The following is a 461,373-nucleotide window of genomic DNA, read 5'->3' on the forward strand; positions in this document are numbered from 1 at the left end:
CCGTCGAACTCGCCGTAGCAGCTTGACGAGCTAACCGCCTGAGGTGTCTGGGCCGCCATCACGCTGATGACGCGACGGCTCACCCGCCGCACGGCCCGTCCCGCCGAACGCCGCGACGCCGCCCACGGCTATCTGATGCCACAAGCCGCGTGATTAGCCCCCCGGCACCACCGACGCCTGGCCCGCAGGCCCGCAGGCCCGCCAGGGATGTAAAGCGTGCTTGACACCAATCGAGGGGTGACAAGTAAGCTTTACATGTGCGAAACAGCGTCAGGGAACTGCGGTCATCACGAGGACTCTCCCAGGGTCAGCTAGGCACGGCCCTCGGGGTCTCACGGCAAACGATCAACGCCATCGAAACCGAGCGGTACACACCTTCCCTGCCGCTCGCCATGTCTATGGCCAAGTTCTTCAAGGTCAGCGTTGAGGAGATGTTTCATGTCGACGAGAGCCCAGCAGACGACCAGTAACACAGCCAGGTGGTCCGTCCCCGGCTTGTTCCTCGCCGTCGGATTAGGCTGCCTCGTGGCCGCGACTTTCGGCGGCCGCCTCGCTATCGGCCTGGTGACGTTCGGGATCCTGGCGGCCTGCAGCCTTGCCTTGGTGCTGCTGGGACGGCGGAGCGAGACTTATCAGGGCCTCACCGAGAAGGTTCCCGACGAGCGCTTCGCCCGGATCGGAGGGCGAGCCTGGGCCGGCACGGGCGTGGTGCTCACCGTGGGGAATCTCTGCGCCTTCATCGGTGAACTGGCATCCGGACGAAGCGGCGATCCTTACTTCTGGTTCGTGGCCACCGCCGCCATCGCCTACATCGCGTTCGTCGCCTTCTGGTCTCGGAATACCTGAGAAACCATCACCTCGAACGGCTCGCCACCACATACCCGACCAGGCAACGCGATCAATCTGCAACAACCGCTCCCCGAACGGCCAGTGGCGACAACCCGGCATGCGGGAGCGCCTCGGCGGGGTCGCCGCCGCTGTGCTGGTCACCGAGGGCAACTTCCACGACGTGGACTCCTGCGAGCTCGGCTACACGATCGCCGGGCAGCAGGCAGGCCGGGCCGTCCTCGTCGGCGCGGGGCTGCTGCCGCCCGAAGCCGCCGCAGTGCTGCGCTGGGCGACGTGGCCGGGCGACGTGGCCGGGCATGCCGAGGTGCGGCTGTGCGCCTTGGCCACCAGGCCGACCAGGGCGTGACCCGGCCCGGCACCCCGCCCCCGCCCAGTACGCCCGCGCTGCCCACCACCTGCTGACCGCCACCCCATGACCACCTACACCGCCCCCGCCAACCGCCCGGCGCGCGTGCCGAGGCCGAGATCGTCGACGCCGACCTCGTCCCGGCCGCTCCGCCTCCGCCCGCCCGGCGCGCTCGAAGCCGGACCGCTCTGGAGACGTCCGAGCAGAGCGGCGGCGTACCGGATGTCGTCGTAGCGCGTCATGTCGCCGTGGGGAGACGAAGGGGCAAGTGCCGCCCGGACGCGTGGCGGGCGCGCCGCCATCGTTGCCCGACCGGTCGAACTCGGCCTGGTACCGGCCGACGGCCGTACAGACCCCCTGCGAGCCGTTTGCCCGTGCCTTGGGGTAGCCGTGGTGCGGGCGGGAGCGAGGTGAACTACTCAAGCGGACTTGAGTACGAACACCGATCTTCCGGAGGGGGCGGCGGCGTTGGATGGTGTCCATGAGCCGAACCGATACCTCCGTGGACAAGAGCATCATTGAGGACCGCGCGCGGCAGCGGAGCGCTCGTGTCGCCCTGCTCCTGCTGGTCCCGACCGTACTCGTCTGCGGGTTCCTGTACGTGGCCTCGGATACCGGCGGCCGCTGCATCACCTACGGCGACGGCTGCTCGCGAGTGCCCGACGCGTGGGCGTACACGGCCTTCGCCGTGTCGGCCGTCTGCGGGTCCCTGGCCGCCGGCGCGCCGGGACACCGGCGGGGGATGCGAGCGGCGCGCGGCGGGCTTCTGGCCGTGCAGCTCCTCGCGCACGCCGCGGTGGCCGCACTGATCGTCAGCTGAACGAGGCTGCCGCCCCACCCGCCCCCCGCATGCTTCCGAGGCGGACGCGCCCCGGACCGTCAACGACCCGCCAACGCACGGTAGCGGCTGGGGCGGGCTCCTGAGCGTGCGGTTTCCCGGCGACGCCGCGGTGGCCGTACCAGTCATCGGCTGAAGGCCGTGTCCCGTCTCACGGAACCGGCTCCGGTCCCACCGAGGCGCCCGCTCGTCGGCGTCGAGCCACCGCCGCTCGCGCAGGGGCGCCTGCCGCGGCGGAGCGCGGGTATCGCCCTGGCTCTGCTCCTGGCGTGTTCGTCAGGCGATTCCCCAGGCCCGGCTACAGGTCGTAGGGCTACAGGTCGTAGACCGTGAACGGGCACGTGGTCCGGGCCGCGTGTGCGGATGCCGCGCCGGCCGACCAGGTTCGCCACCCACACGCCGGGCTCGGCGGGCACGAGCCGCGTCTCCCCCAGGGCGAGGCCACTGCCCGAGCCCCGTTCCTTGGAAACGTCCTAGGAGCCGCCCGGCCCCTGGTAGCCCTGGAAACCCCTCGCGCCGGGGACCGGCTCGGGTGCCCCCTCCGGCGGCAGCAAGTGGTCGAGCCCCTGGGCGGTGCGTTCGGCCAGGTCCGCCGCGCGCGGCAGCATGACCTCCTCGTACGCCCGGACCGCCGCGTCGAGGTCCGGGTGGGCGACGAGCGCCAGGGCGAGTTCGGCGCCGTCGAGGAGGGCGAGGTTGGCGCCGACGCCGAGCGGGGGCATCAGGTGGGCGGCGTCGCCCACCAGCGTCAGACCGGGCACATGGCGCCAGGCAGGGGGTACCGGCAGGGCGTACAGGGGCCGGTTGACGAATCCCTTGTCGCCGGACCTCAGCAGGTACAGCAGGCTGTCGTGCCAGCCGTCGAACATCTCCAGCAGGTGGGCGCGTACGGCGGCGTTGTCGGCGAAGTCGAGGCCCGCGCTGACGTACCAGTCCTCCGGGGCGCGGAACATGGCGACGGCGTCGAGGTAGCCACCGCTGTTGCGCTGGGCCGTCAGCGCCCTGCTGCCGGAGCGGGCCGACATGGTGCCGTCGCCGACCAGGCGGGCGAGTGCCGGGTGGCGGGTGTCGGAGTCCTCGAACCCGGTTCCGACGAAGGTGACGCCGGTGTAGCGGGGCGTGGCCTCGGACAGCGCCGGGCGGACGCGCGACCAGGCGCCGTCGGCACCGACGACCAGGTCGAAGTCCTCCGACGTGCCGTCCTCGAGCAGCATCCGGTGCGTACCGTCGCCGAGCGGGACGACGCGGCTGACCGGGCACCCCCAGCGGACGGTGCCGGGGGCGAGGGAGTCGAGCAGCAGTCCGCGCAGCTGCCCACGGTCGATCTCCGGCCGGCCGGCCTGACCGTCGTCAGGCTCGTCGACCACCAGGACCTCGGCCGTGAAGGGGTCGATCTGGCGCCACACCTCCCCCTCGGGCCGGGCCAGCTCGTGGAACTTCTCCAGCAAGCCGGCTTCGCGCAGCGCCTGTTGACCGGTGGTGGTGTGGATGTCGAGCGTGCCGCCCTGCGTCCGCGCGGCGAAGGACGCCTCGCGCTCGAAGACGGTGACGGACCAGCCGTGCACCTGCAGGATGCGGGCGCATATCAACCCGCCGGGGCCGGCGCCGACGACGGCAATGCGGACGGAACGGGCGTTCACGAAGGGCTCCTTCGACGACGGGAGGCGTGGAAGACGCACGCCGGATGCGACACCCCCACAAAAGCACACCCACTACGAAGGTGCAATGACTTAACTTTTTGCTCGACTCAACCGACGGGACGGTCGCGGGGTATGGTGGGCCGGTGAACGCACCGACCGGACGCCGCGAGCGCAAGAAGGCCCAGACCCGCAAGGCCCTGGCCGACGCAGCCCTGGAGCTCTTCCTCGACCGCGGCTACGACCAGGTCGGCGTGAAGGAGGTGGCGGACGCCGCCGACGTGTCGGTGACCACGCTGTTCAAGCACTTCCCCTGCAAGGAGGCCCTGGTCTTCGACCTCGACCAGGACATCGAGGCGGCCCTCGTCGCCGCCGTGCGCGAACGCGCGCCCGGCGTCTCCGTTCCGCAGGCCCTGCGCGAACACCTGGTGACGGCCGTGGGCCCGCACAGCCTGATCCCTCAGCCGCCGGGCGGGCATTCCGCAGGGCCGCAACTGGCGGAGTTCGCCCGCATGGTGGAGGAGACCCCGGCCCTGCGCGAGTACGCCCACCGGATGTGGATGCGCCACGAAACGGCCCTGGCCCGCGCCATCGCCGAGGAGACCGGCGCCCCCGAGGACGACGCCGCCTGCGCCGCCCTGGCCCGGTTCGCCCTGGACGCCCCCCTCGTCGCCCACCGCCACCCCGACCCGAAGCGCGCCGCGGACGAGATCTTCGCCCTGCTGGAACGGGGCTGGGGCGCGGCGGGAAGCGGCCGCTGATGTTGCGGGTCAGGACGTCGGTGACGTGAGTTGTCGGCAGATCAGCTGGTGAGCGAGTCGTGCCGTCGCGAGCAGGTCCTCGCGAGCCGTGCAGGCGTTGGACCGCACTGACAATCCGTGCCAGACGGATTGGATGAGCCCGGTCAGGATCGTCGCGTTGGTGCCCGCGGCCAGTTCCCCGTCCTGGATCGCTCGTTCGATGCGCACGAGGAGGGCCTGCTCGTTCGAGCTGTGCAGTTCGGCGACGTAGGCGCTGGTATCGAGCGTGCTCGTGCTGTCGGTCATCACGGCGCTGCTGATGAGACATCCGGGGTGGGTGTCGCTTGGCTGGGTGAACTCGTGGACCGAGTCGGTGAGGACGCGTTCGATGACCGTCCGGACGTCCTTCTCGGCGACAGCCTGCTGGTAGATCTCGCGGTAACGCTCGGCGTAGGTCCGCACCGCTTCCTCGAACAGTCCGGCCTTGCTGCCGAAGGCGGCGTAGAGGCTGGAGGTGGAAAGCCCGAGGGCCGCGGTCAGGGCGCGGGTCGAGGTGCCGGAGTAGCCGCGTCGCCAGAAGAGGCGAGCGGCGTCGAGGACCGCACGGTCGCGGTCGAAGGCTCGGGGGCGTCCACGGTTGCGTTCGGTCACGCTTGCATTGTAGATCGTTCGCTCCATAATGGATTTATGGAGCGAACGATTCAGAAGAGGCTGTCGGTCAGCGGGGACAGCTGGGTCACGGTCGATGTGTACGGGGAGCCGGACGCCCCGGGCCTCGTCGTCGTCCCGGGCGTGATGAGCGATGCGCATACGTGGCGCCACGTTGCGGGCGCCCTCGACGCCTGGCCCTCAGTGGTCGTCGTAAACCGCCGGGGACGTGCCTCCTCGGGGCCGTTGACCCATTCCTACTCGCTGCGGACAGAGGTTGAGGATCTCGGCGTGGTCCTTGACGAGTTCGACAGCACGAGGGCTCTCTTCGGCTGGAGCTACGGCGGCTTGATCAGCTTGCTGGCCGCCAACGATCGCCCGATTCCCCAGGTGATCGCCTACGAGCCGGTGATGCGGCCGTTCGGACGCCATGCGCTGCCGGATCTGAAGAACGCGGCGGAGACGGCGGACTGGGATCGCTGCGTCGAGATCGTCAATCGGCAGATCTCCGGCTTCTCCGCCGCGCATGTCGAGGATCTTCGCGCCGATCAGCACGGTTGGGCGATCCTGCGTCGCTTGAGCGGACCGCTGTACGCCGAACTCGGCGCGCTCAACGCGGCGCCGCCTGCGGACGTGATGGCGCGACAGGCAGATCGAGTCGACCTGATCATCGGCCAGCGCAACCGCGGAACAGCCCCCTACGGAACGTCGTTCGACCACGTGCGGCAGCACGTCACTCACGCCGGAGTCCACGAACTCCCCGGCCAGGGCCACCTCGCCCACATTGAGGCACCGGCAGAGCTCGGCCACCTGCTCAACAGCCTCGCCGCCATCTGATGGGCCCCATGCCAACGCACTCAGGCCGGCGGCGCTTCGCCGGTGGCCTCCTTGAGTTCGCCGGTGCCGAAGGGGAGCCACGTCAGGCCGTGGGTGCTCGGCGTCGTGCCCGCGCGGGCGACGGTGACCGCGGAGCCCCGGGGGACGACGGCGGTCAGCCGGCTCCCCGGGGTCGCCGGGAGCCGCCCCGCCAGGTCAGCTCCGTCGGGGTGCCGCTGTCGACGAGGATCGTCTCGGGCCGGAAGTCGCCGGTGGTGAAGCCGGCGGGGACCTTGGCCAGGGGCCATTCCGGGCCGTCCTTGATGCGTTCCTCGATCGTCAGCTTGCTCGTGCCGACCTCCGCGTTGATCTCGATGCGGGCCAGGGCCAGTTCCAGCTGCCCGCCGGGCGGGACGGTCGCGGAGCGCTTGGGGGTCAGCAGCGCCGACCCCGGGGTGTCCACGTCCAGTTCGAACCGCCATTTCTTGACGTCGTCCGCCTGTGGCTCGGCGCTGCCGGGATTGTCGCTGAGGTCGGCGCCTCCGATGCCCACGGGGAAGGTGAAGCAGACCGAATCGACGTGGACGGCGCTCTGCCGGTGGTTGGTGACGGTGATCCGCAGGGTCGCCTTGTTCGGCGTGGAACCCTGCGAGACCTGGATGGGCGCGGGCTCGCTCGCCACGTCGTAGGTGAGCACGCGGGTGCCGGTGCCGGTGGGGCGTCGGGGTGTCATGGCCGCGCTCACCCCCACGCGGGGGCGACGGTGACGTACACGTACTGGGTGAGCGTCAGCCCCTGGTCGGCCTCGACGCGACGCTCGGTGGGATCACGCGATGGCCGCGCTGGTCGCCGTCGCCCTCAGCACACTCATCCGCGTGGTACGACCCGGCGAAGGTGCCGGGAGCGACGCCATCGACAGTGAGCGGCTCAGCAGTGCTCGTGGGCGGTGCGGTGCTCGCCGATCAACGCCTTGGTGGTGCGGGTTCCTTGGGCGTCGTGCTCTCCGGTTTCGGTGCCGGCTCACTGACCGGCTCGCTGACGGCCGGCCGGCGGCCGCCCGTCCGACGCGGCTGGACCGTGGCCGGCGGGGTCGCGGCGGTCGGCGCGGGCATGGCCGGACTCGCCGCCGTCGACCATGTCGTCGCCGCGACGGCTTGAAGCGCCCCTTTCTGGGCCGGCTGAACACCCCCTGGCCCGTCCGCTCCGACCACGAGATCACCGTTCACCATGACGTCCCCCCGTACGTGAATCCCCCGCGCCCCGGAAGCGGAGCCTTCACCCGGTGCGTACGGCCTCGCGCCATTCCCGCCTCGCCGTCACCGGAGACCACCCAAGCCCTGAAGGCCGCCTTCGCCTTGACGTCCTGACGGGGTTCGACGGTGAATTCCAGCTCGATCGCACCCACCTGAAAGGTGATCCCCTGCCCGCTGCCACGGGCCGCGGCGGCCAGTTCGATCTCCATGCCTGCGCCTCCCCCGGGCACGGCCGCGAACGCGCCCCCGACAGCGCACCGTCGCTCGCCTGATCCGTCCGGTGACATGGGCCAATGACGTCCCCGGCGGAGACGTCAGTTGGCGAGCGTCAGTGGTCTGACGGGTCGACGAAGCGCATGTGCTCGAACCTGGTGGGCGGCCAGCGGGCCTCGTCGTAGTCCGGCGCGTCCGTCCACGGCAGGGCGAACCCGCGCAGGCGGCTCCAGCAGTCGCCCAGCTCCAGTCGCACGTCCTCGTCGTCGAGGCAGGAGAAGCAGTCCTGGAGTTCCTCCCACGTCCATTCAATGGCCAGGTGCAGTGCTGTGGCCGCCCGGTGCTCCTCGGTGCCGGGCCGGTGTGCGCCGAGGAGGTAGCGGGTGCGCCGCAGGAGGAAGGTGTGGAGGGCGTCCATGTGCGCGCGGGTGAGGCTGCGGAGAGGAATCTCCGGTGCCTGCCACCGTCCCGGCGGCCGGCGCGGGGCCGGAGACGACGTGTCAGGCGGTGGCACGGGCGGTCATCCAGCGGCGCAGCCCCGTGGCGGAGAGCTCGATGAGCTCACCACGGGCCGGGTCGTGGTGGGTGGGCCGGAATCCGGCGATGGCGGCGAGCCGGGCGCCCTCGGTGGGGTCCCAGATCTCAAGCCCGGATTCCGAGGAGGAGAACAGCAGGCCGTCCGCGGCGAAGAAGCGGCCGTCCGGTCCGCCGAAGGTCGCGACCTCGGCGACCTCGGCGTCTTCAGTGGCGCCGGGTCCACGGCGGCCGAGGTCGAAGACGCGGGCCCCGGGAACCAGTTCGTCATCGTCGTCGCCCAGGCCGCCCACGACGAGACGGTCGTCGTCGAGCCAGACGACGGGGCGGTTCCAGTGGTAGTCGCAGGGCGGCAGTGCCGACCAGCCGATGTCCCGCGTCCAGGCGCTTTCGCCCTCGGAGAGCCACTGGTCCAGGTTCCAGGCGACGATCCGCCCCACGGGGTGCCACCACCAGGCGTCCGAGGCGATCCTGGTGCCCGTGGGGCTGGGGTGCAGCGCGCCGTGGAAGTAGCCCGACCAGGCCGAGGCGGGGTCGTCCATGGGGATGCGGGTCACCGGTGCGCCCGTCGCGGGATCGGCGGCCTCGATGACATTCCACACGCCGCGGTGCAGAACGACGGTGCGTCCGGCGTGCTCGGCGAACGCCAAGGAGAAGGGCACCGTGCCGCTGTGGTAGCCGTCGTTCTCCAAGGACATCGTGACGGTGCCGGTGGACAGGTCGAGGACCTCCCCCGTGCGGCCGTGATCGACGACCACCGCGGCGAAGGCTCCGTCCCGGGAGGCGTGCAGCCGCAGGCTCTGCTCACGGCCGTCCCAGGGCTTGGCGTCGGCCGGCACGGCGACCGTGCTGCGGGCGGCCTCGGTGCAACTCGCCGATGTCCCGTCCCAGCGCAGGATCCGTCCGTCGTCGCACAGCAGCAGGAATCCTTGCCGCGTCGGGGCGATGTCCACCACCGCCCCGGCTCCGTCGGGAAGCGCGGTGCACTCCACGGTGCCGTCCACGGGCCGGGACGCCTCGACGGTCTGCGGGCGGCCGATCACGCCCAGCGTGCTGCCTTCGGTCGCGTCGAAGCAGTCCTCGCACACGGCCCCGGTCACCGCCGCGGCGGCCTCGTTGCGGCAGGGCCCGCAGATCCGCTGTCGTTCCACGCCCCGGCCGGTGTAGTGGAGGTAGTGGTCAAGAGGGTCGGCGGTCGCGGTGCGGATGTGCTCACACAGGGGCAGACCGTAGGCAGGCGCGTCGTGGCCACAGACGAGGGCCATGGTGGAACTCTCCTAGAAGGGGGGGTGAAGGACGGCACGGGCGGACGGTGGGCCGAGCCGCGAGCGGCACGGGTACGGGCCGTCAGCGGAGGCCGGGCACGACCTGCTCCGTGGTGATCACCATGCTGGCACGCCCGTATTGGCACCGGCTTGACGTCGATACCGGCATCGGCTTGGCAACGGCTTGGCATCCGGCTGCGGCCCCAGGCGGCCGACTGCCCGCGTGCCGGGTTCCGTCACGGCCCCTCGGTCTCCGGGAGGGATCGTGCGCCCTCCAGGGCGGCGGCCACACCGAGATCCGAGCCCCACATCCGCGCCACCTCACCGGCCCGCAGGAACGCCGACCGGGCCGCGGCCGCGTCGCCCAGCAGCGCGTACACCTCGCCCAGGGCGAGGCCCAGCGGGCGGGTGCAGAAGGCGGTCGTCGCCGCCGAACCGAACTGGTCCTGCACGGCCCGCAGGTGGGGGACGAGCGCGGCCGCCGCCTCGGTGTCGCGCAGCAGACAGGCCAGCCGGGCGCGGGCTCCGAGCCGGACCCCGTAGAAGTGGTCCTTCACGGGGACGGGATCGAACCGGACCGTCCGGGCTTCCTCGACCCTGCCCTGGAGCGCGAGGACCAGTGCGAGCGCCTCTCCCCCGCGCGTCCCCCAGGCCGCGGCCACGGTGCGGGCCAGCGGCTCGATCTCCGCGACCCGGCCCTGGCTCAGCCGGATCGTGATCAGGCCGCGGGCATGGAGGTCGGCGGCGCGCGGGGCGTTGTGCCGTACGAGCCGCTCCCGTACCTGCTCGTACAGGCCCTCCGCCTCCGCGAACCGGTCCCCCGCGTGGGCGAGCATGGCCAGCGTGGAAAGGCTGGCGGCTTCGGCCTCCGGCATGCGGTAGCGGCGGGCGACGGCGAGGCCGATACGGGCGTGCCGCTCGACCGCCTCGGCGTCGTTGCCGATCGCGGAGATCATCGCGTCCACCTGTTCGCACACCCACCGGTGGGCCGGCAGGTCGTGCTTCTTGGTGAGCGCCCGCAGCTCGGCGACCACGGGAACGCAGCGCGCGGCCTGCGTTTCGTGCGGCAGCAGCTTCGTCATGGTGGTGAGGGCCGCGGCCAGCAGGACGGGGTCTCCCGTACGACGGGCGAGAGCGAGCTGCCGCTCAGCGGCTTCCTGTGCCCTCCCGTCGGCGTTCTCCGGCGATTCGTCCACCTGCGCCTGCAGCAGTCGGGCGAGATCGGCCGGCGGCAGGTCCGGAAGGGCGACGAGCCGGTCGAGGGTGTCGGCCACGTGCCGGTCCACCGCGGTGTGGCTCCGGGTCAGCCATGGTGTGGGTTCGGTCCACGCGGTGAACGCCGCGACGGCCAGGTCCTCGCGCGCGGCCCGCTCGGCGATCGCGAGAGCCCGGCGACGGGCCTTGATGGCCGCGTCACCCGACCCGGCCCGGACGTGCGCGCGCAGCAGGGCCCCGAGCAGGCCGACGGCGCGCTCGGCACGTTCGTCCACGGAGGCGGGAATGAGGTCTGCCGCGTCCAGCGCCTGGCCCAGGAGGTCGACGCTCACGTCATGGGCGTAGCGGTGCTGCGCGAGTTCGGCCGCCCGCAGCGCGAATTCCACGGCCTGAGCGGCCTTCGCCGGGTCGCAGGCGCGGGTGAAGTGCACGGCGAGTGCCGGCAGGTCGTCCGGTCGCAGGCGGGCCAAGGTGTCCGCCAGCCGTCCGTGCAGCAGGCTGCGACGCAGTCCGGTGAGGTCTCCGTAGACGGTGTCGCGCACGAGCGGGTGGGCGAACGAGACGCGCCCGGGGCTCGGTTCCGTCAGGAGCCCGCTCGTGAGACACACCTCCAACGCGTCGACGACCGCCGTCGGCGACAGCCCGGAGGCCTCGCACAGCACCGCGACATGCGTCTCGCTTCCCGCGACCGCCGCCAGTCTCAGAAGGTCGGCGACTTCGCCCGGAAGCCGCGCGAGCCGCTGCCGTACGACGTCGCGGATGCCGTCGGGCACTCCGGCGACCACCTGTGCCGGGTCTCCGCCGGCGGCCAGCAGACGGCTGCTTTCACCGACGAAGAAGGGGTTCCCGCCGGTCCGTTCCGCGAGGGCGGCCACGACCTCCGCGTCGACCTCCCGGCCGCAGTGCGAGCGCACCAGGGCACCGACCTCGACCACGGCGAGTCCGGTCAGTGCGATACGGAACGGATGGCGCCGGGCCAGTGCGGCCATCAGCGGGGCGAGGCGCCCGTCGGCGTGCCCTTGCCGGTAGGCGGCCACCACCAGGAGCGGGACCGCCTCGACGGCGGCTGCGCGGCCCAGCAGGGCCAGCGTCTCCTCGTCCGCCTCGTGCACATCGTCGATGATTACGGCGAGCGGGCCGTGTGCCGCCGCCGAGGCCAGCCACCGTGTGAAGGCGGTGTGCAGCCGGAAGCGGCCCGCCGTGGCGTCGCCGTGCGGGACGGCCGTGGCGTCCAGCGGATCGAGCAACGCCGCCAGCGGTCCCACACGCTCCGGCGGAAGGACCCGCGCCAGTTCCCCGAGCGCCTCCGCCCAGGCCCATGCCGCGGGAACCCCGGCGTCGTCGGGGCAGCGGCCGCTCACCACCGTCCAGCCCCGCGTCCGCAGCGAGGCGGCGAAGCGTGCCAGCAGCGCCGTCTTGCCCGCGCCACCCTCGCCCGCGACCAGTGCCACCGCCCCGCCCCGAAGGCCCGCCTCTGCCGCCCGCTCCAACACCTCCAATTCGCGCTGCCGCCCCACGAAGGGGTGCGGGGCACCATCCGGCGGCGTTCCGCTGCCGACCGCGGCGGGTACGTCGACCACGCCGACCGCTTCGGGTGCGGCGCCCCCGCTCGTCGGCCGGTCGAGCAGTGCGACGGCCGGACTCCGGACGGCCGGACTCCGGACGGCCGGGACCGAGGCGGACAGGACGTCGAGGTCCTGGCAGAGGATGGCCCGCTCCAGCTCCACCAGCGGCGCCCCGACGTCCAGTCCGAGTTCCTCGGCGCACACGGCTGCCGCGCGCCTGAGCGCCACGAGCGCGTCCCCCTGACGTCCGGTCGCCCACAGGCCCAGGGCCAGGAGCCGCCATCCCTCCTCACGCAGCGGGTGCCGGCGCAGGTGCGCTTCGGCGGCCGGCACCACCTCGTGCGGCCGCCCCGCGCGGAGCCCGCACTCCATCATCAACTCCTGCGCCATGAGCCGCAGTTCGCTGAGGCGGGCGATCTCGGCGCCCGCCCACGAGTCCGCCCCCCACTCCTCGTAGGCCTCCCCCCGCCACGAGCCGAGCGCCGCGTCGAGCAGCGGACCCGCCTCCGCGGCGGACACCTGTCGGGCCCGGCTTACCGCGGACTCGAAACGCCGGGCGTCGACGGCGTCGTCGGGAAGCCGCAGGGCGTACCCCTCCGGGCTGCTGACGAGCAGCTGGGACGGCGTACGCGCGCGCCGGTCCGGCTCCAGGATGCCGCGCAGATTGGAGATGTAGGAATGCAGGGACGTACGGGGCCTGGCCGGAGGCCGCTCCGTCCAGAGCGCGTCGACGATCCGGTCGAGCGGAACGCTCTGGCCCCGGGCCGCCAGGAGGATCCCCAGGACGGTTCGCTGCTGTCGTCGTTCGACCGTCACCGGCGTTCCACCGACCCGGACGACAAGCGGCCCGAGAACTTCCACGTGCACCATGATCGGCCAAATGTACCAACGGTGGTCCCGTTGAACGCGCCGGTGACCGACCGGGTGGGCGCTCCCGGCGGGGAAGCGGGTCACCCCACCTGCGCGGCGCATGTCTCGTACGCCTGCCCGTCGAAAAGGACGAAGCGGATCTCCTCCGCCGCCGTCGGGGTCGCCCGGACCGTCGTCGGCACCCTGCCGGGCTCTCCGACCACCCCCTGCCGAGCCGGATCAGACGCATGGCCAGATACCGCTCTCCATAACAGGTTGGCCGGATGTAAAGCCATGATGTTGCCGGGAAGTCAACACGGGGACATGATCACTGATCGTATCGACCTGATCACTCACCCAGGAGCCGAGAAGTGATACGCAGGGCCGCTCTCCGCGCCCTCACCACCGTCGCCGTCACCGTGCCCGCCATCCTCGGCGCGAACGACGACAACCCTTTCCGCCGGATGGAACCGGGCGTCCTGCGGGTCGACTTCCAGCACGTTCGAGAGCGGCAAGTTCTTCGCCCAAGCACCGACCATGGGTGAGTTCAGCTCATTCCTCGCGCCGCGCTCTCGCATGCCCTCGTTCCACGAGCCTTCACCACAAGGGAGTTGTTGATTTTCATGCACAAACGTCGGAGAATTCTCGCCTTCGCCACCGTGGGTACAGTCATATGCACCACCGGATTCATGCCGTCGGTCGGCCAGGCCGCCGGCGGCGACGGGGAAGGGAAGAGGTCCTACGCCGAAACGCACGGCCTGACGGCGGACGACATCAGGAACATCAACGAACTCAACGAAAGCGCCCTCCCGCCGGGGCAACCCGGCAATCCTCCGGCGGAATTCCCTCCGAGCGCCGGCTCACCCTCCCGGGCCCCCGGCTCCGTCGACGACAGGAAAACCCCGCCGGCCGAGCCGCTCGACAGGATGCCTGACGCGTACGGGACCCACGGGGGCAGGGCCACCACGGTCGTCAACAACTACATACGCAAGTGGCAGCAGGTCTACAGTGACCGCAACGGCAAGAAACAGCAGATGACCGAAGAGCAGCGAGAAAAGCTTTCCTATGGTTGCGTCGGTGTCACCTGGGTCAACTCCGGCCCCTACCCGACGAACAAACTGGCGTTCGCTTTCTTCGACGAGAGCAAGTACAAGAACGACCTCAAAAGAACCAACCCCCGGCCGGGGGAAACTCAGGCGGAGTTCGAGGGTCGTATCGCCAAGAACAGTTTCGACGAGGGGAAGGGCCTCAAGCGGGCACGTGATGTGGCATCCATCATGAACAAGGCCCTGGAAAACGCCCACGACGAGGGGACCTACGTCGACAACCTCAAGACAGAGCTGACGAACAACAATGACGCTCTGCTCCACGAGGACAGCCGCTCGAACTTCTACTCGGCGCTGAGGAACACACCGTCTTTCAAAGAAAGAGACGGAGGCGACTACGACCCGTCCAAGATGAAGGCGGTCATCTACTCCAAGCACTTCTGGAGCGGACAGGACCAGCGGGGGCCCTCCGACAGGAGGAAGTTCGGCGACCCGGAAGCCTTCCGCCCCGACCGGGGCACCGGCCTGGTCGACATGTCGAAGGACAGAAGCATCCCGCGCAGTCCCGCCAACCCCGGCGAAAGCTGGGTCAATTTCGACTACGGCTGGTTCGGGGCTCAGACGGAAGCGGATGCCGACAAGACGATATGGACCCATGGCGACCACTACCACGCACCCAACAGCGGCCTGGGCCCCATGCACGTATACGAGAGCAAGTTCCGTAACTGGTCTGCCGGGTACGCGGACTTCGACCGCGGAGCCTACATGATCACGTTCATACCCAAGAGCTGGAACACCGCCCCCGCCAAGGTGAAGCAAGGCTGGCCGTAACAGAACCGGGCAGGAGGGCACGGGCGGGTGGCCCCAGTAGTGGCTGCCGCGCGAAGGAGCAGGCGGGGTCGGTCACCCCACCTGCGCGGCGAACGCCTCGTACGCCCGCTCGTCGAAGAGGACGAAGCGGACCTCCTCCACCCGCGTCTCCGCCGCCCGCACCGTCTCCACCGCGATGCGGGCCGCGTCCTCCATCGGCCAGCGGTAGACGCCCGTGGAGATGGCCGGGAACGCCACCGTCCTCGCGCCCAGCTCGTCCGCGACCCGCAGGGACTCCCGGTAGCAGGACGCCAGCAGCGACTCGTCGCCACCGCCGGAAACCTGGAACACCGGGCCCACCGTGTGGATGACCCACCGGGCCGGCAGGCGGCCCGCCGGGGTGGCGACCGCCTGGCCCGTGGGGAGGCCCTTGCCGTAGTGGGCGGCGCGGAGGGCGCGGCAGGCGGTGAGGATGTCGGGGCCGCCCTTGCGGTGGATGGCGCCGTCGACGCCGCCGCCTCCGAGGAGGGAGGAGTTCGCCGCGTTCACGATGGCGTCGACGTGCTGCTCGGTGATGTCGCCCTGGACACAGGTGATGGTCGTCATGACACCGTATTCAGCCACATTATCCCGGTAAGGGGCATCCCTACCTGCGGTTTTCCCCGGAGATCGGTGAGATCCGCCCATTCGGGGAGGGGAAACCGGGCAACCTGTCACCGGGCCCGTGCCTCCTCTGTTGTGTGCGGCCGCACCTCACGCACAAGACCGTGAGGCATGGGCTTCATCGACTTCATCGCGTACGCCACGCGGGAAAACGAGGGATAGATGGGCGTGGGAGGAAGGGTGGCATCCCGGGCGGGGGTGGGGCGGGGGCGTGGGGCCGAGCTGACGATGCTGGGCTTCGCGGTGCTGCTCACCGTGCTCGGTTACGCCTGCGTGGGGCTGGCCACCGAGGGTCGGGTGCCCGAGGCGCTGCCGGGGTACGCCCTGGGGCTGTCGGTGGCCGCCGCGGTCGCGCATGCCGTGGTGCGCGGGTTCGCGCCGTACGCGGATCCGCTGATCCTGCCGATCGCCATCGGGCTGAGCGGGCTGGGGCTGGTACTGATCCACCGGCTGGACACCTCGTACGCCCTCCGCTGGCATTCCGAGCCGTTCGAGCGGAACCAGCTGATGTGGAGCGGCATCGGTCTCGCCGTCTGTCTGGGCATCGTGGCCCTGCTCAAGGACCACCGGCTGCTCCAGCGGTACACCTACATCATGGTGTTCGCGGCGCTGGTGATGCTGATGGCCCCGGCGTTCTTCGGCGCGGACGCCTACGGCGCCAAGCGGTGGATCAAGCTGGGCGCGCTGTCGTTCCAGCCGGGCGAGTTCGTCAAGATCGCCATCGCGGTGTTCTTCGCGGGGTACCTGACCGTGCACAAGGACGCCCTGGCGCTGGCCGGGCGGCGGGTGATGGGCTTTCAGCTGCCGCGCGGGCGGCAGTTCGGGCCGATCGCCGGGGTGTGGGTGCTGAGCCTGCTGGTCCTGATCTTCGAGCGGGACCTCGGCACGTCGCTCATCTTCTTCGGGCTCTTCGTGATCATGCTCTATGTGGCCACCGAACGCACCAGCTGGGTGGTGACCGGGCTGCTGATGTTCGCTGTCGGAGCGGTCGTGGTGGCGTCCTTCGAGCCGCATGTCCACGGCCGGGTCGCCGCCTGGCTCCACCCCATGGACTACTACAAGGTGCCCCGGCCGCCCGGGGTCGTCTCGGACCAGGCCGCGCAGGCCCTGTTCAGCTTCGGCAGCGGCGGCGTCCTGGGCACCGGGCTGGGGCGGGGCCACTCCGACCTCATCAAGTTCGCCGGGCGCAGCGACTTCATCCTCACCACGGTCGGCGAGGAGCTCGGGCTCGTCGGTATGACGGCCCTGTTCCTGCTGTTCGCGCTGCTGATCGAGCGCGGTCTGCGGACCGCGCTCGACGCCCGTGACCCCTTCGGGAAGCTGCTGGCCACGGGGCTGTCGGGGGCGCTGGCGCTTCAGGTGTTCGTGGTCTCCGGGGGCGTCATGGGCCTCATTCCGCTCACCGGCAAGGCGCTGCCCTTCCTCGCCTCCGGCGGCTCCTCGCAAGTGGCCACGTGGATACTCATCGCCCTGCTGCTCAAGATCAGCGATTCCGCGCGCCGGCCCGATCCCGGACCGGCGGCCGGGGTGGATGAACAGGCCACTCAGCTGATCCGGCAGTAGTGACCGGCAATCAGACGTCGGCGTCCTTCGCCCACAGCGAGCGGACGTGCCCCAGGTGGCGCGTCATGCACGCCTCGGCGCCCTCGGCGTCCCCCGCCAGCATCACGTCGAGGAGCTCCAGGTGCTCCTCGGCCGAGTGGATCAGCTCGCCGCGCTCGTCCAGGGCGTCCAGGCCGTAGAGGCGCGAGCGCTTGCGGAGGTCGCTGACGGTCTCCACGAGGCGTTCGTTGCCGGACAGGGTCAGCAGCGCGAGGTGGAACTGGCGGTCGGCCTCCAGGTAACCGATGAGGTCGTGGTCGCGCGCGGCGCGCACGATCTCCTCGGCGACCGGGCGGAGCGCTTCGAGGTCCTCGCGGGCGGCGGTGCGCGTGATCCGGCCGACCGTGGGGACCTCGATCAGCGTGCGGATCTCGGTGTACTGGTCCAAGTCCCGCTCGTTGACCTCGGTCACCCGGAAGCCCTTGTTGCGGACCGGCTCGACGAGGCCCTCGCGGGCCAGGTCGAGCATGGCCTCCCGCACGGGCGTGGCCGAGACGCCGAAGTCCTCCGCGAGCCCCGGTGCGGAGTAGACCTGGCCGGGGCGGAGTTCGCCGGAGATCAGGGCGGCCCGCAGGGCATGGGCCACCTGGTCGCGCAGCCGCTCGGTGGCGGTGATGAGGTTGCGCTGCTTGAGGTGCCCCATGGTGTCCCGACTCCCTTTCGTACGCGCGGACGCGAACTGGACCGACGCGATCCGGACCGACCCGGTCTGGACCATCCAGCGTACAATGTCACATTGCGTTACCGGGCGCCAGGGTGTACGTACGGCTCGACGTATAGAACTCCAGCGCCGCGCGGCCCTGTTCGCGCGGGCCGTGGCCGGATGCCTTCGCGCCGCCGAAGGGCAGGTGGAAGTCGACTCCGGTGGACGGGGCGTTGACGCGGATCATGCCGGTGTCCAGGTGGTCCAGGGCGTGCAGCGCCACGTCGAGGTCCGCGGTGTGGACCGAGGTGACCAGCCCCTGGGCGACGGAGTTCGCCGTCCTTACGGCTTCCGCCAGGCCGTCCACCGGGAGCAGGGCGGCCACGGGGCCGAACACCTCCTCGCTCAGCAGCCGGTGACCCTGCGGCACCTTTTCGACCAGCGTGGGGGGTGCGTACCAGCCCGGGCTCGACGGAACGGCCCTCGTCGCGACCACGCCGAGGCCGTCCACGGCCCGCTCGAAGTGGTCGCGCGCCCGCTCCGAGACGAGCGGGCCGCACACGGTGGCCGGGTCCGCCGGATCGCCCACGGGGAGCGTGCGCAGCGCTTCGGCCAGGGCCTCGCGCAGGGGGTCCCGGGCGCCGCCGACGGCGATCACCCGGCTGGTCGCCGTGCACTTCTGGCCCGCGTACCCGGCGATCGCGGCGGCGATGTGGGCGGCGGCCTGCTCGATGTCGGCGTCGGGCAGGACGATCGCCGCGTTGAGGCCGCCCATCTCGGCCTGGACGGGGACGCCACGGGCGGTGGCGGCGCGGACGACCGCGTCGCCGACGGCGGTGGAACCGGTGAAGGAGACGACGTCGGCGGTGGCGACCAGGGCACCGCCCTCGTCGGCGCCGCCGGGGGCGAGGGTGAACACCCCGTCCGGTAGCGCCTCCTCGATGATGTCGGCCAGGCGCCGGGCGCAGGCGGTGGCCTCGGGGGCGGGCTTGAGGACGACAGTGTTGCCCGTGGCCAGCGCCGGGGCGGCCTTCCAGCTCGGAATGGCGAGGGGGAAGTTCCAGGGAGTGATCAGGCCGGCGACGCCGTGCGGGCGGCGGCGGGTGAGCAGCAGCCCGGAGCCGACGGCCGGCTCGTGGACGGTTCCGGTGGGCTCGTACGGGGCCTGGGCGTAGTACCGCCAGATCGCGGCGGTACGCGCCACCTCGGCCCGCGCCTCGGCGATCGGCTTGCCCACCTCCCGTACGGCGAGCGCGGCCAGTTCCCCGGCGGCGGCCTCGACGGCGGCGGCGACGGCGGTGAGCGCCGAGGAGCGGGCGGCGGCGCCGGACGCCGCCCAGCCGGGCTGGGCGGCGCGGGCCCGCTCGACGGCGGCGGCCACGGCGGGCGCGCCGGACGCCGGGAACTCGCCGAGGACGTCGGAGGGGTCGGCCGGGTTGCGGGAGACGAAGGACGTCATAGCAGGAAGCCTCCGGGGAAGGGGTCGTCCGGGTCGAGGAAGTACTGGGCGGTGCCGGTGATCCAGGCGCGCCCGGTGATGGTGGGGACGACCGCCGGCAGCCCGCCGACCTCGGTCTCCCCCACCAGGCGGCCGGTGAAGCGGGTGCCGATGAAGGACTCGTTGACGAAGTCCCGGCCCAGCGGCAGCAGCCCCCGGGCGTGCAGCTGCGCCATCCGGGCGGAGGTTCCGGTGCCGCAGGGCGAGCGGTCGAACCACCCGGGGTGGATGGCCATCGCGTGCCGCGAGTGGTGGGCGTCGGAGCCGGGGGCGGCGAGGTAGACGTGCTTGAGGCCGCTGATCTCGGGGCGCTCGGGGTGGACGGGCCGGTCGTCGGAGGCGTTGACGGCGTCCATGACGGCCAGGCCCGCCGCCAGGAGGTCGTCCTTGCGGGCGCGGTCGAAGGGCAGCCCGAGCGCGTCGAGTTCGACGAAGGCGTAGAAGTTGCCGCCGAAGGCGAGGTCGTAGGTCACCGTGCCGTAGCCGGGCACGTCCACCTTGCGGTCGAGGCCGAGGCAGAAGGAGGGCACGTTGGTGAGCGTGACGGACCTGGCCGCGCCGTCCTCGACCCGTACGTCGACGGTGATCAGGCCGGCCGGGGTGTCGAGCCGTACGGTGGTGACGGGCTCGACGACCGGCACCATGCCCGTCTCGACGAGCACGGTGGCGACCCCGATCGTGCCGTGCCCGCACATCGGCAGCACGCCGGAGACCTCGATGTACAGCACGCCGTAGTCGGCGTCGGGCCGGGTGGGCGGCTGCAGGATCGCGCCGCTCATCGAGGCGTGGCCGCGCGGCTCGTACATCAGCAGGGTGCGCAGGTGGTCCAGGTGCTCGATGAAGTGCAGCCGGCGCTCGGCCATGGTGGCGCCGGGGATCACCCCGACGCCGCCGGTGATGACGCGGGTGGGCATGCCCTCGGTGTGCGAGTCGACGGCGTGGAAGACGTGACGGGTGCGCACGGACGTCCTTTCGAGAGTTCGCGAGACGGAACGGGCGGCTCAGTGGTGTCCGTCGGCGACGGCCTTCTCGGTGGCGGCGCGCACCGCGGCCTCGGTCTCGCCGGTCAGCGGCAGGCGGGGGTGACGGGTGGGGCCGCCGTGGCGTCCGGCGATGTCCATGGAGAGCTTGATGGCCTGGACGAACTCGGTCTTGGAGTCCCAGCGCAGCAGCGGGTGGAGGGACTTGTACAGCGGCAGGGCCGTGGTCAGGTCGCCGGCGACGGCGGCGTGGTAGAGCTCGGCGCAGGCGGCGGGGAAGGCGTTGGGGTAGCCGGCGATCCAGCCGACGGCCCCGGCGACGGCGAGTTCGAGCAGGACGTCGTCGGCGCCGATGAGCAGGTCGAGTTCGGGGGCGAGCTCGGCGAGCTCGTAGGCGCGCCGGACGTCGCCGGAGAACTCCTTGACCGCCACGATGTGGCCGTCGGCGTGCAGCCGGGCGAGCAGGGCGGGGGTGAGGTCGACCTTGGTGTCGATGGGGTTGTTGTAGGCGACGACCGGTATGCCGGCCCGGGCGACCTCGGCGTAGTGGGCGCGTACGGCGTCCTCGTCGGCGCGGTAGGCGTTGGGGGGCAGCAGCAGGACGGAGCCGCAGCCGGCCTCGGCGGCCTGCTCGGCCCAGCGGCGGGACTCGGCGGCGCCGTAGGCGGCGACGCCGGGCATCACACGGGCGCCGTCACCGGCCGCCTCGACGGCGGTGCGCACGACGCGGGCGCGCTCGTCGGCGGTGAGGGTCTGGTATTCGCCGAGGGAGCCGTTGGGGACGACGCCGTCGCAGCCGTTGTCGAGGAGCCAGCGGACGTGCTCGGCGTAGGCGTCGTGGTCGACGGAGAGGTCGTCGCGCAGCGGCAGCGCGGTGGCGACCATGATGCCGCGCCAGGGTCGGTCGGTGCTCCAGGAGTTGACGGTCATGGTGCGGTGGGCCTTTCTGTGTCGGGTTCTGCGGCGGGCCGCTCGGAAGTTTCGGCACCGAGGGCCCCGAGCGCAACGGGTACGGCCAGTGGTCTGCGTTCGGCGGACGGCGGCACGGTCCCCTCCGCCGTGCCGTCCGCCACGCCTTCCGTCGCCAGGCAGGCGACGGCCGCCCCGCACATCCGCCCCTGGCACCAGCCCATGCCGGCGCGGGTGAGGAGCTTGACGGTGCGGGCGTCATGGGCGCCGAGGTCGCGGGCCGCTTCGCGGACGCGCCCGGCGGTGACCTCTTCGCAGCGGCAGACGTCGGTGTCGTCGGTGAGCCACCGCGTCCAGCCGTGGCCCGGGGCGTGGGCGGCGGCCATGGCCTCGGCGAAGGCCCGCATCCTGGCGCGGTCGCGGCGCAGGCCGGGCAGCCGTCCACCGGTGTGCGGGGGCCGGCCGGCGAGCCGGGCGGCGATGGCGAGACCGGCCAGTTCGCCCTCGGTGCGGGCCAGTGCCCAGCCGCCGATGCCGCCGGGCTCACCGGCGGCCCAGAGGCCGGGTACGGAGGTGCGCTGGAGGTCGTCGAGGTCGAGTGCGGTGGTGCCGTCGGGGGTGCGGCGGGTGGCGCAGCCGAGGGTGGTGGCGAGTTCGATCTGGGGGACGAGCCCGTGGCCGACGGCCAGGGCGTCGCAGGCGATGCGGCGCCCGGTGCCGGGGACGGGCCGCCAGTGGCGGTCGACGCGGGCGACGGTGACGGCCTCGACGCGGTCGGTGCCGTGCACCTGGGTGACGACACTGCGGGTGCGCACCGGTACGCGGTGGCGCAGCAGTGCCGAGCCGTGGACGGCCGCTTCGAGCAGCTTGTGGGGGTTGGTGGCGAGGGCGCGGGGCCGGCGGGCGTAGCCGAGGTAGCCGGAGGCCTCGACGACGGCGGGCACCCGGGCGCCGGCGGCGGCGAGCGAGGAGGCGACCGCGAGCAGCAGGGGTCCGCTGCCGGCGACGACGACGCGCTTGCCGGGCAGGACGAGCCCGGCCTTGAGCATGGCCTGGGCTCCACCGGCGCCCACGACGCCGGGCAGGGTCCAGCCGGGGAAGGGCAGTTGCCGTTCGTAGGCGCCGGTGGCGAGCAGGACGGCGCGGGCCCGTACGGTCACCGGTTCGTCCGCTTCGCCGTCGGTGCCGGTGAGGGCGTGGACGGTCCAGCGGTCCTCGGCCTCGCGGGTGACGGTCCACACGTGGTGGCCGGGCAGGTGTTTCACGCTGCTCGCGGCGAGGCGTGCGCGCAGGGCGGCGTAGGCGGGCCAGTCGTGGTGGAGGGCCTGCGGCCGGGTCGCGCCGAGGGCGGGGGCGGGGTGGCGGAAGTACTGGCCGCCGGTGTGCGCGGCGGAGTCCAGCAGGGCGACGGACAGCCCGGCCTCGTTCGCGGTGACGGCTCCGGCGAGGCCGGCGGGGCCGGCGCCGATGACGGCGAGGTCGAAGGCTTCGAAGGCCTCAGACGGCGAGGTCGGCACGGCCGTGTCCCTCCTGGGTGGTGACGCGGTCGCCGGGGCGGGTGGGCACGAGGCAGGCGCGGCGGTTCGGGTGGTCGTTGACGGTGGCGAGGCAGTCGTAGCACTGGCCGATGCCGCAGAACGCGCCGCGCGGGCGCCCGCCGTCGCGGGTGGTGCGCCAGGCGAGGATGCCGGCCGCCCAGAGCGCGGCGGCGACAGTCTGCCCGGGCAGGGCGGGGACCTCACGGCCGTCAAAAGTGATCGCGAACGACAGGCCGGGCTCCGCCCCGGCCAGTTCGACGGGCGTACGGGCCACTGCGGGCCTCCTCTCGGGTGTGGGTGAACGGGGGGGGGACGGAGCCCTGGCCCTGGACGGGCGAGCGGGCGTGGGACGGGCGGACCCGGCACGGGAGGGTGAGCGGGCTTCGGAGCTTGGGCGTTGGGCGTTGGGCCTCGGGCGGAGGATGGCGGACGGCGGTCGGCGGACAGCGGACAGCGGACGGCTGGATGCGACGGGCGGTGGACGGCGGTCGGGCGGTGGTCGGCGGGATGCCACGGGCGGCTTCGCGCGGCGGGCGGGCGGAAACGTGCGGCGCGCGGCGGTCGGCGCGTGAGCGGCGCAGGCGGTCAGGGGCCGGGCGTGAAGCGACCGGGGTCGAACGGGCCGGTGTCGAGCGGTGGTTCGGTGTCCGTCAGGAGCCGGGCGAGGATCAGGCCGGTGGCCGGTGCCAGGCCGATGCCGGCGCCCTCGTGCCCGCAGGCGTGCAGCAGTCCGGGCACGCGCGGGTCGGCGCCGATCGCGGGCAGGTGGTCGGGCAGGTACGGGCGGAATCCCGCGTAGGTGCGCATCGCCCGGACGCCGGCCAGGACCGGGAAGAGGGCGGTGGCCTGCGCCGCGAGGCGGCGCAGCGCCTCCACCGACAGGGTGCGGTCGAAGCCGACGCGCTCGCGGCTGGCGCCGATGAGGACGGGTCCGCTGGGGGTGCCCTCGACGACGGCCGAGGTCTGCAGGGCCGCGGAGCCGCTGGCCACGTCGGCGACGTAGTCGGCGGCGTAGACCTTGTGCCGTACGACGCGCGGCAGGGGTTCGGTGACGAGGACGAAGCCGCGGCGGGGCATGACGGGCAGGTGGGACCCGGCGAGGCGGGCGAGTTCGCCGCCCCAGGTGCCGGTGGCGTTCACGACGCGCGGGGCGCGCACCGTGCCGGCCCGGGTGCGGACGCCCCGCACCCCGCCGTCCGGCCCGGTGAGGATCGCGGTGACCTCCTCACCGGTGCGCACCCGCGCACCCGACGCGCGCAGCAGGTGGGCGGCGGCGAGGGCGGGCTGGACCTGGGCGTCCTGGGGGTAGTGGAAGCCGCCGGCGAGGCCGGGGGCCAGGTGCGGCTCCAGGTCGGCCAGGCGGTCCGCCGGTATCTCGTGGGCGGTGACGCCCGCCGTCGCCTGCGCGGCGGCGAAGTCCCGCAGCGCTTTCATGCCGGCGTCGGCGGAGGCGACGACCAGGCCGCCCTTGGGCTCGTACTCGACCCGCTCCGGGAGCCGGCCGGCCAGGTCGCGCCACAAGCCGGTGGAGAGGAGGGCGAGTTCGAGTTCGGGTCCGGGCTCCTTGTCGGAGACCAGGAGGTTTCCCTCACCGGCCCCCGTGGTCCCGCCCGCGACGGGACCACGGTCGAGCACGGTGACGGAGAGGCCGTGGCGGGCGGCGTAGTAGGCGCAGGCCGCGCCGACCACGCCCGCTCCGACGACGATGACGTCCGGGGAGTCGCTCGTGAACACAGCAGTAATATTTCACATTGCACTAGCCCCTGCCAAGACGTGACGGGCGATCAGCCTCCGAGCAACTCCCCCATCCACGCCTCGATCGCGTCCGGAGTGCGGGGCAGCGCCCCCGACATCAGCCGCGCCCCTTCGGCCGTGATCACCAGGTCGTCCTCGATCCGCACCCCGATCCCGCGCAGCTCGGGCGGCAGCGTCTCGTCGTCGGGCTGAAGGTAGAGCCCGGGTTCGACGGTGAGCACCTGCCCCTCCTCCAGGACGCCGTCGAGATAGGCGTCGGCCCGGGCCTGGGCGCAGTCGTGGACGTCCAGGCCGAGCATATGGCCGCTGCTGCAGAGGGTGTAGCGGCGGTGGAAGTCGCCTTCCGCGCTCTTCAGGACGCCCCAGTCGGCGAGGCCCTCCGCGATGACCCGCATGCCGGCCCGGTGGAAGTCGCGGAAGCTCGCGCCCGGCTTGAGGGCGGCGATGCCCGCCTCCTGGGCGGCGAGGACCAGCTCGTACACCTGGCGTTGGACGGGCGAGAAGCGGCCGGAGAGCGGCAGGGTGCGGGTGATGTCGGCGGTGTAGAGGGTGTCCGTCTCCACCCCGGCGTCCAGCAGCAGCAGTTCAGCGGGGTCCAGCGGCCCGTCGTTGCGTATCCAGTGCAGGACGCAGGCGTGCGCCCCGGAGGCGGCGATGGTCTCGTAGCCGGTGCCGTTGCCCTCGGCGCGGGCGCGCAGCCCGAAGACGCCCTCGATCCACCGCTCGCCACGGGGGTGGGCGAGGGCGCGCGGCAGCGCCCGGACGACGTCCTCGAACCCGGCGGTGGTGTGGTCCACGGCCAGTTGGAGCTGCTCGACCTCCCAGACGTCCTTGACCAGGCGCAGCTCGCTGAGGACGGAGGCGAGTTCGGAGTCGGTGGACGCGTCGCGGCCGGGCGGCAGCGGGCCGGGGTCGCCGAGGGCCGTGCAGCGGATGCCGGTCATGCGCTCGGCCTCGGCCAGGTCGGGGCGCCGGCCGACCCAGAACTCGCCGTAACGGCGGTCGCGGTAGAACTCCTCGCCGACGCGCGGCGAGCGGGGCCGCAGGTGGAGGACCGCCTCGTGGCCGAGCGGGCCGTCCGGCTCCATGACCAGGACGTGACCGGCCTGCTCCTCGCCGGTCAGCCCGGTGAGCCAGGCGTACGCGCTGTGGGGGCGGAAGCGGTGGTCGCAGTCGTTGGAGCGGACCGTGAGCTCCCCGGCGGGGACGATCAGCCGCTCGCCGGGGAAGCGCGCGGAGAGCTTCGCCCGGCGGGCGGCGGCGAGGTCCGCCACGGGCAGCCGGATGTCGCCGGGCAGCGGGGTGGCCGCCCAGCCGCCCGCCATGAAGCGCTCGAACTCGGGAGTGACGGGCAGATCGTGACTTACCGTCCGGAGCGCGGTGGCCGCCGGTTCGTTCATGGGACTCCTCCTCGGACACAGGTGGGTAACAGAGATGCTGACACCTTGTCAGTGCAATTTCACATTACTATGTTACGGGTCACATTTCAGCCAGCAGTTCGGCTGTTCGACTGTTCACGGAGTGACCACTGATGAACAAGCGCACCCGTACGGCTCTCGCCGCCCTGGCGGCCACCCTCGCACTCGGCGCGTCCGGCTGTTCCGGCGGACACCGGGCGGGCGGCGGCGGCCGGGACGGCACCGGGCACCCCGCCCCGGCCGAGGAGGGCACCGTGGTCGGCGGCACGCCGCGGAAGGGCGGCACCCTCACCGTCCTGTCCAACCAGGACTTCGCCCACCTCGACCCGGCCCGCAATTGGGTCATGAACGCCATGGGCTTCGGGACCCGGCTGCTCTACCGCACGCTGGTGACGTACCAGGCCGCCCCCGGCGTCCAGGGCAACCACCTGGTGCCCGACCTCGCCACCGACCTCGGCACCCCCTCGAACGGCGCCAGGACCTGGACGTTCCACCTCAAGCAGGGGGTGAAGTACGAGGACGGGACGCCCGTCACCGCACAGGACGTCAAATACAACGTCGAGCGGTCCTTCTCCCCCGACCTGCCCGGCGGCGCCGACTACGCCGCCCGCTACCTCGCCGGCGCCGACGGCTACCAGGGCCCCGCCCAGGGCAAGCACCTGGACTCGGTCAAGACGCCCGACGACCGCACCATCGTCTTCGAACTGCGCAAGCCCTTCGCCGAGTTCCCCAACGCGACGGCGATGCCCACCTTCGCCCCCGTACCCCGGGCGCGCGACAACGGCCCGCAGTACGACAACCGGCCGTTCTCCTCCGGGCCGTACAAGATCGAGTCCTATGCGCGGGGCAAGAAGCTGGTCCTCGTCCGCAACGAGCACTGGGACCCCGCGACGGACGGGGTGCGCAAGGCGTACCCGGACCGGCTGGTCATGGTGATGGGCCTCAGGGCGAACCAGATCGACGACCGGATGATCGCCGATCAGGGCGCCGACGCCTCCGCCGTCCCCTGGTACGCGCTGCGGCCGGAGAGCGCGGTCAAGGTGCTGCCCGACCCGGCGGTGCGCAAGCGGCTCGTGGCCGAGTCCACCAACTGCACCGACATGGTCCAGATGCACACCGGCCGCGCGCCCTTCGACAACGTGAAGGTACGTCAGGCCGTGCGCTACGCCCTCGACCGCGACGCCGTCCTGACCACGTCCGGCGGCCCCGCCTTCAACGACCTGTCGACCGCGTACATGCCGGCCGCGCTCTTCGGCGGCACCCAGCCCGACACCCTGAAGGTCCCCGCCGAGGGCGACACCGCGAAGGCCAGACAACTGCTGAAGGAGGCCGGCAAGCCGGACGGCTTCTCCACCGGCATCACCGTCCCGTCCGGCGACAAGGGCCGGGCCGAGGCGATACAGCAGTCCCTGGCCCGGGCCGGCATCAAGGTCACCATCGAGATGGTCGACCCCTCCGCGTTCTACGCCACCATCGGCGACACGAGGAACCGCACCGACATGGTGTACACGGGCTGGTGCCCCGACTACCCCTCCGGCTCCACCTTCCTGCCCTTCGTCTTCGACGCCCGCTACATCAAGGAGAAGGGCAACTCCGGCAACCACTCGCTCTTCCGCGACGACGCCACCATGAAGCGGATGGACGAGATCGCCGCCATGACCGACACCCGGCAGGCGGCCGCGGCCTGGCAGCGGCTGGACGGCGCCATCCTCGCCAAGGCCCCGGCCGTGCCGGTGCTGGTCCGTCGCTATCCCCTGGTCGTCGGCGGCAACATCGCCGGCGCCTACGGGCAGACCTCCTTCGGCGGCCAGCTCGACTACGCGACGATCGGCCTCAAGGACCCCGCCAAGGGCCAGGGCTGAGAGGCCGCCGCGACATGACCACCACCACGACCCCCGTACCGGCCGGCGTGCCCGCCGGCAGCGGCCCCTGGCGGCTCGCCCGCGCGGAACTGCTCCGCCGCACCTCCGTGAAGATCTCGCTCGGCGTCGTCGCCCTCTTCCTGCTCATGGCGGCCGGCGCCCCCCTGCTCAGCGCGCTGTGCGGCTTCACGCCCGAGGAGTTCGACAAGACCGCCGTCGACCCCTACCTGGGCGGCCGGCCCATCGGCCCGCTCGGCGGCGTCTCCGCCGACCACTGGCTCGGCGTCGAACCCCTCACCGGCCGCGACCTCTTCGCCCGCGTCGTCCACGGCGCCCAGGTCTCGCTGCTCATCGCCCTCACCGCCACCGCGATCGTCGTCGTCACCGGGACGGCGGCCGGCATCGCGGCGGGCTACTTCGGCGGCCGCGTCGACGCCGTCCTCTCCCGCCTGATGGACCTCACCATGTCCTTCCCCTCCCTCATCTTCATGATCGCCATGCTGTCGGTGGCGAAGGACGTCAACCGCGTCCTGCTGATGACCGCCGTCATCGGCCTGTTCGGCTGGCCCGGGATCGCCCGGGTCGTCCGCGGCCAGACCCTCTCGCTCAAGCGCCGCGAATACGTCGACGCGGCCCGCGTCAGCGGCTCCGGCCCCTGGCGGATCCTCACCCGCGCGATCCTCCCCGGCGTCGCGGGACCCGTCATCGCCTACACCACCCTGATCGTTCCCGGCATGATCGCGACCGAGGCGGCGCTGAGCTACCTGGGCGTCGGGGTCCGCCCGCCCACACCCTCCTGGGGACAGATGATCGCCGAGAGCGTCGCCTTCTACGACACCGACCCCATGTACTTCGTCATCCCCAGCACCTGTCTGTTCCTGACGGTGCTCGCCTTCACCCTGCTCGGCGACGCCCTGCGCGACGTCCTCGACCCGAGGAGCGCCCGCGCGTGATCCTCTACATCGGCCGCCGGCTCCTCGGCGTCATCGGCGTGCTCGTCGCCATCGCCGCCGTCACCTTCACCATCTTCTACGTCCTGCCCTCCGACCCCGCCGCCGCGGCCTGCGGCAAGTCCTGCAGCACCGAGCGACTGACCGCCATCCGCGCCCACATGGGCCTCGACCAGCCACTGTGGCGGCAGTTCGCCGACTTCGTCACCGGCATCTTCACCGGCCGCACCCTGGGCGGCGGACAGTACGCCCTGCACTGCGCCTTCCCCTGCCTCGGCTACTCGTACGAGAACTCCGAGGCCGTCTGGGACCTGCTGATGGACCGGCTGCCGGTCTCCGCCTCCCTCGCCCTGGGCGCGGCCGTGCTCTGGCTGCTCCTCGGCCTCGGCGCCGGGGTCACCGCGGCCCTGCGCAAGGACACCCTCACCGACCGGGTCCTGATGGTCGGTGCCGTCGCCGCCGCCTCGCTGCCGGTCTACTTCACCTCGATGACGCTGATCTACGGCATCGTCCGCACGGCCGGACTGCTCCCCTACCCGCAGTACGTGCCCTTCGGCGACGACCCCGTCCACTGGGCGTCGAACCTCCTCCTGCCCTGGCTGGCCCTGGCCGTCCTGTACGCCGCCATGTACGCCCGCCAGAGCCGCGGTTCGATGATCGAGACGATGGCGGAGCCGTACATCCGCACCGCCCGCGCCAAGGGCCTCCCGCGCCGCACCGTCGTCGTCAAGCACGGGCTGCGCGCGGGCATGACCCCGGTCCTCACCCTCTTCGGCATGGACCTGGGCGGACTCCTCGCGGGCGCGGTCATCACCGAGTCCCTCTTCGGGCTCCCGGGGATCGGGCGGCTCTTCTACGGCGCCCTGTCCACCGGCGACCAGCCGGTCGTCCTCGGCGTCACCCTCCTGGCCGCCGCCTTCATCGTCGTCGCCAACCTGGCCGTCGACCTGCTCTACGCCGTCGTCGACCCGCGAGTGAGGTACTGATGGCCGCCACCGCGCAAGCCACCGCGCACGAACCACCCCTGCTGTCCGTCACGGGCCTGACCGTCACCTTTCCCACCCGCCACGGTCCCGTACGGGCCGTGGACTCCCTCGGCTTCTCCGTACGACGAGGCCGCACCCTCGGCATCGTCGGCGAATCCGGCTCCGGGAAGTCCGTCACCTCCCTGGCCGTCCTGGGCCTCCACACCTCCGCCGAGGTCACCGGCTCCATCGCCCTCGACGGCCGCGAGCTGGTCGGACTGCCCGAACGCGAACTGAACCGGCTGCGCGGACGGCGGATGGCGATGATCTTCCAGGACCCGCTCTCCAGCCTCCACCCCTACTACACCGTCGGCGAGCAGATAGCCGAACACCAGCGCGTCCACTTCGGCACCGGCCGCGCCGCCGCCCGCCGACGGGCCGTCGAGTTGCTCGGCGAGGTCGGCATCCCGGAGCCCGCGCGCCGGGCGGGAGAGCATCCGCACCAGTTCTCCGGCGGGATGCGCCAGCGCGCGATGATCGCCATGGCGCTGGCCTGCGAACCCGACCTGCTCATCGCCGACGAGCCGACCACCGCCCTCGACGTCACCGTCCAGGCCCAGATCCTGGAGCTGATCGCCCGGCTGCAGCGGGAGCGCGGACTCGGCGTCGTCCTGATCACCCACGACCTCGGCGTCGTCGCCCACGTCGCCCAGGACGTGCTGGTCATGTACGGGGGGCGGGCCGCCGAACACGCTCCCGTCGACGCCCTCTTCGCCGACCCCGCCCACCCCTACACCCAGGGGCTGCTCGACTCCGTCCCCCGCCTCGACGACACGGACGACACGCCCCTGCGGGCCATCCCGGGCAGCCCGCCCTCGCTGCTGGACCCGTCCCCCGGGTGCCCCTTCGCGCCGCGCTGTCCCGTGGCGGCGGCCGCGACGGGCGCCGAACGGCGCCGGTGCGAGGCGACACGGCCGCCGCTCGTCCGAGCCCGGGACCGTCTGGTGGCCTGTCACCTTCCCCTGCGCTCCGGCGCCGGAGCCCCCGGAGGCGCCCGATGACCGCGACCGACCGTCCCCTGCTCTCCGTCAGGGACCTGACCATGACCTTCCCCGGCAGACGGGGCCGCTCCGCTCCCGTACGGGCCGTCGACGGCGTCTCCTTCGACGTCGCCGCGGGCGAGACCCTGGGGCTGGTCGGGGAGTCCGGCTGCGGCAAGTCCACCACCGGCCGCATGATCGTACGGCTCCTGGAACCGACCTCCGGAACGATCGCCTACGACGGCCGGGACATCAGCCGGCTGCGGCAGCGCGAGCTGAAACCGCTCCGCAAGGAGCTGCAGATGGTCTTCCAGGACCCGCACTCCTCCCTCAACCCGCGCCAGACGGTCGCCCGGATCATCGCCGACCCGCTGCTGACGCAGGGCGCTTCGGCGGCGTCCGCCCGCGCGCGGGCCGTGGAGCTGATGGAGCTCGTGGGGCTCATCCCCGAGCACGTCGACCGCTACCCGCACGAGTTCTCCGGCGGCCAGGCGCAGCGCATCGGCATCGCCCGCGCGCTCGCCACCGGCCCCCGCCTGATCGTCGCCGACGAGCCGGTCTCGGCCCTCGACGTCTCCGTGCAGGCCCAGATCGTCCATCTCCTGGAACGGCTGCGGCGGGAGCTCGGGATCGCCTGTCTCTTCATCGCCCACGACCTGTCCGTGGTGAAGCGGGTGTGCGACCGGGTCGCCGTCATGTACCTGGGGCGGATCGTGGAAGTCGGGGACAAGGAGCGGGTGTACGCGGCCCCGGCCCACCCGTACACGCGGGCCCTGCTCTCGGCCGTGCCCCTGCCGGATCCGGCGGCGGAGCGGACGCGCGAGCGGATCACCCTGCTCGGCGATCCGCCGAGTCCGGCGGCTCCCCCGCCGGGCTGTACGTTCCATCCGCGGTGCCCGGCCGCGCGGGAGATCTGCCGGCGCGAGGCGCCGACGCTGGGGGTCGCCGTGCCGGGCGAGGCGCGGCAGGTGGCCTGTCACTTTCCCGCGACGGCGGTCTGACGGCCGGGGGGCGGGGGCGGTCTGATGGCCGGGGGGCCGGGGCGGTTCGGCACCGCCGGAGCGGTGGACGGTGGCTGAGCGCCGTCGCGGCGGCGGTTCTTCCCCAGTCCCGCCCCTCCCCGTAACCGGGGGCAAGCCCCCGGGCCCCCTGGGGCCAGGGGCCGGGACCGGGACCGGGACCGAGGCCGGGACGGAACCGGGCGGCCTCCGGGCAGGGCTACCGCTTCGTGACGCGTACCGTGTCCCCGTCGGGGCCGGAACGCAGGACGTCGACGCGCACGCCCGCGGCCGGGTCCGTGAACGACTCGCCCGGCCGGTACGGGGCGTCGTCCAGGGGGCGGCAGCCGGTCGGCGGGGTGGTGGCGGGGCGGGCGTCCATCACGCGGATCGGGCCCTTGCCCGTCGGTACGGACGAGTCGACCTTGTACACCAGCGCACCCGTCGCGCAGGCGCGCGCGTCCGTGCCGGCCGCCCGCCGCGACTCGACGACGTAGGCGGTCGTGGGGCCGGTGCGGACGACGGCCATCTTGGTGCCGCCGCCGTGTTCGACGGCGGTCAGGCGGACGGTGTCGGCGCCCCCGGTCGCGCGGCAGACCACCTGGCGGTCCTCGGTCCAGCCGAGTTTCCACGCATGCCAGGCGAAGTACTGCGGCGCCGCGCCGCCGATCAGACCCATCACGTCCCAGCCGCCGACGAAACGGTGGGCGTCGTCGGCCGCGTCGAAGGCGTAGAGGTCGGGCAGGCCGAAGGTGTGGGCGGTCTCGTGGCCCACGATCCTCGGCCCCCAGCGCCGGACGTCCTGGCCGAAGGTCACCGCCCACTTCAGCCGGTGGCCGTCGGCGACGACGCCGCGCGTTCCCGGCTCGTGGATGTAGGTGGGCGAGAAGGAGATGGCGGAGGCGTTCCGGGTGGGGACGACGTAGACCATGTCGTACCGCGAGAAGTCCACATGGGGGTCGGCCGCCGTCACGGCGTCCTTGACGTAGGCCTCGTGGGTCTCGTGGCTCAGCCCCCGGGCGAAGCCGTAGTCCGTGGACGCGTGGGGCATGCGCACCCAGCGCCGGTGCTCGGTGATGTCCGGCCACGCCTTGCCGTACGAGGCCCGCCGCATCCAGCCCGCGCCGGGTGTGACACCGGCGGCGACCTCGGCCGGGGACTCGGTGGCGGGCGCGTCGGGGAAGTCCACGAAGATCATGGCGACCCGGACCGGGCCGGAGGAGCGCTGGAAGACGGAGTGGTCGGTGCCGTGGCCCTCATCCGTCCAGCCGGTGGTGCCGGGCAGGGCACAGGCCGAGGGTCTGTCGCGCGTCGGCGCGGCCGCCGAGGCGGGTGGTGCTGGTGCGCACAGGAGGAGCAGGACGGCGACCATGGCCGGCAGAAGTGCGGACCGGGCCGGTCCGGGGGGAGGTTTTCCGCTCATGGGGTCGCGAACTCCCTTCGCAGGGGCGTGTGATGTTTCGCATAAGGGTGCTGAGGCCCGGGCCTGTCGGGAAGCTCACGCCGGTCCATAACATCCGCGGCATGGATCTCGAGTTACGGCATCTGCGGGTGGTGTGCGCGATCGAGGAGGCGGGCAGCCTCACGCGCGCGGCGGCCGCGCTGCGTACGACGCAGCCGGGGCTCAGCGCCCAGCTCCGGCGCATCGAGGCGATGCTGGGCGGGACGCTCTTCGACCGGGGGCGCGCGGGCGTCGTGGCCACGCCGTTGGGGGAGCTGGTCCTCGCCCGGGCCCGGGCCGTCCTGCCGGGCGTCGACGGTCTGCTGGCCGACACCGCCCGTGCCGCGCGCCGCCGGGCGGACCCGGACCGGGTGCGCGTCGGCTCGGTGGGCGCGCCGCTGCTGGGCCATCTGGTCCTGGCGATCCGCGCGGTACGGCCCGGGGCCGAGGTGACGGCACGCTGCCAGTACGCGGCCGCGCCGCTGCTCGACGACCTGGCCGCCGGGCGGCTGGAGGCGGCCGTGCTCGGTGACAGCCCGGGCCAGGAGCTGGTGCCGCCCGGCGACATCGAGCTGCGGCCGCTGGTGACCGAGCCCGTCTTCGCGCTGCTCCCCTCCGCGCATCCGCTGGCGGCCCGGGAGGAGGTGGACCTCGGCCGGCTCGTCGAGGAGGTGTGGGCGGTGCCACGCCCCGACAGCGACCGGACGCGCGAATACTGGTCGACCGCGCTCGCCCTGACGGGCCGTCGGCCGCGGACGCCCTACGAGGCGGAGGGCCGTCAGCTGGTCGAGCTCGTACGGGCGGGGCTCGCGGTCAGCCTGTGCCAGGCCACCTTCCTGGAGGTGCCGGGCGTCGTGGTGCGCCCGCTGGCGGGCGATCCGCTCTGGTACCGCCATGTGCTGGGGTGGCGTCGCGACGGTCCGCTCGCCGGCCGGGGCGAGGAGATCGTGCGCAGGGTGGGCGCGGGATATCTCGACAGCTGCGCGGCCAGCCCCGTGTACGCACGGTGGCGTGAACAGCACGCGCACTCCGCGCAGTTGACGGGCCGATAACACTTTTCGCGTGTGAGGCTCCTGACACATCCTCAGTCGCCGAGGGGCTTGTCAGTGCCATTTCACATTACTACGTTACACATCACATGCCGCCGCAGGTCCCCCACGTACCACCCGTAACAGAGCGGCCACTCCACCTCCCACACAGGAGTTCATCGGTGTTCCACTCCACCCTCGTGCGCAGATCCCTGCTGACCACCGCCATCGCGGTGACCCTCTGCGCCACGGCCGTCCAGACCGGCTACGCGGACTCCCCCGCCCCCGCGAAAGCCGCCGCGTCCCCCGCCGCCCCCACCGCGGCGGTACGACCCGACGCCCGCACGCCCAACCCCTTCGACGAGGTCACCCGCCTCGCCAAGGCCCCCGAGCAGCGGACACCGAAGTCCAGCGCGCCCGGCGAGCTCACCGACGGACGCGTGCCCGGGCCGCACAAGGCCAGGGACGGCAAGGCCGTCGCCAAGGGCGTGGCGAAGCCCGCCGCCCCGCGCGTCGATGTCGGCGGCACCAGCGTTCCCTGCACCGTCGACGGCGTCAGCCGGCTCTCGCCCGAGCAGTTCGCCGACTTCCTCATGGACCCGGCCGTCACCGCCGACGGCTGTCTGCGCGACGTCCTGTGGACGTGGGACTCGCGGATGACCCGGGTCTTCTCCCGGGAGAACGTCCGGGCCGTCGCCCAGCGCGCCGAGCGCTACGGCTACTGGCACGACGGGAAGAACACCTCCCACGTGCTGGAGATGTTCACCTACCTCCACGCGGCGGCCTACCACGACTTCTCGCACGACGAGATCGACCTCTCCGACGCCACGACCGTCGAGGCCGTCCGCCGGGCGGTGTACTACTTCGGCATCGCCCAGCACACCTTCGACGCCACCCGCGTCAACGGCGAGACGCTGCGCGAGGCCCTGTACGCCGCCAGCTCCCCCGGGCTGCGCCAGTACCAACTCCCGCTGATGAAGCGGGTCCTGGGCATGTTCGACGCCTCCCACCCCGACACCGCCAAGGACGCGGGCTGGGGCGGTGCCGCGCTGGGCGCGCTGTCCGTGGGCTACCTGGGCGTCTACAACAACGACACCGCCTTCCGCTCGGCCGTCGCCGCCGACCCGGCCTACCGCGCCGCCCTCAAGGCGTTCGCCGGCTACTCCCACCTCAAGGGCACGGACAACGCCTGGGTGGCCCGTGACGCGGTCAACGAGTACGGCCGCCTCGGCCAGATCGACGCGCTCAAGGGCGAGGTCACCTCCTCGCTGGGCGGGCTGCTGGACACGGTCGTCCGCACCTTCGGCCAGGGCAGCGAGCCCTGGGGCAAGACCGTCGCCTGGCTCAACGAGTACGGCGCCTGCAAGCAGTACGGGGTGTGCAAGGCGGACATCGACCGGCGCCTGTTCCCGTACACGTACACCTACGACAACGGCGGCATCAAGGTCCGCACCGCGCTCGACCGGGCCACCGTCGACCGGCTGTACTACGCGAGCAAGCAGGTCAAGGCGCAGTACCACCGCGTTCTCGGCACCGACCAGCCGCTGGCGGGCGACACCAACTCCACGCTCAACATCGTCCTGTACGCCTCGCGCTCGGACTACGAGATCTACCACCCGCTGCTGACGGGCATGGGCACCAACAACGGCGGCATCTACATCGAGAACGGCGCCACCTTCTACACGTACGAGCGCCGTGTGCCGCAGGACTCCACGCTGACGCTCGAGGAGCTCTTCCGCCACGAGTACACCCACTACCTCAACGGCCGCTGGGCGGTGCCGGGCAGCTTCGGCGAGGGCCCGTGGTACCAGAACGACCGCACCACGGCCATGGACGAGGGCACGGCCGAGTTCTTCGACGGGTCGACCCGCGACGAGGGCATACGGGTGCGCAAGTCGCTGGTGCAGGGCATCATCAACGACACGGCGGGCGGCAAGCCGCGCATGACCGTCGACCAGCTGCTGCACGCCGAGTACGACCGCGACGGCTTCCGGTTCTACAACTACGCCGGCACGTTCTTCGAGTACCTGTGGAGCGAGCGGCCGTCGCTGCTGCGGGAGATGTACGGCTACCTGCGCGCGAACGACGTGGCGGGCTTCGACGCCTGGCGGAGCCGCATGGGCCGCGACGCGAATGTGCAGCGCGACTACAACGCGTTCCTCGACAAGCAGATCGGCAAGGTCAAGGACCTGTACGTGCCGGCCACCACCTTCACCCCGGTGAACCGGCTGCAGGACGCCTCGGCGTCCGCCGTCCGCTCCTCCTTCGCCGCCGCTACGGGCCAGTCGCCCGACTGCAAGGCGGCGGGCTCCTCCGACCGCCCGCGCTTCGTCTGCACCGGCCGGATCACCGCGAACCTGAGCAGCCCGGGCAACGCCGACCTGGTCTTCAAGGACATGTCGAAGACGATCGACTACTTCGTCCTCGAGCGCACCAAGGCGGGCGCCAACAACTTCGCCGACATGAACTGCTCCTTCGGCAAGGTCGACCTGTGGTCCGGCCGTGCCGCGGGCACGGCGGACTTCAGCTGTGAGGGTCCGCTGAGGGGCTGACCCGTCCGGGGCCCCGGGCCGGTCCTCCGGGACCGGCCCGGGGTCTTGCGGGAATAACCGCACGACCGGTGGTATTCCATGGAGGCAGCCGTACGACGAAGAACGAGGGGACGGATGAGATGCCACTCAAAGGCGAGTACGAGCCGAGCCCGGCGAAGTGGGTGCGGGACCAGGTCGAACTGATCGAGCGCTCCGGGGGCACCGAGGGGACCACCCTGCAGGGGGTGCCGGTCATCCTCCTGACCACCCGGGGCGCGAAGAGCGGCAAGCTCCGCAAGACGCCGCTGATGCGGGTGGAGCACGAGGGCGCGTACGCCGCCGTCGCCTCGAAGGGCGGCTCCCCCAAGCACCCGGTCTGGTACCACAACCTCGTCGCCGACCCCCGGGTGGAACTGCGGGACGGCACCCTGCTCCAGGACATGACGGCCCGTGAGGTCACCGGCGAGGAGCGGGCCGCGTGGTGGGCTCGGGCCGTCGAGGTGTGGCCGGACTACGCCGAGTACGAGACGAAGACCTCCCGGGAGATCCCCGTCTTCGTCCTGGAGCCCTCGCCCGACGGGCACTGACGCGATCCGGCCACCGCGGGAGACGGGTGGCATGGGACCCGGAGGTCCGGGCAGACGCACGACGAACTGTCGTCCAGACGCACCCGGAGGAGATTCCATGCTGCTCGCCCACCCTGCCGTGCTCGACGAGCTCGTCCGGCGGTACACAGCGCTCGAGCGCGCACTGGCGTCGGGCGACGAGGACCCCGCGACCCGGCGGCGGCTGGAGGACGTCCGCTACACGCTGTGCGTGTCGACGGGCACCCGTCACATCGACGCGGCCCTGGCCGCCGCGCGGCGCCGGGTGCCCGGCGCGGGCCGGGCGGCGGACTGACCGCCGCCGGCGGCGGACGCTAGCAGGCCTGGACGTACCAGACCGGGCCCCAGTCGCCGTTGACCGGGCCGTAGGGGGCCGGCGGGGTGGTGTGGATCCAGTCGCGGTTCTTGTTGTACATATACGCCTGAGTGCCCCGGGACTGGTTGTTCTGCCAGGAGCCGCCGCTGTTCCAGCCGTCCGGGATCTCCTGCAGGACACCGCACTTGGAGATGTTCCACTGGTCGCCCGAGCGGTTGGAACCCTTCCAGCCGCAGAAGTACAGGTACGGGCAGGACGCGGCCAGGGCGTTCGCGGGGACGGAGCGGTCCAGCGGGCCGTTCAGCTCCCGCGCGTACGTCTCGCCGGGGACCGTGACCAGGATGGTGCCGCCCTTGACGGCGATCTTGTTGAGCGCGATCCGCCGGCCGCCCGTCGCGTCGACGTACGCGTCGACGCGCTGCCGCAACCCGTCCGCCTGAGCCGCCGTCAGGCCCGCGCGCACGGCCTGGTCCGTGAAGGCGGTGTCCGCGGCGCTGTTCGTCGGCACGATGGCGGCGGACAGTCCGGCGAAGGCCACGGCCGCGGCGAGGGCGGCTCTGTGGGATGTACGCATGGGTCCTCCATCCAAGGGTGGTTGCCCCTGCTGACTACCGCAGAGGCGCGTACGTCGCCAGGGTGACGACCGGCCGGGACGGGCAAACACGCCAGCCGCCCACCAGGGCCCATGCGGCACACCCCGGACGACGGCGGCGGCAAGTCGGCCGGATCACCGACCGGCCGCCTCCGCCAGGTAGTCGTCGAGGCCGCGGCGGGGCCGCCAGCCCTGGGCGCGGGCCTTGCCGGTGTCCAGGACGACCGGGTGGGCGAGCTGGTCCACGGCGTAGCGGGAGAGCGCGGCCTCGGCGCCCGGGCGCAGCCGTGCCGCCGTCTCGGCGGCGCGGGCGGCGGACCGGGCCAGGCCGAGGGGCAGGTGGCGGATCCGGGCGCGGACGCCGTGGGCCCGCAGCACCCGGCGCAGCGCCGCGTCGCGGTGGTGGGCGACGGCGTCGGCGATGTTGTAGGCGCCCGGCGGCCAGCCGTGGGCGGCGAGCGCGGCGTCGGCGAGGTTCTCCACGGCCGTCAGGCTCAGCGGTACGTCCGGGCCGGGCAGCAGGAGCGTGCCGGCGCGGACGCGGGAGCGCAGCCGGGGCAGCAGGTGGGGGTCGCCCGGGCCGTAGACGGCCCGGGGGCGCAGGACGACCGCGCCGGCGGCCAGGGCGAGGCGCTCGCCGGCGGCCTTGGTGCGGCCGTAGGCGTTGAGCTGGCCGGAGACCGGGTGGTCCTCGCGGACCAGGGAGCGGTCGGCGCGGGGGTCGTAGACGCTGGCGCTGCTGATCCAGACGACGGGGCGTCCGGCGGCGGCGTCCATCAGGCGGGCGGTGCCGTCGACGTTGACGGCCCGCATCAGGGCCTCGGCGCGGGAGCCGGGGGCGGGGTCGCCGACGGCGGCCGCGCAGTGGACGACCACGTCGGCGCCCGCGAGGGCGGGCGCCTCGCGCGCGGCGTCCCAGACGACGTGCCGGCCGACGGGGCCGGGTCGGCGTCCCACGCACACCACGTCCGCGAAGCGGGCGGCGGCGAGGGCGATGTGGGAGCCGCAGAAGCCGCTCGCCCCGGTGACGGCGATACGGAGCGACGGGGCCCGGCTCATGCCGGCTCCGGCGCGGTGAGCGCGCCGGGGGCCGTGCCCGCGGCCGACCGGGGGCCGCCTGGCCGGAGGCCCGGCTGGTCGTCCGGTCGGACGCCCGGCCGGACGACCAGCGAGCGCCAGCCGGGCAGCGCGGCCCGCCGGTCGGCGCGGGCGCGGACCACGACTGGGCGGTGGGGGGCGAGGGCGTTCAGGAAGTCCTCCAGCTGGGCGGTGGCGAGCCGGGCCCCGGGGCAGGCGTGCGGTCCGGCGCCGAAGACGAGCCGGGACAGGGCGGGTTCGGCCGGGTGGTGGCAGTCGGGGTCGTCGGTGTGGGCGCGGACGGCGTGCCGGGCGACGAGCAGCAGCCGGTCGCCGGCCCGTACGGGCCGGCCGCCCAGGGTGCCCGGTCCGGCGGCGACGCGGGGCAGCAGCGGGGACGGTGCGGTGACGCGGAGCAGTTCCCGGGCCAGGGCGGGGCGCGTCGTGTCGTCGGCGGCGAGGTGCCACCAGCCGGCGTCCGCGCACCAGGCGGCGGCGCGGGGCAGCGCGGCGACGACGGTGGTGACGGAGGCGACGGCGAGCATCGCCCGCGCGGCGGCGTCGTGGGGGTGGGCACCCCCGTCGAGCAGGTCGCTCAGCCGCCGTGCCGCGTCCGAGGCGCCGGTCCGGGAACGGGCCCGGGGGCGGGGCAGGCCGGGTAGGTGTTCCCGCACGGCCGCCGCGGCGGCGTCGGCGGCCGCCTCGGCGAGCCGCACCGGATCGGCGTCCACGCCCAGCAGGGCGCACGCGGTGACCCCGGCGGCCTCCCGGGCGAGCGCCACGAGGTCGACGGGACGCCCCTCGGCCAGCGGCGCGAGGCCGCGCGTGAGGGTGGCCTGCCACAGCGGGCGGAGGCGGGCGACGCCTGCGGTGGACAGGTCGTCGGCGAGTGCCCGGCGCGCGGCGCGGTGTGCCGCGCCCTGCTGGTCGAACAGCACGCCGCCGGTGGCGGGGGCGTCGCCGGGCGCCATGGCGGACCGGGCGGCCCCGCCGGTCGTCCCCGCGGCCACCCGGTCCAGCGGCAGCCGGGTCAACGCGTGCCGCACGGCGTCGGCGTCGTGGACGAGCACGGTCCGGCCGATGCGGAGGACGGGCTTGCGGCGCGCGGCGGCGAGCAGGGTGAAGAGGACGGGGTGCCCGGCCCGGTAGACCCGCAGATCGCGGCGGCGCGCGGCGGCGGTCCCGGCCGGGCGCGGCGACGCGGCGGGCCGCGCCGGGGCGCCGGTGACGGGGCGGCTTTCCGGCAGCGTCCGCCGTGGCTCGTCGGACGTCCGGGTCGCGGTTTGCGCTGTCGCCATGTCAGGTCTCCCTTCCGGGTGTTGGAGTGCACCACGGTCCGGTGCGTCGTGATCCAGTGACGGTGGGGCCGCACCGGGTGGCCGGGGCAGCGCGGATCCCCGTCCGGCCGCCGGTGGGGCCGGCACGGTCGCCTCGCCCGGCGAGCGTCGCCGCCACGCGCTCCGCGCGGACCACGGCCGCGCGCCTCGCCCCCGCGCGCCGTGGACGGACCGTCACCGCGCCCCGCCCTTCGGGCTCCGGCCCGCCTCGCGCCCCGCGAGGATCTCCGCCGCCTTGCTCGCGGCAGCCGCGCGGTCCGGTTTGCGGGAGCGGCCCGCGAGGGGGACGGTCGTGAGGAGGACGGCGTCGGGGCGGGCCGTGCCCATGCGGGCGAGGGGCGCCGCGAGTGCCTCGCGCAGGGCGCGGGGGTCGGTGCCGGGCGCGGGCTGGACGAGGGCGGCGAGTCGTTCGTCGCCGTCGGGCGCGGGGACGCCGACGAGCAGGGCGAGTTCGACGCCGGGGACGTGCAGGGCCGGTTCGTACAGGCCGGGGTAGATGTTCTCGGCGCCGCGCAGGACCATGTCCTTGCAGCGGCCCTCCAGCACGATCCGGCCCGCGTCGAGGCGCGCCCGGTCGCCGGTGCGGACCCACGGGTCGGGGTCCTCGCCGAGGTAGCGGTGGCGGGCGGCGGCCCCGGTCAGGAGCAGTTCGCCGTCGGTGTCGCGGCGGGCCCCGACGCCCGGCAGCGGGGCGCCCACGATGTCCCCGTCGCCCGTGAACGCGGCCTTCTCGGCCTGTTCCACGGCGGCGGCCGGGAAGAGCTCCGTCAGCGCGTAGACGCCCCACGCCTCGGCCGCCCCGGCGTGCTTGACGCGCGTGAGCAGCTCGGCGCTCGCGGGCGCCGAGCCCGTCCAGACGCCGCCGGTGAAACGGGCTCCGGCGCTGAGCGCCGCGCGCAGTTGAGGTGGTGTCAGGTAGGTGGAGTGGGGGCTGAGCCGGGCGAGTTGGCGGGCGAGGACGCGGGGCCGGCGCGCGGGGAGGGCGACGGGGGCGCCCTGGGCCAGGGACGGTACGAGCACGAAGAAGGTGCCGCCGAGCACGGGCCGGCCTGCGCGGGGCGCGACGAGTTCGGTGACGGCGCTCATGCCCGCCGCGAGGGACGACCGGGTGTGGACGACGGCGCGCGGGCTCGCGGTCGTCCCGGAGGTGAAGACGACGGCGGCGTCGCCGTCGTCGTCCGGCCGCGCGGGCAGGGCGGTGCGCGGGGCCGTGAGGTCCAGGGGCGCGGCACAGCCGGGGAGCCGGGGGCCGAGGGTGGCGACGGGGCCGAGCGCGCCGAGGTCGGGCAGGGCGAGGCGGGCGCGGCGGGCCAGGGGCCTGGCCCAGCCGGCGGCGGCCTGGGCGGTGGCGTCGGCGAGGACGAGGGCGGGCCGGGCCAGGGCGAGGCGGGCGCGCAGCACGTCGGGGCCCGCGCCGGGGTCGAGGACGGCGGCGCGCAGGCCCAGCCGGTCGGCGGCGAGGAGGACGGCGAGGGCGCGGGGGCCGGGGCGTACGGCGACGCCGATGGTGTCGCCGGGGGCGAGGCCCCGGGCGCGCAGGGCGGCGGCGCAGGCGTCGGCGAGCTCGGCGAGTTCGCCCCGGGTGGCGCGGACGCGGACGGCCCCGGTGGGGGTGGTGGTGAGGACGGCGGGGTGGTGGGGGTGGCGGCGCAGGGCGTGGTCGAGGCGGTCGAGCATCAGCGCGGGTCCTCCCCCAGGTGGCCGCAGCCCTTGTCGAGGTACCAGCGGGCGGTGGCGAGGAGGCCGTAGGAGCGCAGGCGCCGGGTGGAGTTCTCCACGACCATGTCCTTGGCGTGGGTGATGGCCGTGGTGTGGCGGCGGACGCGGTTGAGGAAGGCCCGGTCGGTGGGTGAGGGGCGGCGGGGCATGCCGCCGACGGTGAGGTACAGCCCGGCGGTGATGGCCATGTTGTTGCCGGCGTGCATCCGGTAGGGGGCGAGGTAGCCGTGCCGGCGGGCGTGGGCGGGGCGCAGCCGGCCGAAGGCGGCGGCGAGCGCGACGGCGGTCCGGAAGGCGGCGCGGCCGAGCGGCCCGTGCTCGTCGTGGCGGGCGTCGATCCGGCCGCAGACCAGCCGTGGGCCGGGCCGGTGGGTGAGGGCGGCGCGGGCGGCGGCGGTCCAGCCGGGCCGGGGCAGGCAGTCGGCGTCGGTGCGGGCGAGGTAGGCGGCGCCGTGGGCGATGGCGTGGCGGAAGGCGGTGTCGACGGCGCTGCCGACGCCCTTCTCGGGTTCGTCCAGGACGTGGACGGGGAAGGGGGCGCGGGCGGCGAAGTCGCGGGCGATCCGGCCGGTGGCGTCGGTGGAGGCGTTGTCGACGACGACGAGCGTGAAGTCGCGGTCGTGCTGGGCGGCGAGGGCGCGCAGGGTGTCGCCGATGCGGGCCTCTTCCTGGTGGGCGGGGACGACGACCCACAGTTCGGTGGTCACGCGGCCGCCTCCGACTTCTCCCAGACCATGGTCATGACGCTGATGCCGCCGCCGAGGCCGACGAACAGGACGCGGTCGCCGGGGGCCAGCCCGGCGTGGATCCGGTCGAGCTGGACGCCGAGGGTGGCGCTGGCGACGTTGCCGAGTTCGGGCACGGTGAGGACGAGCTTGTCCCGGGGGACGCCGCTGAGTTCGACGAAGCGTTCCAGGTAGGGCAGGGTCACCTGGTGGACGAGGACGTGGCGGTAGTCGTCCCAGCGCAGGCCGGTGCGCCTGTGTACGCGGTCGAGGACGGCGGTGCCGGTCTTCTCGAAGACCTCGCGCAGTTCGCGGCCGTCGCCGTGGAAGTAGGTGTGCTCCTCCGAGCGCGGGTGGCGGGAGCCGCCGCCGAGGATGCCGCCGACGGCCCAGTGCTCGGAGTGGGTCTCGGTGCCGACGTCGAGGATGCCGCCCCGGTCGACCGGCTCGATCACGACGGCGGCGCCGGCGTCCCCGAAGGTGTAGCCGGCGAAGCCGTCGCGGAACTGCCGGGGGCCGGCGGGGGCGCGGCGGATCGCGCGGCTGGGGGTCTCGCCGGTGACCACCAGGGCGCGCCGGGCGCGGCCGGCCAGGATCATCGCGCGGGCCGTGTCGATGCCGTTGAGGAAGCTGTTGCAGGCGTTGCTGACGTCGAGGGCGTGGGCGGTGGAGCCGAGGGCGGCCTGGACGATGTGCGCGGTGGCGGGTTCGGCGACGTCGCGGGTCGCGGAGGCGTAGATCAGCAGGTCGATGTCGAACGGGTGGAGACCGGCGGAGTCCAGGGCGCGGCGGGCGGCGCCGAGGGCGAGCGTCGAGGCGTACTCGCCGTCGGCCGCGACGCGGCGGGTGACGATGCCGGTGGTCCGCCGGAAGAGCCCCCGGGGCAGCGGGAGCCCGGCGGCGCGGGCCACCTCCTCCTGCAACCGCTCGGAGGTCAGGGTCCGTTCGGGCAGGTACGACCCGGTGGCGGTGATGCCGGCCCCGCCCCGGGGCCGGCACACGGTCTTGCTGTTCTCGCACATGCCGTCAAGCTTCCGGCGGCTTCCGGGCGAGGGCGTGAGTACGCGTACTCAAGTGCGGCTGAGGAGTTCAGGCAGAACGGTGAGCTCCGCTCCGAGCCGCGGACACGGGCGGATACAGGGCGTGCGGAGGTCAGTCGCAGCGGGACGTGGCGCACAGCCGCCACTGGGCGGGCCAGTCGGGGGCTCCGCCGCCGGGCGCGTTCTCGGTGATCTGCCAGTAGCGGTCGCGGTTCCACTCGCGGGCGGTCACCTTGAGCCGTTTGTCGGGCAGTTCGGTGACGGTGCTCGGCTGGCTCAGGCCGACGCCGTCCTCGGGCACCGCGCCCATGGGGGCGGGCGGCTGCCAGACGCCGTCGTCGGGTGACTGGGCGCGCGACTCCATGGCGCGGCCCGTCGTGCGGGAGGAGGCCATGGCGACGAGGGTGCCGTCGGAGCGGGTGAAGAGCGAGAGGAAGCCGTGGTACGGGAAGGGGGCCAGGCCGAAGCCCTCGGGGGCGGACCAGGCGCCGCCGTCCGGGCCCTGGACGGAGTGGCAGAAACCGCCGTGGTCGAGCCAGAACAGCTCCAGGCCGCCCGCGGCGTTCTCGGTGGCGGTGACGAAGGACGCCTTGGGGCCGACGGTGCCCGCGCTGACGCGCTCCCAGCTCCCGTACGCGCCGCCGGGCTCCCGCTGCGCGCGGTGCCAGACGAAGGGCAGGCCCTGGGTGGCGGTGGGGTCGTAGAACACCTGGAACTGGTCGACGCGGCCGTCGGACCGGGTCACGGAGACGGCGTCGCCCGCGGCGCCTCCGGTCACGCCGCGCGCTCCGCCGTCCATGGCGCAGCCGCTCGCGGCGGCGGGCGCCGCGCCGGGCGGCGCCGCCGGGGCCGGCGGCGCGACCGCCAGGGCTCCGGCGCAGGCGAGGGCCAGGGCGACGACGGCACGTAAGGAACCCCTCAGTGATCTCCCCATGGCCAACTCCTACCCCACCGGGTCACTCCACACACCGGCCACCCAGCGCCGGTTCGTCCAACGGAATGTCAAATTCCAGCCAGAGACGCTACTTTGAGCCCACATCGGGGTCCGTTTCGGTGTATGCCCGTACATTTTTGACAAGTTTTTAACACCGTTTTTATCCAGCTTTTTCGCGAAGCGTTAAGGAAGACATATGTCTGGCAGAAGTTCACGCTCGGTGTGGTCGGCCGGTCTCGCCACCGCCACGATGGCGGCGGGTCTGTTCGCCGCCGCTCCGGCGGGCGCGGTCACGGGCCCCGAGGCCAAGGACGGCGCCTACGCCTACACCGCCAAGCTCGACATCGGCGAGGGCAAGCGGTCCTGTTCGGCCGCGCTGGTCGACGCGCAGTGGGTCGTCACCGCGGCGAGCTGCTTCACCGACACCGCCCAGCAGGCCACCTCCCTGGCGCACGGCAGGCCGTCCCGCAAGACGACCGCCACCGTCGGCCGCGCCGACCTCGGCACCTCCGCCGGTCTCGTCACCGAGGTCGTGGAGCTGGTGCCCCAGGCCGGCCGTGACCTGGTCCTCGCCCGGCTGGCCCAGCCGGCCGCCGGCGTCTCCCCCGTGGCCCTGGCCGCCACCGCGCCCGCCAAGGGCGAGGTCCTCAAGGCCGTCGGCTACGGCCGGACGAAGACCGAGTGGGTGCCCAACAAGGCGCACACCGCCGCGGCCACCGTGGACGGCCTCGCCGCCACCACCGTGAACATCACCGGCAAGAGCCTCGACGACTCGCTGTGCAAGGGCGACACCGGCGCCCCGCTGCTGCGCGAGAAGGACGGCAAGGCCGAGCTGGTCGGCGTCAACGTCGGCTCCTGGCAGGGCGGTTGCCTGGGCGCCCCCACGGGTGAGACCCGCACGGGCGCGGTCGCCACCCGCACCGACGACCTCGGCGACTGGATCCGCGCCACCGTCAAGAGCAACACCAACGTGGTGGGCGTCGGCTCGGGCCGCTGCCTGGACGTGCCCAACGACAAGGGCACCACCACTCCGATGGTGTGGGACTGCTGGGGCGGCAACAACCAGAAGTGGACCTACACCGCCGACAAGGAGCTGCGCGTCTTCGGCGACATGTGCCTCGACGCGGCCGGCGGCGGCACGGAGGGCGGCACCCCGCTGATCATCTGGTCGTGCAACGGCGGCAGCAACCAGAAGTGGAACCTCAACGACGACGGCAGCATCACCGGCGTCCCGTCCAACCTCTGCGTGGACGTCAGCCACGAGGCGACCGAGAACGGCTCCCCGGTCGGCCTCTGGTACTGCAACGGCGGCAACCACCAGAAGTGGAAGCGCGCCTGACAACGGCCCGCGCCGCGTGAACCCGCGCCCCCTGTCCGTCCGGCGCACTCCGGACGGACAGGGGGCGCGCCCCTTTTCCCGCGCCCTCCCGGGCTACGGCCCGGCGGGCGCCGCGCTCCCGGCCTGGGCCGTCTCGATGTCCTCGTGGAGATCGGTGGTCGCCTCGGCGGCGGCCGCGCCGGAGACCAGCAGGCACGCCAGCAGCACGGCCGACACGCTCCGGGCCCGGGCGAAGGAGCCCCGCGCGAGCGGCGGCGCGACCAGCAGCGCCGCCACCCGGCGGGGCACCGGCCCGGCCGCCGCCGGCAGCGCGCCGGCCGGGCGGAGCCGTCCGGTGGGCGCGGCCGAGGCGGCCAGCGCCGCCCGCGCCACGGCCCGGGCCGCCAGCCTGCGGTCGCCGACCACGGCGGCGGCCGCCTCGTCGGCCCACCGCTCCACCTGGAACGCCAGCGGCTCGCGCAGGCCGCGCAGCGCGGGGTGCGCGCAGGCGGCGAGCCGCGCGAGCAGCAGCAGAAGGTGGTGCCGGCCCGTCAGATGGGCCCGTTCGTGCGCCAGCAGCACCGCGCGCTCGTCCGCGTCGAGACCGCGCAGCATGCCGGCGGTGACCACGACGCCGCCCGGCCGGCCGGGCAGGGCGTAGGCGTCGGCGCCCTCGTCGGGCAGCACGGTGAGGTCGCCCGCGCGGGAGTGCCCGGCGAGCTCCCGGGCGACCCGGACCCGCGCGGCACGGTGGCCGTGCAGCACCCGGGCGACGGCCACGGCCACCGCCCCGGCGGCCACCGCCGCCACGACGCCGACGGGGACGGCCGCGGGCGCGACGCGCTCCAGCAGCGGCACGGACAGGTGGCCGAGCGACGCCACCACGGGCAGCCGCAGCACCGCGGCGCCCGCCAGCAGCGCCAGCGCCGCCCCGGACAGGCAGGCGAGGGCGCCAGCGGCGGCCACGAGGAGCAGCGCGGCCGGGCGCGGCGGCAGGGCGGCGGCCAGCCGGCGGGCGGCCGGCACAGCGAGGAACGGGATGATCAGCGGCGCCCAGACGGCCCAGGTCACGATCGCTCCCCCGGTTCGGCGGCCTGCTCCAGCAGCTCCCTCAGCACGATCTCGTCGGCCGAGCTGAGCCGGGAGACGAAGCGGGCGAGCACGCCCTGCCGGTCGTCGCCCTTGTCCAGCTCGGTGTGCATGCGCTGGGCGGCGAGGGCGGCGCGGTCCTCGACGGCCGGGCTGTAGGCGTAGGCGCGCCCGGCGCGGACCCGGTCGAGGGTGCCCTTGGCGTGGAGCCGGGCCAGGGTGGTGGCGACGGTGGTGCGCGCGAGGGGTTCGGTGAGCGCGGCCTGGACCTCCGGCGGGGTGAGCGGGCGGTCGGCCGCCCAGAGGACGACGAGTACGGCCGCTTCCAGCTCACCGGCCTGTCGGCGTATGTCCTCGGTCACCGGAACCTTCCTCTCCTCGCGATCGTCTACCGTCATGTAGACCGTCTATCGGAATGTAGACGGTGGCGTGCCCCTGGGGCACGTCCGTCCGTCCCCGATTATGGGAGGCCCCGCGCCCCATGCTCGCACCACCCTCCGCCCTTCCGGCCGCCCCCGTCCCGGCCGCGGCCGCGCCGGCGGGCCCCTCGCTCGCCTTCGACGGTTCCACGGTCGACGGCGGCTGGTACACGGACGTCACCCAGCTGGCGCGGCACTCCTCGCCCCTGCTCAACGACGTCATGTCCGCGTGGTCCTCCTACGGCCTCGCCCTGTTCGCGCTGCTGATGCTGGTGGTGTGGTGGCGGGCGCGGCGCGCGGACGCCGCGACGATGGCCCGCGCCCTGGCCGTGCCGCTGGTGGTCGTCCTCGTCTACGGCGTGGACATGGTGCTGAAGTCGGTGGTGCGCGAGGTGCGGCCCTGCCGGTCGATCCCGCACAGCTTCACGCTGGAGTCCTGCCCGGCGCCGTCCGACTGGGCCTTCCCCAGCAACCACACGGTCATCGCCTTCTCCGCCGCCACGGCGCTGTGGCTGCTGGACCGGAGGCTGGGGGCGCTCGCCTTCCTGGCGGCCGTGGCGATGGGCTTCTCCCGGATCTGGGTCGGCGCCCACTATCCGCACGACGTCGCCGCCGGCGCCGTGGTGGGCGTGCTGGTCGCCCTGCCCCTGGCGGCGGCCTCCGGCCGGGCGGCGCCCTGGGTGGAACGCGCCCGGCGCGGCAGGCTCCGCCCGCTGCTGGCCGCCGGCTGAGACGAGCGAAGGGCGCCGCCCCCGGAGGGCGGCGCCCTTTCGCGTGCGGTGGCGCCGGTCAGCCGTCCCGGCGGCGCCGGGCGTCGACCTGGACGAGGGCGTGGGTGCCGCTGGTGCGCCAGGGCAGCCCGCCGCTCTCCAGCGTGGTGACCGTGGCCTCGTCGAGGCCCGTGATCACATCGGACTTCAGGGTGCGCAGGGCGGCGACGGGCCCCGGGAAATGGGCGGTCCGCTCGGTGAAGGGCGTGGTGGCCGGCCAGTGCCGGTCGTCGACGAGCCGACGGTAGTTCAGGTCGCCCTTCATCACGGTCACCGTCGCCGCCGCGAACTCGGCACGCAGTTCGCCGGGCATCTCGGCGTACGGCAGCGGGGCGCAGAAGAACGGGTGGGCGCGGACCTCGAGTTCCCCGCCGGCCATCGCCCGCCACAGCCGGTCGCCCGTCGCCGCGGCGCTCCTGCCCGGTGCCCGGCGGAGCCGGCGCAGGGCGTCGGCGACGTCGGCCATGGTGGCGTCGGAGACGTAGTAGGGGTACGGCTTGACGTGGAGGACGGCGCGGCGGGCCCGGCCGCTCCGCAGGAGGTGGTCGAGGAGGACCAGGTCGGGGATGAGCTCCGGGCCGGCGTTGTCCGCGACGAGGTGGACCTCGGCCGGGCGGCCCTCGGGCAGCAGGGACCACAGCAGGGCGCTGTCGTCCGCGACGAGGGCCGGGTCCGTGCCGTCGGCGCCCACGTCGCCGGCGGTGATGCGGAAGCCCAGGTCGGCCCGGTTGCCCCAGAGCGCGGCCCGCAGCAGGGCCGTGCCCCGCGTGGCGGGGTCCGCCTCCTCCAGCCGGTCCAGGACGGCCAGCGCGTCGTCGACCGCCGGGCCGACGAGTTCGGCGTGCTTGAACGGGGCGAAGGGGTCCACGCCCTGCCAGGGGCCGGGGGCGAAGTAGCCGACGGCGTCGAGGAGCCTGCGGTAGAAGTAGCTCTCGGCCCACAGGAACGGCGCGGCGAACCACGAGGTGCCGAGGTGGCCCCGGTCCCAGGCCCGCCACCGCTCCTGGTCGTGGGCGCCGGCGGGCAGCGGCTCGATCACGCCGTCGGCGAGCTCGGCCAGCAGGGCGTCGAGGGCCCGGTGCCCGTCCGGGCCGTAGGGGGAGGCGTCGCGCAGCCTCTGGACCAGCGCGGGGTGGCGCTTGGCCCACACCTCCCACGCGAACGAGCCGGGCTCGTCGCTCCGGATCACGGGGGCGGCGTCAGGTGCGGGCATGGCGTTCACTTCTCCTCCCACTTCTCCTCCACTGTGCGGCTGCTCCGCACCGTACCCGGCGGTCGCGTCACGTGAGGGCGCTGCGCTTCTTCCACTGGTCCCAGGTCTCCTGCCAGACCTCCAGGCCGTTGCCGACGTCCGTGACCTTGGTGCTGGTGGTGTTCTTGACCTCGACCGTGGAGCCGATCAGCAGGAAGTCGTAGATCTTCTTGGCGTCGCTCGTGGTCATGCCGAAGCAGCCGTGGCTGTTGTTCTCCACGCCGATGGAGTTGTTCCAGGGCGCGGAGTGGAGGAAGGTGCCGGAGGCGGTCAGGTGGGTGACCCACTTGGAGTCCAGCATCCACTCGTTGCCGTGGCCGATGGTGGCGGAGTCCATGGTCTCCGCGGCGTTCTTGCTGCGCACGGTGTGGATGCCGCCGCGGGTGGGATCCGTCGGGGAACCGGCGGAGCCCATGATGTGGCCGACCTCCTTGCCGTCCTCGATCATCGTCAGCTTGTGGGCGGGGACGTCGATGACGGCCTTGCGGTCGGCGCCTATGGAGAAGCCGAAGTCGTAGTTCCGCGCGAACCAGCCGCCTTCGCCGGAGTCGACGCCGGACAGGTTGCCCTTCACGGAGACCTTGGTGCCGGTGGGCCAGTAGTCCTTGGGCCGCCAGTCGATCCGGTCCTGGCCGGACCAGTCCTTGACCCAGCCCCAGGAGCCCTCCACCTTCGGCTGGGTGGTGACGGTCAGGGACTTCTCTATCCCGGCGCGCTTGTCCTTGTCGACGGGGTGGTCGAAGAGGATGGAGACCGGCATGCCCGTGCCGACGGTCGAGCCGTTGCCGGGGGTGTTGGTGAGCTTGTTGACCTTCTCGGCCTGCTCGGTGGTGAAGGTCGCGGAGGCGGTGGACTCCTTGCCCTTGCCGTTCTTCCCGCCCTTGGCCTTGGTGTGGACGGTGTAGGTGGCACCGGGGCCGGCATTGCCGTCCGAGGTCCAGGAGGCGCCGTCGCCGGACATCCTGCCCTCGACCTTGTTGCCCTTGGCGTCCTTCACCTCCACCTCGGTGAGCCGCCCGCCGTCGGCCTTCACCGAGATCGGCGAGCCGAGCTTGACGGCCGTCCCGCTCCCGGGCGTGATGGTCACCTTGGCCTCCGCACCGGCGTCGGCCCCGGAACCGGAGCCCGAGCAGGCGGTGAGGACGAGGGAGCCCATGAGGGCGGAGGCCCACAGGACGGAGCGACGGCCCGTTCCGACGTGCACGTGAATGACCCTTTCTCGCACTTTCTCGCAGTGACAGACACCTCTACAGATGATCTGCACGCTTGTACGGTTGCACGGAGAAACGAAACATTTGCGCGATACAGCCAGTAGGCGGCCGGACGCCCTGTTCGCGCGTCACCTCACGGGACGTCACGGCCCGAAACCTCCGGCCCGCGCCGACTACCCGATCGACGGATCCGACGCCGATTCACTCCCCCGTCCCCGTACCGGGCCCGTAGCGTCCGGTTGTGAGCGATGTGTGCGGAGGACGTGCGTGGATCGTCGAGGGGGGACGGGGACATGACGACAGCGGACGGGGTCACCACCGGCGCCGGGCAGCCGCCCCGCCGTGCCGTCCTGCGGTACGGGGCGGCGGGCGCGGCCGGGGCCGGCGCCGCCGGCCTCACCGGGCCCGCCACCGCGTTCGCCGCACCGCGCGGCGGCGGGAGCGCGCGCCGCGGCGGCCGCCGGGTGGCCGTGCTGGGCGCGGGGGTCGGCGGGCTGACGGTCGCCCACGAGCTGGCCGAGCGGGGCTTCGAGGTGACCGTGGTCGAGCGCCGCGCCGTCGCCGGCGGCAAGGCCCGGTCCCTGTACGTCCCGCACAGCGGCACCGGAGGCCGCCGCGACCTGCCCGGCGAGCACGGCCACCGAGGGGTCTTCGGCTTCTACCACAACCTCCCGGACACCCTCCGGCGGATCCCGCTGCCCGGCGGCGGCAGCGTCTTCGGCCGGCTCACGCCGGTGACCTGGATCGAGTTCGCCCGCGCCGGGGACCGCCCGGACATCCCCCTCCCCGTCAGACCCGGCTCGCTCTCCCTGTCCGGCGCGCCGCTGCTCGTCGCCACGCTCGGCGGGCTGCTCGCGGAGGGGCTGCGGCTGCCGCCGTGGGAGGCGGCCCACTTCGCCCGGCTGGCCGTGACCCTCTTCACCAGCTGCGACGAGCGCCGGTTCGGCCAGTGGGAACACCTCGCCTGGTGGGACTACATCCAGGCGGACCGCATGTCCGAGGACTACCGAAAGCTGCTCGGCGGCGGGGCGCAGCTGCTCCAGGCCCTGCGGCCCCCGACCGCCAGCACCCGCACCTGCGGCCAGGGCCTGGAGGCCATCTTCTACGACCTGCTCGGGCGCGGCAGCGACGGGCCCGCCGACCGGATCTTCGCCGGTCCCACGAGCGAGGAGTGGATCGACCCGTGGGTGGCCCATCTGCGCGCCCTCGGCGTCCGGTTCGCCTTCGGCCGGACGGTCGCGCGGCTGGAGTGCCGCGCCGGGCGCGTCGTCTCCGCGACCGCCCGCGACCACCGGGGCGCGACGGAACGCATCGACGCCGACTGGTTCGTCGCGGCGGTCCCCGCCGACCGGGCGGTACGGCTGTGGGACGCCGCCCTGCGCGCCGCCGACCCCCGGCTCGCGGCCATGGACGGGCTGCGGCACACCTGGTGCAACGGCGTCCAGTACTTCCTGCGCCGCCCCGCGCCGGTCATCGCCGGGCACGTCGTGCACGTCGACTCGCCGTGGAAACTGGTGTCGATCAGCCAGTCGAAGCTCTGGCGCGCGCCGTACGAGCGGACGTGGGGCGACGGCGAGGTACGGGAGTCGCTGTCCGTGGACATCTCCGACTGGGAGACGCCGGGCATCCTCTACGGCAGGCCCGCCCGGCACTGCACCCGGGAGGAGGTCGCCCGGGAGGTGTGGGCGCAGATGCGCGCCCACCTCGGCCGGGCCGGCCGGTCCGTCCTGGACGACTCCCTGCTGCACTCCTGGTACCTGGACGAGGCGATCACCGAGGGCCCGGACGGGCTCCGCGAGGACGACCCGTACCTCCTCAACAGCACGGGTTCCTGGGAGCTGCGTCCGGACGCCGTGACCGCCGTCGGGAATCTGTTCCTCGCCGCGGACTACGTCCGGACGTACGCCAATGTGGACTTCACCTCGATGGAGACGGCCAACGAGGCGGGCCGGCGGGCGGCCGCCGGAGTGCTGACCGCCGCCGGGGCCTCGGAGGCGCCCGAGGTGCGGACGTTCCGGGGGTACGAGGCGCCGGAGTTCGCCGTGCTCAAGCGCGAGGACCGGGAGCGCTGGCGGCGGGGGCTGCCGCACGTCCTGGACACCGGGCGCCGGTGACGGCCGGGCCGCGCGAGGGGCGTGCCGTGCTCCCCGCCGGCCGGGGCGGGGAGCACGGGCGGGGTCAGGCCAGGCGCGCGGTGACGGCGGCCAGTCTCTCGACGCCGGCGGCGAACTCCTCGGGCGTCAGCGCCTGGAAGGGGAGGCGGAGGAAGACCGTGCCGACGGGCGGGGCGGCGGACCCCGGGTAGAAGGCCGAGCCCCGGGTCAGGAGCACGCCGTCCTCCTTCGCCACCGTCAGGAACGTCTTCTCGTCCGTGGGGACGGGCAGGTGGACGCTGACGTAGTAGCCGCCCTCGGGGACGGCGATCAGCGCGTCCTGGCCGAGGTGCCGGCGGACGGCGGCCACGGCCGCGTCGTGACGGGGCTTCAGGAACCGGCGGGCCCGCTCGATGTTGCTCGCGGCCAGCCCGGCGGCCAGGCTCCGGGCGGCGACGGCCTGGAGCAGGGGCGCGGGCGAGAGGTAGGTGCCCTCGGCGAGGGCGGCGAGGGCGGTCACCGTGTGGGGCTCGGCGATGACGTAGCCGACGCGCAGCCCGGGGCTGAGGATCTTGCTGAGGGAGCCCACGGTCAGGACGCGCCCGCCGGGCGAGAGCTCGGCGAGCGGGGCGGGGGCGGTCCCCTCGAAGCGCAGTTCGCGGTAGGGGATGTCCTCGACGATGACGAAGCCGTGCTCCTCGGCGAGGCCCACCAGTTCGCGGCGCTTGTCCTCGCTGGTGGTGACGCCGCTGGGGTTCTGGAAGTCGGGGATGACATAGAGGAAGGCGGGCGTCCGCTCGGCGAGCCGCTCGCGCAGGACGTCGAGGTCGAGGCCGTCGTGGCGCAGCGGGATGCCGGTCACCCGGGCGCCGTGGCGCTCGAATATCTCCACGGCGCGGTCGTAGGTGGGGGCCTCGACGTAGACGTCCGGCCCGGCGTCGCGCAGGAGGTGGGCGGCGAGCAGGTCGAGGGCCTGGAGGGAGCCGTTGGTGACGAAGATCCGCTCGGGGTCGGCGGTGTGGAGCTTGGCGAGTTCCTCGCGCAGGGCGAGGTCGCCGGTGTGGTTGCCGATGGGCGCGTACTGGAACACGTCGTCCGGCCGGTCGGCGAGAACGGCCGCGGCCTGAGCGGCGAGTTCCTGAGCGGGAATGGCCTCGCGCGGGGGGATGCCGCGGGAGAAGGGGAACATGGGTGCCTCCGTAGTCTGTGGCCCCGTAAGGGGCGCGGGGAACTGCGCGATCAGCCACGGACAGCCCGCAGCCGACTGACCGCGCACGGCCGGTGGAGTGCTAGCTGCGGCCGGCGCGTACGACAAGATCGCGCCCGATGTCGGCGACGCTCTCGACGCCGAGCTGGAGCAGCACATCCTCGATCTCGCGGCGCAACAGTTCCAGCACCGCGCGGACGCCGGCGCGCCCGGCGAGGGCGAGCCCCCAGAGGTAGGGGCGGCCCAGGCACACGGCGTCCGCGCCCAGGGCGAGGGCCTTGACGACGTGGACGCCGGAGCGGATGCCGCCGTCGACGAGGATCACGCCCCGGTCGCCCACGGCGGAGGCGACCTGGTCCAGGGCGACGAGGCTGGGGATCTCGCCGTCGAGCTGGCGGCCGCCGTGGTTGGAGACGATGACGCCCTGGGCGCCGAGGTCGAAGCAGCGGCGGGCGTCCTCGGGGCCGAGGACGCCCTTCACCAGCAGCGGCAGGGTGGTGCGCTCGCGGATGCGGCGCAGGTCGTCCCAGGTGAGGGCGAGCCGGTCGAGGCGGGCGTTGGCGGGGATGTCGCCTTCGAGGATGCCCAGGGCCCGCAGGGTGCCGAAGTCGACGAAGGGCGGGGTGCGGAACCCGGACCGCAGGGTGGAGACGCGGCGGGCCGCGTGGCTGGCGTCCACGGTGACGACGAGGGCCGAGGCCCCGGCCTTCTCGGCCAGGGCGACGGTGGCGTCGACGTCGTCGAGGGAGCGGTAGGCGTAGAGCTGGAACCAGCTTCCGCCGGGCGCGGATTCGGCGATCTCGGGGTAGGGGTAGTGGCTGTCGGTGCTGACGACGGAGATCGTGCCGGCGTCCTCGGCGGCCAGCGCCGTGGCGATCTCGGCGTGTTCGTGGAGCAGCCGCTGGGGGCTGGTGGGGGCGAGCAGCACGGGCAGGGAGAGCTGTTGGCCGAGGACGCCGGTGCGGGTGTCGGGAGTGGTGCCGGCCGTCGTGAGGACGCGGGGGCGCAGCCACACCTCGTCGAAGGCGGCGGTGTTGGCGCGCACGGTCTCCTGGGTGCCGGCTCCGCCGGCCACATAGGCGCGGATGTCGGCGGACAGGACGGTTTCCGCGGCGCGTTCGAAGTCGGGCAGGGTCAGTAATCCGGCGAGTTCCGTGTGTGCTGGCACTTGAATGTCCTCCGGGGAAAGGGGTTTTCACTTGCCGGCCGAATGTCAGGCGAATTGGTCGAAGGCCATCTTCACCACCATGCCCGTCACCACGAGGACGAGGACGGTGCGGACGAATCCCGAGCCCTTCTTGAGCGCCATGCGGGAGCCCAGGAGCGCGCCGGTTATGTTGCCGACCGCCATGCCGAGGCCCAGGGCCCACAGGACGTTTCCCTGGAGCGCGAAGACGGCCAGGGCGCCGAGGTTGGAACCGGCGTTGACGACTTTGGCCATGGCCGCGCTCTCGAGGAACTGCTTGGCCAGCAGGGAGGTGAAGAGGATGATGAGGAAGGTGCCGACGCCGGGCCCGAAGAGGCCGTCGTAGAAGCCGATGCCACAGCCCGCGACGGCGATGACGCCCATGCGGCGGCGGGTGCTCGTGGCCGACTGCAGGCTCTGGACGCCGAAGTTGGGCCGGAAGGCGACGAAGAGGGCCACGGACACCAGCAGCACCATGATGACGGGGCGGAACCAGTGGGTGGGGACGCTGGCGGCGGACAGCGCGCCGAGTGCCGCCGACGGGACGGCCAGTCCCGCGGCCGGCAGGACGACGGACCGGTCCAGTTCGGTGCGGCGGGCGTACATGACGGCCGCGGTGGTCGTGCCCATGATCGCGGCTATCTTGTTGGTGCCCAGCGCGGTCGCGGGCGGGAACTGCGGAAACGTCAGCAGCAGTACGGGGATGAGCAGCACTCCCCCGCCGCCCACGACGGCGTCCACCCAGCCCGCGGCGCCCGCGGCCAGGAGCAGCCCGGCCACGTCGTACCAGTCCATGTCGTCCTCGATTTCACGTGCCGGAACGATGCCTGGTGCCCGCCGCCGGCCCGGCGGGCACCTTGATCACACCACGCCCCGGATGTCGGCCATCCGCGGGATCACGCGTGGGCGCCGCATCATCCGCCGGGCCCACAACGGGGTGGAGCGCAGCGAGTAGAAGCGGCGCAGCCAGCGGTCCGCGCCGTCGTAGCGGGGCGCGAACGCGGAACGGCCGTGCGCGGCGACGTGGTTGTCGACGATGACGAGGTCACCGGGTTCGAGGACGATGTCCTGGCACACGGTCTCCAGCGCCCGCGCGAGGGCGTCCAGGGCGCGGGTGCCCCGGGTGTCGGCGGCGCGGGTGTGGTGGGAGTTGAAGCGCAGGAAGGCCCGGTCGGGGTCGCCGAAGATGACGGGGTGGGGGCCCGAGAGGGGTGGTGGCCCGGCGGCGGTGTCGCGGGTGAAGGAGGAGGGGTAGGCGCTGTGGTAGACGGGCCGCCGCAGGGCGGCGACGTCCTCGGGCGTCAGGTGGGCGATGGCCTCGCGGACCGAGGCGACGCGGGTGGCGGCGACGCCGTCGTGATCGCGGCGCAGGCAGAGCAGGCCGAGGAAGTCGGGGCGCAGCGGGTGGTGGACGTTCTCGGTGTGGAAGTCGAAGGCCACGGAGCCGCTGTTCTCGATGCGGGTCTCCTCGCCGGGCACGGGGTGGACGTCGTGGATGAGGGCGCCGGACTTCTCGTCCTGGTATCCGACGAGGGAGCCGAGGAGGTCGGCGACGAGGGTGAGCGTCCCGTCGGTCGGGTGGCCGTCGAGGGCGGCGGTGTCCCCGCCGGCGGGGGTGGGTGGGACGTCGCCGACGTCGAGGCCGCGCAGCAGCACGTGGCCGTGGGGGGAGGTGCCCTCGGCGAAGTCGAGGAGGGTCTCGCGCAGGGCCGGCGGCAGGTCCTGCCGGAGGAAGGACATGGCGCCCGCCCCGGCTTCGGGGAAGCGGGCGGCCATTTCGGAGAGCTTCCATAATTTCTCGCGGTCCGGCCCGTTCAGCCGGTGGGTCCGTCTTATTTCCGCTACGAGGGCCACGGTGTTTCCTCCAGGCAGGTGCGAACACGAGCGCGGGCGCTTTTCAGAACGGCGTGAGCCGGGCGCGAAGAAGTGGAGGGGGAATTCGCTGGCGGTAAAGGCGTGATCACGCTATCCGGGCAGGTCAAATCATGTCAACGAGTGATTTCGGACAGCGGACGAGGGCACTCCCCGACGGCGCACGCCCTCCTGGATCACGCTCCTGAGCTGCGGTGATGATGGCGATCGACGTGACGCGGGACCGGGAGCCGAGCGGTGACGGGCGAAGAGTTTCAGCCAGCAACATTTATGGAGCGCAAAGTTCCGGCAATGCGTTGGTGTTATCGCACGAGGCGCGGGGGCTTGACGTAAGGAACTTGTAACACGGCGTGGCCTGACGTTCCGTCGCCCCCGTGGTTGGCTTTCCGGGGTCATCCGCGTTTCCCCTTCCGGCCTTTTTCCAGGGAGTTCCGTGTCCACCGTCTGCCGACCCGTGCTCTGTCTTCCCGAACACACCGTCACCCTCGACGAGGCCGTCTCCCACATGGGCGCGCTGCACTCCGCTCATCCGAGGATCGGCACGGCCCAGCGGCTGATGCGCAACACCTCGGTGCGCACCCGGCACCTCGTCGACCCCTTCGCGGACGTCGTACGCCCCCGGACGTTCGGCGAGCGCACGCGCCGCTACGCGGAGGCCGGTACGGAGTTGGGCGTACGGGCCGCCCGGGGCGCGCTCGCCGAGGCGGGCACGGCGCCGGACGAGGTGGACCACCTCGTGCTCGTCTCGTGCACCGGGTATCTCCTGCCGGGGCTCGACGCGCGTGTGGCGGGCCGGCTGGGGCTGCGCCGGGACGTCCGCCGGCTGGCCTTCACCCAGGTCGGCTGCGCGGGCGGCGCGTACGCGCTGGCGCGCGCCCGGGAGTTGGCCGCCGTCCGCCCGGGGTCCGTCACCCTGATCGTCGCGGTCGAGCTGTGCTCGCTGTCGTACCAGCCGGGGGACGACAGGATCGCCTCCTTCGTCTCGACCGCGCTCTTCGGCGACGCGGCGGCCGCCTGTGTCGTCCGGGAGGACCGGCCCGGGCTGCGGCTCGACGCCTCCTACGAGGACCTGGCGCCGGACACCCTGGGCCACATCTCCTACGAGGTCGACGAGCTCGGCTTCCACTTCGACACCAACCCGCGGATATCGCGCGTGGTCGCGGAGGCGATGCCCGGCCTGCGGCGCTGGCTGGAGGACGAGACGCCCGTGCTCGCGCCGCAGCCCGACTTCCTGGTCGGCCACACCGGCGGGCCGCGCATCATGTACGAGGTCAGCAAGGGGCTGGGCATCCCGCCGGCCATGTTCGAGCTCAGCGAGAACTCCCTGACCCGGCGGGGCAACACCGCGAGCGTCGTCGTCCTCGACGTGCTGGAGCAGACCTTCGACGACCCGCCGCGCGCCGGCGCCCAGGGGCTGGTCGTGGCGTTCGGCCCCGGGGTCACCACGGTGGCGGTGACCGGCACCTGGGCGGCGGCGTAGCCGGGAGCGCGGGACCGCGCTCCCGGCGGAGCGCTCAGTCCGTGGCGATCGCCGGGTCGCTGACGCCGGGTTCGCCGGTCTCGACGTGCCCGGCGAACCGGCGCAGGAAGCCGGGGTCCGTCTCGGAGACCACGGTGATGTCGTACCAGCGCCTGCCGTGGCGCGGGTCCACGGTGTGGGTCACGGTACGGCCCGCCCGCACGGTGATCGTCCGGCGCTCGCCGCCGTAGGCGTCGGTCACGGTCAGCCGGCGGTCGGCGCCGCCCGGGTTGGTCAGGGTCAGCTCCAGGCGGCCGCGGCGGCCGTCGTGGCGGGCGGTGACCTCGGGGGCGGCGGTGGTGCCGGGGCCCTTGAAGACGCGCAGGAAGCCGTTGGGGCCGTGCACCGACAGGTCGTAGGCGCCCTTGGAGTAGGCCGTGTTCCAGGTGTCGGAGATCTTCTTGCCGGCCTCGGTGGTGTACGTCCAGGGCCCGTCGGCGCGGTTCGCGGAGGTGACCGTGAAGGCGGCCCCGGCGTGCTCGCCCCCGCTGAAGGTGAGGGTGAAGCGCCCGGTGGCGGGGGTCGCGGCGCCGTCCACGAGGGGTGCGTAGGGCAGCGGCCGGGTGCGCTTGGCGCCCCGTTCCTGCCGGGGCATGGCGGGGTCGGCGGGCGGCTTCGGCACGTAGTCGGGGTGGCGCTCGCGGTCCTTGGGGGCGTAGCCGTCGGTGTCCGGCAGCTCGGGGTACTCGGTGCGCTTGAGGCCGAAGTCGAACGCCGAGGTGAGGTCGCCGCAGATGGCGCGGCGCCACGGCGAGATGTTGGGCTCGGCGACCCCGAAGCGGCGCTCCATGAACCGGAGGATCGAGGTGTGGTCGAAGGTCTCGGAGCAGACGAACCCGCCGGTGCTCCACGGGGAGACGACGATCATCGGGACGCGCTGGCCGAGGCCGTAGGGGCCGGCCGCGTAGTGGCCGTTGCCCTTGAAGACGTCGAGGGCGGTGTCGACGGTGGAGAGGCCCTGCGCGGCGGAGGCGGGCGGGAAGGGCGGGGCTACGTGGTCGAAGTAGCCGTCGTTCTCGTCGTAGGTGATGAACAGGGCCGTTCTGCTCCACACCTCGGGGTCGGAGGTGAGGGCGTCGAGGACCTGGGAGATGTACCAGGCGCCGTAGTTGACGGGCCAGTTGGGGTGCTCGGAGAAGGCCTCGGGGGCGGCGATCCAGGAGATCTTCGGGAGCCGGCCGGCCTGGACGTCGGCCCGCAGGACGTCGAAGTAGCCGTCGCCGTTCTTGACGTCCGTGCCGGTGCGCGCCTTGTCGTGGAGCGGGTCGCCGGGCTGGGCGTTGCGGTAGGCGTCGAAGTACAGGAGGGAGTTGTCGCCGTAGTTGCCGCGGTAGGCGTCCTGGATCCAGCCCCAGGAGCCGGCCTTGTCCAGGCCGTCGCCCCGGTCCTGGTAGATCTTCCAGGAGATGCCGGCCTTCTCCAGCCGCTCGGGGTAGGTCGTCCAGCCGTAGCCGGCCTCCTCGTTGCCGAGGACCGGGCCGGCGCCCTTGCCGTCGTTGCCGGTGTGGCCCGTCCACATGTAGTAGCGATTGGGGTCGGTGGCGCCGATGAAGGAGCAGTGGTAGGCGTCGCAGACGGTGAAGGCGTCGGCGAGGGCGTAGTGGAAGGGGATGTCCTCGCGGGTCAGGTACGCCATCGTGCCCGCGGACTTCGCGGGGATCCACCGGTCGTACTTGCCGTTGTTCCATGCCTTGTGGCCGCCGGCCCAGTCGTGGTTGAGGCCCGCGATGAACTGCATGCCCAGGTCCTGGGCGTCCGGGTGGTACGGCAGGACGTCCTTGGCGCCGTCGGACTGGTGGAAGACCGTCTTCCTGTTCTCCAGGAGCATCGGGCGGGGGTCGCCGAAGCCGCGGACGCCCTTGAGGGAGCCGAAGTAGTGGTCGAAGGACCGGTTCTCCTGCATCAGGACGACGATGTGCTCGATGTCCTCGATGGTGCCGGAGCGGCGGCGGGCGGGGATGGCGGCGGCACGGCCGATGCTGTCCGAGAGGGCCGCGAAGCCCGCGGTCGCGCCGGCGATCTGGAGGAAGCGCCGTCGATTGAGTTCAGCCATGGGTGAGGGACCTCTTGGGTGTGAGGGCTGGCAGCAGCAGAGTGGTCCAAGAGCATCCAGCGCCGGGGAAGCGGTGGTGTCGTCAGTGTGACGGCGGGTGGTACACGGAGGGAACAGGCGTGCCGGGGTGGAAACGGTGAGGGGCCGGACACCTTCACGGGTGTCCGGCCCCTCGGCCGTCAGGTGCCGCGCCGGGCGCGGCGGTGGTGGATCAGGCGTCGGTGGCGACGGCCTTCTCGGCCGCGGCCTCCTGCTGGGCGCGGGCGACCTTGCCCCGCACCAGGTACCAGCCGCCGACCAGGGCGGCCACGATGACCGGCAGGCAGAACACCGTGTCGCGACCGGCGCCCGGCTCGGCCGCCATCAGACCGAGCACACCGGCCAGGAAGACCAGGGTGATGATCTGGGTGTAGGGGGCCCAGGGGAGCTTGTAGCCGGGGCGGGTGACCCGGCCGTCCTTGGAGCGGCGCCAGAAGAGCAGGGAGCAGACCATGATCATGCCCCAGGTGCCGATGATGCCGATGGCGGCGAAGTTCAGCACGATCTCGAAGGCGTCCGCCGGGACGACGAAGTTCAGGCCGACACCCAGGACACAGAAGAACGCGGTGAGCAGGATGCCGCCGTAGGGCACCTGGCCCTTGTTCATCAGGCCCGTGAACTTCGGCGCGGAGCCGGACATCGCCATCGAGCGGAGGATGCGGCCGGTGGAGTACAGGCCGGAGTTCAGGCTGGACAGCGCCGCGGTGAGGACCACGAGGTTCATCACACCGGCCGCGCCGGGGATGCCGACCTTCGACAGGACGGTGACGAACGGGCTCTCACCGGCGTGGTAGGCGGTGTAGGGCAGCAGGAACGCGAGCAGGATGACCGAGCCGACGTAGAAGAGGCCGACGCGCCACATGATCGAGTTGATCGCCTTCGGCATGATCTTCTCGGGGTTCTTGGTCTCGCCCGCCGCGACACCGCACAGCTCGACGGAGGCGTAGGCGAAGACGACGCCCTGGATGACGAGCAGCATCGGCATCACACCGGTCGGGAAGATCCCGCCGTGGTCGACGATGTTGGAGATGCCCGGGGTGCTGTCGCCGACCTTGTGGCTGCTGGCCAGCAGGAAGATACCGACGACCATGAAGATCGTGATCGCGGCGACCTTGATGATCGCGAACCAGAACTCCATCTCACCGAAGTACTTCACGGAGATCAGGTTCACCGTGAGGACGACCGCGAGGGCGATCAGCGCGAGCACCCACTGCGGGATGTCGCTGAACATTTTCCAGTAATGGGTGTAGGTCGCGACGGCGGTGATATCCGCGATACCGGTCGTGGCCCAGTTCAGGAAGTAGAGCCAGCCCGCCGTGAAGGCGCCCTTCTCCCCCATGAACTCACGGGCGTAGCTGACGAACGCGCCGGAGGACGGACGGTAGAGGACGAGCTCGCCCAGCGCCCGGACGACGAAGAAGGCGAAGAGGCCGCACACCGCGTAGGCGATGAAAAGGGACGGGCCCGCGTTGTGGAGACGGCCACCGGCGCCGAGGAAGAGGCCGGTACCGATCGCTCCACCGATCGCGATCATGTTGACGTGGCGGGACTTGAGGTCCTTGCTGTACCCCGCGTCACCTGCGTCGACGTGCGAGGACGTCGCCGCGGGCGCCGGGGTGTCGGCCGCAGTGAGGGTGCGGTCACTCATGTATTTCTTCGCCTTCGTTCCGTGGGGGAGGCAGGACCGGGCCGCACGCTGATGTGGGGGTGACCTCCATGCCCGGGAAACGGCCGCGCACGGCCCGTTCCCCTGCATCGCCGGGGCTTCCCGGCGATGGCCCGGTGTGTTCCGGGAACCGGCTGGCGACGCCGGTCCTCGGTGGTGTTTCACGAGGTCATGCCGTGAATGGTGAGAGGCGCGCAAGGATTCCGTCAAGGGTTAACGGAAAGTTGACATTTTCGAAAGCCCCGACTAGGCGGGGCCCAGCGCGAGCGTCTTTTGACTTTCCGCTACGAGCCATGGACACGGGGTGGATATCGCTGCCTATTCCACCTATCCCCCGCGCCTCCCGGCCGGGGGCCGATTTGCGCCTGCATACGGCGTGTTTCCGGCCCCGAGGCGCTCCCGGAGCCCGCTCCGGGGCATCGGAAAGGGGCCCCGGCGCTGCCGGGGCCCCTGTGTCCTTCCGCACCCTGGTGATCAGGGTCACATGTCAGGGCTCCTCGTCGTTCCCGGAACCGTTGCCACTGACCACCGGGATGTCGTTCAGCACGTGCGAGAGCGGGTCGTCGCCGTCCTGAAGGGTGGAGTTGTCCGTGCACTGCTGCTGTTGCTGCGAGGTGAGGACCGGGACGTCCTCGATGCCCACGTTGATCAGCAGCAGGATCGACTGGAGGCCGAGCTTCCCGATACCGACGCACACCTTGTCGAGGCTGCCCTGGACGGCGGTCATCTGCGGGCTCTGCCGGCCGCCGGTCGCCGTGGCCCCGTGCTCGGTCTCCGCGCCGTTGGCGTTCAGGGTGGTCCTGCCGTCGTGATCGAACGCCATGGCCGGGGCGGCCGAGACCCCGACCGCCGTGGCGGTGAGGGCGACCGTCGCGAATACCTTGTGGAGCACGTCCCTGCCTCTCGGTCGAGTGTTCCTCCCGTGCGGGAGGCGACCTGAGTAACTGCGGCGTCCGGGAGAGGTTCCGAGCACTCACTCATTCGTCCCAATGGCCTCCCGAAGAGGCCCCGACTCCTCCGATCGGCGGGCGGAGCACACCCCACGCCGCACCGTAAATCCGGCATATTTACATATATCGGCGCTACGTTATGGGGCCTACGAACGCGCGATTGCCGACCTGCGAAGGACGCCCCGTGATGCTCCTCCACCGGCCCCGCCTCTCGTTCCTCGGGCGATGTGTCCACGGCACCCCGCGCCGCGCCCTGGGCGCGCTCGTCCTGCTGGGGCTGGTCGCCCTGCTCGCGACGGTGGGGGGCCACGGGGTCTCGGAGCGCCTCGCCCCGGGCGGCTGGACACCGGCCCGGGCGGAGTCCACGCGGGCCGACGCCTTCCTGGCCGAGCGCTTCGGGGCGGGCCGGCCGCACCTCGTGCTGCTCGCCACGGCCCGGGGCGGCGTCGACGAGCCCGGGGCCGCCCGGGCGGGCCGGGCGCTGACCGAGCGGCTCGCCGCCGACCCGCACACCGCGTGGGTCCGGGGCTACTGGCCGGGGGCCCGGCCCGAGCTGCGCGGCCGGGACGGGCGTACCGCCGCCGTCGGGGTGCGGTTCAACGGGGACGAGCGGGCCGTGCTCGCGGCCGCCAAGGCCGTCACGGCCCGCGAGTCCGGGCGGGCCGGGCCGCTGGAGGTCACCGTCGCCGGGGAGGCGGCGCTCTTCGCCGAGATGGAGCGGCTGAGCACCGAGGGCGCCACGGTCGCCGAGATGATCATCGCCCCGCTGGTGCTGCTGATCATGCTGTGGATCTTCGGGAGCCTGGTGGCCGCGCTCCTGCCGGTCGTCGTCGGGGCCTTCGCCGTCGTCACCACCACCGCGCTGCTGCGGCTGCTGAGCGAGGTGATGACGGTCTCCGTCTTCGTCCTCAACATCGCCACCGCGCTCGGCTTCGGGCTGGCCGTCGACTACTGCCTGCTGATGGTCAGCCGCTACCGCGAGGAGCTCGCGGCGGGGGCGACGCCCGTACGGGCCGCCGAGCGGGTCCTCGCGACCGCGGGCCGGGCCGTCGCCTTCTCGGCGACCACCGTGGCGGCGGCGCTGGGCGCCCTGCTGGTCTTCCCCTTGCCGCTGACGCGCTCGCTGGCCCTGGGCGGCGCGGCCGTCGCGGTGTGCTCGGCGGCCGGGGCGCTGCTGGTGCTCCCGGCGCTGCTGGTGCTGCTCGGCCCCCGGATCAACCGCTACGACGTCTTCGCCCGCTGGCGCGGGCGCGGCCGGCGCGCCTTCGCCGAGGGGCGCTGGTACCGGCTCGCGATGTGGGTGACCCGGCGGCCCGCGGCGGTCGCCCTCGGCACGCTGCTGCTGCTCGGCCTGCTGGCCGCGCCGGGGGCGGACGCGCGGTTCGGCATGTACGACGACCGGATCCTCCCGGCGTCCTCACCGGTCGCCCGGGCCTCGCAGCGGCTGCGCGCGGACTTCGACGACGAGAGCGGGAACGCGGCGAGCGTCGTACTACCGGGCCTCCGCGTGGACCCCCGCCCGGAGCCGGGCACCACGACGGAAGCGGGGACCGGCACAGGGGCCGGTGCCGGGGCCGGGGCAGGGACCGGGACTGGTGCCGGAGCCGGGGCAGGGGCCGAGGCCGGTGCCGGGGCCGGGGTGGTGGACGCCGAGGACGGGGCGGACGCGGCCGGCGCGGCACGCGCGCCCGACGCCTCCACCGCCGCCGTGGACGCCTACGCCGCACGCCTCTCCCGTCTCCCCGCCGTACGGCAGGTCCGGACGGCCACGGGCCTCTACGCCCACGGCCGCCGCACGGCGGAGCCCGGGCCCTGGGCGGCGGGCTTCACCGGGCCCGCCGGCACCTGGCTGAGCGTGACGCCCGACGCGGGCGTCTCCGTCCTCTCCCCCGACGGCCGGCTGCTCACCGAGCGGCTGCGCCGGGCGCCCGCGCCCACGGCCGCCCTGGTGGGCGGGCCCGGCGCCCGGCTGACCGACACCGAGGACGCGCTCGGCGACCGGCTGCCCGCGGCCGTTCTGATCACCGTGGCCGCCACGCTGCTCCTGCTGTTCGCCTACACGCGCAGCCTCCTCGTGCCCGTCAAGGCCGTGCTGCTCAACGCGCTGAGCCTGGCGGCGACGTTCGGGATCATCGTCGCCGTCTTCCAGCAGGGCCGGCTCGACGCGCTGCTGGGGCCGCTCGACGGCCCCCGCACCACCGACGTGATCATCCCGGCGGTGATGTTCTGCACCGCGTTCGGCCTCTCCATGGACTACGAGGTCTTCCTCCTCTCCCGGATCCTCGAGGAGCACCGCCGGGGCAGCCCCACCGACCTGGCGGTCGCCGTCGGTCTCCAGCGCACCGCGCGGCTGTTCACCTCGGCCGCGCTGGTCTTCGCCGTCGTCATGGGCTCGCTCGCCGCGTGCGGCCTCGTGATGCTCCAGCTGATCGGCTTCGGGCTGGCCGTGGCCGTCCTCCTGGACTGCACGCTCGTCCGCGCCCTGCTCGTCCCCGCGGTCATGTCGCTGGCCGGTCGGGCCAACTGGTGGCCCGCCACGCGCCACCGCGCCCGCGACCGTTCCGGCCCCGACACGGCGGGCCGCTCCGGCCGCCCGGCGCCGACAGCCGTCGGAGGGGCCTGAACCGGCCCCTCGACGACGTGTCACACCCCCGGAGCGGCCCGGGCGGCCGCATACTGCGATCACGGCGCCGGACCGGAACCGGTTCGTCAGGAGGGCCACGTGTCATGATCAGCACATCGCTCGCCGCGAGCACGACCCGCCGCCGCCTGCTGTACGCCCTGGCGGCCGCCGGCGGGATCGCCGTGGGGGGAGGGACGGGTGCGGCGGCGCGGGAGCGGGGTGCCGAGGCCGGGGCGGACATGGGGAAGGCGCGGGAGATCCGGGCCGAGTTCCTCCACGCCTGGTCGGGCTACAAGCGGTTCGCGTGGGGGCACGACGAGGTGCTGCCGGTCTCGGGCGGGCACCGGGAGTTCTTCGCCGCCGGGCACCCGGTCGGGCTGTCGATCGTCGAGGCGCTCGACACCCACTTCCTGATGGGGCTCGACGACGAGGTCGGCCTGTGCCTCGACTGGATCGACGACCGGCTCGACTTCGACATCGACGCCCCCTTCCAGGTCTTCGAGACGACCATCCGGCTGGTCGGCGGACTGCTCGCGGGACACCTGGTCACCGGCCGGCGGGCGCTGCTGGACCTGTGCGTCGATCTGACGGACCGGCTGCTGCCCGCCTTCACCCGCTCCCCCACCGGCATGCCCTACCGGTTCGTCAACCTCCGCACGGGCGCGGTCTCGGGCCGTACCGTGCCACTGGCCGAGATCGGCACCCACATCCTCGAATTCGGTCTGCTGTCCGAACTCACCGGCGATCCTCGCTATCTGCGGGCCGCCAAGGACGCGCTGGGCGCTGTGGTGCGGCGGCGGTCCCCGCTCGATCTGCTCGCCACCACCATGAACGTGGAGACGGGCGAATGGGCGGACCGGACGGCGATCGCCGTCAATCCCCCGGTGGACTCCTTCTACGAATACCTGTGGGGCGCCTGGACGATGTTCCGGGACGAGGACTGCCGGGAGTGGTTCCGGACGCTCACGGCGGCGATCAAGAAGCATCAGGCGGAGCGGTCGGACGGGCTGCTGTGGTTCCGGCGGGTGGACTTCCGCACCGGCGCCCCGCTGGGGCGGCGCCAGTCCTCGCTGGCCGTCGCGATCCTCCCGGTGGGCGGCGACAACGCCCTGGCGGCGGACTACTACCGCTCCTGGACCGCCGTCCTCGACAAGTACGCCGTCATCCCCGAGGAGATCGACTATCCGGGGCTGAAGGTCACCGACCCCCGCAACGAGCTGCGGCCCGAGTACGCCAACTGCGCCTTCGAGCTGTACTGGCAGACCGGGGACCCCTTCTACCGCACCACGGCGTGGCGCTACTTCCAGAACCTGAAGACCCACCACCGCGTGCCCGGCGGCTACACGGTCGTCGCGGACGTCACCCGCCGCCCCATGGCCAAGGGCGACCACTGCCCCGCCTACGTCTTCGCCGAGAACTTCAAATGGCTCTACCTCGCCTTCTCCGACACCCCCCGCTTCGACTACGCGCGCGGCTATCTGAGCACGGAGGGCAAGGTGCTGCGCGGCGCCCGGCCGCCCGCACGCGCACGGCTCGGCTGGCTCTGACCCGAACTCCCGGTTGCGCGCAACCCTGTTGTGCGCCAAAGCGTCTTGAGTGGTGACAGCTGCCGCCGGGCTCCGGCCGGCGGCACGGGGGAAGCGTGTACGGGGGTACCGCATGACCGAAACAGTGCTCGGCCCTGCCGGAAAGCAGGAAGCCGCAGCGGAGCTCACGCCCTTCGTCGACGCCTTGCGCGTCCCGCCGGTGCTGCGGCCCGGCCGCGCCGAGGCGCTCAGGGGCATCGAGATCGACCAGACCACCGCCTGGGCGCGCCTCCACTCGCAGCTGCCGCCCACCCGGGTGTGGACGTACGAGGGCCACTTCCCGGGGCCGACCATCGAGGTCCGGCGGGGCCGCCGGCTCCGCGTCGCCTGGAACAACCGGCTGACGGGCGCGCATCCGGTGGTGGCCGTCGAGGCCGAGCCCGTGCCGGGCGGGCCCGACCCGGCGGACGAGCCGGGGCGCGGCGGGGCGCGGCCGCTGGCGGAGGTGGCCGCGCTGCCCGCGTGGACGGTCACGCATGTGCACGGCGCCAACACCGGGGGCGGCAACGACGGCTGGACGGAGAACGCCGTCTCGCCCGGCGACAGCCAGCTCGCCGAATACCCCAACGACCACCGGGCCGTGGCCTGGTGGTACCACGACCACGCGATGGACATCACCCGCTGGAACGTTTTCGCGGGCCTGGCCGGGATGTACCTGGTGCGGGACGACGAGGAGGACGCCCTGCGGCTGCCGCGCGGCGCGTACGAGGTCCCGTTGATCGTCCAGGACCGCAATCTCGACCAGGACGAGGACGGCCGGCTGACGGGCGGGTTGCTGCACAAGACCGTCGTCGTGGCCCACGACGCGGCGGGCGGGAACCTCACCCGGGCGTTCACCGGTCCGTACACGCTGGTCAACGGCGTCATCTGGCCGCATCTGGACGTGGCGGCCCGGTGGTACCGGTTCCGGGTGCTCAACGCCGCGAACGCCCGGACGTTTCTGCTCCGGCTGGTCGACGACGAGACCGGCGAGCCGGTGCGGGGCGCGATGTGGCAGATCGGCACGGACGGCGGGCTGCTGCCGAGGCCCGTGGCGCTGGACGAGCCGCTGCCCGTGGCGCCCGCCGAGCGCCTCGACGTGCTGATCAACTTCGGTGCGCTGCGCGGCCGCCGTCTCCGGCTGGTCAACGCGGCCGAGGGGGTGCGGTACCCGCAGATCATGCAGTTCCGGGTGGACGAGAAGGAGGTACGGGACCCGTTCACGCTGCCGGAGGTCGTCTCCGGCTCGTTCCGGCGCATCACGCACGAGACCGCGCCGGAGCACGGCCACCGGCTGCTCGCCCTCACCCCGCCCGGCACCGCCGGCAGCGGCCACCCGGGGCTGTGGGAGATGCATCCGGTGGAGCCCGGCGCGGTGGTCGTGCCGAGCGAGGGCGTGATCCAGATCAAGGGCCCTGACGGCACGGTGCGCACCTACCGCCGGGGCGCCACGACCTTCGACGACGCGCTCGGCTTCATGGTCGAGCACGGCGCGTGGGAGCAGTGGAGCTTCATCAACCTGGGCGGTCCCATGCACCCGATGCACATCCATCTGATCGACTTCCAGGTCCTGGGCCGCGAGCTCTATCCGGCGGGCGCGGGCAGTGGCTTCGACCAGACGCTGGGCGGTACGCGCGTCCCGCTGGAGTACGGCGGGGCGGCGCCGGTGTCGGACAGCGACGCGGGCTGGAAGGACGTGATCCAGGTGCCGCCGGGTCAGCTGGTGAAGGTCATCGGCCGGTTCGAGGGCGCGAAGGGCCGGTTCATGTACCACTGCCATCTGCTGGAGCACGAGGACATGGGGATGATGCGGCCGTACGTCGTCATGCCGCGCGAGGTGATGGCCTTCCACCACGGCATGTCGGGTGGTCACGACGGCCACGGTGGTCACGGCGGCTGACCGCATGCCGCCGGCCCGGCCGGACGGCCGGGCCGGCGGTGGTCACTTCGCGGCGGGCAGCGTCCCGAGGAAGTCCAGGAGCGCGGCGTTGACCTCGTCGGGGCGCTCCTGCTGCGTCCAGTGGCCGCAGCCCGGCAGGGTCACACTGCGGTGCAGCTTCGGCGCCAGGTGCTCGAGGTTCGCGATGACCTGGTCCATGCCGGGGAAGGACCGCACCACGTCGCGGTCGCCCGCCATGTACAGCGCGGGCACGTCGATGGCGCGGTTCTGGAAGGGGGCGGTGAGCTCCCAGTTGCGGTCGATGTTGCGGTACCAGTTGAGGCCGCCGGTGAAGGCGTGGTCGCCGTGGTTGGCGTACTCCCGGGCGAAGGCGGCGATGTCGTCCTCGGTGAGCCAGCCGGGGAGGCCGTCGGGCTCGGGCATGGTGCCCAGCAGCGACTCGCCCTTGGCGATGACCCACGGACGGGGCGGGTCGGTGACGGGGCTGTCGCCGGAGGCGCCGACGAGCAGCCGGCGGAAGACCGCCGCGGGGTCGGCCGCCAGTTCGGCGTCGGCGCGGCCGGGCTCCTGGAAGTAGATCTGGTAGAAGCCGTCGCCGAGCACCGACCCGAGGGCGGTCAGCGGGGGCACGGGGCCGCGCGGGACCGGCGGCACGCTCAGGCCCACGACGCCGCGTACGACGTCGGGGCGGAACAGGGCGGTGTGCCAGGCGACGGGGGCGCCCCAGTCGTGACCGACGACCACCGCGCTCTCCTCGCCCAGGGCGTGGATCAGGGCGATGACGTCGCCGGTGAGGTGAAAGATGCTGTAGGCGTCGATGGCCTCGGGCTGTTCGCTCCGGCCGTAGCCGCGCTGGTCGGGCGCGACCACCCGGTAGCCGGCCTCGGCCAGCGGCCCGAACTGGTGGCGCCAGGAGTACCAGCTCTCCGGGAAGCCGTGCAGCAGCAGGACCAGCGGTCCCCGCCCCTGTTCGGCGATGTGCAGCCTGATGCCGTTGACTTCGACCGTGCTGTGCTCGACCGCGCTGGTCACATGCCCTCCTGCGATTCACCTGCGAAACATGCCGTCTCGGGTTCAACGGTAGAGGGAATGCGGCTGTTCCGCTCCGGGGTTGGCAGCCCCGGGGCGGGGAGCGGACCGGCCACGACCGGGGTCGGTCGAGGCCGGCCGGGGTGCGGATCGGGGCTCAGGACGGGGTGCCGCGGGCGATGAGGGTGCGCACCAGCCGGCAGGTGGTCACGGAGGGCTCGCGCACCCCGATCTGGACGGCCGCCGTCCGTATCCTGCGGTCCGTCGCCCGGTCGGGGGTGTAGACACCGGAGTGCAGCAGGGCGATGGCCAGGCGCATCGCCTTCAGCTGGCGGTTGTACGTCTCGTACCAGTCGCGCGGCTGTCCCGCGGGCAGGCGTTTCTTGGGCAGGGTGGGAAGGCTCGGCAGATTGGGGTGCGGTGTCGCGACGGCAGCGGCCATGGGCGTCCTCCTCAGGGGTCGTGGACCCTTGCTCCACACCCCCGATTCTACTGCCGGGCACTGACAATCGCCCCAGCTCAGAAGGGGATTCGCCGGGAGCGGCCCGGCCGCCGCCGGAGCCGCTCCCACCGCGCGTGCGCCCCGGCCCGGGGGCCGGGTGCCGCCGGGCCTACTTGTGCGCCGCCGCCGGGGCGGGCGTGGCGCAGGCGATGTCGGTGCTCGTCTGGAAGACGCCGTCCTTCTTCGCCTGGCCGCCCTGGTACTCGTAGTAGAGGTACGAGTAGAGCTCGATCTTCCGGCTGGGGCCGCAGGCCGAGTCGGGGGCGATCTGGTAGGTCAGCTTGGCGGTGCGGGTGGCTCCCGGGAGGATCGGCACGTGGTAGCGCAGGGTGCCGCTCTGGTTGACCGCGTCGCACTGCACGGTGTCGCCGGTGCAGGACTTGAACGCGTACTTCAGGGCGGGGTCCTGCGAGGTGTTCCAGGTGGGCTGGATCGACTGGTACACGAACTGGGTGTTCGTGGTCTGGTCGTTGGTGAAGGTGAGGGTCACCGTGACCGTGTCGCCGGGCTTGGCGGTCGCCTTGTCGACGGTGAGCGTCATGGGCGCCGCGGGGGCGGCGGAGGCCGGCTGGGCCATGCAGGTCAGGCCGGCGGCGAGGGCGAGAGTGGCGGACAGACCGAGGCGTCTGAATCTCTGTGAGCGCATGGCCGAGGACAGTAGACACGCGACCGCGGCCTGACAGCACCCCCGGATGAGGATCGGCCAAGGTTTAGCCCGGCGATGTGACGTACGTTGCTGGTGCGTGGCCCGATGACACATGGGGACAGGTGTGCGAAGTTGGCCGGGATGTGTTGATGAGGCGCGCCGGAAGGGGACGGGAGAGCGCCGACGACGCCCCGGAGGGGTGTGGTTCGCGCCGTCGGCCGGGCTCCGCCCGACTCGTGAAGCGGGTACGGAGAAGCCAGGAGCGGCATGCCCCTTTATGCGCGGAAGTCGTGAATATTGCCGTCCGCCCTATTGGGGCGCGCCACCGGTCGCTGAACACTCGACTCATGCGTCCGCTCGCCGCCGCCCCCGTCGCGATCGTGGGCATCGCCGGAATGTTCCCCGAGGCAAACGACGTCCGTGAGTTCTGGGACAACGTCGTCTCCGGCCGGGACTGTACGGCCGAGGTGCCGCCCGCCTGGTGGAGCCTCGACGACCACCACGACCCGGACCCCTTCGCCCCGGACCGCACCTACGCCCGCCGCGGCGCGTTCCTGACGCCCCCGCTGTTCGACCCGCGCGCGTTCGGGATGACGCCGCGGACCGTGGACTCCACCGGACTCGTCCAGCTGCTCGGCCTGATGGTGGCCGAGGACGTGCTGCGCGACGCCGGCTGCCCGGGCGCCACGTGGTACGTCCCCGACCGCACCGGCGTGGTGCTCGGCGTGTGCGGCACCAACTCCACCCTGATACCGCTGGCGGCACGGCTGCTGGGCCCCGCCCTCGCCCGGGCCGTCACGGAGCACGGGATGCCGGAGGAGGAGGCCCGGCGGATCGTCCGGACGTATCTGGAGCGGCTGCCCGCGTGGACCGAGGACTCCTTCCCGGGGGTGCTGGGGAACGTCGTGGCCGGGCGGATCGCCAACCGCTTCGGCCTCGGGGCGGCCAACCACACCGTGGACGCGGCCTGCGCCAGCTCGCTGGCGGCGCTGCGGGCCGCCGTGGACGAGCTGGTCTCCGACCGGGCCGACCTGATGATCACCGGGGGCTGCGACGCCGACAACTCCATCGTTTCGTTCATGTGCTTCAGCAAAACACCCGCGCTCTCGCCGAGCGGGCGAGTACGCCCCTTCGACGCCGGGGCGGACGGCACCCTGATCGGCGAGGGCGTCGGCATGCTGGCGCTGCGCCGCCTCGCCGACGCCGAACGGGACGGCCAGCGGATCTACGCCGTCCTGCGAGGTCTGGGCGGCTCCAGCGACGGCCGGGGCACCAGCATCTACGCGCCCAGCGGCACCGGACAGCTCACGGCGCTGCGCCGCGCCTACCGCGACGCGGACTGCCCGCCCCGCTCGGTGGGACTGATCGAGGCGCACGGCACGGGCACCCCGGCCGGGGACGAGGTGGAACTGGCCGCCCTCAACCGGCTCATGGCCCCCGGCCCGGCGGAGGGAACGGGGGACGACGGGGCGGAAGGCGACCGGTTCGTCGCCGTCGGCAGCGTCAAGTCGCAGATCGGGCACACCAAGGCGGCGGCCGGCGCCGCCGGGCTCATCAAGGCGGTCCTGGCCCTCCACCACAAGGTGCTGCCGCCCACGCTCCACGTGGAGCGGCCCGGCCCGGAGGCGGCCCGCGCCGACAGCGTCCTCTACCTCAACACCGCCGCGCGCCCCTGGATCCACGACCCGGGGCGGCCGGTCCGCCGGGCGGGGGTGTCCGCCTTCGGGTTCGGCGGGGTCAACTACCACGCCGTACTGGAGGAGTACCGGTCCGGCCCCGGCGCGGAGCCCCCGGCCGGGCACCGGGTCCCCCGGGCGCTGCTGTGGCACGCGCCCGGCCCCGACGAGCTCCTCGCCCGGCTGGAGCGCGGCGAGCCCCCGGACGAGGGGCCCGTCCCGCCCGGGCACGCCCGCCTCGGGTTCGTCGCCGCGGACGCCGCGCGCCGGGCCGCGCTCCTGGCCACCGCCGTCGAACACCTGCGGAACGGCCCCGGGCGAGAGGCGTGGCGGCACCGGCGCGGCGTCCACTACCGGCGGGCGGCGCTCCCGGAGGGGACCCGCGTGGGCGCGCTGTTCGCCGGGCAGGGGAGCCAGTACGTGGGGATGGGGCTGGGCGCGCTGCTCGCCGTGCCCCCGGTGCGCGCGGCCTTCGACGCGGCGGGCGCGCACTTCCCGCCCTCGGACACCCTCGCCCGCACGGTGTTCCCGCCGCCGTGCCCGGCCGTCGACGCCCGGCGGGCCGAGGAGCGCCTGCGCCGCACCGCCTACGCCCAGCCGGCCGTCGGCGCGCTGGCGATGGGCCAGTACCGGTACCTCGCGGAGCTGGGACTCGCCCCGGACGCGGTCCTCGGCCACAGCTTCGGCGAGCTGACGGCGCTGTGGGCGGCCGGGGTCCTGGACGACGCCGCCCTCCCGGCCCTCGCGCGGGCCCGGGGGCTGGCGATGGCGGAGGCCACCGAGGGGGCGGACCCGGGCGGGCTGGTGGCGGTGCGCGCCCCGGAGGAGAGAGTGCGGGAGCTCCTCGCCGCGTGCCCGGGGCTGGTGGTGGCCTGCCGCAACGCCCCGGACGAGCAGGTCCTGGGCGGCCCCACGGCCCTGCTGGAACGTTTCGTGGCGCACTGCGCCGAGCTCTCGGTGCCCGTCCGGCGGCTGCCGGTCGCCGCCGCCTTCCACACCCCGCTCGTGGCGCGGGCCCACGACGCCTTCGCCGCCGCGTGCGCCACGACGGACTTCGTCGCGCCTCGCCTGCGGGTGTACGCGAACACGGCGGGCGCGGCGTACGGGCACGGCCCGGACGCCGACCGCCGGACGCTGGCCGGGCAGTTGCGCAGTCCGGTGGACTTCGCGGCCCGGGTGCGGGAGATGCACGAGGACGGCGTCGGCGTGTTCGTCGAGTTCGGTCCCCGGAGCGTGCTGAGCGCGCTCGTGGAACGCACGCTCGCCGGGCGACGGGTGGAGACCGTGGCCTGCGACACCGGGCTGGAGGCCGACGGCGCGGCCGCCCTGAAGGAGGCGGCGCTCCGGCTCGCCGTGCTCGGCCTCCCGCTCGTGGGGCTCAACCGCTACGACGCCCCTCCCCCGCCCGGGCGACCGGCGCCCTCGAAGGTAGCCCGGCGGCTGGAGGGCCCCAACTTCGCCGCCGTGGCGGCACGGCGGGCGGCGGAGCGACGGGCGGCCGAGCAGCGGACCACCGAGCGGCGGGCCGTCGAACGGCGGTCCGCCGATCCGGGGCCGGACGGCGGGCCCGGCGCGGCGGTTCCCACGGCGGACGCGGCGGCCCTGACGCGCGCCGCCGCCGAGCACCTGGCCGCCCACACCCGGTTCCTGGACGGCCAGCTGGCCACCTCCGAGGAGCTGGGCCGGCTGCTGCGCGCGGGCGCGGCGAACGGCGGGGTCGACGCCTCCCTGGCCGCGGCCGTCCGGGCCGTCGCGGACCACGACGTGGCGGTGGCCCGGGCCCACACCCACGCGAGCGAGGTCGTCGCCCGGCTGCTCAGCCCGGATGCCCCGGCCCCGCCCCCGGCTCCGGCCGCGGCTCCAGCCGACGACGACGCCGTACCCGTCGCCGCCCCGGACGTACCGTCACCGGACCGCTCCGCCCTCGCCGAGCTCGTCGCCGCCCACCGGAGCGGCGAACCGGACCGCCCGGCGGCCGCCGGACCAGCGACCGACGGACCGACGGCCGCCGACCGGGCGGAAGTGACGCGGGTCTTCCACGAAGTGGTCGCCGAGAAGACCGGCTACGACGTCGACATGATCGAACCGCATCTCTCCATCCAGGAGGACCTCGGCATCGACTCGCTCAAGCAAGTGGAGATCGCGGCGGAGGTCTGGCGCCGCTACCCGGTGATCACCAGGGAGGAGCTCTTCCGGTTCAGCGAGGCCCGGACCGTCGCCGAGCTCACCGAGATGCTGGAACGCATCCTCGCCGAACCGGCCCGCGCGCTCCGCCACACCGAGGACATCCCGCTCGGCCGCGCCTTCCCCGTCCTTCGCCCGCTGCCCGCCGTGGACGTGCGGACGGACGCCTACCCGGACCGGCCGTGCGCCGTCCTGCTGGACGAAGGCGGTCCGCTCGGCGCGGCGGTGGCCGGGGCGCTCCGCCCCGCCGGCTGGCGCGTCCTCCGGCTGCTGCCGCCCGGTGCCGAGGCCCCCGCGGAGGACGTCCACGTCCTGTCCGACCTGTCCGAGGAAGCGCTCGCGCGCGGCGTGGGCACGCTGCTGTCGGCGACGGAACACGTCGACCTGTGCGCCATCGCGATGAGCCGCCCCGCCGGCGCGGAGGCCGACGAGGTGATCGCCCGGCTGCGGCACGCCGTCCTCGTCGCCAAGCACCTGTGCCCTCCCCTGCGGAAGTCCGCCGCGCGCGGCACCCGGGCCGCGTTCGTCACGCTCACCGGGCTGGACGGGCGTCTCGGGTACGCGGGCGCGGGCGGCGACCCGGTGGCGGCCCTGGCCGGGGGCCTCGGCGGGCTCGTCAAGTCCGTGGCGCTGGAGTCCTCCTCGCTCTTCTGCCGCGCGCTGGACGTCTCCCCGGAGCTGTCGGCCGACGCGATCGGCGCGGCGTTCCTGGCGGAGGTCTCCGACTGCGCCACCGACGTCCGCGAGGTCGGCTGGGACGGCACCCTGCGCCGCGCCCTCGTCCTGGCCGACGCCCCGGACCCCGTCGTGCCCGCGCGGCCGGATCCGGCGGGCCTCTCCGCCGAGGATCTGCTGCTGGTCACCGGCGGGGCGTCCGGCATCACCGCCTGGTGCGTGGCCGCCCTGGCCGCCGAACACCCCTGCGGCTTCGTGCTGCTGGGCCGCACGGAGCTCGCCGACGAGCCGGACGCGCGCGCCACGGGGGACGCCGTCGGTCAGGCCGACGAGCCGACGCGGCACCACCGGATCCCCACCCTGGTCGAGGAGCTGCGCTCCCGGGGCGCCGAGGCCCACTACGTCGCGGCGGACGTCCGCGACGCCGCCGCGCTGGCCACGGCCCTGGCACCGTACGCCAGCCGCGTCACGGGAGTGGTGCACGCGGCCGGGGCGCTCGGGGACTCGACGCTCGGCGAGCTGACGGCCGAGTCCGTCGCCCGGGTGGTCGACACGAAACTCGCCGGACTGCACAACGTGCTCGCCTGCCTCACCCCGGACCGGCTGCGGCGGCTGATCCTCTTCGCCTCCGTGTCGGGCTACTGGGGCAACGTCCGGCAGACGGACTACGCCCTGGCCAACGAGGCGCTCACCCGCTACGGACTGGCCTTCGCGGCGGCGCACCCCCGCTGCCGGGTGACACCCGTCGTCTGGGGGCCGTGGGAGGGCGGCATGGCCGCCCGCGTCAGCGAGTTCTTCAGCCGGCAGGGCCTCCCCGTGCTGACGCGGAGCACCGGCTGCGAGCACTTCCTGGACCTGACGCGGCCGGACCACCCCGACGGCACCGTCCTCGTCGGGCCGCTGCGCGCGCCGTTCACCCTCGTCACCGAGCCGCCCGCCCAGGGCCTGGCCGCCCTGCGCGCCCTCGCCGGCCTGGAGACGGAACCGGCGCTGCGCGACCACCGCTGGTCGGGGGCCGCGCTGCTGCCGCTGACCGCCGCCGTCGGCTGGGGCCTCCACGTCCTGGAGCGGTGCCGGGGCGCGGCCGGGCCGGTGACGGAGTGCCGGGACTTCCGCGTCCGGCGGGGCCTGTACCTCGACGGCTCCCAGCCGGGCCACGCCCTGGCCCGGCTGGTGCCGGACCCGGCGGAGCCGGGCGCCGCCGTGGTCACGGTGTGCGCGGTGGACGACGGCCGGGAGACCCAAGTGCTCTACGAGGGCCGCTACCGAGCGCCCGGGCCGCCGCCCGAGCCACCCCGGCGGGACCTGCCGCCGCACCCGTTCCGGGACGAGCCGCACCCCGTCTACGCGGAGGGCGGCCTCTTTCACGGGCCGTCCCTGCGGGGGCTCAAGGCGGTGCTGGAACAGGGCCCGGACCGGCTGGTCGTGGGGGCCGCGCTGCGGGACCCGGGCCTCGCGCACGGCGCGTACGGGGGACGGCTGTACAGCCCCTGCCTCGCCGATCTACTGGTCCAGGCGGCGGCCCTGCTGGGGGTGGCACGCTTCGGGCGCGCCCCGGCACCCATCGGCGTCGAGCGGGTGGAGCTGTTCGCCCCGCTCCCGGACGGGGAGCCGTTCGTCATCGTGGCCGAGCCCGGGGCCGTGTCGGTCATCGACCTGCGGTGCGACGTCACCGCGTGCGCCCCGGACGGCCGGGTGCTCCAGCGCTGGACGGGCCTGACGCTGGTCTCCTTCTCCGAGGAGGACCTCAAGACCCGGATCACCGCACCCCGCCCCGCCCCGACAACGGGCTGAGAGGGATGGACGGCGTGGACGGACTCGACTTCGACGGCATCCCCCTGGAGCCACCCCACGGGCCGCGCCCGGAACACGACCCGGCACCGTCACCGGACGGCGCGGCCACCCCCACCGGCATCGCCCGGACGTTCGCGCGCGAAGTGCAGCGGGCCCACGCGGCGGCGCTCGACGCCCACCGCGCCATCAGCGCCTGGCAGGCCGGCCTCGTCGCGGCCCGGGCCGTCCTCACCCCGGCCTCCCGCCCCGGCGGCGTGCCCGACGCGTGGGAGCGGTGGGGCGGCCCCGCGTCGGCCCTGCGCGCCGGGGCACGGGCGCTGGCCGAGGCCGTGGCACCCCGCCCGTGCCCCGGCGTGTTCACCGTGACCTGGCACGATCCGGTGCCGTACGCGCCCGCCCCGCTCCGCGCCCGCTCGGCACCGGACGGCACCTGCGAGGTCCTCGACGGCGAGCGCGCGATCCTCACGCTCCGCGCGAGCGACGACGCGAGCGACGAGGGGCCGCCACGGCGTCAGGTGCCCCGGTTTCCGGAGGAGTTCGCTCCGCACGCGGTGACGGACGTCCACCGGCTGACCCGCGCGGAGCTCGACGCGCTCGCCGCCGGGGACGTCGCGGGCGTGTTCGGCCCCGGCCACGACCAGCGCGGCCTGGAGCCGGACGAGCTGCCCGCGCCCTGGCCGGCCCGGCTGCTGGAGGAGATCACGGTCGGCCCGCGCACGGGCCGGTACGGCCAGGGCCTGCTGACCGCCACGGCACGACCGGCCGACGACCGGAACGGCGGCCCGCAGTGGCCGTACCCGGTCGCGGCGGCCCTGGAGGCGCTGCGCGTGTACGCCTTCCACCAGGGGCTGCACCTGTGCCTGCCCGGGGCCCGGGTGCTCCCGCTGCCCGGCCGTCCCGTGCGCGTCGCATGGCGGGGCGGCCCGGACGGGCCGGAGACGCACGGCGAGCCGTGGCGGCTGACGGTGGAGGTCGTCGAACTCGGGCTGCTGCCGCGCCCGTACGCGGTCGCCGACTGCGAGATCACCTCCGGCGGGCGGGTCGTGGCACGGCTGCACGACCTCGGCGCGACGGTACGGGAGCGGCCCGGCCCCGGCCTCGCGCCGCATCCGGACCGGGGCTGCTGCCGGAAGACGTCCTCCGGCGCCCGGGCCCGCTACCACGAGCTGCACATCGCCCACAGCGCCGAGGGCGATCCGTCGGAGCTCGGCGCGCCCGGCGGGGCGACCACCGCACCGGTCCGGCCACGCCTGCCGGGCGCGGGGCTGCGCATGGTCGACCGGGTCGTCGACCTCCACGGCGGCGAGGGACCGGAGCGGGCGGGCGCCCGGCTGGTCACCGAGCACGACGTCCCGGCGGACCCCTGGTACGGCCGGGAACACGGCGGTGGCCTACCGGTCTTCGCCCTGATGGAGATGGCCCTGCAGCCCCTCGGGCTCCTCGGCGGGCTCTCCGGGGCCATGCCCACGCATCCGGACCGGCCCTTCGTGTGCCGCAATCTCGAGGGCCGGGCACGGCTGACCCGGGCGTGCGACCCACGCGCGTCGACAGTCGTCCAGGAGTCCGTGCTGCTGTCCACGGCCGTCATGCCGGGGGCGGTGGTCGACCGGTACGCGTTCTCGCTGAGCACCGGCGGCGAGGTCTTCTGCACGGGCGAGGCGGCGCACGGCTACCTCACGCCCGAGGTGCTCGCCCTGCGGCAGGGCCTGGACGGCGGCCGGGAGACCCTCCCGTGGCTGGAGCGGCGGCCCGTCGCCCCGGCCGGGGCGCGTCGGCTGGACGTACGGCACGACGCCCGGCTCGGGCGGGGCCGGCTGGCGCTGCTGGAGGACGTGGTGCTGGTCCCCGGGGGCGGGGAGCACGGCGCCGGGTACGTGCTGTGCGACAAGGCGGTGGACCCCGGCGACTGGTTCTTCGGCCGGCACTTCCCCCACGACCCGGTGCTGCCCGGGTCGGTCGGTGTGCAGATGCTCTTCCAGGCCGTGCGGGCCTTCGCGCTGTACACGGGGCTCGCCGACCAGGCGTCGCCGGGGCCGGGCCCCGAGGCCGTGCCGGGCGAGGAGCTGCGCTGGACCTACCGGGGCCAGATCCTGCGCGAACACCGGCGGGTGCGCGGCGAGGTCCACATCCGTGAGGTCCGCGCGGCCGGCGGCACGGTGCTGGTGCGCGCCGACGGCAGTGTGTGGCGCGACGGCCTGCGGATCTACCGGGCCGACAACATCGCCGTGGCGCTGCCGGACGCCCGCCGGGGCACGCCGTGAGGGGCCGCCGGCCCGGCGGCCCCTCACTCCACCGCCGTGTGCTCCGCCGCGTGTTCCCGCTCGGTGTTCTCCTCCTCCACCGCCCGGCGCAGCTGGGCGTCCTGGATGAGGCTCGTCGGGTAGAGGACGCGGCCGAGGGCGTAGGGCTGGGCGTACACGGCGATCAGCTGGCGGATCTTCGAGCTGTCGGCCTGGGACGGCACGTGGGCGGCACGGACGGGGACACCCTCGTCGTCGGCCCCGGGGAGACCGGCCCACATCTCCTCGGCGGCGCTCATCAGCTCGTCGGCCTCCTCGCGCAGACGGTGCCAGGCGCCCTCCCGCACTGCCTGCTCCATGGCGGAGAGCGAGCCGAGGATGGTGACGTAGTCCTCGGCCAGGCGCTCCTCCTCGGGGGTCGGTTCCAGCGCCTTGACGGCCAACTCGGTTGCGTACACGGACACCTCCACGAACGGACGGGGGATCCGGGACCACACGCACGGTCCCGGCCCACGGCATCGTCGCGCCCCGGGTGCGCGGCCGTCACTGTGCACTCTGACCGTGCTGCCATTTATCACCCGCTCGGCCGAGCGCGGGGAACGGCCGCCGGGGTCGCGGGCCGACGCGCCGGTTGACTGTGCGCCATGTGGATCTCCTGGACGCCGCACCGGACGCGCCGTCGGCCGGTCGTGTCCCGGCTGCTGCTCGTGGCCGCCGCCGTGGTCTGCGCCTTCCTGCCGCCGCGAGCGGCGCCGGACGCCGGGGGGCCGCCCGAGGTCGTCTCGGCGCGCCCGCTGACGGCGCTCGACGAGGCGTTCGGGAGGTACGCCGACCGGGTGCGCGATCCGGGCCACTGGACGGGCGGCGACAGCACGTACTCGGTGCCGACGCCCGCCGGTGAACTGTGGGTCTTCTCGGACACGTTCCTCGGCACGGTACGGCCCGACGGCTCCCGCTCCCCCGTCACCGGGGAGGGCGGTACGACGCCGTTCGTCCACAACAGCTTCGTCCTGTGGCCCGCCTCCGGCGCCCCGCGCACGGTGACCGGCCGGGACGGGGCCGGGCGGCCCGACGCCCTGGTGTCGCCGCCGCGGCCGGACGAGTGGTACTGGGCGCGGGCCGGGATCCCCGACGGCCGGGGCGTCGCGGTCGTCTACGCCCGGTACGCGCGCACCGGCACCGGGCCGCTGGACGTCGCCTGGCGCGGCTCGGTGCTGGCGAGGTTCCGCGAGGGGCGGCTCTCGCGACCGGAGTCGGTCACCGCGCTGCCGTCGTCCGCCGGGATCTCCTGGGGCGCGTGGCTGGCCCGGGAGGGGAACCGGACCTACGTCTACGGCACCGAGGCGGCCCCCTCCGGCGGTACTCATCTCCATCTGGCCCGGGTGGACGGGCCAGATCTGCGCGGGCCATGGCGCTACCGGGCCGCCGACGGCTCCTGGTCCGGCGAGGAGTCGCGGGCCGCGCGGCTCACCGGTCCCGGCGGGACCGCCCTGCGGGTCTCGGACGAGCTGAGCGTCGTCCGGCACGGGGCCTGGTACGCCCTGGTCGCCCAGCGGGCGGACCAGCCGTTCAGCGCCGAGCTGCGGCTGGCCTGGGCGCGCTCCCCCGGCGGGCCGTTCACGGCGCCGCGCACGGTGTACACGGCGCCGGAGGCGGGCCCGGACGGCGGCTACCGCAACCCGAACGTCCTGGCGTACAACCCGCACGAGCACCCGGAGCTCGCGCACGGCACGGACGAACTGGTCGTCTCCTACAACGTCAACAGTCTCGTCCCCCGGGACGTCATCGACCGCGCGGGCGTCTACCGCCCCCGTTTCCTGCGGATCAGGACCAGTCGATGACGGGTCGTCAGAGTTCGTCGTCCAGGGCCAGCCGTCGCACCCCGGGCAGGTGGCCGTCGAGCTCGCCGGGCTCGAACCGGCACATGCCCACCACGTGCCAGAACTCGCCCGCGATGTCGCCGTCGAACTTGTAGCCCCCCGAGGAGTTGAGGGCGGCCCAGCCGCCCGGGACGCCGATGAGCGTGGCCCGCGCGGCCGGGTCGCCGTCCTCCGGCAGGGACCAGAGCCGTACCGTGCCGTCCTCGGCGCCGCTGGCCAGCAGGGAGCCGTCGGGGCTGAAGGCGAGGGCGAGGATCCGGCCGGTGTGCCCGGTCAGCCGGCCGGTCCCGGTGCCCGTCAGGGGGTCCCACAGGCGGATGGTCCGGTCGTCGCCGGCGGTGGCCAGCAGGGAGCGGTGGGGGTGGGCGGCGGCCGTCCACAGCCGTCCCGTGTGGCCCCGCAGCCGGTGCGAGGCGGCGCCGTCCCGCCAGACGATGGCCTGCCCGTCCCAGGAGGCGCTGGCCAGCCAGGCGTCGCCGGGGCCGTGGACGACGGCGTACACCCGGTCGGTGTGGCCGGCGAGTTCGGCGACGAGGCGGCTCTCGGTGAGGTCCCACAGCCGTACGTAGGTGTCGTCGCAGCCGGTGGCCAGTCCCCTGCCGTCCGCCGTGAAGGACAGGGAGCGCACCCGGCCCCGGTGCTGGCCGAGGGTGGTCACATGGGCGCCGGTGCTGCGGTACCAGAGCCGGACGGTGTCGTCGTCGTTGGCGGTGGCGAGGATCTCGCCGTCGGCGCTGAATGCCTCGGCCCAGACATGGTCGGTCTCGGCGTCGATCTCGCGCTGGTACTCGCCGGTCTCGGCGTTCCACACATAGACGTCGCCGTCGCTGCTGGAGGTGGCGAGCAGCGGGCCGCGCGGGGTGAACACGGCGGAGACCAGCCGGTCGTTGTCGCCGGTGAGCTCGCGCACCCGGCGTCCGGTGGCGGGCTCCCAGATCCGGACGACGCCGTCGTTGCCGCAGGCCGCGAGCCGGTCGCCCGACGCGCCGAAGGCCAGGCCGACGACCTTGCGGCCGTGGCCGCGCAGGACGCTGCGGCCCCGGCCGGTGGTGGTGTCCCACAGCCGGACCGAGCCGTCGTTGCCGGCCGACACCAGCAGTGGTCCCGACTCGGGGGCCGCCGGGCCGCCGTGGGGGCGGAAGCGGCAGGCCCACACCGAGCCCTGGTGGTCGGCGGGCTGCCGGCGCAGGGGCGCGGCCGTCCAGCCTCCCGCGGGCGGGGCGGCCTGGGTGATCCGCCAGAGCCGGACCGAGCCGTCGCTGCCGCCGGCCGCGAGCATGCCGCCCTCGGGGTCGAAGACCACCTGGTACACGGCCCCGCCGCCGAGCAGCGGAGGCCCGGCGGCCTCGCCGGTGCGCGGGTCCCACAGCATCACGTGGCCCTCGGTGTCGCCGCTGGCCAGCAGGGTGCCGGAGGGGTGGAAGTCCAGGGTGTAGACGCGGCCCGGGTGGCCGGCGCAGGCGTGCCGCTGCCGCAGGGTGGCGACGTCCCAGATCCGGACCGTGCCCCCGGCGCCCTCGCCCATGTCGCCGGTGGCCAGCAGGGTGCCGTCGGGGCTGAAGCGGGCGCGGTAGACGGCTCCCCGGTGGCCGTCGAGCTCGCCGAGGAGCCGGCCGGAGCGGGTGTCCCACAGCCGCACGCACGCGGCGGCGTCGCCGGTGGCCAGGACGGTGCCGTCGGGGCTGAACACGGCGGTGTAGACGGGGGCCTTGTGGCCGGGGAGGCGGTGCGTGGCGGTTCCGTCGCCGACGTCCCAGAGGGTGACGGTGCCGTCGGCGTCGCCGGTGGCCAGCCGTTCCCCGGTGAGGTCCAGGGAGACGGGCCAGACGCCGCCTTCGTGGACGTCGAGCCGGTGGAGACACCGCCCGGAGACGGGGTCCCACAGCCGTACGGTGCCGTCCGCGCCGCCCGTGGCGAGGACCCCGCCGCGGAACTTCACGGCGTAGACGCGGCCCGTGTGGCCGTGGAGGGTGCGCAGGGCGGTGCCGGTGGCGGCGTCGCAGACCAGGACGCCGCCGTCCTCGCTGCCGAGGGCGAGGAGTTCGCCGCCGGGGCTGAAGGAGACGGGTTCGGGCAGCCTGCTGGTGCGGGTGTCGAAGCCGTAGGGGACGCCGACGGCGGCGGGGCGGAACCCGGGCTCGGCGGTCAGGCCGGGGGCGACGGCGGCCGCGCGGAGTTCGGGGGTGTCGAGGACGGCCGGTTCGGTGACCGCGTTGATCAGGGCGGCGCGGTGCCAGCGGCCGCCGTCGACCCGGACGCCGCGCAGATCGGTGCCGACGAGCCGGGCCCGGCGGAGATCGGCGCCGCGCAGATCGGCGCCGCGCAGATCGGCGTCGTCGAGGCGGGCGCCGGCGAGGCGGGTGTCGCGCAGGATCGCGCCGGAGAGGTCGGCGCCGACGAGGCCGGCGTCGGTGAGGTCGGCGCGGGTGAGGTCGACTCCGGAGAAGTCGCGGTAGGAGAGGTCCTCCCCGGCGAGGACGGCGCCGCGCAGGTCGGTGTGGGCGGGGATCCGCAGCCTGCTGAGGATCTTCATGGCGTTGGCCCGGGCCGTCTCGCCGGCCGTGCCCTCCTCGGCGCCGTCCTCGCCGCCGAGGGCCCGTTCGGCCCACTGCTGGCAGGTGCGGTGGTCGGCGAGGTCGCAGAGGAACTCCACGGCCAGCCGGCTGAAGGGGCGGCGGGCCAGGAGGTCGGCCTCGCCCGTCTCGCCCCGGCCGAGCCGGACGGCGGCCTCGCGGGCCACCAGCCATTCGGCCACGGAGCCGTGGATGAACCGGAACAGGCCGTCGTCGGTGCGCACGAGCAGGCTGCCGGAGCCGACGGAGTGGGCCGCCTGGGGCACCGAGAGCCGGGAGTCGGCGAGTTCGGTGAGGGTCTCGGCCACGTCGTTGAGCTCGTCCAGGCGCAGGGCGCTCTCGCCGCTCTCCCACAGCCGCAGGGCGAGGGTGGTGACGGCCTGCCACAGCTGGGCCAGGTCCAGTCCGGGGACGGCGCCGGGCCCGCCCCGGCCGCGCCGGGCCTCGAAGCGCAGCCAGGAGGTGAAGACCTCCTCGTAGAGGCCGGCGGGGCTGAGCGCGCGGCCGGCGCCGGCGACGGCGCGCAGCCGGTCGTGGTCGAGGTCGGCGACGAAGCTGAGCAGCCGGGGGTTGCGGCTCAGGGCGAGCAGGTCGGGGATGCCCTCCAGGAGCCGGAGGCGGCGGTCGGCGGCCTGTTCGTCGCCGTAGCGGTTCACCAGGTAGGAGCGGATCTGCTGGGGGGTGAACTCCTGGACGGCGAGGACCCGGCGCTGCGGGAGCAGCCCGACGCGTTCGCCCAGCGCGGTGAGCACCTGGGCCTGGGAGCTGAAGTGCTGGGTGCGGCTGCTGACGACGATCTTGGCGCTGTCGACGGCGGCGTCGAGGAGGACCTGGAGGTGGTCGGCGGCCCGGTCGTAGGTGACCTGGTTGACGAGTTCGTCGAAGCCGTCGAAGAGCAGGACGATCCGGCCCTGGCCGAGCATGTAGCGGAAGGCGCGCAGGTCGATGGTGTCGACGCCCTGGCCGGCGAGGTGGGCGGCGACGAGCCCGTCGAGGGTGTGGGCCCGGTCGAGCCCGCTGAGCTGGATGAGCACGGGAGTCAGGTGGGGCAGTTCGGCGGGGACGCGGCGGGCGATCTCGCGCAGGGCGAAGGTCTTGCCGTGCCCGAAGTCGCCGAGGAGCAGCAGGAAGCGGCCGTGGTCGGCGTCGAGGAGGCGCAGGACGTCGTCGACGAGTCCGTCGCGTTCGGCGCCGCCGGGGCGTTCCAGTTCGCGGTAGCGCTGGGGGAGGTAGAGGGAGGGCTGGTACTGGGGGTCGGCGGCCAGCCGCTCGGTCTGGGCGGCGACGTAGCCGCGCAGGTCGAGCAGGCCCTGGAACTCGGTGAAGCTGCGGACGAGGACGCCCCGGCGGCGGGCGTGTTCGCGGAGCTCGCGCGGGGGCGGCGGGCCGTCGTGGACGAGTTCGGCGTCGGGTTCGGCGCCGGAGGCGTGGACGTGGTCGATGAAGTTGTCGATGTCCTCGGCGCGGGGGGTGCCGACGAGGACGCCGACGCGCTGCTGGCGGACGAAGCCGGACTCGGTCCAGGTGACGAGCAGGCCGGGCGGGTCGCCGGGGAGGCGGCGGAGCTGGACGTGCTGATGGCGGACACGGCAGACCTCGGCGACGCGGGAGAGCAGGGCCTCCTGGGGGCCGGGGGCGGCGCGGGCCTCGTCGGGCCCGGTGGGCGGCGCGTCGGGGGCGGGAGGGCCGGGGTCTTCGGGGACGGGGGCGGGGGCGGCCGGCTGTTCGGGGGCGAAGACGTGGTGGGCGCTCCGCCAGCCGGGGGTGTAGCGGCGGGGGGCCTCGCCGGGGCTCTCGGGCCAGCGGGTGAGCCCGTCCCGGGTGATCTCCAGGAGGCGGTAGCGGCCGGGGGCGGCGGCGCCGAGGACGGGCAGGTCGCGGCCGGCCAGGGGCAGGACGGCGGCGGTGGCCCCGGCCGGGCCGGTGGTGCGGGCGGTGGTGGCGGGGCCGTGGAGCAGGAGGTGGAGCCTGGGGGCGGTGAGCCGGGTGAGGACGTCGGTGTCGCGCAGCGTCGCGGCGGCGGGGCGCCGGCCGGGCGTGGGGCCGCCGGGGCCGCCGGGGTCGTAGCCCAGGGCGCGGCCGGGCGCGGGGGCGGTGGGTGCCGGGGTGGGGTCGGGGGCGCCGTCGGGTGCGGGGGCGAGGGTGCCGCGGGTCTCCGGGGCGTGGCGCAGGGCGCCGAGGCGCAGCCAGCCGTCGCGTTCGTAGGGGCGCAGGGCCTGGGCGAACCATGCGGCCTGTTCGGGGCCGAGCAGGCCGTACTGGTCCTCGGGGCGGTGGCTGTGGGCCATGGAGGAGTTGAGCCCGGCGACGACGGTGCGCAGGGCCGGGATGGGGAAGAGGGTCCAGGGCTGGTCGCCGTCGAAGACGGCGTCGAGGCCCTGGTAGAGCTCGCGGAAGAGGCGGGCGTAGTGGCGCCACTTGGGCCAGTAGGGCGGCCGGGGGCGCATCTCGTCGGCCTCGCAGGTGGCGAAGTAGGCACGGCAGGCGGCCTGGCTGACGTCCTGTCCGCCGGGGACGATCACGAGCCGGTCGGCGGCGAGGCCGAGGCGGGCGCGGAGGCCGGTGAGGAAGGTCAGGGCCTGGTCGCATTCGCGGGGGCTGCCGGAGGCGGTGAGGTCGCCGGTGACGACGAGGAGGTCGGGGGCGGGGGCCCCGGCGTCGGTGAGCTCCACGAGGTCGCCCCAGACGGCGGCCTGGAGTTCGGCGGGGTCGGCGCCGCGGCCGAAGCCGGGGCCGGCGAGGTGGAGCACGGAGACGGTGTCCCGGGCGCGGTGGCCGGTGGCGGCCTGGGGGTAGCCGGGGGCGGTCGCGGGGCGGCGGCGGCCGGCCCAGCCGGGGCTGCCGGGGCCGGGCCCGGCGGGCGGGACGCTCATGACGGGGGTGGGTGCGGGGCCGTGGGGGTGGCCGGGGAAGCCGGGGTGGTGGTCGGGGCGGGCGCGGCCGTCGAGGGCGTGGCCGACGCGGGTGAGGAGGAGTTCCCGGGCGGCGGCGGGGTCGTGGACGCCGACGAGGTCGACGTAGGTGATGGTGGCGAGGAGGCCCTCGACGGGGATGTCCTCCACGCGCACGGTGATCAGTCTGCGTTCGGGGGCGTCGGGGTCGGCGCGCAGGGCGGCCTGCCACTCCATGCGCCCGTAGCGGGAGCGTTCGTAGTTGCGGGAGAGGACGGCGATGACGGCGGCGGACTCGCTGACGCCCCGGTCCATGAAGTCGACGAAGTTGGTGCCCGGTACGAAGTCCCATGCCTGGAGGACGATGCGGTATCCGGCCTCCTCCAGGGTCCAGGCGATCCAGGCCGCCCAGCGTTCGTCCGCCGGGGAGTAGCTGATGAAGAAGTCCAACGGCCTTTGCCGCTCGTCGGTTTCCTGGCGTGCCACCATGGCCCCATCCTAGGAACGGAGTTCTCCTGGGTCACTGTGTTCGTCATGAACGCTGTGTCATGCTCGGGGCGTGCGTGTCTTACGAGGGCTGTCCTCGCGTCTTCATCCCCTGGACTGGCTCGCGGGCGGGATCCTGGTCTGTGGTCTGCTGTTCCTGGCGACGGGGCTGCTTCCGGCGGGGTCGGCCGGGGACGCGATGCGGCGGATCGCGCCGTTGCTGGCGTTCCTGGGCACGGTGATCGTGCTGGCCGAACTCACCAGCCGGGCCGAGGTGTTCGACGTGGTGGCCTCGGGGGTGGCGCGGGTCGGGCGGGGCAGTTACGCGAGGCTGTTCGTGCTGTGTGTGGTGTTCGCCTCGGCCACCACCATCACGCTCAATCTCGATACGACGGCCGTGCTGCTGACGCCGGTGATGCTGGCGCTGGCGGGGCGGGTGGGGATCGCGGCGGTGCCGCTGGCGATGACGACGGTGTGGCTGGCCAATACGGCGAGTCTGCTGCTGCCGGTGTCGAACCTGACGAACCTGCTGGCGGCGGACCGGGTGGCGCTCTCGCCCATGGGGCTGGCGGAGCGGATGTGGGCGCCCCAACTGGCGTCGATCGCGGTGACGATGGGCTGTCTATGGCTGTTCTACTGGCGCCGGGGCCGCCGAGGTACGGAGTGCTACGTTCCGCCGGAGGTCCACCGGCCCGCCGACCGGGTGCTGTTCCGGGTGTGCGCGGTGGCCTGCGCGGGTTTCCTGCTGGCGATCCTGATCGACGCGGTGCCGCTGTGGACGGCGTCGGCGGTGGCGGCCGCGCTCGCCGTGGCGGCCTTCGCGGTACGCCGACGCGCGGCGCTGCGGCTGTCGTTGGTGCCGTGGCGGCTGTTGATCCTGGTGCCGGGGTTGTTCCTGGTGGTGGAGACGGTCAATGTCAACGGGCTCCACGAGCTGCTGGCCCGGGCCGTGGGCACGGACGGCGGTCTGCCGGGGATGCTGCGGGCGGCGGGCGTGGGCGGGGGGCTGGCCAACGTACTCAACAACCTGCCGGTCTACCTGGCGGGCGAGTCGGCCGTGCCCGTGGGCAACCACGACCAGTTGCTGGCGCTGCTGATCGGCACCAACGTCGGCCCGGTGATCACTCCCTGGGCCTCCCTGGCGACGCTGCTGTGGTTCGAGCGCTGCCACGCGCAGGGCGTGCGCGTGTCCCCGGGGCGGTTCATGGGGACGGGCGCGGTGCTGGCCGCCGGCGCCCTGCTGGCGTCCGTCGGCGCGCTGGCCCTGACGGGGTGAGCGCCCCGGCCCCTACGGCGTGGGCGCCGTCGTGGGCCGGCCCTCCGCGACCAGTTCCAGGAGGGAGGGGAGGACCTCCGGCCGCCCGGCGACGAAGCTGCGGTCGGTGTCGGGGCCGCCGACGCCCCCGTGGAAGGCGCCGCCGTCCAGGGCCCGGATGGCCAGGCCCGCCTCGGCGGCCAGCAGCGCCCCGGCGGGCAGGTCGATGGCCTCGGCACGGTAGCCGACGAAGCCGTCGATGTCGCCGCGGGCCAGCATCGCCCAGGCCAGCAGGGGCGCCCACAGCTGGAGCACCCGCCGGGAGCGCGCCTCCAGGGCGTCCTTGAGGGCGCGGGCCACCGGGTCCCGGCGGGCGACCGCGTGGCCCTGCGTCCAGGCCAGCAGGGGCCCGGCGGCGGACGGGCGGCCCGCCGGCCCGGTCAGCCGGCCGCGCGGCCCGTACGCGCCGAGGCCCGCCGAGGCCGTCCACGTGCGGTCCGTCACCGGGTCGTGGACGACGCCGAGCACGGGCGCCTCGCCGACGCACAGGGCGATGCCGACGGCGTAGGCGGGCAGGCCGATGACGACGTTGTTGCTGCCGTCGAGGGGGTCCACCAGCCAGGTGCGGCCGGTCCGCTCGCCCCCGGGCGCCGCCGGGACGGGGCCCGCCTCCTCGGAGAGGATCCGGTCGCCGGGGAAGCTCTCCCGGAGCCGGCCGACCACCAGGCTCTCGGCCATCAGGTCGAGTTCGGTGACCACGTCGCCCCGGTCGTCCTTGGCCCGCACGCCGTAGTCGTCGTGGAAGCGCGAGCGCAGCAGCGCGCCCGCCTCCCGGGCGGCGCCGACGGCCACCCGGCGCTCCGCCGTCAGGGAACCGGCCGGCCCGCCCGGGTCCGGGGACCCGGCGCGGCCGTCGTCATCGGCAGTGGTGTCCATCGATCCTCCTCAGGACGGTGCGGGCCGTCCGGGCGGTCTGCGCGGCGTCGCATGTCTGTCGTACCACCCGGTGCGCGGGGCCATGCACCGGTCCGAGGGTGAGGTCGCGGTGCCCGGGCAGGGAACGGCCGAGCAGCAGCGTGGCCGCGACGGTGCCCGGCGGGACGACGGTGGTGTGGAACTCCCCCGCCGGGAGCCGGTAGATCCCGCCGGCGACGCCGGTCTCCTCGGGGCCGGGCGCGCAGCTCACCAGGCGGGGAGTCGGCCGGATCTCGTCCACCGCCGGCGCGTCGCACGGCCCGCCGGCCGGGCCGGGGCCGGCGGCGGTGCTGCGCACCTCGAAGAGCCGGTGCGTGGCACGGTCGGGCTCGTCGCGCACCCGGACCCGCAGATTGCCGACCTCCCCGTACAGCACACAGCTGGTCAGATCCCAGCTGTGCGCGTGCACGGGCGAGGTGGCCGGCCGGGCGGGCGGGCCCGGCGGCGCGTTGCCGAAGACGTGGTCGCCGAAGACGTGGACGCACACCCCCCGGTCGCCCTCGCGCCGCACCGGAAGGCACAGGAACCCCAGCGGATGGCGGACGGCGCGCAGCGCGCGCCGCCCGGAGGCGACCTCCTCCAGGACCGTCACGGCCGCCGCGAACAGCTCGCCGACCGCCGCCCCGTCTCTCGTCCCCCTCGCCATGGCCGCTTCGATGCGGTGGCAGTCCACGGGGCTGCGCACTGGAAGCTCACCTCCGGTAAGGGTTCTCCGCGTGCAGGGCCTTGTCGATGATGTCGCCGACGTCGCGGTCGGTGTAGGAGGCCGGGAGCGGCAGCCCGAGCCCTTCGAAGAGCCGGACGACCTCGTCGACCGTGGGCTCGTCGCCGAGCGGGACGGTGCGGGTGAGGTCCAGGGTGTGGGCCTGTTCCCGGCTCTGGTGGAGCTCGGTGACGTAGTAGTCGTAGAGCGGACGGTCGCGCTCCACCAGCAGGTTGACGCGCTGGGGGTCGTCCTGGGTGATGATCAGGCAGGAGTTGGAGAGGTCGAAGCGGAGCGTGGGGACGACGGAGGAGAGGTGGACGTCGATCTCCAGGGTGTCCAGGCGCTGCCGGTACCAGCAGGCCGCGAGCACGGTGGCGAGGGACTCCCTGCGGGTCCGCTCGGCGCTCCAGGCCTCCGCGGGCACCGCGTGCAGCCGGTGGGCGAAGGTCTGGCGGAAACGCGCGTAGGCGGCGCACGCCTGTTCGTCGGCCGGGCTGACGATGTCTATCTTCATGGTGAGGGAGCGGCGTTGCCGCTGGGCCTCGCGGACGCAGACGGGGAGCGTCACGGCGCGCAGATAGGTGCCGGTGCCGCCCTTGAAGACCCAGCGGTCGGTGGTCAGCCGGGCCCGGTCCAGGGCCGCCTCCAGCTCGGCGCCGGACAGGGAGCGCACCATGGTGAGGTCCTCCAGGGCGTGCCGGGTGCCGCTCATGGCCGCGCGGATGTCGGCCGTCCGGCGCCGCCGCTCGGTGAGCGTCCCCAGTACCAGCGCGGCGAGGACCAGCAGGATCGCCCCGGAGGTGATGTTGTCCTTGACCGGCATGTCGAGGACGTCGAGGACGCCGATGGTCAGGGCCGCGCCCAGGGCGATGACGCCGTCGAGGTTCCTGATGGTCCAGGCGATGGCGTTCTCCACGCCCCGCCCCAGCCGTGCCGCCGTACCCGCCATGGCTCCCAGCCTCTCCCCCGGTTACGGCAATCGTATGAGCCGGGTGCGGCGGGCGGCCAGGCATATACCCGGTGACAGGTACGTTCCGCGCCAGGGCGGCTCCGGTCCGCTCGCGGGGGCGAACCGGCCGTAGGCGGGGGCGCGTTGGGCTCAGCCGCCGGTCACCCGCAGGGTGGTGGGCCAGCCGTGGCGGTCGAGGATCCGGTAGAGCTCCTTGATGTCGGCGGGGCGGAGTTTGACGCAGCCGTGGGAGGTGTAGTCGGCGGGGCCGTCCCAGCGCTGGTACCCGCCCCGGCCCTGGCCCCCGGAGCGGGTCATCTGGCTGTGGATGAACAGCTCGGTGCGGTCGGTGCCGTCGTGGCAGCGCTTGGCGCCGAGCTCGATGGCGTAGCCCTTGATGAGGTTGCCGTCATATGCCCTGTGGTGCCGGCCGAGGGTGTACGTGCCGTCGGGCAGCCAGCCCCGGCCGCGCAGGCACTCGTCGGGCACCCGGCCCGAGCCGGCGCGGTAGGTGACGACGGGCCAGCCGTGCCGGACGTAGGTGAGCCGGGAGTCGTCCGGGGTGTGCTTGGTGAATCTCAGGTAGGTGCCGCCCCCGCCGGCCGTCGCCCGGTCGGCCGGGGCGAGGAGGGCCGTGGCGGCGAGCGCGGCGGCCAGCGCGCCGCGCAGGAGGGCGTGCCGGGCCGGGGAGGACGGAGGACGGGGCATCGGGAGGTCTCCTTGGCGGTGGCCGGTGGTCGGGGGTGGAAGTCGGGGTGGGGAACGGGGTGGGGGCCGGGGTGGGGGCCGGGGTGGGGCGAAGATCACAGGGCGGAGCGGGATCCGGCCGGTGGGCGCTGAGTACGGTGAGCGGGTGCCGATGCAGAACCTGTTCCCCACCCTGGCGCGCTGGCGGCGCCGGGCCGCTTCGGCGGCCGTCCACCGCGGCGCCCGCTGGGTGCGGGAGGCCGGGGCCGTGACCGCCGAGTGCCCGGGCCCGTACCGTTTCCGCCGGCTCGGCCGGCACTCCCGGCTCGCGTTTCCGCAGGGCACCATCTTCGGGGAGCCGTGGATCGAGATCGGGGAGCACTGCGTCATAGCCCAGGACGTGACGCTCACCGCCGGGATGCTGCCCGGGCTCGACCTGGGGCGGGAGACGATCGTGCGGCTGGGCGACGGCGTGGTGCTGGGGCGCGGCAGCCATGTGATCGCCGACGCGCCGCTGACCATCGGGGACGACTGCTTCTTCGGCCCGGGCGTGTACATCACGACGACCAACCACAGCTATGACGACCCCGAGGTGCCCGTCGGCAAGCAGTGGCCGCGCAGCGAGGCCGTGGAGATCGGCGCCGGCAGCTGGCTGGGCACCGGGGTGGTGGTCCTGCCCGGTGCGCGGCTCGGCCGGAACGTGGTCGCCGCGGCGGGCGCGGTCGTCCGGGGCGAGGTGCCCGACCACGCGGTGGTGGCGGGGGCGCCCGCCCGGATCGTGCGCACCTGGGACCGGGAGGCGGGCTGGCAGCCGCCGCTGCGGACGCCGGCGCCGGTGCCCGTTCCCGACGGTGTCACGGCCGAGCAGCTGAAGCGGCTGGAGCCGGGCCCGGCGGACGGCGGCTGAGGGCTCGCGCCCGCGCTCACCAGGCCACGGGCAGGGTCTCGGGGCCCCTGTTGATGGAGCCCCGCCGCCAGCGCATGTCCTTGGGCTCGACGGCCAGGCGCAGCCGGGGGAAGCGGTCCAGCAGGGTGGAGAGCATGACCTCGGCCTCCATCCGGGTCAGCAGCGCGCCCACGCAGTAGTGGGCGCCGTGGCCGAAGGACAGGTTGGGTGCCTCGTCCCGGCCGAGGTCGAGCCGGTCGGGGTCGGTGAAGACCGAGGAGTCCCGGTTGGCGGCCAGGTAGGAGACGTAGACGACGTCGCCGTCGCGGATGGTGGTGTCCGCGACGGTCAGGTCGGCGGTGGCGATGCGGGGCAGGCCGACGCCGTTGCGGTGGGGGATGTAGCGCAGCAGTTCCTCCACGGCTCCCGGCAGCAGCTCCGGTTCGGCGCGCAGCCGCTCCAGTTGCGCGGGGTGGGTGAGCAGCGCGTAGACCATGTTGGAGACCTGGTTGCGCACGGCGTCCATGCCGTTGAGGACGAGCATGACGGCGAGCGAGACGAGCTCGGCGCGGCTGAGCTCCCCCTGCGCGTGGGCGGCGACCAGGGCGCTGAAGAGGTCGTCGCCGGGGTCGGTGAGGCGGCGGTCGGCCAGGGTGCGGAAGTAGCCGGCGATCTCGCGTTTGACCGCCTCGCTCTCCGTCTGGGTGTGGTCGCTGGAGAGGATGACGGCGCGCCAGCTCTGGAGGAGGTCGATGTCGCGGGTGGGCACGCCGAGCAGATCGCCGATCAGCTGGGCGGGCAGCGGGCCGGTCAGGCACTCCGTCAGGTCGGCGGGCGGGCCCTGGCGGGCCATGCGCTCGGTCATCCGGTCCGCGAGCTCCTGGGCCCGGGGGCGCAGGGCGGCCACCCGCTTGCGCCCGAAGGTCTGGGCGACCAGGCGGCGCAGCCGGGTGTGGTCGGGCGCGTCCGTGCGGCCGATGCCGCCGGCGGGGGCCACCACGTGCGGGGTCATGCTGGTGACCGGCCGGTCGACGGTCAGGGCGCGGCTGAGGGTGGGGTCGGAGGCGACGGTCTTGACGTCCTCGTAGCGGGTCACCAGCCAGGCGTCCCCCTCGCCGAAGCGCATCCGGACGCGGGCGATGGGCTCCTCCCGCAGCAACCGGTGGAGCAAGGGGTCGAATTCGAGGGCGGGCAGCGGGTCGACGGGCCAGTCGTGCACCGTGCCGCCGGGGCGGCGGTCGGGAGCGGCCCCCTCGGCCGGGGACGACTCCGGGAAGGAAGCGGTCATGCGCGTTCACGTCCTCATCTCGTGCCGGAGGCCCCGGGCCGCCCGACGGAACAGTCCCGGACATACTGGCTATTCCCACGCCGGAAAGGGGCATTCGCCGGGCCGGGGAATGCACCCACAGGAGTGAAGGGCGGGCCCTCGCGGGGCCTCGGTCCCGGGACCTCGCGGCCCGGAACGAGGCCATTCGGCTCATTGCACGGCACTGCCGGATTTGCCCCCGCGCCGATTCGGGGGTAATTCCCATCAGCGGCTCATCCGACGGTCATCGGGCCTTCATCGGCCGCTCCCGCGATGACCGTCGCGTTACCGTCCCTGCCCTTTTTCGATGCAGGCCACAGGTACAGTCGCCGCTGGACTGACAGGGACGCCCGCCGGGGCGGCCCATTGCACCAATTATCAATGCCAGGAGGCAGGATGAGCGCGTCAGAAATCGGTGCCGCCGAGGTGCTGGCAGCGGTCCGGGACATTGTTCCGACGCTCCGGGACAACGGCCGGAAGACCGAGGACCAGCGCTGGATATTGGCCGACAACATCGAATTGCTGGAAAAGGCGGGCGTCTTCCGTGTCGCCGTGCCCAAGAAATTCGGTGGCCTGGACCTCCCGGTGGCCGACCAGGCCGAGATCATTTCCGAGATCTCCCGCGGCTGCGGCTCGACCGGCTGGGTCTCCATGGTGTGGATCTCCACCGCCTGGATCGCCAGCCTCTACCCCGACAAGGCCCAGGAGGAGATCTTCGCCGAGGGCTCGGTGCGCATCTCCGGCGGCTTCACGCCGGGCGGCACCCTCAAGCCGGTGGACGGCGGCTACATCCTGAACGGCACCTGGCGCTTCAACACCGGTGTCCCCGGTGCCCAGTGGAACGTCCACGCCGCGCTGGTGGAGAACGAGAGCGGTGAGCACGAGGAGCTCTTCGCGATCGTGCCGACCTCGGACATCGAGATCGCCGACGACTGGGACGTCTTCGGCGCCTCCGGCACCGGCAGCGCCACCTCCACGGCCAAGGACGTCTTCGTCCCGGCGCACCGGATCGTCGGTGTCGACGTCTACGACGCCTCGACCCGCGACCGCTGGAACGCCGACCTCAAGGGCCGCAACTACAACCTCACCAGCTACATCCTGGCCACCTGCGCCCCGGTGTACCTCGGTCTGGCCAAGGGCGCGCTGGAGCTGTTCCTGGAGCGCACCCCGGGCAAGGCCATCACCTACACCAACTGGACCGACCAGGCCGAGCACCCCTACACCCAGGTGCAGGTGGCCCACGCCGCCAACAAGATCGCGGCGTGCGAGGCGCTCCAGAACGTGTGGCTGGAGACCATCCAGCGTCCCACCGACGCCGGCGAGAAGATGACGACGGAGGAGAAGGTCGCCGTCCGCGGTCAGGTCGGCTATGTCGTCCAGGCCACGAAGGAGGCCGTCGAGACGCTGTTCAACATCAGCTCGGCGTCGGCCATCCTGCGCGGCGCGCCGTTCCAGCGGAGCTTCCGTGACATCGCGGCGCTGTCGCTGCACGGCCTGCTGACGCCCGTCAGCTCCCTGGAGGCGCACGGCCGTGTCCTCCTCGGCCTGGAGCCGGGCACCGACTACATCTGATCCGCCGCCGCGGCGACCCGTGGCGTGAACGGGCGAGGACCGGCGGGGTTTTCCGCCGGTCCTCGCGTATGACCCCGCGCGACCCGGCCCCGCCGGGCCCTCGCTCCCCCACCCGCTCCCTTCCTCAGCCGTGCGTCGGCGCGCCGACGCACGGCCATCCGACATCCCATCGAAGGATTGCCATGAACGCTCACGACTCCGGCTCCGTGAAGGTCACCGACCGCCGGCTGGGCCGCCGGTCGCTGCTGAAGGCCGTCGGTGCCACCTCGCTGGCGGCCTCCTTGAGCCCGGTCCTGGCCGGCACCGCGCGGGCCACCGAGGAGACCCGGCTCGACGCGATCGTCATCGGCGCGGGCTACGCCGGCGGCACCGTGGCCCGCGAGCTGGGGGCCAAGGGCCTGCGGACCCTCGTGCTGGAGGCCCGCGACCGGATCGGCGGCCGGATATGGACGGGCAGCTTCGCCGGCCAGACCGTCGACTTCGGCGGCGGCTGGCTCGGCCCACAGCAGGAGCTGGCGCAGAAGGAGGTGGCGCGCTACGGGATCAAGACGTTCTACGAGACCCCCGGTGACCGCGCCATGATGCCGGGCGACACCGGCCTGGTCGGGACGGACCTCGCCACGGTGTCCAGCCGGCTGTCCGGGCTGTTCAAGGAGCTGTTCAAGAACTCCGAGTCCTACTTCGAGCACCCCGCCGACCCGCTGTTCCGCAAGGACCTGCTGGCGGCGGTGGACCCGCTCTCGCTCGAGGACCGGCTGCGGCAGCTGTCGCTCTCCCCCGTCGACCTGAAGTGGCTCAACGGCGGCTCCGCCGTCTACGCCGGCGGCTCGAGCTCCTGGGCCGCGCTGACCAGCATGGCCCAGTGGTACCAGCTCGCGGGCGGCACCTACGAGGGTTTCGAGTCCACCATGGGCATCAAGCCCGTCGGCGGCATGACCGAGCTGCTGAAGGCGATGCTCGCCGACTCCAAGGCCATGGTGAAGCTCAGCTCCCCCGTCAGCTCCGTGACCGAGGCCAACGGCAAGGTCACCGTCCAGGTGCAGGGCGGCGGCGCGTACACCGCTCCCGTGGCGGTCGTCGCGACCCCGGCCAACGTCTGGAAGTCCATCACCTTCAACCCCGGCCTGCCCAAGGCGCACACCCAGGCGACCACCCAGGGCATGGGCGTGCCCCACGCGACGAAGATCTGGGTGCTGGTCAAGGGCAAGGTGGACGCGGTCTACGGCCAGGCCCCCGAGGGCTCGCCGATCCTGATGCTGGTGCCGCAGCAGCAGCTTCCCGAGGGCCGCCTCTTCGTCGCCTTCGGCGGTCCGTCGCTGGACACCAACGACAAGGCGAAGGTGCAGACGGCGGTCCAGGCGTTCCTGCCCGGGGCCGAGGTGTCCGACTACCGGGCCACGGCCTGGCACGCCGACAAGTACGCGATGGGCGGCTGGGGCATGCGCCGTCCCAACCAGCTGCTCCAGCTGTTCCCGCAGATCGAGCAGCCGCACGGCCGGATCGTCTTCGCCGGCGCGGACATCGCCAAGGGCTGGCACGGCGCGTTCATCGAGGGCGCGATCGAGTCGGGCCTGCGCGCCGCGCAGCAGGCTGCGGCCCTCGCGGGCTGATCCTCCGCACCGCTGACAGCGAGAACGCCCCCCGCCGAAGGCTTCGGCGGGGGGCGTTCCGCTGTTTCACCCGGGTCAGGCGGAGGGCTTCTTCAGGACCTCGATGAGGCTGGAGAAGCTGTTGCCCTCGAAGCCCTTGCCCATGCCGCGCTGGAAGATGTCCTGGACGGCCTTGAGCAGGGTGGTGTCGACGCCCGCGTCCTCGCTGGTGTGGAGGATGTGGTCGACGCTGGCCGCGCCCATCGCCAGGCGGTCCACGTCGCCGGGGTACTCGGCGTTGTCGACGTGCTGGGTGTAGAGCTCCAGGAAGTGCGGCATCATCGTCATCATGTTGGAGGCGTAGGGGAGCAGCTCCTTGGCGGAGACCCCGTTCGCCTTGCCCAGCGCCAGCGCCTGGTAGAAGCTGAGCATGCTGGTCCAGAAGATGATCATCTGGGCCTGGTAGTACATGGCCGCGAGGCCCGGGTCCTCACCGCGGTAGTCGGCGGCGGTGAGGACCTCGAGGGTCTCCTTGTACGTGTCGAAGACGTCGCGCGGGCCGCTGTAGTAGGTGGAGGAGCCCTCCTTGCCGATCAGGGGCGGGGGCACCTGGACGCCACCGGTGACGTGCTTGGCGCCGTGGCCGGCGGCCCACTCGAAGGCCGCGCGGGCCTTCTCCGGGGTGTCGGAGCTGAGGTTGATCAGCACCCGGCCGTCGAGGGCGGCCGTGGCCGGCTCGAGGATGGCGTACATGGCGTCGTAGTCCGTGAGGCTCAGCACCACGAGCTCGTTGGCCTTGAGGGCGTCCTCGATCGAGGGGGCCAGGACGGCGCCCTTGGCGACGAGCTCGTCGGCCTTGCTCGCGGTGCGGTTCCACACGGTGACAGGGTGGCCGTTCTCCAGGAACGCGGTCACCATCGCCTGGCCCATCGGGCCGAGCCCGATGACGGTCACTGCCTGCTTGCTCACTGGTTCTCCTTGATTGTTACCGCGATTGATACCGCTGTGCCGCTGATACCGCTGGGTGTCCGCTCCGCCGTCCTGACGGGGGTGCAGCAGGACGGAGGGGCGGCGGTCCGCCGGTTCTAGAACGAACGCTCTACCCAGAAGAAACATAGCACAGCGCTAGAGCGAACGCTCTATCCGTTAAACTCATGGAATGCAGACGACCAAGCCGCGACACGACGCCACCGAGGGAACGGACGCCGCCGTCGGCACCCGGGACCGGATCGTCCGGGCGGCGGCCCGGCTGCTCCAGCGCCAGGGATACGAAGGGACGGGCATCAAGCAGATCGCCCGCGACGCCGAAGCCACCCTCGGCTCCGTCTACCACTTCTTCCCCGGCGGCAAGCAGGAGCTCGCCGTGGCCGCGATCCAGCACGGCGAGCGCGAGTTCTCCGACATCCTGCGCGCCGGACTGGCCGCCGCCGACGACCCCGCCGAGGCGATCACCGCCTGCACCCGGCTGCTCGCCGACTCCCTGCGGGAGTCCGACTGGATGGACGGCTGCCCCGTGGCGGCCACCGCCCTCGAGACCGTCGGGCGCGCCCCCGACATCCAGCAGGCCTGCGCCGAGGCCATCGGCCACTGGACGGAGCTGGTCACCGAGAAGCTGCGCGGCGGCCTCGACGAGGACACCGCCCGCGATCTGGCCTGCGCGGCGATCAGCACCCTGGAGGGCGCCGAGCTGACCGCGCAGGTACTGCGGAGCGAGGAGCCCCTGCTGACGGCGGGCCGACATCTGGCCCGGCTGATCCGCACCTACGAGTAGGGGCGGCGAAGCGCCGTCCGGCCCGGCGTGCGGTCCACCGGCGCGGGAGGCGAAGCGGCCCCCTTCTCCGGCGGGCCGCGGCAAGGCGATGGTGCTCATGCTCTCTTTCGGGACGGGTTCTCGCTGTCGCACTTGACCGTGCGTCAATCCCGCGCCGACCGTAACGCGCAGTCACCCAACCCGTGCCCACCGTGCGGTAATCGCCCGGTCATCGCCGCAGGACAGCCCGCGATGAACGGACGGTGACCGGTGTGCGGCGAGCGCCCCGCCGCAGGGCTCCCTGGACCTCGCCGGCCCCCTCCGCCACACTCTGGCCCATGCGATGGACGGACATCGAAGAGATCGCGGCGGCCCTCGCCGAACAGCACCCCACCACCCGGCCGGTGACGGCCGATCTGGTCCGGATCCGGGACTGGGCCGCCGGGCTGACCGGCTTCAGCGACGACCCGACCCGCTGCAACGCCCGGCTCCTGGAGTCGATCCAGCTCGCGTGGAGCGACAGGACCACCGTCCGGGAAGACAGAGCCGGCTGACCCCCGGGCCCGCGACCCGCCCGGCGCCCCTCCGGGCCGCTCAGCTCGCCAGGACGCTCCGGGCCGCGCGGCGGCCGGAGAGCAGCGCGCCGTGGACCGTGCTGCTGTGGTCGGCGCTCGTCGCCTCGCCCGCGAAGAACAGGCGGTCCCCGACGGGTTCGGCCAGGACGTCGTGGTCGCCGGGCTCGAAGGCCGCGGCCGGGAAGGAGTACGAGCCCCGGGCGAAGGGGTCGGCCGCCCAGCGGGTGAGCCGGTACGCCGAGGGGTCCGCCACCCCGTCGCCGTAGACGCCGCGCAGGACGGCCAGGGCGTCGCCCACCACGGTGGCGTCGTCCAGCTCCTCCAGGCGGCGGGCGACGGGCCCGCCGTGGAGGACGGCCAGCACCGGGGCCCCGGTGACGCGCCGGAGGTCGAACCAGTTGGCGAAGGCGCCGTGCGGGGTGTCCTCCAGGCGGATCACGTCGCTGTCGTCCCAGAACGCCTCCGCGAAGCGCAGGTAGAGCTTGTCGTAGACGCCCATGCCCATGCGCTCGATGACGTCCGTCTTGGCCTCGGGGAGCTCCGGGGCGAAGGTGACGGCGCCGGCCTTCAGCACCCCGAGCGGCAGCGTGATCACGACCCGGTCGGCGGTGAGGACGCCGTGGCCGTCGGTGTGCACCTCCACCTGGTCGCCCCCGTGCTCGACGCGGGTGACGCGGTGACCCGGCCGTACGTCCAGCCCCTCGGCCAGGTGGTCCGTCAGCTGCGCGTAGCCGCCGGGGAAGACGGCCTCGACGCCCTCGTAGTCCTTGCCCCAGATCACGGCGGCCAGGGCCAGCTCCCCGATGCCCGCGCCCCAGTCGTCCTCCGCCATGCGGCCGCACGCCTCGAGGACCCTCCTGGCCCGCGCCGGCTCCAGGCCCGCGGCACCCAGCACGGCACGCAGCCCCTCCGCGAGGGACAGCCCCGGCTCGGCCCGCGCGGCGAGGGCCTCCAGCGCGCCGCCGACGGCCTTCAGGTCCTTCCCCAGGGTCTCCGTCTCGGCGCGGGTGAGGCGCCGGCCGTCGGGGGCGTAGGAGACCGTGCCGTCCTGGCTGCCGTAGTCGAGGGTGCCGACGTCGTACACGGCCGTGGCGGCCCCCGCCTCCGCGGCGAGCTCCGCGACGGGGTTGTCCTCGACGCCGTGGATCCACGAGGCGCCCAGGTCGATGCGGAGTCCTTCCCACTCCTCGGTCCACAGCCGCCCGCCGGTGCGCTCCCGGGCCTCCAGGACCGTCACGTCGTGGCCGGCGCGCCGCAGTTCCCGGGCCGCGTACAGCCCGGCCATCCCCGCGCCGACGACCAGGGTCCTGCGGCCGTCCGTGGGAGGGGCCGGAGTGCCGGTGCGGTAGATCGTCATACCGGAACCGTAAGCGATGGGGAGGGATCACGCGGCGGAAAACGGCCGGGGCCGACAGGGCATCATTGACGCGCCCCTGTCAATCCTTCGCCGTGCGTGGCACGCTCTTCTGACGCACCGTCGAATCCGCACCACTCGTCTGCCCGGACCCGGCAGCCGGTCCGGCCCCCCACACGGCCCCGCGCCCCACGCGCCCGGCCTCGGCAGAAGGAGTACGCGTGAGACGTCCCCACCGCAGCACCTCCGGCATCCTGCTGGCCGCCGGCACCCTGGTCGCCCTGGGCACTCCGGCCACCGCGTCCGGCGCCGCGCCGGCCGGGGCCGAACGGGCCCCGGCGACCGCGCACACGAGCGCCGCCCAGCGGGACGCCGTCGCCTTCTGGACCCCCGAACGGATGCGCTCGGCCACCCCGCTCGACGTGCCCGGCGCCGCCCCGGACGGTCTCGCGGCCCGGGCGGCCCGTCCCGCCGCGGAGTCGCGCGGCGCGGTGTCCACCGTCGCGCCCACCGTCCCGGCCGCCCCCTCCGCCGGGGTGAGGTCCCTGCCGCAGGCCGGCGGGCCGTGGACCGGGGGCGGCGCCGTCGTCCACACGATCGGGCGAGTGTTCTTCACGTTCCAGAACCGCACCGCCTCCTGCTCGGGTGACGCCGTGACCAGCAAGAACGGCAATGTCGTGCTCACCGCCGGGCACTGTGTGAAGTACCAGGGAAGCTGGCACACCAACTGGGTCTTCGTCCCCGGCTACCACGACGGGCAGTCGCCGTACGGCACCTGGGCGGCGGCGAAGACGCTCTCCACCCCGCAGTGGACGGCCAGCGAGGACATGAACAACGACATCGGGGCCGCCGTCGTCGGCCCGGTGGACGGCAAGCGGCTCACCGACGTCGTCGGCGGCCAGGGCCTCGAGTTCAACGGCGGCTACAACAAGGACATGTACGCCTTCGGGTTCCCGGCGGCGTCCCCGTACGACGGCAGCAAGCTGATCTACTGCAGCGGGACGTCCTCGAAGGACTTCCTGCTCACCCAGGACCACGGTCTGGGCTGCAACATGACCGGCGGGTCCAGCGGCGGCCCGTGGTTCACGTCCTTCGACGAGTCCACCGGCGCCGGGCTCCAGGCCTCGGTCAACAGCTTCGGCTACACGTTCCTGCCGAACACGATGTTCGGCCCCTACTTCGGCGACGAGGCCAAGAACCTCTACGACACGGCGCAGAACACCTGACGCCGGCGCGCGACGTCCCGCCCCCGCGTGGCGGGGCGGGACGTCCGCGTACGGGCGGATCAGCGCTTGACGGCCCGCAGGATCACGAACTTCGGGTCGCTCGCGACGACCTCGCAGTCACCGAAGAGCCTGCGCAGCCGGACGTGGTAGCCCAGGTGCCGGTTGCCGACGACCCACAGCTCCCCGCCGGGGCGCAGCGCCGCGCGGGCGCCGGCGAACATCCGCCGGGCCGTGGTGTCGGTGGTGGCCTGGTGGCTGTGGAAGGGCGGGTTGTTCAGGACGAGGTCCACCGACGCGGCGGGGACGCCCTCCAGGCCGTCGCCGACGCGGAACGTGGCGACGGCGTCCGGTCCGGTGTTGTCCCGGAAGGTGGCCTCGGCGGAGGCCACGGCCTGGTGGGACTCGTCGGTGAACAGCAGCTCCGCCTCGGGGTTGGCCAGCGCCGCGGCGGTGCCGACGACGCCGTTGCCGCAGCCCAGGTCGACGACGCGCTCGGCGCCCCGGCGCTCCGGCAGGTGCGCGAGGAAGAAACGGGTGCCGATGTCGAGGCGGTCGGGGCAGAAGATGCCCGCGTGGTTGGTGACGGTCATCCCGGAGGCCGGGCCGATGCCGGTGGGCAGGGCGTAGCGGTGCGGCCAGGGGTTGGCGGGGCGGTCGAGTGCGGGGTCCGGCGTACAGAAGATGAGCCGGGACTTCTTCACGGCCAGGGACGTCCGGGTGGGGCCGAGGATCGTCTCGAACAACCGGAGCGTCGAGGTGTGGATCTCGGTGACCCGGCCGGTGCCGATGACGACGGTGTTCTCGTGGACGGCGGGCGCGAGGCGGTGGAGCTGGTCCTCCAGGAGGGCGAGGCTCTTGGGCACGCGGACGAGCAGGACGTCGATCCGCTCGGGCGGGGTGTCACGGGTGGACAGCAGCCGGACGTCACCGGCGGGGACGCCGTTGCGCGCCAGGTTGGCCCGGGTCGCCTCCTGGCCGAGGTGGGAGTCGGAGATCTGGGTGGGCCGGTGCCCGGCGAGGGCGGTGACCAGCGCTCCCCACCGGTCGCCCACCACGACCACGGTGCCCGAGAGGTCCGTGCCGGCCTCCGCGAGGTGCTCGAGCAGGTACTCGTCGGCGGAGTCCCAGGCGCGCAGGGTGTCGCGGGGGTCCTCGGGGAAGCGGGTGAGTTCGTACTCACCCCGTGACGTCGTGAAACGGTTCATTGTGTCTTCAGGCTAGCCGAGGGGCCGCCGGGCCCCGCCCTCGGCGGGTCCGGCGGCCGGCCGCTCCTCCGGCGGGTCCGGGCGGGTCAGCAGTCGGGTACGTCCGGCAGCTTGTCGCCGGGCGAGGAGACGTAGATGTTGGTGATCCAGCCGCCGTACTTGGGCAGGTAGGCCCACCAGTCGTTGGTGTACGGGGGGACGGTGACCACCTGTCCGCGCTTCTGGCAGCCCGCCAGCACCTCGACCCCGGCGGGCAGCGTGGTGAGCACGGCGGAGTCGGTGCCGGCCCGGGCCCGTACGCGCACGCCGGAACCCCAGGTGCCGAACCAGCTTCCGGGGGTGCGGGTGGCGCCGGGGACGTTCAGCCCCCGCACCACCGCGCCGAGGTCGGAGTACGCCTTGCCGTAGGGGGTGTCTTCGGCGTGGAGGGTGAACACGGCGACGATGGTGCGGTCGGCGGCGCCCACCGTGCCGGTGGTGTGGAGGGCGGGGCGGCGCAGGTCCACGCCGTCGGCCGGGGCCGGTGCCCGCGTGGGTGCCCGGCCCGGTGTCCGGGCCGGGGCGCGGGTGGCGGCCGGATCGGTGGTGCAGCCGTTGGAGTCGAAGCCGGACCAGCCCTGTTTGACGGCCCAGGGCCGGTCGAAGACGGCCGCGATGCCGAAGCTCTGGTCGTAGCCGTCCGTGCCGCAGCGGGTCGAGGCGCGCAGATTGCCCATGACGTAGTCGCGGACGGGAGCGGGCGCCTCGTCGAGGAGGTACCGGTAGATCCGGACGGTGTCCGCCGCCGAGAGGGCGGTGTAACCCCAGTACCCGGGCCGGTCGGCCGGTGGCGGCGCGGTGTCGGCCAGTTTCAGCCGTGCCACCATCCGCTCGACGATGGCGCCGCCGCCGTTCCGGTCCCAGAACGTGCTGGCCGCGCCGTCGTCGCTGCTGCGCAGCATGACGTCCAGCAACGCCCGGTCGGCGTCGGGTATGGGGTACGTGGGACCGCGGTCCCACAGGTGGTCGAGGGCGATCAGCAGTTTGACCACCGAGGCGGAACGGAACCGGGCCCGGGCGTTGAACCGCTCGGTGAACACGCCGGTCTGCCGGTCGAACACCGCGATGCCCGCGCTCACTCCGGCCGGCAGGCCGATGGCCGCCGGGCGCGCGGAGGTCGCCGCGCCGACGGCGGGTGTGGTGCACAGGGCGGCCAGGGCCAGGACGGTGAGGACCACCGCCGGCCTCAGGACACCGATGAAGCGGATCTGCAACGCGCTCTCCTCCCGGACGGCGATCCCCGCGATGCGACCGGCTCCGCGGTGTGCCGCGGTGGTGGGGGATCCTCTCCGGATGGTGGGGTGCGGCGGGCGCGCGGTCACCGGTATTCGGTCAGCGTCGAAGACGGACCGTCAAACCCGCCCGGGCGGTGGGCTGTCGGCCGTCGGCGAACGGGTGTGTCATGGCACCATGGAGGGTCGGCGCGCCGAGGAAAGGGGAGGTCCTGTGGGCGGTGTGGACAAGAGTTCCGCGAGCGGTCTCAACAAGGGGTTGGAACGGGTGGTGGTGGCCCTCCGGTGGGATCCGAGCCCTCCGGGAGCGGCGCCCCACGATCTGGACCTGATCGCGGCGACGTACGGCGCCGGCGACCCCCACGGCGAGCCCGCCTATCTCGTGCACTTCGACAGCCGTTCCCCCGACGGCACGATCACCCTCAACCGGGACAGTCAGGACGGCAAGGGCTTCGGCGACGACGAGGTCCTGACGCTGGAGCTCGACCGGCTGAGCCCCGACTACGTCCGGGTGGTCGTGGGCGTCGCCATACAGCAGGGCGACGGGCGGCTGACGTTCGGCGGCGTCGCCGGGACGAGCGTGCACGTCCGGGAGGGCCGTGAGCAGCTGGCGGAGGACGACTTCTCCGGGGTCGGTGGGGCGACGGCGGCGAGGGTCGCGGAGTTCGTCCGCGACGGTTCGGGGGCCTGGACCTTCCTGCGCGGCGTCCACGGCTTCGACGCGGACCCGGCGACCTTCGTGAGGGTCATGGGGCGGTGAGCCCCCCGTGCCCGGCGCCGACGTCCTGGACGGCGCCGGGCACGGCGCGTTGCGCCCCGGAGCGGGAAACCGGACCTCCGGTTTGATCTCAAGGGTGGACCGCTCATATAATTGCCCTAGGTAACTATGTGAGCGGCGGCGGACACCGCTGCCGCGGGAGGACACTCTGATGACCGCCACCCCCATCACCTTCCGCAATTACGTGGAGGACATCCTCGATGCCCTGAACACCGCCCCGGACCGGCCCGCCTTAAAGCACGACGACCGGACCGTGACGGCCGGTGAACTCCGCGCCCTCGTCTTCCGCATGGCGCGTGCCCTGCGCCTGCGCGGCATAGGCCGCGGCCAGACCGTCACCCTGCTCAGCGGCAACCTTCCCGAGGTCATCGCCGCCCGGTACGCCGCCAATCTCCTCGGCTGCACCGTCAACCACCTCTACAACAAGCTGTCGGCGGAGTCGCAGGCCGCCATCGTCGAGGACGTCGAGACCCGGGCCCTGATCGTCGACCCGCGCTGGGCCGACCGGGCCGCCGAGGTGACCGCGCAGGCGCCGGTGAAGGACGTCCTCACCCTGGGGCCCGCGTCGCTCGGCGAGGACCTCCTGGAGCTGGCCGCCGCCGAGTCCGCCGAGCCCCTGGCCGGCGAGGCGCGGCCGGAGGACATCTGCACCATCCGCCACACCGGCGGGACCACCGGCCACCCCAAGGGGATCTGCACCACCTTCGGGCAGCTCGCCGCCCGCCTCTTCGACGGCCCGGACCACCCGCGCCGGCAGCTGCTGTGCACCACGGTCGCGCACGCCGGGGGCATGTTCGCCGACACCACGCTCCGCCTGGGCGGCTTCGTGGTGCTCCATGACGACTTCGACCCCGCCGAGGTGCTCGCGGCCGTCGAGCGCGAGCGGATCACCGACCTCTTCCTGCTGCCGCCGCTGCTGTACCGGCTGATGGACCACCCGGACGCGGCCACCACCGACACCTCCAGCCTCCGCGCCCTGGTCTACGGCGGCTGTCAGGCCTCCCCCGCGCGGCTGGCCGACGCGATACGCCGCTTCGGGCCCGTGCTCGTCCAGTTCTACGGGCAGAGCGAGGCCGGCGGCATCAGCATGCTGATGCCCGATCAGCACGACCTGGACCGCCCGGAGTTGCTGCGCACAGCGGGCAAGGTCCTGCCCGACGTCGAGGTGGAGATACGCGACGAGTCCGGGCGGGCACTGCCGAACGGCGAGCTCGGCGAGATCTGCATCCGCTCCCCGCACCTCATGACCGGCTACTGGAAGCAGCCCGAGCTGACCGCCCAGGTGCTCCGCGACGGCTGGCTGCATACCGGCGACCTGGGCCGGCTGGACGACGAGGGCTTCCTGGCGGTCGTGGACCGGCTCAAGGACATGATCATCGTGGTGGGCGGCCACGTCTACACCTCCGAGCTGGAGGACGTCCTCAACTCGCACCCCGACGTGACGCAGAGCGCCGTCTTCGGCGTCCGCGACGCCGACAGCATGGAGCAGGTGCACGCCGTCGTCGTCCGCCGCCCGGGCGCCGACGTCGGCGAGGAGGAACTGCGCGCGCTGGTGCGCGAGAGCCGCGGCGCCATGTACGAGCCCGCCCGCCTCACCTTCGCCGAGACCCTGCCCCTGACCGACGCGGGCAAGCCGGACAAGAACCGCCTCCGCCGGGAGGCGGAGCAGGCCGTGGCGTGACGGGCGCGCCAGGGGGGCGAATCGTTACTCCTTGGCGTCCGCGTAGCACCGCACCACCGCCGTCGTGAGCGGGAACCGCGTGGGTGTGTCGCCGAAGGCGATGCGCCCGGCGCGGTCGCCCGCTTCGCGGATGGCCGCCACGACGGCGGGGGCCTCCTGCTCGGGGCAGTGCACGATCACTTCGTCATGCTGGAAGAAGACCAGCTCCGCCGCCATGTCCGCGAGGGACTGGCGGACCAGGGCGAGGACCATCACCGCCCAGTCGGCCGCGCTGCCCTGGACGACGAAGTTGCGGGTGAAGCGGCCCCGGGCGCGGGCGCCCGCCGTGCTGCCGGGCGCGGTGGGCTCCTCGTCCTGCGGGATGCCCGCCTCGTCGTACGCCCCGGCCGTGGCGGAGGGCGGGCAGGTGCGGCCGAGCCAGGTGCGCACCAGGCGGCCCTCCTCGCCCGCGCGGGCCGCGTCGTCCACGAAGGCGACGGCCGCCGGGAAGCGGCGGCGCAGGTCGGCCATGTGCTTGAGGCCGTCGCCGGAGGTCTGCCCGTAGATGGCGCCCAGCATGGCCATCTTGGCCCACTGCCGGTCGCCCGAGAAGGCGCGCTCGGCCAGGTCGGCGTAGAGGTCGCGGCCGCTGCCCGCGACGTCCATCAGGCCGGGGTCGCGGGAGACGGCGGCCAGCACCCGGGGCTCGATCTGGTCGGCGTCGGCGACGACCAGGCACCAGCCCGGGTCGGCGACGACCGCCCGCCGCACCACCTTGGGGATCTGCAGCGCGCCGCCCCCGTTGGTGGTCCACCGGCCCGTGACCGTGCCGGCGGGCAGGTACTCGGGCCGGAAGCGGCCGTCGCGCACCCAGGACTGGAGCCAGGACCAGCCGTGGGCCGTGTGCAGCCGGTAGAGCTTCTTGTACTCCAGCAGGGCGGGGATCGCCGGGTGGTCGATCTCCTGGAGCTCCCAGGCCCGGGTGGAGGACAGGGCGATGCCCTCGCGGGCGAAGGCCCGGACGATGTCGGCCGGCAGGTCGGGCCGTACGCGCACGCCGTCCCCGAAGGCGCGGGACACCTCGTCGGCCAGCTCGGCGAGCCGCCGGGTCTCCTGGCCGCCGGGATAGCGCTCGCCCAGGAGTGCCAGCAGCAGCTCGTGGTGGACGTCGGCCCGCCAGGGCACCCCGGCCCGGCCCATCTCGGCGGCCACCAGGGTGCCGGCGGACTCGGCGGCGGTCAGCAGACGCATCCGGCCGGGGTGCGCGGTGCGCTCCGTCCGGGCCAGTTGCTCCGCGTAGACCTCCAGCAGGGCCGTCAGCTCGTCCGTGCCCGGCGGCAGGGGCACGGGGCCGGGGGCGAACAGGGACGGCTGGGTCTCCGCCGCCCGCGCGGGCGGGTCGGCGGGCACGGGCAGCCCGCGCAGCCGCGCCCAGGCGGCGGGCAGCGAGCGGGGCTGGCCGGACTGGCCCTCCTCGTGCCCGATCAGCAGCGCCTCTGCGGCCTCGACGTCATAGCAGCGCTCGACCCGGACGCCGGCCGCGAGCAGCCGCCCGTAGGACTCCGCCGTGGACCGCCACACCCAGCGGTCCACCCCGGGCCGCGATCGGACCGCCTCGGCCAGGCTCTTCTCCGTCTCGACGGGCCCGGCGGCCCGCCCCTCCCCGTCCACCGGGCACAGGCGCGCGCTCCCGTCCTCCGTCTCGGCCACCGCCCATCTCATGACGGAGAGTGTCGCACCGGGGTCTGACAATCACGGTCCGCAGGGGTCTGCGGCCGACCATCACGCGGTCTTCGAAGGCCCGTGAACGAGACGTCGCCGGACACCGGATGCGGTGTCCGGCGACGCCGGTTCAGCGGGTGGTGGGAGCCTACGGCGCGTCGGCCAGGTCCGCCTCGGCGGCCGTCTCGCCGGCCTTCTCCCGTGGGGCCGAGGCGGCCACCACGCGGCTGCGTCCGGACGGGCGGCGGACGGCGGCGATGCCGACGCCGGCCAGGACGATCAGGCCGCCCAGCGCCGCCACGGGGGTCGGCAGGACGCCCATGAGGACCGCGTCCAGCGCCAGTGCGGCGACCGGCACCGCGTAGAGCACGAGGGAGCTCGTCGAGGCCGTGGCCGCCTCCAGCACGCGCGACCAGGTGCAGAAGGCCAGCGCCGTACAGCCGAGGCCCAGCCACACCACCGCGGCGCTCTGCTGCCAGCCGGCCGCCGCCGCCTGGCTCACCGCCTGCGGGGCGAAGAACAGCAGGGGCACCAGGCCGAAGAGGCTGCCGTAGAAGATGCAGTCCATGCCGGAGTAGCGGCACAGCAGGGGCTTCTGGAGGATGAAGGACGTCGCCTGGGCGGCCGCCGCGAGGACGACCATGATCATGCCGGAGTGCGAACCGCCTCCGCCGCCGCCGGACATGGCGACCACCAGGGCGCCGGTCAGGGCGACGAGGAGTCCGCCGACGCCCCAGGCGCCGGGCCGTTCACGCAGCACGAGCATGCCCAGGACGGTGGCGAACACCGGGGAGGTGGCGACGAGCATGGCGGCCGTGCCGCCCTCGACGTGCCGTTCGCCGGCGTAGAGCAGCAGCTGATAGGCGGTCATGCCGGTGAGCCCGAAGCCCGCCATGCGCGGGATGTCGCCGCGGCGCAGCCTGCTGACGCGCCCGGTGAACAGGAACGGCAGCAGGAGGACGACGGCGACGGCCAGCCGCAGGACGGCCATGGCGGTCGGCGCGTAGCCGTCGAGCGCGACACGGATCGCCGGGAAGGCCGAGCCCCACAGGATCGCGGTCGCGGCCATGAACTTCCAAGGGGTCGCCACTCGGCGCTCGCCCACCAACGGAAACACCGCCTCTGACGGGTCGGGAAAGCCAACGTCTGCGACGCTACCGAGGTTCTTCCCATAAGTCGAATAATGAATTCCGTTATTGGATCAAAGGAATCCTTTGAGCTTTGAGTGGCGGGCCGGGTCGGCTTCTCCTACCGTCGTACCCGACGAAGTCTGAGCGGACGGCGGAGGAGCACCGGGTGATGAGCGGCCTCGAGACTGCGGACCATGTCAGCGTTCACCTCACCGGCTGCGCCAAGGAGGACGCGAATACCGTGTTCGGCGCGCTGGAGGCCGCGTTCCCCGAGGTCGCCGAGCCGGGGGCGAAGGGGCCCACCGAGGCGGACAAGGGGGGCGCCACGGTGTGGTGCATGGTCGTCGACGCGCGGACCCGTGCCACCCCGCGCGCCGTCGCACCGGCCCGGCTGACCTCGCCCGTCACCGTCGACCTCTTCGGCGCCGCCGACCCCGTGCGCCAGGTCAGGGAGGAGCTCGGCGTCGTCTTCGGGGTGGAGGACCACGGCACGGTGCCGGGCGAGCACGAGCTGGAGGTACGGCTCCAGCTGGGCTCGCACCCCGACGCCTGAACCACGGCCGACGCCGCTCCGCGCGCTGTCGCGCCCGCGCCCCCGGAGGTATAACGGGTGGTGTCGCGCCTCCGCCGAGGAGGGTCGGTCATGAAACACGACATCGGGCCGCGACAGACCGTCGCGCCGCCCATCGAGGACCACGGCGTCATCGGCGATCTCCACACCGTCGCGCTGGTGGGCGTCGACGGCACCATCGACTGGTGCTGCCTGCCCCGCTTCGACGCGCCCTCCGTCTTCGGCGCCCTCCTCGACACCGGGCGCGGGGGCGCGTTCTCGGTCCGGGTGCGCGACGTGGAGCGCACCAAGCAGATGTACCTGCCGGACTCCAATGTGCTGCTGACCCGCTTCCTCGCCGAGGCCGCGGTCGCGGAGCTGTACGACTTCATGGTGCCGGACCATCCGTCCTGCCCGGCGAGCGACGTCCGGCAGATCGTCCGCCAGGTGCGGATGGTGCGCGGGAGCGCCACGGTCGAGGTGGAGTGCCGGCCGGCGTTCGACTACGCCCGCGCCGCGCACACGGTCGAGGTGGTCGAGGGCGTCGGCGCCGTCTTCACCAGCCCGGCCGGCACGCTGGTGCTGCGCTCCACCGTGCCGCTGCGCGCCGAGGGGGACGCCGCCGTGGCGACCGTCGTGCTGGAGCCGGGCCGGACGCTGGAGCTCGCGGCCCAGTGGGGCGGCGAGATCCGCCCGTTCGGCCGCGGCGAGGCGTCCCGGCTGCTGGACGACACCCTGCGCTACTGGGACGGCTGGCTGCGCCGCTCCACCTACCAGGGCCGCTACCGGGAGGCGGTCGAGCGCTCCGCGCTCGTCCTCAAGCTCCTCGTCCACCAGCCCACCGGCGCCCTCGTCGCCGCGCCCACCACCTCCCTGCCCGAGTCGCTGGGCGGGGGCCGCAACTGGGACTACCGCTACACCTGGGTCCGGGACGCCGCGTTCACGCTGTACGCGCTGATGCGGCTGGGGTTCACGGAGGAGGCCGCGGCGTTCATCGACTGGCTCCACCACCGCTGTGTGGAGGCGCCACCGGGCACCGGCCTCCAGGTGCTCTACGGCATCGACGGCCGCTCCGAGCTGCCGGAGACCGTGCTCGACCACCTCGCCGGCTACCGCGGCTCCCGCCCCGTGCGCATCGGCAACGCCGCCGCGAACCAGCTCCAACTCGACATCCACGGCGAACTGATGGACTCCGTCTACCTCTACAACAAGCACGGCGAGCCCATCTCCTACGAGCTGTGGGAGGCGCTGAGCCGCCAGCTCGAATGGCTGGAGAAGCACTGGGAGGAACCGGACGACGGGATCTGGGAGACGCGCGGCGGCCGCCGGCGCTTCACCTACTCCGCGCTGATGACCTGGGTGGCCTTCGAGCGCGCCATGCGCATCGCCCGCCACCGCGGCATGCCCGCCCCGGTGGAGCGCTGGCGCGACGCCGCCGCCGCGGCGTACCGCTACGTCCAGGAGGAGTGCTGGTCGCCGGAGCTCGGCGCGTACGTCCAGTACGCCGAGGGGCGCACGCTGGACGCGTCCCTGCTGGTCATGCCGCTGGTGAAGTTCGCCGGGCCGTCCGACCCGCGGTTCCTCTCCACGGTCCGGCGGCTGGAGGAGGAGCTGGTCAGCGACAGCCTCGTCCACCGCTACCGGACCGACGGCACCGACGGGTTCCTCGACCGCGAGGGCACGTTCAACCTCTGCTCCTTCTGGTACGTCGAGGCGCTGGCCCGGGCCGGGCGGGTCGGCGAGGCGCGGTACATCTTCGAGAAGATGACCACCCACGCCAACCACCTGGGCCTGTACGCGGAGGAGGTCGGCGCGGCGGGCGAGGCCCTGGGCAACTTCCCCCAGGCCTTCACCCACCTCGCGCTCATCAGCGCCGCGACCAACCTCGACCGCGCCGTCACCGCCCACCGCACGCCGACGGCCCGGCCCTGCCGGCCCTGACCCCGCCGGCCGTCAGCCGACGACCACGCGGCCGCCGAGGTCCACCACCCCGCCTTCGTGACAGCGCGTCAGGATCACGGATCCCACGCCCTGCCGGACGACGAGGTCCCGGCCGAGCTCGGCGGCGAGGGTCAGGGCGGCGGCGCCGGTGGCCTCGTCCTCGACGATCCCGTCGCCGCGCCGGGGAAAGCCCCGGGCCCGGACGCGCCCCGCGGCCTCGTCCTCCCAGGCCCAGGCGTACAGCCAGCCCTCCCCCGGCGGCGGCGCGGGCAGCGCGTCCACCTCGGCGACCGAGGCGAACCGCCGGGTGCGCCGCCCGGCCGCCCACCCGGCCCGCGCCCGGATCCAGGTCGTCTCCCCCTCCTGCCACGTGGGCACCTCCCCCGCCGGCGGGCGCAGCACGTCCGCTCCCCGCCCCCGCCGCCGCAGCCACCACGCGAGGCCGACCAGCGGATGCCCCGCGAACGGCAGCACGGCACCGGGCGTCCGGATGTCGACGAGCCCGGCGCCGGTGTCGTCGACGAACACCGTCTCGCTGAAGCCCAGTTCCGCCGCGAGCGCCTGCCGGGCCTCCCCGGGAACCGTGCGGCCGTCCTCGACGATCCCGAGCGGATTGCCTCCTTCGCCGTCCGGTCCCGCGAACACCCGCACCACTATGTGATCAGCCATGCGGGTGATTGAACCAGCTGCGGACCCGGACGAGGGAAGAGGCACAACGTGCTGCCCGACTTGCCCGACCCCCTGACGACCCTGGTGCGGCGCCACCGGGAGCCCGCCGTCGTCCAAGCGGTCCGCTCCACGCTGGCGGCGGTGATCTCCTATGTGGTGGCCCTCCAGCTGAGCAGCGAGCCGGCGCCGCTCACCGCCCCGCTCACCGCGATCCTCGTGGTGCAGGTCACCCTGTACTCCACCCTCACCACCGGCATCCGCAGGGTGAACTCCGTGGTGGCGGGCGTGCTGATCGCCATCGGCTTCAGCGTCGTCGTGGGCCTGACCTGGTGGAGCCTGGGTCTGATCATCCTGGCCTCGCTGATCATCGGGCGGTTCGTCCGCGCGGGTGAATTCGTGCCCGAGGTGGCGATCAGCGCCATGCTGGTCCTGGGCGTCACCCGGGTGGGCTACACCGCCTGGGACCGGGTCCTGGAGACGCTCATCGGCGCCGTCGTCGGCCTGCTGTTCGACGTCCTGTTCGTCCCCCCGGTGTGGGTGCAGCCCGCCAGCGAGGCCATCGAGCACCTCTCGCGCCGGATGGGACGGCTGCTCCAGCGCGTCGGCGAGGAGCTCGTCGGCCACACCCCGGTCGCGGAGGCGGCGGCCCGGCTCCACGAGGCGCGCCGGCTGGACCACGAGATCGTGCAGGTCGACGCCTCGCTGCGGCAGGCGGAGGACAGTCTGCGCCTCAACCCCCGGGTCAGGGAGGGGCTGCTCCACCGGGTAGTGCTGCGCACCGGCCTGGACGCCCTGGAGATCACAGCCGTCGTCCTGCGCGTCATCTGCCGCACGCTCACCGACCTCGCCAAGGAGCGCACCGGGGAGACCCTGTTCGCCCCCGATGTGGCGGAGGCCCTGCGGGAGGTGTTCGTCCACCTCGCCCGCGCGGTGGAGAGCTTCGCCGTCCTGATCACCACCCAGGTGAGCGCCAACGCCGAGGAGGCCGAGTCCCGGCTCGTCGCGGAACTGGCCGCCGGCCGCACGAGCCGTGACCGCGCGGCCGAGCTGCTCCTCCAGGGCGTCCGGCGGCACCCGCGCCAGTGGCAGCTCCACGGGGCGCTGCTGGCGGAGGTGGACCGGATCCTGGACGAGCTCGACGTGGAGAAACGGACCGAGCGCCTGGCCGAGGAGCTGGACCGCGCCGCCCGGGAACAGCGCGACCGCCACCCGACGCTCCACCGCGTCCAGCGCCGGCTGCGCAGCACGGGCTACGGGTGGCGCAGCGCGACGGGCGGCGAACGGACGTGATCGAGGGGGCCTAAGATCACTCCCGCCCGGGCGGGCCGGTACGGTGCGGACCCCGGGTAACCGGTGACACACCAACGGGGAAAGGCCGATCAACACATGCGACTTACCGGCAAGCGCCGAATAGCCGTCGCCGCCACGGGTGCCGTGGCGGCGATCGCGGTGACGGCACAGGTCATGCCCAGCGCCTTCGGCACCGAGGACACCTCGGGCGCCACCGCGGGGGCCGTCGCGCCGGCGGACGGCACGTCCGCCGGCGCCGATTCCGACGCCGATTCCGGCGCCGTCTCCGCGACCGACGGGACGGTCTTCGAGAACGGCGTCATGTCGCCGGGCGCGGCCCCCGCGCCGCACCCGAAGGCGGCGGCGGTGGCAGCCGCCGCGTCCCAGGGCGAGGGGTGGAATCTGGCGACGGGCATGACCCGGTCGCTGCCGACCGGCTATACGGTCAAGTTCTACGACCAGAAGTCCGTGGACTGGCTGGGCCGCTATGTGAAGGCGTCCGCCACGGACCTCCAGCGCGTCACCGGCCTGCCCATCGCGGTCGACACCGCGCCGGTGGGCTGGGACTACGTCCGGCCCAAGGGCGAGATCGTCATCGGGGTGCTCAAGCGCCCGTGCGTACCGCCGGCGGACAAGGGCCAGACCGGCTGGAAGATCGTCCGTGACGGCTCGGGCACTCCCAATCTGAGCTGCGGTCTGATCTCCTCGTCCCTCCCCGGTACGGTGACCAGCGGGCACGCGTACATCGACACCGAGTTCTTCACGGCGGACGGCAAGCCCGCGCCCTCCTGGGGCGAGACGTTCATGCGGAACCACATCAGCCACGAGCTCGGTCACACCATGGGCCTGGCGCACGCGGACCGCAGCGCGACGCGCGGGGACTGCGCCGTGGGCAAGGACTCCGGCGAGAAGCCGGTGATGTGCACCGCGAACCACGGCTACACGGACGCCCGCGCGGGCACCTACGTCCAGCAGTTCGACGCGCAGGGCCTGCGCGTCCTCGCCGCCGGTGCCGGCGCGGCCGTCCCGCCCCAGGGCAGGGTGACCGGGCTCGGCGGCAAGTGCCTCGACGTCAAGGGCGCGAAGGCGGCCAACGGCACCCAGATCCAGCTCTACACCTGCAACGGCTCGGTGGCGCAGTCCTGGATCGTGGGGAAGGACGGCACGTTCCGGGCGCTGGGCAAGTGCCTGGACGACGCGCGCGGCGGCACCGCCGACGGCAACAAGATCGAGCTCTTCGACTGCAACGGCGGAGCGTCGCAGCGCTGGTCGGTCAACGCCAAGGGCCAGATCGTCCACGTCGCGTCGGGCAAGGTCCTCGACGTGACCGGCGGCGCCACCGCCGACGGCACCAAGGTCCAGCTGCACACGGCTGATACCAACAAGCGCCAGCTCTGGACCGTCCCCAAGTAGCGGGGACTGCCTCGCTAGCGTGCCCCGTCCCCGTCGTGGCCGGTCGCGCGGCCCCGGCGGGCGGGGGCGCGGCCGGCCGGCTGCTCGGGGGCCGGGCCGGTGGGGATGGGCGGGATCTGGCGGGACTCCGGGGCGGCGCAGAACAGGGTCATGCGCTCGCCGCAGTGGCGGATGTCGAGGCTGTCGCCGTCGAGGAGGGTGTAGGTGGCGGTGGTCCCGGTGATCTCCACGCGCACCCGGCGCTGGCGGAACTGGACGGTGAAGGCGAGGCGGCCGAGTTGTTCCGGCAGCCGGGGGTTGAAGGCGATGAGCCCGTCGTCCTCGCGCATCCCGCCGAAGCCGATGACGAGGGCGAACCAGGTGCCGGCGAGGGAGGCGATGTGGATACCGTCGCGGGTGTTGCCCTCCAGGTCGGAGAGGTCCATCATCGCGGCCTCGCCCACGTAGTCGTAGGCGAGCCGCATATGGCCGACCTCGGCGGCCATCACGGCCTGTCCGCAGGCGGACAGGGAGGAGTCGCGCACGGTCAGTTGCTCGTAGTAGGCGAAGTTGCGGGCCTTCTCCTCCGGGGTGAAGGCGTCCCCGCGCAGGCACATGGCGAGGACGAGGTCGGCCTGTTTGACGACCTGTTTGCGGTAGAGGTCGAAGTAGGGGAAGTTCAGCAGCAGCGGGTACTGGTCGGGGTTGGTGCGGGCGAAGTCCCAGAGCTGGTGGCGGGTGAAGCCCGCGGACTGCTCGTGCACCCGCAGCTCGTCGTCGTACGGGAGGGTCATCCGGGTGGCCGCGTCCCGCCAGGCGGCGGTCTCCTCGTCGTCCACGCCGAGGTTCGCGGCGAGGTCGGGGTGGCGTTCGGCGGCGGCCGCGGCCTCCCGCAGATTGTGCTGGGCCATCAGGTTCGTGTAGACGTTGTCGTCCGCGATGGCGCTGTACTCGTCCGGGCCGGTGACCCCGTCGATGTGGAAGTCGCCGTGGTGGTCGTGGTGGCCCAGGGAGCGCCACAGCCGGGCGGTCTCCACCAGCAGGGGCAGCCCCACCTCGCGTTCGAAGGTGTCGTCGCAGGTGGCGCGGATGTAGCGGACGACGGCGTCGGCGATGTCGGCGTTGATGTGGAACGCGGCGGTGCCGGCCGGCCAGTAGCCGGAGCACTCGCTGCCGTTGATGGTCCGCCAGGGGAAGGCGGAGCCCGCCAGGCCGAGCTGCCGGGCCCGTTCCTGGGCCTCGGGCATGGTGTTGTACCGCCAGCGCAGGGCCTGTTCCACGGCCTGGGGCGCGGTGTAGGTGAGCGCGGGCAGGACGAACGTCTCGGTGTCCCAGAAGCAGTGGCCGTCGTAGCCGGGGCCGGTCAGGCCCTTGGCGGGCAGGGCGCGGGCCTCGCCACGGGCACCGGCCTGGAGGACGTGGAAGAGGGCGAAGCGGACGGCCTGCTGGATCTCGGCGTCGCCGTCCACCTCGACGTCGGAGCCCGCCCAGAACTCCTCCAGGTAGGCACGCTGTTCGGCGGCCAGGCCCGCGAAGCGGGCGCTGGTGGCGGCGGCGAGGGCGGCGTCGACCTGGTCGCGTACGGCGGGTGCCGAGCGCACCGCCGACCAGCCGTGCGCGACGATCTTCTCCACGCACAGTTTCTCGCCCGGTCGCAGCCGTGAGGTGACGGTGAAGCGGCCGAGGTCCTCGCTGCTCTCCGACGCGGTCTCGGCCTTGGGGCCGTCCACGAAGTGCGCGGCGGCCACGCCGACCCGCAGGTCGCTGCGGGCGGTGCGGTGCAGCAGCCGGATGCGGCTGTCGTGGGCGGCGTGCTCCTCGGAGACCAGCGGGGTCTCCAGGACGGCGGCGGCGCGCGGATCGCCCTCGGCGCGGGGCAGTTGTTCGTTGGCGACGAGCTCCGACTGGACGACGATCCGCATCTCGTCGTCGAGCGGCTCGACCTCGTAGGCGATGGCCGCCACCGCGCGCTGGCTGAAGGACACCAGCCGGGTGGAGCGGACGCGGACGCCGCGTCCGCTGGGCGAGGTCCACTCGGCGGTGCGGTGGAGCAGCCCGGTCCGGAAGTCGAGCAGCCGCTCGTGCTTGTGGCACTTCCCGTAGCGCAGGTCGAAGGGCTCGTCGTCGACGAGGAGGCGGACGAGCTTGCCGTTGGTGACGTTGATGATGGTCTGGCCGGACTCCGGGTAGCCGTAGCCCGCCTCGGCGTACGGCAGCGGCCGGAACTCGAAGACGCCGTTGAGGTAGGAGCCGGGCAGGCCGTGCGGCTCGCCCTCGTCGAGGTTGCCCCGCCAGCCGACGTGGCCGTTGGAGAGGGCGAAGACCGATTCGCTCTGGGAGAGCACGTCCATGCTGAGCTCGGTCTCGCGCAGGCACCAGGGTTCGACCATATAGGACGGATGGGTGATCACGGGGCCTCCCCCAGCAGTTCCGCGAGGTCGTCGACGACGACGTCGGCGCCGTGCCGGCGCAGTTCCTCGGCCTGGTCGGCCCGGTTCACGCCGACGACGAAGCCGAAGGCGCCGGCGCGGCCGGCCTCCATGCCCGCCAGGGCGTCCTCGAAGACGGCGGCGGCCCCGGGTGGGGTGCCGAGGTCGTGGGCGGCGGCGAGGAAGGTGTCGGGGTGGGGCTTGCCCGGCAGGTGCCGTTCGGCGGCGACGATCCCGTCGATCCGCACCTCGAAGAGGTCCTCGATGCCGGCGGCGGCCAGTACGGCCTGGCAGTTGGCGCTGGAGGAGACCACGGCGCGGCGCAGTCCGGCGTCACGGGCGGCCCGGGCGTAGCGGACGGAGCCGGGGAACGCCTCGACGCCCAGTTCCTGGATCTTCGTCAGGACGAGGGCGTTCTTGCGGTTGCCGAGCCCGTGCACGGTGTCGCGGTCGGGCGGGTCGTCCTCGGCGCCCTCGGGGAGGTGGATGCCGCGCGAGGCGAGGAAGGTGCGGACGCCGTCGGCGCGGGGCATGCCGTCGACGTAGCGGTCGTAGTCGGTGGCGTCGAAGGGGCGGAAGTCCGCTCCCTCGCGGCGGCGCAGGAAGGCGTCGAACGTCTCCTTCCAGGCGGCGGCGTGGACGGTGGCGGTACGGGTGAGGACGCCGTCCATGTCGAACAGACAGGCGTGGACGGTGTCGGGCAGGCCGAGACGGGTCATGGTGTGGTGCCTTCCCCGCTGTCGCCGGTGTCATCCGGGAGGTACCAGCGGTGCGGGGCGATCAGGTCACGGGCGGCGTCGGGTCCCCAGGAGCCGGGCGGGTAGGGCAGCACGTCGCCGGGCGACTCCAGCAGGGGGGCGGAGACCTCCCAGAGCCGTTCGATGCCGTCGGAGCGGGTGAAGAGGGCCTGGTCGCCCAGCATGGCGTCGAGGATGAGCCGTTCGTAGCCCTCCAGGCCATTGCGCTGCCGGACGGAGTCGGCGTAGCGGAACGTCATCCGGGCCGGGCCGAGCCGCATGCTGGGGCCGGGTTGTTTGACGAGGAAGCGGGCAGCGATCCAGCCGGGGTCGTCGAAGTCGACGACCAGGGTGTTGGCGCAGGAGTCGGCCGGGGGCGGCGCCCCGGGGAACATCCGCAGCGGGGGCTCCTTGAAGTGGAGGGTGACGACCTGTCGCCGGCGGGCGAGCGATTTGCCGGAGCGGAGGTAGAAGGGGACGCCGGACCAGCGCCAGTTGTCGATCTCGGCGCGCAGGGCGATGAAGGTCTCGGTGCCGGAGCGCGGGTCGACTCCGGGCTCGTCGCGGTAGCCGTCGTACTGGCCGCGCACGGCCCGGCGGGGGTCGAGCGGCCGCATCGCCTGGAAGACCTTGTTCTTCTCGTCCCGCAGGGCCTTCGCGCCGAGGTCGACGGGCGGTTCCATGGCGACGAAGCCGAGCACCTGGAAGAGGTGGGTGACGACCATGTCGCGGAAGGTGCCGGTCTGTTCGAAGAACGAGGCGCGGCCCTCGATGCCGATCGCCTCGGGGACGTCGATCTGGACATGGCTGATGTGGTCGCGGTTCCAGACGGGTTCGTAGAGGCCGTTGGCGAAGCGGAGGGCGAGGATGTTGTCGACGGACTCCTTGCCGAGGAAGTGGTCGATGCGGAAGACGCGTTCCTCGTCGAAGACGGTGTGGAGGGTGTCGTTGAGGGCGCGCGCGGAGGCGAGGTCGGTGCCGAAGGGCTTCTCGACGATGACGCGGGCGCCGTTGGCGAGTCCGGTGCGGCCGAGTTCCTCGACGACGGAGGCGAAGGCGGCGGGCGGCACAGCCAGGTGGTGGAGGCGGCGGGGGCTGCCGCCGAGGTCGCGTTCGGCCGCCCGGACGGCGTCGAGCAGCGGCCGGGCGTCCCCGGGGTCGGCGGCGCCGAAGCTCAGGGCGCGTTCGAAGGCCTCCCACTCCTCGCCGACGGGCTCGGCCGAGCAGAACTCGGCGACGGCCTCCCGGGCGCGCTCCCGGAACTCCTCGTCGGTGAGCGCGTCCGAGGCGGGCGCGGAGCCCACGATCCGGTAGGCGCGGGGCATCAGGCCGGCCAGGGCGAGCCGGAAGAGGCCGGGGAGGAGCTTGCGCCGGGCGAGGTCGCCGGTGGCGCCGAAGAGCACGATGACGTGGTCGTCGGGGGTGACGATCCCGGTCCCGGCGCCCGGCGCGGGCTCCGCTCGCGTGGGGGTGGGTTTCACACCCCTACCTTCCGGCAGCCCCCGCCCGCGCGCGATTCGCGTCACCCGTTCGGACCGCGCGGGGCGGGCGGGCCGTGGCGGGTGCGGTCAGCGGACGGGCAGGGCGAGTCCGGTCGCGGCGGAGTGGAGGGTGAGGGTGGCCCCGGGCGGGTTGCGCGCCACGTACAGCGGGTCGGTGCCGGTGACGAGGAGGGCGAGCCGGTGGCCGGCGGGCAGGTCGTAGACGGTGGCGAAGAGGTCGAAGGACGCCTCGAAGGGGGTTCCGGGGGCGCGGTGGGCGAAGGAGTACGGGGCGTGGGTGACGAGCGTGGCGGTGCCGGTGGGGTCCAGGTCGTAGAGGCGCGCGACGAGGGTCCCCTCCGCCGCCGAGGGCGTCACCCGGGTGCGCAGGGCGGGGATGCCCCGCAGCCGCCGGGGGCGGGGGTCGGGGGACGTCCACCACAGGGCGGCGGAGCCGTGGCCGGGTGACGGGTCGTCGGCGTGCGGGCCGTGCGGGTCCGGGCCGGGGTGGATGACGGGGTCGGGGCCCGTCCTCGGCTCCAGCGGGGGGACGTGGTTGGCGGAGGCGGTCGCCCACAGGTCGTCGTAGTGCTCCCCGGGGTGGCCGGGGGGCCGGCCCCGGGCCTCCAGGAAGACGGGCGGCTCGGTGCCGGGGCCGCCGGGCCCGCCGCGCAGGTGGCGGTCGAACCAGCGCTCCGCGCTCGTCGGCGGCGCTTGCGCGGCGTGGTCGTCCCGCCGGTACTCCAGGCGCTTGGCCGTGCGGAGGCGGCTGAAGTACCGCCCGTTCCGGTTGGGTGACTCGACGGTGGCGGACCAGGTGTGGGCCAGCAGGACGGCGGGGGCGTGGGCGTTGAGCCGGTCCAGGCGGGCGATCGGGGAACGGGCGCGGGCGAAGGAGCGGAAGGCGGGCGTGGGGTCGGGGTGCTCCGCGTACTCCCGCAGGGCGCGGCGGACCTCCGGGTCCGGCCGGACCGCCCCGGGGCGGGCGGCGGCCCGGAACAGGGGGTGGGCCCGCCGCCTGGTGCCGCCGCCGTAGAGCCCGTCGAGGAGGTCCACCCAGCCGCCGAGGGCGGCCACCGCCCGTACCCGCCGGTCCTCGGAGGCGGTGAGCAGCCCGATGCCGGCGCCGTACGCCGTGCCGTACAGGCCCACCCGCCGGGCGTCGGCCGGGGTGCGGGCGAGCGCCCAGGAGATCACGGCGGACGCGTCGGCGACGTCCTGCGGCCCGGCCATGCCGAACGCGCCGCCCGAGCCGGGCAGGCCGCGCGGCCGGTAGCCGACGACGACGTACCCGGCGGCGGCCAGCCGCCGGGCCGCCGGGTCCTGGTGGGCGGCGGGGTACGGGAAGGGGGCCGGCATCACGACCAGCGGGTGCGGGCCGGGACCGGCGGGCGCGTGGACCTCCGCCCGGAGCCGCACGCCGGGCGCGACCTCGATCGCGGTGACCTCCGGGCCGCCGCGCACGGCCCGGGAGGCGGCGGGCGCGGCCACGGCCGGGGCCGTGGCGGACACCGTGAGGAGGAGGGCCGCCACCAGGGCTGCCAGGGCGGACCGGACGGCTCGCATGGGTCACCTGCCGACGGGCTCGATAGGGGCGCGCATCACCGGAGCGCGTCGGTCCGGCGCCTGTGGGAGCCCGCGGCACGACGGCCGTACTTACCGACCGGAGCGTCTCGAACACGGAGGGTGACCGGCAAGGCATCCGGGCCCCGCCCACCCGTCCTGATGAACAACACCCGCCCGGGGATTGGCTGTTGGCCCGGATGGGCAGGGGACCTCAATGCCGTGCGGCGTGGGTGACGGGGAGTTCGCGCGGGCCGCGCACCAGGAGCCCCGGGCGGTACGGCAGCCGTTCCGGCTCGGCGGCCAGGGCCAGGCCGGGGAGCGCGTCGAAGAGCCGCGGCAGGGCGATCGCCGCCTCCATCCGGGCCAGCCGCGAGCCGAGGCAGAAGTGCGGCCCGTGACCGAAGGCGAGGTGCGGGGCGGCCCGTTCCGCGCCGTCGTCCGCCGTCGCGTCCGCGAGGTAGCGGGCGGGCCGGAAGGCGTCCGGGTCGGGGAAGCGCTCCGGGTCGCGGCCCGCCGCCGCGAGCACGACGAGCACGGACTCCTCCGCCGGTATCACCGCTCCCCCGCCGAGGTCGACGGGCTCCGTCGTGCGCCGCCAGGTCGTGCCCTCCAGGGGGCTGGCGTGCCGCAGGGTCTCCTCGACCACGGCGGCCCAGCGCGCCCCGCCGCCCTCCCGGGCGGCGGCGAGCTCGCCCGGGTGGGTGAGCAGCAGCAGCGACGCGGAGGCCAGCAGGTTCATGGTCGTCTCGTAGCCGGCGAAGAGCAGCAGGAACGCCATGGCGAGCAGTTCGCCGTCGTCGAGGCCGCCCTCGCTCGCGTCGTGCACCAGCGCGCTGAAGAGGTCGTCGCCCGGGGAGCGGCGCTTGTGCGCGATCAGCGTGGTGAAGTACGCGTGGAGCGCGGCCCACGCCTCGTCGGTCGCCCCCCGTTCCAGGGCGTCGGTGGGCGAGCCGACGCGGTAGGTCCACTCCCGCAGGGAAGCCCGGTCGGCCTCGGGGACGCCCAGGACCTCGCCGATCACGAGGACGGGCAGCGGGAAGGCGAAGGAGTCCACCAGGTCGGCGGTCCCCTCACGGGCCAGCAGGGCGGACACCTCCGCGACCAGGCCGTCGGTGATCCGCTCGATCCTCGGGCGCAGGGCGTCCACGCGGCGCGGGGTGAAGGCGGCCGTGGTCAGCCGGCGCAGCCGGAGGTGGTCGGGGGCGTCGGAGTTGAGCATGTGGCGGGCGAGGCAGGCCTGGGCCCGCCGGGCCGGGGAGTCCGGCTTGGGGCGGCCGGCGCGGGGTGGCGGCACGTTGGAGAAGCGGGGGTCGGCGAGGACCTCCCGTGCCCGGTCGTAGCCGGTGACGAGCCACGCGTGCGTGCCGTTGGCGAGGGCCACCCGCGCCACGGGGCCCCGGGCGCGCAGCCGCGCGTAGTACGGGTACGGGTCGTGTGCGAAGCCGGGGTCCGCGGGGTTCAGGGTTTCGGGCACCCGCTCATCCTCACCGATGACGGTGCGTTCCCGGCCCCGGGGCCTTGTCAGCGCTGTGGGGGCGGGCCTGTGCGGTTCCTACAAAGCACCGCGGTTCCCGCGAAGCGCTACGTGGCCGGGGTGCGGCTGACCGTGCGGCCCAGCCGGCCGGCGGCCCGCGCGAAGGCGGCCGCGTCGTGGACGGCGGCGCCGCCGGGGTCGTTGTTGAAGTACGAGTAGACGTCGGCCCGGTCGGGCCAGGTGTCGGCGATCCGCCCGGCCCAGCTCGCCAGCGCCTGCCGGCCGTAGCGGGGCCACGGCTCGGCCGCGCCGCAGTGGAAGCGGACGTACCCCCAGTCCGCCGTGCGCCACAGCGGGGTCACCGGCCGGGAGCCGTGGTCCGCCCAGCACAGCGCCGCGCCGCGGTCCGTGAGGACGGCGCGGATGTCGTCCGTCCACCAGCTGTCGTGCCGGGGCTCGACGGCCACGCGGACGCCCGGCGGGAAGCAGCCGAGCACGGTGTCCAGGGCGGCGGCGTCGCCCCGGAGCGTGGGCGGGAGCTGGAGCAGCACGGGCCCCAGCCGGTCGCCCAGCCCGGCGGCGTGCCGCATCAGCCGGTCGACGGGCTCCTCCGGGTCGCGCAGCCGCTTGATGTGGGTGAGGTAGCGGCTGGCCTTGACGGCCATGACGAAATCCCCGGGGACGCGGGCGCGCCAGTCCGCGAAGGTCTCGGGCGTGGGGAGCCGGTAGAAGGCGTTGTTGTTCTCGACGGTGGCGAAGTGCCCCGCGTACTCCTCCAGCCACAGCCGTTGCGGAACGTCGGCGGGGTAGAGGCCGCCGCGCCAGTCCTTGTACTGCCATCCCGAGGTGCCGACGAGGAGGGGCATGGGTGATCCCTGCCCGCAGGCGGCGCGCGTAGTTCACTGGTCTGCGTGGAGTGCCTCTTTTGCGCGATCGCGGCCGGTGAGGCCGACGGACACCGGGTCCTCGACGACGGGACGGCGGTGGCGTTCCTCGACGCCCGTCCGCTGTTCCCCGGCCATGTGCTCGTCGTGCCCCGGCGGCACGCCGAGACGCTCACCGACCTGCTGCCGGAGGAGATCGGTCCGTTCTTCACCCGGGTGCGGCGGATCGCGGGCGCGGTGGAGCGCGGCACGGGCGCCGCGGGGTCGTTCGTGGCCGCCAACAACCGGGTCAGCCAGTCCGTGCCGCACTTCCACGTGCATGTGGTGCCGCGCAACCGCAAGGACGGTCTGCGCGGCTTCTTCTGGCCGCGCGGGCGCTACGCGTCGCGGGAGGAGGCGGCGGAGGTGGCCGCCCGGATCCGGGCGGCGCTGGAGGACTAGACCACGGCAGGTCCCGCGTGGACTATCACCCTCGATCCGGTCATATTGGGATTACGGATCCCCCAGGAACCGGACACCGGGGGCCGGAGGTGTGGGCATGCGATTCGACGACCGAGTGGACGCGGGCCGGCGCCTCGCCGGCCGGCTGGAAGACCTCCGCGACGCCGATCCGCTGGTGCTGGGCCTGCCGCGCGGCGGGGTCCCGGTCGCCTTCGAGGTGGCGCACGCGCTCGGCGCCCCGCTGGACGTCATCCTGGTCCGGAAGCTGGGCGTCCCGTACCACCGGGAGCTGGGGTTCGGGGCGATCGGCGAGGGCGGGATACGCGTCATCTCCGAGGACATCATGCGGATGAGCCGGGTCGACGAGGACGACCTGGCCGAGGTGCAGCGCGCCGAGGAGGCGGAGCTGGCCCGGCAGGCGAAGCGCTTCCGGGGCGGACGGTCGCGGATCCCGCTGACGGGCCGGACCGTGATCGTGGTCGACGACGGCATCGCCACCGGCGCCTCCGCGTCGGCGGCCTGCCGGGTGGCCAGGGCCGAGGGGGCGGCCAGGGTCGTGCTCGCCGTGCCCGTCGCGCCCCCGGACGCGGCCGAGCGGATCGGCCCGGAGGTGGACGAACTGATCTGCCTGAGCACACCGCCTCTCTTCTCCGCCGTGGGCGAGTGGTACCGGGACTTCTCCCAGACCACCGACGAGGAGGTCGTCGCCCTGCTGCACAGGAACGCCGAGGAGACCGGCGGCGAGGGGGGCTGCGAAGGCGAGGGGGGCTGCCGGGCCCGTACCGGCCCGGTCGAGCTGCCGGTGGAGGACGGGCGCGTCCGCCTGCCCGGCGATCTGAGCGTGCCCGCCGGGGCCGCCGGCATCGTCGTCTTCGCCCACGGCAGCGGCAGCAGCCGCTTCAGCCCCCGCAACCGCGCGGTGGCCGAGGCACTGACGGAGGCGGGACTGGGCTCGCTCCTGTTCGACCTCCTCACCCCGGAGGAGGAGGCCGACCGGGCGAACGTCTTCGCCGTCGGGCCGCTGGCCCGCCGGCTGACCGAGGTGACCCGCTGGCTGCGGCGCCACACGGCCCTGCCCGTCTGCTACTTCGGCGCGAGCACGGGCGCGGCGGCCGCCCTGCTGGCCGCCGCCGACGCGGCGGAGGAGCACGCGCGGGGGGAGGGCGAGGACATCACCGCCGTGGTGTCCCGGGGCGGCCGCCCCGACCTGGCCGGGGCCGACCGGCTGGCCGAGGTCACCGCGCCGACCCTGCTGATCGTCGGCGGCCGGGACGAGACGGTCCTCGACCTCAACCGGCAGGCGGCGGCCGCGCTCCGCTGCGAGCACCGCCTGGCCGTCGTGCCGGGCGCCACCCATCTCTTCGAGGAGCCCGGAACCCTGGACGCCGTGGCGGACCTCGCCCGCGAGTGGTTCACCGGGCATCTGGCGGCACCGCCCGCCCCGGCGGGCTGAACCATCGTCATACGGCAGGTGAGCACCATGGAGAAGATCGTCGACTGCGCCATCGACATGCAGTTCCGGGAGATCGACGCCACCACCCAGGCGGATGTCCGGCTCCGGATGCACGACGGGTCCGGCATGAGCGCCCAGGGCATCGCCAACCGCAATCCCGACGACCGCCGCCAGCAGCGCGTCGGCGAGGAGGTCGCGGCCGCCCGGGCCCTCAACAACCTCGCCGAACAGTTGCTGGCCAAGGCCAGTGACGACATCAGGGAGGTCATGCACGAGGACGCGCAACTGTCGCACTGAGAGCGAGGAGCGACCATGCCGCACACAGCCGACTGGGAGGTCCGCCTCCACCTCTTCGAGGACGAAGGAAAGACGACGGCGCGAGCGGTCCTGGAGACGGGCACGTCCTCCCTGACCGGCACGGGCACCGCACGGCGCGCGGCCGGCGACGAGGACGTGCCGGACATCGGCGACGAGTTCGCCGCGGCCCGCGCCCTGCGCGACCTCGGCGGCAAGCTCCTGCGGACGGCGGAGCACGACGTGGAGGCCAGGGGCGCCGCTCCCTCCCCCAGGGAGTCGACGCCGTACGGCTGGGACATGTGAGGGGAAGGCCGGTGCCGTTGCCCGGTTTCCGCCCGTTTCCGGCGGCGAAGTATCGAAAGGGGGCCACTGAGGAGGGGGCGGACATGACGGTGATCGTCGGGCTCGCGTACAACGGGCGGGTGCATCTGGGCGGGGACTCGGCGGGCGTCGCCGGGCTGAGGATCACCGTCCGCCGGGACCCGAAGGTCTTCCGCAACGGCCCCTACGCCATGGGCTTCACCACCAGCTTCCGCATGGGTCAGCTGCTGCACCACGCGTTCAAGGCGCCCCGGCCCAAGGGGGATCTGGACCGGTTCATGACCACCGTCTTCGTCGACAAGCTGCGCGCCTGCCTCAAGGACGGCGGGTGGGCGCGCAAGGACTCCGAGCAGGAGCAGGCCGGGACGTTCCTCGTCGGCGTGTACGGCCGCCTGTTCACCGTCTACGACGACTACCAGATAGCCGAACCGGCCGACGGCTACGCGGCCGTGGGCTGCGGCAGCGAACTCGCGCTCGGCGCGCTGCACGCCACCGCGGGCTTCGGCCTCAAGCCGCGCGCCCGGCTGTCCCTGGCCCTCACGGCCGCCGGTCACCACAGCGCCGGGGTGTCCGCGCCGTTCAGCTACGTCACCGCGCGCAGAGGCCCTTCCTGAGCCGGTGGCCCTTCCCGAGAGCCGGTGGCCCCTCAGCCGGCGGGCCACAGGGCGAGCGCCGCCAGCAGCCCGATGCCGGCCGCCGCCCACGCCACGTAGTCGCCGACGTGGCCCGAGTGGAGGCGGCGCAGCGGGGCGCTCCAGCGCCCGCCGGGCCTGCCGGTGCGTACGGCCGCCGTGGCGATGCCGGTGGCCAGCGCGGCGGACAGCAGGCCGAGGCCCGCGCCGGACCAGGTCCACCACGTGGTCGCCGCGGGGTAGGCCGTCGCCCGGCCGTCGAGGACGGCGGCGGCGTAGCCCGCGTGGTCGGTGAACGCGTGCGCCGCGCCGGCGACGCCCCGGGCGAGCGCGGGGACCGTGCCCACGGCGAGGGCGCCCACGAGGAGCAGGGCCGCGACCGTCGCCATCGGCGGGGGCGGTCTGCGCACCGGGCGTCCGGTCTCGGGTTCCTCGTCGCCGCCGGTCTCCGGTTCCTCGGCGGCGGGCTGTCGCCCGGCGCCCAGGAAGACGTGCGCGGCCACGCGCAGCACCGCGCCGCCCGTGATCGCGGAGACGAGGACGAACAGCGCGGCGAGCCAGGGGGATTCCTCCTCGGCCAGGGCCTTGCCCAGGCCCGTGCCGAAGGGGGGCAGCCCGGCGAGCGCGAGGCCGCCGGCGGCGAAGAGCAGGCCGATGCCCGTCATGTCCCGTCCGCGCCCGTGGAGTTCGCACTCGTCGACGCTGCCGTACCGGTCGAGGAGCAGGCCGGAGCAGGCGAACAGCGCGGCCTTGACCCCGGCGTGGCCCAGGACGTACAGGCACGCGCCCGTCGTGCCCTCCGGCTCGGCGGCGGCCAGCGCGGCGAGGAACAGTCCGGTGTGGCCGACGGTGGAGTAGGCGAGCAGCCGCTTCACGTGCCGTTGCTGCCAGCACATCACCGCGCCCACCAGCGCGGTCGTCACCCCCAGGACGAGGAGGACCCGGTGGGCGTCGCCCGCCGGGACGCCGCCGGGCCCGGCGAACACCGTGGTGCGGACGCGCGCGACCCCGTAGACGCCCATCTCCACCATCACCCCGGACAGCAGCATGCACACCGGGGTGGGGGCGACGGCGTGGGCGTCCGGCAGCCAGAAGTGGAAGGGCACGGCGGCCGCCTTCACCAGCAGTCCCGTCAGGATCAGGACGAACGCGGTGACGACGAGGACGTCGGCGCGCGGCCGGGTGTCCAGCTGCCGGCCCGCCTGGGCCATGCCGAGCTCGCCGGTGCGGGCGTAGAGCAGGGCGATGCCGAGCAGCGAGGCGTAGCCGCCGAGGGAGTTGACGAACCCGAAGGCCAGGGCGCCCTGGACCGGGCGCTTCTCCTCGACGTGGTAGCCGGTCAGCGCGTATCCGACGACGCCCATCAGTTCGAAGAAGACGAACGCGTCGAAGAGGTCGCCGGTGAGCGCGAAGCCGCACATGCCCGCCTGGAAGAGCAGGACGAGCGCGGGGTAGGCGCCCGGGTGGCCGTGCGGCGGCTCGTCGAAGTAGCGCCAGGAGTAGACGAGCACGGCGGTCACCAGCAGGGACGTCAGCCCGGCCAGGCCCAGGCCCACCCGGTCGCCGACGAGCACGATGCCCGCGCTGTGCCCGTGGACCGGCGTCCAGTCCCCGACCCAGGTCACGGCGGTGCCCCGGGCGAGGAGCACCGCCGAGAACCCGGCGCTGCCGGCGGCGCAGGCGAGGCCGACGGACTCCGCCACCGGGCGCGCCATCCGCCGGCCCGCGCCCACCAGGAGGGCGGCGCCGAGCAGGGGGACCGCCACGATCAGCGGCAGGAACCGGTCCATGGTGGCTCAGCCCCTCAGTGCGAAGAGTTCGTCGGGGTCGGTGGTGCCGAAGCGTTTGGCGGTCTGGACGACCAGGGCGAGCAGCAGCGCGGTCACCGTCGCCCCCACGACGACGTCGGTCAGGGCCAGGGCCTGGACGACCGGGTCGACCACGGTGACGCCGGGCTTGACGTCGGAGAAGACCGGCGCGGTGCCGCCGTGGCGGTAGCCGACGGACAGCAGCAGCACATAGGTGGAGGACTGGGCGACGGCCAGACAGCCCACGGCGTGCACCAGGTCGCGGCTGGTGGCCAGGCCGTACACGCCGACCAGGAAGATCCATGCCGCGACGAGGTAGGGCAGCACCGTCATTCCCGGCCTCCTTCGATCTCCAGGGCCTGGCTCAGGAAGCGGGCGAGCAGGACGACGACGGCCGAGGCCACTTCGACGCCCACGGCCGCGTTGAGCAGCGGGACGGTGCCGCCGGAGGCGAGCGTGTTGAAGGTGCCGTAGGGCAGGACGTTGGCGAGGTACGCCGCGCCGGCCAGCAGCCCGCCCACGCCGGTCAGGACGTAGGCCGCCTCGCCCAGGGCGTCGCCGATCTCGTACAGGCCGACGGCCCGGACGCGCTTGAGCGCCGGGTAGTCGATGGCGACGTACAGCAGGTGGAAGGCGGTGGCGACGACGACGCCGCCCTGGAAGCCGCCGCCGGGGCTGAGCTGGCCGTGCGCGATGACGTACAGCCCGACGAGGAGGGTGACGGGCAGGGCGGCGATCCCGTAGCGGCGCATCGTGGCGGGCACGGACACGGGGCGTGGTTCCGAGGTCCGCTCGTCCTCGGTGCGGCGGAGCAGCACGACGGTGCCGAGTACGGACGCGAAGAGGATGCTCTCCTCGCCGAGGGTGTCGAAGGCGCGCTGGTCGAAGTTGACGGCGGAGACGGTGTTCGCGGTGTTCCGGCGCAGGGCGGCCTCGACCGCGCGGTCGCCGTAGGGGTGCCAGGGGCCGCCGAAGGACGGCACCCGCAGGACGGCGGCCACCAGCAGTGCCGCCGTCGCCAGGAGGCCGGCGGCGAGGACGCACAGCCGCGCGCGCCGGCTCATCCGCGTCGCTTTCCGCCGTGCCGCTCCCCGTCCCGCCGCTCCCGCTGCCGCCGGACCTTGCGCACCGTCAGCAGGATCATCAGCGGGGTGAGGGCGGATCCGACGCCGAGCTGGGAGAGGCCGACGTCGGGCGCCTGGAGGACCGTGAAGAGCACGGCGAGCCCCAGGCCGAGCAGGGAGAGGACCACGGCCTGGCGGGCCGGGTCCCGGTTGAGGACGGCGGCGGTGGCCGCCGCCGCGACGAACAGCAGCGAGGCGACGATCAGGACGTCGTCGACGGCCGGGTCAGCCATGGCGCACCGCCCTGGTCGTGGCCACTCCCCCGGCCAGCAGCAGCGCGCCGATGACCAGCAGTTTGACGGTCGCGCGGCCCGGTCCGGTGACCACGCACAGCGGAAGGACCGTCGCGGCCGTGCCGACGGCGACGACGGGGGTGAGCCGGCGCGTCCCGGGTGGTTCCCCTCCCTCCCCGGCTTCCTCCCCGGTGAGGAGGAGCCGGGCGAAGACCAGCGTCCCGGCGGGCCCGAGCACCGAGAGGACGAGCGCGAGGTCGACGTAGGCCGGTCGTCCGTAGCCCTGCGCCAGCAGCAGGAACACCAGGCACAGCAGCAGCGTCGCGTAGTTCTGCGCCACGACGCGCCGCCCGGGGGCGCCCCGCGCGGCGTTCCACAGGCTCGGGCCCACACCGGCGATCAGGAGCAGCGCGGCGGCGGCCAGCCACCCGTTCACTCGCGCGCCGCGCGCCGGGCGGCGCGGGCAGCCCAGGCCCCGGCCAGTGCCGCCGCCGCCCCGACGGCCAGCTCCAGGACGTCGACCGTGCCGATGAACACGATCCACAGCGCGGTGAGCCCGGCCCACCAGCCGGCGGCCTCCAGCGGGCCGCTTCTGATCCGCACCCGGTTTCACCTCCGTGCCCGGCGAGAACGCGCCCCAGTATCGGCCTCCGGACGGTGGGGACAGGGGGAACGGTGCTGGTGTGTCGCGGTTTCGCCGCCGACGTGCGGGGCGGCCGGAGTCGTGGAACGGTGTGGCGTGGTGCCGCGGGCCGCCGCGGAGAGCCGATCCGTCGCGAGGGGATGCGGGAGCATGTCGGTCACGTCGTTGACGAGCCTGGACGAGTTCGAGAGGGCCGTCGCCCTGGAGCGGCCCGTGGTCGTGTGCTTCTGCGCCACCTGGGCCAATCTCTGCCGGACGATCGTCCCGGTGTTCGAGAAGCTCTCGGAGCTGCCCGAGTTCACTCGCGCGGTGGGCTTCTACAGCGTCGACGTGGACGAGGCGTACGAGGTCGTCCAGAAGGCGGGCGTCGGTCCCGTGCCCGCCTTCATCGCCTTCCGGGGCGGCAGCAGGCTCGCGGAGGTGGTGGCACCGACCCCGGAGGCGCTGCGGGAGTTCGTCGGCGCCGCCGGGGACTCCTGAGCGACGCGCGGCACCTTCTGCGTCAGCCCGGCAGCCGCTCGGCCGGGTGCCCGAGCAGCAGCTCCGCCACCACGGTCTCCAGGAGCCGTACCGCCTCGCCGACCGACGCGCGGACGGGGTCGCTGAGACCGTGGACGACGTCGGGCTCGTCGCCGCGCATGCGCGTGAGCGGCTCGCAGCCCACGAGCACCACGCGGGGGAAGGCCAGGCCCTCCCAGCCGGCCAGTTCGCGCGCGGTGGCCAGGACCTTCACCGGGTCCATGCCGTGCGCCTCGGGGGCGCCCGGGGCGAGGTCCGTGCCGGGTCCGTCGACGTCCAGGACGTACAGGGTGCCCGGGGGGCCGCCGCGCGGCACGGCGTCGACGAGGACCGCGGCGTCGTAGCCGTCCAGCAGCCGGTAGACGAGGTCCATGCCCCGGATGCCGAAGTCGGCGGCGTCCACGCCGTCCGGCAGGGGGGTCTCGCGCAGGGCGGCGATCACCTCGGGGCCGAAGGCGTCGTCGGCGAGGAAGATGTTGCCGATGCCCGCGACGAGGACGCGCGGGCGGGCCGGGGCGGTCACCGCCGCCGCTCCGGGGAACGGCGGACCGGGCGCGGCCGGGAGAGCCGGTCCAGGTGTTCCCCGGCGCCCGGCGCCGGCCGTTTGCGGACGAACGCCGAGCGCAGGGCGTGGTAGGGGGCGTCGGGGTCGAAGAAGGCGGCGCGCATGCGGCGCAGTTCGTCGGCGCGGTAGGCGGCGAGCGGCCGGATCCGCTCGTCCTTCTCGCGGGCCGCCTTCTTCACGGCGATCCGGGCCGCCGTGTCGGTGTGGCGGGTGAGGTCGTCGGCCGTGCGGGCGACGGCGGCCGCGAACTCCCCGGGTGGGGCGGGCAGTACGCGGTCGACGAGCCCGAGGACGAGGGCGCGGGCGGCGCTGACCGGCGCGGCCTGTTCCGTCAGCGCCGCCGCCTGCTCGGCGCCGACGCGCCGGGGCAGGGTGTAGGTCCAGTACTCGGAGCCGTACAGGCCCATCAGCCGGTAGTGGGGGTTGAGGACGGCGCCGTCCCGGCACCACACCTCGTCGGCGGCGAGCGCCAGCATGGCCCCGCCCGCGCCGGCGCCGCCGCCGACGGCCGCGACGACGAGCCGGTCGGTGGTGGTCAGCACGGCCTCGACCAGGTCGTCCATGGCGTTGATGTTCGCCCATGACTCGGCGGCGGGGTCGGCCGCGGCCTCGATGACGTTGAGGTGGATGCCGTGGGAGAAGATGTCGCGTTCGCCGCCGAGCACCAGCAGCGCGGTGGGGCGCCGGCACGCCTGACGGTAGGCGTTGAGCAGACGCCAGCAGTGGGACGTGCTCATCGCGCCGCCGGGGAAGCGGAAGCGCAGGAAGCCCACCGGCCCGGTCTCCGTGTAGCGGATGTCGCTCCAGGTGTCCCGGCCGGGCCGCGGCTGGAGGGGGGCCGGGATCTCGGGGACGGGCGGCAGGCGGTCGCCGAGGGCGAGGGCGGCGGGCAGCTTGAGGCCGGGCGGGTGGGTGTCCGTGCGGCAGCGCCGCAGTTCGGGGATCCACACCGCTCCGTCGACGGTCGCGCGGCAGACGGCGCCCGCCCGGGTGGCCAGCACCCGCCCGGGCCTGCCGCGCAGCCGGTCCTCGGCGTGGCCGCCGTGCAGGAACCACTCGGCGCCCAGGAGTTCGTCCCGTACCCCCGGCTGGGAGTCGGCGGCCCGCAGGGCGCGCAGCACGGACTCGGTCGGCTGCTCCCGCCAGTCGATCCGGCGCTCCTCCTGTCGCAGGTACGGGCGGGCCCGCACGGGCGGGCCGTCCTGGGGGCGGGGTGTCCAGCGGCCCGACGCGTGGCGCTCCACCGCGAGGAGGACGGCCCGGACGGCGGCGTCCGCGACCTCCCCCCGGTACAGGTCGCTCTTGGCCACCCCGTCGGGCACGGCGAAGCCCTCGGCCGCCCAGACGGCCCCGGCGTCCATCTCCTCCTCGGCCTGGAGCACCGTCACCCCCCAGTGGCGGGCGCCGTCGCGCAGGGCGTGGTCGAGGGAGGACGGGCCCCGGTCCCCCGGCGGGCCCGGGTGGACCACCAGGCAGGTGTGCCGGGACCAGACGTCCCGGGGGATCGCCGTGCGCAGCATCGGCGCGACGACCAGGTCGGCCGGGTGGCGGGCGACGGCCGCGCGCACGGCGTCCTCGTCGTCCACCACGGCGACGGCCGGGCTGTGGCCGCGGTCGCCGAGTTCGGCGAAGACCCGCTGGGTGAGGCTGTTGAACGCGCTGGCGACGAGCAGGATGCGCACGGCGACCGTCCTCCCGCGTGGGATGCGTCGGATGGGGCTGGGGGGACGGGCGTGGCCCGCCGTTCCCGAGGCGATCGTCACCGAGCGGCGGCGGGGCGCGGCGGCGCGCGGCCGTGCGGGTGTGCGGGATTGCGCCGCGCGGGCGAATACGTGCGGCCGCATGGACCGCTCCGGCCCCGCCGCACGGCCGGGGGCGCCGCGAGCCGGTCACTGTGGGGGCGTACGTGCTCCCGTGGGGCACTTGGCGGCCACGGGCGACGGGAGCGGCGAGGCGGATGCACGAGCTGTCCATCGCCGAGGCGATCGTCGAACGGGCGGCGGAGACCGCCCGGCTCCACGGCGGCGGACGCGTCACGGCGGTGCGGGTGACAGTGGGCGAACTGGCGGGCGTCGTTCCCGACGCGCTGCGCTTCTCCTTCGAGGTGGCCCGGGTGGGCACCGCGCTGGAAACGGCGCGGCTGGTGGTGCGCGACGTCCCGGCCCGGGCCCGCTGCGCGCCGTGCGGCGGCGAGTTCGCCGTCGGCTCGCCCCCGTCGATGTGGTGTCCCCGCTGCGACGGGCTGTCGCGGGAACTGCTGGGGGGCCGGGAGCTGGAGGTCACCGCCATCGAACTCGAGGAGGCGAGCGGGTGATGTGCCGCGTGGTGGATGTGCGACGGGCGGTCCTGGCGAAGAACGACACCCTGGCCGGTGCGCTGCGCGAGGAACTCGCCGGCCGGGGCACGATCGTGGTGAACCTGCTGTCCAGTCCGGGCAGCGGCAAGACCGCCCTGCTGGAGCGGGTCCTGGCGCACACGAGCGCGCGGGGCGTGCCCACGGCGGCGCTGACGGCGGATCTCGCCACGGAGCACGACGCGCGCCGCCTGGCCCGCTCCGGCGTGCCCGTCCGGCAGGTGCTGACCGGCGGGCTCTGCCATCTGGAGGCCGCGCAGCTCCGTGCCCACCTGGAGGGCTGGCTGCCGGCCGGCACCCGGGTGCTGTACGTGGAGAACGTCGGCAATCTCGTCTGCCCGGCCTCCTACGACCTGGGCGAGACGCTGCGGATCACGCTGATGTCGGTGACGGAGGGCGAGGACAAGCCGCTGAAGTACCCGACGGCCTTCGGTCTCGCGCATCTGGTCGTGCTCACCAAGACCGACCTCGAGCGGGCCGTGGGCTTCGACCGGGCGGCGTTCGTCCGGAACGTCACCGGCGTCAACCCCGGGGTGGAGATCGCGGAGACGTCGGCGCGGTCCGGGGAGGGCGTGGAGTCGCTGGTGGACCGGGTGCTGGCGGTGGTGCGGGGAGCGGCCGTCCACCGGCCGGCGATGGCGGCGGCCGCCCACGCCGTCGCCCACGCGAACACCCACGGCCCGGACGGTGACCACGCCCTCCCTCTCGGGGACCCGGCGGGCCGCCTGCCGTGACGACGGCCGCGGGGTCGTCCCCCGTCCGGTGCCGTCTGGTCGTGCGCGGCACGGTGCAGGGCGTCGGCTTCCGTCCGTTCGTGCACGGCCTGGCCCGGGAGCTCGGCCTCTCCGGGTATGTCGTCAACGACCCGGAGGGCGTCGTCACCGAGGTGGAGGGAGCGCCGGAGCCGGTGCGGGCGTTCTGTGAACGGCTCACCTCCGCGCCCCCTCCGCTGGCCGTGGTCGTCTCCGTCTCCCGGCGGGCCCTGCCCGCCCGGGGCGGCGGGGCGGGGTTCGCGATCCTCCCGTCCGGAACCGGCCCCGGACGCACTCGTGTACCACCCGACGCGGCCCTGTGCGCCGACTGCCTGGCGGAGCTCACCGATCCGGCCGACCGCCGCCACCGGCACCCCTTCATCACCTGCACCCACTGCGGGCCGCGGTTCACCCTCGTCACCGGCTTGCCGTACGACCGCCCGCGCACCACGATGGCCGCCTTCCCGCTGTGCGAGCGGTGCGCGGCCGAGTACGCCGACCCCGCCGACCGGCGTTTCCACGCGCAGCCGGTGTGCTGCCCCGGGTGCGGACCCCGGCTGCGGCTGGAGGACGACTCCGGCACGCGGTACGGCGCCGAGGCCATGGCGGCGGCCCGGGCGCTGCTGGCGCGCGGCGCGGTGCTGGCCGTCAAGGGGGTGGGCGGCTACCACCTGGCCTGCGACGCGGTCGACGAGGAGGCCGTCGCCCGGCTGCGGGCGGCCAAGGAGCGCGGCGGCAAGCCCTTCGCCGTCATGGCCGCCGACCTGCCCACCGCCCGGGCCCTCGCCCCGGTGGGCGGGGCCGAGGAGCGGCTGCTGACCGGGCCCCGGGCCCCCGTCGTCCTGCTGCGCCGGGCCGGTCCGCCCGCCGTGCCGCTCGCCCCCTCCGTCTGCCCCGGCGGCCCCGACATCGGGGTGATGCTGCCCTACAGCCCCGTGCACCGGCTGCTGTTCGGGCTGCCCGGCGACCCGCCCGGCCCGAGGGTGCTGGTGATGACCAGCGGCAACCGGTCCGGCGAGCCGATCGTGACCGACGACGCGGAGGCCGCCGCACGGCTGTCGGGCCTGGCCGACGCGCGCCTGGCCCACGACCGGCCGATCCACGCGCCGTGCGACGACTCGGTGGTCCGCGTGCGCGCCGACGGCAGCGTCCTGCCGCTGCGCCGCTCGCGCGGCTACGTCCCCGAACCGCTCGCCCTGCCCTTCGACGTCCCGCCCCTTCTGGCCGTGGGCGGCGATGTGAAGAACGCCTTCTGCCTGGGGCACGGCCGGTCGGCCTGGATGTCCCAGCACCTCGGCGACCTCGGCGAACTGTCCGCGGTCGCGGCCCTGGACCGGGCCGTCGAGCACCTCACCGGCCTCACCGGGGTGCGGCCCGAGGCACTGGCGGCCGATCGCCACCCCCGCTACCGGTCGGCCGCCTGGGCCCGGGAACGCGCCCGGGGCCGCCCGCTGCGACTGGTGCAGCACCACCACGCCCACATCGCCTCCGCCATGGCCGACGCGGGCCTGGACGGCACCTCGCCCGTCATCGGCGTCGCCTTCGACGGCACCGGCTACGGGGACGACGGCGCGGTGTGGGGCGGCGAGGTCATGCTCGCCGACTACACCGGCCAACGGCGCGCGGCCCACCTCGCCTATGTGCCGCTGCCGGGCGGCGACGCGGCCGTCCGCAACCCCTGCCGCATGGCGCTGGCCCACCTGCGGAGCGCCCGGCTCCCCTGGGACCCGGCCCTCCCGGCGGTGGCCGCCTGCGCGGAGGACGAACTGCGGCTGCTGGCCCGGCAGCTGGAGCGACGGGTGGCATGCGTGCCGACGTCCAGCATGGGGCGGCTCTTCGACGCCGTCTCCTCGCTCACCGGCGTCCGCCACCGGGCCGGGTACGAGGCGCAGGCGGCGGTGGAACTGGAGGCGTACGCGGCCCGGGGCCTGGCCGACCACGGCCGCCCGTACGCGTTCGCGCCGCGCGGCGGCCGGGCGGCGGAGGACGGGCCGTTGCTGCTCGATCCGGCGCCGGTGCTGCGCGCGGTGGTGGCGGACGTCCGCGCCGGGACGCCGGTGGAGGTGGTGGCCGCCCGTTTCCACCTGGCCGTCGCCGGCGCGGTGGCGGCCGTGTGCGCGGTCGTCCGCCGCCGGTCCGGCGTGGGCACGGTGGCGCTGACCGGCGGGGTGTTCGCCAACGCGGTGCTGGAGGAGGAGTGCGCCCGGCGGCTGGCCGGCGCCGGTTTCACGGTGGTGCGGCACCGGCGGGTGCCCTGCGGCGACGGGGGGCTGGCGCTGGGCCAGTTGCTCGTGGCCGCGCGGGCGGGCGAGCGGAAAGGAGAGGACCGTGTGTCTTGCGGTGCCCGGCAGAGTCGTCGGGGTTGAGGAGCGGGACGGCACCCGCATGGCCAAGGTGGATTTCGGCGGCGTCGTGAAGGACGTGTGCCTGGCCTATCTGCCGGAGATCGAGGTCGGCGACTACGCCATCGTGCACGTCGGCTTCGCCCTGCAACGGCTGGACGAGGAGGCGGCGTTGGCGACGCTGGAGCTGTTCGCCCGGATGGGCGCGCTGGAGGAGGAGTTCGGCGACGCGTGGGGGCTCGCGGCCGACGGGGCGGGAGAGCCGGAGGTGCCGAGGTGAGGTACCTGGAGGAGTTCCGCGACCCCGCGCTGGCCCGGCGGCTGCTGGACGAGATCCACGCGACCGTCACCCGGCCCTGGGCGCTGATGGAGGTGTGCGGGGGCCAGACCCACTCGATCATCCGGCACGGCATCGACCAGTTGCTCCCCGCCGAGGTGGAGCTGATCCACGGACCCGGCTGCCCGGTGTGCGTCACCCCGCTGGAGGTGATCGACAAGGCGCTGGCCATCGCCTCCCGCCCGGACGTCGTCTTCTGCTCGTTCGGGGACATGCTGCGCGTGCCCGGCACCGGCCGGGATCTGTTCCGGGTCAAGGGCGCCGGGGGCGACGTACGGGTGGTGTACTCGCCGCTGGACGCGCTGGAGATCGCGCGCCGCACCCCGGGGAAGCAGGTGGTGTTCTTCGGCATCGGCTTCGAGACGACCGCGCCCGCCAACGCCATGGCCGTGCACCAGGCGCGCCGGCTGGGCGTCCGCAACTTCAGCCTGCTCGTCTCCCACGTCCGCGTACCGCCGGCGATCGAGGCCGTCATGAGCTCGCCCCGCTGCCGGGTCCAGGGCTTCCTGGCCGCCGGGCACGTGTGCAGCGTGATGGGCGTGGGCGAGTACCCGGAGCTGGCCGAGCGGTTCGGGGTGCCGATCGTCGTGACCGGCTTCGAACCGCTGGACATCCTCGAAGGCGTCCGCCGCACGATCCGCCAGCTGGAGCGCGGCGAGCACCGGGTGGAGAACGCCTACCCGCGCGCCGTCCGCGACGAGGGCAACACCGCCGCGCTGCGCATGCTCGCCGAGGTCTTCGAGGTGACCGATCGTGCCTGGCGCGGCATCGGCACCATTCCGGCCAGCGGCTGGCGCCTGGCGGAGGCGTACCGGGAGTTCGACGCCGAGCACCGCTTCGCCGTGACGGACGTCAGGACGCTCGAACCGGCGGCGTGCCGCAGCGGCGAGGTGCTCCAGGGCCTGCTGAAGCCGTACGAGTGCGAGGCATTCGGCACGGCCTGCACCCCGCGCACGCCCCTGGGAGCGACCATGGTCTCCGGCGAGGGGGCGTGCGCGGCCTATTACCTCTACCGCCGTCTGGCCCCCGGCCCGGCGGCCACGACCGGCAAGGAGGCGAGCTCCGTTGGCTGAGGGCATCGTGGAGACGGCCGGCGCGCCGCCGGACCCGGCGGAGTGGAGCTGCCCCGCGCCGCTGCCGGACCGGCCCGTGGTCGTCATGGGCCACGGCGGGGGCGGGGCGCTGTCGGCGGAGCTCATGAGCGAGGTGTTCGCCCCCGCCTACGGCAACGACATCCTGGCCGTCCTCGGCGACTCGGCCGTGCTGCCCCTGGGCGGGGCCCGGGTGGCCTTCTCGACCGACTCCTACGTGGTGCGGCCGCTGTTCTTCCCCGGCGGCTGCATCGGTGACCTGGCCGTCAACGGCACCGTCAACGACCTGGCCATGAGCGGGGCGCGGGCCGCCTACCTCTCCTGCGCCCTCGTCCTGGAGGAGGGCACGGAGCTGACGGTCGTCGAACGGGTGGCCCGGGCGATCGGCACCGCGGCCGAGGCGGCCGGGGCCGTCGTCGCCACCGGGGACACCAAGGTCGTCGACGCCGGGCACGGCGACGGGATCTACGTCACCACCTCGGGGGTGGGGCTCGTCCCGGACGGGGTGGACATCCGCCCGCAACGGGCCCGGCCGGGCGACGTGGTCCTCGTCAGCGGGCCCGTCGGGCTGCACGGCGTGGCCGTGCTCAGTGTGCGCGAGGGCCTGGAGTTCGGTGTGGACGTCGTCAGCGACACCGCGCCGCTGGGCGGTCTGGTCGCCGCGATGCTCGCCGTCACCCGCGATCTGCACGTGCTGCGCGACCCCACGAGGGGCGGTGTGGCGGCGGCCCTCAACGAGATCGCCGCCGCCTCCGGGACGGGCGTCGTGCTCATCGAGGAGGCGGTGCCGGTGCCGGAGGCGGTCGCGAACGCCTGCGGGTTCCTCGGCCTCGATCCGCTCTATGTGGCCAACGAGGGGCGGCTGGTGGCCTTCGTCCCCCGGGAGCACGCGGACGCGGTGCTCGCCGCGATGCGCGCCCACCCGCAGGGGGCCGGGGCGGCCGTCATCGGGGAGTGCGTGGCCGAGCACCCGGGCACGGTGGTGGCCCGCACCGGGCTGGGCGGCACGCGCGTGGTGGACCTGCCGGCCGGGGAACAGCTGCCCCGGATCTGCTGAGGGCGAGCGGGCCGCTGCGGCGGACACGCTCAGATCTCCTCCTCCATCCGGATGGCGTCGCGCAGCTCGTCGAAGGCCTCGCCGCCCTCCTTGCCCTGGTGGTGCGCCAGCAGGGCCTTGGCGATCGCGTCGAGCTTGCGCTGGATCGCGTGCTCGGCCCGCAGCTCGGAGTTCTTGAGGAGGGCGAGCAGCAGGAGGGTCACACTGGTCATCAGGCCGGCGGCGAGCAGTTCGAGTTCCGTGGAGAGCCGGACGACGTGCATGGCCACGAAGTTGGCCACCAGCAGGAAGCACAGCGCGAAGAACGCTCGTGAGCTCGTGAAGTGGGAGGCCTTCTCGGCCAGTCGCTCGAAGGGCCGCCGCTCGCCTCCGCGCTCGGCCGGATGCCGGATGGTCACGCCCTCCCGGGTACCCGTCCGGCTCCCCGTCACACCACTGCGCGCCGGAGCGCGCACATCCGGACAGATCATGTGAAAGTGGGGTGACTCCGCGCGCACAAGGGAGACCGCATTGGCACCGAACCCGGTGGGCACCGCAGCCGGTCCCGCTCCCCCCTCGGAGCCCGTCCCCCCGTCGGAGTCCGCCTTCGACCGGGTGCGCGCCGTCGCGGACGCCGTCCTCTACGAGGGCTATCTGCTCTACCCCTACCGCCGTTCGTCGGGCAAGAACAGGGTGCGCTGGCAGTTCGGCGTGCTCGCCCCGCGCGACTGGGCCGAGGCCCAGGGACCGGAGACGCCCGGCGTCGCCGGTTCCGCCGACTCGTGGCGGCAGCGCACCGAGTGCCTCGTCCGGGCGACGGGCCCCGACCCCGTGGTGCGGGTACGGGTGCGGTTCCTCCAGGTGCGGCGGAAGCGGGTGGAGCGGCGCACGCCCACCGGCGGCTACGCCCCGGTCGACACCCTGGAGCTGGCCGGGGCCGTCCACGTCCCCTTCGACGAGGCCGTCCCGCAGGAGTGCGACATCGCCGTCCCGCTCGCCGACCTCGTGGCGCACGAGCGGGAGTTCGCCGTGGGGGCGCCCGGCGGGACGGAGACCGAGGAGCTGGGCGGGGGCGTCGGGCGGGTGGTGCGGCAGCGGCTGCCGCTGCGGGCCCGGACGCTGCTGCGCGCCGAGCGCGTCGACGCCGGGAAGGGGCTGTTCCGGCTCCGCGTGCGCACGGAGAACACCGGGGCGGCCGGGCCGCGGAGCAGGCGCGAGGAGGCGCTGCGCCACGCGCTGATCGCCACCCACACCGTCATCGGCGGCGACGGCCTGTGCTTCCTCTCCCTGCTCGACCCGCCGCCGTGGGCACGCGCGCACGCCGCGGGCTGCCGTAACCTCCACACCTTCCCGGTGCTGGCGGGCGAGCCCGGCCGTTGCGACCTCGTCCTCTCCTCGCCCATCATCCTGCCCGACCGTCCCCGGGTGGCCCCGGAGAGCCCGGGCGACCTCCACGACGCCGCCGAGATCGACGAGATCCTCACCCTGCGCACGCTGCTCCTGACCGACGAGGAGAAGCGCGAGGCGCGGGCCACCGACCGGCGGGCCGCGGAGATCCTCGACCGGGTGGACACCATGCCGCCGGAGGTGTTCGGCCGGCTGCACGGCGCGATCCGTTCGATGGGGCCGCGCGCCACCGGGGCGCCGGTGCCGTGGTGGCGGGAGGGCGGGGACGACGGGGTGTGCCCGGCCACGGACAGCGTGCTCGTCGACGGGGTCGTGGTGGCGGCGGGCGGCCGGGTGGTGCTGGCACCGCGCGGCCGGGGCGCCGACGCGCAGGACATGTTCCTCGTCGGCCGTACCGCCCGGGTGGCGGGGGTCTTCCACGACGTGGACGGGAGCGTGCGGCTGGCGGTGACGATCGAGGACGACCCGGCGGCGGAACTCCACGACTGGTACGGCCGGTTCCACTACTTCCGGCCGGACGAGGTCCGGCCCCTGGCCGCGAGCACCCACGACCAGGTCCACGACCGGGAACGAGGGAGGACGAGGACATGAGCGGCGACAACGGTACCGACGGGGCGAAGGGCTTCGACGAGATCGACATCCTGTGGATCTCCGAGGGGATGAGCTGCGACGGCGACACGGTCTCCCTGACCGCCGCCGACCGGCCCGCCCTGGAGGACGTGCTGCTGGGGCTCGTCCCCGGCCTGCCGAAGGTGAACCTCCACAACAAGGTCCTCTCCCCCACTCTGGGCGGCGAGGAGTTCCTGGCCCCCTTCCGGGCCGCCGTCCGGGGCGAACTGGAGCCCTTCGTCCTCGTCATCGAGGGGTCGGTGCCCAACCAGAACGTCATCGAGGGCGACGGCTACTGGACGTCCTTCGGCAACGACCCGGAGACCGGCGAGCCGCTCACCCTCAACTGGTGGATCGACCGGCTGGCGCCGAAGGCCTGGGCCGTCATGACCGCCGGGACGTGCGCCGCCTACGGCGGCATCCACGCCATGGCGGGCAACCCCACCGGCTGCATGGGCCTGGCCGACTACCTGGGCTGGGACTTCCGGTCCAGGGCCGGGCTGCCCGTGGTGAACGTACCGGGCTGCCCGATCCAGCCCGAGAACTTCATGGAGACCCTCGGCTGGATGCTCCAGCACGCCGCCGGCACGGCCCCCGCGCCACCGCTGGACCACATGCTGCGCCCGCAGTGGCTGTTCGGCCGGACCGTCCACGAGGGCTGCGACCGGGCGGCCTACTACGAGCAGGGCGACTTCGCCATGGACTACAACTCGCCCAAGTGCCAGGTGAAGATCGGCTGCTGGGGCCCGGTGGTCAACTGCGACGTCCCCAAGCGCGGCTGGATGGCGGGCGTCGGCGGCTGCCCGAACGTCGGCGGCATCTGCATCGGCTGCACCATGCCCGGCTTCCCCGACGCCTTCATGCCGTTCATGGACGAGCCCACCGGCGGCGCCCTCTCCGCCACGCTCATCAAACCGTACGGCGCGCTCGTCCGGCGGCTGCGCGGCATCACCAACACGGCCGTCAACCGCGAGCCCAAGTGGCACCACAACGGCCCCGACCTGACCACCGGCTACGACCCCACCTGGCGCTCGCGCGGCACCCACGCACCGCGGAAGACCCGGGCGACGACACGAACGAAAAGGCGAGAACTCACATGACGGCAACGGCCGACCGGTCGACGGGGGAGCGCAAACCCGCGAAGATCGTGGAGATGTCCTGGGACCCGATCACCCGGATCATCGGCAACCTCGGCATCTACACGAAGATCGACTTCGCCAACGGCGAAGTGACCGAATGCCACAGCACCTCGTCGCTGTTCCGCGGCTACTCCGTCTTCCTCAAGGGCAAGGACCCCCGGGACGCCGGCTTCATCACCTCGCGCATCTGCGGGATCTGCGGCGACAACCACACCACGTGCTCCGACTACGCCCAGCAGATGGCCTACGGCGTCAAGCCGCCGCCGCTCGCCGAGAGCATCGTCAACCTCGGCGAGGCGGCAGAGTACATGTTCGACCACACCATCTTCCAGGACAACCTGGTGTTCGTGGACTTCTGCGAGGCGATGGTCAAGAGCACCAACCCCGGTGTCCTCGCCCGCGCGGAACGCACCCAGGCGCCCCGCGGCGAGATCCACGGCTACCGCACCGTCGCGGACATCATGCGCGCCTTCAACCCCTTCGAGGGCGAGGTGTACAAGCAGGCGCTCAAGATCAGCCGGATCACCCGCGAGATGTTCTGCCAGATGGAGGGCCGGCACGTCCACCCCTCCACCCTCTACCCCGGCGGCGTCGGCACCCAGCCCACCCCCACCACCTTCACCGAGTACCTCTCCCGCCTGATGCGCGTCCTCGACTTCGTCAAACAGTCGGTGGCGATGAACGACGACGTCTTCGACTTCTTCTACGACGCCCTCCCCGGCTACGAGGAGGTCGGGCGCCGCCGGATCCTCCTCGGCTGCTGGGGCGCCTGGCAGAACCCCGACGTCTGCGACTACCGCTACGAGACGATGAACGACTGGGGCAAGGCCATGTACGTCACCCCCGGCGTCATCGTGGACGGCAAGCTCGTCACCAACAATCTCGTCGACATCAACCTCGGCCTGCGCGTCCTGCTGGGCAGTTCCTTCTACGGGGACTGGACGGCCGAGGAGCCGTTCGTCACCCACGACCCGCTCGGCAACCCCGTCGACATCCGTCACCCGTGGAACCAGACCACCCTGCCCGAGCCGCAGAAGCGCGACTTCGACGGCAACTACAGCTGGGTGATGAGCCCCCGCTGGTACGACCAGGGCACCGACAGCCATCTGGCCCTCGACACCGGCGGCGGCCCCCTGGCCCGGCTGTGGTCCACCGCCCTCAACGGGCTCGTCGACACCCCCTACGTCAAGGCCACCGGCCACAGCGTGCGGATCACCCTGCCCAGGAGCGAGAAGCTGCCCGAGACCACACTGGAGTGGAAGATCCCCCGGTGGAGCAACACCATCGAACGCGACCGGGCCCGCCCCTACTTCGTGGCCTACGCCGCCGCCATGGCCTTCACCTTCCTGGAGCGCGCCATGGACATGGTCCGCTCCGGCGATACCCGCACCTTCACCGACTTCGAGGTGCCGGACGAGGCCATCGGCTGCGGCTTCCACGAAGCGGTGCGCGGCGTCCTCTCCCACCACCTGGTGATCAAGGACAAGAAGATCGCCAACTACCACCCCTATCCGCCCACCCCCTGGAACGCCAGCCCGCGCGACAGCTACGGCACCCCCGGCCCGTACGAGGACGCCGTGCAGGGGCAGCCCGTCTTCGAGGAGAACGGGCCGGACGACTTCAAGGGCGTCGACATCATGCGCACCGTCCGCAGCTTCGACCCCTGCCTGCCCTGCGGCGTGCACATGTACCTCGGCCGCGGCCAGGTGCGGAAGACCGTGCACTCCCCGACCTTCGGCGCCGGCCATGGCTGACCCCCTGCCCCTGCTGACCCGCGCCGACGACCTGCTGGGAAAGCTGGAGGCCGCCCCCGGGCCCACCGCGCGGACCGCCCTGGACGCCGTACGGGTCCTCACCGAGCTCTACGGCGAGGCCCTGACCCGGGTGCTGGAGGCGGCCGGTCCCGCGATCGCGGAGCGGCTGGCCGACGACGAGCTCGTCGGGCATCTGCTGGCCCTCCACGGCATCCACCCCGAGCCGGTCGAACGGCGGGTGGCCCGGGCCGTCGAGGCCGTCCGGCCCGTCGTACGGGACCGGGGCGGCGAGCTGCGCCTGGCCGGGGTCTCCGACGGTGTCGCCACCGTCCGGCTCAGGACGTCCGGCTGTCCCTCCTCCGCCGCCGGTCTGGCGGACGCCGTCCGGGAGGCCGTGCTCGCGCTCGCCCCCGAGCTGTCGGACGTCCGCCGGGCGCCGGAGGACGAGGATCGGCCGCCGGACGAGCAACGGCCCGGCGCGTTCGTCCCCCTCGACGCCGTCCGCACCCGCCCGGCGACGGCCGGGAGGCCCGCGTGACCGGCGGGGCCCTGGCCCGGGTCATCGCCCGGCCGGCCGCCGGGCCCCCGGGCGAGCCGGACCGCTGCGACCTGTGCGGCACCCCCGCCGAGGACGGCCACCGGCATCTGTACGGCACCGAGCGGGCCGAGGTGCTGTGCGCCTGCCGGGCGTGCGCCCTGCTGTTCACCCGCGAGGCGGCCGGTGCGGACCACTACCTGCTGATCCCGACGCGCCGGGTCCGCCTCCCGCCCGTTCCCACGGAGGGGCTCGGCGTGCCGGTGGGGCTCGCCTTCTTCGTCCCGCGCGCCGGCGGCGAGGTGACGGCCCACTATCCGAGCCCGGCCGGGGCGACACGCTGGGAGGTCGCCCCGGAGGGCTGGCGCGAGGTCGTCGGCCGGTGCCCGTCGCTGAGCGCGCTCGTGCCCGAGGTGGAGGCCCTGCTCGTCAACACCGCGCGGGGGCGGCAGGACCACTGGATCGTCCCCGTCGACGACTGCTACCGGCTCGTCGCCCTGGTACGGCGGGAGTGGCGCGGCCTGTCCGGCGGCGACCGGATCCGGCCGGCGATCGACCGCTTCTTCACGGACCTCGCCGAACGCGGCGAGGACGCCCGGAGGTAAGGAGAGAGCGCATGGGCCGCATCCGGGTCGGCAAGGCCGACGTCAAACCCGACACCCCGACCCACGTCCGGGGTGTCCACGAGGGCAACAAGGGCCCGCACACCCGCCAGCCCGGCCACCACGAGGACGGCACGTCCGACGCCCGGCGGTCGACGGGCATCCACGCGAAGGAGCACGACGCCGTCCTGGACGTCATGCCGAACATCCCGCCCGGCTGAGCCGGGACCCCGTCGACCGAAGGAGTGCGACGCATGGCCGGACCCATGGCCAGACGACTGCTGATCACACAGGCCCTGGTGGCCGGAGCGGTGACGCTCGGCATCCTGGTGAAGGAGTTCCCCGGGCTCGTCCGGGAGATCCGCATCTGGCGGATGGTGGGCCTCCGTTCCAGGACGGCCCGTTCCTGACGGCCCGTCCGGTCCGCCGCGCCGGTGAGCCCCGGCGGGCCGGCGGACGGTTCACCCGGAGGCCCGCCGGCCCCGGCCGGTGAGGAAGTCCCGGACCCGGTCGAGCAGCCCCGTGCCGGGCACCAGCGGTCTGACGGCCGGCTCGGCCCGCGGGGCGGGCGGCCGGGGCCGGGTCGGGGCCGTGGCCCTCCCGGCGCGGACCTTCTCGCCCAGCTCCCGCAGCACCTCGGCCTGGCAGACGGCCTGCACCCGGGGGAAGAGCCGCTGCTCCTCCTCCAGCACGTGCGCGGTCACCCGGTCCACCAGCGTCAGGAGCAGGAGGTCGAACTCCTCCTCGGCGGGCTCGCGTCGCGCCAGCTCCGCAAGGACGCGCTCGATGTCGGCGTGTTCGGCGAGTTCCCGCTCCTCCCACTCCGCTCCCCCGGGCAGGTGCTCGCGGACGGCGGGGTACAGGTGCTGCTTCTCCAGGGCCCCGTGGCGCACCAGCTCGATGGTGGCCCGTTCGGTCAGTTCCTTGCGCTCCGTGCTGCCCGGGGCGGCGGCGCGGACGCGCTCGAAGAGACGCTGCACCTTCAGGTGGTCGGCGGTGAGTTCGCCGATGAGGTCCGCTTCGGCGGGGTCCCTGGGCACCGTGCTCCTTCCGGCGGGCGGTGGCTGCCTCGTGTGCCCCACTCCTTCCCCTCACCGGGCGGATCCGCGCGGCGGTTGGGCCGATCGGCAGCACCCGTTGGGAGGAACGCCCGGCCCGTCGGGCCGGGGCTCTCCGGCACACGGCCGGGACCGTGCCGTGATCTATCTGTCGACATCTGTCCACCGGCGGTGGGACCGGTCCGGAGGGAGCGTGGTGAACGCATGCTGCTGCTGCGGAAGCAGAGGGCGATGCTCAGGGCCCGGGCGCGGCAGGCCGCCTTCACCGGGTACGTCGGGCTCGACCGCCGCGCCCCGGTCTCCGAGGCCGTCCGGGCCCTGTTCCGGAAGGCGTTTCCGGACCACTGGTCGTTCCTGCTGGGGGAGATCGCGCTCTACAGCCTCATGGTGCTGATCCTCACGGGCACCTATCTGACGCTGTTCTTCGACCCGGACATGGCCGAGAGGGCGTACCAGGGCTCGTACGGGCCGCTGCGCGGGCTGCTCGTCACCGGCGCCTACGCCTCGACGCTCGACCTCAGCTTCGAGGTGCGCGGCGGGCTGCTGATCCGGCAGATGCACCACTGGGCGGCCCTGGTCTTCGTGGCGGCCCTGGGGGTGCACATGCTGCGGGTCTTCTTCACCGGGGCGTTCCGCCGGCCGCGTGAGCTCAACTGGATGATCGGCGTGACGCTGTTCATGCTGGGGCTGCTGGAGGGCTTCTGCGGCTACTCACTGCCGGACGACCTGCTGTCGGGCACGGGGTTGCGGACGGCCAATACGATCGTGATGTCGATCCCGGTGGTCGGCACCTACCTGAGTTTCTTCGTGTGGGGCGGCCCGTTCCCGGGGCACGTGGTGGTGCGCCGCATGTACATCGCGCATGTGCTGCTCGTGCCGGGCCTGATGATCGCGCTGGTCACGGCGCACCTGCTGCTGGTCGTCTATCTGAAGCACACCCACTGGGCGGAGCGCGGGCGGACGAACCGCAACGCGGTCGGCATGCCGATGTTCCCGCAGTTCGCCACCAGGTCGGTGGGGCTGAACCTGGCGGTCTTCGGTGTGCTCGCGCTGCTCGGCGGCATCGCCCAGGTCAACCCCGTCTGGGTGTACGGGCCGTACCGGGCGGACCAGGTGTCGACGGGCGCCCAGCCGGACTGGTACGTGGGGTTCCTGGAGGGCGCCCTGCGGCTCATGCCGCCGTGGGAGAACATGGTGGGCGGTCACACGTTGATGTGGAACGTCCTTCTGCCCGCGGTGGTGCTGCCCGGGGTGCTCTTCCTGGTGCTCTATCTCTACCCCTTCTTCGAGAGGTGGGTCACCGGGGACCTCATGGAGCACCATCTGTGCGACCGGCCCCGGGACCGGCCCGTGCGCACCGCCCTGGGTGTGGCGGCCGTGGTGTTCTACGCGGTGCTGCTGGCGGCCGCGGGCAATGACGTCACGGCGATGGTCTTCCGGGTGTCCCTGGAGACGCTGACCTGGATCTACCGGGTGGCGGTGGTCGCCGGGCCGCCGCTCGCCTTCCTCGTCACCAAGCGGGTCTGCCTGGCGCTGCAGGCCCACGACCGCAAGCTGCTGCGGGAGGGTGAGGAGACGGGGGCGGTCAGCCAGTCGCCGGAGGGGCGGATGCGCGAGGGGAGCCGGCCGTTGGCGTCCGCATACCACTACCGGCTGCTGGTGCGCGACGTCCCGGCGCCCCTGTCCCGCCCGGCGGTGGGGTCGCCGCGCCGGTACCGGCTCCGGGCGGCGCTCAGCTCCTGGTACTACCGGGACCGGGTGGAGATGCCTGCCACCACCGAGCAGCGGCTCCAGGTCTCGGGCCGGACGCTGGGGCCGCTGCCCGGGGCGGAGGAGGAGTAGGCGCCGGGGCGCCCGGGTCGGTCGTCCGCGTCAGTCGTCCGCGTCAGTCGTCCGCGTCAGTCGTCCGCGTTCAGGAACTGGAAGACCATGCCGAGGATTCCCGCGACGGTGACGGCGGCTCCCATGATGAACAGCCACAGCCCGTAGACGATGCCGAGCACCAGCAGGGCCGCGCCCAGGGCGGTGAGGGGCGGGTAGCCGCTGTGCGGCGGGAAGAAGTCCAGCGCGCCGGCGCGCTCGTGGATCCGCCCGTCACCGCGGTCCTCCGGTCTGCCGCCCCTGCGGCGGTGGTTCACGGCGCAGAAGAAGGCGATGACGGATGCCATGAGGAAGCAGACGGTCAGCGCCGCGCTGCCGGCCGGTTCCCGCGAGAACCACATGTAGACCGCGTCGGTGAGGAGGAAGAAGACCGCGACACCGGCGAAGAGACAGGCCTCGGTCTTCATTCGCTGTGTTCTCCCAGCGTGTCGGGGGTCGGCTCAACCGTGCCGGAACCGGCCGGCAGGGCGCGGACCTCCGGGTGGTGGAGGTCGAAGGCGGGCGAGTCGGAGCGGATCCGTGGGATCGCCTCGAAGTTGTGGCGGGGCGGGGGGCAGCCGGTGGCCCACTCCAGCGAGCGCCCGTACCCCCAGGGGTCGTCGGCCTCGACCTTCTCGCCGTACCGCGCCGTCCTCCAGACGTTGTACAGGAACGGCAGGGTGGACAGGCCGAGCAGGAACGCGCCGATGGAGGAGAGGGTGTTCAGGACGGTGAATCCGTCGGCCGCCAGATAGTCGGCGTAGCGGCGGGGCATGCCCATCTCGCCGAGCCAGTGCTGGACAAGAAAGGTCGTCTGGAATCCGGTGAACAGCGTCCAGAAGTGCACCTTGCCGATGCGCTCGTCCAGCATTTTGCCGGTGAGTTTGGGCCACCAGAAGTAGAAGCCGCCGAACATGGCGAAGACGATGGTGCCGAAGAGGACGTAATGGAGATGGGCGACGATGAAATAACTGTCGGTCAGATGGAAGTCCAGGGGCGGGGAGGCGATGACGATTCCGCTGAGCCCGCCCAGCAGGAAGGTGACCATGAATCCGATCGCCCACAGCATGGGCGTCTCGAAGGAGACGCTGCCCCGCCACATGGTGCCGATCCAGTTGAAGAATTTCACCCCGGTCGGGACTGCGATGAGAAAGGACATGAGTGAGAAGAACGGCAGCAGTACCGCGCCGGTGGCGAACATGTGGTGGGCCCAGACCGTGGCCGAGAGCATGGTGATGGCGATGGTCGCGCCGACCATTCCGGTGTAGCCGAAGACGGGTTTGCGGCTGAATACCGGAATGATCTCGGTCACCACCCCGAAGAACGGCAGGGCGACGATATAGACCTCGGGATGGCCGAAGAACCAGAAGAGGTGCTGCCAGAGCAGGGCCCCGCCGTTCGCGGCGTCGAACACGTGCGCGCCGAATTTCCGGTCCGCCTCCAGCGCGAACAGGGCCGCCGTCAGCACGGGGAAGGCGGGCAGCACCAGAACCGCCGTGAGCAGGACGTTCCAGGTGAACAGCGGCATCCGGAACATGGTCATCCCGGGGGCCCGGAGGCACAGGATCGTGGCGATGAAATTGACCGAGCCCAGCGTCGTACTCACTCCCGTCAGCACCAGGCCCATGGCCCACAGGTCGCCGCCCGCGCCCGGCGAGTAGACGCCGCTGTTCAGCGGGGCGTAGGCGAACCAGCCGAAGGACGCCGCCCCGCCGGGCACGACGAGCCCGGAGACGACCATCAGCCCGCCGAAGAGGAACAGCCAGTACGTCAGGGCGTTCAGGCGGGGGAAGGCGACGTCGGGAGCGCCGATCTGGAGCGGCATGACGGCGTTGGCGAACCCCGTGAACGTGGGGGTCGCGAAGAGCAGCATCATGATCGTGCCGTGGATGGTGAACAGCTGGTTGTACTGGGTGGTGCTGAAGAGCTGGAGTCCCGGCCGGGCGAGCTCCACCCGCATCAGCATCGCCAGCAGCCCTCCCAGCAGGAAGAACCCGAAGGAGGTCACCAGGTACATGTTCCCGATCGTCTTGTGATCGGTCGTGGTGAGGTATTCCCTGATCCGCCCGCCCAGGCCGCCGCCCGGGTCGAAGGACCCTTCCGACGGCTCCAGGACGCGATCGATCTCCAGCTGCGGCATCGCCTCTCCGTTCCCTGCGGCCGTGACCGGTAAACGGGGCATTCAGCCGTCGGGCACGGGCGTATCCCCCGTTCGCCCCACGCCGGATCGAATCAGTGCTCGCACCGGACCCCGGTTGCGGGCGCGGAAAGCAAGGAGTGAGCTGGAGGCACAGGCAATTCCGTCCTCTGGAGTGGCGATCATGGGTAAGGCGAAGGGCAAGGCCAAGCAGGTCAAGGGCGCCCTGAAGGAAACCACCGGGCGCGTCACGGGCGACCCGAAGCAGGAGATCCGGGGGCATGTCGAGAAGCTGGAGGGAAAGGCTCAGGAGACGGCCGCCAGGATAAAGAAGTCCGGCAAGCAGTGAATGCGGGAGCGCCGCCCCCCGGCGGCGCTCCCTGACCTTCCCGGCGCACCGTCCCGGAGATATCATGAAACTTGAGGCACCTGTCGGCCTCTAGGTCGGCTCGGGCAAAAAGAATGGCTGCCCCTTGTGCAGCCGCCCTCCCAGCCTGGGGTACAGGCGAGTAGAACTCAGGAGATCGTCGTGATCATCCTAGGTGTCATCCTTCTCATCGTCGGATTCGTGCTGGGTCTCCATATCCTGTGGACGATCGGCATCATCCTGCTGGTCATAGGCCTGATTCTGTGGGTCCTGGGGGCGGCGGGTCACGCTGTCGGCGGCCGGCGCCACTATTGGTAGGAGGCCGCGGTCGTACGCACAGGCCCGATGGTTGACTCTCCCGGCCGGGGGTACGCGCTCCTGAGCCGAACCGATGGAGGTAATCAACCATGGGCATGGGATGGTGCATCGGCCTCATCGCTGTGGGCGCGATCCTCAGCTTCGCCGTGGACTGGCACGTACAGGGCATGAACATCACTCTTGTCGGCCTGATCCTGATGGCGGTCGGCTTCCTCGGCACCGCCGCGTATGTGAGCGTGTTCAAACGCCGGCATACCCAGCCGCCGCCTCCGGCCGCCCCGGTCATCGAGGAGGACCACCGCTTCACCCGCTGAGGTTCACCCGCCGAGCTTCCGGAGTTCTTCGGTCAGCGCGGCGCCGAACGCCTTGAGGTCCTTGGGTTTACGGCTGGTGATCAGGGTGTTGGGGCCCTCACCGCAGACCACGACTTCTTCGTCGACCCAGTTCCCGCCCGCGTTGCGGATGTCGGTGCGCAGACTGGGCCAGGAAGTGAGGGTGCGACCGTCGACGACGCCGGCCTCGACCAGCGTCCACGGGGCGTGGCAGATCGCGGCGACGGGCTTCCCGGCGGTGAAGAACGCCTGGACGAAGGCGACGGCGCGTTCGTCCAGGCGCAGCGCGTCGGGGTTGGCGACTCCGCCCGGCAGCACCAGCAGGGCGTAGTCGTCGGGCCGGGCCCGGTCCAGGTCGGTGTCGACGGCGAAGGTATCCGCCTTGTCCAGGTGGTGGAACGCCTGGACGCGCCCGGGTTTGGTGGAGACCAGCTCGGGGGTGCCTCCGGCGTCGCGTACGGTCTGCCAGGGGTCGGTGAGTTCGATCTGCTCGACACCTTCCGGTGCCATGAGGAACGCGATGCGCATCTCGGGTGACGCTCCTTTCCCGCCGGTCCGGCGGTCATTTCCTGCGTTCGTACCGGTGCAGCGCCCAGCCCGGGAGCCCGAACCAGCAGAGCATCAGCCAGGCGACCACGCCGCCGACCACCCAGGGAACCGCCGCGTTGTGGAGGGCGATCCGCAGGATCAGCAGCAGCGCCGAGGTGACGGTGGCCAGCAGCAGGACCACGCCGGCCATGGTCAGCCGCGCGGCCCAGGTCACGGTCTGCGCCTTGAGCCGGTGCCCGCTGACGATCCGGTGGAAGGCCACCGGCCCCACCAGGGCGCCGGTCGTGGCCGCCCCCAGCACCACGGTGACGACGTAGATGGCACGGTCGGTGTCGCCCAGGGTGGCGAAGCGGGGGGTGAAGGCGACGGTGAGCAGGAATCCGAAGAGGATCTGGACACCTGTCTGGGTGACGCGTACTTCCTGGAGCAGTTCGGTCCAGCGGCGGTCCGCCCGTTGGGCCGGGGACTCGTGACGGCCGTCCCGCCTGGGCCCCTCGGCTTCCGGTGGTTCCGTTCCGGCTGCTCCGTTCGCGGGCATGCGGCCCCCCGTGCCCGGTCAGCTCCGGCCCAGGGCCCGCTTCAGCTCGTCCTTGTTCATGTTCGAGCGCCCCTCGATGTTCTTCTGCTTGGCCTCGTTGTAGAGCTGTTCCTTGGTCGGGCCCTGGGCGCCGGAGTGCGAGCGTTTCCCGCCGCGTTTCGAGGACGACATGTCCTGTAGCGAGGACCGGCTGGCCGTCTTCGACTCCCCCGAGCGGGCCCGCTCCTTGTTGACGGTGCGCGCCGCGATCTCCTCCGCCCGTTTCCTGCTCTCCCCCCGGTCCAGCGCGCTGTCCTTGATGTGCTCGTACTGCCGCTCACGCTTGGAGCTGGAACCCCTGGGCATCGCTGACTCCTCTCGCTCATTCACGCACATGCCCACCGTGGCACTCGCGACACCACGGCGCAGGGCGAGAGCCGCCGATCGGACGGCGCGGGGGGCGACACTGTGACCGACCGCAGGGAGGATCGACATGTCACGAGGACCCGAGGGCTACGACGCGGGGCCCTATGTGCCCGAAGGAGCCGGCCTGCGTGCTTTGAGGGACGCGGCGGCGGGTTGTCAGGGCTGTCCGCTGTACCGGGAGGCGACCCAGACGGTCTTCGGCGCCGGTGACACCTCGGCGCGCATGCTCCTGGTGGGCGAGCAGCCGGGCGACCAGGAGGACCGGCAGGGCCGGCCGTTCGTCGGCCCCGCCGGTGGTGTGCTGGACCGGGCCCTCGGGGAGGCGGGCATCGACCCCGGGGGGACCTATGTCACCAACGCCGTCAAGCACTTCAAGTTCGAGCCGGCGCAGCGCGGCAAGCGCCGTATCCACAAGGCGCCGGATCTGAAGGAGATCAGGGCGTGCAGGCCGTGGCTGGCGGAGGAGCTGCGCCTGGTCGCTCCCGAGGTGGTCGTGGCGCTGGGCGCGACGGCGGGGAAGGCGCTGTTCGGGTCGTCGTTCAGGGTGGGGAAGCAGCGTGGCCTGGCGCTGCCCCTGCCGGCGCTCGACGGCTCCGGGGAGGGCGAGGGGACGCTGGTGGCCACCATCCACCCGTCCGCGGTGCTGCGGGCGGACGACGAGGAGCGGGCCGCGATGTACGCGGGGCTGGTGGCGGATCTGAAGGTCGCGGCCCGGCTGCTGGGCTGACGCGGGGCGTCCGCGGCCCCCGGAGTTCGCGCGGGTTCAGAGTTCGCGCAGGGCCGGGAGGAGTTCGGCGGCCGCCCAGCGGAGGTACTCCTCCTGGTGGCCGCCGCCGATCTGGACGAGGGCGATCTCGGTGAAGCCGGCCTCGGCGTAGGGGCGGACGGCCTCGACGAAGTCCCGCACGTCCGAGCCGCACGGGATGGCGTCCGCCACGTCGTCCTCGGTGACGAACCGCGACGCGGAGGCGAAGGCGAGGTCGTGGGGGAGCTCGGCGTTCACCGGCCAGCCCAGCCCGAACCAGCGGAACTGGTCGTGGGCGCGGGCGACGGCCGCGTCGCGGTCCCGGTCGTAGCAGACGGGCAGCTGGCCGACGCGGGGTTTGCCGGCGCCGCCGTGGCTGTCGAAGGAGTCGAGGAGTTCCTTGCGCGGCTCGGTGGCGATGACCAGGTCGGCGAGGTGGCCGGCGATGCGGCAGGAGTCCTCGCCGGAGACGGCGATGCCGATGGGCGGGACGGGGTCGGGCAGGTCCCACAGCTTCGCGTGGGCGACGTCGTAGTGGACGCCGTGGTGGGTGAGCGTCCGGCCCTCGAACAGGGCCCGGATGATCGTCACCGCCTCCGCCAGCTTCTCCTGCCGGACGTCGACCGAGGGCCAGCCCTCGCCGACCACGTGCTCGTTGAGGTTCTCCCCGGAGCCGAGCCCCAGCCGGAAGCGCCCCTGGGAGAGGGCCTGGACGGTGGCCGCCTGCTGGGCGACCACGACGGGGTGGTAGCGGGTGGTGGGGCAGGTCACGAAGGTCATCAGCGGAATGCGGGAGGTGGCCTGCGCGGCGGCCCCCAGGACGGCCCACGCGTTGGGGCTGTGTCCCTGGGAGGCGAGCCAGGGGAAGTAGTGGTCCGAGATCACCGAGAAGTCGAAACCCGCCTCCTCGGCGCCCACGAGATGGGCGACGAGATCCCTCGGCCCTGCCTGTTCCGTCATCATCGTGTAGCCGATTCGCACCATGGGTTCCGGTTTCCCGGCATCGGTGGGCGGAAACCGGAACCCACACGTACGGCTGTCGGTTCAGGCCCGTTCCATCCGGCCGAACGGGCTGTCGTCCAGGTCCGCCAGGAGCGCGGCGGGGTCGCGGTAGACGGCGATCGCCCCCGCCTCCTCCAGCTCGGCCCGGCCGATCCCCCCGGACAGCAGCGCCACACAGCCCACGTCGGCCCGGCGCGCCGCCTCGACGTCCCAGACGGTGTCCCCGACGAACAGCGCCCGCTCCGGGGGCGTCTCCGCGTCCTTGAGGGCCTGGCGCACCGGGTCCGGGGCGGGCTTGCTCGCGTCCACGTCATCGGCGCTCGTGGCGTCGAGGATCGCGTCGTCGGCGCCGATCGCGCGCCGCAGCGCCTCGAGTTCGGAGCCCTGCGCGGACGTGGCCAGGACGATCCGCCAGTCCCGGTCGGCGAGGGCGCGCAGCAGGTCGGCCGCTCCGTCGAGCACGGGGAGGCGGTCGAAGTAGGTGGCGTACAGGGACTTGTGCGCCGCGCTGAGGGCGTCGTCGCCGTCGTGGTCGCGGTCCTCGCCGAGCAGCCGGTCCAGGAGCCGGCCCGAGCCCATGCCGACGGTGTGGTGGATGTCCGTCATGGCCACGCGGTGGCCCTGCTGGTGGAAGGCCTCCCACCAGCAGACGGCGTGGAGGTAGTTGGTGTCCACGAGCGTGCCGTCCACGTCGAAGACCGCCGCCCGGGGGTGCGGGGACCGTGCGGCGGTGGTCATGTCGTCGTACGCGGTCATGGTTACCGCCTCGGAGGTCGCGGGTAGGCGATCGGGGGTGCGGGGGCGGCCGGTACCGTCCCCACAGGTCAGGCTGGCACCTGCCCCGGGCCGGTGCCCGCCATGCCTGCTCCGTTCGGACGGTCCGTCCCGGTTGCGGACGCCGGCCGGGCGGCGTGGGGTGGAGATTCCCGGCTGGAGTGGAGGGCCTTGCGGTGAGGGCGATCGTACGACGGCGGCTGCGGCGGTTCCTGGGGGCGGGGGTGCCCGGGGCGGAGCGTTTCGTGAACCGGGAGGCCCGGCGCCACGCGGGGGTGGACGACGCCACGCGACGGATCCTGGTCGGCTTCGTGGTGCCGCTGTGGATCGGCGCGGGCCTGGCCGACTGGTGGCTGCACCGGCGTTCCGGCATCGAGCGCACCGCCGGCACCCGTGAGTCCGTCATCCACGCGGTCATGCTCACCGAGGCCGGGTTCCCGGTGGTGCTCGGGCTGTTCTGCCAGGTCGACGCGGGCGTGCTGGCGTGGGCCCTGCTCGGGCTGTGCGCCCATCAGGCCACGGCCTTCTGGGACGTGGCGTACGCGGAGGAGCGGCGCCGGGTCACGACGACCGAGCAGCACGTGCACAGTCTGCTGGAGACCGTGCCGCTCATGGCCGTCCTCTCCCTGACCGCCCTCCACTGGGACCAGGCCCTGGCGCTCTTCGGGCGGGGACCCGCGCGTCCGGACTTCCGCCTGCGGCCCAAGGCCCGGCCGCTGTCCGGCCGCGCCCGGGCGGGCGTCCTCGCGTCCGTCGCGCTGTGCGTCGCCGTCCCGTACGCCGAGGAACTGTGGCGCTGCGCCAGGGTGGACCCGTCGCTCGCGAGCCGGCCCCGGCCCCCGCTGCCCGCCACGCCGACGCTCCGGATCGGGAACGCGTAGGAGAATCCGCCGCGCGGACGTCTGTCCGTCGCCGACCGGGGAAGGCGGCCCCTCATGGACCATACGTGCGCACCCGTGCTGGAAGCTCTCGCCGCGTACGGCGCTCAGGGACAGACCCCGTTCACGCCTCCGGGCCACAAGCAGGCGAGAGGAACCGACCAGCGGGTCCTGGCCGTCCTGGGCGAGGCGGTGTTCACCGGGGACGTCCTGGCCATCAGCGGCCTCGACGACCGGACGCGTTCGCACGGCGTGCTGGCCCGGGCCGAGGCCCTGATGGCGGACGCGGTCGGCGCCGACCACACGTTCTTCTCCACCTGTGGCAGCTCCCTGTCGGTCAAGGCCGCCATGCTCGCGGTCGCCGGACCCCACGAGGAGCTGCTGATCGGCCGGGACGCCCACAAGTCGGTGGTCGCCGGGCTGATCCTGTCGGGAGTGCGCCCCATATGGGTGGAGCCGCGCTGGGACGGCGGCCTCCACCTGGCGCATCCGCCGTCCGCCCGGGCCTTCGCGGACGCCTTCGGGCGGCACCCCGACGCCAAGGGGGCCCTGGTCACCAGCCCCACCCCGTACGGCACCTGTGCCGGCCTGGAGGCGATCGCGGAGGTCTGCCACCGCCACGACAGGCCCCTGATCGTGGACGAGGCGTGGGGCGCGCACCTGCCGTTCCACCCGGACCTGCCGGCCTGGGCCATGGACGCGGGAGCGGACGTGTGCGTCACCTCCGCGCACAAGATGGGGTCCGGCCTGGAGCAGAGCTCCGTCTTCCACCTCCGGGGCGAGCGGGTCGACGCGAGGAGGCTCAGCGCCTGCGCGGACCTGCTCGGCACCACGAGCCCTTCCGTGCTCGTCCACGCCGCCCTGGACGGATGGCGTCGCCAGATGGTCCTGGACGGCCGGAAGCTCTACGACCGCGCCCTCGCCCTCGCCGAGGACGTGCGGTGCCGTATCGAGGAGCTGCCGGGCCTCCACGTCCACGGCCGCGCCGACTTCTGCGACCCCGGGCACGCGGCGGACCTGGACCCGCTCCAGCTCGTCGTCGACCTCTCCGCGCTGGGGACCACCGGATACCGCGCCGCCGACCGGCTCCGCGAACGGCACCGGGTGAACCTCCACGTGTGCGATCACCGGCGGATCAGCGCCCAGCTGACCCACGCCGACGACGAGGGGACCGCGGACACCCTGCTCGGCGCCCTGCGCGACCTGGTGCGGAACGCGGCCGGGCTGCGCCCCGCCCGGCCCGTGGAGGTGCCGGATCCGCCCCGGCTGCGGCTGGAGCAGGTGGTGCTCCCCCGGGACGCCTTCTTCGGCGACACCGAGCAGGTGCCGTGGGACGAGGCGCCGGGCCGGATCGCCGCCGAGACGCTCACCCCGTACCCGCCCGGCATCCCCGTCGCGCTGCCGGGCGAGCGGCTCGACGGGGAGGTGCTGCGGTATCTGCGGACGGGGGTGGAGGCGAGCATGGTCGTGCCCGACGCCGCCGACACGACCGTGCGGAGCGTGCGGGTGATCGCCGCCCCGGGGCCCGGCGGGGGACGGGGTCAGCGCCCTTCGTGAGCGGGGCGGCCGAGTTGCCGGACCGTCCAGCCCGCCGCGCGCCAGGTGCCGGCGTCGAGGAGGTTGCGGAGGTCGACGAGGACCGGCCTGGCGACGAGGGTGGCGAGGTGGTCGGCGGCGGCGTGGCGGAAGTGCGGCCATTCGGTGGCCAGGACGACGAGTTCGGCCCCGGTGACGGACGCCTCCAGGTCCGTCTCGTAGGTGAGATAGGGGTGGTGGGTCAGCGCGGTGGGCACCGCGAGGGGGTCGTGGACGGTGACGGCGGCGCCCCGCCGGTGCATGAGCGTGGCGATCGCGAGGGCGGGGGATTCGCGGATGTCGTCCGTGCCGGCCTTGAAGGCCGCGCCCCACACCGTGACCTTCGCGCCGGTGACGGCGCGGCCCAGGGTCTCCTCGACGAGGCGGAGGGCGGCGGCGGGCCGTGAGTCGTTGACCCGCTCGGCCGCGCCGAGGAGGGCGGCGGCCTCGGGGGCGTCGAGGGCTTCGGCGGCGGCGGTGAAGGCCCGGATGTCCTTGGGCAGGCAGCCGCCGCCGTAGCCGGGCCCGGCGTTCAGGCCGCCGCGGCCGATGCGCGGGTCGAGGCCGAGGGCCTCGGCGAGCTGCTGGACGTCGGCTCCGGCCGCGGCGCACATGTCGGCCACCCCGTTGATGAAGGAGATCTTCATGCCGAGGTAGGCGTTGGCGGCGATCTTGATCAGCTCGGCCGTGGCGTGGTCGGTGACGTACAGCGGGATCCCCCGGCGCAGCAGGGGGCCGTAGAGCTCGCGGACGACGTCCTCGGCGTGCCGGGAGGGCACTCCGGCGACGATGCGGTCGGGTGCGAGGGTGTCCTCCACGGCGTGTCCCTCGCGGAGGAACTCGGGGTTCCAGACGACCTCGACGCCCTCCCCCGCCGGTGCCCGGCGGGCCAGCAGCCCGGCCAGCTCCCGGGTGGTGCCGACCGCCACGGTGGACTTGCCGATGACGACGCAGGGCCTGGTCAGGTGTGGTGCCAGCGCTTCGGCGGCGCCGAGGACCTGGGTGGTGTCGTAGCCGCGTCCGGTGGCGTCGAGGGGGGTGCCGACGGTGAGGAAGTGGACGTCCGCGAAGGCGGCCGCCCCGGCGAAGCCGGTGCTGAAGCGCAGCCGCCCGGTCCCGGTGTGCCGGGCCAGCAGGTCGGCCAACCCACCCTCGTGAATGGGGCATTGACCTCGCGTCAGGCGGTCGACCTTCGGCCGGTCGAGGTCGACGCCGATGACCTCGTGGCCGATCTCGGCCATCGCGACGGCGTGCGGGATGCCCAGATGGCCGCAGCCGATGACGGAAACACGCATGGAGCCGCTCCCTTCCTCGTCGCTCCTCCAGGCTCGCCCCGCTCCCCCGGACCGGCAATCGCGTCCCGAGTGGAGTGGTCCGGGGTGCTGTGCGAAGCTGTCATGAGTCGCTACTCGCTGCACAGACCGGGCATCCGTGATCGGGCCCGTGAGCAGCCCCCCGAAAAGCAACGGACCCCGGGCCGCCGTCTTTCGCGCCAGGAGCGCGAGCGGCCGGAATCGATCCCGCGTTGCCGACGGTCCCCCCTCGTTTCCCCGGCCCCACGCCGGACTTGTCGGCCGCGCACTGTGCGAAGGAGGGCCGTCATGGGCGGAGAGTGGAACCGCGCGGTGGTCACCGGCGGAGCCGGTTTCATCGGGTCCCACATCTGTGAACGGCTGCTGGCCGGCGGGACGGAAGTGCACTGCGTCGACAACCTGTCGACCGGATCCCACGAGAACATCGGGCATTTGACGGGCAGCGCGGGCTTCCGCTTCGTCGAGGCGGACGTCACCGACCCGGCGGCCCTCGACTCCATACCCGGGCCGGTCGACCTGGTCCTCGACCTGGCCTGCCCGGCGTCCCCCCGCGACTACCTCCGGTTGCCCATCGAGACCCTGGAGGCCGGCAGCGTCGGCACCCACACGGCTCTGGAACGGGCCCTGCGGGACCACGCCCGCTTCCTGCTCGCCTCCACCTCCGAGGTGTACGGCGACCCCCTGGAGCACCCCCAGCGCGAGCGGTACTGGGGCAACGTCAACCCCGTCGGCCCGCGCAGCGTCTACGACGAGTCCAAGCGCTACGCGGAGGCGCTGGTCAGCGCGTACCGGCGCACGTACGACGCGGACACCGCCATCGTCCGCATCTTCAACACCTACGGCCCGAGGATGCGGGCCGACGACGGGCGCGCCGTGCCCACGTTCATCCGGCAGGCCCTCGCGGGGGAAGCGGTGACGGTCGCCGGGGACGGCAGCCAGACCCGTTGCCTCACCTACGTCGACGACACGGTCGACGGCATTCTCGCCCTCGCCGCCAGCGGCTACCCGGGTCCGGTCAACATCGGCGGGTCCGACGAGGAGCCGGTCCTCGAACTGGCCGAGCGGATCATCGGCCTGACCGGTTCGGCGTCCACCGTCCGCTTCGTCGACCGCCCGGTGGACGACCCCGGGAAGCGCCGCCCCGACACCACGACGGCCGAGCGGCTGCTGAGCTGGCGGCCGCGGGTGAGCCGCGAGGAAGGGCTCAAGCGGACCGTCGAGTGGTTCGCCCGGCCCCTCGCCCCCTGACCGGGCCCTCGCCCCCCCCGAGAAGCCGTTCCCTCAAGCGGCCGCCCCCTGTCGTTCGAAGACGGAGCACGCCATGCGCATCCTCGGAATCAACGCACTCTTCCACGACCCCGCGGCCGCCCTCGTCGTCGACGGGCGGATCGTCGCCGCCGCCGAGGAGGAGCGGTTCTCCCGGCGGAAGCACGGCAAGCGACCGGTGCCGTTCGCGGCCTGGGAGCAGCCGGTGAAGTCGGCGGCGTGGTGCCTGGAGCGCGCCGGACTGCGCCCGGCCGACCTCGACGCGGTCGCCTACTCCTACGACCCCTCGCTGGCCCGCCCGGCGGACGCCATGGGGCTCGACGACCCCTGGGACGGGCTGCGGCAGACGTACGCCCGGGAGGCACCCCGGTTCCTGGCGGACGCGCTGCCGGGCCTGGCGGCGGAGCGGGTCCGCTTCGTCCCCCACCACGTCGCCCACGCCGCCTCCGCCGCGCTCGCCGGACCGCACCGCGACAGCGCCGTCCTCGTCCTGGACGGGCGCGGCGAGTGCGCCTCGCATCTGGCGGGGGTGTACCGGGGCGGGGAGCTGGAGGTGCTGGCCGCGCAGGACCTGCCGTCCTCGCTGGGGCTGGTCTACGAGGAGCTGACGGAGCATCTGGGCTTCCTGCGCAGCAGCGACGAGTACAAGGTGATGGCGCTGGCGGCCTTCGGGAAGCCGCGGTTCCTGCCGGAGCTGCGCACTCACATCCACGCGACGGGGGACGGGGGTTTCCTGGCCCGCGCGGTGCCGTGGGAGGCGCTCACCGAGCCGCGCGCGCCGGGGCGGGAGTGGACACAGGACCACGCCGACCTGGCCGCGAGCACCCAGGCGTGCCTGGAGGAGGTCCTCCTGGACCTGGCACGCTGGCTGCACGGCCGGACCGGTGCCGAGACGCTGGCCCTGGCGGGCGGGGTGGCCCTGAACTGCGTGGCCAACACACGGCTCGCCGTGGAGGGCCCCTTCCGCCGGGTGTGGGTGCAGCCGGCGGCCGGTGACGCGGGGACCGCGCTGGGCGGCGCGCTGCAACTGGAGGCGGACGGCGGCGTGCTGCCCACCCCCATGGAAGGGGCGGACCTGGGCCGGGAGTGGTCGGACGACGAGCTGAGGGGCTGGCTGGAGCGGGCGCGCGTGCCGTACGAACGGCCCCCCGACATCGCCGAGGCGGTGGCCCGGGAGCTGGCGCGGGACGGCATCGTGGCCTGGTTCCAGGGGCGCTCCGAGTACGGGCCGCGTGCCCTCGGACACCGGTCGCTGCTCGCCCACCCCGGGCACGTGGCGAACCTGGAACGGCTCAACCACGTCAAGGGGCGCGAGGAGTTCCGCCCGGTGGCCCCGATGGTCGCGGCGGACCGGGCCGCCGAGATCTTCGAAGGGCCGCTGCCCAGCCCGTACATGCTCTTCGTCCACCGGGTGACGCGGCCGTGGCGGGACCGGATCCCGGCGGTCGTCCACGTCGACGGCACCGCGCGGATCCAGACGGTCGACCCGGCGCGGGAGCCGCTGGTGGCCCGGATGCTGGCCGCGTTCGAACGGCGGACGGGCCTGCCCGTGGTCGTCAACACCAGCCTCAACACGGCGGGCCGGCCGATGGTCGACGATCCCCGTGACGCGCTGGAGTGCTTCGGCTCGGCACCGGTGGACCTGCTGGCGCTCGGCCCGTACGCCGTGCGCCGGACCCTGCTCTGCGGCACGCCGGAGGAGCCGTGAGCACCCCGCCGGCCTACGCGGTCGTCGTTCCCACGCTCGGGCGTCCCTGCCTGGAGCATTGTCTGGCCGCGCTGGCCGGATCCGTGGGCCCCGCCCCCCGCGAGGTCGTCGTCGTGGACGACCGGCCGGGACCCGGGGACGGGCATCCGCCGTTGCCGCTGGACGCGCTCGGCGAGCTGCGCGGCGTCGCCAGGGCGGCCCGCAGCGGGGGCAGGGGTCCCGCCGCCGCCCGCAACACGGGCTGGCTGACGGTGACCACGCCCTGGGTGGTGTTCCTCGACGACGACGTGCGGGTGACCCCCACCTGGCGCGCCGACCTGGCCCGCGACCTGGCCCGGGCGGAGCCGTGGACGGGCGGGGTGCAGGGCGTGCTCGACGTGCCCCTGCCGGCCGACCGGCGGCCCACGGACTGGGAACGCGGCACCGCCGGGCTGGCCCGGGCCCGTTGGGCGACGGCCGACATGGCCTACCGCACCTCCGTGCTCGACGCCGTGGGCGGCTTCGACGAGCGGTTCCCCCGGGCCTTCCGCGAGGACGCCGACCTGGCCCTGCGGGTCATGGCCGTCGGGTGGCGGCTGGAGCGGGGGACGCGCGTCACCCGGCACCCCGTGCGCCCGTCCGGCCTCCTGGTCTCGCTGCGGCAGCAGGCCGGCAACGCGGACGACGCCCTGATGGTGCGCCTCCACGGGCGCGACTGGTGGGGGCGGGCGGAGGCGCCGCGCGGGCGGCTGCGACGGCACGCGCTGATCACCGCCGCCGGGGCCGGGGCGGCGGCCCTGGCGCTCGCCCGTCGCCCGGCCCTCGGCGCCGCGGCCGCGCTCGGCTGGGCGGCGGGGACCGCCGAGTTCGCGTGGGCGCGGATCGCTCCGGGCCCCCGGACGCCGAGGGAGGTCACGGCCATGGTGGCCACGAGCGTCGCCATTCCGCCGCTCGCCGTCTGGCACCGGCTGCGCGGCACCCTCCGGCACCGCGGCCGGCGGCCGCTGCCCGGCCGGTTCCCTCCCCCGGTGCCCCCGGAACCGGTGGCGGCACGCGTGAGGCCCCCGGCATGAGCGGCCGCACCCTGCCCGCCGCCGTGCTGTTCGACCGGGACGGCACGCTGATCGAGGACGTCCCCTACAACGGCGACCCGGCCCGGGTCGTACCGCTGCCGGGCGCCCACGAGGCCCTCGCGCTGCTGCGGCGACGGGGCGTGCGCACCGGTGTGGTCACCAACCAGTCGGGCATCGGCCGGGGCCTGCTGACAGCACGTCAAGTGGCGGTGGTCAACGCCCGGGTGGAGCGGCTGCTCGGACCGTTCGACGTGTGGCGGGTCTGCCCCCACCACCCGGACGACGGCTGCCCCTGCCGCAAGCCGGCGCCGGGGCTGGTCCTGTCGGCCGCCCGGGCGCTGGGCGTGGCCCCGGAGCGGTGCGTGGTGATCGGTGACATCGGCGGCGACATGGAGGCCGCAGCGGCCGCCGGGGCGACGGGTGTGCTCGTGCCGACGCCGCTCACCCGGCCCGAGGAGGTCGCCCGCGCGCTCCGCCCGGCGCCCGATCTGCCGGCGGCGGCGCGCCTGGCCCTGGGCGCGGCCGCCCTGTCGGTGACAAAGGGTGGTGGCCCGCGGTGAAGGCCATGGTGGCGCGGCTGGACAGCTTCGGCGACGTGCTCCTCGCCGGGCCCGCGATCCGTGCCGTCGCCGCCCGCGCCGACCGCGTCACGCTGCTGTGCGGCCCGCTCGGCGCCCCGGCGGCGCGGATGCTGCCGGGGGTGGACGAGGTGATCGAGTGGGACGCGCCCTGGGTGGGTTTCGAGCCGCCGCCGGTGGACGCGGCCGACGTGGCGCGGTTCGTGGGGCGCGTCGCGCAGGACCCGCCGGACGTGGCGCTCGTCCTGACGTCGTACCACCAGAGCCCGTTGCCGCTGGCGTTGCTGCTGCGCATGGCCGGGGTACACCGGCTGGCGGCGGACTGCGAGGACTACCCGGGCGCGCTGCTGGACCTGCGGCACCGCCGGCTGCCGCACCGGCACGAGGCGCAGGCCGCGCTCGACCTCGCCTCGGCGGCGGGCTTCCCGCTGCCGGAGGGCGACGACGGGCGGCTCGCGGTCCGCCGGACGCCGCCGGGGAACCGCCCGGCCGGCGCGGACGGTTACGTGGTCGTCCACCCCGGCGCCGCGGTACCGGCCCGTCGCTGGGGGCGGGAACGGCTCGCGACGACCGTGCGGCTGCTGGCGCGGGCGGGCTACCGGACCGTGGTCACCGGCGGCCCCGGCGAACGGGAGCTGACGGCCTCCGTCGCCCACGGGTCCGCCCTCGACCTGGGGGGCCGCACCACGCCCGCCGAACTCGCCGAGGTGCTCGCCCGGGCTGCCGTGGTGGTCGCCGGCAACACGGGGCCCGCCCATCTGGCGGCCGCCGTGGGCACTCCGGTGGTGTCCCTGTTCGCCCCGGTGGTGCCGGCCGAGCGGTGGGCGCCCTTCGGCGTGCCGCACGTCCTCCTCGGCGACCAGCGGGCCCCGTGCGCCGGCAGCCGGGCCCGGGTGTGCCCCGTCGCCGGGCATCCGTGCCTGAACGGGGTGTCCCCCGAGGACGTGCTGGCCGCCGTGGAGAAGCTCACCGGGCGCGCGCCCGGCCTGGAGCCCGGCCCGGGCGGGGCGGAGCCGGCCGACCGGATGGAGTGGTCACCGTGAGGATCCTGTTGTGGCACGTGCACGGCTCGTGGACGACGGCGTTCGTCCAGGGCCCGCACACCTACCTGGTGCCCGTCACCCCGGACCGGGGGCCCGACGGGCGGGGGCGCGCCGTCACCTTCGACTGGCCCGCCTCCGTCGTCGAGGTGCCCGTGGACCGGCTGCGGGAGACCGACGTCGACCTGCTGGTCCTCCAGCGACCGCGCGAGCTCGAGCTCGTCCGGCGCCTCCTCGGCCGGCGTCCGGGACGGGACGTGCCCACCGTCTACCTGGAGCACAACGCCCCCGGCGGGCCCGTGCCCGACACCCGGCATCCCGTCGCCGACCGGCCCGGGCTGACGATCGTCCACGTCACCCACTTCAACCGGCTGCTGTGGGACTGCGGCACGACGCCCACGACGGTGATCGAGCACGGCATCGTGGATCCCGGACCGCTGTGGACGGGCGAGCTGCCACGGGTCGCCGTCGTGGTCAACGAGCCGTTGCGGCGGGGCCGTACGACCGGCACCGATCTGCTCGGCCACTTCTCCGAGGCGGCCCCGCTGGACGTCTTCGGGATGCGCACCGAGCACGTCGCGGAGCGCCTCGGCCTGCCGCGCGAGCGGTGCCGGGGGAAGGACCTGCCGCAGGCCGCGCTGCACCGGGCGATGGCCGAGCGCCGCGCGTACCTCCATCCGGTGCGCTGGACGTCCCTGGGCCTCTCGCTCCTGGAGGCCATGCACCTCGGCATGCCGGTGGTGGCGCTGGCCACCACCGAGGTCGCCGAAGCCGTCCCGGCGGGCGCCGGGGTCGTCTCCAACCGGCTGGACGTCCTGCGCGACGCCCTCCGCCGTTTCGTCGCCGACCGCGAGGCGGCCCGGGAGACCGGCCGGGCGGCCCGCGCCGCGGCGCTCGCCCGCTACGGCCTGCCCCGGTTCCTGGACGACTGGGACCGACTGCTCAAGGAGGTGACCCGATGAAGATCGCCATGGTGTCGGAACACGCGAGCCCGCTCGCCGCCCTCGGCGGCCCGGACGCGGGAGGGCAGAACGTCTACGTCGCCCGGCTGGCGGGCCGGCTCGCCGAGCGGGGGCACGACGTGACCGTCTACACCCGCCGGGACGACGACGCCCTGCCCGGCCGCGTCCCCCTCCCGTCGGGCGCCGTGGTCGAGCACGTGCGGGCCGGTCCCGCGCGCGCGGTTCCCAAGGACGAGCTGTACGCGCACATGCCGTGCTTCGGCGCCCGGCTGGCCGACACGTGGGAGGCGGAACCGCCCGAGGTGGTGCACGCCCACTTCTGGATGTCCGGCCTCGCCGCGCTGCTGGCCACCACCCACCTCACCGTGCCGGTCGTGCAGACCTACCACGCGCTGGGCACCGTCAAGCGGCGCCACCAGGGCGCCGCCGACACCAGCCCAGCCGGACGGCCGGACGTGGAGCGGCGGATCGGCATGTCCTGCGCCAGGGTCCTGGCCACCTGCTCGGACGAGGTGCGGGAACTGCGGGCCATGGGCATCCCCGGGCACCGCTGCTCCGTCGTGCCGTGCGGCGTGGACACCGAGCACTTCACCGCCCGCGGCGAGACGGCCGCCGCCCCCGGCCGGCGGCACCGGCACCGGCTCCTCGCGATCGGCCGGCTCGTCGCCCGCAAGGGTGTCGACCTCGCGGTGCGCGCGCTGGCGGACGTGCCCGACGCGGAACTCCTGGTGGCGGGAGGACCACCCGCCGACGGCCTCCCGAAGGACCCGGAGGCGGCACGGCTGACGGACCTCGCCCGGCGGCTGGACGTCGCCGACCGGCTGGTCCTCCTCGGCTGCGTGCCGCACGAGGACATGCCCGCCCTCATCCGCAGCGCCGACGTGGTGCTGTGCACCCCGGTCTACGAGCCGTTCGGGATCGTGCCGCTGGAGGCCATGGCCTGCGGCGTGCCGGTGATCGCCACGAACGTCGGCGGGCACCGCGACACGGTGGCGCACGGCGAGACGGGACTGCTGGTCGAACCGGACCGCCCGGCGGAACTCGCCGGGGCGGTGCGGAGCCTCCTCGCCTCGCCGCGGCGGCTGGCGTCCTTCGGCGCGGCCGGCCGGGCGCGCACGCTCGGCAGATTCACCTGGGACCACGTGGCGGACGGCGTGGAGAGCGTCTACGACCGGGTCGCCGCCCCGCTGTCCCTTCCCTCCGGAGGTGCCCGATGACCGCCACCCGCACGAGCAGGCCCGTCGCCGCGCACGGCGACCACTGCGGACGTCTCCTCACCGCCCTGGAACGGTTCCGCGCCGAGCAGGCGGCCACCGCCGAGCGCTGGGGGGCACGGCTGGCCACGACGCTGGCCGCCGGCGGCAGGCTGCTCGCGGCGGGCAACGGCGGCAGCGCCGCCCAGGCCCAGCACCTCACGGCGGAGCTCGTGGGCCGCTACCGCACCGACCGGGGGCCCTTCTCCGCCATCGCCCTCCACGCGGACACCTCCAGCTGCACCGCCATCGTCAACGACTACGGCCCGGACGAGTTGTTCGCGCGCCAGGTACGGGCACATGCCCGCCCCGGCGACGTGCTGATCCTGATGTCCACGAGCGGCGCCAGCCCCAACCTGCTGTCCGCCGCGCGGGCCGGGCACGAATCGGCCGCCCACGTATGGGCGTTGACCGGGCCCGCCCCCAACCCGCTGGCCGAGGCCGGCGACGAGACGCTGTGCGTGGAGGCGGGCTCCACCGCGACCGTCCAGGAACTCCACCTGGTGGCGGTGCACCTGATGTGCGGCGCCTTCGACACCGAACTGGGCGTCTGAGAACGAGCGGAGCGAGAAAGGGGCTGTCGCCCATGAACGGCACGACCGGTACCACTCCCCTGGTGGTCGTCGGGGACACCCTGCTCGACCGGGACCTCGTGGGCACCGCCGAGCGGCTGGCGCCGGACGCCCCCGTGCCGGTCCTGGACGACTGCTCGGAACACGTCCGGCCCGGCGGGGCGGCCCTGGCCGCCTGCCTCGCCGCCCGTGCCGGGCGCGCCGTCACCCTCGTCACCGCGCTCGGCACGGACCCGGCCAGCCTGCGCGTGCGCGGACTCCTGGAGTCCGTCATGACGGTGGTGGCGCTGCCCCTCGACGGCGACCTGCCCGAGAAGACGCGCGTCCTGGCCGGCGGGCGGCCCGTGGTGCGGCTCGACCGGGGCACCGGCCGGGCCGCGGCGGCCACCGACCCGGCCCGCCGGGCGGTGTCGCGGGCGGCGGCGCTGCTCGTCGCCGACTACGCCCGGGGCACGGCCGACACGCTGCGGGACGAGCTCGCCTCCCGTGCCCGGCGCGCGACCCTCGTCTGGGATCCCCACCCCCGGGGCGGACCGCCCGTCCCGGGAGCGCGCCTGGTGACCCCCACCGGCACGGAGGCCCGCCGGTTCCTCGGCCACGACACCGAGGGCGGCGCGGAGTTGCGCGCGACGGCCCGCATGGCGGAGGAGCTGGTCGTACGCTGGCGGGCCGCCGGGGTGGCGGTCACCCTGGGCCCGCGCGGCGCGCTGCTCTCCAACGGCGACAGCCCCCTGCTCGTGCCGGCGGCCGCCCGCTACGACGGCGACGCGTGCGGGGCCGGCGACTGCTTCGCGGCCACGGCCGCCGGGCTGCTGGGCGACGGCGTGCTGCCGGCCGAGGCCGTGCAGGGCGCGGTGGCGGCGGCCACCCGGTACGTCGCCGAGGGCGGGCCCCGTACCGCCGTCCGGGAGGACGTCCCGGAGGCCCCCGCCGACGCGGACGGCGAACGGGACGACGGCGTCCGGCTGGCCCGGCGGGTCCGGGCGGCCGGGGGCACGGTCGTCGCGGCGGGAGGCTGCTTCGACCTGCTGCACGCCGGACACGTCAGCATGCTCCAGCAGGCCCGGGGCATCGGCGACTGCCTGATCGTCTGCCTCAACTCCGACGCCTCGGTGCGCCGCCGCAAGGGCCCCGGGCGGCCCGTCAACCCGCTCGCGGACCGCATCCGGGTGCTGCGGGCCCTGCAGTGCGTGGACGCCGTCGTCGCCTTCGACGAGGACACCCCGGAGGACCTCGTCGCCCGGCTCCGCCCGCACGTCTGGGTCAAGGGCGGCGACTACTCGGTGGAACAGATGCCGGAGGCCGCGCAGCTGGCCTCGTGGGGCGGGCAGGCGGTGCTGCTGCCGTACGTCGACGGCCGGTCGAGCACCCTGCTCGCCACGCGCGCGGCCGCCGCGCGCCGGCCGTCGTGAACCGGCGGCTGCTGGTCCTGCGGGCGCTGGGCCTCGGCGACCTGCTCGCCGGGGTGCCGGCGCTGCGGGCCCTGCGCCGCGCGCATCCCGGGCACGAGCTGGTCCTCGCCGCCCCGGCAGAGCTCGGCGAGGCCGTGGCGGCGACCGGCGCCGTGGACACCCTGCTCCCGGCCGCCGCCCCCGGGCGCGCCGTGCCGGCCGCCCTCGACTGGACCGGGCCGCCCCCCGACATCGCCGTGGACCTCCACGGCAACGGCCCGCCCAGTCACCGGCTGCTGCAGGCGCTGCGCCCCGCCCGGCTGCTGGCCTTCGCCCACCCGGAAACGCCCGAGGTGGACGGCCCGCCCTGGTTTCCGCACGAGCACGAACGCGAGCGCTGGTGCCGGCTGCTACGCGCCTACGGCATCCCCGCCGACGCCCACGACCTGCTGCTGCCGCGCCCGGCCGCCGCCTCGCCCGCCCCGGGCGCGGTCCTGGTGCACCCGGGCGCGACTTCCGCCGCCCGGCGCTGGCCGGCCGGGCGCTACGCCGACGTCGTACGCGGGCTCCTGCGGCGGGGGCACCGGGTGGTGGTCACCGGTGGTCCCGGCGAGGAGGAGCTGGTGGGCGTCGTGGCGGTGCCGGGTGCCGGGCCGCTCGCGGGCGGTCTGCCCTTCGGGGTGCTGTCGGCGCTGGTCGCCGGAGCGTCCGCCGTGGTCAGCGGGGACACGGGCCTCGCCCACCTCGCGGTCGCCCACGGGACGCCCAGCGTCACCCTCTTCGGGCCCGTGGCCCCGGCCCTGTGGGGCCCGCCCCCTTCACCGAGGCACGCGGCGCTCTGGCACCCGGGGCCCCCGGGGGATCCGCACGGTGACGTGCCGGACCCGCTGCTCCTGCGCATCGGGGTCACGGAGGTCCTGGCCGCCGTCCGCGAGGTCATCGGCGCGGCGGGGGTTCACACCGCTGGGCGTCCCGGCGCGCGTCCGGGCCCGGAGCGTGTGAAGGTGGGCCGAACGGAACGCCCAGCGGATCCGGACCCGCACGGTCCCGCGCACCGAGGAAACGGGGCATCATCATGACGCACGATCCCGAACCCGAGCGCACCCCCGGCCTGGAGCCGGGCGGCGGAGTGCCGCCGGGTGAGACCCCGCCGGGCGAGGACAGCACCGGGGGCACCGGCCCCCGCGACGAGCAATCGCGGGGCTGGGCCAAGGGGCCGGTGTTCGTCATCGGCGCCCTGGTGTTCCTCTTCGCCGTCACCGTCCTCATCTGGGCCGCGATCGTGTGATCGCGGCCCCGGGGGCGGCGAGCCGGCCACCGGCGCACCCCGGACCCGTGTGGTCGCCCACCTCGCCCTCGCCCGCCGTGAGACCGCGGCGCAGACTGCCGAGGGCCCGCGTGAGGATGCGGCTGACGTGCATCTGCGAGACGCCGAGCACGGCGCCGATGTCCTTCTGCGTGCGGTCCTCGAAGTACCGCAGGTACAGCACGCGCCGTTCGCGCTCGGGGAGGGCGGCGAGCAGCGGGCGCACCGCCTGCCGGTCCAGGACGAGGTCCAGCGCGCCGTCGGTTCCTCCCATGGTGTCCGCCGGAGACGGCCCGGACGCGCCGCCGTAGTCCTCGAGGAGGCGGGTGTGCTGGGTGCTCTCGGCCCGCAGTCCCTCGCGGACGTCCGTCTCGCTCATGCCGGTGACCGCCGCCAGGTCGGCCGCCGTGGGAGCGGCGCGGAGTTCCTGCTCCAGGGCGGCGCGGGCCTCCCGGAGGACGGAGCAGGCGTGCTGGAGGTGACGGGGGACGCGCACGGTCGAGACGAAGTCCCGGAAGTGCCGCTGCAGCCCTCCGGTGATGGCGGGGACCGCGTAGGAGGGGAAGGCGTGGCCCAGCTCCGGGTCGTAGTTGTCGACCGCCTTCACCAGGGCCAGCGCGGCCACCTGCCGCAGGTCGGCGGCGGTCTCGCCGCGGTCGCGGAAGCGACGGCTGATCCGTTCGGACATCGGCAGCCAGGCTTCGATGATCTCCCGGCGGACGCGCTCGTGTTCCGGCCCGCCGGGGCTGAGCCTCCTCAGACGGACGAAGGCCGCCGCGGTGTCGGGGGCTTCACGTGCACGGGGCCGTCGGGGCATCGTCGGCGCGTTCCTCACGGGTCATCGCGGCGGGGCGGGCATGGGTCCACTGTCGAAGAGCCCGCGGCCGCCCGCCATTCGACGGCGGCCGTCCGGAGTTTGAAGCGGGGGCGTTCGGGTCACTCGGGGTGGATGCGGCTCATCGTCCCGCCGGGCGTGTACCGGCCCCAGGAGGACACCCGTCTCCTGACGGCCGCGCTGCGCCGGGAGGCCCTGCCGCGCGCGGCCCGGGTGCTGGACGTCGGCACGGGCAGCGGCGTCCTGGCGATCGCCGCCGCCCGGCAGGGGGCGGCCGAGGTGACAGCGGTCGACGTCTGCGCCCGGGCCGTGCTCACGGCTCGTCTCAACGGGCTGCTGGCCCGCCACCGGATCCGGGCGGTGCGCGGCGACCTGCTGTCCCCGGTCGCCGGCGAGCGGTTCGACGTCGTGCTCGCCAATCCGCCGTACCTGCCCACTCCCCCTGGCCGGTGTCCGCCGCGGGGGGCCGCCCGGACCCGGGACGGCGGCCGGGACGGCCGTGTGGTGCTGGACCGGCTGTGCGCGGACGTGGCCGCGGTGCTGCGGCCGTCGGGCGTGCTGCTGCTCGTCCATTCCGCGCTCTGCGGGGTGGGTCCCACCCTCGCGCTGCTGACCGCGGCGGGGCTGCGACCGCGCGTGATGGAGCGCCGCGTCGTGCCCCTGGGCCCGGTGACGCATTCCCGTAGCGAGTGGCTCCGCCAGCGAGGGCTCCTCGCGCCCGGGCAGGAGACGGAGGAACTGGTGGTGATCCGTGCGCAACGCCTCTGAACGACGGGCCACGCGGGTCCGGCAGGAACCCGGCGGCCCCGTGCTCGTCGAGGGCCCCGTCGAGGCCGTCGCCGAGGACGGCACGATCACGCGCTCGGACCGGCCCGTGGTCGCCCTGTGCACCTGCGGGCGCAGCCGGATCCTCCCCTGGTGCGACACCAGTCACCGCAACCGTCCGGCCTCCGGTCGCGACGGAACATGACGGCGCGACGGGCGCGACGGGGACGTGACGGATCGCGACGCTACGCGCGTGATCAGTCGAGGGGTACGCGCAAGGAGCTCCTGCCCGCCTTCCACGCGGCGAGGAGGTGCTCGGCGAGGCGGTCCTCGAGCCATACGGTGGCGGCGATCCCGAAGGCGACGTCCGGCGCCAGCCGGGGCTCCTTCTCCAGCAGGTCGCCGATGACCTCGTGGCGGACGAGCTGTTCGTGGACGGCGTCCGCCTCGACGTGCTCGGCGTAGAAGCCGATGGCCGCCGCCCCGGCGTCCAGCCGTCGCAGCGCCTCGACGAGCCGGCGGGAGCCGGGCGGGGAGGTGCACTCCAGGACGGCGAAGTGCCCGGCCAGGGCGCCCCGTCGGGCCCGGTGGAGACCCAGGAGCGACATGAGGTTGACCGTGGCCAGCGTGACGGCCGGGACGGCGGGCGCGTAGTGGCCGTAGGAGTCGTCGAGGTCCAGGTCGCGCAGCAGGCCGGCGAAGAGCTCCGCGTGCACCCGCTCGGCACGGCCGGCGCCGAACTCCTCGTACTCGACGGTGACCAGGGCGGCCTTGGCCCGGCCCGTCAGCCGGGGGATCATCCACGCGTGGGGATCGGCCTCCTTGAGCTGGTAGAGCGACCGGTGGGCCGCGTACTCGCGCAGGTGCCACCATTCGCCCTGGTCGCGCAGGAACCGTGTCACGTCCTGGCCGTCCGCCCGGTCCAGCACCAGCTCCCGCAGGGCGTCCTCCACGTCACCGGCCTGCGGGACGTCCGCACGGAGGGCGAACAGGAAGCGCCGCTCCAGGACCTGGCGCAGGCCCAGCAGCGCCGGGTCCCACTCCCAGCGCTCGTCGACGCCCGCCCAGCCCCGGTAGTGGAGCTCGTAGCAGAGGTGCAGGGCGAGCTGGAGGTCGTCCCCGTACACGTCCGCCCGCTCGGCCAGTTCGTGGCCGGGCAGCCCTCGGCGGCCCGGGGCGTGGGCGAGGGCCTCGGCCAGCGCCGCGGAGAGCTCGCCCCGGGGAGGCGGGCAGGCCGCCGCGCCCCTCATTCCTCTGTGGTCCGCTGCATCCGCACGCGCGCGAAGTGCAGCAGGTCCGAGCAGGCGAGCGCGGTCAGCGTCGCCGCCGCCAGCCGTGTCGCGCGCGGCGCGAAGACCATTCCGGCGGCGATCCCCGTGGAGATCCACATGCCGGTGCAGAACGGGCAGGTCACCAGCTCCCCCACGGCCTTGCGCGCCCCGCTGCCCCGGACGTCCTCGGCCAGCTCCGCCGGGCCCTCGATGCCCCGGTAGCGGGCGAAGGGCGCGCGCAGCGGGCTGGTCACCGGGTCCTTGGCCACCAGCCGGGAGAGCCGGTGCGTCGCCCCGGCGCACAGCAGCACGTCCCAGGGCGAGGGGTCCGGCAGCTCACGACGGGCGACCCGGGCGGCCGCCGCCAGCGCGGCGATCGAGGCCACGTAGACGCCCATCGCTCCGGCGTAGGCCCCCAAGGGATGGTCCTCACCGCCGGTGTACGCCTCGCCTTCCTCCTCCAGGTTCCGCCGCAGACGCCCGGGGGCGTCGTCAGGGCTCGGCATGGGCGCGTCCCTCCTGTCGCGGCCGCCTCGCGCCACCGCGGCCTCGGCTCACTGGTTCGGTTCGGCCGAGCTGATCTGCCCGAGGGCCGAGCCGGGGTCCCGTTCGATCGCCAGGTCGCCGAGCGAGACGATCCCGACGGGCCGTCCCTCCTCGACCACGGGGAGCCGACGGACGGCGTGTTCGCGCACCAGGCGCACCGCGTCCTCGACCTCGTCGTCCGGTCCCACGCTGACGAGCTCCTCGCTGCACGCGTCCGCGACGGTCCGGTCCTGGGCGCCGCCCTCGGCCAGGACGCGTACGACCAGGTCCCGGTCGGTGACAAGGCCGCGGAGCCGGCCCTCCTCGGCCACGAGCACCGCCCCGATGTCCTCGTCGCGCATGCGCCGGGCCACTTCGGCGACGGTCATCTGCGGTCCCACCGTCACGGGGACGCCGGTCATGATGTCGCGGATCTTCCGGCCCATGTCTCTCCTCCTGTCGCAGGGGCAGGGGCGCGGGAAGGGCCCGGCCCCTGGGGTCCGGCCGCTTCAGTTCAGCAGTCCCGGGCGGTACGGGAAGCGGTGCTGTTCCAGGGCCTGGACCAGCGCGTCGGCCAGTTCCCGGGGGGCCGTCGTGCCGTTGGCCGTGAGGATGCCGTACTCCGCCGCCCCCTCGCCCAGGACGACCTCCCCGGGCAGTTTGGCCGCGGTGAGCAGGCGGGTGGCCTCGCCGAGGACGGCCAGGGGCTTGCCGTGGCGGTATGCCTCTTCCACGAAGCGCACGGCCGCCGGTTCGGCGGCGAGCGCGTTCACGGCCTCCGCGCCGTCCGGGACGAGTACGGCGTCGTAGAGGACGGAGGCCATGGTGGGCAGCGCCCGGTCGACCTTCACGGTCCCTCCGCCGGCGGCCGGGACCTCACCGTCCTTCGCGGCCAGGACCTCCACCAGCACGCCGCTGTCCGTCAGCCGCTCGCGGACGGCGGCGACCTGGCCGGCGTCCGTGCCGGGGGCGGCGAGGACGGCGAGTTTGCGCGTCCGGGCGGCGTTCTCCCCGCGCAGGTTCTCCTGGCTCAGGGCGGGCGAGGACGCCGCGGTGATGCCGGTCTCGGCCTTCGGGGCGGGCAGCCCCAGGCCGTCGGCGACGGCCGCGGCCAGCTCGCCGTTGACGTGGGCCAGGTTGCCGACCATGCGTTCGCGTACCGGGCCGGACTCGACCTTGCCCAGTTCGAAGCGGAATGCCTCCACGATGTGGCGCCGTTCCCACTCGGCCATGCTGTTCCAGAAGAGCGCGGCCTGGCTGTAGTGGTCCTGGAAGCTGGGGCTGCGTTCCTTGATCTTCTGCCCCTCGACGCGTTCCGCGTAGTGCCGGAACACGCCGGGGCCGCCACCCGCGCCGGCGTGGGCGGGACAGCCGCCGCCCAGCGAGTTGGGGAAGTAGTTGGTGCCCGGGTGGATGATCTGCTGTCCGTAGCCGTCCCGGTGGTTGTGGTTGACGTCGGCGAGCGGGCGGTTGACGGGGATCTGGCTGAAGTTCGGGCCGCCGAGCCGGATCAGCTGGGTGTCGAGGTAGGAGAAGTTGCGCCCCTGCAGCAGCGGATCGTTGGTGAAGTCGATGCCGGGCACGACGTTCGCCGTGTGGAAGGCGACCTGTTCGGTCTCGGCGAAGAAGTTCTGCGGGTTGCGGTTGAGGACCAGCCTGCCGACGGGGCGGACCGGCACCTGCTCCTCCGGGATGATCTTCGTGGCGTCGAGCAGGTCGAAGTCGAAGGCGAACTCGTCCTCCTCCGGGACCAGCTGGACGCCCAGCTCCCACTCGGGGTACGAGCCGGCTTCGATGGCCTCCCACAGGTCCCGCCGGTTGAAGTCGGGGTCGCGGCCGGCGGTGATCTGGGCCTCGTCCCAGACGAGCGAGTGGACGCCCAGCAGGGGTTTCCAGTGGAACTTCACAAAGGTGCCCCGCCCGTCGGCGGTCACGAACCGGAAGGTGTGCACCCCGAAGCCCTGCATCATCCGGAAGCTGCGCGGGATGGCCCGGTCCGACATCAGCCACATCAGCATGTGGGTGGTCTCGGGCTGGAGGGAGGCGAAGTCCCAGAAGGTGTCGTGGGCCGAGGCCCCGGTCGGCATCTCGTGCTGCGGCTCCATCTTCACCGCGTGCACGAAGTCGGGGAACTTGACGGCGTCCTGGATGAAGAACACCGGCATGTTGTTGCCGACCAGGTCGTAGTTGCCCTCGCGGGTGTAGAACTTGGTGGCGAAACCCCGCACGTCACGGACGGTGTCGGCCGAGCCGCGCGGCCCCTGGACGGTGGAGAAGCGCACGAACACCGGGGTGCGGCGGCCCGCCTCGGCGAGGAAGTCGGCGCAGGTGTACTTGCTCAGGGACGCGTACGGCTCGAAGTACCCGTACGCCCCGGCGCCACGGGCGTGGACGACCCGCTCGGGGATCCGCTCGTGGTCGAAGTGCGTGATCTTCTCGCGGTTGTGGAAGTCCTCCAGCAGGGTCGGGCCCCGGGTGCCGGCGCGCAGCGCGTTGTCGGTGTCGTCGACCCGTACGCCCTGGTCGGTGGTGAGGGCGTCGTGCTCCGGCGCCGCGCGGAAGCACGTCAGTTGTTCGTCCTTCGGGTCCTGTGCCGTCCGGGCGTCCCGGTGCGACGGCTCGTGATGGGCGGCCACGTGAGCCCTTCCTCTCGTCAGGTCGCGATGAACCGTTCCTTCCGGTCCCTTCGGGTGCCCTCGACGGCCGGACCGAAACCGCGTCACGCGGGTGGATCGGGGAAACCCCGCCGAAAACGGCCGGTGTGCGTTGGCGGGGCGGGGCGGACCGTGCGATGTTGGCCGGAGGATCCCCGTCAGGACCCGGCGCACGGAAGGACCGATCCGCATGGGCGACACCCCGCACCACAAGCGCGAGAAACCAGAACCGGCACCGGAATCACGCGACGCCGCCCACCGGTCCCAGGAGATCACGGAGCTGGAGGAGGAGGCGATGCGGGAGGCGAAGCGGGGCACGGCGGAGTCTCTCGACCGCGCTCTCAAGGCCGCCGAGCGGGCGGCCAAGCTGAGGCGCGACAGCCAGACCTGAATCCGTCGGACCCGAGTCCGGTTCGGGCAGGGCGGTCTTCACCTCGCCCCGGGCGAGGAGCAAGCTGGGACGGCACCGTCGCACGCCCGTCCCCTTTCCCGGAGGCTGTCATGCGGGAGGCCAGCACCACCCCGGCCCCGGTCGGTACCCTCACCGACCAGGAGCTACGGAACCTGGATGCCCATTGGCGGGCCGCGAACTACCTGGCCGTCGGGCAGATCTACCTGATGGGCAACCCCCTGTTGCGGGAGCCGTTGCGGCGCGAGCAGGTCAAGCCGCGGCTGCTGGGCCACTGGGGCACCTCACCCGGCCTGAACCTCATCCACACCCACCTCAACCGCGCCATCCGCACCCGCGACCTCTCCGCCCTGTGCGTCTGGGGACCCGGGCACGGCGGACCCGCGGTACTGGCCAACTCCTGGCTGGAAGGGACCTACGCCGAGACCTACCCCGACATCAGCCGGGATGCGGCGGGCATGGAACGGCTCTTCCGGCAGTTCTCCTTCCCCGGCGGCGTACCCAGCCACGTCGCCCCCGAGACCCCCGGCTCGATCCACGAGGGCGGCGAACTGGGCTACTCCCTCTCCCACGCCTACGGGGCCGCCTTCGACAACCCCCACCTGCTCGTCGCCTGCGTCATCGGCGACGGCGAAGCCGAGACCGGACCACTGGCCGCCTCCTGGCACTCCAACAAATTCCTCGACCCCGTCCACGACGGAGCCGTCCTGCCCATCCTCCACCTCAACGGCTACAAGATCGCCAACCCCACCGTCCTCGCCCGCCTCCCCCAGGCCGAGCTCGACGACCTGCTGCGCGGCTACGGCCACGAACCCCTCCACGTCACCGGCGACGACCCGACGACCGTCCACCGGGCCATGGCCACCGCCCTGGACACCGCCCTCGACCGCATCGCCCTCATCCAGCACACCGCCCGGCGGGAAGGCGTCACCGAACGCCCCCACTGGCCGGTGATCGTGCTGCGCACCCCCAAGGGCTGGACCGGCCCCGCCGAGGTCGACGGCCTGCCGGTCGAGGGCACCTGGCGCGCCCACCAGGTGCCACTGGCCGCAGTCCGCGACAACCCCGAACACCTGGAACAACTGGAAGCGTGGCTGCGTTCGTACCGCCCCGAGGAGCTCTTCGACGAACACGGCCGCCCCCGGCCCGAGGTGCTCGCCTGTGTGCCCGAGGGCACCCGCAGGCTCGGCGGAACACCGCACGCCAACGGCGGCCTGCTGCTGCGCGAACTGCCCCTGCCCCCGCTGGAGCGCTTCGCGGTGCCGGTCGACAAACCCGGCACGAGCCTCCACGAACCCACCCGCGTCCTGGGCGAACTGCTGGCGAACGTCATGGAGGCCACCCGCGAACGCCGTGACTTCCGCCTGGTCGGCCCCGACGAGACGGCCTCCAACCGGCTCCAGGCCGTCTACCGGGCCACCGGCAAGGCCTGGCAGGCCGAGGTCCTGCCCGTCGACGAGCACCTCGACCGGCAGGGCCGCGTCATGGAGATCCTGTCCGAACACACCTGCCAGGGCTGGCTGGAGGGCTATCTCCTCACCGGCCGGCACGGCCTGTTCTCCTGCTACGAGGCGTTCGTCCACATCGTCGACTCCATGGTCAACCAGCACATCAAATGGCTGCGCGTCTCCCGCCGCCTCCCCTGGCGCCGCCCCCTCGCCTCCCTCAACTACCTCCTCACCTCCCACGTCTGGCGCCAGGACCACAACGGCTTCTCCCACCAGGACCCCGGCTTCATCGACCACATCCTCAACAAGAGCCCCGAAGCCGTACGCGTCTACCTCCCACCCGACACCAACTCCCTGCTGTCGGTGGCCGACCACGTGCTGCGCAGCCGCGACTACGTCAACGTCGTCGTCGCCGGCAAACAGCCCTGCTTCGACTGGCTGAGCCTGGAGCGGGCGCGGGCGCACTGCGCCCGGGGCGCCGGCGTCTGGACGTGGGCCGGCACCGAGGACGGCACCCGGGAACCCGATGCCGTCCTCGCCTGCGCCGGCGACATCCCCACCCAGGAGGTCCTGGCCGCCGCCCAGCTCCTCCGCCGCCATCTGCCGGAGCTGGCGCTCCGCGTGGTCAACGTCGTGGACCTGGCCCGGCTGCTGCCGACCGAGGAGCATCCCCACGGGATGCCGGACCGCGAGTACGACGCCCTCTTCACCACCGACAAACCGGTGATCTTCGCCTACCACGGCTACCCCTGGCTCATCCACCGCCTCGCCTACCGCCGCACCGGCCACGCCCACCTCCACGTCCGCGGCTACAAGGAGATCGGCACCACGACGACGCCCTTCGACATGGTCGTGCGCAACGACCTCGACCGCTACCGCCTCGTCATGGACGTCATCGACCGCGTCCCCGGCCTCGCCGTCCGCGCCACCGGGGTGCGCCAGGCCATGGAGGACGCCCGCACCCGCCACCACACCTGGATCCGCGAACACGGCACCGACATGCCAGAAGTCGCCGACTGGACCTGGGGGGCGTGACCGCCCCGGGACCGCGCGCGGTGATCCCACGCGTCGCGGCCGCCCCACCGGGCGACCGCGGCGCGCCCGGCACCGCACGGGCTCCGCCGCGCGCCCCCGTCAGCGGCGGAACGCCGGTTCACCGGACCCGGAGCGTCGGGAATCCTGGAACCGCCGTCACGCCGCTCCGGCCGCTTCGCCCCGCCCCGCCCTCCCGCGAAGAGCCGGCCTCGACCACCGGGAGTCCTCGTGCGCCCTCGTCCGGCGATCCACGCCCTCCGTCCGGCCCCGCTCGCCCTCGCCACCGCCCTCGCCACCGTCGCCGTCTGCGGTCTCGTCCGGCCGCCCGCCGCCCGGGCGGAGCCGGTGGCATCCCTCCGGCAGCAGGTCGTCACCCTCGTCAACGCCCAGCGGGACGCGGCGGGTTGCTCGTCCCTCCGGGTCAGCCCCCAGCTGACCGCCGCCGCCCAAAAGCACTCCGACGACATGGCCGAGGAGCACTTCTTCAGCCACACGGGCCCGGACGGCGCGGGCCCCGGGAGCCGGATATCCGCGGCCGGCTACCACTGGGACGCCTACGGGGAGAACATCGCCCGCGGCCAGGCGACCCCGGCCGCGGTGATGGACGCCTGGATGCGCAGCGCGGGCCACCGGGAGAACATCCTCGACTGCGCGTTCCGGGAGATGGGCGTCGGTGTCGCCACCGGCCCCGAAGGGCCCTTCTGGACGCAGGACTTCGGGAGCAGGGAGTAGCCGGGGAGCAGCTGGGGAGTGGCCCTCACTCCGTCGTCGGCAGGGGCTGGTCGGTCCAGATGGTCTTGCCGGTGGCGGTGTAGCGGGTGCCCCAGCGCTGGGTGAGCTGGGCGATGATGAACAGGCCCCGGCCGCCCTCGTCGTCGGCGGCGGCGTGGCGCAGGTTGGGCGCGGTGTGGCCGGTGTCGGAGACCTCGCAGACGAGGCTGCTGTCGCGGATGAGACGGACGTGGACGGGGCCGCCGGCGGCGTAGCGGACGGCGTTGGTGACCAGTTCGCTGACGATCAGTTCGGTGGTGAACGCCAGCTCGTCGAGCCCCCATTCGCGCAGCCGGCGGGTCGTGGCGGCCCGGGCGTCCGCGACGGCGGTCGGCTCGGCGTCCAGCTCCCAGACCGCCACCTGGTCTTCGCCGAGCCGCCGGGCGCGGGCCAGGAGCAGGGCGGCGTCGTCGTCCACCGGGCCGGGCAGCAGGGCGGCGACGGTGCGGTCGCAGAGCTCCTCCAGGGGGCTGTGGCATCGGGTGAGGACGCGGGTGAGCAGGCGGAGCCCGGTCTCGGTGTCGTGGTCGGGGGTCTGGACGAGCCCGTCGGTGAACAGGGCGAGCAGGCTGCCGTCGGGCAGGTGGAGTTCCGTGCTCTGGAAGGGCGGGCCGCCCAGGCCCAGGGGCGGTCCCGCCGGGAAGTCCGGGTAGCTGACGGTGCCGCAGCCGGGGTCGACGACGGCGGGCGGTGAGTGTCCCGCGCGGGCCATGCTGCACCACCCGGACACCGGGTCGTACACGGCGTACAGGCAGGTGACGCCGAGGGCCTCGTCGCGGCCGGTGTCCGGCCCGGCGCGGGCGTGGCCGCGTGCCCGTTCCTCGGCGGCCTGTTCCTCGGCGTTCTGGCCGACCACGTCGTCGAGGCGGTCGAGGAGTTCGTCCGGTGGGAGGTCGAGCCGGGCCAGGACGCGGACGCTGGTGCGCAGCCGGCCCATGGTGGCGGCGGCGCTCAGCCCGTGGCCGATGACGTCCCCGACGACCAGGCCGACCCGGGCGCTGGAGAGCGGGATGACGTCGAACCAGTCGCCGCCCACGCCGGAGCGGCTGTCGGCGGGCAGGTAGCGGCTGGCCGTCTCGACGCCGGTGAGCGCGGGCAGGTGCCGGGGCAGCAGGTCGCGCTGGAGGTTGAGGGCGGCGGTGTGCTCGCGGGTGATGACGAGCATCAGGACGACGCCGATCAGCAGGGCGCCGAGACCCACGACGCTCACCCCGCCGATCCGTCCGATGACCGGCAGGTCGAAGGAGGTCGCGCCGTAGCCGGGGTCGGCGTAGACGACGAAGGCGGCGTAGCAGAACAGGCAGAGCATCATGAGCCCGCCGAGGCCCGGCAGCACTCCCTTGTACAGCAGGTCGCGGGGGCTGCGGGTGAGCAGTGCGCGGTAGTACCAGACGCAGGCGAAGCCGGTGAGGCCGTAGTAGAAGGCGATCGCGAGGCCGACGGCCTTGATGGAGTCGGCGAGGACGTCGCCGCTGATGACGGTGAGCAGGGCGAAGAAGCCGATGGAGACGGCGCCCACGCCGACGGTCGACCAGGTGGGGGTGAGGAACCTGTGGTGGACCCGGGCGAAGCGGGAGGGGACGGCCTTGTGGGCGGCCATGGAGAAGACGGTGCGGGCCAGGGGCAGGATGGTGGTCTGGGTGGAGGCGACGGCCGAGGTCAGCACGGTGAAGATGAGCAGCTTGGTGAGGAACCAGCCGGAGCCCTGGGTGCCGAAGACGGCGCCGCCCAGGCCGGAGAGGACGTCGCCGGAGTTGGCCGCGTTGCCGAGGCCGGTGCCGTCGGTGCCGATGCCGGCGAACGCCTGTGCCGAGGTCGCCACCAGGGCGTAGACGACGAGCAGGAGCACGGTGGAGACGACCGCGGCCCGCCCGGGGGTGTTCCTGCTGTCGGTGGTCTCCTCGTTGACGGCGACGGCGGTGTCCCAGCCCCAGTAGATGAAGACGGCGGCGAGGATGCCCTCGGTGAGGGCCTTGGCGGAGGGGACGTGGAGGGGGTTGAACCAGGAGGCGGAGACGGGGAGCGACGTCGGCGGGGCGCCGGTGCCGTAGGCCCTGACCAGGGCGGTGACGGCGAAGAGGAGCAGCACGACGACCTCGACGCACACCATCCAGCACTGGAGGACGGCCGACACCTGGATGCCGACGTAGCAGACGGCGGTCGTCACGGCGATCCAGGCGATGCCGGCGACGGTGGTCCACAGCCGGCTTCCGGCGAGCGAGTCGTACCCCAGGAGCCGGAAGCCGTAGATGCCGGCGATCTCGGCGAGGTTCGCCATGGCGATGATGTCGGCGACGATGATGCCCCAGCCGCCCATCCAGCCGACGCGTGGTCCGAAGGCACGGGAGGCCCAGGTGAAGGTGGTTCCGCAGTCGGCGTCGGTCGCGTTGAGCTCCCGGAAGGCATAGGCGATCAGCAGCATGGGGACGAAGGCCAGCATGGTGATGATGGGGGCCTGGAGGCCGACGCCGGCCACGATCAGGCCGAGGGTGGCCGCCAGGCTGTACGCGGGGGCGGTGGAGGCCATGCCGATGGCCACCGAGGAGAACAGCCCCAGGGCACCGGCCCGCAGCCCCTTCGCGCCGGGTCCGGGGCCGGGCGCGAGCGGCGTGGCGGGCTCGGCCGGAGCGGTGGAGACCTTCACCCCCGCGTCCGGCTCCGCGGCTCGCGGGGTGAGCCGCCGGTGGGGGGCGGGGTCGCCGCCGAGGCCGTCTCGTGCATGGTGTCTGCCCTTTTCTCGCCTTTTCTCGTTCGTGTGCGGTGGGGTCAGCGGACGCGGTAGGGGCCGGCCCGGTCGTTCCGCAGTGTCAGCCCGTGTCCGGGGGTGCCGTCCCGGCCGGGGTGGATGACGCCTCCTTCGGGGTCGAGGGTCCCGTCGAAGAGCAGGTTCTCGATCCGGACGTGGTCGTGGAACCACTCCACGTGCCGGAGGTTGGGCACGGCGGCCGCCATGTGGGCGTGGGCGTGGGGGGCGCAGTGCGCCGACACGTGGAGTCCGCGGGCCTCGGCCAGGGCCGCGGCGCGCAGCCAGACCGTGGGGCCGCCGCAGCGGGTGGCGTCGGCCTGGAGGCAGTCCACGGCTCCCGCGGCCAGCATCGCGCCGAAGTACGGCAGCGTGTAGCCGTATTCGCCGGCCGTCACGTCCACGGCGGTCGCGGCGCGGACGAGGGCCAGGCCGGTCAGGTCGTCGGAGGAGACCGGTTCCTCGAACCAGGTGACGCCGTGGTCGTCGAGGTAGCGGGCGACGCGGACGGCCTGTTTGCGGGTGTAGGCGCCGTTGGCGTCGACGTAGAGCTCCACGCCGTCCCCGACGCTCCCGCGAGCGCGGGCGACGCGGTGGCGGTCGCGGCCCTCCCCCCGGCCCCGGTCCTCCCCGATCTTGATCTTGACGCGTGGAATGCCCTGTTCCGAGGCCCAGTGCCGCAGTTGGCGGTCCTGTCGCTCGTCGTCGTACGTGGTGAAGCCGCCGCTGCCGTAGACGGGGACCTCCGCCCGGTGGGCGCCGAGGAGCCGGACGAGGGGGAGGTCCAACAGCCGGGCCTTGAGGTCCCACAGGGCCATGTCCACGGCGGAGATCGCCCCCGCGACCAGTCCGGGCCGGCCCGTGTTGCGCACCGCCCGGCTCATCGCCTCCTGCGCGGCGGGGACGTCCCAGGCGCTGTGGCCGACGAGGAGCGGGGCGAGCTCGGAGGCGATCACGTCGGCCGTGGCGGGCGCGCCGTAGGTGTAGCCGAGGCCGGTGGTGCCTTCGGAGCGGACGGTGGCCAGGACGAGGGTCGTCGAGTTCCAGGCCAGGGTTCCGTCGGCTTCCGGCCCGTCCGTGGGCACGGTGTAGACGGCGGTCTCGACGCCGCCCACCACCGGTCCGCCCGCCACCGGGGTCACCGCCGGTCCCCGGAGGGGGTGCGGAGTCCCGCGCGGGCCCCGGCGGCCAGCCGTCCGGCAGCGCGGTCCACGAGCGCCATGATGGTCAGCGCGGGGTTGGCGCTGCCTTGGGTGGGGAGCACGCTGCCGTCCGTGAGGAGCAGGTTGGGCACCGCGAAGGTGCGCAGGTCCGCGTCCACGACGCCGTGCGCGGCGTCGCGCGCCATGCGGCAGCCCCCGACGAGGTGCGCGTACCGGTTGATCGTCATCACCTCGCTCGCCCCGGCGGCCCGCAGGATGTCCTCCATCACCGCCTCCGCCGCCCGGATCACCTGTCGGTCGTTCTCGCACTGGCTGTAGCTGAAGCGGGCCACCGGCAGCCCGTAACGGTCCTTCTCCTCGGCGAGGGTGACGCGGTTGCCGGGCTGCGGCAGCAGCTCGCACAGGGCGCCGAGGGTGGCCCAGTGGACGTAGTCGCGCATGTAGCGGCGCAGGTCCTCGCCCCAGTGGCCCTGGGCGGTGACGTGTTCGGCCCAGACGATGGGCAGGGGGGAGACGTTCTGGACGGAGAAGCCGCGCCGGTAGGGCCGGTCGGAGCGGGTCTCGTAGAACTCCTCGCTGGTGACCTCCGGCGGTGGCGCCTTGTAGGAGCGCACCTCCTGGGTGAACCGGCCCGAGGTCTGGGGCGCGCCCTGCACCATCACATAGCGGCCGACGAGGTCGTGGTCGTTGCACAGGCCGTCGGGGAAGCGCCGGCTGGTGGAGTTCAGCAGCAGGCGCGGGGTCTCGATGGAGTATCCGGCGACGGCGACCGTACGGGCGCGCTGGAACCGTTCGCGGCCGTCGCGGACGTAGCGGACGCCGGTGGCCAGGCGCCCCCGTTCGTCCAGTTCGACGCCGGTGACCATGCACTGGGCGCGGATCTCGGCGCCGTGGGCGAGGGCGTCGGGCACATGGGTGATCAGGGTGGACGCCTTGGCGTTGACCTTGCAGCCCTGGAGGCAGAAGCCCCGGTAGACGCAGTGGGGGCGGTTGCCGAAGCGGCCGTTGGTGATGGCGACCGGCCCCACGCGGGCCTCCAGGCCCAGCGCCGCGGCGCCGCGCAGGAACACCTCCCCGTTGCCGCCCACGGGGTGCGGCGCGTGGGGATAGGGATGGGGGTCGCCCCAGGGCCAGTACTGTCCGGCCACCGGGAGCTCCTGCTCGATCCGTTCGTACGAGGCCCGCAGGTCGGCGTAGTCCAGCGGCCAGTCGGCGCCCACGCCGTCCTCGGTGTACGTGCGGAAGTCGGAGGGGTGGAACCTGGGGACGTACCCGGCGAAGTGGACGGTCGAGCCGCCCACGCCCCGCCCGGAGTTGTTCGCCCCCAGGGGGACGGGGTCCTCGCCCGCGATCACCCGGGGGTCGTTCCAGTACAGGTGGTGGGAGGCGGCCTCGTCGCTGACCCAGTCGCTGTCGGGGTCCCAGAACGGGCCCGCCTCCAGGCAGACGACCGACCAGCCGTACCGGCTCATGCGCTGGGCCAGGGTCGCGCCGCCCGCGCCGCAGCCGACGACGACGAGGTCCACCTCGTCGCGGTCGTCGAAGCGCCGCATGCCCTCGACGAGCCGGCGGTCGAAGCGGGCGTCGCCGCGCGGGAGCAGCCAGGCCGAGGCGTTGCGGTCGCGCACCCGGCCCAGGGGGGAGGTGGTCTGCCGGAGGGTGTCGGTCGCGCTCCTGACGAGGCCGGCGAGGCCCGTGCGCGGCGCGCCGGGCCGCGCGGGCAGGTCGTCGTCCCTCTTGTCGTCGCTCCCGTCGTCCTCGGGCGGGGCCTCCTCCGGTTCGGTGTCCGGCACCTCCCAGGGCTCGCGGAGGCCCAGGCCGAGGCGCATATAGCCGCGCGGGTAGGCGGGGCCGCCGTAGCCGATCTCGTTCCAGGCCCAGGGGTGGGAGTAGAAGGCGGTGGCCGTGTAGCGGGTCCACAGACCCCAGACGTGACCGGCCGTCAGTCCGCGCCAGCGGTCGGAGCCCCGGGCGCGGACGGCTTCGATCAGGGCGGCCCGCCGCTCCGGCGACAGCTCGGCGAAGGGGGCGTCGTACCATTCGCGCGCGTCGTCGTCGAGGCCGCGCAGCGAGAGCCGCCACGCCGTGTCGTCCTCGGGCATGTCCTCGAACCGCCACCCGTCGGTCTGTCGTTCGGCGAGCCGTGCGTCGATCATCTCCAGGACCGGCACCTTGGGGTCGTCCCACTGGGCCAGCAGGTGGTCGAAGAGCAGGGTGGCGACGGCTTCCTCGGCGAGAGTGAAGAACCGCAGCTCGGGCTGGCGGGCCGTGCGGGCGAACACCACGGCCGCAGTCGTGGCGTCCCAGGCGCCGGCCTGGGCGAGGACGTCGTAGCCGGGGAACCGGGAGGGGCGCCGGCCCGGTGTCGTCCCCGGCGGCCCCCCGCTCCCTCCCTCGCGTGCCACGGGTCATCGCTCCCTGCGCAGCAGCGCGGCCAGCAGCCCCATGCCGCCGACCATGGTCACGAGCAGCGGGGCGAACAGCGGGGGGCCCGTCTCGATGTTGTAGCGGGCCAGCGACCAGCCGCCGGGCTTCTCCGCGATGCCGCGTACGTGGAGGTAGGTGCCCTGGAGGCCGTTGGCGGCGATGGCCGCCGAGGCGATGGGCAGGGCGGTGCGCGCCATCCGTTCGCTGAGGAACCCGGCGACGCCCGCGGCGGCCCCGACGGGGCCCAGTACCACCGGCCACCACATCACCCGGTTGCCGAAGCTCGCCCGGTCGTGCTCCAGGTAGATCTCGGCGGCGGTGATGACCGAGCCGGCCGCCGTCAGCAGGGACAGGGAGCGTTCGAAGCGGCCGTGGCGGACGTTGCGCGCCAGCCGGGCCGGCGCGAACGGGTTCCGGGAGCGCGGGATCACTTCCCCTCCTCCGTCCCGCTCCCCCGGTGCTTGCCGCCGGGCAGCATCTCCTGGATCTTCGCCTTGAACCCCTGCCGGACCATGGCGGCGCGGTCGCTGTCGCCCTTGATGACGGAGGCCGTCGCGGCCTCGATCTGGTCGAGGGTGGCGTGCGGCGGGATGGGCGGTACGGCCGGGTCGGTGCGGAAGTCGATGACGAAGGGCTTGGAGGCGGCGAGGGCCCGCTCCCACGCGGGGGTGACCTCCTCCGGTTTCTCGACGCGCACGCCGTCCAGCCCGAAGGAGCGGGCCACGTCCGCGTAGGGCACGTCCGGGAGGGACTGCGAGGGCAGGAACTGGGGGGCGCCGGACATGGCCCGCATCTCCCAGGTGACCTGGTTGAGGTCGTGGTTGTTGAGGACGGCGACGACCAGCCGGGGGTCCTGCCACTCGCGGTGGTACTTGGCGGCCGTGATCATCTCGGCCAGGCCGTTCATCTGCATGGCGCCGTCGCCCACGAGCGCGATGACGGGCCGGTCGGGGTGGGCGAACTTGGCGCCGATCGCGTAGGGCACGCCCGGTCCCATCGTCGCCAGCGTGCCGGAGAGGGAACCGCGCATGTCCCCGCGCATCCGCAGGTGCCGGGCGTACCAGTTCGCCGCCGACCCGGAGTCCGCCGTGATGATCGCGTCCCGGGGCAGCAGCGCGTCCAGGGCGTGGACGACGTACTCGGGGTTGACGGGGTCCGCGTCGACCGCCGCCCGCCGTTCCATCACCTCCCACCAGCGGGCGGTGTTCTTCTCGATGCCGTGCCGCCAGCCGCCGTGCTTCTTCGGCTTCAGCTGCCGCAGCAGGCGGGTGAGCGTCTCGCGGGCGTCGCCGACGAGGTTGATCTCGAAGGGGTAGCGCAGCCCCACCATGAACGGGTCGATGTCGATCTGCACCGCCCGCGCCTGCCCGAACTCCGGCAGGAACTGGGTGTAGGGGAAGTTCGAGCCGACGACGACGAGCGTGTCGCAGTCGCGCATCATCTCGTACGAGGGCCGGGTGCCCAGCAGGCCGATCGCGCCGGTCACGTACGGCAGGTCGTCGGGGAGCACGTCCTTGCCGAGCAGCGCCTTGGCCACGCCGGCGCCGAGGAGGTCGGCGAGCCGCTCCACCTCCGCCCGCGCGGCCCGGGCCCCCTGGCCGACGAGGATCGCCACCTTCTCGCCGTCGTTCATCAGCTCGGCGGCCCGGGCGATCTCCTCGTCCGCCGGGACCGGCGCGTACGCGGGGGCGCCCAGGCTGGACGGCACCATCTTGAACGCGTGCGTCGGCGCCGAGTAGTCCAGCTCCTGGACGTCCGCCGGGATGATCAGGGCGGTCACGGTCCGTTTGGCGCGCGCGGTGCGCATCGCCCGGTCCAGGACGTTGGGCAGCTGTTCCGGGACGGTCACCACCTCGCAGAAGTCCGAGGCGACGTCCTTGAAGAGGGTGTGGAGGTCGACCTCCTGCTGGTAGGAGCCGCCCATGGCACTGCGGTTGGTCTGCCCGACGATGGCGACCACGGGCACGTGGTCGAGTTTGGCGTCATAGAGCCCGTTGAGGAGGTGGATGGCCCCCGGCCCGGAGGTGGCCGCGCACACGCCCACCTCGCCGGAGAACTTCGCGTAGCCGACGGCCTCGAAGGCCGCCATCTCCTCGTGGCGCGCCTGGATGAAGCGGGGCTTGTCGTCGGCCCGGCCCCACGCGGCCAGCAGTCCGTTGATGCCGTCCCCCGGGTAGGCGAACACCCGCTCGACTCCCCATTCGCGCAGGCGTTGCAGGAGATGGTCGGACACCTTGGCGGACATGGTTCTCCCTTCGAGCGTGCTCTTGCGGGCTTCACCGGGGTTCACGCGCTCGGTCCACGACGACCGGCACGCGAGCGGACGGCCGCCCCGGGCATCGCTCCCACCTCCGTCTCCACGACTCACCGTGGCACCGGGTGTACGTCCACGCAGGAAGAGCGCCGCCGATCGGGTCAGCCACCGGGAACGGGCTCCTGCCCGCAAGGGCCGGATTCACACCCCTTCCGCCACCCGCCGTCCGGTGCCGATGCCGACCGGGCCGGGCAGGCGCGGCGAGCCGGCCGCCGCGGCGAGCATGATCTCCCTGACCCGGTCCAGGTACTTCGGCACGCCCGCCGCGGCCTGCGCGGTGTCGGGCATGCTGACCACCAGTTCGGCCCGGTCGGAGAACCAGTTGAACCACAGCGACACACCACGGGCGTTGTCGGGGCCGGCCAGGACCGTCGCGTCCGCGCTCAGGTATTCCCGGGAGCCCGGCACGGACCGCCCGTCCAGGTAGGAGACCATCGGCGGAATGGTCGGCACCTCCCGGCCGTCGAGCAGCAGTTCGAGCGCCCGGTGCAGCGGCACGTCATAACCCGCGCGGGCGCGCTGGAAGCCCTGCTGCGCGGCGGAGACCGCGTCGGCGAGGTGGGGCGAGGAGGGCAGCCGGAACATCAGGGGCACGAAGTTGACCAGCCAGCCGTGCGCGTGCAGCATCCGGGGGGTGCCCCTGGTCGACACGACCGTGAGCACGCGGTAGACGTCGTTGCCGGTGAACTCCCGTTGCGCGAGGGCCAGCGCGGCGAAGGCGCCTGCGGCGAACCCGCCCCCGTGCCGGGCGCAGTGGGCGCGGAAGGCGCGCGCCTCGTCACTGGTGAGCACCGGGTACGCGTGTCGTACGCCGGGCAGCAGTGCGTCGGCGTCGTTGCCCAGCCCGACCGGGAAACCGGGGAAACCGCCGTCCCCCACGGCCAGGAACTCCGACCAGGTGGCGAGCTCCGGCGAGGCCGCGGTCAGCGACGCGGAGCGTTCCCGCTCGCGGCGGTTGTGGTCCAGGTAGCCGGGCGCGGGCGGCAGGTGGAGCGCCGCGCCGGTACGGGCCGCGTGGTAGCGGGCGCGCAGCTCGTGGAACAGCAGGGCCAGCGAGTGCCCGTCGGTGTAGGCGTGGTCGATCGCGAAGTACACGGTGGACACCGTGTCCCGGCGGATCACTCCGGCCAGCAGGCTCGGCCATCCCACCGCGGTCTGCTCGTCGATCCGCCGGTGCACATGGGCGCGCAGGCCGGCCACGTCCGTGAAGTCGCCCACGCGCACCGGGCGCACCGTGAGCGAATCGGGCGGCAGGCGGAAGCCGGCCAGGTTGCCGTCCTCCGGCTCGTACCAGCTGTGGAAGGCCTCGTGCCGGCGGACGAGCCCCTGCCAGGCGCCGGTGAGCGCGTCGAGGTCGGCCCGGCCCTCCAGGTCGAACGTCATGGCCACCCAGGGCGACTGCCGTCGCCCGATGGCGCGGTGGGCGGCGGCCAGCTCGAAGTGCGACCGCTGGAAGAGCGACGCGGGCACGTCGTGCGGTACGGGGGCCCGGCCGGTGGCCGGTTCGAACTCGACCACTTCGCCCGGCTCGGGCCGCCAGTCGAGGATCTGGGTCATACGCACTGCGGGGCTCCTTCTCCGTGGGCTTCTGGGAGGGTCGGCTAGGCGGGGGTGGGCAGGGCTCCGGCCCGGTGGCCGCCGGCGGCGCGGGTGGCCGCGTGCGCGGCGGCCAGGACGAAGCGTTCGACGTTCGCGCGGGCGACGGGTGTGTCGGGGAAGCGGGCCGACAGGTGCACGCCGTGGTCGCTCCTGGTCAGCCACACGTACACCTCGGCCGGGCCGTGGATGCGGCTGCGCAGCATCGTGTCGCCCCGCTGGGGCGGGGTGCCCGCCACGCGGCGCACGTCGAAGTAGGAGACGACGAACCGGGGGCGGATCTCCCGGCGCAGCAGCCGGCTGATGTGCGGCGGGGAACTGCCCGGTCCGGGCCCGCGACGGCGCAGTTCGGCGGCGGCGAGGGCGACCGTGCCGGCGAAGGCCGCCCCGGCCGCCGCCGGGATCCGCACCGGGTGGAGGCCGACGAACCAGCCCGGCGCCGTACGCCACGGGCCGGTACGGGCGTTGGCCAGGCCGATCGCCTCCAGGGGCCGCTCCCCCGCGACGTCCGCCGTGGCGAGCGCCAGGCAGGCGAGCATGCCGGCGGCGGTGCTGCCTCCGCCCGCGCGGGACGCGGCGGCGAACCTGGCGGCGGCCGGTCCGTCGAGCAGCCGGCGGTAGGTACTGCGCTGTGCGAGCGGCGTCCCGGACGCGCCGAGCGGCAGGGGGAACGCGGGCGTCCCGCCCCGGGCGTCGTCGAGCAGGGCCCGCCAGTGGTCCGTGCGCTCGGGCCCGCTCGGCAGCCGGTCGACCAGGTTCCGTTCCTCGGCCCCGAAGTCCAGGTAGGTGGGCCCGGTCCGGCCCCCGGCACGGCCGGTCAGGGCGGCGCGGATCTGCCCAGGGACCATGGCGAGCGTGTAGGCGTCCACGACGCCGTGGTCCGCCCCGGCGAACACCGTCGTCCCGTCCGCGCCCTCGACGGTCGCGAAGACCACCTGCGGCCAGCCCAGCGGGTCGGCCCTCCGGTCGAAGAATGCCTCGATCTGCCGCCGGGCCGAGGCGCCGTCGGCGAAGGCGCCGACGTCCTCCTGCCGCAGCGTGATGGCGCTCGCGGGGAGCGTACGGCGCACACAGCGCCCGGGGGTCGGCACCAGTCTGCTGCGCAGGTGCTCGTGCCCGCGCAGCCAGGCCGTGAGCGCGGCACCGAGCCGGTGCCGGCCGGCGCGGCCCACGGCGAACGACACCCCGATCCACGCGGGTTCCACGTACCCCGGCCCCCGGGCGGCGGCCGTGCGCACGTGGTGCTCGTGGACGAGGGCGGGTGCCCGGGGGTCGTCGGCCCAGGCGGAGGCCGGGGCGGCCGGCGTCCAGAAGACCAGCCGGCCGGCGGGAACGGCACTGTCGCCCAATTCTGTGAATTCCAAGGATTCCCTCCTCGATAAACCCCCGGCGAGAAATCCCCGGTGCGGCCCGCGAAAGCTATCCGGGCAGGATGAAACAAAAATGAAGGGGCGATCTTTTCGCTGATCACGGAGGCCGGGACGGCAGCACGGAAAAACCCTCCCTTGTTGCCCGTCAAACGCGCTGCTAGCGTCTGCCCCCGTCATTCGATCCGCACCGCGCCATTTCCCGGCCGGGCCGACGGAGGGTCAATTCATGAACGCACCGTTCCCGCAACCGTCCTCGGATTACGCCGCGCTGCGCCGCGACCCCGAATACGCCGAGCTGAACCGCGCGCTGCTCGGCCTGGTCCCGGCCGGGCCGGCGCCGGCCGTCCTCGACGTGGGGTGCGGGGACGGGGCCGTCAGCGAGCTCCTGCTGTTGCGCGACCCGGCCACGTCCCTGGTCGGCGTCGACCCCGACCCGGCGCTGCTCGACGCGGCGCGGGCCCGGCTGGGCGACCGGGCCCGGTTCGCCGTGGGTGACGCGTCGTCCGTCTCCCGGCTGTTCCCGGCGGACGTCTTCGACGTCGTCGTCCTGGCCAACTGCGTCCATCTCGTGCCGGACCCGGCCGAGGCGCTCGACGCGATCGGGCGGGTGCTGGCCGGCGGCGGGCGCCTGGTGTTCAACTCGGCGTTCTACTCGGGCGCGGAGTCCCCGGCCGACCTGCCCCGGTACGCCGAGCTGGTCGGCGCGGCCCGCGCCACCGCCCGGAAGCGCGGACTGCCGTTGGCCCGGTCGGTGGCCGGCCGGCCCTCGGGGCTGCGCAGGACGGTCGAGGACTACCAGGCCGCCCTCGCGGCGGCCGGATTCACCGATGTCGTCACCGACGAGCGGGCGTTCGTCCTCGGCCCGCGCTTTCTCACCGCGTTGTGCTCGACCCCGATGTTCGCCACTGCCGCGTTACCCGGGGTAGCGCCGCACATCGCCGCGGAACTGCTCACCGAAACGCTGGAAGAACTGTACGAGAGCGCCCCGTTCACCATCACGCGGCGCTGCGTCTACTTCTCCGCCACCCGGCCGTGAAACACCCACGAAAGGAATTCGTCATGACCGAGGTATGGAACGTCGTCACCCGGGCGATCACCGGCATCCGGCCGGAACTGGGCGACTCCGGAACGGCCGTCACCCGCGATTCCGCGCTGTTCTACGCGGCCGACCCCGGCCAGCCGGTGCTCGGCCTCGACTCCATGGAGGCGCTGGAGCTGATCAGCGTCCTCGAGCAGGAGTTCGGGGTCGAGCTGGCGGACACCGGCATCCGGATCACCGACCTCCACACGGTCGGGGACGTGGCCGACGCGATGGCGGGCGCGCTGTGACACCCGGGGACGCGGTGACACCCGGAGGCGCTACGCCATCCCGGGCGGCGCGCCACCGCGTGCTGGTGACCGGCATCGGCGTCGAGTCGTGCGCGGGCGGCACACCGGACGAGCTGTGGGACGCCCTGGCCGCGGGGCGGCCCGCGATCTCGCCGCTGGAGCTCGAAGGGCCCCTGCCCTGCCAGGTCGGAGGCGTGATCCGGGGGTTCGACCCCCGCGCGCACATGTCCGCCCAGCAGGTCCGCCGCACCTCGCGCTTCCAGCAACTGCTGTTCACCGCGGCGATGAAGGCCAGGGACGACGCGCGGCTGCGCACCGCGCCGGACGCCCTGTACGTCGGCACCGGTGGCGGCGGGCTCGACGAGACCGCGCGACTCGTGACCGTGCTCAACCGGAGCGGGTGGCCCCGGATGGACCGGCTCGGGCTGCTCCGGCTGCTGCCCAACCAGGCCGCCGGGCTCGTCGCCCAGGAACTGGGCGTCACGGGCCCGGTGCTCACCCTCTCGACCGCCTGCGCGGCCTCGACGGACGCCATCGGAGCGGGCCTGCGCGCGGTGCGCGACGGCACCGCCGACGTGGTCCTCGTCGGCGGTGTGGAGAGCTGGCTGGACATACCGGCGCTGGCCTCGTTCCGTCTGCTGGACGCGCTCTCCCAGCGGCCCGCGGCACAGGCGGCGCTCGCGTCCCGGCCGTTCGACCGTGACCGCGACGGCATGGTGCCGGCCGAGGGTGCCGCCGTCCTCGTCCTGGAATCCGAACGTTCCGCGCTGCGCCGTGGCGCGACCGTGCACGGCGAGGTGCTCGGCGCCGCCTCCACCTGCGACGCCCACCACCCCGTGGCGCCCCGGGCGGACGGCGCGGTGGCGGCCAGGGCGATCGAGCTGGCCTGCGCCGACGCCGGTCTCGAAACGGCCGCCGTGGACCTGGTCAGCGCCCACGGCACCTCGACGCCGCAGGGCGACCGGGCCGAGACCGCGGCCGTCAAACGGGCGTTCGGCGCGCACGCGCGGCGCGTGGCGATCACCGCGCCCAAGTCGGTCATCGGCCACGCGTGCGGCGCGAGCGGGATCCTGGAGAGCGTCGGCGTGCTGCGCGCCATCCGGGAGAAGTACGTGCCGCCCACCGCGAACCTGCGGAACCCGGATCCCGACTGCGATCTGGACTACACCCCGCTCGTGGGCCGCCCCGCCCCGATCGGCGTCGCCGTCAAGCAGAACTTCGGGTTCGGCGGCCACAACTCGGCGGTGGTGTTCGGCGCCGCGTGACGGCGACGCCGAACGACCGTCATCGAGTGGGCGCGCCGGCACGACGCGCCCGGTAGGTGCGGGCGAGGTGGTCCTGGAGGCGGGCGTGGCGGAACTGGTAGACCGCGCCCGCCTGACGCAGCACGCCCCGCTGGTAGGCGTCCTCCAGGAAGGCGACGACGGCCCAGGGCAGCCGGCCCGTCAGCGGCAGCCAGATCCGGGAGAACACCACCCACTGGCCCCAGGCGCTCAGGGCGAAGGCGTAGCCGATGGCGACGCAGAGCCCGCTGATGAGGCCGAGTTTGACCGAGGACCCGGGAGACCAGACGAGCGGGCCCAGGAGCACCGACAGGGGCCGGACCGCCAGCGCGGACCCGAGGCCGGCCAGGAGCCCGAAGGCGGGTATCCAGACCAGGAACTGGGCGATGACCGTCCTCCGGTTCGTCCGCAGCAGGCCGACCGGGTTGACGGCGGACCTGATGTCGAGCGGGGTTTCGAGGAAGGCCAGGAGCCCCAGGGCGGCGCCGCCTCCCAGCGTGAACACGAACCCGAAGAACGCGGCGTCGTACAGCCCGAAGGACAGCATGTCCAGCGGGCCGGTGCCCCAGAGAAGGCCCTTGAGCACGCCGTGCTGGAAGCCGTAGCCGAGCCCGAAGACGAGCCCGCACAGCGACCCCAGCGCCATGCGGGCCCACGCCCTCCGGCCGGACGCGCCGACCCTGCCGAACACCTTCACACGCATGCCGGACGGCGGCACCGCCGTGTTCCTGCCCGCGACGAGGAGCCAGTACGCGAGCGCGCTGATCAGCGCGGAGAGGAACCCCGTCATCAGCCCTTCCACGATCTGGAAGCGCAGGGAGTCGAAGAGGAGACCGACGACGCAGTCGACGACCCCGACGACCACGCAGGTCAGCAACGCCGTCACCAGGACGCGCGCCGGGCGGCGCACTCCTGAGCCGAGCCGCCACCACTCCAGGTCGGGGGTGTCGAGCCGGGTCAGGTGGTGGGCGAGGTAGCCGAGCCAGTACTGGGCCCGTTCCGGGTCGAAGCCGCGGCGCGGGGCGCCGTCCGGGCGGTGCTCCGGCCGGAGACGGTAGGCGGTGGCGGTGAACGTCTCCAGAAGGTGGTCCTCCACTTCTCCGGGGCCGCCGAACCGGTGGGTGTCGAGGAGCGAGGCCGGGTCCCGGCCCGGGGTGTCGCTGTAGACGGCGCGGGCGAGCGTGACCATCAGCGGGGTGGTCAGCACCGCGGCGAGCTGCTCGGCGCCCCGGCCGCGCGGCCGCTCGCGCAGCGCGCTCAGCACGGGGTGCCACGCGGTCGTCGCGGCGTTCCCGCCACGGGCCTTGCGCGTGGTGCGCGGCAGGTAGTCGGCCAGGTCGTCGAGTGTGAGGTCCGTCAGCTCCACGGCGGCGGCGGACGTGAGCACGTCCGTCTCCGCCACCGCCGTGGCGTACTCGGCCGGTCGGCTCGTCAGCAGCAGGGGGAGCGTGGTGGCGTTGAGCGCCTCCAGCGCGGGGCGGTGCAGCCCCCCGGCGATCTCGTCGAAGCCGTCGAGCACGGGGAGCACCCGGCCGGCCTCGACCAGCGCGGCGGCCAGACTCGGCCCACCGGGCGCCGCGGTGCCGGCGAGGCCGGGGTGGTCGCGGATCAGTTGCGCGGTGAGCCAGTCCCGGAAGGTGATGGCGGTGGGGTCCCAGGCGCCGATGCTGAAGATGACGGGTACGGGGTCGCTGCTGCTCCTCGACGCGACGTGATCGAGGACGAACCTCGTGGTGAGGATCGACTTCCCGGAACCGGGCCGCCCCAGCACGACCAGCCGCCCGGAGGGGATCCGCCGGTACACCTCCACGACCTCGTCCAGCCGCCCCCCGAGCTCCAGCGGCCCGTGCGCGCCGCCGCGTGCGGCTCCGGCGGGCAGCCGCCGGATGTTGGCCCAGTGGTCGGTCAACTCCTCGGCCACCGCCCCCCACCGCACCGGCAACGGATACGGATCATGCACCTGCCGCTGCTCCTCCTCCCGCTGCCACCGCGCCGCCACCGCGTGAGCGAGCTGCTCGGCGACACCGGCGAGGGTGTCCCGCAGGGCGGCCTGGCCTGCGCCCCGCCCGATGGGGGCCGAGCGCCCGGCGGGCGGCTCGGCTGAGAGGGGCCGTCTGGTGGCCGAGTCGACGGGAACCGGCCGGCCCGCGACGGGGCCGGCGGAAGCCGAGGATCCCTCGGCGCGTTCGGCCGGACGCGATGGCCCCGTGGCCGGTTCGACGGATCCTGGATGCCCAGTGGCCGGTTCAGCGGGGGCCGAGGCCCCAACGGCCCACTCGGCTGACACGGGCCGCCCCGTGGCCGGTTCTGCGGCAGCCGACGGCCCGGCGGTCTGTTCGGCCGAAACTGGTTGCCCCGTGGCCGATTCAGAGGGAGCAGACGGCCCGGCAGCCCATCCGTCCGAAACCGAGCGTCCGGTGGCCGGTTCGGCGGGGGCCGACGGCCCGGCGCCCCCTTCGGCCGGAACCGGCCGCCCCGTGGCCGGTCGGGCGCGGCCGGGCCAGCCGTCGGACCAGCTGCCGGGCAGGCCGTCAGGCCGACTCTCGGTCTGACCGTTAGGCCGCCCGTCGGGCCACCCTTCCAGCCGGTCACTGGACCAGCCGTCGGACTGGTCGCCGGACCGCCCACCCGGTCGCCCACCAGACGGCCCGCCGGACCGCTCATCCGGTCGCCCCTCAGACAGACCGTCCGGCCGTCCTCGCGGCGCCCCGTCCGACCGCCCCTCCGGCCCTCCGTCAGACAGCCCGTCGGGCAGACCGTCAGACGGGCCGTCGGGCAGGCCGGAGGCCCGGCCCTCCAGCCGTCCCTCCTCCCGGGCCTCCGGCCCGGTGCGGTGGACGGCGGCGGCGAGTAGTTCGTCGCTCTCCGCCGGGGCCAGCCCGAGCGCGTCGGCCAGCCGTCGCACCGTGGTCACTCTGGGGTCCGCGCGTTCGCCGGTCTCCAGACCGCGGATGGTGCGCACGCCCACCCCGGCGCGTTCCGCCAATGCCTCCTGAGTCATTCCCGCGTCGCGCCGCAGCCGCCGTAACAGCGTGCTGAACTCACTGGCCACAGATCACGGCCTCCCCCTCGACCCCTCGGACAGGTGTTTCACCAGGTGACGGACTCTAGCGTGGCCACCGGCCGCATACGGCCGGTCGTTTGGCCTGTCCGTTCCCCCTCCCCCGGGGTCACCTTCGACGTGATCCGCCGCGGAAAGCGGAACGCGGCGGCCCGACACGGGGAGCAGCCACGATGACGATCACCAAGACCACCGGCCGGCAGGCCGTCACGCTCGGCCGCCAGGAGCGCGACGTCCTCTACGCGGTCGGCTGCGGCCTGCGGGACGACGAGATCGCCACCGCCCTCGCCATCCCCGAGGAGGCCGTGGCCGGACACCTCGCGCGGATCCTCGCCGCGCTCGGGCTGCGCGACCGGGCCGCCGCGATCGTCCACGCCTTCGACTGCGGCCTCGTCGCCCCCGGCCGGGGCCCCCGCCGCCAGGCGACGAGCCCCCTGGGGGCGGGCCCGTTGGCGGCGAGCCCCCTGCCACCCGCCGGCACCGCCCGCCACACCCCCGGCCCACGGTTACGGATCTCCGTGCTCGGCCCCCTGCGGGCCTGGCGCGACGGACAGCCCCTGGACCTGGGGCACCTGCGCCAGCAAGCCGTACTGGCGGCGCTGGCCCTGTGCCTGGGCCGGTCGGTCAGCCGGCAGGAACTGACCGACGGGGTGTGGGGGGAGGAGCCGCCGAACACCAACGTCGTGCCGGTGTACATCTACCGGCTGCGCAAGGCCCTCCACGCGGGAGGCGGCCCGGACTCGGTGATCGAGCGCGACCGGAGCGGCTACCGGCTGCTCCCCGGCGCGGTCGGCGTGGACGTGGCGCGGGTCGAGGAGCTGGTCACCGCGGCCGGCGCGGCCGAGCGGGCGGGCGATCTGGCCGAGGCGGTCCGCGCCTGCGCCCAGGCGCTGGACCTGTTCCGCGGCGAGCCGCTGGCCGGCCAGCCCGGGCCGTTCGCGGAGCTGGAGCGGCTGCGGCTCACCGAGCGCAGGATCGTCATCGTGCAGCGCAAGCTCGACTGGCAGCTGCGGCTGGGCCAGCACGCCGAGGCGATCGCCGAGCTGTCGGCCCTGGCCGTGGCGCAGCCCCTGAACGAACCCGTCGCCGCGATGCTGATGCGCGCGCTGTACCTCAGCGGCCGGCAGGGCGACGCGCTGACCGTGTACGACCGCACCCGCCGCCGTCTAGCCGACGACCTGGGCGTCTCCCCGGGCCGGTTGCTGCGGCACACGCACCGGACGATCCTGCGCGGGGACGACATCCGCCTCGGTCTCACGGGAACGGCCCGGTGAGCGACCCGACGCGGCGTACGCGCGGCGAGGAGCTGCTGCTGGCGAGGATCTCGGCGGCGGCGGGCCGCGAGGGGCTCGGCAGGCGGCGCGCCACCTACGCGGCGGCCGCGCACACGGCACGCACGGCGCACGCGGGCATCCGCGGCCTGCTGGCCCTCGTCCGGCACGGCGCGGCCGCCGGGCCGGCGAGCGGGCGCGACGCCGCGCGCCTGGACCTGTACGAGAACGGGATGACGGTCGCCGTCAAGGGCCGGATCCACATCGTCCGCTACGACACGACCTCCGTGTTCACGGCCTCCGTGTTACGGACGGACGTGTTACGGACGGACGCCGCGCGTCCGGGCGACGCGGGCCGCGCGGGCGCGGCCCGCGCGCTCACGGACGTCGACGGGGAGCGGGTCGTCCTGCGACCCTGCGGCGGTCCGGGGCCGGGCGGGGCGCCGGAATGGTGGTCCGAGGTCGAGCGGGGCGTCGTCCGCGCCCAGCTGCCCCGGGCGTTGGCCGCGCTGGCCGGGGGCGAGCGCCTGGCCTTCGGGGCCGTCTGGCTCACCGGGACGGAGATCGGGTGGGGAGAGGTCCGCACGCGGTGGTCGCGGATCCGCCGCCTCCGGACCGAGCCAGGGCCGGGGCCGGGGGTCTTCGCGCTCGACATCGACGGGACGTGGCACGAACCGGACATCGCCGAATCCGGAATCCCCAACGTCTCCGTCCTCCGCGCGCTCGTGGAGCGCCTCGGCCCCGGTGGCGGCGCGCGCTGAACTCCCGGCGCACCCGCGGCGGCCTGGCGAGCGGTTTCATCACGATGTCAACGGCAGCCCCTAACGTCCGGGCGTCCCAACCCGGTTGTGTTCGACTCGACGACCACTTCGACTCACCGACCACAAGGAGAAACAGAGCGATGACCCTGGCCCGCAGATGGAGGAAGGCGATCGTCGCCGGGGCGGCGGCGGTCATGGTGGCCATGACCGCCGCCGTGCCCACCGTCGCCCACGCGGATCCGGCGCGCCACTACTACCTGGAGCTGGGCGGCACCGGCTCGGCGGCCCCCGCGCCCGGCTGCACCGGCAGCTACGCGTTCGCCAACCAGCACCTCGACGGGGGCATTCCGGTTCCGGTGTGCTACCCGGCGAGCGCCGGCCCCTGGCTCAACGGCCGCAACCAGTTCCCGGACCCGACCGCTCCGAGCTTCGACGTCAGCGTCCGCGAGGGCTACCGCAATCTGCTGGCCGCCGCCGAGGAGACCCACCGTCGCGACCCCGGCGCCCGCCTGACGATCGTCGGCTACTCGCAGGGCGCACAGGCGGCCGACCAGGTCCTCCAGAAGATAGCGAGCGGTGAGACCGGCATCCCCCGCTCCCTGGTGAGCGGCAAGCTCTACTCCGACCCGATGCAGCCGGGCACGGGCATCTGGGCCAAGCTGCCCAAGGGCTGGAGCGCCTTCGGTTTCACCTCTCCCGGCCCGGGCCCGGAGAAGTTCGACGGCATCCCGGTGCGGCGTTTCTGCATCCGCACCGACGGCGTGTGCGACGCGACGGCGCTGACGTCCATCGGCGGCTTCCTGAAGCAGCACCCGAAGTACCAGCGGGACGGCAACGTCATGACGAAGACCATCGCCGACGAGGGCGGCGAGGGAGTCGTCTGGTACGAGCCCTGACCGCCCCCGGGACCAGCGCCCACGGCGGGGTGCCCGGGGGCGCGTCCGGGTTCAGTCCCGCCCGGTGTCGAGCAGGTCGGTGACGAACTTCCGTACGCGCCCCGCGCGTACGGAAGAAACACCGTGGATCACCTGGGCGCCGTACGCGACGGCGACGCCCGCCCCGGCCTCGGTGGTCCACCGGGTGCGGCGGGCGCCCCGCAGCCACGCGGGCTCCGCGTCGTGCTGGTGGGTGTCGGGCCCGGGAGCGTGCGGAAGCCGGTGCGTCAGGGCCGTCCCGGGCTGGAAGCCCTCCGCCTCGCCGGCCAGTTCGCCCGTCCAGACCGAACCGCTCGACGTGGTCTCGACGTAGAAGTCCCCTCCGTCGTCCGCCTCGTCGAGCACCACCCGGAGACGGCCGATGCGGCGGGGCGCCACCGACGGCCGGGGGATGCCGTCCAGGTGGGTGGGCACCCGCTCGCCCGTGCCGAGCTCGGTGTAGCCCCAGGACGCGGCGGCCCCGACGGATGGCATGACCCGGCGGATGACGGGCAGCGCGCGCTCGGTGGCCTGCCGCAGGACCTCCTGCGCCGCCGCCGGGGCCGGCACGACCTCCGCCGGGTGGCGCGGCACCCAGCCCACGGCCTGCAGTTCCTCCGCCATCACCTTGCGGAGGTGGGAGAGTTCGTCGGCGACGAGGAAGTCCTCGACGGTCTGCAGCACCAGGGTCTCACTGATGTGGATCACGCTGCCTCCAGGGCCGGCTGAGTGCGGGACCGTGCGTGGATCGGGCGTTGCCGCCGTCCACGGTGCCGGGAGTGGCGCGAGCGGTCCAGTCTCCGCGTCGGAGGACCACGGCAGAACGGCCGACGGCAGAACGGCCGCCGTGTCTCGTTCGCGGCCTTCCGCTCGGCACGCCCGTCCTGTTGTCTTCCGGGATGGTGAAGGAGGTGACAACGGCGTGTACCGGTGACCATCCGGCGTCGCGGGCGAAGTTCGCGCCGACGCGCGAAGCGGCCCGGGTCCGGCGGGGGCCGGCTGTCTGTCCGCGTCATCCTCCGGCGGGGCGGGTAGGAAGGGCGTGCTGCCTGCCGGGCGAGCACACGGCGGGTAGGCCCGGCCCCCACGTCAGCCCGCACGTCAGCCTCCACGTCAGGGAGAAGAATGCGACGCACCGGTCCAGGACGTCCGGCGAGCCCCTCGCTGTTCCGCATGCTGGAGTGGCACGAACACATCGAGGCGGAGCGGCAGCAACCGGGCGCCCGTGTGTTCCTGTCCGACTACAACGGCGACCACCCCTACGTGGAGAAGTACCTCGGCGAACTCGCCGACACCGCTCCGCGCCACCTGGCGGACATCACCCGCTACGCCGGTCTCGACGAGGACGTGCGGCTCCGGTCCAGGATCGCGGCGATGCACGAGCGGTACGACGGGGTGCCCTACAGCGAGCGGAACGTCGTCCCGTCCGGCGGTTCGAGCAGCCTGCTCGGGACGTTCGTCACCTGGCTGGCCATGAACGGCCACCGACGGGTCCACTACGTGGCGCCCGTCTACTACAAACTCGCCTACCTCTTGCGCGCGTTCGGCATCGAGCCGGTCCCGGTGGCGTCAGGCCACGCGTACCAGCCGGAGTTCGACCTGAACCTGCCCCACGAGCGCACGGTCCTCGTCCTGACCGACCCCGTCTGGTACGCCGGTCGCCGCGTGCCGGAGGACGTCCTGGACGCGATCGCGGCATGGCAGCGGGCCACCGGATCGCTGGTGTTCGTGGACGGCACGTTCCAGTACCTGCCCTGGGACGGAGGACGGGGCGAGGCCAGCGCCCGCCTGCCCGTCGAGCGCACGCTGCGCATGGTGTGCCCCACCAAGTACCTGTCGATCCACGGATACCGCTGCGCCCACCTGCTGGTGCCCGCCGCCCTGCGCCAGGAGCTGGCCGACCTCCACATCAACCTCCACGGTGACGTCGCCGTCTCCGACCGCCTCTTCGCCCACCGCGCCGTGGACGTCATGACACAGCACGGCAACGGCGACCTGGTCGGGCACATCCGCGACAACCACGCGCGGCTCACGGCGAGCGGCGCGCTCGCCGCGCGGATGCCGGTCGAGACCGGCTTCTTCCTCTTCGCCCGGCCGCACGTGCCGCACCGCTGGTTCCTGGCGCTCGACGAGCGGCACTTCGAACTCGACGGCCACCCCGGCTACGTCCGCGTCAACCTCCTCAACCGGGCCGCCATCGAGGCGCTGGCCGCCACCGTCGACAGCCCGGTGTCAGGTGGTGGTGCCGTGACCGGCCAGGACGTGCCGGTGGCGCCACACTCCGGCTGAGAGGCGGGCCAGCAGCCGGGCCGCCGGATCGTCGACCGCGCTGCCGTTCGCGAGCGGCCCGGTGTAGCAGACGGCGAGGACGTACGGGGCCGCGTCCGGGGGACGGACGACGGCGACGCTGTGACGCAGCCCGGGGAACCAGCCGTTCTTCCCGGCCAGGCGCGTGCCCGGCGGCAGCCCGGCCGCGATGTCCACGCGGTGGACGTTGTGCTCCAACAGCGCCAGCACCTCCGGCTCCAGGGACTCCAGCAGCCGGACCAGATCCCGCGCGGAGACCCGGTTGTGCACGCCGGCGTCACGACCCGCGTAGTCCTCGATCCCGCGCGGGCTCCCACCGGCCGTGGCACCGGCCCGCCGCCAGACCCGGTCCACGGCCTCCTGCCCCACCTGGGCCAGGCACAGGTTCGTCGCGAGGTTGGACGAGTGGGTGACCATGCGCCCGGCGAGCCAGCGCAACGAGGCCGGCTCGCCGAGCCGCCGCCACGGCAGCTCGTCGCTGTCCCACGCGGGGTCGTTGCCGTAACTGCCGCCGCCCGTCACGGAACGGAACTCGTTGACGATCGGTATCCGTGTGTCGAGGTCCAGACCGCTGCGGTGCAGAGCCGCCAGCACGGCCACCTTCATGGTGCTCGCCGCGTCGTGGGGAACGTCCGCGTTGCGCGTCACCACCGGGCCGCTCCCCCAGGGCGCCACCACCATCGACAGCATCCCCGCATCGTAGCGACCCCCGACGAACACCGCGCCGTGGCGCCGGAGTCCATCCCCCACCCTGATGGTGTAGGAGCCACGCAGTATCGTCGGGAGACCTGAGCGCGGCCACCCGGCCCGCGACCCATGGGCGGGGCGGCCTGCTTCACACCACGGTCTCCCGCCATCCGCAGCTCGGACAATGGAGGTACCGCATATGCATGCCGACACCGACCGGCCGGCCTTCCTGCTGGTCCACGGAGCCTGGCACGGAGCCTGGTGCTGGGAACCCGTACGCGCCGCGCTCGACGCCGACGGCTGGCGGTCCCACGCCGTCGACCTGCCCAGCGCCAATCCCCCCGCCGGCCGCCACGACGGCGCCCGCCCGGCGGGCATGCTGGACGACGCGGACGCCATCCGGGACAGCCTCCGGCGCATCGACGGCCCGGTCGTGGTGGTCGCCCACTCCTACGGCGGCGTCCCCGCCACGGAGGCCCTCGCGGACGCCGCCAACGTGGTGGGGGCGGTGTACCTCGCCGCCTTCCCGCTGGACGTGGGTGAGAGCATGTTCACGTTCCTCGGCGCGCCCGTGCCGGACGACGGCACGGGCCACGTCCCGCCGTACGAGGACGCCCGGCGGACACTCTTCGACGACGTGCCCGAAGCCGACGCCGACCGTGCCGTGGCCCGGCTGCGCCCGCAGAGCGTCCGGACCCTCACGGAGCGGGTGACCACGGCGGGATGGCGCACCGTGCCCTCCAGCTACATAGTCTGCGACCGCGACCAGGCTCTCGACCCGTCCCGGCAACGCGAGCTCGCCCTGCGCGCCGATTCCGTCCACCGGCTGCCGAGCAGCCACTCGCCGTTCCTCTCCATGCCCCGGCGGCTGGCCACTCTCCTCGGCCGGATCGCCACCTCCTCCCTTCCCACCCCTCCCACCCCGCGACGATGACTCGCCACCTCGCGACGGCGCGTGGACCGCCCGTCGAGGCGGATCCACGACGATGTCGTCATGCCTGACGACCAGACCCACGAGCAGGTCCAGGAGTGGACTCGCCGGCACACCGGAGCCGGTCCTCTGGGCCGCGCCGACGCCCCCGTCTCCATACCCGCATCCATACCCACCTCCGCACCTGCTTCCCTACCCGCCTCCGCCCCCGCCGACGGCTTCGCCGGCTGCCCGGCCGGCTGCGCCTCCGCCGCCTATCTGGAGCTCCTCGCGAACAGTGCCCCCGCCGATGCCTACGAGCGGCCCGTCCTGCGCGCCCGCGCCGACGGAGCACCGCCCGGCGTGCTCGCCGCGGCCGAGCACGCCCGGCTCCTCGCGCTGCGCGTACGGGCCGAGTTGGAGGACCGCAGGCGGCGCGAAGCCGAGCTGTCGGCGCTCTTCGCCACCGCCCACGACCTGGCGGGGCTGCGGGACATCGACGAGGTGCTCCAGGCCATCGTCCGGCGCGCCCGTTCCCTGCTGGGCACCGACGCCGCGTACCTCACCCTCAACGACGCGGCCGTCGGGGACACCTCCATGCGCGTCACCGACGGGTCGGTGTCCGCCCGCTTCCAGGCCCTGCGGCTCGGCATGGGGGAAGGGCTCGGGGGGCTGGTCGCGCAGACGGCGCGCCCGTACGCCACCGACGACTACCTGCGAGACCCCCGCTTCCGGCACACCACGACCATCGACTCCGGCGTGCGGGACGAAGGACTCGTCGCCATCCTCGGCGTCCCGCTGAGGCTGGGCAGCCGCGTCATCGGCGTGCTCTTCGCCGCCGACCGCCGCTCCCGGGTCTTCGATCAGCAGCAGATCGCCCTGCTGTCGTCCTTCGCCGCCCACGCCGCGGTCGCCATCGACACGGCCGACCTCCTCGCGGAGACCCGCTCGGCGCTGGCCGATCTGGAAGCCGCCAACGCCATCGTCCGCGAGCGCAGCGCCGCTGTCGAGCGCGCCGCCGAGATCCACGACCGGCTCACCGAGCTGGTCCTGCGCGGCGGCGGAGTCCCCGGCGTCCTGGAGACCGTGGCCGAAGTCCTCGGCGGTGCGGCCGAGTTCCTCGAACCCGCCTCCGGGGACGGGCCTCCGGCCGCCGTCGAACGCTCCCGCTCCGAGGGCCGGGCGGTCCGGCACGGTGACGACTGGGTCGCCGCGGTGTCGGCCGGCGACGAACCGCTGGGCGCGATCCGGTTGCGCGAACGCCCCGGACTGGACCCCGCCGACCGGCGCACCCTCGAACGCGCCGCCATGGTCACCGCGCTGCTGCGCCTGGCCCGGCGCTCGGCGAGCGAGGCCGAACAGCGCGTACGCGGCGAGCTCCTGGACGACCTGCTCGACGCGCCCGGCCGGGCGCCCCGCCTCCTGCGCGAGCGCGCCGCCCGCCTGCGCGCCGACCTCGACGCCCCCCACGTCGTCCTCGCCGCCCGCATCGCCGACGAGTCCGCCGACGCCCCCGCCGCCCGGCAGCGGCTGTGGGCCGCGGCCGCCTACCTGGCCGCCACGGAGCAGGGCCTCGCGGTGGCCCGCGACGGCGGGGCCGTGCTGCTCCTGCCGCACGGCCCCGAGGACGGAGCCGGCGTCACGGCGGGCGGCATCGCCCGTCGCCTGGGCGAGGCCGTCCACTCCCCCGTCACCGTGGGCGCCTCCACGCCCGTCCCCGCGCCCGCCGCCCGTCCCGAGGGGGTCGCCGCCGCCTACGCGGAGGCCCGCCGCTGCCTGGAGGTGCTCCACGCGCTCGGCCGGGGCGGTGAGGGAGCGGCGGCGGACGAGTTCGGCTTCGTGGGCCTGCTGCTGACCGGTACCGGCGGCGGCACACGGGCGGCGGGCCGGTTCGTCAGCCGGACGATCGGTCCGGTCGTCGCCTACGACGCGCGGCGCGGCACCGACCTCGTCGCCACGCTCGACGCCTACTTCCGCTGCGGCATGAGCCCGGCCCGCACCAAGGACGCCCTGCACGTGCACGTCAACACGGTCGCGCAGCGACTCGACCGGGTCGGCCGCCTCCTCGGCACGGACTGGCAGTCGCCCGCCCGCGCTCTGGAGATCCAGCTCGCGCTGCGCCTGCACCGGATCTCACCGGCGCTCGGGGGAGAGTGAGGGTGCGCCGTGCCCATTCCGGTTGTCCCGGTCCTCCTGGTCGTGCTCGTCGCGGCCGTCGGAGAGGTCGCGGTGCCGGGTCTCCCGGGCGCAGCCGACCGCAACCACGGTGAGGGCCGCGGCAGCCATCACGTACAGGGCGACCGGGGTTCCGCTGCCGTGCTCGGCGAGCAGCGCCGTGGCGATCAGGGGGGCCGGGGCGCCGGCCGCCACGGAGGAGAACTGTGCCCCGATCGAGGCCCCCGAGTACCGCACCCCGGTCGTGAACATCTCGGAGAAGAAGGCGGCTTGGGGCGCGTACATGGCCCCGTGGAACACGAGCCCGACCGTCACGGCGACGACCAGCGCCCAGGACGATCCCGTGCCGGCGAGGGAGAAGAACGGGAAGGCCCATGCCCCGACGCCCACCGCGCCGAGCAGGTACACGGGCCGCCGCCCGACGCGGTCCGACAGGGCGCCCCAGGCGGGGATGACGGCGAAGTGCACGGCGGAGCCGATCAGCACGGCGTTGAGCGCGGTCTGCTTGGGCAGATGGGCGTGTTCGGTCGCGTAGACCAGGACGAAGGCGGTGATGACGTAGTAACCGATGTTCTCGGCCATGCGCGCGCCCATGGCCACCAGGACGTCCCGCCACTGGTCCCGCAGCACGGCGACGACGGGCATCCGCTCGCGCGCGCCGATGTCCCGCCGCCGGGCCTCGGCCCGCGCCCGCGCCGCCTTGAACACAGGGGATTCGTCCACGGACAGCCGGATCCACAGCCCCACGATCACCAGGACGCCGGACAGCAGGAACGGGATCCGCCAGCCCCACGCCGTGAACTCCTCGTCCGGCAGCAGGGTCGTCAGCGCGGACAGCACACCCGACGCCAGCAGCTGCCCGGCCGGCGCGCCGGTCTGCGGCCACGAGGCCCAGAACCCCCGCCGCCGCGGGTCCCCGTGCTCCGCCACCAGCAACACCGCCCCACCCCACTCACCGCCCAGCGCGACCCCCTGCACGAGGCGTAGCGCGGTGAGCAGGACAGGGGCGAGGGATCCGGCGGCCGCGTGCGTCGGTAACGCCCCGATGGCGCACGTCGCACCCCCCATCATCAGGAGGCTGGTCACCAACAGCCGCTTCCGCCCCAACCGGTCCCCGAAGTGCCCGAACACCAGCGCTCCCAACGGCCGCGCGGCGAACCCGACAGCGTAGGTGAGGAACGACAGCAACGTACCGACGAGCGGATCGGAGCCGGGGAAGAAGAGCTTGTTGAACACGAGCGCGGCCGCGGACCCGTAGAGGAAGAAGTCGTACCACTCGATGGTGGTCCCGATGAGGCTCGCGACGACGATTCTGGGGAGCGAGTTGGAGGTTGGGGTGGGTGGTGGAGGGGTGGCCATGGTCATCACTTCCGGGTGGGCGAGGCACGCGTCATTGCGTCGCCACACCGTAGGAAGGGGCAGGCCAGAGACCTATGTTGTGGGGCTACACAGTTTGGGAGAGGGGTGTGGGTGCGGGTCCAGCCCCAGCAATAAGTCTACGGCTGTATACTTACGTGTCGGATACCTCGCAGCATCACCACAGAGTGCGGGCCGCGAGGCGGCCCTGAGAGGGAACACGAGATGAACCTCAACCTGACCGGTAAGCGCGCGCTCGTCACAGGTTCGAGCGCGGGGCTGGGCAAGGAAACCGCGAAGCTGCTGGCAGCCGAAGGTGCCGCGGTCGTGGTCCACGGCCGGGACAAGGACCGCGCGGAGGGGGTCGCGCAGGAGATCCGGGAGGCCGGCGGGACGGCCGGCGCGGTCGTCGGTGACCTCGCCGACGACCGCGCCGCCGCCGACGTCGCCCGCGCCGCCACTGCGGACGGCCCCGTCGACATCCTCGTCAACAACGCCGGTTTCTACCGGGACCTGTCCTGGGCCGAAGCCACTCCCGACGAGTGGCGCGACACCTACAACGTCAACGTCGTCTCAGCCGTGCGCATGATCCAGCATCTGGTCCCTGCCATGCGCGAACGCGGCTGGGGTCGTGTCGTCACCATCGGCGGCGGGCTCGCCTCCCAGCCGATGAACACCCACCCCCAGTACAACGCGACCTTGGCCGCCCGGCACAACCTCGCCGTCTCCCTCGCCCGCGAACTCAAGGGCACCGGCATCACGTCCAACGTCGTTTCCCCCGGGGTGATCCTCGTCGAGGCCACCAAGGACCTCGTCACCAGCATCGGGTCCGCCCGTGGCTGGGGCCGGACCTGGGACGAGATCCAGCCCCACGCCGTCCAGGCTCTCCTCCCCAACGACCAGGAACGCTTCGGCGAACCGGAGGAGATCGCCGCAGCCGTCGCCTACCTCTGCAGTGACTACGCCCAGTACATCAGCGGAGCCACCATCCGCGTCGACGGCGGACTCATCCGCTCCGCCTTCTGAGCGCACACCCCGCCATCACACGTGCCGACGACGGACGGCTACCCGTCGGTGCCGTCGGGACCGGTTCCGGGCGCCGACATGCCGCCCGCCTCGCGGATGACCGGTTCGAGCATCTCGGTGAGGAGGGCGGTGAGGCGGGCCTCATCGGCCGTGACGAGCGCGGTGGTACCGACGACGCTGCGCAGCAGCCACGTTCCGGCGACCAGCGCGAGGGCGAGCTGTGCGCGCACCTCGGCGTCCGATCCGTCGAGCAACCCTGCCAGACGGGCTCCCACGTTGGTTTCCACGCCCTGCCGGAGGATGCCCGCCGCCTCCGGATCCGGAGCCGAGCGCAACAACAGGAGAAACGGGTCGAGCCGCTCGGCGCCGGACGCGGTGCGCTCGGTGAGCGTGTGGGCGATGGCACCCGCCAAGCCGGTGCGTTCGTCGCCGACGATGGCCGACGGTGCGAAGGAACGGGCGACGGCCTGTGCGAACAGGCCCTCCTTCGAGCCGAAGTAGCGGTTGATCATCATCGCCGTCACACCTGCCCGCTCGGCGATCTGGCGCACCCCGGCCCCGGCGTAGCCGTGCTCGGTGAACTCCACGACCGCTGCGGCGAGGATCGCCTCGCGCGTCGCGGCGGCGTCGCGCCTACGGGCAGGATGTGCAGTGCTCATGGTCAGGAGCATACGGGGCGCCGATGCACGGATTACGGGACGGTGGAGCCACGATCAGCGCGCCGCAGCCCCCGCTCCTTGGCCGCCCGGCTCACAACGCGGGCCGCCGGCGCGGCCGACAGCAACGGCATCAGCCACCGGGTCAAGGCGAAGTGCCCGAGGTGGTTCGTACCGAACATCAGCTCGTGACCGTCCCCGGTCTCCTCGCGCGGCGGGTCGTCGAGCGCGACGCCGGCATTGTGGACCACCGCGACAAGGCGCTCCACCTCCAGCGGCTCCACCGCTGTCACGAGCGACGAGAGGTCCGCGAGGTCCAGCCGTACGCCCCGCACCCGCGAACCGGAGACGCGCACGGATCGACGCCATGGCGACTTCGGCCCTGACGGGATTCCGGCTGCCGAGCACGACCATGGCCCCGAGACCGCGGCGGCCAATCCATCACTACCGACCAGGGTCATGCGGCAGATGGTGCGCTGCCTCGCCGGGTGAGGCACCGGATCCGCGCCGTGGGTCGGCGAAATTCCATGGTGTTCGCGCGGCCGCACACCGTACGGTCCTGGCCATGCTGCCGCCGGTGGAGACAGACGAAGCGTGGCACGCGATCGTGCCGGACGAGTCGGTGATGCGGCCCGCGGTGAAGGACCTCTGCGGGCGCCTCGGTCTGGCCGGCGCGCCCCTCGTCCGGTTCGCGGAAGGGACGCAGCCGGTCTACGCGGTGGGCGACGAGCACGTCCTCAAGTTGTTCCCCGGAGCCGCCGCCCGGGACGGCGTCGCCGAAGGTCGGGTGCTGTCGCACGTGGAAGGGCGGTTGCCCATTGCGACGCCGCGGGTGCGCGCCTGCGGCCCGTACGAGAACGGCTGGCGGTACGTCCTGATGTCCCGGCTGCCCGGCGCGAGTCTGGCCCACTGCTGGGACCGCATACCGCCGGCCGATCGCGAACGGCTCGTCGCCGGGATCGGCGAGGCGCTCGCCGTGCTCCACTCCCTCGATCCCGGCCCTTGGAGGACGTGCTCGGCCCCGGGGACTGGGGCGCCTTCCTGGACCGCCGGCGCGAACGCGCCGTGGAACAGCAGCGCACACGCGGGCTGCCGGCGGCCTGGCTGGAGCAGATCCCGGAGTACCTGGACTCGGTCCCGCTGCCCCGGGCCCCGCGCCGTTCCCTGCTGCACACCGAGGTCATGCGCCGGCACGTCCTCGTCGATCCGGACGGCTGGCGACTGACCGGCCTCTTCGACTTCGAACCGGCCATGGTCGGTGACCGGGCCTACGACTTCGTCGCCGTCGGCCTGTTCGTCACCCGGGGCGAGCCGGCGCTGTCGGCCCGGCTCGCCACGGCGTACGGCCGCGCGTTCGCGCCGGACGAACTGCTCGCGTACACCTTGCTGCACGTGTACAGCGATCTCCCCCGGTATCTGCGGGAACTGCGCGTGCCCGCCGAAGGGACGCTGCCCGCTCTGGCCGAGGCCTGGTTCGGCACGGCCTGACGACGCCACGCCGCCGCACAGAGGGGCGTCGGACCGCCCTGTGCGTGTCCCTCGGCAAGGAAGGAACGGCCGGCTTTCGGGGCCCGGCCGGGCCGGTCCTCACCAGGTGACCGGGAGCGCCTCGACCCCGTAGACCGTCGAGCCCTCACGGAAGCGGAGGTCCGATTCGGGGACGGCGAGCCGGAGGGTGGGGAAGCGGCGGAGCAGGGCCGGCAGGGCGATCTTCAGCTCCAGTCGGGCCAGTTGCTGGCCGAGACACTGGTGGGCGCCGAAGCCGAAGGACAGCTGGGCGACCGGACGGCGACGCAGGTCGAGGTCGTCGGGGCGTTCGGGGACGAGCTCGGGGTCACGGTTCGCGGTCAGGGGAGAGAGCAGTACGTGCTCGCCTTCGGCGATCCGGTGGCCGTTGATCTCGACGTCGGCCACGGCCGTGCGCAGGAGCGGTGCGGGAATGGCGAGGTGGCGCAGGAGTTCCTCCACGGCCGTACCGGTGACGGCGGGGTCGTCGCGGAGGGCGGCGAGCTGGTCCGGGCTGCGGAGCAGGGCCAGCACGCTCAGGGCGAGCATGGTCGCCGTGGTCTCGTGTCCCCCGACCAGGAGGGTGGTGCCGAACCCGATGAGTTCCTCGTCGGTGAGCTCCGCGCCGTGCCGCCGCACCACCGTGCCCAGCACTCCGTCCCCGGGGGTCGCCCGGTTGCGGGCGACGATGTCCGCCATGGCGGCGTTCAACTCGGCCGAGGCGGCGACCAGCCCGTCGGCGTCGGCGGTCCCGTCCATGATCACCTGAGAACAGCGCTGGAACATGGACCGGGTCCCGTAGGGAACGTCGAGCAGTTCGCAGATCGCCAGCGACGGGATGGGCAGCGCGAACGCCTCGACCAGGTCGACGACCGGTCCCCGCTCCGCCATGGCGTCGAGGTGGTCGGCGACGATCGTCTCGATCGCGGGACGCAGTCGCTCGACCTGACGGACGGTGAAACTGCCGGTGAGCATGCGGCGGAGGCGGGCGTGCTCCGGGCCGCTGTAGGCGGGCAGGAAGCCCGGGTGGTTGAACAGGGTGCGCGGCAGCGTCGGGTCGATGCCATTGCCCGTCACCAGGCGCTCCTCCGCGAAAGCGGCCCGGACGTCGCCGTATCCGGTGATGACGACGGCCTCGATCTCGCCGCGCACCGGATGGAGGACGCGCAGTCGCGGCAGGCCGCCCTCCTCACGCATCCGGCGCAGGTCCGGCGACGGGGCGAACGGGCAGGTCCGGTCCCGTTCGGAGGCTACGAAGGACGCCGGGCGGTGAGACGCCGGACGGCGGTCGGGCATGCTGTTGCTCCTCGGCTGCTTCGGTTCTGGGCACGCGGTCATGTGAGCGGTCATGTGAGCGGTCATGGAAGTGGAACGGGAAGCCCGGCCGCTACCCGTGGTACCGGGTGGAGGCGTGGTGCCAGTCGTAGGCACCGCGGATGGTGGTCTGGAGTGCCTCCGTGCAGTAGCGCTGGAGCAGGTCGCGTTCGGCCGGGCCGAGGTGGCTCGTGGCCGCGGCGCCGAGCAGGGACCGGTGGGCGCCGGTGAACAGTTCCAGGGCTTCGGCCCGGCGGCGGAGGGCCTGGTCGATCGCTTCCGTCCGGGAGAGCCCGTGGTCCCGTTCCAGGCAGAGCACCAGGTTGTTCCGCTCCCCCAGTGCCGTGTCCTTTTCCAGGGAGACGATGTCGTTGTCGCAGATGATGAAGGTCTTCGTCATCTCGCGCATGACCGACAGGTGCGGCAGCGCGTAAAGGTGGTCCGGCAGGACGCACGAGGAGAGACGCTCGGCAAGATCGATGACCGGCGCCACGCCGATGGTATGGCGCCGGACCCGCAGATAGGTGCCCAGCGACATGGGCGTGCCGGTCTGCCGGCTGCGCGCCTCGTGGACGTGGTGGTCGAGATAGGAGGACCAGTGGGCCGCCGATCGCTGGATCCAGTCCTCGGGCATGTCCTGGCAGCTGCGTCGTCGCATGTCGGCGAAGGCACCGGCCAAGGGCAGCGGGGACGCCTCGCCGGTGGTGCCCTCCTTGACGAGTCCGACGAGGTGGCGGACCCGGTCGGCTGACCGGCCCCACTCCTCGTCGAGCGCGTCGTCGAACAGGAAGTACCAGCTCTGCTGGTCGACTCCGAGATCCAGTTCGCTTCCCGTCGCGTTCGGATAGAACATGGCCGCGATCAGCGGGAACTGCCCCCTGAGATGGTGGGCCTCCGCCGCTTCCGAGGACAGGAAGCCGAAGGACTTCGGCCAGGCGAGGTGACGGTCGTGGGCGGCCCGGAAGTCCGGACTGATCCGGCGCGGGAAGGGGACGGGATCCGGGGCCTGGGCAAGGGGCTGGGCCTGGGCCGGTGGCCTCGGATCCACGGATACGTACTCTGCTGTCGATGTCATGGTGTGGCGCACCTCCGGGAACGGGGCCGGCTCAGTCGGCCGGCCAGGGTGAGACGCGCATGGGCAGCGCATTGGGCCGGATCAGCGCTTGGACGACCGGCCGGACCCGGTGCCCCTCGACCGGCCGAGGTCGCCACCGCGAGACGATCGCGCGCAGGACGACGAGCATCTCGGTCATCGCGAAGTGGTCGCCGATGCACTTCCGGTTGCCGAGGGCGAACGGGACGTAGGCGCCCGGCGGAAGGTCCTTCTCGGTACGGGCGAGCCACCGGTCCGGGTCGAACCGCAGCGGGTCCGGGTAGTACGCCGGGTCGCGGTGCATCGTCACCGCGCTGTAGACCAGCTCGGCTCCCTGCGGGAGCTCGACCCCGCGGACCCGCACCGGCTCCAGAGCGCGCCGCATGAGCAGCCAGCTGGGCTGATGGAGCCGGAGCACTTCCCGGAGGAACCGGTCGGTGAAGGGGAGCGTCGCCGTGCCGGGCAGGGCGCCTGCGGGCAGCGCGTCACACTCGTCCCGGATCCGCCGGGTGATCTCCGGGCGTCGGCCGAGTTCGTGGAGGGCCCAGGACAGGGTGGTCGATGTGGTCTCGGCACCGGCCATGAGCAGGGACAGCAGCTCGTCGCGGGCCTCCACGTCGGTCATCCCCCGCGGATTCCCCGGGGTGCCCGCGAACATGATCGACAGCAGGTCGCCCCGGCCGGTGGGGTCCTGACCGGCCTGCCGGGCCTGCCAGGCCCGCTGGGTCTGCCGTGCCTGCCGGACGGCGGTGTCCGCGAGCTCGCGCAGCGCCGCGGCGGCGGCCAGGTACTTGCGGTGCCCCAGCACACGTGAAGAGGCGATCGACGCGGGCAGCACGGTGCCCACGAAGACCCCGCGCATCACCGTGGTCAGATGCTCGGCGACCTGTTCGCCCAGTTCGGCGACGGCCGCGGCACCCTCCGGGCGTTCGGTGCTGAACAGCGTCGCCACGAGCATGACCGTCATCATCCGGCGCAACACCACGTCCATGGCGATCACCTCGCCCGGACGCCAGGCCGACACCTGCTCCTCGGCGATGTCGGCCATCGTGCCGACGCACGCGGCGATGCTGTTCCGGTGAAAGGCCGGTTGGAGCGCGCGCCGTTGCCGAAGGTGGAAATCCCGCTCGGATGTGATGATGCCGTTCCCGATGAAAGGCCGCGCGACGTCGAACAGCAGTCCTTTGCCGAACTTCCTGCTCTGCGTCAGAAGAACGTCGTGGACGGCCTCCGGTGAGTTCAGGATGAACACCGGCCGATTCCCGAGGAATATCCTGACGATCTCGCCCCGCGTCCTGACCGATTGCAGGAACTCCACCCGTTTGACGGCCAGCTGCGGCAGGTGGCCGAGCAAGGGTAAGCGCCCCGGCACGATGGGGGCCGCCACCGCTGGAGCGGTGATGGAACGCACAGCTCTGCACCTCCCTGAAGCATGAGCTCGAAAAGTCGCTCGCCTTTTGAAAGTTCGGCGGAACCTCAGCCGGCGTCAGCGTCGTCGGCAGGCTCCACGAGGGTGTACATGACCGCCCGCTGCTGCTTGTGGCGTTGGACGCGTCCCTTGGCGACCAGGGACTCGAGGGTGTTCCGCACCACCTGCGGTGTCGGATTGCGGCTCGGGTCCTTCTCCAGAAGTTCGTCCCGCAGTTCCTTCGCCGAGCGGGGTTCGTCATGACCGGTCAGCAGGTCCATCAGCGAGTCCCCGAGCAGAGGCCGACCCGGCTTCCCCTTCGCGTCGCTCTTCGTCCTGGTCCCCGCCGGCACCGTCCCGCTCGGCGTCGAACGCCGTGTGGTCGCTCCGGCGGCGCCTCGGCGCTTCGCCTTCGCGACCGCGGGCTCGCCCTGCGTCTGCTCCGGCAGACGCGAGGCATCGGCGAAGCCTTCGTACCGCTCGGCGAGATTGAGGATGTCCGACAGCAGGGCTTCCTCCTGCTTCAGCAGCTCGATCCTCTTCGCCAGCTCCTCCTGGCGCCTGCGGTTCTCCTCCAGTTCCGATGCGACCTGTTCCACGTATCGCGATCGGAGCTCGGCCGCTGCTTGGCTGCTCACACCTTCACTCCCTTGATATGGACGACGCGATGTCGACGCCGGACGGCTCGTCAGAGAGACGTTCGGTCCTCACCATAAGGGCAAACATGCCTCTGCGTGTAGGCGCAGGCATGCCGGGGCTTCACACATGTGCATGCGTCAGCACATATCGAACGGTGACTCACACCTCGCGGTCACACCTGCATTGCGTTGACAGCCCGATCGCACACATGTCAGCATCACCACCCGTTGAACGGGCTCCGACGCCGCGGCCGCGTGACACGCTCACGCGGTTCCGGCCCGCCCATCCACCCCCATGACTGATCCGCCTGGTCGTCACGCAAGGACCGTTACGGAAATCGGCATCGGGTTCCGGCCTCGTGGCGGGCCGCGGCGGACGGGAAAGAGAGACGGACAGTTGTCCATACGTACGCCGGGACACGGGTCCCGGCGCAGACCGAGAGCTTGGTGGGCGAGCGCCGCGGCGCAGGCCCTGTGTGCGGCGATGCTCGCCTCGCTCGTCACGTTATTCACGCCGCCCGCGCCGGCACAGGCGGTCGAGGACCTCGACCAGCGGGCCATCACGTTCAACATGCAGGGTGGCCCCCGCTGGGAAACCGTCAGGACGAATCTGATCAAGGACGCCGACGTCGTGGCCCTGCAGGAGGCCACGACCGCTCCCTGGGACTTCACCAAGAGCGAAGTGATCACCGACAACCTCGGCGACACCGCGAAGACCCCGACCGGGCTGCCCAGCCTGAAGTACCGGGTGTACGCCCAGCAATGGGGTGAGCGAAGGAAGCAGGGTGTCCTGCTCTACCTGGACATCCTGGGCAAGGACGCCTGGGGCGCCGGTACCGGCGCCGACACCGGTGATCCGGATACGGAGAACAACAGCCAGAAGTCCATGGCGATCTGGCTGCGGGACGCGCCCGAGGACCTCAAGGACCTCAAGGACCGCGTCAAGGTCTTCCCCGCCCAGGACGCGGGCAACAAGTGGATCAGGTCCCGTCCGGCGTTCGGTGTGAAGGTCGGCACCACCTGGTACTTCGACATCCATGCCGCGTCGATCCGTTCCGGTGACACGCCCAACCACCACACCGTCGCTCTGATCGACACGATCTCCCGGACCATGGCCGGCGAGCGATGGCGGGCCCTGGGCGACTTCAACAGTGCCGCCGCCCCCACGCGCGGCAGGTTCCCCAACACGTTCTACGCGACGAAGAACGGCAAGCCCGACGGCGCGCCCACCACGACGCAGAAGAGCGGCTTCGCGCTGGACTACATGATCGCGAGCGATCGGCTGAAGAACCTCGACGTGTCGACGACCGGCCGGAACGGCGGTTCCGACCACAATCCCGTCAGGTTCGGCCCACGCAACACCCGTGTGTGCGCCGGTGACTGGAGCGAGCCGACGCGCTACAACTACGACGCCGCCGTCCGGCTCGCCGCGCGTGCCGCGGAGGACGCGTGCGGTCCGCCTCCTGCGGTCGTCTCCATGGGGGACAGCTACATTTCGGGCGAGGCGGGACGGTGGGCCGGTAACGCCCCCGCCTCCGCGGTCGGCTCGGCGTGGGGCACCGACCGGGCAGCGGTGAACTGCAACGGTGACGAGAGCGTGTGCGACCACGACCCGTCCAAGGTGTACGGCGACACGTCGTACGACAAGGGCGGAAGCGGGTGCGACCGGTCGGACTCCGCCGAGATCAAGGGCCTGACGGTCGACGACGTACCGCTGGAGCGGCGTTTCAACATCGCCTGCTCGGGAGCGACGACGGACAACGTCACCACGACCGGCTTCAAGGGCCGGCGGCCCCAGGTCGACGATCTGCGCGACATCGCCCGGAGCAACGACGTGCGCCTGGTCGTGCTGTCGATCGGCGGCAACGACCTGAAGTTCGCCGACATCCTCCAGGACTGCGTCAAGGCGTACTTCTACCCGTCCCTGTTCAACAAGGGCTGTCGCGGCGCCAAGGAGAAGGAGTTCGCCGACGGCCTCGACCCCGCACGGGCGAAGGTCGTGAAGTCGGTCGAAGCGATACAGAAGGTGTTGCGCGAGGCCGGGCAGGAGGACGGCTCGTACCGGATCGTGCTGCAGTCCTACCCCAACCCCCTGCCGCTCGGCCGCGACTACCGCGACCCGGAGAACGCGCCGGTCCCGCCCGCCAACTACAGCCGGTACCTGAGCGGTGGGTGTCCCTTCCTGGACGCGGACAGCGACTGGGCGCACTCCTCCGTGGTGCCCCGGATCAGCGCCATGCTGCGCGGCGCCGCCGACGAGGCCGGGGTGTCCTTCCTCGACCTGCAGGACGCCTTCGCCGGGCACGAGCTGTGCGGCAGGACGACGCAGCAGGCCGGCAAGGACCACAAGCTCTCCTCCCCGCTGCCCGCCGAGCGCGCCGAGTGGGTGCGGTGGGTGCCGTACCTGGTCGACGGCCTCAAGAACGTGCCCTGGCAGGCCCAGGGCAACCAGCAGGAGGCGATCCACCCCAATCACTACGGCCAGCTCGCCCTGTCCGCCTGCCTGACCAAGATCACGGCGAAGCTCGGCCCGGCCCCGGTGACCTCGTCCTGCGTGGGCAAGCCGTCCGGTGCTCCCGGCTCCGTCGACGGAAGCGTCGACAGCAGTACGGTGCTGAGCAAGAGCAACCGCCGTGCCCCGGTAGCCGGGCTGCCGGACTGGAGCCGGGCCGGATACCGCGCCGGTGAGGCGCTGCCCACCGCCGCTTCCCGCACCTCCGACCCCACCTGCCACATCACCCCGTCCGAGCTCGAGCAGCGGTTCAAGGTGAAGGCCGACGACGGGCAGGACGACACGGCGGGGCTGCAGAGCGCCATCGACCGGATCCGCGAATCCTGCACGCCGGGCGCGGGCCCCAACAGGCTGTCGGTGATCGAGCTGCCCAAGGGCAGGCTCGACGTCAGCAAACAGCTCGCCGTGGACGCCTCCTACCTGGTCATCCGCGGGCAGGGGTCCGACCCGCAGGGCGGCACGCGGATCGTCTTCCGCCCCGACGAGAACACCCGCTACGACAAGCTGACCGAGAAGGGCGAGCGCTGGAACCAGGGGGCGATGGAACACAAGTGTGAGTTCACGACGGGCAACAACGTCGCCACGGGTGGCTGGATATGGCCCGGACGCGGACTGTTCCGGGTGCAGACCCGCGAGGTCGCCGAGAAGTACCTCAAGATCTGCGGCTACCCCTCCAGGATCCCGGAGAACCGCCGTGACCTCTTCGAGGGCTCCGTCAACCAGCACTGGGAGTCGGGTGTCGCCGTGGCCGGATCGCCGGCCGACGCCAAGTACGCCGCGCGCCAGGGCGACCGGGTGATCCAGCTGGACCCCAAGGCGAAGATGGACGCCTTCAAGCCGGGCGGCGATCTGTGGGTGGGTGCGGCCAACAGCCTCAAGTTCTACCAGTCCCAGGAGGTCGCCGGGGCCTCGGCGGACGACGGCCGGCTGGAGAACCTCCACATGCGCCAGCAGGTGTTCACCATCGCCTCGGTGGACGCCGCCCGCCACACCGTCACGATCGACAAGCCGCTGGAGTTCGACGTCCCGGTCGACTCCACCTCCGATGGCTCCCCGCCGCTGGGGGTGAACGGCAAGCCCTACCCCAGCAAGGTCACCGCGCTCAAGATGATCACCGATGTGGGATTCGAGGACTTCTCCTTCACCGAGGACATCAACGGCCTGCCCAAGCTCGGCGGCGGTACGTATCGGCTCAGCCCGGCCGACGCGGTCCACAACTACGGCAACATGGCACCCGAGTACGCCATGCACGGCATCGTCTTCAAGTGGGCCGCCGACTCCTGGGTGCGCGGTGTCCGCGCCGACATGACCGGCTCCCACCCGGTCGTCACCGAGGTGGCCAGGAACATCCAGATCGAGCACAACGTCTTCGACGGTGCCTGGAACAAGGGCAAGGGCGGCAACGGCTATCTGCGCGGATCCCGCGTCTGGGACTCCCTCTACGCCTTCAACACCAGTCGCAACCTGCGGCACTTCACCTTCCAGTGGTCGGCTTCCGGCAACGTCGCCATCGGCAACGACCTCGATTCCGACCTGAACCTGCACGGCGGCTGGGAACACCGCAACCTGTTCGAGAACAACACCGTGCACGTTCCCTACAACCACTCCTCCGGCGAGTGCACCACCAACTGCGGCGGTGAAGGCGGAGCCGGAGACAAGGGCACCTGGTGGCCGATCTACTGGGCCGCCGGCAGCAAGGGCATCGGCTGGTCCGGATCCACCGGCCCGCAGAACGTCTTCTTCCACAACACCCTGACCAAGCAGACGACCCCAGGAGGTCCCTACGAGCCCTACCGGCCCTACGCCGACACCTCCAGGGTGTTCCAGTTCGGTTCCGCCGCCGGTGACGCGAGCGTCTTCCAGCACCTGAAGGGCGCGAACGGCCCCATCCAGGACTGGGCGGACAACGAGGGCAACGACTACACCGGCGGTGACGGCGTCAACGCCTCCAGAGCCGACGCCGGGCGTTCGCTGTTCCTGCGCGACTACCACTCCTGAGTTCGGCCCATGGCCGTGCGCGCCCGTTTCCAGCGGATTTCGGCCCGCTGGAAACGGGCGCGCCGCGTATGGCTCCCTGGCACATGTGCGGGATCCATGTGTTCACACGTGTGTGTTGGCCGACTTTCAACCTTGTGTGTGTTTCGAGGGCGTGATTGCCTTCAGGTGTGAACGGTCGACATGGAAGAGACACGATGATGAACCGACGCCTTCTTCTGCGTACGAGCGGCGCCGCGGTGGCCGGCGCGCTCGGCGCGGCCGCCCTGCCGGACACCGTGGCGGCGGCCGCCGAGGCCGCCCCGGGCCCTTCCGCCCGCCCCACCGGGGGCTCCGGTCCGACCGATGGCGTCACGCGCAGGCTCCTCCAGGAGCACCCCTCGCCCGCCGAGGGGTGGGAAGCCGTGCAGACACTCGTGGAGATCCCGCGCCACAAGGAGTCGGGGCGGCACAGCCATCCCGGCGTCGAGGTCGGCTACATCATCCGCGGTGACGTCCTCATGGAGTTCGACGACAGGCCGCCCCTCCGCCTGCGCACGGGGGACCCGTTCTTCATCCCGGAAGGCGCCGTCCACAACGCCCGCAACGCCGGCACGGTGACGACGATGATGCTCTCCACGTACGTCGTCGACGAGACGAAGCCCCTCGTGACGACCTACTAGCCGGCGAGAAGGTCCGTGGTGGTGACGTCCCAGTCGACTCCGGCGAGCTCATGGCCGGCGGGAACGAGCGCGTAGGTGTGATCGAGCCACTCCGAGAGCCGTGGTATCGGCAGTTCGAACAGCGCCGCCATGTCGCCGGAGGTCAACTGGAGCCGAGCGGTCGCCCGGTTCTCCGGGTAGTTCGACGGCCAGATCTGGATGTCGCCAACTCCGCTTCTCGAGCGCAGCCCCTGCCGGAGCAGGTCCCGTCCGATGCGCCACAGGGCGCGCGGACCGCCCTCGACGCGGAACTCGACACACACGGTCAAGGGGGCTCGCGGGTCGAAGCTGAACTCGGCCCTGATCGCCTGGCGTGCCGAGAGGCTCAGCACGCGCTCGATGTCCAAGGCCAGGTGAGACCGACCGTGCCGTGCCGTTCGGTCGGCGTGTACACCTGGTTCGTAGCCGCTCATGACGCTGGGTCCTTACCTGTGGGGGAAGCCTGTCCGGTTCACTCTCGTCCCCTGCGGAGCACCCCACATCAGTAAGTTGACCGCCGAAATCAGGCCCCGGCCGCGTGCGTCGGTCGGCGGCGTTAAGTCATTCGACTGCCCAGGGCGTCGCGCAGCGCGGCCCTGGAGGTGATGCCGAGTTTGGGGAAGACCCGGTAGAGATGGGAGCCGACGGTGCGCGGTGACAGGTGCATCCGTGCGCCGATCTCCTTGTTGGTCAGGCCGCCGGCGGCGAGATCCGCGATCCGGCGTTCCTGCCACGTCAGTGCCGCGAGGCATGCCGCGGAAGGGGAGGGGGAGCCGGGCGCACCGGCGGCACGGAGCTCGGCCCGGGCTCGTTCGGCCCAGGGGGGCGTGCCGAGGCGCTCGAAGGCTTCGGCGGCGAGCGTGAGGGTGTGGCGTGCGGCTTTGCGCCCTTGGGCGTGGCGGAGACGGATGCCGTGGGCGAGGCGGACGCGGGCGAGTTCGAAGGGGAAGCCTGCGGCGGCGGGGTGGGTTTCGGCGCGGTGGTACATGTCGTCGGCTTCGGCGGGGTCGGTGGCGGTCATGGCGAGGGCGCCGTAGGTGAGGAGGGCGAGGCGTGGGGAGACGGCGGGGAGGCCGGCGTGGTGAGCGGCGAGGGCGTGGCGGCGTGCTTGTTCGGTGCGGCCGGTGTGGAGGGCCGCCTCGACGAGGTCGAGGAGGGTGCGGGATGCCTGGTGGGCGTAGGAGGTGAAGGTGCCGGGGGATGTGATGCCGATGGCGTGGAGGTACGCGGCTTCGTAGTCGCCTTCGGTGAGGGCGGCGGCGGTGCCGATGGCGTCGGCGATCTGGGTGAGGAATCCGACGCCGCGGGGACGGGCCCAGGTGTCGACGGTGGCCTGGAGCTCTCGCGCGCGGTCGGTCCGGCCGCGCATCGCGGCGAGGAGGCCGAGGTACGCGTGGGTGTGGTGGGCGAACAACGCGTAGTCGTGCGCCGTCGTCAGGTCCAGGGTGCGCTGTCCGGTCCGTTCGGCCTCGTCCCACTCCCCCACCGCCATCTGGTCGAGCATGATCAGATGCAGCATGGTCATGGCCGATGCCACGGCCCCGGTCTCCACCTCGCGGTCGACGGTGCGCTGGAAGTGCGAGCGGTACTGGCCGAGGGTGTCGACGTGGTAGGCGGCGACGCCCAGGCGGGTGGTCTCCCACGGTTCGAGAGTGTGGAGACCGGCGAGGGCGCGCTCCAGCCGCTCGCGCACGCCGGTGCCGCGACGCACCACGTCGCCCCAGGCGTCCTCGTAGATACGGGAGTTCGGGCACACCAGGTCGCCCAGGGAGCCGAGCAGCTCGTGCGTCCGCTCCCACGACGTCTTGTCGCTCGCGTACTGGCTGACGGCCAGGAGCAGGTTCACCAACCTGGTGAGCACCTCGTTCGGTTCCCGCGCTCCGCTGTCACGGATGTCCTCGATCGCCGCCGTGATGTGACACTGCGCGGACCGCACGTCTCCGTCCTCGTACAGCGCGACGTAGGCCGAGGTGAGGACCGAGGCCGGGGATTCGCCCGTCCCTGTCGTGGTGTCGGAGCGGACCAGTTGCCGAGCCCGGTCCAGGAGCCCGGCCTGGCCGGCGACGAACGCCGCGTCGCCCAGTCTGCGGGACCGTTCCTCGTGGCTCTGGCTCAGCTCCGCCGCCCGGGTCAGCCAGGAGACGGCGGTCAGCGAGGCGCCGCGCAGGGTGGCGGAGTCGGCGGCCGCCTCCAGCGCTGCCGCGACCCGCTCGTCGGGGTCGACCACGGAAGCCGCCAGGTGGAGGGCGCGTCGTTCCACGTCCTCGCGGTGCACGTGCGCGAGGACCGCGTGGGCGGCGCGCCGTTGGCCGGCGGTCGCCGTCTGGACGACCGCCGACCGCACCAGAGGGTGCCGGAAGACGAAGTCACCGCTGAGGGGGTCCATGTCCAGCAGGCCGCATGCCGCCGCCTCGTCGGTGTCCGTCATGCGGTAGCGCGTGCCGCGGCCGTGTCCGGTCGCCGTGCCCGCTCCGACGCCGTCCAGGGCACCGCGCAGCAGTTCCGCGCGTACGGCGTCGTCGAGTGCCGCGATACGGGCGCCGTACACGTGCTGGAGGCGCAGGGGCAGGGGGAGGGACAGGGGTGTGCCGGTGTGTCCGGGTGATTCCCCCCGGTCGCTCGCTGCCCGGCCACCGCGCGTCACATGGGATGGCAGCTCCAGCAGAGCCAGCGGGTTCCCCTGGGCCTCGTCCAGGATCAGACGGCGGACCCGGGGATCCAGCCCGGGGTTGCGCAGGTCCAGGAGCCGCTCGGAGGCCTTCTCCGACAGTGTGGTCACGGGCAGTTGCGGGAGCGCCGCCGTGTCGAAGCCGGAGGGTACGTCGGAACGCAGGCCGACGAGGAGCCTTACCGGGCCACCGCTGAGTCTTCGTCCCACGAACCCGCACACCTCGATGCTGGAGGTGTCGAACCACTGGCCGTCGTCGAGTACCAGCAGGAGGGGTTTCCGCGACGCCGCGAGGGAGAGCAGGTCGAGGACGGCGATACCGAGTGTCATGACCGAGGGCGGCGCGCCCTCGCTTCTGCCGAAGACGACGTCGAAGGCCCTTCGGTGACTGTCGTCCAGCTCGTTGACGGAGGGGAGCAACGGATGCAGGAACTGGTGGAGGCCGGCGAACGGCAGCTCCGACTCGGCCTCGACGCCGACCGCCCTTATCACCCTGTGTTCCTTGCCCGAGGCGAGGTCGGCGACGTGGTCCAGCAGGGTGCTCTTGCCCACGCCCGCGTCGCCCCGCAGGACGAGAGCCCGGCCCCCGGTGCCCGTCACGAAGGCGGACAGCGCCTCCTGCTCGGGCTCGCGGCCGATCAGCGTCCCGTCGAACGACTCCATCGTCCCCATTTCCTCCTCCGCTTCCTCCCCCGTTTCCTCCTCCACTGAGCTCCACTGAGCTCCACCGAGCCGGCCCCTGCTCGGACGCTGTCGCGGCCGTTCGCGCGTGAAACCGAGGACCGCGCCGTGTCAGGACGCTCCGAGGCCGTGGAGCAGGGTGTCGACGACGACGTCCGCCGCCTGACCGGGACTCAGCTCGGGCATCTGCCGTGACACCAGGTGCATGAGCTGGGGCAGCAGCGCGCTCGCCCACCCCTCGGGGTGGTCGCGGCGCAGGAGGCCCTCGTCGGTGGCCCGCCGCAGAAAGGCCTCGACCTGGCGGACGGACGCGTCCCTGCGTCGGCGGACGTCCTCGTCGGTGAGCATGCGGGCGAGATCGACGGGCCAGGCGCGATTGACGGCGATGACGTTCTCGACGTAGCGGTGCAGGGCGACGGCGACGGGCGCTTCCCGCAGCCGGGCGTCTTCGATGGCCTGTTCGACGGCGGTGAGGCGGGCTTCGTAGATGGCGGTGAGGAGTTCCTCGCGGGAGGCGAAGCGCCGGTAGACGGTGCGCCGGTCCACGCCCGCCGCCGCTGCGATGCCGGCGATGCTGGCGCCGGGGTCGGTGGCGAGCATGCGGGCCCCGGTGGTCAGGACGGTTTCCAGGTTGCGCGCTGCGTCGGCTCTCACCGAACCGAGTCTAGCGCCACAAACCGGCGGCGCGGACACGGGTAAGTGCTACATTGACGTGACAGTTAACGGATCGTCGAAACGAACCGACACCACTGGAAACCGACACCACTGGAAGAGGAAAAGCACGTGATCACCTACGATCGGCTTTTCATCGGGGGCTCCTGGGTCGAGCCGAGCGCCCCGGACCTGCTCGACATCACCTCGCCGCACGACCGGTCCGTGGTCGGCCGCGCCGCCCAGGCGCGGCCGGCGGACATCGACCGAGCGGTGTCCGCGGCACGGGCGTCCTTCGAGACGGGCGCTTGGCGTCTGACCCCGCCGGCCGAACGGATCGCGGCCTTACGGAGGTTCAACGCGCTGCGCGAGGAGAACGCGGAGGAGATCGCGCGCCTGATCTCCCTGGAGAACGGTTCGGCCGGATGGTTCACCCGCGCCGGACAACTCGGCCTGACGCGGCAGGCGAACGCCTACCTGAAGGCGGCGGAGGAATTCGGCTGGGAGGAGACGCTCGCCCCCTCCGACCCGGCGTCCCCCGTGCGCAGCGTGGTGCGCCGTGAGGCGGTCGGCGTCGTGGCCGCGGTGATCCCGTGGAACTCGCCGTTCTCCTCGGCCACCTCGAAGATCATCCCCGCTCTGCTCGCCGGTAACTCCGTGGTGCTCAAGGTGTCCCCGGAGAACTCGCTGAGCATGGGCTTCCTGGCCGGCCTGCTGGAGCGGGTGGGCCTGCCCGAGGGCGTGATCAGCGTCCTGCCGGCGGACCGGGAGACCAGTGAGTACCTGGTGTCGCACGAGAAGGTCGACAAGATCGCCTTCACCGGCTCGACGCGGGCCGGCCGCCGCATCGCCTCGATCGCGGGCGAGCAGCTCAAGCGGGTCAGCCTGGAGCTGGGCGGCAAATCCGCCGCGATCATCCTCCCGGACGCCGACATCGAGAAGGCCGTCGCGGGTGTGAAGTACGGCTCGCTGCTCAACAACGGCGAGTCATGTGTCGCGCAGACCAGGATCCTGGCACCGCGCGCCCGGTACGAGGAGGTCGTGGCCGCGCTGAAGGAACTGGTGGAGTCGCTGCGGGTCGGCGACCCGAACGACCCCGACACCTTCATCGGCCCGATGATCCGCCCCGATCAGCAGGAGCGCGTGCGCGACTACATCCGGCTCGGCATCGAGGAGGGCGCCCGCCTGGTCACCGGCGGCCCGCAGATCCCGGCGGGCCTGGAGAAGGGCAACTACGTCACACCCACCGTCTTCGCCGATGTCGACAACTCCATGCGCATCGCGCGGGAGGAGATCTTCGGCCCGGTCCTCGTCGTCATCCCCTACGACGACGAGGACGACGCCGTCCGCATCGCCGACGACTCCGAGTACGGCCTCTCCGGTGGTGTCTGGTCCTCCGACGAGGAGCACGCCCTGGCGGTCGCCCGCCGCGTCCGCACCGGCACCGTCACGGTCAACGGCGCCTCCCTCGGCTTCGACGGCCCGTTCGGTGGCTTCAAGGCCAGCGGCATCGGCCGCGAGTACGGCACGGTCGGCCTCGGTACCTACACCGAGTACAAGACCATCACCGTGTGACCCGCCATGCGACCCGTCGTGTGCCCCCCCCCCTGCCCGGCACACGCGAACGGCGTCACACCCGAGGCGTCGTCACGCCCGGACGACGTGGTAGCTCAGCGCCGCCCACGGGAGGTCGGACTGCGCGAGAGACCCGGTGGCCCACGAGTAGGCGCCGGTGCAGCCGGCTCCGGGGTGCAGCACCACGGACGCGGAGCCGGAGACAACCTGAACGGAGCGGGCCGACGCCGGCAGGGTGTGACACGTACCGAAGTCGTTGAGGTCGACCTTCGACACCGCCCCCGTTCCGTGGGTACCCGAGTAGAGGTACGCGCCCTCCCGTAACGGCGGCCAGTCGGCGGCGTTCGCCGTCCCGGCCCCAAGGCCGATCAGAGCCACGGCCGTGGTGACGGCAGCGGCGGCGGCGCGGAGTTTCGCCCTGGGGATGAACATGCGAACACCTTTCGTGCGTGACGAGACCGGTGGAGACCCGGTGATGATGAACTCTCGCATGTTCAACGGTGTGTCGGTGAGGGCAATACCGGTCACACATACGTGTGACGGATGGTGGCCCGACAGGTGGTCACACCTCGGGGGGCGAAGCCGCCCTCATGCATACGTGTCTCCTGCTAACGTATGGTCAGCACCCATACACAGCACTGTCTATGTGATCCAGACGCGGCACAGCCAGGCAGCCGTTCGGTGATGCCGAGTCTCGATGCGACCCGGAGAGAAGAAACCTATGACACTCAAACCGTTCAAGCTGACGGTTGCCGCTTTCACGAGTGCGGTCGCCGGAGCGGCCCTGCTCTTCTCGGCGGGACCGGCGTCCGCGGACAACCCTCCTTACAGCGACTGCCCGGCGTGGGCGCTGTGCCTCTACCAGAATGGCGGCGGAACGGGTTCGAAGGTGGTTGTCACCCCTCCCCCGGCGGGCGGCAACACAAAAATCGTGAGACTCATAAACACCCATTTCCGCAACGGGGAACTGGCCGACAACCAAGTCTCGTCCTGGCTGAACAACTCGCAGTGCTCGGTGCAGTTCTGGGACGACCCCAGCGGGGAGCTCCACCCTTCCGACCTGGATTACGCACCGTCGTGGCAGTGGGGCCTGAAGGGTGACTACGCCTTCGGGACCTCCAAGGCGTACAACAACGACCGGATTTCCTCCTTCCGTTTCTACTGCCCGTAGCTGGAGAGCGCGGGGCACTCGACCGGACGAGCACGCGCCGCCCACGCGTCCGCGTTGGTGGGAGGAGCGGCTCGGAAAGCAGGGCCCGCACGCTACGAGGGAGGCGCGCGGGCATGGGCTCAGCGGAAGCCGGCCAGGCCGTCCGCCAGCTCCTCCTCGTCGCCGTCGCGCCGTGCGGAGAGGGCCTGCTGGAGGGCGAAGGTGCCGCGGATGGCGGCGATGCGCCCGCTCACGCCCTCGTCGGGCCCGCGCAGGGCGAGGACCTGCCGGAGGAGTTCCTCGCCGTAGCCGGCGCCGATGGCGGCGAGGTCCTCGGCGGGGTCGCCGAGGGAGACCTCGTCCCAGTCGACGACGCCGCTCAACCGGGGCAGCCCGTCGATGGTCTCCCACAGGACGTTCTCACCGCCGAGGTCGCCGTGCACGACAGCGGCGGTGAGGTGCGGGAGGGCGTCGAGGACGGCCAGTTCGCGCTCGGCCCGCTCGCGGCCGGCGGGGGACATCAGCGGGAAGAGCTCCGCGCGGACGCCGTCCGCGAACTCCCGCCACTCCCCCTCCGGCGCCTCCGGCAGGGCCGCGCGCACCCTCTCGTCGGCACCCGCCGCGGCGAGCCCGGCCAGCAGGGCGGCGTACTGCCGGGCGACCGCCCCGGCCACGCCGGGGGCGGCGAGGGCGTCCTCCTCCAGCGGGGCGCCGGGGATGCGGCTGAGCACCAGGTAGGCCGGGTCGCCGGCCGACGCGGCGCCCTCGTCCAACGGCTCGGGGGTACGGAAGCCCAGGTCGATGCCGGCCAGGGCGCGCAGCACGGCGGCCCGCTCGGGCAGCCGGGCCGCGGCGGCCTCGGTGCGGGCGAAGCACACCACGCGCCCGGTGCCGACCACCACACGGTGGAACTGCCCTTGGTGCACGGTCCACTCGTCGGGCCTGTCACCGGGCAGCAGCCGCTCCAGCAACGCGCGGTGCTTCTCGAGAACATCCATGATCAGCGCCTTCTCCTTACGGTTACCGGTTTCGGGGTATGACGGTGGATCCGATCGGATACACGACATGCTGCGGCACCTGTGGTTCCCGGTGGCCAGTGTCGCCGACCTGCGCATCGGCATCACGAGCGGTGCCCTCCTTGGGCGAGGACCTGGTGGTCTACGGCGGCGAGCGGGTGGTGCGCACGCGTTCCGTCGCTGCCGCCGGGCATCGGCCGACCCGGCGGCCACCCTGCGCGCCTCCCGTCGTGGATCGACCACGGGCACGTCACCACGGTCGAGCTCACCGACGCCAACAGCCTGCTCACCGACGCGGGGGTTGGTGCGCCCTGGTGGCCACCGGCCGGCACACCCGGTCGAACAACACCTTCAGCGGTTCGGGGCCCAGTCTCCGGCGGGCCCGGCCGATCGCCCCGGTCGTCGGCACCCGTCACACCCTCTCCCACTGCCGCACCCGCTCCAGACCCTGCGTCAGCAACCGGGGTCCAGCGCTGAACGCCCGCCGGAAGCGGTGAAGGCGCGGGCGCCCGCCTGCCACGTGAGGTCGAGGTCGGAGCCGTCCGGGTAGCGGTGGTCGAGTTCGAGGAGCACCATGCCGTGCGCGTAGGACCAGAGGGCCTGCGCGAGGTGGGGGTCGTCCGTGGCGAGGAAGAACGGGCTGCCGGCCCACTCCTCCAGCCCGCCGGGCAGGGCGGCGCGCGGCAGCGGGCCGGTGGTCGCCAGGCGGTAGAGGCCGGGGTGGGCGAGGGCGTGCCGCCGGTAGGCGGCCAGGAGCGCGGGCACGCGGCCGGCGGCGGGCGCTTCGCCCAGGGCGGCGTGCAGGGCCGCACCCATCTCGGCGAGGGCGTCCTCCACGAGAGCCGCTTCCACGGCCTCCTTGTTGCGGAAGTGCTTGTAGAGGGAGGGAGCGCGGATGCCGAGGCGCTCCGCGAGGGCGCGCATGGTCAGTTCGTCGCGGCCCCGCTCCTCCAGCAGGCCGCGCGCGGCGGCGGCGATCTGGGCGGCGCGGGGGGTGCGCGGGGTGCGGACGGGCTGCTGGTGGGTGCTCACTGGTGTTCGGCTCGCTGCTTGAGGGCGGTGTTCATCGCCGCGAAGGCGTCGTGGACGTCGAGCTTGCGGCGTATGAAGGGTACGGCCACGAGGGCGCCGGTGAAGGTCTCGGCCTGAGTGAGCCGTACTCTGCCGGGCCCGGTCTCCTCGATGAGGAAGGAGTGCTCCCCGTCGAGGAGCCCGGGCAGCCCGAGCCGCCCGAGCCAGCGCAGCTCCCTGCCGGGGACGGCAGCACGGACCGTGGGGCGGAAGCGCATGGTGGAGCCGTTGTTGACGATGACGTTCCGTAGCACCGCGCCCGTTTCGGGCGTGCCCTTGATGCCGACGATGAAGGGGTTCCACTGCGGGTACGCGTCGAAGTCGGTGAGCACCTGCCACACGCGGGAAGCGGGGGCGGCGATGTCGATGTGGGTGCGGACGAGAAGCGGCAGCGAGCAAGGCCCGGCACCTGAAGCGCACCGCGCCCACGAGGCGCGCACTTCCGGGCACCCCCCACGGCGGCAGCCAAGCGACGCGAGACGGAAGGGGGCGACCCACTTACCAACTTCACCTACTTCCTGGAGAGTTGATTGAAATACTGCCAGGCATGTTTTTCACATGCGCCCGAAGAAGCCGGACTTCCCCACCCGCCTCAAGAACCACGGGGAACTCGTTACGCCAACTGGGTACGCTGTTCGCCGCCGGACTGCTCGCCCTCGGCCTGCTGGTCGCAGGCGGCGGCCCCGCGGCCGCCGCTCCGCCGGACACCCACCGCATGGCCACCTGGAACATGCAGGTCGGCACCACCCGCTGGGACGGGGTACGCACCCTGGCCCGTAGCTTCGACGTGGTGGCTCTTCAGGAAGTGCCCAACAGGCCGCCGGCCGGAGCCGTCCAGGACGGGCAGACGGGCAACATCACCTCGTATCTGTGGCCCATCGGCGGCGGCGCCTACCGTTACCTCTACATACTGCGCCAGCAGTCGCGGAACCTGGGCATCGTCACCTCGTGGGTGCCCAACCGCGTGCAGGAGATCGGTGGCGCCTACCGCTCCGCGCTGGCCGTGACGAACACGGGCGACAACATCATGTTCGCCTCCGTCCACGCCGCCTCCAACGGCGGCAGGCCCAATGACGCCGCCTACCTCGTACGCCGCGTATCCGACACCGCCTTCCAGCAGAACGTCGGCAACTGGGCGGTGCTCGGCGACTACAACCGCGCCCCGGGCGACCTGCAGGGCGACCGCTACCTGCCCGGCAACGGACTGATCTACAACAGCGGTCAGGCCACCCAGCAGAGCAACAACGAGCTGGATTACCTGGTCTCCAACGTCGACACCGAGAACTGGCAGGCGACGGTCAACCCCAACTACGGCAGCGACCACTGGCCCGTCGGCTTCAGCGCCCTGCGGGCCGGTGCCGGCCCACGGCAATTCACCATCCACGCCGACAACAGCGACCGCCTGCTCGACGTCTACCGCGGCAACACCGCCAACGGCACCCACGTGATCACCTATCACGCCAACGGCGCCGCGAACCAGTACTGGACGCTCCGCGCGGTCGGCCGCAACGGTGACTCCGGACGGCCGCTGTACAAGCTGGTCGGCGTCCAGAGCGGCAAGTGCCTCGACGTCAACCGGGGGCAGGCCAGCGGCGACGGCGACTGGCTGAACATCTGGGACTGCCACAACTGGGACGGCGCCCCGCTGCCGGGCGGCTACGCGCGCGACACCCAGAACTTCACACTCGAACACCCCGAGCCGCGCTTCCCGAACCTCACCGTGCTGCGCGACAACGGAACCCACCGCTTCGCCAACATCCGCGGCAACGGCAGGGGCGACGGCACCTGGGTCGTCCAGTGGCCCTACCAGACCAACCCCAACGGCACCCCGGCCATCAACGAGACCTTCTACCTCCACCCGCGGTTCTGACCTCACGGGCGGAGAGCTGGCGGGACACTCCTACGGCGCGCACGCAGCCGCAGCGGTCCCGAACGCTGATCGGCGCCTGGTGCTCCGTCCTCATCGCCCGCATCGACGTGCCGGCCCTGATCCTGCACGGGACGGGCGACCGGATCCTGCCGGTCGAGAGCACCCGGACGGGCCGTTCCACCAGGCACTGCCCTCCGTAGCCGAAGCGACGGCAGTCCTCGCCCCGGAGCACAGCCCCGGCCCTCCCCCGCTCCTTCCGGACGGGGGAGGGCCTCGTCGCTGTCCTCGCTCCGGTCGGCCGGTGCGCTCCCGGACCGAAGCCGGTGCGCTGTTGGCCAAGTCCGGCACGCTCCACCCGCCTAACGTCCCGTCAGGAAGCCGAAGCGAAGCCGAACAGGGCGCGGGACAGTGGCCCCGCTCCGCTCGGACACCCACCCCGCCGCCCGCGCCGGGCGGCGGACCGATCCCTGACAGGAGGCCGTCGAGGTGCCTGCAATGCCGGTCGGCGGGCTGGTCCCCCGCGCCGTCGAGGACGCCGCTGACGTCGTCGTCCGCAACGCGAAGATCCATACCGGGGACGCCCGTCGCCCCGAGGCCGGTGCCCTCGCCATCCGCGACGGCCGGATCACGGCCGTGGGGGACGACGCGGACGTCGCCCCGCTCGTCGGACCGTCCACCACCGTCGTGGACGCCCTCGGCCGCCGTGTGGTGCCCGGTCTCAACGATTCGCACCTGCACGTGATCCGGGGCGGTCTCAACTACGTCCTGGAGCTGCGCTGGGACGGTGTGACCTCGCTGCGCCACGCCCTGGCGATGCTGCGGGACCAGGCCGCCCGCACCCCCAAGGGGCAGTGGGTGCGGGTCGTCGGTGGCTGGTCGGCCGAGCAGTTCGCCGAGCGACGGCTCCCGACGCCCGCCGAACTGAACGAGGCCGCGCCGGACACCCCGGTGTTCGTCCTCCACCTCTACCAGTCGGCGATCCTCAACCGCGCGGCGCTGAAGGCCGTCGGCCACACCAAGGACACCCCGGACCCGAAGGGCGGGCAGATCGTCCGGGGGCGCGGCGGCGAGCCCAACGGCATGCTGCTGGCCGCCCCCAGCGCCTTGATCCTCTACTCCACGCTCGCCAAGGCGCCGGTGCTGGAGGGCGAGGACCGCAGGACCTCCACCCGGCACTTCCTGCGCGAGCTGAACCGCTTCGGGCTGACCTCCGCGATCGACGCCGCCGGCGGGTTCCAGAGCTTTCCCGAGAACTACGCCACGGTCACCGAACTCGCCCGCGAGGGGCTGCTCTCGCTGCGCATCGCCTACCACCTGTTTCCGCAGACCCCCGGTCAGGAGCTCGACGACCTCACCCGCTGGATCGAGACGGTCCGCCCCGGCGACGGCGACGAGTGGCTCCGGCTGAACGGCGCCGGCGAGAACCTCACCTGGGCCGCCGCCGACTTCGAGAACTTCGCCGAGCCGCGCCCCGAACTCACCCCCTACGAAGAAGACTTCGAGAAGGCCGTACGCCTGCTCATGGAACACGGCTGGGGCTTCCGGCTGCACGCGACCTACGACGAGACGATCCGGCGCGACCTCGCTGTGTTCGAGAAGCTCGCCGCCGAGGGTCTGTTCCCCTCCGGCAACCCGTGGCTCTTCGACCACGCCGAGACCGTCTCCCCTGACAGCCTCGACCGGATCGCCTCGCTGGGCGGCTCGCTCTCCGTGCAGAATCGTCTCTCCTTCCAGGGCGAGGTGTTCACCGGCCGGTACGGCCCCGGCGTCGCCGCCGACGCCCCGCCGGTCCGCGCGATGCTGGAGCGCGGGCTGACCGTGGCCGCCGGCACGGACGCCACCCGGGTGTCCTCCTACAACCCCTGGGTCGCCCTCCACTGGCTGATCTCCGGCCGCACCGTCGGCGGCCTGACGATCCGCCCACCGCGGAACCGGGTGGACCGGGCGACGGCGCTCGCGATGTACACCACGGCGGGCGCGGCGCTCACCGGCGAGCAGGACGTCAAGGGCGTACTGCGACCGGGCTGCTACGGCGACCTGGCCGTCCTGTCCGACGACTACTTCACCGTGCCCGAGCAGGAGATCCCGCACATCGAGTCCGTGCTGACGGTCGTCGGCGGCCGGATCGTCCACGCCGCGGCGGAGTACGAGGGCATGGACGAGGAACTCCCGGCGGTCAGCCCCGCCTGGAGCCCGGTCGCCCGCTTCGGCGGCTACCAGGCCGCCGGCCCGGCCCCGGGCACGGGCGCCCGGCAGGCGGAGCTGCTCGGACAGGTCGTCGCCGAATCGGAGCTGCACCGCCGATGGCGAGCCGGACGCGGTCGGGCGACGGAGCACCAGCAGCCGTTCGACCCCTGCTTCCTCCTCTGACTCCCTTCCCAAGAGAACCGATCCCAAGAGAACTCAAGAGAACCCCAAGAGAACCGAAAGGACCCCGTCATGGTCGACTTCACCCAGGTCAGCGCCACCCCGAGCCCGGACCTGCTCACCCCCGACAACGCCGTGATGCTGTTCGTGGACCACCAGCCGCAGATGTTCTTCGGCACCGGCAGTGGCGACCGCACCGCGATCATCAACGCCACCGTCGGCCTCGCCAAGGCCGCCAGGGCCTTCGACGTGCCCACGGTGCTGACCACCGTGGCCTCCGAATCCTTCTCCGGCCCGCTGCTGCCGCAGTTGGCGGCGGTCTTCCCGAAGGCCGAGATCCTCGACCGCACCTCGATGAACGCCTGGGAGGACGAGGCGGTCGTCGAGGCGGTCAAGGCCACCGGACGCGGCAAGATCGTCATAGCCGGCCTGTGGACCGAGGTCTGCCTGGTCCTGCCGGTCCTGTCCATGATCAGCCAGGGCTACGAGGTCTACGTCGTCGCCGACGCCTCCGGCGGCGTCTCCCCGAAGGCCCACGAGCACGCCATCCAGCGGATGACGCAGGCCGGCGCGGTGCCGGTCACCTGGCTCCAGGTGCTGCTGGAGCTCCAGCGCGACTGGGCGCGGACGGAGACCTACGGCGCCGTCACGGAGATCGTCAAGGAGCACGCCGACGCGTACGGCCTGGGGGTCGTCTACGCCCAGGCGGTCATCGGCGAGCACGCCGCGGGCTGAGCCCCGTCACCGGCGCCGTACCGGAACGCCGTCGCCGGAACGCCGTCACCGGAACAGGAACCCAGCGACAGGAACCCGGCGACAGGAACCCAGGAACAGGACAGGGACAGGACACGATGGATACCGGACTGCTGATCCTCCGGGTGGTGGTGGGCCTGCTCATCGCCGGCCACGGGGTGCAGAAGGTGAGCCACCGCCTAGGGGGCGACGGCCTCGCCGGCGGGACGGAGGAGTTCCGGCGCGACGGCTTCCGCGGTGGTCCGCTGACCGTCCTCGCCGCCGGCGCCGGGCAGGTCGGGTCCGGCTTGTTCCTGGCCCTGGGCGCGCTCACACCGGCGGCGGCCATGGTCGCCATGGGCGTGATGACGGTGGCGATCACCGTCAAGCCGCCGCACGGACTCCGGGTGCAGGACGCCGACGACCGGGGAGGCAGCGGACGGTGCGCGCCCTGCTGACTGACGCCCTGCGGACCCTGGTCCCGCCGCGCACGGACCGCCACGGCCCGCTGCCACCGCTGATGCTGCTGCTGACGGTGGCCACCGGGGTGGTGGACGCCGTGAGCTACCTCGACCTCGGGCACGTGTTCGTGGCGAACATGACCGGCAACGTGGTCTTCCTGGGGTTCGCCCTGGCCGGGGCCCCGGGGCTGTCGGCCGTGGCCTCGCTCGTCTCGCTGGCCTCCTTCCTGGCCGGCGCGCTGGTGGGCGGGCGGCTCGGCAGCCGGACGGCGGCCCACCGCGGGCGCCTGCTGGCCCTGGCCGCCGGCGTCCAGACGGTCCTGCTGGCCGTGGCGGCCGCCGTCGCCGCGGCCGCGGACGGAGGCGCCCGCTACGCCCTGATCGTCGTGCTGGGCCTGGGCATGGGCCTGCAGAACGCCGTGGCCCGGCGGCTCGGCGTGCCCGACCTGACCACCACCGTGCTCACCCTCACACTGACCGGCCTCGCCGCCGACTCGACGGCGGCCGGGGGCGCGGCACCGCGCCCGGGGCGCCGGATCCTCTCCGCGCTGGCGATGCTGCTCGGCGGCCTCGCGGGCGCGGCGCTGATGCTGCGCGGCCGGCCGGCCACCGCCCTGGCCCTGGCCGCACTGCTGCTCCTGGTCACCGCGCTGACCGCCCGCCGGGTCTCGGCCCCGGACGCCCACTGGGCCCCGCCGACGACCTGAGCAGCACCGCTGATCTGAGCGGCACCGACGACAACCAGGCGCCCCGGCGTCCCGGTTCAGCCCGTACAGCCCGTACAGGCGGACGCCGCCGAGGCGCACACGACGACCGGAAGGTCCCCGATGAAACGACGCTTCGTCCGACGGCTGGTCCCGTTGGTGGCGGCGATCGCCGCGCTGACGGCGATCCCCACCGCCTCGGTGGCCCAGGGCGGCACCCCGCCGCGGCCGCCGGGCCCGCACCGGCAGTTCGCCGTCGGGCCTCAGTACGACTCCACTCACGTCTACGTCGAGCCGGGCACGGAGCAGGCGTTCGCGGCCAGTTGGGTGGCCACCTTCGGCGGGACCACGATCGGGCCGAACGCCACTCAGGTGACACCCACGCCCAGCCGGACGCTCTCCGAGCTGATCATCTCCCCGGTGGGCACGCTGTCGGTGTTCGACTACACCACGCCCGTCCCCCACCCGTTCGGCACCGAGCGCACCGGCTGGCTGGTGACCGACCTCGACGAGGCGGTCCGCGCCGCCCGGGCCGACGGCGCGGCCGTGACCGTGGCACCGTTCGCCGACCCGATCGGGCGGGACGCCGTCGTGCAGTTCCCCGGCGGGATCAACGCCCAGCTCTACGTCCACACCACCCCGCCGTCCTATCCCGGTCTGGCGAGCGTCCCCGAGAACCGGCTCTACCTGTCACCCGACTCGGTGGGCGCCTTCCTGCGCAGCTACCTCGCCTTCACGCGGGGCCGCGTCGTCTCCGACGACCGCCGGGCCGACGGCGCCGCGATCGGGCTGCCGGGCACGACGTACCGGCTGCTGCGGCTCACCTCCGGCTTCGGCACCACGACGGTCGCCGTGACGGACGGCCATCTGCCGCACCCCTTCGGCCGGGAACTCACCGGCTACGGAGTGCCGGACCTCGGCGCCACCCTGAAGCGGGCGGCGGGCGCCGGCGCGTCGGTGCTGTGGGGTCCGGTCCGGGCGGGCGGCCGGGACAGCGCGATGGTGCGCTTCCCTGGCGGCTACATCGCGGAGATCCACACCGACCGATGACGGGGACCGGTGACGGGGACCGCTGACCGGTCATCAGTTACGGGTGCCCGGTGGCGGGCCGTCGTGGTCGACGGCCCGCCACCGCGCTCACACCGCGACGCCATACCCCGAACCCGGTACGGCGGCCGGTAGCGGCAGCCGTACCGCGCCCGGCATCGGCCCCGTTCCGGCACAGGCCTGCCACTCACGAGGAGAGACGCCGTACGCGGCACGGAACGCCCTGCTGAAGTGACTGGCGCTCACGAACCCCCAGCGGCCCGCGACCGCCGCCACGGTCGCCCGGCCCGCCGTCGGGCGGGCGAGCTCGCGGCGGCACACGTCCAGCCGCTGGCACTGGATCCAGCGGGCCACCGTCACCCCCTCGAAGCGGAAGAGCTTGTGCAAGTACCGCACCGACACGTGGTGGGCCGCGGCGATCCGTTCCGGCGAGAGGTCCGGTTCCCCGAGGTGGCGCAGGATGTGGTCCTTCACCCGGGCCAGGGTGGCCAGGGCGGCCTCGGGTGCCTCCGGGCGGGAGCGGCCTCGGCGCTCGTGGGCGAGCACCGCGAGCAGGTCGAGCGCCGTGGTGGCGAGCCGGGAAGCCTGTCGCGGCTCCATCGAGCCGGCCGACCGGGCGAGGCACTCCAGGTAGGTGGCCACCAGCCGGGCGGTGTCGTCGCCCGTGCCGTCCCCCGTGCCGTCGCCCGTGTCGAAGGCCGTCGCGGTGAGCACCCGCAGGTCCTCCTCGGAGACCCCCACGGCCGACCGCGGCCAGTGGAAGGCCGTGAAGACGAAGGGCTCCGGCAGTTCCTTGGCGAACGGCCGCCCGGCGTCGGAGATCGCGAAGGTGCCCGGCCGCAGCTCCACCTGGTGGCCGTCCTGGACCAGCCGTGCGGTGCCGCGGTGCTGGAGCGCCAGCGTGAGGTGGTCCTCCCCGCCGCGGGCGATCAGGCCCGCGCCGCGCTCGACCCGCTGCGGGCCGGCCCGCACTGAAGAGACCTGCAACGCGCCCAGCCGGTGGCTGGTGATCGTCGCGGGGGCGGGCGCGCTTTCCAGCAGGGCCACGTCCAGCGGGACGAAGGTGCGGGAGACGGCTTCGTGCCAGTACTCGGCGCGATCGGCGGACGGCACCTCGGCGGTGTCGAGGACGACGGACATCAGTGCTCCCCGAACGACTGTCGACCGGACCGGCCGGCATCGGCACTCCGGAGCGAGCGCCACTCTCGCGGCGGGACGCCGTACGCGGCGCGGAAGGCCCGGCTGAAGTGCGCCGGATCGACGAAACCCCACCGCTGGGCGACGGCCGCCACCGTCGGCGCGGCGCGGTCGCGCCGGGCGAGCTCGCGGGCGCACGCGTCCAGTCGGAGCCGCTGGATCAACCGGCTCACCGTCACCCTCTGGCCCTCGAACAGCCGGTGCAGGTAGCGCACGGAGATGTGGTGGGCGCGTGCGATCCTCTGGAGCGACAGTTCCGGGTCGCCGAGATGCTGGTCGATGTACTCCCGCACCCTGCTGACCAGGTGTTCGTTCGGGCTGCCCGGCTCGTGCGCCGCCCGGGCGTGGGACAGCTGGGCGATCAGCGCGCTGAACAGGTCGGCGACACTGCCGGCCAGCCGGTCGCCGACCGGGGCCGGGTAGGAGTGCGCGGAGGCGGCCAGGACGCCGAGGAACGGCAGGAGCACCGGTCCGCGCCCCTCCTCGGGGCCGACGGTCGTCGCCGACGCTTGCCGCAGGTCGCGTTCCGGCACGCCGAGCAGCCGACGCGGCAGGTGGAACAGGTGGGTGCGGAACCGTTCCGGGTGGTCGACGGTGTACGGGCGCGCCGTGTCGTACACGACGAGCCCGCCCGGCGGCACCTCCGCGAGGCGCCCGTCCTGCTCCAGGACGGCACGGCCCGACACCTGGACGCCGACGCCGACCTGCGGTTCGCCCAGCGGTGCCCGGGCGATCAGCGCCGCCGTGCGGGAGAGCCGGGCGGCGTCCGCCTCCAGCGTGGAGATCCGCACGTACCCGAGCCGGTGCGACTCCACCAGCCCGTCGAACGGCCGGCCGGTGAGCGGGCGCACCTCCACCGGTACCAGTGTCCGCGACACCGCCTCGCTCCAGAAGCCCGCCTTCTCGTCGTCCACGACCGACGTGGTCGTCAACCGCACGCCCATCTGACCGCCCTTCCCCTGACCGTCCTTCAGCCGAAGTCCCCGCGCTCTCAGCCTGTGGCTCGGGCGCCGCGCGACATTAGGTCATCTGACTGTCGCGCTCGGGCGGCGAGGGGCGGGCGGCGAGGCAGGTCAGGTGCCGTCGAGGGCGTGGGCGAGGGCGGCGCGCGAGGTGATGCCGAGTTTGGGGAAGACCTTGTAGAGGTGGGCCCCGACGGTGCGGGGCGACAGCTGGAGCCGCCGGCCGATCTCCTTGTTGGTCAGACCGGTCGCGGCCAGCCGGGCGATGCGCAGTTCCTGGCCGGTCAGGCCGGACGGTCCCTCGGCCGGTCCGTCCGGCGGCAGGGTCACGGACTCGCCGGCGGCCCGCAGTTCCTCCTCGCAGCGCCGGGCCCAAGGGGCGGCCTGGAGGCGGCGGAAGGTGTGATGGGCCGCGCGCAGCGGCTCCCGGGCTCCGGGCCGGTGGCGGCGGCGCAGCCACGAGCCGTGGGCGAGCCGCAGCCGGGCGAGGTCGAACGCCCACCGCTCGGCGCCCGGGACGGCGTACGCGGCACGGTAGGCGTCGTCGGCTTCGTCGTCGGCGGTGGCCAGGGCGGTGGCGGCGGCGTACAGGAAGGCGTGCCGGCCGGAGATCTCCGCGGAGCGTGCCGTGCGCCCGGCCGCGAGGTGGGCCCGTGCCTCCTCGTGCCGGCCGGTGTGCACGGCGGCCGTCACCAGGTCGAAGACCAGCGCGTGGTGCCAGGGCGGGCCGCCCGGCAGCCGTCCGGGCGGGGTGATCTCGCAGAAGTGCGCGTACGCCTCCTCGTAGCGCTGGTGGGCGAGTGCGGCCAGACCGCGGAGGTGGGTCAGGCGGTCGAGGACGTAGCGCATCCGGGCGCGGGTGGCGGTCGGTCTGATCGCCCGTTCGATCTCCCGCAGTCCGGCCTCGTCGCCCCGGCCGGCCAGGAAGTGGGCGTGGTACTGACGGAACATCAGGGCGTTGGTGTGGTAGCCGAGTTCGTCCGCGATCTCGGCCTCGCGCAGGCTGACGGCCGCCTGGTCCCAGTGTCCGAGCAGGAAGTCCTGGTGGCACTTGGCCTTCGCGACCGAGCCCTGGGTGGCGTAGCCGTGCGGCCCGGTGAAGCGCTGCCACAGGTCGCCCTCGGGGCAGTCGAGCGCGGAAGCGGTCCACAGCAGGAGCCAGGCGGCGCCGGCCTCCTGTTCCTCGGTCAGTTGCCCGGCCACCTTCCGGAGCGCGGTGGCCGTGTCCGGGCCCGGGTCGGTCCAGGCCCGCAGACACAGCCGGCCCGCCTCGGAGACCTTCTCGCGGTGCCGTTCCAGGGCCCGCCAGGCCCAGGGGTCGTCCGTGTAGGTCGCGGCCAGGAGCAGTTTGAAGTAGGCCTGTTCGACCAGCCCGCCGAAGGTGTCGGCGCCCGGGGCGGTCAGCGTGTCGAGGGCCGTGGGCAGCAGTGCGGCGGAGGACTCGAAGTCGACGTGGTGACTCTGGTCGGCGTAGACCACCGCGTACGCGAACAGCGGGGCGACGTCCTGCGGGACTGTGCTGGTCTTCAGCTCCTCCACCAGGGCGGCGGTGTGGCGCAGTTGCCCGCCGTGGGCCGACATCACGGCCGCCCAGGTGAGTCTTCGGGCGCGGTCGCAGGAGCTGGGGCTGAGGGCGGCGGCGCGTTCGAGCAGGAGCGCGCCTTCCGCGTCGCCGCCGCGGCGGGTGAGGTCGCGGCCGGCCTCCTGGAGGCGGTGTGCGAGTTCCTCGTCGGGCAGCAGCGCGGCGGCCGCCTCGTGGGCCAGCCGTCGGGGGTCGTCCGGCGCGAGGGCTTCGGACAGGGCGCGGTGGGCCTCGCGGCGTGCGGTGCCGGAGGCCGCGGAGACGACGGCGGTGCGGACCAGGGGGTGCCGGAACACCAGTTGTCCGGCCGGGTCGAGCCGGGCCAGTCCGCCGGCCTCGACGCGTTCCAGGACCTCCCGCGCGTTGTCGTCCGCGATGGCGCGCAGCCAGCCGCCGTCGTTGAAGTCCGGGCCGGTGGCCAGCGCTCCCAGCAGGAGGAGGCGGCCGACCTCCGGTGTCACCTCTCCCAGCCGCTCGGCGAACATCCGCTCCAGCTTCCGGCCCAGGGGCAGCCGCTCGGGCAGCGGAGCGGTTCCCCGTTGCTGGCCGGTCGCGAGCTGGCGCGGAAGTTCCACCAGCGCCAGGGGGTTACCGGCCGCCTCGGCGAGGACCCGGTCCCTGGCGGGCGCCGCGAGTTCGGGGTAGCGGTGGCCCAGCAGCAGGGCCGCGTCCGTCCGGGGCAGGGCCCGCACGTCGACGGCTTCGGCCGACCAGGTCTGAGCGGCCGGCCCGTCGGGGCGGGTCGCGCCGGCGATCACCACCGGCAGTTCGGCACAGCGCCGGTGGAGGAAGGCGAAGACGGTCGCGCTCGACGAGTCGATCCAGTGCAGGTCGTCCAGGAGCAGCAGCACGGGTGCGGTGCGCACCGCCTCCTCCAGCAGCGCCAGGGCCGCGGTGCCGACCGCGAAGCCGCTGGGAGTCCCGGAGCGGACGCCGAGCGCGCTCTCCAGGGCGTCCCGCTGGTGCGCGGACAGGGCGCCGGACCGCGAGAGCTGTGCCCAGAAGGCCTGGTGGAGGGCTCCGAACGCGAGGTCCGTCTCCGCCTCCGTGCCGACCGCGCGCAGGACGGTGAATCCACGCTCGCGGGCCGCGCGTTCCGCCCAGGCCAGCAGCGTGCTCTTGCCGACTCCGGCGTCTCCGCGCAGCAGTACCGTGGAGCCGCTCGCGCCGTCCACCGCCTGGACCAGCGCCGCGGTCAGCAGCTCCGTCTCCCGCCGCCGCCCGACCAGGACCGGAACCCGCCCGTCCTCCGCCACCCCTCGTCCCCCCTCGGGCCGACCGGCCCGCTCCCCGGGCGCCCAAGGCTACTGCCCGTCAGAACACCAGTGCCACGCTGGGTATGGCTTCGAACACATGCGGCGACGCGGGCGGGGCGCGAGGCACCGAGGGCCTCGCCTGCCTTCGCGATCGAGCCCCAGTGCGCTCACACCACCTTCGCACTCGCCCTGCGTGCGGCATGCCAGGCGGGAGTCTCGCCACGGCTTCGGACGCACCCGCCACCGCGACGACCGAGGGTCCGTCTTCACCACTTCGCGCGCCTCCCCAGCCGGTTCCCCAGCTGGTTCGCCAGCCGGTTCGCCACCGGAGGAGGTTCGCGGAATCGGTCTCCTGCGTGCTCGCCCCGCAGGGTCCGCGGCCGCCGCCCTGCCGGCCGAAGAGGTCCAATGGCCCGCCACACGGCCCTGCGGCCAGTCGTGGGCGCGACCCTGGGCGTCAAAAGCGGGCAGTCAGCGGGGAGGGTGGCGGCGCCCTCGACTTCTCGATGTCGCCCTGCGAGGGGAACCGGTCAAGCCGTGCCCGGGCACACCCAGTGGGACCGCTTTGGGACCACGCGATGCGCACGCTGCCGAACGGAATCCGTTATGCCCAACCTTGCGAAGCGCTTTTTGACGGTACTTGAGACCGCGCAAGCCATCGAGGCAGCCATCAGCGCCGTCCCTGAGCCCGGGATCCCGGGGGTGCGGAATCCGCCGGGATGTCCGGAAAAAATCGATGTCCCTCCGCCGGCCGCTTCATTAGGGTCTCGGACCGATGATGCATGAGAATGAGATTCCGACCGACGGCGCGCTGGTGCGGCGGCTACTCACACACCAATTCCCGCAATGGGCGGATCTGCCCATCAGCCCGGTGAACTCCGCAGGCACCGAGAACGCGATCTACCGGCTGGGCGACGAGCTTGCGGTCCGGTTGCCCCGGATGGAGGACGCTGTCGGCCAAGTGGACTTCGAGCAGGACTGGTTGCCACGGCTGGCCCCCTGCCTCCCCACTGCCGTGCCCGAGCCGATCGCCGTGGGACAACCGGGACACGGGTACCCCTTTCCGTGGGCGGTCAGCCGTTGGATCGACGGCTCGCACCCCACCACCGAGCCGGATGAGCTCCCCGACGGCCACCGGCTCGCCAGAGACCTCGGCGAGTTCGTCACAGCGCTGCGCAAGGCCGACACCACGGGGGCCCGCCCGGGCTACCGGAGCGTACCCCTGCGCACCCGCGACGCCTCCGTGCGGGAGTGGACCGCCAAGGCGGCGGACGACATCGACGCCCCCGCCCTCCTGTCCGCCTGGGAACAAGCCCTCGACCAGCCGGACTGGGACGGGCCACCCCAGTGGACACACGGCGATCTCATCCCCGGCAACATCCTCGTGGGCGACGGTCGGCTCCGAGCGGTGATCGACTTCGGCACCGCAGGAGTGGGCGACCCCGCCTGCGATGCCATCGCCGCTTGGACGGTGCTCAGTGCGGAGACCCGGAAAACCTTCCGCGCGGCAGGAGGATTCGACGACGCTGCCTGGGCCCGGGGACGAGGATGGGCACTCACCTTCGTCAGCGGGATCGACTATTACCGCCACACCAACCCCGCCATGGCCGAGCTGGGACGCCGCGCCGTCACCGAGGTCCTCGCAGAACCGGCCGGATGAACCACGCATCTGCGGCAAGGGGCATGGAGGCGTGCTCAAGGCATGCGCCTCGCAATGAAATACCCGGTCTTGGGCAAGACAACGCTGTCCAGGTGTCTCAGCTGAATCCGCGCACCTCAGGTCAGGAGCCTGAACCACCCCGACTCATCCGGGTACCCGACAGAAGGTTGAGCGGTTCTCATCGAAGATTGGGCGGGCCGACCAGTGCGGGACGGGCAGGTCGAGCAGCTCCGGCGACGGGGCCTCCGCGAAAACCCGTTGGAGGACCACGGCGACCACTGCTACGTTTCCGGAGGCCGTGCTGGAGAACGAGGAGGTGGTACCCGTGAACGCAGTATCGACATGGGTGCTCCCCTCCGGGGTCACGGTCGGGCGATAGGTCGTCCGGGAGCGCTGTCTCTGAGCCCTCCCGAAAGGCATGACCATGCACTTCACTTCTGAGCAACACCTCGACGACGGCATCCTCGAGCGCGCATTCACCCTCGGCGAGATCCCCGGCATCCTCTGGACGCCCGTATCTGCATCCACATCCGCGCCGGCGCCGCTGATCCTGCTCGGCCCCCCTCCCCTCGGGCTGCGCAAGACGTACCCCCGGCTGGCGGCCCGAGCCCGGCACGCTGCGGCGGACGGCTTCGCCACGGCCACCATCGAGCTTCCCGGAAGCGGTGACCGGCCCCGTGAGCCCGCCGCCGAGCAGGCTCTCGCCGACCTGCGCCGGGCGATGGAGACCGGCGAGCCGGTCACCGACGAGATCATCGACGCCCTCATCCTCCCCCTGGTCGACAAGGCGGTCCCGGAATGGCAGGCAGCCTTGGACGCTCTCCTGTCGCTGCCCGAGATCGGCGGCCCGGTCGGCTACTCGGGTGGAGTGATCTCCATCGGCGTCCGCCTTGCGGTGGTCGAGCCGCGCATCTCGGCTGCCGTTCTGTTCGCCGGGAGTTTCGTCCCTCGCGCCACGTTCGAGGAGGCCCGCCAGGTCACCATTCCGCTGCACGTTCTGCTGCAGTGGGACGACGAGGGGAACGACCGACAGGCGGCCCTGGACCTGTTCGACGCCTTCGGTACCAAGGAGAAGACCCTGCACGCCAACATGGGCGGGCACACCGGCGTCCCGCAGTCCGCGGGAGACGAAGCGGGCCGATTCCTCGCCCGGCACCTGAAGTGAGACCGGGCCGCCGGCCAGGCCGCACACGGTAGGCGCCGTCGGCCAGGATGCTGCTCATCGAGACGACAGGCCCCGCCTCAGGGCGGGGCCTGTTCATTCCACGACGCCCAGCGGACACCCCCGGCGGGCCCGTCCTGTCCGGCCTACTCAATCTTCGATGAGAATCGATGAGAATCGCTCAACCTCCACAACGGTGTCGAAAAGTCCCGGTGTTCAACAAGTAGAAGGGCACCGTCTTCTGTACGCCCCAGGGCCGTACAGCCACCCCATGACACCGACCCATCCCCGGTGTCCTGATTCTCAGGGAGCACGGGCCGACGAGTTCCCCGCCCAGGCCCGCTCCGAAGGATGACGGGCACCCGCTTCACCGAGGCAGAGGTCAAGGGGGACGGCGGCCCGCTGACAGACGTCGGATCACGTCCGCGCATGGGCGAACGGCATCCAGAACAGAAGGCGTTCAGGTGTCGAGCGGGCCGCTGACGCCGTTGAAGCGGATGAGGGGCACGACCTCGCGGAGCGCGCCGTAGCGACTCGGACGGCCCAGCACCAGTGTGTGGTCGGCCACGGGCCAGGCGAGCGCCGCCTGGTCGCCGGCAAGCACGTTGCCCCCCGAACACGCCCCGTGCCCGGACCGTCGCAAGGGTGCGGCTGCCGTCGGCCAGGGAGACCAGGAGCAGGGCGGGCCGGAGCGAAACCGAGGTGAACGCGGTCACCGTGCAGCCCACGGACCACCCTTGACGTCGGCTGGTGACCACGGTGACGCCGGCGCCCCACGTCCGCATGAACCGGTGGAGCCTACCCGACCTATCTGGGTATCTGATGCCCCGGTGCCACGTCCTGCGGCAGGGGGAGGTGGCTCATGCCGCACCGGCCCACACCGCGGAACCGGCAGCTGTACGGGCCGCGTCGAGGTCGTCCCGTTCCGCCTCGTGGTCACCCAACGCCCGGTGGCATGCGGCGCGTTGACGCAGCAACCCGGCCTGGCCGGCTGCCCGCCCGATCCCGGCCCGAGGCGACCGCGCCCCGCACGCCCGGCGGGGTCGCCGCGGCCCGCGCCCGCCGTCTCCACGCCGCCGTGCACGAGCTGCTGGATCAGGGGATGGCCCTGCGCGCCATCGCCCGCCACCTGGACCCTCCCCCACCTGGCCATAACGCGCCGGCATCCCGGCCCCCTACCAGGGATCTCTGCACTAAGAGTGCCGCGTACCGTAATCGCGCTTTAGTGCTGGTGTTCAATGAGTGGCCTGCGATCTGGCTGTAGTGGGAGAACGTGGGGCGGTGTGAAGGTGGCGTGATGTTTGCCGTTTCTCCTTGTAGGGCCGATGACCCGGGTCTGTGCTCATTGGTCGATGCGATGACGGCGGAGCTGATTCCGATGTATGGCCTTCCGCCCGATGCAGCCGGCTCCCTTGGCTCCAGAAGCCCGGTATCTACTGGCTCGGACGAACGACCAGGTGGTGGGGTGTTGTGCTGTGCAGCCGGTTGGTCCGGAGACATGCGAGCTGAAACGGATGTTCGTGTCCCCGGTTGTCCGGGGACAGGGGGTGGCTGACATGCTGCTGGCAGAGGCCGAGCAGCTCGCCCTGAGGCTCGGGAGCCGGTCGATGCTCTTGGAGACGGGAGTCCGGCAGCCTGCTGCGATGCGCCTGTACGAGCGGGCCGGGTACCGCAGGATCGCGAACTACCCGCCGCACGATCAGGACCCGCTGTCGGTGTGCTACGAGAAGGCACTGCCCGCGCGGTCATCACGAGTTGCCGCTGGCGAGTAGGAGGCACAAGGGGTGAGGTGTTCAGCGCCGACGTGCGGGCCGACTGTCCCAGCGGTGGGTGGTCCAGGCTCGACGGATCGGGCTGCGGACGGTGGTGATCGTGTCGGCGAGGGGGGAAGAAGGCGTTGATGACATCCGCGCGTCGCTCGTAACAAGGGGGCTCTGTCCTACGGCCGGACCGGGGTGCGCCTCTGCACAAACTGGATGAGTTGCCCGTCCTGGTCGGCACGGACCTCGTAGTCGCGCCACTGCTGGGGGGCGGCATCCGCCGGCCAGCCGAGCTCGCCGTGGGGCCGTGCTCCACGCTGGCCACGCACGCGCATGAACTCCACAGTGGCCACCGGTCGGCCCACGGCCGTCCCGTGGCCGGTACCGGTGAAAAGGACGGTCAGGTCCCAGCCGAAGGGGGTGTCCAGTGGGACGACGAGGACGCCACCGGGGCGCAGTTGCCGGAGCCAGGCTGGTGGGATGCGGCGGACTGAGGCCATGGAGACGATCCGGTCGTAGGGGGCTGCCGCGGGGTGGCCGAGTTCCCCGTCGTCGGTGATGGTGTGCACGTCGGCGCCGAGGGCACTGTGGCGTTGCCGGGCGTGGGCGGCGATGTGGGGGTCGATTTCGATGCTGGTCACGGTGCCGGGGCCGGTGCGGTGGGCGAGGAGGGCGGAGGAGTAGCCGGTGCCCGTCCCGATCTCGAGGATGCGCTCGCCCGGACGTGGTGCGAGGTGACGCAGCATCTCGATCACGACGGTGATGCAGGAGATACTGGAGGTGAACCAGCCCGTCGCCGGCCCGCTTGCGGGTACGGCGCCGTCGTCGATCTGTGTGATGAGGGGGGTTCGGAGCCGGTAGACCGCCTTCAGCCAGGCGTTGGGCGTCTTGTCCCGGTCGATCAGCTTGTAGAGGCCGTCGTCGCCCGGGCGTGGCCACCAGACCCGGGTGGGCACGAAATGCTCGCGAGGGATGGCCATGAAGGCCTCGCGCAGCCAGGCCAGACCCCCGAAGTAGTTCCGCGGGTCCGCTTCCATCCGGTCCAGGCACTGCTGCCTGAGCAACTTGGCGTCTGCCATGGCGGGTCGGATCTCCTGACCTGGGTGACTAGTCGTCCTCCTCGGGCAGGGGTTCTTCCTCGGGCATCGGGTTGCCGGGGTCCCCGGGGCTGGAATACGGCCCGCCGACCTCGCCATCGCCGGACTGCCGGTCCTGGCCTCCCATCACGTCCCTCCCACCGTTCCGTAGCCGTGGCCTTCACGGTATGCGGCCAGGGCGCGGGGTACATGGCGTTCAGGAAGATCTGGTCTTGAGTAGCGTAAATTCCTGCCACGCATGCGGGACTTGGCTCTCCCGTACGTGGGCTTCGTCGCGCCGCCGCGGTGCCCGGGACGCTTGTCGGATCAGTGCCATGAGGTAGCCCTCGGCCTGCTTCCGGCCTCGACCTGGCGGGCCACCGCGTCCTCGAGCCGCCGGCATGGTCCACCAGGCGGGGATCGTCTGCCGTCCGCGCGGAGCCGTCCAGGTGCGCATGCGTCGGTCCCGGCTCAATGAGGTCGTCGCAGAAGAGACGGCAGAGGAGACAGCAGAGGCGCGTTTCAGACTGCGCTTCTCTTAGCAGCACCAGTTCCCGACCGGCCTGCCACCGAAGTCCCCTTCGGCGAGCGCGTGCGACATGGCGTCGGCCCAGAGCGTGGCCTCACCGTGGCTCCAGGCGCTCATCGCCGGATCAGTGACGGATATATCAGTGACGGATATGCCGGGGCGATTCGGCACGTGCTGGGCCGGACTGAGCGAGTGCACCACCTGCGCTGCCGCGGCGGCGTCGAACGAATGACGGGCAGGGTCCACCTCTCCCCAGTTCAGAGAGTAAGGAGCAAACTCAAATATCACCGAGCAAGCCTGCCACGCCCACCCGGGCGCCCGTTCAAGCGGTGCAGCAGCCGGATCATCTGGTCCAGGCGCAAGTTGATGCGGCGGCGGCGCTTGTTGCGGATGTCCGAGAGTGTGTGGACGCTGGTGGCGGCCTGCCGCCCGAAGCGGAACGCGTCGTTGACGCGTACACACGACCCGCTGGAGACTGTGTGCCTCATCGCTCACGGGAGGCAACATGCGAGCACGCGTCCTTGCCGTCACCCTCGTCACGGCCGCTGTGGCGGCGGCCGCCACACAGGCCACCGCGCAGCCGTCGAAGCCGCTCCCGCGCACTCCGGCCGCCTGGTGCGCGTCCCAGGGCGGCGTCGCCGGCACGTACCGGCCCTTCTACGACGCCGGCGGCAGGCTCAGCCCGCTCGGCGGGCAGCGGGAGCTGTGCGAATTCACCGCCGCCGACACGTCCCGTATCACCGTGGCAGCCGACACCCTCGCCGCCGACCTGCCCACCCTCGCCGCGCTCGCGTACGTCCGCAAGCCGGCGCTGCCGCAGCACCCGCAGGGCAACCCGTCCGCCGTCTACTGCGCGAACCTGGGCGGGACGACCCAGTTCGGCAACCGCAAGAGCGACGTCGGCGGCTGGATCAAGGACGGCGAGCCCCGGGACAGCGACCATCTGCGCGACATGTGCCTCTTCGCCGATGGATCCGCGATCAGCGCCTGGGGCCTGACCTACCACACGGGTGGCGTCATCCGCGGCGCCGACCTCGCCGGCAAGTTCCGCGCCACCATCCCCGCCGCCTGACCACGCTGCCCTGCCGACCGGTCTACCGTCCCTGCCGCCCCGGTCTACTGTCCCCCGACCGGCAGCAGACCGCGCTCGCCGAACACCTTCTTCGCCACGAACGTCGCGTTGAGCGCCTTGGGGAAACCGCAGTAGACGGCGGAGTGCAGCATCGCCTCGACGATCTCCTCGGGCGTCAGCCCCACGTTCAGCGAGGCGTTGACGTGCACCTCCAGCTGCGGCTCGCACCCGCCGAGCGCGGTCAGCATGCCGATGGTCACCAGCTGCCGGTCCCGGGGCGCCAGGCCCGGGCGGCTGTAGATGTCGCCGAAGCCCCAGGCCGCGACCTGGTGGCCGAGCTCCGGCGAGATGTCCGCGAGCGAGGAGACGACCCGCTCGCCCGCTTCGCCATCGATGGCGGCGAGCACCCGCATCCCCCGCTCGAAACGGTCCTGGCGGGTCTCGGCGGTCGTGTTCTCGGCAGTCATGTCGTGCTCCATCCAGCTCACAGTGTCGTTCCGGCCGTGCGGCGCGTCCCGCTTCCGCGAGAGGCGGCCGACGGCCACGGACAGAAAACTAAGAGTTGGAGCACACTCCAACGCAAGCCGGCCACTCCCGCATGTCGCCGCTGACGCCGTGGGCCCCGCCCCGGAGCGGGGCACACGGCGATCGGGCCGATGCCATCACGCCCACGACGACGCGGCGCCGCCGAAGTTCCGGAGCCGGAAGCCGACCCCGCCCGGGCCCACGGCCTTGGCCCTGCCCACGGCGTTGACCTCGACGAGGACGGCGGGCATCCCCGCGTAGTTCCCCGCCCACCGTACGGCGGGCACGGGCACCCGCACCCGCGCCGGCCGGCTCAAGCCGCTGCTGCCCCACGGGGTATCAAACCGGGGTCGGCCGCAGGTGTGGACGCGGGGGGGATTTGGACGCGGCGGCAGCTGATAGACGGCGTACGGGTGGCGGACTCGCACCGGCCCCCGTGGCGTGACGTGCCGGAACGCTACGGGCCGTGGGACCGGGTTTACGGCCTGTTCCGGCGCCGGCAGCGGGACGGCACCTGGGACAGGATCCTCGCCCGTCTCCAGACCGAGGCGGATGCCAAGGGCTTGATCACCTGGGACGTGAACGTCGACTCCTCCGTCTGCCGGGCCCATCAGCACGCTGCCGGGGCGGCGGAAAGGGGGGATCTCCAGAAGGAGCCGCCCGACGGGATCGCCGTCGAGCCGGTCGACCATGGACTCGGACGGTCCCGCAGCGGACTGACGAGCAAGGTCCACCTCGCCGTCGAGCAGGGGCAGAAGCCCCTGTCGAGCGTGATTACGGCTGACCAGCGAGGCGGCTCCCCGCAGTTCGAGCCGGTCCTGGAGGCGGTCCGGGTGCCCCGGCTTGGACTGGGTGCGTCCGCGCAAGCGCCCGGACCGAGTACGTGCGGACAAGGCATACGACTCCCGCCGTAACCGCTCCTACCTGCGTCGCCGCGGAATCAAGGCCACGGTCCCGGTCCCTGCGGATCGTGTCCGCAACCGACGGAACCTCGGCCTCAGGGGTGGCCGACGCCCAAGTTCGACACGACTGACTACAAGCAGCGGCACGCGGTCGAATTACGACAAGCTCGCCGTACGCTACGAAGCGACGGTGTTGATGGTCCCATCAACGAGTGGCTCTGCCCTCCGTAAATGCTTCGGCGGCACCAACTGGCGAGCACTAGTGTGCCCTCATGGGGATCAGCGTTCAGGTTCGGACATACACAGGCGCGGTCGAAGCCACGTGCGTTCATCGTTCCATCGCTGCCCTGTGCGGACGGGCGGCGAGCCGGAACCTGCCCCTGCTCGGATGCGTCGACCCCCACGACGACACCGTGTTCAACCGGTCGCAGCTCCGGGTTCTCATCCCGGAACTCCGGGCCTTGGCGGACAGCTCAACCGCCGAAGAAGCCGAGGCCGCGCACGAAATCCTTGCTCTGGCTGCTCAAGTCGAGCGCAAAACTCACCGGTATCTCGTCTTCAACGGCGACTGACGACGCCGCCCTGGCACCCGTCGGCTGAGCCCGCCTCGGGCCCACGGTCCGGGCACTCAAGCACGCGGGGCCATGCGGGGCGGAGGCGGCCGCTCGCTCAGCTGACGAGCCGTGCGGCCACCACGCCGTGCGTGGGGATCTGGACGGCCATGAACCCGCCCCGCGCCGCTCGCATCCCCCGCCGGTGTCCCGGTACCCCGGCGGCCAGGGACCCGCAGAGGGCTGACACGGCGAAGGCCATGTACGCCCTTGTCAAAGCGTCGCCGCCGCGAATGGATCTCGTGCCGACATTTCGTCGCGACGGTGCGGCGCCTGTCCGGCCTGGGGTACCTGCACCTCGCCTGCGCCCCGTGGGTCCCGGTGGCGTGCGGCGTGGCCTGCCAGCCTCACAAGCCACTTGCCTCCCCGGTCGTACCTGATCGGGGAGGCAAACTCACGTTCAGCTACGCGCTGTTCAGCGCAGAAGTGCGACAACCTGGCTGGCGAGAGCGACGTGCAGCAGCGCGCAGGTGAACCACGACTTGGTGTCACCCACACCATGCCGCACCACGCCGACCCAACCGACAACGGCCAGCAGGGCCGCAAGACCCCACAGCGCCCAGGCGATCACCAACCACGGCGTGGACATGCTCGAGAAGTACCTGATGGCCACCAAGGGGATGATGATGAGCAGCGGTAAGGCCCAGGTACCTTCGGTGACTCTCTCGTCGCCGGTCGCTTCGTCAGACACCCGACGTCCTCTCTGCGAATGAGTGGAAAGCACACAGGTGAGCGGGAGCCTAAGGTCAGTGGGTCAAGTGCCACCAGATGCCATACACAGACAGACCCGCCTCCGGATGCTGCTTTGACCATCCACCTTCTTCAAAAGGTGGACGACCTTCCCGGTGCCGCTTCCCGACGCAGCGGCCTGCGGCTGCGCGCTGACAGAGGCGGCCGCCGTCGGCCGGAGTCGACGCGGCGTTCACCACCGGGGTAGTCCCCAAGGGCGTACGGCGTGGCCGGACAGCACACGCACGCGCCCCAGCTCCTGGTGCCGAGCCAGACGGCGCTTGTCGTTGGCTGTGCGCTGCAGCTCGATCGTCCACACGGATCCGTCTCGCACTCGGATCAGTCGGCGCCTTCTTGGCCCAGGAACTCCGTCACCTCATCGTTCACATCGTCGAGGGCCTGCCGCTGGAGGGCCGGAGCGAGCTGGCCGTCCTGGTCGTGGCACCACTTGGTGCCGTCGACATCACGGAAGTGGACTCCAGTGGGACGGTGAACTGCGGCTCGAACCGGCCTTGGTCCCCGATCGTCACTTCCGCGCGTTCGCCGGGTGGGACGAGCCCACGGCCACGATCACGAGAGACTCCTCGCCCAGCAGGAGGTCGGCGAGCGGGGCGGGGACGCACACGACGACTTCGTGGATCGGCTGCGGCGAGCCGAGCCCCTAGGCTGGCGTGATGGGCAACGTCTTCGGCAGTGGCAACAGCAGCGGCAGTACGGATGACGACCTGTACCTGTCCAACGGCGGGACGGCCGCGTTCCTCGACGTGCTGTGGCTGGCCGTATCGGACCTCGCCCGCCGGCCGTGGGACTTCCGGTTCGCCGCGCTCCTGGCCCTGCAGGACCAGAGCGTCATGGGACGCGGGGTCGTCGGATTCGGCCTGGAGGACATCGACTGGGGCGGCACCCCGGACGAGCGGGCGCGGAACAAGGACTTCGTGCTGCGGGTGATCGACCTCGCGCTGGAACGGCGCCGCTGGGACGAGCTGGACTACGAGCCGCCGTACGTACCCGGCTACCTCCGGCGATACCGGGCCGCGGTCGTCGCCTTCATCCCGCCTCCGCGCCCCGCCGACGAGAAGGTCTTCCCGGCCCCGGACATGGCCCTCACGGCCTCCTGCGTCCGCCACCGGGTCCTGGACGCCCTGCCCCACTGGGCAGGTTGCGTCTTCTGCACCGGGGGCACGATGCGGTCGCCCGCCGACCGGGCGGGAGAGGAACCCACCGCCATGGCGCAACCCCTCGGCGGCGGCAGTCCGGCGCAATAGCCGACCGGTCTCCGTCTGACGTCGACGACGTCCGGAAGATCACATACTTGCCCTCAACCGCACTTGAGGTCCTACGTTCTCCGTACGGCCTGCCCCATGGGCGGGCCCGGAACCGAAGCGCCAGGAGGGGCATCCCATGACGACCGAGCAGACCCCGGACGCCGAACTCGCCGGGCAGTCGGCCGCCTACTGGACCGCGTCGCCTACGAGGCGCTCATCGCGTACACCCGCGCCCGGCAGGCCGAGAAGGGCTACACCCAGCCCCAGTTCTGGCTGCTGCGCAACCTGTCGGCGAACGACATCTCGCCCGACGGCGCGGGGATGCCCCTGACCGACCTGCGAGAGGCCATGGCCTCCTGCATCCGGCCCGAGGACGACCTGGCGGCGGAGTCCAAGGTGCTCGTCGAGCGCGGCTGGCCGACCCGGGACGCCGAGGACCGGCTGTGGCTCACCGAGAAGGGAGAACAGGCCCGCGTCGACCTCGCGCGCAACGCCCCCGCGATCCGCGCCGCCCTCCACCAAGGCATCAGCGACGCGGACTACGTCACCACCGTGAAAGTGCTCCGGCAACTGATCTGCGACGCGAACGGGACACCCGCCTGACAGACCGAGGGGCTGGTCGTTCACCTCATCGCGGGCCCGCGGCACCCGCTACGGCACCGCCGGGGCCACGTGGACGCGGGCGGGCACGGGGGCGACACCCCCGAGGAGCGCACGGCCTGGCTCGCGGGCCGCGGACCGCGCTTCCCGCCGGGCACGCCCGTCGGCACCGTCCGCCACCCGGACGTCGCCGCCCAGGTCTACGCCTCGCTCGGCCGACCCATCGACCCGCGCTGGACCCTCGACGGCCCCCCGTTCGGACAGCCGTCACCGGCGCCCAGTACCGGGGACGGTGCCGGCCGGGGTGTAGCGGTCGCCTCCGTGCGGGCGGCGGTCCGGGTGCCGCTGGTCATCACGGGGATGCCGGGGATCGCGTCCACGAGCCCGTCGACGAAGACGAACAGGGCCATGCTTGCCGTCGCCCTGATACACACGCTCCAGGCCGGTGAGCAGCACGCCGGGCATCCCGGCGCCCTCATCGCGGGCGACCTGGGACGCCGTCCGGCCGCCCTCCGGGACGTCCCGGTCGAGCGTGTCAATGACCCCGGTGCACATGCGGTAGCCCGGCTCCGAGGCGACGCGGGTCTCGCGCTCGCCGAAGTCGCCCTAGGGAGCGCGGCGTGTGTGCGGGGTGACTACTGTGTGCCCTACCCACGAAGACCGTGTCAACTGGCAGTTCAGCACGAAGAAGCGGTACACGCGGTGGAGCCGCCGGGAGGGAACAGGTATGAAGTCCGTCAGCGAGGTCGATCTGCTTGCGGCCCGGGCGCATGCCGGGCAGGTCGACAAGAACGGCGTGCCGTACATCGAGCACGTCCGCGCGGTGGCCGCCGGACTCACCCCGTTCGGTGACGACCTGGTCAAGGCAGGTCTGCTCCACGACATCCTGGAAGACACCGACTGGACCGCCGAGAGACTGCGTGAGACCGGGATCCCCGACCGGGTCGTCGAGATCGTCGAGGCGGTGACCAACGTGCCCGGCATGCCGTACGAGGAGAAGATCGCACGCATCACGGCCAGCCCACAGGCGACCCTGGTGAAGATCTCCGACAACGCTCACAACTCCCGCCCGGACCGGGCCGCCCAGCTACCGCCGGACAAGCGGGAGCGCCTCGATGCGAAGTACCGGTCCGCGAGAGCCCAGCTGTGGTCGGCCGCGCGCCAGGAGGACATCGAGGCGATCGTCCGCATCGTCAACCCACCGCTGCTCGCAGAGCTGAGCGAGCATGTCGCGGCACTGGACGGCCGCCGAGGAGCCCCTCGATCAGGCGGACCGGGCCCGAGGCCTTCGTGATCCGTCCCGGACCACCGGTCCACCCGTGCGCCGGGGAGTTCCGGCCCGGCGAAGCCGACGGCGCGGGGCGGAACGGGATCAGATGGGCAGCCCGACCAGCCCCCATCCGCGACGGTGGGCCTGAGTGACGACCTCGGCCCACCCGTGGAGCAGCTTGGTGAATTCTTCGAACCGCTCGACCCATTCCCCGGGGTCGGCGGTGACGTGGGCGGTGAACGGTCCGCGTAGCTCTTCGAGCCTGGGGACGACCGCGTCCCACGCCTGCGCCAAGGCGGGGACGTCAGGGGGTGGGCAGTAGGTCCACAGGGCGCCGTGCCACGGTTCGGCGTCGTCCTCACCAGGGTCGGTGCCGGTGCCGGGCGGGTCCCAGACGAGCCCGGCGAGGAAGGCGTCCAGCGCGGTGCGCAGGTCGTCCGGGACGTGCTCGCGCATGGCGTTCCACCGTTCGCCCGCCCAGAAGTGCGGCTTGTACGAGCCCAGGGTGCCGCCGAACTCGTACCGCCCGCACCAGGCCGGGAACCCCTCGGGGGCCGGTGGCAGCCAGGCCCAGCCGTCCTCGACCGGTCCGTCATCGTCGTCCGGATCCGCCGCCTCCATGAGCGCGCTCTCGCGTTCGAGTTCGGGGATGTTCTCCAAGTGACGCCAGTCCACTATGAGGACGGTGATGTCCGCTCCCATGGTCAGCACTTCTTTCTGCCGTGTTCCGGGTGGCTCCTACCGAGTCCGGTCGGTCAGGATCCCCCATTGTCCGTTAACGAGTTGTCGATCGTTTGTAGAGCGGCACCCGCGATGGTCGAGACCAGTACGCAAAGGACGTACCACCCAGCCGGAAAGGTCTCGCAATGTCGCTGAGAACGAACCGCCCGACCGTCACGCGCACCGCCTCCGCCGCGGCCGCCGTCCTCCTCGCCGCCACCGGGCTCCTGGCCACCGGCGGCGCGGCCCACGCCGCCGCGCCAGCCGCCGCCTCCGACACCCTCGCCAACGGCGGCACACTGGCCCCCGGCGCGAGTCTGGCGTCCGGTGACACCCGCCTCGTCATGCAGCAGAACGGCGACCTCGCCCTCTACACCACCGGTGCCGGCGGCGCCGAGGACCGGCAGCCGCGCTGGCATTCCGGGACCACCGGCGAGGGCAACAAGGCCGAACTGCGCGCCGACGGCAATCTCGTCGTCACCGCCCCGGACGGCGGCGCGCTCTGGCAGAGCCGGACCGGCAATGACGACTGCCGGCACATGCCGTGGACCAAACTCACCGTCCACCCCGGCGGGGACATGTCGATCCTGGCGACGACCGACAGCGAGGCCCCCTACTTCGTCCGGCTCTGGTCGGCCTCCTACGGGCTCCAGTTCCCCTGCGGTTCCCCCGCCCGGTGAACACCCCGGCCCCGGACCTGGCATTCGCTCTGCTCGGCCCGATGCGGGCCTGGTGCGACGGGCTGCCGGTCGACCTCGGGCAGCCCCGTTCGCACGAGGTGTTGGCGGTGCTGCTGGCCGCCGCCGGCCGGACGGTGTCGATGCCGCTGCTCGTGGACGCCGTGTGGGACGAGGGCGACCGGCCGTCCCGTCCGGAGCACTCGGTCCGTACCCACGTGTGGCGGCTGCGCCGGGCGTTGGCCCGGCACACCGCCGAGCCGTTGCTCGTCACCGTCGGCGACGGCGGGAGCGGGGGGTACGCGCTGCGCGTCCCCGCCCGTGCCGTGGACACCTGGGCCTTCGAGCGCGCCGCGGCCCGGGCCGAGGAGATCCGGGCCTCCGGCGGCACCGCCGGGCAGGCCCGCGAGGTCCTCACCGGCGCGCTGGAGCTGTGGACGGGCGAGCCGCTGGCCGGGCTCCACGGACCGCACGCCCGGACCCTGCGCGCCCGCCTCCAGCGGACGCGGCAATCCCTGCTGGAGGCCCGGCTCGCCCTCGACGCCGAGCTCGGCGACCGGCCCCACCTGGCCGCCGAAGCGGGCGCCCTCGTCATGGAGTTCCCCGCCAGCGAGCGGCTGCGCGCGGTACAGATGCTGGCGCTGTACCGCGCGGGCCGCCAGGCCGAGGCGCTGGGCGTCCACGAGGACACCCGGCGCCACCTCGGCACCGCGCCCGGCCCCGAACTGGCCGCGCTGCACCAGCGGATACTGCGCTGCGACCCCGCCCTGCGGCTGCCCGAGGACAGCGGCCCCCGGCCCCGCACACCCGGCCCGGGCGGCGCCTTCCCCTCCCCCGTCACCGGCTTCACCGGGCGCGAGGAGCAGCTCCGGGAGCTGACCGGGTTGCTGACCGGGACGGACGCCTCGGCCGTCGTCGTCTCGGCGGTCAACGGCATGGCAGGCGTCGGCAAGACCACGCTCGCGGTGCACACCGCGCACGAGCTCGGCGACGAGGCGTTCCCGGACGGACGCCTGTACGTCGACCTGCGCGGCGCCGACGCCGAACCCCTCCACCCGCACCACGTGCTGGAGGGCTTCCTGCGGGGGTTGGGCGTCGCCGACGAGGACGTCCCCGACGACGCCGACGAACGCGTCGCGCTCTACCGCACTCTGCTGGCCGACCGCCGGATGCTCCTGCTGCTGGACAACGCGGCCTCCTGCGAACAGCTCAGACCGCTGATCCCCGGCGCCGCCGACTGTGCCGTCCTGGTGACCAGCCGCGCCTGGCTCACCGGGCTCGCCGGGGCGCACCACCTGCGGCTGGACGTCATGCCGCCCGGGGACGCCCTCCACCTGCTGCGGCGCGCCATCGGCGACCGTGCCGTGGACGCGGAACCGGAGGCGGCCGTCGCGCTCGTGGCCGCCTGCGGACACCTCCCGCTCGCCCTGCGGATCGTCGCCTCCCGGCTGGCGGCCGAACCCGGCAGGCCACTGGCGGACATGGTCCGGCGGCTGGCGGACGAACGCCGGCGCCTGGACGAACTGCGCAGCGGCGACGCCGCCGTGGACGCCGCCTTCGAGCTCTCGTACTCCACTCTCACCCCCGAGCAGGCCCGCGCCTTCCGGCTGCTGGCGGTCCTCGACGTCCCCGACCTCGCCCTGCCGAGCGCGGCCGCCTTGCTGGGGCTGGGCACCGACGAGGCCGAGGAGCTCCTCGAATCCCTCGTCGAGCTCAACCTGCTGGAGTCGCACCGCCTGGACCGCTACCAGTTCCACGACCTCGTCCGTGCCTTCGCCCGGTCCCGGGGAGCCCGCGAGGACTCCCCCGGCACGACGTCCCGCGCCCTCGCCGGCCTGCTGGACTTCTGCCTGGCCACGGCCCGCAACGCGGACGCGGTCGCGCACTCCGCCGAGCCGGACGAACGCACGCTCATCGACGTCGTACCGGCCTCTCCCGGGCTCGCCTTCGCCACCGCCCGGGAGGCCACCGACTGGATGCGCGAGGAGACCGCCCTGCAACGGGCGCTGATCGCCCGCGCCTGCGCCGCCGACGACGGCCTGCCGTTGTCCCAGGCCGCCGACCTCCTCGACCGGCTCAACACGGTGCTCTCCGGCATCACCCACCTCACAGCGGTGTCGGAACAGGCCCGGCAGGTGGCCGAGGTCGCCGCCCGGCGGGGCGACCGGCCGTCCGAGGCCCTGGCGCGTTACGTGCGCGGGAACGCGCTGTGGCACGCCAACGCCTTCCCCGAGGCCGAGACCGAACTCCACCGCTGCCTGGAGCTCTGCGGCCACGACGCCGACCTGCGGTTGTGCGCCGCGGCCCATCTCACGCTGTGCGCCCACGCCCGGGTCCGCGGCCGCTTCGACGACGCGGTCGCGCACGGGGAGGCGTCGGTACGGTTCTTTCGGTCGCTGGACGCGGCGACCGCCGAGGGCACCGCCCTGGGCGAGCTGGCCTTCAACTACGCCCGCCAGGGCCGCCTCCCCGAGGCGCGGGCGGCGGCCGAGCGGGGCGCGGAGCTGCTCGGCGGGCGGGAGTCGGTGTCCAAGGCCATCGGCCTGTACTACCTGGCCCGGGTGCTGCGGCTGTGCGGGGACCGGGACGAGGCGCTGCGCCGGGCCGGCGCCGCCCTGCCGCTCTTCCGCACCCTGAACGTGTCCTCCTTCGAGGCCGCGTCGGGCAACCTGATCGCGGAACTCCACGCCGAGGAGGAGCGGTACGCGCTCGCGGCGCAGACCGCCGAGACGTTCCTGCCGCTCGCCCGCAAGGTCAGCGCGATGCTGGAGGGCGGTCTGCTCCGGACGCTCGGCCGCAGCCTCGTCCACCTGGGGCAGCAGGCCCGCGCCGGCGCCTGTCTGCGGGCCGCGCTGGAACTCTTCGAGGGGCTGGGCGCCGAGCAGGACGTCGCGGAGCTCCGCCGGCTGCTGGACGAGAACCGGCTGCCGAACGAGGACCGGCTGCCGGACGAGCACGCAACAGCGCCGTTTATCGCGCGGTGAACGCGGGGCGGCAGTCTCTGCCGCACGGCGAGAACCGCCGCACCGACCGTCCCCAGGAGGAACCCGTGAAGACCGCTCGCGCTCTCGCCACCCTCGGCCTCGGCACCTTGGCCACCATGGCCGCCGTCGTCTCGCCCGCCGTCGCCCAGGGAGCCGGGTCCGTCCAGACCAAGGCCGCCCAGCACTGCGTCGTCGACACCGTGAACGGCGGCACGTCCTGCTTCTCCAGCTACAGAGAGGCCATCTCCTTCGCCACCAAGGGCCGGGTCGCCGACGCGCCCAACGACACCCGGGCCGCCGCGCACGACACGAAGCTCCAGGAACGCCTCAGCGGTCCGCGCAGCGAGCACGGTGCCAAGCTCTCCAAGAACGTCAAGAACGCCCCGTCCGCCGCTGCCTCCGACTTCCGGGTCCTCGGCACGGTCTACCGTGACAAGGACTTCGGCGGCGGCTCCTACACCTACAGCGGCAACGCCGGCTGCAACTGGCGCTACACCGAGTTCGCCTCCATGGGCGACGGCTGGAACGACCAGGTCAGTTCCGTCGCCTCCGGCCAGTGCGACGTCACCCTCTACCAGCACTCCGACTTCCTCGGCTTCAGCCAGACCTACCGCGGTGCCGTCCCCTACGTCGGCGACGCCATGAACGACCAGGCCAGCTCGGTCAGCTTCGACCGCTGAACCGTCCCCACCGCCGTCCCCACGCCTTCCCCATGGCCCGAGAACCGCTGATGCCCCGCCGGACCTCTCCGGCGGGGCATCAGCCCACGTCGTCCGGGGCACACCCTCGCGGAAACCTCAGCGGTGCTCAGCGGCCGACGTCTCAAGCGCCCGGGAGAGGTCCTCCCGCGAGACGATGCCGAGTTTTCGGTACGCCTGGGTGAGGTGCCACTCCACCGTCTTGACCGTCACGAAGAGCGTCCGGGCGATGTCCCGGTTGCTCAGGCCCTCGACGGCGAGGGCCGCCACTCGTTCCTCGGAGGGCGTCAACGTGGACGGGGACCGCTTGCGGCGTCCCGCGCCGCGGGCCGGGGCCCCGAGCGACAGCAGCTCCTCCCGGGCCCGGCCGTGCAGCGGGTACGCCCCGCACTCCCCGGCGAGTTCGACGGCGAGCAGGAGTCGCTCGCGCGCCGTCGAGGTCTTGCCGACCCTGGCCAGCAGTCTGCCGTGGACGTAGAGGGTGCGGGCCCGTTCGAGGAGGGCCGGTGAGTCGTCCAGCAGGTCGACGGCCTCTTCCAGCAGCCGCAGGGCGCGGTCCGGGGTCGCGGTCGCGGCCAGGGTCCGCAGCACCACGGCCAAGGGGCGGGCCGCTCCGAAGCCGTGCGCACGGGCGAGCTCCTCCTTGCCCAGCTCCTGTGCGTCCCGCACCCGTCCACTGCGGTGGAGAGCCGTGACGATCGGGGTCCACATGCCCACCGACGCGGCCACCGGGCCCAGTTCCGTGTCGAGCCCTCGCCCCCTCAGCAGGTCGGCCACCCCGGCGTCGGTCTGCCCGAGTGCGAGCCGTAACCGTCCACGGGCGCGCAGCAGGGGGAGATGGACGGAGGTGTCGCTCTCGACGTGGAGCAGCTCACGGTCCGCCAGTTCGGCGGTGGCCCGCTCCAGCTCGCCCAGCTCGATCAGCGACTCGACCAGGGCGGCCGCCGCGATCGGTTGCGCGATCGTGGGGCGGCCCGCCGACTCGCTCGCCTCCAGCGCCGTCACGGCGAGTTCGGCGGCGGCGGGCACCTGACCGAGCTGTAGCTCGACGTACGCCCGCAGGCAGTGGTCGAGGTGGAAGAGATGACCTCCCCGGCGCCGGGCCTCGTCCGTCACCGTCCGCAGCGCGCGGCGCGCTTCCGGGAGCCGGTCGCAGATCGCCAGGGACCAGGACGCGGCGAGGGCCGCGCCCCAGCCGACGCCGTTCTCGGCGGGCGTGCCCGCTCGGCGCAGTACCCGGTCGGCCGAGTCCGCCATCCGTCGGGCGTCCGTGCCGTTCCACAGGTGTTCGAGGAGGTCCTGGACGTCCTGGACGTTCCCGGGAAAGCCTGTTCCGGCCGTCCGCTCCTGGATCCGGGCCAGGCGCTGGCGCCTGAGATCCCGGGCGCCGGGGGACAACCTGCCGATCCAGGACAGGGCGTCGTGCAGGTCCGCGCCGGCGGCCGACGCCGGGAGTTCGACGATGGTGTCGGCCAGTACGGTGACGGCTTCCTCGAACCGGAAGCCGGCGGCGAGCGCCCAGGCCAGGTCGTGTGCGACGGCGCCGCGCGCGTCCGGTGCGGAGGTGTGCTCCAGGGCTTCCCCGAGGTGTGCGGCGGCCGCCTCGTGGTCGACGGACAGCTCCGCCGTGCCGAGGCGGCTCAGGACCATCGGCAGATCACGGTCGGCGGGGGGCTCGCGCAGGGCGCGGCGCAGATAGGACACGGCGTCCGGCTCGCCCCGCGCGGTCGCGGCGGCGGCGGCGTCGAGGAGGCTTCTGACGGTCCGCTGGTCGGCCTGGGCGGGTGCTTCCAGCAGATGGCCGGCGATCTGCTCCGGTGAGGCCCCGGTGGTGGCCAGCGCACGTGCCGCGCGGGCGTGCAACCGGCTGCGGGTGGCCAGCGGGGTGCTGTCCTGGACCGCCGTGCACACCAGCGGATGGGCGAACCGCAGTACCGGTCCGTCGACCAGGATCTCCGCGTCGATCAGCGCGGCGAACGCCTTGTCGACCCCGGCGCCGGCGCGGCCGGTGGTCCGTTCCACCACCCATGGCTCCGTCGCGGGGCCCAGCACCGCCACCGCCTGGGCCAGTTCGAGGGACAGTTCCGGAAGGCCGCGCAGCTTGCGGACGATCCAGCGTACGAGACCGCGGGGCGCGCGGTCGGTCAGCGGGTCCGGGCCGGCCCCGGCCGCCCGCCCGGGTCCGGTGGCCGCCTCGTCGAGCACGGCCCGCACCAGCATCGGGTTGCCGTCGGTCACCTCGAAGAGCGACTCGGCGATCGCCGAGGGGTCGGGTCCGCCGATGGTCTCCGCGACGACCTGCTCCAGGGCCCGCAGGCTCAGCGGCGCCGGACGGAGCACGGTCGACTCGAAGGAGGTGACCACGGCGCTCAGCAGATCGGCGGCCGGCCCCGGCCCCCGGGGTTCCATGGCGACGGTCAGGACGATGGGGCTCCGCCCGACCCGGACGGCGAGGTAACTGAGGAAGCGCAGCGAGGGCAGGTCGGCCAGTTGCGCGTCGTCGACCACGAGGACGAGGCGCCGGTCACCGGCAAGGTCGAGAAAGACCCGGTGCAATTCGTGGAGCAGCGCGCGCCATTCCGCCGAGTGCGCCTCCTCGGGCAGTTCGCCGTGCAGCAGGTGCGCGATGCGTGATGCATGCAGCCGGGCGGACAGTTCCCCGCCCGGAGGGTCCTCGACCAGGGATTCAATCAGTTGGGCGACCACTCCCAGGGCGAATGGCGCCTCGAATTCGTTGCCCCTCGCATGGAGTACCAGGAACTTGCTGTCGACGGCCTTGCGGTGCAGGTCGTGAAGGAGGCTCGACTTGCCCGTACCCGGTGCGCCTTCGACTGCTATGACTCCACCGAATCCACTGCGCAAATCGTCGAGTTTTCGCTCGATGGCGGATATTTCGGCTTGCCGTTCGAGAAGTTCGGTGCGCGTTCTGTCAAATACATTAGTTACCACGGTCAGCGTTTCCCCGTATAGCCTGGCCGAGAACATTTCACTGCTATTTCACTTGAACGCATGAATGAATTCGAGATTACACGACCTCTGTGCGAGCGTCCAGGATGATTTTGGACGGGCGACTCGCTCGTCAAAACGGCCTTCGTCCCGAAATAAGAATCGCGGCGGTATGGCCGCCGGGGCCGCATCGCCGTCGGCGTGACCGCACCCCAGAGTTCTTGTGGCGCCCCCTGGAATCGGGACGGATGACGCATGAAGAACTCTGGGGTTCTGCCCGGGACCGGTGTCGGACACAATCGGGGCTCATCCCCTCACCCCAGGAGCCTTCGGTATGCCACGTGGTCGGCCGGTCACCGCGCTTTCCTCGCTGGAGCTCTGCGACCCGGACCTCTACGCCCAGGGACACCCCGAGGAGCTCTGGCAGCGGATGCGACGCGTCGCCCCCGTGCACGAGGGCGAGTACGACGGCCGCCGGTTCCACGCCGTGCTGTCGCACCCGGAGATCTCCCGGGTCGTCAAGGACACCCGGCACTTCACCTCCGAGCAGGGCATGCGGCTGGACCAGAACCCCGCGGCGACGGCGGCGGCCTCCGGCAAGATGCTGATCATCACCGACCCGCCGCGACACAGCGGGATCCGGCGGATCGTCAGCGGCGCCTTCACCCCGCGCATGGTGTCCCGGCTGGAACAGAGCATGCGCGAGACGGTCACCACCGTACTGGACGAGGCCCTGGAGGCCGGCGAGTGCGACTTCACCCGGGTCGCGGCCCGGCTGCCGCTCACGGTGATCTGCGACATGCTCGGAGTGCCGCCCGGCGACCGGGACTTCATGCTGGAGCGCACCATGGTGGCCTTCGGCGAGGGAGCGGAAACGGCTGCCGACCCGCTCGCGTCGGCCGAGGCACACGCGGACATCCTGTCGTACTACGAGGAGTTGCTGGCCCGCCGCCGACGCGAACCCCAGGAGGACATGGTCACCGCGCTGGCCCACGGCACGGTCGACGGCGTTCCCCTCACCGACGAGGAGATCTTCCTCAACTGCGACGGGCTCGTCTCGGGCGGCAACGAGACCACCCGCCACGCGAGCGTCGGCGGCCTGCTGGCACTGATGCGCCACCCGGCACAGTGGGCGTCGCTGCGCGAGGACCCGGAACTGCTGCCGACCGCCGTGCAGGAGATCCTGCGGTTCACCAGCCCCGCGCTGCACGTGCTGCGCACCGCCACCGCCCCGGTCGAGATCGCCGGCCACGCACTGGCCCCCGGAGATCAGGTCGCGCTGTGGCTGGCGGCCGGCAACCGCGACGACACCGTGTTCGAGGATCCCGACCGGTTCGACGTGACCCGGCGCCCCAATCCCCACCTCGCCTTCACGGCCGGGCCCCACTACTGCCTCGGCGCGGCACTCGCGACCCGGGAACTCACCGTCCTGTTCGGGGAACTGCTGCGCCGGGTCCGCGACGCCGAGTCGACCGGCCCTCCCCAGCGGACGCGGTCGATCCTGATCTGGGGCTACGACGCGCTGCCCGTGCGACTCGTCGCCGCCTGACCCACCGCGCGAGCCGAAGGAGGCGACGATGAGCGAGGAACGGACCGCGCACGACGTACCCGGCGCGACGCGGCGGGAGGTGAGCCTCCCGGACGGCCGACGGGTGTCGTGCACCAGCCCCGCGGAGGCACTGCTCATCTGGCGGGAGGCCACGGGCGACGGCCTGTACGGGCTCGCCGCACGCCGGCTGCGCCCCCACGACACGGTTCTCGACATCGGCGCCAACATCGGGCTGGTGTCGATCGCGTTCGCCGACACGGGGCACGCACTGCGGATCGTCTCCGCCGAACCCGTACCCGACGTCTTCGCCTGTCTGCGGGACAACCTCAGCCGCCATGTCCCGGGAGCGACCCCCGTGTGCACCGCCGTGGGAGCCGTGCCCGGTGCCCAGGACTTCACCTACTACCCGGCGGCCCCCGGCAACTCCGGCCTGTACGCCGACCGTGCGGCCGACGACGCCCTCACCAGGACCTTCCTGCGCCACGGCGGTCTCGACGAGGAGTCCGTCGACATGATGATCGACGGACTGCACGAAGGCCGGACCATCCAGGTCCCGGTCACCACCGTCTCCGACCTCATGCGCGAGCATGACCTCCGGTCCGTCGCGCTGCTCAAGGTCGATGTCGAACGCGCGGAACTCGACGTCCTGCGCGGGGTCGACACCGCCGACTGGCCGCGCGTCGGCGCCGTCGTGGCCGAGGTCCACGACGAGGGCGACAGGCTCGCACAGCTGAGCGAGCTGCTGCGGGACGTGGGCTTCTCCCTGCGGGTGCGGCAGGACCCCGCGCTACGGGGCACCGAGATGTACGAGGTCTATGCCTACCGGGCGGAGCACACCTGGCGACCGGTCGTGACGTACGACGCCCATGAGGAGGCCGGCCGATGAGTGTCGAGCAGGCGGCGCTCGTCACGCTGGGCACCGAGCGGCCGAAGGCCGGCCGGACACTGGTCTGCGTGCCGCACGCCGGGGGCAGCGCCGTGGCCTTCCACTCCTGGCACCGGGTCTTCGGCCCGCGCGGCTTCACGGTCCGGGCCGTGCACTGGGACCGGCCCGACGGTTCGGAAGGCCGCTCCGGTATCGGGTGCCGGGCCGCCGCCCTCGCGAGCGCGGTGCGCGAGCTGCCGGAGCCGTGGATCCTGCTGGGCCACAGCCTCGGCGCGCTGATCGCCGCGGAGACGCTGCGCCTGCTGGAGGACTCGGCCGGGCCGCTCCCGGAGCGTACGGTGCTGTGCGCCGCCGCGCCTCCGGGCTCCCGGCGGACCTTTCCGCCCGATGTGCTCAGGGCGTCCGACGAGCACATGGCCGCCTACGTCCGACGACTCGGCGGCACGGACGAAAGCCTGCTCGCCGACCCCGAGTTCGGCCCGCGGCTCCTGGCCGGGCTCCGTGCCGACCTGGACCTGATCGAGCGGTACACACCGGATTTCACGCGCCCGTTGACATCGCCGGTCTCGGTGTACGGAGCGGCGGCGGATCACGACGTTCCGGTCGAGTCGCTGGAGGGGTGGCGGGAGCTGGCCCCGGAAGCCCGGATACGCGTCTTCGACGGCACCCACTTCTTCCCGCACGAGGACCCGGCCGCGGTCTGCCGGGCGGTGACGGCGGACTGCGCGCGGGACGACCGCGACCGGGCCCGGGGCTAGACTCGCCCGATGGTGCTACACCGTTCGGGCCCACGTTCCCCGCACGCCGTATGCGGAGCCGTCGTCCGGGGAGCCGTCCGTGTCCGATAGGCCACCGAACCCCTATACGACCGCCGCGTTGGCCCGTCTGGTCCTCGCCGACCGGGCCCGTGACGCCGTCGACGAGGCGCTCCGCCTGGTCCCCACCCTGGACGACGACCGGCACACCGCGCAGGAACTGCTGCTCCAGGCGCTCCGGGTGCGCTCGTGCGTCGACAGGCTGGTGGAGGCCGCCGTCCTGCACGCACGGGAGCACGGCACCGACTGGACCGGCATCGCGGTCGCGATGGGCATCCGCACCGAGTCCGTCGCCGAGCGATGGCTGCCGCGGGAGCAGCGCTGGCAGGCCGGTCTGGCCCAGCCGATGCGGCACGAGCCCGGAGACGACCTCCCGGAACTGGCCATCCCCCAGGCCGCCTACGCACCGGAGGCGTACGCCCACGACCTCGACGACTGGGCCGGCCGCCACCTCGATCCCCTCGAGAGCGAACGATGGCGCGACCGAGGGCTCGACGCGACCCGCCCCGTGTCCGGCGGCCTGACGCGGAACCCGGACGAGGCCGACACCGACGAACCGTGAGGCCACGGGGCGTCCGTCCCGGGCGGTCAGGCCGGGCGGGAGGCCGTGCCCAGCCGGGCTCCGTCCAGCCGCAGCGGCAGGCGCTCCAGCTTGCGCATGCCGGACACCGGCTGCCAGTTCAGTTCCTCGGGGCTCACGGCCAGTGACAGGGAGGGCCAGCGGGCGAGCAATCGGCCCAGGGCGATCTCGGCCTGATGGCGGGCCAGGCCGGCCCCGAGGCAGTAGTGCGGGCCGGCGCCGAAGGACATGTGTGCCTCCCCGCGGGTGCGGTGCCGGCGGGTGATGTCCAGGCGCTCCGGGTCCGGGAACTCCCGGGGGTCGTGGTTGGCGCCGCTCAGCGCGGCCATCACCGCGTCCCCCGCCTGGAACGACGCCCAGCCGAGGTCGGCGTCCTCGGTGACGTAGCGCAGTCGCGACACCAGGACGGGCCCGCACCAGCGCAGCAACTCGTGCACCGCCTGCGGCATCAGCTCCGGGTCGGCGCGGAGCAGCGCCAGCTGGTCGGGGTGGGTCAGCAGAGCCCAGACGCCGTTGGCGAGGAAGTTGGCCGTGGTGTCGTGTCCCGCGATGATCAGGCTGAGCACCATCGTGACCAGTTCCCGGTCGGTGAGACGGTCACCGTCCCGCGCCCGGATCAGCTCGCTGATCAGGTCGTCCGCCGGCCGGGCCCGGCGACGTTCGACCAGCGCCTGTGTGTGGTCCACGAGCGGTCCGAGCGTCTCGCCAAGCTTCTCCTGCTCGAACGACAGGGCGTGGGTCCAGCGCAGCCAGGCGGGCCGGTCGTCCATCGGCACGCCGACGAGTTCGCAGATCACCGTGATGGGCAGCGGATAGGCGAACAGGCTGAGGAAGTCGACGACACCGTCCTCGGCGTGTTCCGCCATCTCGTCCAGGAGATCGTCTGTGAGCCGCTCGATGCGCGGCCGGAGGGCGAGGATCCGCCGCGCGGTGAACGCGGGTGCCACCAGTCGCCGCAACCGGCTGTGGACCGCGCCGTCGTTGTCGAGGAGGGTGTCCGCGAGGTACGGGATGAGCTCCTCGGCGAGACCGAGCTTCCGCATCGCGTTGACCTGCATGAGCGGCGCACCGGCCGAGGCCGGATCGTTCGCGAACCGGGGGTCGGCGAGCACCGACCGTACGCCCTCGTGGCGTCCGACCACCCACATCAACGACCCGTCGAGCGAGCGCATGGGACAGGCGGCCGCCTGCTCCCGCAGGTGCGTGTACACGGCGTGCGGGTCGGTGAGGACGTTGGGCGGTGGTGCCTGTACGCCGGACGGCTGCTGCTGATCGTTGACAGGCTGACCACTCACGGATGCCCTCCGTATGCACCGAACGCGCTGGCTGCCCCCAACCCTCCGTTGCCCGGGGCCGCCGCCACAACCCTGGACTACGCGGTGCCCGCACCGGCTCATCCTGGGGTTCTTCTGGGGTGGTTCCCCTGGTGCGGTGAGCGACCGTCGTCGCGAAGGATGGCCGAAGATCTTCCGAAAGCACGACGGGGGCGATGTGAGCGTGGACGGATCTTCGGCAGACATACGCGTACGCGCTGAATCGGCGTCATGACGGCCCCGGCGTACTCGCTCGACGGAGGACACTCGCTGCACCGGTGGCTGCGGGACATGCGGACGCACCACCCGGTGCACCGCGATCCCCTCACCCGCGTGTGGACGCTCTACCGGCACGCCGACATCACACGGGCCACCGCCGATCCGGCCACCTTCTCGTCGGAGCTGTGGCGGTACCTGCCCGGGGAGATGGGCACCGGCGATCTCACCGCGGGCAATCTGACGGCGATGGACCCGCCCCGGCACCGCCTGGTGCGTGATCTGGTGAGCCGCTCGTTCACGGCTCGCGCGGTCGCGGGACTGCGGCCCAGGATCGAGGCCATCACGGATCGACTGCTCGACGCCGTCGCCGACCGCGGCGAGATGGACGTCGTCGCCGATCTCTCCGATCCGCTGCCCGTCCTGGTGATCGCCGAGCTGCTCGGTCTGCCGGAGGAGGAGGGCGAACTGTTCCGCGACTGGGCACAGCGCCTGCTCTCCTTCGACAGGGGCGAGCTGACGGACGAGGCGGTCCGCAGACGCGTCACGGACACCCAGAAGGAGCTGCTGGACCATCTGAGGGTCCACTGCCGGCGACGCCGGGCCGACCCCCAGGACGATCTGATCAGCCGTCTCACCCGGGCCGAGGTCGACGGGGAGCGGCTCACCGAGGAAGAGGTGGTGAACTTCGCCAACCTCCTCCTGCTCGCCGGCCATGTGACGACCACGCTGCTGCTGGCGAACGTCGTCCTGACACTCGCCGAGCACCCCGCGGCGGAGGCCGGGATACGCGCCGACCGGGCACTGATCCCGTCAGCCGTCGAGGAGACCCTTCGGTACCGGCCGGTGATCGTCAGCAACATGCGGGTCACCACCCGCCCGGTCACGGTGGGCACCGAGCGGCTGTCGGCGGGCCAGTTCGTGTCGCTGTCGTTCATCTCCGGCAACCGCGACGAGCAGCGGTTCACCGACGCCGACCGGTTCGACATCCACCGTGACACCCGCCGACATCTGGGGTTCGGCCACGGCATCCACTACTGCCTGGGCGCCCCGCTGGCCCGCCTCGAACTGGGCATCGCGCTGGAGGCGATGCTCGACCGGTTCAGCCGGTTCGAGGTGACGGGCACGCCCGTCGACTACTACGACACGCCCGGAGTCGCCGGTCCGCGTTCCCTGCACGTCGCCTTCCGTCACCACTGATCCGACACCACGGGTCGCCGCACCTGACGCGATCGTCGGTCACCCCGTCCCGCCGACCAGGTCCACGCGGAGAAAGCCATGACACTCACCGAGGAACAACTCGCGAGCTACCACAACGACGGATTCGTCCTGCTGGAGAACGCGTTCTCCAGCGATGAGGTCGAGAACCTGTGCGTCGCGCTGGCAGAGGACGAGCGCGTACCCGGCCCATGGCTGATCACCGAGAACGACGGCGTCACCTCCCGGTCGATCTACGCCTCGCACACCCGCCACCCGGTCTTCGAACGGCTGGTGCGCACCGAGCGGCTGCTCGGCCCGGCCCGGCAGATCGCCGACGACGACCTCTACGTCCACCAGATGAAGGTCAACTTCAAGGGGGCCTTCGGCGGCGGGGAGTGGGCGTGGCACCAGGACTACATCGTCTGGCGCGACGCCGACAACATGCGGAACGCCTCACAGGTCAACGTCGCGCTCTTCCTCGACGACGGCACCGAGTTCAACGGCCCGGTGATCTTCCTGCGCGGCTCGCACCGGCTGGGCACGCTGGACCGCGGCGCGTCCGCGCGGGACCACGGCACCGGCCACATCGATCCCGACGCGTACTCCCTGACCCCCGCCGAACTCGCCGATCTGGTCGAGCGGCACGAGATGGTCAGCCCGAAGGGAGCGCGGGGCAGCGTGCTGCTGTTCAGCCCGCAGATCGTCCACGGCTCCGGGACCAATGTCTCCCCCTTCGCCCGCCGCCTGCTGATCCTCACCTACAACCCGGTGTCGGCCGCGCCGTCCCCGGTCGGCGCACCGCGCCCCGAGCACCTCGTCGGCCGCGACCACACGCCGCTCCGGATCGACCGCGGCCGGTTCGACCGTCCCTGAACGCGACCGTCCCTGGCACGACGGTTCCCGAGCACGATCCGCCGCCCCGACGACCCGATGGAAGTGAGCATGAGCTCTGCTGATGTAGCGGCCGCGACTCGACTGCCCGGCGCGCGGCACACAATCGCGCGGCTGTACGAGTCGGTGGTCGAGGCACACCCCGACGCGCCGGCGATCACCGACGGCAGCCGCTCGTGGTCGTACCGGGAGCTGAACGCGGCGGCCAACCGCGTCGCGTGGTGGCTGATCGGGCGGGGCGTCGGGCCCGAGCGGACGGTGGGCGTCGCCCTCCCGCGCGGCCTCGACCAGGTCGCCGCGCTGCTCGGCACGCTCAAGGCGGGCGCCGTCTACCTGCCCCTCGACCCGGTCCTGCCGGCGGAGCGCATCGGATACCTGCTGGGCGACGCCGCGCCCGGCCTGGTCCTGACCGACGGCGCGGGCACCGGCTTCCCCGGGGCCGTCGACATCGGCGACCCGTCCGTCGTCGCCGCATGGGCCGCGCACCCCGCCGACGACCCCGGGGACGACGACCGGGTCCACGCGCTCACCGCGGACCACCTCGCGTACGTCATCTACACCTCCGGCTCCACCGGCACGCCGAAGGGCGTGGGCGTCAGCCACGGCAGCGCCGTCAACCTCGCCCGCACCGTCACCGGCCAGTACGCCCCCAACGACACCCCGCGCGTGCTGCAACTGGCGTCGCTCGGCTTCGACGTGGCGATCTGGGAGCTGCTCACCGCCGTGGCCACCGGCGGCACCCTGGTCGTCCCCCGCGCCGAGCGGCTCGTGGGCGACGACCTGCTCCGGGTGCTGCGCGAGGAGCGGATCACCTGTGTCACGCTCCCGGTACCGGTGCTGGCCTCACTGCCGGCGGACGCCGAGAACCAGCTGCCCGACCTGACCACCGTGCACATCGGTGGCGAGACCTGCCCGCCCGAGCTGGTACGCCGCTGGTCGACGGGACGCCGGCTGATCAACGGGTACGGCGCCACCGAGACCACCGTCGCCGCCACCCTCACCGCACCGCTGACCGGCACCCGCGCCCCGATCGGCACCCCCATCGAGCACACCCGCGTCCACGTCCTGGACGACGCGCTCGCGCCCCTCGCCCCGGGGCAGCCGGGCGAGCTGTACGTCGCGGGCGCCAACGTGGCACGCGGATATCTGCGCCGCCCCGGCCTGACCGCCACCCGCTTCCTCGCCGACCCCTACGGGCCGCCCGGCGCACGGATGTACCGTACCGGCGATGTCGGAGTGCGCCACCCGGACGGACGGCTGGAGTTCCTGCGCCGCGCCGACGACCAGGTCAAGATCCGAGGCGCCCGGGTCGAGCCCGGCGAGCTCGAAGCGGTGCTGCGGCGGCGGGCCGACATCGTGGACGCGGCCGTCGCCGTACGCGCCGACACCCGCGGCGAACCGCGCCTCGTCGCCTACGTGGTGCCGTCCCCGTCCGGCACCACGAGCGCGGCGGAGCTGCGCGACGAACTGCGCGCCACACTGCCGCCGTCCCTCGTCCCGGCGAGCGTCGTGCCCCTCGACAGCCTGCCGCTGACCCCGAACGGCAAGGTCGACCGCGACGCCCTCCCCGACCCCCGCCACACCCCCGCCGGGCTCCGGCGGACCGCCCGCGGCCCGCTGGAGGACATGCTGCGGACGCTGTTCGCCGAGATCCTCGAACTGCCGGGGATCGGATTCGACGACGACTTCTTCGACCTGGGCGGACACTCCCTGCTGGCCGGCCGGCTCATCGGCCGGATCCGGGGCGCCCTCGGCCTCCACGTCGACATGCGGGACTTCTTCGAGAGGCCCACCCCGGCGGCCCTCGCCGCACACCTCCAGCGGCAGGAGGCCGGCCCGGCCCGCCCGGAGCTGACCCCGCTGCCACGGCCCGAGCGGATCCCGCTGTCCTACGCACAGGCACGCCTGTGGTTCCTCCACCGGCTCGAAGGCCCGTCGGCGACCTACAACATGCCGCTCGCCCTCCACCTGACCGGCGTGGTCGACACCGCCGCGCTCGCGGAGGCCCTGGCCGACGTCGTCCGGCGCCACGAACCGCTGCGCACCCTCTTCCCCGAGATCGACGGACAGCCGTACCAGCGGATCACCGACCCCGACGAGATACGCCCCGACCTGCCCGTCCGCCGGATCGACGCGGCGGACCTGGACGAGGAACTGCGCCGGTCCGCGCGGTACGCGTTCGACCTGGCACGGCAGCTCCCCGTCCGGGCCGAACTGCTCGTCCTCGGCCCCGACGAGTCCGTGCTGACGCTCGTCATCCACCACATCGCCGGTGACGGCTGGTCCGGGGCGCCGCTGGCGCGCGACCTGGTCGCCGCCTACTCCGCGCGGCGCGACGGCACGGCACCGCAGTGGCTGCCGCTCCCGGTCCAGTACGCCGACTACACGCTCTGGCAGCGTGCGCTGCTCGGCGACGAGAACGACCCGGCCGGCCCCCTGAGCGAGCAGTCGCGGTACTGGCGCGAGCAACTCGCCGAGCTGCCCGACGAGATCACCGTGCCCGGCGACCGGCCCCGCCCGGCCGTGGCGACCTACCGGGGCGGCGTCGTCCCGATCACCCTGGACGCCGACCTCCACGCCGCTGTCACGGAGCTCGCCCGGGACAACGGCGCCACCGTCTACATGGTTCTGCAGGCGACCCTCGCGGCCCTGCTGACCCGGCTCGGCGCGGGCACCGACATCGCCATCGGCGCCGGTGTCGCCGGCCGGTCCGAGCCCGCCCTCGACGACCTGGTCGGACTCTTCGTCAACATGCTGGTGCTGCGCACCGACACCTCCGGCTCCCCGAGGTTCACGGAACTGCTCGACCGGGTGCGCGACACCAGCCTCGCGGCGTACAGCCATCAGGACATCCCGTTCGAGCAGCTGGTCGAGAGCCTCAACCCGCACCGGAGCGCCGGGCGCCAATCGCTGTTCCAGGTCGCCCTGGTCCTGCAGAACAACACCTCCGTCCCGTTCGAGCTGCCCGGACTCCGGGTACGCGCCGAGACGGTGCCGACCGGCACGGCCCGCTTCGACCTCTCGCTGAGCGTCACGGAGAGCACGACGTCCGACGGCACCCCGGCCGGCATCGGCGGCACGGTGGAGTACGCCGCCGACCTCTACGACCGGCCGACGGTGGAGGCCGTCGTCGAGCGCTGGACCCGGCTGATCCGCCAGGTCGTGGCGGACCCCGGCCGCCGGATCGACACCCTGGACGTCATCACCCCCGACGACGAGTCCCGGCTGGCCCGATGGCGCCGGGACGAGCGCGACGTCGAGCCGCTGACCTTCAGCGATCTGTTCGAACGGCAGGCGGCGGCCACCCCCGACGCCGTCGCCGTGAGCGACGGCGCCGACACCTGGACCTACGACGAGCTGAACCGGCACGCCAACCACGTCGCCGGCCGGCTCATCGACCGGGGCATCGGCCCGGAGGACCTGGTCGGCATCGCGATGCCGCGCTCCGCCCGCCTGGTCGCCGCCCTGCTCGGAGTGCTCAAGGCCGGTGCGGCGTACGTACCGGTGGACCTCGTCTTCCCGGCAGGACGCAACCGGCACGTGCTCACCGACTCGGCCCCCCGGCTGGTGCTCACCTCCCGCGCCGGAGCCGAGGACCTGCCCTCCGACCTGACCTGCGAACTGATCGTGGTCGACGAGGACGGGTTCACGCGTGGACGGCCGGGCCGGGAGGACAACCCCACCGACCGTGACCGCGTCCGGCCCGTGGACGTCGACAACCCGGCGTACGTCATCTACACCTCCGGTTCGACCGGCCGCCCCAAGGGCGTCGTGGTGACCCACCGCGGTCTCGCCGCCTTCGCCGAGACCCTGCGGCAACGCTGCGCGGCGGACGGGAACAGCCGCGTACTGCAACTGTCGTCGCCCAGCGTGGACGCCTCGGTACTGGAGATGGTGTGGGCGTTCACCTCCGGGGCCCGGCTGTGCGTCGCCGGCCAGCACCGTCTGGCCGGCGACGAACTCGCCCAGGCACTCGCCGAGCACCACATCACCCACGCGCACATCCCGCCGTCCGCGCTGAGCACCCTGGCACCGGAGACGGCCGGCCGGCTGCCCGAGTTCCACATGCTCAGCGTCGGAGCGGAGGCGTGCCCGCCCGAACTCGTGCGACTGTGGCTGCCGGGCCGCGAGTTCGTGAACGCCTACGGCCCGACCGAGTGCACCGTCGCCGCCTCGCACACCTTCCCGCTGACCGAGGCACGCGCACCGATCGGCAGGCCGGTGCTCGACGCCGAACTGCACGTCCTGGACACGACCCTCCGGCCCGCCGCCCCCGGCGTCCCGGGCGAGCTGTACATCGGCGGCGCGGGCCTCGCCAGGGGCTACCTCGGCCGGGGCGGCCTGACGGCGTCACGGTTCGTCGCGAACCCGTTCGGCGCCCCCGGTTCGAGGATGTACCGGACCGGCGACGTCGTCCGCTGGAACGCCGACGGTGAACTGGAGTACCTGGGACGCTCCGACGAGCAGGTGAAGGTCCGGGGCTTCCGCGTCGAACCCGGCGAGATCGAGCGCGTCCTCGCGAGCCAACCGTCCGTGGAGCGGGCGGTGGTGGTGCCGCGCCGGGACCGTTCGGGAGCCGTCTCCCTCGCCGCGTACACCGTCCTGGCGGCCGAGACGACGAACGAGGGCTTCGACGATCAGCTCTCCGAGTGGAACGACCTCTACGACCAGGTCTACACGGGCTTCTCCGGTGACGCGGGCAATGACTTCGTGGGCTGGAACAGTTCGTTCACCGGCGGCCCGATACCCGTCGAGGAGATGCGGGCATGGCAGCGGGCCGCCGTGAACGCGGCGCTGCGCTTCCGCCCCGGCCGGGTCCTGGAGATCGGCGCGGGTTCCGGTCTGCTGATGACCCCGCTGGCGGACGAGGTCGACGAGTACTGGGGCACCGACCTCTCGCAGGTCTCCGTCGACAGGCTCCGCGACTTCGCCCGCCAACGCGGCTGGGACCACGTGCGGTTGACCTGCCGGCCCGCACACGACCTCTCCGGCCTGCCCCGCCGCCGCTTCGACACCGTCGTCATCAACTCGGTGGTGCAGTACTTCCCGAGCGCCGACTACCTGCGCGACGTGCTGACGCGGGTCATGGACCTCCTCGCCGACGGCGGCAGGGTGATCGTCGGCGACGTCCGGCACTACGGACTGCTCCGGGTGTTCCAGACGGCCGTGCACGACTTCCGCGGCACTTCGGGGGCACGGGCGGCGGTCGAGCGCGCGATCGCGGTGGAGAAGGAGCTGCTGCTGGCTCCGGAGTTCTTCACCTCCTTCGAGCATCCGGCCCTCTCCGGTGTCGAGGTGTCGCTGAAGGCGGGCGGGGCGTCGACCGAGCTGTCCGGCTACCGCTACGAGGTCGTCCTGCACACCGCACCGGCGCGCCGGCTCGCGGACCTGCCCGTCCTCGTATGGGGCCGCGACCTCACCGATCTTGACCAGCTGACCGGCCCGGCACGGGTGACCCACATCCCGAACCCCCGGCTGGCCGACGGCGTCGCCGCGATACGGGCGCTGGACGGCGCCGACGCGGTGCCGCCCCCGTCAGGGCCCGAGCTGGACCCCGAGGCGGTACGGCGCTGGGCGGCGGCACACGGCATGCGGGCGGTACCGACCTGGTCGTCGCAGCGCTGGAACACCTACGAGGTCGTGCTGACGGACACCGCCGAGGCGGAGCCGCTGGCCGAGGTGTACCGCCCCGCAGCGGCCGTCGAGCAGGCCAATGTGCCCGCTGTGGCCCGTACGGTCGGCGAACTGGTTTCCGAACTGCGCTCGACTCTGAAGGGGCTGCTGCCGGACTACATGGTTCCGGCGACGATCACCCCGATCGAGCGGATCCCGGTCACCCCGAACGGAAAGATCGACCGCCGAGCGCTGCCGGACCCGGAGGTCATGGTCTCGGACGGCCGACGGCCACGCACCCCGCAGGAGCAGATCCTGTGCGAGCTGTACGCCGACATCCTGGGCCTGGAGCGGGTAGGACCCGACGACAGCTTCTTCGACCTGGGCGGCCACTCCCTGCTCGCCACCCGGCTGACCAGCCGCATCCGCTCGGTCCTGGGCGTCGAGGCCCTCCTGCGCCAGATCTTCGCGGCGCCTTCGCCGGCGGAGCTGGCGGTGGTGCTCGGGGAGGGGCAGGGCCGGGTGCAGGTGGCGCTGGAGCGGATGGCGCGGCCTGAGTTGTTGCCGTTGTCCTCGGCCCAGCAGCGGTTGTGGTTCCTGCATCGGCTGGAGGGCCCGTCGGCGACGTACAACTCGCCGCTGGCGATCCGGCTGTCGGGCGTGCTGGACGTGGTGGCGTTGCGGGCGGCGCTGGGTGATGTGGTGGGTCGTCACGAGGCGCTGCGGACGGTGTTCGCCGAGTCGGATGGAGTGCCGTATCAGCGTGTTCTTGATACCGCTGAGGTCGATCTGCCTGTGCGCGAGGTCTCCGAGGAGGAACTGCCGGGGGCACTGCGGGAGGCGGCCCGTTACGCGTTCGACCTCTCGCGTGAGATCCCGTTGCAGGCTCGGCTGTTCACCACAGGTCCGAACGAGTCGGTGCTGCTGCTGGTCGTGCACCATATCGCTGCCGACGGCTGGTCGCTGGGGCCACTGGCACGTGACCTTACGACGGCGTACGGGGAACGCGCGGCGGGCCGTGCCCCGTCCTGGGCTCCGTTGCCGGTGCAGTACGCGGACTACACGCTCTGGCAACGACGGCTCCTCGGCGACGAGACCGATCCGGACAGCACGATTGGACGCCAGCTCGCTTATTGGCGGGATCAGCTGGCCGGTCTGCCGGAGCAGGTGACCTTGCCGACCGACCGCGCGCGCCCGCAGACGGCGTCCTACGCGGGCGACGTGCACATGTTCCGCATCGAGGCCGATCTGCACGCCGACCTGCTCGCGCTGGCCCGGCACAGTGGTGCCACGTTGTTCATGGTGCTGCAGGCGGCCCTCGCCGCAGTGCTGACGCGGTCCGGTGCGGGCACGGATGTGCCCATCGGCAGCCCCATCGCCGGTCGCACCGACGACGCACTCGACGACCTGGTCGGCTTCTTCGTCAACACCCTCGTCCTCAGGACCGACACCTCCGGAAACCCGGAATTCGAAGAGCTGCTGCGTCGAGTACGCGACACCTCCCTCGCCGCATACGCCCACCAGGACGTGCCCTTCGAATACCTGGTGGAAAAACTCAACCCCCACCGCAGCACCGCCCACAGCCCCCTCTTCCAAGTCCTGCTCGCCTTCCAGAACAACCCCGAGACCAGCTTCGACCTCCCCGGCCTGCGTGCCGAGCCGGACGAGATCGTCACCGGTGTGTCCCGGGTCGACCTCACCCTCAACATCACCGAGACGTTCGGCGGCGACGGCTCACCGCAGGGCATCCGGGGTGCCGTCGAGTACGCGACCGATCTGTACGACGCGAGCACCGTCGAGTCGTTCACCGTTCGTCTCGTACGGATGCTGCGGACGGCCGTCGAGGACCCGGGCCGCCGTATCAACGGCGTCGACCTGCTCTCCGACGAGGAGACCGCGACGGTTCTCGCCCTGTCCGGACGCGACACCGAGGCCCCCGGGCAACTGGTCTGGCCGGCGATCTTCGAAGCCGCGGCCACCGCGACCCCGGACGCGACCGCCGTGGTCGAGGGGGACCACAGCTGGTCGTACGCGCAGCTCAACGCACACGCCAACCGCATCGCCCGGTACCTGATCGAGAGGGGCGTGGGCGCCGAGGACATCGTGGGCGTGCTCATGCCGCGCAGCGCGACACAGATCGCCACCCTGCTCGGCATCGGCAAGGCCGGCGCCGCGTTCCTGCCGATCGACCCGGCCTACCCGGCGGAACGGGTCGGCTATCTCATCGAGGACGCGGGGCCGAAGTTCCTGCTCACCGACGCCGCCCACGCGAACACGGCCGCCGGGAGCGCCGCGACCACGACGGCCTTCGCCAGCATCGACACCATCACGGTCGACGACCCGGCCGTGACCTCCGCCCTCCGGCACCTGCCGGCGACCGACCCGACGGACGCCGACCGGCGGACCGCGCTGCGGGTCGAGCACCCGGCGTACGTCATCTACACCTCCGGGTCCACGGGCCGGCCCAAGGGCACGGTCGTCACCCACTCGGGTCTGGCCGCACTGGCGGTCAGCGGTGGCGAGCGGGCGGACATCGACCGGGACAGCCGGGTGCTGCAGCTCACCTCGCCGAGCTTCGACGTCTCCGTCTTCGAGTTCCTCACCACGTTCCACGCGGGCGCCGTCCTGGTCATGCCCGAACCCGGTCGGCTGTCGGGTGAGGAGTTGGCGGCGTTGTTGTCGGGCGCGGGGGTGTCGCACGCGTTCGTGCCACCGTCGGTGCTGGCCACGCTGCCGGACGACGCCGCAGACGCCCTGCCGGGACTGCGGAGCCTGATCGTCGGCGGCGAGGCATGTTCGGCGGACCTGGTGCGTCGCTGGTCGGTGGGCCGACGGATGACGAACCTGTACGGTCCCACGGAAACAACGGTGGCGGCATCGGTGAGCCGTCCACTGTCGGGAAGTGCCCATCCGATCGGTGCACCACTCTCCGGAACACGGGTGTACGTGCTGGACGCGGGTTTGGGGCTGGTGCCTCGGGGTTCGCGCGGCGAGTTGTACATCGCCGGTACCGGGGTGGCCCGCGGCTACCTCGGCCGGTTCGGCCTCACAGCGTCCCGCTTCGTCGCCGACCCGTACGGCCCGCCCGGTTCGCGCATGTACCGCACCGGCGACATCGTCCGCTGGAACGCCGACGGCGAACTCGAATACCTCGGCCGCTCCGACCATCAGCTCAAGATCCGGGGCATCCGCGTCGAACCCGGCGAGGTCGAGGCGGCACTGCTGCGGCAGCCCGGCGTCTCACGGGCCGTCGTGGTCGCGCGTCCCGATCAGCACGGCTTCCAGACGCTGTACGCGTATGTCACGACCGTCGAGGAACCGGCCGACGCCGCCCGGCTGCGCGACGAGTTGCGCCGCGAGCTGCCCGACTACCTGGTGCCGACCGCGGTCGTCGTACTCGGCGAGTTCCCGCTGACCCCGAACGGCAAGCTGGACCGCGACGCGCTGCCCTTGCCACGCCCGGTCGCCACGGGCACGGACGACCGGTCGCCGGGCACGCCGCAGGAGGAGATCCTGCGGTCGGTGTTCGCCGACGTCCTCGGGATCACCCGGATCGGCGCCGAGGACAACTTCTTCGACCTCGGCGGCCACTCCCTCCTGGCCGGCAGGCTGATCTCGCGGATACGCGGCACGCTCGGCGTCGATGTGTCGATGCGGACCTTCTTCAACGCCCCGACCCCCCGGCGACTCGCCGAACGGCTGGTGGAAGGCGGACCCGTCCCCGCCCGACTGCGGCCGTCGCCACGCCCCGAGGTCCTGCCGCTGTCGTTCGCCCAGCAGCGGCTGTGGTTCCTGCACAAGCTGGAAGGCCCCTCGGCGACCTACAACTCCCCGCTGGCGATCCGGCTCTCCGGTGACCTGGACGTCCCGGCGCTGCGGGCGGCGCTGGCCGACGTCGTCGCCCGGCACGAGGCGCTGCGCACCCTCTTCGCCGAGCAGGGCGCCACACCGTGCCAGCGGATCCTGGACGTGGCCGAGGCCGTGCCCGGGCTGGAGATCCGGGAGACCACCGAGGAGGAACTGCCGCAGGCGCTGCGCGAGGCGGCCCGGTACGAGTTCGACCTGGCCCGTGAGATCCCGCTGCGGGCGTGGCTGTTCACGACCGGGCCCGGCGAGTGGGTGCTGGTGCTGGTCCTCCACCACATCGTCGCCGACGGCTGGTCGCTGCAGGTCCTGGTGTCCGACCTGACGGCCGCGTACACCGGCCGCCGGGCCGGCACCGCACCGTCGTGGCGACCGCTCGCCGTGCAGTACGCCGACTACACCCTCTGGCAGCGTGAACACCTCGGCACCGACGACGACCCCGACAGCGTCTTCAGCCGCCAGGTCGCCTACTGGCTGGAGGAACTGGCGGAACTGCCCGACCAGATGACCCTGCCCACCGACCGGCCCCGTCCCGCCGTCGCCGGCTACCACGGCGAGACGGTCACCTTCGACCTCGACGCCGAACAGCACGCCCAGCTCGTCCGTCTGGCCCGGGAAACCGGCACCACTCTGTTCATGATCCTTCAGACGGGCCTGGCCGGGGTGCTGACCCGTCTCGGTGCCGGAACCGACATCGCGGTCGGCTCCCCCATCGCCGGGCGCACCGACGACCGCCTGGAGGACCTGGTCGGTCTCTTCGTCAACATGCTGGTGCTGCGCACCGACACCGCCGGCGATCCCACGTTGCGCGACCTGCTCACCCGGGTGCGCGAGACCTCCCTGGCCGCCTACGCCCACCAGCACATGCCCTTCGAGTACCTGGTGGAGCGGCTCAACCCGCACCGGTCAGCCGCCCACCACCCACTCGTGCAGATCCTGTTCGGACTCCAGAACACCGCGAAGCAGGACATCGACCTGCCGGGCGTCACCGCCTCCGGCACCTCGATCGACACCGGCGTCTCGCGCGTCGACCTGTCCATCAACATCGTCGAGGCCGCCGCGCCCGACGGCTCCGCGGCCGGTCTGACCGGTGTGGTGGAGTTCTCCACCGATCTGTACGACCGCCCCACGATCGAGGCGTTCACAGCACGCTGGGTGCGCGTCCTCCAAGCCATGGTCAGGACACCAGGAGCCCGGCTGAGCGAGGTGGATCTGCTCGCTGCCGACGAACGGGCCCGGCTGCTGGAGCAATGGGGCACGGCGACAACCGACACCGACACGGCGACCCTGGCGGAGCTGTTCGAGCGTCGTGTCACGGCGACTCCCGACGCGACCGCCGTGGTCGAGGGAGATCTCAGCTGGTCGTACGCACAGCTCAACGCACACGCCAACCGCGTCGCCCGGTACCTGATCGAGCGGGGCGTGGGCGCCGAGGACATCGTGGGTGTGCTCATGCCGCGCGGTGCGAGGCAGATCGGGGCCGTGCTGGGGGTGGCCAAGGCGGGAGCGGCGTTTCTGCCGATCGACCCGGCCTATCCGCAGGCACGGGTGGACTATCTGTTGCGGGACGCCGAACCGGCGCTGGTCATCGACGAGTCGGAGTCGTTCGAGGGCCTGCCCGCACACGACCTCGGTGCCGGGGACCGGGTGCGTCCGGTGGCAGTGGACCACCCGGCCTATGTGATCTACACCTCCGGCTCGACCGGCCTGCCCAAGGGCGTCGTCGTCACCCACCGCGGACTCGCGAGCCTCGCCGCCACGCTGCGGCGGCTCGGGGCCAGTGAGAGCTCGCGGGTGCTGCAGTTCGCCGCGCTCGGCTTCGACGCCACGGTCTGGGAGCTCGTGATGGCCCTCGGCTCGGGCGCCGCCCTGGTGCTGCCCGAGACCGACCGTCTCGCCGGGGAGGACCTGGCGGCCGTCCTGCGCGAACAGCGCGTCACCCACCTCACCCTGCCGCCCACCGTGCTGGCGACCCTGCCCTCGGAGGCCGCCGCCCACCTGCCCGACCTCCGCACCCTGGTGGTGGCGGGCGAGGCGTGCACACCCGAGCTGACCGCACGATGGTCGCCCGGCCGCCGCATGATCAACGCCTACGGCCCCACCGAGTCGACCGTCTGCGCGTCCATGAGCGGGGAACTGTCACCCGGGTCCACGCCCATCGGCGGTCCGGTGGCCAACACCCGGTTGTACGTGCTGGACGAGTCGCTGGGGCTGGTGGCACCGGGCGTGCCGGGCGAGCTGTACATCGCGGGCGAAGGTCTCGCCCGGGGCTACAGTCGGCGTCCGGCCCTGACGGCGTCGCGATTCCTCGCCGACCCCTACGGCCCGGCCGGAACACGGATGTACCGCACGGGAGACCTCGTCCGCTGGAACACCGACGGGGAGCTGGAGTACCTCGGCCGCACCGACGAGCAGGTCAAGATCCGGGGCTTCCGCGTCGAACCCGGCGAGGTTGCGTCCGCGCTGCTTCGGCACCCCGCCGTGGCCCAGGCCGCCGTGATCGTCCGGCCCGGCCCCCACGACGACCTGCAACTCCTGGCATACGCCGTGCCGGCCGCCGGACGGACCTTCGACGGTGGCGAACTGCGTGCTTGGGCGCAGCACGAGCTGCCCGAGCACCTGGTGCCGTCGGCCGTCGTCGTGCTGGACGAGATTCCCCGCACCGCGCACGGGAAGATCGACGAGCGGGCACTGCCGGACCCCGAGCAGACCGGAGGCCGTACACGCACACCGCGTACGCCGCAGGAAGAACTGCTCTGCCTCCTCTTCGCCCAGGTCCTCGACGTGCCCCGGGTAGGACCCGACGACAGCTTCTTCGACCTGGGCGGCCACTCGCTGCTCGCCACCCGGCTCATCATCCGCATCCGCAAGACGTTCCACTGCGAGCTGGCACCCCGCGCCCTGTTCACGGCGCCTTCGCCGGCGGAGCTGGCGGTGGTGCTCGGGGAGGGGCAGGGCCGGGTACAGATGGCGCTGGAGCGGATGGCGCGGCCTGAGTTGTTGCCGTTGTCCTCGGCCCAGCAGCGGTTGTGGTTCCTGCATCGGCTGGAGGGCCCGTCGGCGACGTACAACTCGCCGCTGGCGATCCGGCTGTCGGGCGCGCTGGACGTGGTGGCGTTGCGGGCGGCGCTGGGTGATGTGGTGGGTCGTCACGAGGCGCTGCGGACGGTGTTCGCCGAGGCCGACGGAATGCCGTATCAGCGGGTCCTCGATACCGCTGAGGTCGATCTGCCCGTGCACCAGGTCTCCGAGGAGGAACTGCCGGGGGCACTGCGGGAGGCGGCCCGTTACGCGTTCGACCTCTCGCGTGAGATCCCGTTGCAGGCTCGGCTGTTCACCACAGGTCCGAACGAGTCGGTGCTGCTGCTGGTCGTGCACCATATCGCTGCCGACGGCTGGTCGCTGGGGCCGCTGGCACGTGACCTGGCCAAGGCGTACACCGATCGCCGGGCGGGTCGCACCCCGTCGTGGGCACCCTTGCCGGTGCAGTACGCGGACTACACACTCTGGCAGCGACAGCTTCTCGGCGACGACACCGACCCGGACAGCGTCACTGGACGCCAACTGGACTACTGGCGGGATCAGTTGGCGGGTCTGCCGGAGCAGGTGACCCTGCCGACCGACCGCCCACGGCCCCAGACGGCGTCCTACGCGGGCGACGTGCACATGTTCCGCATCGAGGCCGACCTGCACGCCGATCTACTCGCGCTGGCACGACACAGCGGTGCCACGCTCTTCATGGTGCTCCAAGCCGCCCTCGCCGCAGTGCTGACGCGGTCCGGTGCGGGCACCGATGTACCCATCGGCAGCCCCATCGCCGGGCGCACCGACGACGCACTCGACGACCTGGTCGGCTTCTTCGTCAACACCCTCGTCCTCAGGACCGACACCTCCGGAAACCCGGAATTCGACGAATTGCTGCGTCGAGTACGTGACACCTCCCTGGCCGCATACGCCCACCAGGACGTGCCCTTCGAGTACCTGGTGGAAAAACTCAACCCCCACCGCAGCACCGCCCACAGCCCCCTCTTCCAAGTCCTGCTCGCCTTCCAGAACAACCCGGAAACCAGCTTCGGCCTGCCCGGCCTGCGCACCCGCATGGAGGGCGTCAGCACGGGGCTGTCTCGCGTCGACCTGTTCATCAGCCTCGCCGAGCAGCAGGACGCCGATGGTGCCGCCGGTGTCATCGGCGCCGTCGAATACGCCACCGACCTGTACGACGCGGCGACCATCGACGCGTTCATCGGGCGTTGGCTGCGGTTCCTGGCCGCCGTCGCGCTCGACCAGGGGCAGCGGATCGGGTCCGTGGACCTGCTGCTCGACGGAGAGCGCGACCAGCTGACCGGCTGGGCGTCCACCGAGCCGACGGTACGTCCGGCGACCCTTACCCAGCTGTTCGAACGTCGCGTCACGGCGACCCCGGACGCGACGGCCGTGGTCGAGGGGGACCTCAGCTGGTCGTACGCGCAGCTCAACGCACACGCCAACCGTGTCGCCTGGCATCTGATCGGGCGGGGTGTGGGCGCTGAGGACATCGTGGGCGTCCTCATGCCGCGCAGCGCGACACAGATCGCCACCCTCCTCGGAATCGGCAAGGCCGGCGCCGCGTACCTGCCGATCGACCCGGCCTACCCGCAGGCACGGGTGGAGCACCTGCTGCGGGACGCCGAGCCGGCGCTGGTGATCGGCGAGTCGGAGGTGTTCGAGGGCCTGCCCGAGCACGACCCGGGTGACCGGGACCGCGTCCGGCCGGTCGACGTCGACAACCCGGCGTACGTCATCTACACCTCGGGCTCCACCGGCCTGCCCAAGGGCGTAGTGGTGACCCATCGGGGCCTGGCCGCGCTCGCCGCCGGCACGGGTGAGCGTACCGACGTCGACAGCGACAGCCGGGTGCTGCTCCTGGCATCGCCGAGCTTCGACGCCTCTGTCCTCGAACTGATGATGGCCATCGGCGCAGGCGCCGCCCTCGTCGTTGCCCGCGAGAAACGGCTCGCCGGTGAGGAGTTGGCGGCGTTGTTGGCGGATGCGGGGGTATCGCACGCGTTCGTGCCACCGTCGGTGCTGGCCACGCTGCCGGACGACGCCGCAGACGCACTACCGGGACTGCGGAGCCTGATCGTCGGCGGCGAGGCGTGCTCGGCCGAGCTGGTCCGTCGCTGGTCGGTGGGCCGACGGATGACGAACCTGTACGGTCCGACCGAGACCACGGTGGCGGCATCGGTGAGCCGTCCACTGTCGGGGAGCGCGCATCCGATCGGTGCACCACTCGCCGGAACACGGGCGTATGTGCTGGACGCGGGTTTGGGGCTGGTGCCTCGGGGTTCGCGCGGCGAGTTGTACATCGCCGGTACCGGGGTGGCCCGCGGCTACCTCGGCCGGTTCGGGCTCACAGCGTCCCGCTTCGTCGCCGACCCGTACGGCCCGCCCGGTTCGCGCATGTACCGCACCGGCGATGTGGTCCGCTGGAACGCCGACGGCGAACTCGAATACCTCGGCCGCTCCGACCATCAGCTGCAGATCCGGGGCATCCGTGTCGAGCCCGGCGAGGTCGAGGCCACCTTGGCGGCGCATCCGGATGTGGCCCGTGCCGTCGTGGTGGTCCGCGGCGATCGACGGGGCGACCCCGCGCTGGTCGGCTACCTGGTCCCCGCACGCCCCGGCGTCGACTCCGCGGCCGTACGCGAGGATCTCCGCCGGCTGTTGCCCGACCACCTGGTACCGGCCGCGCTCGTGGCGCTGCCCGAGTTCCCGCTCACGCCGAACGGCAAGCTCGACCACGAGGCTTTGCCGGAACCCGAGTTCGACACCTCGGGTGGACGGGGCCCCCGTACACCGGAGGAAGAGATCCTGTGCGGGCTCTTCGCCGAGATCCTCGGACTGGACCGGGTCGGTGTGGAGGACAGCTTCTTCGACCTGGGCGGCCACTCCCTGCTGGGCACCCGGCTGATCAGCCGAATCCGTGCCGAACTCGGCATCGAGGTCCGGCTGCTCACCCTCTTCGAGGCGTCGACGCCGGCCGCGCTGGCACGGGCCGTCCTCGAAGCGAACTCCCCGGCCAGGGCCGCCCTCGTGCCGTTGCCGCGCCCCGAGGTGCTGCCGCTGTCGTTCGCACAGCAGCGGCTGTGGTTCCTGCACAAGCTGGAAGGCCCCTCGCCGACCTACAACATGCCGTTCACCCTGCGCCTGACGGGCCCCCTCCAGGTGCCCGCGCTACGGATGGCGCTGGCCGATGTGGTCGCCCGGCACGAGGCGCTGCGCACCGTCTTCGGCGAGCGCGACGGCGCGCCGTACCAGCGGATCCTGGACATGGCCGAGGTCACGATCCAGCTGCCCGTGCGCGAGGCCGACGGCGCCGCCCTCGACGAGGAGGTGCGGGAGGCGGCACGCCACCGGTTCGACCTGGCCGCCGAGATCCCGCTGCGGGCCTCGCTGTTCGTGGTCGGCCAGGACGAGTGGGTGCTGATGCTGGTCCTCCACCACATCGTCGCCGACGGCTGGTCACTGCGGCCGTTGGCCCGCGACCTGGCAGCGGCGTACGCCGCGCGCGAAGCCGGCCGGGCCCCGGAGTGGTCCCCGCTGCCGGTGCAGTACGCCGACTACAGCCTCTGGCACCGGGAACTGCTCGGGGACGACACGGATCCCGACAGCGAGTTCGGCCGCCAGCTCGCGTTCTGGCGGGAACGGCTCGCCGGCCTGCCGGAACAGGTGACCTTGCCCACCGACCGCCCCCGGCCGGCGGTGGCCGGCTACCAGGGTGACGTCAGCACCTTCCAGGTCGACGGCGGACTGCACGACGAGCTGATGGCGCTGGCGCGGCAGACCGGCTCGACGCTGTTCATGGTGCTGCAGACGGCGCTGTCCGCCCTGCTGACCCGGTCCGGCGCCGGGACGGATGTGGTCGTCGGCGCGGGCGTGGCCGGTCGCACCGACGAACAACTCGACGATCTCGTCGGCTTCTTCGTCAACATGGTGGTACTGCGCACCGACACGTCCGACGACCCGACCTTCGCCGAACTGCTCCAGCGCGTACGCGACACCTCCCTCACCGCGTACGCGCACCAGGACATTCCCTTCGAGTACCTCGTCGAGAAGATCAACCCGCTGCGGTCGGCGTCGCACCAGTCGCTGTTCCAGATCGCCATGGTCCTGCAGAACAACGCCGAGGCCGACTTCACCCTCTCTGACCTGCGGGTACGGCAGGAGGGACAAGGCACCGGCACCTCCCGCTTCGACCTGTCGCTGAGCCTCACCGAGACCACCTCGCCCGACGGCTCCGCGGCCGGTCTGACCGGTGTGGTGGAGTTCTCCACGGATCTGTACGACCGCTCCACGATCGAGGCGTTCACAGCACGCTGGGTGCGCGTCCTCCAAGCCATGGTGACAACACCAGGAGCCCGGCTCAGCGAGGTGGACCTGCTCGCTGCCGACGAACGGGCCCGGCTGCTGGACCGATGGGGCACGGCCACGACCGACACCGACACAGCGACCCTGGCGGAACTGTTCGAGCGTCGCGTCACGGCCACTCCCGACGCGACCGCCGTGGTCGAGGGAGACCTCAGCTGGTCGTACGCGCAGCTCAACGCACACGCCAACCGCGTCGCCCGGTACCTGATCGAGCGGGGCGTGGGCGCCGAGGACATCGTGGGCGTACTGATGCCGCGCGGCGCGAGGCAGATCGCGGCCGTGCTGGGCGTGACCAAGGCAGGGGCGGCCTATCTGCCGATCGACCCCGCCTACCCGCAGGCACGGGTGGAATACCTGCTGCGGGACGCCGAACCGGCGCTGGTCATCGACGAGTCGGAATCGTTCGAGGGCCTGCCCGCACACGACCCCGATGACGCAGACCTCGTGCGTCCGGTGACAGTCGACCACCCGGCATACGTGATCTACACCTCCGGCTCGACCGGCCTGCCCAAGGGCGTCGTCGTCACCCACCGCGGACTCGCGAGCCTCGCCGCCACGCTGCGGCAGCGCTGCGCCGCCGACGGCGACAGCCGGATCATGCAGTTCTCGTCGCCGAGCTTCGACGCCTCCGTCCTGGAACTCGTCTGGGCCCTGGACTCCGGCGCCGCCCTGGTGATCGCCTCGGCGGACCGCCTCGCCGGTGAGGAGCTGGCGCGGGCGCTCGCCGACCACCGCATCACCCACGCCCTGATCCCGCCGTCCGTGCTGAGCAGCCTGCCGCCCGGGGCACCGCGGGACCTGACCGGCTTCCGGACCCTCGTCGTCGGCGCCGAGGCGTGCCCGCCCGAACTGCTGCGGGCCTGGTCGCCCGGCCGGCGCGTGGTCAACGCCTACGGCCCCACCGAGTCGACCGTCGTCGCCAGCCAGACCGGCGACCTGACCGAGCCCCCGGTGCCCATCGGCACGCCCGCCCTCAACACCCGGCTCTACGTGCTGGATGAGTCGCTGGGACTGGTGGCACCGGGCGTACCGGGCGAGCTGTACATCGCGGGCGAGGGCCTGGCCCGGGGCTACAGTCGGCGTCCGGCCCTGACGGCGTCGCGCTTCCTCGCCGATCCCTACGGGCCAGCCGGAACACGGATGTACCGCACGGGCGATCTGGTCCGCTGGAACGCCGACGGGGAGCTGGAGTACCTCGGCCGCACCGACGAACAGGTCAAGATCCGGGGCTTCCGCGTCGAACCCGGCGAGGTGGAACGCGTCCTCGCCGCACAGCCCTCCGTCACGCGTGCCGTCGTGGTACCGCGCGAGGACCGCTCGGGAGCCCTGTCGCTGGCCGCCTACGTCGTGCCGGCCGACGGGGGAACCACGGCGGACTTCGACGGCCAGCTCGACGAATGGCGCAGCATCTACCACGAGGTCTACCGTGGCCTGTCGCGCGAGCCCGGCGCCGACTTCGAGGGCTGGAACAGCTCCTTCACGGGGGCGCCCATACCGATCGACCAGATGCGGGAGTGGCAGCGGTCCGCCGTGGATCAGGTGGCCCGGTTCGGTCCTCGCCGGGTGCTCGAGATCGGCGCCGGCTCCGGCCTGGTGATGATCCCGCTGGTCGAGCGGACCGAGGAGTACTGGGCCACGGACTTCTCGGCCGCCGCCGTGGACCGGCTGCGGGAGTACGCGCGGGATCGGCACTGGGAGCACGTGCACCTGCGGTGCCGGCCGGCGCACGACATGTCGGAGCTGCCCCGGGGCCACTTCGACACCATCGTGCTCAACTCGGTCGTCCAGTACTTCCCCAGCGCCGGCTACCTGCGCGACGTACTCGGCGAGGCCGTCGACCTGCTCGCCGACGGCGGCCGGATCGTCGTCGGCGACGTACGGCACCACGGACTGCTGCGGGCCTTGCACACGGCGGTGCAGCGGTTCCGGTACCCCGGGTCGGGCGCGTCCGCCGTGGACCACGCGGTGGCCGTCGAGAAGGAACTCCTCCTCGCCCCCGAGTTCTTCACCGCCTTCCGCCACCCCCGGCTCACCGGCGTCGAGGTGCTGCTCAAGCGGGGCGACGCCGACAACGAACTGACCGCGTACCGCTACGAGGTGGTGCTGCACACCGGCGCCACGCGGCCGGTCGGGGACCTGCCGGAGCTGGTCTGGGGCCGCGACGTCACCGCCCTGGACGAGCTGACGGCACCCGCCCGGGTGACCGGGATACCCAACCCCCGGCTGGCCGACCCGGCCGATCCGCGGCTGCACCCCGAACGGATCCGCCGGTGGGCGGCCGACCGGGGCTGGCGGGCGGTGCCGACCTGGTCGCCGAGGAGCCGGGACGCCTACGACGTGGTGCTGCTCGCCGACACCGGCGACGACGCGCCCCTCGCGGACGTGTACCGGCCGGGCAGCCCGGAAGCGGTCGCGAACGTGCCCTCCCTCGCCCGGAACGCCGGCGAGTTCGTGTCCGGACTGCGCGCCACGCTCAAGGCGCTGCTGCCCGACCACATGGTCCCGGCCACGATCACACCGATCGAACGCGTCCCGCTCACCCCGAACGGGAAGATCGACCGCAAGGCCCTGCCGGAACCCGGGTTCACGACCACCGGTACCGAGGACCGGGGCCCGCGCGACCCGTACGGGGAGATCCTCTGCGAGCTGTTCGCCGACCTCCTCGGCCTCCCCCGGGTCGGTGTCGACGACGGCTTCTTCGACCTCGGCGGCCACTCGCTGCTCGCCACCCGGCTCACCAGCCGCATCCGGGCCGTCCTCGGCATCGAGGTGCCCCTGCGGCAGGTGTTCGCCACGTCGTCACCCGCCCGGCTCGCCGCGGCGCTGGCCCGGGGCGCGGGCCCGGACGGCACGGTGCCCGCCCTCGTGCCGGAGCCCCGCCCGGAGGTGCTGCCCCTGTCGTACGCGCAGCAGCGGCTGTGGTTCCTCCACAAGCTGGAGGGGCCGTCGGCGACGTACAACTCGCCCCTGGCGATCCGGCTGTCCGGTGCCCTCGACGTGGCCGCGATGCGGTCCGCCCTGGGCGACGTGGTGGCCCGGCACGAGGCGCTGCGCACGGTCTTCGCCGAGCGCCGAGGAGTGCCGCACCAGCGCGTCCTGGACGCCGGGGACGTCGACCTGCCGGTGCGTGAGGTCTCCGAGGACGATCTGACGCGGGTGCTTCGGGAGGCATCCCGGCACGAGTTCGACCTGGCGCGGGAGATCCCGTTGCGGGCCCGGCTGTTCACCACGGGCCCCGACGAGTGGGTGCTGTTGCTGGTCATCCACCACATCGCCGCCGACGGCTGGTCGCTGCGGCCCCTGGCCCGGGACCTGACGACGGCGTACGGGGAACGCGCGGCGGGTCGCGCCCCGTCCTGGGCGCCACTGCCGGTGCAGTACGCGGACTACGCGCTGTGGCAGCGCCGGATGCTCGGCGACGACACCGACCCGGACAGCACGATTGGACGCCAGCTCGCTTATTGGCGGGAACAGCTGGCCGGTCTGCCACGGCTGGTGACGCTGCCGGCCGACCGGCCGCGCCCGAAGGAGTCCGGCAACCAGGGTGCGACGCTGACCCGCACCCTCGACGCGGACCTCCACCAGGCCCTGCGGGCGCTGGCGCGCGACAACGGAGCCACCCTGTTCATGACCCTCCAGGCGGCGCTCGGCGCACAGCTGACCCGCAGCGGGGCCGGTACCGACATCCCGGTGGGCGCACCGATCGCGGGGCGCGTCGACGACGCCCTGGACGACCTGATCGGCTTCTTCGTCAATACGCTGGTGCTGCGCATCGACACCTCGGGCGGCCCCGGCTTCGTCCAGCTCCTGGAGCGGGTGCGCGACACCAGCCTGGCCGCCTACGCCCATCAGGACATCCCCTTCGACCACCTGGTGGAGAAGCTCAACCCCGATCGTTCGGCCGCGCACCACCCGCTCTTCCAGGTCCAACTCGCGCTGCAGAACACACCGGAGGCCGAGTTCGAGTTGGCCGGTCTGACGGCGCGGCCGCAGCTGGACGGGGTCGAGACGGGCGCGGCCCGGGTGGACCTCACCGTCAACGCGATCGAGACGTTCGACGAGACGGGTGTGCCCGCCGGGCTGGTCCTCGCCGTCGAGTACGCCACCGATCTCTACGACGCCGCGACCATCGACGGCTTCCTCGACGCGTTCGGCGCCTTGCTGCGCGAAGTCGTCGACTCTCCCCACCAACCCATCGGAGGACTTGACGTGACGAGCGGGGCGGAAGTCCATATCGCTGATGCCGTGCCGGGAACGCTGCCGTGGCTGTTCGAGAGCTGGGCGACGGCCGACCCGTCCGCGATCGCCGTGACCGACGGCACCACGGACCTCACCTACGCCGAGCTGAACAGCCGGGCGAACCGGATGGCACGGGCGCTGATCGACCGGGGCGTGGGTCCGGAGGACCTCGTCGCCGTGCTGCTGCCGCGCGGTCTCCCCCAGATCGTGACCGTCCTCGCCATCGCCAAGAGCGGGGCGGCGTACCTGCCGATCGACCCGGCCTACCCGGCCGACCGGGTGGCGTACCTGTGCGCGGACGCCCGGCCCGGGCTGGTCGTGACGGACGCCTCCGGAGCCGCCCGGCTCGGCGATCGGCAGCCGGTGTTCGACATCGACGACCCGGCCACCGTCGTGCGGTGGGAGGGCATGCCGGACACGAACCCCACCGACCGGGACCGCTCGGCCGCACTCGGCCCGCACCACCCGGCCTATGTCATCTACACCTCGGGGTCGACCGGCCGGCCCAAGGGCGCGGTGATCACCCACGCGGGCCTGGCGGACGCGGCCGACGCCTGGCGGGACCGCTGGGGCTTCGGGCCGGGCTCCCGGGTCCTGCAGCTCTCCTCGCCGAGCTTCGACGCCTCGGTGATGGAGCTCGTCGTGGCGTTCGCCGCGCACGGCACGCTCGTCCTTCCCGAGCCCGGCCTCCTCGCGGGCGAGGCGCTGGCCCGGGTGCTGGCCGAGCAGCGGATCACCCACCTGGTGACGCTGCCGTCGGTGCTGGCCAGCCTGCCCGCCGACGCGCCGGGCCGCCTCACCGCGCTGCGCGGCCTGCTCCTCGGCGGCGAGGTCCTCACCCCCGATCTCGCCGCCCGCTGGTCGCCGGGGCGGCGCATGATCAACGTCTACGGCCAGACCGAGACCACCGTCGCCTGCACGATGACGGACCCCCTGAACGTCGCGGACGGCGCACGCGTCACGGTGGGCCGCCCCAACTCCGGGACGCGCGTGTACGTCCTCGACGAGGCCCTGCGGATGGTGCCGCCCGGCACCGACGGCGAGCTGTACGTCGCCGGCCCGGTCGTGGGCCGCGGCTATCTGCACCGGCCCGGGCTGACCGCCGGCCGTTTCGTCGCCGACCCCTACGGCCCGGCCGGCTCACGGATGTACCGCACCGGGGACATCGGCCGCCTCAACCACGCGTTCGAGCTGGAGTACGTGGGCCGCACCGACGACCAGGTGAAGATCCGCGGGGTGCGGGTGGAGCCCGGCGAGGTCGAGGCGGCGCTGGTGAAGCATCCGGCCGTCGCACGGGCCGCCGTGGTCGTACGCGCCGACCACCGGGGAGACGCCGCGCTGTTCGGCTACGTGGTCCCCGCGCGCCCCGACGCCGATGTCACCGGCATCCGGGAGGACCTGCGCCGGTCACTGCCGGAGCATCTGGTGCCGGCGGTGGTGACGGCGGTGGAGGACTTCCCGCTCACACCGAACGGCAAGGTGGACCGGGAGGCGCTGCCGGCACCGCGGCTCGCGGCGCCCATGGGGCGCGGACCGCGCACCCCGCAGGAGGAAATCCTCTGCGGACTCTTCGCCGAGGTGCTGAACCTGGGACAGATCGGCGTCGAGGACAACTTCTTCGACCTGGGCGGCCACTCCCTGCTGGCCAACCAGCTGATCGCCCGCATCGCCGAGGTGATGGGCACGGAGGTGCCGATCCGGGCCTTCTTCGCCGGGCCCACCGTCGCCCAACTCGCCGAGCACCTCGGCTCCGACGGCACCGACAGGGCTTTCGACGTACTCCTCCCGCTCCGCACCGGGGGCACCCTGCCGCCGCTGTTCTGCGTCCACCCCGGGGCGGCGATCTGCTGGTCCTACTCGGATCTGCTGCTGCGCCTGAGCCCCGACTTCCCGGTGTACGGGCTGCAGTCCCGCGCGCTGAGCCACCCGGACGAACTGCCGGAGACCCTGATCGAGGTCGCCGACCACTGCATCGAGGAGATGCGTCAGGTACAGAAGACCGGGCCCTACTACCTGCTCGGCCAGTCGTTCGGCGGCGTCGTGGCACACGCCATGGCCGCCCGCCTCGAAGCCGCCGGAGAACGGGTCGGGCTCATCGTCGCGCTCGACTCCGAACCGGCCAGGCCCCTGACCGAGGAGGAACAGCGGCAGGTCGTCGAGGCCACCGCCAAGGTCTACACCGGCATCCTCGAAGTGCTGGGCATCGACCCGGCGGCCCTGCCGAGCGGCGAGCTCACCTTCGCGCAGTTCTCGGAACTGGCCCGTACCACCAACACGGTTCTCGGCAATGTCGCCGAGGACGAGTTCCAGCTGCTGATGGAGATCCTGCACCGCAACATCGCCATCGCCACCCGGCACCGGCCGGAACAGGTCGACGCCGACATGCTGATCTTCGGCGCGGCCGAGGAACGGGAACGGGTGCTCGACCCCGAGGTGTGGCGGGACTACGTCGCCGGCGAGATCACCTACCACCCGATCCCCACCGGCCACAGCACGATCATGACGCCGGAAGCGCTCGAGCTGATCGGCCCGGTTCTGGAGGAACACCTCCGGGCCGTCATCGCCCGCAACGCGACAACCAAGGAGGAGAACTGATGGGCAACCCGTTCGACGACACCGAGGGAACGTTCCTGGTCCTGGTCAACGACGAGGGTCAGTACTCGATGTGGCCCGCGGCCGTGGCCGTACCGGCCGGGTGGACCGTCGCCCACCCCGAGGACACCCACCAGGCGTGCCTCGACTTCGTCGAGGAGCACTGGACCGACATGCGGCCGCGGAGCCTGGCCCGCGCCATGGGCGAGGAGTGACCCCTGGACCGGCGATGCGGCAGTGAGCCACCCCGCGCCCCGACGCGGAAGTCGACAAGGAGAACCGGGTGACCGAGGAGTCGGCGACGGTCCGAGATGCCTGCGCCACGCAATTGGAGAAGACAGCACGATCCCTGGGACTGGGGGTCGACGGTACGGAATTCGTCGCGACGTTCCGCGCCATGACCGACCACTGGGGAGCCGCCCGTACGGGCGATCTCCCCCTGTCGGACGTGTCGCCCGACGGGTCGCCGGTGGAGTACGCCGTCGACCTCAACGGGGACAGGCCCGCCCTCCAGTTCGCCATGGAGCCACTGACCGTGGGCGTACCGGCCCGTGACCCCGGCGCGGCACGGGCGCTCATGTCGCTGCTCGCCGAACGTCACGGCGCCGGCACGGCCCGGTGGTCGGCCGTCGCGGACCGGCTCCTGATCGACGACGCCCTCGGGCCGCACGTCTCCATGTACGGCGCCGAGGTGCGTCCCGGCGCCCCGATCCGGTTCAAGGTCTGGTTCTACCTGGACGTCACCGGCCCGGACGGCGTGTTCGACCTGCTGTACACCGCACTGGACCGGGTGGGGGCGAGGCATCTGTGGCCCTTGGTCCAGAGCCATGTCCACCGGCCCGGGTACGACGTGCCCTTCCTGCTCTCCCTGGATCTGGCCGACGACCCCGAGGCCCGGGTGAAGGTCTACTTCCGGCACTTCGCCGCCGACGCCGAGGAGGTGGCGGCCGTCCTCAAGACCTACCCGGGATTCGAGCCGGGCGAGGTGCGCGCCGTGTGCAGGACCATGACGGACGGGCGCCGCCACTTCACCGACCAGCCACCCGTCACCTGTCTGTCGCTGTTCGACGTGCAGACCCCCGAACGGCCCCCGGCCACGCTCTACATACCGCTGTGGACCTACGCGGAGCACGACGGCCAGGTCCGCCGGCGCGTCCACCGGGTCCTCGCCGCACACCCGCGGGCGCTGCGCCGCTACGACAACGTGCTCGCCGGGCTCGCCCACCGCGCACTCGACGAGGGGACCGGCATCCACAACTACTTCTCCTGGCAGCCGGGCCGCTCCCGCCCTCGCGTGAAGGTCTATCTGTCACCGGAGATGCACGACGTGAACCCACCGCCGCTCGGTGCGGGCCGACGAGATCACCTCGCCGGCCGCCCCACCGCGGGAGGAAGGACCGAATGAGGACGCCAGAGCATCCGGCTCCGCTGCGCACCGCCGTCGTGGGGACGGGGAACATCGGAACCGATCTGCTGCTGAAGATCGAGACATCACCGCTGCTGACATGTGTGCTGTTCGCCGGCCGGCGGGCCGAATCACCCGGCCTCGAGGTGGCTCGCGGCCGAGGGGTCGCCACGAGCACCGACGGCATCGAGGCGGTCGTCGAGGCCGGGGACGACATCGACTTGGTGTTCGACGCGACCTCCGCCGCCGACGCCACCCGTCACTGGGACCTCGTCGAGCCACTGGGGCTGCCGTTCATCGACCTCACACCGGCCAACCGGGGCACGTTCTGTGTGCCGGCCCTCAACCTGGAGGACTGCGTCGAGGAGCAGTACCTCTCCATGGTGACCTGCGGCGGGCAGGCGGCCGTCCCGATGGCCCAGTGCATCACGCGCGTCGCGGGCCACGTCGACTACCTGGAGATCGTCTCGGCGAGCGCCTCGGCCAGCGTGGGCCCCGCCTCACGGGCCAACCTGGACGAGTACGTGCACACCACGGAACAGGCGACCAGCGAGTTCTGCGACGCGACCCGGACCAAGACCGTGTTGATCATCAACCCGGCCGACCCGGGCATCGTCATGCGCAACTCCATCGCCGTGTCCACCACCGAACGCGTCGACCTCGACGCCCTGCGGGACGCGGTCACCACGATGGAGAAACAGATCCGTTCCTACGTTCCCGGCTACCGGGTCGTGGTGCCGCCGGTCGCCACCGGAGACCGCTACATGCTCACGGTGGAGGTCGAGGGGCGGGGCGACCACTTCCCGCGCTATGCCGGAAACCTGGACATCATCACCTGCGCCGCCGTCGCCGCGGCGGAGGCTCGCGCCGGGCGGGGGCGGTCATGAGCGGCACACTCCAGATCTGTGACACGACGCTCAGGGACGGCAACCACGCCGTCGGCCACCAACTGGGCGCCCAGGACATCGGCGCGTACGCGCGGGCCGCCGAGGCGGCGGGCGTGGACGTCGTCGAGGTCGGGCACGGCAACGGTCTCGGCGCCTCCTCCATCCAGGTCGGCATCGCGGCCATCAGCGACGCGGAGATGCTGCGCGCCGCCAAGGCCGAACTGCGCCGCTCCCGGCTCGGCGTGCTCTCCATCCCCGGCTTCGCCAGCATCGAACGCGACCTCAAGCCCGCCCTCGACTGCGGCGTGGACGAGGTCCGGGTGGGCGCCCACTGCACCGAGGCCGACGTCACCCGCCAGCAGATCACGATGCTGCGGGCCATGGGCGTGACCGTGAAGGGCATGCTGCTGATGAGCCACATGGCCTCGGCGAAGAAGCTGGTCGAACAGGCACAGCTCATGCAGGACTACGGCGCCGAGGCGGTCGTCCTGATGGACTCGGCCGGCGCCTACACCCCGCGGAAGGTACGGGAGAAGGTCGGCGAACTGGTCGACAAGCTCGACATCGCCGTCGGCTTCCACGCCCACAACAACCTCGGCCTGTCGGTGGTCAACAGCATGACCGCGATGGAGGCGGGGGCGACCATCGTGGACGTCACGGCACGGGGTTTCGGAGCGGGGGCGGGCAACGCGCCGATCGAACTGGTCGCCGCCAACCTCCACGTCGAGCAGGCGGAGACCCGGATCAGTCTGTTCGGCGCCCTCGACGCGGCGGACACGGCCGAGGAACGGTTTGTGAAGCACGTACCGACCAACGACAGCGTCACCATCGCCAGCGGTATCGCCGGGGTGTTCTCCGGATTCGCGGCGCCGGTGCGGCGCGCGGCCCGGCGCTTCGCCGTCGATCCCCGCGAGATCCTCCTCGAACTGGGCGAGCGGCGGGTGGTGGCCGGCCAGGAGGACACCATCATCGAGGTCGCCATGCGACTGGCCGCCGAGCGGACGCCCGGGGATCTGCCGCCACACACCTCCGCCGACCACATCTGACGGGCCACATCCGACGGCCCGCATGTCGACAGGCCACATCCGACAGGCCACATCCGACGGGCAAGGAAGAAGGAACCATGCAACGGCACACCCCGGACTCCGTGGCCGACGCGGCCGCGGTCGCCGCACTGCTGCAGATCGGCGCCGAGATCGGGGCCGACCAGGTCCTGGACTCCGGTGGGACGTTCACCGCCCCGGAGATGGCCAAGGCGGCCGGCGTCCCCCTCGACGGCGTCACCGCGTACCTGACGGCGCTGCTCGCCGCCGGTCTGGTCGTGGAGACCGACGTCCCGGGCGAATTCCGGGCGGCCGCCGACTACCCCGACCTGCGTCACCAGGCCGGCTACGTGTCCTGGGCGATGAACGCCAACGGCCCCTTCATCGACCATGCCCGCGCGTTCCTGACCGACCCGGCAAAGGCCGCCCGCGCCCATCGGCGCGACGGACGCCGGGTCGCGGTCAGTTCACGATGGATCGGCGAACGCGCCTTCTATCCGCAGCTCGTGGAACAGGTCGTGGCGTCCGGCGCGCTCCGGGTGACGGACCTCGGCGCCGGCTCCGGCGCCCTGCTCATCGACCTGCTGCGGGAGAATCCGGCACGCACCGGCACGGCCGTCGACATCAGCGGCGCCGCCTGCGCCGCCGCGCGGGAGGCCGCCCTGGCCTCCGGGGTGCACGAGCGCCTGACGGTGATCGAGCGGCCCATCGAGTCACTGGCCGACGACCCGGGGCCGGTCGCCGGCGCGGAAGCCGTCCTGGCCTGCTACGTCATGCACGACATCGTCGCGGACGACCGCACGGCCCGGAGCGTTCTCGGCGCCCTGCGCGACGCGCTCGCCCCCGGCGGATTCCTCGCCGTGGCCGATGCCGTCTCCTACGCGCCACAGCCCGAGGAGCGCAGGTTCAGCGCGCTCTTCACCTATCTGCACTCCACCTTCATGAACGTCCGTCTCCCCACCGAGCAGGAGTGGTCGGACAAGTTCGCCGCGGCGGGCTTCTCACGGACCAGGACCGTGCCGATCGGTCTGCCCGGGGGCCGGCTCTTCGTGGCGAGCCGATGACGACCGCCGTTCGGACCCTCCACCGCACCCTCGCCGCCGAGCTGTGGAACGCCGCCAGAGACCGCCGGCCGGTGCCGCCCGTGTCGCTCCGCCACCCGCGACTCGGTCTGGCGGACGCGTACGCGATCCAGAACGAGGTGCGTGCGCTCGATGTGGCGGACGGTGCCGTTCCGGCCGGGCTCAAGATCGGAGCCACCAGTGCGGCGATCCAGCGGATGTTCGGCATCGACCATCCCGACTTCGGCTACCTGACCGACCGGATGCTCCTGCCCGACGGCGTCCACCTCGATCTGCGGAGGTTCATCTCACCGAAGGTCGAGGGCGAGATCGCCTTCCGGATGGCGCGCGACCTGAGCGGCCACGACGTCACGGCCCGGGACGTGCTCGACGCCACCACGGAGGTCTGCCCCGTCCTGGAGGTGCTCGACAGCCGGATCGAGGAATGGCGGATCGGCCTGGTGGACACCGTCGCCGACAACGCCTCCTCCGCCGCAGCCGTGGTCGGCCCCGGCGTCCCACCGGACACCACCGACCTGGCGGCGGCACGGATGGTCCTGCGCGGCGGCGACACCGAGTGCATCGGCGCCGGCTCGGCGGTCATGGGCCATCCGGCGGAGTCGGTGGCCTGCCTGGTCCGCATCCTGGCGGGCTTCGGCACCGGCATCGCGGCAGGTGACCTCGTACTGGCCGGTTCCTGGTCCGGCGCGGTGGACCTGCTGCCGGGCCAGGAGGTCCGCGCCGCGTTCGGCGCCCTGGGCTCGGTGTCCCTCAGCACATAGGGCGCCGGGGCCGCTCCGGCCGACGGGGCCTCAGCGCGCGGGCGGCGTGGGCGTCCCCGGTGTCACATCGCCCCGCTCCGCCCCGGGGTCGGTGGAGTGGTGGCGGGCCGCGGCGTGGCCCGCGCCGCGGCCGGTCGCGTGGGAGGTGATCAGTCCGTCGCGGACCCGGACGGCGATCTCGGTGAGATCGTCGGCCGAGGGGTGGCCGAGGGCTGCCGGGACCGTGCCGGTGTCGTCGAACACGACGCGTGCCCGGGGCAGCCGGTCGGCCGTGAACACCCGGCGCAGACAGCCGACGAGGTCCACGATCCGGAGCCGGGCGAGTCGGCCGATCTCGGCGGGGTCGCTCGTGACGACGACGATCGTCACCTCGTCGTCCCGCCGCGCCGAGCGCATCGCGTCCTCGGCCGCGGACAGGCGCCCCACGCCCAGCACGACGACCACCCCGTCGTCACCGAGGTCGACCGGCCCGCCGGTGATCTCGTCGCGCAGACCGCCCGGCGGCACCCACGGGGCCTCGGTCGAGCGCGCCGGAGCGACGTAGGGCAGATGCGGCGGCTCCGGGGCGTCGCCGAGGGCGATACCGGCGAGGTGCTCGGCCGCGCGCGCCAGGTCGAAGGGGTCGCCGACGCCGGGGGCGTTCTCCGCGAGGCCGGCCGCGCCGTGGAGCAGCGTCAGGGCCAGCCCGGCGGGCCGCACGGTCCCGGCGCGCAGGGCGGAACGCGGCTCGAGTGCCAGCGCGAGCAACAGTGCCTCGAACCGGACGAGTTCCGCGAGCGCGGCCCGCGCCGGCTCGGTGCCCAGCACTCCGGACAGCGAGCGCAACTGCAGATGGCCGCTTCCCGGGGTGTCACCGAGGAAGGGCAGCCTTTCCAGCCATACCCGGGCGAACGAGCCGAGCGCCTGTCCGACGGAGTCGGGGGATTCGGCCGGAGGCTCGGCGGCGTCCCGCGCCCGTTCGGCGGCGTCGACCAGTACCGCGAGGTAGAGCGCGCGCTTGCCGGTGAAGTTGGAGTAGACCGCCCCCCTGGTCAGCTCGGCCCGCTCGGCGATCCGGTCGATCTTGGCCTCGACGTAGCCGAACTCGGCGAACTCCTGCCGGGCCGCGACCAGCACCGCCGCACGGGTCCGCTCCTGCTGCTGTGCGCGGGTCAGTCTCGCCATCGTGTTGCCCCCTTCGGCTCCTGGTGTGCCATGATACAAGCAGCATCCGGATGATGCCGGTATCTGGAATACGCGAACATCGGAGTTGGGCCGTGGGTGACAACGGGTTCGGGTTCGAGGTCGAGGGGCTGATCAAGTCATTCGGCCGGACGGCGGCCGTCGACGGAGTGAGCCTCTCCGCTCCTCGCGGGCACGTACTGGGACTGCTGGGGCCCAACGGCGCCGGCAAGACGACCGTCGTCCGTGTGCTGGCGACCCTGCTGCGCCCCGACGCGGGAGAGGTGCGCGTCGCCGGAATCGACGCCCGGCGGGATCCCGCCCAGGTCCGTCGGCGCATCGCGTTGTCGGGGCAGCACACCAGCGTCGACGAGGAACTGTCCGGGCGGGCCAACCTGGTCATGATCGGCCGGCTCCTCGACCTCAGGCGCGGCGACGCCCGCCGACGGGCCGGTGAACTGCTGTCCCGCTTCGGTCTCGAGGACGCGGCCGACCGATCCGTCGCCACCTACTCGGGCGGCATGCGCCGCCGCCTCGACCTCGCCGCCGGCCTGGTCGGCCGGCCCGAGGTCGTGTTCCTCGACGAGCCGTCGACCGGACTGGACCCGGGCAAACGCGACGAGTTGTGGCAGATGATCCGAGGGCTCAGCGAGGACGGCGTCACGGTCCTGCTCACGACCCAGTACCTCGAAGAGGCCGACGCCCTCGCCGACGGCATCACCGTCATCGACCAAGGGCGGGTGATCGCGTCCGGCACGCCCACCGACCTCAAGCGCCGGATCGGCGGGCACACGGTCGTCCTCCGCCCGGCCGACGCCGCCGACCTCGACCCCGCCGCCGACGTCATCGCCCGGGTCGCGGGCCGGGAGCCCGACCGCTCACGCCGTCACGAACTCGTCGTGCCGGTCGCGGGCGACGCCGAGTTCTTCGAGATGACCGCTCGGCTCCGGGACCTCGGCATCGAGGTCGGCGAGATCGCCTTCCGCCTGCCCAGCCTCGACGAGGTCTTCCTGTCCCTGACCGGAGCCCCCACCGCCGACGCCAAGGACGCAGCATGACCACCGCCCTCACCGGCACCGACCGGCCCCGACGTCTCGCCACCCTCCGGCACAGCGCGGTGCTCGCCCAGCGCAGCCTCCTCAAGACCACCCGCAATCCGGGTCCGATCATGAACGGCGTGGTCACCCCCGCGCTGTTCATGGTGCTGTTCCTCTATCTGTTCGGCCGCCCGGTCGCCGGCTCCACCGGCGAATACCTGCAGTACCTGTTCCCCGGAATCCTCGTCATGGGCGCCGGCCTGGCCGGAATGATCTCCACCGGGTCGGCCATCAACCTCGACCTGAAGAACGGCGTCACCGACCGGTTCCGCAGCCTCCCCATCAGCCGTACGGCACCGCTGCTCGGCTCCGTGACGGCCGACATCCTCCGCTATCTGATCGCCGTCGCGATCCTGTTCGTCATCGGCCTCTCCCTCGGATTCCGCGTCCACGGCAGCATCCCCGCCGCGCTGGGGGCGACCGGGCTCGCGATCCTGTTCGGGTTCTGCCTCAGCTGGGTCACCGTGTTCATCGGCGTCATCGTCAAGAGCGCCGAGGCCGTGCTGGCGTTCAGCTTCATCGCCTTCCTGCCGCTCCAGCTGGGCAGCAGCCTGGCCTCCCCGACCGACACCCTCCCCGGGTGGCTGGGGGCCTGGGCGGACATCAACCCCGTCACCCATGTCATGGACGCCTGCCGCGCCCTGCTGAACGGGACGCCGGACGGCGGAAGCATCGGCCGCACCCTGCTGTGGTCGGCCATCCTGTTCGTCGTCTTCTGCCCCCTCGCGGTCCGCGCCTACGGCCGCCAGGAATGACGACGACAGCCGACGAACCTCCCACGCCCCGCACCGCACGCCTGGAAGGACCTCCCCCCATGACCTGGCCCGAAGCCCGCGCGACGGACACCGGCCTGCTCGTGCTGCACGCCCTGCGCTGCGCCGGCACCATCAGCCTCGCCCGGCTCCACGCGATCACGGGGCTCGACGCATCCGATGCCGAGTCCGAGCTGATCGATCTCGGGGCCGACGGTCTGGTCACCCGCCTGCCCGGTGACATACCGGGGTGGAGCCTCACGGACGCCGGCCGCGCCGCGGACGCCGAACGGATCACCCACGAACTGGAGTCGGCCCGGGCCCGCGAGCGTGTGACGGCGGCGTACGAGCGGTTCCTCGTCCTCAACCCCGAGCTGCTCGACCTCTGCACGGCCTGGCAGCTCCGCCCCGTCGACGGCGTCGTGAGCGTCAACGACCACGGCGATCCCGACTACGACGCCCGGGTACTCGCCCGGTTCGCCGACCTGGACCGACGCGCCACCGAGGTCTGCGCCGAACTGTCCGCCGCCCTGCCCCGGTTCGGCCGCTATCGCGTCCGCCTCACCGAGGCCCTCGAACGTGCCGCCGCCGGCCAGTTGGAGTACGTGGCCGACAGCACCGCGTCGTACCACATCGTATGGGCGGAGCTGCACGAAGACCTGCTGGCCACCCTGGGGTTGCGGCGATGAGGTGGATCCGCGCGCTCTCCGCCCGGGTCGAGGAGACGGCGGAGACCCTGGGTGGCAAGGCACTCGGCCTGGTCGTCCTGCATCGGCTCGGCCTGCCGGTGCCGGCCGGGTTCGCCATCACCACGGAATGCTGCCGCGCCTTCCTGCGGGACGGGCGCCTTCCCGAAGGGCTCGACGAGGAGCTCGTGACGGCCGTGGCCGACCTCGAACGCTCCACCGGACGTGCCTTCGGGGGACCGCACAGGCCGCTGGCGGTGTCCGTCCGCTCCGGGGCCAGCGTGTCCATGCCCGGCATGATGAACACGATCCTCAACCTCGGCCTCACGGCCGAAGCCACCGAGGGCCTCGCCGCCGAGACCGACGACCGGCCGTTCGCGCTGAGCTCACGGCTGAGCTTCCTGACGAGCTTCGCCTCCGCGACCACGAACGCGGACGCCGCATCGGCCGCCCTCGCGGAGCGTCCCGGGCGGCAGGCCGAGAACGAGGAAGCGTCCCTGATCCAGTCGATCGAGGCGGTCGAGAACCTCGTTCTGCGACGAAGCGGCCGACCCGTCCCGGACGACGCCACCCACCAGCTCACACAGGCGGTCGAAGCCGTCTTCTCGTCCTGGGACGCACCACGCGCGCGCACCTATCGAGAGGTGAACGGCATCCCGCACGACCTGGGCACGGCCGTGATCGTCCAGCGGATGGTCTTCGGCAACCGCGACGGCCACAGCGGTACCGGAGTCGCGTTCAGCCGCGACCCCAACACCGGTGAGAACGTGCCGTTCGGCGAAGTCCTGTTCGGGCACCAGGGGGAAGAGGTCGTGTCCGGGAGATCGATGACCCGGCCCCTGCGCGAACTCGCCGAGCGGGAGCCGGACGTGTGGGCCGGGCTGCTCGACGCCCTGCGCCGGATCGAGGAGCACTACCGCGACGCCTGCTACGTCGAGTTCACCTTCCAGTCCGGTGAGCTGTGGCTCCTGCAGGTGCGGCCCGGCCGGTTCGTGGGGGGTGCCGCGGTCCGCGTGGCCACCGAACTCGTCGGCCAGCGGCTCATCGGACGGGAGGAAGCGCTGCTCAGAGTCTCACCGCTCCATCTCCGGCACGTGCGCACACCGCGCATCGCGTCCGCCGGGGAAGCCGACGTCCTCGCCCGGGGAATCGGCGCCTGCCCCGGTGTCGCCACCGGCAGAATCGCGACCACGGCGGACGGCGCGGTACGCATGGCCCGAACCGATCCGGTCGTCCTGGTACGCCCGGAGACCTCACCGAACGACATGCACGGCCTCGCCGCCGCCACCGGAATCGTCACCGCGCGCGGCGGGCCCGCCAGCCACGCCGCGGTCGTCGCCCGCGCCATGGGAAAACCCGCCGTCGTGGGTGTCGCCGGCCTCGTCGTCGACCACGACGGCGCTTCGGTGACGGCCGCAGGCCGCACCCTCCCGGAGGGCACGCTCATCACCATCGACGGCACCAGCGGCGACGTGGCCCTCGGCAGCCCCCGCGTCGTCACCGACGCCGCCGACGAACACGTCCACCGACTGCTCGCCTGGGCCGACGACGTCTCGGGCGACCACTCCGCCCGCGACGAGACCCAACGCCTCGAAGCGGCCCACAGGGCCCTGCGCGACCGCTGAACCGACCCCTTCCCGACAGGAGATCCACCATGGCAACCCGGCATGTGTACCTGGTACGACACGGAGCGGCCGACCCCTTCGGCACACTGACCGACGTCGGGGAGAGGCAGTCGGAGCTGGTCGGGAAGCGCCTGGCCGGCCTTCCGATCGACTCGGTCTGGCACTCGCCGCTGCCCAGGGCGGCGCACTCCGCGCGGATCGTGGGCGCCGCCCTCCCGGGCGCCGTCGTGCGGGAGGCGCCGGAGCTGGTCGATCACATCCCGCACGTACCGGTCGACGTGCCGCCGTCGTGGGCGGCGTTCTTCGACGGCTACGGCACCGAGGAAGCCGAGGACGCGCGCCGCCGTGCCGACGCCCTGACCGGCAGGTTCGCGTGCCCCGCCGAGACCGAGACGCATGAGGTCCTGGTCACCCACGCCTACCAGGTGGCCTGGCTGGTCCGAGACGCCCTGGACGCGCCGCCGGCGCGCTGGCTCGGCCTGAACTGCGGGAACGCGGCACTCACCGTGATCGAGTACCGCGACGGCACGGAACCGACGGTTCTGCTGTACAACGACATGGGCCACCTCCCGGCCGAGCTGCGGTGGACGGGGTTCGGAGCCGGCACCCGCCCGTGAGCCACAGCGCCGCGTGCGAGCGTGCCCGGGCTGCTGCCCGGTCACCGGGAGATCCCCGGACCCTGCCGTGTTGATGCCCGCACCAGCCTTCGACGCACAGCGATTCGAGCCGGGCAATCTGCCCGTCGCGAGGATCGGGCACCGCTCCGGCGTCGTGTGGTGCCGCCCCGGTTGCGCTTGGCGTAGGAGCCGGTCCGCGTCACCTCGGCCCCCGCCGCCAGGGTCTTGGGGTCGCAGCGTCCGCCGGGCGGGGTGTTTTGCTCTGGCGGGCAGCCACGGCTGGTGGCGGACCCCGAACTCGGCCTGCCGGTCTGGGCCTGCGGGGGCATCGGGCCGCAAATGGGCGCTGGGCATCAGCGACACCCTCGCCCTGGGCCTGATGACCGAGGCCATCGGCCTCGGCCGGCCGATCACCGCCCTGCCGCACTGGAACACCGCCCAGGATCAGCACCCGGCCGTCCCCGGCAGCCTGGCCACCCTCCGCGCGGCGGGCGTCCACGTGCTCCTCGGCGACGGCGGCTTCACCCCCCACCCGCCCCGCAAGGGCGACCTCGACGCCTACGGGTGGTGGGAGGGACAGCCTGATGCGTGCGGGAGTCTCGGCGCCGGGCGGCCCGTCGGTGACACGGGTCTGGAGTCAGCCGAGGAGGCGGACGGGCGCGCCTGCCAGGAACGCTTGGATGTCTTCGATGGCCTGGCCGTAGTACCTCTCGTAGTTGGCGCGGGTGACGTAGCCCAGGTGCGGAGTGGCCAGCAGGCGTGGCGCAGTGCGCATGGGGTGGTCTGCGGGCAGCGGTTCGGTGTCGAAGACATCGACCCCCGCGCCGGCTATGGTCCCGGCCCGCAGGGCGGACAGCAGGGCGTCCTGGTCGACGATGGCGGCCCGTGAAGTGTTGACCAGGTAGGCGGTCGGGCGCATCCGGGCGAGCTCGGCGGCGCCGACCAGGCCGCGGGTGCGGTCACTCAGGGCGAGGTGGACGGAGACGAAGTCGCTGCTCTCCAGTAGTTCTTCCTTCGTCGCCGCAAGCGCGGTGCCGGCCTCGTCCGTGCGTTCCTTGGTGAGGTTCTGGCTCCAGGCGATGACGTCCATACCGAAGGCCAGACCCACCTGGGCCACCCGGCTGCCGATCTTGCCCAGCCCCAGCAGGCCCAGGCGGCGGCCGTGCAGGTCCGCTCCGACCGTGGACTGCCACCGGCCGCCGTCCCGGAAGGCTTCGGCCTCGGGCACGATGCCCCGGGCCAGACCCAGCAGCAATGCCCAGGTCAGCTCCACCGGCGGAGTCGGAGAACTGGCCGTACCGCACACCGTCACCCCCTGCGCCCTCGCCGCGGCGTAGTCGATGGCCGAATTGCGCATCCCCGAGGCGACCAGCAGCCGCAGCCGCGGCAGGCGGGCGAGCAATGACGCGGGGAAGGGCACCCGCTCCCGCAAGGTGACCACAATGTCGAACTCCGCCAGGGCCGCGGCCAGTTCTCCCTCACTGCCGAAATGGTCGGGGAAGCTGACGACATCGACCTTCCCGGCCAGCGGCGACCAGTCGGCGATGGTGGTCGCTACGGACTGGAAGTCATCAAGCACGGCGCAACGTAGTGTCATGACTGCTCTTCTCCATCGGTAGTGTCGGCTGCAGCCGGGTCACCCCGAGACCGGGGCCCGAGCCCATTCATCGGACAGGTCGACGCCGAAGCGTCGCATCATGGTCTCCTGGATCATTCCTCCGCCCAAGCGGCCGCCGCATCCGCTGAAGACGAGATCCTCACTTCGGGATACGAGACTCCGGGCTTCAGCATGGCGTCGGGTGCTGCGAGGGCCGGGCGCGTCGTCGCCGGCGGCGCCAGTAAGCAGTAGGTACGGGAACAGCGGTGAGCTCGTTCGCCGGAACCTGGGATGGCAAACAGGCTCTCACGGCCGCATGCCCTTCACCGGCCAGGGTGGGCAGCGCCGCCGTGATGGTCGCGTGCCGGCGGGCCACATCAGCGGGCGGCACACGGCGCGCTCGCAGCCGCTGGCGCTCAAGACACACCTCGAGCGGCTCCAGCAGAACGAGAACCATGGTCTCTACGCCGTGGGCGGCCGCGATCTCCCGTACGGCGGCGCGGCGCTCGGGCTGACAGTGCGTGCCGTCCACGACCACCAGCGTGCCGGCCGCCAGGTGCGCGTCCAGCTCCGCCCATGCCCTCGCCAGCGCCTGCTCGCCGACCGGCTCCACGCCCGTGTCACCTTCGGCTCGGCGCTGGTGGTCGTCGTACGAGACGACGACCGCGCCCAGCTCGGCAGCGAGCTGGGCGGCCTTGGTGGACTTGCCGGAGCCGCTCGGGCCCATCACGATCAGGCACCGCCCCGGCCCGAACACACGGCGTACGGCAGAGATGTCCTTCGTCAGCACCGCGTCGGATTTCCCGTCATGCCGGGCTTCTTCCATGCAGTGTCCGCGAGCGGAGCCGACTGATCTACGCCTACGAGCTCGGGAGTTCCGGGCTGGACCTCGATGCGCAGCAGCGTGAGGAGGGGCGAGGAATCCGGCGGATCAAACAGCGGTGGTGGGGTGAAGGCCGGTGCCATGGTGGGCGCGCGCCTCGCGCAGGTAGGCCGTCAGGCGGTCGAGGGCGTGCGGAGAGCCGAGCAGCGTCGTGGCCAGGTGGCGGGCGACGACGGGTGAGTAGTGGAAGCCGTCGCGACAGGTGCCGGTGGCGAAGACCAGACCGGACAGGGAGCAGGTGCCGAGGAGGGGGAAGCAGTCCAGCGGGATGGGGCGGGTTCCCGACATGAGGTGCTGGATGCGGCTGAAGGCCAGGGTGTGGTCGATCTGCTCGCACGCCTCGCGCATGAGGGTGTGGGTGGAGCCGAGTTCGGGTCCGGTGATGGGGGTGGTGGTGACGGTGCGGGTCACGTGCAGGGATACGCCGGTGCCGTGGAGCATGGGGGGCACCGCACCGGGTGGCAGGACGCCGTCGGCCAGAGTGCCGCTGGTGGCGCCCGCGGCCAGGACGACGGTGCCGGAGGACAGGGTGCTGTCGTCCGCCAGCCGCACCCCGGTCACCGCCCCGGGGCCGACCAGCAGTTCGCGTACGGTGCCCGGCACCATGCGCACGCCCAAGTTGAGGGCGGCCGCTTCCAGGGCGGCCAGCAGGGCACGGGCGTCGACATACCCCCTCGCGCTCCAGCCGCAGGATGAGCAGCGGGCGGGCCTGGCTACGGGGTGCCAGGCCTTCCACGTCCCGGGGTGCGGCGCCGCCGCCTCCCAGGCAGGACAGCCCCGGCGAATTGCAGGACCCCACACCAGCGAACACCCCACCAGGGCCAGGGAACTCAACGCCACCGCTACACCGCGCCCACGCATCATGCATCCTCCAGGGAGACCCGAACCGCCACCGCCCCCTGCCTACCCGGGGCACCGCCGTCGGCACCGGTTCCCGCAGCGCGTGGACCGCGCACGCGCCGCCCGCGTACCACTCGTCTCACGAATGACTCATGGGGGTGAGCTGTTCGATGTCGTACCGGCGGCGGAGGGCAGCCGGAGGGCGCCGGACCGAAGGTCCCGGGATTGGATCCCGAGCGGCCCTCGCCCGCTCGGGGCGTGGCACTGACTCTGAGGAGAACGACAAGTACGGCACCGTCCAACCCACCGGAGGCTCATCCATGCGGGACGAAATGACGCCGACACCGGCCACCGGCCCGACCGACGCGGAGCTCCACGAACTGGACGCCCATTGGCGTGCCGCCAACTACCTCTCCGCCGGCCAGATCTACCTCCTGGACAACCCACTGCTGGCCGAGCCGCTGCGCCCCGAGCACATCAAGCCGCGCCTCCTCGGGCACTGGGGCACCTCACCGGGACTCAACCTCGTCCACACTCATCTCAACCGGGTCGTGCGGGCACGGGACCTGGACGTGGTGTGCATCTGGGGGCCGGGACACGGCGGACCGGCGGTGCTGGCGAACTCCTGGCTGGACGGCAGCTACGGCGAGGTCTACCCCGACGTCGGCCGGGACGCCGCGGGCATGGCCAAGCTGTTTCGCCAGTTCTCCTTCCCCGGCGGCGTCCCTAGCCACGTCGCCCCCGAGACCCCCGGGTCTATCCACGAGGGCGGCGAGCTCGGCTACAGCCTCGCCCACGCCTACGGGGCCGCGTTCGACAACCCGGGCCTGGTGGTGGCCTGCGTGATCGGTGACGGGGAGGCGGAGACCGGGCCGCTGGCCGCTTCGTGGCACTCCAACAAGTTCCTCGACCCCGTCCACGACGGGGCCGTGCTGCCGATCCTGCACCTGAACGGCTACAAGATCGCCAATCCCACCGTGCTCGCCCGCCTGCCCGAGCCCGAGCTCGACGAGCTTCTGCGCGGCTACGGCCACGCTCCGATCCACGTCAGCGGCGACGACCCCCTGCAGGTCCACCACGACATGGCCGTGGCGATGGACACCGCCCTCGACCGCATCGCCCTGCTCCAGCGCACCGCACGGGAAGAGGGCGTCACCGAACGCCCGCGCTGGCCCGTGATCGTCCTGCGTACGCCCAAAGGCTGGACCGGGCCGAAGGAGGTCGACGGCGTGCCCGTCGAGGGCACCTGGCGCGCCCACCAGGTCCCCCTCTCCGAAGTGCGCGACAGCCCCCAACACCTGCGGCAGCTGGAGGAATGGCTGCGTTCCTACCGCCCCGCCGAACTCTTCGACGAGTGCGGCCGGCCCCGGCCACAGGTCCTCGCCTGCGTGCCCGAAGGCCCCCGCCGGCTTGGCGCGAACCCCCACGCAAACGGCGGACTGCTGCTGCGCGAGCTGCCCCTGCCCTCCCTGGAGCACCACGCCGTGCCCGTCGACAAACCGGGGAGCACGGTGCACGAACCGACCCGGGTGCTCGCCGAGCTGCTCGAAGAGGCTCTGGAGGCCACGAGCGACCGGCGCGACTTCCGTCTCGTCGGGCCTGACGAGACCGCCTCCAACCGGCTCCAGGCCGTCTACCACGCGACGGGCAAGGCGTGGCAGGCCGCGACCGTCACCACGGACGAGCACCTCGACCGGCACGGCCGGGTGATGGAGATCCTCTCCGAGCACACCTGCCAGGGCTGGCTCGAGGGCTACCTGCTCACCGGCCGGCACGGGCTGTTCTCCTCCTACGAGGCGTTCGTGCACATCGTCGACTCCATGGTCAACCAGCACATCAAGTGGCTGAAGGTCTCCCGGACCCTGCCCTGGCGACGCCCCATCGCCTCCCTCAACTACCTGCTCACCTCTCACGTGTGGCGCCAGGACCACAACGGCTTCTCCCACCAGGACCCGGGCTTCGTCGACCACGTCCTCAACAAGAGCCCCGAGGTCGTCCGCGTCTACCTGCCGCCGGACGCCAACACCTTGCTGGCCGTGGCCGAACACGTGCTGCGCTCCCGCGACTACGTCAACGTCGTCGTCGCCGGCAAACAGCCCTGCTTCGACTGGCTCGACCTCGACGACGCCCGCGCCCACTGCGCCCGCGGCGTCGGCATCTGGGAATGGGCCGGCACCGAGAAGGCCGGCAGCGAGCCCGATGTCGTCCTGGCCGCCGCCGGCGACGTACCCACCCAGGAGATGCTTGCGGCGGCGAGCCTCCTGCGGCGCCACCTGCCACAGTTGGCCGTACGGGTCGTCAACGTCGTCGACATCGCCCGCCTGATGCCCCAGGAGGAGCACCCCCACGGCATGACCGACCACGAGTTCGACGCCCTCTTCACCCCCGACAAGCCGGTCATCTTCGCCTACCACGGCTACCCCTGGCTCATCCACCGCCTGGCCTACCGCCGCACCGGCCACCCCCACCTGCACGTGCGCGGCTACACCGAATCCGGCACCACCACCACGCCCTTCGACATGGTCGTGCGCAACAACCTCGACCGCTACCGGCTCGTCATGGACGTCATCGACCGCGTCCCCGGTCTCGCGGGACGGGCCGCGGGCGTACGTCAGGCCATGGCCGACGCCCGCACCCGCCACCACGCCTGGATCCGCGAACACGGCACCGACATGCCAGAAGTCACCGACTGGACCTGGCCGTAGACCGGACGACGGCATTCGATGCCGGCACCGTCTTCGATACCGAAGCCGATCCGTGGACGGGCGGGGTTTCCGTCCCCAGTCCCGCGACGGGCCAGGCCGGGCCTGGTCGGCGACCGGGTCGACGTCAGGTCACGGGACGGCGCCGGGGATCACCCCCGGCGCCGTGCGCCGACGCCGTACGTCAAGAGCGAGCCGCCACGGCCACCGGGCACGGGGCGTGGCGCAGAGCCGCTTGCGTGACCGAGTCGACGGGGCGGACGGCAGCTGCTCGGCCGTGGCGTGACGGCCGACGACCAGGAGGGACACCCGCTGGCTCTGGGCCAGGAGGGCCTCCGGCGCGCCGCCCAGCTCGACGGGTTCGACGACGTCGACCCGCGGGTGGCGCTCGTGCCAGGCGCGTACGAGGTTACTCAGCGCTGCTCTGCGAGCTGCCCAGGGCGCCGGTCTCGGCGGCGAGACAGTACGACCCCGTGCTCCAGGCGAACAGCGGCGGGATCGTCGTCAAGGCCCGTACGGCCCGCACGCGGGCCACGTGCGCGGCGGCGGTTTCGAAGGCGAGGTCGAGGGGCGGGTGCGGCGGCCTCCGCCTCGACGTCCGGCACGCCCATGGCGATGTCGCCGGTGCCGGGGTTCCCGGCGCCGCCCTCGCGCGGCCTGCGGACGAGGGCCACCGGGCCGACGGCCTGCCGCAGACGCGCAGAGCGACGGCACCGATCGGAATGGCCGAGGACGAGCAGACCGGCGCGGACGGTTCCTGCCCCAGGGCCGGCACGGCGTCGTCGGGCATGAGTCGGGTGGCGACCTCCCGTGCCGGGCGGGCGGCCGGTAGCCGCCGCTCGCCCTCCCTCGACACGTCCTGTGCCTTGTCCGCTGGAGGTCGGCGTCACCGGCGACCGTCACGTGCAAAGACCGCCGCACTCAGGCGTGCACCAGGCGCAGCGCCGCCCCACGACGTGCCGCTCCGGCGACAGCTCAGTCGGCGGGGGTAGGGCCGTGATCAGTGCCGTCGGGGCCGGCGGTGACGGGACGGGCGTGGCTGCCTCGTTATTACTCGTTCAGGCGACGGGGACGAGGGTGACGGGGCAGTGGGCGTGGTGCAGCACCGCGTGGGTGACGGGGCCGAGTTGCAGGCCGAGCGAGTGGCGGGGGCGGTGAGCGGCGAGGACGACGACGTCGGCCCGGGTGCTCGCCTCGACAAGCGCCCGTGCGGCGCCCTCGTAGACGGATTCGGTGTGTACCTCCACATCCGGGTACTCCTCGCGCAGCACCGCTGTGGCGAAGGCGGGCACGGCCGCCTCGCACCTGCGTTGCTGGTCGGTGCCCTCCCAGTACAGTTCCGCGGACGGCAGCACGCCCGGCACGGCCGGGTACTGCCAGGCGTGCAGCACCTTCAGCGAGGCGCCGCGCCGGTGTGCCTCCTGGAAGCCGAAGCGCACGGCGTCGGCGTCCGCCTCCGAGGCGATGCCGACCAGGACGGCCCCGTGGGGCTCGCGCGTCTCCCCGCGGACCACCGTCAACGGCCGGGTGCAGTGGGCGGCCACGCGCAGACCGACCGAGCCCAGCAGCAGGCCGGTGAAGCCGCCGTGGCCGCGCGTGCCGACGACGGTGAGCGCGGCGGCTCGTCCGGCCCGTAGCAGGGCCCGGGCGGCGGGTTCGGTCGTCAGGTGCGGGATGGTCCGCAGGTCCGAGTGGCGGGAGGCGACGCGTTCGACGGCGGCGTCGGTGACGGCGCGGCCCGCCCGGTAGAGCGTCTGCGCCTCGTTGGGGGTGATCGCCTCGCCCGGCCGCTCCCGCTCCGTCTGCTCGCGCGGCTCCGCCCCTCTCTTCGGCCCATGCAGGCCCCACGGCCAGCCGCAGACCACTTCCAGGGCGACGTTGCGCCGCAGGGCCTCCTCGGCGGCGTGATCGAGGGCCCGCAGCGCGGGGCCGGACCCGTCGAAGCCGACCACGACGCGGTCGGCGGAGGGGACATCGGTGAGGACCATGGTCTTCTCCAAGCGCGGAAAGGGCTGGGGCGGGAGGCGGGCCGTACAGGCGGGAAGGGACCGGCGAAGGCGCCGGCCCCGGGCCCGTCACCGGTGAGCCCGCAATCCAGACTTCCGCGGCGCGGGGTGCCGCGCCCGGGGCCGTACGGTCCGGGCCGGGCCCGAAGGTCCCGGCCGCCCTGCCGCCGGGGTTCAGGCCGCGGCGCCGACTAGGCCGGACCTGACGCCCAGCTCGTCGAGATCGTGCACCACCACGTCGGCACCATGGCGGAACATCTCCGTCATCTGCTGGACGTCCCCGGCGGGCGTGAGCCCGACGACCCGCCCGAAACCTCCCCGTGCGGCGGCTGCAACCCCGTACGGGCTGGCGTCCACCACAGCTGTTTCACGAGGGCCGGCACCCAGCAGCCGGGCGGCGTGATGCAGCAGCGCCGGGTCCGGGCGCGTGGGCAGGCGCAGGCGGGCCTGGTCGTCCCCGTCGAGCACCACGTCCAGCAGGGGCAGCACTCCTCGCGCGACGAGCAGACCACGGGCGCGGGCGGTGCCCGACACGGCGGCGCAAGCGATGCCTTGGGCGCGCAGCGCCGTCAGCAGTCCGGCTGTTCCCCGCCGGAGGCCGATGCCGTAGTGGCGCAGGTACCTCCGGAGCATCTCCTGCTGGTGGACGGCGAGGTCGTGCGTGATCCGTGCGGCTTCGTCGAAACTGTCCACCGGCAATCCCCGTGCCTCGAGGAACGAGGTCACCGCGCTCAGCAGGTGGCTTCCGTCCAGGAACCGCGCCACCTCCATCTGCGGATCGGGTCCCGCCGCCCCCGAACCCGGGGCATGGGTGCACAGGTAGTCGTCCAGGACGAAGGTCCAGGTGGCCGCTTGCACGTGTACGAGGTCGGTGAGAACCGAGTCGGCGTCGAGGACGACCGCGCGGATGCGAGGGGGCAGGACCGGGCAGTCGTCGTCGGGTACGCGTTCGGGTACGCGGGCAAGCGGGCACATCGGCTGCCTCCTCAGGTCGCTGACGGGTACCCATCACAGGGCGTGGCACCGCTGCGGCCCATGGGCCAAAGGGCCCCGGCTCCTGCCATCCGGCCGCGATCGACCACGGAACAGCCGGGTGACGGTGCGACCGGTCGTCGCGGGCGTGGACGGCTTCCGAGGAGAGCCTGACCACCGCCCGGTGAGCCTGGCAGTGACCGCCCACGCGGACGTATCGGTGGCGCTGGTCTTGGGCGCAGGCCCGCGAAGAGGCCGGCGCGCAACTCCTCACCGGCCTGCTGCCCCGTGGCGCCGACGCCGGCCGCCTGGCCCGCCACCCCGCACCGGGCGGGCGGTGACGGGCGCCAGGCGGCCGGGGCGCGGAGCGTCATGGCACTCGAGCCGACGAAGACGCCCTGCCCGGCCGCCCCTTGCGTTCGGTCAGCGCTGTCCGGGGGCGGTATCGGTGCCTTCGCCCTTCGTTCCGGTCAGAACGGAAGAGCCCCCGCCTCGACGACCTCCGCGTTCAGCTCGCACCAGGCGGTGGAGGTGCCACCGGAACGGGCGCGGTTGCCGAAGCGGAGGTACAGATTGCCGTCGGGCTGGTGACAGACGACGTACCCGGTGAAGGAACTGCCGTGACACGTGATCGATGCGCCGTGCCCACGGCTGCCCCTTTGGTATTGCCACGCATCGCAGGACAAGGATGACGTGGCGGTGGTGCCGGAAGACGAGGCGGAAGCGGGCGCTGCGCCGGTGACGGCACCCGCACCCGCGAGGGCGAGCACCATACCCACGGTTGCGGTCCGGAAGCAGATTTTCATGTGCCCTCCTGTCGATGTCCTGTTCGATCGACGCGGAAGGGGACGCTACTCCCGGGCGCCCGCACCGGGTAGGGCCGAAGTCCCGCCGGAACGGAGTTGGCCGGGAACCGTTCGTTCCACCGTCGGCACCAAGCCGAAACCGAGGACCCATCGCCCCGGCACCGGGGCCTACCGGCCCAAGCCGGGCCCGGGCCCGGGCGCCAGGCTGATGAGCGGAGTGCCAGAACGCGAAGGAGCCGAACATGGTGGAGCACCGCACGGTCGACGAGCTCATGACCCGGAAGGTCGTTCGCGTGCGCGCGGACACACTGTTCAAGGGGATCGTCAGGGAGCTCGTGGAGAACGACGTCACGGCCGTGCCGGTCGTGGACGGTGACGACCGGGTGGTCGGCGTGGTCTCGGAAGCCGACCTGATACGCAAGCCCGCCGGTCTGCCCGACCCCTTCGGCCTGCTGCCCCTCCCGCACCTCCGTCCCAGGGAGCGGGCGAAGGCCGAGAGCACACGGGCCGACGAGCTGATGACCGCTCCCCCGGTCTGTGCCCGGCCCGGGTGGAACGTCGTGGAGGCGGCCCGTGTGATGACGACGCGGCACGTCAAGCGCCTCCCCGTGGTCGACGAGACCTTCAGGCTCCTCGGGATCATCAGCCGCTCGGACGTCCTGCGGGTCTACCTGCGCGACGATGCCGCCATCCGCTCCGAGATCGAACGCGACCTCCTTCAACGGACCATGGGCCTGGCGCCCTCGGCGGTGAACGCTGTGGTGTCCGAAGGGCAGGTCTTGCTCACCGGCACGGTCGAGCCCGAGAGCCGGAGCGCGATTCCCGTGATCGAGCGCCTGTGCCGCTCGGTGGACGGGGTCGTATCGGTCCACCAGCGCATCTCGTACGCCGGTCCGCCGAGGAGCTGAGAGCCATGCCGTACGCCCAGAGCAATGTCAGTGATGTGATGACCCAGACCGTGGTGGCGGTCAGCCGCGCCGCTGTCTACAAGGAGATCGCCAGGACGCTCGCGGAGTGGAAGGTCAGCGCCGTGCCGGTCCTGAACGGCGAGGACATGGTGATCGGAGTCGTCTCCGAGGCCGACCTCCTGTCCAAGGAGGAGCACAAGGGCCGCGCCCCGGTCGGCGCCGACGGGCTCCACCGGCTGACCGACCTGGCGAAAGCCGGCGCGAGGACAGCCGAGGATCTTATGAGCGCTCCCGCCGTCACCGTGCACGGCAACGCGTCCGTCGCGGAAGCCGCACGCACCATGGCCCGTGCGGGCGTCAAACGGCTGCCCGTCGTGGACGCGCACGGCAGGCTCGTCGGCATCGTCAGCCGCTGTGACCTGCTCAAGGTCTACCTGCGCGGCGACGACGACATCGCCGCCGAGATCCACGACAGCGTCATCGCACCGCTCTTTTCCCACAGCCGGCCAACGGTGCAGGTCCGGGTGGAGGAAGGCCTCGTCACCCTCCGCGGGCACATGACCGACGCGGCACTGATCCCGCTGGTGGCACGGCTGCTGCGAGCGGTCGAAGGCGTCGTCGGTGTCGATGTGCGGCTGGATGCCCCCGTCACCTGATCCGGCAGAGGACCGGACGGCCCCAGGGACCGGACCGGTGGTCCCGCCCCGCCCGAAGGCTTCCAGGACCGTCAGCCTCCGGAAGGGGGCCGTTGGCCCACCGCTCCCCAGGAGCATTCTCCCGCAGGCTATGAGCAATTGCGTTGCCGGGTTCCGTGGCTCCCACACCAGCGGGCCATAGTTTCTTAGGAGCACCCATGCTTTCCCCCGAGTCCGCCGCGGTGATCCGGGCCACGCTCCCCGCCGTGGGCGGTGCGCTGGACGACATCACCACGCGCCCGGACGTGCTGCTCGGCCGGATCGCGCACAAGCACGCGGCGGTCGGCGTCACGGACGAGCAGTACACGATCGTGCACAAGTACCTCTTCGCCGCCATCGCCGACGTGCTCGGCGACGCCGTCACGCCCGAGGTGGCGGCAGCCTGGGACGAGGTCTACTGGCTCATGGCCGGCGCCCTGATCGCTCAGGAGGCACGGCTCTACCTCGAGGCCCAGGTGCGGCCCGATCAGCCCTGGCGCCGCTGGACCGTTGTCGAGCGGCGCGAGGAGACCCCGGACGCGGCGTCCATCCTGCTGCGCCCGGCCGACGGCGCCCCGGCGCCGCGGGCCCGGGCGGGGCAGTACGTGAGTGTGCGCGTCCGCATGCCGGACGGGGTGCACCAACTGCGCCAGTACAGCATCTCCTCGGCGCCCGGAGACGGAACGCGCCGCATCACCGTCAAACGGGTCCGCGGCGAGGCCGTCCCCGACGGTGAGGTGTCCAACCTCCTGCTGGACACCGTACGGACCGGTGACGAGCTCACCCTGTCCGCACCGTTCGGCGACGTCGTGCACGCCGACCGCTCCCCCGCCGACCACGCCCTGCGCGCGGACATCCACCGCCTGGTCGAGGCCCTGCCGGCGGCCCGCTCCCTGTTCTGGTACGAGCGTCCCGGCACCGAGGAGCCGACGGCCCTGCCCGGGATCATGAGCCTCGACGACGTCGATCTGCCGAAGGACGCGAGCGTCTATCTGTGCGGCCCCCTGCCGTTCATGCGCGCCTTCCGCGACGAGCTGCTCCGCGCCGGGGTATCGGCGCGCGACATCACGTACGAGGTCTTCGGCCCCGACCTGTGGCTGGCCGACGCCACCGGGTGAAGGCCGTGTACGCGACACGCGCACGGTGACAGTGAATTCCTCCTGGCCGATGCGGATGTGCGCCACCGCCTGCCGGTCGCCGACCGGCTCCCAGCACACCGCCGGCCCCGGGGCCACCGGCGGCACCAGGGGGAATTCACAGGCCAGACGGCCGGCCGCACTACGGGTGATGTCGGGGCCGGAGCCCGACATGACAGGCCGGTTCGCAACATCCGCCATCGCATCTCGCCGGTGCCCCCGCTGTAGCGGTCGAAGCCACTGACGGGCAACCTCGCGAGGCGCGACCTGGCCGCCCAGACCAGCCCCCGCGGCGGTGCGAGAACCTGGTGAGCGTCAAAGCACCGCCAGGTACCCATCCGGAATTCGCCGTGCATGACCAGCTCGACCGTTTGCAGCAGGGGCGCGCCCGGGGCGCCAGGAGATGACCGCCGCCGTTCGGTTCCCTGCGGGACCGGCGTCCGGCAGCCCCCAAGGGACCTTCGACCCCATGACTCGGGCTCGCCGGGGATTCGACGGTAGGAGGAGCGCGCTGAGCCGCACTGGATTCCCGTTCGCGGAGGCACACCATGACAACGCACCGCACGTCCCACCGTCACCACCCCCTGCGGCGCGACTGCGACCGATACCACGACCGGCTCTGCGCCTGTCTGTTGCTGCTTCTCGTCCTCGCCCTGGCCGTCATCCCCTTCCTGGTGGGCAGGAGCACTTACGCCGCCGCGATGCGTACGGCGGCGGAGCAGTCGGCCACCCGGCACCAGGTCGTCGCGCACACGGCCGCCGAAGCGCAGGGGACCTCGTCCGGGCTCGGCGACCAGTGGGCACCGGTCCGCTGGACCGACGACCGGGGTGTCTCCCACCTCGGCCTCACCGAGGTTCCCGGCGACACCCCGAAGGGCGGAACGGTCCAGGTGTGGGTGGACGGGAAGGACAGGATCGTCCAGCCTCCGACGACCCGGCAGGAGGCGCTGACCACGGGTTGTTTCACCGGCATGGTGGCGGCCCTGGTGCTGTTGCTCGCCTACCTCGGTGCCCGGGCCGGCCTCGTCGCTGCGGTCGACCGCAAGCGGTACGAGCAGTGGGCCGCCGAGTGGCGGGTCGTGGAACCGCTCTGGTCGAAGCGGCTGCACAGGTGACGGCACCGGGCCGGGCAGGGACGCTCGCCCCCGTGCCGGGGACCTTCGGTCCCTCGCCGCGTGGCAGGGCGCCGGCAGACAGTGGTCTCGGCAAGGGTGCGCATCATCCCTGCCGTATCGGCTCTTTTTCCCGGAGGCTCTCATGCCCGGCACGATCACCGTCGGACTGGACGGAACGGACCACAGCCTCGCCGCGGCGGACTGGGCGGCGGCCGAGGCCGCGCGCCGCGGCATGGCGCTGCGGCTCGTCCACGCATGGATGTGGCAACCACTGGATGCGGCCGTCGCCGCGGACGCGGACGTGCAGCAGCAGTGGGCTGCCGGAGTACTGCGCGAGGCGCAGGAGAGGCTGAGCACCGCGTTCCCCGACCTGACGGTGACGAGCGAACTGGTTCCGGCCGAGCCTGTGCCTGCGCTGCTGGCCGAGGCGGCCCGGGCGGATCTGCTCGTCCTCGGTTCCCGGGGCCATGGAGCAGTGGTCGGCCACCTCCTGGGCTCCGTCTCGCTGAAGGTGCTGCGTCAAGCAGTCAGGCCGGTGGTTCTGGTGCGCCCTGCGCGCCTGGACGAGCCCGGGCCCACGATGGACGAGGTGGTCGTGGGTGTGCAGGAGACGGAGGAGACCGGCGGGCCGGTGCTGGACTTCGCCTTCGCCGCAGCGGCGGCCCGCGACGCGCGCGTCCGGGCCGTACGGGCCTGGACCGTTCCACCGGTCTTCGCCTGGAGCCCGGGCTCGATCTACCTGGCCGATGAGGCCGGCGGCCTGGAAGCGCTCGAAGCCAAGCGGCTGGCCGAGGCCCTGCGCCCCTGGCGGGAGAAGTATCCGCAGGTCGAGGTCGTCGAGCACGTGGAGATCGGCAGCGCGGCGGAGGTCCTGCTCTCCAACGGCTCCGGCGCCGCCCTCATGGTCGTGGGACGCCGCCTGCCCGGGAGTCACGACTTCCGGCGGCTCGGGTCGGTCGCCCACGCGGCGCTGCACCACGCGCTCTGCCCCGTCGCCGTGGTCCCTCACCCGTGACCCTCACCCCTCGCATCTCTCGCCGCCGTGCCGACGGAGGCCGAAGGTCCCCGGCCGTGCCGGGACCAGCGGCCCCGGCACGGCAGCGGGCGCGGGGCCGCTCGGTGGGGCTTCGTACGCCCATGGTCCCTGGCCGGGCAGCACCGGAGGCGACGAGCATCGGACAGCAGGACGCCCCGCGGAACCGACCCGCGAGCGGCGTCGTGAACGATCGGAGACAGTGATGACCGTGGTGACCGAGTCCGCAGCCGACCCCGCCGCCGGCGCTTGGCACGGGTTCGCCGGACAGGGCTGGCGCGAGCGGATCGACGTACGGAACTTCATCCAGGCGAACGTCACCCCCTACCAAGGGGACGCTTCTTTCCTGGCGGGCCCGACCGAGCGGACCCGCGCCGTGTGGAGCAGCGTCACCGCCCTGTTCCCGGAGGAGCGGCGCAAGGGAATCCTCGACGTCGACACCGCGACGCCCTCCACCATCACCTCGCACCGCCCCGGCTGGATCGACCGCGACCGCGAGCTGATCGTCGGCCTGCAGACCGACGCCCCGCTCAAGCGCGCGATCATGCCGAACGGCGGCCTGCGGATGGTGGAGAACGGTCTGCGCGCCTACGGCTACGAGCCCGACCCGTTCGTCACCAAGGTCTTCGGCACCTACCGCAAGACCCACAACGACGGCGTCTTCGACGCCTACACCCCCGCCATGCGCCGGGCCCGCAAGGCGGGCATCATCACCGGGCTCCCGGACTCCTACGGGCGCGGCCGGATCATCGGGGACTACCGCCGGGTGGCGCTGTACGGAGTGGACCGGCTGATCGAGGCCAAGCGCGCCGAGCGGGCGCGGCTGGACGGTGTGCCGTCCGACGAGGCGGTGATCCGCGACCGCGAGGAGCTCGCCGAGCAGGTGCGGGCGCTTGAAGAGCTCACGCGCATGGCGGCAGGCTACGGCTGCGACGTCTCCCGGCCCGCCGCCACCGCCCACGAGGCCGTGCAGTGGCTGTACCTGGGCTATCTGGCGGCGGTCAAGGAGCAGAACGGCGCGGCCATGTCCCTGGGCCGCACGTCGACGTTCCTCGACGTCTACCTCGAACGGGACCTGGCGGAAGGCCGCATCGACGAGGTCCGCGCCCAGGAGCTGATCGACGACTTCGTCATCAAGCTGCGGATCGTACGCTTCCTGCGCACCCCCGAGTACGACGAGCTGTTCTCCGGAGATCCCACCTGGGTGACGGAGTCCATCGGCGGCATCGGGACCGACGGCCGGCCGCTGGTCACCCGCACGTCCTTCCGCTTCCTGCGCACCCTGTACAACCTCGGCCCCGCTCCGGAGCCGAACCTCACCGTCCTGTGGTCACCCGCGCTGCCGGAGGGCTTCAAGCGCTACTGCGCCGAGGTCTCCATCGACACCAGCTCCATTCAGTACGAGTCCGACGACCTGATGCGACCGCGCACCGGTGACGACACCGCCATCGCCTGCTGCGTCTCAGCCATGACGGTGGGGAAGCAGATGCAGTTCTTCGGTGCGCGGGTCAACCTCGCCAAGGCGCTGCTGTACGCGATCAACGGCGGCCGCGACGAGCTGACCGGCGAACAGATTGCTCCCGCCTCCTCGCCCCTGACCGGCGAGTACCTGGATTACGAGGAGCTGCGCGCGGCCTACGACCGGATGCTGGACTGGCTGGCGGGGACGTACGTCGACGCACTCAACGTCATCCACTACATGCACGACAAGTACGCGTACGAACGGCTGGAGATGGCGCTGCACGACCACCCCGTGCGGCGCACCATGGCCTGCGGCGTCGCCGGCCTGTCCGTGGCGGCCGACAGTCTCTCCGCAGTGAAGCACGCGCGCGTGAAGGTGATCCGCGACGAGAGCGGTCTGGCGGTCGACTACGAGGTGGAAGGCGACTACCCGGCCTACGGCAACAACGACGACCGTGCGGACTCCATCGCCTCCGGCCTCGTCACCTCGTTCATGGCGAAGGTCCGTCGGCATCCCGCCTACCGCGGTGCCGAGCACACCCAGTCGGTGCTCACTATCACGTCCAACGTGGTGTACGGCAAGCACACCGGCAACACCCCCGACGGGCGGCGGGCGGGTGCTCCCTTCGCGCCCGGCGCCAACCCCATGAACGGCCGGGACCGCCACGGCATGGCGGCCTCCGCTCTATCGGTCGCCAAACTGCCCTACGACCAGGCGTTGGACGGAATCTCGCTGACGTCGACCGTGACGCCCGACGGGCTGGGGCGCAGCCGGGCGGACCGGGTGACCAACCTGGTCGGCCTGCTGGACGGCTACATGGCCTCGGGCGGCTTCCACATGAACGTCAACGTCCTGGACCGCGCCACGCTGGAGGACGCCATGGAGCACCCCGAGAAGTATCCCGACCTGACGATCCGGGTGTCCGGCTACGCCGTCAACTTCGTGCGGCTCACCCGGAACCAGCAGCGTGACGTCATCAGCCGCACCTTCCACGGCGCGGTGTGAACGGGGTGGAACAGGGCCGGCTCCCCACTTCCGTGGGGGGCCGGGTCCATTCCTGGGACCTGTCGACGGGCGTCGACGGCCCGGGAACCCGGTTCGTGCTGTTCACCAGCGGCTGCCCGCTGCGCTGTCTGTACTGTCAGAACCCCGACACCTGGCACATGCGCGACGGCCGGGCCGTCGGCGTGGACGAGGTCATGGCCCGGATCGAGTCGTGCCGGCCGTTCCTGGCGGCCTCCGGCGGCGGGGTGACGATCAGCGGCGGCGAGCCGCTGCTGCAGCCCGTGTTCACCGGCGAGGTACTGCGCAGGTGCAAGGAACTCGGCCTCCACACGGCCCTGGACACCTCGGGCAATCTCGGCGCCCGCGCCGACGACGCGCTGCTGAACGCCACCGACCTGGTGCTTCTCGACATCAAGTCCTTCGACAGCCGTGCCTACCGCAAACTGACCAGCGGCGCGCTGGCCCCGACGCTCCGCTTCGCCCGCCGGCTCGACGCGCTGGGCAAGCGCGTGTGGGTGCGCTACGTCCTCGTACCGGGCTGGACGGATGCGGAAGCGGACGTGGACGGGCTGGCATCCTTCGCCGCGGGCCTGGACTGTGTGGAGCGCGTGGACGTGCTGCCGTTCCACAAGCTCGGCGCGGGCAAGTACGAGGCCCTGGGCCTGCCCTTTCCCCTGCGGGACACCCCCACACCGGACGTGCCCCTCGTGCAGCGGGTACGGGAGCAGTTCCGGGCACACGGGCTGCGCGCGGACTGACCGCCCGCTCAGCCCGTCGGTTCGCGCCTGGCAGGCGGGTCGGGGGCCGTGGCCCGGGCCCGGTCGCCGACCGGGTCCGATCCGGCCCGCAGGCGGCTGACCACGCCCGTGACGCCATCCACCCGCCATGCCTGCCGCACGGTTGCGGGGACGTCGGCGGTGGCCGGCACCCAACCGTCCAGCAGGACGAGCCCGTCACGGACCACGACGCGCACGGCCCCCTCCTGTGCCCGCATCGTCCGGGGCAGCACCTGGCCCTCGATCTCCGCGCGGATCGCGGCGTCGCTGCGCAGGAAGAGGCGCAGCACGTCACCGCGGGTGACGATGCCGATGAGCCGGTCCTCCTCGTCCACGACGGGCAGCCGGTTGACGCGGTGGCGGTCCATGACACGGGCGGCGTCGACCGCGCGCTGTTCGGGGTGCACGGTGATCGCGGGGGTGGACATCAACTCCGCGGCCGTGCCCCGGCGCTGCCGGGTCCTCTCCAGGTCCTTCTCCGAGACCACTCCGACGACCTTGTCGTCCGCGTCGAGCACCGGCACGCCGCTGACGCCCCGCCGGCGCAGCAACCGTACGAGGCCCTCGAACGATGTTCCCGGGCGCGCACGCGCCACACCGGATGTCATGATCTCGCCGACGGTCAGCGTCTGCACTGGCCCTCCCTCCTCTCCTGCCAAGTCCCTTCAGGACGCGTTCACGGGCCGCCGTGGAGCCGATGGCCACTGATCCCCTCCAGACTGCCCCGCCGCCCGCTTGTGCGCACGGGCCGACCGGTCCGGCAGCCGGTCCCTTCCCGAGGCGGGGCCGATCGGCCCTTCGGGCGTGCCGGATCGCGGACCAGCGGGCTCTTGCGGGGGACCTTCGGACCCTGCGTGCGGGGCGTGCCGTGGACGAGGCTGGGCGTGCGGGTGGCGCCCGGGAGGGCGCCGCCCGACAAGGCCGCCGGTATCCCGGCCGCGCATTGACGACGACGGAGTCCTTCCATGAACCAACACGACGCCGGAACCCGAACCGCCACCGACGTGCCCTCCGACACCGCCGTCGCGGTGGACCGGCTGGTCACGAACGGACTGAAGGCGCTGGACGACTACGCGTCCCTCTCCCAGGAGCAGGTCGACCACATCGTCGCCAAGGCGTCGGTGGCCGCCCTCGACCAGCACACCCACCTGGCCCGGCTGGCGGTGGAGGAGACCGGCCGCGGGGTGTTCGAGGACAAGGCGGCGAAGAACATGTTCGCCTGCGAGCACGTCACGGACAGCATGTCCCGCGTGAGGACGGTCGGTGTCGTCTCCCGGGACGAGACCGACGGCATGATCGAGATCGCCGAGCCGGTGGGCGTCGTCTGCGCGATCACCCCCGTCACCAACCCCACCTCCACCACGGTCTTCAAGGCGCTGCTGGCGCTGAAGACCCGTAACCCCGTGGTCTTCGCCTTCCACCCCTCCGCCCAGTGGTGCAGCGCGGAGGCGGCGCGCATCGTGCGGGACGCGGCCGTCGCGGCCGGGGCGCCGGAGCACTGCGTCCAGTGGGTCGAGAACCCTTCGCTGGAGGCCACGAGGCTGCTGATGCACCACGAGGGCGTCGCGCTCATCCTCGCCACCGGGGGGAACTCCATGGTCAAGGCGGCCTACTCGGCGGGCAAGCCGGCCATCGGCGTGGGCGCCGGCAACGTCCCCGCCTACGTCCACCGCAGCGCCGACGTCCGGCGGGCGGTCAACGACCTGGTGCTGTCGAAGTCCTTCGACAACGGCATGATCTGCGCCTCGGAGCAGGCCGTCATCCTGGACACCGAGATCTACGACCGGGCGGTGGAGGAGTTCCGCCGGCTGCACGCGCACGTGGCCACCGCGCAGGAGAAGCGGCTGCTGGAGGAGTTCCTCTTCCCGGCCGACCCCTCCGCCGGGGGCGAGCCGAGGGTGAACCCCTCGGTCGTGGGGCGCAGCCCCGCGTGGATCGCGGAGCAGGCGGGGTTCACCGTGCCGGAGGAGACCTCGGTCATCCTGGTCGAGGCCGGGCACGTGGGTCCTGCCGAACCGCTGACCCGGGAGAAGCTCTGCCCCGTACTGACCGTCCTGCGGGCCGGGACACAGACCGAAGGCTTCGACCTCGCGGCCGCCATGGTCGCCTTCCACGGCCAGGGGCACAGCGCGGTGGTCCACACCGGTGACCCGGCAGTGGCCGAGGAGTTCGGGCACCGTATGCAGACCGTGCGGGTCATAGTCAACGCGCCTTCGTCGCAGGGGGCCATCGGCGGCATCTACAACCACCTGACGCCCTCGCTGACACTGGGCTGCGGCTCGTGGGGGCACACCTCGGTCTCCGACAACGTCTCCACGGTCAACCTGCTGAACATCAAGCGCGTCAGCTCGCGCCGCAACAACCTGCAGTGGTTCAAGGTCCCGCCGAAGATCTACTTCGAGCCGCAGGCCATCCGCTATCTGGCCTCCATGGCCGGCGTCCGGCGCGTCACCGTGGTGACCGACGCGACCATGACCCGCCTCGGCTATGTCGACCGGATCACCCGCGTCCTGCTGCACCGCGTGGAGCCGGTGACGATCCAGGTCATCGACAACGTGGAGCCGGAGCCCAGCATCGACTCGGTGCGGCACGGCGCCCGGCTGATGCGCGAATTCAAGCCCGACACCATCATCGCGCTGGGCGGCGGCTCCCCCATGGACGCGGCCAAGGTGATGTGGCTGCTCTACGAGCAGCCCGACATCGACTTCTCCGACATGCGGCAGAAGTTCTCCGACATCCGCAAGCGTGCCTTCCGCTTCCCCGAGCTGGGCGAGCGGGCCCGCCTGGTGTGCATCCCGACGACCTCGGGCACCGGGGCGGAAGTCACGCCGTTCGCGGTGATCTCCGATCCGTCGACGGGCCGCAAGTACCCGCTGGCCGACTACGCGCTGACCCCGAGCGTCGCCATCATCGATCCGTTGCTGACGAAGAACCTCCCCGCGGCCCTGGCGGCCGACAGCGGCTTCGACGCGCTGACGCACGCGACCGAGGCGTACGTGTCGGTCTATGCGAGCGACTTCACCGACGGCCTCGCCCTGCACGCGATCAAGCTGATCTTCGAGAACCTGGAGGCGGCCGTCACCGACCGGGCCGCACAGCCCGTGGCCCGGGAGAAGGTGCACAACGCGAGCACAATCGCCGGCATGGCCTTCGGCAACGCCTTCCTCGGCATCGTCCACGCCATGGCGCACACCCTGGGTGCCACGTTCCACATCGCCCACGGCCGGACGAACGCGATCCTGCTGCCGCACGTCATCCGCTACAACGGCACCGTCCCCACGAAGCTGACCGGCTGGCCGAAGTACGAGAGCTACCGGGCCCCCGAACGCTTCCAGGAGATCGCCCGATCCCTGGGGCTGCCGGCCGCGACCCCCGAGGAGGGGGTCGCCTCCTACGCCGCGGCCGTGGAGCGCCTGCGGGAGGCGGTGGGCATCGAACCGTCCTTCCAGGCGCTGGGCATCGACGAGGGCGTCTTCCTCGACGCCCTCCCCCGGCAGGCGCTCAACGCCTTCGAGGACCAGTGCGCTCCCGCCAACCCGCGCATGCCCATGCTCGACGACATGCAGGACATCATGCGCAGCGCCTACTACGCACGTGACACGACTCCGGCGGCGGATCGCTGACACCCACGGGCGCGGCGCGGGCGTTGCCCCCACCACCGAAAAGGTGGCGGGGGCAACGCCTTTGTCGTCGTGCCGCCGTCACGGCGCGGGACGTCCGCACGCCGTCCGGCCCGTAGCCAAAGCGGACGAGGAACTGCGCGCACCCCCGGCCGTCCCCGCGCGGGGCCGATGGTCCCGACCACTCGGCGGTCCTCTGGTCCTGCCCGGGCCGGGACCAGAGGGTCGTGGTTGAGGACCAGTGGCAGCCGTTGACAGTGGTGCGGACATGACAGTGTCGAGTCATCAAGCCGGAGGCCGGAATCAGGCCACCGGATTCCGGAGAGCGGGCGTGCCCGACCGATGGTCCGCCGCCACCGCTCCCGTCCCAGGAGAGTCATGAACTTTCACGTTGATTCCGAGACCGGCCGGCTCCGGCAGGTCATCCTCCACCGCCCGGACCTGGAGCTGAAGCGCCTCACCCCCACGAACAAGGACGAGTTGCTCTTCGACGACGTGCTGTGGGTCAAGCGCGCCCGGGAGGAGCACGACGCCTTCGCCGACGCCCTGCGCGACCGCGGTGTGACGGTCCACTACCTGGCCGATCTGCTCACCGAGACGCTGGCGCGCCCGGCCGCCCGCGCCCTGGTGCACGACCGCCTCTTCGACGAGCGGGACTTCGGCCCCCTGGCCACCGACCGCATACGGGCCGCGTTCGACGCCATGGGCCCCGCCGAGCTGGCCCGGTCCCTCATCGGCGGCGTGACCAAGCGGGAGCTGACGCAGCGCCTGGGCGCCGTACGCAGTGTCCGCCTCCACACCATGGCCCCCGACGACTTCGTCCTGGCTCCGCTGCCCAACCACCTGTTCACCCGGGACACCTCCTGCTGGGTGTACGACGGGGTGAGCGTCAACCCGATGAGCAAGCGGGCCCGCCGCCGCGAGACCGTCCACTTCGAGGCCATCTACGCGCATCACCCGCTGTTCGAGAAGCAGGAGTTCCGGCACTGGTCGGATGGCCAGGCCGCCCACCCCGCCACCATCGAGGGCGGCGACGTCCTGGTCATCGGCAACGGGGCCGTCCTGGTGGGGATGAGCGAGCGCACCACCCCGCAGGCCGTCGAGCAGCTGGCCCTGCGGATGTTCGCGGCCGGCTCGGCCCGCCGCGTCGTGGCCCTGGAGATGCCCAAGAAGCGCAGCTTCATGCACCTCGACACGGTCATGACCATGGTCAGCGGCGACACCTTCACCCAGTACGCGGGCCTCGGCATGCTGCCGTCGGTCACCATCGAGCCCGGCGCGGACGACGAGAAACTGCACATCACCGATCACGCCCCCGGGGACATGCACCACGCCATCGCCGACGCCCTGGGCCTGCCGGCCATCACGGTGCTGACCGCCACCCAGGACGTCCACTCCGCGGAGCGGGAGCAGTGGGACGACGGCTGCAACGTCCTGGCGGTCGAACCCGGCGTCGTCGTCGCCTACGAGCGCAACGTCACCACCAACACCCACCTGCGGCGCAGCGGCATCGAGGTGATCACCATCCGGGGCAGCGAGCTCGGCCGCGGCCGCGGTGGCCCCCGCTGCATGAGCTGCCCCGTCGAGCGCGACGCCGTCTGACGGCCCTCCCCTCCCCCGTCCATCCCCTCGCAAGGAGCGACACCCGACATGGCCCTCAACCTCCGCCACCGCAGCTTCCTCAAGGAACTCGACTTCAGCCCCGCCGAGTTCCGCTTCCTGCTCGACCTGTCCATCCGGCTGAAGGCCGCCCACGCCTCCGGCACCGAACAGCAGCGGCTGCGCGGCAAGAACATCGCCCTCGTCTTCGAGAAGACCTCCACCCGGACCCGCTGCGCCTTCGAGGCCGCCGCCCACCAGCAGGGCGCCCACGTCACCTACCTCGAGCCCACCGGATCCCAGATCGGCCACAAGGAGTCCATCAAGGACACCGCCCGCGTCCTCGGCCGCATGTACGACGGCATCGAGTACCGCGGCAGCAGCCAGCGCGCCGTCGAGGAGCTGGCCGACCACTCCGGGGTCCCGGTGTGGAACGGGCTGACCGACGAGTGGCACCCCACCCAGTCCCTCGCCGACGCGCTGACGATGTGGGAGAACACCGACAAGCCGCTGCACGAGATCTCGTTCGCCTACCTCGGCGACGCCCGCAACAACGTCGGCAACTCCCTCCTCGTCATGGGCGCCATGCTCGGCATGGACGTCCGCATGATCGGCCCGGCGAGCCTGCGCAACGCCCCCGACGTGGTCAAGGAGGCCCTGCGCATCGCGGATTCCACCGGCGCCCGGATCACCATCACCGAGGACCTGGCCGAGGGCGTCACGGGAGCGGACTTCCTCTACACCGACGTGTGGGTGTCCATGGGCGAGCCCAAGGAGATCTGGGACGAGCGCGTCGAACTCCTCAAGCCCTACCAGGTGACCATGGACGTCCTCAAGGCGACGGGCAACCCCCGGGTGAAGTTCCTCCACTGCCTGCCCGCCTTCCACGACGGCGACACCACCGTGGGCGCCGAAATCCTCGCCCGCACCGGCATGACCGCCCTGGAAGTCACCGACGAGGTCTTCGAGTCCTCCCACTCCGTCGTCTTCGACCAGGCCGAGAACCGGCTGCACACCATCAAGGCCGTCCTCGTCGCCACCCTCGGCGACTGACACCCCCACCCCACCACTCCCGGGAGAAGTCATGCGCGTCGTCGTCGCGCTCGGCGGGAACGCCCTGCTGCGCAGGGGAGACCGGCCGGACGCAGCCGTGCAGCACGCCAACGTCAGGGCGGCCGTGGCCGCCCTGGCCCCCCTCGCCCACGACCACGAACTGGTCATCACCCACGGCAACGGGCCGCAGGTCGGCCTGCTCGCGCTGCAGAGCGCCGCCGACCGGAGCCTCACCTCGCCGTATCCCTTCGACGTCCTGGGCGCCGAGACCCAGGGCATGATCGGCTACTGGCTGCTGCAGTCACTGCAGAACGCCCTGCCGGGCAGGCAGGTCTGCGCCCTGCTCAACCAGACCCTCGTCTCCGCCGCCGACCCGGCCTTCGAGCGCCCCACCAAGTTCGTGGGGCCGGTGTACGGCGAGGAGGAGGCCGGGCGCCTGGCGGCCGAGCGCGGCTGGACCGTACGGCGGGACGGCGAGCACTGGCGCCGGGTCGTGCCCTCACCCGATCCGCAGCGCGTCGTCGAGACCCGGCTCATCCGGCTGCTGCTCGCCTCCGGCGCGGTCGCCGTCTGCGCGGGAGGCGGCGGCGTCCCGGTCGTCCGCGACGACACCGGGCGGCTCACGGGCGTCGAGGCGGTCGTCGACAAGGACCTCACCGCCGCCCTGCTCGCCGAGGCACTCGACGCCGACGCCCTGCTGCTGCTCACTGATGTGCCTCAGGTCGTCCGAGGCTGGGGCACCCCGGAGGCCGAGCCCATCGGGCACACCACGCCCGCCCGGCTGCGTGCCGAGGAGTTCCCGGCCGGTTCGATGGGTCCGAAGGTGGAGGCGGTGTGCCGGTTCGTGGAGCTCACCGGCGGCATGGCCGCCATCGGGGCGCTCACCGACGTGGAGGCCATCCTCGCCGGCACCGCCGGCACGGTGATCACGCCCGGCGGGCGTCCCTTCGAGGCGGCGACCGCCGTCGGAACAGGGACGCGGGCATGAGCACCGACACCACATCCCGCACCGTCGGCGAACCACGGGACAGCGGCGAGACGGCCGCCGTCCCGGCCGCCCGGAAGGCACCGCGCTTCCCCTCCGCGTTCACCGTCCTCGTCGCCGTCACCGTCGTCGTCTGGGGCCTGACGTTCGTCGTCCCGCCCGGCCGCTACGACACCAAGGACGGCAGTCCCGTCCCGGACACGTACCACTCGGTCCATCTGGCCACGAGCTTCGGCGGTCGGCTCAAGGACCTCTTCCTCTCCCCCGTCAACGGCCTGTACGGGGTCACGAACGCCCACTCCGGGCTCACCGCCCCGGGCGGCGACGGCGCGTTCTTCGGGGCGGCGGGAGTGTTCCTGTTCGTCCTGGCCGTGGGCGCCTTCATCACCGTCACCCTGCGCACCGGCGCCCTGACCTCGGGGGTGGCCCGGCTGGCCGAACGGCTCCAGCGGCACCGGGTCCTGCTGCTCGTGGTGCTCATGGCCCTGTTCTCCCTCGGCGGCACCACCTACGGGATGGCCGAGGAGACGCTGGGCTTCTACGGGCTGATGATCCCGCTCGTGCTCAAGCTGGGCTACGACCGGATGACCGGCGCCGCGGTGATCATGGTGGGGGCCGGGGTCGGCACCCTCGCCTCCACCGTGAACCCCTTCGCCACCGGGGTGGCCTCCGACAGCGCCGGCATCGGCACGGGCGACGGCATCGCGCTCCGGCTGCTGATGTGGGTGGTGCTGACCTCGCTGGCCGCCTGGTACCTGGTGCGCTACGCGCGAAGGGTGCTGGAGGATCCCGCCCGCTCACTGGTCCCCGCGCAGCCGGATGACGAGGAGCTGCGGGCCGGGGGCGCCACGACCGAGCCCCTGACGGTACGCCAGCGCGTGGTGCTGGTCCTGTTCGCGGCGACCTTCCTCTTCATGATCTTCGCCGTGATCCCCTGGGCCGACCTCGGCGTCACCTTCCTGCCCACCCTGGGCTGGTACTTCCCGGAGCTGGCGGCCCTGTTCATCGTGGCGGCCGTCGTCGTGGGCGTCCTGGCGGGACTCGGTGAGAAGGGAACGGCGAACGCCGTCGTCGCGGGTGCCGGGGACTTCATCGGGGCAGCGATGATCATCATGCTGGCCCGTGGTGTCACCGTCATCATGAACAACGCCAGCATCACCGACACCATCCTCCATGCCCTGCACGGCGTCGTCTCGGGCACCTCATCGGGGTTCTTCACGGTGCTGATGTTCCTGGTGAACATCCCGCTGGCGTTCTTCGTCCCCTCGTCCTCCGGCCACGCCGCCCTGGCCATGCCGATCCTCGCCCCGCTCGCCGACTTCGCGGGCGTCGGCCGGGCGATGGTCGTCACCGCCTATCAGTCGGCCTCGGGCTGGGTGAACCTGATCACGCCGACCTCGGCGGTCGTCATGGGCGGGTTGGCCCTGTCGAAGGTCCGCTACGACCGCTACCTGCGGTTCATGGCACCCCTGATGGGCCTCCTGCTGGCTGCCGTCGCCGGATTCATGATCCTCGGCGCGGCGCTCGCCTGAACACACGCGAACTCGTCCGGACACGCGTGACGCCGCGGGCCCCCAGGAGGGCCCGCGGCGTCACGCGCGCGATGGCAGGATGAACCGTATGTACCACTTGTGGGGGCCGACAGGCCCTGTGCGAGGGCCCCGTGCCGGGGGCATCCTGCCCAACGGAACCCGCGGCCGCGACGGCTGCGGGACACAGCACCATGGAGAGTAGGACCATGCCGGAAAGCGCCGCCGAAGGGCGAAGGACACCCGTGAGGATCTTCCTCCTCGACGACCACGAGGTGGTAAGGCGCGGCGTCCACGACGTCCTCGACGCCGAACCCGACCTCACCGTGATCGGCGAGGCGGCCACGGTCGCACAGGCCCTGACCCGGGTGCCCGCGCTGCGCCCGGACGTGGCCGTGCTCGACGTACGGCTGCCCGACGGGGACGGGGTGTCGGTCTGCCGGGAGCTACGCTCGCGCATGCCCGGGCTCGCCTGCCTGATGCTGACCTCCTTCGACGACGAGGAGGCCCTGCTGGACGCCATCATGGCCGGAGCCGCCGGCTATGTGCTCAAGCAGATCAGCGGCACCGACCTGGTGACCGCCGTGCGCACGGTGGCCGCCGGGCAGTCCATGCTCGACCCGGGCGCCACCACCCGGCTGATGGCCCGGCTGCGCGGCGAGGAGACGGAGAAGCACCAGCCGCAGCCGCTCGCCGGGCTGACCGACCGCGAGCGCGAGATCCTGACGCTGATCGGCGAGGGGCTCACCAACCGGGAGATCGGTCAGCGGCTCTACCTCGCCGAGAAGACCGTGAAGAACCACATCTCCCGGCTGCTGGCCAAGCTCGGCGTCGAGCGGCGCGTACAGGCCGCCGTCATCGCCACCGAGGCGCTCGTCGGCGAGCAGCAGCACCCGTGACGGCGCGGCCCGGCCACCGTGACGGTGGCCGGGCCGCGTCTTCCGTGCGTACGGGCGGCCGCTGAGCGGGCTTGCCGAAATCCGGTGCGGCCCCGCGCCCCTTCGGGGCGCGGGGCGTAACACCATGCGGCTTTGCCGCGTGGTGCGACCAGCCATGGACGGCCCGCGGTCGTGTGACCCCACTTCCAGCGGAGCGCTCAACGCCGGTCCAGTGGCGCCGACCACACCAGGCGGCTGCCGCCCTCGGGCGGTGCGGTGAACTCGAAGGTGCCGCCGACGCTGTGCGCCCGTTCGGCCAGGTTGGCCAGCCCGCTGCGGCGCCCGCCCTCGGGGATGCCCACACCGTTGTCCGTCACGGTGAGCACTGTCCGCTTCCCGGTGGCGCGCAGGTCCACCTCGACCCGGGTGGCGTGGGCGTGCCGGGCAGTGTTGCTCAGGGCCTCGCCGAGGACCGCCATGACGTGGTCGGCCACCTGCGGCGGGACGTCCGTGTCGATCAGCCCCTCCATGGTCAGCCGGGGCGGGAATCCCAGCGTGGCGGCCGCCTCGCCGACGGCCCGCGCCGCCCGGGCGCGCAGCGTCGGGCCCGCCTCGCACTCCCGCGCCCGCAGCCCGAAGATCGTCGAGCGAATGATCTTGATGGTCTCGTCGAGGTCGCCCACAGCCCGGGTGACGCGCTCGGCGGCCCCGGAGTGGTCGATAAACCTCGTGGCGCTCTGCAAGGTCATCCCGGTGGCGAAGAGGCGCTGGATGGCCAGGTCGTGCAGGTCCCGGGCGATGCGGTCGCGGTCCTCCAGCAGGGCGAGCTGCTCGGCGTCGCGCCGACGCTCGGCGAGCTCCAACGCGAGGGCCGCCTGCCCGGCGAAACCCTCCAGCGGGCGGATCTCGTCCTCGGTGAACGCCGGTTCCCCGGCTGTACGGGCCAGCAGCAGCACGCCCCGGGCCGAGTCCCCGGTAGTGCCCAGCGGCACCGCCACGGCCGCCCCCAGGTCGGTGATGCGCCCGGGCCCGGCCGTGAACCGCTCGTCCTCACATAGATTTTTACTGGTCACCGGCCTGCCCTCGCGGTACGCGGCGCCCGGCAGCGTGCCCTTCATGGGCACCACCAGCCCCTGGCGTGCCCCGGCCCCGGTGCCGGTCGCCAGCTCCACCCGCAGCTCGTCCTCGGAGACGGCCACGGAGACGTCCGCGAGCGCCGCCCCGGCGATGTCCCGGGCCCTGGCCGCGATCAGCTCCAGGACGTCCAGCCGCGCCCGGCCCGACAGCAGGCTGCTGGTGATCTCCCCGCTCGCCTGGAGCCAGCGGTGCTGCCGCTGGGACGCCTCGTACAGCCGCGCGTTGTCGATGGCGACGCCCGCGGCCACGGACAGAGTGGTCAGGACCGCCTCGTCCTCGGCGTCGAATTCCTGGCCGCCGCGCTTGTCCGTCAGATAGAGATTGCCGAAGACCTCCTCGCGCACCCGGATCGGCACGCCGAGGAAGGTCCGCATCGGCGGGTGGTGGGCGGGGAACCCGTGGGAGGCCGGGTGGGTGCCGAGATCCGCCAGGCGCAGCGGCTCGGGGTGGCGGATCAGCTCGCCGAGGATGCCGTGGCCCGAGGGGAACGGGCCGATCGCGTCGATCTCCTCCGGGGAGAGACCCACCGTCAGGAACTGCCCCAGGGAGCGGCCGTCCGGGCCGATCACGCCCAGTGCCGCGTACCGCGCGTCGACCAGCGTCGCGGCGGCCTCCACGATGCTGCGCAGCACATGGGTGAGGTCCAGGTCGCGCCCCACCGCCAGGACGGCCTCCAGCAGGCTGTGCACCCGGTCGCGGGTGCCGCGCGCGTCGTCGATCCGTGCCTGCAGTTCGTCCAGCAGCTCGTCCAGGCGCAGCTGCGGCATGCGCGACGGCCTCTCGTCCTTGTCCACCGGCACCCTCCTCGTGCGTCACCGGGCCCCAGGGGCCCTGCAAGGACTCACGGTAGCCGTCCTCGCCGACGCGCCGGGAACGGGTGCGCGAACCCGTGGATCCGTCCGGCCCGGTTCCGATGGTGCCGGATGGTGCCGGTGGGCCGGTTGGTTCCGGTCAGGCCGCCGTCGCCCGGGCGTCCAGGACACGCAGGGCCGCCTCCCTCCCTCCGGCGACGCACGCGGTGACGCCCACTCCCTCGTAGGCCGCACCGCACAGTTCCAGTCCGGGCAGGCCCGCCACGGCGCTGCGGATGCGCCGTACCCGGTCCAGGTGGCCGACGGCGTACTGGGGCAGGCCGCGCGCCCAGCGGGAGACGTGGAAGTCGGCGGGCCGACCCAGCGGACCGGTCATTTCGGTAAGCTCCGCGAGGCAGAGGGCGGCCAGCTCGCCGTCCTCCCGGCCCAGCACCGGCTCCTCGCCGACGCGGCCGACGGAGGCCCGCAGGACGAAGGTGCCGGGAGCCTCTTCGGCGAGCCAGCCCCACTTGTTGGACAGGAAGGTGACGGCCTTCACGGCCCGGCCCTCGACGGGCGGGACCAGGAAGCCGTTGCCCCGAGGCACGGCGGGCATCCGCGAGCGGTCGAAGGCCAGCGTCACCAGGGCCATGCTCGCATGCTCGATCGCGCCGAGCTCGCGGGCGGCGGCCGGGGCATGGGGGCGCAGCAGCGGGGCCGCGGCGTACGCGGGGACGGCCAGCACGACCGCGTCGGCCTCCATCACCCGGGGCGTGCGGCCGGACACGAGCACCTGCCAGCCGGTGGGGATGCGCCGCAACTCGCGTACCCGGGTGCGGGTCAGGACGCGCGCCCCGGACGCCTCGGCGACGGCGTACGGGAGGCGTCCCAGGCCGCCGCGCAGCCCCTGCATGACAGGCCGTCCGGACGCCCCCGGGGACGGCTCGCCGGACGCCGTGGACGGCGCGGCGGGCCGCAGGGCCGCCAGCAGGGAACCGCCCCGCGCGGCGACGTCCGCGAGCGCCGGCAGTGCGGCGCGCAGCGATATCCGGTCCGCCCGCCCCGCGTACACTCCGCCGAGCAGCGGCTCGACCAGCCGGTCGACCGCTTCCCGGCCCAGCCGGTCCTCCAGATAGCGGCCGACGGCGATGTCGCCGTCGACGGGCGGGGCGGGTATCTCCTCCTCGCGGACCAGCCGGGCCAGTCCCTCGGGTGACAGCAGGCCGGTACCCTCCAGGGCGGCCGGATCGGTGGGCACACCCATGAAGTGCCCCTGGGGCATCGGGCGCAGCGCGCCCCGCGTCCACAGCGCGGTGGGCGCCTGTGCGGGTGCCTCCAGGGCCTCGCCCAGCCCGACGGCCCCGGCCAGTTCGACCGCCTCGGGGCGCAGCGCGAGCATCGCCTCCGCGCCGTCGTCGACCGGCACGCCGGCGACGGTGCCCGTGCGCAGGATTCCGCCGGGCCGGGGCCCGGCCTCCACCACAGTCACCTCGGCCCGGGACCTCAGGTGCCAGGCGGCGGCCAACCCGCTGATGCCACCGCCGGTGATGATCACTGAACGCATGAGAGGCCTCCTGGCCGGGTGGTTCCTATGGCCGGAAACGGCCTTGCAGAACGCTATGTCCGGGGAATATCCGGACCGGGGGGTCACCAGGGCCACACAAGCAGGGCCGTCCGGCCTATTGAACGGGCCCGAACAGCGCGGGACCGGCACGTTGGCGCTGATGAATCCTGTGGGACGAGCAAGGCTGAAAACGCTCGTACAATCCACTGAGGAGACCGACCGTGGAACTGGCGCTGGCCCACGAGACGGTGGCGCGATGGCAATTCGGCATCACCACCGTCTACCACTTTCTCTTCGTGCCCCTGACGATCAGTCTTTCGGCCTTCGTGGCCGGACTGCAGACCGCATGGGTGCGTACCGGCAAGGACAAGTACTTCAGGGCCACGAAGTTCTGGGGCAAGCTCCTCGTGATCAACATCGCGATGGGCGTGGTCACGGGTATCCTCCAGGAGTTCCAGTTCGGCATGAACTGGTCGGACTACTCCCGCTTCGTCGGGGACGTCTTCGGCGCGCCGCTCGCGATGGAGGCCCTACTGGCCTTCTTCTTCGAGTCCACCTTCATCGGCCTGTGGATCTTCGGCTGGGACAAGCTGCCCAAGAAGCTCCACTGCGCGTGCATCTGGATCGTCGCCGTCGGCACCGTCCTGTCGGCCTACTTCATCCTGGCCGCCAACTCCTGGATGCAGCATCCCGTGGGATACCGGATCAACCCGGCGACCGGTCGGACCGAGCTCACCGACATCGGCCGGGTCCTCTTCCAGGACACCACCCTCGTCGTCGTCTTCCACACCCTGACCGCCGCCTTCCTCACCGGCGGCGCCTTCATGATCGGCATCTCGGCCTATCTGCTGGTCGGTCAGGCCCGCCGTAAGACGGCCGACCGCGACCCGCGCACGATCTCCGCCCTGCGCTCCTCGCTGCGCCTCGGCCTGATCGCCGCCGTCGTCTTCGGCCTGCTCACGGCCGTCAGCGGCGACCGGCTCGGCAAGGTCATGTTCGAGCAGCAGCCCATGAAGATGGCGGCCGCCGAGGCGCTCTGGGACACCGACAAGCCCGCCCCCTTCTCCCTCTTCGCCTACGGCGACGTCGAGAAGGGACACAACACCGTCGCCGTGGAGATCCCCAGCCTGCTCTCCTTCCTCGCCAAGGACAGCTTCTCCGCCGAGGTGCCCGGCATCAACGATGTCGCCGCCCACGAAAAGGCCCTCTTCGGCGACAAGGCCCCCGACTACCGGCCCAGCATCCCCACCACCTACTGGGCCTTCCGCTGGATGATCGGATTCGGCCTGGCCTCCTTCGCCATCGGCGTGCTCGGCCTGTGGCTGACCCGCCGCAGGCTCTGGCTCGCGCCGGAGCTGCGCCGCGCCGACGACGAGCTCCCGGTGCTCGCGCTCACCCGCGGCCGCCCGCTCGGGCCCTTCCTCACCCGGTGGAGCATCCGGCTGGCCGTCCTCACCATGGGCTTCCCCCTGATCGCCAACTCCTGGGGCTGGATCTTCACCGAAATGGGCCGTCAGCCCTGGTCCGTCTACGGCCTGATGACCACCGCGAACGCGGTGTCGCCCGGCGTCTCCACCGGCGAACAGGTCACCTCGCTCGGCGTCTACACCCTCCTCTACGCGGTCCTCGCCATCATCGAAGTGGGACTCCTGGTCAAGTACGTCAAGGCCGGTCCCCCGGACGAGGAGCCCCCCGCCGGGGACATCCGGCTGCGCCGGGGCCCCGGCGAGGAGACCGACGAGCCCCTCGCCTTCGCGTACTGAACAGGACACCCCCCTCATGCATCTCCACGACCTCTGGTTCATCCTCATCGCCGTCCTGTGGACCGGCTACTTCTTCCTCGAGGGCTTCGACTTCGGCGTGGGCGTCCTCACCAAGCTGCTCGCCCGCGACGAGCGGGAACGCCGCGTCCTGATCAACACCATCGGCCCGGTCTGGGACGGCAACGAGGTCTGGCTGCTGACCGCCGGCGGCGCCACCTTCGCGGCCTTCCCGCCCTGGTACGCCACCCTCTTCAGCGGCTTCTACCTCCCCCTCCTCGCCATCCTCGTCTGCCTGATCATCCGCGGCGTGGCCTTCGAGTACCGCGGCAAGCGCGACGGCGAGCGGTGGAAGCGCAACTGGGAGCACGCCCTGTTCTGGACCTCCCTGCTGCCCGCCTTCCTCTGGGGAGTGGCATTCGCCAACATCGTCCACGGCGTCAAGATCGACGCCCGGGGCGAATACGCCGGGAACGTCCTCGACCTGCTGAACCCGTACGCCCTCCTCGGGGGCCTGGTGACGCTGGCGCTCTTCACCTTCCACGGCACCGTCTTCGTCGCACTCAAGACCCTTGGCGACATCCGCGTCCGCGCCCGCGCGCTCGCCCAGCGCCTGGGGCTGCTGACCGCCGTCCCGGCCCTGGCCTTCCTGGTGTGGACCCAGGCCGACAGCGGCGACGCGCGCAGCCTCGCCGCCCTGCTCGTGGCGGTGGTGGCGCTCGTCGCCGCCCTGGTCCTGAACCGGCTCGGCCGCGAGGGCTGGGCGTTCACCGCCTCCGGGCTGACCGTGGTGGCCGCGGTGGCGATGCTCTTCCTCGCCCTCTTCCCCGATGTGATGCCCTCCACCCTCAACCCGGACTGGAGCCTGACGGCCGCCGATTCCTCCTCGTCGGCCTACACGCTCAAGGTGATGACCTGGGTGGCCTGCCTCCTGACCCCGGTGGTGCTGCTGTACCAGGGGTGGACGTACTGGGTCTTCCGCAAGCGGATCGGCGTCCAGCACATTCCCGGGCCGGGGCACGGGGCGGCCTGACGGGCCGGGGGCCGCGTCCCCTGGGCGAGGACTACTCGCTCCAGGGGACGAGCCGGACGGCGGTGATCTCTTCCGGCTGGATGCGCACGGTGAAGTCCATGGTCCGGTGCACCCAGGGACGCAGCGCGGCCCGATAGCGGGCCAGGTCCCGGGGGTCGGTGACCATGCGGGCGTAGCCGGTGACCACCACGCTCCAGCCCAGGTGCGTCGCGGGGTCGATGGCGTCGGCTTCATAGGCCACGACGACACCGGGATCTCCCGCCTGCTGGGTGTGCGAGACCAGGGCCGCGCCCTCGTGGGTGCGGATGACGATGTCCCCGCCGTCCACGACGTGGTTGACCGGCCGGATGGCCGGCAGGGCGTGCTGGGTGAAGACGACCCGGCCGAAGGAGACACCGCCGAGGAGCCGCAGCGCCTCGAAGCGGTCGAGGGCGACCATGCGGCGCGGACCGGCCGGGTCCGCCGGGTCCGCCGTGTCCTGATGGCGGACCCCGGGAGTCCGCCGGGCGGTTTCACCGTTCACGCGGATCCTCCCTTCTCGTGTCCGCGCTTCTCGTCCGACGGTAGCGATGGGCGATCACCTCCACCTAGGGCCGACCGGCCCCGATCGCGGGGCCGACGGGACACTGTGCCCCACCGGCCCTGGCGGTCAGGGCCGTTCAGCCCCTTCCGCCCAGGGCGTCACAGACGATCCCCTAGCAGGGCGGCCGGGTGTGCCGTCCCCGCATCGGCGGCCCGAGCGATCGGGAGGCGGGCGGGCACACCCGGCGCGCCATGTGCCCAGGGTGTGACGAAGGTGAACGGAGTCGATTGGTGATCGCTGTGGTGGGCCACCCGGACCTGGCCGCGGGCACCTCGCTCACGGCCGATCTGCGCGCTGTGCTGGAGCACTGCACCACAGGGGCATCGTTTCTCGTACGCGCCGGAGCGGGCCTGCCCGTGATCGTGGGGCGGGCCGTGCGCGAGGCGGGCCGCAAGCTTGTCGTCCTGCTGCCCGCGCCGGCCCCCGGAGCGTCCGCGCTTCCCCCGCGCGACCGGGCGGCGGCCGGCGAGCTGCTCGTGCTGGCCGAACACGTGCACCTGCTCCCGTACGACCCGGCCGACCGCGACGCCTCCGTGAGTGCCGACGAGCGGCTCATCACGTCCTGCCGGCAGGTGGTGGCGGTCTGGGACGGCTCACCGTCCAACGGACGGGATGCCACGGCGCACCTCGTGGCCTTCGCCCGCACCCGTGGCATCCCGGTGGAAGTCTTCTGGCCGACCAGCGCCGTCCGCGAGCCCGGTCTCACGGCAGTGCGTGGCCGGACCGGCGAGAAGCAGGAGAACAACGCGTATGACAAGCCCAGCGGTTGACCTGACGGAGGCCGAGGACACAGGCCAGGACGGCGCACGGCCCCGCGCGGCGCACGAGCCGCTCGGGGCCGGACGCGCTCCGGCCTGGATACTGGTCGTCACCGGCGCGCTGGGCCTGCTCGCCTCCTTCGTGATCACTGTCGGCAAGTTCCGGCTGCTGGAGGACCCGGGCTTCCAGCCGTCGTGCAGCATCGACTCGGTGCTGTCGTGCACCAACGTGATGAGCAGCCCGCAGGCGTCGGTGTTCGGCTTCGCCAACCCGCTGCTGGGCCTGGCCGGCTACGCCGGCGTGACGCTCATCGGCTTCGGCCTGCTGGCCGGGGCCCGCTACCGCCGCTGGTACTGGATCGGGCTGAATCTGGGCACCCTGCTCGGCTCGGCATTCTGCATGTGGCTGATGACCCAGGCGCTGTACTCGATCGGCGCGCTGTGCCTGTGGTGCATGCTGGCCTGGGCCGCCACCATCGCCATGTTCTGGTGCACCACCCTGCACAACCTCCGGCACGGCATCGTCCCGGCGCCCCGCCGACTGGTGATGGGGCTGCTGGAGTTCCCCTGGGTGGTGCCGGTCACCTGGTACCTCGTCATCGTCATGCTCATCGCGACCCGCTTCTGGGCCTACTGGCAGTCCCTGCTCTGACCGGGACCGACAGGGACCATCGGCCCCTGGTCGACGAGGACCCCTACGGCCTGTGGCCCTACTCCCTCCACGGCGCCATCCGCTCCACCCTCCGCACCGCCGCCGACCACACCGACGACCGCTGGACGGCCGACGACTGGCGCCAGGCCGCCGAGCGCGCCCTCGCGGCGGCCGGCGATCAGTGGACCAGCACGCTCGCCCCCAGCCGCATCCTGCTGATCGGCTGCCTGCACCAGGGCCTGCGCCCGGCCCGTGACCACCGACTGGACTTGGGCTGGCTCGCCGAGGCCGCCTGGGCCTACGTCAGCGACTCCGTCTGGGAACCCCTCGCCCCGCCCGCTCCCGACGAGCCGACCACCAGCGGCATGCACACGGCCGCCGACCCCCTGATCGAGCTGCTGTCCGCCCTCGCCCGCCGCCAGCACGAACACCGCCAACGCACCGCCGACCGCCTCACCACGGTCATCGACACCGGCCTGCTCCCCGCCGACCTGACCGCACCGGCTGGACGCGCTCACCGAGACCGGGGACTTCGCCTACTTCGCCGACATCGCCCGCTTCATGGCCGGCCTGCCCCAGCCCAGCCCCACCGCCACGCGCTGGATCGACGGCCCCGACGCCGTACGCGCCCGCTGGCAGCACCTCGTCCACACCCGCCGCACCCACACCGGCCGATAGCCCCCGCCCTGCGCCATCCTGGTCCATGCCCGGCGCGGGTGGCACGAGAGTGAGGGTGCGGGGCTGGCGGTTGCCTCCGGTAGCGTCACTAGGTGATCTTGGTTGAGGGCTGATCCGGACGTCCGGCCGGTGCGGGGCCGGGGCTGTGGTTGCTGGAGTCGGACCAAGGGGCGGTGGGGGCCGCCAGAATGCCGTACGGGGGTCGTTAAGGTCGGATAAAATGCCTGGTGGAGTGCCGGGAAGCCTGGTCGGCGCGGAGGACATCAGCCGCTATCGACGGGGGACATTCCATGACCGGCCTGACCATTGTTCTTCTCCTCGTGGTCCTGGCCACCGCGGTGGCCACCGGTGCCCGCCATTGGCGCCTGCCTGCCCCGTCTTTGCTTGTGGTCGCCGGTCTTGTCGTCGGGCTGCTGCCGTGGGTGCCGGACATCCATGTGGCTCCCCAGGTGATCAGCACTGTGGTGCTGCCGCCGCTGCTGTACGCCTCGGCGGAGGAGATATCCGGGCGGGAGCTTCGGGCGGTGTGGCGTCCGGTGACCGTCCTGGTCTTCGGCCTGGTCCTGGCCTCGGCCGCCGCCGTGGGACTGATCGCTTCCGTGCTGACCCCGCTCACGGCGGCTACCGCGTTCGTGCTGGGTGCGGTCCTGGCCAGCACGGACCCGGTGGCGGTCACCGCGCTCGGCCGCCGTCTGTCGCTGCCGCCGCGGGTGCAGGCGATGGTGCAGGCCGAGAGCCTGTTCAACGACGCCACCTCGCTGGTGCTGTACAAGGTCGCGGTCGTCACCGCGGTGACCGCCAGCGCGGTGTCCGTGTCCTCGGCCGCCGGGCAGTTCGTCGCCCTCGGCGGCGGCGGAGCCCTCATCGGCGGCGCGGTCGCCGGGGTGGTGATGCTCATCCGCAGGCGTACGGAGGACCCGGTGCTGGAGACCGTCATCGCCCTGGTCACCCCGTACGCGTCCTACGTCCTGGCCGAGGAGTCGCACACCTCGGGCGTGACCGCCGTCATCGTCGCTGGCGTCGCCCTCGGCTCCACCGGCCACAAACTCAGCAACGCGCACATACGCCTGCAGATCCATGCCGTCTACGGCACGGTCGTCTTCCTGCTGGAGAGCGTCATCTTCGCCATCATCGGGCTCGAACTGCCCGCCATGGTCCGTCAGCTGTCCGCCGACGAGCACGGATGGCCCCTGTGGGTGCCCGCCGTCGCCTTCACCGTGCTGGCGATCCGCCTGCTGTGGGTCTTCCCGCTCTCCGCGCTGATGCAGCACCGCCGCGGCGACAACAAGGTTTCCTGGCGGGTCCCCGCCGTCCTGTCCTGGGCCGGCACCCGCGGCGTGATGCCGCTCGCCGCTGCCCTGTCCATACCGCTGACCACGCACAGCGGTACCCCGCTGCCGCACCGGGCTCTGATCCTCACCCTGACCACCGGCACGATCGCCCTCACGCTCGTGGTCCAGGGCTTCACCCTCGCCCCGGTCGTCCGCCGCTCCGGCATCGCTCTGGAACCCGAGCACACGGCCCGCGAGGAAGCCCAGGCCAGCCGCCATCTGGCCACCGCCGCTCTCGCAGAGCTGGACCGGTTCGAAGAAGCCGAAGCCGCCTCCGAGACCGTGCTCAAACAGGCCCGGCACCACCTCGAAGCACGCTTGCGCCAGGCAGACGCCGACGACGGCGACAACCCGAACATCGACGACCCGGCGGCACGCCCCGCCGACGCCTACGGCGAGATCCGCCGGGCTCTGATCGCCGTGGAGACCGCCCGGCTGCAGCAGCTCTACGAGGAAAACAAGATCAGCAACACCACCCGGCGCCGACTCCAGCGCACCCTCGATCTCGAAGAAGCCGCCCTCGGCGACTGAGCATGACACAGCCCGCCCGAGACTCGTCCACCAGGTCAGTAGTGGGTGGTGAGGAAGTCGCGGCCCCATTGGTCGAATTCGATGGCGCCGCGTAGGCCGCGGGCGCGAAAGCGGGCGAGACCGCGTCGCATGTCCTTGACGGATCCGCGGGTACGAACGGAGGCGCCCGCGAGGACGTCCCGGCATGACGGCACAGAGCAGGCGAAACGCCGGCAGCAGTGCGGTACCGGCCCCAGGATGACCGGCTGACACCTGACGGCGGAACCGATCAGGCGGGGTTCAGCGGGGTGATCCCCGTACCCGAGTACAGCTCGGGCTCGAGCGACAGGACCGTCAGGGGCTCGCCCGCCTTGACCGCCTGCCAGGCGATCGCCGCAGCGTGGGCCACCGGCCAGTCCACGCCCGGCCAGTCCATCGCGTCCAGGGCGTGCGCGGTACTGAACGGCACCTTCTCCGCGAACCGCAGCGAGGCGGCGTGCCTGCCCGCGCCGGCGACCCGGCGCTCCGCCGCGAGGACGGACAGGGAAGGGACCAGGACGCGGCCGGTGCCGCGCGAGGCTTCGATGTACAGGCCGGTGAAGAACGGGTCCGCCCGGTACAGGGCGGGCAGGGCGGTGTGGTCCAGGACGGCCGTCAGCCTCATGCGGCGGCGCCGCCCTGGTGGGCGCGGATCTTCGCCCAGGCGTCGGACCCAGCCTGCTCAACCTGCTCGGTGTACTCCACGCCGAGCTCACGGGCCGCCTCAAGGGCGCGCTGCTCGCGTTCGGCTTCCGTGAGCTCCCGGGTGGCGAGCTCTTCCAGCAGCTCGGTGATGGTGGTGCCGCGCTCCTCAGCGAGGGTGCGCAGCCGATCGCGCACCGCCTCGCTGGTCTTGATGCTCGTCGGCTTGCTCATACGGCGATTCTACCGCCGGTAGAACCCCGTCGGGGGGGGCGTCGACATGATCGCTCTCAGTCCGCGAACGCCAGTGCGATGCGCCTTCCCTTCTCGTCCTCCTCGCCGGTCAGCTGGTCGCTCCACCCGGCCTCGCGGAAGACCTCACCATCGGCTCGCCCGGTGGTGAGGACCCGCCCGTACGCCGGGCCGTACATCAAGATCACTGTGGTCATGGACGGGACCGTAGGGTACGGCCGCGCCTAGCGTCCCGCCGGAAATGCCCACGGTAGGCGGAAGCGGACAGCCGCTTCTCCATGGCCCGGCTGTACCGTGACGGCGAAGCCGGTGGTCGTGGGCCGCCGGAAGCGGAGCCAAGTGACCTGGGGCAGACCGGGAGATTGGCTCGGCGTTTCCTCGGACGCGCCAGCAGCCACACGAGGGGCCTACGCCGCGTAGGGGTTGACGATGGTATGAGGCCGCTGGGCGGTGGCCAGCACGTGCTGCGGGAACACCGGTCCGGCCACGTAGTAGCGGCCCTTGGTCTGCCCCACCGGAGTCAGCAGCCCTGCCCGGGTCAGGGCCTGCATGTCCCGCGTCGCCTGCTGGGTATTGAGCCCTTCGGCCTTCTCGTAGCGCGAGCGCCTCACCCGGCCCGTCATGGCCACCTCGCGCAGCGCGGTCACCTGCCGCTCGGTGATCCCGCCGGCCTCGGCGGCGTCCATCAGCCGCATCCAGCACTCGTTGGACCGGTCGACACGGCGCTGTACCCGCTGGGCCTGCTGGTGGTAGGCGAGGAGGTTGAACTTGATCCAGGGCAGGGTGTCGCGTTCGGGTGACCAGACGGGCCCGCCGACCTCGCGCAGGACCTTGTAGTACTCCCAGGTGTTGCCGGGCATGCCCAGCCACTCCTCGATGGAGGAGAACTCGGGGGCGAGGACGCCGCCGCGGGCGATGAGCAGGGTCTGCAGGGAGCGGGACATCCGGCCGTTGCCGTCGGACCACGGGTGGATCTTCACCAGGTTCAGGTGCGCCATCGCGGCCCGGATCAGGAGGTGGCTGTCGAGATCGCCCTCATTGAGCCAGTCGACCAGCTCGGTCATCAGCCCGGGGACCAGTTCCTGGTCCGGGCCCCCGTAGTCGGTGGTGAGCTCGCCGCCGGGGACGGTGATGCGGATGCGGGTCTTACGCCACCGGCCAGCGGTCTTCAGGGGGTGGTGGTGACCCTGGAGCATCCAGTGCAGGGCGTTGAGCAGTTCCTTGCTGTAGCGGAAGTCGGTGACGTCGTGGAGGGACTGGATGTAGGCCATGGCCTGCCGGCAGGCCAGCGTCTCGGCCTTGTCCTCCTCGCTGGCGTCGACCTCGCGCTCGCCGTCCATCAGGTCCGACGTGGGCCCCCGATTGCAGAGGGTCGGCAGCAGAGGAGGCTGGGAGTGATGGGAGGGGCCACCCGAAACCGCGTCAGCCAGAGGTGATTGCTATGCCGCACGATGATCAATACACCGCGACGGGGCCGTCCTTCACGGGTGCTGGGTTTCCCCGCGCCGGATTCTCCACCAAATCGACGGACACCGTCTATGGGGTCAACGTTGTCGGAACGTTCTGCGGTGTCTACGGGGAGAGCCTGGCCCCGGGCGAGGAGTCGGACAGGGAAGCCGCACGGGACCTGATCGGAGTGGTCGGCGAGGGAAGTACATACGGGATGTGCGGCACGGGGCGGACCCTCGCCGGCGTCGTCGGCTTCGGTCGGCGCGGGGACACCGGAGGAGTCTTCGGCATCTCGATGAGCCGCGCGCCCGGGGTGGTGGGTCAGAGCCGCACCGATTTCCGGTTTGCACTGCCCAGGGGCGACAGCGCGACGCACGGCGGCTCGGCCATCGGGGTACTGGGCGAGAGCGGGAGCGGTACCGGGGTCTCGGGCGAGAGCTCGCAGGGAGCCGGAGTCTCGGGCGCCAGCACCAGCGGACGCGGCGGGGAGTTCGCGTCGGCCCGGGCCACACAGATCCACCTGGCTCCTTCCGGGCTGACCACCGCTCCCCCGGCCACCGGCCGACCAGGCGACCTCCTCGCCATCCAGCGGGGTGCGTTCGCCACACTGTGGTTCTGCGTCCTGCCCCAGATCGACGACCGGCCGGCGGTCTGGGGGAAGGTACACCTGGACCGGCCGTCCTTCCCGAGCCCGACGCTCGAGCAGGGCGCGCAGGGCCAGGAAGTCAAGAACGCCCAGGGACTCCTGGCCGCGCACGGTCACGACCCTGGTCCGATCGACGGCATCTTCGGACCGCAGACGGACGCTGCCACCAGGGGCTTCCAGGAGGAGGCGCGCATCGTGGTCGACGGGCAGATCGGCCCTCAGACGTGGAACGCGCTGCTGAACCACTTCTGACGGCCCCGGGCCTGACGAATCCGTTCGTGCTCGGCCTGGCCGAGGCGGTCGTAGCGGCTGCGGCTGTCGACGATGGCGTCCTCACCAGGGTGCGGGCGTCGGTGTTCTCGTAAAGGAACGTGGCTGATGCTCTGGCGGGCGGAAGCGTCCGGCGACGGGCGCGGTTGGCACGCAAACGGGCGGCGTCTTCCGTGATGTGCGCGGTACGGAAGACGCCGTCGGTGGTTCAGTTGCCGTTGCGGTACTGCTTGCCGGTCCGGTCGGTGAGCTTGTGGCGGGTCTCCGGGGCCTGGGCGGCGGGCCAGATGAGGATCAGGTGCTCCTCGCCGGCAGGGCCGTCGCCGGCTGGGGCGGGGTTGTGGTCCCGGCCGCGGGCGTGGAAGCGCATACGCCACCAGCGTGACTGTCCTTCCGGGCCTGGGAGGGCGATGCCGTACTCCGCGCCGTCCGACTGTACCGCGGCATTCTCCCCGTCGTCTTCTGGGGAGGTGATGCCGGCGCCTGGTGGTGCGAATCGGGTGCTGACCTCCACGACCTCGTCCCACGGTTCCGCGTCCAGGGGTGGTGCCGCCTCCAGGACCTGGTAGGTCACCGTGACGAGTCCGGTCTGGGTGCCGGTGGTGACGGTGACGTAGTCGCCGGTGGTGTTGACGCGGACCAGGCCGTTGCCGGGGTCGTCGTCGAGCTCGAGGTCGTCGTCCTCGGCATCGGTCTCGTACAGGTTGAACTGGTGATAGGACGCGTAGACGCGGAGGCTGGTGCTCATGGGTCAGACCTGTACCCAGAAGGCGTCGCGGTCAAGGAGCCGGTTGGCCAGCTCGAACTTGTTGATCATGCCGCCCTGGCGGTTGTTCTCCCGGACCGGGACCCAGGTGATGCCGCGGCTGCCGGCAGGCAGGGCGGTGCCACCCTCGTAGGTCGCGGCGAAGGGGTACTCGTCGCAGGAGGGGCCGGCCGATCCGGGCGGGGCGGTCCTGCCCGCGCACACCGCGTTGCGGTTGGCGTTGGACTTGGTCTTGTCGGTCAGGTAGTGCAGCGGGTGGCCGGAGCCGGGCCGGCCGTAATGGCCGCCGCGGCCCTGGATGGCGCGGATGCCCGGCCCGATGTTCGGCAGGCTCGCCATATCCGTCAGGGTCGGCGTGTACTGCGGGAAGACACAGCCGGCAGACTGCCGAGGCCGGGTGCCGCCGGGCTTCTTGGCGTACATGTCGTCGCAGCGGTAGCTGGGCGAGTTGTACGCGAAGGCGCCGGGCGTGTGGCCGGCCTTGACGAAGGAGTAGGCGTAGCGGGACGCGGTGCCATGCTGCTTGAAGGCGCCGATGTTGTCGGTGTAGTGGACCTTGGCGGACTTCGGTGCCCCGAGGGTGTGGGGGCCGAAGTCGCTCTTGGCCGAGCACGGGTTGCCGCAGGAGACGTTCAGGCTCATGCGGATCCCGCTGGCGTTGCCGAAGAGGGCGGCCTTGCTGAGGCTAATCGTTTCTTCCCACGTGCGGGACTTGACCTGCAGCGTCATGGCGTGCGAGATCGTGAACCGGGCCTCGCCGACCGGGACGCGGTTGCGCAGGACCGTGACGGTGGCGTTGACCACCTGACACTCGTGCGTCCGGGTCAGCCCCGGCGCACACGCGGCGTCGGCCACGTCGGCGGCCTGGAGCGCGGGCGTCTGCTCCACCCGCAGCGACAGCTCCTCCGACGGAGCGGCCTGAGCCGTACCGGCCAGCACCGAGCCCACTAACGCCATCGCGGAAGCGGCGATCGCCACACTTCTGCTTCTCACGTGAACTCCCTTTCCCCATAACGCCGTTCACGCCTTTGTGAACGATCGCTGCGAGCCTGGCACCACCCTCCGCACACGTCCCAGCACGCCGAGGGGACTGGCCGGTTCCCGCCACCGGTATGACCGATTCCCCGCCAAGGGCCACCTAGACGAAGATCAGCGTGGGCAGCGTGATCTTCTGCCTTCCCCAGGCGAGGGCACCTCGTGGTCGGCCCCTCCTGCGGGCCCCCTCCGGGCGGGCCGCGTCGCACCTCCCGGCTCCCCAGGGAGGCGCGACGCGCGCCTCGAGGCCGCCGACTCCGCTGCTGACGAGGGTTTGGTGGTGGGCCCCCAATTGTGGAGCCCACCACCAAACCCTCGTCCAACCCGGGCGGAACGTCTCGAAGGCGGCCAAGCGCGCTGCAGGGCGGCGATTACCCCGCAATCACCTGGCGGTCGTGGAAGGCCCGTCGGGAACGGCTCGGTCGCGGCAGTACGGCTCCAATGCTCCCCGGGCGCCGTCGCCCATGGCCACGGCGATTCGCTGCATCCAGGGCCCCTTCAGGTCCCCGGCCACCAGGATCCGGGGGTGCTGCTCATCCGGAGGGCAGTACCTGCTGGCCGCTGCCAGGACTGCGGCGGCGAAGGCGACCGTAAGGGCCCGCCCGACCTTCCACAGTCGCAATTCCCGGTCGTTCGGGGCTGACCGCGGCCGTCGGATGGCTGTCATGAGGATACAGACCTGGCTCGGAGACCTACGGTTGCGGTGCTCTTCGGAGATCAGGGCGCGAGCGACCCTTTCCGCCCCTGGAGTGAACGGATCACGGGTCCCGGCTCGGCGAACGCGCGTAGGGTCCTGGGCATGGACGTGAACGCGGGTTCGGGCGAGGCCGGGAACATGCACGACATCGGGCCGCTGACATACCGCCAGGGGTGCGTGATGGTCTGGGCGGAGAACCACGGATGCAGGGAGGACGCCCTCATGCACGACCGCGTGATCGTCGGCGTGTACACCGGCACTCCCGAGCGCCGGGGCGAGCAACTGTTCCGGGCGTGGGTCGACGCGTACGAGCTTCCCTCGATCCTGGACCACTGGGCCAACGTCCTGCGCTGAGGACCGTTTCCACCCCCTAGCGGCCATTGGATCGGACGGATATACAGTGTGACCAGCCTGCTCGGTGCCGCGTTACCCGAGCATGGGAACCCTCCACCGCCGGGCCATCACCGGCGTCATCCTCGCCGCAGTCCTTGGCGCGCCGCTCGCCTTCGCCGCCCCCGCTGCCGCACTCCCTACCCCGCACTTTCGGTGCCCGAACGGCACTGTCCTCGGTGAGGCGAACCGCGACACGTGGACCGCGCACGCCTGCTACGACCGGCACGGCCACGAGGTTGCCCCGATCCCCATCAGCGTGGAGGAGTACAGGGCCGCAGTCGCGGCCGGCAACCGCAACGTCTTCATCTGATCGCAGGGGAGCTGAGGTCTATGCCGGCGAAGGCGCCCGCTCATGGCAACAGGCTCCTGACCTTCCATAAGGACAGTTTACGAAGGTCCACGACTCCTCCAGCGAGATGGGGCACATGCCCAAAACGTCCAGCGCCTACCGCACTGGGTAGATGGCCGAGGGGCTCCGCAGTGGTCAGAAATGCCGGGCGCGGCCGCGGTGCCGCACCCAGCGGGCGATCTGCGTCGGCATCGACTCCGCCAGGTCCAGGACCGGCTCCAGCAGGTCGATCCAGAACGGCTCGACGCCCTCCGGCGAGACCTCGGTCAGCCGGCACGCCCCCGCCTCCGTCTCGGTCCGGCACACCCCCGCGCTCCGCTCGTTCATGACGCAGTCGTACGCGCTCTCCACGCCCTGGACCAGGGCCCGGCGCCGCTCGCCGCCCTGGAGGCCGTCCTCGTCCTCGGTCAGCATCTGGTCGTGCCGGACGGCAACGGTCTGACGCAGCTGCGCCAGGGCCGGCTCCTCATCGGCCACCGCTCCTACCGTCTCGCCGCTCAGCGGCGGGCGGCCGGCGGCGAGGCGGTCGGTGACCATCACGCCCAGGACGGCGGCAGCGCTGGCATAGCGCCAGGTACTCGCGCTGATCTGCCGCTCGTAGGCACACGCGGCGTGGTACGCCTCGTGCACCGCAGGGCGCGGACAACCGTCCGGTCCGCCGGCTCATTGGCAGCCTCCATGGCGCGGGTCTGCTCCAGGCGCGTCCTCGTCGCCCACGCCGCCGACTCCGGGCACACGGTCAGCCGACCGGAGCCCGCGTCGAAGCCGACGGCCGCGACGTGCCCGGCCAGTTCCGGGGGCGATCACCGCCCACCGCTCGCGTAGCGTTGCGCCGGCAGCCGGGAGCTCCCACCCGTGCTCGGTGACCAGCGCGCTGATCGCCGCCCCGAAGCCCATCCCGGCGCACGTACGGACCGGACGCGGCTTCGACTTCTGGCCGCCGCCGTTCTTTCGCGTCTGCTCCCTCGCTGCCCGCAGCGCGACCCGGGCAAGGTCGACGCCGGTCCGTCGCTGCAAGTTATCGACGGATCAATTGCCTGACGGCAGAGACTGGTCTGTGCTTTCTTCAATCGTCGCGAGCTGCTGTTGCAGCCGGGCGTGCCGAAACTGGTACACCGCGCCGACCTGCCGCAGCGCACCTCGGGTGTGTGCTTCTTCGAGAAAGGCCATTAGACGCCATGGCAGACGTCCGGTCCCGCTAAACCAGAGGCGTGTGGTGAACAGCCATCCCCAGGCGCTGAGCATGAAGGCAAGCGGTCCTGCCAAGAGCCAGATGGGCACTGTCCAATATGCGGCGTTCGACATATGGAGAGGGATAGCCAGCAGCGGGGTGGCGAGACCACCCAGGAAGAAGATAATAAGCCCCCGGATAGCTGCTGTGTGGCCCCGCGGAACAGCTGATCAGGGTCGAAGCGGTACAGCCATTCTGCCGAGGACTCGCCGAGGCCCGGCCGGTCACGTCGCGACCGGCCAGGCCGCATCCAGCAGGGGCCCCGCCCCATGCCGCAGGAGGTCCGCGGCGACGGTGCGCCCCAGGGTCTCCGGGTCGGTGGCCGGGCCGGTGGCGGTGACGGCGACCTCGCGTGTGCCGTCCGGCGCGGTGACCCGGGCGGTGAGGGACAGGTCACAGCCGGAGCGCAGGGCGGTGAGCAGGGCCCGCTCGGCGCGCACCTGGGCGTCGGCCTCCGGGTCGCCGAGGTCGGCGAGGAGGGCGCGGAGCATGGCGTCGTCCTCGCGGATCTGGATGCCGAGCGCGCCCTGGGCGGGCGAGGGCGTGAAGGGGTCGACCGGCAGCAGTTCGCTGATGTCCCCGGCGCGGCCCAGGCGGCGCAGGCCGGCGGCGGCCAGGACCACGGCGTCGAGACCGCCGGGGCCTTTGGTCCGGGCCAAGCGCGGGGGGACGTTACCGCGGATGGGGACGATGCGCAGGTCGGGCCGGGCGGCAAGGAGCTGGGCGATGCGGCGCGGCGCGCCGGCCGCGTCGATAGCCGACTTGTACTCCGCCGCGACCCTCGCGTCGGCCACCCCCGCCGCGCCCATGTGCCCGTAGTAGGTCTCGGCGATCGCCGCGTTCTTGCCGTCGGTGTTGAGGACCGCCTCGTAGAGCATGGTCTTGGCGAGGTGCTTGGAGTCCGTGCAGTACCGGGTCAAGTCCCAAACCACGAGTTGGCCGGGGCCGCGCACGACGAGGTCCGGTCTGAGGTCGCCGGCCAGGGCCGTCCTCCCCTGGCCTGTGGTGAATAGCGGTCGGAGGTCGTTGGCATAGGGCTTCAGCGTGGAGTTGCCCTCCACGAAGGCCTCCACGGTCATCCTCAGCACCCTGGCGGGCAGCTGGGCGAAGGAGCGGATCGCCTGCTCGCTGATAATGGTGAACTCCTACCGATCGAGACTCCCCCGGAGCGTCTCCGGCCGCGGCGGCCAAGGTGCGGATCCACTGTCCGGGAGTCCGGTGGTAGGTGTGCCCGGAATCAGGGCTCAGACGCGGCGGCCGGTGACCGTGAAGGCCACCGAGTAGGTCAGCGTCTCCTCGCTGTCCAGGTGCGCCAGGAACGCGGCGACTGCCTTCTCCCCGGCCTCGGGCGAGCCGAGCGCGCGGGCGATGAGGGGGCGGGCGATGTCGAGCTTGAGCTCCCACTGGGCGCGCTGGACAGGGTCGATCCGTCCGGCGATGAGGTGGTACGGATCGACCCGGACGTCCAGGTCCGTCAGCCCGGCGCGACGGGCGAGCCCGTACAGGCGACGCCCGGTGTGCGGGTCGAACCCGGCTGCCGCGAGCGCGGCCGTCACCGGGTCGAGCAGGGCGCGCAGTTCGGGGCCCAGGGGGTCGTGCCAGACGAGCTGGCCGTCGAGGTCGAAGAGTACGACCGTGCCACCGGGCCGGGTGACCCGGGCCATCTCGCTTACGGCGACGTCCCGTTCGGCGACGTACTGGAGCATCAGACGCGAGTAGACGACATCGAAGGAGCCGTCGTCGAAGGGCAGCGCACGGGCGTCGCCGGAGCGCCGCGACAGGCCCACCGCCCCCGGGCGGCCCGCCGCCAGCCGTTCGGGGTTGCCGTCGAAGGCGACGACCTCCGCCACCGGCCGGGCCCGGAGCACGGCCTCGGCGATGTGCCCGGGGCCCGCGCCAACGTCCAGCACGCGGGCCCCGGGGGCGGCCGGCAGCACCGGCTCCAGGTAGGTGCGCACCCACTCGTCGGCGTCGACCTTGGCCACCAGCCGGCCGGCCTCGCGGCGGTCCTCCATCAGGTACGGGACGGTCATGGGTTGCTCCTCGGGTGGGCGCCCCGGCCGTTCAGCCGTCGGGCGTACAGCTCGTCGATGTGCCGGTAGAAATCGGGGTACGCCTCCGCGAGCCACAGCGCGCGCGTGTACGGGCGTACGGGCTCGGCCCCGGCCAGGATCAGGTGGTCGACCGGGGTGGCGGTGGTGAGGGGGACGGCGGCGGGCTCGAAGTCCGCGTAGGCGTCGCGGGCGGCCGCCAGCAGGATGTCCGTCGCCCGCCGGGCCTCGGCCGCGTCGAGTTCCGGCGCGATCAGCAGGTCGCAACGATTCTCCAGGAAGGAGAAGTTGAAGCCCAGCGGCCCCCGGTAGGCGAGCGCGGCGGCCCGCACCGTACCGGAGGCGTCGTACAGCGCCCAGACGCGGCGGTGGCGGCGCAGCCCGACGAGGCGGTAGAGCCGGTCGACGTCGGTGAGACGCAAGTCGTCGCGGTCCAGGCCCTCAGCCCGTACATACACCTCGCCCCGGCAGTAGCGGGCCAGCTCCGCCAGCTCGGGGCAGGCGCCACCGTCCAGCTCGACGACGGTCCCGGCCGCTCCGGCCGAACCGAGCGCGTGGGTGAGCGTCAAAGGGACCATCGTGTAGTCGCCGGGGGCCACGAGGGAGTGCTCGGGGCCGAGACTGTGCGTGATGGTGCCGAACGCGAGGGCGGCGAAGCGGTTGGACGGGCTGAACCAGTTCTGTGCGGCACCATGCTGCCGCTCGGCCATCCCGGCCGCCTGCGCGGCCAGCATCACCGCCCGCCCGCCGGCGAGGGTGCCCGAACTGACCAGGTGCTGGATCTGCCAGCCCGTGTGCGTGGAACGCCAAGAGGTGAGCGAGGCCCAGCCGCCGTCAGGCTCGTCGTAGCTCGCGACCCAGTGGAGCAGTTCCCCGGCTCGGCGGGCGCGCTTCCAGTTCTCCAGGACGAGTGGCCAGTAGGGGGCGAGCCTGGCCCGTTTGGCCGGATAGAGGAAGCGGGAGCGCTCGTACCGGTCGAAGAGCTCGGCGGGCGGTATCGCATTCACCTCGCATCCGAAGTCGGACCACGTACCGGGGGCGGTCCGGTTCGCGACTGCGGCGACGGCCATGGGGCATGCGTGTCCTTTCGAGGAGTTCCAAAGACGGGCGAAGACTCCAACGGTCGACACCCGCAAAGGTGACGGCCATTCGGGCGATGTTCTCCGGACGCGCAGACATCCCACATCATGTGGAGGTAGTCGGTATGGCTGCAGAGCGCACGGGTGTCATTGGCCTGATCAGGCTGAACACCCCTCCGCGAACTTGCGCGGGGCAGTACTGGCGTCGGCCCTGGGGATGCACAAGCCGACGTTCAAAAGGCTCGTCCGGCAGGCGGGCATCGACACACACCCACTGGACGGTGCTGCGGCCGGGTGGCCCGGTCGGTGCGGCCCTGGCCTCGGCCGGGCCGACCTACCCGGTGTTCGTCAAGCCGGCCTCCGGCGGTGCCGGCCTGGCATCGGGCATCGCCCGCGACGAGCAGCAGGTGCGTGATGTCCCCACCGCCGCAGGCGAGTTACCGTACACGGAGTTCGTGATCGAGGAGTACGTGCCCGGCGGCCGCGACTGCACCGTGGCCTGGTCGAGATCGACGGGCGCCCTCGCACGCTGCCAATGTGGGACGTGGCCACCAGCCGCGAGTTCTACGACAACCAGGCCAAACGGGACGCCTTGTTGCGCACCGAGCACTGCCCGTCGGTTCTTCCGGAGGGCCTGATCGCCGGCATGGGGCAACTGGCCCGGCACGTGTTCCGGCTGATCGGGGCACACGGCGTGCTACGGGTGGACTTCCTGGCCACCCCGGGCGGGTGGGTGACGCTGCTGGAGGCCAATACGCTGCCGGGCCTGCCGCCCCGGGGCAACCTCGCGACCATGGCCCGCGCAGACGGCATCGGCTACCCCGCCCTGATCCGCCAGCTGGTGCTCAGCGCGTTCACCAAGCCCGCTTACCTGCCGTAGCCCCGGTGGTGCGGGGCCCTCACGACGGCTCCGTAATGGCTACCACAGCCCCGCCATCGATTCCGCGTCCCACCCGACCGTCTCGCGGACCTTGCCAGTGACAGGTTCATCCGCAGAGCTCGTACAGCCCGTACTGCACAGGCTGCGGTGTTCGTACCAGGTGAAGGCGGCGGCCAGTCCAAGGAAGGCCAAGTGGTTGCCTGGATTCCGCTCGTACCGGTTGGTTGAAGCGGCGGTAGCCGGTCAGCCGGGGCATCTCGCATTGAATGGCCCGCCTCCGAAGTCGCATGTCTGTGATCAGCATGTCTCTGATCAGACCGCACCGGCACGCGTTGGTAAGCCTGTCAGGAGGCGAGGGCGGAGATACCGTCCCCGAGCAGCTTCAGCCCGAGGACGAAGAACAGGACCGCCATCACGGCGACGTTGTGCTGCGCTGCCCAGTCTTTCCAGTTGCCGAGCGTGGTCCTGGCTCGCTCTCCTCCGAGCAGGAAGACCCCCAGTGGAGCCAGCAGGCCGAGGGTGGCGACCAGGACGAAGATCGCCAGAGATGCGATCTGCTGTCCCACCGGCAGGCCGGCCGAGCCGATCGCGGCGCCTGCGGCGACGGTCAGCGGGGCGTTCTTGGCGTTGAGCGCGGCCAGGGCCAGTCCGAGCGCGAAGACCTTGACCGGCGTGAGGCGGTCGATCGCGCTCATCCACTTCGGCAGCTTGGCTTGTGCGGGATCCCTTGGGCGCCGGTGCCATTGCCGGCTGCCGAAGAAGACGAGGAACAGGCCCAGGGCGAGCTTGAGGGCTCCCACCCAGGTGGCCGGGTGGTTGCGGGTGGAGGCACCTGCCGGGGAAGCGATCCCCAGCATCACCGCGCCCAGCACCGAGAGCCCCAGGATCCAGCCGACGGTGAAGAGGACCCCGTTGAGACGCCCTCGGGGCGTGGCGAGTATGAGGATGACGGCGATGATGGGGAGCGGACTGACCGCGACGGCGGCGGCGAAGCCCAGTACGTCACCGAGAACTGCGCCCATGGCTACCTCCGCATGAGGTCAGGGTGGCGATCCGGTCGAGCAGGGCAAGGCGCGAGAGGGTGCCCCGATCGCCTCGTCGGCGCAACGGGTCGGTGTGCGATCGGACGCGCCGCTGTCTCCACGGCGTCTCCACGGCCGTGCGCAAGCGGCTGCCCGGGAACGGTGACGACGACATACTCGGTACGTCCCACCCGTTCCATTTTCCTGCCCTTGGCCGAATCTGTCCTCGGGAGCCCCTCGGGACGGGGACTCGGGCCGGCCCCCGCAGTGTCGGAGTTCCCCGGGGATCCGCCTCAACCGCGACGGCCGGGGCCCGGGATGCGCGGCGGTGCGTCCGTGGTGAGGATTGATTGGTGAGGGCGATGGCGCCTCATGTCTGGGCGCTTGGCGACCCCCGGACCGAGCCGTGACAGGAGGACGGCACGATGAATGCGACGACAGGTGCAACCCAATCGGCCCACCCCGAGCGTCCGGGCAGGTCGGATGGGGTTTGCAGCGAGTTCACCGTCTATACGGAGATCAAGCCGGGCCATGCTGATGCGTTGCGTAAGGATCTCGCCGCGCTCTCCAGCGGGTCGTCTGACAAGGACTCCCGTGCGGCGCTGCGCCAGATCGGCACCCTGCATGACGCACGGCACGTGATCTTCGACAATGACACCCGGTTCATGTTCGCCAGCGTCTTCGACGGCTCCTGGGACACCTACATCGACGACTTCGCCCAGACGGTCGTCGGGGCGAACTTCGACAAGATCTTCTCGCACAGCGTTGGGTTCCCCGGCGTCGCTGACCCAGGGGTGAAGGACTGGTTTGTCGCCCACCAAGCCCCCGCAGAAGCCTTCGTCAGCTCTTATCCCGATCTGACCGTTCAGCAGATCTGGAAGGACCAACGCGTGGACGACGCGTTCCAGGCGGTGCTGGACACCCCCGAGTTCCGGGCGATGCTGGACAACCCGGCCAACGCGGAGCTGGTGGCCACGCCTGCCTTCCAGAAGCTGCTGGAGGAAGCCTCGGCCTAGCGGTATGACACAACCAACCCTCAGAACGACCCAAGATCGGTGGACCGTGCCGGGCGCGGGCCGGCCGCTGCGGGTCTGCCCAGGCAGAGGCCGATAGGGCCGATATGGAGGCACAGGCGATCATGAACACGGCGGCAAGGGCAAGCAGCGGCGCAGCCGATATGGGCGTTGAGATCGATGACGTCCAGAGCGGGGCGCTGCGTCCACGGCCCGTGCCCTACGAGGGAAAGTTCGTCTTCCTGCGCGTCGATGACCGCCACGCCGGGCGCGCCCTGCTGCGGCGGCTGCTTCCGGTGACGGCGGGTGGTCTGCCCGACGTGGACCCGAGCCAGGATGCCTGGGTCGCGGTGGCGTTCACCTATGAGGGGCTGAGGGCTCTGGGGGTCCCCCAGGAGTCGCTGGACAGCTTTCCGCGGGCGTTTCGTGAGGGCATGGCCGCTCGGGCGGAGCTGATCGGCGACGTGGGCGAGAGTGCGCCGGCCCGCTGGGAGGCACCGTTCGGCTCGGGCGATGTCCACATCGCGTTGAGCGCCCTCTCCTCCGATACGGCGCAGCTGGACAAGGAGCTGGAGCGGGCCCGTGTCGCCTACGAGGACACGCCCGGTGTCCAGGTGATCTGGCAGCAGGACGTCCGCCAGCTCCCGACCGGGCGTACTACCTTCGGCTTCCGTGACGGCATCAGCCATCCGCACATCGAGGGCGTCGGACTGCCCGGCTCCAACCCGCAGGAAGCCCCCATCAAAGCAGGCGAGTTCATCCTCGGCTACCCCGACGAGACCGGCAATCTGCCGCCCATGCCCCAACCCGATGTGTTGGGACGCAACGGGACCTACGCGGCCGTCCGCAAGATCCACACCAACGTGGCGGCCTGGCGCCGGTACCTGCGCGCGAACTCCTCCAGTGCCGAGGCGGAGGCGCTCCTGGCGGCCAAGATGGTCGGGCGCTGGCCGAGCGGCGCCCCGCTGACGCTGACTCCGGAGCACGATGATCCGGAGCTGGCGGCCGATCCGCACCGCGTCAACAACTTCCTGTACCGGGAGAACGACGACCGGGGGTACCGGTGCCCCGCCGGTGCGCACATCCGGCGCACCAACCCCCGCGATGCCACCATCATCGGCGACGCGCGGATGCACCGCCTGATCCGCCGTGGCACGACCTACGGTCCGCCTCTGCCCGAGGGCGTACTGGAGGACGACGGCGCCGAGCGCGGCCTGATCGGAGTCTTCATCGGAGCCCACCTGGAGCGGCAGTTCGAGTTCGTCAAGGCCGAGTGGGTCAACGACGGCAACTTCATCGGCTATCCCGGCGAGAAGGATCCGGTAGCGGGGCATCACGGCGGAACCGGCAGTGTCACCATCCCGGAGAAGCCGGTCCGCCGACGCCTTCAGAACCTGCCCAGCTTCGTGGTCACCCGCGGCGGCGAGTACTGCTTCGTGCCAGGACTGCGCGCCCTGCGCTGGCTCGCCGAACTTGAGGACTGACAGCGATTCCCCCTGCGGTCCGATCACGCTCTCCGAGGAGAGGTCGAAGGTCATGGCAGCACAGTTCGTCCGCTACACGCCTGACGTCGAAGACGACGACCCGGACTTCGACCGCAACGTTCAGGCGGTGATCGAAAAGACAGAGGGCTACATCGCCGAGTCGGTCACGGCCGGCGGCACCGGACGAGCCCTCCGCGACGCTCATGCCAAGGGCTACGGGCTGGTCCGCGGGGAAGTGGAGATCCTGTCCGGACTCCCCGCCGAGTACGCCCAAGGAATCTACGCGACCCCGGGAACCCACGACGCGCTCATCCGTTTCTCCAACGGCTCGCCCCATGCCGGAGCCGACGCACGCCTGGGCGCCGCCACCGGACTGGCACTGAAGATCTTCGACATCCCCGGCCCAACCCTGCTGGAAGACGAACCGGACACAGGCACCTTCGACTACGCCAACATCAACGGACCGGTCTTCTTCTGCAACACAGTCGAGCACTACCTGTTCATCCAGGAACTGTTCCTGGACGCACCGGCCTACTTCTCCCAGGGCCGACCCGGCGCACATCGCTTCTACACCGATTTCGTGACCGGAAAGGGAACGCTGGACCAGGACGACTGGGCATGGGACGAGTTCCTGGCCTTCCTCCGCCTGTCGAAGATCCCTCCGGCGAACCTGCTGCTGTCGAGCTACTGGACGATGGGCGCGGTCCGGCACGGGGACTACATCGCCAAGGTGCGCATCACCCCCGACCCGTCCAGTGCCGCCGCAGTGGTCCGGCGCACCATCGACCCGATTTCCGCCCAGGAGGTCTTCCGACCGGCCCTGCAAGCCGAGTTGCAGGAGCGGCCCTACGTGTTCGACATCCAGGTCCAGCTCTGCACCGACCTGGAGCGCATGCCGGTGGAGGACACCACCGTGGAGTGGCCCGAGCGGCTCTCGCCGCCCGTCACCGTGGCCAAGCTGCGGCTGCCGCAGCAGGACATCTCCGGCCCGGAGAACCTGGAGAAGATGGACGCACTCTCCTTCACACCCTGGCGGGTCACCGCCGAACACGCCCCTCTGGGCAACATCATGCGGGCCCGCAAAGAGGTCTACCGCCGGTCTTCCATCGCGCGTCACAAGCTCAACCAACAGCCGCGCACAGAGCCCCGAAGCGCCGACGAAGTACTTGGCGCTTGACCCGGCCCACCTCCACGACGGTGCGTCAACCAAGGCCGCTCGCCTTCACGGCCCGCTGTCTTCAACAGCCTGACCACCGGCCCGGCACGCATCACGTAGACAGGCCAGTTACTGAAGTTTTCGCGTGGGTGTCGGGTCGTGACGGGTGATCGTGAGGCAGGGTACGAACGGCAGCACGTCAGCGCCGAGCTCGTGGTCGGGGTCCCGGACTCCTCCATACATACCCACGACGGTAGACACACCGCGCAGGGGCCCTAGACGCGAGCAAGCCCCTCGCCCGCCAGTGACTACCGCCACGGACACCCTCCTTGCACGGGCAGATGCAGACCCCCAGCCTGCGAAATTCCCCTACGGATGATCTCGAGAACGACGCCGAGCCCGCGGACGAGCGCCTTGACCATGGCACCCTTGGCGCACGCCTCGCCGACGTCGGCCACCTGGTCCTCGTCGAGCGCGGCCGGGCGCCCCAGCGCCTTGGCGAGGGCCGCGGCGGAGGCGAACTCGCCACCGCGCGACCCGTCGCCACGCGCAGAACCCACGCGCGGGTCGCGCGCATGGCGGATCTGCTCGTCGTCGTTCCGATACTGCTCAGCGTGGTGGAGCTTCCGCTGGCGCTCGAGTCGTCCTGAAGGAGCCGTTGATTTCTCACGGGATCCGTGGAATCCATGGAAGGCGGGCGATCCGGAGGAGGAACCGATGAGTGGTCACCGCCCCGTGACATACGAGCTGGACGAGGGCTATTCGCTGTTCGTCATGGATGGCGGTAAGCATCCGTCCGCCATGGACACGGACGACTTGAAGATCGCCGACAGTGACGCCTTCGGCTTCATGAACCTGATGGTGTCGGCGGACCCCGTTCCGGACGACCTTCCCTGAGCCGGCGCCTCCATGGCTATGACGGCCGCGGCGGCGTGGCCGGTGCTGCTCCAACTGGCCCCGGCGATCGCGTTGGCCGTCCTGGGCCGCGTCGAACGGACCAGTCGGCTCCGGGCCGCCAGACGGTACCGGCCGGCCAGGCGCGGCCATCGGGAGCCGGTGGCCGTGGTGTGCCCCGTCTACCGGGAGGACCCGGCCCTCTTCGGCCGGGCCCTGCGCTCATGGTTGCGCAACGACGTGGCGGAAATCGTCTGCGTGATCCACGAGAGCGACACCGCGTGTGCCGAGGTGGCACGGGCGCATGGCGTACGAGTGATCATCACTGCGGACCGGGACAAGCGCCGGGCGCTGCGGACCGGCTGGCAAGCGGTCACGGCGGGCCTGGTCGCTCTCACGGACTCGGACACGGTCTGGGCCCGCGATCTCGTGCCCACGGTCAGCGCGCCGTTCGTGGACCCGACGGTCGGCGGGGTGGCGACCCAGTCGTTCGTCCTGGAACCGGCCACGTTCTGGGAGGAGATCCGCCGCGGCCGGGGACCGATCGTGGTGATGGCCGCCCAGACCGTCCGGGGACAGGCACTGGGCTGCCTTCCCGGACGCACCGCCGTCTACCGGCGCGCCCTGCTCGAACAGGTCGGCCCCGACCTGGTCCAGCAGTCCTTCCTGGGCGTGCGCTGCGGTCCCGGTGACGACACAAGGCTTTCCGCCCTGGCCCTCCGGGCGGGCTACCGGACGGTCCTGCAGGCCAACGCGCACGTCTGGTCCCGCTTCCCGGACACCTTCACCGGCCTCGTCCGCCAGAGACTGCGCCACCAGCGCAACAGCTGGCGGGAACACCTGAGCGCCCTGACCGGCGGATGGATCTGGCACCACCCCTACCTCGCACGCTGCGTCACCGTCTCGGTGATCCTGCGCCTGGGATTCCTCCTCAGCACGGCGTACTACCTCTGGCTGGCCACCTCCGGCCACCTCCTCGCACCGGCCGCAGTGGTGACCTACTGGTGCGGCCGGCGCCTCCTGCGCACCAGCCGCCTACTGCACCGCACCGGCCGACGGAGGGCCCTCGCTTTCAAGCTCCTGGCCACCGACGTCCTCTCCCACGCCCTCGACGCCTTCGGGCTCCTCACCATCCGCCGCCAGGGCTGGCTCACCCGCGGCAGCGACCGGACGACGTGAGGACGTGAGGGACGACATCCGCAAAGTGTCGGTGAACGGCGACCAATACCAGCGCCTCGTCGAGGATGCAGCGACCCTCGGCATCGACGCGGAGATCACCGCCCGCACCCCCGGAACCGGGGGCTTCACGCCCGTCCCGAAACGGTGAGCGGTCGTGAACGGTCACAGCGCTCTCGTGGCCTGGGGCCCTGGCTCGGATGGCCACGACGGGACGGGCGGCAGTGCGGCCGGGGATGGGAGGTATGGCGGGCCGGCCTTCGGAGCCGCTCGCGTCCGTCACCCGTGTGGAGCACATCAGCGGGCCGGGTGGCCGCGCGGCGGGTTGGCTGGGAGACCCGCCGGACGCGCCGTGCGTCCGCACCGCGCCACCACACCCCCAGGGAGCCGTCGTATGGGTATCTTCGACCGGTTCAAGAGCCACCGGGCCGAGCGCCGGACCGAGGCGAAGGCCTCCGGCCCGGCCTCGGCCCCGGAGGGCGCCCGCCATCACACCGGCGGCAAGGACGCCGTGAAGATGGACGAGAACGAGTGGCAGGTCGAGGAGCGGCTGCGCATCGAGGACGACCACAACAAATGACCTGCCGCCTCCGGGCGGGGAAGCGGGGCGGTGCCGCGCCGCTGACCGCGGAGTGGACCAGGCTCACCCTTGTTCCGGCGACGGGCGGGGAGCGATCCGTCGTGGGGGCCGGTTGGGGGCGGTGCGGCTGGGATCGAGGGCGGTGGTGAGATGGCGGCGCAGGAGGCGGCCGAGTTTGCGGTCGACCAGGCGGTTCAGCGCGGCGGCCAGCAGCAGGGAGAAGCAGAGCCCCAGGCCGATCGAGGGGAGCAGACCGAGGCCGGGGACAGCTGCCGACGCACCGTCCGCCAGTGCCTGGAACGGCATACCGACGAGCAGTACACGGCACCCGGCCGAGCATCCGGCCTCAGGGGGGACAGTCCGCTCGCGGAGGCGTTCGGTCAGTGGTCGGTCGAGCCGACCAGCCCTGCCACCAGCTGACGCGCGTACGCGGTGTCGAGCCCGTCGGGGCGGAAGAGGATGCGGTACATCATGGGGGCGACGACGCGGTCGAGGACCGTCTCGGCGTCGGGTGTGGTCTCCTCGCGGCCGACCGCGCGGTCGAGGATGACGGCGATCTGCTCGGCCGCGTAGGCGGAGCACTGGCCGGCGTTGCTGCCGTCCGGGTCACCGAGCAGGGCGTCGCGGATGTAGGCGCGGCCCGTGGGGGCGGCCATCTCCTCGAGGAACTGCTCGGCCCAGGCCTCGAGGTCGGACCTCAGGCTTCCCTTGTCCTCCGGCGCCGTCTCGGGCCGCAGGCGCTCGACCGCCACGTCCGACAGCAGCTCCTGCAGATCGCCCCAGCGGCGGTAGATCGTGGACGGGGTGACTCCGGCGCGGGTTGCCACCAGGGGGACCGTGAGCGCTTCGCGGCCCACCTCCGCCTCGAGTTCGTGCACGGCGGCGTGCACCGACGCCTGCACCCTGGCGCTGCGCCCGCCGGGGCGCACCATTGGCTTTCGGCTCATACAACCACCTTAAAGCAAATACGTTGCTTCAAGTGCTCGTCCGTGGCCCCGGCCGGTCCGGCCGGGGCCACGCGGTCGGTTCGTTATACCGCCGCCGGCCGGCGCGCGGGCTGCGTCTGCTCGTAGGCGTGGCCGACCTTCAGCAGCGCCGGCTCCCCGAGGGGGCGGCCGAGCAGTTGCATGCCGATGGGCAGGCCCCTCGTGTCGTGTCCGACCGGCACGGACAGCGAGGGCACCCCGGTGATGTTGGCGGGGGCCGAGAGGCGTACGTAGGCGTCGGAGACACCCTCGACGGTGCCGTCCGGCCAGGTGAGAGTGGACTGGTCCGCCTTCGCCGCGGTCGCCGGGACCGTCGGGGCGGCGATCACGTCGACCTCCTCCAGCAGGCGCGCCCATGCCTGCCGCATGAGGGTGCGGGAGCGCTGGGCACGCAGGTAGTCCCCGGCCGGCATCAGCTCGCCGGCTTCGAGAAGGATGCGGACGTCCGCCTGGTACAGCTCGGGCACCGCGCGCAGGGTTCGCTCGTGGTAGGCGGTGGCCTCCGGCACCATCAGGCCCCACTGGGTGGCCTGGATGTAGCGCGTCATCGGGATCTCGACCTCGACGAGGCGCGCGCCGAGGGTTTCGAGTTCGGCGATGGCGCGCCGGACGGCGGCCTCGACCTCCGGGTCGACGTGGTCGAAGTAGTAGTTGCGCGGCACACCGACACGCAGCCCTGTCAGATCCGTACCCGCGCCCGGCCGGTAGTCCGCGGCGGACGTGGCCAGGGAGGCGGGGTCGCGGGGGTCGTGGCCGGCCAGGGCGGTCAGGACCAGGGCCGCGTCCTCGACAGTGCGAGTGATGGGCCCGACGTGGTCCAGCGACCAGGACAGTGACGTGATGCCGTGGCGGGGGACGAGGCCGTAGGTCGGCTTGAGGCCGACGACCCCGTTGAGCGCGGAGGGCACCCGGATCGACCCGCCGGTGTCGGTGCCCAGCGTGAAGGTGGCGCTGCCCGCGGCGACGGCGACGGCCGATCCGCCGCTGGAGCCGCCCGCGACCCGGTCCTGGTCCCAGGCGTTGTTGGTCTGCGGGGTGGTCAGGCCGTAGGCGAACTCATGGGTGTGGGTCTTGCCGACCAGGACCGCGCCGGCCGCGGTCAGGCGTGCGGCGACCGTGCTGTCGGCTTCCGCGCGGTGGTCCGCGCGGACCCGGGAGCTGGCCGTGGTGGCCGCGTCGGCGATGTCGATCAGGTCCTTCAGCCCCATGGGGATGCCGCGCAGCGGGCCGTGCGGGCGGCCGGCGGCGACCTCCCGCTCGGCCTCGCGCGCCGCCCGGCGTGCCTGTTCCGCGGTGACGGTGACATAGGCGTTCAGGTGCGGTTCCGTCTTCTCGATCCGGTCGAGGACGGAGTCCACCAGCTCGACGGGGGACAGCTTCCGTGCCCGGATCGCGTCAGCGGCTGCGGCCAGGGACAGTTCATACGGCTGCATCGTTCTTCTCCTCTCCCGCGCGGTAGGCGGCGGGCGGGGTGTCCCCGAAGTCCAGTTCCGCAGGACCGCGACGACGGAGTGGATGTGGTTGGCGGTGGCGGCCACCGCGGCGTGCCGGTCGGCCCGCAGTGGGAGCCCTGCACGGTCGGCCCAGAGGGCCGCCTCCGGCGGCGTGAGTTCAGCAGCGGACATGAGCGTTCTCTCCTGATCGAGCTGGAGCTGTGGAGCAATCCCCGCACCAAAAGCTAACGGTTTGCTTTAAGCGACACTAGGTCATACGGTGGCTTAAAGCAAACCCGTTGCGTTTAACGAAAGGAGTCTCATGTCCAGCGCCACACCGGGCGCACCCGCACAAGTCCCCTGCTCGACCGTCGGCCAGGGCACGGTGAACCGCTCCGCGGCCTTCGTCCTCAACGTGTCGATCCTGGCCTCGCTTCTGGCGGCCTCCAGCGCGCCGACGCCCCTGTACCCCCTCTATCAGGACCAGTGGGGCCTGACCGCCCTGACGGTCACGGTGATCTTCAGCGCCTACTCCCTGACGCTACTGGTCGCCCTGCTCACCGTCGGAGCGCTCTCCGACCACCTGGGGCGGCGCCCCGTCCTGGTGGGCGCCCTGATCCTGGAGACGGTCTCGATGCTGGTCCTGGCCTCGGCGGACGGCGCCGGCCCACTGATCGCCGCCCGCGTCCTCCAGGGAGCGGCCACGGGCGCGGCCACCAGCGCCGCGGGCGCCGCCCTCCTCGACCTGACGGACCCCCGGCGGCCGGGCCGATCCGCCCTGACCAACAGCCTCGCCCCGGTCGCCGGCATGGCCGCCGGCGTACTGGTCGCCACCCTCCTCGTCCGCTTCGCCCCCGCCCCCACGGCCACCGTGTACGTACTCCTGGCGGCACTGTTCGCCGCCCAGACGATCGCGGTCACGTTCATCCCTGAGACGGCCCGCCCACGCGCCGGAGCGTTGCGCTCCCTGCGGCCGCAGCTCGCCGTGCCGCCCACGGCCCGCCGCGCCCTGCTGGCGGCCGGCACCGGAGTCGTCGCCGTCTGGGCCCTGGGCGGCTTCTACTCCTCCCTCGGCCCGGCGCTCGTACGCCTCGTGGCCCCCGGCGCCCCGTACGCGCTCGGCGGCATGGTCTTCTTCACCGTCAGCGCCGCGGCCGCGCTCACCGTGTGGACGCTGCGGCGAACAGCGCCGCTCGCCGCAGCCACGGGCGGAGCCATGGCGGTGATCCCGTCCGTGGCCCTGAGTCTGCTCGGTCTGCACGGCGTCGGCCTGCTCGCCGCCTACGCCGGCGCGGCCCTGGCGGGCGTCGCCTTCGGCGCCGTCTCCCAAGGCGCGCTGCGCATGATGCTCACCTCGCTCGGCGAACAGGACCGCGCCGCGACCCTGGCCGCCTACTACGTCCTCAGCTACCTGTCCATGAGCGTCCCCGCCATCGCCGCGGGCGCCGCGACCCAGCACTTCGGACTGCGGACCACCTCCCACACCTACGCCGTGGCCGCAGCCCTTCTCGCCGTCGCGGCGGTGGCAGCACTGACCGCGTCACGGCGCAAGGCGCTCCACGCCACAGACGACCACCTCCGCTGAAAACCACTGAAGAACAAAGGAAACGACGGACCATGTACGCCTCACCGGCCGATGAGACCACCACCATCCCCTCCTGGACCGTGGGCGACGTCACCGTCCACCGCATCGACGAGGTTCCCCTGCCGCCCGCGACCGGACCCTGGCTGCTGCCGGACGCCACCACGGACGTGGTCAAGCAGCAGGACTGGCTGCGCCCCGACTTCGCCGACCACGACGGCATCCTGCGCATCGACAGCCACAGCTTCGCGTTCGTCCTGGGCGGGCTGCGCATCCTCGTCGACACCGGTATCGGCAACGGCAAGGAGCGGGCCAACCCCGCCTGGCACAACCTGCGGACCGAGTTCCTCGATCGCCTCACCGCCGCAGGTTTCCCCCGGACTCCGTCGACCTGGTGATCCTCACCCACCTGCACGCCGACCACGTCGGTTGGAACACTCGGGAAGTGGACGGCGAGTGGGTCCCCACCTTCCCCAGCGCCCGCTACCTCACCTCCCGCATCGAGCGGGAGTTCTGGGCCACGTACGACATGGAAGAGGCACGCAAGCAGATGTTCCGCGACTCCGTGATCCCCGTCGAGGAAGCGGGGCTGCTCGACCTCGTCGACGTCCCGGCCGAGGGAGTCGAGATCGCCCCGGGCCTGCACCTGCTGCCCACGCCCGGCCACACCCCCGGCCACATCGCCGTCGAGCTGACCAGCCAGGGTGAGACGGCGCTGATCACCGGCGACTGCATCCACCACCCGGTCCAGTTCGCCCACCCCTCCATCGGTGCGTGCGTCGACATCGACCCGGAGCAGTCCGAGGCCTCCCGCCGCAAGCTGCTCGGCTCCCTCGCCGACACGGAGACCTTGGTCCTCGGCACCCACTTCGCGCCGCCCACCGCCGGCCGCGTGATCACCGACGAGAACGCCTACCGGCTCGCGCCCGTCCCCGCAGCCCCGCAGACCGTCTCGCAGTGACCCGCTCCAGAGCCGCGGCTCGCACACAGCCCCCATGAGCGGGGTCCTGACCGTAACCGTCTGACCAGGTGGAGGACCTCCTGGGCCGCATAACGCTTGAGGCAACGGACGTTTTCGCGACGGGACTTGCCCTCCTTGATCCTGCACTCGTAATAGCCCTGCGTGCGCGGGTCGACCCGCAGGCGGGTGAACACGATGCGATGAAGCGCGGCGTTCGCCTGACGGTCTCCACCACGTCGAGCAACTGCGGGGCATGACATTTCACGAGGCGGGCCAGACGGGCGTCCCCATCGCGGATCTGCCCGGAGAGCCGGCCGATCCGCTGGGCCAGCAGATCCAGCGTGACCCGAGCGGCCTGCAACACCGGCTCCTCGTCACCCTCCTCGTGACCGCTCACATCGGCGAACCGCGCACAGGTCCGGAAGAGTTCGGCATCGCCCAGTCCGGCGAGTTCTTCCCGCAAGGCGGGGTCAGCAGTGAGTCAGCATCGGACCCGCCGGAACCCACCGCAGACCGTCCCCAAGCGCCACCATCACGCAACCACCAGACCGTGCCTCCGGGAGGCCCAGCCGGCGCCGAGGCCCCGAGGCATGGGCCACGCGCCTCGCCTCGTATTTGTTCAGGTCACACAAACGGGCTACAGCGAGGAGACCGACCCGGGACCGGCTCCAGCGTGCCCCCAGCCACCCTTGAGCGCCGTGTGCGAGCATGCCCGGGCTGTTGCCCGGTCACCCGCGTGGACGATCCCGGGAAGATCCCCGGGCCCTGCCGTGTTGACGCCCGCACCAGCCTTCGACGCACAGCGACAGGAGTGGACCACCGCAATGCCCAGCACCCCCGCCACCACGGCAACCGCACAGATCGGCGTCACCGGGCTCGCCGTCATGGGCAGCAACCTCGCCCGCAACTTCGCACGCCACGGCCACACCGTCGCCGTCCACAACCGCACCGCCGCCAAGACCAAGGCCCTCATCGACGAGCACGGCCACGAAGGGAACCTCGTCCCCGCCAAGACCGCCGAGGAGTTCGTCGCCGCCCTGCAGAAGCCCCGCCGCCTCATCATCATGGTCAAGGCCGGCGACCCCACCGACGCCGTCATCGAGGAATTCGCACCCCTCCTCGAAGAAGGCGACATGATCATCGACGGCGGCAACGCCCACTTCGCCGACACCCGCCGCCGCGAGAAGAACCTCCGCGACCGCGGCATCCACTTCGTCGGCGCCGGCATCTCCGGCGGCGAGGAGGGTGCGCTGAACGGGCCCTCCATCATGCCCGGCGGATCGGTCGAGTCCTACAAGGCCCTCGGACCGCTGCTCGAAGACATCGCCGCCAAGGCCAAGGACGGCACCCCCTGTGCCGTCCACGTCGGTCCCGACGGCGCCGGGCACTTCGTCAAGATGGTGCACAACGGCATCGAGTACGCCGACATGCAGCTGATCGCCGAGGCGTACGACCTGCTGCGCACCGTCGGCGGGTTCGCGCCCGAGCGGATCGCGGAGATCTTCCGTACGTGGAACACCGGGCGACTGGACTCGTACCTCATCGAGATCACCGCCGAGGTGCTCGCCCACAAGGACGCCGCCACCGGACGGCCGTTCGTGGACATCGTGGCGGACGAGGCCGAGCAGAAGGGCACCGGGCGGTGGACGGTGCAGACGGCGCTGGACCTCGGGGTGCCGGTGTCCGGGATCGCCGAGGCCGTGTTCGCCCGTTCCGTCTCGGGGCACAAGGAGCTGCGCGAGGCGGCGAACGGTCTGCCGGGGCCCTCGGCCGAGGCCGCGGCCCTCTCCCCCGCCGAGGCCGAGGAGTTCGCCGCCCGGGTGGAGGAGGCGCTCTACGCGTCGAAGGTCGTGTCCTACGCCCAGGGCTGGAACATGATCGCCAAGGCGAGCGAGGAGTACGGCTGGAACATCGACCTGGGTGCCATGGCCGCCATCTGGCGCGGCGGCTGCATCATCCGGGCCGCCTTCCTCGACCGCATCCGCGCCGCGTTCGCGGCCGACCCGCAGCTCCCCACGCTGCTGGCCGACCGTCAGTTCGCCGAGGAGGTCGGCCGGGCCCAGGACGCGTGGCGCGAGGTCGTCGCCACCGCCGTGCGCCGCGGGGTGCCGACGCCGGGCTTCGCCGCCGCCCTGGCCTACTACGACGCGCTGCGCGCCGAGCGGCTGCCGGCCGCCCTGACCCAGGGGCAGCGGGACTTCTTCGGCGCCCACACCTACCGCCGCACCGACCGCGAGGGCTCCTTCCACACGCTCTGGAGCGGTGACCGGAGCGAGGAGCAGACCGCCTGACGGCCCGTACGAGAATCGTGCCCCGCGGCGTTCCGGCGTCGCGGGGCACCGCTATGGTCGTGGCATGCCGGACGTGCCGCGTCACCCCCATGTCGAGACGGCCCTGCGCTATCACGAAGCCGTCGCCCGCTTCGCCACGGGCGAGGAACTCGCCCGGTTCTTCCACGAGGACGCCGTCCACCACCAACTGCCCAACGCCCTCTTCCCCGAGGGCGTCGTGCGCGATCTGCCCGCCATCCTGGCCTCGGCGGAGCGGGGCCGCGACCTGCTCTCCGAGCAGCGCTTCGAGGTGACGGGCGTGGTCGCGGCCGGTGACCGGGTGGCCCTGGAGGCCGTCTGGTCGGGCACGCTGGCCGTACCCCTGGGGAAGCTGCCCGCCGGGCGCGTCCTGCGCGCGCACATCGCGACGTTCCTGGAGTTCCGCGACGGCCGGATCGTCTCCCAGCGGAACTACGACTGCTACGAACCGTTCTGATCCGCAGTCGGCTCATTCGGGGCTGTGCCGACCGCGTGACAGCGCACATCATGAGCGGCGTCGTTCGGCACGGGAGATTTCCGCGAGTTCCGGGAGGTCCGATGCAGCACCGCTCACTGTCCCGCCGCACCACCCTCAGATCCGCCCTCGGCACCACCCTCGGCACCGCCCTCGCCCTCGGCTGCGCCGGTCTCGGCGTGACACCCGCGGCCGCCGGGCAGGGCCGGGTCTTCCGGGACGTGCGCGCCTTCGGCGGCACGTGGGAAGGGGTGTACGACGGCCGCCGGGCGCGGCTGAGGATCGTCGTCGTACGGCAGTCCCCCGGCACCCTCCACACCCTCTACCTCACCCTCACCGACCTCGACCGGGACGAGACCTTCACCGGCAGCCTCGAGGACCTCCCCGCGACCTCCCACCTGGCCGGCGGCATCGCGCTGCGCGGGTCCGCCGCGCTCACCCTGCGCGCCCTGGTGCTGCACACCCGGGACACCGACCGGCTCTCGGGGACGAGCGTCCGGGACGGCCGCGGCTTCCCCCTGTCCTTCCGCCGCTCCGGCACGGGCCCCGCCCACGTCGAGAACCGGCCCTTCCGCGACTACCGGGACTGGTACGGCGGGTACGCCGGTGACGCCGGGGAGGGCCGCTACACCGGTGACCTCGACGGCCGTCCCGCCGAGCTGACCGTACGCCGCGAGGACACCCCGGAGGGCACCCTGATCGGCTTCCGGCTGGTGGACCTCGACCGGGGGATGTCCTGGGGCACGGCCCTGCGCGAGTCCGAGGTCCGCCAGTGGCCCTACGACCGGCAGCGCGACCCGCTCGCGGGCAGGACGCTGACGCCCGCGCGGTTCCTGGACGAGCCCCTCCAGGTCGACTCCCTGTACTGGCACGGCTCCGACGCCGCGTACGTCTCGGGCGCGAGCGCCGGGCCGGGCGGCCTGTACGGGATGTCCTTCGTCCGGTGGGCCGCCCCGCCCGCGCGGGGCCGCTGACCCGCCGTCAGTCGTCCGAGTCGGCGGGGTCGGCGGCGCCGCCCGTCGGCGTCCCCTCCTTGATGTCGGAGATCAGCCTGGTGGCGAGGTCCGACTGCACGCTGAGATAGGTGTACGTCGGCTTCTTCTCGTCGCCCCACGTCAGGCGGACCTTCGTCCAGGTGTGCCCGGCGCCGCTGTTGTCATAGGTGACCTGCCAGGCGCGCGGGGTGTTCTGCGCGCGGAGGACGCCGTCCACGGCGTTCTTCCGCTCCCAGGCATCCAGGCGGGCGCGGAACTCCTTCGTGAGGTAGTGCGCGCGCAGGGCGTTGGACAGGGAGGCGTCGGGCGTGCCCGCACGGGCGTCGACGTAGGCGCCGTAGAAGGACGCCACCCGGTCGACGACCGAGGACGTACCGCCCTCGAGCGTCTGCGGGGTGTCGTCCGCCGCCGTGGCGGCGGACCTGGTGGAGGCCCCGGCGGAGGCCGCGAAGGCGACGGCCGGGACGGTGAGCGCGGCCAGCAGGGCGATCGCCGCCCCGGTGCGCCAGGTGGATCGGGTCGATCGGGTCGTACGCATGGCTCCCCCTCGGTTGCCGGTGTCCCTTGCGTGACCCACGGGTTGTGGGAATACATACACCTTGTACAGCGGGCGAGTTGGAGGAACAGTTCCCTCCCGGAACGTTTCTTGCCCGAACGGCTACCCGGAGGACCGGCTTTATGCGTGCTATCGGCCGGACGTGGTCCGGACCGGGGCGGCGGGCAGGGAGACGACCATCGTCAGGCCGCCCCCGGGGGTGTCCTCGGGAGTGAGCGTGCCGCCCATGGCCTCGGTCAGGCCCCGGGACAGCGCGAGGCCCAGGCCGAGCCCGGTGGTGTTGTCGGTGTCCCCCAGTCGCTGGAACGGCTCGAAGGCGCGCTCGCGGTCGGCGGGCCGGAGGCCGGGGCCCCGGTCGACGACCCGCAGCTCCACCCGGGAGGCGAGGACGCTGGCCGCGACGGTGACCGGGCGGCCGGGCGGGGAGTGCCGGGCGGCGTTGGCCACCAGGTTGGCCAGGACGCGCTCCAGCAGGGGCGGGTCGGCGAGGACGTCGGGGGCCCGTTCCAGGTCCGGGGCGGCCACCTCGCACTCCGGCGCCTCCGGCAGGCTGTCCAGGGCCAGGGGCAGGACCTCGACGAGGGCGGTGGGGCGCAGGCTCAGGGTCAGGGCGCCCGCCTGGAGGCGGCTCATGTCGAGGAGGTTGTCGACGAGCCGGTTGAGCTTGGCCATCGACTCGTCGGCGGTGGCCAGCAGTTCCTCGCGGTCCTCGGGCGAGAAGTCGACCTCCCTGCTGCGCAGGGAGCTGACGGCGGCCCAGCCGCTGGCGAGCGGGGTGCGCAGATCGTGGCTGACGGCGGCGAGGAGGGCGGTGCGCATCCGGTCGGCGGCCCGCACCGGCTCGATCTCGGCCGCCGCCCGGGCCAGCCGGGCGCGTTCCACGGCGGCCGTCAGATGGGCGGCGAAGGCGGCGAGCACCCGGCGGTCGGAGGAGGGCAGCGCGCGGCCGCGCAGGACGAGTTCGGCGTCCTCGCCTATCGGCGTCCTGATCTCCTCGGCCGGGGCGCGCCCTGCCCCGTCACGGACCGTGGCAGTTGCGCTCTCGCGGTCCCGGTCCCGGTCCCGTTCCCGGTCCCGGTCGCGGCTGCGGGGGCGCAGCTCGGCCGACTCCATGCCGAAGGTCCGGCGGGTGCGTTCCAGCAGGTCGGGGACGTCCTGTTCGCCCCGGAGGACGCCCCCGGCGAGCGAGGAGAGGGTCTCGGCCGCGGCGGTGGCGCTCGCGGCGCGGCGGCTCAGGCGCAGCGAGCGGTCCACGACGGCCGCGACGGTGACGGCGACGAGGGCGAAGACGACGAGCGCGAGGATGTTGTTGGCGCCGTGGATGGTGAAGCGGCCGGTCGGCGGGATGAAGTAGTAGTTGAGCAGGAGGGAGGCCGTCAGTGAGGCCAGCAGCGCGGAGGCCACCCCGCCGATGCAGGCCACTCCGACGACGGCGACGAGGAAGAGCAGGGCCTCGCTGGTGAGGTTGAGGGCGACGGCCTCGGCGACCGCGCCCGCACGGAGGGTCGCGGTCAGCAGGAGGGGCAGGAGCAGTCCGGCCGCGGGTCCGCAGATCCGGCGGACGCGGGAGAGGCCGCGGCCGGGGACGGACAGGCCGCGCCCCCGTCCGGCGCGCTCGTGGGTGACGATGTGGACGTCGATGTCGCCGGACATCTCGACGACGCTGTCGCCCACGCCGCGCGCGGCGAGGACGCGGGCCGGCCAGCCGCGGCGGCTGACGCCGACGACGAGCTGGGTGGCGTTCTCGGCGCGGGCGAATTCCAGCAGTGCGGCGGGCACTTGGTCGCCGACGACCGTGTGGTAGGTGCCGCCGAGGCTCTCGACGAGCCGGCGCTGTCCGGCCAGCGCGGCGGGCGAGGCGCCGGCGAGGCCGTCGCTGCGGGTGACGTGCACGGCCAGGAGGTCGCCGCCGGAGGAACGGGCGGCGATGCGGGCGGCCCGGCGGATGAGGGTGTCGCCCTCGGGGCCGCCGGTGAGCGCGACGACGACGCGTTCGCGGGTCTCCCAGACGCCGCCGATGCCGTGCTCGGCGCGGTAGCGCTGGAGGGTCTCGTCGACGCGTTCGGCGAGCCACAGCAGGGCCAGTTCGCGCAGGGCGGTGAGGTTGCCGACGCGGAAGTAGTGGGAGAGCGCCGCGTCGATCTTCTCGGGGGCGTAGATGTTGCCGTGGGCCATCCGGCGGCGCAGCGCTTCGGGGGCCATGTCGACGAGCTCGATCTGGTGGGCGCGGCGTACGACGTCGTCCGGTACGGTCTCCCGCTGCGGCACCCCGGTGATCTTCTCGACGACGTCGCTGAGGGATTCCAGGTGCTGGATGTTGACGGTGGTCATCACGTCGATGCCGGCGGCGAGGAGTTCCTCGACGTCCTGCCAGCGCCTGGCGTTTCCGGTGCCCGGCACGTTGGTGTGGGCGAGTTCGTCGATGAGGGCCACGGCGGGGCGGCGGGCGAGCACGGCGGCGAGGTCGAGTCCGGTGGACTCCGGGTCCCCGTGGTCGTGGCGCAGGCGCGGCAGCACCTCCAGTCCCTCGAGCATCTCCTCGGTGTGCGGGCGGTGGTGGCACTCGGCGTAGGCCACCACGACGTCGGTGCCGCGCAGGGCGCGGCGCCATCCTTCGTCCAGCATGCGGTACGTCTTGCCGACTCCGGGGGCAGCGCCGAGAAAGACCTTCAGTCTGCCGGGGCGGATGCCCGGAGTTTCAGGCGGAGCGCCGGCCTGGGCCATGAGCGTTCCTTCTGTCGGGGGGCGAGGCGGGTCGCCCGGTGTGGAGGGGTACCCGGCCATCGTCGGCCGATCCGGGCCGTGGGCGGCGGTGCGGGGGCCGACGTTGACGCGTTCCTGACTTCGGAAGGTCTCCTGGTCTCCCGTGCCACGCTCGTCGCCATGGGCGCCCGGCACCGGCGGGTCCCCGCGGCGGTGGCCGGTACCGGTCACCGCCGCGGCCGTGGGCGCTGAGGGGTGCCCCTGTCCCGCCCTTTCGCCGTTTCCTTCAGGGGCTCCGCCCCCGCCCCCCGCTCCTCGAACGCCGGAGGGGCTACAAGCCCCTATCGGCGTCCGTCCACCACCGAGCGGAGCTTGCCCGTGGTCGCCGTGCGGGCGAAGTCCGCCGTGTCCGCCGCCTCGACGTCGAGGTCGAGCAGCCGCTCCTCGACCGCCGAGCGCAGCTCCGGGTACCCGGCCAGCAGGGCCGCCCGCAGGGCCGCCGGGTCGGCCGAGCGCTCGACGCGGACCGTGAGGCGCTCGCGCGCCGTGCCGGTCGCGAGGAGCACCTGGAGTTCCCCGGCGTAGCCGCAGTCCTCCTCCGCGATGGTCACGAAGCGCCCGTGGTTGAGGAAGTACGTCGCGACGCGCATCACGTCGCCGAGCCTGCCCAGCAGTTCGAAGCGCGGGGCGTGGTTGCCGCAGGGGCAGCGGCCGGGGACGGCGCGGCCGAGGTCGCCGATGACGTAGCGGTCGAGGCGCTGGCCGCGCCGGGCGTGGGTGGTGAAGACGAGTCGGCCGGTCTCGCCGGGTGCCACGGGCCGGTCGGCGTCGACGTCGAGGATCTCCAGCGTGTGGAGGTCGGCGTGGAGGTGGTGGACTCCGCCCGCGCTTTCCACGCACTGGTAGCCCAGCGGGCCGAGGTCCGTGCTGCCGTAGGTGATGGAGCGGACGGTCTCGATGCCGAAGCTCTCGGCGAGCACCCGGCGCTGCTCGGCCGTGAAGTGCTCCCCGCCGTAGAAGACCTTGCGGATGCCGCCGTAGGAGCGCAGCAGGTCGCTCTGGTCGTGGAGGAGCTGCCAGAGGTAGGAGGGCATGCCGAAGAGGGTGTCCGCCTCGTGGGCGACCAGCGCCTCGGCGGTGGCGCGGTGGTCGGGGCCGGCCGCGATGGGCATCTGGGTGCCGCCCAGTCGCTCCAGGATGGAGAAGAAGCTGATGAAGCCGCCGTACATGCCGCCGCAGTAGAAGAGGTTGGCGGTGCGGTCGTGCTTCGGGTCGTACCCGGCGGCGAGCAGGCCGCGGGCGGCGGCGCGCATCTGGGTGTCGTAGTCGTCATAGGTGAACAGGGACAGGGCGGGGGTGCCGGTGCTGCCGCCGCTGCGGAAGTACAGCTCGGCGTCGCGCCGGTCGACGGAGCCGTTGAGCTCCTGGACGGCGGCCTTGTCCAGCAGCGGCCCGGTGGGTGTGGGGAGCGCGGTCGGGCGGACCAGGTCGTCGAGGCAGGCGACGGTGGCGAAGCGCTCGTCGGCCTGGACGGCGACGCGGCGGCTGTAGCGCTGGAGCGCGTAGACGCCGTCGTGGGGCTCGCCCGCGTAGCTGCCCAGCATGGAGCCGACGGGCGTGACGCGGGTGGCGCCGGCGGCCAGGGCGAGGCGGGAGAGCTCCGCGACGTCGGCGCGGGTGCCGGCGATGCCGGCGGTCTGGAGGTAGCGGCGCATGGGGCGCAGCGTGGCGAGCATCCGTTCCCGGGGCAGGGGCTTGACCCAGACGCTGCGGTGCAGCGGGGAGGCGGTGAGCGCGGGGCGGGTGTCGGCCATGACGCGCCAGGAGCCGTCGGGGGCCGTGTGGACGCGGGTGAGGCCGAGGTGCTCTTCCAGGCGGGCGATGAGCTCGGTGGTGGTGAGCTCGGCCTGTTCGGCGGCGTCCAGTTCGTCGCCGGACGGGCCGGGGGGCGCGGCGGCGAGGGCGGCGGCGAGGCGTTCGGCGAAGGCGAAGACGTCCTTGTCGTCGTCGGTGTCGAGGTAGACGACCTGGGGGCTGGAGCAGGCCTGCTGCTCCAGCAGGCAGACGTCGGCGGCGAGGGCGGCCAGGGTCGCCTCGTCCTGCCAGGCGTCGGGGGCGAGGTAGGCGAAGGAGATCTTGTGGCCCCACTCCACCAGGCGGCAGCCGGGCGGCACGTGGGCGGCCACGCCCTCGACGGCGGTCTCGCCGCCCCAGACGGCGACGGCGTCGGCGGGCGCGCACATCAGGCGCAGCCACTCCTGGCGGGAGGAGGGGAAGCGCAGCACGATGACGCGCCGGGCGATGGCCCCGCTCTCGTCCAGCGCGGCCAGTTCGGCGAGGAGGTGCTGGGCCAGGAGGGTGTCGGCGCCGGACGTCTTGAGGATGTTGACGTTGCCGGCGAGCAGTCCTTCGACGAGGCTCAGGGGGGCGACGGAGGCGGCGTTGCCGGGGGCGATGTGGGCGACGAGGCCGACGGGCGCCCACGCCTCGTAGACGGTCTCCTTGGCGTCGGGGCGGTTCAGCCGCTGGGGGGCGGTGCCGCCGAGTTCGCTGCGGAGCTTGCGGGTGAGCCCGGCGCGGGCGAGGAACGCGCCGAGTTCGGCGAGGAGGGTGCCGTCCTCGCCCTCGGGCAGGTGGGCGGCGAGCCGGGTGCGGGTGGGGTGGGCGGGGTCGAGGAGGGCGGTGGACAGCGCGTCGCAGGCGGCGAGGACGGTCTCGGTGTCCAGGGGTTCGGCGAGCGCGGCCTCGACGGTGGCGGGCAGCGCGGCGAGGCGCCGGCCGGCCTCCTCGTCGTCGATGAAGGCGCCCTGCCAGTAGTGCGGGTTGGTCTCGGTCGTCACGACATGCCCTTCATCAGTTCGGCGGCGGCCACCGCGCAGCTCTTGTTGCGGCTCACTCCGGCGCGGCCGTGGATGGTGAACCAGTCGGTTTCCAGCTCGCAGCCGCACTCGCTGCCGGGGTGGAGGGAGGCGAGGTCGCCCATGACGACGCTCTGCGCGGGGACGGACGTGATGTACGGGGAGACCAGGTGGAGGTAGCCGCGCTCGCCGTATCCGAGCGGCTCCAGCGTGCGGGTGGAGCGGATGAACACGCGGGACCAGACGGGCGCGTGGAGGTTGTGGTGCGAGCACTCGATGTACGGAATGCAGTGCTCGACGGAGCCGAAGGTGTCGCGGATCCGCTCGGAGGGCACGCCGAGCTGTTCGGTGACGCGGGCGTACAGCTCGTGCTTGCCGATCTGCTGGTCGGTGTGGCCCTTCCAGCCGCCGCCGAGGACGATCAGGGAGCCCTCGGGGAGGTTCAGGGGCGCGAGGCCCATGGCCCGCATCCGTTCCAGGGTGAACCAGAGGAACGCGGGGAAGCCCAGGATGCGGACGGGGACGTCCTCCTCGGCGAAGCGGCGGAGCGCGGCGACGCAGCCGAAGGGGTCGAACTCGTGGCCGCCGCCGGTGTGGCGGAGGGCGTACTCGACGCTGCGGGCGGGGGCGAAGTCGCAGAGGTAGTTGTCGGTGAAGGAGGTGCCGAGCTTGAGGTCGGGGGCCGGCTCGTAGCTGTAGAGCAGGTAGTTGACGGGCTGGTCGGGGGTGATCCAGCCGTTGCGCTCGAAGATCCGGGCGACCATGCGCTGGGCGGAGCGGATGGTCCACTCGTCGAAGAACATCTGCGACTTCTGCCCGGTGGTGCCGGACGAGGTGAGGTGCAGGTGGACGTCGTCGCGCGGGATCGACAGGACTTCGTGCCGCTTGAAGAAGTTCGCGTGCACCAGGGGCGCGCGGTAGGGCTCCCCGGGGGCGGTCCCCTCGTACAGCGAGCGGAAGAACGGGGAGCGTTCGGCGTGCCAGGCGTGGCTCTCGGCCATGGCGGCGGCGAAGAGCTCCTCCTCGGCGGGGCCGGAAGTGTAGGGGTCCGTCAGGTCGCACAGGCGCTGGACATTCGGCAGCAGCGCCGTGTCGGGGACGTCGACGGGGGCGAGATGGGGGTTGACGGGTGTCATGAGGCAACCTCGAGGGTGGGCAGGTAGGTCGACGCCCAGGCAGCCGCGTAGGCGTCCAGGAACGGCTGGAGGGGCGCGTCGACGACCACTTCACGGAAGTCGATCTGTTCGGCGGTGCGGGACATCACGACGTAGTCGTGGAAGCCGCCGCCGTCGGGCTCGGGACGCATGGCCGGATAGAGGGCGCTGGGGATGAAGCCTTGGGCGAGGAACGCCGAGAGCGCTCCGTGCTCGGAGAGCGGCACCAGCGCCTCCACGTACCCCGCGCCCGCGCGGGTGAGCGTGCGGGTGATGGGCTCCAGGTGGTCGGCGGCCGCGGCCGGGTCGGGTGCGGCGGCGATCAGGGAGCAGTAGCGTCCGGTGCGGTTGAGGTAGGCGTAGACCTCGAAGCTGTCGTCGTCGGCCGCCAGCAGCGCGTTGGGGGTGTGCAGCGGGTAGAACCAGCGCTCGCTGTCGGGGAAGCGCTCGTGGAAGCGGCGGCGGACGAACGAGGGCGCCTCGATCATCTCCAGCCGGGCCGCCGTCGTGGGGCGCGCGGGCACCGTCTTCGGCGCGGTGCGCCGGACGTGCCCGTAGTCGATGCCGAGGCTCGCGCCGACGGTGCGCAGGAGGGGCCCGAGCGGTGCGGGGACCTCGGCGACGGGGAGCCGCCGGTCCAGCACGCCCGGCGAGTGACGCGCGTAGAGCGCGAGGCTTTCACGGCTGTTGAGGTCGACGGCGTTGGGCAGGACGCCCATGGGCCGGAAGCCGTTGCGGGACACGACGCGCTGGGGGCCGGCGCTGACGGTGCGGACCGTGGCGTAGACGGAGTCCAGGCGCCCGGTATCCAGCGTCCGCCGGCACAGCTCGTCGGTCAGGGCGTGGGCGAGGCCGCCGGAGCGGCGCTCGGGGTGGACGGCGAGCCCTTCCAGCCGGCCGACGCGGCTGCCGGCCTCGCCGTGGACGGCCGCCGACGCGGCGAGCCCGCCGGAGCCGGGGTGCCGGGCGACCAGCCAGAGGGTGTGCGGGTCGGCGATGAGCCGCGACATCTCGGCGGGGTCGGTGCCCAGGGCGGTGGGGTAGTGCGGGCCGTAGACGGCGTAGTAGAGCTGGCGCAGTTCGGCGATGTCGGCGGGCGTGGCCCGGTCGATCGTGACGGTCATCGCTTTCCTCCGGTGACCACGGGCTCGGACGGGTGGGACGTGGCGCCTCGCGTGACCTCGTCGGCGGAGCCGGTACGGGCGGGGTCGGCCGGGGCGTCCGCGTCGCCGGTGCCGTCGTGCCCGTCGTGGCCGTCGACGTCCGCCCGGCTGCCGGTGTCGTCGGTTCCGGGACGGCCGTCGGCGCCGGCGTCGTCGTCCCGCAGGAGGGCCAGCGCGCAGGCCGCGGGCAGGAGTCCGGCCGCCTGGATCAGGCACAGGGTCTGCGGGGAGAGCCGGTCGCCCAGCAGGCCGAAGAGCAGGGAGGCCAGGGGGAAGGTCGCCCCGAGCACGGCCTGCATCACGGCGAAGAAGCCCGGCTTGTCGGCGGTGGGGACGAGCCGCTGGAACAGCGCCACGAACCGCACCCCGATGACGCCGACGCACCAGCCCGCGACGACCAGGCAGCCCGCGAAGACGAACCGTCCCGTGAACAGGCCGGGGGCGGCCAGGGCCAGGCCCATCAGGGTCAGCAGCCACGCGCCGAGGGTGGTGGGCCGGCCGGGGACGCGGGCGCCGGTGAACGAGCCGATCAGCGTGCCCACGCCCAGCGACGCCTCCAGCAGGGCGACGGTGGAACCGCCGTCCGCCAGGACGGACTTGGTGTACAGCGGGATGACGACGAAGACGGCGGTGGTGAAGAGGTTCGCCGCGGTGAAGCAGAGCAGGATCCGGCGGACGAACGGCAGCCCGGCCAGGATCCCCCGCAGCGACCGCTGCCCGTCGGCCTCCTCGGCACCGTCCTCCGCGCCCGGCGCGGTCTGGGTGCGGAAGCGGACGGTGGTGATCAGCGCGGCCGCGACGAGGTAGGCGCTCGCGCAGCCGACGGCGAGGCCCGCCACTCCGGCGGCGTCGACGATCAGGGCGCCGAGGAGCGCCCCGCCGAGGCTCGCCAGCGACTGGGTGGACAGTTCGAAGCCGGTGGCGGCCTCGATGTCCTCGTCGTCGACGAGCTCGGGCACGGAGGTGGTCAGGCAGGGGTCGAAGAAGGCCTGGCAGGCGGCCAGGGCCAGGGTCGCGGCGTAGGCGGCGGCGAGCGGCAGCCCGCCCGCGTACGCCCAGACGGCGAGGGCCGCCGCGGCGGTGCCCGCCGCCCCGGCGGCCGCGCGCAGCACGGAGCGGTGCGCGAAGCGGGCGACGGACCGGGCGACGACGGGGGCGAGCGCCACGGCGGGCAGTGTGCTGACCGCCATGAACAGCCCGGAGGCGAGCCCGCGTCCGCCGGCGACGGCGTAGGCCACCAGCCACCAGGAGACGCCGACCTGGAACATCCGCACGGCGGCCTGGGTGAGCACCTGGGCCAGCCAGACCGTGCCGAAGGCGCGGTTGCGCAGGACGAGGGGCGGGCGGCGGCCCTCGTCGGTGGTCACGGCGGTCATGCGGTGGGCCTCTCGTCGATGACCCGGACGAGCTTGCCCGAGCGGGTGTTGACGACGAGGTCGCTGTTGCGGGCCCACTCCACGGTCAGGGGGTGGACGAAGCCGGCGGCCACGCTGTCGGGGTAGAGCGGACGGACCGTGTTGAGCCGTTCGGTGACGGCCTCGGCGAGGGGCGCCAGGCCCGTGGGGTCGTCGTCGCCGGGGGCGGTGGCCAGGCGCAGCACGAGGCCGTCGCGGCCGTCCCAGCGGCGCACCACGAGCTGAGTGCCCGTCACCCGGCCGTCGGTGTCGGCCTCGGCGACGGCGTCGAGCGCGTCCTGCGAGTAGAGGGAGACGGGTCCGACGCGGACGCCCTCCTCGGCACGGCCGAGGATGCGGAAGTGTCCGGCCTCGACGTCGGTCCATTCGGCGCGGTCACCGGCGGGGAAGCGGATGACGGGCATGAGGCGGCGGAAGAGCTGGGTCACCACGACGCGGCCGGGGCGGCCGGGTTCGTGGATGGGCTCCCCGGTGGTCTCGTCGAGGATCTCGACGAGCGTGTGCGGGGTGAAGACGCGGTGCACCCGGGGGTCGGGGCCGGGGACGGGGCAGCCGAGGAGGCCGGCGTCGACGCTGGCGTAGCCGAGGGAGCGCGGTTCGGCGTTGGGGAAGGCCGCGGCGAGGAGGCGTCGCTGGTCGGAGAAGAGCGCCTCGCCGCCGAAGAACAGCAGCTCCACGGCGGGGAGCTGACGGCCCGTCGCGATGAGGTGCTCGGCCAGCCGGCAGAGGGTGGTCGGGGTGCCCGCCACCACCTGGGCGCCGAGGTCCTCAAGGGTGGGAACCGTGGTTTCGAGGGGGGCGCCGCCGCCGATGGGCAGCCGGACGTTGTCGACGGGCGCGTGGGCGAGCGAGTCCAGGACGAACAGGAAGCTGGCGTAGAGCTCGCCCGCGTAGAAGAGGTCGGCGACCCGGTGGCCGGGGCGCAGCCCGGCCTCGACGAGTCCTCCGCCGAAGGCGGTGACGAAGTCGCGCCACTCCTCGCGGGTGTAGCAGGAGAACTTGGGGGCGCCGGTCGTGCCGCCGGTCTTGTAGACGACGGCTTCGCCGAGGGGTGCGGTCAGCACCCGGTTGTCGCCCGGGGTGTTGGCGGCCCAGAAGGCGCTCTGCTCCACGACGGGCAGATCGGTCAGGTGCCGGACGTCCGGGGGGAGGTCGGCGTAGAGCTCCGCGTAGAACGGTGAGTTCCGGCGGGTGAAACGTATGAGGTCCGATAGCGGGTGAACGGACATGCGGCCTTTGCCTAGGTGATGCGGACAGGGGTGCGTGTCTTCGGGGCACGGCGAAGGCGCGGCGAGGACTGCGGTCGCTCGCCACGTGCCGGTGCCCGTGTGTTCCGCGAGAGGCGTGCGGTACCGCTCTCGGCGTCGCTCCGGCGTCAGGGTCTGACGCTCGGTCACGAGGGAACGTCGTAGAAGATATCGCAGAATCCGCCCTCTGCTCACCACATGTCAGGCGAAGGTGGCGCGAAACCTCTGTTTCTTTTGTTGAAAGCCGTTCTGACCGAACTTCTTATGGCGTCGGCCGCCCTACGCCCCCAGGCCCGCGTCCCGGGCCAGCAGGGCGGCCTGCACCCGGTTCTCACAGCCCAGTTTGGCGAGGATCCGGCTGACGTACGTCTTCACCGTGGCCTCGCTCATATGGATCCTGCGCCCGGCGTCGGCGTTGGACAGCCCCTCGCCGAGCAGGGCCAGCACCTCGCGCTCCCGTTCACTGAGCTCCGCCACCCGTCGCCGCGCCTCCTCGCCCCGGGTGGCGACGGGGCCTGCGGCCAGCGAGTCCACCACGTGGCGGGTGGCGGCCGGGGAAAGGTAGGCGGCGCCCGTAGCCGCCGCCCGGACGGCCCCGATCAGCTCCCCCGGCGCGGAGTCCTTCAGCAGGAAGCCGGCCCCGCCCTGGCGCAGCGCCCGCAGGACGTTGTCGGGCTCGCCGAAGGTGGTGAGGATCAGCACCCGGACGCCGGGGGCGTGCCGGCCCAGTTCGCCGAGGGCCGTCAGGCCGTCGAGGACCGGCATCTGGATGTCGAGCAGCGCGACGTCCACCCGGTGCCGCCGGGCCAGCTCGACGGCCTCCCGCCCGTTCACCGCCTCCGCCACGACCTCGATGTCGTCGGCGGACGTGAGGATCATCCTGATGCCGGCCCGGATGAGCGGCTCGTCATCGGCGATGAGGACGCGGATCACCGGTGTCTTCTCCTGGGATGGTGTGCTGTTCGCTAGCTCTTGACGTGGAACTCGCGCTTGTCGGACAGTCTGCCGTCCTTGAAGCAGAAGCGGTAAACCGTGTCGACGGACAGCCCCCGGGAGTCGTCGGTGGACAGCAGGGTCAGACAGCTGGCCCCGGCGGGGGCGGCCGGTATCTTGTCCTTGGCGTCGGAGGTGAGGAAGGACTTGCCGGACGGCAGCTTCTCCCGGACGTCCCGCTCGGGGTCACCGACCTTGACGGACGCGTAGGTGCTCGGGTCGATCATGCCCTTGTCGGCCTCGTCGATGACCTTGCCCATGGTGAAGACGCCCGCCACCACCAGCGCCACCAGGAGCAGCAGCGCGATTCCGCAGCCGAGCAGGCAGCCGTTGCTCTTCTTCGTGCCCATGATGTCCTTGAACTCCTCGCGAGGGTCGAGCCGGTCGATGACCGCTCCACCCTCGCTCGGAGCCCCCGCCCGGGGCTGCCGCCGGAAGTCGTCCGCCGGGGCGACGAAGGTCGCGCCGGTGGCGCTCCCCCGGGACTCCCGCGCCTCGGCCGTGTCATAGGGCAGGACGGCCGCGAGGCGGAAGCCGGCGCCGGCCGCCCCGGGGCCGGTGAAGACCATGCCGCCGACCAGCCGGGCCCGTTCCCGCAGCCCCGTCAGCCCCTCTCCCCCGCTGACCGTGTCCGCCCGGGGCTCCGCCGTCGCGGTCGGCGCCGCCGGGCCGTTGGCCACCTCCACCACCAGGGCGTCCGGCTCGTGGCGCACGCCGACGGTGATGGCGGCGCCCGGGGCGTGCTTGGCGGCGTTGGTCAGGCCCTCCTGGACGACGCGGTATCCGGCGTGGTCGGTGGCGGGCGCCAGCGGCCGGGGATCGCCCGAGCGCTCCAGGGTCACCTTCATGCCCGCCGACACGGCGGACTCGACCAGGCCCTCTATGCCCGCCACCACCCGGGAGCCGGGCTGCTCCTCCTCCGGGACGCCGTCCTTGAGGATGCCCACGACCTCGCGCAGCTCCCGCATGGCGGCCACCGACGCCTCGCGCAGCACGCCGACCGCCTCGCGCTGACGGCCGGTCAGCTCCCGGTCGACCTCCAGCGCGCCGGTCTGCACCGCGATGAGCGCGAGCTGGTGGCCCAGGCTGTCGTGCATGTCCTGGGCGATGCGCTGCCGCTCGCGCATCCGCGCCTGCCCGGCGATCATCTCGCGCTCGCGCAGCAGCTGGGCGTTGCGCAGCCGCAGGGTGTCCAGCAGGGTGCGCCGCTGCGTCCAGTAGCGGCCCGCGAGGCCGGGGAAGACCGCGGTCACCACGAAGAAGACCGTGGCGAGCGTGACCGTCCCGGTGGGCGAGAGCTCCGCCTGCCACAGGCTCAGGGTCAGATAGAGCGCGAAGGCGGCGCCGAAGGCCGCCGACGCCCGCAGCACTCCCCCGATCCGGTGCCCGGCGGACCAGCCCACGGCCATCAGCAGGAGGCTCGCGCCGCCCTCGGTGCCGCCGGAGAGGGCCGAGGTCGCGAGCAGCGCGGTGATCGGCAGGGCCCGGCGCGTCAGCGACAGCACCGCGGCCACCACGGCGACGGCGGCCATCCGCGGCCAGCCGTGGCCGCCCTCGGCCACCCCCGCGAGCAGCGCGAAGACGGCGGCGAGCAGGCACTCCCCCACCAGCCTGCGCCGGCTCCACAGCCCCGGATCGGTCAGCCGCCCCGACAGTTCACGGGCCCACGATGTCGCGTTCACCCCCGCACTCTAGGCACTCCCCCCACCCCGGCACAGGCACCGAAGGTCGCTCGCGCGTGCGACGAAAGTCGATACGACCCCGGACCAAAGCCCCGGCGGCCCGGCGGGTCCGCAGCCCGGCCCGGCCCGCCCCTCAAGCCGGGCGCGCCCCGCCCGACGGCTGGTCCGTGCCGCAGTACCGGCACTTCCCGGCCGCCGCCGGAAGGTCCTCCGAGAGGCACGCCGGGCAGGTCTTCAGCTGCCCGGGCTCCTCGAAGACGACGACCCCGCGCCGCGCCTGGACGTGCTTGTAGGGCACGACGATGAAGAAGTAGACGACGGCCATGAAGATGATGAAGTAGATCACGGCCGAGATGAAGGAGCCGATGTCCAGGTAGGTGGCCCGGTTGCCCGCGCGGCCGAGCTGCCAGCCCAGCCCCAGGCCGTGCCCGCCCTGGAGCCGGGCGATGACCGGGTTGATCACGAAGTCGGTGAACGCCTTGATCAGCGTGGAGAACGCCAGCGCGATGATCAGGCCCACGGCCACGGTGACGATGTCACCGCGCATGACGAAGTTCTTGAATCCCTTGAGCACTCCGAAAAGCTACCCTTTGCCCGACTTCTCCCCGCCGTGCGGCACGGCGACGGCACCCGGGATTCACCCCGAGGCCCACCTCGGGCCCCCCGGGACGCGCCTGAAGGCCCGCCCCGGGGCCCGCTTCACATCGCCGGGTGCGCCGGGATGTGAGTGGCCTCCTCGATGTCGTGCCCGGCCTTGTCGAGCAGCTCCCGCGACAGCTTGTTCAGGGCCCGCGCCGCCGCGACCTCCTCGCCGACCCGCTGCTGCTCGGGGTCGTCGGGGTGCCTGACGGCCTTGCCCTTGGCCCGCAGCTCGGTGCCGTCCTGGAGTCTGAGCAGAGCGGCCGCCCGGGTCTTCTTCTCTTCCTCGTCGAATTCCACCTCGACATGCCAGCCAGCGATCTGCGTCATGGCGTCCTCCTCTGGCCCGCCCCTTGTGCGCTACCCCTCCAGCGTGCACCAGGCGGCCCGATTGCGACACCGGACGCGGCAGCCCCGCCAGGCCCCGGAGACCCGTCGGGCAGGGAGCCCGTCAGACCCCGGAGACCCGTCGGGCAGGGAGCCCGTCAGACCCCGGAGACCCGTCGGGCCGCCGCGGCCCCGAACTCGCGCACCGCGCCGTCGACGATCGCCTCCAGCCGCGCGTGGTGCGCGCCCCGCCAGTAGACCCGGCCGCAGGCCAGGCACTGCGCGAAGACGTCGTAGGTGTGGCGCGTGCCGTGCTCCAGGTGCTCGCGGACGGAGTCCTTGTCGGCGTCCTGGAGCGGGCCGTTGCAGGCGGTGCAGCGCGTCCAGGGGGCGAGCGCGGGCGCGAACCGGCCCAGGACGTCCCTCAGCTGCTCCTCCGGCCGGTCGCTGTAGACGTACGCGCCGGCCCAGATCTCCCGGCGGCGCAGCAGCCCCCGGTCCCGGGAGAGCAGCACCCGGCGCTCGGCGGCGGAGAGCGCGGCCAGCGCGGGGTCGCCGATGTCCTCGCTCTCGTACGCCGCGTCGACGCCCAGCAGCCGCAGCCGGCGGGCGAGCGTGCCCAGGTGGACGTCCAGCAGGAAGCGCAGCGGCGCCCCCGGCACCTCCTGCGGCCGGGCCACCGCCTCGATCTCCACGCGCTCCCCTTCGGCCGGCACGTGCGACACCGGCACCGGGCGCCCGTCGACGAGCAGCGCGCCCGCCTCGGTGAGCGGGACGCCGAGGGACTCCACGACGTGCCCGAGGGTGGAGACGCCGTCGGTGACCACCGGCGCGGCCGCCACCCGGCGCTCGGGGGACACGAAAAGCCGCAGTTCAGGGGCGACGCTGACAAAGATCACTGGACCGTTCACGCAGCCCAGCATGCCATCGCCCGGGGCCGGGGCGCCCCGGGTTTTCCGGGCCGCCCGGGAGCCGCCCCCCGCCGCCCGGCCGGTCGGCGGACGGTCGGCAGGACGGGTGACCGCCCGTGGGCCGCGTGCGTGTCGCCGGTGGCCGGGTCCGCCGCCGGTGGGACGCTGCTGCGCACCAAACAACCGGAAAAGAGTCCTATGGCATCAGACGAACGGTGTGTCTGCTGCCCGGTGTCCGGAGTCCGGTCCCGATGTCCGGTCCCGATCGAGGAGAACGATCGATGGAAGCCGCGTACGACCTGATGACCCGTCTGCTCACCGACCACTTCGACGTCCCCGGGGGGATCGACTCCGTCGCCGCGCCGGTGCGGCCGGGGCGGTGAGCGAGCGGGAGGTCGCGGTCACCGGGCTCGGCATGGTGACCCCGGCCGGCATCGGCCGCGAGGCGACCTGGGACGGGCTGTGCGCGGGCGTGGGCCTCGGCGCCCACGACGACGAACTGGCCGGGCTGCCGGTCGACTTCTCCTGCCGGGTGCCCGGCTTCGACGCCGGGGCGCTGGTGGGCCGGCAGGTCGCCTGGCGCAGCGACCGCTTCATCCACCTGGCGCTGGTCGCCGCACGCGAGGCGGTGGCCGACGCCGCGCTGGACCCGGCGGCCTGGGACGGCGCCCGGGTGGCGGTCGTCATGGGCGTGGGGGGCAACAGCGCGGACCGCTGGTACCAGGAGTACGAGAACCTGGCCGAGGGCCGCATCGAGGCCATCTCCCCCACCGCTCTGCTGCGTTCGCTGCCCAACATGGCCGCGGCCGAGGTCTCCACGGACCTCCGGGCGCTGGGACCGTGCCTGACCACGTCCACCGCCTGCGCCTCGGGGGCGACGGCGATCGGCGTCGCCCGGGACCTGCTGCGCTCGGGCGCCTGCGACATCGCGATCGCCGGGGGAACCGAGTGCGCCCGGCTCCCCATGGCCTCGGCCGCCTTCCACCGGATGCGGGCGCTCTCGGGGCGCCGCCACGACCCGGCCGGGGCGTCCCGGCCGTTCGACGCCGAGCGCGACGGTTTCGTCCTGGGCGAGGGCGCGGCCGTGCTCGTCCTCGAGCGGCCGCGGGACGCCCGTGCCCGGGGTGCCCGCCCACGTGGTCTGCTGTCCGGCTACGGCGCCTCCAGCGACGGCCTTCACCCCACCTACCCCGACCCCGACGGCGCCGGCGCCCGGCGGGCGCTGGAGGCCGCGCTCGCGGACGCCCGCGCCGGCGTCGAGGAGGTGCACCACGTCACCGCGCACGGCAACGCCTCGCCGGCCGGCGACCAGGTGGAGGCGACCCTGCTGTGCGCGGTGTTCGGCGCTCCGCCACCGGTGACCTCGCTCAAGGGGGTGATCGGCCACTCGCTCGGCGCCGCCGGGGCGATCAACGCCGCCTGCACGGTCCTGGCCCTGGAGCGGCAGCTCGTGCCGCCCACCGCCAATCTCGACCGCCTCGACGACGGGATCGACCTGGACGTGGTGACGAAGGTGCCCCGGCGGCACCGCATGGACGGGGCGATCAGCAACGCGTTCGGCCACGGCGGCCAGAACGCCGTCCTGTTCTTCCGGTCCGCGTGACGCCCCCCGGGGATCTCGACGCGGCGGCCCTGACACCGGGACCCCTCGGTGCCGGGGCCCCCGCGCGCGCCGGTGGGCCCGCGGCCGGCCGGCTCGGGCGGGCACGCCCGTGGCTGGTCCCGGCGGCGGCCGCCCTGCTCACGCTGCTCCTGGCGGCGGTGGGCGCGGGCACCTCCGGACGGCTGGCCAACGGCGGCTACTTCGCCTCGGGGACGGAGTCGGCGCGTGCCGACCGGCTGCTGGCCGACCGCTTCGGCGCCGGCGCCCCCGATCTCGTCCTGCTCGTCCGTGCCGAGGGCGGCGTGGACTCGGAGCGGGCCCGGGAGGAGGGGCTGCGGCTGACCCGGCGGCTCGCCGACTCCGCCGGGGTGGCGAGCGTCCGCTCGTACTGGACGGGCGAGGACGCGCAGCTGCGCGCCGAGGACGGTACGGCCGCGCTGGTCACGGCCGATCTCGCGGGGGCCGACCGGGACGCGGCCCGCACCGCCGAGACGCTCGTGCCCCGCCTCACGGGCGGCCACGGCGCGCTGACCGTCTCCGCGACCGGCACCGCGTGGGTGAGCGTGGAGGCGAAGCGCTACAGCGGGGCGGACCTGGTGCGGGCCGAACTGGTGGCGGCCCCCCTGACCCTGCTGCTGCTCGTGCTCGCGCTGCGGTCGCTGGTGGCCGCGCTCGTCCCGCTGCTGATCGGCGCGGTCTCGGTCGTCGGCACGATCGCGGTGCTGCGGCTGCTCACCTACGCGATGCCGGTGTCGGTGTTCGCGATGAACCTCACCAGCGCCCTGGGGTTCGGGCTGGCCGTGGACTACGGCCTGTTCCTCGTCACCCGCTACCGGGAGGAGCTACGGGACGGGCGTCCCGTCGAGGCCGCCGTGCGGCGCACGGCGCGCCGCGCGGGGCGTACGGTCCTGGTCTCCGCCTGCGCGGTGGCGCTGTCGATGTCGGCGCTGTTGGTGCTGCCGCTGTCCTTCCTGCGGTCGATGGCCTGCGCGGGCATGGCCGTCGCGCTGTTCGCGGCGGCCGCGGCGACGCTGCTCGTGCCGCCCGTGCTCGCCCTCCTCGGCACCCGGATCGACCGCTGGGACCCGCTGCGCGCCCTGCGCCGGGGCCGGGCGGCGGGGCCGCCACGCCCGGACAGCCCGTTCTGGCGGCGGGTCGCGCGCACGGTGACCAGGCGGCCGCTGTGGTTCGGCCTGGCCTGCGCGGCGGTCCTGCTGCTGATGGCCTCGCCCTTCGCCCACGTGCGCTTCGGCCTGTCCGACGACCGGGTGCTGCCCGCCGGCTCCGAGGCGCACCGCACCGCCGACGCGATCCGCGCGGGCTTCGCCGCCCCCGCCGACCGCACCCTCGCGATCGTGCTGCCGGACGTGGACCCCGCACGGGACGCCGCGACCCTGAGGGCGTACGAGCGCGACGTGTCGGACCAGCGGTCGGTGCGCTCGGTGGGCTGGGCTCGGTCCGGGGCGGGCGCGGGATCCGGCGAGGCCGCCGGATCCGGCAAGGGCGCGGTGCTGATGGTGGCCGGGGCGCGGGAGCCGTACACGCGGGCCGCGCAGGACCTGGTGCGGACGCTGCGGGCCCTGCCGGGCCCGCCGGGCGAGCACCTGGTCACCGGGCGGGCGGCGCTGCTCGCCGACACCAAGGACGCGGTACGGGCCCGGCTGCCGCTGGCGGCGGGCATCGCGGCGGCCACGACGTGGCTGATGCTGTTCGTGCTCACCGGCAGCGTGGTGCTCCCGCTGAAGGCGCTGCTCATCGGCGCGCTGAGCCTGGGCACGAGCTTCGGGGCGCTGGTGTTCGGCTTCCAGGACGAGCATCTGCGGCCCGTGGTGGGGGACTTCACGTCCACCGGGACGGTGGAGATGACGATGCCGCTGCTGCTGTTCGCCATCGCGTTCGGGCTGGCGATCGACTACGAGATCTTCCTGCTCTCCCGGGTCAGGGAGCACTATCTGCTGACCGGCGACAACCGGGGAGCGGTGGTGGAGGGCGTCGCGCGGACCGGGCGGCTGGTGACGACGGGCGCGCTGGCGGTGGCCGTGGTCACGGGGGCGCTGGTCACCTCCGGGGTGACGCAGCTCAAGCTGCTGGGGACGGGGCTGGCCACGGCGGTGCTCGTCGACGCGGTGCTGGTGCGGGGGGTTCTCGTGCCGGCTTATCTGACGGTGGCCGGGCGGCTCAACTGGTGGGCGCCGGGGTGGGTCGCGCGGCTGCACGGTCGGTTCCGTGCGCGGCTCGCGTCGGAGCGGGGGCGGCTCGCGTCGGAGCGGGGGCGCTGAGGCCGGTTCGCGCGGGCGGCCCGGGCGGGACCGGAGGGGGACGGACCCCTCCGGCCCCGCCCGGGCCTCACCACCGTGTGGGCCGGTCTGGTCGCCGGCCGTTCGTTCGCCGCGTCAGATCGTCTGTGCGTCTATCACGAAGCGGTACCTCACGTCGCTGGTCAGGACCCTTTCGTACGCCTCGTTGATCCGGTCCGCGCCGATCACCTCGACGTCGGCGCCGATGCCGTGCCCGGCGCAGAAGTCCAGCATCTCCTGGGTCTCCCGGATGCCGCCGATCATCGACCCGGCGAGGGTGCGGCGCCGGCGGAAGAGGGAGCCGGAGACGACCGGCAGCGGGTTCTCGGGGGCGCCGAGCTGGACCATGACGCCGTCGGTGCGCAGCAGGCCCAGGAAGGCGTTGAGGTCCAGATCGGCCGAGACGGTGTTGAGGATCAGGTCGAAGCCGTCCGCCAGGGCCTCGAACGTGGCCGGGTCGGACGTGGCGTGGTAGTGGTCGGCGCCCAGGCGCAGGCCGTCGTCCTTCTTGCGGAGGGACTGGCTGAGGACGGTCACCTCGGCGCCCATCGCGTGGGCGATCTTCACGGCCATGTGGCCCAGGCCGCCCAGGCCGATGACGGCGACCTTCTTCCCGGGGCCGGCCTGCCAGTGGGCGAGGGGCGAGTAGACGGTGATGCCCGCGCACAGCAAGGGCGCGGCGGCGTCCAGGGGGATGCCGTCGGGCACGCGCAGGACGTAGTTCTCGTCGACGACGATGTGCGTGGAGTAGCCGCCCTGGGTGAACTCGCCGTCGCGGCCGGTGGCGGCGTAGGTGCCGACCGGGCCTCTCGCGCCGGTGCAGTACTGCTCCAGGCCGGCCCGGCAGTTGTCGCACTCGCGGCAGGAGTCGACGAAGCAGCCGACGCCGACCCGGTCACCGGGCGCGTGGCGGGTGACCCCGGCGCCGACCTCGGCGACGACGCCGGCGATCTCGTGGCCGGGCACGATCGGGAACGTCTCGTGCCCCCACTCGCCGCGCACGGTGTGGATGTCGGAGTGGCAGATGCCGGAGTACTTGATCTCGATCAGGACGTCGTGCTCGCCCAGCGCGCGGCGGGTGACGGTGGTGCGCTCCAGCGGCGCCTTGGGGGCGGGGGCCGCGTACGCGTGGACAGTGGTGTGGGTCATGGGCTCGATCCTGCTGTTCGTCTCACCCGGTAACCAGGACTCGGCTGGAAGTACGCTTGCGGTTCCTACCACTGGCAGGGTCACCCTCCGTCCGGCGCGCCCCCGCATACTGGTGGGTATGGATCAGCGCACCGAGCTCAGCGAGTTCCTCCGCTCCCGCCGCGCCCGGCTGCGGCCGGAGGACGTCGGGCTGACGCCGTACGGGGGCAGGCGGCGGGTGCCGGGGCTGCGGCGTGAGGAGCTGGCGCAGCTGGCCGGGGTGAGCGTCGCGTACTACACGCGGCTCGAGCAGGGGCACGGGCAGAACGTGTCCGCCTCGGTGCTGGAGGCGATAGCCGGTGCCCTGCGGCTCAGCGATACGGAGCGGGACCACCTCGGTCGTCTGGTCAGGCCCGTCCCGAGCCGCTCGCGCGCCGCGCGCCCGCAGCGGGTCCGGCCCACCCTGCAGCAGTTGCTCGACACCATGGAGGGCGTCCCGGCGTATGTGCTGGGTCGGCGTACGGACGTCATCGCCTGGAACCGGCTGGCCTGCGCGCTGCTCGGCGACTTCCCCGCCGTGCCGCCGCAGCAGCGCAACATGGTCCGGCAGCTCTTCCTCGACCCCGCCGCGCGCGAGCTGTACGTGGAGTGGGAGGCCAAGGCGGCCGACCTCGTCGCCTGTCTGCGGCTGGAGGCCGGGCGCCATCCGGACGATCCCAAGCTGGCGGCCCTGGTGGGCGAGCTGTCCGTCAAGAGCGAGGAGTTCCGGCGCCTGTGGGCGGCCCACAACGTGCGGGACAAGGGCCACGGCGTGAAGCGGCTGCTGCATCCGCTGGTGGGCGAGCTGACCGTGGCGTGCGAGACGTTCGTCCTGCCCGCCGATCAGGACCAGGTGCTGGTGACCTATCACGCCGAGCCCGGCTCGCCGTCCGCCGAGTCGCTGCGGCTGCTGGCCAGTTGGACCCTGGAGGCCGCTCCGGCGGAGCATTCGGTTCCCGCGGCGCGACCCGGCGCGTAGTCGACGCGCCGGGTCGCTTCATCGTCAGGGCAGTTGGGCGCCGGTCGCCCGGAGGGCGGCGGGCACGGGCTGGAAGAACGTCTCGCCGCCGGACGAGCAGTCGCCGCTGCCGCCGGAGGTGAGGCCGAGCGCGGTGTCGCCGTCGAAGAGCGCGCCGCCGCTGTCGCCGGGCTCGGCGCAGACGTTGGTGCCGATCAGGCCGTCGACCTGGCCCTCCGCGTAGTTGACGGTGACGTTGAGGGCGGTGACCTGGCCGTCGTGGACCTGGGTGGTGCTGCCGCTGCGCCGGACGTTCTCGCCGACGCGCGCCTCGCCGGCCTTGGCGATGCTCTGCTGCCCGCCGTCGTAGAGGTCCACGGAGCTGGGATGGTCGGCGCTGCCGGTGTAGCGCACGAGGGCGTAGTCGTGGCCGGGGAACTCGGCGACCTCGGTGGAGCCGATCGCCGCGCCGATCTGCGAGTCGGACCAGTCGCCCGACGCCTTGCCGCAGTGCCCGGCGGTGAGGAAGTACGGCTGGCCGTCCTTGGTGACGTTGAACCCCAGCGAGCAGCGCACTCCGCTGCCCCAGATGGCGTCGCCGCCCGCGACGAACGGGCGCAGGACGCCCGCGGTCCGTTTGATCGTCGCCTTGTCGCCGAGGTCGGCGACGGCCTTGCGCACCTGGTCCAGGCGGGCGCCCTTGACGGTGCTGTCGACGGTCACGACGAGCTTGTGGAGCTTGGGGTCGACCGCCCAGGCGGTGCCGGGGACGGCGGCGTGGGCGTTCAGTTCCGCTCTGGCGGAGGCCAGTTCGGCGGCGGAGTGGGGGACGGGGGCCGCCTGGGCGCTCTGGAGGGTGAGCGAGGCCGTGGCCAGGGCCACGGCTCCGGCGACGGCCAGGGCGGCACGGCGCCCGGGTACGCGTGAGTGGTTCAACTCGTCGACCTCCTGCGAGTGGGGGTGTGCCCGGCGCGCGCACCGCGCGTCCGGGCCCGGAGGATTCGTACGGCACAGCAGCGACCGCACGTCGCGTGCATGCCAAGAGTTGCCGGACGAGTGTCCCGTCCGGACACGCGGACGCACAAGAAGACATCCGGACGCACACGACCGCTCACGAACGCCCACCCGGCCCGGCTCCGCCGACGGTCCGCCGGGCGAGCGTCAGAGGTCACGCTCACGTTCGCCCGTGACGGGACACCGTGCGCGGCCCGTGCGCATAACGGACGGTGAGGGCCGCGACTGTCCGGTAACCGCCGTTCCCCCTCGGTCGGTCAGCGCCGCCACGGCCGGTTCCGCGTGGCCGTCGGTGTGGGCCCGGGCCGTCAGGAGCAGCCACCACCGCCGCAGCTGGAGCCGGAGGAGCAGCTGGAGCTGGAGGAGCAGCTGTGGCCGCTCGAACAGCTGTGACCGCCCGAGTGTCCGGAGTGACCGGAGTGGCCGGAACCGCTCGTGCCGCTGTCGCCGCCGGTGTCGAGGACGGCTCCGCCGCAGGAGGAAGCGGACGACGTGGCGGTCGCGGACGTCGAGGACGACGACGATGTCGTGGCCGAGGAGCCGCGGGAGCGGCCGGTCCGGCTCGTGGCACCGGCCCGATGGGTCGTACGGGTCCTGGTCGCCTCTATCAGCTGGGCCCTGAGCTTCTTGTCCGGTACGCGGCCGTGCACGGCCACTACGCCCGCCGCCCCGCCGGGGTGCTCCCCGACGGACTTCCGGCTCCAGGAGGCATCGGTGTTGATCAACCGGACGACGTTCCTGCCGAAGTCGGTGCAGGGGTCGCACGACTTGTGGGGGCCGTACGCCACCCGGACCAGGACCCCGGCCAGGGCGAGCGCCAGCAGGACGACGCCCAGGGGCCGGAAGGCGGCCGGGAAGAGCAGGACGACACCGGCGACGGCCCCGACGACCAGCGCCGCCGTCTGCGCGCGGGCCACGCGCTCCCAGTGCGCCTGGACACCTCGCGGCAGCAGCATGTCCAGCTTCTCCAGGGACCGGCCGATCGCGTGGACGAGGGGATCGCGGCGCAACTCCCGGACCACGATCCGCAGGGAGTTGCTCCAGCCCGCGCCGCAGTGCTTGAGCAGGGCGCGCTCCACGGCGTTGTGCGCGGTGGCGTCTCCCACGGCCACCTTGCCGTCGCGCACGGTGACGCGCCCGTCGGCGTGCATGGCGGTGATGACGGTGTCGGCGACGCGTTCCACGCCGCCGAGGAGACAGGCCACGCCGAGCACGTCCGGGAAGTCCTCGGCAGTGGGCGGGACGCTCCGACCGCGGGCCTGCCGGCGGACGCGCCACAGCAGGACGGAGGGCACGGCGATCAGCGCCGCGCAGCACAGCGTCACGAGAATGGCGTACAGCATGGGATCGATTGCCTTTCGGTCAGCGCGCGAAACGCAGCCGGCGCAGGACGGCGGCCACCCGGCGGCGCGGGCGCCCCGGGGCCGGTGCGGCGGGGCCGGTCCGTTCGGCCAGCCACGCGGTGAGCCGGCGGACCCGGTCCGGGTCGGTCACGGCGCCCGTGCGCAGCAGGTGGCGGGCGAAGTCCAGGGCGTCCCGGCGGTATCCGTCGGCCATGGGGCGGCCCCGGGCGTAGCCGAGGAAGAGGTCGCGGAAGTCGTCGCCGAGGATCTCCGCCGGTTCGGGGGCGATCTTGCGGACGACGCCGAGGCGCTTGGCGAGGAGCGCGCGGCGCTGGACGTCCAGGCGGGCCGGGTCGAAGCCGGGCGGGGGCGGGGCGTCCGCGACGAGCGCGGAGAGGAGGGCGAGCTGGGCCTCGGCGAGCCGGCGCCGGGCGGCGCCGGTGTCCGGGGCGGGGCGCCGCTCGCCGGGTGCCACGGCGCGAGTGATCGGGTCAGCCATGGCAGCGGGCGCCTTCGGCGACGGCCCGTATCGCGTCGAGCTCGGCGGCCAGCTCGCCGGCCTCGGGGAAGTCGTCGTCGCGCTCCAGCAGGACGCCGGGCGGGGTGACGCGGTCGCAGAGCTCGGCGAGCACGTCCAGTACGGGCCGGGTGACGGGGTGGGCGTGGCTGTCGTGCCACAGTCCGTCGCGTTCGACGCCGCCCGCGACGTGGACGTAGGCGAGGGCGTCGAGGGGGAGTTCGTCGAGGGCGGTGGCCGGGTCCTCGCCGCGGTTGACGTGGTTGGTGTGGAGGTTGGCGACGTCGACGAGGAGCCGTACGCCGGTGCGCTCGACCAGCTCGGCGAGGAACCGTCCCTCACTGAGCTCCTCGCCGGGCCAGGCGAGGAGGGCCGCGATGTTCTCCAGCGCGAGCGGTACGGGCAGCACCGACTGGGCGATGCGGACGTTCTCGCAGAGCACGTCGAGGGCGTCCCGGGTGCGGGGCACGGGCAGCAGGTGCCCGGCCTCGATCCGGGGGGCTCCGGCCGGGGCGGCCGGGGCGCCTCCGGCGCGGACGAAGGCGATGTGCTCGCTGACGAGCGGGGCGTCGAGGGCCTCGGCCAGCTCGGCGAGCGCGACGAGCCGGGCCAGGTCGGGCCGGTCGGCGCCGCCCAGGCCCAGGGAGACGCCGTGCGGGACGACGGTCGTCCCCCGGGCGCGCAGCCACTGGAGCGGGGCGGGGAGGTGGTCGGGGCAGACGTTCTCCGCCACGACCTCCACCCAGTCGATCCCCGGCAGCCGCTCGATGTCCCCGGCGATCTCCGGCCGCCAGCCGACGCCGGTGCCCAGCACCGTACTCATCCCCACCCCCGTGGCTCCCCCGCGGCGCACTGCGCCCAATGCGAAGGTGATTCCCCGTCCCGACTTGATCAATCCTTGGTCAGGGAGAGGGTAATCCTTGAGCCGATCCCGGGGGGAGGGTTCCTCCGGATGTCAGACGACGGGCGTCCCGGCGTCCTCCAGCAGGCCGGGGTGGTGCTTGCGGGCCACGCCCGGGTGGGCGCGCAGCCAGCCCTTGATCTCGTTGCGGCCGTACTCGGCGAAGAGCGGGTTGGCCGAGTCCTGGGTGACGCCGGGCGCCCGGTCCGCGTACGGGAAGGGCACGGGCTCGATGCGGGCGTCCAGCCGCGGGTTGTAGAAGAACGGGACGGAGAAGCGCTCCCGGTTCCCGGGCGGGCTGACCACGCGGTGGTTGGTGGCCTTGAGGTAGCCGTCGGTGGCGACCTCGAGCAGCTCGCCGAGGTTGATCACGAAGGCGCCCGGCATCGGGGGCACGTCGATGAACTCCCCGTCGGGGCCCTCGACCTGGAGTCCGCCGACCTCGTCCTGCAGGAGCAGGGTCAGGAAGCCGTAGTCCTTGTGGGCGCCCACGCCCTGGCCCGCGCCGTCGGGGGCGCTGCCGGGGTAGCGGACGAGCTTGAGGTGGAGGTGGGGGCGGTCGGCGAAGGCGTGGTCGTAGAAGTCCTCGGGGGCGCCGATGGCGGCCAGCAGCTCGTGCAGCAGCCGCTCGGCGACCGAGCTCAGCCGCTCGACCCAGCGCAGGGCGGCGGTGCGCAGCTCCGGCAGGGCGGCGGGCCACTGGTTGGGGCCCTCGAGCCACCAGTAGCCGGGGTCCTCCGGGCCGGGGACGCGGGCGGGGCGCTCGGCGCCGATGTCCAGCTGGTCGCGCCAGTCCTGGCTGCCGCCGGTGCGCTCGTCCCCGATGCGGGTGTAGCCGCGGAAGTGGGGGGAGTTGAGGTTGCCGATGGCGAGGCGGTCGGCCTCGGGGAGAGCGAAGAAGGCGCGCATCGTGCGCATCAGGTCGGCGGTCTCCTCGGCGGTGACGCCGTGGCCGGTCAGGTGGAAGAAGCCGACGTCGCGGGCGGCGGCGTGGAGGGCCTCGTGGAGGCGGGCGCGCTCGTCGGGGCCCGCGGAGGCGGCGGAGAGGTCGATGACCGGAAGCTTGTTCATGGAATGTCCACAGCATGAGGGCCCGGTGAGGCGTCCGGGGATGGCCGGACGACCCGTGCGACCGGCGCAGGGTGTGCGGCGGCGACGGGACCGGGGAACGGCTAGGAATAAGAGAAAAGCGAAGAAAGCCAAGAGCGCGGGGAAACACCCGCGGGGCGGCCGCCCGGGAAGCGGGCGGCGCGAAGGTGTGAAGGTCAGCCGGACCGGCGACAGGACATGCTCGTTACACGGACGAAGTCCACGTGGCGGCGTTTGACGAGCGGGTTCACATTCCGAAGGGTATACGCCCCGGGGGGCGATCACGCCGTTGTACGGGCGTGGCACGCGTCACATGCCGTTAACAATCGGCGCCGGCCGTTCCGGGTGGGGCGCCCGGGGTGATCACGCCGGGTCGCCGGGGCCGTCAGCCGCGGCGCTTGTCGACGACCAGGGTCCGCTCGTAGTGGCGCGTCTCCTCGACGTCCCCGGCGTAGGGCCGGACCGCGTCGTGGAAGGGCGGGAAGTGCGGGCCGTGCCGGAAGCCGTGCTCGTGGTCCTCCACCGAGGTCCACTCGATCCGCAGGACGTAGCGCTCCGGGTCCTCCACTCCGCGCGACAGCTCGTACGCCAGGCACTGGGGCGCGGCGTAGAGGTGCTCGGCGGCCGCGGCGTACGCCTTCTCGAAGGCGCCGCGCCGGCCGGGGTCGGCGATGCGGTAGCGGACGTACTCGACGGCCAACGCGGGCCTCCTTCCCGGGCGCCGGCGGAGTCGTCCCGGCGTCCGGCGAGCCCGCCCGGACGCGGGCGTGTGGGGGCGCTGTCCGAGCGGGCCGACGGCCGGAGTTCCGCCGCGCCGGGCACGCTACCAGCCGGAACGGCGCGAACTCCGGAAGCCGTGACGCGGGCGGACGGCGCTTCGGCGGTAAGCCCCGGGCCAAAAGGAGTTGGATACCCCGGAAAGTAAATGACTCGCTGGGGCGAATGAGTGAAACTCCGGAACTTCCCCATTCACTTGCAGTTACTCAGTTCGCTTCCCGGAGGGAAACATCGATCGATCGAAAGGCATTGACGTGCTCAAGAAGGTTCTCGCCACGGCGGCCTTGACCGCCTCGGCGGTCGGCGCCGTCGCCACCCCCGCGATGGCCATCGGCAACGACCAGGACGTCGCGAACGCCAACGGCGCGAAGACCGCGTACGGCGACACGGCGACCGGGGGCGTGGAAAGCCCGCAGATGAGCCTGGTCCAGGGCTCGCTCAACAAGCTCTGCCTGGGCATCGGGAAGGTCGGCGTCCAGTCCGTCCTCGGGCTGCTCAACATCGGCGTCCAGGACGTGCCGATCCTCACCTCGCAGCAGCAGCAGCAGTGCACGGACAACTCCACGATCAACGACGGCGACGACCCGCTGTCGCACCTGGTCGACGAGATCCCGATCATCTCGGGCAACGGCTCGGGCAACGGCGACGGCTGACGGCCTCGCGAATCCGCGGGAATTCCCCCCGCTCCGGGTGTACGGGCCCCGGGGCGGGGGGATTCTTGTATGTCCGGATGTAGGGAGAAGCGAACAGCCCGGTGTGATCCGGGAATCGAGGAATACGGCGACGCAGGCGGGGCCGGCCACCGGTCGGCCCTTGACCATGGGAGGGTCCGCACTCGTGATCGTGACATCGCCGGCGCTCCTGCCCGGCTCCCCCGGCTTCGACGGTTCGGGCATCGACGGTGGTCTCTACACGGAGATCACCCGGGACGCGCGGCACGCGCCGTGGCTGCTGAACGATACGGTCTCCACGTGGTCGGCCTTCGGACTGGCGCTGTTCGCCGCGCTGATGCTGACCGCCTGGTGGCTCGCCCGGCGTTCGGACTCCCCGATGATGGCCCGGGCGCTGGCCACTCCCCTGGTGGTGGCGATGGTGTACGGAGTGGACATGGTCGTGAGGGTGGCGGTGCGGGAGGACCGGCCCTGCCGTTCGATACCGCGGAGTTTCACCCTGGAGTCGTGCCCGGCTCCCGGGGACTGGTCCTTCCCCAGCGGCCACGCGGTGATCGCCTTCGCGACGGCCGCCGCGCTCTGGCTGGTCGAGCGCCGGCTCGGGGCGGTCGCGGCGCTGGCGGCGGCGGCCATGGGCGCCTCGCAGGTGTGGATCGGCGCCCACTACCCGCACGACGTGGCCGCCGGCGCGCTGACGGGCGTGGCGCTCGCGGCGCCCCTGACCGTACTGGCGACCCGGGGGGCGCCCTGGGTGGAGCGGGCCCGCAAGGGCCGGTTGCGGCCGCTGCTGGTGACGGCCGCGTGAGCCGCCGCCGGGCCGTGCCCGTGGCGGCGGTGGTCGCGGCCCCGGCCCTGATCGCGCTGGCCGTCCTGACGGCCCTGGTGCTGGCGAGGGACGGCGCGCCGTTCGCGGTGGACACGGCGGTGCGGGACGTGGTCCTGGAGCGTCGCGCGGGTCTCGGCCCGGCGGCGAAGGCCCTGACCGCGACGGGCACGGGCGTGGTCCCGTATCTGCTGGCCGGTGTGGCGGGTTGGCTCGCGTCGGGGCGGGCGCTGGGCGTCGTGGCGGCGGAGGCGGTGCTGGGCGCGGGCCAGTTGGCGCGGATCGGGCTGCGCGTCGCCGTGGACCGGCCGCGCCCGCCGGCCGACGGCTGGCTGAGCGCGGCCCACGCGGCGTCCTTCCCCTCGGGCCACGCCACGACCAGCGCGCTGGCGGGCGGGCTGCTCGCCTGGGCGCTGTCGCACCGGTGCCCGGGCGGGCCCGGCCGGGCGGCGGCGGGCTGCGCGCTGCTGTGGGCGGTGGGGGTCGCGCTCACCAGGGTCGTGCTGGGCGTCCACTGGGCGTCCGATCTCGTGGGCGGCTGGCTGCTGGCCACGGGCTGGCTGGCGCTGACCCTGCCGGCCCTGGCCCGCTTCCTGGAGCGGCCGGCGCTCCCCGTCCGGCCGTGGCGGCGGCGCAACCCCCGGATCGGGTGACCCGCCACGGCGGAGTGAATCACCGGCGGGACGGCCGCCTCCTCACCGCCGCTTGACGCATGCTCGAACTTCCGGACGAGAAAGCGCCCTTGGGAGGCCGTGAGGACCCCCTCTCGGGCGTCGTTTTCCGAGCACTCGTCCGGTCCGGCGTCAACGAGGAGGCTCTGTGCGTCATAGCCCGCCCCGCCACCCCCGTCCCCAAGAGGCCTCGTCGTCCGAGCGGTTGCTGTTCGGCGGGCCGCTCCGGCACGACCAGGGCTGGAACAAGCACGAGAACGCCCATCTGGAGTTGTCCCTGTGGTCGATGGCGCTGCGGCTGCCGCGCCTCGTCGGCGCCACGATCCGGCTGGCCTCGCGCGCCGATCGCGGCGCGCTGCGCACGGTGGCGGCGGCGGAGCTCGCACAGGGGGTCAGCCAGGCCGTCGGCCTGATCGCGATCAACCACGTCCTGGCCGCGGTGCTGGCCGCGGGCCCGACCGGGCAGCGGCTGACGGCGGCCCTGCCAGCCCTGCTGGTCGTCGCCGTCACGGGCGTGGTGGGCGCGCTGGCGACGTCGGCGTCCACCTCGGGCACGGGCCGGCTGGAGCCCAAGGTCGAGCGGGTGGCCACGGAGATGTACCTGGAGCGGGTCATCCACGTCGAGCTGGCGGCCATCGAGGACGAGGAGTTCCACCGCCTGCTGGACTCCGCGCAGTACGGGGCGTCGTCGGCCCGCCGCATGATCAAGTACTGCTCGGGGGTCGTCGGGGCGCTCGTCGCGTTCGTCGCGGCCGCCGGGGTGCTGACCGTGCTCCACCCGGTCCTGCTGCCGCTGCTGGCCCTGACGACCGTGCCCCGCGCGTGGGCCTCGCTGCGCATCGCCCGGGCCCGCTACTCCTCGTTCCACCACTGGGTGCAGCACGCGCGGGCGGGGCGGCTGCTGAGCGGGCTGCTGATCCAGACGGAGCCCGCGCCGGAGGTGCGGGTGCACGGCGTCGGCCCGTTCCTCCTGCGGCACTTCCGCAGCATGTCGGAGAGTTCGGAGGCCGAGCAGACCCGGCTCTCGCGCGAGGCCGCGCGCGTCCGGCTGATCGCCTCGGCGCTGACGGGGACGGCCGTCCTCGCCACCTATGCCGCGCTGGGCGGGTTGCTGCTGACCGGGGTGATGCAGCTGTCCGTCGCGGGCACCGCGGTGCTGGCCACGCGCAGCGGATCGGCGAGCCTGGCCTCCTTGATCCTCCAGATCAACAGCCTCTACGAGGAGGCCTGTTACGTGCAGGACCTGGAGCGGCTGTGCCAGGAGGCGGCCGAGCGGGCGATCCCGGAGGGCGGGGAGCCCGTGCCGGACAATCCCAAGGAGATCCGGTTCGAGGACGTCTCGTTCGGCTACCCGGGCACCGCCGCGCGGCGGCCCGCGCTGGACGGCGTCAGCCTGACGATCCCCCAGGGGAAGATCGTGGCGCTGGTCGGGGAGAACGGCTCGGGCAAGAGCACCCTGGTGAAGCTGCTGGCCGGGCTCTACCGCCCGGACTCGGGGCGGATCCTCTGGGACGGCCGGGACATGGCGGGCCTCGACCGGGCCGGGGTGTTCGCGCGCTTCGCGATGGTCAGCCAGGACTTCCACCGGTGGCCGTTCACCTGCCGGATGAACGTCGCGATCGGGCGCACCGACCACGCCGTGTCCCAGGAGCGGCTGGAGACGGCGGCCCGGTACGCGGGCGCCGACGAGCTGGTGGAGCAGCTGCCGCGCGGCTGGGACACGCTGCTCGCGCGGGGCTACGAGGGCGGGCACCAGCTCTCCGGCGGGCAGTGGCAGCGGCTGGGGATCGCGCGGGCCCGCTACCGGGAGGGGCGGATCCTCATCGTCGACGAGCCCACCTCGGCCCTGGACGCCCGGGCGGAGCTCCAGGTCTTCGACCAGATCCGGCGGCTCGCGGACGGCGGCCAGACGGTGCTGCTGATCACCCACCGGCTGGCCTCGGTGCGGCACGCCGACGTCATCCACGTCCTGGAGCACGGCCGGCTCCGGGAGAGCGGCACCTTCGAGGAGCTGATGGGCCCGTCCTCGGCGGGCGTCTTCCGCGATCTGTACGAGCTCCAGCGCGGGCAGTTCGCCGAGGACGGTCCGGCGGTGCCCGGCGCCCGGGGCCCGGACGGCGTCGCGCGGCGGGCTCCGCGCTGAACCGCGCGCGGGAGGGCGCCCGACGGGGTGCCGGGGTGGCGCCCTCCCGAGCGGCGGCCATCCGGGGAGCACTCCCCGGTTACTGCTACAGTCGGCCGGTAACCGGGGAACCCACCCCACTTTCACTCCGGTCGTCTCCGGACAACGGAAGGGACTCCACCATGTCCACACCCGTTCTCATGGATTACTCCGACCCCGGCGCGGACCTCGCCGCCGACCGCACCGCCGCCTACGCGCGCCTGCGCGAGCTGGGCCCCGTCCACCGGATGCGCACCCCCGACGGCAAGGAGTCCTGGCTGATCGTCGGGTACGACGAGGCCCGCACCGCCCTGGCCGACCCCCGCTTCAGCAACGACCTGCGCAACTCGCCCGACTGGACGGGCGACGGCGGCGTCCCCATCGGCACGAACATGCTCCAGACCGACCCGCCGGACCACACCCGGCTGCGCAAGCTGGTCGCCAAGGAGTTCACCGCCCGCCGCGTGGAGGCCCTGCGGCCCCGGATCCAGGAGATCACCGACCGACTGCTCGACGGCCTGCCGGCCACCGGCCGCGCCGATCTCGTCGAGTCCTTCGCGCTGCCCCTCCCCCTGACCGTCATCTGCGAACTGCTCGGCGTCCCCGCGGCCGACCGGGCGGACTTCCGCGCCTGGTCGAACGAGATGGTCCAGCTCACCGACATGGCGGCCGCGGCCGCCGCGGCGCAGGCCATGACGGAGTACCTCCACGGCCTCATCGAGGCGAAGCGCCGCTCCCCCGAGGACGACCTGCTCAGCGCCCTGGCGGCGGCCGCCGACGACGGCGACCGCCTCTCCCCCGCCGAACTGCTGGGCATGGCCTTCGTCCTGCTGGTCGCGGGGCACGAGACCACCGTCAACCTCATATCGAGCGCCGTGTACTCCCTGCTGAACCACCCGGCGCAGCTCGCCGAGCTGCGGGCCGACTGGTCGCTGCTGGACGGCGCGATCGAGGAGACACTGCGTCACCAGGCGCCCGTGGAGCGGGCCTCCTACCGCTTCACCACCGAGCCCGTGGAGATCGGAGGTCTCACCCTGCCCGCCCGCGAGCCCGTCATCGTGATCCTCTCCTCGGCCGGCCGGGACGGCACCCACTTCGCCGACCCCGACCGCTTCGACATCCACCGCGACGCGCGCGGCCACCTGGCCTTCGGCCACGGGCTCCACCACTGCCTCGGCGCCCCGCTCGCCCGGCTGGAGGCGGCCGTCGCCCTCCGCAGCCTCCTGGAGCGCTTCCCGCGCCTCGCCTTCGACACCGACCGCCCGGAGACGCTGGACTGGCGGCCGAGCCTGGCCCTGCGCGGCCTGGCCGCGCTGCCGGTGCGCTACTGAGCGCTCCGCTGGAAGTCCGGCGAGTCATCCGCGGGTGCGTCGTGGCTGGTCGCGCCCGCGCGGCGGTAGCCGCATATCAACACCGCCCCGCGCCCCTTCGGGGCGCTGCCGGTGCGCTACTGAGCCAGGGCGCCCGTCAGCAGTCCAGGGGGTAGGGGACCTTCTCGGTGACGGGGCCGTTGTTGCGGCAGACCTGGTAGCCCTGGGCCTGGAGGTCGCTGACGATGTCGGGCAGGGCATCGGGGAAGTTGCTGAACAGGTGGCCGAGGACGACGCCGTTGCGCTTCTCCTCCGGTGTGGCGTCGCGGACGCTCGCACGGATGTCGTCCACGCTGCGCGCGTGGCCCTGGGTCTTCTCCCAGTCGTGGGTGTCGATGGTCCAGTTGCAGATCCGGAAGCCGAGCTCGGCCGCCAGCTCCCGCTCGCGCTCCCCCGCGTCGCCGTACGGCGGCCGCAGGAGGTTGCCGGCCACGCCGTTGTGGATCTCGTCGTGCAGCTCGTCGTCGTCCAGGCTCGGCAGATGGCGGTGGGTGTAGGAGTGGTTGCCCACCCAGTGGCCCTGCTGCCGGAGCTGCCGGGTGATCTGCGGGTACTGCGCGGCGAACTTGCCGATCAGGAAGAACGCCGCGCGGATGCCCTGCGCCTTCAGCTGGGCGCCGATGCGCACCGACCGCTCGGGGTCGTTGTAGGGCCAGTCGTCCAGCGTCAGCAGGACCCGCCCGGAGGTGTTGCCGCAGCGCTCGCGGTCGTAGACGCCCTCGGGGGCGGGCGGGGCGGCGGGCCGGTCCCGGTGGCCGCTGTCGCCGTCGCGGGCAACCCCGTCGCCGGTGTCGCCGGGGCCGCCCTTGCCCGCCGGGGCGCCGCCCGCGCGGTGGTCGTGGCACCAGGCCGGCAGGTCGCGGCGGCCGCCCTTGGCGCCGGCCGGCAGCGGTACGCAGTCCTCCTGGTCGTCGTCCACCGCGTGCACCGCGAAGGCCGAGCACGTCACCAGCGCGGAGACCGCGGCGGCCGTCTTCAGCGGAGCCCGCCGGCGCCGCCGGTGGCGCCCACGACCACGCCGGAAGACCTCACCGTATCCGGACATGCTGACTCCTCACGGATGACGGCCCGCCGGCAGACGCGACGCGTCACCTCACCCCGGCATCGACACCGGTTCGATGATCTTGACACCAACCCTCGGGCCGGACGGGCACTCTCGCAACCGCGGCGGCCGGGACGGTTGGGCCGCCCGGGTGGTGGCACCCGGGCCGCCGCGCCGTGCCCGGGCGTCAGCCGCGGGCGGCGGTGATATACGCCAGGCCATGGGCCCCGGCCTCGCCCTTGCTGCCCACATCCAGGGTGGCGAGCACCTTCGGGGCGGTCAGGTCGACCACCGTCACCGTGCTGGACATGACCCCCGAGACATAGCCCGTCCTGCCGTCCGGCGAAGAGGTGACGGTCAGCGGGAAGACCCCGACCTCCACCTGGCCCACGACCTCCAGCGACCCCGGCGCGAAGACGGTCAGCACCCCGTTGGTCTGCGCGCCGAGCTTGCCCCCCTCGCCCCGGGCCATCCGCAGCTCACCGGCGAGCACGGCCCCGGTGACCGTCGTGTGCACCGGGAAGACGACGCCCTCGGTGGGCAGGGTCCGGACGATCCGGCCCGAGGCGGTCTCGATCACCCGGACGCCCGGTTCGGCGGCGGGCCCGGCCCCCGAGAAGTCGCCCTTGGGGGCGGCCACGTAGACGTGCGCGCCGTCCGGCGAGACGGCCAGGCCCTCGCTCCCGGGCACCTCGATCCGCCCGGCGAACTCGCCGCGCTCCAGGTCGAGCACGGAGACGAAGGGCGCCTCCTTGTTGGTGGTGTAGCCCCGGCGGCCGTCCGGGGTGATCTCGACCCAGTGGGGGCCGCCGGCCATCACCGGGATCCGGTCGCGCCGCTCACGGGTCGCCGTGTCGTAGACGATCACGCCGCCCGGCTCGGTGTCGGTGGCCTCCACGCTGACGTAGAGCAGGCCGCGCGCCCGGTCGAGGGCGAGGCCGTGGGGCGCGTGGTCGGGGGCGGTGTCGAGGACGTCGACGACGGCGTGGGTGTCGGCGTCGATGACGGTGATCTGCCGGGCCCGGCCCTCGTTCATGCCGTAGTAGCCGTGGACGTAGCTGCTCGCGCAGTACAGCACCCGGTGGTCCGGGTCGAAGCACAGCTCGTGCGGTTCGGCGGGCACGTCGACGACGTCCAGCCGCTCATGGGTGACGGCGTCGAAGAAGGTGATGGAGGACCCGGTCTGGCTGACGACCGCCAGCTGGTCGCGGGCGGCGAAGGAGACGTCGGAAGAAGCGGTGTTCCGCTCAAGGGAGTTCATGCCTCGATCCTCACCCCGGAACGGGGTGTGACTCCAGTGCAAGGTTGTCAACCGAGGATTGCACGGGACGCACTTGATGCTGCGTCACGCCACCGTCTCACAGAGCGGCCAGCCACCGGGCGTCCAGGACGCCCTCCGCCGCGACGCCCGCCGGGCCCGTGAGGAGCGTGACGGCGGACGCGTCGAGCGCCACCGTCAGCGGCCCCGTGACGTTCTCGACGACCGTGGTCTCCCGGCGGCCGGCGGCGTGCTGGACGGCCGCGGCCGCCGCGCACGCGGCGGCGCCGCCCGGACGGATCTCCCCGGCCCCGGGCCGGTAGGCGCGCACGCGCAGACTGCCGCGCGGCAGCACGTTGACGAAGACCATGTCGGCGGACGGCACGAGCACGCCGACGGCCTTCGGGAAGGCGGCGGTGTCCGGCTGCGGCTCCTCGGCGAAGTCCAGGTACGACACGGGGGTGTCGATGACGCACACCAGGTGCAGGGCGCCCAGCGACACCAGCGTGCCGGGGAAGGACTGCCCGTCCGCCGTCACGCCCGCCGTGCCGAGGACGCGCGGGGTGGGCATCTCCACGGTCGTCCGGCCCTTGGCGTCGACGGTGACGCGCTGATCGCCCACACGGGTGCCGATCCACAGCGCCCCGGGCCCGGCGAGCCCGGCGACCGTCAGATAGCGGGCGGCGAACCCGGCGCCGGGGCCGCAGGCCAGGGAGTGCGAGCCGTCGGCGTCCCGGCAGTCCACGAACCACTCGCCGCGCGAACGGGCCGAGCCCTTGCCGGGGCCGGCGGCCGTCAGGCGCAGCAGGCAGTCCCCGCCGAGCCCGGTGCGCGGGTGGCACAGCCCCCGGACCGCGTCCTCGGACAGCGCGACCTGATTGCCGGGGTCGAGCAGGAGGAGGAAGCCGTCGCCGCCGCAGTGGCCCTTCACATAGCGGGGCCCGGGCTCGACGGTGGGCCGGTGCGCGGTCATCGACCACCTTCCCGGGGGAGGTACGGGCCCTCCGGCCCCTGGCTACTGCGGCATCGTGCGGCAGTCGTGGCACGGCCCGCAACGCCTTCGCGGGTCTTCTCCGGCGGACTGCCGGACGACTGCCGGTGGACCGCCGCCGGACCGTGCGGGGCGCGGGGGCGGTGCGCCGACGGCCCGGTCCATAGCGGACGTCGGCGAGCGAAGGGGGCATCTTGACCGCTGGGGTGAGCGTCCTACGCTGGGGTGGGCCGGTGACGAGGAGGCCCGCAGGCCGGTCACGGCCGGCCAGGTGCCGGCGGGGAAGGGGCCCGAGGGGGAATGACGTTGACGGACGGTGGCCAGGGGCTCGCGTTCGGCCCGCTGCTGCGCCGCTACCGGCTCTCGGCGGGCATGACCCAACAGGAGCTGGCCGGGGCGTCCACGCTGAGCGTGCGGGCCATCGGCGATCTGGAGCGCGGCAGGACGGGCCGCCCCCAGCGGAAGTCCGTGGAGCTCCTGGCGGGGGCGCTGGCCCAGGGGGACGAGGCCGCGCGGCGGCTCGTGGAGGCGGCGAGGGCCGCGCGGCTCGCGCCGGAGCCCGACGACGCTCCGGAGGAGCGCCCCGACGGCGACGCCGCGGCGCACGCCGCGCGGACGGACGGAGGCCGGGCGCCGGGGACGGGCGTGACCGGCGCGCCCGTCTGCGAACTGCCTCCGGACATACCCGATTTCACGGCCCGGCGGCGCGAACTGCTGGGGATCGAGGGAGCCCTGGCGCCCGAGGGGGTCCGGTGCGGGCAGCGGCTGACGCTCGTCGCCGGGCATCCGGGCGCGGGCAAGACGGCACTGGCGGTGCGCGCCGCGCACCGGCTGCGCTCCCGGTTCCCGGACGGCCAGCTCTTCGTCCAACTCTCCCCCGCCGGGCACCCCGCCCTCGGCCCGGACGACGTGGTGCGCCACCTGCTGCGCTCCCTGGGCGACCCGGCGGGCGGGGCGGGCCCGGCGGAGGAGGCGGGCGCGCGGTTGCGCGCCGCACTGGCCCGCAAGCGGGTGCTGATCGTCCTCGACGACGCGGTCGCGGAGGGGCAGGTGCGCTGCGCCTGCCCGGGGGTGGGCGCATCGGCGGTGCTCGCGACGTGCCGGCGCCGGCTCTCCGCGCTGCCGGGCGCCGGGCGCGTCGACGTGGGGGCGTTCGACACGGAGGAGTCGCTGGCCTTCCTGGCGCGGATGGTGGGCGAGGAGCGGGTGCGCCGGGAGCGCGCGGAGGCGGCGCTGGTGGCGGAGTTGTGCGGCCGGATCCCGCTGGCCCTGCGCGTGGTGGGCTGCCGGCTGCTGGCGCGGCCGCACTGGACGATGCGGACGCTCGTGGACGAGGTCCTCCACGATCCGCGCACCCGGCTGCGGGAGCTGAGCTCGGGCGACCTCACGGTGCGCGCCGCCGTCGCGGCGGCGTTCGGCGTGCTGGACGACCAGACGCGATGGGCCCTGCGCCGGCTGGCGGCGGCCCGGGCGCCGGGGTTCGGCCTGCGGGGCGCGGCGACGCTGCTGGGGTGCGGGACCGCGCGGACCCACCGGATCCTCGGCGATCTGCTGGACGGCCATCTGCTGGAGGCCCACGACGGGCGGCGGGCGGCGGAGCCGTCGTACGTCGTCCCGCCGGTGATACGGCTGTTCGCGCTGGAGGGGGCGGAGGCGGCCACTTCGCGCGGTCAGCGGGTGGTGTAGCCGCCGTTAGCGGGTCGTGTAGCCGCCGTTGATGAAGAGGGTCTGCCCGTTGAGCCACCAGCCGTCGGTGAGCAGGAACTTCACATACGGCACGATGTCCTCGATCTTCGTCAGCTCGCCGTTCATGGCGGAGGACTTGTGGTACGCGATGGAGTCCTCGGTCTCGGCGGGGTAGAAGAACCCGGTGTCCATGGGCCCGGGGGCGATGTTGTTGACGGAGATGTTCCGCCCGAACAGTTCCTTGGACAGGGCGCGGGTGAAGTGCTCGACGGGGGCCTTGCTGCCCGCGTAGACGGAGTACAGACCGGTGTAGGCGGCGAGCAGCGAGGTCACGATGGTGACGATCTTCCCGCCGTCCTCCACCCGCTTCGCGGCCTCCTGCATCATGAAGAACGCCGCCTTGGAGTTCACCGCGAACATCTTGTCGTACTCGTCCTCGGTGACCTCGGTCAGCGGCTTCTTGAGGACCATGCCGGCGGTGTTCACCACGCAGTCGACCTTGTCGAAGGCGCCCACGGCCACCTCGAACAGCCCCTCGACCTCGCTGACCTGGGTCAGGTCGGCCTCGTGCACGATCGCCTCGCCGCCCGCCGCCTTCACGGCCTCGGCGGTCTGCTGGGCGCCCTCCTTGGAGGACGGGCTGTTGAAGTGGACGACGACCTTCGCGCCGTCCACGGCGACCTCCCTGGCGATGAGGCCGCCGAGGTTCTTCGACGCTCCCCCGATGACGACGACCTTGTCCTTGAGCGTACGGCTGGGCATGCGGCCCTCCTCGGCGGGGGCTGACGACAAAGCATGACCACTTTATGGCGGTACATACCGCTTCGCATGCCGGTGTCCGGCGGTACGACCCCGGAGCTTCCGGACGACGGAGGGCATTAGGCTAGCCTTACCTTATGACTTTGGCGCACGTGGACACCGAGGCGAAACCCGCCGCCGACCAGGCAGTTCCCAGACCGTCCCACGGCCGTCGGCGACTGGCGGCCATCGCCGTCGGACTGTTGTCCGCCGTCCTCGTGCTCGCCGCCCTCTCCCTGTCCGTCGGCGCGGGCGAGGTCGGCCCGAGTGCCGTCCTGGACTACCTCCTCGGCCGGCACGGCGCGCGCGACAACGCGCGCCTCTCCCTGGTCGTGGGCGACCTGCGGATCCCCCGCACCCTCACCGCGCTCCTCGTCGGCGCCGCCCTCGGCACCTCCGGCAGCCTCCTCCAGGCCGTCACCCGCAACCCCCTCGCCGAGACCGGCCTGCTCGGCGTGAACGCCGGCGCCTCGCTCGGCGTCGTGGCCGGCATCGCCTTCCTCGGGGTGCAGAGCGGCCTCGGCCACCTGCTGTGGGCGTTCGGCGGCGCCATCGCCGCCAGCGCGCTGGTCCTGCTCATCGCGGGGCGGCGCGGCGGCGGTTCACCGATGCGGCTGGTTCTGGCCGGCTCCGCGCTGGGCGCCACCTTCGGCGGGCTCACCAGCGTCATCGTCGTCAACTCGGCCGAGACCTACGACCGCTTCCGCTTCTGGGTCCTCGGCTCGCTGGCGGGCGTCGAGGGCTTCGGCAAGCTCACCGGTCTGCTGCCGGTCCTCGCCGTCGGCTTCGTGGTCGCCCTGCTCGTCGCCCGCCCGCTGTCCGCGCTGGCGCTCGGGGACGACCTCGCCAAGGGGCTCGGCCACCGGCCCTCCACCATCCGGGTGATCGTCGCGGTGGCCGTCACCCTGCTCACCGCCTCCGCCGTGGCGCTCGTCGGCCCCATCTCCTTCCTCGGCCTCCTCGCAGGCTTCCTCGCCCGCACCCTCACCGGGCCCCGGCTCACCGCCCAGATCGCCTTCGCCGGGCTCATCGGCGCGGGCGTCCTCACCGGCGCCGACGTCCTGGCCCGGGTGGTCTCCCGGCCCTTCGAGGCGCCGGTCTCCGTCATCGTCGCCCTCATCGGCGCCCCCGTCCTCATCGGCATCGTCCGCTCCCGGCGGCTGGGTGCGATGGGCATGACCGACCCCGCCACGCAGGAGGCCGCGCCGCCGCCCAAGCGGCGGTTCGCGGCCCTGCGGCCGGCGCGCCGTGCCGAGCGGGAGGACAGCCTCGTCCTGCGCGGCGGCGCGCTCTCCGTACTGCTGCCGCGCCGGGCCGCGCTCGCCGCGCTCGCCCTGGCGGCGCTCCTCGTCGCCGCCGTCGTCCTGTCCGCGTACGCGGGCCAGAGCGAGATGGGCCTGGCCCGGACGTTCAACGCCGTCCTCGGCTCGGGCGACCGCTTCGACGTGCTCCTCGTCCAGAAGTTCCGGCTCGGCCGGATCGTCGCCGGACTCACCGCCGGCGCCGCCCTGGGCCTGGCCGGCTGCCTCACCCAGACCCTCGCCCGCAACCGCCTCGCCACCCCCGAACTCCTGGGCGTCAACGACGGCGCGACGGCGGCCGTCCTCATCTCCACCACTCTCACCGGCACCTTCGGCGCCTGGTGGGCCGGTCCCCTCGGCGCGCTGGTGGCCGTCCTCGTCGTCACCACCGTCTCCGGCGGCCTCGGACAGCGCGGCTACCGCGTCCTGGTGGTGGGCCTGGCCATGTCCGCCCTCGCCTCCGCCGTCACCCAGGTCGTCCTCACCCGCCGCTCGCTGAACTCGGCGAGCTCCCTGTACGTCTGGACCTCCGGCAGCCTCAACGGGCGCGGCTACTCGGTGGCCACCCCCGTCCTCATCGGCCTGGCGATGCTGGTGCCGCTCGCCCTCGTCGTCGCCCGGCAGCTCAACGTGCTGCGCTTCGACGACTCCACGGCCTCGTCCCTGGGCGTCGCCCCGGCCCGGGTGCGGCTGTTCTGCCTGCTGCTGGCCGTGGCCCTGGCCGGGCTGGCGGTGGGCATCTGCGGCCCGGTCGGCTTCGTGGCGCTCGCCTCACCGGTGATCGCGGGACGGCTGGCGGGGCCGGTGCGGGTGCCGGTGGTGGGGTCGATGCTGGTCGGCGCGGTGTTGATCGTGCTGGCCGACACGGTCGGGCGGATCGTCTTCGACGGGGTCGAGGTGCCGGTGGGCATCGTCACGACCGTTCTCGGCGGACCGTTCCTGCTGTGGGTGCTGCTGGGGCGGTCGGCGGCGGCGCGGGTGTAGGCCTCCGGCGGTTCTTACCCCAGTCCCGCCCCTTCCCGTAACCGGGGGCTCCGCCCCCGGACCCCCGCCGATCTCAGCCCCTCCGGCGTTTGAGGAGCGGGGTCCGGGGCGGAGCCCCAGGAAACGGTGAAAGGGCGGGACCGGGGCCTCCTCCCACCCCCGGCAACCTGCCACCGAAAGGAAGTCGCATGGAGATACAAAGCCCCGCCCTGCGCGAGCTGGCCGACGACCCTCGCGCCGTCGAGGCGTTCTGGCAGCGCGTCAAAGCCACCGGCACCCCCCTCGTCGAGCCCGACCCCGAAGGCAACGACGCCTGGCGCCTCGTGACCTTCCTCTGGCGCGACGACTCGGCCTCCCATGTCCTCGCCCTGCTCCACACCGTCACGGACAAGGACCGCCACGCCCACGACCTGACCCCGCACCTCATGACCAACGTGCCCGGCACCGACGTGTGGGCCATCAGCCACCGGCTGCGGGCCGATCACCGGGCGTCGTACCAGTTCTCCGTGCACCGCGGCACCCGCGAGGACGCCCTGCGCACCGACCGGCGCAGCTGGCTGCGGGTGCTGGACGAGGCGCTGCCCGACCCGCTCGCCGCCGGGCCCTCGCTCGCGGCCCGCGACGGCCGCAACCCGTCCTCCGTCATGGAACTCCCCGACGCGCCCGCGCAGGGTTGGGCGGCCGTACGGGAGAACGTGCCGCGCGGCGCGCGCGGCGCGGCGGAGGTCGACGGGCGGCGCGTCGGCGTGCACCTCCCCGCGGGTCACACCACCGGCGACGGACCGTACTCCGTCGCCGTGCTGCTGGACGGCGAGATGTGGGGCCCGGTGCTGGACTTCGGGACGACGCTGGACAACCTCCACCACGACGGCCGGATCCCGCCGACCGTGACCCTGATGGTGGAGACCATGGGCCGCGACCGGCGGATGGCCGACCTCAGCTGCAGCGAGGAGTTCGTCGACTGGCTGGCGGACACGCTGCTGCCCTGGGCGGCGCGCGAGTACGGCGTGACGGACGACCCGGCCCGTACGGTCGTGGCGGGGCAGAGCGCGGGTGGCCTCACGGCAGCGTTCGCCGCCTTCCGCAGGCCGGCCCGGTTCGGGAACGCGCTGTCGCAGTCGGGCTCCTTCTGGTGGCCGGACGGAACCGAGTTCGACGGCGGCAGCGAGTGGCTGACCCGCCAGTTCGCGACGTGCGAAAAGCTGCCCGTCCGTTTCCATCTGGAGGTGGGCCTCCAGGAGTGGATGCTCCTGCCGCAGAACCGCCACCTGCGCAACGTGCTCGAAGCACGCGGCTACGACGTGGACTACCGCGAGTTCAACGGCGGTCACGACTACGCCTGCTGGCGCGGCGGGCTCGCCGACGGGCTCGTGGGGCTGCTGGGAAGCTGAACATGGGGAAAGCCCCCACGCGTCGCGCGTGGGGGCTTTCGTCGTCACACCGCCACAGCCTCCGGCTCGTCGTCGAACGGCGGCGGCGCCGGCGCCTCCTTCGGCATCCGCAGCGCGCCCAGCGTGCCGAGGGCGACGAGGCCCGCGGTGACCGCGATGGCGGCCCGGTACGGGGCCGGGTCCGTCTCGTGCGTACCGGAGCCGCCCCACGCGGAGATCACCGCGGCGACGGCGGCGATGCCGAGCGCGCCGCCCAGCGTGCGCACGATGGTGAAGAGCGCCATCGCCTGGCCCATGGCCGGCGGCGGTACGTCCGCGAACCCGGCGATCTGGACGGTCAGCACGGCCGTCCCCAGCACCAGGCCCACGCAGAACATCAGCGCCCGTACGGCCCACGCGTTCTCGGCCACGCCCGGCACGGCCAGCGCGCCGAAGACGGCCGTGGCGAGCACCAGGGCGGGGACGGCGAGCCATCGGGGCCCGAGCCGGGGCAGCAGCCGGTCGGCGATCTGGGAGGCCAGCATCAGACCGAGCGCCTCCGGGAAGACGCTCAGCCCGGCGTCCAGGGCCGAGGCGCCGAGCGCCGCCTGGTAGAGCAGCGGGAACGCGAAGAGCACGCCCATCAGCCCGGCCGAGGTGACCAGCGCGAGGACCGTGGCGGACGCGAACACCTTGTCGGCGAGCAGCCGCACCTCCAGCAGGGGCGTGCGCGCCCTCAGCAGGTGGACGCAGCCCGAGGCCAGCAGGACGAGGCCGAGCGTGCCGGAGACCAGGACGGAGGGCGTCGTCCAGCCGTGCGCGGGGCCGAAGCCCAGCGCGTAGGTGAGCAGGCCCAGCGCCGGGGTGGCCAGCAGGAAGCCCGTCAGGTCGAAGGGGCCCTCGGTGCCCTCCACGTGCTCCCGGACGCCGAACAGCCCGAGCAGCACGGCCGCCGCGCCGATCGGCACGTTCACGAAGAACAGCCAGTGCCAGGACAGGTGCTCGGTCAGGAAGCCACCGAGCGGCGGGCCGAGCGCCGGCATCAGCGCGGTCGGCACGATGAGCACCTTGGACAGCTTCATCCGCTCGTGCGGCGGGAAGGCCCGGAAGAGCAGGGTCATACCGACGGGCGTCAACAGCCCGCCCGCGACGCCCTGGACGACGCGCGCGAGGACCAGCGTCGGCAGGTCCTGGGCCAGGCCGCAGACGGCGGAGGCCGCCGTGAAGACGGCGAGGGCGCCGAGGAAGACCTTCTTGGTGCCGAAGCGGTCGCCGAGCCAGCCCGCGACGGGCAGGGCGACGGCGAGCGCGACGAGGAAGGCCACCTCGACGGTGTTGGCGGCCGACACCGGTTCGCCGAAGTCCCGGGCGATGGTGAGCAGCGCCGGGTTGACGATGGTGGAGTCGAGCCCGTTCATGCACATCGCCGCCGTGTAGACGACCACGACGGCGATGCGCGGGGAGAGGCCCCTCACCGGGCGGAGACCGGGGTCAGGTCGGTCCAGTGCTCGGTGATCCAGTCGGTGGCCGACTGCCGGGCGCAGGGCCCGTGGACAGTCGTCCAGCCCTCGGGCACGGCGGCGAAGCCCGGCCAGAGGCTGTGCTGCCCCTCGGAGTTGACGAGGACGAGAAACTCCCCGTCGCCGTCGAAGGGGTTGGCGGGTGCGTCGCTCATGGGGTCAGTTCTCCAGTTTCCGCAGTCGGTCGGCGATGACGCTCGCGATGTGCGCGATCGGTTCGGGCAGGGTCATGTCCTTGTGCGAGCAGGCGACGTTCGTGTTGTCGATCCGCCCGGTCACATAGGGGGTCCAGGTGTCGGGGGTGAGGGTGTCGTCGATGGTGTCGACGGTGGCCCGGAAGAACAGCACGTCGCCCTTGAAGACGCGGTGGTCGAAGGCGCGCACCAGGTGGTTGGTGTTGAGGTAGGTGCGGTTGAGGGCGTCGAAGGTGGCGTCGTCGAGGCCGGCCAGCGGGGAGCCCTCGCGGCGCAGCACCTCGATGACGTTCGCCAGCTCCAGCGGTCTGCCCGCCAGGCTGTCCGGGCCGTGGCCGCCCATGGTGAGCAGCGCCTCCAGGGCCTCGGCCTGGTCGGGTACGGGCAGCTCGCGGAAGCCCTCGGCGGGGTAGGCGTCGAGGATGGCGAGCAGCTCGACCTCGGCGCCGAGGTCCTGGAGCCGGGTGGCCATGGCCTGGGCGATGATGCCGCCGGTGGACCAGCCCATCAGCCGGTACGGGCCGTCGGGCTGCACTTCGCGGAGCCGGTCGACGTAATGGGCGGCGAGCTCCTCCAGGGTGGCGGGCAGGGGTTCGGCGGCCGTGGCGGGGCCGACACCCTGGGCCTGGAGGCCGTAGATCGGCACGTCGGCGGGGAGGTGGCGGATGAGTCCGGCGTAGCACCAGCTGAGGCCGCCGGCGGGGTGGACGCAGTAGAGCGGTGCCTGGTCGCCGTCCTTGGCGGGGCGCAGGGGCAGCAGGACGTCCAGGGCGTCGGTGGCCTCGGTGTCCAGGGCGGCGGCCAGCGCGGCCGGGGTGGGGGCCTGGAAGACCGTGCCGATGCCGGTGTCCGCGCCGAGGGCCTCCTTGACGCGTCCGGCGAGGCGCACGGCGAGCAGCGAATGGCCGCCCAGGTCGAAGAAGTTGTCGTCCACGCCGACGCGGGGCAGGCCCAGGACGTCGGCGAAGATCGCGCAGAGCTGTTCCTCACGGGGGCCGCGCGGAGCGCGTCCCTCGGTGACGGCGGCGGCGAGGTCGGGGGCCGGGAGGGCCTTGCGGTCGAGCTTGCCGTTGGCGGTCAGCGGCAGCCGGTCCAGCAGGACGACGGCGGAGGGCACCATGTGGCCGGGGAGTTCGCCCCGGGTGTGCTCGCGGAGGAGGGCCGGGGTGGTGTCGTGGGCCGGGACGGCGTAGGCGACGAGGCGCTTGTCGCCGGGGGTGTCCTCGCGGACGACGACGGCCGCGTCGGCGACGTCGGGGTGGTCGGCGAGGACGGCCTCGATCTCGCCGAGCTCGATGCGGAAGCCGCGGATCTTCACCTGGTGGTCGGCGCGGCCGAAGTACTCGAGGGTGCCGTCGGGGCGGCGGCGGGCGAGGTCGCCGGAGCGGTACATCCGGCTGCCGGACTCGCCGAAGAGGTGGGCGAAGGGGTCGGCGACGAATCGTTCCGCCGTGAGGGCGTGCCGGCCGAGGTAGCCACGGGCCAGGCCCTCGCCCGCGACGTACATCTCGCCGGTGACGCCGGGCGGCACGGGCTGCAGGTACGGGTCGAGGACGTAGACGCGCAGATCGGGGATGTTGACGCCGATGGTGCTGGAGGTGCCGGCGGCGGCGCTCGCCCGGTCGAGGGCGACGTACGAGACGTGGACGGTCGTCTCGGTGATGCCGTACATGTTGACGAGCGTCGGCGCGTCGTCGGCGTGGCGCTCGTACCAGTCGTCGAGGCGGCCCAGTTCAAGGGCCTCGCCGCCGAAGACGACGTAGCGCAGGGCGAGATCGCGTCCCGGGTCCGCACCCTTGTCCCTTTGGGAGTCCGCGGCCATGAGCTGGTAGAAGGCGGACGGCGTCTGGTTGAGGACGGTCACGCCCTCGTCGGCGAGCAGGCCGAGGAAGGCGGCCGGGTCGCGGCTGACGAGGTGGGGGACGACGACGAGCCGGCCGCCGTACAGCAGCGCGCCCCACATCTCCCACACCGAGAAGTCGAAGGCGTAGGAGTGGAAGAGGGTCCACACGTCGTTCTCGTCGAAGCCGAACCAGTGGTCGGTGGCGGAGAACAGCCGGGTGACGTTGTGGTGGGTGACGGGGACGCCCTTGGGGCGGCCGGTGGAGCCCGAGGTGTAGATGACGTAGGCGGCGTCGCCGGGGCGCTGGGCCCGGGTGCGGTCCGCGTCGGTGAGGTCGTCGGCCGGGTACGCGTCGGCGTCGGTGCCGTCGACGAGGACGACCGGCAGGTCGTGCGCCGGGATCCGGGCGGCGGTCGCGGTGTCGGTGACGACGGCGGCGGGGGCGGCGTCGGCGAGCATGTAGGCGAGCCGGTCGGCCGGGTAGTCCGGGTCCATGGGGAGGTAGGCGGCGCCGCACTTGGCGACGGCCAGCAGGCCCACGACCAGTTCGAGGGAGCGGGGCAGGGCGAGGGCGACGATGGCGCCGGGGCCGATGCCGCGTCCGGCCAGCAGCCGGGCCAGGCGGTTGGCGCGGGCGGACAGCCCGGCATGGGTGAGGGACGCGCCGTCGCACGTCACGGCGGTGCGGTCGGGGTGGCGGCGGGCGGCGTCCTCGTACAGCTCGACGAGGGTGCGGTGCTCGCGGGCGGCCGGCGCCTCGGGGGCGGCGTTCCACTCGACGAGGGAGCGGTGGAGCTCCGCCCCGTCGAGGAGCGGGAGGCGGCCGACGGGGGTGTCGGGGTCGGTCGCGGCGGCGGTGAGGAGCCTGGTGAGGTGGGTGGAGAGACGTTCCGCCGTGGTGGTGTCGAAGAGGTCGGTGCGGAACTCCAGGAAGCCGGATATGCCGCCGCCGGGCCGCTCGCCGGCGTTGAGGGTGAGGTCGAACTTCGCGGTGCCGGTGGGCACGGCGGTCATCCGCGCGGCGAGGTCCGGGCCCATGGCGAATTCCGCGTCGGGCATCGACTGCCAGGCGAGCATGACCTGGAAGAGGGGGTGCCGGGCCAGTGAGCGGGGCGGGTTGAGCTCCTCGACGAGCCGGTCGAAGGGCAGGGCGGCGTGCTCGTGGGCGGCCAGGGTGGTGGTGCGGACGCGCTCCAGGAGGGCGCGGAAGGTGGGGTCGCCGGAGGTGTCCGTGCGCAGGACGAGGGTGTTGACGAAGAAGCCGACGAGCTCGGCGGTGGTGTCGTCGTCGCGCCCGGCGACGGGGGTGCCCAGCGGGATGTCGGTGCCGCAGCCGTAGCGGGTGAGCAGGGCGGCGAGGGCGGCCTGGACGGCCATGAAGACGCTGGTGCCGCTCGCGCGGGTGAGCGCGGCGAGCGCGGCGTGGGCCTCGGGGCCGAGCTCGAAGGGGACGGTGTCGCCCGCGGTGGAGGCGATGGCGGGGCGCGGCCGGTCGGTGGGGAGTTCGAGCTGGTCGGGCAGGCCGGCGAGGGCCGCCTTCCAGTGGTCGAGCATGCGGACGGCGGCGGGGGTGGGCGCGTCGGCGGTGCCGAGGAGGCGCTCCTGCCAGGCCGTGTGGTCGGTGTACTGGACGGTCAGGGGGGCCGCGCCGGGGGCCCGGCCGGCCGCGCGGGCGGTGTAGGCGGCGGCGAGGTCGCGGGCGAGGGGTGTGGTGGAGGCGCCGTCGCCGGCGATGTGGTGGAGCAGGAGCAGCAGGGTGTGCCGGTCGCCGCCGTCTCCGTCACTGAAGAGCGTGACGCGCAGCGGGAGTTCTTCTGCCAGGTCGAAGGAGTGGCGCACGGCCTCGGTGAGGTCGGCGTCGAGCGGGGCGACGTGGAGCTCGGGGCGGGCCTGCTCGGGGGTGAGGATCAGCTGGTGGGGCTCGTTGTCGACGGCCGGGTAGCGGGTGCGCAGCGTCTCGTGGCGCTCGGCGAGGTCGGCGAGGGCGAGGCGCAGCGCGTCCCGGTCGACGGGGCCGGTGAGGTCGAGCAGCAGCGGGATGTTGTAGGTGGGGCTGGGGCCTTCGAGGCGGTACATGAACCACAGCCGCTTCTGGGCCGGGGAGAGCGGCATCCGGTCGGTGCGCGGTACGGGTACGAGCGCGGGCCGGTCGGGGTCGGTGTCGCGGTCGCGGACGAGGGCGGCGAGGGCGGCGGGGGTGGGGTTGCGGAAGACGTCGGCGAGGCCGATGGTGTCGTCGCCGAGGGCGTCGCGGACGCGGGCGGCGATCCGGCCGGCGAGCAGCGAGTGGCCGCCGAGGGCGAAGAAGTCGGCGTCGGGGGACGGGGGTTCGGCGAGGCCCAGGACGTCCTGGAAGAGACCTGCGACGATCTCCTCCTGGGGGGTGCGGGGGGCGCGGTGGCCGGTGGTGGTGGGCTCGGGGTCGGGCAGGGCCGCCACGTCGAGCTTGTCGTTGGCGGTGCGGGGCAGCGCGTCCAGGAGCAGGATCGCGGTGGGCACCATGTGGTCGGGGAGCCGCTCGGCGAGGTGGGCGCGGAGCTCCTCGGGGTCGGGCGCGGCGCCCGTGGTGGGCACGGCGTAGCCGAGGAGGCGCTTGCCGGTGGGGGTGTCGCGGGCGATCACGGCGGCACGGTCCACGGCGGGGTGGTCTGCCAGGACGCTCTGGATCTCGCCGAGTTCGACGCGGAAGCCGCGGATCTTGATCTGGCCGTCGGCGCGGCCGAGGAATTCCAGGGTGCCGTCGGGGCGGCGGCGCACGAGGTCGCCGGTGCGGTACATCCGGGCGCCGGGCTCGCCGTGGAGGGCGCCGAAGGGGTCGGCGGTGAAGCGTTCGGCGGTGAGGTCGGGGCGGCCGAGGTAGCCGGCGGCGAGGCAGGCGCCGGCGAGGTACAGCTCGCCGGTGACGCCGACGGGGGCCGGGCGCAGGGAGTTGTCGAGGACGTAGGCGCGCGAGCCGCGCACGGGCCGGCCGACGGGGGTGCCGTCGTCGTCGGCCAGCCAGTAGTAGGCGTCGACGGTGGTCTCGGTGGGGCCGTAGAGGTTGATGGGGCTCAGGCCCTCGGTGGCGGCGAGGCGGCGCCACAGGGGGTCGGGCACGGTCTCGCCGCCGACGACGACGAGGGCGGGGTGGTGGCGGCCCTCGTCCAGCAGGCCCTCGGCGATGAGTGCCTCGACGTAGGAGGGGGTGGCGTCGAGGTAGTCGACGCGGTGCTCGTGGACGTAGGCGGTGAGGGTGGCGGGGTCGCGGTAGGCGGTGTCGTCCAGGAGGTGGAGCTCGTGGCCGTGGACCATCCAGATGACCGGGTCCCAGGAGGCGTCGAACGCGAAGGAGGCGCTGTGCGCGATCCGCAGCCGGTCCCGTCCGGTGCGTATCCGGGCGGGGGCGATGTGGTCGGTGCCGTGCCCGGCGTGGAGGTTGGCGAGGGAGGCGTGGGTGACGAGAACGCCCTTGGGGCGGCCGGTGGAGCCCGAGGTGTGGATGACGTAGGCGGGCTGGTGGAGCGCGGGGGCGGCGGGTGCCGTGGTGGGCCGGGCGGCGATCCGGGCGCGGGTGGCCGCGTCGTCGAGGAGGAGGACGGGGACGGTGTGCTCGGGCAGTGCGCGCACGGCGTCGGCGGTGCCGACGATCCGGGCGGGGCGGGTGTCGTCGAGGACGGCGGTGAGGCGCTGCGCGGGGTGGCCGAGGTCGAGGGGCTGGCAGACGCCGCCCGCCTTGAGGACGGCGAAGAGGGCGACGACGGTGTCGGCGCTGCGGGGCAGGGCCAGGGCCACGGCGGTGCCGGGGCGGACGCCCGCGTCGGTCAGTTCGTGGGCCAGGCGGTTGGCGGCCGCGTCGAGTTCGGCGAAGGTGAGGGCGGTGGCACCGCTGCGGACGGCGATCGCGTCGGGGGTGCGGGCGGCCTGGGCGGCGAACAGCTCGGGCAGGGTGCGGTCCACGGGCGGCTCGGCGCGGCCGGCGGTGGCCCGGTGGATCTCGTCGGCGTCGAGGAGGTCGAGGGTGCCGACGGGCCGCTGGGCGTCCTCCAGCAGCAGGTCGGTGAGGGCGTCGAGGTAGCGGCGCAGTCCGCGCTCGTGCGCGGCGAGGGAGTCGGCGTCGTAGCGCGCGGGGTTGGCGTCCAGGCCGAGGCGCAGGGCGCCGTCGGGGCCCGGGGTGACGCCGACGGCCAGGTCGTCGACGGGGCCGGCGGCGAGGTTGCGCACCACGCCGGGGAGGCCGGCGAAGTCCAGGGCCTCGTTCTCGAAGGGCTTGATGTTGATCATCGCCCCGAACAGCGGCTGCTCCGGCGAGAGCCCGAGGTCGCGGCGGAGGTCCTCCTGGCGGTAGCGCTGGTGACGGTTGGCGGCCCGCATCTCCATGACGACGCGGCGGAGGAATCCGGCGCCGGTGTCCTGGGGGCGGACGGTGACGCGCAGCGGCATGACGTTGACCATCATGGCGGGGGTGCGCAGGGCGGTGCTGTTGGTGCGGCTCTTCAGCGGCAGGCCGAGCACGATGTCCTCGGCGCCGGTGACGCGGTGGAGGTAGCCGGCGGTGGCGGCGACGAGCAGTTCGGCCCAGGTGGCCTTCACCGTGCCGGCGGCGGCCGTCAGCCGGGCGAGGGAGCCGGCGGGGAGTTCGGCGGTGTGGCGCAGGACGGTACCGGCGGGGGCGGCGGGGCGGTCGGAGAGCGAGACGGGCTCGGGCCGGTCGGCGAGGCGCTCGCGCCAGTGGGCGCGGTCGGCGGCGTGGCGTTCGCCCGCCAGGTAGGCGGCCTCGTCGTCGAGGAGTTCGCGCAGCGTGCCGAAGGGGTGGGGAGTGGGCTCGGCGCCGGTGGCCAGCGCCGTGTAGACCTCGGCGAGGCGGCGGCCGATGAGGTTCAGGGCGTAGGCGTCGACGGCGAAGTGGTGGACGCGCTGGTACCACCAGTAGCGCTCGTCGGCGAGGCGGATGAGGGCGTGGGTGACGAGGGGGCCCTCGGTGAGGTCGACGGGGCGGGCGAGGTCGGCGGCGGTCCAGGCCGTCGCCTCGGCCTCGGGGTCGGCGGCGGTGCGCAGGTCGAGCCGGTGGAGGGCGGGCGCGGGGGCGGCGAGGCGCTGGGCGGGGGTGGTGCCGTCCCCGGCGGTGGCCAGCAGGGCGAGGGTCTCGGCCTCGGCGGTGGTCCGCTTCAGGGCGCGCTCGAAGAGCTCCTCGTCCAGGGGTCCGGTGATCTCCACCCGGTCGCCGGTGTTGAGGACCGGGTTCGCGGGGTCGAGAGCCTGGGCGTAGAGGATTCCGGACTGCGCGGCGAGGAGCGGCAGTTCGGCGGAGTTCTCGTCCTGGTGGTGACGCATCGCGTGGGGACTCCCGGTTTCTGGCGAACGTTCCTGGTCGCACCGGTAACCCCCGGTGCGTCAGCTTAGGTAAGCCTAAGCTATTTTCTGATCGCTTGTGAGCGTGGGTCCGGCTGCCGAGGACACCGCGCGAAGACGACGACACTGGAGCGGACATGACCGTGGCCGAGGGCCTCAAATCAGCCATACGCGAGCGCGTTCTGGAACGCCGCGAGGGGCTTCTGGCGCTCAGCCGGCGCATTCACGCGCACCCCGAGACGGCCTTCGCCGAGCACCGGGCGGCCGCGTGGTGCGCGGAGGAGCTGCGGGAGCACGGCTTCGCCGTCACCGCCCCCGCCCATGGCCTGGAGACGGCGTTCACGGCGACCGTCGGCTCCGGCCCCGTCACCGTGGCCATCGCCTGCGAGTACGACGCCCTGCCCGGCCTCGGGCACGCCTGCGGTCACAATCTGATCGCGGCGGCGGGCATCGGCGCGGCGCTGGGACTGGCCCCCTTCGCGGACGAACTGGGCCTGACCGTCCGGGTGTTGGGCACCCCGGCCGAGGAGCGCGGCGCGGGCAAGGCGCTGCTGCTGGAGGCGGGGGCCTTCGAGGGGGTGGACGCCGCGATGATGGTGCACCCCTGCCCGTTCGAGGTCGCCGAGTTCCGCTCGTTCGCGCTGGGCACGCTCTCGGTCGAGTACCGGGGAAAGGCCGCCCATCCCAGCCTCAACGCCCACGAGGGCCGCAACGCCGCCGACGCCCTGACGGTGGCCCAGGTCGCACTGGGGCTGCTGCGCCAGCAGTTGCCGCCGCAGTGGAAGGTGCACGGGGTGACGACGGGGGCGGGGACGGCGCCCAATCTGATCCCCGACCGGGCGACCGCCGAGTACGAGATCCGCGCCTCGGCCGCCGAGGACCTGCGGGAGTTGCGCGAGCGCGTCGAGGCGTGCTTCCGCGCCGGGGCGCTGGCCACCGGCTGCGAGGTGTCGCTGACCCGTCCCGAGCCGGACTACCTGGACTTCCGCACCGACCCCGGCCTGATCGCCCTGTGGACGGCCAACGCCCGGGCGCTCGGACGGCCCGAGCCGCTGTCGAAGGACGCGTTCGCCTGCACGGACATGGGCAACGTCTCGCACGCGGTGCCGTCGATCCACCCGGTGCTGGACATCACGGGCGGCGCGTGCGGCCCGCACGAGCCGGAGTTCGCCGAGGCGGCGGTCTCGCCGGAGGCGGAGCGGGCGATCCTCGACGGCGCGGTCGGAATGGCGTGGACGGCCGCCGACTTCGCGGCGACGCGCCGCGCGTAGCGCGACGCGTCCTCGGACTCCCCCAGCTACCGCTGGGAGGTGCCCCCAACGGGCCGGCTTTCGCCGGCCCGTCCGGGGTGGCTACTTCTTGAGCGCCTTGGTGATGTCGTCGATGACGACGTCGCTGGCGAGCGGGCCGCCGCGGGTGGACCAGACCGAGCCGTTCACGGTCACGGCGTGGTTCTTCTTCACCGCGTTCAGGTCCTTGTACGCGGGCTTCTCCTGGACGTCCTTGAGGGCCTTCTCGCCGTCCGAGGTCAGCGTGGAGAGGAACAGCCAGTCGCCGTCGATCTCGCTGATCTTCTCGAGGCTGAGCGCCGGGGTGTGGGCGTTGCCGTCCTTGTCCTGCGTCTTGGGGCGCTTGAGACCCATGTCCAGGGCGACGCCGCTGGCGAACTGCTTCTTCTCCATCCAGCTGGGGCCGTCCGGGTTCCAGCGGACGATGGAGACCTCGGCGCCCTTGTTCTCGCCGAGCTCCTCGCCGGCCTTCTTGGCCTTGGCCTCGTAGTCGGCGATGACCTTGTTGGCCTTGTCCAGGCTGTTGACGGCGTTGGCGACGCCCCGGAAGGACAGCTTCCAGTCGTCGGTCGGCGCCATGGTGACCAGGGTGGCCGGGGTGATCTCGCGGAGCTGCTTGAGGACGTTCTCGTCCTGCATGTCACCGGCGAGGATCAGGTCGGGCTTGGCCGCGAGGACCTTGTCCATCACCGGCTGGAGCAGATTGCCGACGACGCTGATGCCCTTGACCTTGTCCTCCAGGTAGGCCGGGGGCTTGTTCAGGCCCTGGCCGTTGGTGATGCCCACCGGCTTGACGCCGAGCGCCAGCACCGCGTCCAGGTCCTCCTGGGTGAGGGTGACGACGCGCTTGGGGTGGGCGGGCACCTTGACGGCGGTGCCGGTCGCGTCCTTGATGGTGCGCGTCTCGCCGCCGGACGCCGCCTCGCTCTTCGTCTTGTCCGAGCCCGAACCCGAGTCCGAGTCGGAGCCGCAGCCGGTCAGCAGCAGCGCGGCCGCACCCACAGCGGCGAGAGCCTGCGCCGCGCGGCGCGGGGCGGACTGGAGGAGGCGGTTGGGCGAGGTCATCAGATGCTCCGGGCGTTGGAATACGAGAAGAGGGCGCCGTCCGGGATCACTCCCGCCGGACAACCTGGATATTAGGTTAGCCTTACCTTAAAGTCACCTCGCGGGGCGGGCCCCCCTTCACCGCCCGTCTTCCCGCCCGCACCGCACCCGCACAGCGAAGCGGCTCGCCGGGTACGGCGGGCCGCGGAATCCGTCCGGTGCCCGGAGGCTATTCCTGACGGAGGAACAGCAGCCGGGCGAGCACCCCCGCCCGGCGCGAATCCGACGGGACCTCCTCCTCCGCGCCCTGGGGCACGTCCGGCCGCTCCTCGACGACGACGGGGGCGGGCTCCGGATCGGGAGCGGGGCGGTGGGCGCGATAGGCCTCGGCGCGCACATAGGCGCCGAGAGCGCGCGCGGCATCGATGCGCATGGCGTCACTCCTGTGTCTGAACTGCCGGCCTGCCGGGACGAGCCCGGGTGTCAGCGACGCCCCGCCCGGCGCGCACGTCAGCGGCGGGGGCGGGCGGGGCGTGGCTGTGCTCAGCAGCGCAGGACGGAATGCTGCGCGTGACCCGCGGCGACGGTGTCGCCGGGCGAGGTGACCCGGCCGCCGGGGAGCCCCCCGGTCCCCCCGGCGGACGACGCGAAGGCCGGCGGGCAGGCGATCCTGCCCGCCGGCCGCCCGACCCTCCCCGGACGTGGCACGCGCTGCTCGGGCGCGCAGGCGACGCACTCGTCGGACGAGTCGTCGGACAGCGAGGCGGAGGCGAGGGTCTCCTCACGGACGGAGACGCGCTCCATCCCGGCGGACGCCGACCCGGTCAGCACCAGCAGCAGGGAGGCCAGCACGGCGACCGCCGCCCGCAGCGCGGACTGCGGTACCGCTGTGCGACCCCACATCGACATACACCAAGCGTAGATTCCGGGCCACCCCGGGTGCATTCCGTCGATCGGGTGAGATTACGTGGCTGAGTAGGGAATTCCCGGATATCTCCGGACCGATAAGACGACCGAATGTCCGGACGCGGCCTGGCCGGAATCCCTCCCCTCCCCCGATCGCCTCTCAACTACCGCTCAACTCCCAGGACATCGCAGGAGTCCTGAGAGATGTCCGCGTTCCCGTACGAGAGGCGAGGAAGATGACCGCACGGTCCTTACGCAGAGCACTGACCGGGTTCGTGATGGCCGCGACGGCCGCCGGCGCCCTCACCGCCACGGCCCCCGCCGCGTCCGCCGCGCCCGCCGGAGGGCGCGACCACCGCGCGACCCAGGAGGTGATGGACGCCGAGGTCGCGGCGGGCGTGCCCGGCGTCCTCGGGCAGGCCCGGGAGAGACTTCAGGACAGGACCGTCACCTGGAACGGGTCCTCCGGCGTCGCCGACCTGAACACCGGCCGTCCCCGGCTCCCCGAGGACCGGTTCCGGGTCGGCAGCATCAGCAAGGTCTTCGCCTCGGTCGTCCTCCTCCAGCTGGAGGCCGAGGGCAGGCTGAGCCTCGACGACACCGTGGAGAGCCGACTGCCGGGCGTCCTGCGGGGCAACGGCGGTCACGACGGCCGCAACGTCACCATCCGTCAGCTGCTCAACCACAGCAGCGGGATCTACAACTACACCGAGGACGACGGCTTCCAGAAATACCTCAGCACCGAGTACATGCAGCGCCGCTTCGAGACGCGCACCCCGCGCGAACTCGTGGACGTGGCCCTGCGGCACGAGCCCTACTTCGCGCCCGGCACGGACTTCCACTACTCCAACACCAACTACATCCTCGCCGGGATGATCGTCGAGAAGGTCACCGGGCGCCCCTACGCCACCGAGATCACCCAGCGCGTCATCCGCCGCGCCGGGCTGCGCGCCACCACCTTCCCCGGCACCTCACCCGCGATGCCCAACCCCCATGGGCGCGCCTACAGCAAGCTCCTGAAAACGGAACCGGACGCGAAGGTCTACGACGTCACCGAGCTCAACCCGTCCTGGGGCGGGGCGGCCGGCGCGATCATCTCCACCGCCGGCGACCTCAACCGCTTCTACAGCGTGCTGCTCGGCGGCAGGCTCCTGCCCGAGAAGCAGCAGCGGGAGCTGCTCACCACCATTCCCATGGAAAAGGACTCGCAGGCCCGCTACGGGCTCGGCATCATGTCGGCCACCCTGTCGTGCGGGGTGACCGTCTTCAGCCACAGCGGCGGCATCCACGGCTCGACCTCCCTCGTCGTCTCCGACGAGAAGGGCGGCCACACCGCCGCGTTCAACTACAACGGTGACTGGCACGCCGACCTGGTCTCCCTGGTCCAGGCCGAGTACTGCGGCACCGCCAAGCCCACCGGTGCCGCGCGCGACACCCTGAACAAGCTCACCGCCCTGCGCTGACGCGTACTCCGGATCTCCGGCGCGGGCCGGGGCCGGTGAGGTGTAATACGAGCGGACCGTGCCCGGTTCGCGGGCACGGTCCGCTCTCTCGACGGAAGGAGCACGGCGCCGTGGAACGACCGGACCGGGAGCGGGAGGAGTCGGCGGCCCGTCAGGCGGCCGCGCAGCTCACCGCGCAGGGCATCCACGGCGTCGCCCTCGCCTGGGTGGACAACGCGGGCATCTCCCGCGTCAAGACCGTCCCCACGAGCCGGCTCGCGCACGCCGCCCGCTGGGGCGTGGGCATGTCGCCCTGCTTCGACGTCTACCTCGTCGACGACTCCAGCGTCACCAGCCCCCACATCGGCGGCCCCGACGGGGACCTCCGGCTCTTCCCCGACCTCGACCGGCTGACCGTGCTGGCCGCCCGGCCGGGCTGGGCCTGGGCGCCCGTCGACCGCTACGAGCAGCACGGCGGCCCGTACACCGCCTGCCAGCGGCGGTTCGCGCGGCGGGCGACCGAGGCGGCGGCCGCCCGGGGGCTGCGGCCGCGCATGGGGTTCGAGACCGAGTGGGTCGTGGCGCGGGCGGGCGCGGCGGGCCCCGAGCCGGCCTACGCCTGCGCCGGGCCCGCCTACGGGATGGCGCGGGTGACCGAGCTGTCCGGCTACCTCGGCGACGTCCTCGAAGCCCTCGCCGCCCAGCGCGTCGACGTCCTCCAGCTCCACCCCGAGTACTCGCCGGGGCAGTTCGAGGTGTCGGTGGCCCCGACGGACCCGGTGGGCGCGGCCGATCTCGCCGTGCTCGTCCGGGAGACGATCCGGGCGGTGTCCCTGAACCACGGCCTCGACGCGTTCTTCGGGCCCGTCGTCGTGCCCGGCGGCGTGGGCAACGGCGCCCACCTCCACCTCAGCCTCTGGGAGGACGACCGTCCCCTCTTCTCGGGCGGGGACGGCCCGTACGGCATGACGCGGGAGTGCGAGGCGTTCCTCGCCGGGATCCTCGCGGAGCTCCCGGCGCTGCTGGCCCTGGGCGCGCCGACGCCCGCGAGCTATCTGCGGCTGGCGCCCTCCCGGTGGGCGGGCGCGTTCCAGTGCTGGGGCCTGGAGAACCGGGAGGCCGCGCTGCGCTTCATCACCGGCGCCCCGGACGCCCCGGGGGCGGCCAACGCCGAGGTCAAGTGCTTCGACCCGGCCGCCAACCCCTATCTCGTCGTCGGCGCGGTCCTCACCGCCGGGCTGGCCGGGCTGGACGCCGGGCTCGCCCTGCCGCCGCCGGTGAGCGGCGACCCGGCGGCCACGGGCGTCGCGCCGCGCCTGCCCGCCTCACTGGGCGAGGCGGTGGAGCACTTCGAGCGCTCGGGGCTGCTGCGCGACGCGCTCGGCGACGCCCTGTTCGAGGCCCTCGTGGCCGTCCGCAAGGGAGAGGTACTGCTGTTCGACGGCGTTCCGCCCGAGGAGATCGCGGCGGCCACCCGGGGACGGTACTGAGATGGCCGGCCTCCAGCTGCCCCCGCTGGTCGACCAGCACTGCCACGGCGTGGTGCGCGGCGACCTCACGGACGCCGCCTTCGAGGCGTGGCTCACCGAGTCGGACGCGGCCGCCGCGCCCGGCACCGGTTTCTTCGACACCCAGCTCGGCTTCGCCGTGCGCCGCTGGTGCCCTCCCCTGCTGGACCTGGAGCCGCACGCCCCGCCCCGCCGCTATCTCGACCGCCGCCGCGAGCTGGGCGCGGCCGAGGTCACCCGGCGGCTGCTGGGAGCGACCGGCATCGGCGCCTATGTGGTGGACACCGGGCTCCCGGGCGACCTGACGACGCCCCAGGAGCTGGCGGCGGCCGGCGGGGGCGTCCCGTGCCATGAGATCGTCCGCCTGGAGTCGCTGACGGAGGGGCTCGCCGACCGCGCCGACGGCACGGCCGCCTTCCTGGACACCCTGGACGGGGCGGTGGCGGACGCGGCCCGTACGGCCGTGGGCTTCAAGTCGCTGGCCGCCTACCGGCACGGGCTGGACCTCCCGCCCGAACGGCCCCGGCCGGCCGAGGTGCGCGTGGCCGCCGACCGGTGGCTGGTCACCCGGTCCCCCGGCGAGCGGCTGACCGACCCCGTGCTGCTGCGGCACCTGCTGTGGTCGGCCGCCGGCACCGGGCTGCCGCTGCAGATCCACACCGGCTTCGGCGACCCCGACCTGCGGCTGCGCCGCAGCGACCCGCTGCTCCTCACCGACTTCGTCCGGGCGGTGCGACCCACCGGCTGCACGGTGGTCCTCCTGCACTGCTATCCGTACCACCGCGGCGCCGCCTACCTCGCGGCCGTCTTCCCGCACGTCTACGCCGACGTGGGGCTGGCCCTCACCCACACCGGGGCGCGGGCCGGGGCCGTGCTGGCGGAGATGCTGGAGCTGACGCCGTTCGGCAAGCTGCTGTTCTCGACGGACGCCTACGGGCTGGCGGAGCTCTACGTCGTGGGCGCGGAGCTCTTCCGGCGGGCGCTGGTCCGGCTGGTGACGGAGTGGGTGCGGGAGGGCGCCTGGCCGGCCGGGGACGCGGAGCGGGTCGCGGCCCTGATCGCCGCGGGCAACGCCCGGCGCGTATACGGCCTGGAAACCGCCGACGGGCACCCGGCCACGACCGGGTGACCCCGGCTACGCGCGGGGATCGCCGGGCGTGGTCCTCCTGCGGTAGGCGGTCGTCAGTTCGCGGCCGCATCGGGTTCCCGCCATACGGAGAGGACAATTTCGCTACTCTGGGCGGTCGAGCCGCCGACGCGGGGAGGACCCATGACCACCGGACCGTGGAGCATCGAGCGCATTCGCGACGCTCTCGGCAGCCCCGACCTCTCCCAACGCTTCATCGGCGAGATCGGCCGGGCCCCGGCGCACGAGATGCTGACCGTCTTCGCGAAGTGGCAGGGCATCGCCGAGCGCACGCTCGCCGCCGTCGAGCGTGGCCGGCAGGCGGCGGCCGCCGAGGCGGCGGGCGGCGAGGTCCCCGGCGAGTGGATCGACATCACCCAGAAGGTCCAGGAGGACGCCGCCCTCGTTCGCTCCCACAGGACCCCCTGCGGCTGAGAACCTGGAGCGGTGTACGCGCTCAAGTACGACGCCACGATAGCCGCCGTCTGGGACTCCCTCCCGCCGTCGGTGAGCGCACGGCTCAGCGACGTCCTCGCCTCGGCCTGCACGGACCCGTTCACGGTGACCGTCCCGTACGGCGAGGACGACGGGATCATGCGGATGCTGGTGCTGGAGGAGGTCCTCGTCGTCATCTACCTGGGGCACCAGACGAAGACCCTCCACATCTATCAGATCGACTATCTGGGCTGACCCGCCCGGGCCAGCCCGGCCAGCACTCCGGCGGCCCGGTCGAGTTCCTCCTCGGTGTTGTAGTAGTGCGGGGAGAGCCGCACCAGCGGGTGGACGTCCCGGCCCTCGGTCCGCGCCTGATCGGGTGAGGTCAGGCTCACATTGATCCCATGCCGGGCCAGGGCCTCCTTGACCTCGGCCGCAGGCACCCCGGCCACCCGGGCGGTGACGATGGCGCACCGCTCGCGGCCCAGGTCGTGGGTGGTGACGCCCGGCAGCGCGTCGAGCCGCTCCCGCAGCGCGGCGCCCAGGGCCAGGGTCCGTTCACCGGTCACGGCCGGGCCGAGCTCCAGGGCCTGGCGGACGGCGCTGCCCAGGCCGAGGACGGCGGCGTAGTTCATCTCGAACGTGGTGAACCGCCGGCTCCCCGACTGCCAGACGAAGCCGTCCTTGTCGTCCCAGACGCCCGCGGAGACCTCGCTGACGTGGGGTTCGAGGCGCTCCAGCGCCTCGGTGCGCACCCATAGGAATCCGGTGCCGCGCGGTCCGCGCAGGAACTTCCGGCCGGTGGCGGCGAGCATGTCGCAGCCGATCTCGTGGACGTCGACGGGGAACTGACCGACCGACTGGGTGGCGTCCAGCAGGAACGGCACGCCGGCCCGGCGGGTGATCCGGCCGATGGCGGCGACCGGGTTCACCAGGCCGCCGCCGGTGGGGACGTGGGTGACGCCGACCAGCCGGACGCGCTCGTCGATGAGCTCCTCGAGGGCGGTGGTGTCCAGCTGCCCGTGCTCGTCGTCCGGGACCACGACGACCTCGGCGCCGGTGCGCCGGGCGAGGTGGAGATAGGCCAGCATGTTGCTGCCGTACTCGGCGTGCCCGGTCAGGATCCGGTCGCCGGGGCGGAAGGGGATCGCGTAGCAGGCGGCCTGCCAGGCGTGGGTCGCGTTGTCGAACAGCGCCACCTCCCCGGCGCGCCCGCCGATGAGCTCGGCGATGGCGGCGGGGACCGCCTCGATGGCCTCCAGCCGCTCGGTCGCGGCCTCGTAGCCGCCGATCCGGGCCTCGAGTTCGAGGTGGGCGGTCACGGTCTCCAGGGTCCGGCGGGAGAGCAGTCCGGCGCCCGCGTTGTTCAGGTGGGCGCGGTGGGCGCAGCCGGGGGTGCCGGCGCGCAGTGCGGCGATGTCCATGACGTGCGGTCCTCCTGAGGGAGAAGGGTCGTCCGACCGGTCGACTTCAGCACGGAACCGGGGGTGGCACCAGTACCACCCCGAGAACGGATGGCAGCGGGATCGATCATGTACCTGCCGAACGCGAGCATTACCGATGTCACCGCACATCGCGCAGGAGGATTCGATGTCCGCATCCGGTAAGCCCCGTCGTCGTACCGCGTCCGCCGTCTCGGGCGCCATAGCGGCCGCCCTGGCCGTCACCGCCCTTCCGGCGGTCACCGCCCGGGCCGCCGAGGCCCACCCCCGGCCGGCCGCGACGGCGGCCGCGCCGTCCGTGCCGTCCCGCTACGCGGACCAGAAGCTCGACTGGCGGCCGTGCGAGGGCGACCCGTCGCTGGAGTGCGCGACGATGACCGTTCCACGCGACTGGCACCACCCGGACGCGGGCCCCGACATCACCATCGCCGTCTCCCGGCACAGGGCGGGTGACCCGACGAAGCGGCGCGGGGTGCTGATGATGGCGGCGGGCGGGCCCGGCGGCCAGGGGCTGCTCAGGCCCGGGGGCTTCGCGAAGTCCTCGCCCGCGGTGGCCGCCGTGTACGACGTGGTCAGCTTCGACCAGCGCGGCGTGGGGCGCAGCACCCACGCCACGTGCCAGACCAAGGAGGAGTTCCCGGCCTTCATGGCCGGTGACTACCGGGACCGCTCCCCCGCCGCGATCCAGGGGGTGCTGGACCGCGCGCGGAAGCTCGTGAACGACTGCCAGGAGCGCAGCGGCGGGCTGCTGCCCTATCTGACCACCGAGCAGACGGCCCGTGACATGGACCTCTACCGCGCGCTGCTGGGAGCGCCGAAGATCTCGTACTACGGTGCCTCGTACGCCACGACGGTCGGCGCCTACTACGCCACGCTCTTCCCCCGGCGCGTCGAGCGCGCCGTGCTGGACAGCAACATCGACTTCGGCAGCTCCATGGAGCGGTGGATGACGGGCCAGCCGAAGAGCTTCCAGCGCCGCTTCGACGAGGACTTCCTGCCGTGGCTGGCCAAGAACGACGGCGTCTACCACTACGGGCGCACGGCCGCCGAGGCGAAGGCGAACTGGGAGCGCCGGCGCGCGGCTCTCCACGACCAGCCGCTGACCGTCGGCTCGGCCGTCCTCGACCCCAATATGTTCGACGCCGGGACGAGCTCGGCGATCTACAAGGCGTCGCGGGGCTTCCCCGCGCTGGCGGGGGCGCTCGCGGCCCTCGACCACTGGGACACCGCGACGCCGCAGGAGAAGGGCCTCGTCGGGCAGCTCTTCGGCCAGTCCCCCGATCCGGGCTTCTTCGCCGAGTACTTCTCGGTCACCTGCAACGACACCCCGTGGAACCGTGACCTCGACCGCTGGATCGCGCGGAGCGCCAAGGACACCGTGAACCTGCCGCTGCTCGGCGCCCGCGAGCTCGCCTACGCTTCCGTCTGCGCGTTCTGGCCGAGGTCGGGCGCGCCCGAGGTGAAGGTGACCGGCGCCGGCCTGCCGGCCACGCTCATGGTCAATTCCACGCACGACCCCGCCACCTACTACGAGGGGGCGCTGCGGGCCCACCGCGCGCTGCGCGGCTCGCGTCTGGTCACCGTCACCGGCGACGGCGACCACGGCCAGTACCAGAACGGCAACGCCTGCGTGGACGCCACCGTCGACGCCTATCTCCTCGACGGGAAGCTGCCCGCCCGGGACACCACCTGCGCCGCCAAGCCGCTGCCCGTGCCGGCCGGCGCGGCCGGATAGCCGCCGTGCCGTATCCGGTCCGGGTGCCCTCTCGTTGAGTCGGCAGGCGGCGGCAGGAAGGCCGGGAGATGCGCATCCAGATCATCACAGCGGGCACGATGGGCTCGGTCGCCCCCTACACCGGCCTCGGTCACCGGCTGTTCGCCGAGGGCCATGACGTGGAGATCGTCACCCACGCGAAGTTCGCGGACGTGGTGGCCTGCTGCGGGCTGCGGATGCGCGCCCTGGCGGCGGACCCGTTCGAGGACCTGCTGGACGCCCACGCCAGGATGCGGCGCGGCCCGCGGTCGCCGCTGGCCGGGGTGCGGTTCGTCCGGGCCACCGAGCGGGCGGCGCTCTCCCTCGTCGACGGCATCCTCACCGGCATCGACCTCAAGGCCGACCTGGTCCTGCTGTCGGCCCTCACCGCCCCGCTGGGCCGGGTGGTGGCGGACTACCACGCGCTGCCGAGCATGGGCGTCTTCCTCCAGCCCGACACCCCCACCTCCGCGTTCTCCCCGTGCACGACGGCCTGGCGGCCGCCGGGGCACGCCAACCGGCTGCGCGGCCACGTGGCGAACGCCCTGCTGGACGCGGTCTACTCCGCCGCGAACCGGGAGCTGCACCTCCGACTCGGCCTGGCCCACCGCGGCACCCACCGGCTGCGCGTGGCGCGGGAGCGCGCCGGCTGGCCCATCTGGCACGGCTTCAGCCCCTCGGTGGTGCCCCGCCCGGCCGACTGGCGGCCCGGGCTGGGCGTGGCGGGCTACTGGTGGCCGCACGAGTGCGCGGACTGGCAGCCCCCGGCGCTGGTCACGGACTTCCTCGCGGCCGGCCCGCCGCCGGTGTTCGTGGGTTTCGGCAGCATGATGCCCGGCGACCCGGGGCGGCTGGCCGGGCTGACGGCCGAGGCGCTGCGCCGGGCGGGGCTGCGGGGGGTGGTGCAGTCCGGCTGGGCCGGGCTGTCCGTGCTGAACGACGACGTCATCACCGTCGGCCCGATGCCCCACGGCTGGCTGATGCCGCGCACGGCGGCCGTGGTGCACCACGCGGGCGCCGGGACGACGGCGGCCGGGCTGCGCGCCGGGGTGCCGGCGGTACCGGTGCCGGTCCTCACCGACCAGCCGTGGTGGGCCGAGCGGCTGACGCGGCTGGGCGTCAGCCCGGGGGCGCTGCCGTTCGCCCGGCTGACCGCCGACCGGCTGGCCGCCGCCCTGCGCCGGGCCACGGGCGAGCCCCGGTTCGCCCGGCGCGCCACCGAACTGGCGGCCCGGCTGGGGCTGGAGGACGGGGCGGGGGCCGTGGCCCGCGCGGTCGCGGAGCGCGGCCGGTGACGGGCCCGCCGGCACCGGCGCCCCCGAAGGCCCCCACGCGACGAGGAGACCCGTGACCCCGCACCCCCGTCCCGCCGGCCTCGCCCCCGAGGCCCCGGCCCCGGGCACCGAGCGCCCGGCCGCCCGTCCCATGCCGCCGCTGGACGCCTGGATGTACCGGGACCAGAACAGCGGGACGATCTGCCTGACCTGGTGCCTGGTCGCCTGGTTCCAGGGCGCGCCGCCGTCCCTTCCGGAGCTGCGCGGGCGGGTCCTGCGCCGGTGGGGGCACCACGAGCGGCTGTCCCTGACGCCCGGTACGCCCGGCGCCGCGCCGGACGCGTGGCCGGAGTGGACGCCGGGGCCGGACTTCGACGCCGGGCACCACGTCGTCGAGTCCACCGCGCCCGACGGGCTGGAGGCCCGGGCCGCCCAGCTGCTCGCCCAGCCCCTCGGCCCGGCCCGGCCGCCGTGGCAGCTCCATCTGCTGCCCACGGACGAGGGCTTCGCCCTGCTGCTGCGCACCCACCACGCCCTGCTGGACGGGGTGTCGGCCATCACGCTGCTGCGCGCCCTGCTCGACGCGCCGGCGCCGGCCGTGCCCGGCCCGCGTGCCCGGCCCGCCCCCGGCCGGGCGGAGCCGCCCCGGCTCGGGCCGGTCCGCGCGCTGGCCGATCTGCTGCCCCGGGCCCGGCCGCTGCCGTTCCACGGTCCGGTGGACTCCCGGCGGGCGGTGGGCTGGAGCCGGGTGCCGCTCGCCGAGGTGAGCACGGCCCGGGACGCCCTGCCGTCGGGGCGCGCGTCGGCCAACGCGGTCTTCCTCGCCGCGACGGCCGGGGCGCTGCGCGCGGCGGGCGCCACCGGGCGGCTGCCGTGGCTGCCGGGGGTCTGCGCGATGGTCCCCGTGGACGTGCGGGACGGCGACGGTCCGGTGGTCCTCGGCAATCACTACGCCACGGTCCGCGTGCCGCTGCCGGCGCACGAGGACCCCCGGCGGCGGCTGGCGGCCGTCGACGGTTTCACCCGACGGGCGGAGTTCAAGCGCCGGGCGCGGGCCCAGGCGCTCCTGGTGGCGTCGCGGCCCCGGAAGCACGGGCCGCTGGGTGACGCCCTCGGCCGTTACGCGAACTCGCCCCTGTACTCCTCGCTGCTGTGCAGCAGTGTGGCGACCCACGCGGACGCTCTGGGCATCGGCTCGTCCCGGCTGGTCGGCATCGGCGGGCTGCCGCCGCTGGGGCCGGAGCGGGCGCTGGCGGTGACCATGTTCCTCCACGACGCGCACGCGGTGGTGGCCGCGGTCACCGACCACCGCCATCAGGCGCTGGCCGCGCGGCTGCCGTCGCTCATCCGCGAGGAGATCCACGCGATGCGGCCCTGAGCGGCGGATCGTGACCCGTACGGCCGACGCCCCGTTATCACGCCCTGTACGGCATATGGGCAGTAACGTCCCCCCATTGGCCGTCGTTCCTCTGGTGAAGGCCCCCCACGAACGGAGACCGGCCGTGCCGACGCGTACCGCCCTCTTGGAAGAGGTCATCCCGCTCACTCTCGACGGTTACGCGTACAGCGGCCGGGTCGTCCACCAGCCGGACGCCAGAATCGCGCCCATCGTCTTCGTGGGCGGGGCGTTCCAGTACCAGAACGCCTGGGGGCGGCTGGAGCAGGGTTGTCTGGAGGCGGCCAGCGTCATCACGGTGGACCTCCCCGGCTGGGGCGGCGCGGACCGGCTGCCCGCCCGCTTCGGCTTCGACTTCCTGGCCGAGGCGCTGGACCAGTTGGTCGCCAAGGTGGCGCCCTGCCCGGTGAACGTCTTCGGGGCCTCCTACGGAAGCGCGGTCGCCTACCAGTGGGCCAGGGAGCACCCCGAGCGGGCCGGGCGGATCGCCCTGTTCGGCACGATGTCGCACCTGACGCCCGCCGCGCGCGCCCGGGTGCGGAGGACGCTCGAACTGGCGGACCAGGAGCGGCACGAGGAGTTCGTGCAGTGCGTCCTGGAGGGCATGATGTGCACCTCGCCGCGGGTCACCGTCTCCCGCCGGGCCACCGTCTCCCGGTGTCTGGCCCGGGCCCTGCGGGACATGTCCGCGGACGACCTGACCAAGTACCGCGACAACTCCCTGCGGCTGCTGGCGAACTCGGCGTTGCCCGCGGGCCCGCCGGTGCGGGTGCCGGTCCTGGTGGCGACGGGCGAGCACGATCCGCTGAGCACCCCGGCGCTGAGCCGGGCGGCGGCCGCGCGCTGCGCGGACGCCCGGTTCACCACGTTCAAGGAGGCCGACCACCTGTTGCACCTGGAGTGCCCGGCGGCGGTGGTCGACCTGCTGACCCGCTTCTTCTCCGGCGACTCCCTGGACGGGCTGGACTACTGCCACCCGGTCGAATACCTGCGGCGTCCGGCGCGGGGTTCGGTGCCCGCGCCGCGCCCGCCCAAGGAGACGTGAGAAACCCTTCGGCCGGAACCGGCCGGAATCAGTCCTCGTGGGCGCCCTTGGGGAGCTTCCGGAGCGTCATCCTGGTCTTCTCCCCGAAGGCGTAGTCCAGCATTTTCGCGGCGTCCGGATAACGGGCCGCGGCGTCGTTGAGAATGACGCCGACGACGGTGCGGCCCTTTTGCGTGGCGGCGAATACCAGGCAGGGCCCGGCCGCCTGTGTCGTTCCGGTCTTCACTCCGACGACGCCCCGGTAGGAACCGAGGAGTTTGTTGGTGTTGTACCAGGTGTAGAGGCGATTGACGTTCGTCGCCTTCTGCTGGGTGTTCAGCGACCGGACCACCGAGCCGAACGCCGCGCTCCGCAGCGCGTGCCGGGCGAGCAGGCCGATGTCGTGCGGGGTGCCGTAGTTCGCGCCGGTGCCGGAGATGCCGTCGAACGAGTCGTAGTGGGTGTCGCGCATGCCCAGTTCGCGGGCCTTGGCGTTCATGGCGGCGACGAAGGAGCGGGTGCGCTCCTCCTCCGTGTCCCCGCTGCCGAAGGTGTCGGCGAGGGCGTAGGCGGCGTCGCAGCCGGAGGGCAGCATCAGGGCGTAGAGCAGCTGGCGTACGGTCAGTTCGTCGCCGGTGCGCAGGTCGGCGGTGCTGGCGCCGGTCCGGGCCACGTAGTCGCGGTAGGCCTGCTTGACGGGGACCTCGCGGCCCAGTTCCCCGGCGTGTTCGTCGAGGACGACCACGGCGGTCATGATCTTGGTGGTGCTGGCCATCTGCCGCCGGGTGTCGCCCTCCTTGCTCCACAGCGGGCGGCCCGTGCCGCCGTCGAGCAGATAGGCGCCCTTGGCGCCGATTCCCGCCGGTCCGCCCGCCGCTTCGGCGGTGGCCGCCGGCAGGGCGAGCGCGACGGCCGCGACCGACGCGGTCACGGCCGCTCCCCAGCGGCGCGGCCGTGCCTCGCGTCCCCCATATCGCTGCATAGAGTCTCCAGATTTCCTCGAACGATCGGATCGGGGCGTGCGCATGCTCGCACCCGGTGCCGCGCGGGAGGAAATCCCTTTCACTCTTCAGTGAATACGGTCGGATGATCAGCCGAAAGTCGAACGGAAAACCCGATCAGATCGAGCAGAGGCCCTTCGCGTGGTCGACCGTCGCGGTCGCCTGCGAATAGGTCCACTCGGGGTCCAGCAGCTTGTTCTCCAGCTGCTTCGCCGCCTCCGGGTTCTCGACGATGTAGCCGAAGTCCTGGAGCCAGGACGGGTAGAGGTTCTTCGAGCCGATGTAGAAGGCGGAGCTGTCCACGGACACCAGCTTGTGGTGGAGGGCGTAGGGGTGGCCCTCGGCCCACTTGGCGCTGTCCGAGCTGCGGAAGGTGGCCAGCTGGAGGTTGGCGCACATGGCGGCCCGGGCCTTGCCCTGATCACCCGTCACCAGGGCGAGGCGGCCGCGGAGGGTGTCGCTGATCTCCGCGAGGGACTTGATCTGCGAGTAGCCGCCGCTGCCGACCGCGCCGCGGTTGGCCGGGTCGCTGACGACGATACGGACCTTCACACCGGCCGCGAGCTTGGCGGCGAGCTGGTCGTAGAGCCGGATGTCGTAGCGGGCGATGGGCGGGCAGGTGGCGTTGAGGTCCTGCTGGGAGATGACCACGCTGCGCTCGGCGCTGGCCACCAGGGCGCGCAGGGCGCTCTCCTCGGGGTTGACCGTGTCGTAGTCGCGGTCGGCGTTGGTCTTGTCCGGCAGGCCGACGACGCACTTGGTGTCCGGGGCGGTCGGCAGCTTGGGCCGGAACGCCGAGGACGGGTCGGAGTCCTTGATGCCGACGCCCAGGCCGCCGACCGCGATCACGGGGACGTTCCCGGTGCGCGCGGCAGGGGCCGGGTTGGCGTCCTTCTCCATCGTCGGCATGCAGTCGCCGCCCGAGGAGGTGAACCAGACGTTGGCGACGTTGCTCTTGTTCCGGCAGGTCCACGTCCACAGCGTGTCCAGGTAGCGGCCCGCCGAGGTGGCGGCGGGGCCGGTGAGGGCCATGTCCACGTCGGTCACCGGGTGTTCCGTGCCGACGTAGTCGCCCTGCCAGCTGTTGATGCCGCCGGCGACGGCCGAGGCGCCGTCCACGACGAGCAGCTTGGAGTGGTTCCAGGAGAAGCTGGTCTTGGAGGTGGTCATCGAGGCGACGTTCAGCGTGATGCTGTCGGCCGCCTTGCCGAGCCGGGCCTTGAGGTCGTCGCGGTACTTCGACGGCAGCACGTTGATGTGGTAGACCGGCGCGGCGCCGACCAGCACCCGGACCTTCAGCTTGTTCCCGGAGGCGACGGCCGCCTTGAGGCCGGCGGCTATCGCGTCCTGGAACGCGCCGTCGGGGAAGGGCGCGAGGGTGGAGATGTCCACCGTGCGCTTGGCCTGCGAGATGTTCTCCGTGATCTTCGCCAGCAGCCGCTTGGTGCCCGGTCGGTCGGCGCACTTGTCGTCGCCCCAGCAGCCGGGGGTCTGCAGCAACCAGCCCGCCGGGTCATCGGCGGAGGCGTCGAGCCTGTTGCCCTCGGTGCGCTCCCAGACGTCGCCCTCGAGACCGGGCGAGACCTCGCGCAGCGCCTTCTCCACGGCGTCGAGGTGCGGGGTGGCGGAGGAGGCCGCGAAGGCGGGGGCCGCCGGCAGGGCGGCGAGGGCGACGGCCGAGACCGCCGCGCAGGAGGCGAGACGGTGTAAACGGCGGAGCCGGTGGCGAAGCATTGGTGCGTCCTTCAACAAGTAATGATTCCGTGAACGGAAGGCCAACAGATGGCCAACGGAAGATCAACGCGCAGAAACTATCAGCTCTCCGGACGCGTACATCTCACGTATGACACGCACTTCGGCCACCAGCCCTCAGAGGTACACGGGACCACCTCCCGGATGGATTCGCCCCACACTCCCCCGGCCATAGCTTCGTGATCACTGGTGTCACGAAGAGAGGCAGACATGTACGGCAAGGCATTCGCGCCCGAGTACCGGGGCGCGCTCGGCGAGCTGTCGGTCAACTCCTCCCTGGAGGAGGTGCTGGCCAGGGCGGTGGAGCAGCGCCGGCGAGCGGAACTGGCCGGATCCGCCCTGGAGTCGGCGCACGCGGGACTGGCCGCCGCCGAGGCCGCCCGGCGGCTCGGCCGGGTCACCGAGGCCGAGGAGGCCTGGAAGGCGAGCTACCGGGCGGCGCGGCGGGCCGGTGACGAGGGCGCCATGGCGTGGGCGGTGTGGAGCGGCGGCACCCTGGCCCGGCAGCGCGGCGAGCTCCCTCTCGCCCGGCGGCTGCTGGCCCTGGCCGCCGGGCTCGCCGAGCGCGGCGGGGACGTCGTGGCCCGGGGCTACTCGCTCGCCGGACTGGCCGAGACCGGCCGGATACAGGGCGACTACCGGGCCGTCGCCGAACTCCACGAGCAGCTCCTGGCGGAGGCCCGGAAGCGGGGCGAGGCCCGGCACACGGTGTGGGCGCTGGAGGGCATCGCGCAGATGCACCGCAACACCGGCGACCACGACAAGGCCCTGGAGATGTTCGAGGAGGCGGCGCGGATAGCGGAGGGCGCCGACGACGCGCGGGGGCACGCCTGGGCGTTGCGCGGCATGGCCGACGTGCTGTCCCTGCGGGGCGGTACGGACCGGGCGCTGGCGCTGCTGTCCCGGGCGGAGACCACCTGCCGGAAGATGAAACTGGCCGGCGCGCTGGCCTACAACCACAAGATGCGCGGCAACGTGCTCTTCCGGGCGGGCCGGTACGAGGAGGCGCGGGACGTCTACGCCGGCGCCCTGGAGGAGTTCCGGGCCATGTCCGAGCCGCGGGGCGCGGCGCTGGCGGCGCTCGGCCTGGTCAAGGCCCGGGCCCGGCTGGGGCGCGACCTGGCGGAGACGGCGGCCGAGCTGGAGGAGCTGCGGGGCAGGCTGGGCGGGCTGGGGCTGCTGCACGCCCGGGACATGGTCGACAAGGCGTGCGCGGAGCTCGGGGTCGTCCCCGGTCCGGCCGGATCGGAGAGCTGACGTGACGTCCGTCCACACCCCGCTGCCCCCGGTGTCGCCGGCCGGGGTGCTCGGCCGCTGCCGGGAGCTCGTCGAACCGGCGCTGCGGGAGGCGGTGGGCACCCTTCACCCGTGGCCGCGCCGGATGGCCTCCTTCGCGCTCGGCTGGTGCGAGGCCGACGGCACCCCGGCCACGGGCGGCGGTGGCAAGGGTGTCCGTCAGGCGCTCGCGGTGCTGGGCGCCGAGGCGGTGGGCGCGGCCGGGGACGAGGGCGTCGTGGCGGCGGTGGCGGTCGAGCTGGTGCACACGTTCTCGCTGACGCACGACGACGTCATGGACGGTGACGAACGGCGGCGTCACCGGGAGAGCGCGTGGCGGGCGTACGGCACCGGGCCGGCGGTGCTGGCCGGGGACGCGCTGTTCGCGCTCGCCGTGGAGACGCTCGCCCGGCACCGGGGCGGGCACTCCGGGGCGGCGGTGGCGCGGCTGGCCGGGGCGCTGCGCGAGCTGGTGCGGGGCCAGGCCGACGACCTGCTGTTCGAGGAGCGGCCCTGGACGGGAGCGGGGGCGGTGCGCCCGGCGGAGTACGAGGCGATGGCGGCGGGCAAGACCGGCTCCCTGCTGGCCTGCGCGCTGACGCTGGGTCCGGTGCTGGCGGACGCCCCGCCACCGGTGGTGGAGGCGCTCGGGGAGGCGGGCCGGCAGCTGGGGGCGGCCTTCCAGGCGGTGGACGATCTGCTGGGCATCTGGGGCGATCCGGGCACCACGGGCAAGCCGGTCCACGGTGATCTGGCCCGGGGGAAGAAGACCTTTCCGGTGCTGGCCGCGCTGGCGGCGAGCGGCCCGGCCGCCGGCGAGCTCGCCGCGCTCCTCTCCCCCGGCGTCCCGCTGGACGCCGTCGCCGCCCGGCGCGCGGCCGGTCTGGTCGAGGCGGCCGGGGGCCGGGACGCCGCGCTCGCGGAGGCGCGGAGCCGGGTGGCGGCGGCCCGGGAATGCCTGTACGGGGTGCCGCTGGCACCCCGTACGGTGGACGAACTCGTCGCGCTCACCGGGTTCCTGGTGGACCGGCGGCTGTGACGGGGCGCGGGCCGCGCCCGCGGCCCGCGCTCAGGCGTTGCGCAGGACGACGACGCTGCTGGCGGCCTTGTCGTGGAGGCACTGGCGGTAGGGGCTGTCCCACAGGCACCAGAGGATGTTCAGCAGGCCCAGGAGCGGCACGAAGCCCATGAGGTAGCTGCTGAGCATGCGCCACAGAGCGCCGCCGTAGGACAGGTTCTGGCCGTCGGAGAGGCGTGCGACGCGGATGCCGCAGATGCGCTTGCCGAAGGTGGACCCCGACTTCGAGAGCATCAGCGGCTCGTAGAGCAGGAACACCGCGATCATGCCGACGAGCATCACAAGAGACGCGAGGGGGGCCGCGCCGTCGGCGGTCGCCCTGATCGCGCCACTGATCAGCAATGGGACGATCATGAGAACGACCACGAAGATGCCGTCGAGGATGCGCGCGCCCAGGCGCGCGCCCTGGCCGGCGAGGGCCTGCGGCGGCGGGCCGCCCGCGCCCATCGGGGGCATCGGCGGCGGGTAGTAAGGGGATTGCGGCTGGCCGTAGCCGTAAGGGGGCTGCTGACCGTACGGGGCCTGCTGGCCGTACGGGTTCTGCCCGGCCGGAGGCTGCTGGTAATGACTCACACAACTGATCCAATAGGAGACGCCACCGATCATACAAATCCGTTTCGGGGGGCTGCGGCGATCGATGACAAACGGTTATCCGGAGAACGGGCGCGGATCATCGATTCCCCGGACATTGCCACAGCTTTCGATTGCGACCGCCACGGGCCGTGGCATGGCTGTTACACAACAGCGGGAAAACCGGCGGGCGCGGATCATACGATCGGATCCTTCTTTCGTGGGCCATTTCCGCGGCACACCCCACACCGACGTCGAGGGGAGATCCGTCGTGTCAGGGCGAATAGCGCGTCGTCGGCTCCTCCGCGTCGCCGGATGCGGCCTGGTCGCCGGGGCGGGCGTGGCGGGGGCCCTCCAGTGGTCGGCGCCGGGGGCGCAACAGGGCGCGCGGCGGGGGCGGTTCGCCGCGCGGCCCGCGAAGGACGCCCCGGCGGAGGCGTTCGTCCACATCATGGCGCACGCCGACGACTCGCTGTACTTCATGAACCCGGAGCTGGAACAGTGCCTGCGCGGCGGGGCTCCGGTGGTGACGGTCTGCATGACCGGCGGCGAGTCCGACGGCCGCAACGCGCTGAGCCTCAGCCCCGGCTACGCCGGACTGCCGGAGCGGCGGCCGGACTTCGCCCGCGCGAGGATCAACGGGCTGCGGGAGGCGACCGCTTACATGGTCACCGGCGACTGGCTCAGCCCCTGGCACGTCGAACCGCTGACGCTGCTGCCGGGCTTCCGGGTCGAGTCGCAGACGCTCGTCGCCGCGCCCCGGGTCCAGCTGATCTTCATGGAGCTGGTCGAGGCCCGCGCCCTGCGGGTACCGCGCCGGGACAGTCTGCGGGGCCTGTGGCTGGGCGCGACGCGGGACCTTCCCACGCTCGTCCCGACCGCGAGCCCGGTGGGCCGGGTCTTCCGTTACACCCGGGAGCAGGTGATCGATTCGCTCGCCGCCGTGCTGGAGCGCCACCGGCCCACCGTCGTCCGGACCCTCGACCCCAACCCCACGCGCCTGCCGCGCCAGCCGCACTACACAGGCGTCCCTCCCGTGCTCCAGGGCATCGCCACCTACGACCACCAGGACCACACGGCCTCCGCCCACTTCGCGCAGGCGGCCCTGGCCCGGTACTGGGGGCGGGGGCCCGCCCGGCTCACGGCCGTGGACAGCTACCTCGGCTACGAGGTGGCCCTCCTGCCGGACAGCCTCGACGCCGCCACCACCGCCCGCAAGACCACCGTTCTCGACGTCTACGGCTGGGTCGGCGGCCGGAACTGCGGGGACCCGGCGGGGTGCGGCGACCGCAAGGTCGGCGCGCGCTCGAAGGACTCCCGCTGGACGAGCAACCTCCGCCACCGGGCCCCCGGCACCCGGTCCTGGGTGGCGCCGCTGCCGGGCGGGCGGCTCGCGGCCTTCGCGGTCCTCGGCGGCCAGGCGCACTGCTGGACGGAGACCGGGGCGGGCAGCGGCGTCTGGTCCGGGCCGGTGCCCCTCGGCGGCTCGCTGCTGGAGGGCCAGGTGGAGGCGCTGCGGCACGCGGACGGCACGCTGGGGCTGTTCTCCGTGCGCACCGTGCTGCCGGAGCCCGGCGTCCCCCACCGGCGCGAGGTGGTGACGGCGGCCCAGACCGGCACGGTGTCCGCCGGAGCCCCGTCCTTCGGCCCGTGGCTGTCCCTCGGCGCACCGGAGAAGGACCCCTCGGGGTCGCTGGAGATGGGCTATCCGGTCGCGGTGACGGGCCGGGACGGCAGGGTGTTCGTCTTCGTGCGGAACCGGTCGGGCGGGGTGAGCTTCCGCTCCACCGACGGCTCCGGCGAGTGGGCGGCGTGGCGGTCCCTGCCGCCGGGCCCCGGGCGGCCCGTGGCCGTCCAGGACGGCCTGGACGCCGCCGTCGACGACGCGGGCCGCGTCCACGTCGTCGCGGCCGGCCTCCGGACCGTCCACCACTGGCGGTCCGGGGTGCCGGGCGGACCGCCGCGCCCGGCCGGGCCGACCCTGCTCCCGGCCGCGACCGGCCCGTTGAGTCTGGTCGCGCTCCCCGGCGGCGGCATGCGCCTGGCCCTGCGCGAGCCCGTCACCTCCCGTGTGGTCGTCGCCGATCTGCGGCCGGGCGGCGCGGGCTGGCGGGTCACCGCCCAGTGCGCGCCCATCGGCGGCTACGGCCGGGTGGCGCTGGCGCGGGAGGGCACGGTCACCGTGCTCGCGGCCCGTGACGACGCCGGGCTGGTGCGGCTGTCCGCCGGCGCCGGCCGCCCGGGCCCCTGGCTCGGCGGGGGCGTCCCCCACCGGGGCACGGCCGCGCTCACCCGGGACTCCCGGGGACGCGTGGTCGCGGTCGTGCTGGGCACGGACGGACGGCTCGGCAGCGCCCGGGTCAGGGGCACGGGAAGCGCCGCCGTCGCCGACTGGGTCACCCACGACGGCAGGGTCGTGGACGATCTGCTGATGTCCTGAGCGAACCGCGCCCCGAAAGGGGCGCGGAGAACCGCTCGACGAGCCCCCACCGGCGTCCGGCGGGGCGCTCCGTCACTTCTTCTTGATGTCCTGCTGGATGACGCGCTCGACGTTGCGCTCCGCGAGCGCGGTGATGGTCACGAAGGGGTTGACGCCGATGGAGCCCGGGATCAGCGAGCCGTCCGTGACGTAGAGGTTCTGGTAGCCGGAGACGCGGCCGTAGAGGTCGGTGGCCTTGCCCAGGACGGTGCCGCCGAGGGGGTGGTAGCAGAAGTCGTCGGCGAAGGCCTTGAGCCGGGTGCCGAAGAGGTCGTAGCGGTAGATCGTCCCGTTGGCCTTGTTGACGCGGTCGAAGAGCGACTTGGCGGCGGCGACGGCGGGGGCGTTCTGGTCGCGGGTCCAGCGCAGGTCCGCGCGGTCGGCGGCGGCGTCGTAGACGAAGGTGCCGCGCTCGGGGTTCTTGGTGATCGCCAGGTAGAGGCTGACCCAGGTCTCCAGGCCGGCGGGCATCGGGGCGATCTCCGCGAAGACGGGGGCCGCCGGGTTGTTCCAGTCGTCGATGCCCAGGGCGGGGATGGACGACTGCTTGGCGCCCGTGGGGTTCCACATGTGGTTGGCGCGGGCCGTCATGATGTTGCCGTTGGGGCCCCAGCCCTTGCCGATCTCGGAGCTGAGGTCGGGCAGGGCGCCGGTCTCCCGGGCGCGCAGCAGCAGTTCCGTGGTGCCGAGGCTGCCGGCGCCGAGGAACAGATGGCCGCAGGAGATCTCCTTGGCCGCCAGCGTCTTGCCGTAGGCGTCCGTCTCCTCGACGCTCAGGACGTACGAGCCGTCGTTCTGCCGCCGGATGGCCTTGACCTTGTGGAGGGTCCGGATGGTGACCTTGCCGGTGCCGAGGGCGGCGGCCAGGTAGGTCTTGTCCAGGCTCATCTTGCCGTGGTTGTTGCCGTAGATGACCTCGGTGGCGAGCGCCGATTTCGGTACCTCGCCGGCGGCCTCGCGGCGCATGTGGTCCCAGTCGTAGACGTTGGGCACGAAGGTGGTGCCCAGGCCCGCCTTGCCGGCCTGGTCCCGGGAGACGCGCGCGAACTTGTACCACTCGGTGTCCTCGAACCACTTGGTGTCGATGTGGTTGACGCGCAGGGTGGAGTTGGCGCGCGGGAAGTACCGGTCGTACATCTCGGCGGCGTCGACCTGCGGCAGGACCTCCTCGAAGTAGGAGCGCTTGGGCGTCACGGCCATGCCGCCGTTGACCAGCGAGCCGCCGCCGACGCCGCGGCCCACGTAGACGGACATCTGGTCGTAGTTGACCCGGTCCAGCACGCCGGCGTACGGGGTGATGTCACGGTTGACCACGTCGAGCCAGAGGAACGAGCCGAGCGGGGCCTCGGTGCGCTTCTTGAACCAGCTGGAGCGCTCGTCGGGCTTGAGCATGCCGCTGAATATCTTGCCGTCCGCGCCCGGCTTGTCCCACTGCTGCCCCATCTCCAGCATCAGGGTCTCCACCCCGGCCTCGCCGAGCCGCAGTGCCGCGACGGCGGCGCCGTAGCCGGTGCCGATCACCACGGCGGGCACGTACCCCCCGCCGTCCCCGGCCCGGCCGGCGGCCTGCGCGCGGGGTGCCGTGGAGATCGTCGTGGCTCCGCTGAGGGCGGCGGCGCTTAAGGCCGCCATGCCGAGCAGACGGCGGCGCGACAGGTGCTGGTTGACTCCCACGTGGACCTGACCTTTCGGAGGCTGGTGAAACCGCTGATGAATCCGGTGCTCAGCCAGTCTGCCCTCGGTTCCGCTCAGGAAAGTCCTAGAAGAATGACCAGACTTCGACAAGGAACTTGCACTTCTTCATAGAAAACGTTCAGAAGTATTGCTCTCCCCCGAAGCCGATATGTGTGGGACATATGACTCCTGTACGCTCCCGGCCGTCACCGACCTTCCGGAGCGCCCCGTGCAGTTACCACTGGACCCCGCCACCGCCCTCCGCCCGGGCCACGTCCCCGACGCCCTCCACGCCCCCGACGCCTCCTGGCCGACGGCCCTCGCCGCCCCGCCCGCCGGAGCGCTCGACCTCTGGCTGCTCCGGCTCCCCGGACCGTGGCTCGGCGCGGCCGCGCTCGACGAAACGCCGCTCGACGGCGAGGAGCGCGCACGGGCGGACTCGTTCGCCCATCCCTTCGACCGCGCGGGCTATGTGGCGGCGCATCTGACGCTGCGCCGGATCCTGGGGGCGTACATGGGCGTCGCCCCCGGCGCGGTGGAGCTCGCCCGCGAGGCGTGCCCCTGCTGCGGCGGGCCGCACGGCAGGCCGGCCGCGCCCGGCGGGCCCTCGTTCTCCCTGGCGCGCGGCGACGGGCTGGTGCTCATCGGCGTCGCCGCCGCCCCCGTGGGCGTGGCCGCCGAGCGGCTCCCGACCGTGCACACGGTGACCGAGGCCGCCCGCTCCCTCCACCCCGCCGAGCACCACGAGGTGATGGCCGCGCCGGTGGTGCGCCGCCCGGCGGTCCACTCCCGGCTGCGGGTCCGCAAGCGCGCCTACCTCAAGGGGCTGGGCGCGGGCCTGGGCCGCTCCCCCGCCCTCGACTACGTGGGCAACGGCGGCCCGGACACACCCCCGTGGCCCACCGGCTGGACGATCGTCGACGTACCGGCCGGCCCGTCCTCGGCGGCCGCGGCGGTGCGCGGCGAACTCACCGTCCGCTACGACGTCAGGCGGCTCAGCCCCGAGGGCCTCGCCGCCTGAAGGTCACCCGCGTGGCGGGCGGTTGGTCACTTCTTGACCGTCCACTCCGCGGTCTCCTTGGCGAAGCCGGAGTCCGGGGTGAAGCTGATGGTCTTGACCTTGGCGTTCTCGGGCATCGAGACGACGACGTAGCCGAGGGCCTTCTGGCCGCCGCTGAGCTTGACCGTGGCGGGCATGTTGGCACCGGCGGTGGTGGAGCCGATGGAGTGGGTGTATGCCTGGCCCGCCTCGTCCGTGACCTTCACGCCGTTGGCCGGGCTGTCGTCGTACACCTCCTTGCCGGTGTTGACGATCTCCAGCTGGGCGGCGACCCAGCGCTTGCCCGCCGAGGGCTTCATGAACTTGTTGTCGCTCTGGGCCGGGTCGGCGAAGTTCTTCAGCGTGACGGCGAGCTGGGCACCGTTCTTGGCCTTGATGGTGACGGTGTTGCCGACGACCTGACCGCCGTCCTGGCCGGCGCCACCCTTGTCGGCGCCACCCTTGTCGGCGCCCTTGTCCGCGCCCTTGTCGGCCCCGCCCTTGCCCGGGTCGGGAGCGACGGCACCCTGGCTGGCGCTGTTGTCGGGCTTGGCGTCGACACCGTCGCTGTTGCAGGCGGTGGCGGTGGCGGCGAGTGCGATGACGATCGCGGCGGTGGAGAGCTGACGACGCATTGGTGTATCCCCCGTGATGGTTCGGTTTTTGACGTGCACATTCTTACCCGCAGGTCAGAGCCGTTTTCGCCAACCAGGGGGCCTGTGGGCTTCCTGTGACATTCAGGTGATCAAACCGTGGCGGTGCATCCGCCGCGACCGGGGACCAATGGGGGCTAACGGATCGGCATGCCCGAGATGGCGCGGGCGATCACCAGGCGCTGGATCTCGCTCGTGCCCTCGAAGACGGAGTAGATCGCGGCGTCCCGGTGCATGCGTTCCACCGGGTAGTCGCGGGTGTAGCCGTTGCCGCCGAGGATCTGCATGGCCTGGGCGGTGACCTGTTTGGCGGTCTCGCCGGCGAAGAGTTTGGACATCGAGCCCTCCGCCGCCGTGAAGGGCCGGCCTGCCGTCGCCATCCAGGAGGCGCGCCAGACCAGCAGGCGGGCCGCGTCGACGCGGGTGCGCATGTCGGCGAGCTGGAAGGCGACGCCCTGGTTGTCGATGATCGGGCGGCCGAACTGGACGCGGGTGCGGGCGTAGTCGAGGGCCACCTCGTAGGCGGCGCGGGCGATGCCGACGGCCTGGGCGCCGACGGCCGGGCGGGACGCCTCGAAGGTGGCCATCGCGGCGTTCCCGCTCCGCTCGCCGCCGTTCGCGCGCTCGCGGGCGCGGGCGAGGCGCTCGTCCAGCCGCTCCTTGCCGCCGAGGAGGCAGTGGCCCGGGACCCGGACGCCCCGGAGGACGACCTCGGCGGTGTGGGAGGCGCGGATGCCGTGCTTGCGGAACTTCTGGCCCTGGGTGAGGCCGGGGGTGCCGGGCGGGACGACGAACGAGGCGTGGCCCCTGGCTCCGAGCTCCGGGTCGACCACGGCGACGACGACGTGGACGTCGGCGATGCCGCCGTTGGTGGCCCACGCCTTGACGCCGTCGATCACCCACTCGTCCTTGGCCCCGTCGTAGCGGGCGCGGGTGCGCATGGCCGAGACGTCGGAGCCCGCGTCGGGTTCGGAGGAGCAGAACGCGGCGATCTTCACATCGTTCGCGTCGCCGTACATCTGCGGCACCCATGTGCCGATCTGCTCGTCCGTGCCGTTGGTGAAGACGCTGACCGCCGCGAGCCCCGTGCCGGTGATCGCGAGGCCCAGGCCCGCGTCGCCCCAGAAGAGCTCCTCCATGGCCATGGGGATGCCCAGGCCGGTGGGGTCGAAGAACTGGCGGGCGTAGAAATCGAGGGAGTAGAGGCCGATCCTGGCGGCCTCCCGGACCACCGGCCAGGGGAATTCCTCGCGTTCGTCCCACTCCGCGGCCGCGGGTCGCATCACGTCGGCGGCGAAGCCGTGGATCCAGTCCCGGACGGTCTCCTGCTCGTCGCTCAGCTCCGGCTCGAAGGCTGCCATGTCCCCTCCCGGCATGCGCTACTCGCGGTAGCGGCAGTATGTTACCCACGGGTAAAGCCTGTCAACGGACCGCCACCCGAATCCGCTGTGTGGATCGGGTGTTACTTTGCGCAGGCATTTCGAATCACTGGGGCGGGGAGAAACGTCTGATGGAGACCAGTCAGCGAGAAGAGCAGCACAAGGCGGCCGAGCAGCGGCGGAAGGAGCTGCTGGAGGCCGCCGACCGGGTGGTGCTGCGGGAGGGACCGGGGGCGTCGATGAACGCCATCGCGGCGGAGGCGGGGATCACCAAGCCCATCCTCTACCGCCACTTCGGCGACAAGGGGGGCCTGTACCGGGCGCTGGCCGTGCGCCACACCGACGCCCTGCTCGCCGGGTTGCGGGCGGCGCTCGACGCCCCCACCAACCGGCGCGAGCGGGTGGAGACGACGCTGGACAGCTATCTGGCGGCGATAGAGGCGCGGCCCCAGGTCTACCGCTTCCTGATGCACCCGGCCGACGAGGGCCACCCCTCCGACCAGGGCTTCGACGTCGGCCGCCACTCGGCGCCGCTGCTGCGGCGCATGGGCGAGGAGCTGGCGCAGGTCATCGTCGAGCGCGTGGACCTCGGCCCGGACGGGGAGGAGCTGGCACGGGCCTGGGGCCACGGCATCGTCGGCATGATGCACGCCGCCGGCGACTGGTGGCTGCGGGAGCGCCCGTTCCCGCGCGGCCTGCTCGTCCGCCACCTCGCGGACCTGCTGTGGGGCCGCCTGGCCACGTCGGGCGACCGGGCGGACGGCCCGGGGTTCTGATCAGCCCGCCCGGCGGCCGAGGGCGGGAGCCGGGGCCTCGGCCGTCAGGGCTTCGGCCGTCGAAGCGGCGGCCGGGGCCGGGGACAGCCCGGCCCGCCGTGCCGCCCGCAGGGCGCGCCACCGCCGCGCCCCCGTGAGGTGGTCGAGGTAGAGGCCGCCGTCCAGGTGGTCGCACTCGTGCTGGAGGCACCGCGCGAAGAAGCCGGTGCCCCGCACCGTGACCGGGGAACCGTCCAGGCGCACGCCCTCGACGACGGCCTCGTCGAAGCGCGGGGTGCCCGCCTCGATCCCCGGCACGGACAGACAGCCCTCGGGGCCGCGGATCACGGGGCCCTCGGTGGCGACGAGCCGGGGGTTGACGATGTGGCCCAGATGGCGGCGGTCCTCGTCGTCGGGACAGTCGTAGACGAAGACGCGCAGCGGCACGCCTATCTGGTTGGCGGCGAGGCCGACACCGCTCGCCGCGTACATGGTGGCGAACATGTCCTCGACGAGCCGGGCGAGCTCCGCGTCAAAGGCCGTGACCTCCTCGCAGGGTGCCGCGAGACCCCGGTCTCCGAGCAGCCTCATGGGCCGCACACGTCCTGAACTGCCGGGAATGGTGCCTCGTCGCATGGGCCCAAGCGTACGTTCCCCGGGCCGCGGGTTCGGGCCCGCGGCCGGATCTCGATAGGCTGATCCCCGACCGGAGTCTCCTGGCCGGCCCTCGGCACTGAGGGGGCGTTCCACCGGCTGACCAGGAATTTACGGCCCGGCGCCGAACAAGGAGGACTAGGACGATGGCAGGCAACTCGGGGCCGCTGTCGCCGCGGGCCAAGCTCGCCGTGACGGCGGGCAAGGCGGCTGCGGCGGTTTCGCGCGCAGCGGGCCGCGGCAGCGGGTCGGTGATCGGCGGCAAGGTCGCGCTCAAGCTCGACCCCGACCTGCTGGCCCGGCTGGCAACGCACCTGGACGTGGTCCTGGTGTCGGCCACCAACGGCAAGACGACCACGACCCGGCTGATCGCCGAGGCGCTGCGGGCCAGCGGTCCGGTGGTGTCCAACGCGCTGGGCGCGAACATGCCCGCGGGCATCACCTCCGCCCTGGCGGGCGGCTCGGACGCGCGCTACGGCGTGATCGAGGTGGACGAGAAGTACCTGGCGGGTGTGGCCCGCGACACCTCGCCCAAGGCCATAGCGCTGCTGAACCTCTCGCGCGACCAGCTGGACCGCGCCGCGGAGACCCGCATGCTGGCGGAGAAGTGGCGTGAGGGCCTGGCCGGCACCAAGGCCGTGGTGATCGCCAACGCGGACGACCCGCTGATCGTGTGGGCGGCGTCCTCGTCGCAGAACGTGGTGTGGGTCGCGGCCGGCCAGGAGTGGAAGGACGACGCCTGGTCGTGCCCCTCCTGCGGTGGTGTGATGCAGCGCCCGGGCGACGACTGGTTCTGCGGCGAGTGCGGCTTCCGCCGGCCGACGCCGAGCTGGGCGCTGTCGGGGGACTACGTCCTCGACCCCCACGGCTCCGCGTGGCCCATCCACCTCCAGCTGCCGGGCCGGGCCAACAAGGCCAACGCCACCACCTCGGCCGCCGTGGCCGCGACCTTCGGCGTGCCGCCGCAGGTGGCGCTGGAGCGGATGTACCAGGTGCAGGCGGTGGCCGGCCGGTACGACGTGGTGAACTACACCGGCCGTGAGGTGCGGCTGCTGCTGGCGAAGAACCCGGCCGGCTGGCTGGAGACGTTCTCGCTGATCGACGGCCCGCCGGCGCCGGTGATCCTCTCGGTGAACGCCCGCGGCGCGGACGGCACCGACACCTCCTGGCTGTGGGACGTGGACTACAGCCGGCTCGCCGGGCACCCGATCATGGTCATCGGCGACCGCAAGCTGGACCTGGCCGTGCGGCTGGAGGTCGCGGGCGTGGACTTCCGGGTCTGCGAGACGTTCGACGAGGCGGTGCAGATGGCCCCGCCCGGCAAGATCGAGGTCATCGCGAACTACACCGCCTTCCAGGACATCCGCCGCGTCGTCGGCAACTGACCCACGGGCAGCACTCAAAGGATTGTGAGCATGAGCCAGAACAGTCTGCGTGTGGTGTGGGTCTACCCCGACCTGCTCAGCACCTACGGCGACCAGGGCAACGTCCTGGTCCTGGAGCGCCGCGCCCACCAGCGCCGCCTGGACGTCCAGCGCGTCGACGTCCGCTCCGACCAGCAGATCCCCACCTCCGGTGACATCTACCTGATCGGCGGCGGCGAGGACCGGCCGCAGCGGCTGGCCGCCGAGCGGCTGCGCCGCGACGGCGGTCTCAACCGGGCCGTCGCCAACGGCGCGATCGTCTTCTCGGTCTGCGCCGGCTACCAGATCCTGGGCCACGAGTTCATCAACGACCTGGGCCGGCGCGAGCAGGGCCTGGGCCTGCTGGACGTCATCAGCACCCGGGGCGAGGGCGAGCGCTGCGTCGGCGACGTCCTCGCCGACATCGACCCCCAGCTGGGCCTGCCCCCGCTGACCGGGTTCGAGAACCACCAGGGCGTCACCCATCTGGGTCCGACGGCCCGCCCGTTCGCCCGGGTCCGGTTCGGCAAGGGCAACGGCACCGGCGACGGCACCGAGGGCGCGTTCAACGAGACCGTCTTCGGTACGTACATGCACGGGCCGGTCATGGCCCGCAACCCGCACATCGCGGACATGCTGATCAAGCTGGCGCTGGACGTCAACGCCCTGCCGCCGGTCGACGACCGCTGGTACGAGGCGCTGCGCGCCGAGCGGATCGCCGCGGCGACACAGCCCGCATAGCGGACGGTCGTGATCCCCGCCGCCCGGACGGTTTAGGGTGGCGGGGATTCCCACCGGACGACGGGGTCCGGTCCTTCAGCGGCCCCGCGGGGCCCCGATCCAAAAGGTCCCCCTGTCATGCGCATCGGTGTGCTCACCTCCGGCGGCGACTGCCCCGGGCTCAACGCCGTCATCCGTTCCGTCGTCCACCGCGCGGTCGTCGACCACGGCGACGACGTCATCGGTTTCCACGACGGCTGGCGCGGTCTGCTGGAGGGCGACCACCGGCCGCTGGACCTGGAGTCCGTGGCCGGCATCCTCGCCACCGGCGGCACCGTTCTGGGCTCCTCCCGGGTACGGCCCGAGGATCTGCGCGGTGGCGTGGAGCGCGCCCGCGAGCACGTGGCCGCGCTCGGCCTGGACGCCGTCATCCCCATCGGCGGCGAGGGCACCCTCAAGGCGGCCCGCCTCCTGTCGGACGCGGGGCTGCCGATCGTCGGCGTCCCCAAGACCATCGACAACGACATCGCCTCGACCGACGTCACCTTCGGCTTCGACACGGCCGTGGGCGTGGCCACCGAGGCCCTGGACCGGCTGAAGACGACCGCCGAGTCCCACCAGCGGGTGCTGATCGTGGAGGTGATGGGCCGCCACACCGGCTGGATCGCCCTCCAGTCGGGCATGGCCGCCGGCGCCCACGCGATCGTGGTGCCGGAACGGCCCTTCGACATGGACGAGCTGACGGCGGTCGTCGGCAAGCGCTTCGAGGCGGGAAAACGATTCGCCATCGTGGTCGTCGCGGAGGGCGCCAAGCCGCGCCCCGGCTCGATGGAGTTCGAGACCGGCGGTACGGACGTCTACGGGCACGAGCGCTTCGCCGGCGTCGCCCGGCAGCTGGCCGTGGAGCTGGAGCGCCGCCTGGACAAGGAGGCCCGGCCCGTCATCCTCGGCCATGTGCAGCGCGGCGGCACCCCCACCGCGTACGACCGGGTGCTCGCCACCCGCTTCGGCTGGCACGCGGTGGAGGCCGCGCACCGGGGCGCGTTCGGGATGATGACGGCGCTGCGCGGCACGGACATCACGCTGGTGCCGCTGGCCGAGGCCACCGAGCGACTGAAGACGGTTCCGGCGGAGCGCTACGCCGAGGCCGACTGCGTGCTCTGATCCGGTCCGTCCGCCTCGCCCCGGGGCGCCCCCGGCCGTGGGCGCGGCCCGGGGCGCCTCTAGTCTGGTCCCGGCGCATCGGTGCGAAATGGGAGAGAGTGGATGGATCACGGCGGGCACGGCATGCAGGGCATGCACGGCATGATGCACATGGACATGCCGCCGTTCACGCTGAGCCGGGGTCTGCAGTTCAGCGGCGAACCGTTCTTCATGATCGGCTGCCTGCTGGGGCTGGGTCTCTACGGCTGGGGCGTGGTGCGGCTGCGGAGACGCGGCGACGCGTGGCCGTGGGGCCGGGTGGTGGCGTTCACGCTGGGCGTGCTGAGCGTGGCGCTGGTGATGTGCACCAAGCTCAACGACTACGGCATGGTCATGTTTAGCGTGCACATGGTGCAGCACATGGTGATCAGCATGCTCTCCCCGATCCTCCTGCTGCTGGGCGCGCCGGTGACGCTGACGCTGCGGGCGCTGCCCGCGGCGGGACGCGGCCGCAAGGGGCCGCGCGAGTGGCTGGTGACCCTGCTGCACAGCCGCTACATGCGGATCATCACCCACCCCGCGTTCACGATCCCGATGTTCATCGCGAGCCTGTACGCGCTGTACTTCACGCCGCTCTTCGACTTCCTCATGGAGACGAAGACGGGGCACATCGCGATGATGGTGCACTTCCTCGCGGTGGGCCTGGTGTTCTTCTGGCCGATCATGGGTGTGGACCCGGGCCCGCACCGGCCGGGCTATGTGATGCGGATGCTGGAGCTGTTCGCGGGCATGCCCTTCCACGCCTTCTTCGGCATCGCGCTGATGATGGCCTCGGAGCCGATGATCGGCACCTATATGCATCCGCCGGCCTCGCTGGGCATCGACGCGCTGGACGACCAGAAGGCGGGCGGCGGCATCGCCTGGGCGTTCAGCGAGATCCCCTCGGTCCTGGTGCTGCTGGCGCTGGTGTACCAGTGGTACCGCTCCGAGCAGCGGCAGGCCAAGCGGTCCGACCGCGCGGAGGAGCGCAGCGGCGACAAGGAGCTCCAGGCCTACAACGCCTACCTGGCCTCGCTCCACGCGAAGGGCCAGCAGGGCTAGCCCGGCGGGGGTATGGCGGTACGGACCGCGGTGGGGAGACGATGGTCTCCTGACCGCGGTCCGCGCGTATGTACGGCCGTTTCGTTCCGTCCTGTGGCGGGGCCGCCGTGGAGGAGGTGCGGGATGCCCGGATCGGCGAGGGCGATGGCGGCGCTCACGGTCGGGGGGCTGGTCCTGGTGACCGCCTACTCGGTGACGATCGGGAGCGACGGCTGGCTGTGGTTCGTGTGGGTCGTGCTGGGCGTGGCGACGATCGGGGCGATGGTGGCGCGCGGGAACTGAGCGCCGGGGGCCGCTCAGAAGCGGAAGATCGCTCCGGTGGCGGCCTCCAGGAGGCAGGGGTTGGGATAGGTCCGCCGCCAGGACACCGTGGCACCGTGCCAGGCCCCGTCGGCGGTGGCGACGACCGGGTCGTCCTCCCGGGTGCACACCTGGCCCGGGCCGGCGGGGAACTGGTCGGGCCGGCCGCCCGCCCGTTCCAGGTCCGCGCACGCCTCGGCCGCGCGGGGGTGGTGGCCGCCCGTGGCGGGGCAGACGAGCCGGACGCCGCGGATCCAGGTGTTCCGCGCGCCGGAGATCGTGAGGAGGAGCCGTCCCGACTCCTTGGCGTCCGTCCTGTCGGCGCCCACCGCCGCGGGAGGCAGCGCGAGCAGCGCGGTGGCGGTCGCGGTGACGGTCGCCGCCGCTGTCGCGGTGGTGCGTACGGACATGGGTACCTCCCGGGCGCGGTCGTGCGGGTCAGGGCACCGCGTGGGACCGCCGTAGGGCAAGCGGCCGCACCGGCTCCTCACCCGTGTGGGGGGTCGCGGCCACCCGGGCGGACGCGAGCCCGGCGGCGAAATCCGGTCGCCGCGGACGGCCCGACTCCGTACGCTCCCGTCCGTACGAAAGGCTTCTGACAAGGGGGAACGCAATGAGCGCACGGCTGCGTGAGGTCGCGCGGGTGACGGAGTCGATCGTCGCCGACGGGGGCTATACGACACCGGGCGGTCGGTGGGCGGACATCGCCGAGGCGGTCGGGGCGGCCCGGCGGGGAACGCGGCTGTACGGCCCGGAGCCGGTGGCGGTGCGACCGGGGGAACCGACGGCGACGGTCTCCACAGCGACGGTCTTCGAGGTGACGGCCGAGGGCAGTCTGGACGCGTCGCGCCGCCTGGCGGCGGACGGCGACGTCGCGGTGCTCAACTTCGCCTCCGCCCGCAACCCCGGCGGCGGCTACCTCAACGGCGCCCAGGCGCAGGAGGAGGCGCTGTGCCGGGGCTCGGCCCTGCACACGTGTCTGCGCGAGGCCCCCGAGTACTACGCCGCCCACCGCGCGGACCCCAGCCCGTTCTACAGCGACCGGGTCGTCCACTCCCCCGGCGTCCCGGTCTTCCGCGACGACCGGGACGGGCTCCTGGAGACCCCGTACACGGTGGGCTTCCTGACCTCCCCGGCCCCCAACGCGGGGGTGATCGCCCAGCGCACCCCGGAGCTCACCGCGCGGATCCCGGCGGCGCTGGCGGAGCGCGCGGGCCGGGTGCTGGAGGTGGCGGCCGCGCACGGCTACCGCCGGCTGGTCCTCGGGGCGTGGGGGTGCGGGGTCTTCCGCAACGACCCGGCGCGGGTCGCGGCGGCGTTCGCCGGGCACCTGACGGGTGAGGGCCGCTTCGCGGACCGTTTCGAGCACGTCGTCTTCGCGATCCTCGACCGGCGGGCGGACTCGCCGACCCGGGCGGCCTTCGCGTCGGTGTTCGCGGGCTAGTACCGCGACGGTCTCAGGCCCGCTCCCCCATCATCTCGGCGACGAGGAAGGCCAGGTCGAGGGAGTGCGCCCGGTCGAGCCGGGCGCCTCGGGCGGCCCCGGCGACCCGGTCGCCGGTGAGCGCCACGTGGATGCCGCCCGCGTGGGTGCCGCAGGCCCGGTGGACCTCGAAGAAGCCCCGGACCTCGTCGAGGAGGGCGTCGAAGTCGTGCACGACGTGACCCCCGGCCGTCCGGACGGTGTTGCCGCGCACGGGGTCGCAGACCCAGACGGGCGTGGCGCCCTCCCCCTCGGCCTTGCGCACCAGCGCGGGCAGCCGGTCACGGACGAGTTCGGCGCCCATCCGGGTGATGAAGGTGAGCCTGCCGGGGACGCGGTCGGGGTCGAGCCGGTCGACGCAGGCGAGGACGGTGTCCGGGTCGGCGTCGGGGCCGAGCTCCACGGCGACGGGATTGTGGATCCGGGACAGGTACGCGAGGTGCTCGTCGTCCGCCGTCTCCCGGCCGGGCAGGGCGGTCCACAGCAGATGGGCGCTGGTCGCGTAGGGCAGCCCGGTGCGGGCGTCGGTACGGGTGAGCGCCTCCTCGTAGTCGAGCCGCCGTCCCTCGTGGCCCGCGAAGAAGTCGACGGTGTGGACCTCCTTGGGGTCGACCCCGCACGCGTGCATGAAGCGCAGGGAGCGCTCGATCCCGTCGGCGAGCTCCGTGTAGCGCCGGCGGGCCGGGGAGTCGGTCACGAAACCGCGGTTCCACTCGTGCACCTGGTGGAGGTCGGCATGCCCCCCGATGCCGAAGGCGCGTACGAGGTTGAGCGTAGTAGCCGACGCCTCGTACATCCGGCGCAGCCGGTGGGAGCCGGGGTCGCCGGAGCCGGCGGGCACGCCGAAGTCGACGCGGCCGAAGTCGACCCGGCCGACCTTGACCACGGGGACCGAGGCCGCGTAGGTGAGGACCACGGCCATCTGGAGGAGCGTACGGAGGATGCCGCCGACGGACTCGGCGGTCGTCCCGTCGAAACTCCGGGCGCTCTCGCCTCCCTGGAGCAGGAACGCCTCCCCCCGGGCGACGGCCGCGAGCCGGTCCCGCAGCCGGTCGCACTCCTCGGCGAAGACGAGCGGGGGCAGATCCTGGAGCGGCCCGGCCGTCACCGGCGGTCCGGCCTGCGGCAGTGGAGTCATGTCCCCGTCCCTCGGCGAGCCGGCCGCACGCGGCGACCGGCGGGATGTCCGGCCCAGGAATTCCAGCCCACGCGCCGGGCGCCGTCAAGAACCCCCGGCGGCGGGGCGGCGGGGGTCGCGTCAGTGCCGGCTCACTCCGCCTGCGACCCCGCGAAGCGGGCGGCGTCCCACGTCCCCGAGAGCTCCGGCGCCAGCCAGTCCACCGCGGAACGGCGGAAGTCGGCGGGCGGCAGAGCCGCCGCCCCCTCCGGAAGGGCGCCCAGCAGCGCCGACCCCGCCGCCTCCGGCAGTTCCGCGAGGTTGCACCGCATGGCCAGGTCCGGCGCGGCCGGCCAGCTTCCGACGACCACGCCCGCCCGCCGCAGCCCCCGCGCGGCCAGCGCCTCCGCGGTCAGCGTCGTGACGTTGAGCGTGCCCAGCCCCGCCTGGACGACGACCAGGACGGGCGCGTCCAGCAGCCCGGCCACGTCCGCGAGGGTCGAGCCCTCCTCGTCCAGCCGGACCAGCAGCCCGCCCGCGCCCTCGACGAGCACCAGGTCGTGGGTGCGTTCCAGCTCCCGCGCCGCCCGGACGATCTCGGCGGGCCGGACGGGCGCGAGGCCCGCCCGGCGGGCGGCCGTCGCGGGGGCCAACGGCTCGGGGAAGCGGCCGAGTTCGACCCCCGTCACGGGGCCCGCGAGCCGCAGCACCTCCGCCACGTCCCCCGGCTCGCCCATCGCGACCCCGGTCTGCGCGGGCTTGAGGACGGCCACCGAGCGGCCGGCGGCCAGCGCCGCCGCCGCGACGGCGGCCGTCACCACGGTCTTGCCGACCTCCGTGCCCGTACCCGTGACGACCAGCACCGACA

382 protein-coding genes and 12 pseudogenes (1 of these 394 only partly in view) are annotated in these 461,373 nt (G+C 73.0%); 204 read left to right on the forward strand and 190 right to left on the reverse strand.

The features are described 5' to 3' along the window. The first annotated feature begins 257 nt into the window (after positions 1-257). The 3 genes from IE096_RS00005 to IE096_RS00015 all read left to right on the forward strand — a co-directional run bounded on the left by IE096_RS00005 (position 258) and on the right by IE096_RS00015 (position 1,195). Positions 258-470, forward strand: a complete 213-nt coding sequence (locus tag IE096_RS00005) for a helix-turn-helix transcriptional regulator (protein WP_189447094.1) — start codon at positions 258-260, stop codon at positions 468-470. Between the two features lie 55 nt (positions 471-525). Continuing rightward, entirely contained in the window at positions 526-846 is a 321-nt protein-coding gene (locus IE096_RS00010; RefSeq protein WP_229819819.1) for a hypothetical protein, read from the forward strand. Between the two features lie 100 nt (positions 847-946). Next, on the forward strand, positions 947-1,195 hold the full coding sequence (locus IE096_RS00015) for a hypothetical protein (protein ID WP_189447098.1): 249 nt from the start codon (positions 947-949) through the stop codon (positions 1,193-1,195). 74 nt (positions 1,196-1,269) lie between these two features. On the opposite strand, the gene IE096_RS00020 is transcribed toward IE096_RS00015, so the two are convergent. Next, a complete protein-coding gene (locus tag IE096_RS00020) occupies positions 1,270-1,437 on the reverse strand; it encodes a hypothetical protein (protein WP_189447099.1) in 168 nt (55 codons plus the stop codon). A gap of 239 nt (positions 1,438-1,676) precedes the next feature. Between IE096_RS00020 and IE096_RS00025 the strand changes: the two genes are divergently transcribed. Continuing rightward, positions 1,677-2,015 carry a hypothetical protein gene (locus IE096_RS00025; protein ID WP_189447101.1) on the forward strand — a complete coding sequence of 113 codons (339 nt, stop codon included), beginning with the start codon at positions 1,677-1,679 and terminating at the stop codon, positions 2,013-2,015. Positions 2,016-2,506: 491 nt separating this feature from the next. On the opposite strand, the gene IE096_RS00030 is transcribed toward IE096_RS00025, so the two are convergent. Beyond that, positions 2,507-3,673, reverse strand: a complete 1,167-nt coding sequence (locus IE096_RS00030; RefSeq protein ID WP_189447103.1) for an FAD-dependent oxidoreductase — start codon at positions 3,671-3,673, stop codon at positions 2,507-2,509. Between the two features lie 143 nt (positions 3,674-3,816). On the opposite strand from IE096_RS00030, the gene IE096_RS00035 reads away from it, so the two are divergent. Then, positions 3,817-4,431 (forward strand): TetR/AcrR family transcriptional regulator, encoded by a 615-nt coding sequence (locus IE096_RS00035; RefSeq protein ID WP_189447105.1) that lies wholly within the window; start codon positions 3,817-3,819, stop codon positions 4,429-4,431. 9 nt (positions 4,432-4,440) lie between these two features. Here IE096_RS00035 and IE096_RS00040 read toward each other — a convergent pair whose 3' ends face one another. Further along, entirely contained in the window at positions 4,441-5,061 is a 621-nt protein-coding gene (locus IE096_RS00040; RefSeq protein ID WP_189447107.1) for a TetR/AcrR family transcriptional regulator, read from the reverse strand. Between the two features lie 36 nt (positions 5,062-5,097). Between IE096_RS00040 and IE096_RS00045 the strand changes: the two genes are divergently transcribed. Next, positions 5,098-5,895 carry an alpha/beta fold hydrolase gene (locus tag IE096_RS00045; protein ID WP_189447108.1) on the forward strand — a complete coding sequence of 266 codons (798 nt, stop codon included), beginning with the start codon at positions 5,098-5,100 and terminating at the stop codon, positions 5,893-5,895. A 154-nt stretch (positions 5,896-6,049) separates the two neighbouring features. On the opposite strand, the gene IE096_RS00050 is transcribed toward IE096_RS00045, so the two are convergent. Continuing rightward, on the reverse strand, positions 6,050-6,607 hold the full coding sequence (locus IE096_RS00050; protein WP_189447110.1) for a hypothetical protein: 558 nt from the start codon (positions 6,605-6,607) through the stop codon (positions 6,050-6,052). A gap of 185 nt (positions 6,608-6,792) precedes the next feature. Between IE096_RS00050 and IE096_RS00055 the strand changes: the two genes are divergently transcribed. Beyond that, complete coding sequence (locus tag IE096_RS00055; RefSeq protein WP_229819820.1) at positions 6,793-7,032, forward strand: hypothetical protein; 240 nt, start codon at positions 6,793-6,795, stop codon at positions 7,030-7,032. A 64-nt stretch (positions 7,033-7,096) separates the two neighbouring features. Here the strand turns inward: IE096_RS00055 and IE096_RS00060 are convergent, their stop codons facing one another. From IE096_RS00060 to IE096_RS00080, 5 genes are all read right to left on the reverse strand, one after another. Further along, positions 7,097-7,336 (reverse strand): trypco2 family protein, encoded by a 240-nt coding sequence (locus tag IE096_RS00060; RefSeq protein ID WP_189447112.1) that lies wholly within the window; start codon positions 7,334-7,336, stop codon positions 7,097-7,099. A 119-nt stretch (positions 7,337-7,455) separates the two neighbouring features. Further along, positions 7,456-7,758, reverse strand: a complete 303-nt coding sequence (locus IE096_RS00065; protein ID WP_189447114.1) for a hypothetical protein — start codon at positions 7,756-7,758, stop codon at positions 7,456-7,458. 82 nt (positions 7,759-7,840) lie between these two features. Beyond that, a complete protein-coding gene (locus IE096_RS00070) occupies positions 7,841-9,139 on the reverse strand; it encodes a hypothetical protein (protein WP_189447116.1) in 1,299 nt (432 codons plus the stop codon). A 236-nt stretch (positions 9,140-9,375) separates the two neighbouring features. Beyond that, positions 9,376-12,789 (reverse strand): ATP-binding protein, encoded by a 3,414-nt coding sequence (locus tag IE096_RS00075; protein WP_189447117.1) that lies wholly within the window; start codon positions 12,787-12,789, stop codon positions 9,376-9,378. 332 nt (positions 12,790-13,121) lie between these two features. Continuing rightward, positions 13,122-13,346 (reverse strand): hypothetical protein, encoded by a 225-nt coding sequence (locus tag IE096_RS00080; RefSeq protein WP_189447119.1) that lies wholly within the window; start codon positions 13,344-13,346, stop codon positions 13,122-13,124. Between the two features lie 45 nt (positions 13,347-13,391). Here IE096_RS00080 and IE096_RS00085 point away from each other — a divergent pair, with 45 nt between their 5' ends. Then, the gene (locus IE096_RS00085) at positions 13,392-14,645 is read left to right on the forward strand and encodes a protein-glutamine gamma-glutamyltransferase (RefSeq protein ID WP_189447122.1); all 1,254 of its coding nucleotides are present in this window, start codon (positions 13,392-13,394) and stop codon (positions 14,643-14,645) included. Between the two features lie 72 nt (positions 14,646-14,717). Here IE096_RS00085 and IE096_RS00090 read toward each other — a convergent pair whose 3' ends face one another. Next, positions 14,718-15,230 carry an O-acetyl-ADP-ribose deacetylase gene (locus tag IE096_RS00090; protein WP_189447124.1) on the reverse strand — a complete coding sequence of 171 codons (513 nt, stop codon included), beginning with the start codon at positions 15,228-15,230 and terminating at the stop codon, positions 14,718-14,720. A gap of 285 nt (positions 15,231-15,515) precedes the next feature. On the opposite strand from IE096_RS00090, the gene IE096_RS00095 reads away from it, so the two are divergent. Beyond that, positions 15,516-16,850 carry an FtsW/RodA/SpoVE family cell cycle protein gene (locus IE096_RS00095; RefSeq protein WP_189449403.1) on the forward strand — a complete coding sequence of 445 codons (1,335 nt, stop codon included), beginning with the start codon at positions 15,516-15,518 and terminating at the stop codon, positions 16,848-16,850. 10 nt (positions 16,851-16,860) lie between these two features. On the opposite strand, the gene IE096_RS00100 is transcribed toward IE096_RS00095, so the two are convergent. The 8 genes from IE096_RS00100 to IE096_RS00135 all read right to left on the reverse strand — a co-directional run bounded on the left by IE096_RS00100 (position 16,861) and on the right by IE096_RS00135 (position 25,612). Then, the gene (locus tag IE096_RS00100) at positions 16,861-17,532 is read right to left on the reverse strand and encodes a GntR family transcriptional regulator (RefSeq protein ID WP_189447125.1); all 672 of its coding nucleotides are present in this window, start codon (positions 17,530-17,532) and stop codon (positions 16,861-16,863) included. Positions 17,533-17,620: 88 nt separating this feature from the next. Beyond that, positions 17,621-18,991, reverse strand: a complete 1,371-nt coding sequence (locus tag IE096_RS00105) for an aldehyde dehydrogenase family protein (RefSeq protein WP_189447127.1) — start codon at positions 18,989-18,991, stop codon at positions 17,621-17,623. Further along, positions 18,988-19,992, reverse strand: a complete 1,005-nt coding sequence (locus IE096_RS00110) for a proline racemase family protein (protein ID WP_189447129.1) — start codon at positions 19,990-19,992, stop codon at positions 18,988-18,990. The genes IE096_RS00105 and IE096_RS00110 overlap by 4 nt, the downstream gene beginning before the upstream one ends. A gap of 39 nt (positions 19,993-20,031) precedes the next feature. Continuing rightward, entirely contained in the window at positions 20,032-20,940 is a 909-nt protein-coding gene (locus tag IE096_RS00115) for a dihydrodipicolinate synthase family protein (RefSeq protein WP_189447131.1), read from the reverse strand. After that, the gene (locus IE096_RS00120; protein ID WP_189447133.1) at positions 20,937-22,436 is read right to left on the reverse strand and encodes an NAD(P)/FAD-dependent oxidoreductase; all 1,500 of its coding nucleotides are present in this window, start codon (positions 22,434-22,436) and stop codon (positions 20,937-20,939) included. Before IE096_RS00120 ends, IE096_RS00115 begins: the two co-directional genes overlap by 4 nt. Further along, positions 22,417-22,731 carry a (2Fe-2S)-binding protein gene (locus tag IE096_RS00125; RefSeq protein WP_189447135.1) on the reverse strand — a complete coding sequence of 105 codons (315 nt, stop codon included), beginning with the start codon at positions 22,729-22,731 and terminating at the stop codon, positions 22,417-22,419. The genes IE096_RS00120 and IE096_RS00125 overlap by 20 nt, the downstream gene beginning before the upstream one ends. A 311-nt stretch (positions 22,732-23,042) precedes the next feature. Continuing rightward, positions 23,043-24,191 (reverse strand): NAD(P)/FAD-dependent oxidoreductase, encoded by a 1,149-nt coding sequence (locus IE096_RS00130; RefSeq protein ID WP_189447137.1) that lies wholly within the window; start codon positions 24,189-24,191, stop codon positions 23,043-23,045. A 50-nt stretch (positions 24,192-24,241) separates the two neighbouring features. Continuing rightward, complete coding sequence (locus tag IE096_RS00135; protein WP_189447139.1) at positions 24,242-25,612, reverse strand: aminopeptidase P family protein; 1,371 nt, start codon at positions 25,610-25,612, stop codon at positions 24,242-24,244. Between the two features lie 131 nt (positions 25,613-25,743). On the opposite strand from IE096_RS00135, the gene IE096_RS00140 reads away from it, so the two are divergent. Genes IE096_RS00140 through IE096_RS00160 form a run of 5 tightly spaced genes read left to right on the forward strand, consistent with a single transcriptional unit; the run spans position 25,744 to position 31,448 of the window. Further along, positions 25,744-27,492, forward strand: a complete 1,749-nt coding sequence (locus tag IE096_RS00140; protein WP_189447140.1) for an ABC transporter substrate-binding protein — start codon at positions 25,744-25,746, stop codon at positions 27,490-27,492. A gap of 14 nt (positions 27,493-27,506) precedes the next feature. Next, the gene (locus IE096_RS00145) at positions 27,507-28,445 is read left to right on the forward strand and encodes an ABC transporter permease (RefSeq protein ID WP_189447142.1); all 939 of its coding nucleotides are present in this window, start codon (positions 27,507-27,509) and stop codon (positions 28,443-28,445) included. Further along, entirely contained in the window at positions 28,442-29,428 is a 987-nt protein-coding gene (locus tag IE096_RS00150; RefSeq protein WP_189447144.1) for an ABC transporter permease, read from the forward strand. Before IE096_RS00145 ends, IE096_RS00150 begins: the two co-directional genes overlap by 4 nt. Next, complete coding sequence (locus tag IE096_RS00155) at positions 29,428-30,468, forward strand: ABC transporter ATP-binding protein (protein ID WP_189447146.1); 1,041 nt, start codon at positions 29,428-29,430, stop codon at positions 30,466-30,468. Before IE096_RS00150 ends, IE096_RS00155 begins: the two co-directional genes overlap by 1 nt. Next, the gene (locus IE096_RS00160; RefSeq protein WP_189447148.1) at positions 30,465-31,448 is read left to right on the forward strand and encodes an ABC transporter ATP-binding protein; all 984 of its coding nucleotides are present in this window, start codon (positions 30,465-30,467) and stop codon (positions 31,446-31,448) included. Before IE096_RS00155 ends, IE096_RS00160 begins: the two co-directional genes overlap by 4 nt. Before the next feature lie 217 nt (positions 31,449-31,665). Here IE096_RS00160 and IE096_RS00165 read toward each other — a convergent pair whose 3' ends face one another. Beyond that, the gene (locus IE096_RS00165) at positions 31,666-32,868 is read right to left on the reverse strand and encodes a M6 family metalloprotease domain-containing protein (protein WP_189447150.1); all 1,203 of its coding nucleotides are present in this window, start codon (positions 32,866-32,868) and stop codon (positions 31,666-31,668) included. 101 nt (positions 32,869-32,969) lie between these two features. Between IE096_RS00165 and IE096_RS00170 the strand changes: the two genes are divergently transcribed. The 4 genes from IE096_RS00170 (at position 32,970) to IE096_RS00185 (ending at position 37,345) form a co-directional block, all read left to right on the forward strand. Then, positions 32,970-33,938 (forward strand): LysR family transcriptional regulator, encoded by a 969-nt coding sequence (locus IE096_RS00170; protein ID WP_189447151.1) that lies wholly within the window; start codon positions 32,970-32,972, stop codon positions 33,936-33,938. A gap of 158 nt (positions 33,939-34,096) precedes the next feature. Continuing rightward, complete coding sequence (locus tag IE096_RS00175; protein WP_229819821.1) at positions 34,097-36,466, forward strand: collagenase; 2,370 nt, start codon at positions 34,097-34,099, stop codon at positions 36,464-36,466. 119 nt (positions 36,467-36,585) lie between these two features. Then, positions 36,586-37,032, forward strand: coding sequence for a nitroreductase family deazaflavin-dependent oxidoreductase (locus tag IE096_RS00180; protein ID WP_189447155.1), 447 nt, complete (start codon positions 36,586-36,588; stop codon positions 37,030-37,032). A 97-nt stretch (positions 37,033-37,129) separates the two neighbouring features. Further along, complete coding sequence (locus tag IE096_RS00185; protein WP_189447157.1) at positions 37,130-37,345, forward strand: DUF5133 domain-containing protein; 216 nt, start codon at positions 37,130-37,132, stop codon at positions 37,343-37,345. A 19-nt stretch (positions 37,346-37,364) separates the two neighbouring features. Here the strand turns inward: IE096_RS00185 and IE096_RS00190 are convergent, their stop codons facing one another. The 7 genes from IE096_RS00190 to IE096_RS00220 form a co-directional block, all read right to left on the reverse strand. Further along, positions 37,365-37,940, reverse strand: a complete 576-nt coding sequence (locus IE096_RS00190; protein WP_189447159.1) for a hypothetical protein — start codon at positions 37,938-37,940, stop codon at positions 37,365-37,367. A gap of 153 nt (positions 37,941-38,093) precedes the next feature. After that, complete coding sequence (locus IE096_RS00195; protein WP_189447160.1) at positions 38,094-39,017, reverse strand: NAD-dependent epimerase/dehydratase family protein; 924 nt, start codon at positions 39,015-39,017, stop codon at positions 38,094-38,096. Next, the gene (locus tag IE096_RS00200) at positions 39,014-40,333 is read right to left on the reverse strand and encodes a cytochrome P450 family protein (RefSeq protein ID WP_189447163.1); all 1,320 of its coding nucleotides are present in this window, start codon (positions 40,331-40,333) and stop codon (positions 39,014-39,016) included. Before IE096_RS00200 ends, IE096_RS00195 begins: the two co-directional genes overlap by 4 nt. Before the next feature lie 213 nt (positions 40,334-40,546). Then, on the reverse strand, positions 40,547-42,049 hold the full coding sequence (locus tag IE096_RS00205) for an AMP-binding protein (RefSeq protein WP_189447165.1): 1,503 nt from the start codon (positions 42,047-42,049) through the stop codon (positions 40,547-40,549). Continuing rightward, complete coding sequence (locus tag IE096_RS00210) at positions 42,049-42,798, reverse strand: glycosyltransferase family A protein (RefSeq protein WP_229819822.1); 750 nt, start codon at positions 42,796-42,798, stop codon at positions 42,049-42,051. The genes IE096_RS00205 and IE096_RS00210 overlap by 1 nt, the downstream gene beginning before the upstream one ends. After that, positions 42,795-43,838, reverse strand: coding sequence for a 3-oxoacyl-ACP synthase III family protein (locus IE096_RS00215; RefSeq protein ID WP_189447167.1), 1,044 nt, complete (start codon positions 43,836-43,838; stop codon positions 42,795-42,797). The genes IE096_RS00210 and IE096_RS00215 overlap by 4 nt, the downstream gene beginning before the upstream one ends. Before the next feature lie 130 nt (positions 43,839-43,968). Then, positions 43,969-44,790 carry a PLL family lectin gene (locus IE096_RS00220; protein ID WP_189447169.1) on the reverse strand — a complete coding sequence of 274 codons (822 nt, stop codon included), beginning with the start codon at positions 44,788-44,790 and terminating at the stop codon, positions 43,969-43,971. Between the two features lie 196 nt (positions 44,791-44,986). Between IE096_RS00220 and IE096_RS00225 the strand changes: the two genes are divergently transcribed. Further along, entirely contained in the window at positions 44,987-46,129 is a 1,143-nt protein-coding gene (locus tag IE096_RS00225) for a ricin-type beta-trefoil lectin domain protein (protein ID WP_189447170.1), read from the forward strand. A 93-nt stretch (positions 46,130-46,222) separates the two neighbouring features. Here the strand turns inward: IE096_RS00225 and IE096_RS00230 are convergent, their stop codons facing one another. Both IE096_RS00230 and IE096_RS00235 read right to left on the reverse strand, forming a co-directional pair. Next, on the reverse strand, positions 46,223-47,179 hold the full coding sequence (locus IE096_RS00230) for a M48 family metalloprotease (RefSeq protein WP_189447172.1): 957 nt from the start codon (positions 47,177-47,179) through the stop codon (positions 46,223-46,225). Next, positions 47,176-47,559, reverse strand: coding sequence for a BlaI/MecI/CopY family transcriptional regulator (locus IE096_RS00235; RefSeq protein ID WP_229819823.1), 384 nt, complete (start codon positions 47,557-47,559; stop codon positions 47,176-47,178). The genes IE096_RS00230 and IE096_RS00235 overlap by 4 nt, the downstream gene beginning before the upstream one ends. A 119-nt stretch (positions 47,560-47,678) precedes the next feature. On the opposite strand from IE096_RS00235, the gene IE096_RS00240 reads away from it, so the two are divergent. Next, positions 47,679-48,347, forward strand: coding sequence for a phosphatase PAP2 family protein (locus IE096_RS00240; RefSeq protein WP_189447175.1), 669 nt, complete (start codon positions 47,679-47,681; stop codon positions 48,345-48,347). Between the two features lie 58 nt (positions 48,348-48,405). On the opposite strand, the gene IE096_RS00245 is transcribed toward IE096_RS00240, so the two are convergent. Both IE096_RS00245 and IE096_RS00250 read right to left on the reverse strand, forming a co-directional pair. Further along, positions 48,406-49,599, reverse strand: a complete 1,194-nt coding sequence (locus tag IE096_RS00245) for a damage-control phosphatase ARMT1 family protein (RefSeq protein ID WP_189447177.1) — start codon at positions 49,597-49,599, stop codon at positions 48,406-48,408. Positions 49,600-49,666: 67 nt separating this feature from the next. Then, positions 49,667-50,842 (reverse strand): L,D-transpeptidase family protein, encoded by a 1,176-nt coding sequence (locus IE096_RS00250; RefSeq protein ID WP_229819824.1) that lies wholly within the window; start codon positions 50,840-50,842, stop codon positions 49,667-49,669. Between the two features lie 300 nt (positions 50,843-51,142). Between IE096_RS00250 and IE096_RS00255 the strand changes: the two genes are divergently transcribed. Continuing rightward, a complete protein-coding gene (locus tag IE096_RS00255; protein WP_189447179.1) occupies positions 51,143-52,963 on the forward strand; it encodes a hydroxysqualene dehydroxylase in 1,821 nt (606 codons plus the stop codon). 64 nt (positions 52,964-53,027) lie between these two features. On the opposite strand, the gene IE096_RS00260 is transcribed toward IE096_RS00255, so the two are convergent. From IE096_RS00260 to IE096_RS00275, 4 genes are all read right to left on the reverse strand, one after another. Next, positions 53,028-54,131 carry an aminotransferase-like domain-containing protein gene (locus IE096_RS00260; protein WP_189447181.1) on the reverse strand — a complete coding sequence of 368 codons (1,104 nt, stop codon included), beginning with the start codon at positions 54,129-54,131 and terminating at the stop codon, positions 53,028-53,030. Positions 54,132-54,231: 100 nt separating this feature from the next. Next, positions 54,232-55,317 carry an alpha-hydroxy acid oxidase gene (locus tag IE096_RS00265; RefSeq protein ID WP_229819825.1) on the reverse strand — a complete coding sequence of 362 codons (1,086 nt, stop codon included), beginning with the start codon at positions 55,315-55,317 and terminating at the stop codon, positions 54,232-54,234. 45 nt (positions 55,318-55,362) lie between these two features. Continuing rightward, on the reverse strand, positions 55,363-56,130 hold the full coding sequence (locus tag IE096_RS00270) for a sulfite exporter TauE/SafE family protein (RefSeq protein ID WP_189447182.1): 768 nt from the start codon (positions 56,128-56,130) through the stop codon (positions 55,363-55,365). Positions 56,131-56,196: 66 nt separating this feature from the next. Continuing rightward, positions 56,197-57,189 carry a TauD/TfdA family dioxygenase gene (locus IE096_RS00275; RefSeq protein WP_229819826.1) on the reverse strand — a complete coding sequence of 331 codons (993 nt, stop codon included), beginning with the start codon at positions 57,187-57,189 and terminating at the stop codon, positions 56,197-56,199. Between the two features lie 451 nt (positions 57,190-57,640). Here IE096_RS00275 and IE096_RS00280 point away from each other — a divergent pair, with 451 nt between their 5' ends. Continuing rightward, positions 57,641-58,687 (forward strand): type III polyketide synthase, encoded by a 1,047-nt coding sequence (locus tag IE096_RS00280; protein ID WP_189447185.1) that lies wholly within the window; start codon positions 57,641-57,643, stop codon positions 58,685-58,687. Between the two features lie 34 nt (positions 58,688-58,721). Here IE096_RS00280 and IE096_RS00285 read toward each other — a convergent pair whose 3' ends face one another. The 3 genes from IE096_RS00285 to IE096_RS00295 all read right to left on the reverse strand — a co-directional run bounded on the left by IE096_RS00285 (position 58,722) and on the right by IE096_RS00295 (position 63,376). After that, positions 58,722-60,779, reverse strand: a complete 2,058-nt coding sequence (locus IE096_RS00285) for a phosphocholine-specific phospholipase C (protein ID WP_189447186.1) — start codon at positions 60,777-60,779, stop codon at positions 58,722-58,724. Positions 60,780-60,990: 211 nt separating this feature from the next. Continuing rightward, positions 60,991-62,466: an amino acid permease gene (locus IE096_RS00290; RefSeq protein WP_189447188.1), complete on the reverse strand. Its 1,476-nt coding sequence runs from the start codon at positions 62,464-62,466 to the stop codon at positions 60,991-60,993. Between the two features lie 505 nt (positions 62,467-62,971). Continuing rightward, positions 62,972-63,376: a rodlin gene (locus IE096_RS00295; RefSeq protein WP_189447190.1), complete on the reverse strand. Its 405-nt coding sequence runs from the start codon at positions 63,374-63,376 to the stop codon at positions 62,972-62,974. A gap of 245 nt (positions 63,377-63,621) precedes the next feature. On the opposite strand from IE096_RS00295, the gene IE096_RS00300 reads away from it, so the two are divergent. From IE096_RS00300 to phsA, 3 genes are all read left to right on the forward strand, one after another. Further along, positions 63,622-66,057 (forward strand): MMPL family transporter, encoded by a 2,436-nt coding sequence (locus tag IE096_RS00300; RefSeq protein WP_229819967.1) that lies wholly within the window; start codon positions 63,622-63,624, stop codon positions 66,055-66,057. 104 nt (positions 66,058-66,161) lie between these two features. Further along, complete coding sequence (locus IE096_RS00305) at positions 66,162-67,604, forward strand: glycoside hydrolase family 47 protein (protein ID WP_189447194.1); 1,443 nt, start codon at positions 66,162-66,164, stop codon at positions 67,602-67,604. A 112-nt stretch (positions 67,605-67,716) separates the two neighbouring features. After that, a complete protein-coding gene (phsA, locus tag IE096_RS00310; protein WP_189447195.1) occupies positions 67,717-69,522 on the forward strand; it encodes an O-aminophenol oxidase PhsA in 1,806 nt (601 codons plus the stop codon). A 42-nt stretch (positions 69,523-69,564) separates the two neighbouring features. Here the strand turns inward: phsA and IE096_RS00315 are convergent, their stop codons facing one another. From IE096_RS00315 to IE096_RS00325, 3 genes are all read right to left on the reverse strand, one after another. Then, a complete protein-coding gene (locus IE096_RS00315) occupies positions 69,565-70,554 on the reverse strand; it encodes an alpha/beta fold hydrolase (protein WP_189447197.1) in 990 nt (329 codons plus the stop codon). 154 nt (positions 70,555-70,708) lie between these two features. Next, the gene (locus IE096_RS00320) at positions 70,709-70,993 is read right to left on the reverse strand and encodes a hypothetical protein (RefSeq protein WP_189447199.1); all 285 of its coding nucleotides are present in this window, start codon (positions 70,991-70,993) and stop codon (positions 70,709-70,711) included. Positions 70,994-71,162: 169 nt separating this feature from the next. After that, positions 71,163-71,699, reverse strand: a complete 537-nt coding sequence (locus tag IE096_RS00325) for a hypothetical protein (protein ID WP_189447201.1) — start codon at positions 71,697-71,699, stop codon at positions 71,163-71,165. A gap of 347 nt (positions 71,700-72,046) precedes the next feature. On the opposite strand from IE096_RS00325, the gene IE096_RS00330 reads away from it, so the two are divergent. Both IE096_RS00330 and IE096_RS00335 read left to right on the forward strand, forming a co-directional pair. Continuing rightward, on the forward strand, positions 72,047-78,028 hold the full coding sequence (locus IE096_RS00330) for a type I polyketide synthase (RefSeq protein ID WP_189447203.1): 5,982 nt from the start codon (positions 72,047-72,049) through the stop codon (positions 78,026-78,028). 14 nt (positions 78,029-78,042) lie between these two features. Next, on the forward strand, positions 78,043-80,289 hold the full coding sequence (locus IE096_RS00335) for a 3-hydroxyacyl-ACP dehydratase (RefSeq protein ID WP_189447205.1): 2,247 nt from the start codon (positions 78,043-78,045) through the stop codon (positions 80,287-80,289). Between the two features lie 23 nt (positions 80,290-80,312). Here IE096_RS00335 and IE096_RS00340 read toward each other — a convergent pair whose 3' ends face one another. Beyond that, entirely contained in the window at positions 80,313-80,726 is a 414-nt protein-coding gene (locus IE096_RS00340) for a hypothetical protein (protein WP_189447207.1), read from the reverse strand. 186 nt (positions 80,727-80,912) lie between these two features. Here IE096_RS00340 and IE096_RS00345 point away from each other — a divergent pair, with 186 nt between their 5' ends. Then, positions 80,913-82,109: a DUF5005 domain-containing protein gene (locus IE096_RS00345; protein WP_189447208.1), complete on the forward strand. Its 1,197-nt coding sequence runs from the start codon at positions 80,913-80,915 to the stop codon at positions 82,107-82,109. A 7-nt stretch (positions 82,110-82,116) separates the two neighbouring features. On the opposite strand, the gene IE096_RS00350 is transcribed toward IE096_RS00345, so the two are convergent. After that, complete coding sequence (locus IE096_RS00350; protein WP_189447211.1) at positions 82,117-88,101, reverse strand: WD40 domain-containing protein; 5,985 nt, start codon at positions 88,099-88,101, stop codon at positions 82,117-82,119. A 70-nt stretch (positions 88,102-88,171) separates the two neighbouring features. On the opposite strand from IE096_RS00350, the gene IE096_RS00355 reads away from it, so the two are divergent. Continuing rightward, the gene (locus IE096_RS00355; RefSeq protein WP_229819827.1) at positions 88,172-89,374 is read left to right on the forward strand and encodes an SLC13 family permease; all 1,203 of its coding nucleotides are present in this window, start codon (positions 88,172-88,174) and stop codon (positions 89,372-89,374) included. A 12-nt stretch (positions 89,375-89,386) separates the two neighbouring features. Here IE096_RS00355 and IE096_RS00360 read toward each other — a convergent pair whose 3' ends face one another. From IE096_RS00360 to IE096_RS00375, 4 genes are all read right to left on the reverse strand, one after another. After that, positions 89,387-90,289 carry an inositol monophosphatase family protein gene (locus IE096_RS00360; RefSeq protein ID WP_189447212.1) on the reverse strand — a complete coding sequence of 301 codons (903 nt, stop codon included), beginning with the start codon at positions 90,287-90,289 and terminating at the stop codon, positions 89,387-89,389. Continuing rightward, positions 90,270-91,013, reverse strand: a complete 744-nt coding sequence (locus IE096_RS00365; protein WP_189447214.1) for a hypothetical protein — start codon at positions 91,011-91,013, stop codon at positions 90,270-90,272. Before IE096_RS00365 ends, IE096_RS00360 begins: the two co-directional genes overlap by 20 nt. Before the next feature lie 7 nt (positions 91,014-91,020). Continuing rightward, positions 91,021-91,983: a hypothetical protein gene (locus tag IE096_RS00370; protein WP_189447216.1), complete on the reverse strand. Its 963-nt coding sequence runs from the start codon at positions 91,981-91,983 to the stop codon at positions 91,021-91,023. A gap of 150 nt (positions 91,984-92,133) precedes the next feature. Then, positions 92,134-92,691: a L,D-transpeptidase family protein gene (locus IE096_RS00375; protein WP_189447218.1), complete on the reverse strand. Its 558-nt coding sequence runs from the start codon at positions 92,689-92,691 to the stop codon at positions 92,134-92,136. 151 nt (positions 92,692-92,842) lie between these two features. On the opposite strand from IE096_RS00375, the gene IE096_RS00380 reads away from it, so the two are divergent. Next, entirely contained in the window at positions 92,843-93,577 is a 735-nt protein-coding gene (locus IE096_RS00380; protein ID WP_189449422.1) for an acyltransferase, read from the forward strand. Between the two features lie 16 nt (positions 93,578-93,593). Here IE096_RS00380 and IE096_RS00385 read toward each other — a convergent pair whose 3' ends face one another. Next, positions 93,594-94,844, reverse strand: a complete 1,251-nt coding sequence (locus tag IE096_RS00385; RefSeq protein WP_189447220.1) for a cytochrome P450 — start codon at positions 94,842-94,844, stop codon at positions 93,594-93,596. A 414-nt stretch (positions 94,845-95,258) separates the two neighbouring features. Here IE096_RS00385 and IE096_RS00390 point away from each other — a divergent pair, with 414 nt between their 5' ends. Next, the gene (locus tag IE096_RS00390; RefSeq protein WP_189447222.1) at positions 95,259-96,434 is read left to right on the forward strand and encodes an acyl-CoA dehydrogenase family protein; all 1,176 of its coding nucleotides are present in this window, start codon (positions 95,259-95,261) and stop codon (positions 96,432-96,434) included. A 182-nt stretch (positions 96,435-96,616) separates the two neighbouring features. Further along, positions 96,617-98,044, forward strand: a complete 1,428-nt coding sequence (locus IE096_RS00395) for a flavin monoamine oxidase family protein (protein WP_189447224.1) — start codon at positions 96,617-96,619, stop codon at positions 98,042-98,044. A gap of 75 nt (positions 98,045-98,119) precedes the next feature. On the opposite strand, the gene IE096_RS00400 is transcribed toward IE096_RS00395, so the two are convergent. Continuing rightward, positions 98,120-99,139 carry an NAD(P)-dependent oxidoreductase gene (locus IE096_RS00400; protein WP_189447226.1) on the reverse strand — a complete coding sequence of 340 codons (1,020 nt, stop codon included), beginning with the start codon at positions 99,137-99,139 and terminating at the stop codon, positions 98,120-98,122. 43 nt (positions 99,140-99,182) lie between these two features. Between IE096_RS00400 and IE096_RS00405 the strand changes: the two genes are divergently transcribed. Further along, entirely contained in the window at positions 99,183-99,794 is a 612-nt protein-coding gene (locus IE096_RS00405) for a TetR/AcrR family transcriptional regulator (protein WP_189447228.1), read from the forward strand. A 317-nt stretch (positions 99,795-100,111) separates the two neighbouring features. Then, complete coding sequence (gene iscX / locus IE096_RS00410; protein ID WP_189447229.1) at positions 100,112-100,327, forward strand: Fe-S cluster assembly protein IscX; 216 nt, start codon at positions 100,112-100,114, stop codon at positions 100,325-100,327. 40 nt (positions 100,328-100,367) lie between these two features. Here iscX and IE096_RS00415 read toward each other — a convergent pair whose 3' ends face one another. Further along, the gene (locus IE096_RS00415; protein ID WP_189447231.1) at positions 100,368-101,705 is read right to left on the reverse strand and encodes a flavin monoamine oxidase family protein; all 1,338 of its coding nucleotides are present in this window, start codon (positions 101,703-101,705) and stop codon (positions 100,368-100,370) included. A gap of 218 nt (positions 101,706-101,923) precedes the next feature. Between IE096_RS00415 and IE096_RS00420 the strand changes: the two genes are divergently transcribed. Then, positions 101,924-102,928 (forward strand): trypsin-like serine peptidase, encoded by a 1,005-nt coding sequence (locus tag IE096_RS00420; protein WP_189447233.1) that lies wholly within the window; start codon positions 101,924-101,926, stop codon positions 102,926-102,928. Between the two features lie 59 nt (positions 102,929-102,987). Here IE096_RS00420 and IE096_RS00425 read toward each other — a convergent pair whose 3' ends face one another. Together IE096_RS00425 and IE096_RS00430 are read right to left on the reverse strand one after the other, a co-directional pair. Beyond that, complete coding sequence (locus tag IE096_RS00425) at positions 102,988-104,133, reverse strand: methyltransferase (protein ID WP_189447235.1); 1,146 nt, start codon at positions 104,131-104,133, stop codon at positions 102,988-102,990. Positions 104,134-104,219: 86 nt separating this feature from the next. Beyond that, on the reverse strand, positions 104,220-105,386 hold the full coding sequence (locus IE096_RS00430) for an SH3 domain-containing protein (protein ID WP_373297975.1): 1,167 nt from the start codon (positions 105,384-105,386) through the stop codon (positions 104,220-104,222). A 241-nt stretch (positions 105,387-105,627) separates the two neighbouring features. Between IE096_RS00430 and IE096_RS00435 the strand changes: the two genes are divergently transcribed. Together IE096_RS00435 and IE096_RS00440 are read left to right on the forward strand one after the other, a co-directional pair. Then, on the forward strand, positions 105,628-106,164 hold the full coding sequence (locus IE096_RS00435; protein WP_229819829.1) for a TerD family protein: 537 nt from the start codon (positions 105,628-105,630) through the stop codon (positions 106,162-106,164). A 169-nt stretch (positions 106,165-106,333) separates the two neighbouring features. Continuing rightward, positions 106,334-107,863 carry an AMP-binding protein gene (locus IE096_RS00440; protein ID WP_189447239.1) on the forward strand — a complete coding sequence of 510 codons (1,530 nt, stop codon included), beginning with the start codon at positions 106,334-106,336 and terminating at the stop codon, positions 107,861-107,863. 24 nt (positions 107,864-107,887) lie between these two features. Here the strand turns inward: IE096_RS00440 and IE096_RS00445 are convergent, their stop codons facing one another. Further along, entirely contained in the window at positions 107,888-109,564 is a 1,677-nt protein-coding gene (locus IE096_RS00445; protein ID WP_189447241.1) for a bifunctional 3'-5' exonuclease/DNA polymerase, read from the reverse strand. A 148-nt stretch (positions 109,565-109,712) separates the two neighbouring features. Continuing rightward, on the reverse strand, positions 109,713-110,633 hold the full coding sequence (locus tag IE096_RS00450; RefSeq protein ID WP_189447242.1) for a DMT family transporter: 921 nt from the start codon (positions 110,631-110,633) through the stop codon (positions 109,713-109,715). Between the two features lie 230 nt (positions 110,634-110,863). Between IE096_RS00450 and IE096_RS00455 the strand changes: the two genes are divergently transcribed. Together IE096_RS00455 and IE096_RS00460 are read left to right on the forward strand one after the other, a co-directional pair. Continuing rightward, the gene (locus tag IE096_RS00455) at positions 110,864-111,247 is read left to right on the forward strand and encodes a hypothetical protein (protein ID WP_189447244.1); all 384 of its coding nucleotides are present in this window, start codon (positions 110,864-110,866) and stop codon (positions 111,245-111,247) included. A 90-nt stretch (positions 111,248-111,337) separates the two neighbouring features. Continuing rightward, positions 111,338-113,185 (forward strand): glycoside hydrolase family 15 protein, encoded by a 1,848-nt coding sequence (locus IE096_RS00460; RefSeq protein ID WP_189447246.1) that lies wholly within the window; start codon positions 111,338-111,340, stop codon positions 113,183-113,185. 12 nt (positions 113,186-113,197) lie between these two features. On the opposite strand, the gene IE096_RS00465 is transcribed toward IE096_RS00460, so the two are convergent. Next, a complete protein-coding gene (locus IE096_RS00465; protein ID WP_189447248.1) occupies positions 113,198-113,854 on the reverse strand; it encodes a PhzF family phenazine biosynthesis protein in 657 nt (218 codons plus the stop codon). A 51-nt stretch (positions 113,855-113,905) separates the two neighbouring features. Here IE096_RS00465 and IE096_RS00470 point away from each other — a divergent pair, with 51 nt between their 5' ends. Next, positions 113,906-115,144: an FUSC family protein gene (locus tag IE096_RS00470; protein WP_189449426.1), complete on the forward strand. Its 1,239-nt coding sequence runs from the start codon at positions 113,906-113,908 to the stop codon at positions 115,142-115,144. A gap of 96 nt (positions 115,145-115,240) precedes the next feature. Continuing rightward, on the forward strand, positions 115,241-116,557 hold the full coding sequence (locus IE096_RS00475; protein WP_189447250.1) for a ricin-type beta-trefoil lectin domain protein: 1,317 nt from the start codon (positions 115,241-115,243) through the stop codon (positions 116,555-116,557). A 14-nt stretch (positions 116,558-116,571) separates the two neighbouring features. On the opposite strand, the gene IE096_RS00480 is transcribed toward IE096_RS00475, so the two are convergent. The 6 genes from IE096_RS00480 to IE096_RS00505 form a co-directional block, all read right to left on the reverse strand. After that, entirely contained in the window at positions 116,572-118,947 is a 2,376-nt protein-coding gene (locus IE096_RS00480; protein ID WP_189447252.1) for a glycoside hydrolase family 65 protein, read from the reverse strand. Next, positions 118,944-119,684 (reverse strand): HAD family hydrolase, encoded by a 741-nt coding sequence (locus IE096_RS00485; RefSeq protein ID WP_189447253.1) that lies wholly within the window; start codon positions 119,682-119,684, stop codon positions 118,944-118,946. The genes IE096_RS00480 and IE096_RS00485 overlap by 4 nt, the downstream gene beginning before the upstream one ends. Next, on the reverse strand, positions 119,681-121,183 hold the full coding sequence (gene zwf, locus IE096_RS00490) for a glucose-6-phosphate dehydrogenase (RefSeq protein ID WP_229819830.1): 1,503 nt from the start codon (positions 121,181-121,183) through the stop codon (positions 119,681-119,683). Before zwf ends, IE096_RS00485 begins: the two co-directional genes overlap by 4 nt. Before the next feature lie 87 nt (positions 121,184-121,270). Continuing rightward, positions 121,271-122,749 (reverse strand): CocE/NonD family hydrolase, encoded by a 1,479-nt coding sequence (locus tag IE096_RS00495; RefSeq protein WP_189447255.1) that lies wholly within the window; start codon positions 122,747-122,749, stop codon positions 121,271-121,273. 211 nt (positions 122,750-122,960) lie between these two features. After that, a complete protein-coding gene (locus IE096_RS00500) occupies positions 122,961-124,223 on the reverse strand; it encodes a cytochrome P450 family protein (protein WP_189447257.1) in 1,263 nt (420 codons plus the stop codon). Positions 124,224-124,330: 107 nt separating this feature from the next. Continuing rightward, positions 124,331-125,089 carry a DUF72 domain-containing protein gene (locus tag IE096_RS00505; RefSeq protein WP_189447259.1) on the reverse strand — a complete coding sequence of 253 codons (759 nt, stop codon included), beginning with the start codon at positions 125,087-125,089 and terminating at the stop codon, positions 124,331-124,333. A 45-nt stretch (positions 125,090-125,134) separates the two neighbouring features. On the opposite strand from IE096_RS00505, the gene IE096_RS00510 reads away from it, so the two are divergent. The 5 genes from IE096_RS00510 to IE096_RS00530 all read left to right on the forward strand — a co-directional run bounded on the left by IE096_RS00510 (position 125,135) and on the right by IE096_RS00530 (position 128,233). After that, positions 125,135-125,548, forward strand: coding sequence for an HIT family protein (locus IE096_RS00510; protein WP_189447261.1), 414 nt, complete (start codon positions 125,135-125,137; stop codon positions 125,546-125,548). Between the two features lie 97 nt (positions 125,549-125,645). Next, positions 125,646-127,001: a phosphoribosyltransferase gene (locus IE096_RS00515; protein WP_189447263.1), complete on the forward strand. Its 1,356-nt coding sequence runs from the start codon at positions 125,646-125,648 to the stop codon at positions 126,999-127,001. A 27-nt stretch (positions 127,002-127,028) separates the two neighbouring features. Next, entirely contained in the window at positions 127,029-127,298 is a 270-nt protein-coding gene (locus tag IE096_RS00520; RefSeq protein WP_126917328.1) for a dsRBD fold-containing protein, read from the forward strand. 15 nt (positions 127,299-127,313) lie between these two features. Next, positions 127,314-127,601, forward strand: coding sequence for a DUF1876 domain-containing protein (locus IE096_RS00525; protein WP_126917327.1), 288 nt, complete (start codon positions 127,314-127,316; stop codon positions 127,599-127,601). A gap of 83 nt (positions 127,602-127,684) precedes the next feature. Next, on the forward strand, positions 127,685-128,233 hold the full coding sequence (locus tag IE096_RS00530; RefSeq protein ID WP_189447265.1) for a hypothetical protein: 549 nt from the start codon (positions 127,685-127,687) through the stop codon (positions 128,231-128,233). Positions 128,234-128,265: 32 nt separating this feature from the next. Here the strand turns inward: IE096_RS00530 and IE096_RS00535 are convergent, their stop codons facing one another. From IE096_RS00535 to IE096_RS00560, 6 genes are read right to left on the reverse strand one after another with little or no spacing between them, the layout of a single operon-like run. Next, positions 128,266-130,041 carry a complex I subunit 5 family protein gene (locus tag IE096_RS00535; protein ID WP_189447267.1) on the reverse strand — a complete coding sequence of 592 codons (1,776 nt, stop codon included), beginning with the start codon at positions 130,039-130,041 and terminating at the stop codon, positions 128,266-128,268. 6 nt (positions 130,042-130,047) lie between these two features. After that, the gene (locus IE096_RS00540) at positions 130,048-130,392 is read right to left on the reverse strand and encodes a sodium:proton antiporter (protein ID WP_189447268.1); all 345 of its coding nucleotides are present in this window, start codon (positions 130,390-130,392) and stop codon (positions 130,048-130,050) included. Then, on the reverse strand, positions 130,389-131,123 hold the full coding sequence (locus IE096_RS00545) for an MnhB domain-containing protein (RefSeq protein ID WP_189447269.1): 735 nt from the start codon (positions 131,121-131,123) through the stop codon (positions 130,389-130,391). The genes IE096_RS00540 and IE096_RS00545 overlap by 4 nt, the downstream gene beginning before the upstream one ends. Further along, positions 131,120-131,416 (reverse strand): hydrogenase subunit MbhD domain-containing protein, encoded by a 297-nt coding sequence (locus IE096_RS00550; protein WP_189447270.1) that lies wholly within the window; start codon positions 131,414-131,416, stop codon positions 131,120-131,122. The genes IE096_RS00545 and IE096_RS00550 overlap by 4 nt, the downstream gene beginning before the upstream one ends. Continuing rightward, the gene (locus IE096_RS00555; RefSeq protein WP_189447271.1) at positions 131,409-131,852 is read right to left on the reverse strand and encodes an MrpF/PhaF family protein; all 444 of its coding nucleotides are present in this window, start codon (positions 131,850-131,852) and stop codon (positions 131,409-131,411) included. Before IE096_RS00555 ends, IE096_RS00550 begins: the two co-directional genes overlap by 8 nt. Continuing rightward, positions 131,849-132,019 (reverse strand): hypothetical protein, encoded by a 171-nt coding sequence (locus tag IE096_RS00560; RefSeq protein WP_189447272.1) that lies wholly within the window; start codon positions 132,017-132,019, stop codon positions 131,849-131,851. The genes IE096_RS00555 and IE096_RS00560 overlap by 4 nt, the downstream gene beginning before the upstream one ends. Positions 132,020-132,209: 190 nt before the next feature. Between IE096_RS00560 and IE096_RS00565 the strand changes: the two genes are divergently transcribed. Further along, the gene (locus IE096_RS00565; protein WP_189447274.1) at positions 132,210-132,539 is read left to right on the forward strand and encodes a thioredoxin family protein; all 330 of its coding nucleotides are present in this window, start codon (positions 132,210-132,212) and stop codon (positions 132,537-132,539) included. A gap of 22 nt (positions 132,540-132,561) precedes the next feature. On the opposite strand, the gene IE096_RS31105 is transcribed toward IE096_RS00565, so the two are convergent. Together IE096_RS31105 and IE096_RS31110 are read right to left on the reverse strand one after the other, a co-directional pair. Then, positions 132,562-133,101 carry a hydrogenase maturation protease gene (locus IE096_RS31105; RefSeq protein ID WP_229819831.1) on the reverse strand — a complete coding sequence of 180 codons (540 nt, stop codon included), beginning with the start codon at positions 133,099-133,101 and terminating at the stop codon, positions 132,562-132,564. Next, the gene (locus tag IE096_RS31110) at positions 133,098-134,825 is read right to left on the reverse strand and encodes an enoyl-CoA hydratase-related protein (RefSeq protein WP_229819832.1); all 1,728 of its coding nucleotides are present in this window, start codon (positions 134,823-134,825) and stop codon (positions 133,098-133,100) included. The genes IE096_RS31105 and IE096_RS31110 overlap by 4 nt, the downstream gene beginning before the upstream one ends. A gap of 275 nt (positions 134,826-135,100) precedes the next feature. Here IE096_RS31110 and hypA point away from each other — a divergent pair, with 275 nt between their 5' ends. The 6 genes from hypA (at position 135,101) to hypE (ending at position 141,075) form a co-directional block, all read left to right on the forward strand. Then, positions 135,101-135,457: a hydrogenase maturation nickel metallochaperone HypA gene (gene hypA, locus IE096_RS00575; protein ID WP_189447276.1), complete on the forward strand. Its 357-nt coding sequence runs from the start codon at positions 135,101-135,103 to the stop codon at positions 135,455-135,457. Beyond that, positions 135,457-136,230: a hydrogenase nickel incorporation protein HypB gene (gene hypB, locus IE096_RS00580; RefSeq protein ID WP_189447278.1), complete on the forward strand. Its 774-nt coding sequence runs from the start codon at positions 135,457-135,459 to the stop codon at positions 136,228-136,230. The genes hypA and hypB overlap by 1 nt, the downstream gene beginning before the upstream one ends. Continuing rightward, positions 136,227-138,614, forward strand: a complete 2,388-nt coding sequence (hypF, locus tag IE096_RS00585) for a carbamoyltransferase HypF (RefSeq protein ID WP_189447279.1) — start codon at positions 136,227-136,229, stop codon at positions 138,612-138,614. The genes hypB and hypF overlap by 4 nt, the downstream gene beginning before the upstream one ends. Then, on the forward strand, positions 138,577-138,870 hold the full coding sequence (locus IE096_RS00590) for a HypC/HybG/HupF family hydrogenase formation chaperone (RefSeq protein ID WP_189447281.1): 294 nt from the start codon (positions 138,577-138,579) through the stop codon (positions 138,868-138,870). Before hypF ends, IE096_RS00590 begins: the two co-directional genes overlap by 38 nt. Further along, positions 138,867-140,000, forward strand: coding sequence for a hydrogenase formation protein HypD (hypD, locus tag IE096_RS00595; RefSeq protein ID WP_189447283.1), 1,134 nt, complete (start codon positions 138,867-138,869; stop codon positions 139,998-140,000). The genes IE096_RS00590 and hypD overlap by 4 nt, the downstream gene beginning before the upstream one ends. 85 nt (positions 140,001-140,085) lie before the next feature. Further along, complete coding sequence (gene hypE / locus IE096_RS00600) at positions 140,086-141,075, forward strand: hydrogenase expression/formation protein HypE (protein WP_189449432.1); 990 nt, start codon at positions 140,086-140,088, stop codon at positions 141,073-141,075. A 29-nt stretch (positions 141,076-141,104) separates the two neighbouring features. Here hypE and IE096_RS00605 read toward each other — a convergent pair whose 3' ends face one another. Then, positions 141,105-141,473: a hypothetical protein gene (locus IE096_RS00605; protein WP_189447285.1), complete on the reverse strand. Its 369-nt coding sequence runs from the start codon at positions 141,471-141,473 to the stop codon at positions 141,105-141,107. Positions 141,474-141,585: 112 nt separating this feature from the next. Here IE096_RS00605 and IE096_RS00610 point away from each other — a divergent pair, with 112 nt between their 5' ends. Genes IE096_RS00610 through IE096_RS00640 form a run of 7 tightly spaced genes read left to right on the forward strand, consistent with a single transcriptional unit; the run spans position 141,586 to position 147,510 of the window. After that, entirely contained in the window at positions 141,586-143,052 is a 1,467-nt protein-coding gene (locus IE096_RS00610; RefSeq protein ID WP_373297978.1) for a hypothetical protein, read from the forward strand. After that, the gene (locus IE096_RS00615; protein ID WP_189447286.1) at positions 143,049-144,170 is read left to right on the forward strand and encodes an NADH-quinone oxidoreductase subunit B family protein; all 1,122 of its coding nucleotides are present in this window, start codon (positions 143,049-143,051) and stop codon (positions 144,168-144,170) included. The genes IE096_RS00610 and IE096_RS00615 overlap by 4 nt, the downstream gene beginning before the upstream one ends. After that, on the forward strand, positions 144,167-145,963 hold the full coding sequence (locus IE096_RS00620; protein ID WP_189447289.1) for a nickel-dependent hydrogenase large subunit: 1,797 nt from the start codon (positions 144,167-144,169) through the stop codon (positions 145,961-145,963). Before IE096_RS00615 ends, IE096_RS00620 begins: the two co-directional genes overlap by 4 nt. Further along, the gene (locus IE096_RS00625; protein WP_189447291.1) at positions 145,956-146,501 is read left to right on the forward strand and encodes a NifU family protein; all 546 of its coding nucleotides are present in this window, start codon (positions 145,956-145,958) and stop codon (positions 146,499-146,501) included. Before IE096_RS00620 ends, IE096_RS00625 begins: the two co-directional genes overlap by 8 nt. Further along, positions 146,498-147,103 carry a DUF5947 family protein gene (locus IE096_RS00630; RefSeq protein WP_189447293.1) on the forward strand — a complete coding sequence of 202 codons (606 nt, stop codon included), beginning with the start codon at positions 146,498-146,500 and terminating at the stop codon, positions 147,101-147,103. The genes IE096_RS00625 and IE096_RS00630 overlap by 4 nt, the downstream gene beginning before the upstream one ends. An 11-nt stretch (positions 147,104-147,114) precedes the next feature. Beyond that, complete coding sequence (locus IE096_RS00635; RefSeq protein WP_189447294.1) at positions 147,115-147,321, forward strand: hypothetical protein; 207 nt, start codon at positions 147,115-147,117, stop codon at positions 147,319-147,321. 33 nt (positions 147,322-147,354) lie between these two features. Then, positions 147,355-147,510, forward strand: a complete 156-nt coding sequence (locus IE096_RS00640; RefSeq protein ID WP_189449715.1) for a hypothetical protein — start codon at positions 147,355-147,357, stop codon at positions 147,508-147,510. Positions 147,511-147,561: 51 nt separating this feature from the next. Here the strand turns inward: IE096_RS00640 and IE096_RS00645 are convergent, their stop codons facing one another. Further along, positions 147,562-148,140, reverse strand: coding sequence for a hemerythrin domain-containing protein (locus IE096_RS00645; RefSeq protein ID WP_229819833.1), 579 nt, complete (start codon positions 148,138-148,140; stop codon positions 147,562-147,564). 225 nt (positions 148,141-148,365) lie between these two features. On the opposite strand from IE096_RS00645, the gene qcrB reads away from it, so the two are divergent. Then, positions 148,366-150,000, forward strand: coding sequence for a cytochrome bc1 complex cytochrome b subunit (gene qcrB / locus IE096_RS00650; protein WP_189449438.1), 1,635 nt, complete (start codon positions 148,366-148,368; stop codon positions 149,998-150,000). A 56-nt stretch (positions 150,001-150,056) separates the two neighbouring features. Here qcrB and ctaF read toward each other — a convergent pair whose 3' ends face one another. Beyond that, positions 150,057-150,446: an aa3-type cytochrome oxidase subunit IV gene (ctaF, locus tag IE096_RS00655; protein ID WP_189447296.1), complete on the reverse strand. Its 390-nt coding sequence runs from the start codon at positions 150,444-150,446 to the stop codon at positions 150,057-150,059. Then, positions 150,443-152,158, reverse strand: a complete 1,716-nt coding sequence (gene ctaD / locus IE096_RS00660) for an aa3-type cytochrome oxidase subunit I (protein ID WP_189447298.1) — start codon at positions 152,156-152,158, stop codon at positions 150,443-150,445. The genes ctaF and ctaD overlap by 4 nt, the downstream gene beginning before the upstream one ends. A gap of 181 nt (positions 152,159-152,339) precedes the next feature. On the opposite strand from ctaD, the gene IE096_RS00665 reads away from it, so the two are divergent. From IE096_RS00665 to IE096_RS00675, 3 genes are all read left to right on the forward strand, one after another. Continuing rightward, complete coding sequence (locus IE096_RS00665; RefSeq protein ID WP_189447300.1) at positions 152,340-152,504, forward strand: CsbD family protein; 165 nt, start codon at positions 152,340-152,342, stop codon at positions 152,502-152,504. Between the two features lie 180 nt (positions 152,505-152,684). Further along, the gene (locus tag IE096_RS00670; protein WP_189447302.1) at positions 152,685-152,840 is read left to right on the forward strand and encodes a DUF6131 family protein; all 156 of its coding nucleotides are present in this window, start codon (positions 152,685-152,687) and stop codon (positions 152,838-152,840) included. Between the two features lie 89 nt (positions 152,841-152,929). Next, a complete protein-coding gene (locus IE096_RS00675; protein ID WP_126917302.1) occupies positions 152,930-153,154 on the forward strand; it encodes a DUF6458 family protein in 225 nt (74 codons plus the stop codon). 3 nt (positions 153,155-153,157) lie between these two features. On the opposite strand, the gene IE096_RS00680 is transcribed toward IE096_RS00675, so the two are convergent. From IE096_RS00680 to IE096_RS00690, 3 genes are read right to left on the reverse strand one after another with little or no spacing between them, the layout of a single operon-like run. Then, on the reverse strand, positions 153,158-153,700 hold the full coding sequence (locus tag IE096_RS00680) for a type 1 glutamine amidotransferase domain-containing protein (protein WP_189447303.1): 543 nt from the start codon (positions 153,698-153,700) through the stop codon (positions 153,158-153,160). Between the two features lie 34 nt (positions 153,701-153,734). Then, entirely contained in the window at positions 153,735-154,259 is a 525-nt protein-coding gene (locus IE096_RS00685) for a DUF6328 family protein (RefSeq protein ID WP_189447305.1), read from the reverse strand. 18 nt (positions 154,260-154,277) lie between these two features. Next, positions 154,278-154,604 carry a plasmid stabilization protein gene (locus IE096_RS00690; protein ID WP_189447307.1) on the reverse strand — a complete coding sequence of 109 codons (327 nt, stop codon included), beginning with the start codon at positions 154,602-154,604 and terminating at the stop codon, positions 154,278-154,280. A 127-nt stretch (positions 154,605-154,731) separates the two neighbouring features. Between IE096_RS00690 and IE096_RS00695 the strand changes: the two genes are divergently transcribed. After that, positions 154,732-155,391, forward strand: a complete 660-nt coding sequence (locus IE096_RS00695) for a UdgX family uracil-DNA binding protein (RefSeq protein WP_189447309.1) — start codon at positions 154,732-154,734, stop codon at positions 155,389-155,391. Positions 155,392-155,427: 36 nt separating this feature from the next. On the opposite strand, the gene IE096_RS00700 is transcribed toward IE096_RS00695, so the two are convergent. Beyond that, positions 155,428-156,393 (reverse strand): TIGR03557 family F420-dependent LLM class oxidoreductase, encoded by a 966-nt coding sequence (locus tag IE096_RS00700; RefSeq protein ID WP_189447311.1) that lies wholly within the window; start codon positions 156,391-156,393, stop codon positions 155,428-155,430. A gap of 60 nt (positions 156,394-156,453) precedes the next feature. Further along, positions 156,454-157,167 (reverse strand): HAD family hydrolase, encoded by a 714-nt coding sequence (locus IE096_RS00705; RefSeq protein ID WP_229819834.1) that lies wholly within the window; start codon positions 157,165-157,167, stop codon positions 156,454-156,456. Positions 157,168-157,361: 194 nt separating this feature from the next. Between IE096_RS00705 and IE096_RS00710 the strand changes: the two genes are divergently transcribed. Both IE096_RS00710 and IE096_RS00715 read left to right on the forward strand, forming a co-directional pair. Continuing rightward, positions 157,362-158,066 (forward strand): diguanylate cyclase, encoded by a 705-nt coding sequence (locus tag IE096_RS00710; protein WP_189447313.1) that lies wholly within the window; start codon positions 157,362-157,364, stop codon positions 158,064-158,066. 54 nt (positions 158,067-158,120) lie between these two features. Further along, entirely contained in the window at positions 158,121-159,620 is a 1,500-nt protein-coding gene (locus IE096_RS00715; protein WP_189447314.1) for an aminotransferase class I/II-fold pyridoxal phosphate-dependent enzyme, read from the forward strand. Here the strand turns inward: IE096_RS00715 and IE096_RS00720 are convergent. Further along, positions 159,605-160,933 (reverse strand): UDP-glucose dehydrogenase family protein, encoded by a 1,329-nt coding sequence (locus IE096_RS00720; RefSeq protein WP_189447316.1) that lies wholly within the window; start codon positions 160,931-160,933, stop codon positions 159,605-159,607. The genes IE096_RS00715 and IE096_RS00720 overlap by 16 nt on opposite strands. Before the next feature lie 306 nt (positions 160,934-161,239). Between IE096_RS00720 and IE096_RS00725 the strand changes: the two genes are divergently transcribed. From IE096_RS00725 to IE096_RS00775, 11 genes are all read left to right on the forward strand, one after another. After that, on the forward strand, positions 161,240-162,199 hold the full coding sequence (locus IE096_RS00725) for an NAD-dependent epimerase/dehydratase family protein (protein WP_189447317.1): 960 nt from the start codon (positions 161,240-161,242) through the stop codon (positions 162,197-162,199). A 73-nt stretch (positions 162,200-162,272) separates the two neighbouring features. Beyond that, positions 162,273-163,925 carry a carbamoyltransferase family protein gene (locus IE096_RS00730; RefSeq protein ID WP_189447320.1) on the forward strand — a complete coding sequence of 551 codons (1,653 nt, stop codon included), beginning with the start codon at positions 162,273-162,275 and terminating at the stop codon, positions 163,923-163,925. After that, the gene (locus tag IE096_RS00735) at positions 163,922-164,977 is read left to right on the forward strand and encodes a glycosyltransferase family 2 protein (RefSeq protein ID WP_189447322.1); all 1,056 of its coding nucleotides are present in this window, start codon (positions 163,922-163,924) and stop codon (positions 164,975-164,977) included. The genes IE096_RS00730 and IE096_RS00735 overlap by 4 nt, the downstream gene beginning before the upstream one ends. Continuing rightward, positions 164,974-165,537 (forward strand): D-glycero-alpha-D-manno-heptose-1,7-bisphosphate 7-phosphatase, encoded by a 564-nt coding sequence (locus IE096_RS00740; RefSeq protein ID WP_189447324.1) that lies wholly within the window; start codon positions 164,974-164,976, stop codon positions 165,535-165,537. Before IE096_RS00735 ends, IE096_RS00740 begins: the two co-directional genes overlap by 4 nt. Continuing rightward, positions 165,534-166,598, forward strand: a complete 1,065-nt coding sequence (locus tag IE096_RS00745) for a glycosyltransferase family 9 protein (protein WP_189447326.1) — start codon at positions 165,534-165,536, stop codon at positions 166,596-166,598. The genes IE096_RS00740 and IE096_RS00745 overlap by 4 nt, the downstream gene beginning before the upstream one ends. Beyond that, positions 166,595-167,557, forward strand: a complete 963-nt coding sequence (locus IE096_RS00750) for a glycosyltransferase (protein ID WP_189447328.1) — start codon at positions 166,595-166,597, stop codon at positions 167,555-167,557. The genes IE096_RS00745 and IE096_RS00750 overlap by 4 nt, the downstream gene beginning before the upstream one ends. Further along, positions 167,554-168,774, forward strand: coding sequence for a glycosyltransferase (locus tag IE096_RS00755; RefSeq protein ID WP_189447330.1), 1,221 nt, complete (start codon positions 167,554-167,556; stop codon positions 168,772-168,774). Before IE096_RS00750 ends, IE096_RS00755 begins: the two co-directional genes overlap by 4 nt. Next, entirely contained in the window at positions 168,771-169,364 is a 594-nt protein-coding gene (locus tag IE096_RS00760; RefSeq protein WP_189447332.1) for a D-sedoheptulose-7-phosphate isomerase, read from the forward strand. Before IE096_RS00755 ends, IE096_RS00760 begins: the two co-directional genes overlap by 4 nt. Positions 169,365-169,396: 32 nt before the next feature. Next, positions 169,397-170,794, forward strand: coding sequence for a D-glycero-beta-D-manno-heptose 1-phosphate adenylyltransferase (gene rfaE2, locus IE096_RS00765; protein ID WP_189447334.1), 1,398 nt, complete (start codon positions 169,397-169,399; stop codon positions 170,792-170,794). Continuing rightward, complete coding sequence (locus IE096_RS00770; protein ID WP_189447336.1) at positions 170,791-171,852, forward strand: glycosyltransferase family 9 protein; 1,062 nt, start codon at positions 170,791-170,793, stop codon at positions 171,850-171,852. The genes rfaE2 and IE096_RS00770 overlap by 4 nt, the downstream gene beginning before the upstream one ends. Beyond that, positions 171,849-172,061, forward strand: coding sequence for a DUF6480 family protein (locus IE096_RS00775; RefSeq protein WP_189447338.1), 213 nt, complete (start codon positions 171,849-171,851; stop codon positions 172,059-172,061). Before IE096_RS00770 ends, IE096_RS00775 begins: the two co-directional genes overlap by 4 nt. Here IE096_RS00775 and IE096_RS00780 read toward each other — a convergent pair. Further along, complete coding sequence (locus IE096_RS00780; RefSeq protein WP_189447339.1) at positions 172,039-172,896, reverse strand: sigma-70 family RNA polymerase sigma factor; 858 nt, start codon at positions 172,894-172,896, stop codon at positions 172,039-172,041. The two genes, IE096_RS00775 and IE096_RS00780, sit on opposite strands and share 23 nt — an antisense overlap. Positions 172,897-173,028: 132 nt before the next feature. Between IE096_RS00780 and IE096_RS00785 the strand changes: the two genes are divergently transcribed. Then, complete coding sequence (locus IE096_RS00785; protein WP_189447342.1) at positions 173,029-173,682, forward strand: HemK2/MTQ2 family protein methyltransferase; 654 nt, start codon at positions 173,029-173,031, stop codon at positions 173,680-173,682. After that, positions 173,666-173,884 carry a CDGSH iron-sulfur domain-containing protein gene (locus IE096_RS00790; protein ID WP_189447344.1) on the forward strand — a complete coding sequence of 73 codons (219 nt, stop codon included), beginning with the start codon at positions 173,666-173,668 and terminating at the stop codon, positions 173,882-173,884. Before IE096_RS00785 ends, IE096_RS00790 begins: the two co-directional genes overlap by 17 nt. Before the next feature lie 52 nt (positions 173,885-173,936). Here IE096_RS00790 and IE096_RS00795 read toward each other — a convergent pair whose 3' ends face one another. The 4 genes from IE096_RS00795 to IE096_RS00810 form a co-directional block, all read right to left on the reverse strand. Continuing rightward, positions 173,937-174,929, reverse strand: coding sequence for an iron-containing redox enzyme family protein (locus IE096_RS00795; protein WP_189447346.1), 993 nt, complete (start codon positions 174,927-174,929; stop codon positions 173,937-173,939). Continuing rightward, positions 174,926-175,456 carry a DUF1360 domain-containing protein gene (locus IE096_RS00800; protein ID WP_189447348.1) on the reverse strand — a complete coding sequence of 177 codons (531 nt, stop codon included), beginning with the start codon at positions 175,454-175,456 and terminating at the stop codon, positions 174,926-174,928. The genes IE096_RS00795 and IE096_RS00800 overlap by 4 nt, the downstream gene beginning before the upstream one ends. 48 nt (positions 175,457-175,504) lie before the next feature. Continuing rightward, positions 175,505-175,921, reverse strand: a complete 417-nt coding sequence (locus IE096_RS00805) for a CBS domain-containing protein (RefSeq protein WP_189447350.1) — start codon at positions 175,919-175,921, stop codon at positions 175,505-175,507. Between the two features lie 63 nt (positions 175,922-175,984). Beyond that, positions 175,985-178,111: a catalase gene (locus tag IE096_RS00810; RefSeq protein WP_189447352.1), complete on the reverse strand. Its 2,127-nt coding sequence runs from the start codon at positions 178,109-178,111 to the stop codon at positions 175,985-175,987. Between the two features lie 208 nt (positions 178,112-178,319). Between IE096_RS00810 and IE096_RS00815 the strand changes: the two genes are divergently transcribed. The 3 genes from IE096_RS00815 to IE096_RS00825 all read left to right on the forward strand — a co-directional run bounded on the left by IE096_RS00815 (position 178,320) and on the right by IE096_RS00825 (position 181,753). Then, positions 178,320-178,520, forward strand: a complete 201-nt coding sequence (locus IE096_RS00815; RefSeq protein WP_189447354.1) for a hypothetical protein — start codon at positions 178,320-178,322, stop codon at positions 178,518-178,520. A gap of 110 nt (positions 178,521-178,630) precedes the next feature. Beyond that, positions 178,631-181,021 (forward strand): phosphoketolase family protein, encoded by a 2,391-nt coding sequence (locus tag IE096_RS00820; RefSeq protein WP_189447356.1) that lies wholly within the window; start codon positions 178,631-178,633, stop codon positions 181,019-181,021. Positions 181,022-181,249: 228 nt separating this feature from the next. Then, positions 181,250-181,753, forward strand: a complete 504-nt coding sequence (locus IE096_RS00825) for a CAP domain-containing protein (RefSeq protein WP_229819835.1) — start codon at positions 181,250-181,252, stop codon at positions 181,751-181,753. Between the two features lie 25 nt (positions 181,754-181,778). Here the strand turns inward: IE096_RS00825 and IE096_RS31115 are convergent, their stop codons facing one another. The 7 genes from IE096_RS31115 to IE096_RS00865 form a co-directional block, all read right to left on the reverse strand. Next, positions 181,779-184,436, reverse strand: coding sequence for an amino acid permease (locus IE096_RS31115; protein WP_229819836.1), 2,658 nt, complete (start codon positions 184,434-184,436; stop codon positions 181,779-181,781). 122 nt (positions 184,437-184,558) lie between these two features. Beyond that, a complete protein-coding gene (locus tag IE096_RS00840; RefSeq protein WP_229819837.1) occupies positions 184,559-185,677 on the reverse strand; it encodes an enolase C-terminal domain-like protein in 1,119 nt (372 codons plus the stop codon). Continuing rightward, positions 185,674-188,103 carry a GMC family oxidoreductase gene (locus IE096_RS00845; RefSeq protein ID WP_189447358.1) on the reverse strand — a complete coding sequence of 810 codons (2,430 nt, stop codon included), beginning with the start codon at positions 188,101-188,103 and terminating at the stop codon, positions 185,674-185,676. The genes IE096_RS00840 and IE096_RS00845 overlap by 4 nt, the downstream gene beginning before the upstream one ends. A 3-nt stretch (positions 188,104-188,106) precedes the next feature. Beyond that, positions 188,107-188,556, reverse strand: a complete 450-nt coding sequence (locus tag IE096_RS00850) for a hypothetical protein (RefSeq protein ID WP_229819838.1) — start codon at positions 188,554-188,556, stop codon at positions 188,107-188,109. Beyond that, positions 188,553-190,370, reverse strand: a complete 1,818-nt coding sequence (locus IE096_RS00855) for a thiamine pyrophosphate-requiring protein (RefSeq protein ID WP_189447360.1) — start codon at positions 190,368-190,370, stop codon at positions 188,553-188,555. The genes IE096_RS00850 and IE096_RS00855 overlap by 4 nt, the downstream gene beginning before the upstream one ends. 210 nt (positions 190,371-190,580) lie before the next feature. Further along, positions 190,581-191,996: a condensation domain-containing protein gene (locus IE096_RS00860; RefSeq protein WP_229819970.1), complete on the reverse strand. Its 1,416-nt coding sequence runs from the start codon at positions 191,994-191,996 to the stop codon at positions 190,581-190,583. A gap of 44 nt (positions 191,997-192,040) precedes the next feature. Next, complete coding sequence (locus IE096_RS00865; RefSeq protein WP_189447364.1) at positions 192,041-193,399, reverse strand: condensation domain-containing protein; 1,359 nt, start codon at positions 193,397-193,399, stop codon at positions 192,041-192,043. Between the two features lie 232 nt (positions 193,400-193,631). Here IE096_RS00865 and IE096_RS00870 point away from each other — a divergent pair, with 232 nt between their 5' ends. The 3 genes from IE096_RS00870 to IE096_RS00880 all read left to right on the forward strand — a co-directional run bounded on the left by IE096_RS00870 (position 193,632) and on the right by IE096_RS00880 (position 195,999). Next, positions 193,632-194,441 (forward strand): class I SAM-dependent methyltransferase, encoded by an 810-nt coding sequence (locus IE096_RS00870; RefSeq protein ID WP_189447366.1) that lies wholly within the window; start codon positions 193,632-193,634, stop codon positions 194,439-194,441. A 23-nt stretch (positions 194,442-194,464) separates the two neighbouring features. After that, complete coding sequence (locus IE096_RS00875; RefSeq protein ID WP_189447368.1) at positions 194,465-194,734, forward strand: acyl carrier protein; 270 nt, start codon at positions 194,465-194,467, stop codon at positions 194,732-194,734. A gap of 65 nt (positions 194,735-194,799) precedes the next feature. After that, on the forward strand, positions 194,800-195,999 hold the full coding sequence (locus IE096_RS00880; RefSeq protein WP_189447370.1) for a beta-ketoacyl-[acyl-carrier-protein] synthase family protein: 1,200 nt from the start codon (positions 194,800-194,802) through the stop codon (positions 195,997-195,999). Positions 196,000-196,018: 19 nt separating this feature from the next. Here IE096_RS00880 and IE096_RS00885 read toward each other — a convergent pair whose 3' ends face one another. Then, complete coding sequence (locus tag IE096_RS00885; RefSeq protein ID WP_229819971.1) at positions 196,019-197,977, reverse strand: NACHT domain-containing protein; 1,959 nt, start codon at positions 197,975-197,977, stop codon at positions 196,019-196,021. Between IE096_RS00885 and IE096_RS00890 the strand changes: the two genes are divergently transcribed. Next, on the forward strand, positions 197,972-198,121 hold the full coding sequence (locus tag IE096_RS00890; RefSeq protein ID WP_189449717.1) for a hypothetical protein: 150 nt from the start codon (positions 197,972-197,974) through the stop codon (positions 198,119-198,121). The two genes, IE096_RS00885 and IE096_RS00890, sit on opposite strands and share 6 nt — an antisense overlap. Before the next feature lie 807 nt (positions 198,122-198,928). Here the strand turns inward: IE096_RS00890 and IE096_RS32045 are convergent. Next, positions 198,929-199,018 (reverse strand): annotated as a pseudogene (locus IE096_RS32045) (helix-turn-helix domain-containing protein); the annotation flags it as partial. A gap of 233 nt (positions 199,019-199,251) precedes the next feature. Here IE096_RS32045 and IE096_RS00900 point away from each other — a divergent pair. The 3 genes from IE096_RS00900 (at position 199,252) to IE096_RS00910 (ending at position 202,006) form a co-directional block, all read left to right on the forward strand. Continuing rightward, on the forward strand, positions 199,252-200,352 hold the full coding sequence (locus tag IE096_RS00900; protein WP_189447372.1) for an AfsR/SARP family transcriptional regulator: 1,101 nt from the start codon (positions 199,252-199,254) through the stop codon (positions 200,350-200,352). Next, complete coding sequence (locus IE096_RS00905; protein ID WP_189447374.1) at positions 200,349-201,110, forward strand: hypothetical protein; 762 nt, start codon at positions 200,349-200,351, stop codon at positions 201,108-201,110. The genes IE096_RS00900 and IE096_RS00905 overlap by 4 nt, the downstream gene beginning before the upstream one ends. 140 nt (positions 201,111-201,250) lie before the next feature. Beyond that, entirely contained in the window at positions 201,251-202,006 is a 756-nt protein-coding gene (locus IE096_RS00910) for a PE-PPE domain-containing protein (RefSeq protein WP_189447376.1), read from the forward strand. 51 nt (positions 202,007-202,057) lie between these two features. On the opposite strand, the gene IE096_RS00915 is transcribed toward IE096_RS00910, so the two are convergent. Further along, positions 202,058-202,732, reverse strand: a complete 675-nt coding sequence (locus tag IE096_RS00915) for a hypothetical protein (RefSeq protein WP_189447378.1) — start codon at positions 202,730-202,732, stop codon at positions 202,058-202,060. A gap of 417 nt (positions 202,733-203,149) precedes the next feature. On the opposite strand from IE096_RS00915, the gene IE096_RS00920 reads away from it, so the two are divergent. Next, a complete protein-coding gene (locus tag IE096_RS00920) occupies positions 203,150-204,313 on the forward strand; it encodes an aminotransferase class I/II-fold pyridoxal phosphate-dependent enzyme (RefSeq protein ID WP_189447380.1) in 1,164 nt (387 codons plus the stop codon). On the opposite strand, the gene IE096_RS00925 is transcribed toward IE096_RS00920, so the two are convergent. Beyond that, positions 204,257-205,021, reverse strand: a complete 765-nt coding sequence (locus IE096_RS00925) for a serine hydrolase (RefSeq protein WP_189447382.1) — start codon at positions 205,019-205,021, stop codon at positions 204,257-204,259. The genes IE096_RS00920 and IE096_RS00925 overlap by 57 nt on opposite strands. A 196-nt stretch (positions 205,022-205,217) precedes the next feature. Here IE096_RS00925 and IE096_RS00930 point away from each other — a divergent pair, with 196 nt between their 5' ends. Then, on the forward strand, positions 205,218-205,952 hold the full coding sequence (locus IE096_RS00930) for an alpha/beta fold hydrolase (RefSeq protein ID WP_189447384.1): 735 nt from the start codon (positions 205,218-205,220) through the stop codon (positions 205,950-205,952). A gap of 60 nt (positions 205,953-206,012) precedes the next feature. Beyond that, a complete protein-coding gene (locus IE096_RS00935; protein WP_189447386.1) occupies positions 206,013-208,085 on the forward strand; it encodes a helix-turn-helix domain-containing protein in 2,073 nt (690 codons plus the stop codon). On the opposite strand, the gene IE096_RS00940 is transcribed toward IE096_RS00935, so the two are convergent. Next, positions 208,062-209,468: an MFS transporter gene (locus tag IE096_RS00940; protein WP_373297981.1), complete on the reverse strand. Its 1,407-nt coding sequence runs from the start codon at positions 209,466-209,468 to the stop codon at positions 208,062-208,064. The two genes, IE096_RS00935 and IE096_RS00940, sit on opposite strands and share 24 nt — an antisense overlap. 216 nt (positions 209,469-209,684) lie before the next feature. On the opposite strand from IE096_RS00940, the gene IE096_RS00945 reads away from it, so the two are divergent. Next, the gene (locus tag IE096_RS00945; protein WP_189447390.1) at positions 209,685-210,485 is read left to right on the forward strand and encodes an SDR family NAD(P)-dependent oxidoreductase; all 801 of its coding nucleotides are present in this window, start codon (positions 209,685-209,687) and stop codon (positions 210,483-210,485) included. Between the two features lie 38 nt (positions 210,486-210,523). Here the strand turns inward: IE096_RS00945 and IE096_RS00950 are convergent, their stop codons facing one another. Together IE096_RS00950 and IE096_RS00955 are read right to left on the reverse strand one after the other, a co-directional pair. Next, entirely contained in the window at positions 210,524-211,144 is a 621-nt protein-coding gene (locus tag IE096_RS00950) for a TetR/AcrR family transcriptional regulator (RefSeq protein ID WP_229819839.1), read from the reverse strand. Between the two features lie 41 nt (positions 211,145-211,185). Further along, a pseudogene (locus tag IE096_RS00955) lies at positions 211,186-211,561 on the reverse strand (SDR family NAD(P)-dependent oxidoreductase); the annotation flags it as partial. Between the two features lie 205 nt (positions 211,562-211,766). Between IE096_RS00955 and IE096_RS00960 the strand changes: the two are divergent. After that, positions 211,767-212,629 (forward strand): annotated as a pseudogene (locus IE096_RS00960) (aminoglycoside phosphotransferase family protein). 99 nt (positions 212,630-212,728) lie between these two features. Here the strand turns inward: IE096_RS00960 and IE096_RS00965 are convergent. From IE096_RS00965 to IE096_RS00980, 4 genes are all read right to left on the reverse strand, one after another. Continuing rightward, the gene (locus IE096_RS00965) at positions 212,729-213,943 is read right to left on the reverse strand and encodes a cytochrome P450 (RefSeq protein ID WP_189447393.1); all 1,215 of its coding nucleotides are present in this window, start codon (positions 213,941-213,943) and stop codon (positions 212,729-212,731) included. 91 nt (positions 213,944-214,034) lie between these two features. Beyond that, the gene (locus IE096_RS00970; RefSeq protein WP_189447395.1) at positions 214,035-215,036 is read right to left on the reverse strand and encodes a terpene synthase family protein; all 1,002 of its coding nucleotides are present in this window, start codon (positions 215,034-215,036) and stop codon (positions 214,035-214,037) included. A 31-nt stretch (positions 215,037-215,067) separates the two neighbouring features. Next, a complete protein-coding gene (locus tag IE096_RS00975) occupies positions 215,068-216,465 on the reverse strand; it encodes a cytochrome P450 (protein WP_189447397.1) in 1,398 nt (465 codons plus the stop codon). 65 nt (positions 216,466-216,530) lie between these two features. Beyond that, a complete protein-coding gene (locus IE096_RS00980) occupies positions 216,531-217,100 on the reverse strand; it encodes a BlaI/MecI/CopY family transcriptional regulator (RefSeq protein ID WP_189447398.1) in 570 nt (189 codons plus the stop codon). Between the two features lie 484 nt (positions 217,101-217,584). Here IE096_RS00980 and IE096_RS00985 point away from each other — a divergent pair, with 484 nt between their 5' ends. Next, entirely contained in the window at positions 217,585-221,610 is a 4,026-nt protein-coding gene (locus IE096_RS00985) for a GDSL-type esterase/lipase family protein (RefSeq protein WP_189447401.1), read from the forward strand. A gap of 194 nt (positions 221,611-221,804) precedes the next feature. Further along, positions 221,805-222,269, forward strand: a complete 465-nt coding sequence (locus IE096_RS00990) for a cupin domain-containing protein (protein WP_189447403.1) — start codon at positions 221,805-221,807, stop codon at positions 222,267-222,269. Here IE096_RS00990 and IE096_RS00995 read toward each other — a convergent pair. The 3 genes from IE096_RS00995 to IE096_RS01005 all read right to left on the reverse strand — a co-directional run bounded on the left by IE096_RS00995 (position 222,266) and on the right by IE096_RS01005 (position 226,236). After that, the gene (locus tag IE096_RS00995; RefSeq protein WP_373297982.1) at positions 222,266-222,655 is read right to left on the reverse strand and encodes an SsgA family sporulation/cell division regulator; all 390 of its coding nucleotides are present in this window, start codon (positions 222,653-222,655) and stop codon (positions 222,266-222,268) included. The two genes, IE096_RS00990 and IE096_RS00995, sit on opposite strands and share 4 nt — an antisense overlap. A 188-nt stretch (positions 222,656-222,843) precedes the next feature. Continuing rightward, positions 222,844-225,618, reverse strand: coding sequence for an ATP-binding protein (locus IE096_RS01000; RefSeq protein WP_189447407.1), 2,775 nt, complete (start codon positions 225,616-225,618; stop codon positions 222,844-222,846). A gap of 129 nt (positions 225,619-225,747) precedes the next feature. Next, a complete protein-coding gene (locus tag IE096_RS01005) occupies positions 225,748-226,236 on the reverse strand; it encodes a TetR/AcrR family transcriptional regulator (protein WP_189449450.1) in 489 nt (162 codons plus the stop codon). 183 nt (positions 226,237-226,419) lie between these two features. Between IE096_RS01005 and IE096_RS01010 the strand changes: the two genes are divergently transcribed. Beyond that, positions 226,420-227,862: an aldehyde dehydrogenase gene (locus IE096_RS01010; protein ID WP_189447409.1), complete on the forward strand. Its 1,443-nt coding sequence runs from the start codon at positions 226,420-226,422 to the stop codon at positions 227,860-227,862. Between the two features lie 72 nt (positions 227,863-227,934). On the opposite strand, the gene IE096_RS01015 is transcribed toward IE096_RS01010, so the two are convergent. Further along, positions 227,935-228,294: a hypothetical protein gene (locus IE096_RS01015; RefSeq protein ID WP_189447411.1), complete on the reverse strand. Its 360-nt coding sequence runs from the start codon at positions 228,292-228,294 to the stop codon at positions 227,935-227,937. A gap of 289 nt (positions 228,295-228,583) precedes the next feature. Between IE096_RS01015 and IE096_RS01020 the strand changes: the two genes are divergently transcribed. Continuing rightward, positions 228,584-229,033 (forward strand): peptidase inhibitor family I36 protein, encoded by a 450-nt coding sequence (locus tag IE096_RS01020; RefSeq protein WP_189447413.1) that lies wholly within the window; start codon positions 228,584-228,586, stop codon positions 229,031-229,033. A 119-nt stretch (positions 229,034-229,152) separates the two neighbouring features. Here IE096_RS01020 and vph read toward each other — a convergent pair whose 3' ends face one another. The 3 genes from vph to IE096_RS01040 all read right to left on the reverse strand — a co-directional run bounded on the left by vph (position 229,153) and on the right by IE096_RS01040 (position 231,539). After that, entirely contained in the window at positions 229,153-230,010 is an 858-nt protein-coding gene (gene vph / locus IE096_RS01025) for a viomycin phosphotransferase (protein ID WP_189447415.1), read from the reverse strand. 471 nt (positions 230,011-230,481) lie between these two features. Then, positions 230,482-231,060, reverse strand: coding sequence for a TetR/AcrR family transcriptional regulator (locus tag IE096_RS01035; RefSeq protein WP_308430309.1), 579 nt, complete (start codon positions 231,058-231,060; stop codon positions 230,482-230,484). Next, positions 231,057-231,539 carry an SRPBCC domain-containing protein gene (locus IE096_RS01040; protein WP_229819840.1) on the reverse strand — a complete coding sequence of 161 codons (483 nt, stop codon included), beginning with the start codon at positions 231,537-231,539 and terminating at the stop codon, positions 231,057-231,059. Before IE096_RS01040 ends, IE096_RS01035 begins: the two co-directional genes overlap by 4 nt. Positions 231,540-231,814: 275 nt before the next feature. On the opposite strand from IE096_RS01040, the gene IE096_RS01045 reads away from it, so the two are divergent. The 7 genes and pseudogenes from IE096_RS01045 to IE096_RS01070 all read left to right on the forward strand — a co-directional run bounded on the left by IE096_RS01045 (position 231,815) and on the right by IE096_RS01070 (position 238,283). Beyond that, positions 231,815-232,969 carry an RICIN domain-containing protein gene (locus tag IE096_RS01045; RefSeq protein WP_189447416.1) on the forward strand — a complete coding sequence of 385 codons (1,155 nt, stop codon included), beginning with the start codon at positions 231,815-231,817 and terminating at the stop codon, positions 232,967-232,969. 92 nt (positions 232,970-233,061) lie between these two features. Continuing rightward, a pseudogene (locus tag IE096_RS31125) lies at positions 233,062-233,165 on the forward strand (alpha/beta hydrolase); the annotation flags it as partial. A 299-nt stretch (positions 233,166-233,464) separates the two neighbouring features. Next, a complete protein-coding gene (locus IE096_RS01050) occupies positions 233,465-235,339 on the forward strand; it encodes an amidohydrolase (RefSeq protein WP_189449454.1) in 1,875 nt (624 codons plus the stop codon). 69 nt (positions 235,340-235,408) lie between these two features. After that, positions 235,409-236,071 (forward strand): hydrolase, encoded by a 663-nt coding sequence (locus tag IE096_RS01055; RefSeq protein WP_189447419.1) that lies wholly within the window; start codon positions 235,409-235,411, stop codon positions 236,069-236,071. Between the two features lie 116 nt (positions 236,072-236,187). Continuing rightward, positions 236,188-236,484 (forward strand): annotated as a pseudogene (locus tag IE096_RS01060) (DoxX family protein); the annotation flags it as partial. Positions 236,485-236,510: 26 nt separating this feature from the next. Next, entirely contained in the window at positions 236,511-237,236 is a 726-nt protein-coding gene (locus IE096_RS01065) for a YoaK family protein (RefSeq protein ID WP_189447423.1), read from the forward strand. Positions 237,237-237,356: 120 nt separating this feature from the next. Continuing rightward, on the forward strand, positions 237,357-238,283 hold the full coding sequence (locus IE096_RS01070) for a VOC family protein (RefSeq protein WP_189447425.1): 927 nt from the start codon (positions 237,357-237,359) through the stop codon (positions 238,281-238,283). Positions 238,284-238,370: 87 nt separating this feature from the next. Here the strand turns inward: IE096_RS01070 and IE096_RS01075 are convergent, their stop codons facing one another. The 3 genes from IE096_RS01075 to IE096_RS01085 all read right to left on the reverse strand — a co-directional run bounded on the left by IE096_RS01075 (position 238,371) and on the right by IE096_RS01085 (position 243,277). Next, positions 238,371-239,420 (reverse strand): helix-turn-helix domain-containing protein, encoded by a 1,050-nt coding sequence (locus tag IE096_RS01075; RefSeq protein WP_189447427.1) that lies wholly within the window; start codon positions 239,418-239,420, stop codon positions 238,371-238,373. Further along, the gene (locus IE096_RS01080) at positions 239,420-240,421 is read right to left on the reverse strand and encodes an AraC-like ligand-binding domain-containing protein (protein ID WP_189447429.1); all 1,002 of its coding nucleotides are present in this window, start codon (positions 240,419-240,421) and stop codon (positions 239,420-239,422) included. The genes IE096_RS01075 and IE096_RS01080 overlap by 1 nt, the downstream gene beginning before the upstream one ends. Before the next feature lie 129 nt (positions 240,422-240,550). Further along, positions 240,551-243,277: a BREX system ATP-binding domain-containing protein gene (locus IE096_RS01085; protein ID WP_189447431.1), complete on the reverse strand. Its 2,727-nt coding sequence runs from the start codon at positions 243,275-243,277 to the stop codon at positions 240,551-240,553. Positions 243,278-244,052: 775 nt separating this feature from the next. Between IE096_RS01085 and IE096_RS01090 the strand changes: the two genes are divergently transcribed. Next, positions 244,053-244,937, forward strand: a complete 885-nt coding sequence (locus IE096_RS01090; protein ID WP_189447433.1) for an aminoglycoside phosphotransferase family protein — start codon at positions 244,053-244,055, stop codon at positions 244,935-244,937. A gap of 424 nt (positions 244,938-245,361) precedes the next feature. Then, the gene (locus tag IE096_RS01095) at positions 245,362-246,102 is read left to right on the forward strand and encodes a dienelactone hydrolase family protein (RefSeq protein ID WP_189447435.1); all 741 of its coding nucleotides are present in this window, start codon (positions 245,362-245,364) and stop codon (positions 246,100-246,102) included. Between the two features lie 457 nt (positions 246,103-246,559). Here the strand turns inward: IE096_RS01095 and IE096_RS31130 are convergent, their stop codons facing one another. Beyond that, complete coding sequence (locus IE096_RS31130; protein ID WP_229820003.1) at positions 246,560-246,703, reverse strand: hypothetical protein; 144 nt, start codon at positions 246,701-246,703, stop codon at positions 246,560-246,562. A gap of 22 nt (positions 246,704-246,725) precedes the next feature. Next, a pseudogene (locus IE096_RS31135) lies at positions 246,726-246,884 on the reverse strand (flavin reductase); the annotation flags it as partial. 612 nt (positions 246,885-247,496) lie between these two features. Between IE096_RS31135 and IE096_RS01105 the strand changes: the two are divergent. Further along, a complete protein-coding gene (locus IE096_RS01105) occupies positions 247,497-247,871 on the forward strand; it encodes a GNAT family N-acetyltransferase (protein ID WP_229819975.1) in 375 nt (124 codons plus the stop codon). A gap of 21 nt (positions 247,872-247,892) precedes the next feature. Here the strand turns inward: IE096_RS01105 and IE096_RS01110 are convergent. After that, positions 247,893-248,025 (reverse strand): annotated as a pseudogene (locus tag IE096_RS01110) (IS5/IS1182 family transposase); the annotation flags it as partial. Between the two features lie 13 nt (positions 248,026-248,038). Next, positions 248,039-248,938: a methyltransferase domain-containing protein gene (locus IE096_RS01115; RefSeq protein ID WP_189447441.1), complete on the reverse strand. Its 900-nt coding sequence runs from the start codon at positions 248,936-248,938 to the stop codon at positions 248,039-248,041. A gap of 1,031 nt (positions 248,939-249,969) precedes the next feature. Here IE096_RS01115 and IE096_RS01120 point away from each other — a divergent pair. Continuing rightward, entirely contained in the window at positions 249,970-250,536 is a 567-nt protein-coding gene (locus tag IE096_RS01120) for a hypothetical protein (RefSeq protein WP_189447443.1), read from the forward strand. 44 nt (positions 250,537-250,580) lie between these two features. Here IE096_RS01120 and IE096_RS01125 read toward each other — a convergent pair whose 3' ends face one another. Then, complete coding sequence (locus IE096_RS01125; protein ID WP_189447446.1) at positions 250,581-251,003, reverse strand: carboxymuconolactone decarboxylase family protein; 423 nt, start codon at positions 251,001-251,003, stop codon at positions 250,581-250,583. A 195-nt stretch (positions 251,004-251,198) separates the two neighbouring features. Then, positions 251,199-251,378, reverse strand: coding sequence for a hypothetical protein (locus tag IE096_RS01130; protein ID WP_189447448.1), 180 nt, complete (start codon positions 251,376-251,378; stop codon positions 251,199-251,201). Between the two features lie 96 nt (positions 251,379-251,474). On the opposite strand from IE096_RS01130, the gene IE096_RS01135 reads away from it, so the two are divergent. Both IE096_RS01135 and IE096_RS01140 read left to right on the forward strand, forming a co-directional pair. After that, a complete protein-coding gene (locus IE096_RS01135; RefSeq protein WP_229819841.1) occupies positions 251,475-251,975 on the forward strand; it encodes a transposase in 501 nt (166 codons plus the stop codon). A gap of 260 nt (positions 251,976-252,235) precedes the next feature. Further along, on the forward strand, positions 252,236-252,535 hold the full coding sequence (locus tag IE096_RS01140) for a hypothetical protein (RefSeq protein ID WP_189447450.1): 300 nt from the start codon (positions 252,236-252,238) through the stop codon (positions 252,533-252,535). 454 nt (positions 252,536-252,989) lie between these two features. Here IE096_RS01140 and IE096_RS01145 read toward each other — a convergent pair whose 3' ends face one another. Further along, on the reverse strand, positions 252,990-253,265 hold the full coding sequence (locus tag IE096_RS01145) for a hypothetical protein (RefSeq protein WP_189447451.1): 276 nt from the start codon (positions 253,263-253,265) through the stop codon (positions 252,990-252,992). 712 nt (positions 253,266-253,977) lie between these two features. Here IE096_RS01145 and IE096_RS01150 point away from each other — a divergent pair. Together IE096_RS01150 and IE096_RS01155 are read left to right on the forward strand one after the other, a co-directional pair. Beyond that, positions 253,978-254,568 (forward strand): hypothetical protein, encoded by a 591-nt coding sequence (locus IE096_RS01150; RefSeq protein ID WP_229819842.1) that lies wholly within the window; start codon positions 253,978-253,980, stop codon positions 254,566-254,568. Between the two features lie 136 nt (positions 254,569-254,704). Next, positions 254,705-255,171, forward strand: a pseudogene (locus IE096_RS01155) (winged helix DNA-binding protein). Between the two features lie 197 nt (positions 255,172-255,368). Here the strand turns inward: IE096_RS01155 and IE096_RS01160 are convergent. Then, positions 255,369-255,578 carry a hypothetical protein gene (locus IE096_RS01160; RefSeq protein ID WP_189447453.1) on the reverse strand — a complete coding sequence of 70 codons (210 nt, stop codon included), beginning with the start codon at positions 255,576-255,578 and terminating at the stop codon, positions 255,369-255,371. A gap of 317 nt (positions 255,579-255,895) precedes the next feature. Here IE096_RS01160 and IE096_RS01165 point away from each other — a divergent pair, with 317 nt between their 5' ends. Continuing rightward, positions 255,896-256,462, forward strand: a complete 567-nt coding sequence (locus IE096_RS01165) for an HD domain-containing protein (RefSeq protein ID WP_189447455.1) — start codon at positions 255,896-255,898, stop codon at positions 256,460-256,462. A 78-nt stretch (positions 256,463-256,540) separates the two neighbouring features. Here IE096_RS01165 and IE096_RS01170 read toward each other — a convergent pair whose 3' ends face one another. After that, on the reverse strand, positions 256,541-257,140 hold the full coding sequence (locus tag IE096_RS01170; protein WP_189447457.1) for a hypothetical protein: 600 nt from the start codon (positions 257,138-257,140) through the stop codon (positions 256,541-256,543). A gap of 164 nt (positions 257,141-257,304) precedes the next feature. On the opposite strand from IE096_RS01170, the gene IE096_RS01175 reads away from it, so the two are divergent. The 3 genes from IE096_RS01175 (at position 257,305) to IE096_RS01185 (ending at position 261,499) form a co-directional block, all read left to right on the forward strand. Then, positions 257,305-257,838, forward strand: coding sequence for a hypothetical protein (locus tag IE096_RS01175; RefSeq protein WP_189447459.1), 534 nt, complete (start codon positions 257,305-257,307; stop codon positions 257,836-257,838). Further along, on the forward strand, positions 257,835-260,819 hold the full coding sequence (locus IE096_RS01180; protein WP_189447461.1) for an AfsR/SARP family transcriptional regulator: 2,985 nt from the start codon (positions 257,835-257,837) through the stop codon (positions 260,817-260,819). Before IE096_RS01175 ends, IE096_RS01180 begins: the two co-directional genes overlap by 4 nt. Before the next feature lie 65 nt (positions 260,820-260,884). Beyond that, the gene (locus IE096_RS01185) at positions 260,885-261,499 is read left to right on the forward strand and encodes a beta/gamma crystallin family protein (protein ID WP_189447462.1); all 615 of its coding nucleotides are present in this window, start codon (positions 260,885-260,887) and stop codon (positions 261,497-261,499) included. 117 nt (positions 261,500-261,616) lie between these two features. Here the strand turns inward: IE096_RS01185 and IE096_RS01190 are convergent, their stop codons facing one another. Further along, a complete protein-coding gene (locus tag IE096_RS01190) occupies positions 261,617-264,502 on the reverse strand; it encodes a helix-turn-helix transcriptional regulator (RefSeq protein WP_229819843.1) in 2,886 nt (961 codons plus the stop codon). 295 nt (positions 264,503-264,797) lie between these two features. Here IE096_RS01190 and IE096_RS01195 point away from each other — a divergent pair, with 295 nt between their 5' ends. The 4 genes from IE096_RS01195 to IE096_RS01210 all read left to right on the forward strand — a co-directional run bounded on the left by IE096_RS01195 (position 264,798) and on the right by IE096_RS01210 (position 268,275). Beyond that, positions 264,798-266,012, forward strand: a complete 1,215-nt coding sequence (locus IE096_RS01195) for a cytochrome P450 (RefSeq protein ID WP_189447466.1) — start codon at positions 264,798-264,800, stop codon at positions 266,010-266,012. Positions 266,013-266,040: 28 nt separating this feature from the next. Further along, a complete protein-coding gene (locus tag IE096_RS01200; RefSeq protein ID WP_189447468.1) occupies positions 266,041-266,898 on the forward strand; it encodes an FkbM family methyltransferase in 858 nt (285 codons plus the stop codon). Further along, positions 266,895-267,656, forward strand: a complete 762-nt coding sequence (locus tag IE096_RS01205; protein ID WP_189447470.1) for a thioesterase II family protein — start codon at positions 266,895-266,897, stop codon at positions 267,654-267,656. Before IE096_RS01200 ends, IE096_RS01205 begins: the two co-directional genes overlap by 4 nt. A gap of 79 nt (positions 267,657-267,735) precedes the next feature. Next, the gene (locus tag IE096_RS01210; RefSeq protein WP_189447472.1) at positions 267,736-268,275 is read left to right on the forward strand and encodes a hypothetical protein; all 540 of its coding nucleotides are present in this window, start codon (positions 267,736-267,738) and stop codon (positions 268,273-268,275) included. Positions 268,276-268,301: 26 nt separating this feature from the next. Here the strand turns inward: IE096_RS01210 and IE096_RS01215 are convergent, their stop codons facing one another. Then, the gene (locus tag IE096_RS01215) at positions 268,302-269,588 is read right to left on the reverse strand and encodes a cytochrome P450 family protein (protein WP_229819844.1); all 1,287 of its coding nucleotides are present in this window, start codon (positions 269,586-269,588) and stop codon (positions 268,302-268,304) included. 249 nt (positions 269,589-269,837) lie between these two features. On the opposite strand from IE096_RS01215, the gene cymV reads away from it, so the two are divergent. The 9 genes from cymV (at position 269,838) to IE096_RS01260 (ending at position 300,806) form a co-directional block, all read left to right on the forward strand. Next, positions 269,838-271,022 (forward strand): cyclomarin C epoxidase CymV, encoded by a 1,185-nt coding sequence (gene cymV / locus IE096_RS01220; RefSeq protein WP_189447475.1) that lies wholly within the window; start codon positions 269,838-269,840, stop codon positions 271,020-271,022. A 78-nt stretch (positions 271,023-271,100) separates the two neighbouring features. Beyond that, on the forward strand, positions 271,101-271,895 hold the full coding sequence (locus tag IE096_RS01225; RefSeq protein ID WP_189447477.1) for a phytanoyl-CoA dioxygenase family protein: 795 nt from the start codon (positions 271,101-271,103) through the stop codon (positions 271,893-271,895). A gap of 69 nt (positions 271,896-271,964) precedes the next feature. Next, positions 271,965-295,631, forward strand: coding sequence for a non-ribosomal peptide synthase/polyketide synthase (locus tag IE096_RS01230; protein WP_189447480.1), 23,667 nt, complete (start codon positions 271,965-271,967; stop codon positions 295,629-295,631). Next, positions 295,631-295,843: an MbtH family protein gene (locus tag IE096_RS01235; protein WP_308430310.1), complete on the forward strand. Its 213-nt coding sequence runs from the start codon at positions 295,631-295,633 to the stop codon at positions 295,841-295,843. Before IE096_RS01230 ends, IE096_RS01235 begins: the two co-directional genes overlap by 1 nt. A 68-nt stretch (positions 295,844-295,911) precedes the next feature. Then, the gene (gene cymD, locus IE096_RS01240) at positions 295,912-297,033 is read left to right on the forward strand and encodes a dimethylallyltryptophan synthase CymD (protein ID WP_189447482.1); all 1,122 of its coding nucleotides are present in this window, start codon (positions 295,912-295,914) and stop codon (positions 297,031-297,033) included. Beyond that, the gene (locus IE096_RS01245; RefSeq protein ID WP_189447484.1) at positions 297,030-297,920 is read left to right on the forward strand and encodes an acetaldehyde dehydrogenase (acetylating); all 891 of its coding nucleotides are present in this window, start codon (positions 297,030-297,032) and stop codon (positions 297,918-297,920) included. Before cymD ends, IE096_RS01245 begins: the two co-directional genes overlap by 4 nt. Further along, positions 297,917-298,966 (forward strand): 4-hydroxy-2-oxovalerate aldolase, encoded by a 1,050-nt coding sequence (gene dmpG / locus IE096_RS01250; RefSeq protein ID WP_189447486.1) that lies wholly within the window; start codon positions 297,917-297,919, stop codon positions 298,964-298,966. The genes IE096_RS01245 and dmpG overlap by 4 nt, the downstream gene beginning before the upstream one ends. Positions 298,967-299,043: 77 nt before the next feature. After that, entirely contained in the window at positions 299,044-300,027 is a 984-nt protein-coding gene (locus tag IE096_RS01255) for a methyltransferase (RefSeq protein ID WP_189447488.1), read from the forward strand. Next, positions 300,024-300,806 (forward strand): 2-keto-4-pentenoate hydratase, encoded by a 783-nt coding sequence (locus IE096_RS01260; RefSeq protein ID WP_189447489.1) that lies wholly within the window; start codon positions 300,024-300,026, stop codon positions 300,804-300,806. Before IE096_RS01255 ends, IE096_RS01260 begins: the two co-directional genes overlap by 4 nt. Before the next feature lie 30 nt (positions 300,807-300,836). Here IE096_RS01260 and IE096_RS01265 read toward each other — a convergent pair whose 3' ends face one another. Beyond that, positions 300,837-301,970 carry a TetR/AcrR family transcriptional regulator gene (locus tag IE096_RS01265; RefSeq protein ID WP_229819845.1) on the reverse strand — a complete coding sequence of 378 codons (1,134 nt, stop codon included), beginning with the start codon at positions 301,968-301,970 and terminating at the stop codon, positions 300,837-300,839. Positions 301,971-302,062: 92 nt separating this feature from the next. Here IE096_RS01265 and IE096_RS01270 point away from each other — a divergent pair, with 92 nt between their 5' ends. The 5 genes from IE096_RS01270 to IE096_RS01290 are packed head-to-tail and all read left to right on the forward strand — an operon-like array spanning position 302,063 to position 306,744. After that, complete coding sequence (locus IE096_RS01270) at positions 302,063-303,025, forward strand: ATP-binding cassette domain-containing protein (RefSeq protein WP_229819846.1); 963 nt, start codon at positions 302,063-302,065, stop codon at positions 303,023-303,025. After that, entirely contained in the window at positions 303,022-303,819 is a 798-nt protein-coding gene (locus tag IE096_RS01275) for an ABC transporter permease (RefSeq protein ID WP_189447493.1), read from the forward strand. Before IE096_RS01270 ends, IE096_RS01275 begins: the two co-directional genes overlap by 4 nt. Positions 303,820-303,878: 59 nt before the next feature. Further along, a complete protein-coding gene (locus tag IE096_RS01280; RefSeq protein WP_189447494.1) occupies positions 303,879-304,505 on the forward strand; it encodes a transcriptional regulator in 627 nt (208 codons plus the stop codon). Continuing rightward, positions 304,502-306,127 (forward strand): pyruvate, phosphate dikinase, encoded by a 1,626-nt coding sequence (locus tag IE096_RS01285; RefSeq protein ID WP_189447497.1) that lies wholly within the window; start codon positions 304,502-304,504, stop codon positions 306,125-306,127. Before IE096_RS01280 ends, IE096_RS01285 begins: the two co-directional genes overlap by 4 nt. A gap of 29 nt (positions 306,128-306,156) precedes the next feature. Next, on the forward strand, positions 306,157-306,744 hold the full coding sequence (locus IE096_RS01290) for a histidine phosphatase family protein (protein WP_189447499.1): 588 nt from the start codon (positions 306,157-306,159) through the stop codon (positions 306,742-306,744). Positions 306,745-307,381: 637 nt separating this feature from the next. On the opposite strand, the gene IE096_RS01295 is transcribed toward IE096_RS01290, so the two are convergent. The 3 genes from IE096_RS01295 to IE096_RS01305 form a co-directional block, all read right to left on the reverse strand. Beyond that, positions 307,382-308,341, reverse strand: coding sequence for a D-2-hydroxyacid dehydrogenase family protein (locus tag IE096_RS01295; RefSeq protein WP_189447501.1), 960 nt, complete (start codon positions 308,339-308,341; stop codon positions 307,382-307,384). Positions 308,342-308,528: 187 nt separating this feature from the next. Next, positions 308,529-309,167 (reverse strand): ATP-binding protein, encoded by a 639-nt coding sequence (locus IE096_RS01300; RefSeq protein ID WP_189447504.1) that lies wholly within the window; start codon positions 309,165-309,167, stop codon positions 308,529-308,531. 105 nt (positions 309,168-309,272) lie between these two features. Further along, the gene (locus tag IE096_RS01305; protein ID WP_189447505.1) at positions 309,273-310,064 is read right to left on the reverse strand and encodes an FAD-dependent oxidoreductase; all 792 of its coding nucleotides are present in this window, start codon (positions 310,062-310,064) and stop codon (positions 309,273-309,275) included. 332 nt (positions 310,065-310,396) lie between these two features. Between IE096_RS01305 and IE096_RS01310 the strand changes: the two genes are divergently transcribed. Beyond that, positions 310,397-312,769: a phosphoketolase family protein gene (locus tag IE096_RS01310; protein ID WP_189447508.1), complete on the forward strand. Its 2,373-nt coding sequence runs from the start codon at positions 310,397-310,399 to the stop codon at positions 312,767-312,769. Positions 312,770-313,824: 1,055 nt separating this feature from the next. Here IE096_RS01310 and IE096_RS01315 read toward each other — a convergent pair. From IE096_RS01315 to IE096_RS01325, 3 genes are all read right to left on the reverse strand, one after another. After that, on the reverse strand, positions 313,825-314,754 hold the full coding sequence (locus IE096_RS01315) for a universal stress protein (RefSeq protein WP_189447509.1): 930 nt from the start codon (positions 314,752-314,754) through the stop codon (positions 313,825-313,827). Between the two features lie 192 nt (positions 314,755-314,946). Beyond that, complete coding sequence (locus IE096_RS01320; protein ID WP_189447511.1) at positions 314,947-315,747, reverse strand: HAD family hydrolase; 801 nt, start codon at positions 315,745-315,747, stop codon at positions 314,947-314,949. A gap of 467 nt (positions 315,748-316,214) precedes the next feature. Further along, entirely contained in the window at positions 316,215-316,550 is a 336-nt protein-coding gene (locus IE096_RS01325; protein ID WP_189447513.1) for a hypothetical protein, read from the reverse strand. 245 nt (positions 316,551-316,795) lie between these two features. Between IE096_RS01325 and IE096_RS01330 the strand changes: the two genes are divergently transcribed. The 3 genes from IE096_RS01330 (at position 316,796) to IE096_RS01340 (ending at position 319,250) form a co-directional block, all read left to right on the forward strand. Beyond that, positions 316,796-317,458 carry a CBS domain-containing protein gene (locus IE096_RS01330; protein ID WP_189449458.1) on the forward strand — a complete coding sequence of 221 codons (663 nt, stop codon included), beginning with the start codon at positions 316,796-316,798 and terminating at the stop codon, positions 317,456-317,458. Between the two features lie 5 nt (positions 317,459-317,463). Beyond that, complete coding sequence (locus IE096_RS01335) at positions 317,464-318,114, forward strand: CBS domain-containing protein (RefSeq protein WP_189447515.1); 651 nt, start codon at positions 317,464-317,466, stop codon at positions 318,112-318,114. Between the two features lie 197 nt (positions 318,115-318,311). Then, positions 318,312-319,250 (forward strand): FAD-binding oxidoreductase, encoded by a 939-nt coding sequence (locus IE096_RS01340; RefSeq protein WP_189447517.1) that lies wholly within the window; start codon positions 318,312-318,314, stop codon positions 319,248-319,250. A 215-nt stretch (positions 319,251-319,465) separates the two neighbouring features. Here IE096_RS01340 and IE096_RS32050 read toward each other — a convergent pair. Beyond that, positions 319,466-319,879 (reverse strand): annotated as a pseudogene (locus tag IE096_RS32050) (DUF6544 family protein); the annotation flags it as partial. On the opposite strand from IE096_RS32050, the gene IE096_RS01345 reads away from it, so the two are divergent. The 4 genes from IE096_RS01345 (at position 319,817) to pflA (ending at position 324,641) form a co-directional block, all read left to right on the forward strand. Then, positions 319,817-320,383 (forward strand): Rv1733c family protein, encoded by a 567-nt coding sequence (locus tag IE096_RS01345; RefSeq protein WP_189447519.1) that lies wholly within the window; start codon positions 319,817-319,819, stop codon positions 320,381-320,383. The pseudogene IE096_RS32050 and the gene IE096_RS01345 sit on opposite strands and share 63 nt — an antisense overlap. 142 nt (positions 320,384-320,525) lie before the next feature. Next, positions 320,526-321,398 carry a universal stress protein gene (locus tag IE096_RS01350; RefSeq protein ID WP_189447521.1) on the forward strand — a complete coding sequence of 291 codons (873 nt, stop codon included), beginning with the start codon at positions 320,526-320,528 and terminating at the stop codon, positions 321,396-321,398. A 223-nt stretch (positions 321,399-321,621) separates the two neighbouring features. Beyond that, entirely contained in the window at positions 321,622-323,883 is a 2,262-nt protein-coding gene (pflB, locus tag IE096_RS01355) for a formate C-acetyltransferase (RefSeq protein WP_189447522.1), read from the forward strand. A gap of 5 nt (positions 323,884-323,888) precedes the next feature. After that, positions 323,889-324,641, forward strand: coding sequence for a pyruvate formate-lyase-activating protein (gene pflA / locus IE096_RS01360; protein ID WP_189449461.1), 753 nt, complete (start codon positions 323,889-323,891; stop codon positions 324,639-324,641). 8 nt (positions 324,642-324,649) lie between these two features. Here pflA and IE096_RS01365 read toward each other — a convergent pair whose 3' ends face one another. Next, on the reverse strand, positions 324,650-325,294 hold the full coding sequence (locus IE096_RS01365) for a CBS domain-containing protein (protein WP_189447524.1): 645 nt from the start codon (positions 325,292-325,294) through the stop codon (positions 324,650-324,652). Between the two features lie 330 nt (positions 325,295-325,624). Here IE096_RS01365 and adhE point away from each other — a divergent pair, with 330 nt between their 5' ends. The 6 genes from adhE (at position 325,625) to IE096_RS01395 (ending at position 334,344) form a co-directional block, all read left to right on the forward strand. Then, positions 325,625-328,282: a bifunctional acetaldehyde-CoA/alcohol dehydrogenase gene (adhE, locus tag IE096_RS01370; RefSeq protein ID WP_229819847.1), complete on the forward strand. Its 2,658-nt coding sequence runs from the start codon at positions 325,625-325,627 to the stop codon at positions 328,280-328,282. A 375-nt stretch (positions 328,283-328,657) separates the two neighbouring features. Then, positions 328,658-329,881 (forward strand): arginine deiminase, encoded by a 1,224-nt coding sequence (locus tag IE096_RS01375; protein WP_189447526.1) that lies wholly within the window; start codon positions 328,658-328,660, stop codon positions 329,879-329,881. A 48-nt stretch (positions 329,882-329,929) separates the two neighbouring features. Continuing rightward, positions 329,930-330,931: an ornithine carbamoyltransferase gene (gene argF / locus IE096_RS01380; protein WP_189447528.1), complete on the forward strand. Its 1,002-nt coding sequence runs from the start codon at positions 329,930-329,932 to the stop codon at positions 330,929-330,931. A gap of 31 nt (positions 330,932-330,962) precedes the next feature. Then, entirely contained in the window at positions 330,963-331,919 is a 957-nt protein-coding gene (gene arcC, locus IE096_RS01385; protein ID WP_189447530.1) for a carbamate kinase, read from the forward strand. Further along, positions 331,916-333,448, forward strand: coding sequence for a YfcC family protein (locus IE096_RS01390; protein WP_189447532.1), 1,533 nt, complete (start codon positions 331,916-331,918; stop codon positions 333,446-333,448). Before arcC ends, IE096_RS01390 begins: the two co-directional genes overlap by 4 nt. Positions 333,449-333,654: 206 nt before the next feature. After that, complete coding sequence (locus IE096_RS01395; RefSeq protein ID WP_189447534.1) at positions 333,655-334,344, forward strand: response regulator; 690 nt, start codon at positions 333,655-333,657, stop codon at positions 334,342-334,344. Between the two features lie 197 nt (positions 334,345-334,541). Here the strand turns inward: IE096_RS01395 and IE096_RS01400 are convergent, their stop codons facing one another. Beyond that, positions 334,542-336,227, reverse strand: coding sequence for a sensor histidine kinase (locus IE096_RS01400; RefSeq protein WP_189449464.1), 1,686 nt, complete (start codon positions 336,225-336,227; stop codon positions 334,542-334,544). A 184-nt stretch (positions 336,228-336,411) separates the two neighbouring features. Continuing rightward, positions 336,412-337,815 (reverse strand): protoporphyrinogen oxidase, encoded by a 1,404-nt coding sequence (gene hemG / locus IE096_RS01405; protein WP_189447536.1) that lies wholly within the window; start codon positions 337,813-337,815, stop codon positions 336,412-336,414. Positions 337,816-338,036: 221 nt separating this feature from the next. Between hemG and IE096_RS01410 the strand changes: the two genes are divergently transcribed. Both IE096_RS01410 and cydB read left to right on the forward strand, forming a co-directional pair. Then, the gene (locus IE096_RS01410; protein ID WP_189447538.1) at positions 338,037-339,578 is read left to right on the forward strand and encodes a cytochrome ubiquinol oxidase subunit I; all 1,542 of its coding nucleotides are present in this window, start codon (positions 338,037-338,039) and stop codon (positions 339,576-339,578) included. Between the two features lie 16 nt (positions 339,579-339,594). Next, positions 339,595-340,608, forward strand: coding sequence for a cytochrome d ubiquinol oxidase subunit II (gene cydB / locus IE096_RS01415; RefSeq protein WP_189447540.1), 1,014 nt, complete (start codon positions 339,595-339,597; stop codon positions 340,606-340,608). Between the two features lie 31 nt (positions 340,609-340,639). Here cydB and IE096_RS01420 read toward each other — a convergent pair whose 3' ends face one another. Then, positions 340,640-341,131, reverse strand: a complete 492-nt coding sequence (locus IE096_RS01420; RefSeq protein ID WP_373297987.1) for a pyridoxamine 5'-phosphate oxidase family protein — start codon at positions 341,129-341,131, stop codon at positions 340,640-340,642. Positions 341,132-341,421: 290 nt separating this feature from the next. Between IE096_RS01420 and IE096_RS01425 the strand changes: the two genes are divergently transcribed. From IE096_RS01425 to IE096_RS01435, 3 genes are all read left to right on the forward strand, one after another. Continuing rightward, positions 341,422-341,961, forward strand: coding sequence for a hypothetical protein (locus tag IE096_RS01425; protein ID WP_373297988.1), 540 nt, complete (start codon positions 341,422-341,424; stop codon positions 341,959-341,961). Continuing rightward, a complete protein-coding gene (locus IE096_RS01430; protein WP_189447542.1) occupies positions 341,942-342,601 on the forward strand; it encodes a vitamin K epoxide reductase family protein in 660 nt (219 codons plus the stop codon). Before IE096_RS01425 ends, IE096_RS01430 begins: the two co-directional genes overlap by 20 nt. Positions 342,602-343,569: 968 nt before the next feature. Beyond that, the gene (locus tag IE096_RS01435; protein ID WP_189447544.1) at positions 343,570-345,141 is read left to right on the forward strand and encodes a Na+/H+ antiporter; all 1,572 of its coding nucleotides are present in this window, start codon (positions 343,570-343,572) and stop codon (positions 345,139-345,141) included. A gap of 268 nt (positions 345,142-345,409) precedes the next feature. Here IE096_RS01435 and IE096_RS01440 read toward each other — a convergent pair whose 3' ends face one another. The 4 genes from IE096_RS01440 to IE096_RS01455 all read right to left on the reverse strand — a co-directional run bounded on the left by IE096_RS01440 (position 345,410) and on the right by IE096_RS01455 (position 347,393). Further along, on the reverse strand, positions 345,410-345,784 hold the full coding sequence (locus IE096_RS01440; RefSeq protein ID WP_189447546.1) for a PIN domain-containing protein: 375 nt from the start codon (positions 345,782-345,784) through the stop codon (positions 345,410-345,412). Continuing rightward, complete coding sequence (locus tag IE096_RS01445; RefSeq protein ID WP_189447547.1) at positions 345,781-346,035, reverse strand: hypothetical protein; 255 nt, start codon at positions 346,033-346,035, stop codon at positions 345,781-345,783. Before IE096_RS01445 ends, IE096_RS01440 begins: the two co-directional genes overlap by 4 nt. Before the next feature lie 56 nt (positions 346,036-346,091). Then, positions 346,092-346,250 carry a hypothetical protein gene (locus IE096_RS01450; RefSeq protein WP_189447549.1) on the reverse strand — a complete coding sequence of 53 codons (159 nt, stop codon included), beginning with the start codon at positions 346,248-346,250 and terminating at the stop codon, positions 346,092-346,094. Positions 346,251-346,460: 210 nt separating this feature from the next. After that, positions 346,461-347,393, reverse strand: coding sequence for a Fic family protein (locus IE096_RS01455; RefSeq protein WP_229819848.1), 933 nt, complete (start codon positions 347,391-347,393; stop codon positions 346,461-346,463). Between the two features lie 101 nt (positions 347,394-347,494). On the opposite strand from IE096_RS01455, the gene IE096_RS01460 reads away from it, so the two are divergent. Continuing rightward, positions 347,495-348,400 carry a peptidoglycan-binding domain-containing protein gene (locus tag IE096_RS01460; protein ID WP_189447551.1) on the forward strand — a complete coding sequence of 302 codons (906 nt, stop codon included), beginning with the start codon at positions 347,495-347,497 and terminating at the stop codon, positions 348,398-348,400. A 226-nt stretch (positions 348,401-348,626) separates the two neighbouring features. On the opposite strand, the gene IE096_RS01465 is transcribed toward IE096_RS01460, so the two are convergent. Together IE096_RS01465 and IE096_RS01470 are read right to left on the reverse strand one after the other, a co-directional pair. Then, positions 348,627-349,166 (reverse strand): hypothetical protein, encoded by a 540-nt coding sequence (locus IE096_RS01465; RefSeq protein WP_189447553.1) that lies wholly within the window; start codon positions 349,164-349,166, stop codon positions 348,627-348,629. 3 nt (positions 349,167-349,169) lie between these two features. After that, positions 349,170-350,177, reverse strand: a complete 1,008-nt coding sequence (locus IE096_RS01470; protein WP_189447554.1) for a NucA/NucB deoxyribonuclease domain-containing protein — start codon at positions 350,175-350,177, stop codon at positions 349,170-349,172. Positions 350,178-351,018: 841 nt separating this feature from the next. On the opposite strand from IE096_RS01470, the gene IE096_RS01475 reads away from it, so the two are divergent. Next, positions 351,019-351,270 (forward strand): hypothetical protein, encoded by a 252-nt coding sequence (locus IE096_RS01475; RefSeq protein ID WP_189447557.1) that lies wholly within the window; start codon positions 351,019-351,021, stop codon positions 351,268-351,270. 82 nt (positions 351,271-351,352) lie between these two features. Beyond that, on the forward strand, positions 351,353-351,619 hold the full coding sequence (locus IE096_RS01480; RefSeq protein WP_189447559.1) for a hypothetical protein: 267 nt from the start codon (positions 351,353-351,355) through the stop codon (positions 351,617-351,619). A 174-nt stretch (positions 351,620-351,793) separates the two neighbouring features. On the opposite strand, the gene IE096_RS01485 is transcribed toward IE096_RS01480, so the two are convergent. The 6 genes from IE096_RS01485 to IE096_RS01510 form a co-directional block, all read right to left on the reverse strand. Beyond that, positions 351,794-352,288: a hypothetical protein gene (locus tag IE096_RS01485; protein WP_189449719.1), complete on the reverse strand. Its 495-nt coding sequence runs from the start codon at positions 352,286-352,288 to the stop codon at positions 351,794-351,796. Then, positions 352,195-352,449, reverse strand: coding sequence for a DciA family protein (locus IE096_RS31145; RefSeq protein ID WP_308430320.1), 255 nt, complete (start codon positions 352,447-352,449; stop codon positions 352,195-352,197). The genes IE096_RS01485 and IE096_RS31145 overlap by 94 nt, the downstream gene beginning before the upstream one ends. A 238-nt stretch (positions 352,450-352,687) precedes the next feature. Next, positions 352,688-352,963 carry a hypothetical protein gene (locus IE096_RS01495; RefSeq protein WP_189447562.1) on the reverse strand — a complete coding sequence of 92 codons (276 nt, stop codon included), beginning with the start codon at positions 352,961-352,963 and terminating at the stop codon, positions 352,688-352,690. Between the two features lie 150 nt (positions 352,964-353,113). Next, the gene (locus tag IE096_RS01500) at positions 353,114-353,968 is read right to left on the reverse strand and encodes a hypothetical protein (protein ID WP_189447564.1); all 855 of its coding nucleotides are present in this window, start codon (positions 353,966-353,968) and stop codon (positions 353,114-353,116) included. Positions 353,969-354,133: 165 nt separating this feature from the next. Then, entirely contained in the window at positions 354,134-354,922 is a 789-nt protein-coding gene (locus IE096_RS01505; RefSeq protein ID WP_189447566.1) for a methyltransferase domain-containing protein, read from the reverse strand. Beyond that, positions 354,919-356,010, reverse strand: a complete 1,092-nt coding sequence (locus IE096_RS01510) for a hypothetical protein (protein ID WP_189447568.1) — start codon at positions 356,008-356,010, stop codon at positions 354,919-354,921. Before IE096_RS01510 ends, IE096_RS01505 begins: the two co-directional genes overlap by 4 nt. A 517-nt stretch (positions 356,011-356,527) precedes the next feature. Between IE096_RS01510 and IE096_RS01515 the strand changes: the two genes are divergently transcribed. Continuing rightward, positions 356,528-356,899, forward strand: coding sequence for a D-alanine--D-alanine ligase family protein (locus IE096_RS01515; RefSeq protein ID WP_268248283.1), 372 nt, complete (start codon positions 356,528-356,530; stop codon positions 356,897-356,899). Between the two features lie 150 nt (positions 356,900-357,049). Here the strand turns inward: IE096_RS01515 and IE096_RS32055 are convergent. Both IE096_RS32055 and IE096_RS01520 read right to left on the reverse strand, forming a co-directional pair. Beyond that, positions 357,050-357,179, reverse strand: a pseudogene (locus IE096_RS32055) (IS5/IS1182 family transposase); the annotation flags it as partial. Between the two features lie 64 nt (positions 357,180-357,243). After that, positions 357,244-357,921 carry a GAP family protein gene (locus IE096_RS01520; RefSeq protein ID WP_189447572.1) on the reverse strand — a complete coding sequence of 226 codons (678 nt, stop codon included), beginning with the start codon at positions 357,919-357,921 and terminating at the stop codon, positions 357,244-357,246. A 425-nt stretch (positions 357,922-358,346) separates the two neighbouring features. On the opposite strand from IE096_RS01520, the gene IE096_RS01525 reads away from it, so the two are divergent. From IE096_RS01525 to IE096_RS01560, 8 genes are all read left to right on the forward strand, one after another. Beyond that, positions 358,347-358,937 (forward strand): hypothetical protein, encoded by a 591-nt coding sequence (locus IE096_RS01525; protein ID WP_229819849.1) that lies wholly within the window; start codon positions 358,347-358,349, stop codon positions 358,935-358,937. A 122-nt stretch (positions 358,938-359,059) separates the two neighbouring features. Further along, positions 359,060-360,418, forward strand: coding sequence for a Dyp-type peroxidase (locus IE096_RS01530; RefSeq protein ID WP_229819850.1), 1,359 nt, complete (start codon positions 359,060-359,062; stop codon positions 360,416-360,418). A 52-nt stretch (positions 360,419-360,470) separates the two neighbouring features. Next, complete coding sequence (locus tag IE096_RS01535) at positions 360,471-361,595, forward strand: catalase family protein (protein ID WP_189447574.1); 1,125 nt, start codon at positions 360,471-360,473, stop codon at positions 361,593-361,595. A gap of 320 nt (positions 361,596-361,915) precedes the next feature. Continuing rightward, on the forward strand, positions 361,916-362,224 hold the full coding sequence (locus tag IE096_RS01540) for a hypothetical protein (RefSeq protein ID WP_189447576.1): 309 nt from the start codon (positions 361,916-361,918) through the stop codon (positions 362,222-362,224). A gap of 67 nt (positions 362,225-362,291) precedes the next feature. Beyond that, a complete protein-coding gene (locus tag IE096_RS01545; protein WP_126917233.1) occupies positions 362,292-362,471 on the forward strand; it encodes a hypothetical protein in 180 nt (59 codons plus the stop codon). 12 nt (positions 362,472-362,483) lie between these two features. Further along, positions 362,484-363,647, forward strand: a complete 1,164-nt coding sequence (locus IE096_RS01550; RefSeq protein WP_189447578.1) for a glycosyltransferase — start codon at positions 362,484-362,486, stop codon at positions 363,645-363,647. A gap of 4 nt (positions 363,648-363,651) precedes the next feature. Continuing rightward, positions 363,652-363,795, forward strand: a complete 144-nt coding sequence (locus tag IE096_RS01555; protein ID WP_229819851.1) for a hypothetical protein — start codon at positions 363,652-363,654, stop codon at positions 363,793-363,795. 243 nt (positions 363,796-364,038) lie between these two features. Then, positions 364,039-364,224, forward strand: coding sequence for an antitoxin (locus IE096_RS01560; RefSeq protein ID WP_189447580.1), 186 nt, complete (start codon positions 364,039-364,041; stop codon positions 364,222-364,224). 63 nt (positions 364,225-364,287) lie between these two features. On the opposite strand, the gene IE096_RS01565 is transcribed toward IE096_RS01560, so the two are convergent. The 3 genes from IE096_RS01565 to IE096_RS01575 form a co-directional block, all read right to left on the reverse strand. Then, positions 364,288-364,530, reverse strand: coding sequence for a hypothetical protein (locus IE096_RS01565; protein WP_189447582.1), 243 nt, complete (start codon positions 364,528-364,530; stop codon positions 364,288-364,290). 74 nt (positions 364,531-364,604) lie between these two features. Continuing rightward, positions 364,605-365,171 carry a TetR/AcrR family transcriptional regulator gene (locus IE096_RS01570; protein WP_189447584.1) on the reverse strand — a complete coding sequence of 189 codons (567 nt, stop codon included), beginning with the start codon at positions 365,169-365,171 and terminating at the stop codon, positions 364,605-364,607. An 83-nt stretch (positions 365,172-365,254) separates the two neighbouring features. Further along, positions 365,255-366,643, reverse strand: a complete 1,389-nt coding sequence (locus IE096_RS01575) for an amidase (protein WP_189447587.1) — start codon at positions 366,641-366,643, stop codon at positions 365,255-365,257. Between the two features lie 322 nt (positions 366,644-366,965). Between IE096_RS01575 and IE096_RS01585 the strand changes: the two genes are divergently transcribed. From IE096_RS01585 to IE096_RS01605, 5 genes and pseudogenes are all read left to right on the forward strand, one after another. After that, a complete protein-coding gene (locus IE096_RS01585; RefSeq protein WP_189447588.1) occupies positions 366,966-368,228 on the forward strand; it encodes an MFS transporter in 1,263 nt (420 codons plus the stop codon). A gap of 32 nt (positions 368,229-368,260) precedes the next feature. Beyond that, positions 368,261-369,186, forward strand: a pseudogene (locus tag IE096_RS01590) (MBL fold metallo-hydrolase). Positions 369,187-370,010: 824 nt separating this feature from the next. Further along, the gene (gnd, locus tag IE096_RS01595) at positions 370,011-371,477 is read left to right on the forward strand and encodes an NADP-dependent phosphogluconate dehydrogenase (RefSeq protein ID WP_189447591.1); all 1,467 of its coding nucleotides are present in this window, start codon (positions 370,011-370,013) and stop codon (positions 371,475-371,477) included. A 64-nt stretch (positions 371,478-371,541) separates the two neighbouring features. Next, on the forward strand, positions 371,542-371,952 hold the full coding sequence (locus IE096_RS01600; RefSeq protein WP_189447593.1) for a nuclear transport factor 2 family protein: 411 nt from the start codon (positions 371,542-371,544) through the stop codon (positions 371,950-371,952). 101 nt (positions 371,953-372,053) lie between these two features. Continuing rightward, a complete protein-coding gene (locus tag IE096_RS01605) occupies positions 372,054-372,944 on the forward strand; it encodes a hypothetical protein (RefSeq protein WP_189447594.1) in 891 nt (296 codons plus the stop codon). Positions 372,945-372,951: 7 nt separating this feature from the next. Here the strand turns inward: IE096_RS01605 and IE096_RS01610 are convergent, their stop codons facing one another. The 12 genes from IE096_RS01610 to IE096_RS01665 form a co-directional block, all read right to left on the reverse strand. After that, positions 372,952-373,503 carry a hypothetical protein gene (locus IE096_RS01610; RefSeq protein WP_189447596.1) on the reverse strand — a complete coding sequence of 184 codons (552 nt, stop codon included), beginning with the start codon at positions 373,501-373,503 and terminating at the stop codon, positions 372,952-372,954. A 147-nt stretch (positions 373,504-373,650) separates the two neighbouring features. Further along, entirely contained in the window at positions 373,651-376,245 is a 2,595-nt protein-coding gene (locus IE096_RS01615; RefSeq protein ID WP_189447598.1) for a sensor histidine kinase, read from the reverse strand. Positions 376,246-376,565: 320 nt separating this feature from the next. After that, positions 376,566-379,064 carry an acyl-CoA reductase gene (locus IE096_RS01620; protein WP_229819852.1) on the reverse strand — a complete coding sequence of 833 codons (2,499 nt, stop codon included), beginning with the start codon at positions 379,062-379,064 and terminating at the stop codon, positions 376,566-376,568. Further along, entirely contained in the window at positions 379,061-380,218 is a 1,158-nt protein-coding gene (locus tag IE096_RS01625; protein ID WP_189447600.1) for a LuxE/PaaK family acyltransferase, read from the reverse strand. Before IE096_RS01625 ends, IE096_RS01620 begins: the two co-directional genes overlap by 4 nt. Next, the gene (locus IE096_RS01630) at positions 380,215-381,360 is read right to left on the reverse strand and encodes a GNAT family N-acetyltransferase (RefSeq protein ID WP_189447602.1); all 1,146 of its coding nucleotides are present in this window, start codon (positions 381,358-381,360) and stop codon (positions 380,215-380,217) included. The genes IE096_RS01625 and IE096_RS01630 overlap by 4 nt, the downstream gene beginning before the upstream one ends. Continuing rightward, positions 381,357-382,775 carry an MFS transporter gene (locus IE096_RS01635; protein WP_189447604.1) on the reverse strand — a complete coding sequence of 473 codons (1,419 nt, stop codon included), beginning with the start codon at positions 382,773-382,775 and terminating at the stop codon, positions 381,357-381,359. Before IE096_RS01635 ends, IE096_RS01630 begins: the two co-directional genes overlap by 4 nt. Beyond that, positions 382,772-384,043 (reverse strand): phenylacetate--CoA ligase family protein, encoded by a 1,272-nt coding sequence (locus tag IE096_RS01640; protein WP_189447606.1) that lies wholly within the window; start codon positions 384,041-384,043, stop codon positions 382,772-382,774. The genes IE096_RS01635 and IE096_RS01640 overlap by 4 nt, the downstream gene beginning before the upstream one ends. A gap of 297 nt (positions 384,044-384,340) precedes the next feature. Then, positions 384,341-384,994 (reverse strand): response regulator transcription factor, encoded by a 654-nt coding sequence (locus IE096_RS01645; RefSeq protein WP_189447608.1) that lies wholly within the window; start codon positions 384,992-384,994, stop codon positions 384,341-384,343. 32 nt (positions 384,995-385,026) lie between these two features. Beyond that, on the reverse strand, positions 385,027-386,736 hold the full coding sequence (locus IE096_RS01650; protein ID WP_229819853.1) for a sensor histidine kinase: 1,710 nt from the start codon (positions 386,734-386,736) through the stop codon (positions 385,027-385,029). Between the two features lie 133 nt (positions 386,737-386,869). Then, positions 386,870-387,310: a large conductance mechanosensitive channel protein MscL gene (locus IE096_RS01655; RefSeq protein WP_189447610.1), complete on the reverse strand. Its 441-nt coding sequence runs from the start codon at positions 387,308-387,310 to the stop codon at positions 386,870-386,872. Between the two features lie 125 nt (positions 387,311-387,435). Further along, a complete protein-coding gene (locus IE096_RS01660; protein WP_189447611.1) occupies positions 387,436-387,705 on the reverse strand; it encodes a DUF1876 domain-containing protein in 270 nt (89 codons plus the stop codon). A 155-nt stretch (positions 387,706-387,860) separates the two neighbouring features. Further along, positions 387,861-388,613 (reverse strand): Mut7-C RNAse domain-containing protein, encoded by a 753-nt coding sequence (locus tag IE096_RS01665; protein WP_189447614.1) that lies wholly within the window; start codon positions 388,611-388,613, stop codon positions 387,861-387,863. Positions 388,614-388,992: 379 nt separating this feature from the next. On the opposite strand from IE096_RS01665, the gene IE096_RS01670 reads away from it, so the two are divergent. Together IE096_RS01670 and IE096_RS01675 are read left to right on the forward strand one after the other, a co-directional pair. Further along, positions 388,993-390,216: a beta-ketoacyl-[acyl-carrier-protein] synthase family protein gene (locus tag IE096_RS01670; RefSeq protein WP_229819854.1), complete on the forward strand. Its 1,224-nt coding sequence runs from the start codon at positions 388,993-388,995 to the stop codon at positions 390,214-390,216. Beyond that, a complete protein-coding gene (locus IE096_RS01675) occupies positions 390,213-392,495 on the forward strand; it encodes an MMPL family transporter (protein ID WP_189447618.1) in 2,283 nt (760 codons plus the stop codon). Before IE096_RS01670 ends, IE096_RS01675 begins: the two co-directional genes overlap by 4 nt. Before the next feature lie 114 nt (positions 392,496-392,609). On the opposite strand, the gene IE096_RS01680 is transcribed toward IE096_RS01675, so the two are convergent. Beyond that, a complete protein-coding gene (locus IE096_RS01680) occupies positions 392,610-393,662 on the reverse strand; it encodes an NAD(P)-dependent alcohol dehydrogenase (RefSeq protein ID WP_189447620.1) in 1,053 nt (350 codons plus the stop codon). Between the two features lie 118 nt (positions 393,663-393,780). Here IE096_RS01680 and IE096_RS01685 point away from each other — a divergent pair, with 118 nt between their 5' ends. Further along, positions 393,781-394,659 (forward strand): helix-turn-helix domain-containing protein, encoded by an 879-nt coding sequence (locus IE096_RS01685; RefSeq protein WP_189447622.1) that lies wholly within the window; start codon positions 393,781-393,783, stop codon positions 394,657-394,659. 24 nt (positions 394,660-394,683) lie between these two features. Here IE096_RS01685 and IE096_RS01690 read toward each other — a convergent pair whose 3' ends face one another. The 5 genes and pseudogenes from IE096_RS01690 to IE096_RS01710 form a co-directional block, all read right to left on the reverse strand. Next, on the reverse strand, positions 394,684-395,574 hold the full coding sequence (locus tag IE096_RS01690) for a S1 family peptidase (protein ID WP_189447624.1): 891 nt from the start codon (positions 395,572-395,574) through the stop codon (positions 394,684-394,686). A 386-nt stretch (positions 395,575-395,960) separates the two neighbouring features. Then, complete coding sequence (locus tag IE096_RS01695) at positions 395,961-396,995, reverse strand: TIGR04222 domain-containing membrane protein (RefSeq protein WP_189447626.1); 1,035 nt, start codon at positions 396,993-396,995, stop codon at positions 395,961-395,963. A 19-nt stretch (positions 396,996-397,014) separates the two neighbouring features. Continuing rightward, positions 397,015-398,335 (reverse strand): annotated as a pseudogene (locus tag IE096_RS01700) (MbnB/TglH/ChrH family RiPP precursor modification enzyme). A 132-nt stretch (positions 398,336-398,467) separates the two neighbouring features. Further along, positions 398,468-399,484 (reverse strand): isopenicillin N synthase family dioxygenase, encoded by a 1,017-nt coding sequence (locus IE096_RS01705; RefSeq protein ID WP_189447628.1) that lies wholly within the window; start codon positions 399,482-399,484, stop codon positions 398,468-398,470. Positions 399,485-399,887: 403 nt separating this feature from the next. Next, the gene (locus IE096_RS01710; RefSeq protein WP_189447630.1) at positions 399,888-400,202 is read right to left on the reverse strand and encodes a putative quinol monooxygenase; all 315 of its coding nucleotides are present in this window, start codon (positions 400,200-400,202) and stop codon (positions 399,888-399,890) included. A gap of 331 nt (positions 400,203-400,533) precedes the next feature. Here IE096_RS01710 and IE096_RS01715 point away from each other — a divergent pair, with 331 nt between their 5' ends. The 5 genes from IE096_RS01715 (at position 400,534) to IE096_RS01735 (ending at position 405,936) form a co-directional block, all read left to right on the forward strand. Beyond that, positions 400,534-400,932 carry a rodlin gene (locus IE096_RS01715; RefSeq protein ID WP_189447632.1) on the forward strand — a complete coding sequence of 133 codons (399 nt, stop codon included), beginning with the start codon at positions 400,534-400,536 and terminating at the stop codon, positions 400,930-400,932. Positions 400,933-401,116: 184 nt separating this feature from the next. Then, positions 401,117-401,755 (forward strand): phosphatase PAP2 family protein, encoded by a 639-nt coding sequence (locus tag IE096_RS01720; RefSeq protein WP_229819855.1) that lies wholly within the window; start codon positions 401,117-401,119, stop codon positions 401,753-401,755. Next, the gene (locus IE096_RS01725) at positions 401,752-402,426 is read left to right on the forward strand and encodes a phosphatase PAP2 family protein (RefSeq protein ID WP_189447637.1); all 675 of its coding nucleotides are present in this window, start codon (positions 401,752-401,754) and stop codon (positions 402,424-402,426) included. The genes IE096_RS01720 and IE096_RS01725 overlap by 4 nt, the downstream gene beginning before the upstream one ends. A 166-nt stretch (positions 402,427-402,592) precedes the next feature. Then, positions 402,593-404,587, forward strand: a complete 1,995-nt coding sequence (locus IE096_RS01730; RefSeq protein WP_189447639.1) for an ABC transporter ATP-binding protein — start codon at positions 402,593-402,595, stop codon at positions 404,585-404,587. A gap of 161 nt (positions 404,588-404,748) precedes the next feature. Next, on the forward strand, positions 404,749-405,936 hold the full coding sequence (locus tag IE096_RS01735) for a cytochrome P450 family protein (protein ID WP_189447641.1): 1,188 nt from the start codon (positions 404,749-404,751) through the stop codon (positions 405,934-405,936). A 136-nt stretch (positions 405,937-406,072) separates the two neighbouring features. On the opposite strand, the gene IE096_RS01740 is transcribed toward IE096_RS01735, so the two are convergent. The 3 genes from IE096_RS01740 to IE096_RS01750 form a co-directional block, all read right to left on the reverse strand. Next, positions 406,073-407,020 (reverse strand): polysaccharide deacetylase family protein, encoded by a 948-nt coding sequence (locus IE096_RS01740; protein WP_189447643.1) that lies wholly within the window; start codon positions 407,018-407,020, stop codon positions 406,073-406,075. A 184-nt stretch (positions 407,021-407,204) separates the two neighbouring features. Further along, entirely contained in the window at positions 407,205-408,278 is a 1,074-nt protein-coding gene (locus tag IE096_RS01745) for a YncE family protein (RefSeq protein ID WP_189447646.1), read from the reverse strand. Between the two features lie 97 nt (positions 408,279-408,375). Continuing rightward, positions 408,376-409,248 (reverse strand): diaminopimelate epimerase, encoded by an 873-nt coding sequence (locus IE096_RS01750; RefSeq protein ID WP_189447648.1) that lies wholly within the window; start codon positions 409,246-409,248, stop codon positions 408,376-408,378. A 318-nt stretch (positions 409,249-409,566) separates the two neighbouring features. Here IE096_RS01750 and IE096_RS01755 point away from each other — a divergent pair, with 318 nt between their 5' ends. After that, positions 409,567-410,952: an AAA family ATPase gene (locus IE096_RS01755; protein ID WP_189447650.1), complete on the forward strand. Its 1,386-nt coding sequence runs from the start codon at positions 409,567-409,569 to the stop codon at positions 410,950-410,952. A 6-nt stretch (positions 410,953-410,958) separates the two neighbouring features. Here the strand turns inward: IE096_RS01755 and IE096_RS01760 are convergent, their stop codons facing one another. Next, positions 410,959-411,714 (reverse strand): SDR family oxidoreductase, encoded by a 756-nt coding sequence (locus IE096_RS01760; protein ID WP_189447652.1) that lies wholly within the window; start codon positions 411,712-411,714, stop codon positions 410,959-410,961. A gap of 134 nt (positions 411,715-411,848) precedes the next feature. Between IE096_RS01760 and fhuB the strand changes: the two genes are divergently transcribed. Continuing rightward, positions 411,849-414,035, forward strand: coding sequence for a Fe(3+)-hydroxamate ABC transporter permease FhuB (fhuB, locus tag IE096_RS01765; RefSeq protein WP_189447654.1), 2,187 nt, complete (start codon positions 411,849-411,851; stop codon positions 414,033-414,035). A 188-nt stretch (positions 414,036-414,223) separates the two neighbouring features. Next, complete coding sequence (gene fes / locus IE096_RS01770; RefSeq protein WP_189447656.1) at positions 414,224-415,426, forward strand: enterochelin esterase; 1,203 nt, start codon at positions 414,224-414,226, stop codon at positions 415,424-415,426. 44 nt (positions 415,427-415,470) lie between these two features. Here the strand turns inward: fes and IE096_RS01775 are convergent, their stop codons facing one another. The 3 genes from IE096_RS01775 to IE096_RS01785 are packed head-to-tail and all read right to left on the reverse strand — an operon-like array spanning position 415,471 to position 424,272. Then, a complete protein-coding gene (locus IE096_RS01775) occupies positions 415,471-416,880 on the reverse strand; it encodes a DHA2 family efflux MFS transporter permease subunit (RefSeq protein WP_268248271.1) in 1,410 nt (469 codons plus the stop codon). Then, on the reverse strand, positions 416,877-417,080 hold the full coding sequence (locus tag IE096_RS01780) for an MbtH family protein (protein ID WP_189447658.1): 204 nt from the start codon (positions 417,078-417,080) through the stop codon (positions 416,877-416,879). The genes IE096_RS01775 and IE096_RS01780 overlap by 4 nt, the downstream gene beginning before the upstream one ends. A 4-nt stretch (positions 417,081-417,084) precedes the next feature. Beyond that, on the reverse strand, positions 417,085-424,272 hold the full coding sequence (locus IE096_RS01785) for a non-ribosomal peptide synthetase (RefSeq protein WP_189447660.1): 7,188 nt from the start codon (positions 424,270-424,272) through the stop codon (positions 417,085-417,087). Positions 424,273-424,427: 155 nt separating this feature from the next. Between IE096_RS01785 and IE096_RS01790 the strand changes: the two genes are divergently transcribed. After that, positions 424,428-425,561: a M20 family metallopeptidase gene (locus IE096_RS01790; protein WP_189447662.1), complete on the forward strand. Its 1,134-nt coding sequence runs from the start codon at positions 424,428-424,430 to the stop codon at positions 425,559-425,561. Between the two features lie 81 nt (positions 425,562-425,642). Here the strand turns inward: IE096_RS01790 and IE096_RS01795 are convergent, their stop codons facing one another. The 3 genes from IE096_RS01795 to IE096_RS01805 all read right to left on the reverse strand — a co-directional run bounded on the left by IE096_RS01795 (position 425,643) and on the right by IE096_RS01805 (position 427,532). After that, positions 425,643-426,644 (reverse strand): ABC transporter substrate-binding protein, encoded by a 1,002-nt coding sequence (locus tag IE096_RS01795; RefSeq protein ID WP_189447663.1) that lies wholly within the window; start codon positions 426,642-426,644, stop codon positions 425,643-425,645. 208 nt (positions 426,645-426,852) lie between these two features. Beyond that, entirely contained in the window at positions 426,853-427,056 is a 204-nt protein-coding gene (locus IE096_RS01800; RefSeq protein ID WP_189447665.1) for a hypothetical protein, read from the reverse strand. Positions 427,057-427,166: 110 nt separating this feature from the next. Further along, the gene (locus IE096_RS01805) at positions 427,167-427,532 is read right to left on the reverse strand and encodes a hypothetical protein (RefSeq protein ID WP_189447667.1); all 366 of its coding nucleotides are present in this window, start codon (positions 427,530-427,532) and stop codon (positions 427,167-427,169) included. A gap of 233 nt (positions 427,533-427,765) precedes the next feature. Between IE096_RS01805 and IE096_RS01810 the strand changes: the two genes are divergently transcribed. The 5 genes from IE096_RS01810 (at position 427,766) to IE096_RS01830 (ending at position 432,295) form a co-directional block, all read left to right on the forward strand. After that, a complete protein-coding gene (locus tag IE096_RS01810) occupies positions 427,766-428,992 on the forward strand; it encodes a serine hydrolase domain-containing protein (protein ID WP_229819856.1) in 1,227 nt (408 codons plus the stop codon). 110 nt (positions 428,993-429,102) lie between these two features. Then, positions 429,103-430,461: a type I glutamate--ammonia ligase gene (locus tag IE096_RS01815; RefSeq protein ID WP_189447669.1), complete on the forward strand. Its 1,359-nt coding sequence runs from the start codon at positions 429,103-429,105 to the stop codon at positions 430,459-430,461. 1 nt (position 430,462) lies between these two features. Continuing rightward, positions 430,463-431,608: an amidohydrolase family protein gene (locus tag IE096_RS01820; protein ID WP_189447671.1), complete on the forward strand. Its 1,146-nt coding sequence runs from the start codon at positions 430,463-430,465 to the stop codon at positions 431,606-431,608. 141 nt (positions 431,609-431,749) lie between these two features. Beyond that, the gene (locus tag IE096_RS01825; protein WP_126917195.1) at positions 431,750-432,040 is read left to right on the forward strand and encodes a hypothetical protein; all 291 of its coding nucleotides are present in this window, start codon (positions 431,750-431,752) and stop codon (positions 432,038-432,040) included. A gap of 12 nt (positions 432,041-432,052) precedes the next feature. Continuing rightward, complete coding sequence (locus tag IE096_RS01830; protein WP_189447673.1) at positions 432,053-432,295, forward strand: hypothetical protein; 243 nt, start codon at positions 432,053-432,055, stop codon at positions 432,293-432,295. Here IE096_RS01830 and IE096_RS01835 read toward each other — a convergent pair. Then, on the reverse strand, positions 432,283-433,464 hold the full coding sequence (locus IE096_RS01835; protein WP_189447676.1) for an aminotransferase class V-fold PLP-dependent enzyme: 1,182 nt from the start codon (positions 433,462-433,464) through the stop codon (positions 432,283-432,285). The two genes, IE096_RS01830 and IE096_RS01835, sit on opposite strands and share 13 nt — an antisense overlap. Before the next feature lie 166 nt (positions 433,465-433,630). Between IE096_RS01835 and IE096_RS01840 the strand changes: the two genes are divergently transcribed. The 4 genes from IE096_RS01840 to IE096_RS01855 all read left to right on the forward strand — a co-directional run bounded on the left by IE096_RS01840 (position 433,631) and on the right by IE096_RS01855 (position 438,950). Further along, the gene (locus tag IE096_RS01840) at positions 433,631-435,217 is read left to right on the forward strand and encodes an alpha/beta hydrolase (protein WP_189447678.1); all 1,587 of its coding nucleotides are present in this window, start codon (positions 433,631-433,633) and stop codon (positions 435,215-435,217) included. Positions 435,218-435,285: 68 nt separating this feature from the next. Next, on the forward strand, positions 435,286-436,530 hold the full coding sequence (locus IE096_RS01845) for a glycosyltransferase (RefSeq protein WP_189447679.1): 1,245 nt from the start codon (positions 435,286-435,288) through the stop codon (positions 436,528-436,530). A 52-nt stretch (positions 436,531-436,582) separates the two neighbouring features. Further along, positions 436,583-437,887: a wax ester/triacylglycerol synthase domain-containing protein gene (locus IE096_RS01850; RefSeq protein ID WP_189447681.1), complete on the forward strand. Its 1,305-nt coding sequence runs from the start codon at positions 436,583-436,585 to the stop codon at positions 437,885-437,887. Between the two features lie 124 nt (positions 437,888-438,011). Next, entirely contained in the window at positions 438,012-438,950 is a 939-nt protein-coding gene (locus IE096_RS01855) for an alpha/beta fold hydrolase (protein WP_229819857.1), read from the forward strand. A 28-nt stretch (positions 438,951-438,978) separates the two neighbouring features. Here IE096_RS01855 and IE096_RS01860 read toward each other — a convergent pair whose 3' ends face one another. Together IE096_RS01860 and IE096_RS01865 are read right to left on the reverse strand one after the other, a co-directional pair. After that, a complete protein-coding gene (locus tag IE096_RS01860) occupies positions 438,979-439,911 on the reverse strand; it encodes a D-alanyl-D-alanine carboxypeptidase family protein (RefSeq protein ID WP_189447685.1) in 933 nt (310 codons plus the stop codon). A gap of 136 nt (positions 439,912-440,047) precedes the next feature. Then, positions 440,048-441,664 carry a phospholipase D-like domain-containing protein gene (locus tag IE096_RS01865; protein ID WP_189447687.1) on the reverse strand — a complete coding sequence of 539 codons (1,617 nt, stop codon included), beginning with the start codon at positions 441,662-441,664 and terminating at the stop codon, positions 440,048-440,050. A gap of 228 nt (positions 441,665-441,892) precedes the next feature. On the opposite strand from IE096_RS01865, the gene IE096_RS01870 reads away from it, so the two are divergent. Together IE096_RS01870 and IE096_RS01875 are read left to right on the forward strand one after the other, a co-directional pair. Beyond that, positions 441,893-442,939, forward strand: a complete 1,047-nt coding sequence (locus tag IE096_RS01870) for a tetratricopeptide repeat protein (RefSeq protein ID WP_189447689.1) — start codon at positions 441,893-441,895, stop codon at positions 442,937-442,939. Between the two features lies 1 nt (position 442,940). Further along, positions 442,941-443,996, forward strand: coding sequence for a polyprenyl synthetase family protein (locus IE096_RS01875; RefSeq protein WP_229819858.1), 1,056 nt, complete (start codon positions 442,941-442,943; stop codon positions 443,994-443,996). Between the two features lie 30 nt (positions 443,997-444,026). Here IE096_RS01875 and IE096_RS01880 read toward each other — a convergent pair whose 3' ends face one another. Further along, the gene (locus IE096_RS01880; protein ID WP_189447691.1) at positions 444,027-444,608 is read right to left on the reverse strand and encodes an RDD family protein; all 582 of its coding nucleotides are present in this window, start codon (positions 444,606-444,608) and stop codon (positions 444,027-444,029) included. 268 nt (positions 444,609-444,876) lie between these two features. Here IE096_RS01880 and IE096_RS01885 point away from each other — a divergent pair, with 268 nt between their 5' ends. Next, positions 444,877-447,045: a PIG-L family deacetylase gene (locus IE096_RS01885; protein WP_229819859.1), complete on the forward strand. Its 2,169-nt coding sequence runs from the start codon at positions 444,877-444,879 to the stop codon at positions 447,043-447,045. Positions 447,046-447,117: 72 nt separating this feature from the next. On the opposite strand, the gene IE096_RS01890 is transcribed toward IE096_RS01885, so the two are convergent. After that, a complete protein-coding gene (locus IE096_RS01890; protein WP_189449483.1) occupies positions 447,118-448,716 on the reverse strand; it encodes a GMC oxidoreductase in 1,599 nt (532 codons plus the stop codon). 271 nt (positions 448,717-448,987) lie between these two features. Between IE096_RS01890 and IE096_RS01895 the strand changes: the two genes are divergently transcribed. Continuing rightward, complete coding sequence (locus tag IE096_RS01895; protein ID WP_189447693.1) at positions 448,988-449,779, forward strand: 4'-phosphopantetheinyl transferase family protein; 792 nt, start codon at positions 448,988-448,990, stop codon at positions 449,777-449,779. A gap of 26 nt (positions 449,780-449,805) precedes the next feature. On the opposite strand, the gene IE096_RS01900 is transcribed toward IE096_RS01895, so the two are convergent. Together IE096_RS01900 and IE096_RS01905 are read right to left on the reverse strand one after the other, a co-directional pair. Beyond that, complete coding sequence (locus IE096_RS01900; protein WP_189447694.1) at positions 449,806-450,432, reverse strand: DUF4352 domain-containing protein; 627 nt, start codon at positions 450,430-450,432, stop codon at positions 449,806-449,808. Positions 450,433-450,587: 155 nt separating this feature from the next. Then, positions 450,588-451,811, reverse strand: coding sequence for an acyl-CoA dehydrogenase family protein (locus tag IE096_RS01905; protein ID WP_189447695.1), 1,224 nt, complete (start codon positions 451,809-451,811; stop codon positions 450,588-450,590). A 149-nt stretch (positions 451,812-451,960) separates the two neighbouring features. Here IE096_RS01905 and IE096_RS01910 point away from each other — a divergent pair, with 149 nt between their 5' ends. Next, positions 451,961-452,605: a TetR/AcrR family transcriptional regulator gene (locus IE096_RS01910; RefSeq protein ID WP_189447696.1), complete on the forward strand. Its 645-nt coding sequence runs from the start codon at positions 451,961-451,963 to the stop codon at positions 452,603-452,605. Here the strand turns inward: IE096_RS01910 and def are convergent, their stop codons facing one another. Then, on the reverse strand, positions 452,606-453,220 hold the full coding sequence (gene def, locus IE096_RS01915; protein WP_189447697.1) for a peptide deformylase: 615 nt from the start codon (positions 453,218-453,220) through the stop codon (positions 452,606-452,608). Positions 453,221-453,384: 164 nt separating this feature from the next. Here def and IE096_RS01920 point away from each other — a divergent pair, with 164 nt between their 5' ends. The 5 genes from IE096_RS01920 (at position 453,385) to IE096_RS01940 (ending at position 457,887) form a co-directional block, all read left to right on the forward strand. After that, on the forward strand, positions 453,385-454,623 hold the full coding sequence (locus IE096_RS01920) for a Mur ligase family protein (protein ID WP_126917178.1): 1,239 nt from the start codon (positions 453,385-453,387) through the stop codon (positions 454,621-454,623). Between the two features lie 30 nt (positions 454,624-454,653). Further along, positions 454,654-455,382 carry a type 1 glutamine amidotransferase gene (locus IE096_RS01925; RefSeq protein WP_189447698.1) on the forward strand — a complete coding sequence of 243 codons (729 nt, stop codon included), beginning with the start codon at positions 454,654-454,656 and terminating at the stop codon, positions 455,380-455,382. A 117-nt stretch (positions 455,383-455,499) separates the two neighbouring features. Beyond that, a complete protein-coding gene (locus tag IE096_RS01930) occupies positions 455,500-456,525 on the forward strand; it encodes a 6-phosphofructokinase (protein WP_189447699.1) in 1,026 nt (341 codons plus the stop codon). 102 nt (positions 456,526-456,627) lie between these two features. Continuing rightward, positions 456,628-457,605, forward strand: coding sequence for a cytochrome c oxidase assembly protein (locus IE096_RS01935; RefSeq protein WP_189447700.1), 978 nt, complete (start codon positions 456,628-456,630; stop codon positions 457,603-457,605). Positions 457,606-457,728: 123 nt separating this feature from the next. Further along, positions 457,729-457,887, forward strand: a complete 159-nt coding sequence (locus tag IE096_RS01940) for a hypothetical protein (RefSeq protein ID WP_189447701.1) — start codon at positions 457,729-457,731, stop codon at positions 457,885-457,887. Between the two features lie 14 nt (positions 457,888-457,901). Here IE096_RS01940 and IE096_RS01945 read toward each other — a convergent pair whose 3' ends face one another. Then, positions 457,902-458,315 (reverse strand): SSI family serine proteinase inhibitor, encoded by a 414-nt coding sequence (locus tag IE096_RS01945; RefSeq protein ID WP_189447702.1) that lies wholly within the window; start codon positions 458,313-458,315, stop codon positions 457,902-457,904. Positions 458,316-458,518: 203 nt separating this feature from the next. On the opposite strand from IE096_RS01945, the gene IE096_RS01950 reads away from it, so the two are divergent. Continuing rightward, positions 458,519-459,349, forward strand: a complete 831-nt coding sequence (locus IE096_RS01950; protein ID WP_189447703.1) for a TIGR02452 family protein — start codon at positions 458,519-458,521, stop codon at positions 459,347-459,349. 13 nt (positions 459,350-459,362) lie between these two features. On the opposite strand, the gene IE096_RS01955 is transcribed toward IE096_RS01950, so the two are convergent. Together IE096_RS01955 and bioD are read right to left on the reverse strand one after the other, a co-directional pair. Beyond that, positions 459,363-460,526, reverse strand: a complete 1,164-nt coding sequence (locus IE096_RS01955; protein WP_189447704.1) for a 3-deoxy-7-phosphoheptulonate synthase — start codon at positions 460,524-460,526, stop codon at positions 459,363-459,365. Positions 460,527-460,657: 131 nt separating this feature from the next. After that, positions 460,658-461,373: the 3' portion of a dethiobiotin synthase gene (gene bioD, locus IE096_RS01960; RefSeq protein WP_189447705.1), read on the reverse strand. It continues 1 nt past the right edge of the window; 716 of the gene's 717 nt are visible here — the last part of the coding sequence; the start codon is cut by the window's right edge — 2 of its three bases fall inside, at positions 461,372-461,373; its stop codon occupies positions 460,658-460,660.

The organism is Streptomyces abikoensis (assembly GCF_014648775.1).
Lineage (GTDB): Bacteria > Actinomycetota > Actinomycetes > Streptomycetales > Streptomycetaceae > Streptomyces > Streptomyces abikoensis.

Excerpts from the sequence above, each read along its gene's own strand:
- IE096_RS00015 (WP_189447098.1), top strand. The coding sequence starts at position 947 with ATGCGGGAGCGCCTCGGCGGGGTCGCCGCCGCTGTGCTGGTCACCGAG.
- IE096_RS00020 (WP_189447099.1), bottom strand. The coding sequence starts at position 1,437 with ATGACGCGCTACGACGACATCCGGTACGCCGCCGCTCTGCTCGGACGT.
- IE096_RS00025 (WP_189447101.1), top strand. The coding sequence starts at position 1,677 with ATGAGCCGAACCGATACCTCCGTGGACAAGAGCATCATTGAGGACCGC.
- IE096_RS00045 (WP_189447108.1), top strand. The coding sequence starts at position 5,098 with ATGGAGCGAACGATTCAGAAGAGGCTGTCGGTCAGCGGGGACAGCTGG.
- IE096_RS00050 (WP_189447110.1), bottom strand. The coding sequence starts at position 6,607 with ATGACACCCCGACGCCCCACCGGCACCGGCACCCGCGTGCTCACCTAC.
- IE096_RS00060 (WP_189447112.1), bottom strand. The coding sequence starts at position 7,336 with ATGGAGATCGAACTGGCCGCCGCGGCCCGTGGCAGCGGGCAGGGGATC.
- IE096_RS00065 (WP_189447114.1), bottom strand. The coding sequence starts at position 7,758 with ATGGACGCCCTCCACACCTTCCTCCTGCGGCGCACCCGCTACCTCCTC.
- IE096_RS00070 (WP_189447116.1), bottom strand. The coding sequence starts at position 9,139 with ATGGCCCTCGTCTGTGGCCACGACGCGCCTGCCTACGGTCTGCCCCTG.
- IE096_RS00075 (WP_189447117.1), bottom strand. The coding sequence starts at position 12,789 with ATGGTGCACGTGGAAGTTCTCGGGCCGCTTGTCGTCCGGGTCGGTGGA.
- IE096_RS00080 (WP_189447119.1), bottom strand. The coding sequence starts at position 13,346 with ATGCGAGAGCGCGGCGCGAGGAATGAGCTGAACTCACCCATGGTCGGT.
- IE096_RS00085 (WP_189447122.1), top strand. The coding sequence starts at position 13,392 with ATGCACAAACGTCGGAGAATTCTCGCCTTCGCCACCGTGGGTACAGTC.
- IE096_RS00090 (WP_189447124.1), bottom strand. The coding sequence starts at position 15,230 with ATGACGACCATCACCTGTGTCCAGGGCGACATCACCGAGCAGCACGTC.
- IE096_RS00095 (WP_189449403.1), top strand. The coding sequence starts at position 15,516 with ATGCTGGGCTTCGCGGTGCTGCTCACCGTGCTCGGTTACGCCTGCGTG.
- IE096_RS00100 (WP_189447125.1), bottom strand. The coding sequence starts at position 17,532 with ATGGGGCACCTCAAGCAGCGCAACCTCATCACCGCCACCGAGCGGCTG.
- IE096_RS00105 (WP_189447127.1), bottom strand. The coding sequence starts at position 18,991 with ATGACGTCCTTCGTCTCCCGCAACCCGGCCGACCCCTCCGACGTCCTC.
- IE096_RS00115 (WP_189447131.1), bottom strand. The coding sequence starts at position 20,940 with ATGACCGTCAACTCCTGGAGCACCGACCGACCCTGGCGCGGCATCATG.
- IE096_RS00135 (WP_189447139.1), bottom strand. The coding sequence starts at position 25,612 with ATGAACGAACCGGCGGCCACCGCGCTCCGGACGGTAAGTCACGATCTG.
- IE096_RS00140 (WP_189447140.1), top strand. The coding sequence starts at position 25,744 with ATGAACAAGCGCACCCGTACGGCTCTCGCCGCCCTGGCGGCCACCCTC.
- IE096_RS00145 (WP_189447142.1), top strand. The coding sequence starts at position 27,507 with ATGACCACCACCACGACCCCCGTACCGGCCGGCGTGCCCGCCGGCAGC.
- IE096_RS00155 (WP_189447146.1), top strand. The coding sequence starts at position 29,428 with ATGGCCGCCACCGCGCAAGCCACCGCGCACGAACCACCCCTGCTGTCC.
- IE096_RS00160 (WP_189447148.1), top strand. The coding sequence starts at position 30,465 with ATGACCGCGACCGACCGTCCCCTGCTCTCCGTCAGGGACCTGACCATG.
- IE096_RS00165 (WP_189447150.1), bottom strand. The coding sequence starts at position 32,868 with ATGAGCGGAAAACCTCCCCCCGGACCGGCCCGGTCCGCACTTCTGCCG.
- IE096_RS00170 (WP_189447151.1), top strand. The coding sequence starts at position 32,970 with ATGGATCTCGAGTTACGGCATCTGCGGGTGGTGTGCGCGATCGAGGAG.
- IE096_RS00180 (WP_189447155.1), top strand. The coding sequence starts at position 36,586 with ATGCCACTCAAAGGCGAGTACGAGCCGAGCCCGGCGAAGTGGGTGCGG.
- IE096_RS00185 (WP_189447157.1), top strand. The coding sequence starts at position 37,130 with ATGCTGCTCGCCCACCCTGCCGTGCTCGACGAGCTCGTCCGGCGGTAC.
- IE096_RS00190 (WP_189447159.1), bottom strand. The coding sequence starts at position 37,940 with ATGCGTACATCCCACAGAGCCGCCCTCGCCGCGGCCGTGGCCTTCGCC.
- IE096_RS00195 (WP_189447160.1), bottom strand. The coding sequence starts at position 39,017 with ATGAGCCGGGCCCCGTCGCTCCGTATCGCCGTCACCGGGGCGAGCGGC.
- IE096_RS00200 (WP_189447163.1), bottom strand. The coding sequence starts at position 40,333 with ATGGCGACAGCGCAAACCGCGACCCGGACGTCCGACGAGCCACGGCGG.
- IE096_RS00205 (WP_189447165.1), bottom strand. The coding sequence starts at position 42,049 with ATGCTCGACCGCCTCGACCACGCCCTGCGCCGCCACCCCCACCACCCC.
- IE096_RS00215 (WP_189447167.1), bottom strand. The coding sequence starts at position 43,838 with ATGTGCGAGAACAGCAAGACCGTGTGCCGGCCCCGGGGCGGGGCCGGC.
- IE096_RS00220 (WP_189447169.1), bottom strand. The coding sequence starts at position 44,790 with ATGGGGAGATCACTGAGGGGTTCCTTACGTGCCGTCGTCGCCCTGGCC.
- IE096_RS00225 (WP_189447170.1), top strand. The coding sequence starts at position 44,987 with ATGTCTGGCAGAAGTTCACGCTCGGTGTGGTCGGCCGGTCTCGCCACC.
- IE096_RS00240 (WP_189447175.1), top strand. The coding sequence starts at position 47,679 with ATGCTCGCACCACCCTCCGCCCTTCCGGCCGCCCCCGTCCCGGCCGCG.
- IE096_RS00245 (WP_189447177.1), bottom strand. The coding sequence starts at position 49,599 with ATGCCCGCACCTGACGCCGCCCCCGTGATCCGGAGCGACGAGCCCGGC.
- IE096_RS00255 (WP_189447179.1), top strand. The coding sequence starts at position 51,143 with ATGACGACAGCGGACGGGGTCACCACCGGCGCCGGGCAGCCGCCCCGC.
- IE096_RS00260 (WP_189447181.1), bottom strand. The coding sequence starts at position 54,131 with ATGTTCCCCTTCTCCCGCGGCATCCCCCCGCGCGAGGCCATTCCCGCT.
- IE096_RS00270 (WP_189447182.1), bottom strand. The coding sequence starts at position 56,130 with ATGGACTGGTACGACGTGGCCGGGCTGCTCCTGGCCGCGGGCGCCGCG.
- IE096_RS00285 (WP_189447186.1), bottom strand. The coding sequence starts at position 60,779 with ATGGCTGAACTCAATCGACGGCGCTTCCTCCAGATCGCCGGCGCGACC.
- IE096_RS00290 (WP_189447188.1), bottom strand. The coding sequence starts at position 62,466 with ATGAGTGACCGCACCCTCACTGCGGCCGACACCCCGGCGCCCGCGGCG.
- IE096_RS00300 (WP_229819967.1), top strand. The coding sequence starts at position 63,622 with ATGCTCCTCCACCGGCCCCGCCTCTCGTTCCTCGGGCGATGTGTCCAC.
- IE096_RS00305 (WP_189447194.1), top strand. The coding sequence starts at position 66,162 with ATGATCAGCACATCGCTCGCCGCGAGCACGACCCGCCGCCGCCTGCTG.
- phsA (WP_189447195.1), top strand. The coding sequence starts at position 67,717 with ATGACCGAAACAGTGCTCGGCCCTGCCGGAAAGCAGGAAGCCGCAGCG.
- IE096_RS00320 (WP_189447199.1), bottom strand. The coding sequence starts at position 70,993 with ATGGCCGCTGCCGTCGCGACACCGCACCCCAATCTGCCGAGCCTTCCC.
- IE096_RS00325 (WP_189447201.1), bottom strand. The coding sequence starts at position 71,699 with ATGCGCTCACAGAGATTCAGACGCCTCGGTCTGTCCGCCACTCTCGCC.
- IE096_RS00330 (WP_189447203.1), top strand. The coding sequence starts at position 72,047 with ATGCGTCCGCTCGCCGCCGCCCCCGTCGCGATCGTGGGCATCGCCGGA.
- IE096_RS00345 (WP_189447208.1), top strand. The coding sequence starts at position 80,913 with ATGTGGATCTCCTGGACGCCGCACCGGACGCGCCGTCGGCCGGTCGTG.
- IE096_RS00350 (WP_189447211.1), bottom strand. The coding sequence starts at position 88,101 with ATGGTGGCACGCCAGGAAACCGACGAGCGGCAAAGGCCGTTGGACTTC.
- IE096_RS00360 (WP_189447212.1), bottom strand. The coding sequence starts at position 90,289 with ATGGACACCACTGCCGATGACGACGGCCGCGCCGGGTCCCCGGACCCG.
- IE096_RS00370 (WP_189447216.1), bottom strand. The coding sequence starts at position 91,983 with ATGGCGGGTACGGCGGCACGGCTGGGGCGGGGCGTGGAGAACGCCATC.
- IE096_RS00375 (WP_189447218.1), bottom strand. The coding sequence starts at position 92,691 with ATGCCCCGTCCTCCGTCCTCCCCGGCCCGGCACGCCCTCCTGCGCGGC.
- IE096_RS00380 (WP_189449422.1), top strand. The coding sequence starts at position 92,843 with ATGCAGAACCTGTTCCCCACCCTGGCGCGCTGGCGGCGCCGGGCCGCT.
- IE096_RS00385 (WP_189447220.1), bottom strand. The coding sequence starts at position 94,844 with ATGACCGCTTCCTTCCCGGAGTCGTCCCCGGCCGAGGGGGCCGCTCCC.
- IE096_RS00390 (WP_189447222.1), top strand. The coding sequence starts at position 95,259 with ATGAGCGCGTCAGAAATCGGTGCCGCCGAGGTGCTGGCAGCGGTCCGG.
- IE096_RS00395 (WP_189447224.1), top strand. The coding sequence starts at position 96,617 with ATGAACGCTCACGACTCCGGCTCCGTGAAGGTCACCGACCGCCGGCTG.
- IE096_RS00400 (WP_189447226.1), bottom strand. The coding sequence starts at position 99,139 with ATGTTTCTTCTGGGTAGAGCGTTCGTTCTAGAACCGGCGGACCGCCGC.
- IE096_RS00405 (WP_189447228.1), top strand. The coding sequence starts at position 99,183 with ATGCAGACGACCAAGCCGCGACACGACGCCACCGAGGGAACGGACGCC.
- iscX (WP_189447229.1), top strand. The coding sequence starts at position 100,112 with ATGCGATGGACGGACATCGAAGAGATCGCGGCGGCCCTCGCCGAACAG.
- IE096_RS00415 (WP_189447231.1), bottom strand. The coding sequence starts at position 101,705 with ATGACGATCTACCGCACCGGCACTCCGGCCCCTCCCACGGACGGCCGC.
- IE096_RS00425 (WP_189447235.1), bottom strand. The coding sequence starts at position 104,133 with ATGAACCGTTTCACGACGTCACGGGGTGAGTACGAACTCACCCGCTTC.
- IE096_RS00440 (WP_189447239.1), top strand. The coding sequence starts at position 106,334 with ATGACCGCCACCCCCATCACCTTCCGCAATTACGTGGAGGACATCCTC.
- IE096_RS00445 (WP_189447241.1), bottom strand. The coding sequence starts at position 109,564 with ATGAGATGGGCGGTGGCCGAGACGGAGGACGGGAGCGCGCGCCTGTGC.
- IE096_RS00450 (WP_189447242.1), bottom strand. The coding sequence starts at position 110,633 with ATGGCCGCGACCGCGATCCTGTGGGGCTCGGCCTTCCCGGCGATCCGT.
- IE096_RS00455 (WP_189447244.1), top strand. The coding sequence starts at position 110,864 with ATGAGCGGCCTCGAGACTGCGGACCATGTCAGCGTTCACCTCACCGGC.
- IE096_RS00460 (WP_189447246.1), top strand. The coding sequence starts at position 111,338 with ATGAAACACGACATCGGGCCGCGACAGACCGTCGCGCCGCCCATCGAG.
- IE096_RS00465 (WP_189447248.1), bottom strand. The coding sequence starts at position 113,854 with ATGGCTGATCACATAGTGGTGCGGGTGTTCGCGGGACCGGACGGCGAA.
- IE096_RS00475 (WP_189447250.1), top strand. The coding sequence starts at position 115,241 with ATGCGACTTACCGGCAAGCGCCGAATAGCCGTCGCCGCCACGGGTGCC.
- IE096_RS00485 (WP_189447253.1), bottom strand. The coding sequence starts at position 119,684 with ATGACCCGTCTCGGCCTGCCCGACACCGTCCACGCCTGTCTGTTCGAC.
- IE096_RS00495 (WP_189447255.1), bottom strand. The coding sequence starts at position 122,749 with ATGCGAGCCGTCCGGTCCGCCCTGGCAGCCCTGGTGGCGGCCCTCCTC.
- IE096_RS00505 (WP_189447259.1), bottom strand. The coding sequence starts at position 125,089 with ATGCCCCTCCTCGTCGGCACCTCGGGATGGCAGTACAAGGACTGGCGC.
- IE096_RS00515 (WP_189447263.1), top strand. The coding sequence starts at position 125,646 with ATGCGATTCGACGACCGAGTGGACGCGGGCCGGCGCCTCGCCGGCCGG.
- IE096_RS00520 (WP_126917328.1), top strand. The coding sequence starts at position 127,029 with ATGGAGAAGATCGTCGACTGCGCCATCGACATGCAGTTCCGGGAGATC.
- IE096_RS00525 (WP_126917327.1), top strand. The coding sequence starts at position 127,314 with ATGCCGCACACAGCCGACTGGGAGGTCCGCCTCCACCTCTTCGAGGAC.
- IE096_RS00530 (WP_189447265.1), top strand. The coding sequence starts at position 127,685 with ATGACGGTGATCGTCGGGCTCGCGTACAACGGGCGGGTGCATCTGGGC.
- IE096_RS00535 (WP_189447267.1), bottom strand. The coding sequence starts at position 130,041 with ATGGACCGGTTCCTGCCGCTGATCGTGGCGGTCCCCCTGCTCGGCGCC.
- IE096_RS00540 (WP_189447268.1), bottom strand. The coding sequence starts at position 130,392 with ATGACGGTGCTGCCCTACCTCGTCGCGGCATGGATCTTCCTGGTCGGC.
- IE096_RS00545 (WP_189447269.1), bottom strand. The coding sequence starts at position 131,123 with ATGAGCCGGCGCGCGCGGCTGTGCGTCCTCGCCGCCGGCCTCCTGGCG.
- IE096_RS00550 (WP_189447270.1), bottom strand. The coding sequence starts at position 131,416 with ATGGCTGACCCGGCCGTCGACGACGTCCTGATCGTCGCCTCGCTGCTG.
- IE096_RS00565 (WP_189447274.1), top strand. The coding sequence starts at position 132,210 with ATGTCGGTCACGTCGTTGACGAGCCTGGACGAGTTCGAGAGGGCCGTC.
- hypA (WP_189447276.1), top strand. The coding sequence starts at position 135,101 with ATGCACGAGCTGTCCATCGCCGAGGCGATCGTCGAACGGGCGGCGGAG.
- hypB (WP_189447278.1), top strand. The coding sequence starts at position 135,457 with ATGTGCCGCGTGGTGGATGTGCGACGGGCGGTCCTGGCGAAGAACGAC.
- hypE (WP_189449432.1), top strand. The coding sequence starts at position 140,086 with ATGGGCCACGGCGGGGGCGGGGCGCTGTCGGCGGAGCTCATGAGCGAG.
- IE096_RS00615 (WP_189447286.1), top strand. The coding sequence starts at position 143,049 with ATGAGCGGCGACAACGGTACCGACGGGGCGAAGGGCTTCGACGAGATC.
- IE096_RS00620 (WP_189447289.1), top strand. The coding sequence starts at position 144,167 with ATGACGGCAACGGCCGACCGGTCGACGGGGGAGCGCAAACCCGCGAAG.
- IE096_RS00625 (WP_189447291.1), top strand. The coding sequence starts at position 145,956 with ATGGCTGACCCCCTGCCCCTGCTGACCCGCGCCGACGACCTGCTGGGA.
- IE096_RS00635 (WP_189447294.1), top strand. The coding sequence starts at position 147,115 with ATGGGCCGCATCCGGGTCGGCAAGGCCGACGTCAAACCCGACACCCCG.
- IE096_RS00640 (WP_189449715.1), top strand. The coding sequence starts at position 147,355 with ATGGCCGGACCCATGGCCAGACGACTGCTGATCACACAGGCCCTGGTG.
- ctaF (WP_189447296.1), bottom strand. The coding sequence starts at position 150,446 with ATGAAGACCGAGGCCTGTCTCTTCGCCGGTGTCGCGGTCTTCTTCCTC.
- ctaD (WP_189447298.1), bottom strand. The coding sequence starts at position 152,158 with ATGCCGCAGCTGGAGATCGATCGCGTCCTGGAGCCGTCGGAAGGGTCC.
- IE096_RS00665 (WP_189447300.1), top strand. The coding sequence starts at position 152,340 with ATGGGTAAGGCGAAGGGCAAGGCCAAGCAGGTCAAGGGCGCCCTGAAG.
- IE096_RS00675 (WP_126917302.1), top strand. The coding sequence starts at position 152,930 with ATGGGCATGGGATGGTGCATCGGCCTCATCGCTGTGGGCGCGATCCTC.
- IE096_RS00680 (WP_189447303.1), bottom strand. The coding sequence starts at position 153,700 with ATGCGCATCGCGTTCCTCATGGCACCGGAAGGTGTCGAGCAGATCGAA.
- IE096_RS00685 (WP_189447305.1), bottom strand. The coding sequence starts at position 154,259 with ATGCCCGCGAACGGAGCAGCCGGAACGGAACCACCGGAAGCCGAGGGG.
- IE096_RS00690 (WP_189447307.1), bottom strand. The coding sequence starts at position 154,604 with ATGCCCAGGGGTTCCAGCTCCAAGCGTGAGCGGCAGTACGAGCACATC.
- IE096_RS00695 (WP_189447309.1), top strand. The coding sequence starts at position 154,732 with ATGTCACGAGGACCCGAGGGCTACGACGCGGGGCCCTATGTGCCCGAA.
- IE096_RS00700 (WP_189447311.1), bottom strand. The coding sequence starts at position 156,393 with ATGGTGCGAATCGGCTACACGATGATGACGGAACAGGCAGGGCCGAGG.
- IE096_RS00705 (WP_229819834.1), bottom strand. The coding sequence starts at position 157,167 with ATGACCGCGTACGACGACATGACCACCGCCGCACGGTCCCCGCACCCC.
- IE096_RS00715 (WP_189447314.1), top strand. The coding sequence starts at position 158,121 with ATGGACCATACGTGCGCACCCGTGCTGGAAGCTCTCGCCGCGTACGGC.
- IE096_RS00720 (WP_189447316.1), bottom strand. The coding sequence starts at position 160,933 with ATGCGTGTTTCCGTCATCGGCTGCGGCCATCTGGGCATCCCGCACGCC.
- IE096_RS00725 (WP_189447317.1), top strand. The coding sequence starts at position 161,240 with ATGGGCGGAGAGTGGAACCGCGCGGTGGTCACCGGCGGAGCCGGTTTC.
- IE096_RS00730 (WP_189447320.1), top strand. The coding sequence starts at position 162,273 with ATGCGCATCCTCGGAATCAACGCACTCTTCCACGACCCCGCGGCCGCC.
- IE096_RS00740 (WP_189447324.1), top strand. The coding sequence starts at position 164,974 with ATGAGCGGCCGCACCCTGCCCGCCGCCGTGCTGTTCGACCGGGACGGC.
- IE096_RS00755 (WP_189447330.1), top strand. The coding sequence starts at position 167,554 with ATGAAGATCGCCATGGTGTCGGAACACGCGAGCCCGCTCGCCGCCCTC.
- IE096_RS00760 (WP_189447332.1), top strand. The coding sequence starts at position 168,771 with ATGACCGCCACCCGCACGAGCAGGCCCGTCGCCGCGCACGGCGACCAC.
- rfaE2 (WP_189447334.1), top strand. The coding sequence starts at position 169,397 with ATGAACGGCACGACCGGTACCACTCCCCTGGTGGTCGTCGGGGACACC.
- IE096_RS00775 (WP_189447338.1), top strand. The coding sequence starts at position 171,849 with ATGACGCACGATCCCGAACCCGAGCGCACCCCCGGCCTGGAGCCGGGC.
- IE096_RS00780 (WP_189447339.1), bottom strand. The coding sequence starts at position 172,896 with ATGCCCCGACGGCCCCGTGCACGTGAAGCCCCCGACACCGCGGCGGCC.
- IE096_RS00785 (WP_189447342.1), top strand. The coding sequence starts at position 173,029 with ATGCGGCTCATCGTCCCGCCGGGCGTGTACCGGCCCCAGGAGGACACC.
- IE096_RS00795 (WP_189447346.1), bottom strand. The coding sequence starts at position 174,929 with ATGAGGGGCGCGGCGGCCTGCCCGCCTCCCCGGGGCGAGCTCTCCGCG.
- IE096_RS00800 (WP_189447348.1), bottom strand. The coding sequence starts at position 175,456 with ATGCCGAGCCCTGACGACGCCCCCGGGCGTCTGCGGCGGAACCTGGAG.
- IE096_RS00805 (WP_189447350.1), bottom strand. The coding sequence starts at position 175,921 with ATGGGCCGGAAGATCCGCGACATCATGACCGGCGTCCCCGTGACGGTG.
- IE096_RS00815 (WP_189447354.1), top strand. The coding sequence starts at position 178,320 with ATGGGCGACACCCCGCACCACAAGCGCGAGAAACCAGAACCGGCACCG.
- IE096_RS00820 (WP_189447356.1), top strand. The coding sequence starts at position 178,631 with ATGCGGGAGGCCAGCACCACCCCGGCCCCGGTCGGTACCCTCACCGAC.
- IE096_RS00855 (WP_189447360.1), bottom strand. The coding sequence starts at position 190,370 with ATGTCCGCCAAGGTGTCCGACCATCTCCTGCAACGCCTGCGCGAATGG.
- IE096_RS00860 (WP_229819970.1), bottom strand. The coding sequence starts at position 191,996 with ATGACCCAGATCCTCGACTGGCGGCCCGAGCCGGGCGAAGTGGTCGAG.
- IE096_RS00870 (WP_189447366.1), top strand. The coding sequence starts at position 193,632 with ATGAACGCACCGTTCCCGCAACCGTCCTCGGATTACGCCGCGCTGCGC.
- IE096_RS00875 (WP_189447368.1), top strand. The coding sequence starts at position 194,465 with ATGACCGAGGTATGGAACGTCGTCACCCGGGCGATCACCGGCATCCGG.
- IE096_RS00890 (WP_189449717.1), top strand. The coding sequence starts at position 197,972 with ATGCACCTGCCGCTGCTCCTCCTCCCGCTGCCACCGCGCCGCCACCGC.
- IE096_RS00900 (WP_189447372.1), top strand. The coding sequence starts at position 199,252 with ATGACGATCACCAAGACCACCGGCCGGCAGGCCGTCACGCTCGGCCGC.
- IE096_RS00910 (WP_189447376.1), top strand. The coding sequence starts at position 201,251 with ATGACCCTGGCCCGCAGATGGAGGAAGGCGATCGTCGCCGGGGCGGCG.
- IE096_RS00920 (WP_189447380.1), top strand. The coding sequence starts at position 203,150 with ATGCGACGCACCGGTCCAGGACGTCCGGCGAGCCCCTCGCTGTTCCGC.
- IE096_RS00925 (WP_189447382.1), bottom strand. The coding sequence starts at position 205,021 with ATGCTGTCGATGGTGGTGGCGCCCTGGGGGAGCGGCCCGGTGGTGACG.
- IE096_RS00930 (WP_189447384.1), top strand. The coding sequence starts at position 205,218 with ATGCATGCCGACACCGACCGGCCGGCCTTCCTGCTGGTCCACGGAGCC.
- IE096_RS00935 (WP_189447386.1), top strand. The coding sequence starts at position 206,013 with ATGCCTGACGACCAGACCCACGAGCAGGTCCAGGAGTGGACTCGCCGG.
- IE096_RS00940 (WP_373297981.1), bottom strand. The coding sequence starts at position 209,468 with ATGACCATGGCCACCCCTCCACCACCCACCCCAACCTCCAACTCGCTC.
- IE096_RS00945 (WP_189447390.1), top strand. The coding sequence starts at position 209,685 with ATGAACCTCAACCTGACCGGTAAGCGCGCGCTCGTCACAGGTTCGAGC.
- IE096_RS00950 (WP_229819839.1), bottom strand. The coding sequence starts at position 211,144 with ATGAGCACTGCACATCCTGCCCGTAGGCGCGACGCCGCCGCGACGCGC.
- IE096_RS00965 (WP_189447393.1), bottom strand. The coding sequence starts at position 213,943 with ATGCCCGACCGCCGTCCGGCGTCTCACCGCCCGGCGTCCTTCGTAGCC.
- IE096_RS00970 (WP_189447395.1), bottom strand. The coding sequence starts at position 215,036 with ATGACATCGACAGCAGAGTACGTATCCGTGGATCCGAGGCCACCGGCC.
- IE096_RS00985 (WP_189447401.1), top strand. The coding sequence starts at position 217,585 with ATGCTCGCCTCGCTCGTCACGTTATTCACGCCGCCCGCGCCGGCACAG.
- IE096_RS00990 (WP_189447403.1), top strand. The coding sequence starts at position 221,805 with ATGATGAACCGACGCCTTCTTCTGCGTACGAGCGGCGCCGCGGTGGCC.
- IE096_RS01000 (WP_189447407.1), bottom strand. The coding sequence starts at position 225,618 with ATGGAGTCGTTCGACGGGACGCTGATCGGCCGCGAGCCCGAGCAGGAG.
- IE096_RS01005 (WP_189449450.1), bottom strand. The coding sequence starts at position 226,236 with ATGCTCGCCACCGACCCCGGCGCCAGCATCGCCGGCATCGCAGCGGCG.
- IE096_RS01015 (WP_189447411.1), bottom strand. The coding sequence starts at position 228,294 with ATGTTCATCCCCAGGGCGAAACTCCGCGCCGCCGCCGCTGCCGTCACC.
- IE096_RS01020 (WP_189447413.1), top strand. The coding sequence starts at position 228,584 with ATGACACTCAAACCGTTCAAGCTGACGGTTGCCGCTTTCACGAGTGCG.
- vph (WP_189447415.1), bottom strand. The coding sequence starts at position 230,010 with ATGGATGTTCTCGAGAAGCACCGCGCGTTGCTGGAGCGGCTGCTGCCC.
- IE096_RS01045 (WP_189447416.1), top strand. The coding sequence starts at position 231,815 with ATGGCCACCTGGAACATGCAGGTCGGCACCACCCGCTGGGACGGGGTA.
- IE096_RS01050 (WP_189449454.1), top strand. The coding sequence starts at position 233,465 with ATGCCGGTCGGCGGGCTGGTCCCCCGCGCCGTCGAGGACGCCGCTGAC.
- IE096_RS01055 (WP_189447419.1), top strand. The coding sequence starts at position 235,409 with ATGGTCGACTTCACCCAGGTCAGCGCCACCCCGAGCCCGGACCTGCTC.
- IE096_RS01070 (WP_189447425.1), top strand. The coding sequence starts at position 237,357 with ATGAAACGACGCTTCGTCCGACGGCTGGTCCCGTTGGTGGCGGCGATC.
- IE096_RS01075 (WP_189447427.1), bottom strand. The coding sequence starts at position 239,420 with ATGTCCGTCGTCCTCGACACCGCCGAGGTGCCGTCCGCCGATCGCGCC.
- IE096_RS01080 (WP_189447429.1), bottom strand. The coding sequence starts at position 240,421 with ATGGGCGTGCGGTTGACGACCACGTCGGTCGTGGACGACGAGAAGGCG.
- IE096_RS01090 (WP_189447433.1), top strand. The coding sequence starts at position 244,053 with ATGATGCATGAGAATGAGATTCCGACCGACGGCGCGCTGGTGCGGCGG.
- IE096_RS01095 (WP_189447435.1), top strand. The coding sequence starts at position 245,362 with ATGCACTTCACTTCTGAGCAACACCTCGACGACGGCATCCTCGAGCGC.
- IE096_RS01105 (WP_229819975.1), top strand. The coding sequence starts at position 247,497 with ATGCAGCCGGCTCCCTTGGCTCCAGAAGCCCGGTATCTACTGGCTCGG.
- IE096_RS01115 (WP_189447441.1), bottom strand. The coding sequence starts at position 248,938 with ATGGCAGACGCCAAGTTGCTCAGGCAGCAGTGCCTGGACCGGATGGAA.
- IE096_RS01120 (WP_189447443.1), top strand. The coding sequence starts at position 249,970 with ATGCGAGCACGCGTCCTTGCCGTCACCCTCGTCACGGCCGCTGTGGCG.
- IE096_RS01125 (WP_189447446.1), bottom strand. The coding sequence starts at position 251,003 with ATGACTGCCGAGAACACGACCGCCGAGACCCGCCAGGACCGTTTCGAG.
- IE096_RS01140 (WP_189447450.1), top strand. The coding sequence starts at position 252,236 with ATGGGGATCAGCGTTCAGGTTCGGACATACACAGGCGCGGTCGAAGCC.
- IE096_RS01150 (WP_229819842.1), top strand. The coding sequence starts at position 253,978 with ATGGGCAACGTCTTCGGCAGTGGCAACAGCAGCGGCAGTACGGATGAC.
- IE096_RS01160 (WP_189447453.1), bottom strand. The coding sequence starts at position 255,578 with ATGGCCCTGTTCGTCTTCGTCGACGGGCTCGTGGACGCGATCCCCGGC.
- IE096_RS01165 (WP_189447455.1), top strand. The coding sequence starts at position 255,896 with ATGAAGTCCGTCAGCGAGGTCGATCTGCTTGCGGCCCGGGCGCATGCC.
- IE096_RS01170 (WP_189447457.1), bottom strand. The coding sequence starts at position 257,140 with ATGGGAGCGGACATCACCGTCCTCATAGTGGACTGGCGTCACTTGGAG.
- IE096_RS01175 (WP_189447459.1), top strand. The coding sequence starts at position 257,305 with ATGTCGCTGAGAACGAACCGCCCGACCGTCACGCGCACCGCCTCCGCC.
- IE096_RS01190 (WP_229819843.1), bottom strand. The coding sequence starts at position 264,502 with ATGTTCTCGGCCAGGCTATACGGGGAAACGCTGACCGTGGTAACTAAT.
- IE096_RS01195 (WP_189447466.1), top strand. The coding sequence starts at position 264,798 with ATGCCACGTGGTCGGCCGGTCACCGCGCTTTCCTCGCTGGAGCTCTGC.
- IE096_RS01200 (WP_189447468.1), top strand. The coding sequence starts at position 266,041 with ATGAGCGAGGAACGGACCGCGCACGACGTACCCGGCGCGACGCGGCGG.
- IE096_RS01205 (WP_189447470.1), top strand. The coding sequence starts at position 266,895 with ATGAGTGTCGAGCAGGCGGCGCTCGTCACGCTGGGCACCGAGCGGCCG.
- cymV (WP_189447475.1), top strand. The coding sequence starts at position 269,838 with ATGACGGCCCCGGCGTACTCGCTCGACGGAGGACACTCGCTGCACCGG.
- IE096_RS01225 (WP_189447477.1), top strand. The coding sequence starts at position 271,101 with ATGACACTCACCGAGGAACAACTCGCGAGCTACCACAACGACGGATTC.
- IE096_RS01230 (WP_189447480.1), top strand. The coding sequence starts at position 271,965 with ATGAGCTCTGCTGATGTAGCGGCCGCGACTCGACTGCCCGGCGCGCGG.
- IE096_RS01235 (WP_308430310.1), top strand. The coding sequence starts at position 295,631 with ATGGGCAACCCGTTCGACGACACCGAGGGAACGTTCCTGGTCCTGGTC.
- IE096_RS01245 (WP_189447484.1), top strand. The coding sequence starts at position 297,030 with ATGAGGACGCCAGAGCATCCGGCTCCGCTGCGCACCGCCGTCGTGGGG.
- dmpG (WP_189447486.1), top strand. The coding sequence starts at position 297,917 with ATGAGCGGCACACTCCAGATCTGTGACACGACGCTCAGGGACGGCAAC.
- IE096_RS01255 (WP_189447488.1), top strand. The coding sequence starts at position 299,044 with ATGCAACGGCACACCCCGGACTCCGTGGCCGACGCGGCCGCGGTCGCC.
- IE096_RS01260 (WP_189447489.1), top strand. The coding sequence starts at position 300,024 with ATGACGACCGCCGTTCGGACCCTCCACCGCACCCTCGCCGCCGAGCTG.
- IE096_RS01265 (WP_229819845.1), bottom strand. The coding sequence starts at position 301,970 with ATGGCGAGACTGACCCGCGCACAGCAGCAGGAGCGGACCCGTGCGGCG.
- IE096_RS01275 (WP_189447493.1), top strand. The coding sequence starts at position 303,022 with ATGACCACCGCCCTCACCGGCACCGACCGGCCCCGACGTCTCGCCACC.
- IE096_RS01280 (WP_189447494.1), top strand. The coding sequence starts at position 303,879 with ATGACCTGGCCCGAAGCCCGCGCGACGGACACCGGCCTGCTCGTGCTG.
- IE096_RS01285 (WP_189447497.1), top strand. The coding sequence starts at position 304,502 with ATGAGGTGGATCCGCGCGCTCTCCGCCCGGGTCGAGGAGACGGCGGAG.
- IE096_RS01290 (WP_189447499.1), top strand. The coding sequence starts at position 306,157 with ATGGCAACCCGGCATGTGTACCTGGTACGACACGGAGCGGCCGACCCC.
- IE096_RS01295 (WP_189447501.1), bottom strand. The coding sequence starts at position 308,341 with ATGACACTACGTTGCGCCGTGCTTGATGACTTCCAGTCCGTAGCGACC.
- IE096_RS01300 (WP_189447504.1), bottom strand. The coding sequence starts at position 309,167 with ATGGAAGAAGCCCGGCATGACGGGAAATCCGACGCGGTGCTGACGAAG.
- IE096_RS01310 (WP_189447508.1), top strand. The coding sequence starts at position 310,397 with ATGACGCCGACACCGGCCACCGGCCCGACCGACGCGGAGCTCCACGAA.
- IE096_RS01315 (WP_189447509.1), bottom strand. The coding sequence starts at position 314,754 with ATGGTCCTCACCGATGTCCCCTCCGCCGACCGCGTCGTGGTCGGCTTC.
- IE096_RS01320 (WP_189447511.1), bottom strand. The coding sequence starts at position 315,747 with ATGTGCCCGCTTGCCCGCGTACCCGAACGCGTACCCGACGACGACTGC.
- IE096_RS01325 (WP_189447513.1), bottom strand. The coding sequence starts at position 316,550 with ATGAAAATCTGCTTCCGGACCGCAACCGTGGGTATGGTGCTCGCCCTC.
- IE096_RS01335 (WP_189447515.1), top strand. The coding sequence starts at position 317,464 with ATGCCGTACGCCCAGAGCAATGTCAGTGATGTGATGACCCAGACCGTG.
- IE096_RS01340 (WP_189447517.1), top strand. The coding sequence starts at position 318,312 with ATGCTTTCCCCCGAGTCCGCCGCGGTGATCCGGGCCACGCTCCCCGCC.
- IE096_RS01345 (WP_189447519.1), top strand. The coding sequence starts at position 319,817 with ATGACAACGCACCGCACGTCCCACCGTCACCACCCCCTGCGGCGCGAC.
- IE096_RS01350 (WP_189447521.1), top strand. The coding sequence starts at position 320,526 with ATGCCCGGCACGATCACCGTCGGACTGGACGGAACGGACCACAGCCTC.
- pflB (WP_189447522.1), top strand. The coding sequence starts at position 321,622 with ATGACCGTGGTGACCGAGTCCGCAGCCGACCCCGCCGCCGGCGCTTGG.
- adhE (WP_229819847.1), top strand. The coding sequence starts at position 325,625 with ATGAACCAACACGACGCCGGAACCCGAACCGCCACCGACGTGCCCTCC.
- IE096_RS01375 (WP_189447526.1), top strand. The coding sequence starts at position 328,658 with ATGAACTTTCACGTTGATTCCGAGACCGGCCGGCTCCGGCAGGTCATC.
- argF (WP_189447528.1), top strand. The coding sequence starts at position 329,930 with ATGGCCCTCAACCTCCGCCACCGCAGCTTCCTCAAGGAACTCGACTTC.
- arcC (WP_189447530.1), top strand. The coding sequence starts at position 330,963 with ATGCGCGTCGTCGTCGCGCTCGGCGGGAACGCCCTGCTGCGCAGGGGA.
- IE096_RS01390 (WP_189447532.1), top strand. The coding sequence starts at position 331,916 with ATGAGCACCGACACCACATCCCGCACCGTCGGCGAACCACGGGACAGC.
- IE096_RS01395 (WP_189447534.1), top strand. The coding sequence starts at position 333,655 with ATGCCGGAAAGCGCCGCCGAAGGGCGAAGGACACCCGTGAGGATCTTC.
- IE096_RS01400 (WP_189449464.1), bottom strand. The coding sequence starts at position 336,227 with ATGCCGCAGCTGCGCCTGGACGAGCTGCTGGACGAACTGCAGGCACGG.
- hemG (WP_189447536.1), bottom strand. The coding sequence starts at position 337,815 with ATGCGTTCAGTGATCATCACCGGCGGTGGCATCAGCGGGTTGGCCGCC.
- cydB (WP_189447540.1), top strand. The coding sequence starts at position 339,595 with ATGCATCTCCACGACCTCTGGTTCATCCTCATCGCCGTCCTGTGGACC.
- IE096_RS01430 (WP_189447542.1), top strand. The coding sequence starts at position 341,942 with ATGACAAGCCCAGCGGTTGACCTGACGGAGGCCGAGGACACAGGCCAG.
- IE096_RS01435 (WP_189447544.1), top strand. The coding sequence starts at position 343,570 with ATGACCGGCCTGACCATTGTTCTTCTCCTCGTGGTCCTGGCCACCGCG.
- IE096_RS01440 (WP_189447546.1), bottom strand. The coding sequence starts at position 345,784 with ATGAGGCTGACGGCCGTCCTGGACCACACCGCCCTGCCCGCCCTGTAC.
- IE096_RS01445 (WP_189447547.1), bottom strand. The coding sequence starts at position 346,035 with ATGAGCAAGCCGACGAGCATCAAGACCAGCGAGGCGGTGCGCGATCGG.
- IE096_RS01450 (WP_189447549.1), bottom strand. The coding sequence starts at position 346,250 with ATGACCACAGTGATCTTGATGTACGGCCCGGCGTACGGGCGGGTCCTC.
- IE096_RS01455 (WP_229819848.1), bottom strand. The coding sequence starts at position 347,393 with ATGGACGGCGAGCGCGAGGTCGACGCCAGCGAGGAGGACAAGGCCGAG.
- IE096_RS01460 (WP_189447551.1), top strand. The coding sequence starts at position 347,495 with ATGCCGCACGATGATCAATACACCGCGACGGGGCCGTCCTTCACGGGT.
- IE096_RS01465 (WP_189447553.1), bottom strand. The coding sequence starts at position 349,166 with ATGAGCACCAGCCTCCGCGTCTACGCGTCCTATCACCAGTTCAACCTG.
- IE096_RS01475 (WP_189447557.1), top strand. The coding sequence starts at position 351,019 with ATGGACGTGAACGCGGGTTCGGGCGAGGCCGGGAACATGCACGACATC.
- IE096_RS01480 (WP_189447559.1), top strand. The coding sequence starts at position 351,353 with ATGGGAACCCTCCACCGCCGGGCCATCACCGGCGTCATCCTCGCCGCA.
- IE096_RS01495 (WP_189447562.1), bottom strand. The coding sequence starts at position 352,963 with ATGTCGAACGCCGCATATTGGACAGTGCCCATCTGGCTCTTGGCAGGA.
- IE096_RS01500 (WP_189447564.1), bottom strand. The coding sequence starts at position 353,968 with ATGACCGTGGAGGCCTTCGTGGAGGGCAACTCCACGCTGAAGCCCTAT.
- IE096_RS01505 (WP_189447566.1), bottom strand. The coding sequence starts at position 354,922 with ATGACCGTCCCGTACCTGATGGAGGACCGCCGCGAGGCCGGCCGGCTG.
- IE096_RS01510 (WP_189447568.1), bottom strand. The coding sequence starts at position 356,010 with ATGGCCGTCGCCGCAGTCGCGAACCGGACCGCCCCCGGTACGTGGTCC.
- IE096_RS01520 (WP_189447572.1), bottom strand. The coding sequence starts at position 357,921 with ATGGGCGCAGTTCTCGGTGACGTACTGGGCTTCGCCGCCGCCGTCGCG.
- IE096_RS01525 (WP_229819849.1), top strand. The coding sequence starts at position 358,347 with ATGAATGCGACGACAGGTGCAACCCAATCGGCCCACCCCGAGCGTCCG.
- IE096_RS01530 (WP_229819850.1), top strand. The coding sequence starts at position 359,060 with ATGAACACGGCGGCAAGGGCAAGCAGCGGCGCAGCCGATATGGGCGTT.
- IE096_RS01535 (WP_189447574.1), top strand. The coding sequence starts at position 360,471 with ATGGCAGCACAGTTCGTCCGCTACACGCCTGACGTCGAAGACGACGAC.
- IE096_RS01540 (WP_189447576.1), top strand. The coding sequence starts at position 361,916 with ATGCAGACCCCCAGCCTGCGAAATTCCCCTACGGATGATCTCGAGAAC.
- IE096_RS01545 (WP_126917233.1), top strand. The coding sequence starts at position 362,292 with ATGAGTGGTCACCGCCCCGTGACATACGAGCTGGACGAGGGCTATTCG.
- IE096_RS01550 (WP_189447578.1), top strand. The coding sequence starts at position 362,484 with ATGGCTATGACGGCCGCGGCGGCGTGGCCGGTGCTGCTCCAACTGGCC.
- IE096_RS01560 (WP_189447580.1), top strand. The coding sequence starts at position 364,039 with ATGGGTATCTTCGACCGGTTCAAGAGCCACCGGGCCGAGCGCCGGACC.
- IE096_RS01565 (WP_189447582.1), bottom strand. The coding sequence starts at position 364,530 with ATGCCGTTCCAGGCACTGGCGGACGGTGCGTCGGCAGCTGTCCCCGGC.
- IE096_RS01570 (WP_189447584.1), bottom strand. The coding sequence starts at position 365,171 with ATGAGCCGAAAGCCAATGGTGCGCCCCGGCGGGCGCAGCGCCAGGGTG.
- IE096_RS01575 (WP_189447587.1), bottom strand. The coding sequence starts at position 366,643 with ATGCAGCCGTATGAACTGTCCCTGGCCGCAGCCGCTGACGCGATCCGG.
- IE096_RS01585 (WP_189447588.1), top strand. The coding sequence starts at position 366,966 with ATGTCCAGCGCCACACCGGGCGCACCCGCACAAGTCCCCTGCTCGACC.
- gnd (WP_189447591.1), top strand. The coding sequence starts at position 370,011 with ATGCCCAGCACCCCCGCCACCACGGCAACCGCACAGATCGGCGTCACC.
- IE096_RS01600 (WP_189447593.1), top strand. The coding sequence starts at position 371,542 with ATGCCGGACGTGCCGCGTCACCCCCATGTCGAGACGGCCCTGCGCTAT.
- IE096_RS01605 (WP_189447594.1), top strand. The coding sequence starts at position 372,054 with ATGCAGCACCGCTCACTGTCCCGCCGCACCACCCTCAGATCCGCCCTC.
- IE096_RS01610 (WP_189447596.1), bottom strand. The coding sequence starts at position 373,503 with ATGCGTACGACCCGATCGACCCGATCCACCTGGCGCACCGGGGCGGCG.
- IE096_RS01615 (WP_189447598.1), bottom strand. The coding sequence starts at position 376,245 with ATGGCCCAGGCCGGCGCTCCGCCTGAAACTCCGGGCATCCGCCCCGGC.
- IE096_RS01625 (WP_189447600.1), bottom strand. The coding sequence starts at position 380,218 with ATGACACCCGTCAACCCCCATCTCGCCCCCGTCGACGTCCCCGACACG.
- IE096_RS01630 (WP_189447602.1), bottom strand. The coding sequence starts at position 381,360 with ATGACCGTCACGATCGACCGGGCCACGCCCGCCGACATCGCCGAACTG.
- IE096_RS01635 (WP_189447604.1), bottom strand. The coding sequence starts at position 382,775 with ATGACCGCCGTGACCACCGACGAGGGCCGCCGCCCGCCCCTCGTCCTG.
- IE096_RS01640 (WP_189447606.1), bottom strand. The coding sequence starts at position 384,043 with ATGTCCGTTCACCCGCTATCGGACCTCATACGTTTCACCCGCCGGAAC.
- IE096_RS01660 (WP_189447611.1), bottom strand. The coding sequence starts at position 387,705 with ATGACGCAGATCGCTGGCTGGCATGTCGAGGTGGAATTCGACGAGGAA.
- IE096_RS01680 (WP_189447620.1), bottom strand. The coding sequence starts at position 393,662 with ATGACCCACACCACTGTCCACGCGTACGCGGCCCCCGCCCCCAAGGCG.
- IE096_RS01685 (WP_189447622.1), top strand. The coding sequence starts at position 393,781 with ATGGATCAGCGCACCGAGCTCAGCGAGTTCCTCCGCTCCCGCCGCGCC.
- IE096_RS01695 (WP_189447626.1), bottom strand. The coding sequence starts at position 396,995 with ATGCTGTACGCCATTCTCGTGACGCTGTGCTGCGCGGCGCTGATCGCC.
- IE096_RS01705 (WP_189447628.1), bottom strand. The coding sequence starts at position 399,484 with ATGAACAAGCTTCCGGTCATCGACCTCTCCGCCGCCTCCGCGGGCCCC.
- IE096_RS01735 (WP_189447641.1), top strand. The coding sequence starts at position 404,749 with ATGTCCACACCCGTTCTCATGGATTACTCCGACCCCGGCGCGGACCTC.
- IE096_RS01740 (WP_189447643.1), bottom strand. The coding sequence starts at position 407,020 with ATGTCCGGATACGGTGAGGTCTTCCGGCGTGGTCGTGGGCGCCACCGG.
- IE096_RS01745 (WP_189447646.1), bottom strand. The coding sequence starts at position 408,278 with ATGAACTCCCTTGAGCGGAACACCGCTTCTTCCGACGTCTCCTTCGCC.
- IE096_RS01750 (WP_189447648.1), bottom strand. The coding sequence starts at position 409,248 with ATGACCGCGCACCGGCCCACCGTCGAGCCCGGGCCCCGCTATGTGAAG.
- IE096_RS01755 (WP_189447650.1), top strand. The coding sequence starts at position 409,567 with ATGACGTTGACGGACGGTGGCCAGGGGCTCGCGTTCGGCCCGCTGCTG.
- IE096_RS01760 (WP_189447652.1), bottom strand. The coding sequence starts at position 411,714 with ATGCCCAGCCGTACGCTCAAGGACAAGGTCGTCGTCATCGGGGGAGCG.
- fhuB (WP_189447654.1), top strand. The coding sequence starts at position 411,849 with ATGACTTTGGCGCACGTGGACACCGAGGCGAAACCCGCCGCCGACCAG.
- fes (WP_189447656.1), top strand. The coding sequence starts at position 414,224 with ATGGAGATACAAAGCCCCGCCCTGCGCGAGCTGGCCGACGACCCTCGC.
- IE096_RS01780 (WP_189447658.1), bottom strand. The coding sequence starts at position 417,080 with ATGAGCGACGCACCCGCCAACCCCTTCGACGGCGACGGGGAGTTTCTC.
- IE096_RS01785 (WP_189447660.1), bottom strand. The coding sequence starts at position 424,272 with ATGCGTCACCACCAGGACGAGAACTCCGCCGAACTGCCGCTCCTCGCC.
- IE096_RS01790 (WP_189447662.1), top strand. The coding sequence starts at position 424,428 with ATGACCGTGGCCGAGGGCCTCAAATCAGCCATACGCGAGCGCGTTCTG.
- IE096_RS01795 (WP_189447663.1), bottom strand. The coding sequence starts at position 426,644 with ATGACCTCGCCCAACCGCCTCCTCCAGTCCGCCCCGCGCCGCGCGGCG.
- IE096_RS01800 (WP_189447665.1), bottom strand. The coding sequence starts at position 427,056 with ATGCGCATCGATGCCGCGCGCGCTCTCGGCGCCTATGTGCGCGCCGAG.
- IE096_RS01805 (WP_189447667.1), bottom strand. The coding sequence starts at position 427,532 with ATGTCGATGTGGGGTCGCACAGCGGTACCGCAGTCCGCGCTGCGGGCG.
- IE096_RS01810 (WP_229819856.1), top strand. The coding sequence starts at position 427,766 with ATGACCGCACGGTCCTTACGCAGAGCACTGACCGGGTTCGTGATGGCC.
- IE096_RS01820 (WP_189447671.1), top strand. The coding sequence starts at position 430,463 with ATGGCCGGCCTCCAGCTGCCCCCGCTGGTCGACCAGCACTGCCACGGC.
- IE096_RS01825 (WP_126917195.1), top strand. The coding sequence starts at position 431,750 with ATGACCACCGGACCGTGGAGCATCGAGCGCATTCGCGACGCTCTCGGC.
- IE096_RS01835 (WP_189447676.1), bottom strand. The coding sequence starts at position 433,464 with ATGGACATCGCCGCACTGCGCGCCGGCACCCCCGGCTGCGCCCACCGC.
- IE096_RS01840 (WP_189447678.1), top strand. The coding sequence starts at position 433,631 with ATGTCCGCATCCGGTAAGCCCCGTCGTCGTACCGCGTCCGCCGTCTCG.
- IE096_RS01845 (WP_189447679.1), top strand. The coding sequence starts at position 435,286 with ATGCGCATCCAGATCATCACAGCGGGCACGATGGGCTCGGTCGCCCCC.
- IE096_RS01860 (WP_189447685.1), bottom strand. The coding sequence starts at position 439,911 with ATGCAGCGATATGGGGGACGCGAGGCACGGCCGCGCCGCTGGGGAGCG.
- IE096_RS01865 (WP_189447687.1), bottom strand. The coding sequence starts at position 441,664 with ATGCTTCGCCACCGGCTCCGCCGTTTACACCGTCTCGCCTCCTGCGCG.
- IE096_RS01870 (WP_189447689.1), top strand. The coding sequence starts at position 441,893 with ATGTACGGCAAGGCATTCGCGCCCGAGTACCGGGGCGCGCTCGGCGAG.
- IE096_RS01890 (WP_189449483.1), bottom strand. The coding sequence starts at position 448,716 with ATGGCGGCCTTAAGCGCCGCCGCCCTCAGCGGAGCCACGACGATCTCC.
- IE096_RS01900 (WP_189447694.1), bottom strand. The coding sequence starts at position 450,432 with ATGCGTCGTCAGCTCTCCACCGCCGCGATCGTCATCGCACTCGCCGCC.
- IE096_RS01905 (WP_189447695.1), bottom strand. The coding sequence starts at position 451,811 with ATGGCAGCCTTCGAGCCGGAGCTGAGCGACGAGCAGGAGACCGTCCGG.
- IE096_RS01910 (WP_189447696.1), top strand. The coding sequence starts at position 451,961 with ATGGAGACCAGTCAGCGAGAAGAGCAGCACAAGGCGGCCGAGCAGCGG.
- def (WP_189447697.1), bottom strand. The coding sequence starts at position 453,220 with ATGCGACGAGGCACCATTCCCGGCAGTTCAGGACGTGTGCGGCCCATG.
- IE096_RS01920 (WP_126917178.1), top strand. The coding sequence starts at position 453,385 with ATGGCAGGCAACTCGGGGCCGCTGTCGCCGCGGGCCAAGCTCGCCGTG.
- IE096_RS01925 (WP_189447698.1), top strand. The coding sequence starts at position 454,654 with ATGAGCCAGAACAGTCTGCGTGTGGTGTGGGTCTACCCCGACCTGCTC.
- IE096_RS01930 (WP_189447699.1), top strand. The coding sequence starts at position 455,500 with ATGCGCATCGGTGTGCTCACCTCCGGCGGCGACTGCCCCGGGCTCAAC.
- IE096_RS01935 (WP_189447700.1), top strand. The coding sequence starts at position 456,628 with ATGGATCACGGCGGGCACGGCATGCAGGGCATGCACGGCATGATGCAC.
- IE096_RS01940 (WP_189447701.1), top strand. The coding sequence starts at position 457,729 with ATGCCCGGATCGGCGAGGGCGATGGCGGCGCTCACGGTCGGGGGGCTG.
- IE096_RS01945 (WP_189447702.1), bottom strand. The coding sequence starts at position 458,315 with ATGTCCGTACGCACCACCGCGACAGCGGCGGCGACCGTCACCGCGACC.
- IE096_RS01950 (WP_189447703.1), top strand. The coding sequence starts at position 458,519 with ATGAGCGCACGGCTGCGTGAGGTCGCGCGGGTGACGGAGTCGATCGTC.
- IE096_RS01955 (WP_189447704.1), bottom strand. The coding sequence starts at position 460,526 with ATGACTCCACTGCCGCAGGCCGGACCGCCGGTGACGGCCGGGCCGCTC.